General features: G+C 68.9%; 414 protein-coding genes, 6 tRNA genes, 2 pseudogenes and 3 riboswitches (1 of these 425 cut by a window edge). Of the genes and pseudogenes, 139 read left to right on the forward strand and 283 right to left on the reverse strand.

Annotated elements, in window-relative coordinates:
- Nucleotides 1-2,187, reverse strand: partial view of a S8 family peptidase gene (locus BM393_RS15020; protein WP_091727702.1) — the 5' portion only. The gene continues 429 nt to the left of window position 1, outside the view; only the first 2,187 of its 2,616 coding nucleotides appear in the window; the start codon lies at nt 2,185-2,187; its stop codon lies beyond the left edge, outside the window.
- Between the two features lie 56 nt (nt 2,188-2,243).
- On the reverse strand, nt 2,244-3,257 hold the full coding sequence (locus BM393_RS15025) for an AAA family ATPase (protein ID WP_091727705.1): 1,014 nt from the start codon (nt 3,255-3,257) through the stop codon (nt 2,244-2,246).
- Nucleotides 3,258-4,011: 754 nt separating this feature from the next.
- Between BM393_RS15025 and BM393_RS15035 the strand changes: the two genes are divergently transcribed.
- Nucleotides 4,012-4,959 (forward strand): hypothetical protein, encoded by a 948-nt coding sequence (locus BM393_RS15035; RefSeq protein WP_091727711.1) that lies wholly within the window; start codon nt 4,012-4,014, stop codon nt 4,957-4,959.
- Nucleotides 4,960-5,789: 830 nt separating this feature from the next.
- On the opposite strand, the gene glmS is transcribed toward BM393_RS15035, so the two are convergent.
- Nucleotides 5,790-7,664, reverse strand: a complete 1,875-nt coding sequence (glmS, locus tag BM393_RS15040) for a glutamine--fructose-6-phosphate transaminase (isomerizing) (RefSeq protein ID WP_091727715.1) — start codon at nt 7,662-7,664, stop codon at nt 5,790-5,792.
- A gap of 150 nt (nt 7,665-7,814) precedes the next feature.
- Here glmS and BM393_RS15045 point away from each other — a divergent pair, with 150 nt between their 5' ends.
- The gene (locus tag BM393_RS15045) at nt 7,815-8,300 is read left to right on the forward strand and encodes an Lrp/AsnC family transcriptional regulator (RefSeq protein ID WP_091727718.1); all 486 of its coding nucleotides are present in this window, start codon (nt 7,815-7,817) and stop codon (nt 8,298-8,300) included.
- Between the two features lie 59 nt (nt 8,301-8,359).
- Here the strand turns inward: BM393_RS15045 and BM393_RS15050 are convergent, their stop codons facing one another.
- The 7 genes from BM393_RS15050 to BM393_RS15080 form a co-directional block, all read right to left on the reverse strand.
- Nucleotides 8,360-9,541 (reverse strand): class I SAM-dependent rRNA methyltransferase, encoded by a 1,182-nt coding sequence (locus BM393_RS15050; protein ID WP_091727722.1) that lies wholly within the window; start codon nt 9,539-9,541, stop codon nt 8,360-8,362.
- Between the two features lie 27 nt (nt 9,542-9,568).
- A complete protein-coding gene (locus BM393_RS15055; RefSeq protein WP_091727725.1) occupies nt 9,569-10,753 on the reverse strand; it encodes an AAA family ATPase in 1,185 nt (394 codons plus the stop codon).
- A gap of 129 nt (nt 10,754-10,882) precedes the next feature.
- Nucleotides 10,883-12,529, reverse strand: coding sequence for a hypothetical protein (locus tag BM393_RS15060; RefSeq protein WP_141225349.1), 1,647 nt, complete (start codon nt 12,527-12,529; stop codon nt 10,883-10,885).
- Nucleotides 12,530-12,542: 13 nt separating this feature from the next.
- A complete protein-coding gene (locus BM393_RS15065; protein WP_254783465.1) occupies nt 12,543-13,472 on the reverse strand; it encodes a tyrosine recombinase XerC in 930 nt (309 codons plus the stop codon).
- Nucleotides 13,450-14,160 carry a DUF484 family protein gene (locus BM393_RS15070; RefSeq protein ID WP_091727734.1) on the reverse strand — a complete coding sequence of 237 codons (711 nt, stop codon included), beginning with the start codon at nt 14,158-14,160 and terminating at the stop codon, nt 13,450-13,452. The genes BM393_RS15065 and BM393_RS15070 overlap by 23 nt, the downstream gene beginning before the upstream one ends.
- The gene (gene dapF, locus BM393_RS15075) at nt 14,157-15,044 is read right to left on the reverse strand and encodes a diaminopimelate epimerase (RefSeq protein ID WP_091727739.1); all 888 of its coding nucleotides are present in this window, start codon (nt 15,042-15,044) and stop codon (nt 14,157-14,159) included. The genes BM393_RS15070 and dapF overlap by 4 nt, the downstream gene beginning before the upstream one ends.
- Nucleotides 15,045-15,053: 9 nt before the next feature.
- A complete protein-coding gene (locus BM393_RS15080; protein ID WP_091727744.1) occupies nt 15,054-15,944 on the reverse strand; it encodes a lipid A biosynthesis acyltransferase in 891 nt (296 codons plus the stop codon).
- Nucleotides 15,945-16,106: 162 nt separating this feature from the next.
- Here BM393_RS15080 and metK point away from each other — a divergent pair, with 162 nt between their 5' ends.
- From metK to BM393_RS15100, 4 genes are all read left to right on the forward strand, one after another.
- Complete coding sequence (gene metK, locus BM393_RS15085; protein WP_091727749.1) at nt 16,107-17,285, forward strand: methionine adenosyltransferase; 1,179 nt, start codon at nt 16,107-16,109, stop codon at nt 17,283-17,285.
- A 127-nt stretch (nt 17,286-17,412) separates the two neighbouring features.
- Nucleotides 17,413-18,459: a diguanylate cyclase domain-containing protein gene (locus tag BM393_RS15090; RefSeq protein ID WP_091727752.1), complete on the forward strand. Its 1,047-nt coding sequence runs from the start codon at nt 17,413-17,415 to the stop codon at nt 18,457-18,459.
- 86 nt (nt 18,460-18,545) lie between these two features.
- The gene (locus tag BM393_RS15095; protein ID WP_091727757.1) at nt 18,546-19,556 is read left to right on the forward strand and encodes a diguanylate cyclase; all 1,011 of its coding nucleotides are present in this window, start codon (nt 18,546-18,548) and stop codon (nt 19,554-19,556) included.
- Nucleotides 19,557-19,613: 57 nt separating this feature from the next.
- Complete coding sequence (locus tag BM393_RS15100) at nt 19,614-20,711, forward strand: DNA glycosylase AlkZ-like family protein (RefSeq protein ID WP_091727761.1); 1,098 nt, start codon at nt 19,614-19,616, stop codon at nt 20,709-20,711.
- Nucleotides 20,712-20,750: 39 nt separating this feature from the next.
- Here BM393_RS15100 and BM393_RS15105 read toward each other — a convergent pair whose 3' ends face one another.
- Nucleotides 20,751-21,779: an aldo/keto reductase gene (locus tag BM393_RS15105; RefSeq protein WP_254783466.1), complete on the reverse strand. Its 1,029-nt coding sequence runs from the start codon at nt 21,777-21,779 to the stop codon at nt 20,751-20,753.
- Between the two features lie 190 nt (nt 21,780-21,969).
- Here BM393_RS15105 and BM393_RS26195 point away from each other — a divergent pair, with 190 nt between their 5' ends.
- Together BM393_RS26195 and BM393_RS15115 are read left to right on the forward strand one after the other, a co-directional pair.
- The gene (locus BM393_RS26195) at nt 21,970-22,911 is read left to right on the forward strand and encodes an AraC family transcriptional regulator (RefSeq protein ID WP_186830293.1); all 942 of its coding nucleotides are present in this window, start codon (nt 21,970-21,972) and stop codon (nt 22,909-22,911) included.
- 8 nt (nt 22,912-22,919) lie between these two features.
- On the forward strand, nt 22,920-23,933 hold the full coding sequence (locus BM393_RS15115) for an AraC family transcriptional regulator (RefSeq protein WP_091731598.1): 1,014 nt from the start codon (nt 22,920-22,922) through the stop codon (nt 23,931-23,933).
- A gap of 41 nt (nt 23,934-23,974) precedes the next feature.
- On the opposite strand, the gene BM393_RS15120 is transcribed toward BM393_RS15115, so the two are convergent.
- The gene (locus BM393_RS15120) at nt 23,975-24,814 is read right to left on the reverse strand and encodes an SDR family NAD(P)-dependent oxidoreductase (protein ID WP_091727772.1); all 840 of its coding nucleotides are present in this window, start codon (nt 24,812-24,814) and stop codon (nt 23,975-23,977) included.
- 616 nt (nt 24,815-25,430) lie between these two features.
- On the opposite strand from BM393_RS15120, the gene BM393_RS25760 reads away from it, so the two are divergent.
- From BM393_RS25760 to BM393_RS15135, 4 genes are all read left to right on the forward strand, one after another.
- On the forward strand, nt 25,431-25,601 hold the full coding sequence (locus tag BM393_RS25760; RefSeq protein WP_175538353.1) for a hypothetical protein: 171 nt from the start codon (nt 25,431-25,433) through the stop codon (nt 25,599-25,601).
- An 84-nt stretch (nt 25,602-25,685) separates the two neighbouring features.
- The gene (gene infA / locus BM393_RS15125) at nt 25,686-25,943 is read left to right on the forward strand and encodes a translation initiation factor IF-1 (RefSeq protein WP_091727775.1); all 258 of its coding nucleotides are present in this window, start codon (nt 25,686-25,688) and stop codon (nt 25,941-25,943) included.
- Between the two features lie 43 nt (nt 25,944-25,986).
- Nucleotides 25,987-26,193, forward strand: coding sequence for an oxidoreductase-like domain-containing protein (locus tag BM393_RS15130; RefSeq protein WP_091727779.1), 207 nt, complete (start codon nt 25,987-25,989; stop codon nt 26,191-26,193).
- A gap of 242 nt (nt 26,194-26,435) precedes the next feature.
- A complete protein-coding gene (locus BM393_RS15135; RefSeq protein ID WP_091727782.1) occupies nt 26,436-26,927 on the forward strand; it encodes a hypothetical protein in 492 nt (163 codons plus the stop codon).
- Here the strand turns inward: BM393_RS15135 and BM393_RS15140 are convergent.
- On the reverse strand, nt 26,855-27,646 hold the full coding sequence (locus BM393_RS15140; RefSeq protein ID WP_091727787.1) for an HAD family hydrolase: 792 nt from the start codon (nt 27,644-27,646) through the stop codon (nt 26,855-26,857). The two genes, BM393_RS15135 and BM393_RS15140, sit on opposite strands and share 73 nt — an antisense overlap.
- A gap of 72 nt (nt 27,647-27,718) precedes the next feature.
- Nucleotides 27,719-27,817: riboswitch (S-adenosyl-L-homocysteine riboswitch) on the forward strand.
- Between the two features lie 102 nt (nt 27,818-27,919).
- Here BM393_RS15140 and ahcY point away from each other — a divergent pair.
- The 5 genes from ahcY to BM393_RS15165 all read left to right on the forward strand — a co-directional run bounded on the left by ahcY (nt 27,920) and on the right by BM393_RS15165 (nt 32,528).
- On the forward strand, nt 27,920-29,353 hold the full coding sequence (ahcY, locus tag BM393_RS15145) for an adenosylhomocysteinase (protein WP_091727792.1): 1,434 nt from the start codon (nt 27,920-27,922) through the stop codon (nt 29,351-29,353).
- A 33-nt stretch (nt 29,354-29,386) separates the two neighbouring features.
- Nucleotides 29,387-30,118, forward strand: a complete 732-nt coding sequence (locus BM393_RS15150; RefSeq protein ID WP_091727797.1) for a TlyA family RNA methyltransferase — start codon at nt 29,387-29,389, stop codon at nt 30,116-30,118.
- Complete coding sequence (gene metF / locus BM393_RS15155) at nt 30,115-30,954, forward strand: methylenetetrahydrofolate reductase [NAD(P)H] (RefSeq protein ID WP_091727800.1); 840 nt, start codon at nt 30,115-30,117, stop codon at nt 30,952-30,954. Before BM393_RS15150 ends, metF begins: the two co-directional genes overlap by 4 nt.
- Nucleotides 30,955-31,082: 128 nt before the next feature.
- The gene (locus tag BM393_RS15160; protein ID WP_404932649.1) at nt 31,083-31,724 is read left to right on the forward strand and encodes an OmpW family protein; all 642 of its coding nucleotides are present in this window, start codon (nt 31,083-31,085) and stop codon (nt 31,722-31,724) included.
- Nucleotides 31,725-31,961: 237 nt separating this feature from the next.
- Nucleotides 31,962-32,528: a proprotein convertase P-domain-containing protein gene (locus BM393_RS15165; RefSeq protein ID WP_091727803.1), complete on the forward strand. Its 567-nt coding sequence runs from the start codon at nt 31,962-31,964 to the stop codon at nt 32,526-32,528.
- Nucleotides 32,529-32,653: 125 nt separating this feature from the next.
- On the opposite strand, the gene pepQ is transcribed toward BM393_RS15165, so the two are convergent.
- Both pepQ and BM393_RS15175 read right to left on the reverse strand, forming a co-directional pair.
- On the reverse strand, nt 32,654-34,006 hold the full coding sequence (pepQ, locus tag BM393_RS15170) for a Xaa-Pro dipeptidase (RefSeq protein ID WP_091727806.1): 1,353 nt from the start codon (nt 34,004-34,006) through the stop codon (nt 32,654-32,656).
- Nucleotides 34,003-34,596: a 5-formyltetrahydrofolate cyclo-ligase gene (locus BM393_RS15175; RefSeq protein ID WP_091727809.1), complete on the reverse strand. Its 594-nt coding sequence runs from the start codon at nt 34,594-34,596 to the stop codon at nt 34,003-34,005. The genes pepQ and BM393_RS15175 overlap by 4 nt, the downstream gene beginning before the upstream one ends.
- An 89-nt stretch (nt 34,597-34,685) precedes the next feature.
- On the opposite strand from BM393_RS15175, the gene BM393_RS15180 reads away from it, so the two are divergent.
- Nucleotides 34,686-35,228 (forward strand): TfoX/Sxy family protein, encoded by a 543-nt coding sequence (locus BM393_RS15180; RefSeq protein ID WP_254783467.1) that lies wholly within the window; start codon nt 34,686-34,688, stop codon nt 35,226-35,228.
- Here BM393_RS15180 and BM393_RS15185 read toward each other — a convergent pair.
- On the reverse strand, nt 35,173-35,532 hold the full coding sequence (locus BM393_RS15185; protein WP_175538354.1) for a DUF2917 domain-containing protein: 360 nt from the start codon (nt 35,530-35,532) through the stop codon (nt 35,173-35,175). The genes BM393_RS15180 and BM393_RS15185 overlap by 56 nt on opposite strands.
- A gap of 127 nt (nt 35,533-35,659) precedes the next feature.
- Between BM393_RS15185 and BM393_RS15190 the strand changes: the two genes are divergently transcribed.
- Nucleotides 35,660-36,643, forward strand: a complete 984-nt coding sequence (locus BM393_RS15190; protein ID WP_091727818.1) for a LysR family transcriptional regulator — start codon at nt 35,660-35,662, stop codon at nt 36,641-36,643.
- A gap of 13 nt (nt 36,644-36,656) precedes the next feature.
- Here the strand turns inward: BM393_RS15190 and BM393_RS15195 are convergent, their stop codons facing one another.
- Nucleotides 36,657-37,274: a 5-formyltetrahydrofolate cyclo-ligase gene (locus BM393_RS15195; protein WP_091727821.1), complete on the reverse strand. Its 618-nt coding sequence runs from the start codon at nt 37,272-37,274 to the stop codon at nt 36,657-36,659.
- Nucleotides 37,275-37,285: 11 nt separating this feature from the next.
- Here BM393_RS15195 and BM393_RS15200 point away from each other — a divergent pair, with 11 nt between their 5' ends.
- Both BM393_RS15200 and BM393_RS15205 read left to right on the forward strand, forming a co-directional pair.
- Nucleotides 37,286-39,367 (forward strand): lytic transglycosylase domain-containing protein, encoded by a 2,082-nt coding sequence (locus BM393_RS15200; RefSeq protein WP_091727824.1) that lies wholly within the window; start codon nt 37,286-37,288, stop codon nt 39,365-39,367.
- A gap of 57 nt (nt 39,368-39,424) precedes the next feature.
- Nucleotides 39,425-40,126 (forward strand): glutathione S-transferase family protein, encoded by a 702-nt coding sequence (locus tag BM393_RS15205; protein WP_091727827.1) that lies wholly within the window; start codon nt 39,425-39,427, stop codon nt 40,124-40,126.
- Between the two features lie 90 nt (nt 40,127-40,216).
- Here BM393_RS15205 and BM393_RS15210 read toward each other — a convergent pair whose 3' ends face one another.
- Nucleotides 40,217-40,492 (reverse strand): hypothetical protein, encoded by a 276-nt coding sequence (locus tag BM393_RS15210; RefSeq protein ID WP_141225350.1) that lies wholly within the window; start codon nt 40,490-40,492, stop codon nt 40,217-40,219.
- 159 nt (nt 40,493-40,651) lie between these two features.
- Here BM393_RS15210 and BM393_RS15215 point away from each other — a divergent pair, with 159 nt between their 5' ends.
- Nucleotides 40,652-41,893: a multifunctional CCA addition/repair protein gene (locus BM393_RS15215; RefSeq protein ID WP_091731609.1), complete on the forward strand. Its 1,242-nt coding sequence runs from the start codon at nt 40,652-40,654 to the stop codon at nt 41,891-41,893.
- On the opposite strand, the gene BM393_RS15220 is transcribed toward BM393_RS15215, so the two are convergent.
- The 11 genes from BM393_RS15220 to purE all read right to left on the reverse strand — a co-directional run bounded on the left by BM393_RS15220 (nt 41,862) and on the right by purE (nt 53,681).
- Entirely contained in the window at nt 41,862-42,947 is a 1,086-nt protein-coding gene (locus BM393_RS15220) for a class I SAM-dependent methyltransferase (protein WP_091731612.1), read from the reverse strand. The two genes, BM393_RS15215 and BM393_RS15220, sit on opposite strands and share 32 nt — an antisense overlap.
- 95 nt (nt 42,948-43,042) lie before the next feature.
- Nucleotides 43,043-45,148: a bifunctional diguanylate cyclase/phosphodiesterase gene (locus BM393_RS15225; protein ID WP_091727836.1), complete on the reverse strand. Its 2,106-nt coding sequence runs from the start codon at nt 45,146-45,148 to the stop codon at nt 43,043-43,045.
- Nucleotides 45,149-46,105 carry a uracil-DNA glycosylase family protein gene (locus tag BM393_RS15230; protein WP_091727839.1) on the reverse strand — a complete coding sequence of 319 codons (957 nt, stop codon included), beginning with the start codon at nt 46,103-46,105 and terminating at the stop codon, nt 45,149-45,151.
- The gene (rimI, locus tag BM393_RS15235; RefSeq protein WP_091727842.1) at nt 46,102-46,599 is read right to left on the reverse strand and encodes a ribosomal protein S18-alanine N-acetyltransferase; all 498 of its coding nucleotides are present in this window, start codon (nt 46,597-46,599) and stop codon (nt 46,102-46,104) included. The genes BM393_RS15230 and rimI overlap by 4 nt, the downstream gene beginning before the upstream one ends.
- Nucleotides 46,596-47,336, reverse strand: a complete 741-nt coding sequence (gene tsaB, locus BM393_RS15240) for a tRNA (adenosine(37)-N6)-threonylcarbamoyltransferase complex dimerization subunit type 1 TsaB (protein ID WP_091727846.1) — start codon at nt 47,334-47,336, stop codon at nt 46,596-46,598. Before tsaB ends, rimI begins: the two co-directional genes overlap by 4 nt.
- An 82-nt stretch (nt 47,337-47,418) precedes the next feature.
- Nucleotides 47,419-48,114 (reverse strand): OmpW family protein, encoded by a 696-nt coding sequence (locus tag BM393_RS15245; protein WP_091727849.1) that lies wholly within the window; start codon nt 48,112-48,114, stop codon nt 47,419-47,421.
- Between the two features lie 30 nt (nt 48,115-48,144).
- Nucleotides 48,145-49,548, reverse strand: a complete 1,404-nt coding sequence (locus BM393_RS15250) for a lipase family protein (protein ID WP_091727852.1) — start codon at nt 49,546-49,548, stop codon at nt 48,145-48,147.
- Nucleotides 49,549-50,067: 519 nt separating this feature from the next.
- Nucleotides 50,068-51,006 carry an SGNH/GDSL hydrolase family protein gene (locus BM393_RS15255; RefSeq protein WP_091727856.1) on the reverse strand — a complete coding sequence of 313 codons (939 nt, stop codon included), beginning with the start codon at nt 51,004-51,006 and terminating at the stop codon, nt 50,068-50,070.
- A 22-nt stretch (nt 51,007-51,028) separates the two neighbouring features.
- The gene (locus BM393_RS15260; RefSeq protein ID WP_091731615.1) at nt 51,029-52,021 is read right to left on the reverse strand and encodes an L-threonylcarbamoyladenylate synthase; all 993 of its coding nucleotides are present in this window, start codon (nt 52,019-52,021) and stop codon (nt 51,029-51,031) included.
- Nucleotides 52,022-52,032: 11 nt separating this feature from the next.
- Nucleotides 52,033-53,193 (reverse strand): 5-(carboxyamino)imidazole ribonucleotide synthase, encoded by a 1,161-nt coding sequence (locus tag BM393_RS15265; protein ID WP_091727861.1) that lies wholly within the window; start codon nt 53,191-53,193, stop codon nt 52,033-52,035.
- Complete coding sequence (gene purE, locus BM393_RS15270) at nt 53,193-53,681, reverse strand: 5-(carboxyamino)imidazole ribonucleotide mutase (protein ID WP_091731619.1); 489 nt, start codon at nt 53,679-53,681, stop codon at nt 53,193-53,195. Before purE ends, BM393_RS15265 begins: the two co-directional genes overlap by 1 nt.
- A gap of 136 nt (nt 53,682-53,817) precedes the next feature.
- On the opposite strand from purE, the gene BM393_RS15275 reads away from it, so the two are divergent.
- On the forward strand, nt 53,818-54,783 hold the full coding sequence (locus tag BM393_RS15275; RefSeq protein WP_091727864.1) for a tetratricopeptide repeat protein: 966 nt from the start codon (nt 53,818-53,820) through the stop codon (nt 54,781-54,783).
- 7 nt (nt 54,784-54,790) lie between these two features.
- Here the strand turns inward: BM393_RS15275 and BM393_RS15280 are convergent, their stop codons facing one another.
- A complete protein-coding gene (locus BM393_RS15280) occupies nt 54,791-55,549 on the reverse strand; it encodes a DeoR/GlpR family DNA-binding transcription regulator (RefSeq protein WP_091727869.1) in 759 nt (252 codons plus the stop codon).
- A 249-nt stretch (nt 55,550-55,798) separates the two neighbouring features.
- On the opposite strand from BM393_RS15280, the gene BM393_RS15285 reads away from it, so the two are divergent.
- From BM393_RS15285 to BM393_RS15315, 7 genes are read left to right on the forward strand one after another with little or no spacing between them, the layout of a single operon-like run.
- Nucleotides 55,799-58,075, forward strand: a complete 2,277-nt coding sequence (locus tag BM393_RS15285) for a TonB-dependent receptor (RefSeq protein WP_091727873.1) — start codon at nt 55,799-55,801, stop codon at nt 58,073-58,075.
- A 4-nt stretch (nt 58,076-58,079) separates the two neighbouring features.
- Nucleotides 58,080-59,282: an alkaline phosphatase D family protein gene (locus BM393_RS15290; RefSeq protein ID WP_091727876.1), complete on the forward strand. Its 1,203-nt coding sequence runs from the start codon at nt 58,080-58,082 to the stop codon at nt 59,280-59,282.
- Nucleotides 59,279-60,361 carry an ABC transporter substrate-binding protein gene (locus tag BM393_RS15295; protein WP_254783468.1) on the forward strand — a complete coding sequence of 361 codons (1,083 nt, stop codon included), beginning with the start codon at nt 59,279-59,281 and terminating at the stop codon, nt 60,359-60,361. Before BM393_RS15290 ends, BM393_RS15295 begins: the two co-directional genes overlap by 4 nt.
- Nucleotides 60,358-61,218 (forward strand): alkaline phosphatase family protein, encoded by an 861-nt coding sequence (locus BM393_RS15300; protein ID WP_091727880.1) that lies wholly within the window; start codon nt 60,358-60,360, stop codon nt 61,216-61,218. The genes BM393_RS15295 and BM393_RS15300 overlap by 4 nt, the downstream gene beginning before the upstream one ends.
- Complete coding sequence (locus tag BM393_RS25765; protein ID WP_091727884.1) at nt 61,215-62,084, forward strand: hypothetical protein; 870 nt, start codon at nt 61,215-61,217, stop codon at nt 62,082-62,084. Before BM393_RS15300 ends, BM393_RS25765 begins: the two co-directional genes overlap by 4 nt.
- On the forward strand, nt 62,081-62,953 hold the full coding sequence (locus BM393_RS25770) for an ABC transporter permease subunit (protein ID WP_091727887.1): 873 nt from the start codon (nt 62,081-62,083) through the stop codon (nt 62,951-62,953). Before BM393_RS25765 ends, BM393_RS25770 begins: the two co-directional genes overlap by 4 nt.
- Nucleotides 62,953-63,975 (forward strand): ABC transporter ATP-binding protein, encoded by a 1,023-nt coding sequence (locus BM393_RS15315; RefSeq protein ID WP_175538356.1) that lies wholly within the window; start codon nt 62,953-62,955, stop codon nt 63,973-63,975. The genes BM393_RS25770 and BM393_RS15315 overlap by 1 nt, the downstream gene beginning before the upstream one ends.
- 94 nt (nt 63,976-64,069) lie before the next feature.
- On the opposite strand, the gene BM393_RS15320 is transcribed toward BM393_RS15315, so the two are convergent.
- Nucleotides 64,070-64,684, reverse strand: coding sequence for an NUDIX hydrolase (locus tag BM393_RS15320; protein ID WP_091727895.1), 615 nt, complete (start codon nt 64,682-64,684; stop codon nt 64,070-64,072).
- Between the two features lie 141 nt (nt 64,685-64,825).
- Here BM393_RS15320 and BM393_RS15325 point away from each other — a divergent pair, with 141 nt between their 5' ends.
- Nucleotides 64,826-66,619 carry a glycoside hydrolase family 15 protein gene (locus BM393_RS15325; protein WP_091727899.1) on the forward strand — a complete coding sequence of 598 codons (1,794 nt, stop codon included), beginning with the start codon at nt 64,826-64,828 and terminating at the stop codon, nt 66,617-66,619.
- A gap of 21 nt (nt 66,620-66,640) precedes the next feature.
- Here the strand turns inward: BM393_RS15325 and BM393_RS15330 are convergent, their stop codons facing one another.
- The gene (locus tag BM393_RS15330) at nt 66,641-67,468 is read right to left on the reverse strand and encodes a ferritin-like domain-containing protein (RefSeq protein WP_091731628.1); all 828 of its coding nucleotides are present in this window, start codon (nt 67,466-67,468) and stop codon (nt 66,641-66,643) included.
- 278 nt (nt 67,469-67,746) lie between these two features.
- Here BM393_RS15330 and BM393_RS15335 point away from each other — a divergent pair, with 278 nt between their 5' ends.
- Nucleotides 67,747-68,694, forward strand: a complete 948-nt coding sequence (locus BM393_RS15335; protein ID WP_254783469.1) for a PHB depolymerase family esterase — start codon at nt 67,747-67,749, stop codon at nt 68,692-68,694.
- Here BM393_RS15335 and BM393_RS15340 read toward each other — a convergent pair.
- The 4 genes from BM393_RS15340 to fba form a co-directional block, all read right to left on the reverse strand.
- The gene (locus BM393_RS15340) at nt 68,684-69,820 is read right to left on the reverse strand and encodes a hypothetical protein (RefSeq protein WP_091727907.1); all 1,137 of its coding nucleotides are present in this window, start codon (nt 69,818-69,820) and stop codon (nt 68,684-68,686) included. The two genes, BM393_RS15335 and BM393_RS15340, sit on opposite strands and share 11 nt — an antisense overlap.
- A gap of 7 nt (nt 69,821-69,827) precedes the next feature.
- Nucleotides 69,828-70,724 carry a phosphoribosylaminoimidazolesuccinocarboxamide synthase gene (locus BM393_RS15345; protein WP_091727911.1) on the reverse strand — a complete coding sequence of 299 codons (897 nt, stop codon included), beginning with the start codon at nt 70,722-70,724 and terminating at the stop codon, nt 69,828-69,830.
- Nucleotides 70,725-70,841: 117 nt separating this feature from the next.
- A complete protein-coding gene (locus BM393_RS15350) occupies nt 70,842-71,267 on the reverse strand; it encodes a gamma-glutamylcyclotransferase family protein (RefSeq protein ID WP_091727916.1) in 426 nt (141 codons plus the stop codon).
- A gap of 57 nt (nt 71,268-71,324) precedes the next feature.
- Complete coding sequence (gene fba, locus BM393_RS15355) at nt 71,325-72,389, reverse strand: class II fructose-bisphosphate aldolase (protein WP_091727920.1); 1,065 nt, start codon at nt 72,387-72,389, stop codon at nt 71,325-71,327.
- Nucleotides 72,390-72,759: 370 nt separating this feature from the next.
- Here fba and BM393_RS15360 point away from each other — a divergent pair, with 370 nt between their 5' ends.
- Nucleotides 72,760-73,779, forward strand: coding sequence for an STAS-like domain-containing protein (locus BM393_RS15360; protein WP_091727924.1), 1,020 nt, complete (start codon nt 72,760-72,762; stop codon nt 73,777-73,779).
- 23 nt (nt 73,780-73,802) lie between these two features.
- Here the strand turns inward: BM393_RS15360 and BM393_RS15365 are convergent, their stop codons facing one another.
- From BM393_RS15365 to def, 12 genes are all read right to left on the reverse strand, one after another.
- Nucleotides 73,803-74,564, reverse strand: a complete 762-nt coding sequence (locus tag BM393_RS15365; RefSeq protein WP_091727927.1) for an ABC transporter substrate-binding protein — start codon at nt 74,562-74,564, stop codon at nt 73,803-73,805.
- 16 nt (nt 74,565-74,580) lie between these two features.
- Nucleotides 74,581-76,011, reverse strand: coding sequence for a pyruvate kinase (gene pyk / locus BM393_RS15370; protein WP_091727933.1), 1,431 nt, complete (start codon nt 76,009-76,011; stop codon nt 74,581-74,583).
- Between the two features lie 119 nt (nt 76,012-76,130).
- The gene (locus BM393_RS15375) at nt 76,131-78,449 is read right to left on the reverse strand and encodes an NADP-dependent malic enzyme (protein WP_091727937.1); all 2,319 of its coding nucleotides are present in this window, start codon (nt 78,447-78,449) and stop codon (nt 76,131-76,133) included.
- Between the two features lie 535 nt (nt 78,450-78,984).
- The gene (locus BM393_RS15380) at nt 78,985-80,583 is read right to left on the reverse strand and encodes a M48 family metallopeptidase (RefSeq protein WP_175538357.1); all 1,599 of its coding nucleotides are present in this window, start codon (nt 80,581-80,583) and stop codon (nt 78,985-78,987) included.
- A gap of 238 nt (nt 80,584-80,821) precedes the next feature.
- Nucleotides 80,822-82,015 (reverse strand): phosphoglycerate kinase, encoded by a 1,194-nt coding sequence (locus BM393_RS15385; RefSeq protein WP_091727944.1) that lies wholly within the window; start codon nt 82,013-82,015, stop codon nt 80,822-80,824.
- Between the two features lie 154 nt (nt 82,016-82,169).
- Nucleotides 82,170-82,499 carry an AzlD domain-containing protein gene (locus tag BM393_RS15390; protein ID WP_091731631.1) on the reverse strand — a complete coding sequence of 110 codons (330 nt, stop codon included), beginning with the start codon at nt 82,497-82,499 and terminating at the stop codon, nt 82,170-82,172.
- Entirely contained in the window at nt 82,496-83,236 is a 741-nt protein-coding gene (locus tag BM393_RS15395; RefSeq protein ID WP_091727947.1) for an AzlC family ABC transporter permease, read from the reverse strand. Before BM393_RS15395 ends, BM393_RS15390 begins: the two co-directional genes overlap by 4 nt.
- A 104-nt stretch (nt 83,237-83,340) precedes the next feature.
- Nucleotides 83,341-84,120: a head GIN domain-containing protein gene (locus BM393_RS15400; RefSeq protein WP_091727952.1), complete on the reverse strand. Its 780-nt coding sequence runs from the start codon at nt 84,118-84,120 to the stop codon at nt 83,341-83,343.
- A gap of 135 nt (nt 84,121-84,255) precedes the next feature.
- Nucleotides 84,256-84,708, reverse strand: coding sequence for a hypothetical protein (locus BM393_RS25775; protein ID WP_175538358.1), 453 nt, complete (start codon nt 84,706-84,708; stop codon nt 84,256-84,258).
- Between the two features lie 169 nt (nt 84,709-84,877).
- A complete protein-coding gene (gene htpX, locus BM393_RS15410; protein ID WP_091727956.1) occupies nt 84,878-85,723 on the reverse strand; it encodes a zinc metalloprotease HtpX in 846 nt (281 codons plus the stop codon).
- Nucleotides 85,724-86,015: 292 nt separating this feature from the next.
- A complete protein-coding gene (fmt, locus tag BM393_RS15415) occupies nt 86,016-86,972 on the reverse strand; it encodes a methionyl-tRNA formyltransferase (RefSeq protein WP_091731634.1) in 957 nt (318 codons plus the stop codon).
- Between the two features lie 26 nt (nt 86,973-86,998).
- Nucleotides 86,999-87,511 carry a peptide deformylase gene (gene def / locus BM393_RS15420; RefSeq protein ID WP_091727960.1) on the reverse strand — a complete coding sequence of 171 codons (513 nt, stop codon included), beginning with the start codon at nt 87,509-87,511 and terminating at the stop codon, nt 86,999-87,001.
- 226 nt (nt 87,512-87,737) lie between these two features.
- Here def and BM393_RS15425 point away from each other — a divergent pair, with 226 nt between their 5' ends.
- The 3 genes from BM393_RS15425 (at nt 87,738) to BM393_RS15435 (ending at nt 90,590) form a co-directional block, all read left to right on the forward strand.
- Nucleotides 87,738-88,895, forward strand: coding sequence for a LysM peptidoglycan-binding domain-containing protein (locus tag BM393_RS15425; RefSeq protein WP_091727963.1), 1,158 nt, complete (start codon nt 87,738-87,740; stop codon nt 88,893-88,895).
- Nucleotides 88,896-88,937: 42 nt separating this feature from the next.
- Entirely contained in the window at nt 88,938-90,059 is a 1,122-nt protein-coding gene (gene dprA, locus BM393_RS15430) for a DNA-processing protein DprA (protein WP_091727966.1), read from the forward strand.
- Nucleotides 90,060-90,137: 78 nt separating this feature from the next.
- Nucleotides 90,138-90,590 carry a DUF494 family protein gene (locus BM393_RS15435; RefSeq protein WP_091727970.1) on the forward strand — a complete coding sequence of 151 codons (453 nt, stop codon included), beginning with the start codon at nt 90,138-90,140 and terminating at the stop codon, nt 90,588-90,590.
- Nucleotides 90,591-90,698: 108 nt separating this feature from the next.
- Here BM393_RS15435 and BM393_RS15440 read toward each other — a convergent pair whose 3' ends face one another.
- From BM393_RS15440 to yajC, 4 genes are all read right to left on the reverse strand, one after another.
- A complete protein-coding gene (locus tag BM393_RS15440) occupies nt 90,699-93,071 on the reverse strand; it encodes a DUF1631 family protein (protein ID WP_091727973.1) in 2,373 nt (790 codons plus the stop codon).
- 33 nt (nt 93,072-93,104) lie between these two features.
- The gene (gene secF, locus BM393_RS15445) at nt 93,105-94,139 is read right to left on the reverse strand and encodes a protein translocase subunit SecF (RefSeq protein ID WP_091727976.1); all 1,035 of its coding nucleotides are present in this window, start codon (nt 94,137-94,139) and stop codon (nt 93,105-93,107) included.
- 37 nt (nt 94,140-94,176) lie between these two features.
- Nucleotides 94,177-96,081: a protein translocase subunit SecD gene (gene secD / locus BM393_RS15450; protein WP_091727979.1), complete on the reverse strand. Its 1,905-nt coding sequence runs from the start codon at nt 96,079-96,081 to the stop codon at nt 94,177-94,179.
- A gap of 167 nt (nt 96,082-96,248) precedes the next feature.
- Nucleotides 96,249-96,578: a preprotein translocase subunit YajC gene (yajC, locus tag BM393_RS15455; protein WP_091727982.1), complete on the reverse strand. Its 330-nt coding sequence runs from the start codon at nt 96,576-96,578 to the stop codon at nt 96,249-96,251.
- 216 nt (nt 96,579-96,794) lie between these two features.
- On the opposite strand from yajC, the gene BM393_RS15460 reads away from it, so the two are divergent.
- A complete protein-coding gene (locus BM393_RS15460) occupies nt 96,795-97,460 on the forward strand; it encodes a GntR family transcriptional regulator (RefSeq protein WP_091727985.1) in 666 nt (221 codons plus the stop codon).
- Nucleotides 97,457-98,002 (forward strand): proline racemase family protein, encoded by a 546-nt coding sequence (locus BM393_RS15465; protein WP_091727988.1) that lies wholly within the window; start codon nt 97,457-97,459, stop codon nt 98,000-98,002. The genes BM393_RS15460 and BM393_RS15465 overlap by 4 nt, the downstream gene beginning before the upstream one ends.
- A gap of 70 nt (nt 98,003-98,072) precedes the next feature.
- Here BM393_RS15465 and BM393_RS15470 read toward each other — a convergent pair whose 3' ends face one another.
- Both BM393_RS15470 and BM393_RS15475 read right to left on the reverse strand, forming a co-directional pair.
- Complete coding sequence (locus BM393_RS15470; protein WP_091727991.1) at nt 98,073-98,642, reverse strand: hypothetical protein; 570 nt, start codon at nt 98,640-98,642, stop codon at nt 98,073-98,075.
- Between the two features lie 180 nt (nt 98,643-98,822).
- Entirely contained in the window at nt 98,823-99,767 is a 945-nt protein-coding gene (locus BM393_RS15475) for a DMT family transporter (RefSeq protein ID WP_404932650.1), read from the reverse strand.
- A 301-nt stretch (nt 99,768-100,068) separates the two neighbouring features.
- Here BM393_RS15475 and BM393_RS15480 point away from each other — a divergent pair, with 301 nt between their 5' ends.
- Nucleotides 100,069-100,965 carry a LysR family transcriptional regulator gene (locus tag BM393_RS15480; RefSeq protein ID WP_091727999.1) on the forward strand — a complete coding sequence of 299 codons (897 nt, stop codon included), beginning with the start codon at nt 100,069-100,071 and terminating at the stop codon, nt 100,963-100,965.
- Nucleotides 100,962-102,563, forward strand: a complete 1,602-nt coding sequence (locus BM393_RS15485; protein ID WP_254783471.1) for a glycine betaine ABC transporter substrate-binding protein — start codon at nt 100,962-100,964, stop codon at nt 102,561-102,563. Before BM393_RS15480 ends, BM393_RS15485 begins: the two co-directional genes overlap by 4 nt.
- 33 nt (nt 102,564-102,596) lie before the next feature.
- On the opposite strand, the gene BM393_RS25305 is transcribed toward BM393_RS15485, so the two are convergent.
- A complete protein-coding gene (locus BM393_RS25305; RefSeq protein ID WP_217648451.1) occupies nt 102,597-103,721 on the reverse strand; it encodes an HDOD domain-containing protein in 1,125 nt (374 codons plus the stop codon).
- 168 nt (nt 103,722-103,889) lie between these two features.
- On the opposite strand from BM393_RS25305, the gene BM393_RS15495 reads away from it, so the two are divergent.
- A complete protein-coding gene (locus BM393_RS15495) occupies nt 103,890-104,363 on the forward strand; it encodes a VOC family protein (RefSeq protein WP_091728008.1) in 474 nt (157 codons plus the stop codon).
- A 100-nt stretch (nt 104,364-104,463) separates the two neighbouring features.
- Here BM393_RS15495 and BM393_RS15500 read toward each other — a convergent pair whose 3' ends face one another.
- From BM393_RS15500 to BM393_RS15510, 3 genes are read right to left on the reverse strand one after another with little or no spacing between them, the layout of a single operon-like run.
- On the reverse strand, nt 104,464-105,195 hold the full coding sequence (locus tag BM393_RS15500) for an ABC transporter ATP-binding protein (RefSeq protein ID WP_091728011.1): 732 nt from the start codon (nt 105,193-105,195) through the stop codon (nt 104,464-104,466).
- A 1-nt stretch (nt 105,196) separates the two neighbouring features.
- Nucleotides 105,197-107,020 carry an ABC transporter permease subunit gene (locus BM393_RS15505; protein WP_091728014.1) on the reverse strand — a complete coding sequence of 608 codons (1,824 nt, stop codon included), beginning with the start codon at nt 107,018-107,020 and terminating at the stop codon, nt 105,197-105,199.
- Between the two features lie 22 nt (nt 107,021-107,042).
- Nucleotides 107,043-108,077 (reverse strand): branched-chain amino acid ABC transporter permease, encoded by a 1,035-nt coding sequence (locus BM393_RS15510; RefSeq protein ID WP_091728017.1) that lies wholly within the window; start codon nt 108,075-108,077, stop codon nt 107,043-107,045.
- Nucleotides 108,078-108,341: 264 nt separating this feature from the next.
- On the opposite strand from BM393_RS15510, the gene BM393_RS15515 reads away from it, so the two are divergent.
- On the forward strand, nt 108,342-109,100 hold the full coding sequence (locus BM393_RS15515; RefSeq protein WP_091728021.1) for an enoyl-CoA hydratase/isomerase family protein: 759 nt from the start codon (nt 108,342-108,344) through the stop codon (nt 109,098-109,100).
- Nucleotides 109,101-109,178: 78 nt separating this feature from the next.
- Here the strand turns inward: BM393_RS15515 and BM393_RS15520 are convergent, their stop codons facing one another.
- Nucleotides 109,179-109,736, reverse strand: coding sequence for a hypothetical protein (locus BM393_RS15520; protein ID WP_091728026.1), 558 nt, complete (start codon nt 109,734-109,736; stop codon nt 109,179-109,181).
- Between the two features lie 298 nt (nt 109,737-110,034).
- On the opposite strand from BM393_RS15520, the gene BM393_RS15525 reads away from it, so the two are divergent.
- Nucleotides 110,035-110,274: a hypothetical protein gene (locus BM393_RS15525; RefSeq protein ID WP_091728029.1), complete on the forward strand. Its 240-nt coding sequence runs from the start codon at nt 110,035-110,037 to the stop codon at nt 110,272-110,274.
- Between the two features lie 21 nt (nt 110,275-110,295).
- Here the strand turns inward: BM393_RS15525 and BM393_RS15530 are convergent, their stop codons facing one another.
- Nucleotides 110,296-110,856: a thymidine kinase gene (locus BM393_RS15530; RefSeq protein ID WP_091728031.1), complete on the reverse strand. Its 561-nt coding sequence runs from the start codon at nt 110,854-110,856 to the stop codon at nt 110,296-110,298.
- 201 nt (nt 110,857-111,057) lie between these two features.
- On the opposite strand from BM393_RS15530, the gene BM393_RS15535 reads away from it, so the two are divergent.
- The 4 genes from BM393_RS15535 to selD all read left to right on the forward strand — a co-directional run bounded on the left by BM393_RS15535 (nt 111,058) and on the right by selD (nt 114,022).
- Nucleotides 111,058-111,261 carry a hypothetical protein gene (locus BM393_RS15535; RefSeq protein WP_091728034.1) on the forward strand — a complete coding sequence of 68 codons (204 nt, stop codon included), beginning with the start codon at nt 111,058-111,060 and terminating at the stop codon, nt 111,259-111,261.
- 129 nt (nt 111,262-111,390) lie between these two features.
- On the forward strand, nt 111,391-112,236 hold the full coding sequence (locus tag BM393_RS15540) for a ProQ/FINO family protein (RefSeq protein ID WP_091728037.1): 846 nt from the start codon (nt 111,391-111,393) through the stop codon (nt 112,234-112,236).
- A 32-nt stretch (nt 112,237-112,268) separates the two neighbouring features.
- Nucleotides 112,269-112,937, forward strand: coding sequence for a tRNA-uridine aminocarboxypropyltransferase (locus tag BM393_RS15545; protein ID WP_091728039.1), 669 nt, complete (start codon nt 112,269-112,271; stop codon nt 112,935-112,937).
- Nucleotides 112,938-112,948: 11 nt separating this feature from the next.
- Entirely contained in the window at nt 112,949-114,022 is a 1,074-nt protein-coding gene (selD, locus tag BM393_RS15550) for a selenide, water dikinase SelD (RefSeq protein ID WP_091728042.1), read from the forward strand.
- Nucleotides 114,023-114,071: 49 nt separating this feature from the next.
- On the opposite strand, the gene BM393_RS15555 is transcribed toward selD, so the two are convergent.
- The 37 genes from BM393_RS15555 to rpsL form a co-directional block, all read right to left on the reverse strand.
- A tRNA-Met gene (locus tag BM393_RS15555) sits at nt 114,072-114,148 on the reverse strand.
- Between the two features lie 122 nt (nt 114,149-114,270).
- Nucleotides 114,271-114,347, reverse strand: a tRNA-Met gene (locus tag BM393_RS15560).
- Nucleotides 114,348-114,415: 68 nt separating this feature from the next.
- Nucleotides 114,416-116,314: a protein-disulfide reductase DsbD gene (gene dsbD, locus BM393_RS15565; protein ID WP_091728045.1), complete on the reverse strand. Its 1,899-nt coding sequence runs from the start codon at nt 116,312-116,314 to the stop codon at nt 114,416-114,418.
- Between the two features lie 189 nt (nt 116,315-116,503).
- Complete coding sequence (gene rplQ, locus BM393_RS15570; protein ID WP_091728047.1) at nt 116,504-116,890, reverse strand: 50S ribosomal protein L17; 387 nt, start codon at nt 116,888-116,890, stop codon at nt 116,504-116,506.
- Nucleotides 116,891-116,983: 93 nt separating this feature from the next.
- The gene (locus BM393_RS15575; protein ID WP_067065206.1) at nt 116,984-117,976 is read right to left on the reverse strand and encodes a DNA-directed RNA polymerase subunit alpha; all 993 of its coding nucleotides are present in this window, start codon (nt 117,974-117,976) and stop codon (nt 116,984-116,986) included.
- 141 nt (nt 117,977-118,117) lie between these two features.
- The gene (gene rpsD, locus BM393_RS15580; protein WP_091728049.1) at nt 118,118-118,741 is read right to left on the reverse strand and encodes a 30S ribosomal protein S4; all 624 of its coding nucleotides are present in this window, start codon (nt 118,739-118,741) and stop codon (nt 118,118-118,120) included.
- A 232-nt stretch (nt 118,742-118,973) separates the two neighbouring features.
- Nucleotides 118,974-119,378 carry a 30S ribosomal protein S11 gene (gene rpsK / locus BM393_RS15585; protein WP_056194196.1) on the reverse strand — a complete coding sequence of 135 codons (405 nt, stop codon included), beginning with the start codon at nt 119,376-119,378 and terminating at the stop codon, nt 118,974-118,976.
- A 26-nt stretch (nt 119,379-119,404) separates the two neighbouring features.
- A complete protein-coding gene (rpsM, locus tag BM393_RS15590; protein WP_091728051.1) occupies nt 119,405-119,770 on the reverse strand; it encodes a 30S ribosomal protein S13 in 366 nt (121 codons plus the stop codon).
- Nucleotides 119,771-119,806: 36 nt separating this feature from the next.
- Nucleotides 119,807-119,920, reverse strand: a complete 114-nt coding sequence (rpmJ, locus tag BM393_RS15595; RefSeq protein WP_058933616.1) for a 50S ribosomal protein L36 — start codon at nt 119,918-119,920, stop codon at nt 119,807-119,809.
- 63 nt (nt 119,921-119,983) lie between these two features.
- Nucleotides 119,984-120,202, reverse strand: a complete 219-nt coding sequence (infA, locus tag BM393_RS15600) for a translation initiation factor IF-1 (RefSeq protein ID WP_009855680.1) — start codon at nt 120,200-120,202, stop codon at nt 119,984-119,986.
- Between the two features lie 50 nt (nt 120,203-120,252).
- Nucleotides 120,253-121,563: a preprotein translocase subunit SecY gene (gene secY, locus BM393_RS15605; RefSeq protein ID WP_091728053.1), complete on the reverse strand. Its 1,311-nt coding sequence runs from the start codon at nt 121,561-121,563 to the stop codon at nt 120,253-120,255.
- 26 nt (nt 121,564-121,589) lie between these two features.
- The gene (gene rplO / locus BM393_RS15610) at nt 121,590-122,021 is read right to left on the reverse strand and encodes a 50S ribosomal protein L15 (RefSeq protein ID WP_091728055.1); all 432 of its coding nucleotides are present in this window, start codon (nt 122,019-122,021) and stop codon (nt 121,590-121,592) included.
- Between the two features lie 25 nt (nt 122,022-122,046).
- Nucleotides 122,047-122,229, reverse strand: coding sequence for a 50S ribosomal protein L30 (gene rpmD / locus BM393_RS15615; protein ID WP_067065198.1), 183 nt, complete (start codon nt 122,227-122,229; stop codon nt 122,047-122,049).
- Between the two features lie 16 nt (nt 122,230-122,245).
- Nucleotides 122,246-122,764 (reverse strand): 30S ribosomal protein S5, encoded by a 519-nt coding sequence (gene rpsE / locus BM393_RS15620; RefSeq protein WP_091728057.1) that lies wholly within the window; start codon nt 122,762-122,764, stop codon nt 122,246-122,248.
- Between the two features lie 18 nt (nt 122,765-122,782).
- On the reverse strand, nt 122,783-123,142 hold the full coding sequence (gene rplR, locus BM393_RS15625; RefSeq protein ID WP_067278827.1) for a 50S ribosomal protein L18: 360 nt from the start codon (nt 123,140-123,142) through the stop codon (nt 122,783-122,785).
- Between the two features lie 11 nt (nt 123,143-123,153).
- A complete protein-coding gene (rplF, locus tag BM393_RS15630) occupies nt 123,154-123,687 on the reverse strand; it encodes a 50S ribosomal protein L6 (protein WP_091728059.1) in 534 nt (177 codons plus the stop codon).
- An 18-nt stretch (nt 123,688-123,705) separates the two neighbouring features.
- Entirely contained in the window at nt 123,706-124,101 is a 396-nt protein-coding gene (gene rpsH, locus BM393_RS15635; protein ID WP_058933609.1) for a 30S ribosomal protein S8, read from the reverse strand.
- 23 nt (nt 124,102-124,124) lie between these two features.
- Nucleotides 124,125-124,430, reverse strand: coding sequence for a 30S ribosomal protein S14 (rpsN, locus tag BM393_RS15640; protein ID WP_067065192.1), 306 nt, complete (start codon nt 124,428-124,430; stop codon nt 124,125-124,127).
- Between the two features lie 8 nt (nt 124,431-124,438).
- On the reverse strand, nt 124,439-124,978 hold the full coding sequence (gene rplE / locus BM393_RS15645; protein ID WP_067278833.1) for a 50S ribosomal protein L5: 540 nt from the start codon (nt 124,976-124,978) through the stop codon (nt 124,439-124,441).
- A gap of 10 nt (nt 124,979-124,988) precedes the next feature.
- On the reverse strand, nt 124,989-125,306 hold the full coding sequence (rplX, locus tag BM393_RS15650; RefSeq protein ID WP_091728061.1) for a 50S ribosomal protein L24: 318 nt from the start codon (nt 125,304-125,306) through the stop codon (nt 124,989-124,991).
- Nucleotides 125,307-125,331: 25 nt separating this feature from the next.
- The gene (gene rplN, locus BM393_RS15655; RefSeq protein ID WP_058933605.1) at nt 125,332-125,700 is read right to left on the reverse strand and encodes a 50S ribosomal protein L14; all 369 of its coding nucleotides are present in this window, start codon (nt 125,698-125,700) and stop codon (nt 125,332-125,334) included.
- A 260-nt stretch (nt 125,701-125,960) separates the two neighbouring features.
- Complete coding sequence (locus tag BM393_RS15660; protein ID WP_091728063.1) at nt 125,961-126,470, reverse strand: peroxiredoxin; 510 nt, start codon at nt 126,468-126,470, stop codon at nt 125,961-125,963.
- A gap of 159 nt (nt 126,471-126,629) precedes the next feature.
- Nucleotides 126,630-126,899: a 30S ribosomal protein S17 gene (gene rpsQ / locus BM393_RS15665; protein ID WP_091728066.1), complete on the reverse strand. Its 270-nt coding sequence runs from the start codon at nt 126,897-126,899 to the stop codon at nt 126,630-126,632.
- Nucleotides 126,896-127,093: a 50S ribosomal protein L29 gene (gene rpmC / locus BM393_RS15670; protein WP_091728069.1), complete on the reverse strand. Its 198-nt coding sequence runs from the start codon at nt 127,091-127,093 to the stop codon at nt 126,896-126,898. Before rpmC ends, rpsQ begins: the two co-directional genes overlap by 4 nt.
- Before the next feature lie 14 nt (nt 127,094-127,107).
- On the reverse strand, nt 127,108-127,524 hold the full coding sequence (gene rplP, locus BM393_RS15675; protein WP_067065182.1) for a 50S ribosomal protein L16: 417 nt from the start codon (nt 127,522-127,524) through the stop codon (nt 127,108-127,110).
- A 12-nt stretch (nt 127,525-127,536) separates the two neighbouring features.
- Entirely contained in the window at nt 127,537-128,346 is an 810-nt protein-coding gene (gene rpsC / locus BM393_RS15680) for a 30S ribosomal protein S3 (RefSeq protein ID WP_067065181.1), read from the reverse strand.
- Between the two features lie 15 nt (nt 128,347-128,361).
- A complete protein-coding gene (gene rplV / locus BM393_RS15685) occupies nt 128,362-128,691 on the reverse strand; it encodes a 50S ribosomal protein L22 (RefSeq protein WP_058937144.1) in 330 nt (109 codons plus the stop codon).
- Nucleotides 128,692-128,702: 11 nt separating this feature from the next.
- Complete coding sequence (gene rpsS / locus BM393_RS15690; protein WP_056194250.1) at nt 128,703-128,981, reverse strand: 30S ribosomal protein S19; 279 nt, start codon at nt 128,979-128,981, stop codon at nt 128,703-128,705.
- A gap of 12 nt (nt 128,982-128,993) precedes the next feature.
- Nucleotides 128,994-129,818, reverse strand: coding sequence for a 50S ribosomal protein L2 (gene rplB, locus BM393_RS15695; protein WP_091728072.1), 825 nt, complete (start codon nt 129,816-129,818; stop codon nt 128,994-128,996).
- Entirely contained in the window at nt 129,818-130,132 is a 315-nt protein-coding gene (gene rplW, locus BM393_RS15700) for a 50S ribosomal protein L23 (RefSeq protein ID WP_091728076.1), read from the reverse strand. The genes rplB and rplW overlap by 1 nt, the downstream gene beginning before the upstream one ends.
- Entirely contained in the window at nt 130,129-130,749 is a 621-nt protein-coding gene (gene rplD / locus BM393_RS15705; RefSeq protein ID WP_091728080.1) for a 50S ribosomal protein L4, read from the reverse strand. Before rplD ends, rplW begins: the two co-directional genes overlap by 4 nt.
- Nucleotides 130,749-131,420: a 50S ribosomal protein L3 gene (rplC, locus tag BM393_RS15710; RefSeq protein ID WP_091728085.1), complete on the reverse strand. Its 672-nt coding sequence runs from the start codon at nt 131,418-131,420 to the stop codon at nt 130,749-130,751. The genes rplD and rplC overlap by 1 nt, the downstream gene beginning before the upstream one ends.
- A 308-nt stretch (nt 131,421-131,728) precedes the next feature.
- Nucleotides 131,729-132,043, reverse strand: coding sequence for a 30S ribosomal protein S10 (gene rpsJ / locus BM393_RS15715; RefSeq protein WP_067065169.1), 315 nt, complete (start codon nt 132,041-132,043; stop codon nt 131,729-131,731).
- A gap of 134 nt (nt 132,044-132,177) precedes the next feature.
- A complete protein-coding gene (gene tuf / locus BM393_RS15720) occupies nt 132,178-133,368 on the reverse strand; it encodes an elongation factor Tu (protein ID WP_091728089.1) in 1,191 nt (396 codons plus the stop codon).
- Between the two features lie 158 nt (nt 133,369-133,526).
- Entirely contained in the window at nt 133,527-135,629 is a 2,103-nt protein-coding gene (gene fusA / locus BM393_RS15725) for an elongation factor G (RefSeq protein ID WP_091728094.1), read from the reverse strand.
- A gap of 69 nt (nt 135,630-135,698) precedes the next feature.
- Nucleotides 135,699-136,169, reverse strand: a complete 471-nt coding sequence (rpsG, locus tag BM393_RS15730) for a 30S ribosomal protein S7 (protein WP_091728098.1) — start codon at nt 136,167-136,169, stop codon at nt 135,699-135,701.
- Nucleotides 136,170-136,323: 154 nt separating this feature from the next.
- Nucleotides 136,324-136,701 (reverse strand): 30S ribosomal protein S12, encoded by a 378-nt coding sequence (gene rpsL / locus BM393_RS15735; protein WP_091728101.1) that lies wholly within the window; start codon nt 136,699-136,701, stop codon nt 136,324-136,326.
- A 234-nt stretch (nt 136,702-136,935) separates the two neighbouring features.
- Between rpsL and BM393_RS15740 the strand changes: the two genes are divergently transcribed.
- On the forward strand, nt 136,936-137,427 hold the full coding sequence (locus BM393_RS15740) for a putative toxin-antitoxin system toxin component, PIN family (protein ID WP_175538359.1): 492 nt from the start codon (nt 136,936-136,938) through the stop codon (nt 137,425-137,427).
- Between the two features lie 123 nt (nt 137,428-137,550).
- Here the strand turns inward: BM393_RS15740 and rpoC are convergent, their stop codons facing one another.
- The 13 genes from rpoC to BM393_RS15805 form a co-directional block, all read right to left on the reverse strand.
- The gene (gene rpoC / locus BM393_RS15745) at nt 137,551-141,774 is read right to left on the reverse strand and encodes a DNA-directed RNA polymerase subunit beta' (protein ID WP_091728111.1); all 4,224 of its coding nucleotides are present in this window, start codon (nt 141,772-141,774) and stop codon (nt 137,551-137,553) included.
- 18 nt (nt 141,775-141,792) lie between these two features.
- Complete coding sequence (gene rpoB / locus BM393_RS15750; RefSeq protein ID WP_091728114.1) at nt 141,793-145,914, reverse strand: DNA-directed RNA polymerase subunit beta; 4,122 nt, start codon at nt 145,912-145,914, stop codon at nt 141,793-141,795.
- Nucleotides 145,915-146,293: 379 nt separating this feature from the next.
- Nucleotides 146,294-146,674 carry a 50S ribosomal protein L7/L12 gene (gene rplL / locus BM393_RS15755; protein WP_091728117.1) on the reverse strand — a complete coding sequence of 127 codons (381 nt, stop codon included), beginning with the start codon at nt 146,672-146,674 and terminating at the stop codon, nt 146,294-146,296.
- A gap of 49 nt (nt 146,675-146,723) precedes the next feature.
- On the reverse strand, nt 146,724-147,251 hold the full coding sequence (gene rplJ / locus BM393_RS15760; protein ID WP_091728120.1) for a 50S ribosomal protein L10: 528 nt from the start codon (nt 147,249-147,251) through the stop codon (nt 146,724-146,726).
- Between the two features lie 287 nt (nt 147,252-147,538).
- Entirely contained in the window at nt 147,539-148,246 is a 708-nt protein-coding gene (gene rplA / locus BM393_RS15765; RefSeq protein ID WP_091728122.1) for a 50S ribosomal protein L1, read from the reverse strand.
- A 1-nt stretch (nt 148,247) separates the two neighbouring features.
- The gene (gene rplK, locus BM393_RS15770; protein WP_091728125.1) at nt 148,248-148,679 is read right to left on the reverse strand and encodes a 50S ribosomal protein L11; all 432 of its coding nucleotides are present in this window, start codon (nt 148,677-148,679) and stop codon (nt 148,248-148,250) included.
- 218 nt (nt 148,680-148,897) lie between these two features.
- A complete protein-coding gene (nusG, locus tag BM393_RS15775) occupies nt 148,898-149,482 on the reverse strand; it encodes a transcription termination/antitermination protein NusG (protein ID WP_091731642.1) in 585 nt (194 codons plus the stop codon).
- A gap of 22 nt (nt 149,483-149,504) precedes the next feature.
- A complete protein-coding gene (gene secE, locus BM393_RS15780) occupies nt 149,505-149,888 on the reverse strand; it encodes a preprotein translocase subunit SecE (protein WP_091728126.1) in 384 nt (127 codons plus the stop codon).
- 146 nt (nt 149,889-150,034) lie between these two features.
- Nucleotides 150,035-150,110: transfer RNA gene (locus BM393_RS15785), tRNA-Trp, on the reverse strand.
- A 17-nt stretch (nt 150,111-150,127) separates the two neighbouring features.
- Complete coding sequence (tuf, locus tag BM393_RS15790; RefSeq protein WP_091728089.1) at nt 150,128-151,318, reverse strand: elongation factor Tu; 1,191 nt, start codon at nt 151,316-151,318, stop codon at nt 150,128-150,130.
- A gap of 43 nt (nt 151,319-151,361) precedes the next feature.
- Nucleotides 151,362-151,436 (reverse strand) — tRNA-Thr (locus tag BM393_RS15795).
- 71 nt (nt 151,437-151,507) lie between these two features.
- A tRNA-Gly gene (locus BM393_RS15800) sits at nt 151,508-151,581 on the reverse strand.
- 82 nt (nt 151,582-151,663) lie between these two features.
- Nucleotides 151,664-151,749, reverse strand: a tRNA-Tyr gene (locus BM393_RS15805).
- 468 nt (nt 151,750-152,217) lie between these two features.
- On the opposite strand from BM393_RS15805, the gene BM393_RS15810 reads away from it, so the two are divergent.
- Nucleotides 152,218-154,857 (forward strand): TonB-dependent receptor, encoded by a 2,640-nt coding sequence (locus tag BM393_RS15810; RefSeq protein ID WP_091728129.1) that lies wholly within the window; start codon nt 152,218-152,220, stop codon nt 154,855-154,857.
- A 136-nt stretch (nt 154,858-154,993) separates the two neighbouring features.
- Here BM393_RS15810 and BM393_RS15815 read toward each other — a convergent pair whose 3' ends face one another.
- The 15 genes from BM393_RS15815 to trpE all read right to left on the reverse strand — a co-directional run bounded on the left by BM393_RS15815 (nt 154,994) and on the right by trpE (nt 170,422).
- A complete protein-coding gene (locus tag BM393_RS15815) occupies nt 154,994-155,704 on the reverse strand; it encodes a DUF6445 family protein (protein ID WP_217648452.1) in 711 nt (236 codons plus the stop codon).
- Between the two features lie 28 nt (nt 155,705-155,732).
- The gene (locus BM393_RS15820; protein WP_091728131.1) at nt 155,733-156,806 is read right to left on the reverse strand and encodes an acyltransferase family protein; all 1,074 of its coding nucleotides are present in this window, start codon (nt 156,804-156,806) and stop codon (nt 155,733-155,735) included.
- A gap of 28 nt (nt 156,807-156,834) precedes the next feature.
- The gene (locus BM393_RS15825; protein WP_091728134.1) at nt 156,835-157,737 is read right to left on the reverse strand and encodes a glycoside hydrolase family 16 protein; all 903 of its coding nucleotides are present in this window, start codon (nt 157,735-157,737) and stop codon (nt 156,835-156,837) included.
- Entirely contained in the window at nt 157,734-159,053 is a 1,320-nt protein-coding gene (locus tag BM393_RS15830; protein ID WP_091728137.1) for an MFS transporter, read from the reverse strand. The genes BM393_RS15825 and BM393_RS15830 overlap by 4 nt, the downstream gene beginning before the upstream one ends.
- A 22-nt stretch (nt 159,054-159,075) precedes the next feature.
- Nucleotides 159,076-160,557, reverse strand: coding sequence for a beta-N-acetylhexosaminidase (gene nagZ / locus BM393_RS15835; protein WP_091728140.1), 1,482 nt, complete (start codon nt 160,555-160,557; stop codon nt 159,076-159,078).
- Nucleotides 160,558-160,603: 46 nt separating this feature from the next.
- A complete protein-coding gene (locus BM393_RS15840) occupies nt 160,604-161,614 on the reverse strand; it encodes an SIS domain-containing protein (protein WP_091731651.1) in 1,011 nt (336 codons plus the stop codon).
- Nucleotides 161,604-162,743 (reverse strand): N-acetylglucosamine-6-phosphate deacetylase, encoded by a 1,140-nt coding sequence (gene nagA / locus BM393_RS15845; protein ID WP_091728143.1) that lies wholly within the window; start codon nt 162,741-162,743, stop codon nt 161,604-161,606. Before nagA ends, BM393_RS15840 begins: the two co-directional genes overlap by 11 nt.
- On the reverse strand, nt 162,740-163,483 hold the full coding sequence (locus BM393_RS15850; RefSeq protein ID WP_091728146.1) for a GntR family transcriptional regulator: 744 nt from the start codon (nt 163,481-163,483) through the stop codon (nt 162,740-162,742). The genes nagA and BM393_RS15850 overlap by 4 nt, the downstream gene beginning before the upstream one ends.
- Before the next feature lie 16 nt (nt 163,484-163,499).
- Complete coding sequence (locus tag BM393_RS15855) at nt 163,500-164,444, reverse strand: BadF/BadG/BcrA/BcrD ATPase family protein (protein WP_091728148.1); 945 nt, start codon at nt 164,442-164,444, stop codon at nt 163,500-163,502.
- A 187-nt stretch (nt 164,445-164,631) separates the two neighbouring features.
- Nucleotides 164,632-165,333, reverse strand: coding sequence for a uracil-DNA glycosylase (locus BM393_RS15860; protein WP_091728151.1), 702 nt, complete (start codon nt 165,331-165,333; stop codon nt 164,632-164,634).
- 8 nt (nt 165,334-165,341) lie between these two features.
- Nucleotides 165,342-166,133 (reverse strand): indole-3-glycerol phosphate synthase TrpC, encoded by a 792-nt coding sequence (gene trpC / locus BM393_RS15865; RefSeq protein WP_091728154.1) that lies wholly within the window; start codon nt 166,131-166,133, stop codon nt 165,342-165,344.
- A 78-nt stretch (nt 166,134-166,211) separates the two neighbouring features.
- Nucleotides 166,212-167,252: an anthranilate phosphoribosyltransferase gene (trpD, locus tag BM393_RS15870; RefSeq protein WP_091728158.1), complete on the reverse strand. Its 1,041-nt coding sequence runs from the start codon at nt 167,250-167,252 to the stop codon at nt 166,212-166,214.
- Nucleotides 167,253-167,265: 13 nt separating this feature from the next.
- Nucleotides 167,266-168,336, reverse strand: coding sequence for a low-specificity L-threonine aldolase (ltaE, locus tag BM393_RS15875; protein ID WP_091728162.1), 1,071 nt, complete (start codon nt 168,334-168,336; stop codon nt 167,266-167,268).
- Nucleotides 168,333-168,917, reverse strand: a complete 585-nt coding sequence (locus BM393_RS15880; RefSeq protein ID WP_091728166.1) for an aminodeoxychorismate/anthranilate synthase component II — start codon at nt 168,915-168,917, stop codon at nt 168,333-168,335. Before BM393_RS15880 ends, ltaE begins: the two co-directional genes overlap by 4 nt.
- 20 nt (nt 168,918-168,937) lie before the next feature.
- Nucleotides 168,938-170,422, reverse strand: coding sequence for an anthranilate synthase component I (gene trpE / locus BM393_RS15885; protein ID WP_091731655.1), 1,485 nt, complete (start codon nt 170,420-170,422; stop codon nt 168,938-168,940).
- 378 nt (nt 170,423-170,800) lie between these two features.
- Between trpE and BM393_RS15890 the strand changes: the two genes are divergently transcribed.
- A complete protein-coding gene (locus tag BM393_RS15890; protein ID WP_091728171.1) occupies nt 170,801-171,496 on the forward strand; it encodes a chalcone isomerase family protein in 696 nt (231 codons plus the stop codon).
- Between the two features lie 22 nt (nt 171,497-171,518).
- Here the strand turns inward: BM393_RS15890 and gph are convergent, their stop codons facing one another.
- Nucleotides 171,519-172,178 (reverse strand): phosphoglycolate phosphatase, encoded by a 660-nt coding sequence (gph, locus tag BM393_RS15895; protein WP_091728176.1) that lies wholly within the window; start codon nt 172,176-172,178, stop codon nt 171,519-171,521.
- An 82-nt stretch (nt 172,179-172,260) separates the two neighbouring features.
- Nucleotides 172,261-173,778, reverse strand: coding sequence for a methyl-accepting chemotaxis protein (locus BM393_RS15900; RefSeq protein WP_091728179.1), 1,518 nt, complete (start codon nt 173,776-173,778; stop codon nt 172,261-172,263).
- Between the two features lie 257 nt (nt 173,779-174,035).
- Here BM393_RS15900 and BM393_RS15905 point away from each other — a divergent pair, with 257 nt between their 5' ends.
- Both BM393_RS15905 and BM393_RS15910 read left to right on the forward strand, forming a co-directional pair.
- Nucleotides 174,036-175,163 carry a patatin-like phospholipase family protein gene (locus tag BM393_RS15905; RefSeq protein ID WP_091728181.1) on the forward strand — a complete coding sequence of 376 codons (1,128 nt, stop codon included), beginning with the start codon at nt 174,036-174,038 and terminating at the stop codon, nt 175,161-175,163.
- A gap of 19 nt (nt 175,164-175,182) precedes the next feature.
- The gene (locus tag BM393_RS15910) at nt 175,183-176,343 is read left to right on the forward strand and encodes a hypothetical protein (RefSeq protein ID WP_091728183.1); all 1,161 of its coding nucleotides are present in this window, start codon (nt 175,183-175,185) and stop codon (nt 176,341-176,343) included.
- A 33-nt stretch (nt 176,344-176,376) separates the two neighbouring features.
- On the opposite strand, the gene BM393_RS15915 is transcribed toward BM393_RS15910, so the two are convergent.
- The 3 genes from BM393_RS15915 to BM393_RS15925 form a co-directional block, all read right to left on the reverse strand.
- Nucleotides 176,377-177,900 (reverse strand): CHAT domain-containing protein, encoded by a 1,524-nt coding sequence (locus tag BM393_RS15915; protein ID WP_091728186.1) that lies wholly within the window; start codon nt 177,898-177,900, stop codon nt 176,377-176,379.
- Complete coding sequence (locus tag BM393_RS15920; protein WP_175538360.1) at nt 177,893-180,379, reverse strand: PAS domain-containing protein; 2,487 nt, start codon at nt 180,377-180,379, stop codon at nt 177,893-177,895. Before BM393_RS15920 ends, BM393_RS15915 begins: the two co-directional genes overlap by 8 nt.
- A 461-nt stretch (nt 180,380-180,840) precedes the next feature.
- Nucleotides 180,841-182,952, reverse strand: a complete 2,112-nt coding sequence (locus BM393_RS15925) for a sigma-54-dependent Fis family transcriptional regulator (protein ID WP_091728190.1) — start codon at nt 182,950-182,952, stop codon at nt 180,841-180,843.
- Between the two features lie 292 nt (nt 182,953-183,244).
- Between BM393_RS15925 and BM393_RS15930 the strand changes: the two genes are divergently transcribed.
- The 5 genes from BM393_RS15930 (at nt 183,245) to BM393_RS15950 (ending at nt 191,699) form a co-directional block, all read left to right on the forward strand.
- The gene (locus BM393_RS15930) at nt 183,245-184,765 is read left to right on the forward strand and encodes an aldehyde dehydrogenase family protein (RefSeq protein ID WP_091728193.1); all 1,521 of its coding nucleotides are present in this window, start codon (nt 183,245-183,247) and stop codon (nt 184,763-184,765) included.
- A 211-nt stretch (nt 184,766-184,976) separates the two neighbouring features.
- Nucleotides 184,977-186,062 (forward strand): carbohydrate kinase, encoded by a 1,086-nt coding sequence (locus BM393_RS15935; protein WP_091728196.1) that lies wholly within the window; start codon nt 184,977-184,979, stop codon nt 186,060-186,062.
- A 30-nt stretch (nt 186,063-186,092) separates the two neighbouring features.
- Nucleotides 186,093-187,025 carry a pseudouridine-5'-phosphate glycosidase gene (locus BM393_RS15940; RefSeq protein WP_091728199.1) on the forward strand — a complete coding sequence of 311 codons (933 nt, stop codon included), beginning with the start codon at nt 186,093-186,095 and terminating at the stop codon, nt 187,023-187,025.
- A gap of 157 nt (nt 187,026-187,182) precedes the next feature.
- On the forward strand, nt 187,183-188,490 hold the full coding sequence (locus tag BM393_RS15945) for an efflux RND transporter periplasmic adaptor subunit (RefSeq protein ID WP_141225353.1): 1,308 nt from the start codon (nt 187,183-187,185) through the stop codon (nt 188,488-188,490).
- Between the two features lie 47 nt (nt 188,491-188,537).
- On the forward strand, nt 188,538-191,699 hold the full coding sequence (locus BM393_RS15950) for an efflux RND transporter permease subunit (RefSeq protein ID WP_091728206.1): 3,162 nt from the start codon (nt 188,538-188,540) through the stop codon (nt 191,697-191,699).
- Between the two features lie 90 nt (nt 191,700-191,789).
- On the opposite strand, the gene BM393_RS15955 is transcribed toward BM393_RS15950, so the two are convergent.
- From BM393_RS15955 to BM393_RS15970, 4 genes are all read right to left on the reverse strand, one after another.
- Complete coding sequence (locus BM393_RS15955; RefSeq protein ID WP_091728209.1) at nt 191,790-192,398, reverse strand: DNA-3-methyladenine glycosylase I; 609 nt, start codon at nt 192,396-192,398, stop codon at nt 191,790-191,792.
- Nucleotides 192,399-192,496: 98 nt separating this feature from the next.
- Complete coding sequence (locus BM393_RS15960; protein ID WP_217648453.1) at nt 192,497-192,976, reverse strand: low molecular weight protein-tyrosine-phosphatase; 480 nt, start codon at nt 192,974-192,976, stop codon at nt 192,497-192,499.
- Between the two features lie 22 nt (nt 192,977-192,998).
- On the reverse strand, nt 192,999-193,685 hold the full coding sequence (rpe, locus tag BM393_RS15965) for a ribulose-phosphate 3-epimerase (protein ID WP_091728212.1): 687 nt from the start codon (nt 193,683-193,685) through the stop codon (nt 192,999-193,001).
- A gap of 76 nt (nt 193,686-193,761) precedes the next feature.
- Nucleotides 193,762-194,484, reverse strand: coding sequence for an ABC transporter substrate-binding protein (locus BM393_RS15970; protein WP_175538361.1), 723 nt, complete (start codon nt 194,482-194,484; stop codon nt 193,762-193,764).
- A 296-nt stretch (nt 194,485-194,780) separates the two neighbouring features.
- Here BM393_RS15970 and apaG point away from each other — a divergent pair, with 296 nt between their 5' ends.
- The 3 genes from apaG (at nt 194,781) to BM393_RS15985 (ending at nt 198,596) form a co-directional block, all read left to right on the forward strand.
- Nucleotides 194,781-195,155 (forward strand): Co2+/Mg2+ efflux protein ApaG, encoded by a 375-nt coding sequence (gene apaG, locus BM393_RS15975; RefSeq protein ID WP_091728220.1) that lies wholly within the window; start codon nt 194,781-194,783, stop codon nt 195,153-195,155.
- The gene (locus BM393_RS15980) at nt 195,155-197,179 is read left to right on the forward strand and encodes a site-specific recombinase (protein WP_091728225.1); all 2,025 of its coding nucleotides are present in this window, start codon (nt 195,155-195,157) and stop codon (nt 197,177-197,179) included. Before apaG ends, BM393_RS15980 begins: the two co-directional genes overlap by 1 nt.
- Nucleotides 197,180-197,306: 127 nt before the next feature.
- The gene (locus BM393_RS15985; RefSeq protein ID WP_254783473.1) at nt 197,307-198,596 is read left to right on the forward strand and encodes a murein transglycosylase A; all 1,290 of its coding nucleotides are present in this window, start codon (nt 197,307-197,309) and stop codon (nt 198,594-198,596) included.
- Between the two features lie 57 nt (nt 198,597-198,653).
- Here the strand turns inward: BM393_RS15985 and BM393_RS15990 are convergent, their stop codons facing one another.
- Nucleotides 198,654-198,935 carry a DUF427 domain-containing protein gene (locus BM393_RS15990; protein WP_091728236.1) on the reverse strand — a complete coding sequence of 94 codons (282 nt, stop codon included), beginning with the start codon at nt 198,933-198,935 and terminating at the stop codon, nt 198,654-198,656.
- An 11-nt stretch (nt 198,936-198,946) separates the two neighbouring features.
- Here BM393_RS15990 and BM393_RS15995 point away from each other — a divergent pair, with 11 nt between their 5' ends.
- A complete protein-coding gene (locus BM393_RS15995) occupies nt 198,947-199,216 on the forward strand; it encodes a hypothetical protein (RefSeq protein WP_091728239.1) in 270 nt (89 codons plus the stop codon).
- 92 nt (nt 199,217-199,308) lie between these two features.
- Here the strand turns inward: BM393_RS15995 and BM393_RS16000 are convergent, their stop codons facing one another.
- Nucleotides 199,309-200,958, reverse strand: a complete 1,650-nt coding sequence (locus BM393_RS16000; protein WP_091728242.1) for a GDYXXLXY domain-containing protein — start codon at nt 200,956-200,958, stop codon at nt 199,309-199,311.
- On the reverse strand, nt 200,955-201,905 hold the full coding sequence (locus BM393_RS16005) for a DUF2157 domain-containing protein (protein WP_175538363.1): 951 nt from the start codon (nt 201,903-201,905) through the stop codon (nt 200,955-200,957). Before BM393_RS16005 ends, BM393_RS16000 begins: the two co-directional genes overlap by 4 nt.
- Nucleotides 201,906-202,009: 104 nt before the next feature.
- On the opposite strand from BM393_RS16005, the gene BM393_RS16010 reads away from it, so the two are divergent.
- Nucleotides 202,010-202,681, forward strand: coding sequence for a dienelactone hydrolase family protein (locus BM393_RS16010; protein ID WP_091731663.1), 672 nt, complete (start codon nt 202,010-202,012; stop codon nt 202,679-202,681).
- A gap of 65 nt (nt 202,682-202,746) precedes the next feature.
- Nucleotides 202,747-204,252: a M28 family peptidase gene (locus BM393_RS16015; protein WP_091728248.1), complete on the forward strand. Its 1,506-nt coding sequence runs from the start codon at nt 202,747-202,749 to the stop codon at nt 204,250-204,252.
- A gap of 14 nt (nt 204,253-204,266) precedes the next feature.
- Here BM393_RS16015 and BM393_RS16020 read toward each other — a convergent pair whose 3' ends face one another.
- The 8 genes from BM393_RS16020 to BM393_RS16055 form a co-directional block, all read right to left on the reverse strand.
- Entirely contained in the window at nt 204,267-204,827 is a 561-nt protein-coding gene (locus BM393_RS16020; RefSeq protein WP_091728250.1) for a DUF6036 family nucleotidyltransferase, read from the reverse strand.
- On the reverse strand, nt 204,824-205,519 hold the full coding sequence (locus BM393_RS16025; protein ID WP_091728253.1) for a helix-turn-helix transcriptional regulator: 696 nt from the start codon (nt 205,517-205,519) through the stop codon (nt 204,824-204,826). Before BM393_RS16025 ends, BM393_RS16020 begins: the two co-directional genes overlap by 4 nt.
- Nucleotides 205,520-205,620: 101 nt before the next feature.
- Nucleotides 205,621-206,301 (reverse strand): YciI family protein, encoded by a 681-nt coding sequence (locus tag BM393_RS16030; protein ID WP_091728256.1) that lies wholly within the window; start codon nt 206,299-206,301, stop codon nt 205,621-205,623.
- Between the two features lie 57 nt (nt 206,302-206,358).
- Complete coding sequence (locus tag BM393_RS16035; RefSeq protein ID WP_147242320.1) at nt 206,359-206,805, reverse strand: methylglyoxal synthase; 447 nt, start codon at nt 206,803-206,805, stop codon at nt 206,359-206,361.
- 34 nt (nt 206,806-206,839) lie between these two features.
- Complete coding sequence (locus BM393_RS16040) at nt 206,840-208,228, reverse strand: glycoside hydrolase family 18 protein (RefSeq protein WP_091728262.1); 1,389 nt, start codon at nt 208,226-208,228, stop codon at nt 206,840-206,842.
- 114 nt (nt 208,229-208,342) lie between these two features.
- Nucleotides 208,343-209,071, reverse strand: coding sequence for a hypothetical protein (locus tag BM393_RS16045; protein WP_091728265.1), 729 nt, complete (start codon nt 209,069-209,071; stop codon nt 208,343-208,345).
- Between the two features lie 70 nt (nt 209,072-209,141).
- Nucleotides 209,142-209,849, reverse strand: coding sequence for a hypothetical protein (locus BM393_RS16050; protein ID WP_141225355.1), 708 nt, complete (start codon nt 209,847-209,849; stop codon nt 209,142-209,144).
- A complete protein-coding gene (locus BM393_RS16055) occupies nt 209,846-210,730 on the reverse strand; it encodes an EamA family transporter (RefSeq protein ID WP_091728273.1) in 885 nt (294 codons plus the stop codon). Before BM393_RS16055 ends, BM393_RS16050 begins: the two co-directional genes overlap by 4 nt.
- A gap of 367 nt (nt 210,731-211,097) precedes the next feature.
- Here BM393_RS16055 and BM393_RS16060 point away from each other — a divergent pair, with 367 nt between their 5' ends.
- Nucleotides 211,098-211,382, forward strand: a complete 285-nt coding sequence (locus BM393_RS16060) for a hypothetical protein (protein WP_091728276.1) — start codon at nt 211,098-211,100, stop codon at nt 211,380-211,382.
- Entirely contained in the window at nt 211,379-211,600 is a 222-nt protein-coding gene (locus tag BM393_RS16065; RefSeq protein WP_091728280.1) for a hypothetical protein, read from the forward strand. The genes BM393_RS16060 and BM393_RS16065 overlap by 4 nt, the downstream gene beginning before the upstream one ends.
- A 93-nt stretch (nt 211,601-211,693) precedes the next feature.
- Here BM393_RS16065 and BM393_RS16070 read toward each other — a convergent pair whose 3' ends face one another.
- Nucleotides 211,694-212,224 carry an Lrp/AsnC family transcriptional regulator gene (locus BM393_RS16070; RefSeq protein WP_254783520.1) on the reverse strand — a complete coding sequence of 177 codons (531 nt, stop codon included), beginning with the start codon at nt 212,222-212,224 and terminating at the stop codon, nt 211,694-211,696.
- A 307-nt stretch (nt 212,225-212,531) separates the two neighbouring features.
- On the opposite strand from BM393_RS16070, the gene BM393_RS16075 reads away from it, so the two are divergent.
- The 3 genes from BM393_RS16075 (at nt 212,532) to BM393_RS16085 (ending at nt 217,965) form a co-directional block, all read left to right on the forward strand.
- Nucleotides 212,532-216,092: an indolepyruvate ferredoxin oxidoreductase family protein gene (locus tag BM393_RS16075; protein WP_091728288.1), complete on the forward strand. Its 3,561-nt coding sequence runs from the start codon at nt 212,532-212,534 to the stop codon at nt 216,090-216,092.
- A 216-nt stretch (nt 216,093-216,308) separates the two neighbouring features.
- Complete coding sequence (locus BM393_RS16080; RefSeq protein WP_091728291.1) at nt 216,309-217,226, forward strand: DUF2167 domain-containing protein; 918 nt, start codon at nt 216,309-216,311, stop codon at nt 217,224-217,226.
- 4 nt (nt 217,227-217,230) lie between these two features.
- A complete protein-coding gene (locus tag BM393_RS16085) occupies nt 217,231-217,965 on the forward strand; it encodes a site-2 protease family protein (RefSeq protein ID WP_091728295.1) in 735 nt (244 codons plus the stop codon).
- A 69-nt stretch (nt 217,966-218,034) separates the two neighbouring features.
- Here the strand turns inward: BM393_RS16085 and BM393_RS16090 are convergent, their stop codons facing one another.
- The 5 genes from BM393_RS16090 to BM393_RS16110 all read right to left on the reverse strand — a co-directional run bounded on the left by BM393_RS16090 (nt 218,035) and on the right by BM393_RS16110 (nt 228,287).
- The gene (locus tag BM393_RS16090) at nt 218,035-219,609 is read right to left on the reverse strand and encodes an inorganic triphosphatase (RefSeq protein WP_175538364.1); all 1,575 of its coding nucleotides are present in this window, start codon (nt 219,607-219,609) and stop codon (nt 218,035-218,037) included.
- The gene (locus BM393_RS16095) at nt 219,606-221,366 is read right to left on the reverse strand and encodes an alkaline phosphatase D family protein (protein WP_091728301.1); all 1,761 of its coding nucleotides are present in this window, start codon (nt 221,364-221,366) and stop codon (nt 219,606-219,608) included. Before BM393_RS16095 ends, BM393_RS16090 begins: the two co-directional genes overlap by 4 nt.
- Nucleotides 221,363-225,550: an alpha/beta fold hydrolase gene (locus tag BM393_RS16100; protein WP_091728304.1), complete on the reverse strand. Its 4,188-nt coding sequence runs from the start codon at nt 225,548-225,550 to the stop codon at nt 221,363-221,365. The genes BM393_RS16095 and BM393_RS16100 overlap by 4 nt, the downstream gene beginning before the upstream one ends.
- The gene (locus BM393_RS16105) at nt 225,510-227,312 is read right to left on the reverse strand and encodes a hybrid sensor histidine kinase/response regulator (protein ID WP_175538365.1); all 1,803 of its coding nucleotides are present in this window, start codon (nt 227,310-227,312) and stop codon (nt 225,510-225,512) included. Before BM393_RS16105 ends, BM393_RS16100 begins: the two co-directional genes overlap by 41 nt.
- Nucleotides 227,313-227,708: 396 nt before the next feature.
- On the reverse strand, nt 227,709-228,287 hold the full coding sequence (locus tag BM393_RS16110) for an HD domain-containing protein (protein WP_091728313.1): 579 nt from the start codon (nt 228,285-228,287) through the stop codon (nt 227,709-227,711).
- A gap of 333 nt (nt 228,288-228,620) precedes the next feature.
- Between BM393_RS16110 and BM393_RS16115 the strand changes: the two genes are divergently transcribed.
- The 6 genes from BM393_RS16115 (at nt 228,621) to BM393_RS16140 (ending at nt 233,641) form a co-directional block, all read left to right on the forward strand.
- Nucleotides 228,621-229,160: a cytochrome b gene (locus BM393_RS16115; protein ID WP_091731667.1), complete on the forward strand. Its 540-nt coding sequence runs from the start codon at nt 228,621-228,623 to the stop codon at nt 229,158-229,160.
- Between the two features lie 150 nt (nt 229,161-229,310).
- Complete coding sequence (locus tag BM393_RS16120; RefSeq protein ID WP_091731671.1) at nt 229,311-229,862, forward strand: YceI family protein; 552 nt, start codon at nt 229,311-229,313, stop codon at nt 229,860-229,862.
- Between the two features lie 103 nt (nt 229,863-229,965).
- Complete coding sequence (locus BM393_RS16125; RefSeq protein WP_091731674.1) at nt 229,966-230,535, forward strand: YceI family protein; 570 nt, start codon at nt 229,966-229,968, stop codon at nt 230,533-230,535.
- 217 nt (nt 230,536-230,752) lie between these two features.
- Nucleotides 230,753-232,288, forward strand: coding sequence for a sensor histidine kinase (locus BM393_RS16130; protein WP_175538366.1), 1,536 nt, complete (start codon nt 230,753-230,755; stop codon nt 232,286-232,288).
- A complete protein-coding gene (locus tag BM393_RS16135; RefSeq protein WP_091728316.1) occupies nt 232,285-232,761 on the forward strand; it encodes a hypothetical protein in 477 nt (158 codons plus the stop codon). Before BM393_RS16130 ends, BM393_RS16135 begins: the two co-directional genes overlap by 4 nt.
- 52 nt (nt 232,762-232,813) lie before the next feature.
- A complete protein-coding gene (locus BM393_RS16140) occupies nt 232,814-233,641 on the forward strand; it encodes a LytTR family DNA-binding domain-containing protein (RefSeq protein ID WP_091728318.1) in 828 nt (275 codons plus the stop codon).
- Nucleotides 233,642-233,768: 127 nt separating this feature from the next.
- Here the strand turns inward: BM393_RS16140 and BM393_RS16145 are convergent, their stop codons facing one another.
- The 4 genes from BM393_RS16145 to BM393_RS16160 form a co-directional block, all read right to left on the reverse strand.
- Entirely contained in the window at nt 233,769-236,429 is a 2,661-nt protein-coding gene (locus BM393_RS16145; protein ID WP_141225356.1) for an O-antigen ligase, read from the reverse strand.
- Complete coding sequence (locus BM393_RS16150; RefSeq protein WP_091728324.1) at nt 236,426-237,124, reverse strand: lysoplasmalogenase; 699 nt, start codon at nt 237,122-237,124, stop codon at nt 236,426-236,428. The genes BM393_RS16145 and BM393_RS16150 overlap by 4 nt, the downstream gene beginning before the upstream one ends.
- Before the next feature lie 151 nt (nt 237,125-237,275).
- A complete protein-coding gene (locus BM393_RS16155) occupies nt 237,276-237,839 on the reverse strand; it encodes an ImmA/IrrE family metallo-endopeptidase (protein ID WP_091728326.1) in 564 nt (187 codons plus the stop codon).
- A gap of 126 nt (nt 237,840-237,965) precedes the next feature.
- On the reverse strand, nt 237,966-240,032 hold the full coding sequence (locus BM393_RS16160; RefSeq protein WP_091728328.1) for an ATP-dependent helicase: 2,067 nt from the start codon (nt 240,030-240,032) through the stop codon (nt 237,966-237,968).
- 64 nt (nt 240,033-240,096) lie between these two features.
- On the opposite strand from BM393_RS16160, the gene BM393_RS16165 reads away from it, so the two are divergent.
- Nucleotides 240,097-240,453, forward strand: coding sequence for a DUF1304 domain-containing protein (locus BM393_RS16165; protein WP_091728331.1), 357 nt, complete (start codon nt 240,097-240,099; stop codon nt 240,451-240,453).
- Nucleotides 240,454-240,469: 16 nt separating this feature from the next.
- On the opposite strand, the gene BM393_RS25780 is transcribed toward BM393_RS16165, so the two are convergent.
- The 3 genes from BM393_RS25780 to BM393_RS16175 all read right to left on the reverse strand — a co-directional run bounded on the left by BM393_RS25780 (nt 240,470) and on the right by BM393_RS16175 (nt 243,238).
- Entirely contained in the window at nt 240,470-241,300 is an 831-nt protein-coding gene (locus tag BM393_RS25780) for an ABC transporter substrate-binding protein (protein ID WP_175538367.1), read from the reverse strand.
- 62 nt (nt 241,301-241,362) lie between these two features.
- A complete protein-coding gene (locus BM393_RS25785) occupies nt 241,363-241,842 on the reverse strand; it encodes a hypothetical protein (protein WP_175538368.1) in 480 nt (159 codons plus the stop codon).
- A gap of 289 nt (nt 241,843-242,131) precedes the next feature.
- Nucleotides 242,132-243,238, reverse strand: coding sequence for a hypothetical protein (locus tag BM393_RS16175; protein WP_091728337.1), 1,107 nt, complete (start codon nt 243,236-243,238; stop codon nt 242,132-242,134).
- 35 nt (nt 243,239-243,273) lie between these two features.
- On the opposite strand from BM393_RS16175, the gene BM393_RS16180 reads away from it, so the two are divergent.
- Entirely contained in the window at nt 243,274-245,766 is a 2,493-nt protein-coding gene (locus BM393_RS16180; RefSeq protein WP_091728341.1) for a S9 family peptidase, read from the forward strand.
- Between the two features lie 186 nt (nt 245,767-245,952).
- Here BM393_RS16180 and BM393_RS16185 read toward each other — a convergent pair whose 3' ends face one another.
- From BM393_RS16185 to BM393_RS16195, 3 genes are all read right to left on the reverse strand, one after another.
- Nucleotides 245,953-246,837, reverse strand: coding sequence for a neutral zinc metallopeptidase (locus BM393_RS16185; RefSeq protein ID WP_091728346.1), 885 nt, complete (start codon nt 246,835-246,837; stop codon nt 245,953-245,955).
- A gap of 148 nt (nt 246,838-246,985) precedes the next feature.
- Complete coding sequence (locus tag BM393_RS16190) at nt 246,986-249,166, reverse strand: ATP-binding protein (protein ID WP_091728349.1); 2,181 nt, start codon at nt 249,164-249,166, stop codon at nt 246,986-246,988.
- Nucleotides 249,167-249,181: 15 nt separating this feature from the next.
- The gene (locus BM393_RS16195; protein WP_091731682.1) at nt 249,182-250,033 is read right to left on the reverse strand and encodes an ABC transporter substrate-binding protein; all 852 of its coding nucleotides are present in this window, start codon (nt 250,031-250,033) and stop codon (nt 249,182-249,184) included.
- Nucleotides 250,034-250,196: 163 nt separating this feature from the next.
- Here BM393_RS16195 and BM393_RS16200 point away from each other — a divergent pair, with 163 nt between their 5' ends.
- Together BM393_RS16200 and BM393_RS16205 are read left to right on the forward strand one after the other, a co-directional pair.
- Nucleotides 250,197-250,844, forward strand: a complete 648-nt coding sequence (locus BM393_RS16200) for a helix-turn-helix domain-containing protein (protein WP_091728352.1) — start codon at nt 250,197-250,199, stop codon at nt 250,842-250,844.
- Between the two features lie 2 nt (nt 250,845-250,846).
- Entirely contained in the window at nt 250,847-251,569 is a 723-nt protein-coding gene (locus tag BM393_RS16205) for a response regulator (protein ID WP_091728357.1), read from the forward strand.
- 19 nt (nt 251,570-251,588) lie between these two features.
- On the opposite strand, the gene BM393_RS16210 is transcribed toward BM393_RS16205, so the two are convergent.
- Nucleotides 251,589-253,703, reverse strand: a complete 2,115-nt coding sequence (locus tag BM393_RS16210) for a primosomal protein N' (RefSeq protein WP_091728361.1) — start codon at nt 253,701-253,703, stop codon at nt 251,589-251,591.
- A gap of 318 nt (nt 253,704-254,021) precedes the next feature.
- Complete coding sequence (gene hemE / locus BM393_RS16215; RefSeq protein WP_091728364.1) at nt 254,022-255,116, reverse strand: uroporphyrinogen decarboxylase; 1,095 nt, start codon at nt 255,114-255,116, stop codon at nt 254,022-254,024.
- A gap of 87 nt (nt 255,117-255,203) precedes the next feature.
- On the opposite strand from hemE, the gene BM393_RS16220 reads away from it, so the two are divergent.
- From BM393_RS16220 to BM393_RS16230, 3 genes are read left to right on the forward strand one after another with little or no spacing between them, the layout of a single operon-like run.
- Nucleotides 255,204-255,887 carry a LemA family protein gene (locus tag BM393_RS16220; RefSeq protein WP_091728367.1) on the forward strand — a complete coding sequence of 228 codons (684 nt, stop codon included), beginning with the start codon at nt 255,204-255,206 and terminating at the stop codon, nt 255,885-255,887.
- A 10-nt stretch (nt 255,888-255,897) separates the two neighbouring features.
- Nucleotides 255,898-256,920: a YgcG family protein gene (locus tag BM393_RS16225; RefSeq protein WP_404932652.1), complete on the forward strand. Its 1,023-nt coding sequence runs from the start codon at nt 255,898-255,900 to the stop codon at nt 256,918-256,920.
- Entirely contained in the window at nt 256,920-257,468 is a 549-nt protein-coding gene (locus tag BM393_RS16230; protein ID WP_091728370.1) for a TPM domain-containing protein, read from the forward strand. The genes BM393_RS16225 and BM393_RS16230 overlap by 1 nt, the downstream gene beginning before the upstream one ends.
- Before the next feature lie 29 nt (nt 257,469-257,497).
- Here the strand turns inward: BM393_RS16230 and ppk2 are convergent, their stop codons facing one another.
- From ppk2 to BM393_RS16340, 22 genes are all read right to left on the reverse strand, one after another.
- Nucleotides 257,498-258,328, reverse strand: a complete 831-nt coding sequence (ppk2, locus tag BM393_RS16235; protein ID WP_091728373.1) for a polyphosphate kinase 2 — start codon at nt 258,326-258,328, stop codon at nt 257,498-257,500.
- A gap of 68 nt (nt 258,329-258,396) precedes the next feature.
- Entirely contained in the window at nt 258,397-259,242 is an 846-nt protein-coding gene (locus BM393_RS16240) for a D-hexose-6-phosphate mutarotase (RefSeq protein WP_091728376.1), read from the reverse strand.
- A 94-nt stretch (nt 259,243-259,336) separates the two neighbouring features.
- Complete coding sequence (locus BM393_RS16245) at nt 259,337-259,996, reverse strand: DUF799 domain-containing protein (protein WP_217648454.1); 660 nt, start codon at nt 259,994-259,996, stop codon at nt 259,337-259,339.
- Between the two features lie 20 nt (nt 259,997-260,016).
- Entirely contained in the window at nt 260,017-260,430 is a 414-nt protein-coding gene (locus BM393_RS16250) for a DUF4810 domain-containing protein (RefSeq protein WP_091728381.1), read from the reverse strand.
- A 14-nt stretch (nt 260,431-260,444) separates the two neighbouring features.
- The gene (locus tag BM393_RS16255) at nt 260,445-261,128 is read right to left on the reverse strand and encodes a CsgG/HfaB family protein (RefSeq protein WP_091728385.1); all 684 of its coding nucleotides are present in this window, start codon (nt 261,126-261,128) and stop codon (nt 260,445-260,447) included.
- A gap of 204 nt (nt 261,129-261,332) precedes the next feature.
- Nucleotides 261,333-261,749, reverse strand: coding sequence for a F0F1 ATP synthase subunit epsilon (locus BM393_RS16260; protein ID WP_091728389.1), 417 nt, complete (start codon nt 261,747-261,749; stop codon nt 261,333-261,335).
- 81 nt (nt 261,750-261,830) lie between these two features.
- Entirely contained in the window at nt 261,831-263,243 is a 1,413-nt protein-coding gene (gene atpD / locus BM393_RS16265; protein ID WP_091728394.1) for a F0F1 ATP synthase subunit beta, read from the reverse strand.
- 50 nt (nt 263,244-263,293) lie between these two features.
- Nucleotides 263,294-264,169 (reverse strand): F0F1 ATP synthase subunit gamma, encoded by an 876-nt coding sequence (gene atpG, locus BM393_RS16270; RefSeq protein WP_091728397.1) that lies wholly within the window; start codon nt 264,167-264,169, stop codon nt 263,294-263,296.
- A 59-nt stretch (nt 264,170-264,228) separates the two neighbouring features.
- Complete coding sequence (gene atpA / locus BM393_RS16275; RefSeq protein WP_091728401.1) at nt 264,229-265,782, reverse strand: F0F1 ATP synthase subunit alpha; 1,554 nt, start codon at nt 265,780-265,782, stop codon at nt 264,229-264,231.
- 91 nt (nt 265,783-265,873) lie between these two features.
- Nucleotides 265,874-266,407 carry a F0F1 ATP synthase subunit delta gene (locus BM393_RS16280; RefSeq protein WP_091728405.1) on the reverse strand — a complete coding sequence of 178 codons (534 nt, stop codon included), beginning with the start codon at nt 266,405-266,407 and terminating at the stop codon, nt 265,874-265,876.
- 2 nt (nt 266,408-266,409) lie between these two features.
- The gene (locus BM393_RS16285) at nt 266,410-266,880 is read right to left on the reverse strand and encodes a F0F1 ATP synthase subunit B (protein ID WP_091728408.1); all 471 of its coding nucleotides are present in this window, start codon (nt 266,878-266,880) and stop codon (nt 266,410-266,412) included.
- 36 nt (nt 266,881-266,916) lie between these two features.
- Nucleotides 266,917-267,186 carry a F0F1 ATP synthase subunit C gene (atpE, locus tag BM393_RS16290; RefSeq protein WP_091728411.1) on the reverse strand — a complete coding sequence of 90 codons (270 nt, stop codon included), beginning with the start codon at nt 267,184-267,186 and terminating at the stop codon, nt 266,917-266,919.
- Nucleotides 267,187-267,263: 77 nt separating this feature from the next.
- Nucleotides 267,264-268,133, reverse strand: a complete 870-nt coding sequence (gene atpB, locus BM393_RS16295) for a F0F1 ATP synthase subunit A (protein ID WP_091728416.1) — start codon at nt 268,131-268,133, stop codon at nt 267,264-267,266.
- A gap of 15 nt (nt 268,134-268,148) precedes the next feature.
- On the reverse strand, nt 268,149-268,712 hold the full coding sequence (locus BM393_RS26200; RefSeq protein ID WP_254783475.1) for an ATP synthase subunit I: 564 nt from the start codon (nt 268,710-268,712) through the stop codon (nt 268,149-268,151).
- 288 nt (nt 268,713-269,000) lie between these two features.
- On the reverse strand, nt 269,001-269,945 hold the full coding sequence (locus tag BM393_RS16305) for an SMP-30/gluconolactonase/LRE family protein (protein ID WP_091728423.1): 945 nt from the start codon (nt 269,943-269,945) through the stop codon (nt 269,001-269,003).
- A 67-nt stretch (nt 269,946-270,012) separates the two neighbouring features.
- On the reverse strand, nt 270,013-270,504 hold the full coding sequence (locus BM393_RS16310; RefSeq protein ID WP_091728426.1) for a GNAT family N-acetyltransferase: 492 nt from the start codon (nt 270,502-270,504) through the stop codon (nt 270,013-270,015).
- A gap of 74 nt (nt 270,505-270,578) precedes the next feature.
- Nucleotides 270,579-271,226 carry a glutathione S-transferase C-terminal domain-containing protein gene (locus BM393_RS16315; RefSeq protein ID WP_091728431.1) on the reverse strand — a complete coding sequence of 216 codons (648 nt, stop codon included), beginning with the start codon at nt 271,224-271,226 and terminating at the stop codon, nt 270,579-270,581.
- Complete coding sequence (locus tag BM393_RS16320; RefSeq protein WP_091728434.1) at nt 271,223-271,960, reverse strand: alanyl-tRNA editing protein; 738 nt, start codon at nt 271,958-271,960, stop codon at nt 271,223-271,225. The genes BM393_RS16315 and BM393_RS16320 overlap by 4 nt, the downstream gene beginning before the upstream one ends.
- Nucleotides 271,960-272,601 (reverse strand): VOC family protein, encoded by a 642-nt coding sequence (locus tag BM393_RS16325; RefSeq protein ID WP_254783476.1) that lies wholly within the window; start codon nt 272,599-272,601, stop codon nt 271,960-271,962. The genes BM393_RS16320 and BM393_RS16325 overlap by 1 nt, the downstream gene beginning before the upstream one ends.
- Before the next feature lie 10 nt (nt 272,602-272,611).
- Entirely contained in the window at nt 272,612-273,451 is an 840-nt protein-coding gene (locus BM393_RS16330) for a PhzF family phenazine biosynthesis protein (protein WP_091728443.1), read from the reverse strand.
- A gap of 105 nt (nt 273,452-273,556) precedes the next feature.
- Nucleotides 273,557-274,012, reverse strand: a complete 456-nt coding sequence (locus BM393_RS16335; protein ID WP_091728449.1) for a GNAT family N-acetyltransferase — start codon at nt 274,010-274,012, stop codon at nt 273,557-273,559.
- A complete protein-coding gene (locus tag BM393_RS16340; RefSeq protein WP_091728453.1) occupies nt 274,009-275,223 on the reverse strand; it encodes a PLP-dependent aminotransferase family protein in 1,215 nt (404 codons plus the stop codon). The genes BM393_RS16335 and BM393_RS16340 overlap by 4 nt, the downstream gene beginning before the upstream one ends.
- Before the next feature lie 119 nt (nt 275,224-275,342).
- Here BM393_RS16340 and BM393_RS16345 point away from each other — a divergent pair, with 119 nt between their 5' ends.
- Complete coding sequence (locus BM393_RS16345) at nt 275,343-276,782, forward strand: PLP-dependent aminotransferase family protein (RefSeq protein WP_091731695.1); 1,440 nt, start codon at nt 275,343-275,345, stop codon at nt 276,780-276,782.
- 75 nt (nt 276,783-276,857) lie between these two features.
- Here BM393_RS16345 and BM393_RS16350 read toward each other — a convergent pair whose 3' ends face one another.
- Nucleotides 276,858-277,334, reverse strand: a complete 477-nt coding sequence (locus BM393_RS16350; protein ID WP_091728458.1) for an energy transducer TonB — start codon at nt 277,332-277,334, stop codon at nt 276,858-276,860.
- A 101-nt stretch (nt 277,335-277,435) separates the two neighbouring features.
- Between BM393_RS16350 and BM393_RS16355 the strand changes: the two genes are divergently transcribed.
- Nucleotides 277,436-278,221, forward strand: a complete 786-nt coding sequence (locus BM393_RS16355) for a fumarylacetoacetate hydrolase family protein (protein ID WP_091728462.1) — start codon at nt 277,436-277,438, stop codon at nt 278,219-278,221.
- Between the two features lie 237 nt (nt 278,222-278,458).
- Here the strand turns inward: BM393_RS16355 and BM393_RS16360 are convergent, their stop codons facing one another.
- Both BM393_RS16360 and BM393_RS16365 read right to left on the reverse strand, forming a co-directional pair.
- On the reverse strand, nt 278,459-280,342 hold the full coding sequence (locus BM393_RS16360) for an ATP-binding cassette domain-containing protein (RefSeq protein ID WP_091728466.1): 1,884 nt from the start codon (nt 280,340-280,342) through the stop codon (nt 278,459-278,461).
- 93 nt (nt 280,343-280,435) lie between these two features.
- Nucleotides 280,436-281,326: an AraC family transcriptional regulator gene (locus BM393_RS16365; RefSeq protein ID WP_091728470.1), complete on the reverse strand. Its 891-nt coding sequence runs from the start codon at nt 281,324-281,326 to the stop codon at nt 280,436-280,438.
- A 111-nt stretch (nt 281,327-281,437) separates the two neighbouring features.
- On the opposite strand from BM393_RS16365, the gene BM393_RS16370 reads away from it, so the two are divergent.
- Nucleotides 281,438-282,859 carry a cytochrome P450 gene (locus BM393_RS16370; RefSeq protein WP_254783477.1) on the forward strand — a complete coding sequence of 474 codons (1,422 nt, stop codon included), beginning with the start codon at nt 281,438-281,440 and terminating at the stop codon, nt 282,857-282,859.
- Between the two features lie 135 nt (nt 282,860-282,994).
- On the opposite strand, the gene BM393_RS16375 is transcribed toward BM393_RS16370, so the two are convergent.
- Nucleotides 282,995-283,636 (reverse strand): helix-turn-helix transcriptional regulator, encoded by a 642-nt coding sequence (locus tag BM393_RS16375; protein ID WP_091728474.1) that lies wholly within the window; start codon nt 283,634-283,636, stop codon nt 282,995-282,997.
- Nucleotides 283,637-283,764: 128 nt separating this feature from the next.
- Here BM393_RS16375 and BM393_RS16380 point away from each other — a divergent pair, with 128 nt between their 5' ends.
- The gene (locus BM393_RS16380; RefSeq protein ID WP_175538369.1) at nt 283,765-285,033 is read left to right on the forward strand and encodes an MFS transporter; all 1,269 of its coding nucleotides are present in this window, start codon (nt 283,765-283,767) and stop codon (nt 285,031-285,033) included.
- Here BM393_RS16380 and BM393_RS16385 read toward each other — a convergent pair.
- Nucleotides 284,955-285,950, reverse strand: a complete 996-nt coding sequence (locus BM393_RS16385) for a Bug family tripartite tricarboxylate transporter substrate binding protein (RefSeq protein ID WP_091728480.1) — start codon at nt 285,948-285,950, stop codon at nt 284,955-284,957. The genes BM393_RS16380 and BM393_RS16385 overlap by 79 nt on opposite strands.
- Nucleotides 285,950-286,471 (reverse strand): MarR family winged helix-turn-helix transcriptional regulator, encoded by a 522-nt coding sequence (locus BM393_RS16390; protein ID WP_091728483.1) that lies wholly within the window; start codon nt 286,469-286,471, stop codon nt 285,950-285,952. Before BM393_RS16390 ends, BM393_RS16385 begins: the two co-directional genes overlap by 1 nt.
- 84 nt (nt 286,472-286,555) lie before the next feature.
- On the opposite strand from BM393_RS16390, the gene BM393_RS16395 reads away from it, so the two are divergent.
- Together BM393_RS16395 and BM393_RS16400 are read left to right on the forward strand one after the other, a co-directional pair.
- The gene (locus tag BM393_RS16395; RefSeq protein WP_091728486.1) at nt 286,556-287,830 is read left to right on the forward strand and encodes a flavin-dependent oxidoreductase; all 1,275 of its coding nucleotides are present in this window, start codon (nt 286,556-286,558) and stop codon (nt 287,828-287,830) included.
- 147 nt (nt 287,831-287,977) lie between these two features.
- Nucleotides 287,978-289,075, forward strand: a complete 1,098-nt coding sequence (locus tag BM393_RS16400) for a Uma2 family endonuclease (protein ID WP_141225357.1) — start codon at nt 287,978-287,980, stop codon at nt 289,073-289,075.
- On the opposite strand, the gene BM393_RS16405 is transcribed toward BM393_RS16400, so the two are convergent.
- Complete coding sequence (locus tag BM393_RS16405; RefSeq protein WP_175538370.1) at nt 289,060-289,482, reverse strand: metallophosphoesterase; 423 nt, start codon at nt 289,480-289,482, stop codon at nt 289,060-289,062. The two genes, BM393_RS16400 and BM393_RS16405, sit on opposite strands and share 16 nt — an antisense overlap.
- On the opposite strand from BM393_RS16405, the gene BM393_RS25790 reads away from it, so the two are divergent.
- The 3 genes from BM393_RS25790 to BM393_RS16415 all read left to right on the forward strand — a co-directional run bounded on the left by BM393_RS25790 (nt 289,463) and on the right by BM393_RS16415 (nt 290,620).
- On the forward strand, nt 289,463-289,642 hold the full coding sequence (locus BM393_RS25790) for a hypothetical protein (RefSeq protein WP_175538371.1): 180 nt from the start codon (nt 289,463-289,465) through the stop codon (nt 289,640-289,642). The genes BM393_RS16405 and BM393_RS25790 overlap by 20 nt on opposite strands.
- 124 nt (nt 289,643-289,766) lie before the next feature.
- Nucleotides 289,767-290,225 carry a hypothetical protein gene (locus tag BM393_RS16410; RefSeq protein ID WP_091728496.1) on the forward strand — a complete coding sequence of 153 codons (459 nt, stop codon included), beginning with the start codon at nt 289,767-289,769 and terminating at the stop codon, nt 290,223-290,225.
- Nucleotides 290,216-290,620 (forward strand): hypothetical protein, encoded by a 405-nt coding sequence (locus BM393_RS16415; RefSeq protein WP_091728499.1) that lies wholly within the window; start codon nt 290,216-290,218, stop codon nt 290,618-290,620. Before BM393_RS16410 ends, BM393_RS16415 begins: the two co-directional genes overlap by 10 nt.
- A 112-nt stretch (nt 290,621-290,732) precedes the next feature.
- Here the strand turns inward: BM393_RS16415 and BM393_RS16420 are convergent, their stop codons facing one another.
- The 6 genes from BM393_RS16420 to BM393_RS16445 all read right to left on the reverse strand — a co-directional run bounded on the left by BM393_RS16420 (nt 290,733) and on the right by BM393_RS16445 (nt 300,085).
- Entirely contained in the window at nt 290,733-291,473 is a 741-nt protein-coding gene (locus tag BM393_RS16420) for a metallophosphoesterase (RefSeq protein ID WP_091728502.1), read from the reverse strand.
- A gap of 176 nt (nt 291,474-291,649) precedes the next feature.
- Nucleotides 291,650-292,510: an S-formylglutathione hydrolase gene (fghA, locus tag BM393_RS16425; protein WP_091728504.1), complete on the reverse strand. Its 861-nt coding sequence runs from the start codon at nt 292,508-292,510 to the stop codon at nt 291,650-291,652.
- Between the two features lie 101 nt (nt 292,511-292,611).
- Nucleotides 292,612-293,595, reverse strand: a complete 984-nt coding sequence (gshB, locus tag BM393_RS16430; protein ID WP_091728507.1) for a glutathione synthase — start codon at nt 293,593-293,595, stop codon at nt 292,612-292,614.
- A gap of 187 nt (nt 293,596-293,782) precedes the next feature.
- Nucleotides 293,783-294,958, reverse strand: a complete 1,176-nt coding sequence (locus BM393_RS16435; protein WP_091728511.1) for a benzoate/H(+) symporter BenE family transporter — start codon at nt 294,956-294,958, stop codon at nt 293,783-293,785.
- 41 nt (nt 294,959-294,999) lie between these two features.
- On the reverse strand, nt 295,000-296,883 hold the full coding sequence (locus BM393_RS16440; protein ID WP_091728516.1) for a potassium transporter Kup: 1,884 nt from the start codon (nt 296,881-296,883) through the stop codon (nt 295,000-295,002).
- 202 nt (nt 296,884-297,085) lie between these two features.
- Nucleotides 297,086-300,085, reverse strand: coding sequence for a TonB-dependent siderophore receptor (locus BM393_RS16445; protein ID WP_141225358.1), 3,000 nt, complete (start codon nt 300,083-300,085; stop codon nt 297,086-297,088).
- Between the two features lie 105 nt (nt 300,086-300,190).
- On the opposite strand from BM393_RS16445, the gene BM393_RS16450 reads away from it, so the two are divergent.
- Nucleotides 300,191-301,165 (forward strand): LysR substrate-binding domain-containing protein, encoded by a 975-nt coding sequence (locus tag BM393_RS16450; protein ID WP_091728524.1) that lies wholly within the window; start codon nt 300,191-300,193, stop codon nt 301,163-301,165.
- Here the strand turns inward: BM393_RS16450 and gshA are convergent.
- The 8 genes from gshA to BM393_RS16490 all read right to left on the reverse strand — a co-directional run bounded on the left by gshA (nt 301,156) and on the right by BM393_RS16490 (nt 312,406).
- Nucleotides 301,156-302,451 (reverse strand): glutamate--cysteine ligase, encoded by a 1,296-nt coding sequence (gene gshA / locus BM393_RS16455; protein ID WP_091728528.1) that lies wholly within the window; start codon nt 302,449-302,451, stop codon nt 301,156-301,158. The genes BM393_RS16450 and gshA overlap by 10 nt on opposite strands.
- A 91-nt stretch (nt 302,452-302,542) precedes the next feature.
- Nucleotides 302,543-306,190 carry a hydantoinase B/oxoprolinase family protein gene (locus BM393_RS16460; protein ID WP_091728533.1) on the reverse strand — a complete coding sequence of 1,216 codons (3,648 nt, stop codon included), beginning with the start codon at nt 306,188-306,190 and terminating at the stop codon, nt 302,543-302,545.
- 75 nt (nt 306,191-306,265) lie between these two features.
- Complete coding sequence (locus BM393_RS16465) at nt 306,266-307,504, reverse strand: MFS transporter (protein ID WP_091728538.1); 1,239 nt, start codon at nt 307,502-307,504, stop codon at nt 306,266-306,268.
- A 124-nt stretch (nt 307,505-307,628) separates the two neighbouring features.
- Entirely contained in the window at nt 307,629-308,462 is an 834-nt protein-coding gene (locus BM393_RS16470) for a putative hydro-lyase (protein WP_091728542.1), read from the reverse strand.
- Nucleotides 308,463-308,585: 123 nt separating this feature from the next.
- Nucleotides 308,586-309,521, reverse strand: coding sequence for a LysR family transcriptional regulator (locus BM393_RS16475; RefSeq protein WP_091728546.1), 936 nt, complete (start codon nt 309,519-309,521; stop codon nt 308,586-308,588).
- Between the two features lie 83 nt (nt 309,522-309,604).
- On the reverse strand, nt 309,605-311,134 hold the full coding sequence (locus BM393_RS16480) for an ammonium transporter (RefSeq protein WP_091728551.1): 1,530 nt from the start codon (nt 311,132-311,134) through the stop codon (nt 309,605-309,607).
- A 135-nt stretch (nt 311,135-311,269) separates the two neighbouring features.
- Nucleotides 311,270-311,608, reverse strand: a complete 339-nt coding sequence (gene glnK, locus BM393_RS16485; protein WP_067066343.1) for a P-II family nitrogen regulator — start codon at nt 311,606-311,608, stop codon at nt 311,270-311,272.
- Nucleotides 311,609-311,677: 69 nt separating this feature from the next.
- A complete protein-coding gene (locus BM393_RS16490) occupies nt 311,678-312,406 on the reverse strand; it encodes a TorF family putative porin (protein ID WP_091728554.1) in 729 nt (242 codons plus the stop codon).
- Between the two features lie 438 nt (nt 312,407-312,844).
- Between BM393_RS16490 and BM393_RS16495 the strand changes: the two are divergent.
- Nucleotides 312,845-313,708, forward strand: a pseudogene (locus BM393_RS16495) (YifB family Mg chelatase-like AAA ATPase); the annotation flags it as partial.
- Between the two features lie 476 nt (nt 313,709-314,184).
- Nucleotides 314,185-314,667 (forward strand): DUF294 nucleotidyltransferase-like domain-containing protein, encoded by a 483-nt coding sequence (locus tag BM393_RS16500; RefSeq protein WP_175538372.1) that lies wholly within the window; start codon nt 314,185-314,187, stop codon nt 314,665-314,667.
- A 208-nt stretch (nt 314,668-314,875) separates the two neighbouring features.
- On the opposite strand, the gene BM393_RS16505 is transcribed toward BM393_RS16500, so the two are convergent.
- On the reverse strand, nt 314,876-315,256 hold the full coding sequence (locus BM393_RS16505) for a hypothetical protein (RefSeq protein ID WP_091728563.1): 381 nt from the start codon (nt 315,254-315,256) through the stop codon (nt 314,876-314,878).
- 212 nt (nt 315,257-315,468) lie between these two features.
- Nucleotides 315,469-315,717: a hypothetical protein gene (locus BM393_RS16510; RefSeq protein WP_091728567.1), complete on the reverse strand. Its 249-nt coding sequence runs from the start codon at nt 315,715-315,717 to the stop codon at nt 315,469-315,471.
- A gap of 312 nt (nt 315,718-316,029) precedes the next feature.
- On the opposite strand from BM393_RS16510, the gene BM393_RS16515 reads away from it, so the two are divergent.
- Nucleotides 316,030-316,965: a YozE family protein gene (locus tag BM393_RS16515; RefSeq protein ID WP_091728571.1), complete on the forward strand. Its 936-nt coding sequence runs from the start codon at nt 316,030-316,032 to the stop codon at nt 316,963-316,965.
- Between the two features lie 480 nt (nt 316,966-317,445).
- Here BM393_RS16515 and BM393_RS16520 read toward each other — a convergent pair whose 3' ends face one another.
- Nucleotides 317,446-317,709: a helix-turn-helix transcriptional regulator gene (locus tag BM393_RS16520; protein WP_091728574.1), complete on the reverse strand. Its 264-nt coding sequence runs from the start codon at nt 317,707-317,709 to the stop codon at nt 317,446-317,448.
- Nucleotides 317,710-317,787: 78 nt separating this feature from the next.
- On the opposite strand from BM393_RS16520, the gene BM393_RS16525 reads away from it, so the two are divergent.
- A complete protein-coding gene (locus tag BM393_RS16525; RefSeq protein WP_091728578.1) occupies nt 317,788-318,372 on the forward strand; it encodes a hypothetical protein in 585 nt (194 codons plus the stop codon).
- A gap of 221 nt (nt 318,373-318,593) precedes the next feature.
- Here the strand turns inward: BM393_RS16525 and BM393_RS25310 are convergent, their stop codons facing one another.
- From BM393_RS25310 to BM393_RS16545, 5 genes are read right to left on the reverse strand one after another with little or no spacing between them, the layout of a single operon-like run.
- A complete protein-coding gene (locus BM393_RS25310) occupies nt 318,594-318,899 on the reverse strand; it encodes a hypothetical protein (protein ID WP_217648455.1) in 306 nt (101 codons plus the stop codon).
- A gap of 58 nt (nt 318,900-318,957) precedes the next feature.
- Complete coding sequence (locus BM393_RS16530; RefSeq protein WP_091728581.1) at nt 318,958-319,494, reverse strand: hypothetical protein; 537 nt, start codon at nt 319,492-319,494, stop codon at nt 318,958-318,960.
- A gap of 2 nt (nt 319,495-319,496) precedes the next feature.
- Nucleotides 319,497-319,820, reverse strand: coding sequence for a DUF3223 domain-containing protein (locus BM393_RS16535; RefSeq protein WP_091728586.1), 324 nt, complete (start codon nt 319,818-319,820; stop codon nt 319,497-319,499).
- Nucleotides 319,813-322,035: a S8 family peptidase gene (locus BM393_RS16540; protein WP_091728590.1), complete on the reverse strand. Its 2,223-nt coding sequence runs from the start codon at nt 322,033-322,035 to the stop codon at nt 319,813-319,815. The genes BM393_RS16535 and BM393_RS16540 overlap by 8 nt, the downstream gene beginning before the upstream one ends.
- A 29-nt stretch (nt 322,036-322,064) precedes the next feature.
- Nucleotides 322,065-323,201 carry an AAA family ATPase gene (locus BM393_RS16545; RefSeq protein ID WP_091728593.1) on the reverse strand — a complete coding sequence of 379 codons (1,137 nt, stop codon included), beginning with the start codon at nt 323,199-323,201 and terminating at the stop codon, nt 322,065-322,067.
- A gap of 571 nt (nt 323,202-323,772) precedes the next feature.
- On the opposite strand from BM393_RS16545, the gene BM393_RS16550 reads away from it, so the two are divergent.
- On the forward strand, nt 323,773-326,865 hold the full coding sequence (locus BM393_RS16550; protein ID WP_091728596.1) for a metallophosphoesterase: 3,093 nt from the start codon (nt 323,773-323,775) through the stop codon (nt 326,863-326,865).
- Nucleotides 326,866-327,022: 157 nt separating this feature from the next.
- Here the strand turns inward: BM393_RS16550 and BM393_RS16555 are convergent, their stop codons facing one another.
- The 6 genes from BM393_RS16555 to BM393_RS16580 all read right to left on the reverse strand — a co-directional run bounded on the left by BM393_RS16555 (nt 327,023) and on the right by BM393_RS16580 (nt 332,958).
- Nucleotides 327,023-327,472: a hypothetical protein gene (locus BM393_RS16555; protein WP_217648456.1), complete on the reverse strand. Its 450-nt coding sequence runs from the start codon at nt 327,470-327,472 to the stop codon at nt 327,023-327,025.
- A 67-nt stretch (nt 327,473-327,539) separates the two neighbouring features.
- Nucleotides 327,540-327,914 (reverse strand): diacylglycerol kinase, encoded by a 375-nt coding sequence (locus BM393_RS16560; RefSeq protein WP_091728602.1) that lies wholly within the window; start codon nt 327,912-327,914, stop codon nt 327,540-327,542.
- Nucleotides 327,911-328,771, reverse strand: a complete 861-nt coding sequence (motA, locus tag BM393_RS16565; protein WP_091728605.1) for a flagellar motor stator protein MotA — start codon at nt 328,769-328,771, stop codon at nt 327,911-327,913. The genes BM393_RS16560 and motA overlap by 4 nt, the downstream gene beginning before the upstream one ends.
- A gap of 149 nt (nt 328,772-328,920) precedes the next feature.
- Nucleotides 328,921-330,444: a glycosyltransferase family 39 protein gene (locus BM393_RS16570; protein WP_175538373.1), complete on the reverse strand. Its 1,524-nt coding sequence runs from the start codon at nt 330,442-330,444 to the stop codon at nt 328,921-328,923.
- Nucleotides 330,438-331,472, reverse strand: a complete 1,035-nt coding sequence (locus tag BM393_RS16575) for a glycosyltransferase family 2 protein (protein ID WP_238139449.1) — start codon at nt 331,470-331,472, stop codon at nt 330,438-330,440. Before BM393_RS16575 ends, BM393_RS16570 begins: the two co-directional genes overlap by 7 nt.
- A 1-nt stretch (nt 331,473) precedes the next feature.
- The gene (locus BM393_RS16580) at nt 331,474-332,958 is read right to left on the reverse strand and encodes a tetratricopeptide repeat protein (RefSeq protein ID WP_217648457.1); all 1,485 of its coding nucleotides are present in this window, start codon (nt 332,956-332,958) and stop codon (nt 331,474-331,476) included.
- Nucleotides 332,959-333,426: 468 nt separating this feature from the next.
- Between BM393_RS16580 and BM393_RS16585 the strand changes: the two genes are divergently transcribed.
- Nucleotides 333,427-334,470 (forward strand): porin, encoded by a 1,044-nt coding sequence (locus BM393_RS16585; RefSeq protein ID WP_088384647.1) that lies wholly within the window; start codon nt 333,427-333,429, stop codon nt 334,468-334,470.
- Nucleotides 334,471-334,576: 106 nt separating this feature from the next.
- A complete protein-coding gene (locus BM393_RS16590) occupies nt 334,577-334,771 on the forward strand; it encodes a hypothetical protein (protein WP_091728615.1) in 195 nt (64 codons plus the stop codon).
- A gap of 45 nt (nt 334,772-334,816) precedes the next feature.
- On the opposite strand, the gene flgB is transcribed toward BM393_RS16590, so the two are convergent.
- On the reverse strand, nt 334,817-335,287 hold the full coding sequence (gene flgB / locus BM393_RS16595; protein WP_141225362.1) for a flagellar basal body rod protein FlgB: 471 nt from the start codon (nt 335,285-335,287) through the stop codon (nt 334,817-334,819).
- A gap of 46 nt (nt 335,288-335,333) precedes the next feature.
- Nucleotides 335,334-335,678, reverse strand: coding sequence for a CzcE family metal-binding protein (locus tag BM393_RS16600; RefSeq protein WP_141225363.1), 345 nt, complete (start codon nt 335,676-335,678; stop codon nt 335,334-335,336).
- 224 nt (nt 335,679-335,902) lie between these two features.
- Between BM393_RS16600 and BM393_RS16605 the strand changes: the two genes are divergently transcribed.
- A complete protein-coding gene (locus BM393_RS16605; RefSeq protein WP_091728625.1) occupies nt 335,903-336,469 on the forward strand; it encodes a hypothetical protein in 567 nt (188 codons plus the stop codon).
- On the opposite strand, the gene BM393_RS16610 is transcribed toward BM393_RS16605, so the two are convergent.
- The 11 genes from BM393_RS16610 to BM393_RS16660 form a co-directional block, all read right to left on the reverse strand.
- Entirely contained in the window at nt 336,466-336,885 is a 420-nt protein-coding gene (locus BM393_RS16610) for a hypothetical protein (protein ID WP_091728629.1), read from the reverse strand. The two genes, BM393_RS16605 and BM393_RS16610, sit on opposite strands and share 4 nt — an antisense overlap.
- Nucleotides 336,886-337,006: 121 nt before the next feature.
- Nucleotides 337,007-338,344, reverse strand: coding sequence for a heavy metal sensor histidine kinase (locus tag BM393_RS16615; RefSeq protein WP_254783478.1), 1,338 nt, complete (start codon nt 338,342-338,344; stop codon nt 337,007-337,009).
- A complete protein-coding gene (locus BM393_RS16620; protein ID WP_091728632.1) occupies nt 338,341-339,027 on the reverse strand; it encodes a heavy metal response regulator transcription factor in 687 nt (228 codons plus the stop codon). The genes BM393_RS16615 and BM393_RS16620 overlap by 4 nt, the downstream gene beginning before the upstream one ends.
- Nucleotides 339,028-339,055: 28 nt before the next feature.
- Nucleotides 339,056-341,176, reverse strand: coding sequence for a heavy metal translocating P-type ATPase (locus tag BM393_RS16625; protein ID WP_254783479.1), 2,121 nt, complete (start codon nt 341,174-341,176; stop codon nt 339,056-339,058).
- A gap of 298 nt (nt 341,177-341,474) precedes the next feature.
- Nucleotides 341,475-342,422 (reverse strand): cation diffusion facilitator family transporter, encoded by a 948-nt coding sequence (locus tag BM393_RS16635; protein WP_091728640.1) that lies wholly within the window; start codon nt 342,420-342,422, stop codon nt 341,475-341,477.
- Nucleotides 342,423-342,531: 109 nt separating this feature from the next.
- Entirely contained in the window at nt 342,532-345,711 is a 3,180-nt protein-coding gene (locus BM393_RS16640; RefSeq protein WP_091728645.1) for a CusA/CzcA family heavy metal efflux RND transporter, read from the reverse strand.
- Between the two features lie 14 nt (nt 345,712-345,725).
- Nucleotides 345,726-347,333 (reverse strand): efflux RND transporter periplasmic adaptor subunit, encoded by a 1,608-nt coding sequence (locus tag BM393_RS16645; protein ID WP_091728648.1) that lies wholly within the window; start codon nt 347,331-347,333, stop codon nt 345,726-345,728.
- Between the two features lie 26 nt (nt 347,334-347,359).
- Nucleotides 347,360-348,655 carry a TolC family protein gene (locus BM393_RS16650; RefSeq protein ID WP_091728651.1) on the reverse strand — a complete coding sequence of 432 codons (1,296 nt, stop codon included), beginning with the start codon at nt 348,653-348,655 and terminating at the stop codon, nt 347,360-347,362.
- 103 nt (nt 348,656-348,758) lie between these two features.
- Nucleotides 348,759-349,130: a cation efflux protein, CzcI family gene (gene czcI / locus BM393_RS25315; protein ID WP_088384625.1), complete on the reverse strand. Its 372-nt coding sequence runs from the start codon at nt 349,128-349,130 to the stop codon at nt 348,759-348,761.
- Nucleotides 349,131-349,224: 94 nt separating this feature from the next.
- The gene (locus BM393_RS16655; RefSeq protein WP_141225364.1) at nt 349,225-349,554 is read right to left on the reverse strand and encodes a CzcE family metal-binding protein; all 330 of its coding nucleotides are present in this window, start codon (nt 349,552-349,554) and stop codon (nt 349,225-349,227) included.
- A 130-nt stretch (nt 349,555-349,684) separates the two neighbouring features.
- On the reverse strand, nt 349,685-350,185 hold the full coding sequence (locus BM393_RS16660) for an MgtC/SapB family protein (RefSeq protein WP_091728654.1): 501 nt from the start codon (nt 350,183-350,185) through the stop codon (nt 349,685-349,687).
- 360 nt (nt 350,186-350,545) lie between these two features.
- Between BM393_RS16660 and BM393_RS26430 the strand changes: the two genes are divergently transcribed.
- The 3 genes from BM393_RS26430 (at nt 350,546) to BM393_RS26435 (ending at nt 353,416) form a co-directional block, all read left to right on the forward strand.
- Nucleotides 350,546-350,728, forward strand: a complete 183-nt coding sequence (locus BM393_RS26430; protein ID WP_404932666.1) for a double zinc ribbon domain-containing protein — start codon at nt 350,546-350,548, stop codon at nt 350,726-350,728.
- Between the two features lie 554 nt (nt 350,729-351,282).
- Entirely contained in the window at nt 351,283-352,944 is a 1,662-nt protein-coding gene (locus BM393_RS16670; protein ID WP_091728664.1) for an alpha-D-glucose phosphate-specific phosphoglucomutase, read from the forward strand.
- Complete coding sequence (locus BM393_RS26435; protein WP_091728668.1) at nt 352,931-353,416, forward strand: GtrA family protein; 486 nt, start codon at nt 352,931-352,933, stop codon at nt 353,414-353,416. The genes BM393_RS16670 and BM393_RS26435 overlap by 14 nt, the downstream gene beginning before the upstream one ends.
- An 85-nt stretch (nt 353,417-353,501) precedes the next feature.
- Here BM393_RS26435 and BM393_RS25320 read toward each other — a convergent pair whose 3' ends face one another.
- The 13 genes from BM393_RS25320 to BM393_RS16735 all read right to left on the reverse strand — a co-directional run bounded on the left by BM393_RS25320 (nt 353,502) and on the right by BM393_RS16735 (nt 366,895).
- A complete protein-coding gene (locus BM393_RS25320; protein ID WP_217648458.1) occupies nt 353,502-355,139 on the reverse strand; it encodes a transposase in 1,638 nt (545 codons plus the stop codon).
- Nucleotides 355,140-355,532: 393 nt separating this feature from the next.
- The gene (locus tag BM393_RS16685) at nt 355,533-355,952 is read right to left on the reverse strand and encodes a hypothetical protein (protein ID WP_091728677.1); all 420 of its coding nucleotides are present in this window, start codon (nt 355,950-355,952) and stop codon (nt 355,533-355,535) included.
- Between the two features lie 8 nt (nt 355,953-355,960).
- Nucleotides 355,961-356,248, reverse strand: coding sequence for a hypothetical protein (locus tag BM393_RS16690; protein ID WP_091728680.1), 288 nt, complete (start codon nt 356,246-356,248; stop codon nt 355,961-355,963).
- Between the two features lie 585 nt (nt 356,249-356,833).
- Nucleotides 356,834-357,163, reverse strand: a complete 330-nt coding sequence (locus BM393_RS16695; RefSeq protein WP_091728684.1) for a hypothetical protein — start codon at nt 357,161-357,163, stop codon at nt 356,834-356,836.
- 51 nt (nt 357,164-357,214) lie between these two features.
- Nucleotides 357,215-357,385 carry a hypothetical protein gene (locus tag BM393_RS25795; RefSeq protein ID WP_175538376.1) on the reverse strand — a complete coding sequence of 57 codons (171 nt, stop codon included), beginning with the start codon at nt 357,383-357,385 and terminating at the stop codon, nt 357,215-357,217.
- Nucleotides 357,386-357,439: 54 nt separating this feature from the next.
- Nucleotides 357,440-357,781: a hypothetical protein gene (locus tag BM393_RS16700; protein ID WP_091728688.1), complete on the reverse strand. Its 342-nt coding sequence runs from the start codon at nt 357,779-357,781 to the stop codon at nt 357,440-357,442.
- A complete protein-coding gene (locus tag BM393_RS16705) occupies nt 357,778-358,584 on the reverse strand; it encodes a metallophosphoesterase (RefSeq protein ID WP_091728693.1) in 807 nt (268 codons plus the stop codon). The genes BM393_RS16700 and BM393_RS16705 overlap by 4 nt, the downstream gene beginning before the upstream one ends.
- A gap of 178 nt (nt 358,585-358,762) precedes the next feature.
- The gene (locus BM393_RS16710; protein ID WP_141225366.1) at nt 358,763-360,724 is read right to left on the reverse strand and encodes a hypothetical protein; all 1,962 of its coding nucleotides are present in this window, start codon (nt 360,722-360,724) and stop codon (nt 358,763-358,765) included.
- Between the two features lie 156 nt (nt 360,725-360,880).
- Nucleotides 360,881-361,729, reverse strand: coding sequence for a hypothetical protein (locus BM393_RS16715; RefSeq protein WP_141225367.1), 849 nt, complete (start codon nt 361,727-361,729; stop codon nt 360,881-360,883).
- Between the two features lie 587 nt (nt 361,730-362,316).
- Nucleotides 362,317-363,396: a TniQ family protein gene (locus BM393_RS26440; RefSeq protein WP_091728704.1), complete on the reverse strand. Its 1,080-nt coding sequence runs from the start codon at nt 363,394-363,396 to the stop codon at nt 362,317-362,319.
- Nucleotides 363,302-364,207: a TniB family NTP-binding protein gene (locus BM393_RS16725; RefSeq protein WP_091728707.1), complete on the reverse strand. Its 906-nt coding sequence runs from the start codon at nt 364,205-364,207 to the stop codon at nt 363,302-363,304. The genes BM393_RS26440 and BM393_RS16725 overlap by 95 nt, the downstream gene beginning before the upstream one ends.
- 2 nt (nt 364,208-364,209) lie before the next feature.
- Nucleotides 364,210-366,171 carry a Mu transposase C-terminal domain-containing protein gene (locus BM393_RS16730; protein WP_091728710.1) on the reverse strand — a complete coding sequence of 654 codons (1,962 nt, stop codon included), beginning with the start codon at nt 366,169-366,171 and terminating at the stop codon, nt 364,210-364,212.
- On the reverse strand, nt 366,164-366,895 hold the full coding sequence (locus BM393_RS16735; RefSeq protein WP_091728713.1) for a TnsA endonuclease N-terminal domain-containing protein: 732 nt from the start codon (nt 366,893-366,895) through the stop codon (nt 366,164-366,166). Before BM393_RS16735 ends, BM393_RS16730 begins: the two co-directional genes overlap by 8 nt.
- A 77-nt stretch (nt 366,896-366,972) precedes the next feature.
- Between BM393_RS16735 and BM393_RS16740 the strand changes: the two are divergent.
- Nucleotides 366,973-367,644: pseudogene (locus tag BM393_RS16740) on the forward strand (ATP-binding protein); the annotation flags it as partial.
- A gap of 118 nt (nt 367,645-367,762) precedes the next feature.
- On the opposite strand, the gene BM393_RS16745 reads toward BM393_RS16740, so the two are convergent.
- Together BM393_RS16745 and metH are read right to left on the reverse strand one after the other, a co-directional pair.
- Nucleotides 367,763-368,413: a glycine zipper 2TM domain-containing protein gene (locus tag BM393_RS16745; RefSeq protein WP_175538378.1), complete on the reverse strand. Its 651-nt coding sequence runs from the start codon at nt 368,411-368,413 to the stop codon at nt 367,763-367,765.
- A gap of 162 nt (nt 368,414-368,575) precedes the next feature.
- Nucleotides 368,576-371,278 carry a methionine synthase gene (metH, locus tag BM393_RS16750; protein WP_091728719.1) on the reverse strand — a complete coding sequence of 901 codons (2,703 nt, stop codon included), beginning with the start codon at nt 371,276-371,278 and terminating at the stop codon, nt 368,576-368,578.
- A gap of 150 nt (nt 371,279-371,428) precedes the next feature.
- A riboswitch (S-adenosyl-L-homocysteine riboswitch) is annotated at nt 371,429-371,533 on the reverse strand.
- 221 nt (nt 371,534-371,754) lie between these two features.
- On the opposite strand from metH, the gene BM393_RS16755 reads away from it, so the two are divergent.
- On the forward strand, nt 371,755-372,960 hold the full coding sequence (locus BM393_RS16755; protein ID WP_141225369.1) for an HD-GYP domain-containing protein: 1,206 nt from the start codon (nt 371,755-371,757) through the stop codon (nt 372,958-372,960).
- Nucleotides 372,961-373,032: 72 nt separating this feature from the next.
- Here the strand turns inward: BM393_RS16755 and BM393_RS16760 are convergent, their stop codons facing one another.
- From BM393_RS16760 to BM393_RS16770, 3 genes are read right to left on the reverse strand one after another with little or no spacing between them, the layout of a single operon-like run.
- Nucleotides 373,033-374,109: a homocysteine S-methyltransferase family protein gene (locus BM393_RS16760; RefSeq protein WP_091728726.1), complete on the reverse strand. Its 1,077-nt coding sequence runs from the start codon at nt 374,107-374,109 to the stop codon at nt 373,033-373,035.
- 40 nt (nt 374,110-374,149) lie between these two features.
- Nucleotides 374,150-374,827: a DUF4197 domain-containing protein gene (locus BM393_RS16765; RefSeq protein ID WP_091728729.1), complete on the reverse strand. Its 678-nt coding sequence runs from the start codon at nt 374,825-374,827 to the stop codon at nt 374,150-374,152.
- Complete coding sequence (locus tag BM393_RS16770) at nt 374,808-375,866, reverse strand: fumarylacetoacetate hydrolase family protein (protein WP_091728732.1); 1,059 nt, start codon at nt 375,864-375,866, stop codon at nt 374,808-374,810. Before BM393_RS16770 ends, BM393_RS16765 begins: the two co-directional genes overlap by 20 nt.
- Before the next feature lie 289 nt (nt 375,867-376,155).
- On the opposite strand from BM393_RS16770, the gene BM393_RS16780 reads away from it, so the two are divergent.
- From BM393_RS16780 to BM393_RS16865, 18 genes are all read left to right on the forward strand, one after another.
- Nucleotides 376,156-376,854: a hypothetical protein gene (locus BM393_RS16780; RefSeq protein WP_091728738.1), complete on the forward strand. Its 699-nt coding sequence runs from the start codon at nt 376,156-376,158 to the stop codon at nt 376,852-376,854.
- Nucleotides 376,855-377,073: 219 nt separating this feature from the next.
- Nucleotides 377,074-377,379, forward strand: a complete 306-nt coding sequence (locus BM393_RS16785; RefSeq protein WP_091728741.1) for a DUF3567 domain-containing protein — start codon at nt 377,074-377,076, stop codon at nt 377,377-377,379.
- Between the two features lie 127 nt (nt 377,380-377,506).
- A complete protein-coding gene (locus tag BM393_RS16790; RefSeq protein ID WP_091728744.1) occupies nt 377,507-379,813 on the forward strand; it encodes an ATP-binding protein in 2,307 nt (768 codons plus the stop codon).
- A gap of 10 nt (nt 379,814-379,823) precedes the next feature.
- Nucleotides 379,824-380,879, forward strand: coding sequence for a TraB/GumN family protein (locus BM393_RS16795; RefSeq protein ID WP_091728748.1), 1,056 nt, complete (start codon nt 379,824-379,826; stop codon nt 380,877-380,879).
- 91 nt (nt 380,880-380,970) lie between these two features.
- Entirely contained in the window at nt 380,971-381,642 is a 672-nt protein-coding gene (locus BM393_RS16800; protein ID WP_254783480.1) for a MarC family protein, read from the forward strand.
- Between the two features lie 106 nt (nt 381,643-381,748).
- Entirely contained in the window at nt 381,749-382,540 is a 792-nt protein-coding gene (locus BM393_RS16805) for a PhaM family polyhydroxyalkanoate granule multifunctional regulatory protein (RefSeq protein ID WP_091728752.1), read from the forward strand.
- Between the two features lie 29 nt (nt 382,541-382,569).
- Nucleotides 382,570-383,709, forward strand: a complete 1,140-nt coding sequence (locus tag BM393_RS16810) for an FIST N-terminal domain-containing protein (RefSeq protein WP_091728755.1) — start codon at nt 382,570-382,572, stop codon at nt 383,707-383,709.
- A complete protein-coding gene (locus BM393_RS16815) occupies nt 383,709-384,653 on the forward strand; it encodes a transporter substrate-binding domain-containing protein (protein WP_091728759.1) in 945 nt (314 codons plus the stop codon). The genes BM393_RS16810 and BM393_RS16815 overlap by 1 nt, the downstream gene beginning before the upstream one ends.
- Before the next feature lie 88 nt (nt 384,654-384,741).
- A complete protein-coding gene (locus tag BM393_RS16820) occupies nt 384,742-386,268 on the forward strand; it encodes an FAD-linked oxidase C-terminal domain-containing protein (RefSeq protein WP_091728762.1) in 1,527 nt (508 codons plus the stop codon).
- Nucleotides 386,268-387,446 carry a glycolate oxidase subunit GlcE gene (glcE, locus tag BM393_RS16825; RefSeq protein WP_091728766.1) on the forward strand — a complete coding sequence of 393 codons (1,179 nt, stop codon included), beginning with the start codon at nt 386,268-386,270 and terminating at the stop codon, nt 387,444-387,446. Before BM393_RS16820 ends, glcE begins: the two co-directional genes overlap by 1 nt.
- A 58-nt stretch (nt 387,447-387,504) precedes the next feature.
- On the forward strand, nt 387,505-388,755 hold the full coding sequence (glcF, locus tag BM393_RS16830) for a glycolate oxidase subunit GlcF (protein WP_091728769.1): 1,251 nt from the start codon (nt 387,505-387,507) through the stop codon (nt 388,753-388,755).
- A 422-nt stretch (nt 388,756-389,177) separates the two neighbouring features.
- Nucleotides 389,178-390,878 (forward strand): alkaline phosphatase family protein, encoded by a 1,701-nt coding sequence (locus BM393_RS16835; protein ID WP_175538379.1) that lies wholly within the window; start codon nt 389,178-389,180, stop codon nt 390,876-390,878.
- A 127-nt stretch (nt 390,879-391,005) separates the two neighbouring features.
- Complete coding sequence (locus tag BM393_RS16840; protein WP_091728776.1) at nt 391,006-392,934, forward strand: ABC transporter ATP-binding protein; 1,929 nt, start codon at nt 391,006-391,008, stop codon at nt 392,932-392,934.
- Nucleotides 392,935-393,240: 306 nt separating this feature from the next.
- Entirely contained in the window at nt 393,241-393,915 is a 675-nt protein-coding gene (locus tag BM393_RS16845; protein WP_091728781.1) for a hypothetical protein, read from the forward strand.
- Nucleotides 393,915-394,232, forward strand: a complete 318-nt coding sequence (locus tag BM393_RS16850) for an HPr-rel-A system PqqD family peptide chaperone (protein WP_091728785.1) — start codon at nt 393,915-393,917, stop codon at nt 394,230-394,232. Before BM393_RS16845 ends, BM393_RS16850 begins: the two co-directional genes overlap by 1 nt.
- Entirely contained in the window at nt 394,229-395,143 is a 915-nt protein-coding gene (locus BM393_RS16855) for an HprK-related kinase A (RefSeq protein ID WP_091728789.1), read from the forward strand. The genes BM393_RS16850 and BM393_RS16855 overlap by 4 nt, the downstream gene beginning before the upstream one ends.
- Nucleotides 395,140-396,261 carry a nucleotidyltransferase family protein gene (locus BM393_RS16860; protein ID WP_091728792.1) on the forward strand — a complete coding sequence of 374 codons (1,122 nt, stop codon included), beginning with the start codon at nt 395,140-395,142 and terminating at the stop codon, nt 396,259-396,261. The genes BM393_RS16855 and BM393_RS16860 overlap by 4 nt, the downstream gene beginning before the upstream one ends.
- A 122-nt stretch (nt 396,262-396,383) precedes the next feature.
- Nucleotides 396,384-397,001, forward strand: coding sequence for a phosphatidylcholine/phosphatidylserine synthase (locus BM393_RS16865; RefSeq protein ID WP_091728796.1), 618 nt, complete (start codon nt 396,384-396,386; stop codon nt 396,999-397,001).
- Between the two features lie 196 nt (nt 397,002-397,197).
- On the opposite strand, the gene BM393_RS16870 is transcribed toward BM393_RS16865, so the two are convergent.
- Complete coding sequence (locus tag BM393_RS16870; protein ID WP_254783481.1) at nt 397,198-398,844, reverse strand: S41 family peptidase; 1,647 nt, start codon at nt 398,842-398,844, stop codon at nt 397,198-397,200.
- A gap of 119 nt (nt 398,845-398,963) precedes the next feature.
- Complete coding sequence (locus tag BM393_RS16875; RefSeq protein ID WP_175538380.1) at nt 398,964-399,287, reverse strand: DUF2917 domain-containing protein; 324 nt, start codon at nt 399,285-399,287, stop codon at nt 398,964-398,966.
- 152 nt (nt 399,288-399,439) lie between these two features.
- On the opposite strand from BM393_RS16875, the gene BM393_RS16880 reads away from it, so the two are divergent.
- The gene (locus BM393_RS16880; RefSeq protein WP_091728803.1) at nt 399,440-400,891 is read left to right on the forward strand and encodes a PLP-dependent aminotransferase family protein; all 1,452 of its coding nucleotides are present in this window, start codon (nt 399,440-399,442) and stop codon (nt 400,889-400,891) included.
- Nucleotides 400,892-400,918: 27 nt separating this feature from the next.
- Here the strand turns inward: BM393_RS16880 and BM393_RS16885 are convergent, their stop codons facing one another.
- The 5 genes from BM393_RS16885 to BM393_RS16905 form a co-directional block, all read right to left on the reverse strand.
- Nucleotides 400,919-402,136 carry a hypothetical protein gene (locus BM393_RS16885; protein WP_091728806.1) on the reverse strand — a complete coding sequence of 406 codons (1,218 nt, stop codon included), beginning with the start codon at nt 402,134-402,136 and terminating at the stop codon, nt 400,919-400,921.
- A 76-nt stretch (nt 402,137-402,212) separates the two neighbouring features.
- Nucleotides 402,213-403,196, reverse strand: coding sequence for a DMT family transporter (locus tag BM393_RS16890; RefSeq protein WP_091728810.1), 984 nt, complete (start codon nt 403,194-403,196; stop codon nt 402,213-402,215).
- A gap of 21 nt (nt 403,197-403,217) precedes the next feature.
- Complete coding sequence (locus BM393_RS16895; RefSeq protein WP_091728814.1) at nt 403,218-404,045, reverse strand: AraC family ligand binding domain-containing protein; 828 nt, start codon at nt 404,043-404,045, stop codon at nt 403,218-403,220.
- 29 nt (nt 404,046-404,074) lie between these two features.
- Nucleotides 404,075-405,139, reverse strand: coding sequence for an AraC family transcriptional regulator (locus tag BM393_RS16900; protein ID WP_254783482.1), 1,065 nt, complete (start codon nt 405,137-405,139; stop codon nt 404,075-404,077).
- Nucleotides 405,136-406,032 carry a diguanylate cyclase domain-containing protein gene (locus BM393_RS16905; RefSeq protein ID WP_091728818.1) on the reverse strand — a complete coding sequence of 299 codons (897 nt, stop codon included), beginning with the start codon at nt 406,030-406,032 and terminating at the stop codon, nt 405,136-405,138. Before BM393_RS16905 ends, BM393_RS16900 begins: the two co-directional genes overlap by 4 nt.
- A gap of 188 nt (nt 406,033-406,220) precedes the next feature.
- On the opposite strand from BM393_RS16905, the gene BM393_RS16910 reads away from it, so the two are divergent.
- The 3 genes from BM393_RS16910 to BM393_RS16920 are packed head-to-tail and all read left to right on the forward strand — an operon-like array spanning nt 406,221 to nt 411,161.
- Complete coding sequence (locus BM393_RS16910) at nt 406,221-408,815, forward strand: TonB-dependent receptor (protein ID WP_091728822.1); 2,595 nt, start codon at nt 406,221-406,223, stop codon at nt 408,813-408,815.
- A 14-nt stretch (nt 408,816-408,829) separates the two neighbouring features.
- Nucleotides 408,830-410,653, forward strand: coding sequence for a phytase (locus BM393_RS16915; protein WP_091728827.1), 1,824 nt, complete (start codon nt 408,830-408,832; stop codon nt 410,651-410,653).
- Nucleotides 410,654-410,699: 46 nt separating this feature from the next.
- Nucleotides 410,700-411,161, forward strand: coding sequence for a GNAT family N-acetyltransferase (locus tag BM393_RS16920; RefSeq protein WP_091728831.1), 462 nt, complete (start codon nt 410,700-410,702; stop codon nt 411,159-411,161).
- Between the two features lie 80 nt (nt 411,162-411,241).
- Here BM393_RS16920 and BM393_RS16925 read toward each other — a convergent pair whose 3' ends face one another.
- A complete protein-coding gene (locus tag BM393_RS16925; protein WP_175538381.1) occupies nt 411,242-411,859 on the reverse strand; it encodes a diguanylate cyclase domain-containing protein in 618 nt (205 codons plus the stop codon).
- A gap of 309 nt (nt 411,860-412,168) precedes the next feature.
- Between BM393_RS16925 and BM393_RS16930 the strand changes: the two genes are divergently transcribed.
- The 3 genes from BM393_RS16930 to BM393_RS16940 all read left to right on the forward strand — a co-directional run bounded on the left by BM393_RS16930 (nt 412,169) and on the right by BM393_RS16940 (nt 415,958).
- Entirely contained in the window at nt 412,169-412,723 is a 555-nt protein-coding gene (locus BM393_RS16930; RefSeq protein ID WP_091728837.1) for an ECF-type sigma factor, read from the forward strand.
- Nucleotides 412,724-412,810: 87 nt separating this feature from the next.
- On the forward strand, nt 412,811-415,534 hold the full coding sequence (locus tag BM393_RS16935; RefSeq protein ID WP_091728841.1) for a serine/threonine-protein kinase: 2,724 nt from the start codon (nt 412,811-412,813) through the stop codon (nt 415,532-415,534).
- A 31-nt stretch (nt 415,535-415,565) separates the two neighbouring features.
- A complete protein-coding gene (locus tag BM393_RS16940) occupies nt 415,566-415,958 on the forward strand; it encodes a hypothetical protein (protein WP_091728846.1) in 393 nt (130 codons plus the stop codon).
- Nucleotides 415,959-416,006: 48 nt separating this feature from the next.
- Here the strand turns inward: BM393_RS16940 and BM393_RS16945 are convergent, their stop codons facing one another.
- Nucleotides 416,007-416,615, reverse strand: coding sequence for a hypothetical protein (locus tag BM393_RS16945; RefSeq protein ID WP_091728851.1), 609 nt, complete (start codon nt 416,613-416,615; stop codon nt 416,007-416,009).
- Nucleotides 416,616-416,678: 63 nt separating this feature from the next.
- On the opposite strand from BM393_RS16945, the gene BM393_RS16950 reads away from it, so the two are divergent.
- Complete coding sequence (locus BM393_RS16950; protein WP_091728855.1) at nt 416,679-417,209, forward strand: hypothetical protein; 531 nt, start codon at nt 416,679-416,681, stop codon at nt 417,207-417,209.
- A 146-nt stretch (nt 417,210-417,355) separates the two neighbouring features.
- A complete protein-coding gene (locus BM393_RS16955; protein ID WP_091728859.1) occupies nt 417,356-419,332 on the forward strand; it encodes an RDD family protein in 1,977 nt (658 codons plus the stop codon).
- A gap of 127 nt (nt 419,333-419,459) precedes the next feature.
- Here the strand turns inward: BM393_RS16955 and BM393_RS16960 are convergent, their stop codons facing one another.
- From BM393_RS16960 to glpD, 8 genes are all read right to left on the reverse strand, one after another.
- Nucleotides 419,460-419,936 (reverse strand): TerB family tellurite resistance protein, encoded by a 477-nt coding sequence (locus BM393_RS16960; RefSeq protein ID WP_091728862.1) that lies wholly within the window; start codon nt 419,934-419,936, stop codon nt 419,460-419,462.
- Nucleotides 419,937-420,185: 249 nt separating this feature from the next.
- On the reverse strand, nt 420,186-421,922 hold the full coding sequence (locus BM393_RS16965) for an ABC transporter substrate-binding protein (protein WP_091728865.1): 1,737 nt from the start codon (nt 421,920-421,922) through the stop codon (nt 420,186-420,188).
- Between the two features lie 96 nt (nt 421,923-422,018).
- A complete protein-coding gene (locus BM393_RS16970; protein WP_091728868.1) occupies nt 422,019-422,327 on the reverse strand; it encodes a DUF2160 domain-containing protein in 309 nt (102 codons plus the stop codon).
- Between the two features lie 12 nt (nt 422,328-422,339).
- Nucleotides 422,340-423,152 (reverse strand): carbohydrate ABC transporter permease, encoded by an 813-nt coding sequence (locus BM393_RS16975; protein WP_091728872.1) that lies wholly within the window; start codon nt 423,150-423,152, stop codon nt 422,340-422,342.
- Complete coding sequence (locus BM393_RS16980; RefSeq protein ID WP_091728875.1) at nt 423,145-424,029, reverse strand: carbohydrate ABC transporter permease; 885 nt, start codon at nt 424,027-424,029, stop codon at nt 423,145-423,147. The genes BM393_RS16975 and BM393_RS16980 overlap by 8 nt, the downstream gene beginning before the upstream one ends.
- A complete protein-coding gene (locus BM393_RS16985; RefSeq protein ID WP_091728879.1) occupies nt 424,026-425,177 on the reverse strand; it encodes an ABC transporter ATP-binding protein in 1,152 nt (383 codons plus the stop codon). The genes BM393_RS16980 and BM393_RS16985 overlap by 4 nt, the downstream gene beginning before the upstream one ends.
- A complete protein-coding gene (locus tag BM393_RS16990) occupies nt 425,177-426,256 on the reverse strand; it encodes an ABC transporter ATP-binding protein (protein WP_091728883.1) in 1,080 nt (359 codons plus the stop codon). The genes BM393_RS16985 and BM393_RS16990 overlap by 1 nt, the downstream gene beginning before the upstream one ends.
- A 179-nt stretch (nt 426,257-426,435) precedes the next feature.
- Nucleotides 426,436-428,070, reverse strand: coding sequence for a glycerol-3-phosphate dehydrogenase (glpD, locus tag BM393_RS16995; RefSeq protein WP_091728887.1), 1,635 nt, complete (start codon nt 428,068-428,070; stop codon nt 426,436-426,438).
- A gap of 174 nt (nt 428,071-428,244) precedes the next feature.
- Between glpD and BM393_RS17000 the strand changes: the two genes are divergently transcribed.
- The 4 genes from BM393_RS17000 to BM393_RS17015 all read left to right on the forward strand — a co-directional run bounded on the left by BM393_RS17000 (nt 428,245) and on the right by BM393_RS17015 (nt 431,495).
- Entirely contained in the window at nt 428,245-429,009 is a 765-nt protein-coding gene (locus tag BM393_RS17000) for a DeoR/GlpR family DNA-binding transcription regulator (protein ID WP_091728890.1), read from the forward strand.
- Between the two features lie 68 nt (nt 429,010-429,077).
- Nucleotides 429,078-430,571 carry a glycerol kinase GlpK gene (glpK, locus tag BM393_RS17005; protein WP_091728893.1) on the forward strand — a complete coding sequence of 498 codons (1,494 nt, stop codon included), beginning with the start codon at nt 429,078-429,080 and terminating at the stop codon, nt 430,569-430,571.
- Between the two features lie 142 nt (nt 430,572-430,713).
- Nucleotides 430,714-431,013 carry an AbrB/MazE/SpoVT family DNA-binding domain-containing protein gene (locus BM393_RS17010; RefSeq protein WP_091728898.1) on the forward strand — a complete coding sequence of 100 codons (300 nt, stop codon included), beginning with the start codon at nt 430,714-430,716 and terminating at the stop codon, nt 431,011-431,013.
- On the forward strand, nt 431,013-431,495 hold the full coding sequence (locus tag BM393_RS17015) for a PIN domain-containing protein (RefSeq protein ID WP_091728902.1): 483 nt from the start codon (nt 431,013-431,015) through the stop codon (nt 431,493-431,495). Before BM393_RS17010 ends, BM393_RS17015 begins: the two co-directional genes overlap by 1 nt.
- On the opposite strand, the gene BM393_RS17020 is transcribed toward BM393_RS17015, so the two are convergent.
- From BM393_RS17020 to BM393_RS17030, 3 genes are all read right to left on the reverse strand, one after another.
- Entirely contained in the window at nt 431,417-431,995 is a 579-nt protein-coding gene (locus BM393_RS17020; RefSeq protein WP_091728906.1) for a TMEM165/GDT1 family protein, read from the reverse strand. The genes BM393_RS17015 and BM393_RS17020 overlap by 79 nt on opposite strands.
- 77 nt (nt 431,996-432,072) lie before the next feature.
- Nucleotides 432,073-432,206: riboswitch (yybP-ykoY riboswitch) on the reverse strand.
- Nucleotides 432,186-433,595 (reverse strand): pitrilysin family protein, encoded by a 1,410-nt coding sequence (locus BM393_RS17025; protein ID WP_091728909.1) that lies wholly within the window; start codon nt 433,593-433,595, stop codon nt 432,186-432,188. Its footprint overlaps the riboswitch before it by 21 nt.
- Complete coding sequence (locus tag BM393_RS17030; protein WP_175538382.1) at nt 433,592-435,016, reverse strand: pitrilysin family protein; 1,425 nt, start codon at nt 435,014-435,016, stop codon at nt 433,592-433,594. The genes BM393_RS17025 and BM393_RS17030 overlap by 4 nt, the downstream gene beginning before the upstream one ends.
- Nucleotides 435,017-435,212: 196 nt before the next feature.
- On the opposite strand from BM393_RS17030, the gene BM393_RS17035 reads away from it, so the two are divergent.
- Nucleotides 435,213-435,596, forward strand: coding sequence for a VOC family protein (locus BM393_RS17035; protein WP_091731721.1), 384 nt, complete (start codon nt 435,213-435,215; stop codon nt 435,594-435,596).
- A gap of 7 nt (nt 435,597-435,603) precedes the next feature.
- On the opposite strand, the gene BM393_RS17040 is transcribed toward BM393_RS17035, so the two are convergent.
- The gene (locus BM393_RS17040) at nt 435,604-436,911 is read right to left on the reverse strand and encodes an NAD(P)/FAD-dependent oxidoreductase (protein ID WP_091728922.1); all 1,308 of its coding nucleotides are present in this window, start codon (nt 436,909-436,911) and stop codon (nt 435,604-435,606) included.
- A gap of 62 nt (nt 436,912-436,973) precedes the next feature.
- Here BM393_RS17040 and BM393_RS17045 point away from each other — a divergent pair, with 62 nt between their 5' ends.
- A complete protein-coding gene (locus tag BM393_RS17045) occupies nt 436,974-437,666 on the forward strand; it encodes a YafY family protein (RefSeq protein ID WP_091728927.1) in 693 nt (230 codons plus the stop codon).
- A gap of 39 nt (nt 437,667-437,705) precedes the next feature.
- Here the strand turns inward: BM393_RS17045 and BM393_RS17050 are convergent, their stop codons facing one another.
- On the reverse strand, nt 437,706-438,800 hold the full coding sequence (locus BM393_RS17050; protein WP_091728930.1) for an acyltransferase: 1,095 nt from the start codon (nt 438,798-438,800) through the stop codon (nt 437,706-437,708).
- 256 nt (nt 438,801-439,056) lie between these two features.
- Entirely contained in the window at nt 439,057-439,626 is a 570-nt protein-coding gene (locus tag BM393_RS17055) for a CoxG family protein (protein ID WP_091728935.1), read from the reverse strand.
- Nucleotides 439,627-439,692: 66 nt separating this feature from the next.
- Here BM393_RS17055 and BM393_RS17060 point away from each other — a divergent pair, with 66 nt between their 5' ends.
- On the forward strand, nt 439,693-440,700 hold the full coding sequence (locus tag BM393_RS17060) for an XdhC family protein (RefSeq protein WP_091728939.1): 1,008 nt from the start codon (nt 439,693-439,695) through the stop codon (nt 440,698-440,700).
- A gap of 24 nt (nt 440,701-440,724) precedes the next feature.
- Here the strand turns inward: BM393_RS17060 and BM393_RS17065 are convergent, their stop codons facing one another.
- Nucleotides 440,725-441,339, reverse strand: coding sequence for a DUF6515 family protein (locus tag BM393_RS17065; RefSeq protein ID WP_141225370.1), 615 nt, complete (start codon nt 441,337-441,339; stop codon nt 440,725-440,727).
- A gap of 330 nt (nt 441,340-441,669) precedes the next feature.
- Between BM393_RS17065 and BM393_RS17070 the strand changes: the two genes are divergently transcribed.
- Entirely contained in the window at nt 441,670-442,326 is a 657-nt protein-coding gene (locus BM393_RS17070) for a glutathione S-transferase family protein (protein WP_091728947.1), read from the forward strand.
- A gap of 8 nt (nt 442,327-442,334) precedes the next feature.
- Here BM393_RS17070 and BM393_RS17075 read toward each other — a convergent pair whose 3' ends face one another.
- The 8 genes from BM393_RS17075 to BM393_RS17110 all read right to left on the reverse strand — a co-directional run bounded on the left by BM393_RS17075 (nt 442,335) and on the right by BM393_RS17110 (nt 451,559).
- Entirely contained in the window at nt 442,335-443,231 is an 897-nt protein-coding gene (locus BM393_RS17075; protein WP_217648459.1) for a cytochrome c, read from the reverse strand.
- Complete coding sequence (locus tag BM393_RS17080) at nt 443,228-445,639, reverse strand: penicillin acylase family protein (protein WP_091728955.1); 2,412 nt, start codon at nt 445,637-445,639, stop codon at nt 443,228-443,230. The genes BM393_RS17075 and BM393_RS17080 overlap by 4 nt, the downstream gene beginning before the upstream one ends.
- The gene (locus BM393_RS17085) at nt 445,636-446,247 is read right to left on the reverse strand and encodes a response regulator (protein ID WP_091728958.1); all 612 of its coding nucleotides are present in this window, start codon (nt 446,245-446,247) and stop codon (nt 445,636-445,638) included. Before BM393_RS17085 ends, BM393_RS17080 begins: the two co-directional genes overlap by 4 nt.
- Before the next feature lie 188 nt (nt 446,248-446,435).
- Nucleotides 446,436-447,947 carry an ABC transporter substrate-binding protein gene (locus BM393_RS17090; RefSeq protein WP_091728963.1) on the reverse strand — a complete coding sequence of 504 codons (1,512 nt, stop codon included), beginning with the start codon at nt 447,945-447,947 and terminating at the stop codon, nt 446,436-446,438.
- A 9-nt stretch (nt 447,948-447,956) separates the two neighbouring features.
- The gene (locus BM393_RS17095) at nt 447,957-448,745 is read right to left on the reverse strand and encodes an ABC transporter ATP-binding protein (protein WP_091728967.1); all 789 of its coding nucleotides are present in this window, start codon (nt 448,743-448,745) and stop codon (nt 447,957-447,959) included.
- Entirely contained in the window at nt 448,742-449,695 is a 954-nt protein-coding gene (locus tag BM393_RS17100) for an ABC transporter ATP-binding protein (protein ID WP_091728970.1), read from the reverse strand. Before BM393_RS17100 ends, BM393_RS17095 begins: the two co-directional genes overlap by 4 nt.
- Complete coding sequence (locus BM393_RS17105) at nt 449,692-450,561, reverse strand: ABC transporter permease (protein WP_091728973.1); 870 nt, start codon at nt 450,559-450,561, stop codon at nt 449,692-449,694. The genes BM393_RS17100 and BM393_RS17105 overlap by 4 nt, the downstream gene beginning before the upstream one ends.
- Complete coding sequence (locus BM393_RS17110; RefSeq protein WP_175538383.1) at nt 450,558-451,559, reverse strand: ABC transporter permease; 1,002 nt, start codon at nt 451,557-451,559, stop codon at nt 450,558-450,560. Before BM393_RS17110 ends, BM393_RS17105 begins: the two co-directional genes overlap by 4 nt.
- Nucleotides 451,560-451,677 lie beyond the last annotated feature (118 nt).

A 451,677-nucleotide genomic window follows, 5' to 3' on the forward strand; every position in this document is an offset into this window, starting at 1 on the left:
GTGAACCTCGTTCTCACGAATCTCGCCGCATCCCAGTACCGTAGCCCGGCGCTCGGTGCAGGTCAGCACGCGCTCTATGTCAACCGCTCCATAGCCCAGAAACCGTGCGACCACCTGCTTGAACTGCCTTGAATTGCTGACGCTCTTCAGTGCTTGTTCCAAGTGCTTCTTTCCCGCGTCGTCCTGCTTGGCTCCGTGGACAAGCAATGCCTTCATCAGCACCGACATCAACGACTCGGGGATGGCCTCCCCCTCCTCAACACGAAGCCTGTCAAGCATGTCGTAGAGGCGTACAGCGCCGCGGGTCGCCAAAGCGGTTGCATTGCTTGTGCCTCGCGAAAACGCCTCATTCGTCAGCGCTCCCGGCTGCTTGCTGTCGAATGCAACCTTTTGCCCCGGAGCAAGTTGAGACTTATCGACGCGATAGCTGTTAGAGCCGGCTTGCACTGGCGCCATGTAGAGCTGCCGTCCACCAGGCATCAGAATGTCCGGCTTGATCGAACGCCGAAAGCCAAACCCCAGCCGACTAGCCGGGCTAAAGAGCGCTTGCGACGGCAGGATGTCCACTCGCTGACCGATCTGGGGATAGTGGTCGCCTGAGTCGTCGGCATGCGCCGCGCCCACGGTAACGGCGTTCATTGACTCGGCAGGCGACAGTAGGCGTCTGGAAGAGAGGCCATTCGAGATTGCCGTCAGCGTAGCCTTGATCTTTTCCTGTTCGGAAAGAACTGCCCATTGCTGCTGGTTGAATCCAAGATCAATTTGATCGGCGTAGTTACCTGCGCTGACGCAGAATAGAACCCGATAACGATAGGAAAGCCAATCGAGCAATCTAGCCCATGGGCTCGGCGTATGAATGAATTCCCGCGCCGCATCTCCAATTGAGAGATTTACCACCTTCACAAACGGAGCCTGTGCGGGAAGGTCTCCACTGCCCTCAAACATGCGCCGCACAGCCACATGAATGCGATCCTCGAAGAACACACTGTCGGGCATGTGTTCGTCGTGATTGAGCGTCTGATGGTCAGGTTGCATTACAGGAATGCAATACAGCTGCCGCCCCAGTGGCTCCGATTCTGGGTTGCTGCGATCACCATGCAAGATCAATGACGCCATCGCGGTGCCGTGCTTGCGTTCGCCAAGCTGATAGTTCGCCTCAAGACCGAAGGCATCATCAACAATCACCCGGTCCTTCAAGGCCTCATGCAACTGCAGTGGCACGCCGTCGAGGAGCGCAGCTACCGCCTGCAGTTCACTGGCCCCCTCAGGGAACACACCGACTTCTCCCTCCCCCTCTCCGGAAGTGGCCAAGCTCTGCCCCGTAGGTCGGAAATACATGATGCTCGGAAACTTGAAGAGCTCAATGTCAACTTCCGAATCCGATGCTTCCACTTCGTCTAGCAGCCTTTTGATAGCGCCGGCCGGCAGCTCACCCTTCACTGCATGGAAAGCAATTTCAGGCATGTCGAGAAAAGCCCCCAGCGGCCGACCGCCTAGCCCCTCGAACAACGCTGTCAGCACAGTCTCGTTGCGTCTCCGCTTTGCCGCATCTCTCCTGTAGAAGAGCTCGACTTGGAATGTGATCAGCTGATTGGGCTGCAAAGGATCGACGAGATCGCGCCAGCGATCGATCATTCCTGTCTCAAATAGCGTCTCTTCGATTCCCCATCGGCGCAGCACGCTCAACTGCTCGAACACTGCCTTCCATTTTGTCTTTCCATAGGGCAGCCCACGGCCTACCCTCCATTGCCGCCATAAAGACAACAGTTCCTGCAAGCCAGCCATGTTGCTCATTGCAAGGAACATGCGCCCACTTAGCGGCTTGCCGGTCCGATTCCCCGTTTCGTCAAGTTCGTAGAACCCATCATCTGCAGCCTCGAATTCATCTAGCTCTGTCTCGCCCAGCCACTCAAGCCCAGCGGCTTCGATGGCCTGCTTGAAGTCCTCGACGCGCCCGACGACCTCGATGACCAAGACCATTTCAGGCTCTAGGCCAGCCAAGGCGCCGGTTAACGTTGCCTGATAGCGGGCGAAGTCCGCTTCAATGCTTTGAATCTGCCGCTCGACGCGAACCACCTGCGCGCCATGGCCCGGAACTCTTGGCGATTGAACCGGAAAACCCTGACCCGGGTCGGGTTGAAGCACCCGTTTATCCGGAAAAACTAGTAGTGGCAAATAGTCTGGCATCTTCCTCCCCTTTTGCTTGTAGTTGTCTAGCTATTCGTTATTTATTTCAGCTAGTCTCATTCATCCGATGCAACTTCCCCTTTCGGCATCAAACGCTTTTTCCATTGCGCTAGTCTTGACATGGTGATCGCCTTGGCGTCGTTGATCTGCGTACTCAAGACGGCGCGCCGCACCACGCCCATGCAAAACTCTTCCACTTCCGCAAAACTCAGACCTAGCAGACGTTTTGCGATCGTCTCAGCGGCCACGCCAAAATTAACGTCGCATTTTTTGGCAATGGAGGCCACAAAGATAGTGAGCTGAGCACGCGTTGGCTTCGGCAGCTCCAGGCGAACTTGAAACCGGCGCCATACAGCGCGGTCCAACAACTCAGGGTGATTACTGGCTGCCACTACTACTACGTAGTCGGGCAAAGCATCCAGTTGAAGCAATAGGGAGCTAACGACTCGCTTTATTTCTCCCGTTTCGTGGGTGTCACCCCGTTCTTTTCCTAGTGTTTCGAACTCGTCAAAAAAGAGGACACAGCGCTGCGTCCTGACGTAGTCGAGAAGCGCCTTAAGCCGAGCAGATGTCTCGCCCAGGTAGCTGCCGATGAGCGATTCGTACCGGACAACAATCAGCGGCGCCATTAGCTCAAAGGCTAAAGCCTCCGCCACAGTCGTTTTGCCATTCCCGGGCGGCCCTGCGAGCAGAACGCGATGCATCGGACTTAGAGCATGTGCATGTAGAAGTTCCGCACGGTGCTGCTCTTCAACTAGCTCCCGCAATTGTGATCGAATGCCTTCCGGCAGCACCAAGCTATCTAATGAGCGCTCAGGAACAACCTCCGCCACCAAATCCTTTGGCGCTGCTCCGTAGGCCTGGGACTGCTTGGTCCTCTGCGCGTTTGATTGAAAGAGAGAAGTCTGCGCAGAGGCAGTTAGCAAAGCCTTCTCGAGACGTTCGGCCAAGACGCGATGCCCCTTGCTTTTCTCCTCCTGAATCAACGCCTCCGCTGATTTTCGGAACATCTGGTGGTCGCCGCCGCTGACTGCTCTCACCAAGGCAACCAGGGTATCCGCTTGAGCCATTTCGTTTACCGTATTTGATGTCTAGGGCGGGCACATCCCAATGCACCCTGGGAGACTCTTCCCGCAAAGCGCGGGGCTGGCACTAAGGCCCGGGAATCTCCCAACTGAGACATATTATTCGCCATCTCTCGGCTGCCCTAGTGGGGATTTGCTCTTGGGGTGCGCGACCTACTGGCAGAGAACGGCGGCCAGCAGCAGGGCGCGACGCTGCGCATTGGTGCGAAGGTTCATGTCGGCGCGGAGCCCGGAAGGCAAGCTCGGGGGTTGCTGAGCGCATGGTCCGCCGCATGCTCGAGCTACGTCTCGGCGACGCCGACGGCGCTGTTGAGGCGTTTCTGGCCGCAGGTGGACAGGACTACGGCGTCATAGCACCCACCTGCACCGCAAACGATCGATGGTGCGATGCCGAGCTCGCCGCATTGGAGGCGGGCCACCTCGAGTTCCCCCGCTCTCGTGCTGCGACTGGCATGCGAGGACCTCGACGAGGCGCTGGCCGAAGAACTCGCGACGATCGAGCTCGCTGACCGTGTCATCGCCGCTGGTGCAGAGACCGAAAGGTCTACCGCTTTACGCTGGAAGCAGTCCTTGGGCTTCTAGGACGTGAAGCTAGCTGAACGGACAAGCATCTGGTGCGTGCTCGCTCACTCCGCAAGAGATTCAGAGTACGCTCATCAGCTAGGCTCGCATTGCGAAACCAGTAGAAAAGCAGACCGACGGAGGGCTCTAGCCCGCGCTCGGACAAGGAGGGAGACTCGTGCTCAAGAACAAGACGACTCTGGTGCTTGGCGCCGGCGCAAGCCGGGCCATGGGCTTTCCAACAGGCGCGGGGCTGCTCGCAGCCATCCACAATCTGGTCACCGTGGATCGACAGCCGTTCGCAATTCAAGCCGGCCTATTCAATCCAGACGGAGCAGCCCTCTACGAGTTCATCGACGCGTTCCGCGGCTCGCAGATGTACTCCATCGACTCTTTCCTCGCACGACGGCCACAGTTCTCGGACATCGGAAAACGTGCCATCGCCGCGGTGCTACTCGAATGCGAGAAGGCATCCTCGCTCGACCGATGCACACACGCAGATGGTTGGATGCAGTATTTATGGAACAAGTTCGGCGCTGCGTCTTGGGATGAACTGGACTTCAGTTGCCTGCGCGTCGTCTCGTTCAACTACGACCGGTCGCTCGAGCACTATCTGCTCCAGGCCATCATCCACTCACATGGAGTCACGCAGAAGCAGGCACTCTGGAAACTGCAGGGCCTCAAAGTCGTCCACGTGTATGGCTCTCTGAGCGCCCCACTCCCAGAGGGAGACGGCTATCTCGCCTATGGATATGGAACCGAGAACAACGCCGCAGCCATAGTTGCGAAGCACCTTCAGGTCATCCCCGAGGGACGCAACGACAGCGCGGTCCTAACCCTGGCTCATGAACATCTCCTGTGGGCCGACAAGATTGCGTTCATGGGCTTTGGCTTTGACCCCGTCAATATGGGCCGGCTCGATTCCCAGCGCACTTGTGTGCGGCAGGTTGATAGATCTGGCGGTCCAGCATTCCGCGAAATCATTGCCACCGGTTTCGGTCTTACGGACGTCGAGATTGACGCTGCTGGGCTTCTCATCGGAAATGGGAATGCCTCCCACGGTCGGCCTCGGTTCTACAAGACCGACTGCCTCACGATGCTCCGGGAATCAGGAATACTTCAGTGAGGATTGAAGCTTGAGGCTTGGCGTTGGCCGGTGGCCTTGCCATCCCGCTGCGCACGCTCGTGGGCGCCCCATGCGGACTTCGCAGGGGGCAGCTTCGCAGCGGAAGCCAAATTCGTAAGGCGGTGCACGAACCCTCCGTGAAGCGCCGATCGAGACAGAGAATGCGAGCAGCAGCATTCGCGGTTCCGCAGACCTTAGCGCCCGCGAGTTGCGGTTGCTAGGGGCAACGACGACGGCCGATAAGGCGGATGACCGTCCCGGAAATGAGCGCACATGTTCAGTTGCTGGTGCGTGGTCGGAGACTTCAGACGGAAGGCGATCCCCGTCCCACCGGTTAGCGAGCAAGCGCGCATCATTGCCCGCGTCACCGAACTCCGTCGTCTCTGCGCTGACCTGCGCCCGCGCTTGGATCACACTCGAACCACGCAGACATCGCTCGCTGACGCCTTGGTCGACCAAGCGCTGGCTGCCTAGCCGTCTCGCAAGATGAATCGAACGTTCAAGGATCTGAGAGGCCCATCCAGCGGGGACGACGCGTTTGAGTTCTCCTAGGGCGACCGCTTCGATGATTCCGGCATCAATTGAAACGAACTTCTCCGGTCGCAGCGCAGTTGAGCGCCATGTCTGGTGCTGTTGCCCCACCACATTGCGCGCCTTCCAATTGATCTACTGTCATTCAATTTGACTGGAGCTCTTCTCTGATCCGGGACTCGGGCACCGCAGCACCGCTATCGATCACAGCACATCGAAGAAATGGGGCGCATGAAGCGCCCCTTCGTTTGCCATGTCTCAGACTTTAATGGCACGGAACTCCAACGTGCAGCCGCCCCTCACTCCACCGTCACACTCTTCGCCAGATTCCTCGGCTTATCCACGTCCGTGCCGCGCGCGCACGCCGTGTGATACGCCAGCAGCTGCAGCGGCACCGTATGCAGGATCGGGCTCAGCGCGCCGTAATGCTCCGGCAGGCGGATCACATGCAGCCCGGGCTCGCTCTCGATGCGCGTGTCGCCGTCCGCGAAGACGAACAGCTCCCCACCGCGCGCCCGCACTTCCTGCATGTTGCTCTTGAGCTTCTCCAGCAGCGTGTCGTTCGGCGCCACCGTCACCACCGGCATCTGCGCCGTCACCAGCGCCAGCGGGCCGTGCTTCAGCTCACCCGCCGGGTAGGCCTCGGCGTGGATGTAGCTGATCTCCTTGAGCTTCAGCGCGCCTTCCAGCGCGATCGGGTAATGCAGCCCGCGGCCCAGGAACAGCGCGTTCTCCTTGCGCGCGAATTCCTCGCTCCACGCGATCACCTGCGGCTCCAGCGCCAGCACCGCCTGCACCGCCACCGGCAGGTGGCGCAGCGCCTTCAGGTGCTCCGCCTCCTGCTCGTCCGTCAGGTGGCCCCGCGTCTGCGCCAGCGCCAGCGTCAGCAGGAACAGGCCCACCAGCTGTGTCGTGAAGGCCTTCGTCGACGCCACGCCAATCTCGGCGCCGGCGCGCGTGATGTAGGCCAGCGCGCATTCGCGCACCATCGCGCTCGTCGACACGTTGCACACCGTCAGCGTGTGCAGCATCCCCAGCGAGCGCGCATGCTTGAGCGCCGCCAGCGTGTCCGCCGTCTCGCCGCTCTGGCTGATCGTCACCACCAGCGTGCGCGGATTCGGCACGCTCTCGCGGTAGCGGTACTCGCTGGCGATCTCCACGCTGGTCGGGATCTTCGCGATGCTCTCCAGCCAGTACTTGGCCGTCGAACCCGCGTAATAGCTGGTCCCGCACGCCAGGATCAGCACCGAGTCGACCTCCTTGAACACCCGGTACGCGCCGTCGCCGAAGAGCTCCGGGCTGATGCCCGTCACCGCGTCCAGCGTGTTGGCGATCGCCACCGGCTGCTCGAAGATCTCCTTCTGCATGTAGTGCCGGTACGGCCCGAGCTCCGCGGCGCCGCTGTGCGCATGCACCGTCTTCACCTCGCGCTCGACATTGACGAAACGCCCCGTCGCCGCATCCTTGCGGCTGATCCAGTAACGGCCCAACTGCAGGTCGACGACGTCACCCTCTTCCAGGTAGACGATCTGGTCGGTCACGCCGGCCAGCGCCATCGCGTCGGAAGCGACGAAATTGGCGCCCGCGTATTCGTCCCTGCCCACGCCCAGCACCATCGGCGAGCCCTCGCGCGCGCCGATCACCCGATGCGGCTCGTCCTTGTGGAACACCGCGATCGCATACGCGCCGCGCAGTTGCCCCACCGCGGTCTGCACCGCCTCCAGCAGGTCGCCGTGGTAATGGAAGTCCACCAAATGGGCGATGACCTCGGTGTCGGTCTGGCTGTGGAAGACATAACCGCGGCCCTTCAGCTCGGCGCGCAGTTCGTCGTGGTTCTCGATGATCCCGTTGTGGACCAGCGCCACGCGGCCAGGCTGGCGATGCGCCTCGGCGCCCGGGCCGTGCGAAAAGTGCGGATGCGCGTTGTGGACCGCCGGCGCGCCATGCGTCGCCCAGCGCGTGTGCGCGATGCCAGTGCCTGCCGCCACGCCGTCCTGCGCGGCCAGCGCCTGCAGCTCCGCCACCCGCGAGGTGCTGCGCGCCCGGCGCAGCATGCCGTCCTGGTGCACCGCCACGCCGCAGGAGTCATAGCCGCGGTACTCGAGCCGCTTCAGGCCCTCGATCAGGATGGGAACGATGTCTTTCTGGCTGACCGCGCCGACGATGCCGCACATGGTGTGTCTCCCCGGGTGTCCCGGATGAATTGCGAATGGGCGCCATCCTAGGTACGCCGATCAGGTGGATGCTTTCAAATTTATGCCACCAATGAAAGAATCGCTCACTCTCGACGCACTGCGCCATATTCTTTCATCGGCAAATAAAACATGAAATGTTCCATCGAGCTGGACACCATCGATCTGAGGGTGTTGGACCTCCTCCAGCAGGATGCGTCGCTTTCCAACCAAGCCTTGGCGGAACGCGCGCATGTCTCGCCCGCCACCTGCCTGCGCCGCGTGCGACGGCTGGTGGAGACCGGCGTGATCGAGAAACAGGTGGCCATCCTCTCGCCGGACAAGCTGGGCGCGGGCCTGTCGGCACTGGTCGAGATCACGCTCGACCGCCAGGGCGCCGAGCACCTGGACGCCTTCGAGGCCATCGCCGTCGCGGCGCCCGAGGTCCAGCAGTGCTGGCGCGTCGCGCCGGGGCCGGACTTCGTGCTGGTGCTGCAGGTGCCGGACATGCCGGCCTATCACGCGCTGGTGCAGCGGCTCTTCACCCAGCAGGCCAACGTCCGCAACGTGAAGGCCTTCTTCAGCGTCAAGCGCGCGAAGTTCGAGCCGCGCCTGGCCCTCCCGGCGGCGCGCCCCTGAAGCCCCCCCGCTCTCCCGCTTGCGGGTGAGGCCTGGGGGGAAGTCCGGTGCTTGCGCCGTCAGCGCTTGAGGATGAGCAACCCCTTGAGGTACTCGCCCTCCGGGAAGTAGATGGTCTGCGGGTGATCCGGCGTCGCGCCGACGCGGTCCAGGATGAGCCCGTCCGCGCCCGCGTCGATGCCGGCGCCGGCCACGATCTTGTGGAACAGCTCCGGCCCCACGCCGCCCGAGCACGAGAAGGTGAAGAGCAGTCCGCCCGGATTCAGCAGCATCAGCCCGAGCCGGTTGATGTCCTTGTAGGCGCGCGCAGCGCGCTCCGCATGGGCCGCCGTCGGCGCGAACTTGGGCGGGTCCAGCACGATCGCGTCGAAGCGCCGCCCCTGACGGAGCAGGTCGCGCAGCGTGTGGTTCACGTCGGCATCCAGCGCCGTGTGCCGCGCCGGATCGAAGCCGTTGAGCGCGACGTGCGCGATGGCGCGCTCGAGCGCGGGCCCGGACGAGTCCACGCTGATGACCTCGCTCGCGCCACCGGCGAGCGCCGCGACGGAGAAGCCGCCGGTGTAGCTGAAGCAGTTCAGCACCGACTGGCACCCGTACTGCCGCACCGCCTCGGCGAACTTGCGGCGGTTGTCGCGTTGGTCGAGGTAGTAGCCGGTCTTGTGGCCCTCGGCCACGTCCAGGCTGAGCTTCCAGGTGTTCTCCGAGATGACGATCTCGGTCGGGCCCTCGCCGCGCAGCCAGCCGGTGACCGGCGCCAGGCCCTCGAGCGTGCGCACGTTGGCGTCGGAGCGCTCGTACAGCCGCGTCAGTCCGGTCTGCGCGAGCAGCTGGTCGGCGATGGTCTGCTTCCAGCGCTCGGTGCCGGCGGACAGGAACTGCGCGCTGAGCGTGTCGCCGTAGCGGTCGACGATCAGCCCGGGCAGGCCGTCGGCCTCGCCATGGATCAGGCGCACGGCGTCGGAATCGATCGGCATGCGCGCCCGCAGCGCGATCGCGGCGGCGATGCGGCGCTCGAAAAAGGCGGCGTCGATGCGCTCCTGCTCATCGAAGCTCCAGGCGCGCACGCGGATCAGCGATTCCGGGCTGAACGACGCCCAGCACAGGAAGCGGCCATCGGCGGCCTCGACCCGCACGGTCTCGCCGGCGTCGGCCTTGCCCTTGGCGATGGAGCCCTCGAACACCCACGGGTGGCGGCGCAGCAGCGAGCGGTCCTTGCCCTCGCGCAGACGAATTGCTTTCATGGGGGCGGATTGTCCTTGACGACGGCGCTAGTCGTCTCCCAGCCCCTGCACCTGCCGCGGCACCGGCGGCCAGGTGCCGTTCCTGCGGCGCTCATCGAACCAGCGATGCATCGCGGCGTCCTGCACCGCGTACTCGCCGCGCGCGGACTTCCAGACCAGCACCGGCGAGCGCTCGCGCAGCGACTCCAGCGCCCGCTGCGCCATCCCCACGCTGACCGGCTGGGCCAGCAGTTCGCCATAAAAGCGCAGCGCCTCGGCATCGAAGGCGCGGAAGCGCCCGCCCATCTCCAGCATCCGCCACAGCACCACCTGCTCGATGGGCTTGAGGCCCAGGAAGGTGGATTCCATCTCCTCCTCGTCCCGGCGCGAATGCTCCGAGGAGGCCTCCAGCAGGGCCTTCTCGAAGCGCCCGCGGATGCCGGAGAAGGGGCTCAGCACGCCGTCCAGCGTCGACATGAACAGCTGCGGCCGATGGCCGATGGCCTCGAAGGCCTGCTGGAGCGCCGCTTGGTCCACCGGCGCCAGCGAGGGACGTTGCGCTTCGATCAGGCCGGCCACATGCGCGATGAAATCGGCCCCCAGCGGCGGCATGCGTTGCACCTGCGATCCGAAGAACGGCGCCGCGTTCGAATTGACCAGCCGCATGAGCTTGTCGCGATCGGAGCCGGACATCACCAGCATCAAGTTGACCTCGTCGCGCCGGTTCAGCTGATCGCGCGCCGACTTCAGCGAGGTCATCGCCACCTCGCCGCGCTCGCTGGTCAGCGCCTGCTGCGCCTCGTCGATGATCAGCGCCACCGGTTTGCCGGCAGTCTCATGGAGCGCCCGCAGCGCGTCGACGAGGGTGAGTCCGTCCACCCGGCCGATACGGCTCGTGTCCACCTGCAGCCAGCCCGCCAGGCTGAGCTTGTCCAGGCCTGCCTTCTTCGCGGCTCGCGCGACCAGCCCGAGTTGAGGCTCCAGCGCCTTGCCGATGGCGTCCGCGATGACGGTGGCCGGATCGCGGCCGGTGTCCTCCCACAGGTCCGTGTAGACGACCACCACGCCTTCGGCCTCCAGGGCCGGCTTGAGGTCGGCCTGCAGGAAGGTGGATTTGCCGGTCCGCCGGGGCCCGGACAGGAACAGGCCGTTGTGGGCGTCGCCGAAGAGCGTCCGGCCCATCAGCGCCGGCACCATCTGCCGAGCCAGGTCGGTCCGGGGGAAGGAGATCATCGTTTTATCGGCGAATTATCGGGAAGGCGATAATTTATCGGTCCGCCCGATAAAACTCAATAATCGGCGCCGCGGCCCGCTGGCGGACCGCGTGGCGCAGCGGCCGGAATCCGCAGCGCCCGGCCTCGATCAGCGCTTCGCCGCCGGCCCCAAGGTCCCGAAGGCCCAGCCGATGTTCAGGCTGACCATGGGCGTGCTTTGCTTCTCGCCGCCCAGCGCCTTCCACTGGCCGACGCCGACCTTCACCCGCAGGTGGTCGCGGCCGGTGCCTTCCCACTGCGTCCAGACCTCGCCCTGCGTGACCGCGCCACCGCCGACCGACACGCCGCCGCCGCCCGCCGCGCCGACCAGCGCTTCCGCGCCGACACGCATGCCGTTCCACTTGGGCGATTGCGCGCCCAGCCCGAACATGCCGTAGGAGAACGCGCCCGCCTTGCCCAGCGCCGCGCTGCCCGCATGCGCCACGCCGTACCACGGGCCGCCGAAGTCGCGCGTCATGCCGATGCCCAGGCCGGTCACGTTGTCGCGGGAGCCGTCCTTGAACTTGAAGTCCTTGAAGTAGGGCGTGCTCAGGTACAGCGTCTGCGCGCGCACCGTGCCCGACTCCAGCGGCGGCGTGTTCAGGATGCGCGAGACCTTCTCCAGCGGCAGCGCCAGCGACCCGCGCACCTGGAAGGAGTCGTAATGGCCCCACGGCGCCTTCATGTAGCCCGCATCCAGCCGCAGCGTCGGCCCCCAGGGCGTGATCCAGCGCAGCGTCGGCCCGACCCGCACCAGCCAGCCGTTGCCGGTGTCCATGTCGCCGCCGCCGCCCAGGCCGAAGGACAGCTGCCCGCCCACCCGCAGGCGCTGGCTGCCGATGCCCCAGTCCTGGCCCGCGTTGGCGAGGATCTCCATGTAGCCGTCGTGACCGCCGGACGCGGCGCCCGAAGCCTCCAGGCCCCACCACGAGGAACCGTCGCCGAAGTACTGACGCAGGTCGCCGCCGGCCTTGCCCTTGCGGCCGGTGAGCGGCACGCCGCCGCGCGTGCGGCTGCCGCTGCGCGGTTTCTCGACGCCGGCGCTCAGCGCGATCTCGTCGAAGCCCATGCCGGTGCGGTCGCCCGCGCGGCCCGGCGAGCCCGAGTCGCTCGGGCTGAAGCTCAGGAAGCGGTCCATCCGGCCGATGGTGAACGCGACGCCGGTGTCCTTGATGTTGCCGTTGCCGTTCGGGAAGGTGACGTGCGACACGCCCACGCCGGCGTACCAGTTGCCGAACTCGCCGCGCAGCGAGAGCTCAGGCCGCAGCATCAGGCCGCCGCCCGGACGCACCTTGTCGGAGCTCACGCCGCCGCCCGCGCCGGCATAGACGCTGGCCGCCAGGTGCAGGTTGGGGCCGACGCGAAAGCGCCGCTGCAGGTTGAAGCCGACGGTGAACAGCCCGCCGAACTCGCCCTTCGCCGCGCCGTAGGCCGCCGGGCCGATGCCCCAATCCTCGTTGATGGCGACCATGTAGTTCGCCCCGAGCAGCGCGGTCTTCTGCCCGGTGGGCATCTTGATCGGCGACCAGTTCAGCTCGAACGCGGCGGGCCGGCTGTCGGTCGCGGTCACGACTCGCGGCGGCTCCTTCAGCTCCGGCGTCACGGACGGCGCCGAGACCACCGGCGGCTCGGCCCCGGGCGCTTGCGTCTGCGCCTGGGCCTGGGCCTGCGCTTGGGCCGCGAGCAGCGCCGAGCACAGCAGCAGCGGACGGGACGGGAACGGGGCCTTCGAGGCGATCAGGGCGGTGCGGGGCATCGGGATCAATCGGTTATTTCTTGCGGGCGCGCGGGTGCGCCGCGTCGTAGATCTTGGCCAGGTGCTGGAAGTCCAGCCGGGTGTAGACCTGCGTGGTGCTGATGTTGGCGTGGCCCAGCAGTTCCTGGACCGCGCGCAGGTCGCCGCTGCTCTGCAGCAGGTGCGACGCGAACGAGTGGCGCAGCATGTGCGGATGGACATGCGTCGGCATGCCCGCGGCCAGCGCCCGCTGCTTCAGGCGCTTGCGGACCTGGTCGGCGCTCAGCCGCCGGCCGCGCGGGCCGACCAGCAGCGCCGGCTCGTCGGCCGCGGCCCATTGGCCGCGCACCGCCAGCCATTGCTGCAGGGCCGCCAGCGACGGCCCGCCCAGCGGCACCGCGCGGCGCTTGGCGCCCTTGCCCAGCACCTGCGCCTCGGCGGCGTCGGGCACGATCCAGCCGGCGGAGCCCGCGTGATGCCGCAGGTCCAGGCCCACCAGCTCCGACACCCGCAGGCCGCTGCCGTAGAGCAGCTCGACGAGGCAGCGCTCGAGCGCTTCGATGACGGGATCGGCGACGTCCTGATGGTGCTCGGCCAGCCGCACCGCGTCGTCCACGCCCAGCGCCTTGGGCAGGGGCCGGCCCTGCTTGGGCGCGTGCAGGTCGGCGATCGGGTTGGCATCGACCAGCCCCTGCTGCCCCAGCCAGCGGTACCAGCCGCGCCAGGCGGACAGGATCAGCGCCAGCGTGCGCGGCTTGAGCTTCTCGGCATGCAGCTGGGCCAGGCCGCGCCGCGCCTGGTGCGCGCTCAGGCGCAGCAGGTCCAGCCCCTGCGCCGAGGCGAAGCCAGTCAACCGCTGCAGCGCTTCCGTGTACAGCGTCAGCGTGCGCTCCGCCAGGCGGCGCTGCACGCGCAGATGGTCCAGGTAGCGGCGCTGCTCGTCAGTCAGGCTGACGGTCGACATGGCCGGCGGCATGGGGGTCGGCGTGCAGCAGGCGCGACAGCGCGGCGCTCGCGATCTCGCCGACGCGGGACAGGAACTCGGTGCCCATCTCGGCCGTGTAGCGCGTCGGATCCGGCGAGCCCAGCACCAGCAGGCCGAAGGGCTGCGCGGGCGTGCCCGCCGTCAGCGGCACCAGCGCCAGCGACGCGACGTCGTCCTCGAGCCAGCGCGCCGCCTCGAAGCCCGAATTGATGCCGCAGTAGGGCTGGTTCAGGCTGCCGACGAAGGTCTTCACGTCCGGGTTGACCTCGGCCGCGAAGGGCGCGAGCGCATGACCGGCGCCGACGTTCCACAGCCGCAGCCCGGCCTGCGGGATCAGGAACTGGTGGCGCAGCTCGCGCAGCAGCACCTCGGGCAGTTGGCTGTCGTCGCGGGTGAGCATCAGCGCCAGCGTCCAGCGGTGCAGCCGGTCGGCGATCGCGACGTTCTCCTGCCCGTTGCGGATCATCTCGATGATCTTGTGCTCCAGGCCGCGGATCTTGTCGCGCAGCAGCTCCGCCTGGCGCTCCTGCAGCGAGACCGCGCGCTGCCCGTGCGGATGCGAGATCCGGACGTTGGCCAGCAGCTCGGCGTGACGTTCGAAGAACGCCGGGTCATTCGCCAGGTAGTCGGCGATGTCTTGTTCGGTGATGCCTTCGATGCCGCTCACAGTTCGATTTCTCCTTCAAAGACCGTCTGCGCGGGACCGGTCATGTACACCGGGGCCGACAGCCCCGGGCCGCCCGGCGTCATGCCGGCCCATTCGATGCGCAGGTCGCCGCCGCGCGTGTGCACTTCCACCGCCTCGTCCAGCCAGCCGAGCCGGATGCCGGCGACCACCGCCGCGCACGCGCCGGTGCCGCAGGCCAGCGTCTCGCCGGCACCGCGCTCGTACACGCGCAGCTTCACCTCGCCCCGGCTGATCACCTGCAGGAAGCCGGCATTCACCCGGCGCGGGAACGCCTCATGGTTCTCGACCAGCGGGCCCACGATGGCCACCGGCGCATGGTCGACGTCCTCGACCCGCTGCACCGCGTGCGGATTGCCCATCGACAGCACCGCGACCTCGGCCGTCATGCCGTCGCCCAGGTCCAGCGGCCAGCGCGCGTAGCCGCCATCCACGCCCTCCGCCGGCCGGGCCGTCGCGCGCGCCGGATCGAACGGGATCGCAGGCAGGTCGAAGACCGGCGCGCCCATGTCCACCGTGACGCGGCCATCGTCGCGCAGGCGCAGCTCGAGCAGCGCGTTGATCGTCTGGACGCGGATGGTGCGCTTGTCGGTCAGCCCCTTGTCGACGACGAAGCGCACGAAGCAGCGCGCGCCGTTGCCGCACTGCTCCACCTCGGAACCGTCCGAGTTGAAGATGCGGTAGCCGAAGTCCACGTCCGGCGTCTTCGGCGCCTCGATCACCAGCACCTGGTCGCAGCCCACGCCGAAGCGGCGATCGGCGACGCGCCGCAGCTGATCGGCGCTCAGCGGCATCGGGTGGCGCGTGGCGTCCAGCACGACGAAGTCGTTGCCGGCGCCCTGCATCTTGGTGAAGCGCAGTTTCATGGGGGCGGATTATCGGGAATACAGCGACGGCTCGCCGGGCGGCCGCGTCTTGAATCGCTTGTGGACCCAGAAATACTGGGCCGGGTGTTCGCGGATGCGGTCCTCGAGCCAGCGGTGGAAGCGCAGCGCGTCGGCCTCGACATCGCCGCTGGGGTAGCCGGTCAGCGGTTCATGGGCGTGGATCACGATGCCCTCCCCCTTGGGCAGCATCGTGACGATGACCGGCTGCACCACCATCTTCATGGTCTCGGCGATCTTGGCCGGCGCCAGCAGCGTGTTGGCCGGCACGCCGAAGAAGGGCACGAAGGCCGAATCCTTCGGACCGAAGTCCATGTCCGGCAGGTTCAGGAAGGAGTAGCCGTCGCGGATCGCCCGCAGGATGCTGCGCACGCCCTCCTGCCGATCGACCAGCTTGGTCGTCCCGAAGCGCGAGCGCGCCTTGCGCAGCGCCTCGTCGAACAGCGCGTTGCTCTGGCGCTGGTAGATGCTGGCGCCCGGGCGCGACTGGTTCAGCATCAGCGCCGGGCCGATCCAGTCCAGGCCCACGAAATGCGGCATCAGCCACATCACCGGCCGGTCGACCTGCTCGGAGAGCTTGATGTTGCCCTCGATGCGCATCAGGCGCAGCAGGCGCCGGTCGGACGCGTACCAGAGCAGGCCGCGCTCCAGCAGGCTGCGGCCCAGCCAGCCGAAGTGCTCGCGCACCAGGGCCTGGCGCTCGGCGAGGGATTTCTCGGGGAAGCAGAGTTCCACGTTGCGCAGCGCGACGCGCCGGCGCGATCCCGCGACCCGGTGCAGCAGCGCGCCCAGTCCCCACCCGAGCGCGGCCAGCCAGCGCAGCGGCAGCCAGTGCAGCAGCCAAAGCAGCGCGATCAGCGCATATGTACCCAGTTTTCCCATCCACCCATCCGTGGGCCCTTTCGGGCCTTTCCTATAATGCGCGCCCATGTCGCCGAGTTAATCTGGACAACTTGCGGGGCGACTCATAAATCCCGCTAAAGCGTTCGCCGCCTGACTCCCAGGTCTCGGCAACGCCCGAAGACTGAATCACAGGAGTTTAAATTGGCGAGCGATTTCCTCTTCACCTCGGAATCCGTATCTGAAGGCCACCCGGACAAGGTGGCGGACCAGATCTCCGATGCCATCCTCGACGCGATCCTCGCCCAGGACCCGCGCTCGCGCGTCGCCGCCGAGACGCTGTGCAACACCGGCCTGGTGGTGCTGGCCGGCGAGATCACGACCAACGCCCACGTCGACTACATCCAGGTCGCCCGCGACACGATCAAGCGCATCGGCTACGACAACACCGAATACGGCATCGACTACAAGGGCTGCGCCGTGCTCGTGGCCTACGACAAGCAGAGCAACGACATCGCCCAGGGCGTCGACCAGGCGTCCGACGACCACCTGAACACCGGCGCCGGCGACCAGGGCCTGATGTTCGGCTATGCCTGCGACGAGACGCCCGAGCTGATGCCCGCGCCGATCTACTACGCGCACCGCCTGGTCGAGCGCCAGGCCCAGCTGCGCAAGGATGGCCGCCTGCCCTTCCTGCGCCCGGACGCCAAGAGCCAGGTCACGATGCGCTACGTCGACGGCAAGCCGCACAGCATCGACACCGTGGTGCTGTCCACGCAGCACGCGCCCGAGATGTCGCTGGGCGACAAGATGAAGCCCGAGTTCTACGAGGCGGTCATCGAGGAAATCATCAAGCCGGTGCTGCCCAAGGAGTGGCTGCAGGACACGAAGTACCTGGTCAACCCGACCGGCCGCTTCGTCATCGGCGGTCCGCAGGGCGACTGCGGCCTGACGGGCCGCAAGATCATCGTCGACACCTACGGCGGTGCCTGCCCGCACGGCGGCGGCGCGTTCTCGGGCAAGGACCCGACGAAGGTGGACCGCTCGGCCGCCTACGCGGCCCGTTACGTGGCCAAGAACATCGTGGCCGCGGGCCTGGCCAAGCAGTGCCAGATCCAGGTCGCGTATGCGATCGGCGTGGCCCGGCCGATGAACGTCACCGTCTACACCGAAGGCACCGGCGTGATCTCCGACGAGAAGATCGCGGCGCTGGTCAACGAGCATTTCGACCTGCGTCCCAAGGGCATCATCCAGATGCTGGACCTGCTGCGTCCGATCTATGGCAAGACGGCGGCCTACGGCCACTTCGGCCGCGAGGAGCCGGAGTTCAGCTGGGAGCGGACCGACAAGGCCAAGGCGCTGCGCGCCGCGGCGGGGCTGTAAGCCCTCTCCGCTCCCCGGTCATTTGCCGCGCATTCATCGATTGATGCGCGCTTGACCCCCGAAGTCAGGGCCGCCTCGCGCGGCCCTGAGCGTTTCCGGCAGCCGCTTCGCGCGGCAGAATCGCCGGATGCATCCCCTGCCCGCCGCGCCGACCCCGCTGACCATCCTGATCGTCGACGACCAGAGCGCGACGCGCGTCGCGCTGACCGCCGAGCTCGACCGCGCCGGCCACCGCGTGCTGGAGGCCGACAGCGCCGCCTGGGCGCTGGAGCTGTTCCGTCGCTACCGGCCCGATCTGGTGCTGATGGACGTCGAGATGCCGGGCCACGACGGCTACTGGACCTGCCGCGAGATGCGCGCCGCCGAACCCGGCGGCTGGACGCCGATCATCTTCCTGAGCCAGTTCAAGCAGGACGAGGACGTGTGGAAGGGCATCGAGGCCGGCGGCGACGACTACCTGGTCAAGCCGGTGTCCGCGATGATCCTGCACGCCAAGCTGCGCGCGATGCAGCGCCTGGCCCAGATGCGGGCCCGGCTGGTGCAGATGTCCGAGGACCTGCGCGCCGCCAATGCGCAGCTCGAGGAGCTCTCCAGCGTCGACGCGCTGACCGGGCTGATGAACCGCCGCGCCCTGGATGCCCGCCTGCAGCAGGAGCTGGACCTGGCCCGGCGCGAAGGCAAGCCGCTGACGTTGATGCTGTGCGACGTCGACCACTTCAAGCGCTACAACGACGCGGCCGGCCACGTCGCCGGCGATGCCTGCCTGCGCCGCATCGGCCAGTTGCTCAAGGAAACCTGCCGCCGCCCGAGCGACTGCGCCGGGCGCTACGGCGGGGAGGAATTCGCGCTGGTCCTGCCCAACACGCCGCGCTCGGGGGCGATGACCTATGCCCGGGCGCTGATGCGCACGGTGGAGCTGGCGGCCATCCCCCATCCGGATTCCCCCACCGGCGGCACCATCACCCTCTCGGGCGGCATCACCACCTGCCTGCCGGACGAGAGCACCAGCGCCGAGGGGCTGATCATCCGCGCCGACGACGCGCTCTACAACGCCAAGTCCACCGGTCGGAACCGCTTCTTCAGCTACGAGATGCAGATGGACACGGCCGAGCAGCGGCGCGCGGTCGTCCCGTCGACGGGGCCCGCCTCGCCGCCCCCCGCCACCCCCACTTGAGGCATGTCCGGACCGCCTCGCGGCGGAGCGGCCCCGCATAATCGGCCTCGGCACGTTTCGCTGCCGCCTGTCGACGACGCCCGGCCATGGACGCTTCCGCCTCGCTGCCGCCTCTTCGCATCCTGGTCGTGGACGACCAGGCCAGCACGCGCGGCTTCCTGTGCCGCCAGCTCCAGGCCATCGGTCATCACACCCTGGAGGCGGACGGCGGCGACAGCGCGCTGGCCCGCTTCGACGGCGAGCGCCCAGACCTGGTGCTGCTGGACGTCGAGATGCCCGGTCACGACGGCTACTGGGTCGCCAGCCAGATGCGGGCGCACGAGCGCGGCGGCTGGACGCCGATCATCTTCCTGTCCAGCCGCGACCGCGACCAGGATCTCTGGCAGGGCATCGAATCGGGCGGGGACGACTACCTCGTCAAGCCGGTGTCCAACACCGTGCTGCAGGCCAAGCTGCGCGCGATGCAGCGGCTGCGGCGGATGCAGGCACGGCTGCAGGAGGTGTCCGATGAACTGCGCAACAGCAACGAGCGGCTGGAGAAGCTCTCCGGCGAGGATGCGCTGACGCGCCTGATGAACCGGCGCGCCTTCGATGCCCGGCTCGCGCAGGAGATCGCCTGCGCCCGGCGCGACCAGCAACCGCTGACGCTGGTGCTGTGCGACATCGACCACTTCAAGCGTTACAACGACAGCTACGGCCACCTCGAGGGCGACGCCTGCCTGCGGCGGGTCGCGCAGTTGCTGCAGCAGACCTGCCGGCGCCCGCGCGACTGCGCCGCGCGCTACGGCGGCGAGGAGTTCGCCCTCATCCTGCCCGGCACGCCGCGCTCCGGCGCGATGACCTTCGCGCGGGCGGTGATGCGCACGCTGCGCAACTGCGACATGCGCCACCCCGATTCGGTCGAGTCCTACGTCACCCTCTCCGGCGGCATCACCACCTGCGTGCCCGATGCCGACACCAGCGTCGAAGGCCTGCTTCGCCGCTCCGACGATGCGCTCTACACGGCCAAGTCGCGAGGCCGCAACCGCTTCTTCAGCTTCGAGATGCAGATGGACACCGTCGAGCAGGCGCCCAGCGGCTTCGCGCCGCTCTCCTGACAGAACCCATGCCCCGTCGCGGTTACCGTCACGCCTTTCGATGACCGCTGCTTCCGAATGCCTGTGATCGACCACGACGCGCTGCGGCGTCATGCCATCGCCCGCACCTTTTTCAAGCCGACCACGCTGCTGCGCGCGATCCAGCGCCTGGGCTTCGTGCAGGCCGACCCGATCCGCGCGCCGGCGCGCGCGCAGGACCTGATCCTGATGCACCGGGTGAAGGACTACCGCGCCGGCCAGCTCGAGGCGCGTTACGCGCGTCTCGCCGTCGAGGAGGACTGCCTCGTCAACTACGGCTTCCTGGCCCGCGAGACGCTGGCGCTGCTGCATCCACGGGTGGCCCGGCGCGCCTGGGACGAAGCCATGAACGCGCGCGCGGCGGAGGTGCTCGAGTTCATCCGTGCGCGCGGCCGCACGCATCCGCAGCAGGTGCAACAGGCTTTCAGCCACGGCCGCGTCGCGGGTTACTGGGGCGGCGAGCTCAACGCCAGCACGCATCTCCTGGACGGCATGCATTACCGCGGCCTGTTGCGCGTGGCGCGGCGCGACTCCGGCACGCGCGTCTACGAGGCGATCGAGCACGCGACGCAGGACGACAGCCCGCAAGCCCGCCGCGAGCGCGCCGGCGCGCTGCTCGACATGATCGTGTCGCTCTACGCGCCGCTGCCCTCGCCGAGCCTGGGCTACCTGACGACGCTGCTGGGCTACGGCGCGCCGCACCTCAAGACCGAGGCCCGCGAGGTGCTCAAGCACGCGAAGTCGCGCTGGGCCCATGCGAAGGTGGACGGCGAGGTCTGGTACTGGCCCTCGGACGAGAACCCTGCCTCGCGCGCCCACCGGGTCGAGCCGGAGCGCCTGCGCTTCCTCGCGCCCTTCGATCCGCTGGTCTGGGACCGCCGCCGCTTCGAGCGGCTGTGGGGCTGGGCCTACCGCTTCGAGGCCTACACCCCAGCCGCGAAACGGACCATGGGCCATTACGCGCTGCCGATGCTGTTGGGCGACCAGGTGATCGGCTGGGCCAACCTGAAGGTCGAGGGCGGGACGCTGGTCCCGGACCTCGGCTTCATCGGCAAGCGTCCGCGCGACGCGGCCTTCCGCGCCGCGCTGGACGAGGCCTATCAGGAGATGTCGGTCTTCCTCGGTCTGGCGGAGTGAAGGACGGGCCGGCGGCGGGCGCCTGCGCTCAGGCGTCGCTCAGGCATTGACCAGCGCCATCGACACCTCCGGATAACGCGCGCCGGCAACCGGATGCGCGTCGATCAGGTCGCGCAGCTCCTCGCGCAGCACGTCGTTGAGGCGGATGCGCGCGGCCATCGCGTTCTCCTCCAGCCGCACGATCGAGCGCGTGCCCGGGATCGGCATGATGTCCGGACCGCGGTCCAGCAGCCAGGCCAGCGCCAGCTGCGCCGGCGTCAGGCCGTGGTCGCGGGCCAGCGCGACGATCGCATCGGCCAGCGCCAGGTTCTGCGCCATCGAGTCGCCCTGGAAACGCGGATTGACGCGGCGCCAGTCATTCGCGGCCAGTTGATCGGCGCTGCGGATCGCACCGGTCAGGAAGCCGCGCCCCAGCGGGCTGTACGGCACCAGCGCGATGCCGAGCTCGCGGCAGGTGGGCAGCACCTCGGCCTCGACGTCGCGCGTCCACAGCGAGTACTCCGACTGCACCGCCGCGATCGGATGCACGCGATGGGCGCGGCGGATGGTCTCGGCCGAGGCCTCCGACAGCCCGAGATGGCGCACCTTGCCGGCGCGCACCAGCTCGGCCATCGCGCCGACGGTCTCCTCGATCGGCACCGACCGGTCGACGCGGTGCAGGTAGTACAGGTCGATGTGGTTGACGCCCAGTCGGCGCAGGCTGGCGTCGCAGGACGCGTGGACATGCGAGGGCTTGCCGTTGACGCCGGCCGACAGCCCGTCGGCATTGCGGACGATGCCGAACTTGGTCGCCAGCACGACCTCGCGCCGGCGGTTGGCCAGCAGGCCCGACAGCAGGCGCTCGTTGGCGCCGTTGCCGTAGATGTCGGAGGTGTCGAGGAAATTCATCCCGAGGTCCAGCGCCCGGTGCAGGACGGCCATCGAGGTGGCCTCGTCGGTGGGGCCGTAGAAATCGGACATCCCCATGCAGCCGAGTCCGAGCGCGGAGACCTCCGGCCCGTGGGCGCCGAGCCGGCGGCGCGGCAACTGCGGCAGGTTGTTGATCGGTTCCCTGGACATGATGGTCATGGTGCGGCTCCTTCGAAGACAAGGTCTGCGCGGCGGCCGGCATGACCGCCGCGATGCCTGTCAGCTTAGGAATCCGCCCCCACCCGGGACCAGCGCAAAGCTCGCCCGTCCTTGCCCAATCCTCCGGAACCCGCTTCCCCACGCGCGCGGGCGCTGGCGGCGCGCGCGACGGCCTTGCACAATCCGCCGCATGGTCGCACCCACTCCGATTCCTCTCGCCGACGGCTTCCCCGACGCGCTGCAGGCACTGCGCGCGCAGATGGTGGATCTGACGCTCCGGCATGTCGATGGCGACGGCACGTCCGCCACGGCGATCCCCTGCCTGCAACTGATCAAGGCCAGCTGCAGCACCCCCAAGACCGCGCCGGCGCTCTACGAGCCGGGCCTGGCGATCGTGCTGCAGGGCCGCAAGAAGGTGGAGCTCGGCACCGAGACGCTGTATTACGACCCGCTGCATTTCCTGCTGGTCTCGATGCCGATGCTGCCCAAGGGCGGCGTGATCGAGGCGACGCCGGACAAGCCCTACCTGTGCGTGCGCATCGGCTGCGACACCGCGACGCTGGCGGAGCTGATGCTGGAGGTCGGCCCGGCCGGCACCGATGCGCCGCCGGGGGCGCAGTCGGGACTGAACGTCGCGCCGGTGTCCGAGTCGCTGCTGGGCGCCGCGCTGCGGCTGATGCAGCTGCTGGACTCGCCACAGGACCAGCGCGTGCTGGGACCGCTGTTGCAGCGGGAGATCTTCTACCGGGTGCTGACCGGCCCGCTCGGACCGCGCCTGCGCGCGCTGGCGCAGCAGGACAGCGCCACGCGCCGCCTGTCCCGTGCGCTCGACGAGCTGAACCGCCGCTTCAGCGAGGCGATCAGCATCGACGAGCTGGCCGCCGTGGCGCACATGAGCGCCTCGACGCTGCACCAGCGCTTCAAGCAGCTGACCAGCATGTCGCCGATGCAGTACCAGAAGCAGCTGCGGCTGCAGCATGCGCGGCGGCTGATGCTGGGCAGCGGGCTGGATGCGGCGGCCGCGGCGCACCAGGTCGGCTACGAGAGCGCCTCGCAGTTCAGCCGCGAATACCGGCGCCTCTTCGGCACGCCGCCGCGGACCGACATCGAGCAACTGCTGCGCGCGGGATGAGCGGCGCCATGGACACGACATCGACCCACACCGACGCGGCGATGGCCGCGACCGATGCGATCGCCAAGCTCGGCGCGATGCTGCGCCGCCATGCGCCGCGCGAGGGCCTGTGGCCGACGGCGCTGCCACGGGTCTGGGCGATCCGGCTGGACGCGCCGGGCGGCGAAATGGCGCATGCGGTGCAGCCGGCCTCGCTGTGCGTGATCGCACAGGGCGCCAAGGAAGTCCACCTGGGCGACGAGCGCTACGTCTACGACGCGGCGCGCTTCATGGTCTTCACCACCGACCTGCCGGTCAGCGGCCGCGTCATCGACGCCACGCCGGAGCGGCCCTACCTCTGCCTGCGCCTGGACTTCGATCCGGAAGAGGTCGCCGAGCTGGTCGCGCGCAGCGGCCCGCCGCGTGGCCCGGCGTCGCCACCGCCAGGGGCGCTCTCCCGTCCGTCCGCGGCGCCGGCAGCGGCGACCGCCCGCGGCGCCGAGGACACGGGCCGCGGCCTCTTCGTCAGCGCGGTGACCCCCGACATGCTCGACGCGGCCGGGCGGCTGGTGCGGCTGCTGGACCATCCCGAGGACCATGCCGCGCTGGCGCCGATGGCGATGCGCGAGCTCGTCTACCGCGTGCTGCGCAGCGAGCAGGGCGAGCGGCTGGCGCAGGTCGCGCGCGCCGACAGCCAGACGCAGCGCGTGCACCGCGCCATCCGCTGGCTGAAGGCGAATTACGCCCAGCCGCTGCGCATCGAGGCGCTGGCCCGGGAGGCGCACATGAGCGCGTCCTCGCTGCACCACCATTTCCGCGCGCTGACCTCGATGAGCCCGCTGCAATACCAGAAGCAGCTGCGGCTGCAGGAAGCGCGCCGGCTGCTGATCGCGGAGGGACTGGAGGTCGCGCGCGCCGGCCACGCGGTCGGCTACGAGAGCCCGTCCCAGTTCAGCCGCGAGTACAGCCGGCTCTACGGCAGCCCGCCCTCGCGCGACGCCGCCAGGCGCCGGGACACGCCGCCCGCGCGAGCGCTGGCCTGAGCGCCCGGCGGCGGCCGTCGGCGGCCGTCGGCGGTCGTCGGTCAAGCGTCGTCGCGGTCCAGCGAGGCCGACAGCGCGGCATGCGCCTCGACCTCGGCGAGACGCTGGCCGAAGGTCTCGCGCGCCATGCCCAGCGCATCGGAGCCCGCCACGAAATGCAGCGGCGGCGTCGGCATCGCGGCCAGCTCGACGAAGGCCCGGCCCAGCTTGGCCGGATCCCCCGGCTGCCGATGGTTGTAGGCCTCGTAGGTGGACAGCGGCGGCCGCGGCAGCGCGGCGTAGTCCGCGATCGTCCGGGTGCCGTAGCGCACCGAGCTGGCGTCCAGGAAGTCGGTCCGGAAGAAGCCGGGCTCGACCACCGTCACCCGGATGTTGAAGCCGGCCAGCTCCGGCGCCAGCGAGGCGCTGAAGCCATCGACGGCGAACTTCGTCGCGCAGTAGACCGCCGCGCCATCGAAGCCGCGGAAACCGCCGACCGAGGCGATGTTGATCACGTGACCGTCGCGCTGCCGGCGCATGACCGGCAGCACCGCCCGGGTGACGTGCATCAGGCCGAAGACGTTGGTGGCGAACTGGCGCTCGATGTCGTCGGCGCCGATGGCCTCGAACAGGCCCAGCTGGCCATACCCCGCGTTGTTGACCAGCACGTCGATGCGACCGAAGCGCGCGACGGCCTGCTCGACCGCGTGGACCGCGTCGGCCTCGCGGCTGACGTCCAGCGGCAGGCACAGCACGGCGTCGGCGTACGCCGCATAGGCGTCCTGGAGCGCCGCGACATCGCGGCCGGTGGCGACGACGCGATCGCCGGCGACCAGCGCCGCCTTGGCGATCTCCAGCCCGAAGCCGCGGTTGGCGCCGGTGATGAACCAGATCTTGCTCATGGGATTCAGTCCTTGGAGGGATGACAGGGTGGAGGGATTTCCCCTCGACGGGGGCGCTTGCCGGCGGACCTCGCGAGGGATGGATTCATCGTAGGCAGCAGCCCCCGGGGCCGCATGCCCGTTCCGGCGGACCGCTTGCACGATCCGCCGCGACCGGCAGGCGGTGCTCGTCGTGCTCGTCGGGCTTGCGCCGCCCGCCAACCGCCGGCCCTTCCGCACGATCCCCGCGTCCTGACTGCAAGCGACGCTGCGCAATTCGCGCGCTTGCGCTACAATCCGCAGCTTGATTCGCACAAGACCACCCTCTTCAGGTCTTCTTCTGCAGCCCCTCCGGTCCCTCTCACGGACCTTTCTGCGAGCGGCTCGCACCAGCATCAACCCCCGGTTCGTGCGCTTGCGCGTTTCTGGCTTCGGCCGGTTCGATCGTCCTTGGGCGAACGGCTGCTGGAGCACCTCTTCGTGTCCCGCCCCGGCTTCGCGCCATCGAAACAGGGAAAGGGCACATTCCCAAACCGCGCCAAGACGGTTGCTTATTGCGATTGCCTGTCAAGGCGCACACCTCATGAAAACTATGCGAACCAAAAGCATTGAGGTGGGGCGATTCCTTGTCTCACCGATGACCAAACCCCATGCCGACGGCGGATTCGCCGCGGCCGTCTCGATCCGATCGGGACGCGGCATGGCCAGCATCGATCGCGTCATGCGATTCGTGCCGACCTTCGAGACCCGCCGCGCCGCGTTGCGCTACGCGGAGACCGAAGGCACGGCCTGGGCACGCTGCCATTGACGGCGCGCCCGTGATTCCCGAGGCGAAGGCCCGCGGCAGACCGCGGCCGGCGCCCTTATCGATTTCAAGAAAGGAGCCTCCCGTATGGCCAAGGAAGAACTGATTGAAATGCAGGGTGTCGTCAACGAAATCCTGCCGGACTCGCGCTTTCGCGTGACGCTGGAGAACGGCCACCAGGTCATCGCCTACACGGGCGGCAAGATGCGCAAGCATCACATCCGCATCCTGGCTGGCGACGCCGTCTCCTTGGAGATGTCGCCCTACGACCTGACCAAGGGCCGGATCACCTTCCGTCACCTGCAGCGCTCGGCCCACTCGGGACCGCCGCCGGTCCGTCGCTGAGCGTGCGCCGCGAGGGCCGAAACCCTCGCGGAGCCTCCCGGTCATGACCACCGCCCTGCCCGACCCCGCCGCGGCGCCGGCCTCGCTCGAGGCCGACGACCCGATGCCCCAGCCGCCCGTGCAGCCGGACATCGACGCCTGCTGCGGCAACGGCTGCGACCCGTGCATCTTCGACCTGCACGACCTGGCGATGGACCGCTACCGGCAAGCGATGCGCGCCTGGAAGGCCCGCCACCCCGAGGCCGGCTAACGCCTCACCCCCACCCGGAAGGGCCGCCTCGCGCGGCCCTTCGCTTTTTCCGGCGGCCCCGTCCACGTTCGGGGGTCTCGCCTCCCTCCGACGAGGCCCCCCTCAGGTCGAGGGGCGTTTGCGTTTCGTGACGTTTTTGGGGACATCCTCGGGCTTCAGAACCCCCGCGCGCCCGCCGACATCCAGGACAGGCGCCGCGCTTGCCGCGCGGGCGCATCGATCTCCCCCGATCGGAGGCCCCGATGTTCATGACCGGCCAGAACCGTTTCCATGTCGCGCGTTCCGACGCCCAGGCCAACCTGCGCTTCGCGCTGGCGCGGCTGAGCACCGACTGGCGCCACCTCGACCCGTTCGGACTGGAGGTGCTGCTGCGCCACCTGCTGATGGCGGAGCACCGCTGCATGCCGCATCCCAGCGTGCTGCGCGAGCGCCCGACGAACCGCTGGCTGCTGCCGCGACTGCGTCGCCGGCGCATCGAGGTGGCGGAGCGGCTGGTGGCCGTCGGCGGACGCGTCAGCCATGCGAGCCTGGCGCGGGTGCTGCCGCGCGGGCATGACTGGCCGGGGGTGTCGGCGCTGGTCGGGCGGCATGCCTGGGATCCGGTCGAAGGGCGCCAGCCCCGGCCGCGCGTCCCGGCCGTCGAGGACGCGCCGACCCGCCCTCAGCCGGCCGCGGCCAGCAAGGCGCGGGCCACTTCCGCGAAACCGTCGCCGCGCTCGCTGGCGGTGACGTAGGCCGGCGGGTGATCCAGCATGGGCAGGAAACGCGCGATGTTGGCCACCCCCACCGACAGGGGCACCCGCTCGAACATCAGCTGGTCATTCGTCGAGTCGCCGACATAGACCCACTCCCGCGGATCGAACGCTCGCCCGGTCAGCCGCTTCACCGCCCACTGGGCGGCGGTCCACTTGCTGTGTTCCCCGATCCAGCCGTTGACGTGGATCGAGCTCACCGTCGCCACCAGCCCATGGGCGCGCATCAGGTCGCAGACGGCGGCGATCGCGTCGTCGTCCAGCCGCGTGAATTCGCTGTGGTCGACCGCGATGTCGGTCAGCCGCCCCGCGCTGTCGCGCGCCAGCTGGGCGCCCGGCACCGTCGCCACGATCGCCCCCGCGCAGGCCTGCAGACGCGCGAAGTTCTCCCGTCGCGTCGCGTCGTCCTGGGCGAACTCGGTGACCAGCGCGTCGTTCTCCCGGTGCAGCAGCACCCCGCCGTTCTCCGCCACGATCCCCCGCAAGGGCCAGTCCAACGCGAAGGGCGCGCTCCAGCCCGCGGGCCGGCCGGTGATCGCGATGACCGGGACGCCGGCGCCCTGCAGCCGATGCAGGGCCGCCAGCGCGGCGGGGGCGATGTCGCCCTCGGCCGTCAGGGTGTCGTCGATGTCGGTCAGCACCCCGCGCAGGGGGAGCCAGGCCGCGCGGGGACAGTCGCTGAGCGGGGGGATCGTTCGCATGGGGGGCGATTGTGGCCCCGACCGTGACGCTGTCATCGAGCCGTCGAACGGAACATGTCTACAATCGCGCCCTGTTCCGAGGAGCGTTGCGACCTCCCATCCCATCGAGGCCAGGCTCGGAACCGCCGCGCGGCGACGTGCCCGCGGCCATGGCAACCGCGCTCACCCGTCGACCCTTCGCAGGCCGGGTGAGGACCGAGCGGCAAGTGCCCTCCCCACTTCTCCCCATGTCCTGATCGCTGGCGTCGACGGCCCTTCCTCGCAGGAGTCCGCATGAACGCCCAACTGAAGCCGCTGGCCCAAGACCAGTACCTGATCAAAGACCTGTCGCTGGCCGACTGGGGCCGCAAGGAGATCAAGATCGCCGAGAGCGAGATGCCCGCGCTGATGGCGATCCGTGAGGAATACGCCGCGGCCCAGCCGCTCAAGGGCGCGCGCATCACCGGCTCGCTGCACATGACGATCCAGACCGCCGTGCTGGTCGAGACGCTGCAGGCGCTGGGCGCCGAAGTCCGCTGGGCCTCGTGCAACATCTTCTCGACGCAGGACCACGCCGCCGCCGCGCTGGTCGCCGTCGGCACCCCCGTCTTCGCCTACAAGGGCGAGACGCTGGAAGACTACTGGGACTACACCCACCGCATCTTCGAGTTCGGCGCCAAGGGCGAAGCGGGCGAAGGCCCCAACATGATCCTGGACGACGGCGGCGACGCGACGCTGCTGATGCACCTGGGCCAGAAGGCCGAGAAGGACCTGTCGGTCCTGGCCCATCCGGGTAGCGAGGAAGAGCGCATCCTGTTCGCCGCGATCAAGAAGAAGATCGCCGAAGACGCGACCTGGTACACCCGCAAGAGCGCCGAGATCATCGGCGTGACCGAGGAAACGACCACCGGCGTGCATCGCCTGAAGGAGATGTCGGCCAAGGGCACGCTGCTGTTCCGCGCGATCAACGTCAACGACTCGGTCACCAAGAGCAAGTTCGACAACCTCTACGGCTGCCGCGAGTCGCTGGTGGACGGCATCAAGCGCGCCACCGACGTCATGGTCGCCGGCAAGATCGCCGTGATCGCCGGCTACGGCGACGTGGGCAAGGGCTCGGCGCAGGCGATGCGCGCGCTGTCGGCCCAGGTCTGGGTCACCGAGATCGATCCGATCTGCGCGCTGCAGGCCGCGATGGAGGGCTTCCGCGTCGTGACGATGGAATACGCCGCCGACAAGGCCGACATCTTCGTGACCACGACCGGCAACAAGAACGTGATCCGCCACGAGCACATGGCTGCGATGAAGCACAACGCGATCGTCTGCAACATCGGTCACTTCGACAACGAGATCGACGTCGCCTCGCTCGAGCAGTACGAGTGGGAAGAGATCAAGCCGCAGGTGGACCACGTGATCTTCCCGGACGGCAAGCGCATCATCCTGCTGGCCAAGGGCCGCCTCGTGAACCTGGGCTGCGGCACCGGCCACCCGAGCTACGTGATGTCGTCGAGCTTCGCCAACCAGACGATCGCGCAGATCGAGCTGTTCGCGCACAAGGACGCCTATGCCGTGGGCCAGGTCTACGTGCTGCCCAAGCACCTGGACGAGCACGTCGCGCGCCTGCAGCTCAAGACGCTGAACGCGCAGCTGAGCGAGCTGACCGACGAGCAGGCCGCCTACATCGGCGTCAGCAAGGCCGGTCCCTACAAGCCCGACACCTACCGCTATTGATCGACTGACCGTCGACTGAACCGAGACCCGACCATGCGTGCTGATCAGCGGCTTCTTTCCCTTGGCCTGGCGCCCACGCGCTCGGCTGCCCAGCGGCTGATCGACGCACGCGCGGTCGAGTGGGAAGGCCCCAAGGGCTGGACCGTCGTGCGCAAGTGCGGCGAGGACCTGCCCGAGACCACCCCCATGCGCGTGACGAACGACGCCGAACTGCGTTACGTCTCGCGCGGCGGGCTCAAGCTCGAGGGTGCGCTGGCCAAGGTCGGCGTGTCGGTGGCCGGCTTCTCGGCCCTGGACATGGGCCAGAGCGCGGGCGGCTTCACCGACGTGCTGCTCAAGGCCGGCGCGGCGCACGTGACCGGCATCGACGTCGGCCACGGCCAGCTGCACGAGACCTTGAAGGCCGACCCGCGCGTGACGGCCCTCGAAGGCATGCACGTGAAGGACTATGTGCCCGCCGAGCCTTTCGACCTCGTCGTGGGCGACCTGAGCTTCATCTCGATGATCGGCACGATCAAGCACGTGGCCGGCTGGCTCAAGCCGCAAGGCCAGGCGCTGCTGCTGATCAAGCCGCAGTTCGAGCTCGGTCCCAAGGCCTTGAACAAGAACGGCATCGTCAAGGACAAGTCGCAGTACGCCGTGGTCAAGGAACAGGCCGTGGCCGCCGCCGAGAAGCGCGACCTCGTCGTCAAGGGCTGGTTCGAAAGCCCCGTTACCGGTGGCGACGGCAACACCGAATTCTTCATCTGGATCCAACAACCATGACGACGCCGGTCAGCATCGAATTCTTCCCGCCCAACACGCCCGTCGGCACCGAGAAGCTCAAGACCGTCGTGCAGGAGCTGCGCGCGGTGAATCCGCAGTACTTCAGCGTCACCTACGGCGCCGGCGGCTCGACGCGCGAGAAGACGCTGTCGACCGTCGCCGACATCGCGTCGCAAGGCTTCGATGCCGCGCCGCACCTGTCCTGCGTCGGCTCCACGCGCGAGAACATCGCCGAGATCCTGGCGACCTACCGCGCGCAGGACATCCGCCGCGTCGTCGCGCTGCGTGGCGACCTGCCCAGCGGCACGGCCACCGCGGGCGAGTTCCGCTACGCCGCCGAGCTGGTGCGCTTCATCCGCGAGACGCAGGGCGAGGACTGGGACATCGAGGTCGCGGCCTATCCCGAGTACCACCCGCAGCAGCGCTACGCGGCGCGCGACCTGCAGTTCTTCGCCGACAAGGTGCGCGCCGGCGCCAGCGGCGCGATCACGCAGTTCTTCTACAACCCCGATGCCTATTTCCACTTCGTCGAGGCCTCCCGGGCCCTGGGCGTGGAGGTGCCGATCGTGCCGGGCGTCATGCCGATCAACAACTACGCGCGCATCGCGCAGTTCGCGCAGCGCGACGGCATCGAGATCCCGCGCTGGGTCGCGCTGAAGATGGAGGGCTACATGGATGACGCCGCCTCCGTGCGCGCCTTCGGCCTGGACGTCGTCACGCGACTGTGCGAGCGCCTGATCGCCGGCGGCGTGCCGGGGCTGCACTTCTACACGCTCAACCAGAGCGCGCTGACGCTGGAGTTGTGCAAACGCCTCGGTCTCGCCGCCCAAGCTTGACACCGCGCAAGCGGTCCGCGCCGCCGCGGGCGGTCTTCATGCCGCGCCGCCGTTCCTTGTGAACGGTCAAGGCCAGCGGCCCGAGGCCCACGTTCAATGCCGGTCACCCATTGACCAGGAGTGAACGCATGTCCCGCATCCCCACCCGATCCCGCTTGTCCCTCGGCGCCGCGGCGCTCATGGCGCTCACGGCGCTGATGACGACCACCGCGCTGCCCGCGCATGCGCAGGGCAGCCCCTGGGTGATCCGCGCCCGCGCGGTGAACATCGACCCGGCGGACAAGGACCGGACCGGGCTCGGCCTGTCGCTGAGCCGCAAGACGATTCCCGAAGTCGACATCAGCTACTTCATCACGCCGAACCTGGCGACCGAGCTGATCCTGACCGTGCCGCAACGGCACACGCTGCGCAGCAACGGCGTGCGCATCGGAACCGTGAAGCACCTGCCGCCGACGCTGACGCTGCAGTACCACTTCAACCCGGACGGGCAGTTCCGCCCCTACCTTGGCGCCGGCCTCAACTACACGCGCTTCTCCAGCGCCCGCTTCGAGCCGGCCGTGCAGGCGGCGCTGGCGCCCAGCATCGAGAAGCAGAGCGTCGGCCTGGCCCTGCAGGCCGGTTTCGACGTGATGCTGGATCCGAGGTGGTCGATCAACCTCGACATCAAGAAGCTCAAGATGGACACCGAGGTGCGCTCCAAGGGCGCGTCGGTCGGCAAGTTCAAGATCGATCCGCTGCTGATCGGCGTCGGCGCCAGCTATCGGTTCTGAGTCCCAGAAATCCGTTTCATCCCCTCGGCCCTCGCATCGGCTGAGGGGACGGCGCAAGCAGCCAAACGTCGGGATTCTTGACAGTTCGTTAAAACCGCACGCGCGGAGCGCCGGGAATTGTTCACGCAAAAAGCGCCAAGTACCTATGCCAGAAGGGATTCGAACGCCATCCCTAATTCATTGGCATGAACACTGCTTACATGGAGTCACAAGCCACCTTTTTGTGACCCTGACTCCATGACCTTCAAGCGTCTGCTGGCCGTCTGCGCCGCCTCCCTGACCACCGCCTTCACCGCCCAAGCCGCGGTCGTGACCGCCTCCAGCACCACGCCGACCGCCATCTGCGACCGCTGCGTCGTGACCTCCACGCTGAACGTGGACACCCGCGGCACGCTGAGCGACGTCAACGTCTCGATCGTCGACCTGCGCCACACCTATGACGCCGACCTGGCGATCTGGCTGATCGCGCCCACCGGCACCACCGTCCAGCTGTTCAACCGCCGCGGCGGATCGGCCGACAACTTCTTCAACACCGTCTTCGACGATGCGGCGACCACCGCCGTCGCCAATGGCGCCGCGCCGTTCACCGGCAGCTTCCGCGCGGAAGAACTGCTGTCGGCCTTCAACGGCCAGGACGCCTTCGGCACCTGGACGCTGCGCGTGGCCGACCTGGCCGGCGCCGACGTCGGCGTGATCAACAACTGGAACGTGCAGCTGACGACCGTGCCGGAGCCGGGTTCGCTGGCACTGGCCGGGCTGGCGCTGGTCGGCCTGGGCATGGCGCGCCGCCGCAAGGCAGCCTGAGGCCGGCGAGCGAGCGCCCGCCAGCGACCGTCATCGGGCGCCGCTCGACGACCGGAACGATGAACGAAAGGGCCCGCGGGCCCTTTTTTCATGCGTAACGGGGTGGGCGCCGAGGGCGCCAGCGCTCAGCCCAGCGCCGCGAACGCGTCCCGCGTCAGGTTCTCGGGCGCGCCGCTGTCGCGGCAGGCGACATCGTCTTCGATGCGCACGCCGCCGAAGGCGCTGAGGTGCTTGACCAGCGCCCAGTCCACCTGCGCCGCCGCGGGCGTCGCGCGCAGCTTGTCCAGCAGCATCGGGATGAAGTACAGCCCCGGCTCGATCGTCACCACCATGCCGGGCTGCAGCATGCGCGTCAGCCGCAAGTAGGGGTGACCGTCGGGCTTGGGGATCGTGCCGCCGTCCTCGCCGGCCATGAAGCCGCCGATGTCGTGCACCTGCAGGCCGAGCAGGTGGCCGATGCCATGCGGCAGGAAGGTCGAGGTCACGCCCTGCGCGAGCATCGCGTCCTCGTCCATCCGCACGATGCCCAGCTGCCGCAGCACGCCGGCGATCTCGCGGTGCGAGGCCAGGTGGATGTCGCGGTAGTCGACGCCCGCGCGCACGCGATCGACCAGGCGCAGCTGCGCGGCCTCCATCGCGTCGACCAGCGCCTGGAAGACGGCGTCGCCGTTGCCGGTGGTGCGGGTGATGTCCGAGGCGTACCCGCAGCTGTGCGCGCCCGCGTCGATCAGCAGCGACAGCGACTGCGCCGGCGCTTGCTGGTCCTGGTACTGGTAATGCAGCACCGCGGCGTGCTCGTTCAGGGCGACGATGTTGCCGTAGGGCAGGTCGCGCTCGGCCAGGCCGCAGGCCTGGAGGTAGGCGGCATGGATCGCCGCCTCCGACCGGCCGTCGCGGAAGGCGCGCTGCGCGGCCAGGTGCGCCGTCGCGCCCAGTGTCGATGCCTCGCGCAGGCGCAGCAGCTCGTAGCCGGTCTTCACCGCGCGCGCGTGATGCAGGGGGTTCAGCACCTCGGGCGGGTTGTTCGGGACGATGTCGCCCAAGGCCGCGTCGGCCTCGCCGACGATCGCCAGCTCGCCCGGCAGCTGCAGGTAGGGCAGCGCTTCGCCCGGGGTGCGCACCACGATCAGTTCGAAGTGCTCCACCCAGAAGCCGCTCGGCGCCTCGGGCGGCACATGCCAGTAGTCCTCGGGCTGGACGTAGACCAGCCGGGGCCGGTGGCCGGGACGGATCACCAGCCAGCTGTCCGGATGGCGGATCAGCGGCACCCACAGTTTGAAGTGGGGGTTGGGCTGGAAGACGTAGGGCCGGTCGTCGAGGAAGGCGAACTTCTCGACACCGGACGCGATCAGCAGCGCGTCGTAGCCACCGCGATGGAGCGCGTGTTCGGTGCGACGCTGCTGCTCGGCGAGGTGGGCCACATACAGCGCCTCCAGCGTGTCGGCGGTCGGGCGGACGGGGGAATCGACGGCGTTCATGCGCGCGGATTCTCCCAGACCACTCCCATCTCGGTCAGCATCGCGTCCAGCCGCACGTCGTTCGGCTGGGCGGTCAGCGTCGGCTGGAAGCCGTGGCTGAAACCGACGCCCACGGCCTGCGGCCGAGGCTGTATCTGCGCGATGGTGCGCAGCATGAAGCCGCCGCCGTAGCCCATGCGGATGCCGCCCGGGCCGTAGCCCAGGCAGGGCAGCAGCAGGAGTTCGGGTTCGAAGGCCTCGGTGTCCTTGGGCTTGGTGATGCCGGTCGCGTCCTCTTCCATCGGGCAGCCGGGATACCAGACGTGGAAGCGCAGGCGACCCTGCTCGCGATCGACGACGGGCAGGCCGATGCGGCGTTCCGGATCGACCTCGCTCCAGCGGTACAGCGCCGGCAGCGGATCGAATTCGCCCTTGATCGGCCAGTACGCCGCGATGCGCTTTTCCTTGCGTCCCACCAGCCACACGCGCAGCACGCCCTGCACCAGGTCCGCGAGTTCCAGGCGGCCCGGCAGGTCCAGGCGCTCGCGGATCAGGCGCTCGCGCAGCGCCTGGCGGTCTTCGGAAATCGGCAGCTTGTCGTTCGGATCCATCCGGCCCCTTCGCGTTGCCCAGCGGGACCGACGGGCCCCGGAGCCGGCCATTGTGGCCGCGCCGGACGCGGGTTGCTAGAGTCGCCGCCATGGCACGAGGCACCACCACCACGGGAACCGTCCGGCGCGTCGCCGGCGCGGGCAGCGATTTCGCCAACCACTGCATGGAGCTGCTGGCGCCGCTCGGGCCGGTGCTGGCGCGGCGGATGTTCGGGGGCTTCGGGCTGTATGTCGACGACCTGTTCCTGGCCATCATCAGCCGCGACGAGCTCTACCTGAAGGCGGACGCCGTCAGCCAGCCGCGCTACCTCGAGGCCGGCTGCGAGCCCTTCCGGTACGCGAAGACCGGCAAGGACGGGCGACAGGAGGTCGCCAGCCTGAATTACTTCCGGCCGCCGGAGGAGACGCTGGAGTCGACTGCGCTGATGCTGCCCTGGGGGCGGCTGGCGATGGAGTCGGCCTTGCGCTCGGCCAATGCGAAGCCGAAGGCCAGCACGCCGAAGAAGAGCGCCGGCACCACCGCCGAGCCCAGCACCGACAGGAAGCTGAAACCGGTCAAGGCCACGGCTCCGGCGCTCAAGCGTTCGCCAGGCGCTGGCCGAACAGCTGCCCGAAAGAAGGCAGCCGGCTGACGCGCCGCGCGCGCTGGGCGGCGCAGGCCTGCGGCGGCACCATCAGCTGGAAGCGGGCGGTCGGCCAGGCTTCCACGACCAGTTCGGTGCCGCTGGCCACTTCCAGGGTCTCCCCGGCCGACAGCCAGAAGTCCTGAGCCGGCAGGTTCAGGTCGCCGCGCTGCGTCACCCAGACGCGCCCGTCGAGCACATGCAGCTCGCGGCGGCCCGGGCCGATCGGCAGGCTCATCGCCTCGCCCGCGGACAAGGCCCACGCGGCATCGTCGCGGCTGACCTGGATTGATGACTTTTGCATGACGTTCATGATCGGCTCCCCGTCCAGCGGGCGGCCCGCGCACTTGGCGGCGTTCCTCGTGGACATGGAGGGATATTAGGGTTGCCCCGCATGCCGGTCCAATGAGTCTTCGCGCGTCGATTGATACCATCCGCGCATGAATCCGCCTCGCCATCGCCCGCTCGCCGTCGGTCCGCTGCGCGCCTTCGAGGCGGTGGCCCGGCGGCTGAGCTTCAGCGCCGCCGCCGACGAGCTCTACCTGACCCAGTCCGCCATCAGCCGCCAGATCCGCTCGCTGGAGGAGGAACTCGGCGCGACGCTCTTCCTGCGCGGCACCCGCCATGTCGAGCTGGCGCCGGACGGCAAGCTGCTGCTGGCGGCGGTCGAGCCGATGCTGGAACGGCTGGACAGCACCGTGCGCCAGATCCGCTCGACGCGCGGCCGACGCGTGGTCAACGTCACCACTTTCGCCTCGTTCGCGTCGCTGTGGCTGATCCCGCGCCTGGAGGCCTTCCAGCGCGAGCATCCGGACATGGACATCCGCGTGTCCGCGCTCGACCAGCTGGTCGAGATCGACGACAGCGAGTTCGACGTCGCGCTGCGTTATGCCGCGCCCAACCGGGTGGTGCCGTCGGCGCAGCGGATGTTCGGCGAGATGCTCACGCCGGTGGTCAACCCCTGGGTCGCGAAGCAGGCGCAGGAGGGCCAGGGCCCGCCGCTGGGCCAGGCGGCCGACCTGCGCCAGTACACGCTGGCCGAGGAGGACGACCAGCGCCCCAGCGGCCTGTTCCTGAGCTGGCGGCGCTGGCTGGCGCTGCACGGCGCGCCCGACCTGCAGCCGCGGCGCTGGATGTACCTGAACTTCACCTACCAGCAGATCCAGGCCGCGGTCTCGGGCCAGGCGGTCGCGCTGGCGCGGCTGCCGCTGATCTACGAGGCGCTGGAGCGCGGCGAGCTGGTCGAGCCCTTCGGCGCGGCCGGCCGCACCGACTGCCCGACGGTCTACTGGCTCATGATGTCGGCGCACGGGCGGCAGCGGCCCGAGGTCGTCGAGTTCGCGCGTTGGATCGGCGAGCAGTCGGCGCTCACCCGGCGCGCGATCGGCGAGCCCGATCCGCCCGTGGACGAGCACTCGGGCTGAGCGCCTCGCCGCCTCAGGGCGCGAGCACCTCGCGCTCGGTCACGACGACGGTCATCGCCTGGTCGTGCGGCTGCACCTCGAAGCTGGCTTCGCAGCAACTCCAGGCCAGGCCGATCGTTGTGACGCCGGGATGCGCTTCCAGCCAGCGGTCGAAATAACCGCCGCCGTAGCCGAGCCGGAACCCCTCGCGCGTGTAGCCCAGGCAGGGCACCAGCAGCACCTCGGGCACGAGCACCGGGCCGGTGGCGCAGGGGATGCCGCACTCGTCCTTGAGCGTGGGCGGGGTGCCGTCCCAGCGCCGGAACTCCATCGCCGCCGGCCCGCGGTCGCCGGCCTTGCGGGCGAACGGCAACGCCAGTTGCATCGCCCCGCCGAGCTTGTGCGTCGCGGCCCAGGCCGCTGCGTTAAATTCACCCTCCAGCGGCCAGTACAGGCCGAGGCTCAGCGGCTCGAGCTGGCGCAGCAGCGGAAGCAACTGCTCGCCCAGCTTGTCGGCGGCGAGACGGGCCTCGGCGCCGGCCGACCATTCGCGGCGGCGCGCCAGCAAGGCGCGGCGCAATTCGCTTCGCTCATGGGGCCAGGTCTTGCCGGCGATGCCGGCGGCGTCGGGGGCCGTGGGGGAATCATTCATCGCAGTCGGTCATGAAGTTCGCTCGAATCACTGTAACCGCCCTCGCCTGCGCCACCCTGGGCGCGCTCTGCGCCTGGACGGCCCTCCCCGCCGTCGCGCAGTCGACGATGCCCTTCGCCGTCGTGCCCAATCCGCCACCGCCGCTGCCGGACCTGGTGACCGACGCCCGCGAGGCCTGGCGCACCCGCGACCGCTCGCGGCTGGCCGCGATGCGGCAGGTCGCCTTCGACCAGCAGCACCCGCTCGCGCCCTGGTTCGACTACTGGGAGCTGAACGCCCGGCTGGCCGACGCGCAGCAGCCCGAGATCACCGCCTTCTACGCCCGCTGGCCCGGCAGCTACGTCGAGGACCGCCTGCGCAACGACTGGCTGCTCGAACTGGGCCACCGGCGCGACTGGGCCAACTTCCGTCGCGACCTGGCCGGCTACAAGATGCAGGACGACCGCGAGGTCGTCTGCTACACGCTGCTGGCCGACCCGCCGGCGCGCGAGCTCCGCGAGGCGGCGCGCACCGCCTGGCTGGCGCAGCGCGACGCCGACGAGGGCTGCAACATGCTGGCCGCGACGCTGCACGAGAACGGCCAGTTCAAGGACTCGGATGTCTGGCGCAAGCTGCGGCTGGTCGTCGAGACCAACAAGCCGCGCGCCGTGAAGCAGGCCGCGGCGCTGCTGTCCAAGGCCGACCAGGACGCGATCGCCGAGTTGATGGACAAGCCCGACCGCTACCTCCAGCGCAAGGCCGCCGCGTCCCCGCGCGCCAAAGCGGAGCTGACGCTGCTGGCGCTGATGCGGCTGCTCGCCACCGACTACGACAAGGCCGAAGACGACGTTCGCCGCTGGGCGCCGAAGCTGCCCAATGACCTGTCCGCCTGGCTGTGGGCCCAGTACGGCCGGCAGGCCGCGCTGCGGCTGAAGGACGAGGCCAACGACCACTTCGAACGCGCGCTGAAGCTGCAGGCGCGGCTGGGCGGGCCGCTCGAATGGAGCGACGACACGGTGAGCTGGATCGCCCGCGCCGCGCTGCGCGGCGATGCCGGCGCCAGCCGGCCGGAGCAGTTGGTGTCGGCGATCGCGCTGATGAAGCCGTCGGACCAGAAGGACATCACCTGGCAGTACTGGCGCGCCAAGGCCCAGCAGCAGCTCGCGGCGAACGGCCCTGCCGGCGACGCCCAGCGTCGCGAGGCCCTGGAGTCACTGCGCGCGATCGCGTCGCCGCTGAGTTTCTACGGCAAGCTCGCCGCGGACGAACTCAAGCTGCGCCTGCCGCTGCCGCCCTCGCCGGCCGAGCTGAGCGCGCAGGAACGGGCGCAGGCGCTGGCCAATCCCGGCATCCAGCGCGCGCTGCAGCTGCTGGCGGTGGGCCTGCGCAGCGAGGGCCAGCGGGAGTGGAACTTCAGCCTGCGCGGCCTGTCCGACCGCGAACTGCTCGCCGTCGCGCAGACCGCCTGCGAGCGCGAGCTCTGGGAGCGCTGCATCCAGACCAGCGAACGCACGCGCACCGAGATCGACCTGGCCCAGCGCTTCCCGATGCCCTATCGCGCCGACGTGCTCCGGCAGTCCACCGCGGTGGGCCTGGACCCGGCCTATGTCTACGGGTTGATCCGCCAGGAGTCGCGCTTCATGATGGACGCGCGCTCGCATGTCGGCGCCGGCGGCCTGATGCAGGTGATGCCGGCGACCGCCAAGTGGACGGCCAGGAAACTGGGCGTCGAATTCCGGCCCGACATGCTGCACGACCGCGACACCAACCTGCGCCTGGGCACCGGCTACCTCAAGCTGGTGATGGACAGCTTCGACGGTTCGCAGGCGATGGCCGCGGCGGCCTACAACGCCGGACCGAACCGTCCGCGACGCTGGCGCGAGGGGCCGCAGCTCGACGCCGCCATCTGGACCGAGAACATCCCGATCTGGGAGACCCGTGACTATGTGCGCAAGGTGCTGTCCAACGCGACGATCTATGCCCAGCTGATGGGCCGCGAGGGCGGCACGCAGCTGCGCGACCGGCTCGGGCGCGTCATCGGCCCGGCCGCGGCGTCGGCGCCGGACATCCCGGCCAACGGCACCACGGCGGGCGCGCCCGCCGGCACCAACTGACCCCGCGGCGCCGGCTCCCCGCCGGCGCCGTCCTCCTCCACGCGAAGGGACTCCCGCATGCAACTGATCGTCGGCAACAAGAACTACTCGTCCTGGTCGATGCGCCCCTGGGTGCTGATGAAGGGCCTGGGCATCGATTTCCAGGAGCGCGTGCTGCGCTTCGACTTCACGCCGGACTCGGCCTTCTACCGCGAGGTCGGCGCGGCGACGCCGACCGGCAAGGTGCCGGTGCTGGTCGACGAGGGCCTGGCGGTGTGGGATTCGCTGGCCATCGTCGAGTACCTGGCCGAGCGCTTCCCCGACAAGGGCATCTGGCCGAGCGATCCGCGCCAGCGCGCCCGCGCGCGCAGCCTGTGCGCCGAGATGCACAGCGGCTTCGGCCAGCTGCGCGGCCTGTGCGTGATGAACATCGACGCCGACCTGAGCTCGGTGGGACCGCGGCTGCTGGCCTCCGAGCCCGGCCTGCGCAAGGACCTGGCGCGCATCGTCGAGCTGTGGACGGACGCGCTCGCCCAAAGCGGCGGCCCCTTCCTGTTCGGCGCGTTCGGCGCGGCGGATGCGTTCTTCGCGCCGGTCGTGATGCGGGTGACGCGCTACGCCTTGCCGGTGCCGGAGGCGCTCAAGGGCTACCTGGCGCGCGTGGAGGCGGCCCCCGGCGTGCGCGAGTGGATCGCCGACGCGATCGCGGAGAAGGATTTCCTGGACTTCGAGGAGCCCTATCGCGACGTCAGCGGGCCGGTGCCGGTGCTCAAGGCCTGAGACGCCCGCCGACCCGTTCTCCCCATGAAAAACCGCTTCCGGTCACCTGTGCGGGCAGGCGGCGGGAAGCGGCGAGGTGGACCGTCGGGATCAGTGATCGCGGCGGCGGCGGACCAGGAAGCCGGCGGCCAGCAAGCCGCCGAGCATCATGGCCTGGTTCTGGGACTCGGACACGAACGAGGGCAGCACCTGATCCGCGCCGTCCTGTTCATTGACATCCGGCAGCTGGGCCGGTGCCGACTGGCTTTGCGAGACGAAACTCGTGTCGGCGGCCACATGGACGGCCTTCGCGTCCGTGACCGGGGATTCCTGCGCTTGAGCGGCCAGACCAATTCCGCCCAGCAAGAGGAGGAGAACAGACTTCATTCATAAACTCCCTACTGCTTGCCCGACCTGCCTGGCTACAACTGTCTCTCTCGGTAGCTGGTCTGTTTGAACAGACACTGGTGTGCAGGTGGCATTGGTGAATATACGGAGACACAGCCTAAATGAGCACCCCACACCTTGGGGATGCTGCGCCGCAACATGAGTGATCAGATGTATCTCGTCGGGGGTGCCGTCCGGGACGCCCTGCTGGGCCTGCCGGTTCAGGACCGTGATTGGGTGGTGGTCGGAGCCACACCCAAGTCCTTGATCGACAAGGGATTTCAGCCCGTCGGCAAGGATTTCCCGGTGTTCCTGCACCCCGTGACCCATGAAGAGGTGGCACTGGCCCGGACCGAGCGCAAGACCGGATCCGGATACCACGGTTTCCAGTTCCACACCGACCCCGACGTCACCCTCGAACAGGACTTGGCCCGACGCGACCTGACGATCAACGCGATGGCCCGGGCCGAGGACGGTTCGCTGATCGACCCCTATGGCGGCCAGCGGGATCTCGCGGCGCGGATCCTGCGCCACGTGTCGCCGGCCTTCGCCGAGGATCCGGTGCGGATCCTGCGCCTGGCCCGCTTCGCGGCGCGCTTCGGAGACTTCTCGGTCGCGCCTGAAACCATGGCGCTGATGCGCCGCATGGTGGACGCCGGCGAGGCCGACGCGCTGGTCGCCGAACGCGTCTGGCAGGAGCTCTCCCGGGGGCTGATGGAGCGGCATCCGGCGCGGATGATCGAGATCCTGCGCGATTGCGGCGCGCTGGCGCGCATCGCGCCGGAGCTGGCGCGGCTGTTCGGGGTCCCGCAGCCCGAGGCGCATCACCCGGAGATCGACACCGGCGCTCACTTGCTGCTGGTGCTGGCCGAATGCGCGCGCATCGACGCGCCGCTGCCGGTGCGTTACGCCTCGCTGTGCCACGACCTGGGCAAGGGCACGACGCCCGAGGCCGAATGGCCCCGCCACTTGAAGCACGAGGCCCGAGGCGTGGCCCTGGCGGCCGCGCTCTCGCAGCGCTGGCGCGTGCCGTCGGACTGCAAGGAACTGGCCGAGCTGGTGGCGCGCGAGCACACGCATGTCCACCAGAGCCTGGACTTCAGCGCCGAGGCGCGCCTGCGCCTGATCGAGCGTTGCGATGCGCTGCGCCGGCCGGAGCGCTTCGCGCAGCTGCTGCTGGCCTGCGAGTGCGACGCGCGCGGCCGTGCCGGCCTGCAGGACCGCGCCTACCCGCAGCGGACCGCGCTGCTGCACGACCTGAAGGCGGTGCAGTCGGTCGACCAGTCGGCGATTTCAGCAGCGGCGCTGGCGGCCGGCAAGCAAGGGCCGGCGATCGGGCAGGCGATCCACGCCGCGCGACTGGCCGCGCTCAGAGCGCGTGAGACCGATCGCCCGCGCTGAACCCGAGCGCGTCGAAGCCGTCGCCCGGCGCGAAGCCGATCACCTTGAACAGCTCGCCCATCTCGTGCTCGGCGATCAGCCGGTGGGCCATGCCGCGCTGCGCCAGCGTGGCCTGGCCCATCAGGTCGACCAGGCCGCAGTTGATCAGGAAGTTGGCCTGGCTCGTGTAGCCCAGCACCGTCAGCCCCGCGTCCTGGCCCGCCAGCGCGATGCCGGTGAAGTTCACATGCGCGGTGATGTCCTTCTGCCCCGGCAGCGCCAGCGGATCGGGATCGGCCCGGTGCAGGTGGTGGCACATCAGCGTGCCGCCGGTGCGCTGCGGGTGGTAGTACTCCGACTCCGGGAAACCGTAGTCGATGAAGAACGCCGCGCCGCGCTTGAGGCGCTCCGCCAGCGTGCGCACGAAGGCCTCGGCCTGCGGGTGGATCTCGGTCACCGTGTCCGGCAGGAAGCCGGCATCCTCCTCGGGCGGGAGCGGCGGGCGCGCGTCGCCGGCGCGGTCGACGAACACCAGCCCGCCCTGCCCGTCCAGGCCCACGCCGCGCCGCAGCCACTGCCGGCCGTCCCAGCGCACCAGGTCGACCGGGATCGCGTCCAGCAGCTCGTTGGCCACCATCACGCCGTGGATTTCCTCGGGCCAGCGGTCCAGCCACTCGACCCGCGGCGCGAAGCGCGCCAGCCGCTCGGCCTGGCGTTCGCGCAGACTGCCGGACAGGTCGACGATGAAGTACTTCGTCAGCGGCTGGCCCAGGGCGTCCAGCGCCTCCAGCAGCTGCTCGGCCAGCGCGCCGCTGCCGGCGCCGAACTCGATCACCGTGTTGGTGCCGCTGACCGCCAGCGCCTGCGCGACCTGCCGCGCCAGCGCGCGGCCGAACAGCGGCGACAGCTCCGGCGCCGTCACGAAGTCCGAGCCCTGCTGCGGCATCGTGCCGAACTTGCGGCGCGCGTTGGCGTAGTAGCCCAGCCCCGGCGCATACAGCGCCAGGCTCATGTAGCGGTCGAAGGGCAGCCAGCCGCCGGCGGCGGCGATCTCGTCGCGCAGCAAGGCGGTCATGGCCGGATCGGTGGCGTGGGATGCCGGGGAAGCCGGCGCGCCATGCGCCGCGGACGCCGCGCCATTCAGGCCGGCGGAGTCGGGAGTCTTGGAAGTCATGTGTCGATCCTGGGAAGCCGGGGCTCGCCGCGCTGGGCCAGCCATGCTTCGAATTCGTCGGCCGGCATCGCGGTGGCGATGACCTCGCCCTGCAGCTCGTCGCAGCCCCATTCGGCCAGCAGATGCCATTGCCGCGCGTTGCGCACGCCCTCGGCGCCGATGCGCAGGCCCAGGCCCTTGGCCATCTGCACCACCGCGCGGGTGATCGCCGCGGCGCCGGCGTCGTCCGGCAGCACGGCGACGAAGCTCTGGTCGATCTTCAGCTTGTCCAGCGGCAGCCGCGTCAGCTGGTTGAGCGCGGTGTAGCCGGTGCCGAAGTCGTCGATCGAGATCGCCAGCCCCTGCGAGCGCAGCGTCTGCAGCAGCTCGGGCAGGCGGTCGATCTCGTCGGTCAGCATGCGCTCGGTCAGCTCCAGCTCCAGCCACTCGCCGGGCACGCCCGCCGTCTTCAGCACATGGGCGACCGACTTGGAGAAGCTGGCCAGCCGGAACTGCATGCTGGACAGATTGACGGCGATGGGCACCGGCGCGACGCCGCGCTCGTGCCAGGCGCGCGCCTGCCGGGCGGCCTCGTACATCACCCACTCGCCCAGCGGCAGCATCAGCCGATGCCGCTCGGCCACGACGATGAAGGCGTCCGGCGCCAGCAGCCCGCGCTGCGGATGCCGCCAGCGCAGCAGCGCCTCGGCGCCCACCAGTTCTCCGCTGCGCGCGTCGACCTGCGGTTGGTAGAAGAGCACAAACTCGTCGGCCGTCAGCGCCTGGGCGAGCTCGCTCTCCAGCACCAGGTCGGCATAGGCGTTCTCGGCCATCGCCGGCTCGAAGAAGCGGTAGGTCGCGCGGCCGGCGGTCTTGGCCAGGTACATCGCGGTGTCGGCATGCTGCAGCAGGTCCTCGGGCGACTCGCCGTGCTCCGGGTACATCGCCACGCCGATCGACGGCGTCACCGACAGGTCGCGGCCGTCCGCCTGCACCGGCACCTCGACGACGCTCAGCAAGGCGTTCAGCACGGTCTGCACGTCCTTACGCTGGTGCACGTCCTCCAGCAGCACGACGAACTCGTCGCCGCCGAAGCGCGCCACCAGGTCGCTGCCGCGCAGCCCGCCGCGCAGGCGCTCGGACACGGTGCGCAGCACGCGGTCGCCCTCCAGGTGGCCGAGCGAGTCGTTGACCCGCTTGAAGTTGTCCAGGTCGATGAACAGCAGCGCCGCCCGCCGCGCCGAGCCCTGCGACAGGCGCTCGCGCAGCCGCTCCATGAAGGTCGAGCGGTTCAGCAGGCCGGTCAGCGGGTCGTGCTGCGCCAGGTGCTGGATGCGCGCCAGCGCCTCGAGGTGGGGACGCAGGTCGCGCACGATCGTCATGCGCAGCCGCTCGCCGTTGCGCCACAGGGTGCGGACGATGAATTCGACGTCGATGCGCGCGCCGCTGCGATGCAGGATCGCGGTCGGGTAGCGGGTCTCCTGGCCGGCCTCCATGACCGCGCGCACCGTGTCGATCTGGTCCCCGGCGATCATCGACAGCGCCGGCCGCCCGATCAGTTCGTCGAGCGAGTAACCCACCAGCTCGCACAGCGGCGGATTCACGTCGGTCATGATGCCGTCGCGGTGGAAGACGATGCCCTCCATCGACGCTTCCATGAACTTGGCCAGCCGGTCCTCGGATTCGCGCACCGCCAGTTCGGCCTCGCGGAAGCGGGTGATGTCGGAGATCAGCACGAAGGTCGACTGCACCGCTTCCGCGCCGGGCGGCAGGTAGGGGATCAGATTGACCTCGATCCAGTGCGGCCGGCCGTCGCGACGCTCCAGGCGCCGTTCGTAGCTGACGCTGACGCGCTCGTCGAGCACCCGGCGCACATGGGGCTCGATCTCCTGCGCCGCGTCCTCGCCGATGATCTGCGCGAAGGTGCGGCCCAGCACGCTGCCCTCGTCCAGCCCGAAGCTGCGCGCGTACTGGCGGTTGGCGAAACGGCAGGTGCGCGTGGCGGCGTCGAAGACCGCGATCAGCACCGGCACGTTGTCGGCGAGCAGCCGGAACTGCGCCGCCTGGTCCTCGGCGGAGGAAGCCGGGCCTGCCGGCGGCACGGGCGGCACCGGCGCGACCATTCAGGCGCTCCCGCCGCCGGCCTCCGGACGAGCCGGGGATTCGTCCAGCGTCTTCAGCGCCAGGCAGAGGTCTTCCCAGGCGCGCGCCTTGTCGGGCAGGTTGCGCAGCAGGTAGGCCGGGTGGTAGGTGACGATCAGCGGCACGCCCTGGTAGCGATGGACGCGGCCGCGCAGGCGGCCGATCGGCTCCTGGCTGCGCAGCAGCTGCTGCACCGCGAAGCGCCCCATCGCCAGGATGATGCGCGGCTGGATCAGCTCGATCTGCCGCTGCAGGAAGGGCTCGCATTGCGCCAGCTCCGCGGGATCCGGATTGCGGTTGCGCGGCGGGCGGCACTTCAGCGTGTTGGCGATGTAGACCTGCCGCTGCGGCGGGCCCTCGCCGCGCCCCAGGCCGATCGCGCGCAGCATGCTGTCCAGCAGCTGGCCGGCCGCGCCGACGAAGGGCTCGCCTTGCAGGTCCTCCTTCTCGCCGGGCGCCTCGCCGACCACCATCCAGTGCGCGCGCTCGTTGCCGACGCCGAAGACGGTGTGCTTGCGGGACTCGCACAGCGCGCAGGCGCGGCATTGCGCGACCTCGTCGCGCAGGCCGGGCCAGTCAAGCCGGGCGATCGTCTCGCGCGCCAGGCCGCGGGCCTGCGCCAGCGCCGCGTCGGCGGCGGCCGCGGCCAGCACGGGGGCGGCCACCGGCGCGGTGCGAGGCGACGGCTCGGGCGCACGGCGCGGCGGCGGTTCCGCGACCGCGACCGCGACCTCGGCGTCCATCGGCGGCACGCGCGTCGCCGGACCGGCGACCGGTGCGCTGACCGGCACGGCGCGCGGCGGCGCGGTGGCAGCAGGAGCGGCTGTCGCATCAGCCGCCACCTTGGCCGGCGAGCCTGCCTCGGCCGCCGCTGGCGGCGTCCACAGCTTGAGGCCCATCGCCTCCAGCATCGCGCGTTGACGATCGGTCCAGCTCATGCGGGGTGCTCCGTCAGGCGCAGCGTCATCAGCAGCGCGTCCTCGCGGCCGTCGGCGCTCGGGTAATAGCCTCGGCGCAGGCCGCTCTGCACGAAGCCGTAGCGTTCGTACAGCCGGCGCGCGCGGACATTGCTCTCGCGCACTTCCAGCCAGACCTGGTGGCAGCCGCGCGCCCGCGCCAGCAGCCCCAGCGCGTCGAGCATGCGGCGCGCCAGGCCCTGGCCCTGGCGTTCCGGCGGCACGGTGATGTTGAGCAGGTGCATCTCGTCGATCACCTGCATCGCGAGGAAATAACCGCACAGCCGCGCCTGCTCGTCGCGCATGACGAAGCCGGCATAGCCCGCGGCCATCGAATCGATGAAGTTGCCCCGCGTCCACGGGTGGCTGTAGGCGACGGCCTCGATGGCCATCACCTCGTCCAGGTCGACCGCGCGCAGCGGCTGCAGCGATTGCAGCGACGGCGGCCAGGCCAGGTCCTTGGGCTGGGCGCTCATCGCGGCACCAGTCCCTGCGCCTCGGCCTTGGCGGCCTCGCGCTCGGCGGTCGTCAGCGCGACCTTGTCGCGCACGTAGAGCGGCAGCGCGTGGTCGGCGTCCTCGGCCAACCCGGCCTCGAAGGCCTGTTGCGCCAGCGCGCCCAGCGCGCGAGCCCGCGAGACGGTCCCCGGCACGCGCAGCGCCGCGCCGGTGTCGAGTTCGAAGGCTTCCAGTGCGGTGCCGGCGACGATCGCCGGCGGCGTCTCGCGCCAGAGCGCGCGCAGCGGTTCGAGGTCGACCAACGCCGGCTCGAGCTGCACCGACCAGCGCGCGCCCTCCCAGCGATAACGTCCGAGGTAGATCTGGTTCATGCGGGCATCCATCGCGACCCACATCTCGAGCGCGGCCGCGTCGCCGACCTGCGGGCGGGCGGCGAGCTGCTGGCGCGCGTCCTCGGCCACCAGCATCAGGCTGTCCAGGGCCAGCACCGGCTTGCCGGCGCCGAAGGCCAGGCCCTGTGCCACCGAGCACGCGGTGCGCAGCCCGGTGAAGGCGCCGGGGCCGCGCCCGAAGCCGATCGCGTCGACCTGGGCCAGCGCGACGCCGGCCTGCTTCAGCAGCGCCATCGCCTCGGGGACCATCCGCTGGGAGGCCAGCGCCCCGCCATCGGCGTCCACAAAAGCAGCATGGCCCTGGCCCACGAGGGCCAGAGCCATGTGTTCGGTCGAGCTATCCAGGGCCAGCAACACGCTCATGCGGCAAGTGTATCGGCCCCGGACCGCCCGGGGCGGGGCAAGCCCCCGACCGCGTGGGTGCACGCGGTCGAGCGGCCGGCCGTCAGAACGAGTAGCCCAGCGACATCGTGTAGACCATCGGGCGGAAGTTGATCTTCGTGTGAAGCTCTTCCGTGCCGTTGTTCGTCGTCGTGTACGAGCGCATCTGGCTGCGCACGTCCGCGTAAGCCGCGGTCGCGGTCAGCGACCACTGCTTGGTGTAGTGCACGGTGAAACCCACGTGCGCCGCGGCGCCCCAGGAGTTCTCCAGCGTGATCCGGGTCGGGCCGCCGCTGATCGCGTCGCCGGTCGGGGTGCTGCGCTTCTTCTCGAAGTAGGTGTAGTTCACGCCCACGCCGACGAAGGGCTCCACCTTGGTGAAGTACTCGCCCAGGTGGTAGTTGATGAACACCGTCGGCGGCATCTGGCGCACGACCGCGATCTGGCCGGCGTTCTTGATGACGCCGTTGCCGTAGATCTTGTGCGAGGGCGGGATGCCCAGCGCGATCTCGCCGCTCCAGCGCGGCGCGAAGCGGTAGGTGTAGCCGAAGCCGGTGGTGGTCGCGTCACCGACACGGATCTGCGCGCCCGGAGCGGGGAACTGCTTGGTGCCGCCTTCCAGCGGGGCGGCCTTGCTGTTCACGTCGATGTGGGCCAGGCCCAGGTAGACCGTGTGGGTGCCCACGGCCGTCTCGGCGCTCGCGGCGCCCGCCAGCGCCATCAGCGAGGCGGCCAGGATCAGGGTGATTTTCTTGTTCATGGATGGTGTCTCCGTTCTGGTCGCCGGGGATTACGGCTGGGCAGCCAGGACCGATTGGAAGAAGCCGCGTGCCAGCGCATTGCAGAACGGCGGGACCAGCGTGCCGTGGTAGGCGCCCTGGACCGCGGCCGCGCCGGCCGTGCCGCCGCCGGCAGCGGCGGACGTCGCCGCCTTGGCCTGCGCGAAGCCGCCGGCGATCGTGGCCGCCGTCGTGGCGCCGGCCCACTGCATCGAGGCCGCGCTCTCCAGGTTGGAGGCCGGGACAGCCTTGCCGCGCGAGGCGAAGTCGGCCTGCGCGTCGGTGGTGTTGAAGAAGAACACCGTCGGGTCGTTGGCGCCACCGCACAGCGCCACCGGCGCCTTCGGCGTCCAGCCCAGCAGCGTGTTGGTCTGCAGCGCCTTGCGGTAGTTGGAGGTCGCGTAGCCGGCGCGGAACGAATCCGTCAGCAGGCCGCCGGTGCCGAACAGCTTGGTGAAGGTCGGGTCGTTCGGCAGTTTGCCGTCCTGGATCAGCTGCGTGAGGGTCGACTTCGTCGGGAACAGCGTCTCCGCGGTCTTGTCATACGGCGACTGGTACACGTCGGACGGCGACGCGTAGATGTTGCCGTAGGCCTTCTGGTAGCTGGTCAGCATCAGCGGCAGGAACAGCGTCGCGCCGGCGTTGATCGGGCCGGTGGTGGTGATCACGTCGCCGAACTTCACCAGGTTGTACGGGCCGGACATCGGCGCCGCGGCGGTGACGGTGAACTCGGACGCGTAGTCGCGCTCGATCGCCTTCTGCGTGGCCATCGCCACGTGGCCGCCCTGCGAGTAGCCCGCGATCAGCAGCTTGGCCGACGGCTTCACCGCGCTGTCGGCGTTCAGGTAGGTCTTGGCGGCGCGCAGGCCGTCGACCATCTCGATCGCCGACTGCTCGGCGTTCAGGTAGGTCGTGTACTGCAGGCCGGAGCGGTCGTAGCCGAGGTAGTTCGGCGCCACGACGATGAAGCCCTGGGCGGCGTAGAAGGCCATCACCAGCGAGCCCTCGGCGTTCTTGTCGACCTGGGCCATGTTGAAGGTCTGGTCGGTGGTCGTGCCGTGGGCATACAGCACCACCGGGCGGTTGCCCGAGCAGGCGGCGCCGCTGCCGGTCGGCACGAACACGGCGGTCGAAGCCATCGCGATCACGCCCTGCGGATCACGCGTCGAGTAGTAGACGTAGCGGATCTCGACGTCGCACTGCGCCGCGCCGGCCAGTGCGCCGATGCCCTTGGCCGCGGTGCCCGCGTCGATCTGCGCCTTGGTCACCGGGGTCGTCGAGGCAACGACGCCCAGTTGCACCGCGCCGCGCGCGGGCGGGGGATCGTCGCTCGCAGCGGAGCTGCCGCCACCGCAGGCGCTCAGCATGGCCGCGGCGGCCAGGGTCAGGCTGGCCAGTTTGAATTGGCTGTTCATTCGGACTTCTCCAGGGGTTGTCTCCGTCGTTCACACCGTCCCGGCAATCGCGGTCGGCATTAAATCGAACGGTCGTTCGTTTTTCTCAGGGATCACTGTAAGCGCTCGATACGAGGCGAACGCAAAAGGAAAACCCTGACAGGTGCCAGCATGCCAGCGTCACGGCGCTGCGGGACGCACAACCTGCCCCTGGGCGCGGCGCGGCCGCAACACTTGTGTCATGGCTGTGCGAAAGCGTGGCCGCCTGTTCACGCAGGGCAACAGGCATCGGAATTGCCAAGGTCGACGCGATGCGAACCGTGCGCGGCGCTGGCGTGGGGCCAGGTCTTGAGGCAGCTGCCGAAGGGTGCGTGCGCGGCGCGGTACGACGCGTCGGGGCGGATGGCCGGCGTCGGAGCCGGTCGCCGTCGGCGCCCTGGCCGAGGGTCACCCGGCACCGCGCGCGAATTGCGCATCAGGGCCGGGTGAACGCGGCGTGAAGCATGGAAGGCGCCGGCATCCCGCCGGCGCGGCACGGCGTCAGAACGGGTTGTTCGACGCGCGCGTGGCGGCCTGCGAGCCCATCTGCGAATGCATCAGCGGCCCGATCAGCCGGTCGCTCGCCCACATGTGGGACGTGGCCGTGGCGTTGGCGACCAGCGTCTTGTCGGTGCACACCGGCGGCAGCGAGGTCGCCAGGCAGGCGGCGTCGGTCGAGTTGGACGCGCCGTAGATCGACGGGAACCGGCTCATCGTGCCCATCAGCTCGTCGGTGAGGATGAGGCCGATGTAGTGCCCGTCGTTGCGGATCTTCAGGCGCAGGCCGGCGTTGAAGCGGCGCGAGAGCTCGGTCAGCAGCGCGGCGCGGTCGGTGTCGGCGTTGGCGGCCTTCTCCTTGAGCGCGAACGGCGACAGGCCCATGTCCTGCGTGGTCGACAGGATGATGCGGCCGTTGGCGTCGACGATGCGGTTGACCTGCGCGGCCAGTTGCTCGCCACGGGCCTGCGCCGCGTTGCCCAGCGTGCCGGCGTCCTGCGCCGGGTACTGCGCGTAGAGCTCCAGCACGTCGTTGGCGCCGGCCAGCACGGTCACCAGGTCCTTGCTGTTGAAGCCGTCGAGCGCGAACTGGCGATCGATCTGCGCGGCGACGTCGGCGACCTTGGCGCCGGCCGCGGCATACATGCGGCCGGTCGGCGTGGCGAGCTTGTCGGCGTTGCACTCGCCGAACACCAGGCCGAAGAAGGTGGCCAGCGACTGGGTCCAGACCGGATTCAGGCCGCAGGTGACTGCGCCGGTGGTCGTGTCGGTGCCGTTGATGGAGTACTTGCTGCCATCGCTGCGCAGCGCGCTGGCCTCGTCACCGAAGGCAATGATCCGCGTCGGACGGAAGGGGTCGATCTGCTGGCCGCCGCCGCCGCAGGCCGCCAGCATCGCGGTCGCACCCAGCAGCACGGCCAGGTGGCGCTTCAGACTCTTCATGAACTCTCCAAATCTCGAAAACTCAGCGGGGCGAAAAAGCCGCCGCCGCGCGGGACAAGCGGTCCCGCACCCCATCCCAGGCAGCCTCCTGCGGAGGCGCCTCGATCCAGATCTCGGTCGCGCCGGCCGCGTCCAGCTCGCGCAGGACGGCGAACAGCTGCCGCGCCGCGGCCCGCGCCTGCGCGGGCATCGCCCGCTGCAGCGCCGGCGCCACGTCCGTCCCTGCGAAGGACGTGCGGGAATATACCGCCAGCCCTGCCGGACACCCGCCCGCCAGCGCGTCGCGCAGCGCGTCGGTCGACATCAGCCGCACCGTCGCGCGCGGCGCATAGTGCGCCGCGAGTGTGCCCGAGGCCCGCGGCGCCTGGGCGTCGGGGGCGTGTAAAGCCATGCCGGCCGCGGCCTCCAGCTGCGCCGGCGTCAGCACGCCGGGCCGCAGCAGCACCAGGCCGCCGCGGCTGACGTCGACGATGGTCGATTCGATGCCGACCTCGCAGGGCCCGCCGTCGAGCACGGTCAGGCCCGGCTCGAATTCACCGGCGACATGCGCGGCGGTGGTGGGGCTGACGCGGCCGAAGCGGTTGGCGCTGGGCGCGGCCAGGCCTTCGACGCCCAGGGCGCGGCACTGCGCCATCAGCGCGCGGAAGACCGGATGCGACGGGCAGCGCAGCCCGACCGACTCCTGCCCGCCGGCCGCCGCCGCGGCGATGCCGGGCACACGCCGCACGATCAGCGTCAGCGGACCGGGCCAGAAGGCCTCGATCAGCCGGTGGGCGACCGGGGGCAGGTCCTGCGCGAACACGCGGGCGCCCTGCTCGTCGAGCACATGGACGATCAGCGGATGGTCGCTGGGACGGCCCTTGGCCGCGAAGATCTTCGCCACCGCCTCGTCGCGGTCAGCGCGCGCGGCCAGGCCGTAGACGGTCTCGGTCGGCACGCCGGCCAGCTCGCCGGCAGCGAGCACCCGCGCCGTCTCGCGCACCGCCTCGGGCGACTGGCCGTCGAGCACCGTCACGCCCGCCTCCGTCACCACGTGTCCGGCAGGCCGAGGAGCGCGCAGGCGCGGCGCGCGTGCTCGCGCGCTTCCTCGGCGGTGGCGCCGATCACGTTCAGGTGGCCCATCTTGCGGCCCGGGCGCGCCTGCGCCTTGCCGTACAGGTGCAGCTCGGCGCCGGGCAGCGCCAGCACGCCGGCCCAGTCGGGCGCGCGTTCGCGGCCGGTGGCGTCGAACCACAGGTCGCCCAGCAGGTTCAGCATGACCACCGGCGAATGCAGGCGCGGCTCGCGCAGCGGCAGCCCGGCCATCGCGCGGACCTGCATCTCGAACTGCGACAGGTCGCAGGCGTTCATCGTGTAATGGCCGGAGTTGTGCGGCCGCGGCGCCATCTCGTTGACCACCAGGCGACCGTCCTTCAAGACGAAGAACTCGACGCACAGCACGCCGACGTAGCCCATGCCGGTCGCGATCGCGGCGGCGGAACGGCGCGCCTGCGCCTGCAGCGCGGCATCGACGTCCGGCGCCGGCACCTCGGTCACCGCCAGGATGCCGTCGCGGTGCAAGTTCTGCTGGACCGGATAGGTGACGACCTCGCCGCCCGCGCCGCGCACGACCAGCACGCTCAGCTCCAGCGCCAGCGGCAGCATCTGCTCCAGCACGCAGTCGACGCGGCCCAGCTCGTCGAAGGCGGCGGCCAGTTGCGCGCGGTCGGCCACGCGGCGCTGGCCCTTGCCGTCGTAGCCTAGGCGGGCGGTCTTCAGGATGCCCGGCAGCAGCGCGTCCGGCACGGCGGCCAGGTCGGCCGGCGCGCGCAGCACCGCATAGGGCGCGCAGGCGACGCCGCTGGCGTCGAAGTGGGCCTTCTCGCGCGCCCGGTCCTGGCAGATCGCCACCGCCGAAGCGCCCGGCGCGACCACGCGGGTGCGCGCCAGCTGTTCCAGCGCGCGGGCCGGGACGTTCTCGAATTCCGTGGTGATCGCGTCGCAGCGGCGGGCCAGTTCCTCGAGCGCTGCGGCATCGAGGTAGTCCGCCTTCAGATGGTCCTGCGCGACCGCGCCGGCGGGGCTGGCCGCGTCCGGGTCCAGCACGACGCAGCGGTAGCCCAGCGCCTGCGCGGCATGGACGAACATGCGGCCCAGCTGGCCGCCTCCCAGCACGCCCAGCGTGGCGGCGCCCGGCAGCAACGGCATCAGCGCAGCTCCTCGGTCATCGCGGTCGCGGCGGCGGTCTGCCGCTGGCGGAACGCGTCGAGCCGGTCGCGCAGCGCGGGATTGTCCCGGGCCAGCACGGCCACGGCGAACAGGGCCGCGTTGCCCGCGCCCGCGGTGCCGATCGCGAAGGTCGCCACCGGGATGCCCTTGGGCATCTGCACGATCGAGTGCAGCGAGTCCACGCCCTGCAGGTGGCGGCTCGCCACCGGCACGCCCAGCACCGGCACCAGCGTCTTGGCCGCGAGCATGCCCGGCAGGTGGGCGGCGCCGCCGGCGCCCGCGATGATGGCCTTCAGGCCGCGGGCCTCGGCCTGCTCGGCATAGCGGAACATCTCGTCGGGCATGCGATGGGCCGAAACCACCCTCGCCTCGAACGGCACGCCGAACTCGGTGAGAATGTCGGCGGCGTGTTTCATGGTCTCCCAGTCACTGCTGGAGCCCATGACCACGCCGATGACGGGGGCGATGTCGGGAGTGGTGGCGCTGCTCACGGGTCGGTCCTCGATCTGTCAAATCGTGAAACCTTGAATTGTAGGCGGGCAGCCTCAGGTGCCGTTCTTGCCGCCTGGCGAGCGTCGCCGGCCTGTCCCGTCCTCCCCCACCATGACCGACATCACCCTCCAGAACTTCGAAGCCGACCTCTTGCAGGCCTCCATGCAGCAGCCGGTGCTGCTGGACATCTGGGCGCCGTGGTGCGGTCCGTGCCGCACGCTGGGTCCGATGCTGGAGAAACTGGAGGTCGCCTACGCCGGCCGCTGGAAGCTGGCCAAGCTCAACAGCGACGACCAGCCCGAGATCGCGACGCAGCTGAGCCAGGCCTTCGGCGTGCGCTCGATCCCGTTCTGCGTGATGTTCGTCGGCGGCCAGCCGGTGGACGGTTTCGTCGGCGCGATCCCCGAGGCGCAGATCCGCGAGTTCCTGGACCGCCACGTCCCCACCGGCGAGGCGCTCGAGGCCGAGGAGGACCTGGCCGAGGCGCAGGCGCTGCTCGAGGAAGGCGATGCCGACGGCGCGCTGCAGAAGCTGCAGGCGGCGGTGCAGGCCGATCCCTCGAACGAAGTGGCGCGTTTCGACCTGATCCGCGCGCTGCTCGAGGACGACCAGCTGGAACACGCCAAGGCCGCCTTCGCACCGGTGGCGCACCTGGCCGCGGACACAATCACGCCGCATGCGCGCTTCCAGGCGCTGGCCGCCTGGATCGCGGCAGCGGAACGCGCCGAACAGGGCCTGGACCCGGCGGCGCTGCAGTCGGCCATCGCCGCCAACAAGCGCGATTTCGAGGCGCGCTTCGCGCTGGCCCAGGGGCTCTTCGCCGGCCGCGACTTCACCGGCGCGATGGACGAGCTGCTGGAAATCATCATGCGCGACAAGACCTGGAACGAGCAGCTCGCGCGCAAGACCTATGTCGCGATCCTCGAGATCATGACCAAGCCCGCCCAGCCGGCGCATGGCGCCGCGGCCCCGCAGGCCGGTGCGGGCGGCCTGCAGCTGTCCGGCCCGAGCGTCGTGGCGCCGGCCGATCCGCTGGTGGACCAGTACCGCCGCAAGCTGAGCATGGCGCTGTTCTGATCACTGATCAGAACAGGACCCGCCCCACGCCCGCGCGGACCAGCCGGTCCAGCTCCTGTGGATCGGCCTCGTTGTCGGTGACCAGCACGTCGATGTCGGCGCAGTCGCAGACCTGCATGCGACTGCCCTGGCCGAGCTTGCTGGCATCGGCCAGCAGCACCCGCTGGCGCGCGCGCGCCAGCATCGCCTGCGCCACCGCGACCTCGGCCCACAAGTAACTCATCGCGCCCTGGCGCGCGTCGAGCGCGGTCGGCGACACCAGCGCGATGTCCACGCGATGCCGCGCGATCTCGGCCACGGTGAACCCGCCGAAGGTCGCCGAGATCTCCGGCACGAATTCGCCGCCCAGCATCAGCACCTCGTGCCCCTGCCGGCCCGCCATCGCGTCGCACACCGCGACGGAATTCGTGATCACCCGCAGCCCCTGCGCCTGGGCCAGCGCCTGCGCCAGCGCATGGGTCGTCGAGCCCGCGTCGATGAACAGGCTCATGCCCGGCTTCACCAGCGTCACCGCCTGGCGCGCGATCGCCTGCTTCTGCCGGCGGCGCGACTGCGCGCGCTCCGCGTAGCTGGCCTCGGCCGGCACCTCGGACTGCACCGCGCCGCCGTGCACCCGCGCGAGCTTGCCGCCCTGCTCCAGCTCGATCAGGTCGCGACGCACGGTCTCGCGCGACACGCCCAGTTCGCGCGCCGCCTCATCCGTCGTCAGCCGATGCCGCTCGCGCAGCAGCAAGAGGATCTTGTCGTGTCGTTCCTGAGACCACATGGCTCGGTTGTTCTCCCTGATGACTGCCGCCGGCGACACCTGCCTCGCCTGCTGGCTCCCGCATTCATCCAGACTCGAGCCTCAATGTCGTGACAATTTGAGGATTGATTTGTGATGTTGTGGATTCCCAGCAGCGGAAGCGGCAGACGCTGTGGTTTCTCGTGTTTGTCGTTGTGTTGTCGTGGACGGTTGTGACAGTGCGGGGCGTTCGATCCTCAAACCGACCCCTTCACCGCACCGAGTCCACCCATGAAGCACCCGATGCCCTGCGCCCTGGCCCTCGCGCTGAGCCTGGCCTACGCCCTTCCCGTCTCCGCCCAATCGACCGCCCCGTCCTCCGATACCGCCGACCGCGCCGAACTGGAGCGCGTCACGGTCTCCGTCGGCCGCGGCCAGCTGCGCTCGGTGCAGAGCCTGACCCAGGCGGAGTTCGACAACGCCCCGGCCGGCAGCAGCCCGCTGGCGACGGTCGCGCGCCTGCCGGGCGTGAACTTCCAGTCCGCCGACGGCCTGGGCAACTACGAGTGGTCGACGCGCTTCACCGTGCGCGGCTTCTCGCAGAACCAGCTCGGCTTCACGCTCGACGACGTGCCGCTGGGCGACATGTCCTACGGCAACTTCAACGGCCTGCACATCAGCCGCGCGATCTCGAGCGAGAACGTCGGCCGCGCCTCGCTGTCGCAGGGCGCGGGCGCGCTGGAGGCGGCGTCCTCGAGCAACCTGGGCGGCACGCTGCAGTTCTATTCGAACGACCCGACCGGCCAGTTCGGCTTCCGAGCCTCGCAGACGCTGGGCAGCGACTCGGCCACCCGCACCTTCCTGCGCGTGGACAGCGGCGCGTCCTCGCTGGGCCAGGTCTACCTGAGCTACACGAACCAGGACGCCGACAAGTGGAAGGGCTCCGGCCAGCAGAAGCTGGAGCAGTGGAACTTCAAGTGGGTCAAGACCGTGGGCGACAGCCGCCTGTCGGCCTTCGCCAACACCTCGCGCCGCCGCGAGGTCGACTATCAAGACCTGTCGCTGGACCTGATCAAGCGCCGCGGCGACACGCTGGACAACTTCTATCCGGACTTCGCGGCCGCGGTGAACGCCGCCAACACGCTGTGCCAGCCGAGCAACTACGTCGCCGCCTGCGACGACCAGTACTACGCCGGCGCGGGCCTGCGCAACGACGAGCTGGCCGGCGCCACCGCTGACCTGCGCCTCGCCTCGAACGCGACCTGGAAGACCACCGCGTACTACCACCACAACAAGGGCATGGGCCTGTGGTTCACGCCGTACACCGCGACGCCGGCGCTGAAGGACGCGCAGGGCAACGACATCCCGGGCACCGGCTCGCCGATCGCCGAGCGCACCACCGAGTACGGCATCCACCGCTGGGGCGTGGTCTCCAACGCCGAGATGGACCTGGGCGAGCACCTGCTCAAGGCCGGCGTCTGGTTCGAGGACAACGACTTCGATCAGGCGCGCCGCTTCTACGCGGTGCGCCCGAATGCGCTGCCCAGCGTCTACCAGTTCCCGAGCAACCCGATGTCCACGCAGTGGCAGTACGGGTTCAACACCAAGACCACGCAGTTCTCGCTGTCCGACACCTGGTCGGTGACCAAGGAACTGACCGTGGGCGCGGGCTTCAAATCGCTGAAGGTCAAGATCGACGGCCAGCTCGAGGCCGGCACCGGCCCGTCGGGCTCGATCACCGCGCAGAAGAACTTCCTGCCGCAGCTGGGCATCAACTACCGCCTGTCGGCGAGCAATGAGCTCTACGGCACCATCGCCCGCAACATGCGCGCCTATCAGGGCGCGGCGACCGGCACCTCGCCGTTCGCGACCACGGCGGCGGGCTTCGACGCGATCAAGGGCAATCTCAAGCCGGAGACCTCCGACACCATCGAAGCCGGCTGGCGCACCAGCGGCCGCGGCTACGAGGGCTCGGTCAGCGCCTATCTCGTGAACTTCAAGGACCGCCTGCTGAGCATCCAGCAAGGTAGCGGCATCCAGGGCAATCCGGTGGTGCTGTCCAACGTCGGCGACGTGCGCGCCACCGGGGTGGAAGGCGCGCTGTCCTTCCGCCTGGCGCCGACGCTCACCTGGTACAACAGCGTGAGCCTGTCCAAGTCGACCTACCGCGACGACGTCGTCAGCGGCGGCACGCCGGTGGCGATCCGCGGCAAGCGCGTGGCCGACGCGCCCGACACCATGGTCAAGTCGCAGCTCGGCTACGACGACGGCGCGCTGTTCGGCTCGATCGGCGTCGACTACATGTCCAAGCGCTACTACACGTACACCAACGACGCCTCGGTGCCGGACCGCACGCTGGTCAACGTCAGTGCCGGCTACAAGATGAAGAACGTGTCGATGCTGCGCGAGCTGAGCCTGCAGGCCAGCGTGAGCAACCTGTTCGACAAGCACTACATCTCGACGATCGGCTCCAACGGCTTCACCAACAGCGATCCGACCGGCACCTACGCCACGCTGCTGCCGGGCGCGCCGCGGCAGTTCTACGTGACGCTGACCGGCAAGTTCTGACGCCATGGCCGGCCGCGAGAACGACCGAGAGAGGCGCGAACCCGCGCTGACGCGCCGCCAGCTGCTCCTGGCGGGATCGCTGGCCACGCCGCTGGCGGTCCCGCTCGCGGGTTGCGCGGCGCCGGCCGCGGAGGCTCCGCCCTCCGTGGACCCGTCGCCCGACGCGCCCGCGGCGCGGCGCTTCCGCGTCGCCTTCGGCTCCTGCGCGAAGCAGTCCAAGCCGCAGCCGATCTGGCGCGCCATCGGCGCCGCGAAGCCGGATCTGTTCCTGTTCCTGGGCGACAACCTGTACGCCGATGCGCGCGACGAGGCCACGCTGCGCCAGCGCTATGCCGAGTTCATGGCGGTCGAGCCGCTGCAGGCCTTCCGGCGCGCAACGCCGCACCTGGCGATCTGGGACGACCACGACTTCGGCGACGACGACGAAGGCGCGGACTACCCGCTCAAGCAGCTGTCGCAGCAGCTGTTCTGCGATGCCTGGGGCGAGCCGGCGGACTCGCCGCGCCGGCGCGCCGACGGCATCTACACGAGCCAGGTCTTCGAGGCCTTCGGCCGGCGCATCCAGGTGATCCTGCCGGACCTGCGCTTCAACCGCACGATGCTGACGGCGGATCCCTCGCTGAAGTCGAGCTACGCCGCGATGGTGCTGCGGGCCAAGCTCAGCGGCCAGCCGATGACCGGCTGGTATGTGCCCGACCCGCGGCCGGAGGCGACGATCCTCGGCGAGGCGCAATGGCAATGGCTGGAAGCGCAGCTGCGCGTGCCGGCGGACGTGCGGCTGATCGGCTCCAGCGTGCAGTTCGCGGCCGACGGCAGCGGCTGGGAATGCTGGGCCAACTTCCCGCGCGAGCGGGCCCGGCTGATCGAGCTGATCCGCGCCACCGGCGCCGAGGGTGTGGTGTTCCTCAGCGGCGACATGCACTACGCGGAGCTCTCCAGCGTCGAGGTCGATGGCGGCTACCCGCTGTGGGACGCGACCTCGAGCGGCCTGACCGAGGTCTGGGACATTCCCACGCCCAACCGCAACCGGCGCTCGGCGGTGATGGCGGAAGTGAACTTCGGCGTGGTGGACATCGAGCCTGTCACCGAAGGAGAGGATGATCTGCGACTTCGCCTCGCGCTGTGCGACGTGAATGGAAAGGCCAAGGTGACGAAGAACCTGCTGCTGTCGGACCTGCGTCGCCCGGCCAAGGAGAAGACCGCATGACCCTGTCCCGACGCGCCATGCTCCGGACCCTGCCCGCCCTGTGCGGGCCTTTTGCCCTGGACGCCCTGGCCCAGGGCGGCATGCCGGCGACGCCGGCGCTCGACGCGCTGATGACCGCGGCGCGCAAGGAGGGCCGCGTTCACAGCCTGGGCATGCCCGACGACTGGGCCAACTGGCGCGCCACCTGGGCCGACCTGCAGCGGCTCTACGCGCTGGCCCATGTCGACACCGACATGAGCAGCGCCGAGGAGATCGCCAAGATCGAGGCCGAGAAAGGCAACGCGAGCGCCGACATCGGCGACGTGGGCTTCGAGTTCGGCGCGATCGCGAAGGCGCGCGGCATCACGCAGGCCTACCAGCCGACGACCTGGGCGCAGGTGCCGGACTGGGCCAAGGATCCCGAAGGCCACTGGGCGCTGGCCTACACCGGCACGATCGCGTTCGCGGTGAACCGCCAGCGGCTCAAGGACGTGCCGCGCAGCTGGCAGGCGCTGTTCGCGTCGAAGGCGCGCGTGATGATCGGCGAGGTCGGCCGCGCGGCGCAGTCCAACGCGGCGGTGCTGGCGGCGGCGGTGGCGCTGGGCGGGGACGAGACACGCCTGCAGCCGGCGCTGGCCGCCTTCGCGCGGCTGGCCAAGGATCGGCGCCTGATCGGCACCAACGCCACGCCGGCGCTGATGGAGCGCGCCGAGGCCGACGTCTTCCTGCTCTGGGATTTCAACGCGCTGTCCTACCGCGCCAAGCTGCCCAACGCGGCGGACTACGAGGTGCTGATCCCCTCGGACGGCTCGGTGACCAGCGGCTACACGACGATCATCAACCGCTGGGCGCCGCATCCGAACGCCGCGATGCTGGCGCGCGAGTACATCTTCAGCGACGCCGGGCAGATGAACCTGGCGCGCGGCCATGCGCGGCCGATCCGCGTCGCGCATCTGAAGCTGCCGCCGGACCTCAAGGCGCTGCTGGTGCCGGAGAACCAGTACGCGAAGGCGCGCGCGCTCAAGCCGGCCGTGTGGACCGAGGAAGTGAAGAAGCTGCCGCGCGCGTGGCAGCGCGAGGTGCTGGGAGCGGCGCGATGAGCGAGCCGGTCGGGGCCCGCGTGCCCACTGCCGCTTCACGGCGGCTGGTCGTGCTGCTGGCCGACGGCCTGCGCGCCGACACGGCGCGCGACTACATGGGTTATCTGCAGGCGCTGAACGAAGCGGGCCGCGCGCAATGGCGCTCGCTGCGCAGTGAGTTGCCCAGCCTCTCGCGCCCGCTCTACGCGACGGTGATCAACGGCGAGACGCCGCTGACGCACGGCATCCTGGGCAATGGTCAAGCGGGTCAGCGGCTGGCGCGCCACCTGTTCCATTCGCTGGACGCGCATGAGGTGCCGGCGGCCGTGGCCGCCTACCACTGGTTCTACGAGCTGCTGGCCGGCGAGGTCTTCGACCCGCTGCGCCATCGCGACGCGGTGCCCCCGGGCTGCGGCATCGCTGCCGCGCGCTGGTACTGGGAGGACGATTACCCCGACAGCCACCTGCTGGCCGACGCCGAGGCGCTGCGCCGCGCGCATCTGCCGCTGGAGGGGCCGTCCCTGCTGTTCATCCATCCGATGGGCCCGGACCTCGCGGGCCATCTGCATGGCGGCGAATCCACGCAGTATTCGATGAGCGCGCGCAAGCTCGACATGCTGCTGGCACAGTTGCTGCCGCGCTGGCACGCGGCGGGTTTCGATCTGCTGCTGACCAGCGACCACGGCATGCACGCGGACCGCATGCATGGCGGCCCGCTGCCCGTCGAGCGCGAGGTGCCGCTGGTCTGGGCGCCGCATGACGGCGCGGCCGACCTCCCGCTGCCCGAGCGGCAGACCGAGGTCGCCGGCTGGATCCTCGAGCGGCTCGGCCTGGGCGGACGCGACGGCCGCGCGCATCGCGAGGACCCCGCCGCATGACGCTGAACGCGGGCAGCGCCTGGCGTTGCGCCTGGCCCTTGCTGCTGCTCACCGGCCTGGCGCTGGTGCTGCCCTTCGGCTGGCGCGCGGTGTCGGTGCTCGGCGCCTGCCTGGGCCGCGGCGACGGCTGCGCCCTCGGCGAGCTGACCGCCGACAGCTATTACCTCGATGCCGCCTGGAACACCTGGTGGCTGAGCAGCGCGTCGGCGTTGATCGGGCTGGTCATCGGCACGGGCGCGGCGATCGCGCTGCTGCGCCTGCCGCGGCTGGAACGCCCCGTGACGCTGCTGGCCAGCCTGGGCTCCAACTTCTCCGGCGTGCCGCTGTCGGTGGCCTTGCTGCTGCTCTTCGGCGCGCAGGGCGTGGTGACCGGCTCGCTGCAGGCGCTGGGGCTGTCGCCCAGGATCGACCTGCAGGGACTGGGCGGGCTGCTGCTCGCCTACGTCTGCTTCCAGGCCCCGCTGGCGGCCCTGCTGCTCGTCGCGCCGGTGCGGATGCTCGATGCGACATTGGCCGACGCAGCCGCCACCTTGGGCGCCAGCCCGGCGATGTACTGGCGGCGGGTCGGCCTGCCTCTGCTGCTGCCCAGCCTGGTCGAGGTCTTCGGGCTGCTCTTCGCCAACGCGGCCGCGGCCTTCGCCACGCCCTTCGCGCTCAGCGGCACGGCGGCGCATGTGCTGGCGGTGCGCATCGCCGCGCTGGTCAGCGGCGACATCTTCGCGCAGCCGGAGTTGTCCGCGCTGCTCGCGCTGCTGCTCTTCGCGATGCTGGCCGTCGTGATCGGGCTCACGCGCGGCATCGCCGCCCACCTGCGCCGCGCGCCCGGCGATCCCTCACGCCCAGCCGTGCCCGGAGGATCGGCATGAGCGCCGCGGCACCCGGGCACTCGCCGGACCGCGCGCCCTCGCGCCCACGGCTGCGATCGCTTCGCCCGACCTTCCCGGGTCTCGCGCTCGCGGCGCTGCTCATCGTGGTGCTGGTGCCGATGCTCGCGCTGCTGCTCTACGGCGCGAGCACGCGCTGGGATCGTCACTGGTGGCCGGAGGAGCCCACGCTGCGCTGGATGGCCGAGGCGGCCCTCGACCCGCGCGTGCAGGGCGCGGTGCTGCGGACCGCGGTGCTCGCGCTGGCCAGCGCGGCGCTCGCGCTGGTCTGCGGCGCGATGGCGACGATCCCGGCGGCCATCGCCGCGCAGCTCGATGCTGTCGACGGCACCGCGCGCACGGCCCGGCTCACACAGCTGCTGGACCTGCTCGCGCTGCTGCCCTTCGCGATCGCGCCGGTGGTGATCGCGATCAGCGCGCTGGAACTGTTCGTCGGTCAATGGGGCGGCTGGCTGCCGCTGCCGCTCGTGTACGTCGCGGTCGTGGCGCCGACGCTGTTTCCGCTGGTGCACAAGACCTTGCAATCGGCGCTCGCGCAGCTCCAGGCCGCGGCGCTGATCGAGGCCGGCCGCACGCTCGGCGCCAGCGACGGCCACACGCTGCGCCGCGTGCTGCTGCCGATGCTGGCGCCCGCGCTGCTGGCCGCCTTCCTGCTGGCCTGGGTGACGGCCGCGATGGAATTCGCGATCGCCAATCTGCTGCTGGGCGGTCAGCTGGAACTGCTGCAGCCCCTGATGAACAGCCTGCGCAATGCCGACGGTCATCAGGCCGCGGCGCTGATGGTGATGACCTTCGCCGGCGTTGGCGCGGTCGTGGTGGCCATTTCAAGACTCTCTCGCCGATGGACCTGATGCCCCAACTTTCCATTCGTGATGCGCGCCTGGCCCTGGGCGGCCGGCCGGTGCTGCGCGGCATCGACCTGTCGCTGGCGCGCGGCGAGGTGGTCGCGCTGCTGGGCGCTTCGGGCTGCGGCAAGACAACGCTGCTGCGCGCGATCGCCGGGCTGCAGCGACTCGACGCCGGCACGCTCACGATGAGCGGTCAGCAGGTGCAGTCGCTGCCGCCGCAGCAACGCGACATCGGCATGGTTTTCCAGCATTACGCGCTGTTCCCCAACCTGACGGTGCGCGAGAACATCCGCTTCGGTCCGCTCGCCCGGGGCGAGGAGCCCGCGGTGGCCGATGCCCGCGCCGAGGAACTGCTGGCGCTGGTCGAGCTGCAGGCGCTCGCCGACCGGCTGCCGCCGGCCCTCTCGGGCGGCCAGCGGCAACGCGTGGCCCTGGCGCGGGCGCTGGCGACGCAGCCCATGCTGCTGCTGATGGACGAGCCCTTCTCCGCGCTCGACGAGCATTTCCGCCTGCCGCTGCGGCGGCAGTTCCGGCAGCTGCAGCGGGCGCTCGGCCAGAGCTGCGTGATCGTGACCCACGACCGCGAGGAAGCCTTCGAGATCGCCGACCGCGTCGCGGTCATGGTCGACGGCGTCATCGCGCAATGCGCATCGCCGCGCGAGCTGCGCCGCGCGCCGGCCAACCGGCGCGTCGCCGACTTCCTCGGCATGTTCAACCGCCTGGACGCGCGGGCGCTCGATGGCGCCTGGCGGCGCGACAGCGGCCACTGGATCGCGCCGGTGGACGCGCTCACGCTGTCGGAAGCGACCGATGCCCATCCCGTGGATCCGCACGGCGATGGGCTGCACTTGCGCGCGTCGGTGCGCGCCAGTTACCCCGGGCAGCAGCGCGTCACCTGCGAGCTCGAAGGCCCGGGCGGCCAGGGGCTGACGCTGTGGCGCCGGCATGAGGACCCCGACCTCGCGCCCGGCAGCGAAGTGCCGCTCACGATCGCCGAAGCGGCGCTGCGCTGGATCGACGACTAGTCGGCGGGCATTCGCCTCTCCTCGCAAGCGCATGGACAGGCGGCTGCCCGTTGCGATTCGCTACCGCCGTCGGCCACGGGCGGATGCCTGTAGTTCAGCTTGACGGCGCCAGGTCCGCCGGGGCCCGGACCGGCGTCAAAGCCAGCAGCTTCTCGCTCATGCGCGCAAAGCGCGCGCTCGGCAGCGCGGCGAAATCCGCCCGCGGCATCCAGCGCACGCCCTTCACTTCCTCCCATTGCGGCGCCAGGGCCTGCGTCAAATCGGCGCGGAAGAGGTAGATGAAGTCGTGGTGCCAGTGGTCGCCCTCGCCCTTGGCGGGATTGGCGCGGATGGCATGCGTCTCGATGTCGAAGGGGCGGCTGCGTCCGCTCGGATCCGGCCAGGGCTCGACGCAGTCGACGCCGGTCTCCTCGCGGATCTCGCGCGCGGCGGAGACCTCCAGCCGGTCCTGGCCCTCGTGATGCCCGCCGGGCTGCAGCCAGCGGTCCAGCACCTTGTGATGGATCATCAGCACGCGATCGGCCGCGGCGTCGTAGACGATGCCGCTGGTGGTGACATGGCCGCGCATGTTGGCGCGAGCGAAGACATCGGCCGGATCGTCCGCCAGCTGCGCCGCGAGCGCCTCCAGCGCGTCGCGCTCTTCAGGGAAGGCCGCCAGGTACTGGGCGAGGTGATCGAGCGCATGGGCGCGGAGGTCGGCGGGCGTCACGATGGCGCGAGCGGGAAGGCAACGAGAGGGCCGACATCGTAACGGACCGTCTTTTTCCACCCCACGGCAGGAACGGACTTTGCCTTGAGCCCGGGGCCCATCCTGAGCAACATCGCCAGAACGACGAAGAAGGAGGACTCGATGGACGCCGCCTCGCTCAAACTCGGTCTCGTCGGCAATTGCGCCGTCAGCGCGCTGATCGACGACCGCGCCCGCGTCGTGTGGTGCTGCGCGCCACGCTTCGACGGCGATCCGGTGTTCCATGCACTGATCGACTCGCCCGACGGCATCGGCCTGGACGGCACCTTCCAGGTCGTGCTCGAGGACTTCGCCCGCAGCGAGCAGGCCTACGACCATGGCACCGCGGTCCTGCGCACCCGGCTGTACGACACCCACGGCAATGCGATCGAGATCACCGATTTCATGCCGCGCTTCTTCCTCAACGACCGACCCTACCGGCCGATGATGCTGGTGCGCCGGATGCGGCCGCTGCAGGGCCATCCGCGCATCCGCGTCGTCCTGCGGCCGGTCATCCAGTGGGGCTCGGCGCATCCGGCGCGCACGCGCGGCAGCAACCACCTGCGCTTCGTCGGCCCGGAAGGCACCATCCGCCTGACCACCAACGCGCCGCTCACCTACGTCCAGGAAGAGACCGCCTTCGCGCTGGACATGCCGATGAGCTTCATCTTCGGCCCCGACGAGACGCTGGACCGCGCCGTCGAGGACACCGCGCGGCTGCTCGAGGAAAAGACCATCAGCTACTGGCGCGACTGGACGCGCCGCCTGGCCATCCCGCTCGAGTGGCAGGAAGCGGTGATCCGCGCGGCGATCACGCTCAAGATGTGCCTCTACGAGGAGACCGGCGCCATCGTCGCCGCGATGACGACCAGCGTGCCCGAGGCGCCCCACACGCAGCGCAACTGGGACTACCGCTACTGCTGGCTGCGCGATGCCTTCTTCGTCGTGCGCGCGCTCAACAGCCTGTCCGAGACCGGCACGATGGAGGACTACCTGCGCTGGATGCGCAACATCATCGGCCAGTCCCAGGACGGCCACGTGCAGCCGCTCTACGGCATCGGGCTGGAGGCCAAGCTCACCGAGTACCTGGTGCCGCACCTGCGCGGCTACCGCGGCATGGGCCCGGTGCGCGCGGGCAACCAGGCCTTCGAGCACTTCCAGCACGACGTCTACGGCAACATCGTGCTGGGCTCGGCGCAGGCCTTCTTCGATCACCGCCTGCACCAGCGCGCCGGCATCGACGAGTTCGCGCTGCTGGAGCGCGCCGGCGAGCAGGCCTTCGCGATCCACGACAAGCCCGACGCCAGCATGTGGGAGCTGCGCACGCGCGCCCGGGTCCACACCTCGTCGGTGCTGATGAACTGGGCCGCCTGCGACCGCCTGGCCAAGATCGCGCGCGTGCTCGGCCTGCCGCAGCGCGTGGCGCTCTGGCAGGAGCGGGCCGACCTGATCAAGCGCAAGATCCTGGACCACGCCTGGAGCGAGCATCGCCAGGCTTTCGTCGAAAGCTTCGGCGGCAAGGACCTGGACGCCAGCGTGCTGCTGATGACGGAGGTGGGCTTCATCGACCCACGCGACCCGCGCTTCGTGAAGACCGTCGATGCGCTCGAGGCCACGCTGTGCGACGGCCCCTACATGCGCCGCTACGAGGCGCCCGACGATTTCGGCAAGCCCGAGACCTCGTTCAACATCTGCGCGTTCTGGCGCATCGACGCCCTCGCCCGCATCGGCCGCTACGGCCAGGCGCGCGAGCTCTTCGAAGCGCTGCTCGCCTCGCGCAACCACCTGGGCCTGCTGTCCGAGGACACCCATCCGGTCACCGGCGAGCTGTGGGGCAACTTCCCGCAGACCTACTCGATGGTGGGGATCATCAATGGCGCGATGCGGCTCTCGCGGCCGTGGGATTCGGAGATCTGAATCGCGCGACGCGACGCCGCCTCAGGTCAGCAGCACGCGCCGCCCGAGCGCGGCGAGCGGCCGCTCCACCGCGCGCTGCAGCGCCGGTCCCAGCATCAGCGGCTTGAGCGTCATGCGCACCGCGAGGTCCATCGGCAGGTGCGCGCCGACCAGTGCGATCGCTTCGCGCGCGAGCGCATCGGCCTGCGCGATCGGTGCCGGGCCGCCATCCGGCGCGCCGCTGCGCAGGCGTCCGTTCACCGCGTGCCGCAGCGCGATCGACGCGTCCTCCTTGCGCAGCTCGAGCGCGCGCCGCACCAGCGCGGTGAGCACGCGGCCGCGATGCAGGCCCTCGATCCCGCGGTACTTCATGAAGTAGGACAGGAAGTGCTTGTAATGCCGCACCTCGTCGCAGCGGATGCGCCAGAACAGGTCGCGCAGCACCGGCTCGTCGCAGGCCTCGTGCAGCGCCTGGTAATACGTCGTCGTCCCCATCTCGACGATGCAGCGCGCCACCATCTCCTGGCCACGTGTCGGCTCCAGCTGGTCCATCGTGCACAGCCGCGAATACTCCTCGAAGAAGCCGGCGTAGGCGCTCGCCCAGTCGAAGCCCGGCCACACCTCCTCCACGTAGGCCCGCAGCGCGGCGCCATGCTGCAGTTCCTCCGGCTCCCAGTGATCGCGCAGCCAGACGGCGACCTCGGGGTCATCGTCGAAACGCTCGATCAGGTTGCGGGTGTAGGTGTCGCTGCCGCTCTCGATGAAGGAGGCGCTGCACACGAGCAGGAACAGCGCGTCGTGCTCGCGCACGAGCTTGGTGTCGATGCGGGACAGCTGGAGGTCGGAGAGCGACCAGGGCGTCGGGGACATGGTGGCGATCATGCCGCGAGTCGCGGCAATCGGTGTGCGGAGGGAGGTTCGTCGTCTGCCCCCTCGTCGGTGTCCTTCACGCGTCAAATACACGATGGACACGCGGTCGTACGCCTGCCATCAAAAGCCGTTAGGCTGGCGTGATGCCGAAACGTCCGTCCGCTGCCGCCTCCTTGCGCCGGGCCTGGCGCAAGGGCCTGAGCGCCGTCACGGGCCAGGTCTTGCGCAGCGCCCGCGACGCGGCGCACCAAGCCAGGCGCACCGGTTCCTCCGATCTGATGCCCGACTTGGTGCACGGGATGCGCAAGACGCCGGCGCATCCCTCGCCCGGACTCGGCGACTGGGTTGCCGGGATCGCCTCGGGCCGCGCGGGCATGCGTCGATTCCGGCTCTTCCGTCCGTCGGGGGTTGCGGTGGGCGAGCGCCTGCCGCTGGTGGTGATGCTGCACGGCTGCGGGCAGGATCCCGCCGGCTTCGCGCGCAGCACGCGGATGAACCGGCTCGCCGCGCGCGAGGGCTTCCTGGTGCTTTATCCGGAACAGAGCCGCCTGGCCAACCCGCAGCGCTGCTGGAACTGGTTCGACACCGAGTCCGGTCGCGCGCAGGCCGAGGCCGCGCTGATCCTCGCCGCCATCGATCAGGTCTGCCTGCTCCACGGCGCCGACCGCGAACGCGTCGCCCTGGTCGGACTCTCCGCGGGCGCGGGCATGGCGGCGCTGCTCGCGACGATGCACCCCTCGCGCTTCAAAGCCGTCGCGATGCATTCCGGCGTCCCGCCGGGCATGGCCACCTCGGCGACGAATGCCCTGCGCGCGATGCGCGGCTCGGCGCTGCCCTCGGCATCGGCATCGGCATCGGCATCGGCATCGGCATCGACGTCCACGTCGAATGCGACCGGCGCCTGGCCACCGCTGCTGGTGATCCACGGCACGCGGGATCGCGTGGTCGGTGCGTCGAATGCCTACGAGGCGGCGCGGCAATGGGCCGAGGCGGCAGGCGCCAAGGCGGCGCCCGCGCGCGTCGTGCAACGCGGCCGTCGCTGGCCGATGACGATCGTCGACTTCAAGCGCGGCCGCGCGGTCGCGGCCACGCTCGTCGAGATCGACGGCCTGGCGCATGCCTGGAGCGGCGGTGCCGCGAAGGAGCCCTTCAGCGACCCGGCCGGGCCGGACGCGACGGCGATGATCTGGCGCTTCGTCGCGAAGCGCCTGGCCCTCAAGGCGTGAGCCCGCTGGCCCCCAGCAGATCGCGCCACTGGCGCTGCTGGTCGGCGAACTGTTGCCAGGCCTCGTCGGCCAGCGCCTGGTGGCGGTCGGCGTCGGCGATCTCGCCCAGCAGGCGGAAGGTCTGCGCCAGCCGGCTGTGGGTGATCGCCCGGTCGTCGAGCTCGCAATCGGGATCGAGCTCGATCTCGGCCTCGCGCGCCTGATGCAGCGCATGCTCGTGCTGGCCGAGGTTGGCCCGGCACCAGGCCAGGTCCGACAGCAGGCTGCTGCCCAGCCGCTCCAGCCCGAGCGACATCGCCTGCGGCAGGTGCTCCTCGTAGAGCTGGCGCGCCTCGTCGAAGCCGCCCTGCATCGTCAGCACCTGCGCGCGCAGCACCGGCCTGAGCTCGCCCATCATCTGCGCGCCGACGGCCTCGTCGAAGTGATGCATCGAGTCGACGGTCAACAGCAGCTCGGGCCCGCGGGCCGCATGGGCCCACAGGCTCTCGCGCCGCAGCTGCGACGCGCGCATCCCCGCCATGTTGAACATCAGCGCCGACAGCGACGCATCGTCGCCCTCCACCGCGGCATGGTGCCGCGCGCGGATGTACCAGCGCTGCGCGGACTCGACATCGCCGGCGTAGTGCCAGCCCACGCCCATCGCCATCGCCACGCGCGCCAGCGCGACGTGGTGGTCGGGTCGCGCTTCGTCGAGGCAGCGCCGCGCGTGCTCGACCAGAGCGGCCGGGTCGTGCCGGATGAAGGCCAGTTGCGCCAGCCAGGCCGCGGCCAGCACGCGCACCTCGACCAGCGCGGGCGCGCTGCCGGCGATCGCCTGCGCGCGCTGGATGCGGTCCCAGGCCTGCTGCGCGACGAAGCCGTTGTAGTAGCTCATCAGGCCTTCGGCCATGTGCAGCCAGGCACCGATCTCCGGATGCGGATGCTGGAAGGAGAGCTGGTGCAGCGCGGTCAGCGCCTCGCGGGCCTCGCCCACCGCGCCGTGCCGCGCCAGCAGCATCGCGCGCTTGGCCCGCGCGCCGGCGGAGGCCATCGGCGACGCCGCGGCGGCGATCTCCTTCTCGAGCTGCTTGAGCAGACGCGACTTGATCGCCGGGGAAGGCGTCGCGTCGGGCGAGGCGTCTTGCATGCCGGCCTCAGCGCGTCAGGCGGTCCAGCGCTTCCTGGTACTTCGCCGCCGTGTTGGCGATCACGTCCGCAGGCAGCGTCGGCGCCGGCGCGACCTTGCCCCAGGGCTGGCCGTCGACCGTGGCCTGCTCCAGCCAGTCACGCAGGAACTGCTTGTCATAGCTCGGCGGATTGCTGCCGACCGCGTAGCTCTCGGCTGGCCAGTAGCGCGAGGAATCGGGCGTCAGCACCTCGTCCATCAGCGTCAGCGTGCCGTCGGCATCGAGGCCGAACTCGAACTTGGTGTCCGCGATGATGATGCCCTTGGTCAGCGCATAGTCCGCAGCGCGCTGATAGAGGCGGATGGCGATGTCGCGGACCTGTTCGGCCAGCTCGCGGCCAATGATCTGCGCGCAGCGCTCGAAGTCGATGTTCTCGTCGTGGTCGCCCATCTCGGCCTTGGTGGCGGGCGTGAAGATCGGCTGCGGCAGCTTGCTGGCGTTCTGCAGGCCCGCCGGCAGTTCCACGCCGCAGACCTTGCCGCCGGCCTTGTACTCGGACCAGCCACTGCCGGCCAGGTAACCGCGCACCACCGCCTCGATCGGCAGCGGCTTCAGGCGCTTGACCAGCATCGCGCGGTCGCGCACCTGGTCCTTCTCCGCATCGCTCACCACGGACAACGGATCGTCGCCGGTCAGGTGGTTGGGGACGATGCCGTCGAGCTTGTCGAACCAGAACAGCGCCATCTTCGTCAGCAGCGCGCCCTTGCCCGGAATCGGCTCGCTCATGATGACGTCGAAGGCCGAGATGCGGTCCGAGGCGATCATCAGGATGCGATCCTCGCCGACCGCGTAGTTCTCGCGCACCTTGCCGCGCGCGATGAGGGGAAGGGAGGTGATCGACGAGGTGTGCAGGGCGGCGGTCATGGGCGTGCGGTCGGACGGAACGGCAAAGCGGGGATTCTAGAGGCGGCAGGGGAAATCACCCCCCCAGGAGCGCCCCCGCGATCCGCTTCACGCCGCGCCAGCGCGGCGCCGGTCGCTTCAGATCGCGTCGAACCCGACGTAGCGCGCCACGAAACGCGCCTTGCCTTCGCGCTCGAAGGCGGCCTCGTCCCAGTCACCGGCGTCGAGACGCCCCGCCAGGCCCGGCTTGAGCAGGTAGGTCCAGGCCCGCTCCCAGCGGCCGTCGGCCAGGGTGACCAGCACCTCGTGGCGCTCGTACTCGTCGCCCTCGAACAGGTCGAGCCGCGCCCAGGCAGCCTCGGGCAGGTCGAGGTAGAGGCGGCCGACGACCTGATGGCCGTCCGCCGGCACCATCGCCGGGTAGTCCTGCCCGCGCACCGGACGGCGCGCATGGCCGGCCAGCGTCGCAGCCTGCGGCGTCGCCAGCGGCGCGCAGGCCGGCCCGCAGACGCGGACCATGATGTCGGGCCACATCAGCGTGCCGTAGGTGAAGAGATGGGCCATGGCATCCGGATGGGCAAGCGGACGGAAAAGGACCGGCGCGAGGCCGGTCCGGATCGATCACTGGACGACTTGCGCCAGCTCGCCGCGCGCGTAGGCGGCAGCCACCTCGGTCAGCGGACGCGGCTTGATCTTTGAGGCCTGGCCTTCGCAGCCGAATTCCAGGTAACGCGCCTTGCAGACCAGCTTGGCCGCTTCACGCGCCGGCTTGAGCCATTCGCGGGCATCGAACTTGTCGGGGTTCTCGGCCAGGAACTTGCGCACCGCGCCGGTCATCGCCAGGCGGATGTCGGTGTCGATGTTGATCTTGCGCACGCCGTGCTTGATAGCTTCCTGGATCTCCTCGACCGGCACGCCGAAGGTCTCCTTCATCTTGCCGCCGTACTGGTTGATGATCGCCAGCAGCTCCTGCGGCACGCTCGACGAGCCGTGCATCACCAGGTGGGTGTTGGGGATGCGCTTGTGGATCTCCTTGACGCGGGAGATCGCCAGGATGTCGCCGGTGGGCTTGCGCGAGAACTTGTAGGCGCCGTGGCTGGTGCCGATGGCGATGGCCAGCGCGTCCAGCTGCGTGGCCTTCACGAAGACCGCGGCTTCCTCGGGGTCGGTCAGCATCTGGCTGTGGTCCAGCTTGCCGGCGGCGCCGATGCCGTCCTCCTCGCCCGCGTCACCGGTTTCCAGATTGCCCAGGCAGCCCAGTTCGCCCTCGACGGTGACGCCGACCTTGTGCGCCATCTCGACGACGCGGCGGGTCACGTCCACGTTGTAGTCGAAGCTGGCGGGCGTCTTGCCGTCGTCCATCAGCGAGCCGTCCATCATCACCGAGCCGAAGCCCAGGTTGATCGCGCCCTCGCAGACCTTGGGGCTGGTGCCGTGGTCCTGGTGCATCACCAGCGGGATGTGCGGGTAGGCCTCGACCGCGGCCTGGATCAGGTGCTTGATGAAGGGTTCGCCGGCGTACTTCCGGGCGCCGGCGCTGGCCTGCAGGATGACCGGGGCGCCGACCTCGTCGGCCGCGGCCATCACGGCCTGCACCTGCTCCAGGTTGTTGACGTTGAACGCTGGAATGCCGTAGCCCTGTTCGGCCGCGTGGTCCAGCAGCTGGCGCATCGAGACGAGTGCCATGAGAGTTCTCCGAGGAAGTGAAAAATCCTTGGGCCGCGGACCGGCGCCAACACCATGCCGTAACCGCGCCGTAACTGGGCGGGATTCTAGCCAGCCCCCATGACCGGCTCTGTAACCAACCTGGGGCTCCCCCCGAACTGGTGCCATACCAGCGCCCGTCGGAGGGACGGCCCCGCCGGAACCCGGGCAGGCCGCCTCGCCCCCTCGGACAGGGGTGAATGCGCTTGCGCGGCGGCGGAAGCGGCCGGTAGGCTCTTGCCCGGGCGGCCCGGCTCCGGTGGGAGCAAGCCTCGTGCCTTGTCCGGTCGCCACCGGCGCGGATCGCCCGCGACTTCCCTTCGCGCGACGCGTCGCGCCCGCCAGGACCTTCATGACCCGTCTCGCGATCGACCAGCTGACGCTGTGGATCACCGCCGCCGCCAACGAGCATTCGCTGGACCTGCCCGCCTACGTCGAGGAACGCACCGGCGCCAGCCATCGCGCGACGCTGGCGGCCCTGCGCCGGCTGGTCGACGCTCAGTGGCTGACCCGGTCGGGCACCACGCGCCGGCCGGTCTTCGGGCCGGGCGCGCTGCGGCAGGTGGCGCGCAGCTACACGCTGCACGGGCTGATGGAGGACGTGGTCTGGCAACGCGACTTCGCGCCCCACTTCCAGCTGCCGCGGCATGTCGCGCGCATGGTCCAGCACGGCTTCACCGAGCTGGTGAACAACGCCATCGACCACAGCGGCGGCACCAGCGTCACCGTGTCGCTGCGCCAGACGCCGACCCACGCGCAGCTGCTGGTCTCCGACGACGGCTGCGGCGTCTTCGACAAGATCTGCGACACCTACGAACTGACCGACGCCCGCCACGCGATGCTGGAGCTGAGCAAGGGCCGGCTGACGACGCAGCCGCAGGCGCACACCGGTCGCGGGCTGTTCTTCAGTTCGCAGCTAGCGGATGTCTTCGACATCCACGCCAACGGCAAGGCCTTCCAGCGCCGGGCCTGGGAAGGCAATGCGTGGAAGGACGGCAAGGGCCTGCCACGCCAGGGCAGCTCGATCTACATGGCCATGGCGCTGGAAAGCACCCGCACGCTGGAGCAGGTGCTGGAACAGTGGAGCGTGGACGGCAGCGGCATCGCCTTTGACCAGACGCGGGTGATGCTGAACCTGGTCGTCGGCGCGGGGCAGATGCTGGACTCGCGGGCGCAGGCGCGTCGGGTGGCGGCGCGCCTGCCGCAGTTCAAGCGGGCGGAAGTCGATTTCGCCGGCGTCACCGATGTCGGCCACGCCTTTGCCGACGAGCTGTTCCGGGTCTTCGCGCGCGCGCACCAGGACGTGGAACTCGTGCCCCTGAACATGACGCCGCGCATCGCCGCGCTGGTGCAGGCCGCGCGCAACGCCTGAGGCCCGGCCCGTCGCCGGCCCCGTCAGAGATCGCTGTCGACCAGCGCCTGGATCGCGGCGCGGCTGCGCTGGATGGCCTCGTCCAGCCGCGGCAGCAGCAAGGCGGGCTCGCTGCCCTTGGCCGCGGCGAACAGGATGCCCTCCTCCACCAGCGGCCGGGGCAGCACCTGCAGCTGGGCGCCATCGCGCAGCGGGCGCAGGCGCCGCTCCAACGCGGCCGCGCTGCCGCGGTGGGTGGCGAGCATCGCGTCGCAGCGTCCCGCCACCAGCATGCGCGCGCGGCCCTCGAGGTCATTGCCGCCGTGCTCGACGCGGAACAGCCGCCGGCGGGCGTCCTCGAAGGCAGCGCCATAGGTCGCACCGCGCGACACGCACAGCGTCAGGCCACGCAGGTCCTCGAGCCGCTCGAAGACGATGGGCCGCGCCTTGGGCACGACCAGCCAGCCGCGGCTGACGAAGGCCGGCTGGCTGTAGGCGAAGACCTTGTCCCGCGCCGGGTTGCGCGACAGTCCGAAGGTCAGGTGCTGGCCGAGTTCCGCGCCCAGCAGCGCGCGCGGCCAGGGCAGCAGCTGCAGTTGCCACTGCAGGCCGGCCGCTTCGGCGATCAGCCGCAGCAGCGGCAGGATGAAGGGCTTGTGCGTCTGTTCGCTGATGGCCAGCCGGATCGGCCCCGGCGCGCCGACCGCGGCAGCGTCGGGCTTGGCCAGCGCGCCGCCGGCGACCGTCGCCAGGCCCACGCCGCCCGTCACGCCCATCAGCAACTCACGGCGGCGCAGCGGCTTCATGCGAACGGACCGGCGTTCAGGCCACCCGGCAGACCTTCAGCATGTTGGTGCCGCCCGGGTAGCCCATCGGCTCGCCGCAGGTGATCGCGTAGGTGTCGCCCGGCATCAGCACACCGCGCTCGATCAGCAGGTCCTCGGCGGCCTGCAGCGCCTGGTCGCGATCGCTGAAGTTGGGCATCAGCAGCGGCGTCACGTTGCGGTACAGCGCCATCTTGCGGTGCGTCAGCGTCTGCGAGGTCAGCGCGAAGATCGGCACATGGATGCGGTGGCGGCTCATCCACAGCGCGGTGGAGCCCGATTCCGTCAGCGCCACGATCGCCTTGCAGCCCAGGTGGTGCGCGGTGAACAGCGCGCCCATCGCGATCGACTGGTCGATGCGGCCGAACTGGCGGTTGGCGAAGTCGGTGTCCAGCGTCACGAACTCGGCGTTCTCGGCCTCCCGCGCGATCGCGGCCATCTGCTGGATGGTCTCGACCGGGAAGCGGCCCGCGGCGGTCTCGGCGCTCAGCATCACCGCGTCGGTGCCGTCGAGCACCGCGTTGGCGACGTCGGAGACCTCGGCGCGGGTCGGCACCGGGTTCACGATCATCGACTCCATCATCTGCGTCGCGGTGATGCAGACCTTGTCGAGCTCCAGCGCCATCTTGATCATGCGCTTCTGCAGCGCGGGCACCGCCGCGTTGCCGACTTCGACCGCCAGGTCACCGCGGGCGACCATGATGCCGTCGGAGGCCTTGAGGATCGCCTCCAGGTGGGGGATGGCCTCGTAGCGCTCGATCTTGGCGATCATCCCCGGCTTGTGACGGTAGGGCTCGCCGGCGACGTTGGCCAGCTGGCGGGCCATCTCCATGTCGGTGGCGTTCTTGGGGAAGCTCACCGCCAGGTATTCGCACTGGAAGGACATCGCGGTCTTGATGTCCTCCATGTCCTTGCCGGTCAGCGCGGGGGCGGTCAGGCCGCCGCCCTGCTTGTTGATGCCCTTGTTGTTGGACAGCTCGCCGCCCTGCTTCACGATCGTGTGGACCTGCGAGCCGCGCACCGCCTCGACCGTCAGCACCAGCAGGCCGTCGTTGAGCAGCAGCGTGTCGCCGGGCTTCACGTCACGGGGCAGTTCCTTGTAGTCCAGGCCCACGACCATCTCGTTGCCGGGCTCGGTGCGGTCGGCGTCCAGCACGAAGGGCGTGCCGTTGACCAGTTCGATCTTGCCGTTCTCGAACTTGCCGACGCGGATCTTGGGGCCCTGCAGGTCGGCCATGATGGCCACCTGCTTGCCGGCGCGGGCCGCGGCCTCGCGGACCATGCGGGCCCGGTCGATGTGATCCTGCGCCTTGCCGTGCGAGAAGTTCAACCGCACCACGTCGACGCCGGCCTGGATCATCTGCTCCAGCACCTCCGGCGACGAAGAAGCGGGACCGAGGGTGGCGACGATCTTGGTGGCACGGGACATGACTTGTCTCTGTCTGAAATTTAGTTACAGCCGCCGATTATGAGGGGCTCTCGGGGCCTCGGCACAGTTTCCGGGAGTTACGGCGAAGTTTCCAACGCCGCGACTCCCGGAGCGTCCGATCAGCCTTGCGAGGCCTTCACGTCCGCGCTGGCGAGCGCGGTCATGTTGACGATGCGGCGCACGGTCGCCGACGGCGTGAGGATGTGCACCGGCCGCTGGGCGCCCAGCAGGATCGGCCCCACGGTGACGCCCTGCCCGCCCACGACCTTCAGCACGTTGAACAGGATGTTGGCGGCATCCAGCGTCGGCAGCACCAGCAGGTTGGCGGAGCCGGACAGCGTCGAGTCGGGCAGGAAGTTGTTGCGCACGTCTTCCGACAACGCCGCGTCGCCATGCATCTCGCCGTCGCATTCGACCTCGGGATGGGCGGCCGCGAAGAGGTCGCGCGCCTTGCGCATCTTGACCGCCGAGGCCCGCTTGCTGCTGCCGAACATCGAGTGCGACAGGAAGGCGACCTTCGGCGGCAGGCCGAAGCGCTGCAGCTCCTCGGCGGCCTGCCAGGCGATGTCGGCGAGCTGTTCGGCGCTGGGGTCCTCGTTGACGAAGGTGTCGGCGATGAACAGCGTGCGCTGCTCCAGCATCAGCGCGTTCATCGTCGCGAAGTTGGAGACGTTCGCCTTCAGGCCGATGAGGTTCTGGATGTGCTCCAGGTGGGAGTCGAAGCGGCCGACCATGCCGCAGATCATCGCGTCGGCGTCGCCGAGCTGGATCGCGAGTGCGCCGATCGTCGTGTTGGAGCGGCGCACCGCCGACTTGGCCATCTCCGGCGTGAAACCGTTGCGGCCCATCGCCTGGTGGTAGGCCTCCCAGTACTGGCGGAAGCGGTGGTCGTTCTCGGGGTCGATGACGGCCACGTCCTCGCCCAGCTTCAGGCGCAGGCCGGCGCGCTTCAGGCGCATCGCGATGACCTCGGGGCGGCCGATCAGCGTGGGCTTGGCCAGGCCTTCATCGAGCGCCACCTGCACTGCGCGCAGCACGCGCTCGTCCTCGCCCTCGGCGTAGATCACGCGGGCCGGATGGGCCTTGGCCTCGGCGAAGACCGGGCGCATGAACATGCCGGTCTGGTAGACGAAGCGCGAGAGCTGCTCGCGGTACGCGGCCATGTCGGTGATCGGACGCGTCGCGACGCCGGAGTCCTCCGCCGCCTTTGCGACCGCGGGCGCGATGCGCAGGATCAGCCGGTTGTCGAAGGGCTTGGGGATCAGGTAGTCCGGGCCGAAGGCCAGGTCCTGGCCCGGATAGGCCGCGGCGACTTCCGGCGGCGTCTCGGCCTTGGCCAGCGCGGCGATCTCGCGCACGCAGGCCAGCTTCATCGCCTCGGTGATCTTGGTCGCGCCGCAGTCCAGCGCGCCGCGGAAGATGTAGGGGAAGCACAGGACGTTGTTGACCTGGTTCGGATAGTCCGAGCGGCCGGTGGCGACGATGCAGTCCGGGCGCGCTTCCTTTGCGAGCTCGGGACGGATCTCCGGCTCGGGGTTGGCCAGCGCCAGGATGATGGGCTGGCGCGCCATGGTCTTGACCATCTCACCGGTCAGCACGCCGGCGGCGGAGCAACCCAGGAACACGTCCGCGTCCTTGACCACGTCGGCCAGCGTGCGAGCCGGAGTGATCTGGCAATAGCGGCGCTTGGACTCGTCGAGCTTGGCGGCATCGGCGCGCTCGCTCTGGACCACGCCCTTGGAGTCGACGACGAAGACGTTCTCGCGCTTCACGCCCAGGCCGACCATCACGTCCAGGCAGGCGATGGCGGCGGCGCCGGCGCCCGACACGGCGACCTTCACCGCGCCGATGTCCTTGCCGACCAGTTCCAGCCCGTTCAGCAGCGCGGCGCTGGAGATGATCGCGGTGCCGTGCTGGTCGTCGTGGAAGACGGGGATGTTCATCCGCGCGCTGAGCTGCTTCTCGATGTAGAAGCACTCGGGCGCCTTGATGTCCTCGAGGTTCACGCCGCCCAGCGTGGGCTCCATCGCCGCGATGATCTCGACCAGCTTGTCGGGGTCGCGCTCGGCCAGCTCGATGTCGAAGACGTCGATGCCGGCGAACTTCTTGAACAGGCAGCCCTTGCCTTCCATCACCGGCTTGGCGGCCAGCGGGCCGATGTCGCCCAGGCCCAGCACCGCGGTGCCGTTGGTGACCACGCCGACCAGGTTGCCGCGCGAGGTGTACTCGGCGGCCAGCGTCGGGTCCTTCTCGATGTCGAGGCAGGGATAGGCGACGCCCGGGGAGTAGGCCAGCGACAGGTCGCGCTGGTTGGCCAGCGGCTTGGTCGGGGTGACGGCGATCTTGCCGCGCGTCGGGGTGCGGTGATAGTCCAGCGCCGCCTCGCGCAGGGCGGCTTCGGCGGGGCTCAGGCCGAGGCCGTCGTTCTTGTCGGTCATGCAAATCTCCGTCGCGATGAAGGGGGCCCGGCGCCATTTCCGGCATGCGATCGCGGCGACGAACCGGTGCCGTAATCGCCCGGTAACAGGGGCCCGGGGGGCGCAAAGCTTAATCCTCCGGCTCGCGCGGCGCGATGAATTCAGCTTTAACTGCCATGCAAAGATGGCAATCGCTCATGCGCGCCATGAAGGTCCGCATCGGGATTTGCCCGCAAGTTAGAGCCTTCACCCGAGAACCGTGCCCAATTGCACTTCAGGTTGCCGCGCTCACGGCGTGCGAGGAACGCGCTCACTAGAAAGAGGTCGGCGCCAGCTCGCAGCCGAAGTGGCCCGGCGACATCGAGGCCGCCGAAGGCAACGACGTCCTGACCCGCGGCATCGGCTTCGCGCCGCTGCCGGTGACGCTGCAGTCCAAGCTGGCCGCGCTTCGCGGCGGTCAAGCCGGCGGACGGGAAGCTGCCGGCTTATCTGGGCGTCTGAGCTGGACCGGTGAGCGAGCCGTCTGCGCTGGGCGTCGGACCGGGCGTCCGAGCGCTCAGCCCTTCAGGCGCGGCGTCGCGTCGACGCGCGCCTGCAACTCCGGCGGCAGCCCCTCGGTCAGGTAGCTGAGGCGCGCGCCCCACTCCATGCCCGCGGGCCACAGCAGGTCCGCCGTCGACTGGACCTGATCCAGCACGTCGTCCTCGGTCAGATGACGCTCGCGCAGGCCTACCGGGTCGATACGCATCACCAGGCACAGCATCGCGCCACCGCCGTCCGACTCGGGCAGCGTCGCGTCGAAGGCCCAGGCCTGGCCGATCAGCGGATTCGCCGTCAGCGCCTGCACCAGCGCGTCCCGTTGCCAGGACGTCAGCGTGTGTGGACGCACCCGCCCGTGCTCCAGGGCCTCGCCCGCGGCCCACAGCCGCCGCTGGCGACGCCGCCGCGAGGCCTCGTCGCGCCGCGGCGGCGCCATCGCGGCCACCGGCCATTGCGCCGGATCCGTGCCGGCCAGCGCCGCATGCCCCATCGCCCAGCGCAGCCCTTGCGATGCCCCGGCCCACGGCGAATGCTCGCGGCACAGCGCCTGCCATTGCGCCGGGCTCAACCAGCGCGCCGCGGCGCTGTCTTCAAAGGCCGCGGGCGTCAGCGCCAGGCGCGATGCATCGCACCCCAGCGCCTCGAGCCGCGCCGCGTGGGGCGGATGGCTGCCGCGCGGCTGGCGGTGGCGCAGCAGCGCCTCGCGCTCGGCCTCGGTCACCGGCGACTGCACCAGCAGGCGCGGTGTCCATTCGACCCAGTCGGACGGCGGCTCGGCGTCCAGCGCCAAGCGCTCGCGCACCATCGCCGCCAGCGATTCCTCCTGGCGTTGCGACGCCCGCTCGATCAGCAGCAGCGCGCGGCCCAGCGCCGCCGGCGAGGCGTGCCGGGCGGCCTGCGCGTCGGCCTCGAATTCGCAGCGGCGCGAATGGGCCTCGCTGGCGCGCCGGAACCACGGCAGGAACATCGCCGCGAAGTTGCGACCCGCACGTTCCCACGGCGAGGTGCTCTCGACGTCGTCATGCCCGCCCAGGCCCTCGGCGCTCGCCCAGCTCATCCAGGCGGCGCGCGTTCGATAGATCCAGTGACCGAGCCGGCCGTGACGCCGCGAGAAGTGGCCCAGCTCATGCGCGATGACGGCCTCGGCCGCGGTGGTGTCCAGCAGGCGCAGCAAGGGCAGGCCCAGCACCAGCACGCGCCGCGTCGGTCGCAGCGACAGGCCCCGATGGCGCTCGAACGCACCGGCGTTGATCGAGTCGTCCAGCGCGATCTCGTGGACACGCGGCGCCTGCAGGGCATCGGTCAGCGCGTCCACCTTCGCGTAGAGCGCACTCGCCTGGTCGCGGGGGAGCGTCTTCAGCGCACTCCGCCAGTCCGGCTGGACCAGCCAGGCCAGGATCAGGAAGCCCAGGCCGCCCCAGACCAGCACCGTCGTGTTGGCGCCATAGAAGAAGATCGGGATGGCCATCACCACCGCGCAGGGCAGCAGCAGCATCAGCTGGAATAAGGCGGCAGCGGCCACCGCAGCCGTCGCCAGCAACCAGCGCGGTGGCGCGGGATCGTCGAGCGTCCGTTGGTCCTCTCTCGTCGCGAACGACGGCCGGTCCAGCGCCACGGCTGCCGCTCCCTCCGCGTGTACCGTCCCCTGCCGGTCCGATTGCCGGTCCGACTGCGCTTGAGCCTGGGTGTCCATCCATCCCCCTGTGTCGCCGCGGCGGTCTGCGCGCCGTCGGCCGGTCCTCACCGTGCGACCGCTGCGTGGCGGTCGCTGTCATCAGCATGAAAAAGGGCGCCGAGGCGCCCCTTGCGTCACGCGGCGGCTTTCGTCGCCACCGCTCCTCGCCTTGCCGCGCTCAGCCCTGTGCGCGCTTGGACAGGATCTCGAAGGCCGGCAGGGTCTTGCCTTCCAACACTTCCAGGAAGGCGCCGCCGCCGGTGGAGATGTAGCCCACGTCCTGCTCGATGCCGTACTTGGCGATCGCGGCCAGCGTGTCGCCGCCGCCGGCGATCGAGAACGCGTCCGACGCCGCGATCGCGCGGGCGATGGTCTCGGTGCCGTGCGCGAAGGCGTCGAACTCGAACACGCCCACCGGGCCGTTCCAGACGATGGTGCCGGCCGCCTTCAGCTGCTCGGCCAGCAGCGCCGCGGTCTTCGGGCCGATGTCCAGGATCAGATCGTCATCGGCCACCTCGGTGGCGGCCTTCACCGTCGCCGGCGCGTCGGCCGCGAAGGCCTTGGCCGTCACCACGTCCACCGGGATCGGCACCGCGGCGCCGCGCGCCTTCATCGACTCGATCACCGCCTTGGCTTCGCCGAGCAGGTCCGGCTCCGCCAGCGACTTGCCGATCTTCAGGCCGGCCGCCAGCATGAAGGTGTTGGCGATGCCGCCGCCGACGATCAGCCCGTCGACGTTCCTGGACAGCGACTGCAGGATGGTCAGCTTGGTCGACACCTTCGAGCCCGCCACGATCGCCACCAGCGGGCGCTTCGGGTTGGCCAGCGCCTTGCTGATGGCATCGATCTCGGCCGCCAGCAGCGGGCCGGCGCAGGCGACCTTGGCGAACTGCGCGATGCCGTAGGTCGAGGCCTCGGCCCGGTGCGCGGTGCCGAAGGCGTCGTGCACGAAGATGTCGCACAGCGCGGCCATCTTCTTCGCCAGCTCCTCGCTGTTCTTCTTCTCGCCCTTGTTGACGCGGCAGTTCTCGAGCAGCACCACCTGGCCCGGCTTCACGTCGACGCCATCGACCCAGTTCGCCACCAGCGGCACTTCGCGGCCCAGCAGCTCGCCCATGCGCTTGGCGACCGGCGCGAGCGAATCCTCGGGCTTGAACTCGCCCTCGGTCGGGCGGCCCAGGTGCGAGGTCACCATCACCGCGGCACCGGCCTTCAGCGCCATCTCGATCGCGGGGATGGAGGCGCGCACGCGCGTGTCCTCGGTGATCTGGCCGGCGTCGTTGAGCGGCACGTTCAGGTCGGCGCGGATGAACACGCGCTGGTCGGCCACCTTGCCGGCGGCGATCAGATCGGCGAATCGCAGGACGTTCATGGGATGAGCTTCGAGTAGTTGGAAAGCGGGTGTCCGGGCACTGCGGGCGGGCCCGGCGAATCGGGGCGCAGCTTACCAGCCGGCCGGGCGCGGCCCTGTCCGGGACGGTTACGAAACGCCGCTGGAACCGGCGTCAGGACGGGCCCGGCCGGGCCTACCAGCCCAGGCCGACCCGCAGCGCCAGCATCACCGCCGTGCCGCTGACGATGGTGCCCAGGATGCCGCGCCGCCAGAAGAAATAGGCGGTGCCGACGGCCGTCGCATACAGCCGGGCGTCCTTCCAGGTGTGGATCAGCTCGCCCTGCGTCATGACGATCTCCGGCACGATCACCGCCGCGAGCGCGGCCAGCGGCGCGTAGCGCAGGCCGTCGCGCACCCACTGGGGCAGCGGGATCTCGCGGTCCGGGATCATGAAGAAGCTGCGCGTGATCACCGTGATCGCGCCCATGCCAAGGATGCCCAGCACCGCTTCCCAGAGGCTCATGCCGACCTCCCGCCGGCGGCCGGGGTCGGAGGCGGCAGCCATTTCTCCATCAGCAGGCCCACGGCCACCGCGGCGGCGATCGCCACCAGGATGTTGAGCCGCAGCGGCAGCGCATACGCGGCCACGGCCGCGCAGCCGGCCACCGCGCCCGAGACCCAGGTGTTGCGGTCCTTCAGCAGCGAGTAGCTCAGCCCCAGCAGCGCCAGCACGCCGGCGAAACCCAGGCCCCAGGTGGTGGGAATGGTGTCGGCCAGCAGGATGCCGGCGATGGCCGGCGCCTGCCAGGCGACCCAGTTGGTCGCGACGCCGCCCCAGAAGTACGGCAGCTGGTTCGCGGGATCGGGTTTCAGGTCCGGGAAGCGCTTGAGGAAGGCGACGTAGTTCAGGTCGGCGGCGAAGTAGCCGATGAACAGCCGCTGCGCGCGCGGCAGCGGCTCGAAGTACAGGCGCCACTGGGCGCTGAAGATGACGAAGCGCAGGTTCACGCAGAAGGCGGTGGCCCACAGCACCCACAGCGGCGCGCCGCTGGCCAGCAGCGGCAGCGACGCCAGCTGCGAGCTGCCGGCGAAGACCACCAGGCTCATCAGCAGCGACAGCCCCACGCCCAAGCCGCTCTTGACCATGGCCACGCCGGTCACCAGCCCCCAGGCCGAGATGCCCAGCGTGATGCCGAGCATGTCGCGCGAGCCGCGTTTGAATTCCGGATGGCGCACCAGCGCCGCGAGTCCTTCCACCATGGCCGCAATTGTCGTCGGCGTGGTCCGGAAACGAAGCGCCCCTCGGCCGCTGTCGCGGCGAGGGGCGTCCACAGAGCGCCCGGCGCAGCCGGCGCCCGGGGGGCTTACTTCAGCTTGCGGACCGAGCCCGATCCGGCGTTGGACAGGCTGATCTCGGGGCTGCCGACGTAGCCGACGTCGCCGGAGCCGGCGATCCGCACGTCCAGCTTGCGGGTCGGCGCCACGGTGACGTCGCCGCTGCCGGAGATGCTGACCTTGGCCTCGTCGACGACCAGCTCACGGGTCTTGACGTCGCCGCTGCCGGCCACCGACACGGACAGCGCATTGGCCTTGCCTTGCACCTGCATGTCGCCGCTGCCGGCCACGCGCAGCGTCACATGGTCGGCCTCCAGTCCCTGCATGCGCAGGTCACCGCTGCCGGCGATGCTGGCCTCCAGGTTGCTCGTCTTCATCGGCTCGACGCGGATGTCGCCGGAGCCGGCGATCGACAGGCCGCGCAGCTGGCGCATGTCCAGCGTGATCACCGGCGAGCCCTTGGCGTTCAGGCTGTAGCCGCGCTTGGGCGAGATCTCCAGCGTGCGGCCCTTGCTGCCGTCGACGACCTTGGTCTCGATGTAGGCGAGCAGGTTGCGGTCGGTCTTCACCTCGACCTTGTCGGACGCGCCCGACCGCACGAAGACCTTGAAATCGCCCGACAGCGCCACCGCGTCGAAGGCGCCGACGTCGCGCGCCTCGGCGGCGACCTCGCCGTTGCCCTCGATGCGCTGCGAGCTGCCGAAGCTCAGCGACCAGGCGTGGGCGGTGCCGACCGTCGCGGCGGCGGCCAGGCCCAGCGCGGCGACGGCAAACAGACGACGGGAAGCACGGAAGGACGAAGTGGTCATGGACGATCTCCTGATCTTTCGGATGATCGCATCTTCGTCGCGACGACCCGCGCCGGCGACCGGCGCAAGACGAACTGCACCCCCCGGGGGATCAACTGCGCGGCGGTCCGATGGCCCGACCGAACCGAGCCGGGCTCAGTGGCCACCCTTCTCGCCGGCCTTGTCCTTGTCCGAGCCCTTCTCGGCGCCCTTCTCCGAGCTCTTCTCCGCCGCCTTGTCCGACGAGCCCACCTGCCCCTTGGCGGAGCGCGGCGACGGTTCCTCCTCCTCGGCGGCGGCCGGCCGGCTGGCCTGCGGATTCGCCACCAGCGGGCGGGTGCCCTCGAGCTTGTTCTCGCGCATGTACTCGTCCATCTCGCGCCAGCCGTCGTACACCGCGGCCTTCTGGGCCTTGGGGTTCAGGGCGTAGCAGTCCTCGATGGCGCGCAGCGCGTTGCGGCAGGCGCCGCCGATGGCCTTGCCCTCGGCCTGCTTGGCCGCCGCCACCTTGGCGGGGTCCTCGATGCCGAGCTGGTCGCAGCCGGCCAGCAGCGCGACGGCGCCGAGCAGCGCCGCCGAGGCGGTCAGGGAGCGGAGGGAAGCCTTCATGCTGTCCTTTATCGGCCGCCGGGGCGAACGCTTGAATCAGGCAGGCCGGCGGAACGGGCCATTGTGCCGTCGCCTCCGCCCGCCCCGGTCGAATGAAAAACACCGCCCGGAGGCGGTGTTTCGTCTGGCCGGCGCGCCGGATCGCCCGGCCGGGCCGCGGGTCCCGCGTTCAGCGGCGGGACATCGCCATCAGGCGCTCGATGCGTTCCTCGGTCGACGGATGGGTGCTGAACAGGCCGCGCAGGCCGCCGCCGGACAGCGGATTCATGATCATCATCTGGGCCGTCTCGGGATGGCGCTCCGCCGTCTCCAGCGGGATGCCCTGGGCGTAGCGGTGGATCTTGTCCAGCGCCGAGGCCAGCGCCTGCGGGTCGCCGGAGATCTCCGCGCCGCCGCGGTCCGCCTCGAACTCGCGGGCGCGGCTGATCGCCATCTGGATCAGCGAGGCCGCGATCGGCGCCAGGATCGCCACCAGCAGTCCGACGATCGGGTTGGCCGGCCGGCCTTCGCTGTCGCGCGGGCTGAAGAACATCGCGAAGTTGGCCAGCATGGAGATCGCGCCGGCCATCGTCGCGCTGACCGTGGAGATCAGGATGTCGCGGTGCTTCACGTGGGCCAGCTCGTGGGCCATCACGCCGCGCAGCTCGCGTTCCGACAGCACGCGCAGGATGCCGGTCGTCGCGGCGACCGCGGCGTGGTCCGGGTTGCGGCCGGTGGCGAAGGCGTTGGGGGCGTCTTCCTGGATCAGGTAGACCTTGGGCATGGGCAGCTGGGCGCGCTGGGCCAGCTCCTTGACCATGTTGTAGAACTGCGGCGCGCTGCGCTCGTCGACTTCCTGGGCGTTGTACATCTTCAGCACCAGCTTGTCGGAGAACCAGTAGCTGAAGAAGTTCATGCCCACCGCGATCACCAGCGCGATCAGCATGCCCGTCTGGCCGCCCAGCACGGAGCCGATCGCCATGAACAGCGCGGTGATGGCGGCCATCAGGATGGCGGTCTTCATCAGGTTGAACATGCAATCACTCCTCGGAGAACTGCGGCCGGAGCCGCGATCGGAAATCAGTCTGAACGGTACACCGTCCAGGTCGTCCCACCTGACGGCGGGGTCGGCGCATTCAAGCCGGTTTCCCCACGCCTTCAGCCAGAAATAAGCGAACCGCCCCGCCCCACCGCCAGCCCCGGCTCGGTGTCTCGCTCGCGGGCGATGCCCATGCCCCTTGAAGCGAATGCCGAGCGTGCGGAGGCGATTGAGCGGAAAGGGGCATGGGCATTGCCCGCGAGTTGCTCGGTCGCCGCAGGGGCGAAGCTCACCCGAGCGATTCACCCACCTGGAGCGGTCGCGCCTGGAGGAAGGCTGCCGCGGGCAGCCGCTTGCCGCCGGCGCGCTGGAGTTCGGTCAAGCGAACGCTGCCGCTCCCACAGGCCACGACCGGTCCATCGGCCGACACCGCCACCACCCGCCCCGGTTCGCCGCGCACGCCGTCGGTGTCGACGACTTCGGCGCGCCAGACCTTGAGCGGCTCACCGTCCAACTGGGCGACGCCGCCGGGGAATGGATCGAAGGCGCGCAACCGCCGGGCGATCTGCGCGGCGTCGTCGGACCAGCGGATCTGGCTCTCGGCCTTCTCGATCTTGTGGGCGTAGGTGACGCCGGCCTCGGGCTGCTTCACCGGGTGGAAACCGCCGCAGGCGGCGAGTTCCAGCGCCTCGACGATCATGCGGCCGCCGAGCGTCGCCAGCTTGTCGTGCAGCGTGGCGGTCGTGTCCGCCGCGGCGATCGGCAGCCGCTCGATCAGCAGCATGTCGCCGGTGTCCAGGCCCTCGTCCATCTGCATGATGGTGATGCCGGTCTCGGTGTCGCCGGCCTCGATCGCGCGGTGGATGGGCGCCGCGCCGCGCCAGCGCGGCAGGATCGAGCCGTGGATGTTCAGGCAGCCCAGGCGCGGCAGGTCCAGCACCCACCGCGGCAGGATGAGCCCGTAGGCGGCCACCACCAGCACGTCGGGCCGGGCCGCCAGCAAGGCCTCGCGGCCGGCCTGGGCTTCGCCCGGGAACTTGCCGTCCAGCCGCAGGCTGCGCGGCTGCGCGACCGCCAGGCCGTGCGCCACCGCAAGCTGCTTCACCGGCGAGGCCTGCAGCTTCATGCCGCGACCGGCGGGGCGGTCGGGCTGGCTCAGCACCAGCGGCACCTCGAAGCGGGCGTCGAGCAGCGCCTGCAGCGCGACGGCCGCGAACTCGGGCGTGCCGGCGAAGGCGACGCGCAGGCCGCCGGGGGTCGGGGCGTCGGCCATCAGCGCTTGGCGTCCTCGCGGGCCTTCTTCACCAGCTTGGTCTTGATGCGCTCGCGCTTGAGCGGGCTCAGGTATTCGACGAACACCTTGCCGGCCAGGTGGTCCATCTCGTGCTGCACGCAGACGGCCAGCAGGCCCTCGGCGTCGAACTGGAAGGTGTGGCCGTCGCGGTCCAGCGCCTGCACGGTGACCTTCTTGTGACGCATGACCTTGTCGTAGATGGTCGGCACCGAGAGGCAGCCCTCCTCGCCTTCCATCATTTCCTCGCTGCGCGCGACCAGTTCCGGGTTGATCAGCACCAGCGGCTGGTTGCGTTCCTCGGAGACGTCCATCACCAGCAGGCGCTCGTGCACGTCCACCTGCGTGGCGGCGAGGCCGACGCCGTCAGCGTCGTACATCGTCTCCAGCATGTCGTCGGCCAGCGCGCGGATGCGGTCGTCGACGGCGGTGATCGGCTTGGCGACGGTGTGCAGGCGCGGATCGGGGTATCGAAGAATGGAAAGTTTCGCCATGGTGGGGACGCGGAGGGTGGTGGACCGCTGTGGACGGCGCACAACGCCTGTTTGTAAGGGCTTGCAAGGGACGGCGGGCACCTTCATTGCGGGTGCCCCTGAACCGGGGCAGAATCGCCGCCAGCGAGAAGGTCGATTTTCGCCGATTTGGCGGACTGCACGGCCCTCGTCACAAAAGCGCCATTGGCCACGAGGGGCCTTCGATCTCGGCGCGGGAGAACAAGTAATGACGCAAAGGCGGCCGCTGGGCTTGACGACGATTTTTGCAGCCCTGCTGGCGGCCTCTGCCGCCACGACGTCCTTCGCGGCAGGCAACTACCCCATCACGCCCGACCAGCGCCAGACCGCCCAGCAGGTCGCGCAGGCCGGTGTGCCGTTGTCGGAACTGGCGCCCAACGCGCCCGACACCTACACCGTCAAGTCGGGCGACACGCTCTGGGCCATCTCCGGCCTGTTCCTGAAGAGCCCGTGGCGCTGGCCTGAGCTCTGGGGCATGAACACCGACCAGATCCGCAACCCCCACCTGATCTACCCGGGCCAGGTGCTGATGCTGATCAAGTCCGACGGCCGCGCGCGGCTGCAGGTGGGTCGCGATGTCGGCGGCGCGGCCGGCGGCACGGTCAAGCTCTCGCCGCGCGTGCGCGCCGAGTCGCTGTACGACGGCTCCATCGCCGCGATCCCGCAGCACCTGATCGAGCCCTTCCTCAACGAGGCGGTCGTCCTGAACGGCAACGAACTGGCGACGGCCCCCCGCATCGTCTCGGCGCAGGAAAACCGCGTCTGGATGACCAAGGGCGACCGGGCCTATGTGCGCGGCAACCTGACGCCCGACATCGATGCCTACCGCGTGTTCCGCGAGCCGCGCCCGCTGCGCGACCCGGTGTCCAAGGAAGTGCTGGGCTACGAGGCCGTCTATGTCGGCACCGCGGACCTGACCCGCGCCGGCACGCCCGCGACGGCCAGCACCAAGGAAGTCCCCGCGACGCTCACGCTGACGCTGAACCGCCTGGAAGCGCAGCCCGGCGACCGGATCGCGCCGATTCCGCCGCGCTCCTACACGAGCTATGTGCCGCACGCGCCGGCTGGCGCGATCGATGGCTACATCGTTTCCATCTACGGCGACGCGATCACCGCCGGCCAGAACCAGATCGTCGCGCTCAACAAGGGCAGCCGCGATGGCCTGGAGCGCGGCCATGTGCTGGCGCTCTGGCACAGCGGCCGTGTCGTGCGCGACCCGACGACGCCCCGCCGCGAGGAAGTGAAGCTCCCCGATGAGCGTCACGGCCAGTTGTTCGTCTTCCAGGTCTTCGACCGGGTGTCGTACGCGCTGATCCTGTCGGTCCAGGAACCGGTCGTCCCGGGCGACCGCTTCACCCAGCCGTGATCGAGCGGCTCTCCGGACCAGGTCGCAGTCAGGACCGAACGGATGAGCCCAGACGATCTGCGCGACTGGCTCCGGCTGCTGTCCTGCGTCTCACGCGGCGCCGCGCGCCGGCTGCTGGCGCGCCACGGCGGTCCCGGCGCCGCCCTGGCGGCCGGTCAGGCCGGCTGGGGGCAGGCACTCTCGGCCGAGGAAGCTGAGCGGCTGCGCAGCGCGCCCACCGAGCTGGACCGCCTGGTGCGCCGGACGCAGGCGTGGCTGGCCGGCGGCGAGCGACGCTCGATCCTGCTGCTCAGCGACACCGATTACCCCTTCGCGCTGCTCAACACGGCGGACCCGCCGCTGATGCTGTACCTCGACGGCCGACGCGAGCTGCTGGGTCAGCGCTGCGTCGCCGTGGTCGGCAGTCGCCGGCCCAGCCCCCAGGGCGACGAGAACGCGCGCCACTTCGCCGCGGGCCTGGGCGAAGCCGGGTTCTGCGTCGTGTCCGGCCTCGCGCAGGGCATCGATGGCGCGGCCCATGAGGCGGCACTGCACACGCCCGGCGGCACGATCGCCGTGCTCGGCACCGGGCCGGACCAGGTCTACCCCCTCGGTCACGCCGAACTTTCCCGCCACATTGCCCGCCGCGGACTGCTGGTCAGCGAGTATTTCGTCGGCACGCCGCCAATGGCGCCGAATTTCCCGCAACGCAATCGCATCATCGCGGGCCTGTCTGAGGGCTGCCTGGTCGTGGAGGCGGCGCTGAAGTCCGGCTCGCTGATCACCGCGCGGCAGGCCTCGGAAGCGGGCCGCGAGGTGTTCGCGATCCCCGGACCGATCCATGCTCCCCAGTCCAAGGGCTGCCACCACCTGCTGAAGCAGGGGGCCTGCCTGGTCCAGGAGCTGGACGACCTGCTCGCCGAGCTGCCGGCGCGGGGTTCGCCACGCGAGGCAGCGATTGATCCCGAGCCGGAAGCGGGCGCCGAGGCAACGCCAGAACCCGCACCCCAGGACGACCACCCGCTGCTCCGGGCCATCGGCCGGGACACCGTCTCGCTCGAGCAGCTGTCGCAGCGCAGCGGCTGGCCGCAGGACGAGCTGAACGCCACCCTGCTGGACCTGGAGCTCGAGGGCCTCATCGCCCGCCTCCCCGGCGCGCTGTTCCAGCGCCGTCGCCGGGCCTGAACCATCCGTGGATGTCGACCTCCGCCGGGGCTCATTTCGGCCGGAAGGGCTTTCGGGCGGTCGGTTATAGTGCCCGCCATGTTCGACGTGCTCGTCTATCTGTACGAAACCTACTGGCGGCCCGACGCCTGCCCGGATCACGCCCAGCTGACCCGGAAATTGTCGGCAGTCGGCTTCGAGGATGACGAAATCCGCGACGCGCTGTCCTGGCTGGACGGCCTGGCCGCCTCGGCCCAGTCGCACCACGGCGAACCCGGCGAGCGCAGCCTGCGCATCTACACCCGCGAGGAGCAGGAGCACCTGGGCGAAAGCTCGGTCGGCTTCATCAGCTTCCTGGCCTCGGCCGGCGTGCTGCCGACCGCGATGCGGGAAATGGTGATCGACCGCGCGATGGCGATCCCCGGCGGCCCGCTGGACCTCGAGGACCTGAAGATCATCGTGCTGATGGTGTTCTGGAGCCTGGGCGAGGAGCCCGACGCGCTGATCCTCGACGAACTGTTCGTCGCGCCCGAAGAGCGCCTGATCCACTGAACCGGGCGCCAGCGCTCAAAAAGAAACCGGCCCCGCATCGCGCGGCGCCGGTTTTTTCATTGGGGCGCCAGCAACAGCGCCCCGCCCTCACCCTGCCCTCACCCGCCCTCAGGCGAGCAGCCGGCTCGGATCGACCTCGAGCTTGGCCAGCGCGTTGCGCGTCGCCTTGACGGTCAGCGATTCATCCTGGGCGGGCAGCATCAGCCCGGCCTGCAGGAAAGCCGCCAGGCGGCTCAGTTGGAACAGCACGCCCCGCCCCTGCGGCGAGACGAACAGGATCAGGTGGTGCCGCAGCCCGCGCCAGACCAACTGGACCGGTTCCACCCGGCCCCGGTAGTCCAGCATGTACCAGCTGCCCACCTGCAGCTCGCGCGCCCAGGCCACCATCGCCGGCGTCGGCGCGGCGCCGCCTTCGGCCACCACTTCCAGTCCGTCGCACTCGTGGCTGGACAGGTCGCGCACCAGCGTCTCGTTGATCTCGCCCGCCTCGGGCGACGGCAGCATCGCCTCCAGCGTCTCGAGCTGGCTCATCAGGTCGTCCAGGCGCTCGCGCGGGATCGCGGCGGTCTTGGCGGTGAAGGCCGCTGCCAGCGCATTGTTCAGCGATCGGATGTGCTCATCCTGGCGCTCATGGCCCATGCCCGCGTGGCCCATGCCGTCGCGCAGCGTCTTGAGCAGCGGCGGCAGGCGCCGGATCACCTCGGCCCGGTCCTCGCGCGACACCTTCGCGCTGGCCGACCAGATCAGGTCGGCCGCGGCGCGCTTCATCGCCTTGGTCTGTTCGGCCTGCGGCCCGTAGCGCACGCCGGTCACCGCCAGCACGTCGGCCCAGACCTGGAACAGGAAGTCGCGCACGCCGTCCTGCACCGGCACCTCGGACAGCATCTTGCGCAGCTCGATCGTGTACTGGATCGCCAGCGTCTCGCGCTGCTCGACCTGCTGCGCCAGCGACACGCCCTTCTTCGAGACCTCGTTCTCCTGCTCGAAGTAGTGGTCGAGGAATTTCTCGAACTCGGTCAGCACCGTCTGGAACACGCGCCGGCCGGTGTCGGGATAGGCCTCGACGACCTGCACGACGCGCTTGATCTCGCGCTCCAGCGCGTCGCCGATCTCGGCGGTGGACGTGCTGAAGCCCATGACGCAGGAGCCCATCCGGTCGATCAGGCGCCGCGCGGGATGGTCGTCGGTGGCGAAGAAGTCCGGCTCGCCCACGGCCACGCGCAGCACCGGCATCTGCAGCCGCGCGAACCAGACCCGGATCGCCGGCGGGATGCGCTCTTCCTGCAGGATGGCCTGGAAGAGCAAGGCGACCAGCTCGATGGTCGCGCGCTCGGCCGGCGTGTCGGCGGCGCTCTTGAGGACCTGCTTCAGCGCCTGGTTGCGATGGCGGATCTCGTCGAGCGCCTGCGGCGCCGTCAGTTGCTGGTCCACCGTGGCGACCTGGTCGGCGCGGCGCTGCACCGCTTCCTGGGCATGATTGATTGCGGCGCTCAGGCGCGGTGAACCGCCCCGGGTGACCGGGCCGGCGCCCGACATGCCCGACGCACCGATCGGCGCCGCCGGCAGGCCGCTGCGGGTCGCCGGTCCGGGCATGGGCATGCCGGACCGCGCCGGCGCCTGCGCGAGCTCCGGCACGTGGCGCGCGAGCACCCGCTGCAGCTGCGCCATCACCTGCTGGGCCGACTGGCTGGCCGGGGTGCCGGCGGGCACCGCCGGGCCGCCGACCTGCGCGCCCAGCGGGGCGCCATGGGCCGTGGCCTGCGGCGCGATGCCGCCATGCGCGGTGGCCGGCCCCAGCGGCGCGGCCTGCGTCATGCCGCCGGCCGGCGCGTTGCGCCGGATGAAGGGGCGCAGGTCCACCTCGGGCATCACGCCCTGCTGGATCAGCCAGTGGTTGGCTTCGTGATAGGCCTCGTTCAACAGCTGGGAGAACTCGTGGTGCAGCCAGCGCTGCAGCATCTGCCAGACGGAACTGCTCAGCCCCGCCTCGAACCAGGCATCGAGCACCAGCCGCGACAGCACCTGCGCGCGCAGCAGGTCCTGCTGGGCCAGGTCCTCGACGCGCTCCAGCGACTGCATGCGGTTGCGCAGGTCGCTGAATTCCCAGCTGGCCTTGTCCATCATGGCCAGCGCGAGTCGCGAGGCGATGATCTCGCGCTCGATCGTGTCGTCGCTGACCAGGGACAGGTTCTGCGGACGGGAGGAGAGCGACGCCGAACGCGAATCGCCGGCACCGTGGTGGTAGGCATGCCGCAGCGACTTGCCCAGCCGCGCATGCCAGGGCGTCGAGGCGCGCTGCCAGGCGTCGTAGGCATCGCGGCGGGCCATCTGCAGCGAGTGCTCGGCCGGCTGCGAGAGCAGGTCCTGCACCGCCGTGGTCAGGACCGCCATCATGGCGGGCAGCCCTCGCAGCAGCACCTCCGTGTGGACGCGCCGCGCTTGCGAAGCCAGGGCCTGGGATCTTGCGTCGGCGGCGGTCATCGAGCGTGAGGTTGAGGAGTGCGGACGACTCTACTACACGACCGCGCCGGCGTTGGGGTCGTCCGGATCGCCCTGCTTGGCGGGGCCGGCCTTGACCAGGTCCTCACGCTTGACGCCCAGCCACATCGCGATCGCCGCCGCGACGAAGACCGACGAGTAGATGCCGAACAGGATGCCGATGGTCAGCGCGACGGCGAAGTAGTGCAGCGTCGGGCCGCCGAACAGCAGCATCGACAGCACCATCATCTGCGTCGAGCCGTGCGTGATGATCGTGCGGCTGATCGTGGACGTGATCGCGTGGTCGATGACCTCGTGCGTGTTGAGCTTGCGGTACTTGCGGAAGGCCTCGCGGATCCGGTCGAAGATGACCACCGACTCGTTCACCGAGTAACCCAGCACCGCCAGGATCGCCGCCAGCACCGCCAGCGAGAACTCCCACTGGAAGTAGGCGAAGAAGCCCAGGATGATCACCACGTCGTGCAGGTTGGCGATGATGCCGGCCACGGCGAACTTCCACTCGAAGCGGAAGGCCAGGTACAGCATGATGCCGATCACGGTGAAGCCCAGCGCCATCGCGGCGTCGTGGGCCAGCTCCGCGCCGACGGACGGGCCGACGACCTCGCTGCTGGTCAGCTTCAGCGGCTCGGCGCCGTTGACCGCGCAGGCCTGCTTGCTCACCGACTCCCCTTGCGGGGTGACTTCCTGGTGGGCCACGACCTTGCCCTGCTCCGCCTTGCACAGCTCGCCGAAGACGCGGTCGACCAGCTCGGTCTGCTTGACGTCGGGCTTCACCGGCAGGCGGATCAGCACGTCGCGCGAGGTGCCGAAGTTGGTCACCTGGATCTCGCCGAAGCCCATCTGCTCGACGATGTGACGGGTCCGGTTGACGTCCGCTGCCTGCGCGTACTGGACCTGGATCACCGTGCCGCCGGTGAACTCGATCGAGAAGTGCAGGCCCTTGGTGACCAGGAAGAACACCGCGGCGACGAAGGTGAGGAAGGACACGGCGTTGAGGATCAACGCGTGCTTCATGAACGGGATGTCCCGTTTGATTCGGAAGAATTCCATGGCGTTGTGCGCTCTCTTCTCTGCGGGGGGCCGGCGCTCAGCGCGCCTCGGCGGCCGGGGCGTCGCCGTCCGGCGTGCCGGGGGTGGCGTCCGGCTTCCAGACGGTGCCGATGGACACGGACTTCAGGCGCTTGCGGCGGCCGTACCAGAGGTTGACCAGCGCGCGCGAGAACATCACCGACGAGATCATCGAGGTGATGATGCCCAGGCAGTGCACGACCGCGAAGCCCTTGATCGGGCCGGAGCCGAAGGCCAGCAGCGCCAGGCCCGCGATCAGCGTCGTGACGTTGGAGTCCAGGATGGTGGCCCAGGCGCGCTCGTAGCCGGCGTGGATCGCCTGCTGCGGCGCCATGCCGGCGCGCAGTTCCTCGCGCACCCGCTCGTTGATCAGCACGTTGGCGTCGATGGCCATGCCCAGCACCAGCGCGATGGCGGCGATGCCGGGCAGGCTCAGCGTGGCCTGCAGCATCGACAGCACCGCCAGCAGCAGCAGCAGGTTGAAGCCCAGCGCCACCGCGGAGAACACGCCGAACATCATGTAGTACAGGCACATGAAGATCGCCACGGCGACGAAGCCCCAGGTGACCGACGCGATGCCCTTGTCGATGTTGTCCTTGCCCAGCGACGGGCCGATGGTGCGTTCCTCGATGATCTCCATCGGCGCGGCCAGCGAGCCGGCGCGCAGGAGCAGCGCGCTGTCGCTGGCTTCCTGCGCGGACATGTTGCCGCCGGTGATCGAGAAGCTGTTGCCCAGCTCGCCGCGGATGACCGGCGCGGTCACGACCTGGCCCTTGCCCTTCTCGAACAGGATGATGGCCATGCGTTTGCCGATGCTCTCGCGCGACACGTCCTTCATGATGCGGGCGCCCTTGGCGTCGACCTTCAGGTTGACGGAGGGCTGGTGGTTCTCGTCGAAGCCGGGCTGGGCGTCGTTGAGGTTGTCACCGGTCAGCACCACCTGGCGCTTGACGATGATCGGGGCGCCATCTCTTTCGGTGAAGCGCTCGGTGCCGAAGGGCACCGGGCCGGTGCCCGCCAGCGCGGCCTGCGCCTCGGCACTGTCGTCGACCATGCGCAGCTCCAGCGTCGCGGTGCGGCCGATGATGTCCTTGGCCTTGGCCGTGTCCTGCACGCCCGGCAGCTGCACGACGACGCGGTCGCGGCCCTGCTGCAGGATCACCGGCTCGGCCACGCCCAGTTCGTTGACCCGGTTGTGCAGCGTGGTGATGTTCTGCTTGATCGCGGCGTCCTGGACGGCGATCTCGGCCTTGGGCGTGAGCGAGCCGCTCAGGCGCAGCTCGGTGCCGGCGCCGGTGGCGGTCCAGGCGAAGTCGGGCACCTGCTCGCGCAGCAGGTTCAGCGCCTGCGTGCGGGTGGCCTCGTCGCGGAAGTTGATGGCGACGTCGTTGCCTTCGCGGGTGATGCCGGCGTGGCGGATGTTCTTGTCGCGCAGCATGGTGCGGACGTCGGAGGCCATCGACTCGGCCTTCTTCGTCAGCGCGGCCTTCATGTCGACCTGCATCAGGAAGTGGACGCCGCCGCGCAGGTCCAGGCCCAGGTACATCGGGAATGCATGCAGCGCGGTCAGCCAGTCGGGGCTGCGCGAGACCAGGTTGAGCGCGACGATGAAGGTCGGGTCGGAGGTCTCGTTGCCGTTGAGGGCCTTGGCGATCGCGTCCTTGGCCTTGATCTGGGCGTCGGTGTCATGGAAGCGGGCGCGCACGGAGCCGGCTTCCAGGTGCACGAAGTCGGGCGTGACGCCGACCTGCTGGATCGCCTGCTCGACGCGCTGCCGGATGGCGTCGTCGACCTTGACGGTGACCTTGGCGCTGGACACCTGCACCGCCGGCGCTTCGCCGAACAGGTTGGGCAGCGTGTAGATCAGGCCCACGAGCAGCGCCACGACGAGCAGCGCGTACTTCCACAGCGGATAACGGTTCATGAGGAGATCCTCTGAAAACCAGGCGCCTCGCCCTTCCGCGCTCGGCGTCGGGCCGGCGGGCGCCACTGAAAGCGGACCCGGCCGGTGCGGGGCACGGGCCGGGTCGTCAGGGAGCGGTCACGCGGATCGAGCGGATCGCGCGGGCCGCCCCGGGTCGGGTTGTCGGATTACTTCGAGACGGTGCCCTTGGGCAGGACCTGCACGACCGAGGTGCGCTGGACCTGGATTTCGACGCCGGAGGCGATCTCGACGCTCAGGTACTGCTCGCCGATCTTGCTGACCTTGCCGAGCATGCCGCCGGCGGTGATGACCTCGTCGCCCTTGGACAGGGCCTCGACCATCGCCTTGTGCTCCTTCTGGCGCTTCATCTGGGGACGGATCATCACGAAGTACATGACGACGAACACGGCCACCAGGGGCAGCATCTGCAGGAAGCCGCTGGTCGGGTCGGCCGAGGCGGCGCCCGCGGTCTGGGCAAAAGCGTTGGAAATAAACACGTCGATATCCCTCAGGAAAGGCGTTGGCGCGAGCCCGGAAGCCGGAGCGCCGCCGGGCGCGAGGCCCGGACGTACGGAAGAACCGGTGATTGTATGCGGCCCGTCCGGCCGGTCCGGCGCCCGCCGGACGCGGATTTAACTGGGGTTGACCTGCGCAAAGTCAATCCAATACCGTCCGGGGAAGCCCGCCGAGTGGACCTGCGATGATCCGCACCCATGACTTCGGACACCCTCGAACTGCAGGACGTCGAGAAACGCCGCCAGGCGGACCAGGCCTATGACGCGATCGAGACCCTGATCGCGACGCTGCAGTTGCGCCCGGGGGCGCCGGTGGTGGAGTCGGAGCTGATCGCCCGCATCGGCCTGGGGCGCACGCCCACGCGCGAGGCGCTGATGCGGCTGGTCGCCAGCGGCCTGATCGCGCAGCAGCCGCGCCGCGGCCTGCTGGTGAGCGACATCCCGCTGGCCGAGCACCTGGACCTGCTGGAGGCACGCCGGCCGCTGGAGCGGCTGATCGCGTGCTGTTCGGCGCGACGGGCCTCGCCGGCACAGCGCTCGGCGCTGCTGGCCTGCGCCGGGCGCATGGCCGAGGCGGCCGAGCGCCAGGACCTGGAGGCCTACATGCGGGTCGACCAGCAGCTCGACCGCGTCAACCATGCGGCCTGCCGCAACCGCTACGCGGTGGCGGCGGTGCTGCCCATGATCATCCAGTGCCGGCGCTTCTGGTACGCGTACCGGCACCTGGGTGACGTCGCCAGCGGCGCCCGGGCCCACCAGCGCCTGGCCGAGACCATCGCCAGTGGGGACGGCGAGGCCGCCGCCGAGGCCTCCGACGCCCTGATGGCGCACTTGCGCAACTTCACGCAACAGGTGATCGCATGAATGTCCTGCCCACCCCGGCCCGGCTCGTCGACGCGCATGTCGGCGGCGTGCTGACCCGCATCGTCGTCAGCGGCGGTCCCGCGCTGGCCGGCACGTCGATGACCGAGCGGCTGGCGACCTTCAACGCCGGCCACGATGCCTGGCGGCGCGCGCTGACCGGTGCGCCGCGCAGCGCGCCCGGCACGCAGGCCGCGCTGCTGACCGAGCCCGAGCGGCCCGGCAGCCTGGTGGGCGTGCTGTTCCTGGCGGCCACCGGCCCGGTGGCGCCGACGCCCGACGGCCTGGTCGCGGTGCTCGCCGCGCTGGCGCACGTGGGACGCCTGCGGCCGGGCCCGGTACGGCTGGACACGCCCGAGGGCACGATCGCCGCGAGCTTCGCGCTGGACGGCAGCGTGCGCTTCGACGATCCGGCGCTCCAGGCGCCCGAGGGCCGCGGTCACATCCTCTTCGACGGCACCCTGGTCGCCGAGCCGGACGACCCGCTGGCCTGGGGCGCGCCGGCGGCGGCATCGCCGGGCGCGGCCGCGGTCGGCGGCGATTGAACCGGCCGCGGGCGGATCCGGCGGGACAGCTGGCCCGGGCCGCGACGGATGGCGGTCTTGCCGGGGCGGCTCATCGCAGGCTCACCCGGGCGACGCTGATCTGCGTCGTGCCATCGGGCAGCGGCTTCACGGCCACGACGCGGAAGTCCTTCGGCAGGCCGACCTTGTAGAGCCGGCCGCCGGCGTCGGGCTTGTCGTCGTCGCAGGTGAGCGGGCCGCCGTCCCTGGGCTTGCCGCGCGGCGCATCGGCCGCGCCGCAGTCGAGTGGCGTGCCGTAGCGCGCGAGCGCGCGGCGGTAGAAGCGGCCGACGCGGTCGACGTCGTCCTGGCTCTGGAACTTGCCCGCTGCCAGGCGCATGCCGAAGAGGCCGCCCCACAGGCTCATCCGCACGCCGGACTTGTCCTCGTCGCGATCCTTGTAGGGCACGGCGCCCGGATACAGCGGCGTCTCGAGGTCGACGCCATCGGCCTTCGCGTCGAAGGCGATGCCGGCGCTGAAGCCCTCCGAGGGCGGCGGCGGTGGCGGCGCTGGTTGGGCGCAGGCGCCGAGCGCCAGCGTGATCGCCGACAGCAGCAGCGCGCTGCGACGATGCCGGCCGGCGGGGCCGGGCGCGGCGTGGCGGTCGGAAGAGGTGGACATCGGGCGCTCCGTGGTTCGCTGAATGCGGCGCACTCTACGAACCGACGCGACGCGCGGCGTCCCCGCAGCGACGGACTGCATGACCGGCGGGACGAAGCGCAGCCTTGAAGGAAAGCCCGCACGAAGTCCACATGAGGGCCATGGGAGGCCCACGCGAGGCCCGCGTCACGCCGCCGGGGCTCAGCCGCGCCGGCGCAGCGTCCACAGCGCCGCGGCGATGAGTCCGACGCCCGCCAGCTGCGCCGGCCCCAGCGCGCGGCCGTAGACGAGCCAGTCGACCAGCACCGCCGTGCCGGGATAGACGAACTGCAGCACCGCGATGCGGCCGGTGCCCAGGCGCGCCATGCCGGCGTAGAGCACGACGTAGGCCAGCCCGGTGTGCAGCACGCCCAGCCCCGCCAGCCACCCCCAGGCGGCGCCCCAGGCCGGCCAGCCGTGCATCAGCGGCCACGGCAACAGCACCAGTGCGCCGACGACGCACTGCCCCGCCGACAAGGCGAAGGAGCCGGCGCGATCGGCCTCGACCTTGGCGATGAAGCTGGCGGCCGCATAGCTGATCGATCCGACCAGGCACATCAGCACGCCGGCGACGTAGCCGGGCAGCTCGCTCGCGCGACCGCCGGCGGTGGCGCCGAAGGCGTCGTCCGCGATGCCGGTGGCCAACGCCAGCCCGCACAGCGCCACCGCCGCGGCGAGCCACTGGGCGCGGTCCACGCGCTCGCGCAGCCAGAACGCGCCCATCGCCATCAACCAGAAGGGCTGCACGTGGAAGACCACGGTGGACACGGCGATCGAGCAGCGCGGGATGGCCGCGAAGAACAAGCCCCAGTTCAGCACCGTCAGCGCGCCGACGGCGATCACCGCGACCAGCGGCCGGCCCCGCAGCCGGAAGAGTTCCCCGAGCCGGCCGCGCGCGGCGCCCCAGAGCAGCAACGCGGCCAGCCCGAACACGCAGCGGAACCACACGGTCGTGGCCGGGTCCTGCGCCGCCTCTTCGACGAAGACCCCAATGGTGCCGAGCAGCAGGCCGCCGCAGATCATCAGCAGTTGGCCTTCGCACAACCGCCTGACGGGCGTGTTCGGTCCCGGACTCGCGGCAGCTCCGGGCGCGATCGCGGGTGTCATTGCGGGTGTCATTGCGGGTGTCATTGCGGGTGTCATCGCGGGCGTGATCACAGATGTCATTGCGGACGTCATTGCGGACGTCATTGCGGGCGCCACGGAGAGCGTCACGCCGGCGGCGGCATCGGGCTCGGACCCGGCGGCGGCGGCGGCGGCGGCGCCGCCGGCCGGTGTGACGGCGGCGCGCGATGGAGCGAATGAAGTCATGCGGCGAGTCTGCGGCTCGACAGACTGGCAGCAAAGCGAATCCTTTTCACGCTTAGCATCACGGATTCGAATGCTCGCCCGGGCGGCGGAGGATGGGATGTCGTCGACCGACCTTCAACTGGACTGGCTGCGCGCCTTCGTCGCGGCGGTGGATGCGGGCTCGCTGACGGCGGCCGGGCAGTGGGTGCATCGCTCGCAGTCGGCGCTCAGCATGCAGATCGCGAAGCTGGAGCGCGCGGTCGGACAGCCCGTGCTGGTGCGCACGCCGCGCCGGCTCGACCTCACGCCCGCCGGCCGCGAGCTGCTCGGCCATGCGCGGCGCCTGATCGCGCAGCACGACGAGGCGGTGCAGGCGCTGCGGCGCGAGACGTTGCACGGACGGCTCACCATCGGCGTGCCGGAGGACTATGCGGTGCCCTACCTCACCCCGGTGCTGCGCGACTTCGCCGGCCGCCACACTGCGGTGGAACTGACGCTGGTCTGCCAGCAGTCGACGGTGCTGATCCCGCGGCTCACGCGCGGCGAAGTCGATGTCGCCGTGGTCACGCGCGATCGCGCCGGACGCGGGCAGCCGCTGTTCGAGGAGCCGCTCGCGTGGTTCGGCGCTCCGCGTTTCGAGGCCTGGCGCCAGACGCCGCTGCCGGTGGCCGTCTACGAATCGGGCAGCCTCGCGCGCAAGGCGGCCTTGGCGGCGCTGGCCGCCTTGAAGCGGCCCTACCGCATCGTCTGCGACAGCGCGAGCCCCGCCGGCATGCTGGCGGCGGTCGAAAGCGGCCTGGCGATCGCGCTGTTCACGCGCTGCAGCGTGCCGGACGGCATGGAGCTGCTGGACGAGCGCCATGGCATGCCGCCGGCCACCTCGCTGCCGGCGATGTCGGTGGTGCTGATGCGGAGCAAGGCCTCGGCCGGGTCGGCGGCGGCGGACGCCTTCGCGGGCCAGGTCTTGCGCACGCTGGCGCGCAGCCGCAGCGGCTCGACTATGCTGCGCCGATGATGCTGCTCCGCGGGCTGCGGCCGCTCCTCTTCCTGCTGCTGGCCGGCGTCGCGCTGGCGACCGGGACTCAGGCCTGGGCCGCCGAGCCGCTGAGGATCGGCTCGAAGCGCTTCACCGAAAGCTACATCCTGGCCGAGATCCTCGCGCAGACGGCGCGGGCCGGCGACCCGGCCGCCGCGGTCGAGCTGAAGCAGGGGCTGGGCAACACGGCCATCGTCCATGCGGCGCTGAAGGCCGGCAGCATCGATGTCTACGCCGAATACCTCGGCACGATCGAGCGCGAGATCCTCGGTCATGCGACGACCGGCGCGCCGCTGGCGCAGCTGCAGGCCGAGCTGCGGCCGCTGGGGTTGGCGATCGACGTGCCGCTGGGCTTCAACAACGGCTACGCGCTGGCGATGCGGTCGGCGCGGGCGCGTGCGCTCGGGCTCACGGCGGTGTCGCAGCTGAAGGGACAGCCGGCGCTGCGGCTGGGCCTCAGCAACGAGTTCCTGGGACGTGCCGACGGCTGGCCGGGGCTGTCGCGGCGCTACGCGTTGCCGCAGACGCCGACCGGACTCGATCACGGGCTGGCGTACCGCGCGCTCGCCGACGACCAGATCGATGTCACCGACGTCTACACGACCGATGCGCAGATCGCGGCGCTCGACCTGACGGTGCTCGCCGACGATGCCGGTTTCTTCCCTCGCTACGACGCCGTGCTGCTGTATCGCGTCGACCTGCCGCGCCGGCATCCGCGCGCCTGGGCAGCGCTGCAGACGCTGCGCGGGCGCATCGACGAGGCCGCGATGATCGCGATGAACGCGCAAGCGGAAATCCAGCGGCAGCCGTTCGACGCGATCGCGCGAGCTTTCCTCGCCAAGCCGCGCAGTCAGGCGGGCGGCGCGCTTGCCGCTGCGTCGGCATCGGCATCAACGCCCGCATCGGCGTCCTCGCCCAGGCTCGAGCCGGGCGTCGGGCGCTCGACGTCCGGCCTGTGGGCTCGCATCGCGGGACCCGACCTCGGCCGGCTCACCGCGCAGCATCTGACGCTGGTGCTGGGCGCCGTCGGGCTGGCCGCGCTGGTCGGCGTGCCGCTCGCCGTCGCGCTGCATCCATGGCCGCGCTGGCGCGAGGCGCTGCTGGCCGCCTGCGCGCTGCTGCAGACGGTGCCGTCGCTGGCGATGCTCGCGCTGCTGATCTGGGCGATGGACCGGATCGGGCCGGTGCCGGCGCTGGTCGCGCTGACGCTCTACGCGCTGCTGCCGGTGCTGCGCAATTGCACCGTCGGGCTCAGCGAGGTGCCGCAGGGGCTCACCACCGCGGGGCGAGCGCTCGGCCTCACTCGCGGCCAGGTGCTGCGCTCGATCCAGCTGCCGCTCGCGCTGCCCGTCATGCTGGCGGGCCTGCGCACGGCCACCAGCCTCTCCGTCGGTACCGCGACGATGGCCGCCTTCATCGGTGCTGGCGGCTACGGCGAGCGCATCGTCACCGGCCTGGCGCTGAACGACCAGGCGCTGCTGCTCGCCGGCGCGCTGCCCGCGGCGGCGCTGGCGCTGGTGCTCGAGGCCGCGTTCGGCGTGATGGGCTGGTGGCTGGCGAGACGCCGGCGCGGCTGACGCCGTCGGCGGCATGGCCTGGAGGCCGAGCGCTCAGGTGGGTGTGCCGGCGCCGAACTCGCTGTCCATGGCCGCATAACAGCGCTGCTGCGCGGCGGACCAGTCGCCCAGCTGCGCGGGCTGCAGTCCCGGCTGCATCAACTGGCGCAGCGCGACGGACTGGGCTTGCCGCACCAGCACCGCCAGGACCGCCGACGCCGCGCCGCGCCCGGGACGAGGCGCGAGCGCCTCGGCGACCTGCGGCGGGAAGCCCCAGTGCTCGACGATCTGCGCCGACCAGGTGGCCGTCAGCGGCAGCAGCTGGCGATGCAGGCCCTCCCGATCCAGCGGCGGCACCGAGGGCGCCGACATCGCATCCAGCACGCGCAGCAAGGCCATCAGGCCGAGCTGCGAGCTGAGGCCGGCCAGGTAGGCGGCGAACTCGTCGTCCCCGGCGTTGGCCAGCCGCCGCGTGGCGAAGGCGGTGCGTTCGCTCAGGTCCCAGAGCAGCGTGCCCGCCCGGCTGCCGTAGCGGCCCTTGCCCTGATGGAAGATCGGCCGCATCGCGGCGCCCATCACCAGTTGATCCAGCCCCTGCTGACCCAGCACCGTCACCGCGCCCGACAGGTCAGTGATCTCGCGCTCGGGCCGGTAGCGCGGCGAATTGGCCAGCCGCATCAGCTCGCCGACCAGGCTGGGATCTCGCGACAGCAGCTGCACCAGCTCCGCCCGCGCGACATCCGGTCGGCGCGCCAGCCGCATCAGCTGCGGCAGGACCGCCGGCAGGCGCGGCAGCTGGTCGGCCCACTGGGAGCCGCGCTGCCCCTGCAGGCGCTGCATCAGCCCCTGCTCGCCGGCGGACGGCGGCACGTCCTTGAGCCGCGACAGGCCCAGCAGCCGCGCGCTGAACTGCAACCACTCCGGCGAGGCCTCGAGCGCGGGGAAGACGATCTCGCCGCCGGTGTAGACCGCCGTCTGGGTCGACACTTGGCTGGGCCCGTGCGAGTGCGCCGACGCGAACGGCTGCGACGGCGGTGAGGCGGCCGCGCCCGGCCCCGCCGGTGCGGCGGACGGGGCCGCCGGCCGCGCGGTCGGGTCGGCGGAGGAAGCAGGCCGACCGGCCGACGTGACATCGCCGGAGCCGGACAGCAGTTTGCGGAGGGAGGACAGCAGCGCCATGGTGGGAAGTCGGCGGATTATGGTGGGCACCGCCCGCGCGCGTTCCGGCCAGCTCGCGTCACTCCCCCGATTCGGGGTGGGCGCGGCCCGGCTGTCGACGCCGTGTCGATTCCGGCTGGCGCCGTTCGTCGTCTGCAGGTGACCCACCCTTGACCGAAGGAGATTGCGATGACTGCTTCCGTACCCGCCGTCCCCCCCGCGACCGGCGCGACGCCCTACCTCACCATCCGCGGCGCCGCCGCCGCGATCGATTTCTACCAGCGCGCCTTCGGCGCCAAGCTCGAGTTGCGGCTCGACGCGCCGGACGGCGTGATGCATGCCGAACTGAGCGTGGGCGGCGCGAAGTTCATGTTGACCGAGGAGCGCTCGCACTGCGGCGCGCTCAGCCCCTTGAGCCTGAACGGCAGCGCCACGACGGTGGTGATCTACGTGCCCGACGTCGACGCGACGGTGAAGACCGCCGAGGGCGCTGGCGCCAAGGTGGAGATGCCGGTGGCCGACCAGTTCTGGGGCGACCGCATGGGCGTGATCGCGGATCCGTTCGGCCACAAGTGGATGCTGGCCACCCACAAGGAGGATGTCTCCGAGGCCGAGCTCAAGGCGCGCATGGCCCGGATGTTCGCCGAGGGCCAGCCGGGCTGACGCCCCGTCGGCGTGCGCCGCGACCGGCCTCGCGCGGTGCCGGCCCAGTGCGGCTGGCTCAGTGCGGCTGGCTCAGTGCGGCTGGCTCGGTGCAGCTGGCTCAGTGCGCCTGGCGACTCGCGCCCAGGTAGGTCTCGATGACCCGCGGATCCTTGGCCAGGTCCGCGGCCTTGCCTTCGAGCGCGATCTCGCCGGTCTCCAGCACGTACCCGTAGTCGGCGACCTCGAGCGCCGCGCGGGCGTTCTGCTCGATGAGGAGGATGGACACGCCGGCCTCGCGCAGCTGCGCGACGATGCGGAACACCTCCTTGACGATCAGCGGCGCCAGGCCGAGGCTGGGCTCGTCGAGCATCAGCAGCTTGGGCCGCGCCATCAGCGCGCGCCCGACGGCCAGCATCTGCCGCTCGCCGCCGGACAGCGTGCCCGCCAGCTGCGCGCGGCGTTCCTTCAGGCGCGGGAACAGCGCGTAGACGCGCTCCAGTTCATCGCGCCAGTCCTTCAGGCCCAGGCGCATCGGCCGGAAGCCACCGAGCACCAGGTTGTCCTCGACCGACATCGTCGTGAACAGCTCGCGCTTCTCCGGCACCAGCGCGAGGCCCTTCATCACGCGCTCCTCCAGGCCCAGGGCGTTGACGTCCTCGCCGTCGAACAGCACCTGGCCGCGCGCGGGCAGCACGCCCATCAGCGCATTGAGCGTGGTGCTCTTGCCGGCGCCGTTGGGGCCGATCACCGTGACCACCTCGCCCTGGCGCAGCCGCAGGTCCAGCCCGGTGAGCACCTCCGCGCGCCCGTAGCCGGCGTGCAGGCCGCTGACCTTCAACAACTCGCTCATGTCAGTGTTCCGTTCCCAGGTAGGCCGCGCGCACCTCGGGGCTGGCCTGCACCTCGGCGGGCGTGCCCTCGATCAGCTTGGTGCCGAACTCCATCACGACGATGCGGTCGGTCAGGCCCATGACGAAGTCCATGTCGTGCTCGACCAGCAGGATGCTCATGCCCTCGGCGCGCAGCTGCCGCAGCACCGCGGCCAGCGCCTGCTTCTCCTTGTGGCGCAGCCCGGCGGCCGGCTCGTCGAGCAGCAGCAGCGACGGGTCGGCGCACAGCGCCCGGGCGATCTCCATCAGCCGCTGCGGCCCCAGCGCCAGGTTGCCGGCCAGCTCGTGCAGGTGGTCCTGCATGCCGATGCGGCGCAGCTGCGATTCGGCCTCGGCGAACAGGCGCCGCTCCTCGGCGCGGTCCAGCCGCAGCATCGCCTTCGCCGTGCCGCTGTGCGAGCGCAGGTAGCCGCCCAGCGCGACGTTCTCCAGCACCGTCATGTCCGCGATCATCTTCACGTGCTGGAAGGTGCGCGAGAGGCCGCGACGCGCGATCTGGCGCGCAGGCAGCCCGGTGATGGATTCGCCGGCGAAGCGCAGCTCGCCACTGGTCGCCGGCAGCACGCCGGAGACCAGGTTGAAGGTCGTGGACTTGCCGGCGCCGTTGGGGCCGATCAAGCCCATGATCTCGCCCGCGCGCAGCTCGAAGCTGACGTCGTTCACCGCCACCAGGCCGCCAAACTGCTTGCGCAGCCTGTCGACCCGCAGCAGCACCGAGCCGGCGGGCGGCTTGGGACGCGACGCGAGCGCGGCCGCGCCCTCCCAGTCCCGTTCCCGAGGGGCCGCCGGCCACCAGCGCGACAGCAGCCCCTGCAGCGACGGCCACAGCCCCTTGGGCGCGTACTTCAGCATGAGCACCAGCACGATGCCGAGCACGATGATCTCGAAGTTGCCGTTGCTGCCCAGCAGCGCGGGCAGCAGCTCCTTGAGCTGGTCCTCGATGATCTTGAACACCCCGGCGCCCACGAAGGCGCCCCAGACGCTGGACACGCCGCCGACGACGGCCATGAACAGGTATTCGATGCCCATCTTCAGGCCGAAGGGGCTGGGGTTCACCGTGCGCTGGACATGCGCGAACAGCCAGCCCGACACCGAGGCCAGCAGCGCCGCGATCAGGAAGATCACGACCTTGTAGCGGAAGGTGGAGACGCCCATGGCCTCGGCCATCACCGTCGCGCCGCCGAGCGCCCGGATCGCCCGCCCGGGCCTCGAGTCCAGCAGGTTGCGCACGGCGATCGCGCCGACGATCGCGAACAGCCAGATCAGGTAGTAGATGGCGCGGCCGTCGGCCAGGCTGATGCCGAAGAGCTCGATGGCCGGCACGCCGAGCAGGCCGTCGTACTTGCCCAGCGACTCCATGTTGGCGATCGAGAAATTCAGGCTCAGCGCCCAGGCGATGGTGGCCAGCGGCAGGTAATGGCCGGACATGCGCAGCGTGATCAGCGCCAGCACCAGCGCGATCGCCAGCGTGATCGCCAGGCCCGCGGCCAGGCCCAGCCACGGCGACAGGCCGTAGCGCGCGCTGAGCAGCGCCGTCGTGTACGCCCCCACCCCGACGAAGGCGGCCTGGCCGAAGGACGTCAGGCCACCGACGCCGGTCAGCAGCACCAGGCCGAGCGCGACCAGCGCGAACATGCCGATGTAGTTCAGCTGCGTGATCCAGAACTCGGGCACCGGCAGCAGCGGCAGTACCGCAAGCACGGCCAGCAGCAGCGCCGGCGCGAGGCGGCGCGACCACGGACGCGCCGCGGCGGGCACGGGGGGCACGGGCGGCGAGGCCTTCATGGCAGCTCGATCGGAGCTCACGTCAATGCTCTTCATGGTGCGGGTCGCGCCAGCTGCGCCACAGCAGCACCGGCAGGATGGTGGTGAAGACGATGACCTCCTTGAAGGCGCTGGCCCAGAAGGAGCTGAAGGACTCGATCAGGCCGACGAGCAGCGCGCCCAGCGCCGCGCCGGGGTAGCTGGAGAGCCCGGCGAAGACCGCGGCCACGAAGCCCTTCAGGCCGATGAGGAAGCCGCTGTCGTAGAAGATCGTCGTGGTCGGGCTGATCAGGATGCCGGACAGCGCGCCGATGAAGGCGGCCAGCGTGAACGAGAGCCGCCCGGCCGAGGTGCTGGAGATGCCCATCAGCCGCGCGCCGAGCCGGTTCACCGCGGTCGCGCGCAGCGCCTTGCCGTAGAGGCTTTTCTCGAAGAACAGCCACAGCGCCACGATCAGCGCGGCCGAGGCCATCACGATGATCAGCGTCTGGCCCGAGAACATCAGCGGCCCGGCCGTGTAGCTCGCGTCCCAGAAGCTCGGATTGCGCGAGCCCTCCGCGCCGAAGAACACCAGGCCCAGCCCGGTCAGCGCGAAGTGCACGCCGACCGAGACGATCAGCAGCACCAGCACCGAGGCGTCGGCCAGTGACTGGTAGGCCAGGCGGTACAGCAGCCCGCCCATCGGCGTGACCACCGCCAGCGTCAGCAGCGCCTGCGCCACCAGCGGCAGCTTCATCGGCGCGAGCCAGAGCGCGCACAGCCCGATCGCGACGCCGGGCAAGGCGCGCAGCGCGATCGGCGCCAGTTCCGCCGCGAGGCGTCCGGCGCGCGCGGCGGCGATCAGGTCCAGCACCGCGGCCAGCAACGCCATCGCGATCAGGAAGTGGATCGTCAGCGGCGTGTGGCCGAGCTGCAGTCCCGCCAGCGTCAGCGCGCCGAAAGCGACGAACTCCCCCTGAGGAATGAAGATCACCCGCGTGACCGCGAACACGAGGACCAGGGCCAGTGCCAGCAGCGCGTAGATCGCGCCGTTGGTCACCCCGTCCAGCACCAGGATGCTTGCAATCGCCCCGTCCACCTTGTCTCCTGTCGTGGTGCCGGGCGGGGCCGTTGATCGCGCGCCGCCGAGGCGTGCCGGCGGCGTCGCGAACGCTCCGAAGGCCATCGCCCGGGGTTGGTCGTTCATGCGACGTGTGGCGACCGACTCTAGCGGGAAGCCCACGGCGCTCCGTCAGTGGATGCCGCATTGACATTTCGCAATTGATTAATCCGACCGGTCGGTCGAAGTTGAGGCTCGGTGGGACGGTTTGTGCTACGCGCCGCTTCGCTAGACTGCGCCGCCATGCCTCAACACATCCCCGCGCTGGAGATCGACGGACCGCTCGCCCGCGTGACGCTGCGGCGGCCGCATGTCGCCAACCGCCTCGAGCTGATCGACCTGCAGACGCTGCAGGCCCACCTGCGCGAGGTCGAGGCCACGCCCTCGGTCCGCGTGCTGTTGCTCCGCGCCGAGGGCCGGCATTTCTGCAGCGGCTTCAACATCGACGCGGTGCCCGGCGTGGACGCGGGCGCCTTGTTCGAGTCGCTCACCGACGCCTGGGAACAGGCCCGGCCGGTGACGGTCGCGGCCCTTCAGGGCGGCGTCTACGGCGGCGCCACCGACCTCGCGCTGGCCTGCGATTTCCGGCTCGGCGTTCGGCAGTGCGAGATGTTCGTGCCCGCCGCGCGATTGGGGCTGCACTTCTATCGCGGCGGCATGGAGCGGTACGTGAACCGGCTGGGGCTGTCGATGGCCAAGCGGGTGCTGCTGGCCGGCGAGACCCTGGACGCCGACGCGATGCACGCCAGCGGCTTCCTGGATCACCTGCTCGACGACGGGGAGGCGCTCCAAGCGGCGGCGCAGGCCCTGTGCGAGCGGCTCTGCGGCTTCGCGCCGCTGGCGCTCGCCGGCATGAAGCGCCATCTGAACGCGATCGCCAACGGCCGGCTCGACATCGAGGCGCTGCGCGCGGACATCGCGGTGTCGAACGCGTCGGAGGATCTGGCGGAGGGCGTTCGCGCCTGGCAGGAGAAACGCGCGCCCAGGTTCAACGGCCGCTGATCCGCACCCTGAAGGGGGATGACGGGGGAACGAGAGGGAATGAGGGGGACGGCCGCCGCCAGCGTGGTCAGGCGGTAGTCAGACGGTTTCCAGCTCGTGACGCCAGGCATGCAGGTGCAGGCAAGCCTTCGCGGTGGCGCGGCGCAGGTCGAGTTCCTCGCGTTTGGTCCACACGCGGGCCTGGTCGCGCTCTCCCAGCGCGATCACGCCAAAGGTCCTACCGTTGATCTGGCCGCTGACGTCCAGCATCGCGCGCCAGGTGGGCGGCGGCTGCAGGGTGCTCAGACGGGGATCGGTGCGCGCATCGGCGCAGTTGAAGACGCCTTCGGCCAGCAAGGTGTCGAAATAACCGGGATAGGCGCGCTGCTCGCAAACCGGCGGTTGGCGGCTCGGTCCGTCGATCGCATGGGCGCCGAGGCAGCGCAGGCGGTAGGCGCCCGGTTCCCCGTCCAGCAGCCAGAGGCTGGCGTGCGAACTGCGGAAGTGGCCGCACAAGGCCTCGCTGATGGCCTGCGCGTAGCGCTCGGCCAGTTCGCCGGCGGTGTCCAGGCCGCTGTCGCGGGCCTCGGTCGCCGGCCATTCCAGTTCCTGACTGGCCGCCCGCATGGCGGCGAACAGCCCCTCGATCCTTTCCATCGTTGCGCTCGCTCCCTCATGTGTCCTTGTCATTGACGCCACGGTGAACGGCGCGGGCGGCATTCTAGGTGTTTTCCCTAAACGCTGCCAAGCCGCCGGGAGGCTGTGTTACCGGCCCATCCGTGCGACGAATGTCTCTTGCAACCGATTCGGGCGACCTTCGCGCGAGGTCATTAGCGATGCCCCGGTACGGGGAGGGTCCGGCTTATAGGAAAATACGGGTTTCGCCGTCCGCCCCTGGGGGGAACTTGGGACGCTCGGCGCGGCATTTCAAACTCTTATCAGGATCAGGATCAGCGTGGCCAAGGATACGACCAAGACGACCATCGAAGCCGATGGTCTGCGCTATCGCTCTAAAGCTCCCGGCTCGCCCTTCGCGGCGACCTCTTCGTTTGGCGCGGCAACCATGTCGTGCTTCCTTTGCGGCAAGCATCGCCCCCGCGCGCTGCTGAAGTCCCGCAAGCTGCTGGGCAAGTCCCAACCCGTCTGCGCTCCGTCCTGCAAGGAACTGGAAGAGCAGCTGGCAACCAAGAAGTAAGCCCAGGCTTACCGGGCGTCCTCACGACGCCCTGAAGCAGCGTCCACAGACCGCGCGGTAACGGGAGTTGCCGCCGATCTCGACCTGCGCGCCTTCGGTCAGCTTCCGGCCGGCGGTGTCGACGCGCATGTTCATCGTCGCCTTGCGGCCGCAGTCGCAGATGGTCTTCATCTCGTCCATCTCGTCGGCCAGCGCCAGCAGCGCCGCCGAACCGGTGAACAAGGCGCCGCGGAAGTCGGTCCGCAGCCCGTAGCAGATCACGGGCACATGGCGCATGTGCGCAATCTCGTGGAGCGACCAGACCTGGTCCTGCGTGAGGAACTGCGCCTCGTCCAGCAGGATGCAGGCGATGCCCGGCGACTGCGTGATCAGCGCGCGGAAGTCCGTCTCGGCGGTGAACACCTCCGCCACGCGCTGCGGCCCCAGCCGCGAGGTGATGAATCCCTTGCCATAGCGGTCGTCGACCCCGGCGGTGAACAGGCGCACCGCATGGCCGCGCTCCTCGTAGTTGTGCGCCACCTGCAGCAATGCGGTGGACTTGCCGGCATTCATCGCGGCGTAGCGAAAAAACAGTTTGGCCATGGTCCTTGCACGCCCGGTCCCGCCGGGCAGCGGGCGATTGTCGGCGCAATTGCGACCGTTCGTCGGGCGGTGCTTTCACCCCCGGGCAAGCGATGTAGCGGGGCGTCATACGCCCCACCTAATATGGATTGCGAGGGAATCGATGCACCGCCGGGACACGACCCCGCCGGTGCGAACAAGAGCGCCAAGCGAAGCGAGACCATGAGCAAAGACACCAGCACCGCCGTTCGGGAAGACGGCCTGCGCTACGCCTCCAAGCTGGGAGGGTCGCCGTTCCAGGGCAGCGGCCAGACCCGTTCCTGCTTCAAGTGCGGTCGGCACCGTCCTCCGAGCAGCCTGCAGTCCAAGCGCATCCTGGGCCGGACCGAACTGGTCTGCAAGCCCGCCTGCGAACCCAAGACCTGATTCCCCTTCCCGGCGGCCGTCGTCAGGCAGGACGGACGGTCGCCGTCGATCGGCGCGAATTGCCACGCCCGCGCGGCTATGGGCACAATCCTCCTTTTTCCCGAAGGCCGGCCCCGCGCCGCTTGATGCATGTCCTCCAGCACCCCGCCGCAAGGCGAAGTGACCTCCCCCGAAGTCCCGGACCCGAAGGCCCCCGTCGCCGAGACCACTGACGCCGCGCTGACGGCGCCGCAAGCCGACGCCGCGCCCGCCCCGGAAGCGGGAGATGCCGCCGGCGAGGCCAGCCCGCCCGACGCGAGCACCGCGCCGAATCCGGCCAAGCCGGCCGAGGGCGGACGCGTCGACGTCCAGGCGGTCGCCGCCAAGCTGAAGGAGCTCTTCCCGGCCCTGTTCGGCGGCGGTGCGAAGCCGCTGAAGCTGCGGGTCCAGTCCGACATCCAGCAGCGCGCCCCGGGCCAGTTCACGAAGGCCCAGCTGTCGGCCTTCCTGCGCCGCTATACCGGCGGCACCGGCTATCTGATCGCGCTGACGCGGGCCAAGACCCGCTTCGACCTGGACGGCCAGCCCGCCGGCGAGTTGAGCGATGAGCACCGCAACGCCGCCCAGGAAGAGCTGACTCGCCGACGTGGCATCACCGAGGCGCGTCGCGCCGAGGAAGACCGCGGACGCCAGGAACGCGCGCAATTGCTGCGCGACTTCTCGCGCACCACGCTGACGCCGGCCAACTTCTGCGCGCTCAAGGGCCTGACGCAGGAACAGCTCGATGCCCAGCTGAAGCTGGCGCGCGAGGAGGAGGCGCAACAGCCGCCGCGTCAGGAGCGCCATGACCGGCCGCCCAGAGGCCAGGAGCATCGTCGTGGTGGCCCTCGTGGCGAAGGACGACCTGGCGGTCCCGGCCAGGCACCGCGCGGCGATGGACCCCGCCGTGATGGCCGTCCGAACGAAGGCCGCAAGCCACCGCGCCAACCGCGCTGATCGGCTGACCGCGCGCCGACGCGCTCCCCACCATGGTTGTCGACGAGCGCCCGCCGCGCAGTGAACGCGCCGGGCGCCGCGCGCATTGCGATGGCTGCGGCCGACCGTCGGTCGGCTGCTGGTGCGCCTGCGTGCGGCCGGTCGACAACCTCACCCCGCTGCTGATCCTTCAGGACCGCGACGAAGCCGGGCAGGCCAAGGGCACGGCCGGCCTGCTGGCGCGCTGCCTGTCTCGCGTCGAACTGCGTATCGGCGAACGATTCGATCCGCCGACCTCGACCGCCGGGCTCGTGTTGCTTTATCCGGCGGCGCCCGGCAACGCCGCGACCGTGGAACCAGCGCCTGCGCGCCACGGTGAGGCGCGCCATGGACATCCGCTCGCTGGTACGCCGCCGCTCACCACCCTGGTTGTCCTGGACGGGACCTGGCGCCGCAGTCGACGGCTGCTTCATGAGAACCCCTGGCTGCAGGCGCTCCCGCGGATGGCGCTCGATGCGCCGCCGCCTTCGCGCTATGCCATCCGGCGCGCGCACGCGGCGTCGCAACGCAGCACGCTCGAGGCCAGCGCCCTCGCGTTGGCACAGCTCGACGGCGACGAGTCGCGCTACGCACCCCTCTGGGCCGCCATGGACGCGTTCATCGCCCTTCAGCAAGGGCTGGCTGAGCGCACTCCCCCGGTCGGCGGAGCCGGCGCGCGGTAAGCTGCCCGGCCATGAATCCTTCCTCCCCCGCCAATCCCCCTTCCGAGCCCCGACTCACCTCGCTGTCGCACGGCGGCGGCTGCGGTTGCAAGATCGCGCCGGGCGTGCTCTCGGAGATCCTTCAGGGGACGAGTGCCCTGCCGGTACCTCGCGAACTGCTCGTCGGGATAGAAACGGCGGACGACGCCGCGGTCTATCGGCTCAACGACGAACAGGCGCTGATCGCCACCACCGACTTCTTCATGCCGATCGTCGACGACCCGCATGACTTCGGCCGCATCGCCGCGACCAACGCGATCAGCGACGTCTATGCCATGGGCGGCAAGCCCATCATGGCGCTGGCCCTGGTCGGCATGCCGGTCGCGGTCCTGAGCACGGCGACCATCGGCAGGATCCTCGAAGGCGGTGCGTCGGTCTGTCGCGAGGCGGGCATCCCGATCGCGGGCGGACACACGATCGATTCGGTCGAACCGATCTATGGCCTCGTGGCTTTGGGACTGGTGCATCCCTCCCGGGTGAAGCGCAACGCGGATGCCCGCGCCGGCGATGTGCTGGTGCTGGGCAAGGCGCTGGGCGTCGGCGTGATGTCGGCAGCGCTCAAAAAGGGGAAGCTCGATAGCGCGGCCTATCAGCGGATGCTTGCGACCACGACCAAGCTGAACACGCCCGGGCCGGAATTGGCCGCGCTGGAGGACGTCCATGCGCTCACCGACGTCACCGGCTTTGGTCTGGCAGGGCACGCCTTGGAGATCGCGCGCGGATCGGGCTGCGCGGTGGAGATCGATTGGCATTCGGTACCGCTGCTCGAAGGCGTGCCATCGCTGGCGGGCGATGGCTTCGTGACCGGCGCATCGGGCCGCAACTGGGCCGCCTACGGCGCGGAGGTGGCCTTGGCCGGCTCGCTGCCCTCGCAGGCGCAAGCGCTCCTGAGCGATCCGCAGACCAGCGGTGGCCTGCTCGTGTCATGCGCGCCGGCTGCGGTGGACGCGGTACTCGCCGTCTTCGCGCGCCACGGGTTCGACGCGGCGGCAGTCATCGGCCGCGTCACGGCGTCGGGAGAAGGTCCGAAGCTGCGCGTGGCCTGAGCGGCGCCGAAAAAAACAAAGGGCCCTCGCATGAGGGCCCTTGTTCGATTGGTTGCGGGGGCAGGATTTGAACCTACGACCTTTGGGTTATGAGCCCAACGAGCTACCAGACTGCTCCACCCCGCGGCTGTGATGTGCGGTGATCGGCGAGCGCCGAATCACCGTTTGGTTGATCGCATCGCACGCGACCTCTTGGTCTTCGTGTCGATCCGCTCAACAACACTGTCCAAGGACAGCATTCGATGTTCTGGTTGCGGGGGCAGGATTTGAACCTACGACCTTTGGGTTATGAGCCCAACGAGCTACCAGACTGCTCCACCCCGCGATCGAAGAAAGAGAGTGTAGCACGGAACCGACCGTCGTCTCAACTTCTGACGACAGTCTTCGCAAGATTCAAAGGCCGGCCGCCTGCAACGACTGGAGAAAGCGATCAGCGTCCTGGAAGCCGATGACTCGCGCGCCAGCCAGTTCCTCCCCCTTGGGGTCGAAAAAGATCGTGCCGGGGGGGCCGAACAGCTTGAAGCGCTTGAGCAGTTCGCGGTCCTCGGCGTTGTTCGCCGTGACATCGGCCTTCAGCAACAGCGCGCCGGCGAGCTTCGCCTGCACGCGCGCATCGGTGAAGGTGAAGCGCTCCATCTCCTTGCAGGACACACACCAGTCGGCGTAGAAGTCCAGCATCACCGGCTTGCCGGCGGTGCGCAGCGCCTCGTCGAGCTCGGCGACGCTCTTGACCTTGTGGAAGTTCACCCCGACCGGCTCGCCAGCGGATACCGCCGCGGCTGCGCCCTTGCCCGCGCCAAGGACACCCGCCAAGGGCTTCAGCGTGTCGGTGCCTCCAGCGGCGACGCCAATGAACTGCGACACGCCGAACACCATCGCCGCGACGGCGGCGCTCTTGCGCAGCCACACGCGAGGCGTGTTGGCCTCGACGCGCTGGAAAAGCCCCAGCAGCGCGGCCAGCGCGATCAACAGCGCCCCCCAGAGCAGCTGCGCGACGACCGCCGGCAGCACCGGCTGCACGATCCACAGCGCGACCGACAGCAGCAGCAGCCCGAAGAAATACTTGACCGTTTCCATCCAGGGTCCGGCGCGCGGCAGGAGCGTGCCCGCCGACAGGCCGAGCAGCAGCAGCGGGACGCTCATGCCCCAGGCCAGCGCGAACAGCGCCAGGCCGCCGACCGCCACATTGCCGGTCTGGCTGATGTAGAGCAGCGCGCCGGCCAGCGGCGCCGCGACGCAGGGGCTCACGATCAGCGCGGAGAGTGCGCCCATCACGAAGACGCTGAAGAACTTGCCGGCGGGCAAGCGCTGGGTTGCATCGGACACGCCGCCGGTGAAGCGGCTGGGCAACTGGATCTCGTAGACGCCGAACATTGACAGCGAGAAGCCGATCAGGAGCAGCGCGAACAGCGTCAGCACCCAGGGCTTCTGGAGGTAGGCCGCCAGGCCGCCGCCTGCGAGGCCCGCCGCGACGCCCAGCGCCGTGTACAGCAGCGCCATGCCCAGCGAGTAGCTGAAGGCCAGGAAGAAGCCGCGCGCCCGCGACGGCGTGCCGCCCTGGCCGACGATGATCGACGACAGAATGGGGAGCATCGGCAGCACGCACGGCGTCAGCGACAACAGCACGCCGGCCGCGAAGAACGCGCCGATGACCAGCCACAGGCGGCCGGAAGCCAGCACCTCGTCCAGCGGGGAACTTGAACGAGACGCCGCGGCGCCTGCGACCGCGCCTTCGGCGTTGCCGGTCGCCGCGGCTGCCGGCGTCGACGCCACCGCGTTCGATACGCCGAAACCGCTCAGCGCGTCCGGCGCCGCACCGATCTTCACGCCGCCATCGCCGCCGAAGCCCTTCAGGCCCAGCGTCAGCTCGCTCTTCATCGGCGGATAGCACAAGCCCTTGTCCGCGCAGCCTTGGCCGGTCAGCACCAGCTTCAGCGGCGCCGCCTGCAGCGCCGTCACCGGCACCTTGATGCTCAGCCGGTCGCGGTAGGTTTCGACTTCCTTCTGGAAGGTCTCATCGAACTTGCGCTTGGGCGTCGGCCAGGCGATGTCGCCCAGCGTCGCGCCCGCCGGCTCCAGCTTGAACTGGTCGCGATACATGTAATAGCCGGGCGCGATCGTGAAGTTCAGCTGGAACTCGCGATCGCCGGTCAACTGCACGTCGACCTTGAAGGCCTGGTCCGGGTCGAGGAAATCGTCGGCGCGGGCCGGGATGGCCAGCAGCGCCGAGGCCAGGGTCAGCAACAGGACCAGCGCCGGCATCAGGCGTCGCATCAAGGCAAGAGGGGTCATGAACGCGGGACGCGTGCGGCTTCGTGGACCGCGTCGTCGAGAGATCGGAAAGGCGCGAAGCTTAGCGCCAAGCGGCACGGCCTGTCGTTGGACAGGCGCCATGCCCGGTCTGCGCTGCGCGTATCGCGGATACACAAGAAAAAAGGCCAGCATTGCTGCTGGCCTTCATGCGCTTGGGCAAGTCGCTGATTATTCAGCGGCGTCGCCTTCAGCCGCTTCCGGACGATCAACCAGTTCGACGTACGCCATCGGGGCGTTGTCGCCGACACGGAAGCCCATCTTCAGGATGCGGGTGTAGCCGCCCGGACGGGTGGCGAAACGGGGGCCCAGCTCGTTGAACAGCTTGACGACGATGTCGCGGTCACGCAGGCGGTTGAACGCCAGGCGACGGTTGGCGACGGTCGGTTCCTTGGCCAGGGTGATCAGCGGCTCGACGATGCGACGCAGTTCCTTGGCCTTGGGCAGCGTGGTCTTGATCGCCTCGTGTTGCAGCAGCGAGACCGCCATGTTGCGGAACATCGCGGCGCGGTGTTCGCTGGTGCGGTTCAGTTTGCGGAGGCCGTTACGGTGGCGCATGGTGCTTTCCTTTCCTTCAGTTATTGCCGGCAGCCGGATCAGGTACTGCCGGGGGCACCGGACGGGTCCTCAGACCCGCCCTCTTTCAAAAAATCAACGCTTGTCGAGACCCTGGGGCGGCCAGTTCTCGAGACGCGAGCCCAGGGTCAGGCCGCGCGAGGCGAGCACTTCCTTGATCTCGTTGAGCGACTTGCGACCCAGGTTCGGGGTCTTCAGCAGCTCGGTCTCGGTGCGCTGGATCAGGTCACCGATGTAATAGATGTTCTCGGCCTTCAGGCAGTTGGCCGAGCGCACGGTCAGCTCGAGCTCGTCGACCGGACGCAGCAGGATCGGATCGAAGCTGCTGGAACGGGCGGCCGGCGCCTGGTCGAAGACGTCGACCAGATCGGTGCCTTGCAGCTGGGCGAAGACGGCCATCTGCTCGACCAGGATCTTGGCCGAGGCGCGGATCGCTTCTTCCGGGCTGATCGCGCCGTTGGTCTCGATCTCCATGACCAGCTTGTCCAGGTCGGTACGCTGCTCGACGCGGGCGTTCTCGACGGCATAGCTGACGCGCTTGACCGGGCTGAACGAGGCGTCCAGCACGATGCGACCGATGGCCTTGGTCGGCTCGTCGCCATAGCGGCGCATGTTGCCAGGCACGTAGCCGCGGCCCTTCTCGACCTTGATCTGCATGTCCAGCTTGCCGCCTTGCGACAGGTGGGCGATGACGTGCTCAGGGTTGATGATCTCGACGTCGTGCGGGGTCTGGATGTCAGCGGCGGTGACGGGGCCTTCGCCTTCCTTGCGCAGGACCAGCGTCACTTCCTCACGGTTGTGCAGGCGGAACACCACGCCCTTCAGGTTCAGCATGATGTGGACCACATCTTCCTGAACGCCGTCGATGGCGGAGTACTCGTGCAGCACGCCCGCGATCGTCACTTCCGTCGGCGCATAACCCACCATCGAGGACAGCAGCACACGGCGCAGGGCGTTGCCCAGGGTGTGGCCATAGCCGCGTTCGAACGGCTCCAGGATCACCTTGGCGCGATGACCGCCCAGGGGCTCCACAGTGATGGATTTGGGTTTGAGCAGATTCGTTTGCATGAGGTCTTTCTTTCAATACCCTCGGTTCGTTACACCGATAAGGCTGAGGGACCAACCAGGCGCGCCCAATACAGCTGACGACGCCCGGACGAGGAAAAGCCGAGCAGGCCCCTGCGGGGCCGCTCGGCAGGCACGAAAGAATTAACGCGAGTACAACTCAACGATCAGCGATTCGTTGATCTCGGCGCCGAACTCGTCGCGATCCGGCGTCTTCTTGAAGACGCCTTCCATCTTGGTGGCGTCGACGGCCACCCAGGCCGGCAGGCCGATCGACTCGGCCAGCTTCAGGCTGTCGACGATGCGCAGCTGCTTCTTGGCCTTCTCGCGCACGGCGACGACGTCACCGGCCTTCACCAGGTAGGAAGCGATGTTCACGACCTCGCCGTTCACCGTGATGCTCTTGTGCGAGACCAGCTGGCGGGCTTCCGCGCGCGTCGAGCCGAAGCCCATGCGATAGACGACGTTGTCTAGGCGCGATTCCAGCAGGACCAGCAGGTTCACACCGGTCGAGCCCTTGCGGCGCTCGGCTTCGGCGAAGTAGCGGCGGAACTGGCGCTCCAGCACGCCGTACATGCGCTTGACCTTCTGCTTCTCGCGCAGCTGCAGACCGAAGTCGGAGGTACGCTGGCCCGAAGTACGGCCGTGCTGGCCGGGCTTGGTGTCGAACTTGGCCTTGTCGCTGATGGCGCGGCGGGCGCTCTTCAGGAACAGGTCGGTGCCTTCACGGCGGGAAAGTTTGGCCTTCGGGCCGAGGTAACGTGCCACTTTGCGTGTCCTTCATCAATCTGACGCGCGCCCGGAGACATTCCAGGTTGCGCGCGAGTCCGGCCAGTGTTTTTGTAGGCTCGGACGGTGGGCTTCAAGAAGTCGAAGACTTCGGCTGAGGGGCGTTTCCACCATCCTCAGCAAAACGGCCGGCTGGCACTGACGCGCCAGCCGGCTGGATCTGATCGAATCAGCGATTATCGCACTGATTGCGATCGCTCTGCGCAAGCGCTTAGATGCGGCGACGCTTCTGCGGACGGCAGCCGTTGTGCGGCACCGGCGTCACGTCGGAGATCGAGTTGATGCGGATGCCCAGCGCGGCCAGGGCACGCACCGAGGATTCGCGACCCGGGCCGGGGCCCTTGATCTTGACGTCCAGGTTCTTGATGCCCTGCTCCTGAGCGGCACGGCCGGCCACTTCGGCAGCCACCTGGGCCGCGAAGGGAGTCGACTTGCGCGAGCCCTTGAAGCCCTGGCCGCCCGAGGAGGCCCAGGACAGCGCACCACCTTGACGATCGGTGATCGTGATGATGGTGTTGTTGAACGACGCGTGCACGTGGGCGATGCCGTCGGCAACGTTCTTCCGAACCTTCTTGCGAACGCGCTGGGCAGCCGAGTTATTGGGTGCTTTTGCCATGGTTTGCTTTCTTCAGATGCCGCCGATTACTTCTTGCCGGTCGCCGCCGACTTGCGCGGACCCTTGCGGGTACGGGCATTCGTGCGGGTACGCTGGCCGCGCACCGGCAGGCCACGGCGATGGCGGAAGCCACGATAGCAACCCAGGTCCATCAGGCGCTTGATGTTGATGGACATCTCGCGACGCAGGTCGCCTTCGATGGTCAGGCGGCCCACTTCCTCACGGATCTTTTCCAGATCGGAGTCGGTCAGGTCCTTGACCTTCTTGTCCAGCGGAATGCCGCAGCTGTTGCAGATCTTCTGCGCGGTCGTACGGCCAATGCCGTAGATCGAGGTCAGACCGATCTCGGTGTGCTTGTGCGGCGGAATGTTGATACCAGCAATACGTGCCATGTGCGTCCTCTAATTCGCTTGCAGTCGTGAGGCCAATCAGCCTTGGCGCTGCTTGTGGCGGGGATCGGTACAGATCACACGCACCACGCCATTACGACGGATGATCTTGCAATTGCGGCACATCTTCTTGACGGATGCCGAAACTTTCATGGTCTGCTCCTTGACCTACTCTGTTCGCTCAATCAGCGTTAATCCGGGGGGTTGCTAAAAAGCTCACTTCGCCCGGAACACGATGCGAGCACGACTCAAATCGTACGGTGTCAATTCCACAGTCACCTTGTCGCCTGGGAGGATTCGGATGTAGTGCATCCGCATCTTCCCGGAAATGTGACCGAGAACGACGTGACCGTTCTCCAGCTTGACTCGGAAGGTTGCATTCGGGAGGTTCTCGAGAATCTCGCCTTGCATCTGAATGACGTCGTCTTTCGCCATACCTTCGATACTTGCCGAATTGGGTCTGAATGTTTACCTAGCCTGGTGCATCAGTTGGCCTTGAAGCTGGCCTTCTTCAGCAGGGACTCATACTGCTGGCTCATCACGTAGGACTGGACCTGCGCCCAGAAGTCCATCGTGACGACCACGATGATCAACAGCGACGTGCCACCGAAATAGAACGGGACGTTGTACTTCAGCGTCAGGAACTCAGGCAGCAGGCACACGCCGGTGATGTACACCGCCCCGGCCAGCGTCAGCCGGGACAGGATCTTGTCGATGTGCCGAGCCGTCTGGTCACCGGGACGGATCCCGGGGATGAACGCACCGCTCTTCTTCAGGTTGTCTGCGGTCTCACGGCTGTTGAACACCAGCGCCGTGTAGAAGAAGCAGAAGAACACGATCGCAGCCGAATACAGCAGCACATAGATCGGTTGTCCCGGACGCAGCGCATCCGCGATGTCCTTCAGCCAGCGCATGCTGTCGCCAGTCGCGAACCAGCTCACCAGCGTGGTGGGCAGCAAGATGATCGACGACGCGAAGATCGGCGGAATCACACCCGACATGTTCAGCTTTAGCGGCAGATGCGAACTCTGGCCACCGTAGACCTTGTTCCCGACCTGACGCTTCGCGTAGTTCACCAGGATCTTGCGCTGGCCACGTTCGACGAACACGACCAGGTAAGTCACCGCGGCCACGATCACGATCACGATCAGGCACGAGAACACGCTCATCGCACCGGTACGAACCAGCTCGAGCAGGCCGCCGATGGCGCCTGGCAGACCAGCGGCGATGCCGCCGAAGATCAGGATCGAGATGCCGTTGCCCAGACCGCGCTCGGTGATCTGCTCACCCAGCCACATCAGGAACATCGTGCCGGCCACCAGACTGGTCACCGCGGTGATGCGGAAACCGAAGCCCGGGCTCAACACCAGCCCCGGAGAGCTCTCCAGAGCGAACGCGATGCTCAGACTCTGGAAGATCGCCAGGCCCAGCGTGCCGTAGCGCGTGTACTGCGTGATCTTGCGACGCCCCGCCTCGCCTTCCTTCTTCAGCGCTTCCAGGCTCGGCACCACGTAGGTCATGAGCTGCATGACGATCGAGGCCGAGATGTAGGGCATGATGCCCAGCGCGAAGACGGTGAAGCGCGACAGCGCACCGCCCGAGAACATGTTGAACAGGCTCAGGATCCCGCCCTGCTGGCCCTTGAACAGCTGCTGAAGCTGCGCCGGATCGATACCGGGCACGGGGATGTGCGCCCCGATGCGGTAAACCACCAGCGCGAGGACCAGGAACACCAGCCGGCGACGCAGGTCGCCGAACTTGCCGCTCTTGGCCAACTGGGATGCGTTGCTTGCCACTGCCGCCTAGTCCTGTGCTTGGCTGATTAAGCGACGGAGCCGCCGGCGGCTTCGATTGCCGCCTTCGCGCCGGCCGTCACGCCCAGACCCTTGATCGACACCTTGCGGGTGATCTCGCCGGACTTGATGACCTTCACCGACTTCGCCAGCTCCGACACCAGGCCGACAGCCTTCAGCGTCAGCAGGTCGATTTCATCGCCGGTCAGCTGGTTCAGTTCCGACAGCGTCACTTCCGCGTTGAACGGACGAGCCAGGGACTTGAAACCACGCTTGGGCAGGCGACGCTGCAGCGGCATCTGGCCGCCTTCGAAGCCGACCTTGTGGAAGCCACCGGCGCGCGACTTCTGACCCTTGTGACCACGGCCGGCGGTCTTACCCAGACCCGAGCCGATGCCACGGCCCACGCGACGCTTGGCGTGCTTGGCACCAGCGGCGGGCTTGATGGTATTGAGTTGCATCTTCTATTCCTCGTCGATGCTGTGCTTACAGCACCTGCACCAGGTAGGCGATCTTGTTGATCATGCCGCGCACCGCGGGCGTGTCTTCCAGCGTCTTCGTGCTGTTCAGCTTGCGAAGACCCAGGCCGACGACCGTCGCGCGATGGTCGGCGCGGCAGCCGATCGGGCTGCGGACCAGCTTGACCGTGAGCGTTTTCTTGTCAGACATCTCGATCTCCTGGCGCTCAGTTGAAGATTTCTTCAACCGTCTTGCCGCGCTTGGCCGCCACTTGGGCGGGCGTGGAGCAGCGCTTGAGCGCGTCCAGCGTGGCACGAACCATGTTGTAGGGGTTGGTCGAACCGTGGCTCTTGGTCACGATGTCGGTCACGCCCATCACTTCGAAGACAGCGCGCATCGGGCCGCCAGCGATCACGCCGGTACCGGCGGGAGCCGGAGCCATGATCACGTGCGCCGCGCCGTGCTCACCCACCACGTTGTGCTGGATGGTGCCGTTCTTCAGGGCGACCTTGATCATGTTGCGGCGGGCCGATTCCATCGCCTTCTGCACGGCGACGGGCACTTCCTTGGCCTTGCCCTTGCCCATGCCGATGCGGCCATCGCCATCACCGACCACGGTCAGCGCAGCGAAGGACAGCGTGCGGCCGCCCTTCACAACCTTCGTGACGCGGTTGACCGCGATCATCTTTTCCTTCAGGCCGTCGTCGTTGCCTTCGGTCTGAGCGCGGGGTTGAAACTTTGCCATTTCCTAATCCTTTGAGCGTCAGAACTGCAGGCCGGCTTCGCGAGCGGCTTCAGCCAGGGCCTTGACACGGCCGTGGTAGGCGAAGCCCGAACGGTCGAAAGCCACCTTCTCGACGCCAGCGGCCTTCGCCTTCTCGGCGATGCGCTTGCCGATCAGGCTCGCGGCGGCCACGTTGCCACCCTTGCCGGACAGCTGCGTGCGCACTTCCTTCTCGGCGGTCGAAGCGGAAGCCAGCACGCGCTGACCGTCTTCGGAGATGACCGAGGCGTAGATGTGCAGGTTCGAGCGGAAGACCGTCAGACGGGCCACGCGCTGCAGGGCGATGCGGGCACGCGTTTGACGCGAACGACGCAGGCGTTGTTCCTTCTTGTTCAGCATGGCGCGGCTCCTTACTTCTTCTTGGTCTCTTTGAGGGAGACCTTCTCGTCGGCGTAACGGATGCCCTTGCCCTTGTAGGGCTCCGGCGGACGGATCGCGCGCACTTCGGCAGCGATCTGGCCGACGACCTGGCGATCCGCACCCTTGATCAGGATTTCCGTCTGGGTCGGGCACTCGACCTTGATACCAGCCGGCATGTCCTTGACCACCGGATGCGAGAAACCGATCTGCAGGTTCAGCTTCTGGCCTTGGGCCTGGGCACGGAAGCCCACGCCAACCAGGTTCAGCTTCTTCTCGAAGCCCTTGCTGACGCCGTTGACCATGTTGTTCAGCAGCGCGCGCATCGTGCCGCTCATCGCATCGGCTTCAGCCGATTCGTTGACCGGGACGAAAGTCAGCTTGCCGCCTTCCAGCTTGACCGTGACCAGCGGATTCGCGGCCACGAACAGGGTGCCCTGGGCACCCTTGACGCTGATCTTCTCAGCGGCGATCGTCGCTTCCACGCCTTGCGGGAGGACGACCGGCATTTTTCCAACGCGGGACATTGTCTGTCTCTCCTTGGCTTAGGCGACGTAGCAAAGCACTTCGCCGCCGACACCGGCTTGACGTGCCTTGCGGTCGGTCATCACACCCTTCGGGGTCGTGACGATCGCCACGCCCAGGCCATTCATGACCTGGGGAATGTCGTGGCGGCCCTTGTAGATGCGCAGGCCGGGACGGCTCACGCGCTCGATGCGCTCGATCACCGGACGACCGGCGTAATACTTCAGCGCGATCTCGAGCTCGGGGCGGGCAGCATCGCCACGCACCGCGAAATCGTCGATATAGCCTTCATCCTTCAGGACCTTGGCGATCGCGACCTTCAGCTTCGACGAAGGCATCACGACGCTGGCCTTCTCAACGCTCTGGGCGTTGCGAATGCGGGTCAGCATATCGGCGATAGGATCACTCATGCTCATACGAAATCTCCTAAACCTGCCGATTACCAGCTGGCCTTGACGACACCGGGGATGTCGCCCTTGAAGGCCAGCTCACGAATCTTGTTACGAGCCAGGCCGAACTTGCGGAACGTGCCACGGGGGCGGCCGGTCAGTTCGCAGCGGTTGCGCTGGCGGGTCGGGTTGGCGTTCCGGGGCAGCTTCTGCAGCTCCAGGCGGGCCAGATAGCGCTCTTCGTCCGACTTCTTGCTGTCGTCGATGATGGCCTTCAGTTCCGCGTACTTCTTGGCGTACTTGGCGACCAGTTGGGCGCGCTTCAGCTCACGTTGCTTGATCGAGAGTTTTGCCACGGGTCACCTCAGTTCTTGAACGGGAACTTGAACGCAGCCAGCAGAGCCTTGGCTTCGTCGTCCGTCTTGGCCGTCGTCGTGATGCTGATGTTCAGACCACGCAGAGCATCCACCTTGTCGTATTCGATTTCGGGGAAGATGATCTGTTCCTTGACGCCGATGTTGTAGTTGCCGCGACCGTCGAACGAACGACCGGAGATACCGCGGAAGTCACGCACGCGCGGCAGGGCCACGGTGACGAAACGGTCCAGGAATTCGTACATCGTGGCGCCACGCAGGGTCACCATGCAGCCGATGGGCACGCCGTCACGGATCTTGAAGCCGGCGATCGCCTTCTTCGACTTGGTGACGACAGGCTTCTGGCCGGCGATCTTGGTCAGGTCGCCCACGGCGTGGTCCATGACCTTCTTGTCGGCGACCGCCTCGCTCACGCCCATGTTCAGCGTGATTTTGGTGATGCGCGGCACTTCCATCACGGACTTGTAGCCGAACTTCTCGGTCAGACCCGGGACGACCTTCTCGCGATAGAACTCTTGCAAACGAGCCATGTCTTACCCCTTAGGCCTTGATCTCTTCGCCGGTCGACTTGAACACGCGCACCCGCTTGCCATCCGCGCCGAGCTTGATGCCCACGCGATCGGCCTTGCCGGCAGCGGCGTTGAAGATCGCCACGTTGGATTGATGGATGGGCATGGACTTGTCGACGATGCCGCCAGTCGTGCCCTTCAGCGGGTTCGGCTTGACGTGCTTTTTGACGACGTTGATGCCTTCGACCACGACATGGTCGGCATCGACGCGCAGCGTCACGGTGCCGCGCTTACCCTTGTCGCGGCCGGTCAGGACGATGACCTCGTCGCCTGTGCGAATCTTGTTCATGGCAATACCTTTGTCTGAGCGGGGCTTAGAGCACCTCAGGCGCCAGCGACACGATCTTCATGAAGCGCTCGGTACGCAGTTCACGCGTGACCGGGCCGAAGATGCGGGTGCCGATGGGCTCCAGCTTGGCGTTCAGCAGCACGGCGGCATTGCCGTCGAACTTGACCAGGGAGCCGTCCTGGCGGCGCACACCCTTGGCAGTGCGCACGACCACCGCGTTGTAGACCTCGCCCTTCTTGACGCGGCCGCGCGGAGCAGCTTCCTTGATGCTGACCTTGATGATGTCGCCAATATGCGCATAGCGACGCTTGGAACCACCAAGCACCTTGATGCACATGACGGACTTGGCGCCAGTGTTGTCCGCGACGTCGAGTCGCGATTGCATTTGGATCATGTCTGTCCCCAACTTTTCCCGCTCAGGCAACTGCGACCATCGCAGCCATCCAGAGAGCGGTCAGTCTTGGGCCCGTAAGCCAATCACCTGTCACCTTGCGGCGACCCGCGTCTGGCCTAAATGGGCAAGAAACCTAGAACCGAAGGCGGCGCGTTTCAGGAGCGGGCCCCGAAACCCCGTTGAGCAACGGAGCCACCATTCGGCGAAGCTGCGGATTATGCGCGAAGCACAATCTGCCTGTCAACTGGCGGATTTAGCTGTCAGAGCGCCTGCGCCTGCTTGAGCAGCGTGCCGGCGTCACTGACCTCGAACTTGCCGGGCGCCTCGATGTTCAGCGTCTTGACGACACCGTCCTTGACCAGCATCGAGTAGCGCTGCGAGCGCAGACCCATGCCGCGGGCGACCAGGTCCAGCGTCAGACCCGTGGCCTGCGTGAAAGCCGCGCTGCCGTCAGCCATCATGCGAACCTTGCCCGCTGTCTTCTGTTCGCGCCCCCAAGCGCCCATCACGAATGCGTCGTTCACCGAGATGCACCAGATCTCGTCGACGCCCGCGGCCTTGAATGCGTCGGCCTGGGCCACGTAGCCCGGAACATGCTGCGCGGAGCACGTCGGCGTGAAAGCGCCCGGCAGCGCGAAGATCGCCACGGTCTTGCCTGCGGTCAGCTTCTCGATGTCAAAGCTGTTCGGACCGAGCGAGCAACCCTCGCCCTCGACTTCGATGAATTCCTGCAGATTGCCGGCCGGCAGTCGATCGCCCACTTTCAGCATGACGCACTCCTGATAGATGTTGTGAAGAAAAGGAAAGCGGCAGAGTGTGCCGCGAAAAATGAAAAATGGCTGCACACCGGGATTACCGGCGTACAGCCATTCATGTGCCGGAGAACGGAGCGCTCCCGGCTGGCGCCGCCACGAGGGCGGCGCAGGCGATCAGACCAGCTGAGCCTTCTCGACCAGGCGGGTCACCACCCAGCTCTTGGTCTTGGACAGCGGACGACCTTCAGCGATCTCGACCACGTCACCCATCTTGTACTCGCCCTTTTCGTCATGGGCGTGGTACTTGCGGGAACGAGCCACGATCTTGCCGTAGAGCTCGTGCTTGGCACGGCGCTCGACCAGCACGGTGACGGTCTTGGCGCGCTTGTCGCTGACGACGCGACCGATCAGGGTGCGGGTGTTCTTCTCTTGAGCTTGCGTCATTTCGCGGCTCCCTTCTTCTCGGCCAGGATGGTCTTGGCGCGGGCGATGTCACGACGCGTCTTGCCCAGCACCGAGGTGTTGGTCAGTTGTTGCGTCGCCTTTTGCATGCGCAGACCAAAGTGGGCCTTCAGCAGATCGGTGACTTCCTTCTTCAGGGCAGCCACGTCCTTCGCGCGCAGTTCAGATGCTTTCATGGGGTGTTCTCCAATCAGGCGCCGAGCTGGCGGGTCACGAAGGTGCAGCGCAGGGGCAGCTTGGCAGCGGCCAGCGTGAACGCTTCGCGCGCCAGAGCCTCAGGCACGCCATTGACCTCGTAGAGCACCTTGCCGGGCTGGATCTCAGCCACGTAGTACTCCGGGTTGCCCTTGCCGTTACCCATACGGACTTCGGCAGGCTTTTGCGAGATCGGCTTGTCCGGGAAGATGCGGATGAAGATCCGGCCACCGCGCTTGATGTGACGCGAGATGGCACGGCGAGCCGCTTCGATCTGGCGGGCCGTGATGCGGCCGCGCTCGGTGGCCTTCAGGCCGAAGTCACCGAAAGCGACGGTCGCGCCGCGGGTCGCAACACCAGTGTTGCGGCCCTTTTGCTCCTTGCGATATTTGCGACGAGCGGGTTGCAGCATGTTGAGTTCTCCTTACGCCTGGCCGCCGTCAGCGGCGGGCTTGCGCACCACACGCTTCGCAGCAGGCTTGTCGCCGCCTTCGGCAGGCTTGTCGCCACGACCACGGCCACCCGGCGCGCCCGGACGGGCATTGCGACGGGGACGACGATCATCTTCGGCACCCGGGGGGGTGTTGATCACGGGGGCCTCGCCATTGGCCAGGCGGTCGCCGCGGTACACCCACACCTTGACGCCGATCACGCCGTAGGTGGTCTTGGCTTCGGAGAAGCCGTAATCAATGTCGGCCTTCAGGGTGTGCAGCGGCACACGACCTTCGCGATACCACTCGGTACGAGCGATTTCGATGCCGTTCAGACGGCCGGCGGACATGATCTTGATGCCCTGCGCGCCCAGGCGCATCGCGTTCTGCATCGCGCGCTTCATCGCGCGGCGGAACATGATGCGCTTCTCGAGCTGCTGGGTGATCGAGTCGGCGATCAGCTGGGCATCGATCTCGGGCTTGCGCACTTCTTCGATGTTGACCGCGACGGGCACGCCCAGACGCTTGGCCAGCTCGGCCTTCAGGTTCTCGATGTCCTCGCCCTTCTTGCCGATCACCACGCCCGGACGGGCCGAGAAGATCGTGATGCGGGCGTTCTTCGCAGGACGCTCGATCAGGATGCGCGAAACGGCGGCGTTCTTCAGCTTGGCCTTCAGGAAGTCGCGCACTTGCAGATCTTCGGCCAGCATGCTGGCGAAGTTCTGGTTGTTCGCGTACCAGCGCGACGCCCAGTTACGGGTGACGGGCAGGCGGAAGCCAGTCGGATGAATTTTCTGTCCCATAGTCTTCCTTCAGGCTCAGTTGCCGACGGTCACGTAGATATGGCAGGTCGGCTTGCTGATGCGATTGCCGCGGCCCTTGGCGCGCGCGGAGAACCGCTTCAGCGTGGTGCCCTGCTCCACGTAGATCGAAGTGACCTTCAGCTCGTCAATGTCGGCACCGTCGTTGTGCTCGGCATTGGCGATGGCCGATTCCAGCGCCTTCTTGATGATCAGCGCGGCCTTCTTCTGGGTGAACTCCAGGATGTTCAGCGCTTGATCCACCTTCTTGCCGCGGATCAGGTCCGCCACTAGGCGACCCTTATCGAACGACAGGCGGACGCCACGAACGATTGCTTTGGTTTCCATCGTCGTCATCCTTACTTCTTACCGGCCTTCTTGTCGGCCGGGTGGCCCTTGAAGGTGCGGGTCAGAGCGAATTCACCCAGCTTGTGGCCGACCATCTGGTCAGACACATAGACCGGCACGTGCTGCTTGCCGTTGTGCACAGCGATCGTCAGACCGATGAACTCGGGCAGGATCGTCGAGCGACGCGACCAGGTCTTGATGGGCTTCTTGTCCTTGATGGCAACGGCCTTGTCGACCTTGGCCATCAGGTGGTGATCCACGAAGGGACCCTTCTTGAGGGAACGAGTCATGTGGTCAACCCCTTACTTCTTGCGACGCGAGACGATGAAGGTCTGCGTGCGCTTGTTGTTGCGAGTGCGGTAGCCCTTCGTCAGGGTGTTCCACGGCGACACAGGGGCCTGACCTTCACCCGTACGACCCTCACCACCACCGTGCGGGTGGTCGACCGGGTTCATGGCGGTACCACGCACGGTCGGGCGGATGCCCTTCCAGCGGATGGCGCCGGCCTTGCCGTACTGGCGCAGGCTGTGCTCTTCGTTGCTCACTTCACCGATGGTGGCGCGGCAGTCGATGTGCACGCGGCGGACTTCGCCGGAGCGCAGACGGATCTGGGCGTACATGCCGTCACGGGCCATCAGCACGACCGACGTACCGGCGGAACGAGCGATCTGGGCACCCTTGCTCGGCAGCAGTTCCACGCAGTGGATCGTCGAACCCACCGGAATGTTGCGGATGGGCAGCGTGTTGCCGACCTTGATCGGGGCTTCCGCGCCGCTCAGGATCGAGGAACCGACTTCCAGGTTGCGCGGGGCGATGATGTAGCGACGCTCGCCGTCGGCATAGCACACCAGGGCGATGTGAGCCGTGCGGTTCGGGTCGTACTCGATGCGCTCGACCTTCGCCGGGATGCCGTCCTTGTTGCGACGGAAGTCCACCACGCGGTAGTGGTGCTTGTGACCACCGCCCTTGTGGCGCATCGTGATGTGACCGTTGTTGTTACGGCCAGACTTTTGCTTCTGGGGCTCGAGCAGCGAAGCCTCGGGAGCGCCCTTGTGCAGGTGCTTGTGCACCACCTTCACCACGCCACGACGGCCTGGCGAAGTCGGCTTGACTTTAACGACGGCCATTACGCAGCCTCCCCGGAGAAGTTGAGCTCCTGGCCAGCCTTCAGCGACACATACGCCTTCTTGACGTGGTCGCGACGGCCCAGACGGCCACCGAAGCGCTTGGTCTTGCCCTTGACGTTGACGATGTTCACCGCCTCGACTTCAACCTTGAACATCAGTTCAACGGCGGCCTTGACTTCAGGCTTCGTCGCGTCGCGCAGGACCTTGAACAGGACTTGGTTGTGCTTTTCGCCAGCCATCGTGGCCTTCTCGGACACGATCGGAGCGAGCAGCACCTTGGCCAGACGGCCGTCAGCAAACTTGGGCGCGCTCATGCCAGCATCTCCTTCAGTTGCTCGATCGCGGCCTTCGTCACCAGGACCTTCTTGTAGAAGACCAGCGACAGCGGATCGACGTAGCGCGGCTCGACGACCAGCACGTTGGCCAGGTTGCGCGAAGCCAGCAGCAGGTTGTCATCGACCTGGTCGGAGATGACCATGACGTGGTCCAGACCCATGCCCTTGAGCTTGGCGGCCAGGAGCTTGGTCTTCGGGGCTTCGATCGAGATCGAATCCACCACAGCCAGGCGGCCTTCGCGGGCCAGCTGCGACAGGATCGCGGCCATGCCGGCGCGGTACATCTTCTTGTTCAGCTTGTGCGAGAAGTTCTCGTCCGGCTTGTTCGGGAAGATGCGACCACCCCCACGCCACAGCGGCGAGGAAGTCATACCAGCACGCGCGTTGCCAGTGCCCTTCTGACGGAACGGCTTCTTCGTCGAGTGACGGACTTCAGCGCGGGTCAGCTGAGCGCGGGTGCCTTGACGGGCATTGGCCTGATAAGCCACGACCACCTGGTGCACCAGGGCTTCGTTGTAATCACGAGCGAAAAGGGTGTCGGGAGCGTCGACCTTCGACGTCGCCTGACCCTGCTCATTCAGGAGCTCGAGTTGCATCAGTTGGCTCCCTTCTTGACCTTGACCTTGACGGCCGGACGGATCACGACGAACCCTTCCTTCGCGCCAGGAACGGCACCACGGACCAGCACCAGCTGGCGGGCTTCGTCGATGCGGACCACGTCCAGGTTCTGGACGGTCACGGTGACGTCGCCGAGGTGGCCGGACATCTTCTTGCCCGGGAACACGCGGCCCGGATCCTGCGCCATCGAGATGGAGCCAGGAACGTTGTGCGAGCGGCTGTTACCGTGCGAAGCGCGCTGCGAACCGAAGTTGTGGCGCTTGATGGTGCCTGCGAAGCCCTTGCCGATCGAGGTGCCCTGCACGTCGACCAGTTGGCCGGCGGCGAACAGCGTCACGGGGACTTGAGCGCCGGCCTTGTATTCGGCGGCGACCGCGGCATCCACGCGGAATTCCTTGATGATTTCACCGGCTTCGACGCCAGCCTTGGCGAGGTGACCCGCTTCCGGCTTCGTGACACGGGACGCCTTGCGCGCGCCGTAGGTCACTTGAATGGCGCTGTAGCCGTCGGACTCTTCGGTCTTGATCTGGGTCACGCGGTTGTTGGACACGTCCAGCACGGTCACGGGGACGGTATCGCCGTCGACCGTGAACACACGCATCATGCCCACCTTGCGGCCCAGCAATCCGAGACGATTGCTAAGACTCATGGTTTTCTCCTGACCCCGAACGCGCCGACGGAGACACCGCCCCGCGCCTGAAGTCATTTCACACACCCGACATCGATTGGCCGGGCCGACAAGCACCGCTCCTTCGTTGAGGACAGGGGTAAAGGCCCCGACACCCCTCCGACGGCGATGCGACGAAGCCGCACCAGGAAACCCCGGCGCGGAAAAGCTGCGGAGTATAGCGTCAACCCTGATCGCACCGCAAGCGAGCCGCTCGCGCTCCAAAGAAAAAGGCGACCCGAAGGTCGCCTTCCTGATGGCTGCCGGATCGCTCCGGCGGCCTGGCCGCATTACTGCAGCTTGATCTCGACGTCCACGCCAGCCGGCAGGTCCAGCTTCATCAGCGCGTCGACCGTCTTGTCGGTCGGATCGACGATGTCCATCAGACGCTGGTGGGTGCGGATTTCAAACTGGTCGCGCGAGGTCTTGTTGACGTGCGGCGAACGCAGGATGTCGAAACGCTCCTTGCGGGTCGGCAGGGGCACGGGGCCCTTGACGATCGCGCCGGTGCGCTTGGCGGTGTCCACGATTTCCAGCGCCGATTGGTCGATCAGCTTGTAATCGAAGGCCTTCAGCCGGATGCGGATCTTTTGCTTGGTAGACATGACTTTTCCTTCAAAGAGCGACGCAATGCCACAGGCATCGCGGAGGCAGCATTGGCGCCGCCGAGTACCGAGCGCGCCGCCCACCGAAGCTGGCGGCGCCCTTCACCGGCACCCAGCGGGTACCAGCAAAAGATTTACTCGATGATGGTGGCCACGACGCCCGAGCCGACGGTACGACCGCCTTCACGGATGGCGAAGCGCAGACCTTCTTCCATGGCGATCGGAGCGATCAGCTTCACGGTGATGCTGACGTTGTCGCCCGGCATGACCATTTCCTTGTCCTTCGGCAGCTCCACGGCACCAGTCACGTCCGTCGTGCGGAAGTAGAACTGGGGACGGTAGTTGTTGAAGAACGGGGTGTGACGGCCGCCTTCTTCCTTGCTCAGCACGTAGATCTCAGCAGTGAAGTGCGTGTGCGGCTTGATCGTGCCCGGCTTGGCCAGCACTTGGCCGCGCTCGACGTCCTCGCGCTTGGTGCCGCGCAGCAGGATGCCCACGTTGTCGCCCGCCTGACCCTGGTCCAGCAGCTTGCGGAACATTTCCACGCCGGTGACGGTGGTCTTCTGCAGATCGCGGATGCCCACGATCTCGATTTCCTCGCCGACCTTGATGATGCCGCGCTCGACGCGACCAGTCACCACCGTGCCACGGCCCGAGATCGAGAACACGTCTTCCACCGGCAGCAGGAACGCACCGTCCACCGCGCGCTCAGGCGTGGGGATGTAGCTGTCCAGCGCGTCGGCCAGGCGCATGATCGCCTGCTCGCCCAGGTCGCCCTTGTCACCTTCCAGCGCCAGCTTGGCCGAACCCTTGATGATCGGGGTGTCGTCGCCCGGGAAGTCGTACTTGCTCAGCAGCTCGCGGACTTCCATTTCCACCAGCTCCAGCAGCTCGGCGTCGTCCACCATGTCGCACTTGTTCAGGAAGACGATGATGTACTTCACACCGACCTGACGCGCCAGCAGGATGTGCTCGCGAGTCTGGGGCATCGGGCCGTCAGCGGCCGAGCACACCAGGATCGCGCCGTCCATCTGCGCCGCGCCCGTGATCATGTTCTTCACATAGTCAGCGTGGCCCGGGCAGTCAACGTGCGCGTAGTGGCGGTTGGCCGTCTCGTACTCGACGTGCGCGGTGTTGATCGTGATGCCACGGGCCTTTTCTTCCGGCGCCGCGTCGATCTGGTCGTAGGCCTTGGCTTCGCCGCCGAACTTGGCCGCCAGCACGGTCGCGATCGCGGCCGTCAGCGTCGTCTTGCCGTGGTCAACGTGACCAATCGTGCCCACGTTCACGTGCGGCTTGGTACGTTCAAACTTACCCTTTGCCATTTCAATTCTCCAAAAAGAGCATTCGCCCGGTCTGTTGGTTTAGCGTTTCCGCAGCATCCTGATTCCCCGGCGACCGGCAACCGAGGGGACTTGCTGCGAAGACGAATCGATGATCGAGAAACAGATGAGCCGGCGCTCGAGAGCACCGGCTCAGTTCATCACTTCGCGCGAGCGGTGATGATCGCGTCGGCGACGTTCTTCGGAGCTTCGCTGTAGTGCTTGAACTCCATCGTGTACGTCGCGCGGCCTTGCGTGGCCGAACGCAGCGAGGTCGAGTAGCCGAACATCTCGGACAGCGGCACTTCCGCCTTGATGATCTTGCCACCGCCGACCATGTCGTCCATGCCCTGCACCATGCCGCGACGGCTGGACAGGTCGCCCATCACCGTACCAGCATAGTCTTCCGGCGTTTCGACTTCCACGGCCATCATCGGCTCGAGGATGACCGGGCTGGCGCGACGGCAGGCTTCCTTGAAGCCCATCGAGGCGGCCATCTTGAACGCGTTTTCGTTCGAGTCCACGTCATGGTACGAACCGAAGGTCAGCGTGACCTTCACGTCCACGACCGGGTAGCCCGCCAGCACGCCGTTCGGCAGGCTGTCGATGACGCCTTTTTCCACCGCGGGGATGAACTCGCGAGGAACCACGCCGCCCTTGATGGCGTCGACGAATTCGAAGCCCTTGCCGGCTTCCTGCGGCTCGACCGAGAACACGACGTGACCGTACTGGCCCTTGCCGCCCGACTGACGCACGAACTTGCCTTCGACGTCGGTGACCGACTTGCGGATCGTTTCGCGGTAGGCCACCTGCGGCTTGCCGACGTTCGCTTCCACGCCGAATTCACGCTTCATGCGGTCGACGATGATTTCCAGGTGCAGCTCGCCCATGCCGGAAATGATGGTCTGGCCGGACTCTTCGTCGGTGCGCAGGCGGAAGGACGGGTCTTCGGCAGCCAGACGGCCCAGCGCGATACCCATCTTTTCCTGGTCGGCCTTGGTTTTGGGCTCGACGGCCTGCGAGATCACCGGCTCCGGGAACACCATGCGCTCGAGCGTGATGATGCTGTCCGGATCGCACAGGGTTTCGCCCGTGGTGACGTCCTTCAGGCCCACGCAGGCCGCGATGTCGCCCGCCAGAATTTCCTTGATTTCCTCACGCTGGTTGGCGTGCATCTGCAGGATCCGGCCGATGCGCTCCTTCTTGCCGCGCACCGGGTTGTAGACGGTCGCGCCCGACTGCAGCACGCCCGAATACACCCGCACGAAGGTCAGCTGACCCACATACGGGTCGGTCATCAGCTTGAAGGCCAGCGCCGAGAACTTCTCTTCGTCGGTACGCTGACGCGTGACCGGCTGGTCGTCTTCATCGGTGCCGGCAACCGGCGGGATGTCCAGCGGCGAGGGCAGGAAGTCGATGACGGCGTCCAGCATGCGCTGCACGCCCTTGTTCTTGAAGGCGGTGCCGCACAGCATCGGCTGGATCTCGGTCGCGATCGTGCGCTTGCGGATCGCCACCTTGATCTCTTCCTCGGTCAGGTCGCCCGTCTCGAGGTACTTGTTCATCAGCTCTTCGGTGGCTTCGGCTGCGGCCTCAACCATCTTCTCGCGCCATTCCTGAGCGACCTCGACCAGGTCGGCCGGGATGTCTTCGAAGGTGAACTTCATGCCCTGGGAAGCCTCGTCCCAGATGATGGCCTTCATCTTGAAGAGGTCCACCACGCCCTTGAAGTTCTCTTCCGCGCCGATGGGGATCACCACGGGCACCGGGTTGGCCTTCAGGCGGGTCTTCATCTGGTCGACGACCTTGAAGAAGTTCGCGCCGGTGCGGTCCATCTTGTTGACGAACGCGAGGCGGGGCACCTTGTACTTGTTGGCCTGGCGCCAGACGGTTTCCGACTGGGGCTGCACGCCACCGACGGCGCAATAGACCATGCATGCGCCGTCCAGGACACGCATCGAGCGCTCGACTTCAATGGTGAAGTCCACGTGCCCGGGGGTGTCGATGATGTTGAAGCGGTGCTCGGGGTAGGACATGTCCATGCCCTTCCAGAAGCAGGTCGTCGCGGCCGACGTGATCGTGATGCCGCGCTCTTGCTCCTGCTCCATCCAGTCCATCGTGGCGGCGCCGTCGTGCACTTCACCGATCTTGTGGTTCACACCGGTGTAGTACAGGATGCGTTCGGTCGTCGTGGTCTTACCGGCATCGATGTGCGCCGAGATACCGATATTGCGGTAGCGCTCGATGGGGGTCTTGCGGGACATGGTGTCACTCCAAATGCATGGAGCCGCCATCGGGTCAGTAGTAACCCGAGGCGGCCAGAGAGGTCTTGATTAGAAGCGGAAGTGCGAGAACGCCTTGTTGGCGTCTGCCATGCGGTGGACTTCGTCGCGCTTCTTCATCGCGCCACCACGGCCTTCGGAGGCCTCCAGCAGTTCGTTGGCCAGACGTTGGGCCATCGACTTCTCACCACGCTTGCGCGCGGATTCCTTCAGCCAGCGCATGGCGAGGGCCAGACGGCGGACGGGGCGAACTTCCACGGGAACTTGGTAGTTCGCACCGCCAACGCGACGGGACTTCACTTCGACCATGGGCTTCACGTTGTTGATCGCGATCATGAAGACCTCGAGCGGATCCTTGCCGGACTTCTGCTCGACTTGCTCCAGGGCGCCGTAAATGATGCGCTCTGCGACGGCCTTCTTGCCCGATTCCATGATGACGTTCATGAACTTGGACAGATCAACGCTACCGAACTTCGGGTCCGGCAGGATCTCGCGCTTGGGTACTTCGCGACGACGTGGCATGGGATTCTTCCTTCAATGCTTCAGTTGGTCAGGGCTCTCGCCCCGCCGCGGATCTCCACCGACATCTGGGGGGATCCACTTACTCGGCTGCCGGTGCACCTGCACTCGGGCCGCAAAAATTCGATGACCTCTCGGCCACCAAGACCTGGGCTGATTAAGCCTTCTTCGGACGCTTGGCGCCGTACTTCGAACGCGCTTGCTTGCGGTCCTTCACGCCCTGCAGGTCCAGCGAACCGCGGACGATGTGGTAACGCACGCCCGGCAAGTCCTTGACACGACCGCCGCGCACGAGCACGACGCTGTGTTCCTGCAGGTTGTGACCTTCACCGCCGATGTACGAGATGACCTCGAAACCGTTGGTCAGGCGCACCTTGGCGACCTTACGAAGCGCCGAGTTCGGCTTCTTCGGGGTGGTGGTGTACACGCGGGTGCAGACGCCACGACGTTGCGGGCACGACTGCATGGCCGGCGACTTGGATTTCGTCACCTCGGTCTCACGACCGTGGCGAACGAGCTGATTGATGGTTGGCATAAGTAACTTGTTCCCGTTTGAAGTCACAACCCCAGCGCATCCTGGCCTTCTGGCACCGCATCAGATCGAGGCGTTCCACAAGCGACAAAAGCGCAGCACCTTGCGGCACCACGCTCGGATCAACCCCGGATCCGGTTCGAAACCTGGACCCCGGACGCATCAAGACATGCTGGAGAGCCGGCGATTGTAGGCGAGTTCAGCGAAATCGCACAAGGCGCTATGCTGCCGGACCCTATGACCGACGCTGTCTCCATCGCTCTTCCGCCGCTTCCGGCCAACACGGTCGCCCCCGGCCCACTGGTCATCCTGGACACGCAGATCGTCATGGACTGGCTGGTGTTCGATGAGCCCACCCTGTTGCCGCTCATCGCTGCAGTGGAGAGCCGGCACTTACATTGGGTCGCCACGGCGGCGATGAAGGCGGAGCTGCTGCACGTGATCGGGCGGGGCGTCGCGGCCCGCTATTCACCGGACCTCCAGCGCGTGGAGACGGCTTTCACGCAACATTGCCGATTCGTCGAGGAACCCTCCTTGAGCATCGCGCGCCCCCGATGCAGCGACACCGACGACCAGAAATTCATTGATCTTGGCCTGGCACTCGCCGCGACGGCACCGACCTGGCTGATCTCGCGTGATCGCGCCGTGTTGAAGGTGGCCAAGCGAGCCGCCCGGCTTGGACTGCCCATCCTCTCGCCAGCCGCCTGGCTGAAGCTGAACGCTGGATGAGCCGCGCGGCGTGGACGCTGGGCGCCCGCGCCGCGATGCGGGCAATGAAAAAGGCTGCCGCCCTTGCGGGACGGCAGCCTTCGGATGGTCGAGCCGCGGACGGCTCGACCCGGGTCGCTTCGATTACTCGCCAGTGCCGGCGTCGCTGGCCGCGTCGAGCGCGGACAGTTGCACCGCCGCCATTTCCTCGGCTTCCTGCATGGCGATGGAGCGGCGCTCGGCGTCGTCCATCTCTTCCTTGGCGCGGCGCGCCTGGTGGAAGGCCATGCCGGTACCGGCCGGGATCAGACGACCGACGATCACGTTCTCCTTCAGGCCACGCAGTTCGTCGCGCTTGCCCATGATCGCGGCTTCGGTCAGCACGCGGGTCGTTTCCTGGAACGACGCCGCGGAGATGAACGAGTCCGTCGACAGCGAGGCCTTCGTGATGCCCAGCAGCACATCAGCGTGCGTGGCGATCATCTTGCCCTCGCCGCGCAGGCGGTCGTTGGTGTCCAGCAGCTCCGAACGCTCGACCTGTTCGCCGGCGATGTAGGACGAGTCGCCCGGGTTGACGATCTGCACGCGGCGCAGCATCTGGCGAACGATCACCTCGATGTGCTTGTCGTTGATCTTCACGCCCTGCAGACGGTAGACGTCCTGCACTTCATCGACGATGTAGCGCGCCAGTTCCTCGATGCCCAGCAGGCGCAGGATGTCCTGCGGATCGGCCGGGCCGTCGACCACGAGTTCGCCGCGGTTCACCACCTGGCCTTCGTGCACCAGGATGTTCTTTTCCTTGGGCACCAGCAGCTCGTGCTTGCGGCCTTCCGGATCGGTGATCTCCAGGCGGACCTTGCCCTTGGTCTCCTTGCCGAACGAGACCGTGCCGGTCTGCTCCGCCAGGAAGCCGGCGTCCTTCGGCGAACGGGCTTCGAAGAGTTCCGCCACCCGCGGCAGACCGCCGGTGATGTCGCGGGTCTTCTGGCCTTCCACCGGGATACGCGCCAGCACTTCGCCCGGAGCGAGCTCCTGACCATCGCGCACCTGGATCAGCGCGCCGACCTGGAAGCCGATCGTCACCGAGTGATCGGTGCCGGGGATCTTCACTTCCTGGCCGTTGGCGTCCAGCAGCTTGACCTGCGGACGGACCACCTTGGCGGCACCGCGACGCTTCGGGTCGATCACGACCAGCGTGGACAGGCCCGTCACCTCGTCGACCTGCTTGGCCACGGTGACACCTTCCTCGACGTTCTCGAACTTCGCCTGGCCGGCGAATTCCGTGATGATCGGGCGGGTCAGCGGGTCCCAGGTCGCCAGGATCGTGCCGGCCTTGATGGTCTGGTCGACCTTGATGTTCAGCAGGGCGCCGTACGGCACCTTGTGACGCTCGCGCTCGCGGCCATGCGGGTCGGTGATGATGATTTCGCCGGAACGCGAGATCACCACCAGTTCGCCCTTGCCGTTCGTGACGTAGCGCATCGTGGCATTGAAGCCGATGATGCCGTCCGACTTGGCTTCGACGCTGGAGGCCACCGCCGCGCGCGACGCCGCGCCACCGATGTGGAAGGTCCGCATCGTCAGCTGCGTACCGGGCTCACCGATCGACTGGGCGGCGATGACGCCGACCGCTTCGCCGGTGTTGACCATGCCGCCGCGACCCAGGTCACGGCCGTAGCACTTGGCGCACAGGCCGAAACGCGTGCCGCAGGTCAGCGGCGTGCGAACCTTGACCTCGTCGACGCCGGCCGCTTCCAGCACATCCAGCGTGTCCTCGTCCAGCATGTTGCCGGCGACCAGCAGGGTGGCTTGCGTTTCGGGGTGCACGACATCAATGGCTGCCACGCGGCCCAGGATGCGGTCGCGCAGCGATTCGATCACCTCGCCGCCTTCGACCAGCGCGCGCATGTGGATGCCGTTGTCGGTGCCGCAATCGGACTCGGTCACGACCAGATCCTGCGTCACGTCGACCAGACGACGCGTCAGGTAGCCGGAGTTCGCGGTCTTCAGCGCCGTGTCCGCCAGGCCCTTACGAGCACCGTGGGTGGAGATGAAGTACTGCAGAACGTTCAGGCCTTCGCGGAAGTTCGCCGTGATCGGCGTCTCGATGATGGAGCCGTCCGGCTTCGCCATCAGGCCCCGCATGCCGGCCAGCTGACGGATCTGCGCCGCGGAACCCCGCGCGCCCGAGTCGGCCATCATGTAGATCGAGTTGAACGACTCCTGCTCGACTTCCTTGCCGTTGCGGTCGAGGATCTTCTCCTTCGACAGCTGCGACATCATCACCTTGCCGACTTCGTCACCGGTCTTGCCCCAGATGTCGACGACCTTGTTGTAGCGCTCGCCGGCGGTCACGAGACCCGAGACGTACTGCTGCTCGATCTCCTTGACTTCCTTCTCGGCGCGGTCGATCAGCTCGGCCTTCTGCTTGGGCACCAGCATGTCGTCGATCGCGATCGAGATGCCGGCGCGCGTGGCCAGCTTGAAACCGGACTGCAGCAGCTTGTCTGCCAGCACCACGGTTTCCTTCAGGCCGCACTTGCGGAAGGACGTATTGATCAGGCGCGAGATTTCCTTCTTCTTCAGCGCCTTGTTGATGTTGCTGAACGGCAGGCCCTTCGGAAGGATCTCCGACAGCAGCGCGCGACCGACGGTCGTGTCCACCAGCTTGGTCTCGGGGATCCACTCGCCCGTGTCCTTGTTCTTGGTGTACTCGGTCAGGCGGACGCTGATCTTGGCGGTGATCTCCACCGCGCCGTTCTCCAGCGCGCGGATCATCTCGGGGATGTCCGAGAAGACCATGCCCTCGCCCTTGCCGTTGGTGCGCTCGCGGGTCGCGTAGTACAGACCCAGCACCACGTCCTGCGACGGCACGATCGACGGCTCGCCCGAGGCCGGGAACAGCACGTTGTTCGAGGCCAGCATCAGCACGCGGGCTTCCATCTGCGCTTCGATCGACAGCGGCACGTGGACGGCCATCTGGTCACCGTCGAAGTCGGCGTTGAACGCCGCGCAGACCAGCGGGTGCAGCTGGATCGCCTTGCCTTCGATCAGCACCGGCTCGAACGCCTGGATGCCCAGGCGGTGCAGCGTCGGCGCGCGGTTCAGCAGGACCGGGTGCTCCTTGATGACCTCTTCCAGGATGTCCCAGACGACCGGGGTGCCGCTCTCGACTTCCTTCTTCGCCGCCTTGATCGTGGTGGCGATGCCCATCGCCTCCAGGCGCGAGAAGATGAAGGGCTTGAACAGCTCCAGCGCCATCAGCTTGGGCAGGCCGCACTGGTGCAGCTTGAGCGTCGGGCCCACGGTGATGACCGAACGGCCGGAGTAGTCGACGCGCTTGCCCAGCAGGTTTTGCCGGAAGCGACCGCTCTTGCCCTTGATCATGTCGGCCAGCGACTTCAGCGCGCGCTTGTTCGCGCCGGTCATGGCCTTGCCGCGGCGGCCGTTGTCCAGCAGCGAGTCGACGGCTTCCTGCAGCATGCGCTTTTCGTTGCGCACGATGATCTCAGGGGCCTTCAGCTCGAGCAGGCGGGCCAGGCGGTTGTTGCGGTTGATGACGCGGCGGTACAGGTCGTTCAGGTCCGACGTCGCGAAGCGGCCGCCGTCCAGCGGCACCAGCGGACGCAGGTCCGGCGGCAGCACCGGCAGCACTTCCAGCACCATCCAGTTCGGCTTGATGCCCGAGCGCTTGAAGGCCTCCATCACCTTCAGGCGCTTGGAGTTCTTCTTGATCTTCAGCTCGGAGCCGGTCATGTCGTTGCGCAGGCGGTCGATCTCGACGTCGAGATCCATTTCCGCCAGCAGCTTCTGGATGCCTTCGGCGCCCATCAGCGCGATGAACTCGTCACCGTACTCGACGCGCTTCGCGTCGTAGTCGTCCTCGGACATGATGCTGAACTTCTTCAGCGGGGTCATGCCCGGATCGACGACGACGTACGCCTCGAAGTACAGCACGCGCTCGATGTCGCGCAGCGTCATGTCGAGCACCAGGCCCAGACGCGACGGCAGCGACTTCAAGAACCAGATGTGCGCGCAAGGCGCGGCCAGCTCGATGTGGCCCATGCGCTCACGGCGCACCTTGGTCTGGGTGACTTCGACGCCGCACTTCTCGCAGATCACGCCGCGGTGCTTCAGGCGCTTGTACTTGCCGCACAGGCACTCGTAGTCCTTGATCGGGCCGAAGATCTTGGCGCAGAACAGGCCATCACGCTCCGGCTTGAAGGTCCGGTAGTTGATGGTCTCGGGCTTCTTCACCTCGCCGAACGACCACGAGCGGATCTTCTCGGGCGAGGCCAGCCCGATCTTGATCGCGTCGAAATGTTCGTCCGGGGTGAATTGCTTGAACAGGTCCAACAAACCCTTCATACGTTTCTCCTGTTCTCTTTAGTTGCGCTCGAGCTCGATGTCGATGCCCAGCGAACGGATTTCCTTCACCAGCACATTGAACGACTCGGGCATGCCGGCTTCGATCGAGTGCTCGCCCTTGACGATGGACTCGTACACCTTGGTCCGGCCATTCACGTCGTCGGACTTCACCGTCAGCATTTCCTGCAGGATGTACGAAGCGCCGTAGGCTTCCAGCGCCCACACTTCCATCTCGCCGAAACGCTGGCCGCCGAACTGCGCCTTGCCGCCCAGCGGCTGCTGGGTGACGAGCGAGTACGGGCCGGTCGAACGGGCGTGCATCTTGTCGTCCACCAGGTGGTGCAGCTTCAGCACGTGCATGTAGCCGATCGTGGTCGGACGCTCGAACTGCTCGCCGGTGCGGCCGTCATACAGGAAGGCCTGCGTGCGGCTGGGCGTGAGGCCCTTCTTCGCGGCGATGTCGTCCGGATAGGCCAGCTTCAGCATCGCGCGGATTTCCTGTTCCTTCGCGCCGTCGAAGACGGGGGTCGCGAAGGTGGCGCCGTGCTGCAGGTTGCGGGCCATGCCCAGCACTTCCTCATCGCTCAGCTGCGACAGGTCCTCGGACTTGCCGCCGTTCTGGTTGAACAGCTGGTCCATGAACTCACGCAGTTCGGCCACGCGGGCCTCGCGCTGGAGCATGTCGCCGATGCGTTGGCCAATGCCCTTGCCGGCCCAGCCCAGGTGGACTTCCAGCACCTGACCCACGTTCATCCGCGACGGGACGCCCAGCGGGTTCAGCACGATGTCGGCAGGCGTGCCGTCGGCCATGTAGGGCATGTCCTCGATCGGGGTGATCTTGGACACGACACCCTTGTTGCCGTGACGGCCGGCCATCTTGTCGCCAGGCTGCAGGCGGCGCTTGACGGCCAGGTACACCTTGACCATCTTCAGCACGCCGGCGGGCAGCTCGTCGCCCTGCGTCAGCTTCTTGCGCTTCTCGTCGTAGGCGAGGTCGAAGCTGTGACGGGTCTGCTCCAGCGAGTTCTTGATCGATTCCAGCTGGTTGGCGATGTCGTCCTCGGCGGGACGAATGTCGAACCAGTGGAACTTCTCGACCTCGGCCAGGTAGTCCTTGGCGATGACGGTGCCCTTGGCGATCTTCTTCGGACCGCCGTTGGCGACCTTGCCCACCAGCAGCTTCTCGACGCGGTCGAACGCGTCGGCTTCCACGATGCGCAGTTGGTCGTTCAGGTCCAGGCGGAAACGCTTCAGCTCGTCGTCGATGATCTGCTGGGCGCGCTTGTCGCGCTGGATGCCTTCACGGGTGAACACCTGCACGTCGATGACGGTGCCGTTGGTGCCCTGGTCCACGCGCAGCGACGTGTCCTTCACGTCCGAAGCCTTCTCGCCGAAGATCGCGCGCAGCAGCTTCTCTTCCGGCGTCAGCGTGGTCTCGCCCTTGGGCGTGACCTTGCCGACCAGCACGTCGCCCGGGTTCACCTCGGCACCGATGTACACGATGCCGGATTCGTCCAGACGAGCCAGCTGCTGTTCGCTCAGGTTCGGGATGTCGCGGGTGATTTCCTCGGAGCCCAGCTTCGTGTCACGGGCCATGACCACCAACTCCTCGATGTGGATCGAGGTGTAGCGGTCTTCGGCCACCACGCGTTCGGAGATCAGAATCGAGTCTTCGAAGTTGTAGCCGTTCCACGGCATGAACGCGACCAGCATGTTCTGGCCCAGAGCCAGTTCACCCAGGTCGGTCGAGGCGCCGTCGGCAATGATGTCTTCCGCGGCGACGCGGTCGCCACGCTTGACGATGGGGCGCTGATGGATGTTGGTGTTCTGGTTGCTACGCTGATACTTGATCAGGTTGTAGATGTCGACACCGACTTCACCGGCCACGGTCTCGTCGTCGTTCACGCGGATCACGATGCGGTTCGTGTCGACGTAATCGACCACGCCGCCGCGGCGCGCGGCCACCACCGTGCCCGAGTCCTTCGCGGCCACGCGCTCGACGCCCGTGCCCACGAAAGCCTTTTCCGGACGCAGGGTCGGAACGGCCTGACGCTGCATGTTGGCGCCCATCAGCGCGCGGTTCGCGTCGTCGTGCTCCAGGAACGGCACCAGCGACGCCGCCACCGACACGATCTGCGTCGGCGCCACGTCCATGTACTGGATGCGTTCGGGCGAAGTCAGCACCGATTCGCCGTTCTCACGCGCGGAAACCAGCTCGTCGACCAGTTGACCGGCATCGTTCAGCGACGCGTTCGCCTGGGCGATGACGTACTTGCCTTCCTCGATGGCCGACAGGTAGTCGATCTGGTCGGTGACCTTCGAATCGACCACGCGGCGATACGGCGTCTCCAGGAAGCCGTACTCGTTCAGGCGCGCATACAGCGCCAGCGAGTTGATCAGACCGATGTTCGGGCCTTCCGGCGTTTCGATCGGGCAGACGCGGCCGTAGTGGGTCGGGTGCACGTCGCGGACTTCGAAGCCGGCGCGCTCGCGGGTCAGACCGCCCGGGCCCAGGGCCGAGACACGACGCTTGTGCGTGATCTCGGACAGCGGGTTGGTCTGGTCCATGAACTGCGACAGCTGCGACGCACCGAAGAACTCCTTCAGCGCCGCGGAGATCGGCTTGGAGTTGATCAGGTCGTGCGGCATCAGGGCTTCGGTCTCGGCCTGGCCCAGACGCTCCTTGACGGCCTTCTCGATACGGGCCAGACCCGAGCGGTACTGGTTCTCGGCCAGCTCGCCGACGCAGCGCACGCGGCGGTTGCCCAGGTGGTCGATGTCATCGACCTCGCCGCGGCCATTGCGCAGCTCGACCAGGATCTTGACGACGTCCAGGATGTCCTCGTTCGACAGCGTCATCGCACCGGTCGGGATGTCGCGGCCCACGCGGGCGTTGAACTTCATCCGGCCGACGCGCGACAGGTCGTACGTGTCGTCGCTGTAGAACAGGCGGTTGAACAGGGCCTCGACGGCGTCTTCCGTCGGCGGCTCGCCGGGGCGCATCATGCGATAGATCGCCACGCGCGCGGCCAGCTGGTCGGCGGTCTCGTCCGACGCCAGCGTCTGGCTGATGTACGCGCCTTCATCCAGCTCGTTCGTGAACAGGCACTGGATGTCCTTGATGCCGGCGCCGCGCAGCTTCTTCAGCAGCGAGTCGGTCAGCTCGTCATTGGCCTTGGCGATGATCTCGCCGGTGTCCGGGTCGACCATGTTCTTCGCCAGGACGCGGCCCAGCAGGAAGTCTTCCGGCACGGTCACGTGCTGCGTGCCGGACTGCTCCAGCTGGCGCACGTGGCGGGCGGTGATGCGCTTGTCCTTCTCGACCAGCACGTTGCCGCTCTTGTCGGTGATGTCGAAGCGCGCGACTTCCCCCTTCAGGCGTTCGGCCACGAACTCCATCTGGGCGCCCGAGTCCATCAGGCGGAAATTGTCGAAGACGAAGAAGTGCGCCAGGATCTGCTCGGGATTCAGGCCGATGGCCTTGAGCAGGATCGTGACCGGCATCTTGCGGCGGCGGTCGACGCGGAAGTACAGGATGTCCTTCGGGTCGAACTCGAAGTCCAGCCACGAACCGCGATACGGAATGATGCGGGCCGAGAACAGCAGCTTGCCGGACGAGTGGGTCTTGCCCTTGTCGTGCTCGAAGAACACGCCGGGCGAGCGGTGCAGCTGCGAGACGATGACGCGCTCGGTGCCGTTGATGATGAACGAGCCGTAATCGGTCATGAGCGGCACTTCGCCCATGTAGACCTCTTGCTCCTTGATCTCCTTGACCGTCTTGGGCTGGGGGCTTTCCCGGTCGTAGATGATCATCTGCAGCTTCGCGCGCACGGCGGCGGCGAAGGTCAGGCCGCGCTGCTGGCATTCGCGAACGTCGAACGGCGGCTTGGCGATGTTGAATTCGAGGAACTTCATTTCCACGAACCCGTTGTGCGACACGATCGGGAACGTGGACAGGAATGCCGCTTGCAGGCCTTCCGGTTTGCGCTTCAGGGGAGCGACATCCTTCTGCAGGAAGTCGACATACGACTCCTTCTGCATCGTCAGCAGGTACGGAACGTTGAGCACGCTCACGCGCTTGCCGAAGCTCTTGCGGATGCGCTTGCGCTCGGTGTAGCTGTAGGGGGTTGCTTGCGCCATAAAGACTCCGTGTCGAGCGCGCCCCTGGCCTGGAGGCGCGCTGCGTCGGCGACTGGCTGTTCGGGCGTTGCACCCGAAGCTTGGTGGTTGGCCACTACCAACCGCTGGCGGACAACCCCGGCCACCGGACGGCACGGAGGGCGTTGCACCCCACGCGTGACGCACGGCCAAACCGCGGCCCGACCAAACCGTTCTCTGCAGTCGGATCAGAGAACACTCGAAAGAACCGTGCATGATACCGCACGATGCTTTCGGTTGCTCTTTGTCAACCGGAACCGCACAGGGACAAACCCTGAAACGAGGAAAGGGGAGGTCCCATGGGACCACCCCTCTCGCGGATTGGAATCCGGTGAACGAGTCACCGGATCCCCACAAGGTCTTACTTGAGTTCGACCTTGGCGCCGGCTTCTTCCAGCTTCTTCTTGGCAGCTTCGGCGTCGGCCTTGGCAATGCCTTCCTTGACGGGCTTCGGAGCGCCGTCGACCAGGTCCTTGGCTTCCTTCAGGCCCAGGCCGGTGATTTCGCGAACGGCCTTGATGACCGAGACCTTGTTGGCGCCGGCGTCCGTCAGGACGACGTTGAACTCGGTCTTTTCTTCGGCGGCGGCAGCGCCACCAGCGGCAGCGCCGCCAGCAGCCGGAGCGGCCATCGAAGCGGCGGACACGCCGAACTTCTCTTCAATCGCCTTGACCAGGTCGTTCAGTTCCAGAACGGTCATGCTGTCCAGGGCAGCCAGGAAAGCGTCTTTGTCGAATGCCATGATAGGTTCCTAAATACAGAGTGTTTTGATTGCGCGAATGCAGCGTCGATCAGGCTGCGGCAGGAGCTTCTTCGGTAGCGGCTTCGGCGCCGCCACCCTTCTGCTGAGCCAGGGCAGCCAGCACGGCCGCGGTGCGTTGCACCGGCGACTTGAGCAGGCCGGCGATCTGCGACAGCAGGACTTCCTTGGTCGGGACAGCCGCCAGCGCCTTCACGCCGTTGACGTCCAGAGCCTTGCCGCCGTAGGCACCACCCTTGATGACGAGCTTGTCGTTGGTCTTGGCAAAGTCAGCGATGACTTTGGCAGCCGCGACAGCGTCTTCCGAAAAGCCGTAGATCAGCGGGCCGACCATGGCGTCCGTTGCAGCCTCGAACGAGGTGCCGGCGACAGCACGGCGAGCCAGGGTGTTCTTCAGGACATGAAGGTACACGCCTTGGGCACGCGCGGTGACGCGCAGCTTGTTCAGGGCTTCAACGGTGAGGCCACGGTACTCGGCCAGCGCCAGCGTCTGGGACTTGGCGGCTTGCGCTGCCACGTCGGACACGACGGCTGCTTTCTCGTTGCGATTGAGACTCAAGGTCTACTCCTCACATTACGCCCTCGATGCGACGGAGGTCCATCGCGTCTCGGGCACCGGAATCAGCGACCTTCTGTCAGGAACCCATCGCGACGAACGCGATTCGAATCCTTTCAGCGGGACCGCCATCTGCGCTGGCTGGAGGCCGGAGCCTCCGATTAAGCGAGCTCCCCGAACTGCGGAAACTCTCGCCAGCGGTCTTGGATGACCTGGCCGGGTTTCCCCGGCCAGCCCACCAATTCATCGGCGCACGCCAGACTCGCGTGACGCCTCAACTGAATAAAGCCTCAGGCGGCCGCTGCGGCGTTGATCGTGCCGACGTCCACGCGGGCGCCAACGCCCATCGTCGACGAGACAGCGATCTTGCGCAGGTAGATGCCCTTGCTCGAGGCCGGCTTGGCCTTGTTCAGGGCTTCGACCAGCGCGCGCAGGTTGCCTTCCAGCTTGTCGGTGTCGAACGAGCGACGGCCGATCGTGCCGTGGATGATGCCGGCCTTGTCGACGCGGAACTGGACCTGGCCAGCCTTGGCGTTCTTGACGGCGGTGGCGACGTCCGGGGTCACGGTGCCGACCTTCGGGTTCGGCATCAGGCCGCGCGGGCCCAGGATCTGACCCAGGGTACCGACGATGCGCATCGTGTCCGGCGAGGCGATCACGACGTCGAAGGGCATGTCGCCCGCCTTGACGCGCTCAGCCAGGTCTTCCATGCCGACGACGTCGGCGCCGGCGGCCTTGGCTTCTTCAGCCTTGGCGCCTTGGGCGAACACGGCGACGCGCTTGGTCTTGCCGATGCCGTTGGGCATCACGACGGCGCCACGGACCACCTGGTCCGACTTCTTCGCGTCGACGCCGAGTTGGATCGACACATCGATGGCTTCATCGAACTTGGCGGTGGCGCATTCCTTGACGAGGTTGATCGCCTCGGTCAGCGCGTACAGCTTGGTCGATTCGACCTTGCCCTGCAGGGCTTGTTGACGCTTGGTCAGCTTGGCCATGTCAGACACCCTCCACGATGATGCCCATCGAACGGGCGGAGCCGGCGATGGTACGGACAGCGGCATCCATGTCGGCGGCCGTCAGGTCCTTCTGCTTGGTCTTGGCGATCTCTTCCAGCTGGGCGCGGGTCAGCTTGCCGACCTTGTCCAGATGGGGGCGCTGCGAGCCCTTGTCGATCTTGGCAGCCTTCTTCAGCAGCACGGTCGCCGGGGGCGACTTGATGATGAAGGTGAAGCTCTTGTCCGCGAAGGCGGTGATCACGACGGGCAGCTTGAGGCCCGGCTCATAGCTCTGCGTCTGGGCGTTGAACGCCTTGCAGAATTCCATGATGTTCAGACCACGCTGACCCAGCGCGGGACCGACCGGAGGCGACGGATTCGCCTTGCCAGCCGGGATTTGCAGCTTGATGTAGCCGACAATCTTCTTGGCCATGTTTTCTCCTGATGGCGACACGACGGCCACGCCGTTTCGCCTGAGTGCTAGCGCGAGGGGCTGGTCCGGAAGACGTACCCTCGCTCCTCTTGTCCGCTTCTCGTTGCGGACTGGTCACGGAAGGTTGCGCCGGCTTTCGCCGTCGAGCACCTTCGGGCTCTTGTTCATTGGGCGGAATGACGAATGGCGGCCCGAGCCGCCATGCCATTCACCGCCGATCAGACCTTCTCGACCTGGGCGAAGTCCAGCTCGACGGGGGTCGCACGACCGAAGATCGTGACCGAGACGCGCAGCTTCGACTTGTCGTAGTTGACTTCCTCGATGCTGCCGTTGAAGTCGGTGAACGGACCTTCCTTGACGCGGACGATCTCGCCGACGATCCATTCCACCTTCGGCTTGGGCTTGTCGACGCCCTCTTGCATCTGGTTGACGATCTTCATGACCTCGGCTTCCGAGATCGGCGCCGGGCGGTTCTTCGCACCACCGACAAAGCCGGTGACCTTGGACGTGTGCTTGACCAGATGCCAGCTGTCGTCGTCCATCACCATCTCGACCAGCACGTACCCGGGGAAGAAGCGACGCTCGGTCACGGCCTTCTTGCCGTTCTTCAGCTCGACGACTTCCTCGGTCGGCACCAGGATGCGACCGAACTTGTCCTGCATGCCGGCGCGGTCGATGCGCTCACGCAGGTTGCGCTCCACCGCCTTTTCCATGCCGGAATAGGCGTGCACGACATACCAGCGCTTGGCCGGGCCAGCGGGCGCGGTCGACTCGGTCGCAACGACGTTTTGATCTTCGCTCATCTTGGTCCCCATCCGTTCCCGCTCAGCGCTTCCAACCCAGGATCAGGTCGTACAGCACCCACTCCAGCGTCTTGTCGGTGAACCACAGGAAGAGCGCCATCACCACGACGAAGGCGAACACATACAACGTCATCTGGCCAGCTTCCTTGCGGGTCGGCCAGACCACCTTGCCCACTTCCTTGATCGAGTCCTGGCCATAGGCAATCAGCGACTTGCCGGACTCCGACGTGAAGAACGCCCCCACGGCCGCAGCCAGCAACGCGAGCAGGGCACCCCACTGCACCCACGGACCTTGCTTGCTCAGCGCGTAGAAGGCGACGATCGCGGCCACCAGCAGCAGCACGGCGCCAGCCAGCTTGACCTTGTCGGCGCCCGTCGTGACGGTTTCGACTTGAGGATTGGACATTGAACTCACTTCCGTCGCGGCTCAGCGCCGCGACATTTGTTCGCCTGGAACATTCCAGCCGAACCCACCAGCAGCAAAGCCCGCCGAGATGACTCCCGCGGGCTTGGCGCGACCACTAGGACCAACGTTCGCTTATCGCTGATCGTTGGCAGGGGCAGAGGGTCTCGAACCCCCAACCTTCGGTTTTGGAGACCGACGCTCTGCCAATTGAGCTATGCCCCTGTGGCCTTTGACTTGAATTACTCGATGATCGTCGCGACGACGCCCGAGCCGACGGTACGACCGCCTTCACGGATGGCGAAGCGCAGACCTTCTTCCATGGCGATCGGAGCGATCAGCTTCACGGTGATGCTGACGTTGTCGCCCGGCATGACCATTTCCTTGTCCTTCGGCAGCTCCACGGCACCAGTCACGTCCGTCGTGCGGAAGTAGAACTGGGGACGGTAGTTGTTGAAGAACGGGGTGTGACGGCCGCCTTCTTCCTTGCTCAGCACGTAGATCTCAGCAGTGAAGTGCGTGTGCGGCTTGATCGTGCCCGGCTTGGCCAGCACTTGGCCGCGCTCGACGTCCTCGCGCTTGGTGCCGCGCAGCAGGATGCCCACGTTGTCGCCCGCCTGACCCTGGTCCAGCAGCTTGCGGAACATTTCCACGCCGGTGACGGTGGTCTTCTGCAGATCGCGGATGCCCACGATCTCGATTTCCTCGCCGACCTTGATGATGCCGCGCTCGACGCGACCAGTCACCACCGTGCCACGGCCCGAGATCGAGAACACGTCTTCCACCGGCAGCAGGAACGCACCGTCCACCGCGCGCTCAGGCGTGGGGATGTAGCTGTCCAGCGCGTCGGCCAGGCGCATGATCGCCTGCTCGCCCAGGTCGCCCTTGTCACCTTCCAGCGCCAGCTTGGCCGAACCCTTGATGATCGGGGTGTCGTCGCCCGGGAAGTCGTACTTGCTCAGCAGCTCGCGGACTTCCATTTCCACCAGCTCCAGCAGCTCGGCGTCGTCCACCATGTCGCACTTGTTCAGGAAGACGATGATGTACTTCACACCGACCTGACGCGCCAGCAGGATGTGCTCGCGAGTCTGGGGCATCGGGCCGTCAGCGGCCGAGCACACCAGGATCGCGCCGTCCATCTGCGCCGCGCCCGTGATCATGTTCTTCACATAGTCAGCGTGGCCCGGGCAGTCAACGTGCGCGTAGTGGCGGTTGGCCGTCTCGTACTCGACGTGCGCGGTGTTGATCGTGATGCCACGGGCCTTTTCTTCCGGCGCCGCGTCGATCTGGTCGTAGGCCTTGGCTTCGCCGCCGAACTTGGCCGCCAGCACGGTCGCGATCGCGGCCGTCAGCGTCGTCTTGCCGTGGTCAACGTGACCAATCGTGCCCACGTTCACGTGCGGCTTGGTACGTTCAAACTTGCCTTTTGCCATCTTGCGCTCCTGGCGATCAGATCAAGAAACGAGAGAAGAGGGTTGGTGCCCATGACGCGGATCGAACGCGTGACCTCTCCCTTACCAAGGGAGTGCTCTACCACTGAGCCACATGGGCATCGACACAGGATTGATGACCTTATCAGCAAACCTGTGCCGATATCTCGACACGACACCTTCAACTTCCGATGGAGCGGGAAACGGGAATCGAACCCGTGTCATTAGCTTGGAAGGCTAAGGTTCTACCATTGAACTACTCCCGCCCGGGAGTTTTCCAATTCCAGCTGCTTGAACCGCGAAGCGGGTGACGATCACCCGATTCGTTGCTCTTGCATCCGTTCGCCTTGGTGGAGGAGGCTGGATTCGAACCAGCGTACGCGTTAGCGGGCAGATTTACAGTCTGCTGCCTTTAACCACTCGGCCACCCCTCCGAGGCGAGCCCACGACTATAGCACCGTTCTTTTTTGGCGCAAATACTTTTTGGCTCGCGCACCTCTGGCGTGCGATTGGCGCTCTCCACGCGGAGTGTGATCGGGGGGCACCACCAAAGCGCGGGAGCGCACAGTGCAACGCCTGCCGGGGCGGACCACAAGTAATACCAATTCAACGCCAACTGGTCTCATCCCCGAGGCCCCACCCTCCCCGCAGACCTTCTTGAGCGCCACACCCTCGACACCGCTGTCCATGCGGGTCGCGGCGATGCCACAGCAGGGAAAACACCGGCGTCAAACTGGTAGCAAAGTGGCGTTACCGCTCGTTATAGTGGCATGGCATTGGTTGCATTGAGGTGTATTCGGGGGCGCCAGCTGCATGCCACTCCGCCGATGGGTGTCGTGATTTCAGGTGCCGAGTCTTCATCAAAGGCCAACAACTCCAGGCCATTCGAGGAGCAGTTCATCATGAAGGTCAACAAGACCCCTATCGCAGCGGCGGTGACGCTGACGTTGCTGAGCGCGGCCTTCGCCGTGCAGGCGCAGGAACAGAAAAAGGACGACGGCACCCAGCTGGAACAGGTCGTGGTGACCGGCATCCGCGCGTCGCTGCAGTCGGCCGCCAACATCAAGAAGAACGCCAGCGCCGTTGTCGATGCCGTGAGCGCCGAGGACGTGGGCAAGCTCCCCGACTCGGACGTCGGCCAGGCCCTGGGCCGCATCCCCGGCATCTCGGTCGGCCGGGCGTTCGGCCAGGGCGCCTCGGTGTCGATCCGCGGCACCGACCCGCAGATGACGTACACCACGCTGAACGGCCAGACCGTCGCGTCCACCGGCTGGTATGACCAGATGGACATCGACCGCTCGTTCAACTATTCGCTGCTCCCCGCCGAAATGATCGGCGGCATGGAGGTCTACAAGTCCTCGCAGGCCAACCTGACCGAAGGCGGCATCGGCGGCACGGTGATCGTCAAGACCCGCAAGCCGCTGGACCTGAAGGCCAACACGGTCTTCGGCAGCGTGCGCTACGGCGACGGCACCATCAGCGACTCGGAGAAGGAAGCTTCCGGGCTGTACAGCTGGCGCAACGCAAGCCGCACCTTTGGCGCGCTGATCGCCGCCGGCCTGTCCAAGGGCGACTACATCCGCCGCGGCGTCGAAGCCGACAGCCGCTGGAACAGCGACGTGGCCCCGACCGCCTTCGTGCAGGAGCGCAAGCGCACCTCGCTCAACGTCGCCCTGCAGGCGCGCCCGGTCGAGGGCTTCGAAGTCGGCCTGAACCTGCTGAAGCTGAAGCTGGATGCCGACAGCTCCAACTCCAGCGACTACCTGATGCATGACCAGAATTGCGACCAGCGCAATACCGCGGTCAAGTCGGACTTCAACCCGAACGGCATGTGCCTGCACAGCACGACCACGGCCGCCAACCCGCTGCCGCACAAGTTCTTCCAGGTCTGGGCGCGCGGCGCCAGCATGGATTCGGAAAGCGCCGTGGCCGACGCCCACTACACCCTGGGCAGCGCCAAGTTCGACCTCGTCGTCGGCACGACCAAGGCGGACGGCGGCACCTCGGCCACCACCAACTACCAGACCGCCGCCTTCGACGGCGCCGCCGGCCCGTTCACGCGCCCGAACTGGCAGGGCACGATCGACGCCACCGGCAAGCAGATCAAGGTCAACCCGAGCAACGACCAGTCCTGGGGCGTCGGCTCCCTGCCGGCGCAGATGTCGCCGGAAACCTGGGCCACCTCCGCCGGTCCCAACAAGGACAAGGAAAAGTTCGGCCAGCTCGACGCCACCTTCGACCTGGACTGGGGCGTGATCAACGCCTTCAAGACCGGCGTGCGTTTTGCCGACCACACCTTCGAGAAGCGCAGCTACCGCCCGATCTGGAACACGACGATCACGCCGGTGGCCACCTCCGGCCTGTTCGACGGCTCGGTGAACGTCGGCGGATGGACGGTGCCGCGCGCCAACATCGGCGCGATGCTGGACAACACCAACCGGAACATCTCCGGCTGGGTCGAGGACCGCTCCGGTTATGGCGAGCTGAACGAGAAGAACCGCTCGGTCTACGGCATGTTCGAGTTCGAGACCAAGGGCATGCGCGGCAACTTCGGCGTGCGCTACGTCTCCACCAAGGCCACCAGCACCGGTTACCTGTTCGACGGCGTGACGCCGGCCGACCAGTACGCCGGCAACCAGAACTGGGCCAAGACCACCACGTCCACCAAGTCGACCTACAACGACGTGCTGCCCAGCATCAACCTGGCCTTCGACCTGAGAAGCGACCTGGTGCTGCGGGCGACCGCCTCGCAGGCCATCACGCGCCCGAACTTCGCCAACATGTTCGGCGTGACGGTGTCCGGCTACAACGACGACCGCAACGGCAACGAGACCTGGACCATCGGCAACATCGGCCTCAAGCCGATGAAGTCGAGCCAGGCTGACCTCGGCCTGGAGTACTACTACGGCCGCGGCAACATGATGTCGGCGACCTACTTCATCAAGGACATCTCCAACTTCGTCGTCGCCATCGCCACGCCGAACCAGAAGGTCGGCCTGGTCGATCCCAAGACCGGCGTCGACAACTGGACGGTGCAGAGCTTCCAGAACGCCGGCGGCGGCAAGATCCGCGGTATCGAACTGCAGGCCAACCACGCCTTCGGCAACGGCTTCGGCGCGCAGGGCAACTACACCTTCACCGAAGGCACGGCGCCGGCCAGCAGCTACCTGGATGGGCTGAGCCTGTTCACGCAGTCGTCCAAGCACAACGTGAACCTGGTCGGCTACTACGAGAACGAGCAGTACTTTGCTCGCCTGGCCTACAACTGGCGCTCGAAGTACATGATCCGCGAAGGCGCGTTCTGGTATGGCAACCGCATGCACGATGCCTACGGCACGCTGGACGCCAGCGTGGGCTGGAACATCACGAAGAACCTGCGGCTGTCGTTCGAGGCGATCAACCTGACCAAGGAAGACGACGTCCAGTACGGCGCCGCGGCGGCCTCCAACACCGCCATCAAGGATCCGCTGCGCGCCGGCTTCCCGGCCTGGAGCTTCAAGGGCGAGACCACCTACAAGCTGGGCCTGAGCGCCAAGTTCTGACCGGCACCGCTGCGTCACTTCGAAAGCCCGGCAGCCGCCGGGCTTTTTTCGTTGCGCTGCGCGGCCGGGCAAGCAAGCAAGCAAGCAAGCAAGCAAGCAAGCGACTCTCCGCCTGCGGGCGGGCGGCGCTCGCGCGCTAGAAGTCGTAGAAGGTGGTGATGGTCAGCCGGCCCTGGCGCGGATCGCTGCTGAGGCCCAGCGCGGGATTGACGATGGCCGAGTGCAACAGGCTGCCCCGGTAGGCCACCAGGCGGTTGAATCGCGCCGGCAGCATGCCCAGCAGCTCGAAGCAATCGTCCGAGTCGCTGAAATACCGCGGCGGCGCCGGGGAGCGCTCCATCTCCGCATAGATCAAGTCGCCGTAGCGTTCGCGCTGATCGGCGGTGATCTGCTGCAGGCCGCTGGCCTTGTGGCGGTAGAAGGCGGTACCGCCATGGCGCTCGTCGCAGAGGTAGAGCATCACGGCCATGAAGTGCGGCGTGCTGGCATCGAAATGCGGCACCCGCTGCAGGGGCCCCAGATCCTCGGGTGCGACCGTCGTCAGCGAGAACGCGCACGGCGACTTGCGCAGCGGCAGTTCCTCGGGGACGCCGAAGTTCAGCCGGATCAACGGGTCCAGCAGCTCCGTCAGGCTTTCGCTATAGGCCGCCGGCACCGGCGCTCGCAGCCCGGGATAGCCCTTGCGCTCGTCAGCGCCCGGGCAGCGGTCGAAGCGGGCCTGGCAGGCTGCCTCGACCAGCGCCTGCGGATGCGCGAGGAAATCGTCGATGACGACGACCGGATGCTCGCCGACCCGCACCGATCGGATGTCGGGCGGCATGCGGATGGCGAAGGTCTCCGGGCTCATGGAACGGTATTGTGCGGGCGCGGTCCGCTCAGATCTTCCAGTACCAGCGGCGCCTGTCGAGCTCACGCACGATGAGCCACCACACGCCCACGAAGGCCAGCGCGAAGCCCAGCGACTGCGCATGCGGCCCGAGCCAGGCGCCCAGCCAGCCGAAGCCGTGCGCGTAGAGCGGGCTCATCCAGCCGAAGCCTTCGAGGAACACGGTGCAGATCCAGGCCCCTGCGTAGGCCGCGATCGCGTTGACGCCGAAGCTGCGGAACAGCGCGGGCGCGCCCAGCCGGTCGATCAGCACATGCGCCGCGAGCAGCACCAGCGCGGCCAGCCCCCCGGTCCACAACACGAAGGACGGCGTCCAGAGATTCTTGTTGATCGGCATCAGCCCGATGGCGTCGAGCGCGAAGCCCGTGGCCGCCGCGATGAGGCCGACGGCCGCGAGCTGCCTGAGGGCGCCGGCGCGCAGCGCCTCGCCGCAGCGCCAGCCCAGCAACGTCGTCGCCAGGGCGCCGAGCGTCGCGACGAGGCCTTCCGGGTCATGGCCGAGGCCGGTCACTGGGTCCCACTCGTAGCCATGCGGACCGAGCAGCCACGCATCGACACGGCTGGCGATGTTGCCGGCCTTGTCGAGGGGACCGCCCCACAGCAGCAAGGCGCCATAGCCGGCCAGCAAGGCGGCGAGCCAGACGCGTTGACCGGCGGCGCGCCACTGGATCGCGATCAGGCCGGCGAGCGCGAAGCACAGGCCGATGCGCTGCAGCACGCCGGGAATGCGCAGCGCCGGCTTGTCCATCAGCCACCACGCCAGCGCGTGCAGCACCAGTCCCAGCGCCACGATGCGCAAGCCGCGCTGGACCACGGTGGCGCGCAAGGACGCACCGTCGCCGGCCTCGATGCGCGCGCCCATGGCCAGCGACAAGGAGACGCCCACGATGAACAGGAAGAACGGGAACACCAGGTCGGTCGGCGTCCAGCCGTTCCACGCCGCGTGCTCCAGCGGCGCGTAGACGTGGCCCCAGTCGCCGGGGTTGTTGACCAGCAGCATCGCGGCGACGGCCAGGCCGCGCATCGCGTCGACGGACGCAATGCGTTTCGAGGAAGCGTTCATGGGACGAGGATCGGAAGGAAACAGACGCTCAGAAGTCGCAGCGACTCTCGAGCGCGGGCGTGGCCGGCGGGACCTGGTCGAGCCGCGCGACGCCGCCGGCGCGCCAGCGCTTCACCTGCGCCTCCACCTGGGCCGGGCTCAGGACGGTGTCCTTCGCGTGGAAGACCCAGTCGACGTCCTGCTCGTACACCCGCGGCGGGCCGCCGGCGACGCCCGCGGGCAGCGGGCCGCCCGGCGAGAACCACAGGTTGAAGTTGATCGACATCGGCACCACCGGATAGTTGCGGCCGCCGTGTTCGTCGATCTTGCGGCCGTCGATGAACCAATGGGTGCGGCCCTCCGCGACCTGCATCACCAGCGTGTGCCAGTCGCGGCCGCGCTCGCCCAGCGGGCCGAACTCCTCGTGCTGCTGGTTGAAGGCCAGCCATGGATCGAGGCGCACCGTCTGCCAGGTGATGCCGTAGATGCGGGTCTTGTCGCTGCCCCAGCCGCCATTGGGCAGGTACTCCCAGTCCAGTTCGCTGAACTCGGGATCGAAGTCGTGCTTGAGCGGGCTGACCGCGTAGAAGGTCTGGATCACCGGGTCGCCATCGGCACCGCTGACCGGCAGGTCGCTGAAGCGGATCCGCGCGGCATAAGTGCCCGCGAGGTATTTGCGTTGGTGACACACCTGCACCTGCGCGGTGCCCGGCCCGGTGCCGTCGGTCACGCCATGCAGGCGCAGCTTGCCGTCGACGACGCTCAAGCCCTCGGGCGCCCAACGAGCGCCGGGAATGCCCGGGTGGCCCGGCGCACTGCGGACCGTCCAGCCCTGCTTGAACAGCGCGGCGGTGTCGGCGTAGCTGAAGTCGTCGAAGAAGAATTGCGGCTCGGCGGCGTGCGCGCCACCGGCCATCGACATCGCCACGAGGCCCGCGGCGATCGCCTTCATGTCGCGTTCTCCACCGGCGCCGTCGCCACCGCCGGCTCCTGCGGTGCCCGCCCGGGCATGCGCACGAACAGCAGCAGGATCAGCGCCGGCGCGCCGCAGGCGATGGTCCACAGGAAGAAATGCTCGTAGCCCATCGCGAGCTGGATGTCGCCGCTGATGGTCTTGGAGAAGATGAAGCCCAGCTGCATCACGCCCGAGCCCAGCGCGTAATGCGCCGTCTGGTACTTGCCCGGCGCGACGGCCTGCATGATGAACAGGATCATCCCGACGAAGCCGAAGCCGTAGCCCAGCATCTCCACCGCGACGGCGAAGCCGACGTGCCAAAGATCCGCCGGCATCGTGACGGCCAGGTAGTAGAAGGTCGCGTTGGGCACCGCCATCGCCACGATCAGGAAGGGCATCGCGCGGCGCAGGCTCATCCAGCTGGTGAAGTAACCCCCGGCGATGCTGCCCAGCAGGAAGGCCGCCGTGCCCACCGTGCCGTAGATCCCGCCCACCTGCTCGGTGCTCAGGCCCAGGCCGCCCTTGTCGCGCGCCTCGATCAGGAACAGCGGGCCGATGGTCTGCACCTGCCCTTCGGCGAAGCGGAACATCACGATGAACAGGATCATCAGCCAGATGCCTGGCTTGCTGAGGAAGTCCGCGATGACCTCGCGCAGCGTGCGCCAGACGCCGGCCGCCGTGAGGTCGCCGTGCTCGGTGTTGAGCGCACCGGGCAGCGCGTACGCGTTGTAGCTGGCCAGCACGAAGAGCAGCACCGACAGCAGCGCGAAGATCACCGACCACGCGTTCATGACGCCGATGCCGCGCTCCAGATGTCCCGCCAGCACCAGCAGGCCGCCCAGCGTCAGGAACTTCGACGCGTTGAAGAACGCGCCCTGCCACCCGGCATAGGCCGCCTGCTGCTTGTCGTCGAGCGCGGCCATGTACAGGCCGTCGCAGGCGATGTCGTGCGTGGCCGACGCATACGCGAGCAGGAACAGCACCGCGATGCTGGCCGCGAACCACATCGGCAGCTGCAGCGCCACCGCCATCAGCGCCAGGCCCGCAGCGCCGGTGAACTGCCCGGCGACGACGATCAGCTTCTTGCTGCGCGCCAGTTCCAGGAACGGGCTCCACAGCGGCTTGAACGCCCAGGCCAGGCCCAGCAGGCCGGTCCAGCGCGCGATCTGGTCGTTGGCCACGCCCATGTTCTTGAACATCAGGCCAGCGATCAGCATGACGACGAAGAACTGCATGCCCTGCACGAAGTACAGGCTGGAGACCCAGCGGATCGGCGATCGCGCGGGCGCGGAGGAAGTCTGCGGCTGGCTCATGTCGAGGCCCTCGGATCGATGCTCAGTTCAGCGTCACCGGCGACTGGCCGCCGGCCTCGCCGCGGCCTTGCAGCCAGTCGCCCAGGGCCGCCAGCGCGCCGTCGGCGTAGCCCCAGCTGATCACCGTGGGCGCGGCCACGTCCAGCGCCTGGAACGGATTCCAGAGCACCAGGTGCAGGTCGGGCCGCCAGTTGCCGGCCTGCGCGCCGTAGCGCGCCCGGTGCGTCGAGGCGACGATGGTGAAGCGGCCATCCGCCGGGACCGTCGCCCAGTCCAGGGCGGCGATGTCGGCGAGCGAGACGAACTCGACGTCGCGGTAGCCCTCGAACAGCGCGCGCACCTGCGCGCCGGTCGGTCCGGCCTCGGAGACGCCGTCGGTCGGCACTTCGTCCTGCACCAGCACGCGGGTCGGGCGATCGGTCGCCGGCGGCATCGCGCCACGCAGCGCGCTCAGGCCCGCGGCCCAGGCTCGACGCATCAGCCGGTCGTCGGCCTCGCGCGGCGCGCCTTGGTAGTCGTCGAAGCGGACCGGGAAATCGTGCGCCAGCTTGTCCAGCCGCGCCTGCGCCTGCCGGCCGCGCTCGACGCTCAGGTCGCCGCGCGTGAGCGCGTCCTGCAGCGCGTGGATGGCCTGTGCCTGCTCGTCCAGCGAGCCCTGCGCCAGGATCATGTCGGCGCCGGCGTTGATCGCCAGCACCGCCGCCTTCGCGTAGCCGTAGCGCTCGGCGATGGCCTTCATCATCAGCGCGTCGGTGATGACGACGCCGTCGTAGCCGTACTCGTCGCGCAGGATGCCGCCCAGCAGCGTCCTGGAAAGCGTCGCCGGGTACAGCGGATCGATCTTCGGATAGACGATGTGCGCCGTCATGATCGACGGCGCCAGGTCGCGCAGCGCCTGGAAGGGCTTGAGCTCGAGCGCGTCGAGCTCGGCGCGCGACTTGTCCACCGTCGGCAGGTCCAGGTGGGAATCGACATGCGTGTCGCCATGGCCCGGGAAGTGCTTGATGCAGCAGGCCACGCCCGCAGCCATCGAACCCTTCATCCAGGCGCCGGCCAGGCGGGTGACGGTGTCCGCGGTCTCGCCGAAGCTGCGCTCGGCGATCACCGGATTGGCCGGGTTGTTGTTGATGTCGGTGACCGGCGCGAAGTTCCAGTTGATGCCGATGCCGCGCAGCCCGCGCGCGACCGCGGCGCCAACCTGCTCGGCCAGCCCCTCGTCGCCCGCCGCGCCCAGCGCCATCGCCGACGGCGGCTGCGGCAGGAAGGTGGCGCGCACCACGGACCCGCCCTCCTGGTCCAGGCCGATCAGCGCGTCCGGGCCCATGGCCTCGCGCAGGTCCCGGGTCAGCTGCCGGACCTCGGCCTCGGTGCCCAGGTTCTTGCGGAACAGGCAGACCGCGCGGATCCGGTTGTCGCGCAGGAAGGCGGCGGTGGCCGCATCCAGGCGCTTGCCCTGGATGTCCACCATCACCAGCCGGCCCGGATGGAATGCTGTCTCGCTCATGTCGTTCTCTTCTGCCTGGGCCGCGGGTCGACGGCGGGGTGGGACATCAATGGGTCTTGGTGACCTTGGCCAGATGGCGCGGCTGGTCGGGGTTCAGTCCCCGGGCCTGGGCCAGCGCCTCGACCATCGGATAGAAGCTCTGCACCGCGGCGATCGGATCGAGGTCCTCGTTGCCGGTGCAGGTCAGCGGCAGCTCGGCGCCCGGCGTGCCTTCCGGCGCCGCCAGCAGCACGCGCGCGCCACGGCCGCGCATTTCCTCGGCCAGCGCGAGCAGGCCGGCCTGCGCCGGGCCGCGCGGCGCGAACACCAGCAGCGGGTAGCCCTCGTCCACCAGCGCCATCGGGCCGTGCTTGACCTCGGCGCCGGAGAAGGCCTCGGCCTGGATGCCGCAGGTCTCCTTGAACTTCAGCGCCGCCTCCAGCGCGATCGGCAGCGAGGTGCCGCGGCCGATGACGAAGAGCTTGTCCGCGCCCTTGAGCGCGTCCACCGCCACGTCCCAGCGCTGCCGGGCGGCCTGCTCCATCGCCTGCGGCAGCGCCTGCAGCGCGGCGGCGAGGTCCTCGTCGCCCTGCCACGCGGCGACGACGCGCGCCCCGGCCACCAGCTGCGCGATGTAGCTCTTGGTCGCGGCCACGCTCTGCTCGACGCCCGCGTGCAGGCGGAACACGTGCTCGGCGGCGGCTTCCAGCGGCGAGCCGTCGGCATTGACGAAGGCCACCGTGCGCGCCCCATTGGCGCGGAAGTACTGCGTCGGCGACACCAGGTCGGGGCTCTGGCCCGATTGCGAGAACGCCAGCGAGACCAGGCCCTTGCTCTCGATCTTGCTCTGGTAGAGCGTGATCAGCGACATCGGCAGCGAGGTCACCAGCCGGCCCAGCCGCGCCATGACCAGATAGGCCAGGTAATGCGACGCGTGGTCCGAGCTGCCGCGCGCGATCGTCAGCAGCGCGCTGGGCGGCTGCTCCCGTAGCGCGTCGCCCAGGGCCGCGTAGGCGTTCTGATCGGCGGCCAGTTGACGGGCCACCACCTGCGGCGCGCTCAGCGCCTCATCCAGCATGCGCGAGGTCAATCGCTTCTCCTTCGACGACCACGCTGTGCAACTGCAAGCCACGGTCCATCACGACAAAGTCCGCCCAGGCGCCCGGGGCCAGGCGGCCCCGATCGTCCAGACCCAGGTAATCGGCCGCGTTCGTCGAGACGCGCCGCGACGCGTCCTCGATCGACAGGCCGAGCTTCAACACCAGATTGCGTAGCGCCTGGTCCATCGTCAGCGTCGAGCCGGCCAGCGTGCCGTCGGGCAGACGCACGCCGCCCAGGCACTTGGTGACGCGATGGCGGCCGAGCCGGTACTCGCCATCGGGCATGCCGGCCGCCGCCGTCGAATCGGTGACGCAGAACAGGTGCGGGATGCTGCGCAGCGCGACGCGGATCGCGCCCGGATGCACATGCAGCAGGTCGGGAATGATCTCGGCGTAGCGCGCGTGGGCCAGCGCCGCGCCGACCATGCCGGGCTCGCGGTGATGCAGGCCGGTCATCGCGTTGAACAGGTGGGTGAAGCCGCCGGCGCCACGAGCCAGCGCGGCCACGCCGTCCTCGTAGGTGCCCAGCGTGTGGCCGATCTGGATGCGGAAGCCCGCTTCGCTCAGTCGCTCCACCAGCTCGAGGTTGCCGGGCAGCTCCGGGGCCAGCGTGATCAGGCGGATCGGCGCCAGCGCATGCAGGGCGCGGATCTCGTCGATCGACGCGGCCTTGGCGAAGTCCGGCTGCGCGCCGAGCTTGCCGGGGTTGATGTAGGGCCCTTCGAGGTGCACGCCCAGCACGCGCGCGCCGCCGGCGGGCCGCTCGACGCAGGTGGGCGCGAGCGCGCGCATCGCCTGGCGGATCTCGTCCAGCGGCGCGGTCATCGTCGTCGCCAGCAGCGAGGTCGTGCCGTGCCGCGCATGCAGCTGCGCGAGCCGCGCGGCCGCGTCGCCGCCTTCCATCGTGTCGCGGCCGGCGCCGCCGTGGACGTGGGTGTCGATGAAGCCCGGCAGGATCAGCGGCAGGTCCTGCGCGCCGTGGCGGGCCTCGTGCTCGGGGACGGCGCTGCCGTCGATGCCGACCACGCGTCCCTTGTCATGTTCCAGCACACCGCGGATGAAGCCGCCAGGTGTCAGTACGAATCCGTCGATGTGCTGGGTCGTCATCCGTCTCGCCTCATCTCCGCGACGAAGTCGTAGTAGTCGCTGCGGCAGTAGGAATGGGTGAGCTCGACGGCCTGTCCCTGGTCGAGGTAGCCCACGCGGGTGATGAACAGCACGGCCTGGCCGACCGGCACTTCCAGCAGACCCGCCAGGCGCGAGTCCGCGTTGATCGCGCGGATGTGCTGCAGCGCGCGCACCGGCGCGCCGCCATGCCGGGCGAGGTGCTCGTACAGCGAGGACTCGACCTTCTGCGGCTCGGGCAGCACCGCCTCGGGCAGCACCGACAGCTCATAGGCCATGACGACGGCATCGGCCAGGCGCAGGCGCTCCAGGCGCGCGACGCGCTGGCCGGTGGTCAGGCCCAGCGACAGCTGCTCGTCCGGCGCCGCCATGGCGAAGCCGCGGGTCAGCCAGCGGCTGCTGGGCTTGAAGCCGCGCTGGTGGAGCTCCTCGGAGAAGCTGGTCAGGCGCGACAGCGGCTGCTCGAGCTTGGGCGCGATGTAGTTGCCGGAGCCGCGCTTGCGCACGATCAGGCCCTGCTCGACCAGGCGGTCGATGGCCTTGCGCGCCGTGACGCGCGACAGGTCCAGGGATTCGGAGAGCACGCGCTCGGACGGCAGCGCCTCGTCGGCCTGGTACTGCCCTTCGCGGATCGCCTGGGCCAGCTTGTGGGCCAGCTGCATGTACAGCGGCGAGGCGGCGGCGGGATCGGGCTTGAACTGGAAGGGCAGCTTGGTGCTCATCGGGCTTCTCTGCTTCTCAACGGGGGTCGGAGAGAGCGCCGCGGACCAGCCGCAGCGCACCGTCGGCCGAGTCGCCCTGGGGCGACACGCAACGGGCCCGAATGTTGCCTGAGAAAAGCGCGGCAAGCCGCTGCGCCACGCTGCCCGCGAGCGACAGCGGCAGCTGCTGCGTGGGGTCCAGCGCGAGCGCGAGCTGCTCGAGTTCCGCCACCGCCTGCGCGACCAGCGCGGCCGCGGCCGGGTCGGCGCCCGCATGCTCGAAGACCAGCGGCGCCAGCTGCGCGTAGGCATGCTGGCCGGCCTGGGCGACCCAGGCGTTGATCGCGTCGCGATCCTGCTCGTGCTGGCAGCCGGCGGCGCCCCACACCGCCTGGGCGAGCGGGCCGGGCTCGGCGCGGCCGTCCATGGCCTTCTGCGCCTGACGCATGGCCTGGATGCCGAGCCAGGCGCCGCTGCCTTCGTCCCCGCCGATCCAGCCCCAGCCGCTGACGCAGACCAGCGAGCCGTCGGCGCGCAGCGCCTCGCCCACCGTGCCGGTGCCGGCGGCGATGACGCCACCGGGCCGGCCGGCATGGGCGCCGATGACGGAGGTGGTGCCGTCATTCGCGAGCTCGATGTGGGCGTAGCCGGGCTGCTGCGCGATGAAGGCCTGCGCCTGCGCGGTGACGCCGGCGCCGGACAGGCCGAGTCCGATGGCGGCCTCGGCCAGCGGCAGGCGCTCGATGCCGGCCTTGGCCGCGGCCTCCTGGACCGCCGTCTGGATATGACGCCAGGCCTGGGCGATGCCCTGCCCCAGCGCGGACGGCCCCGCCCATCCCTGGCCGAGCAGTTGTCCGTGGACATCGCTCAGCCGGACCCGAGTGCCGGTGCCGCCGCCATCCACCCCCACGAGGTAGCGGACGGCGGTGAAGCGCGGCTGCAAGGGCGCGGACCAGGCGTCCGCCAAGGGGTGGCTGTTCATGATTAATACCAGTTTAGTACCAAAAAACGCGAAGCGTCAATTGGTAGCGCACTGGACTTAACCTTGATGCACAAATCGCTCCGCTAGGGGCTCGCGGATGATAACCACCAACGTACCAGTGATGGCCGATTGAAATGAGGAAGCGCGCAGAGGTGGCCTGCGGAGGGCCAGCGCCCTTTGCAGTCCTTCAGTCCAGCGACCACTCCAGGTCGACGCCCTTGCCCTTGAGCCAGTCCCGCGCCGCGGAGAAGTGGCCGCAGCCGATGAACGGCACCGGCCCGCGCGTGGCCGAGAGCGGCGACGGGTGATTGGCCTGCAGCACAAGGTGACCGTTACCGGCGGCCTCGATCAACGGCGCCTTGGCCTGCGCATGCGCGCCCCACAGCAGGTAGACCTTCGGCGCCGCATCCCGCGCCGTCGCGGCGATGAGCGCATCGGTGAGCGATTCCCAGCCCTTCTTCGCATGCGAGGCGGCGGCGCCGTCCTCAACCGTCAGGCTGGTGTTGAGCAGCAGCACGCCGCACCGGGCCCATTCGCCCAGGTGACCACACATCGCCGGCTGCTGGCCCAGGTCGCGCTGCAGCTCCTTGAAGATGTTGCGCAGCGACGGTGGCAGCTTCTGCCCCGCCGGCACCGAGAACGCCAGCCCTTCCGCCTGCCCCGGCCCGTGATACGGATCCTGGCCGACGATCACCACCGTCGCCCGCGTCAGCGGCGTGAGCCGCAGCGCGCGCAGCGGGTCCGGCGGATAGATGGCGGCGCCCGCGGCCAGGCGCGCCTTCAGCAGCGCTTCGATGCGCTGGCCGTCGGCGCTCGCGCGCCAGGCGTCGATCAGCGGCTGCCAGCCGTCGCCGACTTGCCAGTCGATGGCCTGCAGCGTCGCGGGCATCGCCGGCCTCAACCGAACAGCGCCGACAGCGCCGCGCCCGGGTCGGGCGCGCGCATGAAGGCCTCGCCGACCAGGAAGGCATGCACCTGCGCGTCGCGCATGCGCTGCACGTCGTCGGGACCCAGGATCCCGGACTCGGTCACCAGCAGGCGATCGGCCGGCACCTGCGCCAGCAGTCCCAGCGTCGTGTCCAGCGTCACCTCGAAGGTCTTCAGGTTGCGGTTGTTGATGCCCACCAGCGGCGTCTTCAGGCGCAGCGCGCGCTCGAGTTCGGCGCCATCGTGAACCTCCACCAGCACGTCCAGGCCCAGGCCCAGCGCGCAGTCCTCCAGCTCCGCCATCTGGCCGTCCGCGAGGCTGGCGACGATCAGCAGGATGCAGTCCGCGCCCATCGCGCGCGCCTCGTAGACCTGGTACGGATCAACCATGAAGTCCTTGCGCAGCACCGGCAGCGCGCAGGCGGCGCGCGCCTGCTGCAGGTACTCGACCGAGCCCTGGAAGTGCGGCGCGTCGGTGAGCACGCTCAGGCAGGCCGCGCCGTGCCGCTCGTAGCTGCGGGCGATGTCGGCGGGACGGAAGTCGGCGCGCAGCACGCCCTTGCTGGGGCTGGCCTTCTTCACTTCGGCGATCACACCGCTGCGGCCGGCGGCGATCTTGTCGCGCAGCGCCTGCGCGAAGCCGCGCGTGGGCTCCGCGCGCGATTCCGCCTCGGCACGCAGGGCGGCCAGCGGCACGCGGGCCTGCGCGGCGGCGACCTCGTCGCGCTTGACGGCATTGATGCGATCCAGGATGTCGGACATGGCTTTCTCACTTCAGGTCCGGCGCCAGGGCCGGAGGCGGTCGACGCCCAGGCCCGCACGGGCCCGGCCTCGCCACGATCAGGACTGCGCCGCGGCTTGCCGCTGCGTCTCGGCGACGAATTCGTCGAGCTTGGCGCGCGCCGCGCCGGACTCGATCGCCGCGCGCGCCTTCACGATGCCGTCGGCGATGGACTCGACGACATTGGCCGCATACAGCGTCGCGCCGGCATTGAGCAGCACGATGTCGCGCGCCGCGCCGGGCTCGTTGCCGAGCACGCCCAGCAGGATGCGGCGGCTCTCCTCGGGGCCGCTCACCCGCAGGTTGCGGCTGGCGACCATGGGCATGCCGAAGTCCTCGGGATGGATCTCGTACTCGCGGATCTCGCCGTTGCGGAGCTCGCCGACCAGCGTCGCCGCGCCCAGCGAGATCTCGTCCATGTTGTCCTTGCCGTAGACCACGACCGCGTGCTGCGCGCCCAGGCGCTGCATCACGCGGACCTGGATGCCGACCAGGTCCGGATGGAACACGCCCATCAGGATGTTGGGCGCGTCCGCCGGATTGGTCAGCGGACCCAGGATGTTGAAGATGGTGCGCACGCCCAGTTCCTTGCGGACAGGCGCAATGTTCTTCATCGCCGGGTGATGGTTGGGCGCGAACATGAAGCCGATGCCGGTGTTGCGCACGCAATCGGCGACCGCCTGCGGCGGCAGCGACAGCGTCACGCCGAGCGCCTCCAGCACATCCGCGCTGCCGGTCTTGGACGAGACGCTGCGGTTGCCGTGCTTGGCCACCTGCGCGCCCGCCGCGGCCGCCACGAACATCGAGCAGGTCGAGATGTTGAAGGTATGCGCGCCGTCGCCGCCGGTGCCGACGACGTCCACCAGGTGCGGCCCCGGCGTGATCGGCACCTTGACGGAGAACTCGCGCATCACCTGCGCTGCGGCGGTGATCTCGCCGATGGTCTCCTTCTTCACGCGCAGGCCGATCAGGATGGCCGCGGCGGTCACCGGCGAGATCTCGCCGCTCATGATGCGGCGCATCAGCGCCAGCATCTCGTCGTGGAAGATCTCGCGGTGCTCGATGACCCGCGTCAGCGCTTCGTTGTCGGTGATGGGCATGGTGGCCTCCCGCTCAGGCGTTGAAGAAGCGGCGCACCGCCGCGATCGCGCGGTCGACGCCCACGGCGTCGACATCCAGGTGGGTGACGAAGCGCAGCTTGTACAGGCCCGTCGCCAGCACGCCCTGCGCCTTCAGATGCGCGACCAGCGCCGCGGCGATGTCCTTGTCGACATCGCAGAACACGATGTTGGTCTGCGGCGCCTCGACCGTCAGGCCGGGCAGTCCGCGCAGGCCCTCGGCCAGGCGACTGGCGAGCGCATGGTCCTCGGCCAGGCGCGTGACCTGGTGGTCGAGCGCGTGATGCGCCGCCGCCGCGAGCACGCCGGCCTGGCGCATGCCGCCGCCGAGCATCTTGCGCGAGCGGTGCGCGCGCTGGATCAACTCGCGCGAGCCGCACAGCACCGAGCCCACCGGCGCGCCCAGGCCCTTGGAGAAGCAGACCGAGACGCTGTCGAAATGCGCGCAGATGCGCCGCGCCGCGGCATACGGATCGCCGCCCTCGGCGGCGGCCACGGCGACGGCCGCGTTGAACAGGCGCGCGCCGTCCAGGTGACGGGCCAGGCCGTGACGCCGCGCCAGCTCGGACGCGGCGGCCAGGTAGTCCATCGGCAGCACCTTGCCGCCGATCGTGTTCTCCAGCGCCAGCAGCCGGGTGCGCGCGAAGTGCGCGTCGTCGGGCTTGATGTTGGCCTCGATGTCGGCCAGCGGCAGCGAGCCGTCGGGCGCGTGGTTCAGCGGCTGCGGCTGGATCGAGCCCAGCACCGCGGCGCCACCGCCCTCCCAGCGGTAGGTGTGGGCGAACTGGCCGACGATGTACTCGTCGCCGCGCTGGCAATGCGCCATCAGCGCGCACAGATTGCTCTGCGTGCCGGTGGGCATGAAGAGCGCCGCCTCGAAGCCCAGGCGCTCCGCCAGCGCCGACTGCAGCGCGTTGACGCTGGGGTCGTCGCCGAAGACGTCATCGCCCAGCGGCGCCGCCGCCATGGCGGCACGCATGCCGGCGGTGGGCTGGGTGACGGTGTCGCTGCGCAGGTCGACGACCGCCGCGTCCACATTCCTGCCCGCATTCGTGCTCGCATTCATCGCGCCAACTCCAGGAAGTTCTTGAGCATCGCGTGGCCGTGCTCGGACAGGATGGATTCGGGATGGAACTGCACGCCCTCCAGCGGCGTGGCGGTGCCGGCGAGCGCGCGGTGACGCACGCCCATGATCTCGCCGTCCTCGCTGCGCGCGCTGATCTCCAGCTCGGCCGGAATCGTCGCTTCCTCGATCGCCAGCGAGTGGTAGCGGATCACGTCGAAGCGCTCGGGCAGGCCGCTGAAGACGCCCTGCGTGTCGGTGGTGATGGTCGAGGACTTGCCATGCATCTGCACCTTGGCGCGGATGATGTTCCCACCAAGCGCGGCACCGATGCTCTGGTGGCCCAGGCACACGCCCAGGATGGGCAGCTGGCCGATGAAGCGCTGGATCGCCGGCACGCAGATGCCGGCTTCCTTGGGCGTGCAGGGGCCGGGCGAGAGCACGAGGTGGGTGGGCTTGAGCGCCGCGATCTCGTCGAGGCTGATCTGGTCGTTGCGGACCGTCTTCACGTCGGCGCCGAGCTCGGCGAAGTACTGCACCAGGTTGAAGGTGAAGCTGTCGTAGTTGTCGATCATCAGCAGCATGTCGTTCTCCTTCGTCCGGGTCAGAAACCTTCCTCGACCAGCTCCGCCGCGCGCAGTAGCGCGCGGGCCTTGGCCTCGGTCTCCTTCCATTCGAGCTCGGGCACCGAATCGGCCACGATGCCCGCCGCCGCCTGCACGTAGAGCACCTGGTCCATGACCACGCCGGTGCGGATCGCGATGGCCAGGTCCATGTCGCCGCCGAAGCTCAGGTAGCCGCAGGCGCCGCCATAGATGCCGCGCTTGACGGGCTCGAGCGTGTCGATGATCTCCATCGCGCGGATCTTGGGCGCGCCCGACAGCGTGCCGGCCGGGAAGCTGGCGCGGAACACGTCCATGTTGCCGATGCCGTCCTTCAGCAGGCCCTCGACATTGCTGACGATGTGCATCACATGCGAATAGCGCTCGACCGCGAACGCGTCGGTGACCTTGACGCTGCCGGTCCGCGCGATGCGACCGATGTCGTTGCGGGCCAGGTCGATCAGCATCAGGTGCTCGGCGCGCTCCTTGGGATCGGCCTTGAGCTCCACTTCGAGCGCCTGATCCTGCTCCGGCGTGCCGCCGCGCGGACGCGTGCCGGCCAGCGGGCGGATCGTGACCTTGCGGCCTTCCGGCGTCGATTCCTGGCGCACCAGGATCTCGGGCGAAGCGCCGACGATCTGGAAGTCCCCCATGTCGTAGAAGTACATGTAGGGGCTGGGATTGAGCGAACGCAGCGCGCGGTAGAGGCTCAGCGGCGATTCGGTGTAGCGCTTCTTGAGCCGCTGGCCGAAGACGATCTGCATGCAGTCGCCGGCCGCGATGAAGGCCTTGGCCTTGTCGACCGAGGCGAGGAAGTCGGCCTTGTTGAACTCGCGCTCGACCGGATGGGCTTGCCCGCGCACCACGCGCGGCGCGGCCACCGAGTAGCCCAGCTTGTCCTTGAGCTCGGTCAGCCGCTTCTTGGCCTTGAAGTAGGCCTCGGGCTGCGACGGGTCGGCGTAGACGATCAGGTAGAGCTTGCCCGAGAGGTTGTCGATGACGGCGAGCTCCTCGCACTGCAGCAGCATCACGTCGGGGGTGGGCAGGCCGCCCTCGGGCGTGGAGTCCGCCAGGCGCGGCTCGATGTAGCGCACCGCGTCGTAGCCGAAGTAGCCGGCCAGGCCGCCGCAGAAGCGCGGCATGCCGGGCCGCAGCGCGACCTTGAAGCGCTGCTGGTAGGCCTCGATGAAGGCGAGCGGGTCTCCCTCGTGGGTCTCGAGCACCGCGCCGTCACGGATCACGCGGGTGACCGTGCCTTCGCTCTTGAGCACGGTGCGGGCCGGCAGCCCGATGAAGGAGTAGCGCCCGAAGCGCTCGCCGCCGACCACGGATTCCAGCAGGAAGCTGTGCCGGCCCGGCCCGTTGCCGGCGCAGAGCTTGAGGTAGAGCGAGAGCGGGGTCTCAAGGTCCGCGAAGGCCTCGCTGATCAGCGGGATGCGGTTGTAGCCGTCAGCGGCCAGGCTTTGGAATTCCAGTTCGGTGATCACGTCGTCAAACCTCTTGTCGGCTGCGGCGAGGCCGGCGATGCAGGGCATCACGGCGCGCGCGCAAGCGGAAACTCAGGTCGCCTGTTGGACCTGCCCCGTCGGGTAGGGTGCAGCAAGAGTGTGACGGTGACCCGCGTCCGAGGGATAGAGGGGACGGCGGGTGGCAAGCAGCAGGCGGCTTCAGGTGAAGTCGTGCCAGGATCGCCAGGGCCAGGCTCCCCGGTCGTTCGACCCCTTGATGTGCTTGCGCGTGATAAACATGGTGCGGCGCAGTGTAGCAGGCGGATTCCCGGGGTCCGGCCGCGGGGCGGTTCGCGCATACTCCCCGTCCAGAGCCGGCCGCGGAGCCGGCCGATCCTCCGGAGGGAAGGAGACACCATGTCCAAGCGCAATGTCCTGATGGCCGCGCTCGCGGCCGCGATGCTGGCGCCCGTCGGGGCGTCCGCCCAGTCGACGCCACCGGGCGCGTCATCGGCCGCGCCGGCCGCCCCGCCCGCGGCGGCCCCGGCGCCGGTCGAGCTCGCCGGCGTCAAGTACGACGGCACCGCCGAGGTCGCCGGCCAGAAGCTGCAGCTCAACGGCGCGGGGATCCGCTACAAGGCGATCTTCAAGGTCTACACCGCCGGCCTGTACCTGAACGCGAAGGCCACCACGCCGGAGGCCGTGCTGGCCAACAACGGTCCCAAGCGCATCCACATCCAGATGCTGCGCGACATCGATGGCGAGGAGCTGGGCAAGCTCTTCACCAAGGGCATGGAGCAGAACGCCACGCGCGAGGAATTCGGCCGCTCCATCAGCGGCGTGCTGCGCATGTCGGAGATCTTCGTGCAGAAGAAGAAGCTCAAGACCGGAGAGAGCTTCGGTGTGGACTACATCCCCGGCACCGGCACCGTGGTCTTCGTCAACGGCCAGCTGATTCCCGGCGAGCCGATCAAGGGCGAGGACTTCTTCCACATGCTGCTGAAGATCTGGCTGGGCAAGTCGCCGGCCGATTCCGACCTGAAGGTGGCGCTGCTGGGCGGCGCCAAGCCTGCCGCGACGAGCAGCCGCAACGCCGCGGGCAGCAACCGCTGAGCTCGCGGCGCTCCGCGAGCGCTCAGCCGAGCAGCTCGTCCAGCCGGTCCAGGTAGCGATCCGCGGGCACGCCGCGGATCGGCTCGCCGTGGTTGTAGCCGTAGCTGACCAGCGCGATCGGGCAGCCGGCCGCGTGGGCGGCGCGGGCGTCGTTGCTGGAGTCGCCGATCATCCAGGTCGTGGCCGGCGCGCTGCCCAGCGCCTCGCAGGTCTTGAGCAGCGGCAGCGGATCGGGCTTCTTGCGCTCGAAGTCGTCGCCGCCGAAGACGCGGTCGAAGTAGTGGGCCAGGCCCTTGCGCCGGAGCAGCTCGCGGGCGAAGGCGGCCGGCTTGTTGGTCAGGCAGGCCATCGGCAGGCCGAGCGCCTTGAGCGCGTCCAGTCCCTCGACGACGCCGGGAAACACATCGGCGTGCTCGCCGTTGAGCACCTCGTAATGGCGCTGGTACAGCGTCCAGGCCTCCTCGTAGCGCTGCGGCGGCGCGCCCGCCTCGGCGAGCACGCTGCGGATCAGGTGCTCGCTGCCCTGCCCGATGGTGTGCTCGACGAAAGCGCGCGAGACCTCGGGCAGCGCCATGTCGGCCATCACGCGGTTGAGCACGGCGACGAAGTCGCCCAGCGTGTCGACGAGCGTGCCGTCGAGGTCGAGCATGAAGGCGGTGGGAGTGGGAACGAGCGCGGGCATCGGTGCGGCAACGAGGACATCGGGGCCCGCATCGTAGCGGTGCCCCGCCGACCGCCTCGCTCGCCCGGGCGCGTTCAGGCGTTCAGGAGAACGCGCCCACCGCCGTCACCAGCGCCTGCGACTGCTGCTCGAGCGACTCGGCCGCGGCCGAGGCCTGCTCGACCAGCGCCGCGTTCTGCTGCGTCGCCTGGTCCATCTGCGCGATGGCCTGATTGATCTGCTCGATGCCGGCGGTCTGCTCCTGGCTGGCGCTGGAGATCTCGCCGACGATGTCGGTGACCCGCTTCACGCTGCCCACGATCTGCGACATGGTCGCGCCGGCCTGGCTCACCAGCGCGCTGCCTGCCTCGACCTTCTGCACCGAGTCGCCGATCAGCGACTTGATCTCCTTGGCCGCCGTCGCGCTGCGCTGCGCCAGCGTGCGCACCTCCGAGGCCACCACCGCGAAGCCACGTCCCTGCTCCCCGGCGCGGGCCGCCTCCACCGCCGCGTTCAGCGCCAGGATGTTGGTCTGGAAGGCGATGCCGTCGATGACGCCGATGATGTCGACGATCTTGTTGGACGAGCCGCTGATGGACGCCATCGTGGCCACCACCTCGTCGACCACCTGGCCGCCCTGCACCGCGAAATCGGACGCCGACATCGCCAGTTGGTTGGCCTGCCGGGCGTTGTCGGCGCTCTGCTTGACGGTGGCGGTCAGTTCCTCCATCGACGCCGCCGTCTCTTCCAGCGCGCTGGCCTGCGCCTCGGTGCGCGAGGACAGGTCGCGGTTGCCCGAGGCGATCTCCCCCGCGGCACTGGCGATGGTGTCGGTCGCGCCGCGGATCTGGCCGACGGTGGTCGACAGGCTGCGCTGCATGCGGTCCATCGCCACCAGCAGGCTGTCGGCATGCGCGCCGCGCAGGTCCACCGCCACGTTCAGGTCGCCGGCACCGATGCGGTGGACGATCTCCGAGGCATAGGCCGGCTCGCCGCCCAGCTGGCGGTAGATGCTGGTCGCCAGGCGCCAGCCCAGCAGGCCGACCACCGCCATCAGCGCCAGGCCGATCGACAGCAGCACCGTGGCGCTGCGCCAGAAGGCCTTGTCGATGTCGTCGATGTAGTCGCCGAAGCCGACGATCCAGTCCCAGGGCTCGAAGCGGGTCACCGCGTAGAGCTTCTCGACCTCGTCCTTGGTGTTGGGCCGCGTCCCCGGTGCGATCACGGTGCCAACCTTGCGGCCTTCCAGCGCGGCGCGATAGCGCACGCCGGCCTCCTTGCCGCCCTTGGCGTCGACGATGCCGACGCGCTTCGGATTGGGATGCACCAGGTTGACGTCATCGCTGTAGCCGCGGACGAAGAAGTAGAGCTCGTCCTTGCGGAAGCTGCCGATGATCAGCTTGCCCTGACGCTGTGCCTCCTCGCGGGTCAGCTTGCCGGCGAGCTCCTGCTCGTGCAGCTTCTCGAGCGCGGCCTGGGCCAGCACCACCAACGTGGACAGCTGCGCGGTGCGCTCCTTCATCATCGTCTGGCGCAGCGTCGTCAAGGACACCGTTGCCAGGACCACCATGCCGATCAACGCGGCCAGACACAGGAAAAGAATGCGGGTGCGGAGTTTCATGAGTGGGAAGAGAACGGCGCCGCCACGCCCGATGCACGGGGCGGCGCGAATGGACCAGACAGCACTATCGGCTCGTTCCGTTCGATGCTGAATCCCCATCGCCGCTAACGCACGGCGTTATGCGTCACTACCTCACGGCCGCGCCCCCACGGTCGGCCTGCCGTGCGCCGTCACGCCGGCCCGTATCCCCAACTTGACCGCTTGCGACGCCAGCGCCCGGCGCCTAGGCTGGTCCATTGCCACTGCGGGAGACGGCCATGCCCCTCGACCCTGACGCGCGTGCCGACGGCATCGCGCTCGCGCTGTCCGGCGGCGGCTTCCGAGCCGTGCTGTTCCATGTCGGCGTGCTGTGGCGGCTCAACGAGCTGGGCGTGCTGGGCCGGCTGGCGCGCCTGTCCAGCGTGTCCGGCGGCTCGATCGCCTCGGGGCTGCTGGCCGTGCGCTGGCCGCGGCTGGCCTTCGATGGCGACGGGCACTCCCCGCGTTTCGAGGCCGAAGTCGTGACACCGCTGCGCGAGTTCTGCGCCCGCAACATCGACGTGGCCTCGGTGCTGTCGGGCGCCTTCAATCCCTTCCGGTCGGCCGGCGAGGCCGTCGCCGAGGAATATCGCCAGCGTCTGGGCCTGGACGCCTCGCTGCAGTCGCTGCCCGATACGCCGCGCTTCGTGTTCAACGCGACCAACTACGCCACCGGCGTCAGCTTCCGCTTCTCCAAGCCCTACGCCGGCGACTACCGCATCGGCCTCATCCCGAAACCGCGCTTCGACGTGGCCACAGCGGTCGCCTGCTCGAGCGCCTTCCCGCCGGTCCTGGCGCCGATCGCGCTGGACGTGCGGCCGGAGGACTTCACCCGCGTCGATGGCGCCGACCTCTACGACCAGGTCGACTACCGCCGCCGCCTGATGCTGGCCGACGGCGGCGTCTACGACAACCTCGGGCTGGAGACCGTCTGGGGCCGCCATGCGACGGTGCTGGTCAGCGACGCCGGCAAGCCCTTCGACATCGACGCCGGCATCGGCACGATGGCCCCGCGGCAGGTGCTGCGGGCGATGGACATCGGGCTGAACCAGGCGCTGGCCCTGCGCAAGCGCATGCTGATCGCGGCCTACGCGCGCGGCGAGGCCCAGGGCGCGTTCTGGGCCATCGACACCGACATCGCCGACTACCCCGCGACCGAGGTGCCGGCGCTGTCCGTCGATCCGGCGCGGATCGCCGACCTCGCGGCGATCCGCACGCGCCTGGACCGCTTCAAGGAACAGGAGCAGTGCGAGCTGATCAACTGGGGTTACGCGGTCAGCGACGCCGCGCTGCGTTCCCGCGCGCCGGCGGTGGTCTTCCGCTCCCAGGCACCCGCCTGGCCCTATCCGCGGCACGCGTTGTCCTGAGCGCGTCGCCACGACCGCCATGGCCGAGGTCTTCCGCATCGAGCTGCTGCCGGCGCGGCACGGCGACTGCCTGCTGCTGAGCTATGGCGACGCGGCGCGGCCCCATCGCGTGCTGATCGACGGCGGACCGATCGGCGCCTATGGCGCGCTGTCGGCCCGCCTGGCGGCGCTGCCCGAGGATCAGCGCGAGCTGGAACTGCTGGTCATCACGCATGTCGACGGCGATCACATCGAGGGCTGTCTCAAGCTGCTGAATCATCCGGAGCTGGCCACCTTCCGGGACATCTGGTTCAACGGCTGGCCGCACATCGCGCAGGAACTGAAGGAGCCGCCGCCCGCCCCCCGCCAAGCGCCATCCGACGAGGCCGGCATCCACCAGCGCAGCGCGATGCAGGGCACCGAGATCAGCGTGCGCATCGATGGGCGCCAATGGAACGCGGCCTTCGAAGGCGCGCCGGTGTTCGTGCCCGCGACCGGCCCGCTGCCGGTGCGCGAGCTGCCCGGCGGCCTGCGGCTCACCTTGCTGTCGCCGACGCTGGACAAACTCGTCAAGCTGCGCACCGCCTGGAGCCGCGCGCTGGAGCGCGCCGAGGTCGACCCGGCGAACGAGGCGGCGCTGCGCGCGCGGCTCGATGGTCGCGCGGCCTATCGCGCCTCGGGCGCGCGGCTGCGGCCGACGCCGGACCAGATGATGTCGTCGGCGGCGCTGGCGCTCGGGCCGATGGATGACGCGGTGGCCAACGGCTCGAGCATCGCCGTCATCGCCGAATACGCCGGTCGACGCCTCGCACTGCTCGGCGACGCGCATGCGCCGACGCTCGCGGCGACGCTGGGCCGGTTGGCGGCCGCAACGGGCGCCGCGACGCTGCGGCTCGACGCGGTCAAGCTGGCCCACCACGGCTCGGCCGCCAACCTCAGCCCGGAGTTGCTCGGCCGGATCGAGTGCGGCACCTGGCTGGTCTCCACCGACGGCAGCCTCTTCCAGCATCCGGACGACGAAGCGATCCACGCGGTCGTGCGGCAGGTGCCCGGCGCGCGCCTGTTCTTCAACTATCGGTCCGACCGCACCGCGCCGTGGGGCGAGCCGGCAATGCGCGCCGCGCACGGCCATCAAGCTTTCTACCCGCGCGATCCCGCCGCCGGCATTGCGCTGGACCTGATGACCGGCGAGCCGAGTTGAGCGAGAACGCGTCGACGAGACCGCCTTCCCCGATCACGACCGGAATTCCGGCGTGACCAGCATCGCGGAGGCCCAGGCGTTGTCCCGGTCGCGGTAGCGCTTGTAGATGCGGCGCCGCGCCAGGCCGAAGGCCGCGTTCAGCGAGTGGCTGTGCAGCAGCATCCGGTAGAAGAGCCTCGCCTGCAGCGCCGCCGTGCGGTCGTTGACGCGGCAGCGATAACCCAGCACCGCATGGATGCCGGCGGCCGCGGCCAGCGCCGCGAAGCCCGAGTTGCCGCTCTCGCAGCTGCTCAGGTAGACGAAGCGCGCCTCGCGCATGTAGCTGACGATGTCGCCGAAGTCGATGCCCTCCGGCTCCTCCGCCGGCCCGATGAACAGGAAGCCGGTGCCGCCGCGCTGCTGCGCGCCATGGCGCTGGAAGCAGGTGTGGCCGGCGAAATGGATCAGGTCCCAGCTGCCCTCGCGCAGCGCCGCGTCGAGCGCCGCGCGCGTCACCGGCCCGTCCATGCCGAGCACGCGGATGTTGTCCTCGTAGAACAGCGGCTGGCCCGTGCGCGTATCGCGGGTCGTCAGCAGCTTGCGCACCCGCGCGCATTCGAGCCGCACCGAGGTCAGAGGATCGAGCCGCACTTGCCCGCCCAGCAGCTTCGCGCTGAACACGCTGCCATGCGTGTCGGCGCAGATCAGCAGCGCGCGCCGCGCCGCGGGCGGTCCGGAGAACAGGTCCTGGCTCGCGTCGCCATCGCTTTCCAGCAGGCGCCGCGCCACCGAGGCGGCCTGCGCCAGCCAGGGCTCCGGCCGCAGCGACGGATCGAAGACCGCCTCCAGCATCAGCGGATAACAGGCCTCCGACACCGCGAAGGTGAGCCGGTCCGGCAGCTCGCGCCCGGCATCGCCCAGCTGCATCGCCGCGGCGGCGCGGCCCAGTTCGCGCTGGACCTTGAAATGCGGGTTCTCGTCGCACAGCGCGATGCGGATGCTTTCGCCGATGTCGGAGAACTCGTCGTACCAGTCGGGCTGGAACATGTGCTGCGCTTCCCAGCGCATCCAGGCCGAGCGGGGCACGGTCAGCATGCCGTCGCCATGGAACTTGAAGCCGATGCCGTCGATGTCGAAGCTCCAGCCGGTCTCGCTGGCCTTGACGCGGATCGCCAGGCAGGGATCGACGCGCTGGCCGGGCTGCAGCAGCTCGAGCGCGAAGCCGCCGGCGGTGCCCGGATCGGCATAGGCGGTCAGGCCCGGCACGCGCGCGCTCTCGCGCTGCAGCTCCGAGGTCAGCGCCGGCGCCAGCAGCATCATCGGCGTCTGCGTCAGCAGCCGGGCCTTGCGGCAGAAGTCGAGACCGCCGCCGTCCTCCACCACCGCGCCGGCATCGGCCGCGAGGCGGCTGCCGACGATGACGAAGTCGAAGCGCTGCTGCTGCAGCTGCTCCAGGGCGGTCTCGCAGGTGGTCTCCTGCTGCACCGCGTGCGCGCCGAAGCGCCGCAGCTGCTTCTTGATCTGCTCGACCTCGATGCCTTGCTGCTGCGGACAGAACACCAGGAGGAAGTCAGCCATGAGCGATCCCCCTTGGGAAACCGAGCACGAATTCGGTCTCGCCATCGGCCAGCGCGTGGATGCGCAGGCTGCCGCCCTGGTTGCGCATCAGCTTGTCGAGCAGCGGATGAGCCAGCCGCAGATCCGCCTGCGCCGCCTCGGGCGCCGCGAAACGCGTGCCGTGCCGACGGGCCGGTGGCAGCTTGCCGCGCAGGCGCAGGAAGACTTCCCGGTCGTCCGGCACCAGCGTGAGCTGCACCGTCGCCGTCTCCGGCGCCGCGCGCAGCAGCACCGACAGCAGGCTCTCCACGACGATGTGCATCTGCGTGTGGTCGGCCTCGACCTCGACCCGCCGCGCCGCCGAGACCAGCCGCACCTTCTCCCGCTCCGACGCGGCCAGGCTGGCGAGCAGCGCCTCCAGCTCGCTGTCGAGCTGGACCGTGCTGACCGCGCGCGCGGCGACGCGGGCCTCGCGGTTGTACATGGCCAGGCGCGTGAAGGCATGCTTCACCCGGCCCAGTTGCCGCAGGACCGTCTGCAGGTCGCGGGCCCGGTCCGGGTCGCGCGCGGCGCCAGGACGATGCGCCGACTCGAGCTCGCTTTCCAGCCAGGACATCGCCATGCCCAGCGGCGCCTGCGTCTCGACGGCCAGCTCGTAGGCGGTCTCCTCCAGGAACTCGAGCTGCACCGACCGGCGGATCGGCCGCAGGTCGCGCGCGATGAACACATGGCCGCCGAGCTTGCCGGGAAAGTCGCGCCGGGTGACGAAGACCGAGCTGGGCGCCTCCCCCATCCCGCCCGACGCCTCGGAGCCCTGGGCGGCCTCCGCCGCCGCGTCCTCGCAGGCCGGGCGGCGCACGTGCAACTCCCCGAGCCGATCACCGGCCTCGGTGCCCTGCAGTAGCGCCACCAGCGGCTGCGGATCCTGGAACAGGTCGATCAGGCTGCGCCCCTCGAGCGCCTTGCGACGCGCGCCGAACAGCGCTTCCGCGGCCGGATTGACGCGGCGGATCCGCAGTTTCGCGTCGGTGGCGATGACCGGATCGGCGACGTTGTTCACGCACTCGGTCATCAAGGTCAGGTCGCTGATGCGCTCCATCGCGCCGGCGATCTCGTGGGCGATGTCGGTCAGCTGCCGGACATGCTCGCGCGAGAACGCGTTGACCCGGGGATCGTCGACGTTGACGATGAAGCGCACCCGCTCGCCCTCGGAGAACAGGATGGGCACCGCCAGTTCGGAGCGGATCGGCTCGCCATCGGGCGTGCGCAGGTAGTCGGGGTCCTGCGAGACATCCGCGATCTTCTGCGCCGTCATCGTCCGCGCCACGCGGCCGAGGATGCCCACGCCCAGGTGCTGCGCGTAGTCGCCCCAGACGGTGCCGGTATCGACCGCGCACCCGTCCTCGCCGCGGCGCGCCGAGGCCACGCGCACGATGGACTCGCGCGCGCTGTCGATGCGGAACAGCGCGACATGCTGCCAGTCGAAGATCTCGATCAGCGCGTCGGCCAGGCAGCGGCAGGCGCCCTGGATGTCGACGCAGCGGTTGAGCGCGCGGAACATCCGCAGCTGGCGCCGGTCGCGCTCCTGGGCCGCGTGGTCCAGCGCGCAGAGCACCGTCTCGACCAGGGGCAGCTGGTTGAACAGCGTCTGATGGGACTCGCCGTAGGCATCGCGCTCGCGGCTGAGCAGGGTCAGGATGGCGACGGTGCGCTCGTCGCTGCCCTGCCCGCGGGTGATGCGTCGCCACATGCTGGACTTCAGCTCCATCGCGCGCATCTGGCGGCAGATCGGCTCGTCGGCCATGTCGGACCAGGGCGGCGCGCTCATCACCGCGTCGAAGTCGTGGATGCCGCCGTCGTTCGCTTCCATGAAGGCGCGCTGCGCGTCGTTGAGCTCGTACCAGGCGGTCGGCACGTCCTGGCGGAAGGGCGGGTGGTTGAAGACGATCTCCGATTCCCAATGCTCGCCGTCCGCGACGACGCGGGACACCAGCATCAGGTCGTAGGGCAGCTCGCTGCGCAGGGCTTCGGCCATCCGCGGCAGCAGGTCCGGGCGTCCGGCGTGGCTCAGCGTCAATTCGCGCAGCCGGTCGGTCAGCACCTGGTGCTGCAGGCTGCGGAAGAAACCCAGCGAGCCCACCACCGCGCCCCGCGCGTCCATCAGCGGCAGGCCGGTGACCTCGACGGCGACCTGGCGGCCAGGGTCGTCCAGGCGCGTCAGCGTGACGCGATAGGCGCCGAGCTCGCCGTTGCGTCGACCGCGTGTCTCTTCGTCGAGGATGCGGCCGGCCTCGCCGGCGAAGAGCTGGTCCAGGCGCAGCTCGTCGACATGGGCGGCGCCGCTCATGTCCAAGGCGGCGGCATTGGCGTAGAGCACGCGGTTCGCGAGGTCGCGCTGGATCACGGCGATGCGTGAGCCGTCGAAGACCGCCCGCTTCATCTGCCCCAGCAGCGCGGCCGCCGCGGCGGACGTGGGCCGCTCGTGCGCGGAGTCGTCCATGAGGGCCTCCCTGGCCATCGCTGGCCGCCAGTCCCGTCTGTCAACGGCCCGAAGGCTACGCCGATTGCGCGCGCGGCGCGCCTGACAACATAGGGATCCGACGCCCTCCGAGGCCGATTTCATCGGCCTTCGCGGCGATTCCGTGGCGGAGATGCCACGTCGCGCGGCCTCATGCCCGGCAGGACCGGCGAGAGGTCCACTCATTCGAATGCGTCGCAGGCGTGGCGCGCAGCGCCCCAAAAGACGAAGGCGGACATCCTTTCGGATGCCCGCCTTACCCATTGACGTCCGGCTTGCGCCTCTGCAATCCACCACCAGAAACCTGGACCGCATGACCGAAAGAATAGGGGCGCCGGCTGGCCCTCGGAAGCCGGGTTCGGCGCAAGGCGGCGGCAGCGATCCGCTGATCAGCCTGTCAGGCGTCGCCCTACAGACCCGGCGGCCCGCCGACTGCCCGCGGCCTACTCGCCCGACGCGGACGTCGGCCCCTTGAGCAGCCGGTACAGCGTGTTGCGCCCGATGCCCAGCCGCCGCGCGGCCTCCGAATGGTTGCCGCCGCAGTCCGCCAGCACGCGGCGGGCGTGGGCCCGCGATTGCTCGCGCAACATCGCCGCGGGCGCCGGGCGACCTTCTTCCGCCCAAGCGGGCTTGGGACTCACCTCGGCCTCGGCGGCCAACGATCGCTCCGGCCGCAGCACCGGAATCGGCAGCGGTGCGCCCTGGTCCAGCTCCTCGACGAGGTCATCCGGCAGGTGCCCGCGTCGGATGACCGACTCGCCGGGCTCCATCAGCGCGCAGGCGATGCGCAGGGCCTGCTCCAGCTGCCGGACGTTGCCCGGCCAGCGATAGGCCATCAGCTCGCGCGCCAGCGGCGGGTCCAGTTCCACCCGCCGCGCCGGCTCGATCGCCGCCAGCAATCGCGCCACCAGCATCGGCAGGTCCTGGCGCTCTCGCACCGGCGGCAGGCAGAGCGTCAGCCCGTTGAGCCGGTAGTACAGGTCCTCGCGGAACAGGCTCTGCGCGACCAGCTGCCGCAGCGGCCGGTGGCTCGCGCCGATCAGCTGGAAGTCCACCGCCACCGCCGGCCCGCCGCCCAGCGGCTGCACCTGCCGGTCCTGCAGCACGCGCAGCAGCCGCGCCTGCAGGGGCAGCGGCATGTCGCCGATCTCGTCGAGGAACAAGGTGCCGCCATGCGCTTCCCTCAGCCGCCCCTGCGCGCCGTCGCGCGAGGCCCCGGTGAAGGCGCCGGGCCGGTAGCCGAAGAGCTCCGCCTCGATCAGCGACTCCGGCAGGGCCGCGCAGTTCACCGCGACATAGGCGCGGCCACGTCGCGGGCCGCTGTCATGGACGGCGCGCGCGAACAGGTCCTTGCCCACGCCGGACTCGCCCTGCAGCAGCAGCGGGATCGGCTTGTCCAGCACCCGCCGCGCCCGCATCACCGCCTGGTGCATCGCCGCGTCGCCAAGGTCCAGCAGATGCAGCGCATCGGGCGTCGTCGACGCGGGCATCGCCGTGCGCGACGCCTGCTCCGCAGGTGCGAGATCGGGCGCCACCGGGCGCGTCATCGCCACCTCGGCCTGGGCCTCCACATCGACCACCGTCGCCCCATGCCCTCGCGGCGCCGGCGCCGGTCGCCGCCATCCACGCGGCGCGTCCAGCCGCAACCACAGCGGCGGCGCGTCCTCGCGGCGCAGCAGCCGTGCGCCCTCGCCACCTTCCCGGGCCCAGTCCATCAGCTCGGCCCACCGCAGCGGTAGCAGCGCCTCCAGCGGACTCGGCCGCGCCGCCTCGGCGCCCAGCCATGCCTGCGCCGCCGCGTTGCAGCCCAGGATCCAGCCGTCGTCGCTGAGCGCCAGCAGCCCTTCGGTCGGCGTGCCCAGACCCTCCGGCTGCAGATGGAGCTGCAGGCGCAGCCCATCGGCATGCCGCGTCTGGAACAGCCGGTGTTCCACCATCCGCGCCGCCGAGCGCACCAGCGCCAGCGTGTGCCGCTGGAAGCCGCGCTGCTCGCCGGAGATGTCCAGCACGCCCAGCACGCGCCCCTGCGGATCGCGGATCGGCGCCGCGGTGCAGCTGAGGAAGGCATTGCGCTCAAGGAAGTGCTCGCCGCCGAGCACCGCCACCGGCCGCTGCTCCGCCAGCGCCGTGCCGATCGCGTTCGTGCCGCGCCAGCGCTCGTCCCAGATCGCGCCGGGCCGCAGCGCCACCCGCTGCGCCCGGTCGACGAAGCGGCCATCCCCCAGCGCGCCCAGCAGCAGGCCTTGCGCGTCGGCCAGGATGACCAGGCCGTCGCTGTCGCGTGTCTGCTCGAAGAGGTCTTCCATCACCGGCCGCGCATGGGCCACCAGCTCGTGCTGCCGCTCCAGCGCGCGCCTGAGCTGGGCGCCCGACGCATGCGGCGCGCCCGGCGGACGGCCGACCGGGTCCAGGCCGAAATCACGGCTGCGCAGCCAGCTGCGGCTCAGGCCCTCGTCCAGCGCCTCGACGCTGAGCCGACCGGTGTCCAGCAGCTCGCGCCGCGCGGCGCGCAGCAGCCTCGGCGCCAGCGCGGCGCCGCTCGGGGTTTTCACCATCCTGTCGTCTCCTTGCGTCGGCGCCCTCGGCCTCGACGGTCCGCCCGGTCCTCGCCATCGACGCGATCGCGGGTTTGAGCCGGAATCCGCACCCGGGTTGCGCCATTCCGGAACACCTGCGCCATCGCGGCGATGCCGGGACCAGTCTGTGGACCGATCCTGACCAAAGCCTGTCGAAAAGAGAAGCGGCTTTCCGCCGCCGAGCAGGGTCTTCGGCGCGAAGCGGGCGCTGGCACGGCCCATGCAAAGCGGGGGCGGGCGTTCGACGCCTCATCAACCACGGAGACAAGCCATGATCTACGCCAAGCCCAACGCCGCCGGCGCCCCGCTGCAGTTCAAGCCCCGCTACGACAACTTCATCGGTGGCCAATGGACCGCGCCGCGGGACGGCCAGTACTTCGACGTCATCACGCCCATCACCGGGCAGGTCTACACGCAGGCGGCGCGCTCGAATGCCGCGGACATCGAACTGGCGCTGGACGCGGCGCATGCCGCCGCCGAGCGCTGGGGCGCGACCCCGGCGGCCGAGCGCGCCAACGTGCTGCTGCGCATCGCCGACCGCATCGAGCAGAACCTGGAGCGGCTGGCCTACGCCGAGACCATCGACAACGGCAAGCCGATGCGGGAGACGCTCAATGCCGACCTGCCGCTGGCGGTCGACCACTTCCGCTACTTCGCCGGTTGCCTGCGGGCGCAGGAGGGCGCGCTCAGCGAGATCGATGCGAACACCGTCGCGTACCACTTCCACGAGCCGCTGGGCGTCGTGGGCCAGATCATTCCGTGGAACTTCCCGATCCTGATGGCCGCGTGGAAGCTGGCCCCGGCGCTGGGCGCGGGCAATGCCGTGGTGCTCAAGCCGGCGGAGTCGACGCCGGTGAGCATCCTGGTGCTGACCGAGCTGATCGCCGACCTGCTGCCGCCGGGCGTGCTCAACATCGTCAACGGCTACGGCAAGGAAGCCGGCATGCCGCTGGCGCAGAGCAAGCGCATCGCCAAGGTGGCGTTCACCGGCTCGACGGCGACCGGCCGCGTCATCGCGCAGGCCGCCGCGACCAACCTGATCCCCGCGACGCTCGAGCTCGGCGGCAAGAGCCCCAACGTCTTCTTCCCCGACATCGCGGCCCAGGACGACGACCTCTTCGACAAGGCGATCGAAGGCCTGGTGCTGTTCGCGTTCAACCAGGGCGAGGTCTGCACCTGCCCGTCGCGCGCGCTGATCCATGAATCGATCTACGACCGCTTCATCGCCCGCGCGATCGACCGCGTCAAGGCGATCAAGCAGGGCAATCCGCTCGACACCGACACGATGATGGGCGCGCAGGCCTCGTCGATGCAGCTCGACAAGATCCTGTCCTACCTGGAGATCGGCAAGCAGGAAGGCGCGCAGTGCCTCATTGGTGGCGGACGCGCGCAGCTCGGCGGGGACCTGGCGGGCGGGTATTACATCCAGCCGACGCTGTTCAAGGGCACCAACGACATGCGGATCTTCCGCGAGGAGATCTTCGGCCCGGTGCTGGCCGTCACCACCTTCAAGACCGAGGAGGAGGCGCTGCGCATCGCCAACGACACGCCGTACGGGCTGGGTGCGGGGGTGTGGTCGCGCGACATCAATACCGCCTTCCGGATGGGCAAGGGCATCAAGGCCGGGCGCGTGTGGACCAACTGCTATCACGCGTATCCGGCGCATGCGACCTTCGGCGGCTACAAGGAATCGGGCATCGGCCGCGAAACCCACAAGATGATGCTGGACCATTACCAGCAGACCAAGAACCTGCTGGTCAGCTACTCGCAGCAGAAGCTCGGGTTCTTCTGAGGCCGCTGGCCCTCACCCCTCCCTCTCCCGCAAGCGGGAGAGGGCCTATTACTTACTCCCTCGCCCCCGCAGGGGGAGAGGGCGGGGTTGAGGGGGCGGCTCGATGGGCAGCAGCGCTGAGCATGGAAGGTCAGGACGAGTGGAAGCGCCTTGACCGCACGATCGGATTGGACATTTGTCTCTTACAAAGACATTTGTCTAGAATGCGCCGATGTCTTCATCCAAAGACCAGTTGCTCGCCCTGGTCGAATCCAACCCCTTCATCAGCCAGCAGGAACTGGCCGACCAGCTCGGCCTGTCGCGCTCGGCCGTGGCCGGCCATCTGGCGCAGCTGACGAAGGAGGGCCGCATCCTCGGTCGCGCCTATGTGCTGCCGCAGCGCCAGCCCATCGTCTGCATAGGCGGCACCAACCTCGACCGCAAGCTGCGTGGCCTCGGGCCGCTGCGGATGGGCAGCTCCAATCCCGCGACCCAGCATGAAACCGCCGGCGGCGTCGCCCGCAACATCGCCGAGAACCTCGCGCGCCTGGGCCTGCCGGTGCATCTGCTGACCGCCGTCGGCCGCGATGCCGCGGGGCAGTCCTTGCTGGCGCAGCTGCAGGCGCTCGGCGTCGATTGCGCCGGCTCGCTGCAGGCCGTGGACGCCGCCACGGGCAGCTACACCGCCGTGCTCGATCCGCAAGGCGAGCTGGTGCTGGCGCTCGCGCACATGGAACTCACCGACCGGCTCGACCCCGCCTTCCTGCGCCAGACCGCGCCGCAGCGGGCGCCGGCGCGCTGGCTCGTCGCCGATCTGAACCTGCCGCGCGAGACGCTCGACGGGCTGCGCGCCGAGGCCCGCCTGCGCGAGCAGCGATTGCTGCTCGTCGCCGTGTCGGAGCCGAAGATGGCGCGCCTGGGCCCCGACCTGCGCGGTGTGGAGCTGCTGGTGCTGAATCGCGGCGAACTGCAGGCGCTGGTCGGCCGCGCGCTGCCCGACGACGGCGCGCTCCGCGGCGCCTGGCATGCGCTGCGCGAGGCCGGCCTGCAGCGGCTGGTGATCAGCGATGGCGCGCGGGGCGTGCGCCATTCCGATGGGGATGAGCTCGCCCTGCTCGCCCCGCCACCGCTGGATCCCGCGGCCATCCGCGAAGTCACCGGCGCCGGCGACGCGATGACCGCCGGCATCGCCGCGGCGCTGCACCGCGATCCCGACGACCTGCGCGGCGCGTGCGCGCTGGGCCTGCGACTGGCCGCGCTGACGCTGCAGAGCGACGCGACGGTCAGCGAGGCGCTGAGCCCGGCGCTGCTTGTCTGACCCCGACCCCATGAATTCGAGAGAGACCGCATGAACACGCAAGACCGCTTCGACGCCACCCTGATCGATTTCTCCCCCGAGGTGGCCGCCGCGCGCGCCGAGGGCCGCCCGCTGGTGGCGCTGGAGTCCACCATCATTTCCCACGGCATGCCGTATCCGCAGAACGTGCAGACGGCCCGCGAGGTCGAGGCCATCGTCCGGGCGCACGGCGCCGTGCCGGCGACGATCGCGGTGCTGGACGGCAAGATCCGCGTCGGCCTGAACGATGCGCAGCTCGAGCTGCTGGGCCAGTCGCCCGACGCGATGAAGCTCAGCCGCCGCGACCTGCCCTACGCGCTGGCCACCGGCCGCATCGGCGCGACGACGGTCGCCGCGACGATGATCTGCGCCCGGCTGGCCGGCATCGAGGTCTTCGTCACCGGCGGCATCGGCGGCGTGCATCGTGGCGCGGAGACCAGCTTCGACATCTCGGCCGACCTGCAGGAACTGGCGCGCACGCCGGTGGCCGTGGTGTGCGCCGGCGCCAAGAGCATCCTGGACCTGGCGCTGACGCTGGAATACCTGGAGACGCACGGCGTGCCGGTGCTGTCGGTGGGTCAGGAGAACTTCGCCGCGTTCTACACGCGCGACAGCGGACTGAAGGCGGACTTCCGCATCGACGCGCCGGCGGAGCAGGCGAAGTTCCTGCGCGCGAAATGGGCGCTGGGCCTGGGCGGCGGCGCGGTCATCAGCAACCCGGTGCCGGAAGCGCACGCGATGCCCAAGGCGCTGATCGACGGCTTCATCGCGCAGGCGCTGGCCGAGGCCGGCGCCCAGGGCATCAGCGGCAAGGCGGTCACGCCCTACCTGCTCGCCCGCATCAAGGACCTCAGCGGCGGCGCGAGCCTGGTGACCAACATCGCGCTGGTCAAACACAACGCCCAGGTGGGCGCCGCCTTGGCGAAGGCGCTCAAGGGCCTCTGACGCCCGCGGGCGCCGGCCCCCGCCCCGCCCGAACACGCTCCAATCGCACGGTTTTCCTCCGTCCTACGCAGGATTAACCTGAACGAAACATTCATCGCAGGACCGCGGCCTAAGCTTCCGCGCCCCTCGAAGAAGACCGTCGTTGGAGAACGTGTTCATGCGCCGCCAGTCCCTCGCCCTGTCCCTGATCGTCCTGTTGCTGGTCGCCGGCGGCGGCTGGTGGTGGAAGGCCCGATCGGCCGACGGCCGGTCCGGGGCCGTCACCGCCGACGGCGCCCCCGCGCCGGCGCGCGGGGCCTCGGGCGCGGGCGGCACGCAGCTGGTCGGTGTCGTCACGGCGCAGCGCCGCGACGTGCCGGTCACCGTCGAGGCCAGCGGCACCGTCACGCCGATCAACCAGGTCGACATCCGCGCCCAGACCACCTCCACCGTCCGCGACGTCCTGGTGCGCGACGGGCAGACCGTCGCCAAGGGCCAGCCGCTGTTCCGCTTCGATGAGCGCGCGGACCGGGCCAACCTCGACAAGGCCCGCGCCCAGCTCGCCCGCGACAAGGCCAGCCTCGCCGACCTGCAGCGCCAGTACGAACGCGCCAAGGACCTGCTCGCCCAGAAGTTCGTCGCGCAAAGCGCGGTCGACACGGCGCTGGCCAACCTCGAGGCCGGCCGCAGCCTGGTCGATGGCGACGCGGCCGCCGTCCAGTCCGCCACCGTGGCGCTCAGCTACAACGAGATCCGCGCGCCCTTCGGCGGCCGCGCCGGCGCCGTCAACGCCTGGCCCGGCAGCCTGGTGCAGGCCAGCGCGACCGGCTCGCCGCTGGTCAACATCGTGCAGATCGACCCGATCGCCATCAGCTTCAACCTGCCCGAGACCGAACTCGCGCCGGTGCTCGACGCGATGCGCCCGGCCGAGGGCGCCAAGGCCGCCGCGCTGGAGGTGCAGGCCATGCTGCCGACCATCGAGGGCGGCCCCGCCCGCAAGGACAGCCGGGGCGGCAAGCCGGTGGACGCGGTCGCGCGCGGCCGGCTCAGCTTCGTCGACAACCTGGTCGACGCCACCACCGGCACCATCAAGCTCAAGGCCGAGTTCGAGAACGGCGCACAGAAGCTCTGGCCGGGCCAGTACCTGCGGGTGCGCATGACGCTGCGCAGCCTGCCCGGCGTCGTGGTGATCCCGCAGGCCGCGATCATCCTGCGCGGCAGCGACCGCCAGGTCTACGTCGTCGGCCCGGACAAGACCGCCCAGCTCAAGCCCGTCAAGCTGCGCTACACCTTCGGCGAGATGGCGGTGGTGGACGGCGTGGACGCCGGCGCGATGGTCGTGCTCGACGGCAAGCAGAACCTGCGCCCCGGCACGCCGCTGCGCACCCAGCCCGCCGCGGTCGATCCGGCCGCGGCCGTGCGCCTGGCCGCGGCCTCCGCCGCCGCGGGCGGTGGCGCGTCCGCCACCGACGTCGCCGCGCCCTGAGCCCCCGGCTCCGATTCGACGCCCCCGCCCCCGCCGCGAACGACGCCATGAATCTCACCGAACTCTTCATCCGGCGGCCGGTCATGACCGTGCTGCTGAACATCGCGCTGGTCGTCGCCGGCATCGCCGCCTGGAGCCGCATCCCGGTCGCCGCGCTGCCCAGCTTCAACACGCCGGTGATCAACGTCCAGGCGGTGCTACCCGGCGCCAGCCCCGAGACCATGGCCTCCTCGGTCGCGCTGCCGCTGGAGAAGCAGTTCTCGACGATCGCCGGCATCACGACGATCTCCTCCACCAACACGCTGGGCAACAGCTCGCTGACGCTGGAGTTCGACCCCTCGCGCGACATCGACGCCGCCGCCGTCGACGTGCAGGCGGCGCTGTTCCGCTCGCTGCGCGCGCTGCCCACCGAGATGACGACGCCGCCGTCGTACCGCAAGGTCAACCCGGCCGACGCGCCGGTGCTGCTGGTGGCGCTGACCTCGCCGTCGATCAACCTGTCGGAGCTCAACGACTACGCCGAGAACCTGATCACCCCCAGCCTGTCCACCATCGACGGCGTGGCGCAGGTCTCGATCTACGGCCAGAAGCGCTTCGCGGTGCGCATCAAGGCGCGCAACGAGCTGCTGCAGCAGCGCAACATCACGCTGGACGAGCTGCAGGCCGCGGTCAAGGGCGCCAACGCCAACACGCCGGTCGGCACGCTGGACGGCACGCGCCAGACGCTGACCATCCAGGCCAACAAGCAGCTGCGCGACGCCGCGGCCTTCGGCAGCATCGTCGTGGCCACGCGCAACGGCGCGCCGGTGTTCCTGCGCGAGGTGGCCGACGTCCAGGACAGCTACGAGACCGTCAAGTCCTTCTCCAACTTCAATGGCGAGCGCTCCATCGTGCTGGCCGTGCAGCGCCAGCCCGACGCCAACACGGTGAAGGTCGTGGACGCGGTCAAGGCGATGCTGCCGCGCTTCGCCGCGCAGCTGCCGGCCTCGGTGCAGATGAGCACGCTCAACGACCGCTCGGTCTCGATCCGCGAGTCGCTGCACGACGTCTACTTCACGCTCGCGCTCACCGTGGCGCTGGTCGTGATGGTGATCTTCCTGTTCCTGCGCCGCATGGTCGCGACGCTGATCCCGACGCTGTCGCTGCCGATCTCGCTGATCGGCGCGGTGACGCTGCTGTTCGCGCTGGGCTACAGCCTGGACAACATCTCGCTGCTGGGCATCACGCTGGCCGTGGGCCTGGTGGTCGACGACGCGATCGTGATGCTCGAGAACATCGTGCGCCACGTCGAGGACGGCATGGCCCCGTTCGACGCCGCCATCCGCGGCGCGCGCGAGATGGCGTTCACCATCCTGTCGATCTCGATCTCGCTGGTGGCGGTGCTGATCCCGATCTTCTTCATGCCGGGCGTGATCGGGCTGCTGTTCCACGAGTTCGCGGTGGTGGTGTCGCTGGCCATCATGGTCTCGGCCGGCGTATCGCTGACGCTGGCGCCGATGCTGTGCAGCCGCTTCCTGAGCAGCCACCACGAGGTCCGTGAGAACGCGCTGGGCCGTACGTTCGAAGCCGGCTTCACCTGGGTGCTGGACCGCTACACGGCCTCGCTGGACTGGGCACTGCGGCATCGCTGGGTGATCGGCGCGGTGGCGATCGCGAGCTTCGTGGCCAGCGCCTGGCTGTGGATCGCGATCCCCAAGGGCTTCTTCCCGGAAGAGGACATCGGCCAGATCCAGGCCAGCACCGAGGCGTCGGAAGACATCTCCTTCGCCGCGATGACGGTGCTGCAGGAGCGCGTCGCCACCGTCGTCCAGGAGGATCCGTCGGTGTCGTCGGTATCCGCCGCGGTGGGCGGCGGCGGGGGCGGCGGCAACGTCAACACCGGCCGGCTCTTCATCAACCTGAAGCCGCGCTCGGAGCGCCCCGCGATGCCGCAGGTGCTGGAGCAGCTGCGCAAGAAGCTGCGCGCCGTGCCTGGCATCGCCGTGTACCTGCGGCCGGTGCAGAACCTGCAGCTCGGCGGCCGGCAATCCAAGAGCCGTTACCAGTACACGCTGCAGTCGGTCAGCACCGGCGAGCTCAACAGCTGGGCGGTGAAGCTGCAGGACAAGCTGCGCAACGACCCGGTGTTCCGCGACGTCACCAGCGACTCGCAGCTGCGCGGCCTGCAGGCCAACCTGGTGATCGACCGCGAGCGCGCCACACTGCTGGGCGTGCAGATGCAGGACCTGCGCAATGCGCTGTACTCGGCCTTCGGCGAGCGCCAGGTCTCGAGCATCTACGCGGAGAGCAACACCTACCAGGTGATCATGGAGGCGACCGACAGCGACCGGCTGAGCGAGGACGCCTTCGACAAGATCTACCTGCGCGGCAGGAACAGCACGATGGTGCCGCTGACCGCCTTCGCCAGCGTCAAGCGCGAGCTCGGCCCCACCGCGGTCAACCACCAGGGCCAGCTGCAGGCGATCACGCTGAGCTTCAACCTCGCGCCGGACGTGCCGCTGGGCAACGCGACCGCCAAAATCGACCAGTTCACGCGGGAGATCGGCCTGCCGCCATCCATCATCACCAGCTACGGCGGCGACGCGGCGGTGTTCAAGGACTCGCAGGGCGGCCAGGTGCTGCTGATCGTGCTGGCGGTGGCGGTGATCTACGTGCTGCTGGGCGTGCTTTACGAGAGCTATATCCATCCGCTGACCATCCTGGCGGGGCTGCCGTCGGCGGCGGTGGGCGCGCTGCTGACGCTGCAGCTGGCAGGCATGGAGCTGACCATCATCGCGACCATCGGCATCCTGATGCTGGTGGGCATCGTGAAGAAGAACGCGATCATGATGATCGACTTCGCGCTGGACGCGCAGCGCAATGGCGGCATGACGCCGGCCGAGGCGATCCGCGAGGCCTGCATCCTGCGCTTCCGTCCGATCATGATGACGACGATGGCGGCGCTGATGGGCGCGCTGCCGATCGCGCTGGGGCTGGGCGCCGGCGCGGAGCTGCGCCAGCCGCTGGGGCTGGCGGTGGTCGGCGGGCTGATCCTGTCGCAGGCGGTGACGCTCTACATCACGCCGGTGATCTATCTGGCGCTCGATCGCTTCAGTGGGAAGGGGCCGGATACGCGGGAGGTGGCCCACACGCGGCTGACTGAACACCCTGGCCATGCTGACCATCCCGCGCATCCGGCGCAGCAGCCGGCGACAGGGGAGGCGGACTGACGAAGGCCGCCCAACTGCCATCGCCAAGCGCGGCCTCCACGGGGCATGGGGGCTCCCTCCTGGACCCCCAAGCCCCATGCCGGCCCAGAGTCACCGGGGCGGTCGGAATTCGTGGCGGGCAGCGGTGGCGGCGCTCCTTCCGATGCAGCCCGGCGCGTGGTCGTTGATCAGGCCCATCGCCTGCATGAATGCGTAGACCGTCGTGGGGCCCACGAATTTCCAGCCGCGCTTCTTCAGTTCCTTGGAGAGCTTGATCGAGGTGTCCGAGGTCGGCCGCACGTCGCCGCCCTCCTCCGGGTCCTCGAAGCGCCAGAAAAACGCAGCCAGCGAGCCGGCTTCCTTCTGCAACTCCAGCGCCCGCGAGGCGTTGTGGATCACCGCCTCGATCTTGCCGCGATGGCGCACGATGCCCTCATCCGCCAGCAGGCGCTCGACATCGGCTTCCTTGAACTTCGCGACCTTGGCGATCTCGAACTGCTTGAAAGCCTTGCGGAAGTTCTCGCGCTTGGCCAGGATCGTTCGCCATGACAGGCCCGACTGGAAGCCCTCCAGGCAGAGCTTCTCGAAGAGCCGGCGGTCCTCGTGGACCGGGTAGCCCCACTCGGTGTCGTGATAGTCGCGGTAGGCGTCGAAGCCCGGCGCCTCGCACCACTTGCAGCGCCACTGGCCATCCGGCCCCTGCGCCAATCGCTCGCTCATCGTCGCCACTCCCGGCAGTTCATGGACGCGCGATTCTGGCGCGACGAGCGTCGGCGCGTGACAGGAGGACAGGGGCGACGACGATCAGGCGGCGGCGATCAGGCGGTGACGGACTTGTGGAAGACCGCCGCGTCGCGTGGCCAGGTGTGGACGCGGGCCTCGATCAGGTCGAGCACATGCACGAAGCCGCTGCCCGCGCCGTAGTAGGGGTCGGGCACCTCGTCCAGGCCCAACCCGGTCATGCCGGCCAGGAACAGCCCCAGCCGCGCCGGCGACACCGCCGGCTTCATCGCCCGCAGGCCGCGCAGCACCTGGCGGTCCATGGCGAGGATGAGGTCGTGCGTGTCGAAGTCCTCGGGCCTGACCTTGCGCGAGCGCCAGCGCCGGTCCATGCCGTAGCCGCGCTGCTCCAGCACCGCCAGCGCGCGCTTGTCCACGGGATGCGCCTTCGAGGAGGCGAACACGCCGGCCGAGCGCACCTCGGTCAGCCCCAGTTCGCCGGCGCGCAGGCGCAGCACGGCCTCGGCCATCGGCGAGCGGCACAGGTTGGCCGCGCAGACAAGCAGCAGTCGGGTCACCGGATCCGCGCTTCCTGGCCGATCAGCGCGCCAGCTCGGCGCGCATCGCGTCGATGACGCTCTTGTAGTCCGGCTTGCCGAAGATGGCCGAGCCGGCGACGAAGGTGTCCGCGCCCGAATCGGCGATCTCGCGGATGTTGTCGACCTTCACGCCGCCGTCGATCTCCAGGCGGATGTCGCGGCCGCTGGCCAGGATCATCGCCTTGGCCTGCTGCAGCTTCTTGAGCGCGCCCGGGATGAAGCTCTGGCCGCCGAAGCCGGGGTTGACGCTCATGATCAGGACCAGGTCGACCTTGTCGATGACCCACTCCAGCACGTCCAGCGGCGTGGCCGGATTGAACACGAGGCCGGCCTGCGCGCCCTCGGCCTTGATCAGCTGCAGGGTGCGGTCGACGTGCTGGCTGGCCTCGGGATGGAAGCTCACCAGGTTGGCGCCGGCGCGGCAGAAGGCCTGCGCCAGCGCATCCACCGGCTGCACCATCAAGTGGACGTCGATGGGCGCCGGCGTGCCGTCGGGCTTGACCGCGTGTTTCTTCAGCGCCTCGCAGACCATCGGGCCGAAGGTCAGGTTGGGCACGTAATGGTTGTCCATCACGTCGAAGTGGATCCAGTCCGCGCCGGCGGCCAGCACGTTGCGGACCTCCTCGCCCAGGTTGGCGAAGTCGGCGGACAGGATGCTGGGGGCGATGCGATAGGTGGGCGGGTTCATGGCGGGGCGGGCGCGGAGCCGCGGACGGGGAAAGTCGACGATTGTAGGAAGGCGGCCGCCGCCACGACGCCCGGGCTCAGCGGTAGCGTTCCGCCAGGCGTGCGATCTCGCCGGAAGCGCTGAGCTGGCGCAGCCGCTCGGTCAGGCGCTCGACGACCGGCTCCGGCAGCCGCCGCGAGACGACGGCGTACTGGGTCTCCTCCTCGAAGACCTGCGGGCCGATGCGGACCTGGCCCTCCAGTCCCGCGCCACGCGCGGCCTCGCGCAGGTTGACGTCCTGGCCGTAGACTGCGGCGGTCCGGCCCTTGACCAGCATCTGCAGCGCCTCGCGGTCGCTGCGCGCGGTGTCCTGGAAGGCGACGTCGGCCACCTGCAGCGTCGATGCCAGCTTGGTGCCCTGCGCCAGCAGCAGCGGATGGCGGCGGGCGAAGGCGCGCAGCTCGTCCCAGCTGCGCGGCACGCGCTCGTCGTCGGAGCGCATCGCCAGCACATGGGCGATCCGATACAGCGGCACCGGCAGGTAGCGCATCAGCGGATGGCGGTGCTCGGACTTGAGCAGGCAGAAGAACACGTCGAGCTCGCCGGCGCTGAGCATCAGCTCGAGCCGGCGCAGCGGGACGGCCTGGTCCAGGCCCTCGATGCGCAGGCCGGGATCGATGCGCATCACGGCGGCGACGATCTCGCCGCACAGCCCCGGGCGGCGCGGATCGCCGGAGCCGTACTTGGCCGGCGCGCCCGCCTGCGCCGCGCTGCGCAAGCGCAGCGGCCCGGAGGCGCTGGCGGCGGTCGGGAGGGACACCTCACCAGTGGGGGTGTCGCGGGCGGCATCACGGGCGGAATCACGCGCGGCATCACGCGCGGCGCTGGCGGGCGAGCCTCCCAGGCCGAGCCCGGCGGCCGCACCGGCGAGGGCACAGCCGCGCGCCAGCGCATGGCGCCGGTCGGGGCGGGAAGGGGCCGAGGGAGGTCCTGCTCTGGTTGCCATGACGGAGATGGCCGGGTCGCGCCGGTCGCGTGGGGGGAGCCGTTCGAGCGGGTACTGCCACTGCTGTGTGCGGTAGCCAGCAAAGCGGAGGCGGCCTCTAGAATCCGCCGATGGCACATCCGCATTTCCACTGCAGCGTGGCCGTCGAGCCGCTCGCCGACCAGACCTTCCCCGAGCGCAACGAGTTCGCGTTCAGCTACACGATCACCATCGAGAACCGCGGCGACGTCACCGCGCAGCTGATCGGCCGCCACTGGACCATCGTCGACGCCAACGGCAAGGTGCAGGAAGTCCACGGGCTGGCGGTCGTGGGCCATCAGCCGCTGCTGCAACCGGGCGAGCGCTTCCAGTACAGCTCCTGGGCCCAGATCGGGACCCGCCATGGCACGATGGGCGGCCGCTTCCTGTGCGTCACCGAGCATGCCGAGGTCTTCCACGCGGAGGTGCCCGAGTTCCTGCTGGCCGACTCCGGATCGCTGCATTGATGCTGCGTCGTCAGGGCTGGGACCTCACCGCGCTGCTCAACGCGGCGCATCCGCAGGCACCGCTGGCCGAGCGCAACCTCTGGCTGGTGCGGTTGATCGAATGGCTGCGCCATGCGCCGTTGAAGGACGACCGGGCGACCACCGCGTCCGCCGAGGGCTCCGCCCCGGCCGCGCCGGCGGCGCCGTCCGCGCCGCTGCCGGTGCGTCGCCTGCGCTATTTGCTCCGCATGCTGGAGCGCCATCCCGACCATGCCAAAGCCTTCGCCGAGGTGATCGCCAGCGTCTGGGCCGACGTGGACGCGATCGGCCTGTTCGCCGAGGTCGGCTTCGCGCCGCGCATGGCGCTGTGGAATGAATTCCTCGGTCGCCTGCGCCGCCGGCTGCTGCCGCTGAGCGCCGACACGCGCGAACTGGCCGAGCTGTTCGAGCTGCTCTTCCCGCATGAGCAGGACGAGCAGTGGATCAACGCCGTCGACGACGAGCTGCTGGAGCGCCTGGGCCTGCTCTTCGCCGGCGCGCCCGAGGGCGACTGGCGCGAGGAGATGCGCGCCGCCATCACGGTGCTGGTGAGCGCGGTGCGCTCGGCCGGCCTGTCCGGCGCGCTGCGCGTGCGCATGGACCCGCAGCGGCTGGCCAGCCGGCCGTTCCGCAACCTGGCCACCGCCTGGGAGCAGGTCGAGCAGGCGCTGGTCGATCCGGGGCACGCCGGGCTGCCGGCCCGGCTGCAGTACCTGCGCGGGCTGCTGGACGAATGCCGGGCCGCGGTGCGCTCGGTGCCGGACCACCTGGAAGAGCACGGCGTGTCGGTGGACCTGATGTTCGGCGTCGAGCAGATGCAGGCGCGGCTGCGCCGCGTCGAGGAACTGCTCGCGGTGCTGCTGGCCGAGCATCCGCAGCGCGAGCTGCTGCGGCTGGTGGCCGACCTGGTGGCGGTCGTGCATGAGCGCCGCAGCATCCGCACCCTGTTCGCGCGGCATTACTCGCTGCTGGCGCGCAAGGTCGCGGAGCGCAGCGCGGAGACCGGCGAGCACTACATCACCCGCAACCGCGAGGAGTACGGCGACATGCTGCGCCGCGCCGGCGGCGGCGGGCTGGTGATCGCGGGCACGACCTTCATGAAGTTCGCGATCGCCGCGATCGGGCTGTCGGCCTTCTGGGGCGGCTTCTGGGCGGGGGTGAACTACGCGGTGAGCTTCGTGCTCATCCTGCTGCTGCACTGGACGGTCGCGACCAAGCAGCCCGCGATGACGGCGCCGGCCCTGGCCGACAAGCTGCGCCACATCGACAGCGACGCCGGCCTGTCGGCCTTCGTGGACGAGGTCGCGCATCTCTTCCGCTCCCAGACCGCCGGCATCATCGGCAACCTGGCGCTCGCGGCGCCGATGGTGCTGGTGGTGCAGCTGGCGGCGTGGCTGAGCCTGGGCAAGCCGCTGGTCGGCGCGCACGAGGCGGAGCACGTGCTGCATTCGCTCACCGTGCTGGGGCCGTCGCTGTTCTTCGCGGCCTTCACCGGGGTGCTGCTGTTCGCGTCCAGCCTGATCGCGGGCTGGGTCGAGAACTGGTTCGTCTTCCATCGCCTGGACAGCGCGATCGCCTGGAACCCGCGCATCGTCGCGACGCTGGGCGCGACCCGCGCCAAGCGCTGGTCGGGCTGGTGGCGCGAGAACATCTCGGGCCTGACCGCCAACATCAGCCTGGGCCTGATGCTGGGACTGGTGCCGGCGCTGCTGGGTTTCTTCGGCCTGCCGATCGAGGTCAGGCACGTGACGCTGTCAACCGGCCAGCTGGCCGCGGCGGCCGGGGCGCTCGGGTGGGAGGTGCTGCGGCACTGGCCGTTCTGGCTCTGCGTGATCAGCATCCTGGGCACCGGCGTGCTGAACGTGGGCGTCAGCTTCTTCCTGGCGTTCAAGGTGGCGCTGCGCTCACGCGGGATCCGGCTGGCCGACCAGAAGCGGGTGCGCGCGGCGATCTGGGCGCGCATGCGCCGTCAGCCGCTGAGCTTCCTGGTGCCGCCCAAAGGCTGAGCGCGGCGCTCAGGCGGCGTCGCGGTCGTCGGGCCGCTCGCCGCCCTTGCGTCCGGAGAACATCGTCCACCAGACGATGAAGACGAGCAGCGCGAGCGCGCCGAGCGCCTCCAGCAAAATCACGCCCATGATTCGTGGTCCGATCCGTTGCAGAACTCGCCGCTGGAGCGCGGCGCTGGCGATTCTAGGCGTGCTCTCCGGCTGCGCCGGCCCGCAGCACGCGGTGCGCGAGCCGGGGGCTTCCCCGAAGGCGACGACCGTCGCCCCCGCCCCCACCGCCGCCACCCGGCCCGCACCGGCGCCGGTGGCGCGCGCGCCCGTCGACCCCGAGAAGCTGCTCAACGGCGAGGACGACAGCACCGGGCGCCGCGTCCTGCAGCGCGAGCGCGCCCGCTGGGTGGCGGCCGAATGGCATGAACTGCCCGGCTGGGGCCAGGACCGCGCGCTGGAATGGTGGCCGGCCTTGCTGCGCGGCTGCGAGAAGCCGATGCCGGGCTGGACCGGGGTCTGCGCGCAGGCACGCGCCTTCCGCCCGGGCGCTGACCGCGAGGCGACGGCGTGGCTGATGCGGATGCTGCAGCCTTACCGCGTCGAGTCGCCCGACGGCCAGCGCGAGGGCCTGGTGACCGGCTACTACGAGCCCGAACTGGGCGCGCGCCGCCAGGCGCAGGGCGAGTTCCGCGTGCCGCTGCTGGCGCCGCCGCAGGACCTGGCGCAGCGCAAGCCTTACGACACGCGCCAGCAGATCGAGAACAACCCGGCGCTGGCGCGCTTGAGCCTGGCCTGGGTGCAAGACCCGCTGGACGCGCTGGTGATGCAGATCCAGGGCAGCGGACGGCTGCGGGTGACCGAGCGCGACGGCAGCAGCCGCTGGGTGCGCCTGTCCTTCGCCGGGCACAACGAGCAGCCCTACCGCTCGATGGGCCAGTGGCTGATCGCGCAAGGCGAGCTGCGGCCCACCGAGGCCTCGTGGCCGGGCATCAAGGACTGGGGTCGGCGCAATCCGCAGCGGCTCAAGGAAGCGATGTGGGCGAATCCGCGCTACGTCTTCTTCCGCGAGGAGCCCCTGCCGGACCTGGCCGTGGGCCCGCGCGGCGGCCAGGGCGTGCCGCTGACGCCGGGGCGCTCGATCGCGGTGGACAAGGCCAGCATCCCGTACGGGACGCCGGTGTGGCTGGACACGACCGAGCCGCTGTCGACCACGCCGCTGCGACGGCTGGTGATGGCGCAGGACACCGGCGCCGCCATCGTCGGCGCCGTGCGGGCCGACTACTTCTGGGGCTGGGGCGAGCTGGCCGAAGCCCAGGCGGGCCGGATGAAGCAGCCGCTGCGGCTGTGGGTGCTGTGGCCCCGCGAGGCCGGCGCGATGGCCGGCGCCGGGGCGGCCGGGACTGCGGGCACCGTGATCGACCGCTGAGCCGCGCGGCTCGTCGGCGGTGCGGGGCGCTCGGTCAGCCGGGCGCCGCGGGCGGGATCACTCGGTGACCTGGACGCCCTTCCAGAACGCGACGCGGTCCTTGATCTCGGCCGCCGCCTCGGACGGTTCCGGGTAATACCAAACGGCATCGGGGTTCATGTCGCCGTGAACCAGCAGGCTAAAGTAGTGCGCCTGCCCTTTCCAGGGACAGGTCGTGCGGTGGTTGCTGAAGGTGGTGAACTCGCGCTTCAGCGCGGACGCGGGGAAGTAATGGTTCCCCTCGACCACCACGGTGTCGTCGCTCTCGGCGATGACTTCGCCGTTCCAGATTGCCTTCATTCCAACTCCTCGTGTTCAAACGCTATTTCGCCCATCGGGGCAAGGACATCTTCGTGACCGCCGGCTCCGTGCGCGACCTCGCGCCGGGCAGCTTCGGGATCTGCGCGATCGGCGGCGGCGCGGAGGGATGGTCCGTCGTCCACGTCGGCCCCGACGGCGACGCCGCCGACCTGGGCGGCGAGTACTACTTTGCCACCGCCGAGGAGGCCCTCGCTTTCCTGCGCGAACTCATCGACCTGATGATCGATGGCGGCGAGCCGGAAGGCCTGCGAGGGGAGTGAGCGGCGGGCGGTGAGGCGATTCTTCGGGTTAATCGCCTCAAAAATGAGGCGATTAGCGCGACTCGAGTCGATGCAGCACCGATCGGCGGGCGTCACAACGGCTTCAAGTCCTCGCCGACCACCCCCACCAGCAAGCCCTTGCCTTCGGGCGTCACGCGGAACTCGCCATACCGGGCGGGCTCCCAGCGCCGGGCCTCGCCCTCGCGGAAGAACCAGGCGTCGGACACGAAGGTCCAGCCGCCGCCCTTGGGCGTCAGCTCGAGCAACTGACTGCCGGCGGGTGGCGCCTCGCCCGGCGCGAGCAGGCGCGGCGAGTGCGCGATCCCGCGCGCATCGAGCATCACCGCGATCCGCGGCCGCTCGCCCCAGAGCAGCGGCACCTCGCGGTCGAGGCGGCTGCGCCAGTCGACACCCGGCAGCTCGTAGCTGAGCCGCATGAAATCGCCCTGCATCAGCGAACGCGGATCCACCGGCGCCAGCTTCACGAACACCGGCCGGCCCTCGGTGATCAGCCGCTCGCGACTCGCGATCGAGAGATTCACCACCACGAGCACCAGCACGCCCGCACCGACCAGGACCGCCGGCGCGCCGCGCATCGCCAGCACGGCGCGCGACGCCCCGGTCGTCGAACCTCCCGCGGTCGGATGCCAGGCCAGCCAGCGCGCCCAGGCGGCCAGCGCCACGCCGGCCACCACCAGCGCCAGCGCCTTGTGCGCCAACGGCAGGCGCCATTCGTAATACAGCGCGCCCAGCGCCCACACCGCCGCCACGCCAGCGAGCATGGCCAGGCGCCAGCGACGGGTCGAGACCATCAGCGCCAGCAGCAGCAGGATGCCGCCCAGCGCCGGCATCAGCGCGGCCAGCGCCGCCAGCACGACCAGCGGCGGCAGCAGGCGGATCGCGCCGGCCGGACGCCAGCGGCGCAGCAGCCAGAACGCGCCCGCGAGCGTCAGCAGCACCGCCAGCGCCCGGCTCGCTCCGATCAGCACCCGGTGCGACGGCGTCAGCACCTCCGCCATCCCCTGCATGAGCACGCCGCCCCCCATCGGCCCGGCCGCGACGAAGGACCAGCCGGCCGCGACCGCATGGATCGCCAGCACGCTGACCCACCAGCCGCCCAGCGCCGGCTCGAGCGCCGCCGCCGCGCCCGCCGTGCGCGCCTCCCGGCCCAAACGCCGCTGCAGCAGCATCAGCAGCAGCCCCTCGGCCAGCAGCAGCGCGGCCGCGGCGAGCGACAGCCCGCCCCCGCGCTCATACCAGTCACGCGGCGCGACGCCCTCCAGCGCCAGATGCCCCAGGAAGCCCGCCAGCATCGCCATGCCGATGCCCAGCAGCGACCGCAGCCATCCCTGCTTCAGCAGCGCGATCAGCCCGGCGCCGATGAGCAGCCCGACCCAGGCGGCATCGGCCCGGGACAGGTCGCGCACGAGCCCGTAGCCCAGGCAGGCCAGGCCGGTGGGCAGGAGTGGCACCGCGGCCTGCTCCAGGAACAGCGGCGTCGAGGGCTTGCGCAGCAGCACCACCGCCAGCGCGACCAGCGCGATGCCCTCGACATACGGCATCGGCCCCTGGTCCCAGTCGCCGCCGAACAGCGTCGCGAACAGCAGCAGGAACGGCGGCACCGCCAGCCAGGCGCCCAGCGCGGTCAGCAGCACGACCGGCCAGGGCCGCGGCGTCTGCGCCTCGGCGGCGGGCGCCAGGCCTTCGGCCCGTGCGCGTTCGATCCAGTCCTGGTCGCTCATGCCCGGACCTCCACGGCGCGCACGCGCCGCATGATCAGGCTCACGCTGACCGCCAGCAGGCCGCAGGCGACCAGGCCGATCAGGAACAGGCCGCCCAGGTCGCCCTTGGCGTCGTAGACCAAGCGGGTCAGCCCTGCCACCAGCAGCGTGTCCACCGCGAGCGCCAGCGCGCTGAGCGCATAGACCTCGGCGCGGCGCCAGGCCAGCACCAGCCCGATGCCCATCACACCCAGGCCGAGGAAATACTGCGGCGCGACATGCCGCGCGAAGAGCCCGCCCAGCGCGGTCGCCGAGACCGCGATCACCGAGGCCAGCACCGCCAGCCGCCAGGCCCAGGGCTGGGACGCCGCCGACGGCCGCAGCGCCAGCCCCGCGCACAGCGCGCCGTAGGCGACGAAGCCCAGCGCATGCACCGGCACCGTCGAGCCGTCGAAACGCCAGCCGTGCCCGCCGAAGGTTTCCATCCAGAGCCCGATCCCCGTGGCGACGACCAGCGCCCAGGGCGTCCACACCAGGTCCGAGCGCGCCGCCCACGCGATCGGCAGTCCGAACGCGGCCCACAGCGCGAACAGCTGGTAGGTGTCCGCGCCGGTCTGGTAGGTCTGGCCGAAGTAGGCCAGCAGGCCGCCCAGCGTCAGGAAGGCCACCAGCGCCAGCGGCGCCCGCCAGGCCGCCAGCAGCGCCGCCGCGACCAGGCTGACCGCCGTCACCGCCTCGAGCAGCCCGAAACGCATCGCGCGGCCGAAGTCGTCCCAGTTCGCCGCCACCCACAGGATCAGCCCGAAGCCGATCAACCCCGCCGCCAGCGCGCCCGCGCCCAGGCGCAGCGGCGTCCACAGGTCGCGTGGCGGATCATCGAGGCCGCTGAGCGCCCGCAAGCGGCGTGCGCTGCTCGCATCCAGGCCCTGGCGGGCCGTCCATTGGTACAACTGCTCGTGCAGACTCACAGGGTCCTCCCTCAGGATGCGACCGCCCGCAGGGATCGCTCGTGGTGTTCTTCGAGGGAGTCGATTCTTCCTTCCATCCTCCGTTCTTGCACTGGGAGTTCCACATGGGACAGATGATCGAATTCGACCGCCCCGACGGCGGACGCACCGCCGGCTACCTGGCCAGCGCCGGCGACGGCGCGCCGGGCATGATCCTCATCCAGGAGTGGTGGGGGCTCAAGCCCCACATCAAGGACATCGCCGAGCGCCTGGCCTCCGCCGGCATCACGACGCTCGCGCCCGACCTCTACCGCGGCCGCCTGGCCGCGGATGCCGACGAGGCCAGCCACATGATGAACGGCCTGGACTTCGCCGACGCCACGACGCAGGACCTGCAGGGCGCGCTGGACCACCTGCGCGAACACCTGGGCTGCGGCGAGGTCGGCGTGATGGGCTTCTGCATGGGCGGCGCGCTGACGATCGCGGCCGGCGTGCACGTCAAGGACCTGCAGGCGGCGGTCTGCTTCTACGGCATCCCGCCCACCGAGTTCGCCGATCCGGCGCAGATCGAGGCACCCTTCCTCGGCCACTTCGCGACGCGCGACGACTGGTGCACGCCGGAGAAGGTCGATGCGCTCGAGGCGCGCATGCAGGCCGCCGGCCGGCAGCCTGTCATCCACCGCTACGTCGCCGACCACGCGTTCTTCAACAAGACGCGCCCCGAGGTCTACGACGAGGCGGCGGCCGAACTGGCCTGGTCGCGCACGCTGGACTTCCTGAAGCGACACCTCGCCTGACCCGACGCCGTCCGCCGGGCCTCCGCCCTGGCGCCCGCCGGTCCCCTCACCTCACGCCATCGCCCATGCGCCGTCCTCTTCTTCTGGTTCGTCTGGTTCGCCCGGTCTCCCTCGCCGCCGCCGGTGCCCTGATCGCCGCGTCCGCCGCCGCGCAGACCACGCCGGCGTCCGGACCGGCGACGGCCACGGCGCGCGCCGTCTCGGAGACCGCCCCGCCGCCGCCCGATCCGCGCGTGGCGCCGATGCTCGCGGACATCTCCGCCGAGCGCATCGAGCAGACGATCCGCAAGCTCGCCGCCTTCGGCACGCGCCACACGGCGTCGGACACGACCAGCGACACGCGCGGCATCGGCGCCGCGCGACGCTGGATTGAGCGCCAGCTCAAGGACTGCGGCGAGAAGACCGGCGGGCGGCTGCAAGTCACGATGGACGCCTTCATCGAGCCGGCCGGCAATCGGCTGTCGGCGCCCACCGAGCTGGTGAACGTCGTGGCCACGCTGCCCGGCGCGTCGGCCGGCACGCCGCGCGAGCGGGTGCTGGTCGTCAGCGGCCATTACGACTCGCGCAACAGCGACGTCATGGATGCGCAGGGCGAGGCGCCGGGCGCCAACGACGACGCCTCCGGCACCGCGGCCGTCATGGAGATGGCCTGCGCCGCGGCGAAGCAGCGTTTCGACGCGACGCTCGTGTTCATGGCGGTGCCCGGCGAGGAGCAGGGCCTGCTCGGCGCGCGGCATTGGGCGCGGCGGGCCCGGGCGCAGGGCCTGAACGTCGAGGGCATGATCACCAACGACATCATCGGCAGCTCCCGCGGCGACAAGGGCGAGCACGATCCCAAGCGGCTGCGCCTGTTCGCGGATGGTTTCGATCCCTTGCTGCGCCTGCTGGTGAACGCGAACGCCAACAGCCCCGCCAACGAGGACGAGGTCAAGACCAACGCGGCGATTCGCGAGCAGCTGCAGCCGCTGGCGATGGCCGGCGGCGGCGAGGACCTGCCGACGCAGCAGTTCGGCCGCCACCTCAAGGCCGAGGGCGAGCGCTACCTGCCCGGCTTCCGCATCGACCTGATCCAGCGCCGGGACCGCTACCTGCGCGGCGGCGACCACCTGCCCTTCCTGGAGCGCGGCTACGCGGCGGTGCGTTTCTCCGAGCCCTTCGAGGATTTCCGCCACCAGCACCAGAACCTGCGTACCGAGCAGGGGGTGGTCTACGGCGACCTGCCGGAATTCGTCGACTTCGCCTACGTGGCCGATGTGGCGCGGATCAACCTCGCCGGCCTGGCGACCCTGGCCTGGGCGCCCGCGCCGGTCAAGAGCGCGCGCATCGACGCGCGCGAGCTGACCAACGACACGACGCTGCTGTGGACCGCCAGCACCGATCCGGAGCTGGCGGGTTACCGCGTCGTCTGGCGCCGCAGCGAGTCGCAGGCCTGGGAGGGCGCCAAGGACGTCGGCAAGGTCACGACGGTCACGCTGCCGCTGTCCAAGGACAACCTGATCTTCGGCGTGCAGGCGGTATCCCGATCCGGCCACGCGAGCCTGGCGAGTTATCCGCTGCCGCTGGCGCGCTGAGGCGTCGTTTCACGTCAGCCCTCCGGTCCGGCGGGCCGGGTGGGACAAGCCGCCTCCGCCCATCGACGGATCGTGGCGCGGAGCCGTCGTTCTGCCTGGGCATCCAGGTCCATGCGCTCCGTCAATCGCAACGCGTCTTCCGGCAGGACGTAACCCTGTGCCAGCAGCGCCATGCAGAACTCCCGGTCCTTGTCGCGCCCCGCGACCGCCTTGGCAAGGAACAGGTCCACGACACCCAGACAGTAGCCGACCCGATCGTTGGTATTGCCGTTCTGCACGCGGCGCACACGCGTCATCCAATCATCAGGAAGCACTGCCGTTTCCGGCCCGACGCCCTGGGCGTAGTAGCCGTAGGTATCGTGGAAGCGGGAGCCTTCACCGATCGCGCCATCGATCCGATCAGCCAATTGCGGCGCGCGCAATGGATAGATGTCCGCCTCCATGGAGACGGTGAAGACGGCATCGGGGTGGGCCTCGGTGCCGAGGATGGCCTGACTGCCCAGGATCACGAATTCGTATTGGTCCGTGATGTCGCCGCTGGCGCGGATGATGTGCTCGAGTTCCTGACGCTTCAAGATGTCTGTCCTGGCCCGTCCGGCGGAGTGCCGGAATCCGGGCCAAGCATGACGCCTGTCTTCAGTTGATTCACCTGCCTCAAGATGTGTTGTCGCACCTCATCCGGGAGGACCGTGACCAGCGGCGATGCCTGCCGCAACTGCTGCGCCCGGCGCGACACGCCAAGCACTTTGCGCCAGCTCCCGGCGCGCAGGATGTCCTGCCATTCCCGCCACAGCGGCGCCGATCTGGCATCCCCCGCCGCCAGCCAGCGCTCGACGGTGGCCTCGGCGCGATGCACGAGCGACGGATCGGCCTTGACTCGCCGCACCGCCTCTTCATGCAAGGCGAGGCTCTGCAGATCCTGAAGTCGATGTTGCGTCTCCCGGGCCGATACCAGCACGCGCACCACCGGCGCGTCGCGCCGCGATCTCGCAGCAGCCGAATCCGCCGGCGGCGGCTGCAACGAGTCGCCAGCCAGCAAGGCAAGTTCAGCGCTCACGCCCAAGACGGACATCACGCGCAGGTAGCTCCCGATGGAAGGCGCAGGATCGCCCGACTCCACCGCCCTCAGCGTGTTTCGAGTGATGCCGACTTTCGCAGCCATGTCCACTGTGCCCAGTCCCTGCGACTTGCGCAGACGGCGCAGTCGCTCACCAAGCTGCAACAGCAGCTGGCGATCCAGCACGGAAATGACGGAGGCGCTGCTCATGTGGTCAGCATATTAATCAAAAAGCTTCGTTTTGGTCATTTTGTTGACCAACGGCGCCTTTTCGGTTTTTGACTACCGGGCCCCGTGCCCGCCTCCGGCGACTACTTCAGCACGCCCTTCCCCAGCCACTGCGCCCAGATCTTCATCGTGACGCGCTGGTCGGAGAGCCCCGGATACTCGGCCATGGTCTTGCGCAGCGCCGTCTCGTCGGTGCCGCGCATGAAGACGACCTCGCCGACCGGGCCGTCCTCCAGCGAGTACCAGGCGCCGATGACGCCCTCGTCCAGTGCGCGCTGGAGGAACACCGGCACCGCGTCCCGGTCCTTCTCCTCCGCGCGGCTGAACAGCACGATGCGGTTCTCCTCGATGCCATTGGGATCGATGCCGGTGTGGTTCAGCGCCTGGTGGACCTTCGCCGGCTGCGCGTTGACCGTCATGTAGCCCTCGCGGACGTACTCGTCGGGCTGGAAGTAGCTCATCAGCACCTGGCGGTTGGGCGCCTGCACCACGACGATGCCGCGCTTGACCCGCGCCGGGTCGCGCATCGGGCCGGCCGCGAACAGCTTGCCGTCGGCGAAGAGCCGCTTGAAGTTCTCGAGGTGCCCGGCCTGCATCGCCGCGACCGCGGCCTTGTCCTCCGGCACCGGCCGGCCGGTCTCCAGGAAGATGAACCACTGCTGCTCGGCCGCCAGCGTCTGCGCGCGGCCGCGCGACGGCAGCGCCATCAGCGGCAACAGCGCCGGCATCGCGGTCGCCGCGGCGACCAGGGAACGTCGTTGCATCGGAGTCTCCTTGTCGTCGGCCGGCGAGCGACGGGTCGCCGGCTTCGGCGGACGACTCTACTCCCGCCCGCCGCCCGCGGCGCCCAGCACCTGCAACGACCGCAGCATCAGCCGGCCGCTGGCCACGTTGGTGGCGCAGGCAACGTCGTGCACGTCGCAGGCCCGGACCAGCGCGTTGATGTCGGGTTCATGCGGCTGCGGCGTCATCGGATCGCGCAGGAACACCACCGCGTCGATCTGCCCCACCGCCAGCCGCGCGCCGATCTGCAGGTCGCCGCCATGCGGACCGGACAGCATGCGCTCGACCACCAGGCCCACCTCGGCCGTCAGGCGCGCACCGGTCGTGCCGGTCGCGACCAGCTCGCAGCCGCCGAGGAAGTCGGCGAACTCGGTGGCGAGCATCACCATCTCGTCCTTCTTGCCGTCGTGGGCGATCAGGGCGATGCGCAGGCGCGCGGGAGCGGCGCTCGCCGCCGGCAGGTCGAGGGAGGTCGGTGCGGTCATGGCGCGATCGTAGGCCCGGCGCATGGGCCGCGAGTTACCGACGCGGTTCTTTCTGCGCCGCCGTCGCGGCCCGGGCCGCCGGCTCCTGCGCCGCGACGCCGGTCAGCGGCAGATTGCCGACCCCGCGGTTCATCGCATTGAGCAGGTCGCCGTTGTCCTGGCTCAGCTCCCAGGCGAAGACGCCCGCCAGGCCGAGCTCCCGCGCGAAGCGGCCCTTGGCCAGCACCGCCCGCGGATCGTCGTAGCCCATCCAGAGCTTCAGCTTCGGGTGGTACAGCGACCACGACTGCGTCACCGGGTCCCAGGCGGACTGGTAGCCCGCGCGGCCCTGGCCCTTCGCGTCGAGGATGCGCCCGGCGATCTCGCGATAGCCCTGCGCGCCTTCGGCGCCCGGATAGGCGCCGGTCTTGGCCGCGCCGGCCCGGGTCTGGCCGACACCGGTGAAGCCGCGGCCGTACATCGCCACGCCGGCCACCAGCTTGGAGCGCGGCACGCCCGCGGTCTCCAGGTTGCGCACCGCGCGCTCCAGGCTGTCGTCCGCCTGCGCCGACGAGGACCGCAGCGCGGTGTGATGGCCGGCCACCGGCGACCACATGCCGTAGAAGTCGTAGCTCATCATGAAGACGAGGTCGAGCGGCTTGGCGGCGTCCTTGAAATTGATCTTGCCGACGATCGAGTCCATCGGATTGACCGCCGTGGTCAACAGGTAGGGACGGCCGGTCTCGGCGGTCAGCACGTCCAGCGCCCGGCGCAGGTCGGCCATCAGCTCGGCGTAGGACTGGCCGTCGCGCGGGCTGCCGAGCTGCACGCCGTTGGCCGCGCCGTTGTTGCCGGGATGCTCCCAGTCGATGTCGATGCCGTCGAAGGACGGATGCTCGCGCAGGAAGCGCTGCGCCGAGGCCGCGAAGACGGCGCGCCGGGCAGGATCGCCCGCGAGATGGAAGATCGGATCCGAGCCGCCCCAGCCGCCGATCGAGGCGACGATCTTCAGGTGCGGCGCCCGCTGCTTGTAGCGCTGGAAGGCGGCATCGAAGCGCGCGTCGACCGGTCCGGTGCCGATCTCGAAGTCCTGCCTGCCCACGCACTTGGCGGCGTCCTTCTCCAACTGGCCGGGGCCGCACAGGCGCAGGAAGGCGTAGAGCACATGGGTCAGGTTCTGCGGCGGCACGCGCTCGATCAGCTCGACCGGCTCCCAGTTCGGGACATAGATTCCGACCACCTTGTTGCCGGTGCGCTCGAACGCCACCGGCTTGCCGCCGAAGAGCGGGTAGCCCGCGGCCTCGGCTGCGGCCTCGGGCGCGGTGCCGGCCGCCGCGCCGGGCGCGGGCGTGGCGGCGATGGCGGCCGAAGCGGCGATGGCGCCGAGCGAAGCAATCGCCGCGGTCAATGGGGTGGGCAGGTGGGACAGGACTCGAGCGGGCATGCGGGTCTCCAGTGGACGCCGGAGCTTAGCCGATCACCGCGAAAATCAACACCAGTCGAATACCAATTTCGCCAAAAAGCGCGGCTTGAAAAGACCGTTATGGAGCCACTTTCGTTACGGCGCGACATCCACCCGCAATTGCAGTTCCCGCAGCTTCTGGACCTCGGCGTCGCGCGTGCTGTAGACGTTGCGACTGGCGCTCGCCGTCACGCTGCCGGTGCGGGCGATGGTGACCCAGATCCCCAACGGCGCCTGGACGGTGCTGAGCACGTCGGTGCTGGGCCGCTGCTGGGCGTCGGGCAGCGAGGTCCCGTAGGCACCGCCGGATGGCATCTGCGCCTGGTCCGACGCCCGGACTTCGACGTTCACCGGATTGCGGCCGCCCGGCCAGCTGGGCCGCACGACGATGCCGCGCACCCGCTCGGCCAGCCCCTGGCGCGGCACGACCACCACGCGATCGCGCTCGCCCTGCTGGCGGTCCAGCGCGACGTCGACCCACTGGATCGGCGTCGACTCGGTCATCGTGAACGAGGCCTGCGCGCCGTTGAGCACCAGCAGGCGCGGGAAGAGCTGCTGGCGCTGCTCGCGGTTCTCGGTGGAGAGCGTCACGCCGCCGCGCGCCGAGACGCTGCCGCCGGTGCTCACGACGGTGCTGCCGTCGCGCACGCCGGCGACGGTGGCGCCGCTGAGCTCCGATTCGACCCAGCGCAGCTCGACCTGCAGGTTCTGCTTCGGGCCCTGCGCGCGGGCGGGCGCCATCAAGGCGGCGCTGGCGCCGAGCAGCGCGGCGGGGAGCGCGACGCGAGACGCGGCGGAAAGGACGAAGCGGCGTGTCGGGTTCATCGCGGCAGCATACGCCGTCGGCCGTCGCGGCCGGGGCCCCCCTGCGGCGCGGCCCGGTCTCCGCGAGGGCTCAGCGGTTGAGCGCGCGGCAGCGCTCGATGTCGCAGGCGGTGGGCAGCGCCGAGCGGTACTCGACGACGCTGCCCCAGGCCTTCGGGTCGCGCAGCGCGCAGCGTTCGCCCTTGCCGTTGTCGTAGTAGGACATCGTGTCGACGCAGCGTTTCGAATGCGCCATCAGGCCGAGGAAGTGCCCCATCTCGTGCGACAGCACCATCTGCAGCGTCTGCGCCGCCGGGTGTCTGGGGTTGCGCTCGCGCAGCAGCGCGAACAGCGCCGGCCCGATCGACAGGCTGCGCGCGCCCACGTTGGCCAACGCGAACTGGCCGCGGCTGCCGACGTCGCTCCACAGGATCTGGATGGCGTCCTCGGGCGGCGCCTGGCCGCGCGGCACCGCGATGACGGCGAGCTTGAGCCCGCAAGCGGACCAGGCCTGGGCCGAGCGCGTCACGAGCGCCATCACCTGCGCCTCGCTGAACCATGGCGGCGCGTTGTCGTGCCGATAGGCGAAGCGCAGCGCGCGCGAGGCGATCGGGTGATCGCGCCCATCGCCCCAGGTCTGAAGCTCGCCGGGGCGGCATTCCGCGATTTCCTGGTCGCGCACCGAGGGTGCGGCCGGCGTCTTGCCGGTGTCCGGCGGCACGAACTGGGCGAGCGCCGTGGACGAGGCCAGCACGAGCGCGGCGGCGACACGCGCAGCCGCCGCGGCCGCGGCAGTCATGCGGCGCGCAGCGCGCCGCGCATCCGCGGCCACAGCAGGTTCACCGCCAGGCCGCTCATCACCAGCGCCGCGGCCATCAACTTCCAGGGCGGCAGGCCTTCGCCCAGCAGCAGCGCGGAGCAGCTCATGCCGAAGACCGGGACCAGCAGCGCCATCGGGACGATGGTCGCGGCGGGATGGCGCGAAAGCAGCCAGCTCCAGGCGCCGTAGCCGAACAGCGTGTTCCCGACCGCCTGCCAGAGCACGGCGGCCCAGGCGCCGAGGCCGGCGTGCTGGAGCGCCTCGCCCATGCGGGCCGGGCCTTCGACGACGAAGGAGAGCGCGAACAGCGGCGGCGCGGCGAAGGCGCTGCTCCAGACCACGTAGGCGAGCATGTTCACGGAGCCGGCGCGCTTGCCGACGATGTTGCCGCTGGACCAGCTGAAGGCCGCCAGCAGCACCATCGCCAGGCCGAGCACGGTGGTGGTGCCGTCGGTGTGCGACGCGATGACGCCGATGCCGGCCGCGGCCATGGCCAGCGCGAGCCACTGGAAGCCCTGGACGCGTTCGCCGCTCAGGCGCATGGCCAGCAGCAGGGTGAAGAAGACCTGGGTCTGGATGACCAGCGAGGCGAGCCCGGGCGAGATCTGCGAGCGCATCGCCAGGTAGAGCAGGCCGAACTGCCCGACGCCGACCAAGGCGCCATACGCGGCGAGGTTGCGCCAGCCCACCTTGGGCCGCGGCAGGAAAAGGATGGCCGGCAAGGTTGCCAGCGTGAATCGCAGCGCCGCGAACAGCAGCGGCGGGAACGCGTTCAGGCCCCAGCGGATCACGACGAAGTTGCTTCCCCAGATGGCGACCACGGTCAGCGCGAGCAGGAAATGGCGGAGCGGGAGCGTCATGGCGGCCAGGGCGAGCGGGGGGACCGCCGACTATGCCAGCGGGCCCCCGCGGCGGCCCGGTACAGGGACTTGCGATGCCGACCGGTACAGCGGACGTTGCCGGCGCCTGACGAGTTTCAGCCACTTAATATTGACCAGCGCCGGGCTCGAATGCCCGACCGACTTGTTTTCACCGGGCCGCAGCGAGCATGCGGAGGAATTCCCACTGATTTCAGTTAACAGATATCCATGATGGAATTTCCCCTAGTTCCAGCGATATCCATCGGCATTTAGCGTTGCTCCGCGACTCGAGAAATACGAAGGGGTCGCTCCTGGCGCCGCCATCCCGGCGGCCTTCAATATCGACAGGATTCATAGGAGAACGCATATGTTGACGATGGAACTCTCCCAAGCCGGATTCCGCGAACTGTCTGCGGAGGAAATCGACAGCGTGGCCGGCGGCTGGGACACGCAAGCCGCCGTCCAAGGGGCCTGGGCCGGTGCGGTCGGGACCGGCATCGCCGGGGGAATCACCGGCGCGGTGCTGGGCCCCGGCGCGGCATTTGGTTTCGGCGTCGGGTTCATCGCGGGCGGCATCGGCGGCTTCATCGGCGGCGGGCTGTTCAGCGGCGGCCTCAGCTCCGAGCGCCAAATCTCCCACGCGCAGCAGTGAAGCGCTTCCTGGCCGACAAGCCAGTTTCCGCGACGACGCTGTCGCCGCGTTGGCTGGTCAGGTCGGTGAGCCTGATCGCCATCCTCCAACCGGTCGTCCAACGCGGTTTGTTCGGAGATTGGCCCACGCTGCCTTCCTGGGCGCTGACGGTTTTCTGCACGGCCCTCTTGCTCAGCCTGATCGCCTGGACGGCAGGCGGGTTTGAGAAACGTGGCTAGAAACTAACCGGCGGTCGTCGAGTATTCGACGACCGCATTCCCATTCACCGAAAGTAAAGTGGATAGATATGCCGGAAGTTTCTCCGCCGTCGCTCATCCCTTCGGTTTCAAATGCCCGAGCGGTAATGCGCCGCCGGCCTTTACTTCACCGAGCGAGAAACTCGTGTGGATATCTTTCACGTTCGGCAGGTTCAGCAGCGTGTCGATCGAGAACCGGCTGAACGCATCCAGGTCGGTCGCCATGACCTCGAGCTCGAAGGTGCCCGCGCCGCTGATGTAGTGGCAGGCGATCACCTCCGGCAGCTGCCGGATCGCCTCCTCCAGCTCCTTCGTCGCGGCGCCGTTGTTGCGGTCCGCGTCCACCCGCACGAACGCGAGCACGCCCAGGCCCAGCCGGCGGCGGTCGATCTCCGCGCGGTAGCCGGTGATGAAGCCCTGCTCCTCCAGCCACCGCACCCGCCGCCACGTCGGCGCCGGCGACAACCCGATGCGCGCCGCCAATTCGGCGTTGGACAACCGCGCCTCGCGCTGCAGTTCGGCCAAGATCGCCACGTGATACCGGTCGAGTTCCCCGTTCGGCGCCCCGCCATTCAATCCATTCGACCCACCGATCGACCCACCGATCGACCCGCCCGGCCCCACCCCGTCCGCGGCGTCGTCGCCGCCCGGCGACCCTGCCGGCACCCTCATGGTTTTCCCTGATGCGCCATTTTTCGATGCCATACGAACTCCTTGAACCGGTTCGGGAAAGATTCTTGCTCAAACAGCCCGCGACGGCGGAGAACTAGCAAACACTCGCCGGGCATTGTTTTCTACACTGTTCGCTGCGTTTTCCGCGCGCGCCCATACTGGCGACGCGTCGGCAGCCACGGCACACGGCCCCGCCACAAGCGGGGACCGGAGGTCAGCCACCCATCAGGAGACTCCCCGCATGAACGCCCCCTTGCCCGAACACATCCTGCGCGCCCTGGAGAAGGTCACGCTGGATGACAAATACGCACTCGACGAGGGCCGCGCCTTCATGAGCGGCGTCCAGGCGCTGGTCCGCCTGCCGATGCTGCAACGCACCCGCGACGCCATCGCCGGCCTGAACACCGCCGGCTTCATCTCCGGCTACCGCGGCTCCCCGCTGGGCGGCTACGACCAGGCCCTGATGGCCGCCAAGAAGCACCTGGCCAAGCAGAACATCGTCTTCCAGCCCGGCGTCAACGAGGAACTCGGCGCCACCGCCGTCTGGGGCACCCAGCAGATGGCGCTGTTCCCCGAGAAGGCCAAATTCGATGGCGTCTTCGGCATGTGGTACGGCAAGGGCCCCGGCGTCGACCGCTGCATCGACGTCTTCAAGCACGCCAACATGGCCGGCACCAGCAAGCATGGCGGCGTGATCGCGATCGCCGGCGACGACCACATCGCCAAGAGCTCCACCGCCGCCCACCAGAGCGACCACGTCTTCAAGGCGGTCGGCTTCCCGGTCTTCTTCCCGTCGAGCGTCCAGGACATCCTCGACATGGGCCTGCACGCCTTCGCGATGAGCCGCTTCTCGGGCCTGTGGTCCGGGCTCAAGACGATCCAGGAGATCGTCGAGTCCTCCAGCAGCGTCTCCATCGATCCCGACCGCGTCGACATCGTGCTGCCCACCGACTTCCAGATGCCCCCGGGCGGCCTGCACATCCGCTGGCCCGATCCGCCGCTGGACCAGGAAGCCCGGATGATGGACTTCAAGTGGTACGCCGCCCTCGCCTACGTCCGCGCGAACAAGCTCAACCACAACGTCATCAGCACGCCCAACGACCGCATCGGCCTGATCGCCTCCGGCAAGGCCTGGAACGACACCCGCCAGGCGCTGCACGACCTGGGCCTGGACGACGACAGCTGCCGCCGCCTTGGCATCCGGCTGCACAAGGTCAACGTCGTGTGGCCGCTGGAAGCCACCATCACCCGCGACTTCGCCACCGGGCTGCAGGAAATCCTCGTCATCGAGGAGAAGCGCCAGATGATCGAGTACCAGCTCAAGGAAGAGCTGTACAACTGGCGCCCCGACGTCCGCCCGAACGTGCTGGGCAAGTTCGACGAGTCCGACGGCGACCGCAGCGGCGGCGAATGGAGCCAGCCCAACCCCAGCAGCAACTGGCTGCTGCGCCCGCAGGCGGACCTGACGCCGGCCATCATCGCCCGCGCCATCGCCAAGCGCCTGAAGAAGCTGGGCGTGGACGCCGACACGGCCGCGCGCCTGGACTCGCGCGTCGCGCTGATCGACGCCAAGGAGCAGTCGCTCAAGAGCGAGGAGAAGACCGCCGGCGGCGCCGACCGCACGCCCTGGTTCTGCTCCGGCTGCCCGCACAACACCAGCACTCGCGTGCCGGACGGCTCGCGCGCCGTCGGCGGCATCGGCTGCCACTACATGGTCACCTGGATGCCGGGCCGCAACACCGCGACCTTCACCCAGATGGGCGGCGAAGGCGTGCCCTGGGTGGGCCAGGCGCCGTTCACCGACGAGAAGCACATCTTCAGCAACCTCGGCGACGGGACCTACTTCCACAGCGGCATCCTGGCGATCCGCCAGTCCATCGCCGCCGGCGTGAACATCACCTACAAGGTGCTCTACAACGACGCCGTCGCGATGACCGGCGGCCAGCAGGTCGGCGAGCGCCCCGAGGGCCACAGCGTCACGCAGATCATGAACAGCCTGATCAGCGAAGGCGTCGCCAAGCTGGTCATCGTCACCGACGAGCCGGAGAAGTACGACGGCAAGCCGCTCGCGGCCGGCGTGACCGTGCATCACCGCGACGAGCTCGACGCCATCCAGCGCCAGTTCCGCGAGATCCCCGGCACCACGGTCATCATCTACGACCAGACCTGCGCCACCGAGAAGCGCCGCCGCCGCAAGCGCGGCAAGCTGGTCGACCCGGCCAAGCGCACCGTCATCAACGAGTTGGTCTGCGAGGGCTGCGGCGACTGCTCGGTGCAGTCGAACTGCCTGTCGGTCGAGCCGCTCGAGACCGAGTTCGGCCGCAAGCGCCAGATCAACCAGAACACCTGCAACAAGGACTTCAGCTGCGTGAAGGGCTTCTGCCCGAGCTTCGTCACCATCGAGGGCGGCGAGCTCAAGAAGCCGAAGAAGGACAAGCGCGTCAGCCCCTTCGACGCCTCGCTGCCGACGATCCCGCAGCCGCTGGTGCCCAACCCGGTCGAGGCCTGGGGCATCGTCGTGGCCGGCGTCGGCGGCACGGGCGTGATCACGATCGGCCAGCTGCTGGGCATGGCCGCCCACCTGGAGGGCAAGGGCGTCGTCACGCAGGACGCCGCCGGCCTGGCGCAGAAGGGCGGCGCGACCTGGAGCCACATCCAGATCGCCAACTCGCCGGACGCGATCTACTGCACCAAGGTCGGCACCGCCGAGGCGGACCTGGTCATCGCCTGCGATTCCATCGTCGCCGCCAACAAGACGACGCTGGCCGTGATGCGCGAGGGCCGCAGCTTCGTCGCGCTGAACACCCACGGCTCGCCCACCGCCACGCTGGTCAACAACGCGGACTGGTCCTTCCCCGGCGCGGCCTGCGAGGCCGCGGTGCAGAAGGCCGTCGGCGCGTCGCATCTGGGCATGTTCGACGCGGAAGAGGTCGCGGTGAAACTGCTGGGCGACTCGCTCTACACCAACCCGCTGATGCTGGGCTATGCGTGGCAGAAGGGCCGCGTGCCGCTGAGCCACGCCGCGCTGATGCGCGCCATCGAGCTCAACGGCGTGCAGGTCGACAACAACAAGGCCGCCTTCGAATGGGGCCGCCGCTGCGCCCATGACCTGGCCGCGGTGCAGTCGCTGTTCGCGGCGCAGCAGGTGATCAACTTCGTCAAGCGCCAGGGCGTCGACGAGTTGATCGCCAAGCGCGTCGAGTTCCTGACCGACTACCAGAACGCCGCCTACGCCGAGCAGTACCGCGCCTTCGTCGAGAAGGTCCGCCAGGCGGAGCAGCCGGTGGGCGGCACGCGGTTGACCGAGGCCGTCGCGCGCTATCTCTTCAAGCTGATGGCCTACAAGGACGAGTACGAGGTCGCCCGCCTGCACACGGACACCAAGTTCCTGGACAAGATCCAGGCCCAGTTCGAGGGCGACTTCAAGGTCGTGCACCACCTCGCGCCGCCGATGCTCGCCAAGAAGAACGAGAAGGGCGAGCTGCAGAAGCGCGCCTTCGGCGGCTGGGTGCGTCCGGCGATGGGCGTGCTGGCGAAGATGAAGGGCCTGCGCGGCACCGCCTTCGATCCGTTCGGTCACACCGAGGAACGCAAGATGGAGCGCCAGCTGATCGCCGACTACCGCGCCACGATCGAGGCCATCCTGGCCAAGGGCCTGACCGCCGAGCGCCTGCCGGTGGCCGTCGACCTGGCCCGTATCCCGGAGGACATCCGCGGCTACGGCCACGTCAAGGAACGCCACGTCAAGGCCGCGCGCCTGAAGTGGGAGCAGCTGAAGCAGCAGTGGCAGAACGCGGCGTGATCCGCCGAGCCTGAGCGGCGGACCACCCGGTCCGCCCGACCACCGACACGGCCCGCCCGGGGGAGACCCCGGCGGGCCGTGTGTCTTTTGTCACCCTGGGCGCAAGGCGACGCCCCCGGAAGGGGGAGGTGCGTCTTTTTCGATGGCCCGCATCGATAGACTCGCACCCCTCGGCCCGCCAGAGGCCGTGCATCCGTCCGTTTCGAGGGAGTCCCCATGCTTGCCACCACCCCCGCCCGCGCCTTGCGGGCCTTCGCCGCCGCCCTGCTGGGCGCGCTGTCCCTGGTCACCGCGCCGGTCTGGGCGCAGGCCGGCGAGAACGAATTCGCCAAGGTCATCGCCGCCGCGCAGAACGACATCGTCAAGGGCCCGCAGGACATCAAGCTGTCCACCCAGGCCGTGCTGCACCTGCCCGAGGGCAAGGTCTACGTGCCGCAACCGCATGCGGCCAAGCTGATGCACGCGATGGGCAACCCGGGCGATTACAGCGACCTGGAGGGCGTGGTGTTCCCGCGCGGCGACGGCGAGTGGTTCGCGACGCTGCGCTTCGAGAAGTCGGGCTACATCAAGGACGACGACGCCAAGCACTGGGACGCCGCCGACATGCTCAAGAGCTTCAAGGAAGGCACCGAGGCCAGCAACGGCGAGCGCAAGAAGATGGGCGGCCGCGCGCTGGAGATCACCGGCTGGGCGCAGGAGCCGACCTACGCGGCCGACACCCACCGGCTGGTGTGGGCGATGAAGTCGCGCGAGGTGGGCGCGCCGGCCGACGAGCCGCTGGGCGTCAACTACAACACCTACGCGCTGGGCCGCGAGGGCTACATGTCGCTCAACCTGGTCACCGGCCTGAACGACCTGCCCAAGTACCAGGGCGATGCGCAGCAGCTGCTGGGCGCGCTGGAGTTCAACGACGGCAAGCGCTACGCCGATTTCAACGCCAGCACCGACCACGTGGCCGAGTACGGCCTGGCCGCGCTGGTGCTGGGTGTCGGTGCGAAGAAGCTGGGCCTGCTGGCGGTGATCGGCGCGTTCTTCCTGAAGTTCGCCAAGGTCATCCTGCTGGCGGGCGTGGCCTTCGGCGGCGCGATCCTGAAGCTGTTCGGCCGCAAGAAGTCCGAAACCGCGGAGTCCTGAGGCGATGACCAAGCTGCTGTTGCTGCTGCTGTCGGGCGCCAAGCTGAGCAAGCTGCTGCTCAGCGGCGGCACGATGCTGCTGTCGGTGCTGCTCTACGCCTGGGTCTACGGCTGGCGCTACGCGGTGGGTTTCGTCGCGCTGATGTTCGTGCACGAGATGGGCCACTTCATCGCCGCGCGCCAGAAGGGCCTGGACGTCGGGCTGCCGACCTTCATTCCCTTTGTCGGCGCCTGGGTCGAGCTCAAGCACATGCCCCACGACGCGCAGACCGAGGCCTACATCGGCCTGGGCGGGCCGCTGCTGGGCACTGTCGGCGCCACCGTCTGCTACCTGCTGGCGCGGAGCTGGAACCTGGACTGGCTGCTGGCGGTCTCGTATGCCGGCTTCTTCCTGAACCTGTTCAACCTGATCCCGCTGTCGCCCTTCGACGGCGGCCGGATCACCGCGGTGCTGTCGCCGCGGATCTGGTTCGCCGGCGTGCCGGTGCTGGTCGGGCTGTTCCTGTACCGGCCCAGCCCGATGCTGCTGCTGATCGCGCTGATGGCGGGCCCGCAGCTGGTCAAGGCCTGGAAGTACCGCAGCGACAGCGACGAGGCGCTCACCTACTACGCGGTCCCGTCGCGCGTGAAGTGGGAGTACGCCGCCTACTACATCGGCCTGGCGGCCTTCCTCGCGGTGATGACGCACGACGTCCACGAGATGCTGGGCGCCGCGCGGCACCTGGGTGGAAGCGCCTGACGACGCGTCCGCTCGGACGGCTCGGTCCGGCGCGCTGGGTCCGCCCGGTGCGCCCGGGAGCCTCTCCCTCTAGTTCTTCCCCTTGGAGGGCTTGGCCGGCGTCGCGGGCTTGACGGCCCGCACCGCCTTGCGCGCCTTCTCCAGCGCATGCCGCTGGCGGGGCCGCAGCCAGCCCAGCGAGAACCCCGCTTGCGCCGCGGCGGGCACGTCGCCGCTGGCCATCGCCATCGCCAGCTGCTCGCGGGCCTGCGCGAGGCCGACCTCGAGGTCGTTCAGCGCGCCCAGCCGCTGAGCGGCCTCATGGACGCGCGCGAGCAGCTTGCCGCGCGCCTCGAATTCCTTCTTCGACAGCCGCCGCCCCGCCGCGCCACCGGGCACGGCGGCGCTCAGTTCCAGCGCCAGCCGCAGGCGACGCAAGCGGCGACGCAGGTGATGCCGGCCCTCGGCATCGAGGCGGTCGAAGCGCCGGATCTGCTTGTCCACGGCCGCGCGCCATTGGGCGATGCGCTCGTGGACGCCGTCCAGGCCCGGCGCCTCGCCGCTCGCCGGATCCAGAACCGGTCGCGCCAGCCAGCCGATGACCGCGAGCATCCAGCCCTGGACCTCGCGCGTCAGCAGCAGGCCGGCCACGTCGGCCGGTGGCGCCTCGGGCGTCGTCGTCGCCGCGGACGGGCGCTCGGCGCGCCAGGCGGCCAGCAGTTCCTGGCGCCATGGCGCCTCGGCCTGCGCGTCGGCGTCGCGCGCCGCGGTGAGCCGGCGCGACAGCTGCCCGGCGCCTTCGGCGAGCGCCAGCATCGCCGGCTCGTCCTCGCGGGCGAGCAGCCGCAGGCCGACCCGTAGCCGGCGCAGGCCGACGCGCATTTGATGCAGGTGTTCCGGCAGATGGCGACCGCTCGCGATCTGCGAGGCATTGCCGACCACCGGCTCGAGGCAGGTGCGCAGCAAGGTGCCCAACGCCGCCTCGCGGGACTGGCCCTCGGTCCAGCGCAGGGGCCTGGACGCGGCCACCGGCGCGACCTCGGCCTGGCGCGCGAGCAGGTCGCCGCGCAGCGCCTTGGTGCGCAGTTCCAGCGACAGCCCGAAGCGCTCGATCGCCCACACCCGCGCGACCTCCAGCACCGCGCGCGGCTGGCCGCTCTTGAGCTCGATTTCCAGCTCGGCCACCGGCGTGCGCCGGAGCGTGTCGCCCTCGCCGGCGAGCAGCGCGCCCTGGTCGAGCGCGAGTTCGACCACGCCATGCCGCGTGGGCAGCGTCCGGCTGAGGCGGGTGATGTCGGTGCGGAACAGCGCCTGTAGCGCGTCGGCTGGCAGCGTGTCGACCAGCGCCTGCAGCGCCTGTCCGGCGGGATGGTCGGCGTGTCGCGCGACATCGAGCGTTGGCGTCGCGTTGCCGAGCGCGACGTTGTGTTCGAGGCGGGTCATGCCGTCCGGCGCGGCGCCCTTGAGCGTCTGCACCCAGGCCTCGCCTTCGCGTCGCAGGCGCAAGGCGAAGCCGGCCCGTGCGAGGTCGCGGGCCGGCGTGTCGAAGTAGATGGCCTGCAGCCGTTCTTCCGTGGCCGGCGACTGGGCGCTGCCCGCGACCCAGCGGCGGACCGCGGCCGATTGCGATGCGGGGATCTGGAAGCGCAGCTCGATTTCGGTCATCCGGCAGTGTCGCACGCAGGCCATGACAGCCGCCCGTCGGGCGCCGCCCGCGCGGGTCCGGCCCGATCGAACCAGAGATCGACACCGCCCTGGCTCACGCGCAGCACCGCGAAGCCGTCGCCGGGATGGTCGTGCCAGGCGCCGACCACGCAGCGCAGGCGCCGCCCGCCGGGCTCGACGAACTCGAACGCGTCCGGCGCGGCCAGCTCCTCCGCCGCAGTGACCGCGAACGGCCAGGGCGCGTAGAGCGCGGAGCTGTGGACCGAATGGAGCTGCACCGGCGCGCGGTCCTCGCCGTCCACCGCCTCGATCCGCGCGCTCAGCCAGCCGGAGCGGTGCTCGTCGCCGGAGAGGAACACCAGGCCGGTCGCGCGCTGCCGCCAGATCGCGCCGAGCAATTCATGCAGGCTGTGCGGATAACCGTCCCAGGCGTCGGAGCGCAGGCAGCTCGCCGAATGCTCGGCCGTCGCGCGGCGACGCGGCAGCGGCAGCGAGCCCGACAGCAGGAAGCGCGGCCGCCCCCGCGTGCGGCCGAGCCAGTCCTCGAAGGCATCGCGCTGCGCGATCGACCACAGGCGCGCGGTCGACCAGTTGGCGACCCGACGCGCCTCGCGTTCGCCACGCGCGTCGGCGATGAAGAAGGCGGCGCCACGCCAGTCGAATTCGTGCCACATCAGGCCCGGTCCACCGACGCGGGCGCCGGCTTCCCAGCGGTGATCCCAGGCCGCCTGCCGCGCGACATCGAACCACGGCCCCTTGCCCCCATGGCTCGCGCCCGGCGTCGGCTCCCAGTTGTCGACGATCTCGTGATCGTCGGGCGCGTGCACCAGGCGCTCGACGGTGGGCGGAAGCAACCGTATCGGCCCCGCCTTGAACTCCCCATAAGCGCGCCCGTAACGCTCGACGCCGCTGCGCGAGTCCGCCAGCCCGCCGCTCGCATCCGCGTAAATCTGGTCGCCGGCGAACAGCACCAGCGAGCAGGCCTGCCCCCGCGCCGTCGACCGCGTGAAGCGATGCAGCCGCGCCAGCGACGCGAGCGCCGGCCCCGCCTCGTCGGCGTCGAGCTCCCAGCCCGGGCTCACGTCGAGCAGCCCCGGCGGGTACTGGCAGGCCGCGAGCACGAAGCAGAGGTCAACGTCGCCGGAGACGCTCGCGTCCGGGGCATCCGGCGCGTCCGGCGACGGCACGAAGCCATGGGCCCAGCAATGCGGCGGCAGGACCAGGAGCTGTTCCAGCGCGCCCTCGACCTGCGCCTGCAGCTCGTCCTTGCCCAGTTCGTGCATGACGCCGCGATGCGCGCCCTCCATCGCCAGTGCGCGCGGCTCCAGGTACAGCGCCAGGAAGAGCAGGCCGCTCAGATCGACGTTGTTGTCGTTGTCGTTGTCGACGTCGTTGTCGATGTCGGAATCAAGGTCGAGCACCGGCGCACCGCCGGTCGGGCCTTGGCTTGGCGAGGCCGGAAAGTGCTCGACATCGACCGCACCGCGCCACGGCTCGCCGGGCCGCCCGATGCCCGGCGGCACGAAGGCCTCCAGCCGCCAGGGCAGCGGCAGGCGCTCATAGTCCCAGCCGCCGCGCCAGCGCATCGGCACCCAGAGCAGCCAGTGCGGCCAGCCGCGCTCCGGCCGCAACGCGGTCAGCAGGGGCACCCGGCCGTTCACCGGCGCCGCGCGCTCGACGCGATGGCCGGGTGCCTCGGCGCCGATCAGCAGGCCGCTGATGGCGGTCCGGGCGGTGCGGTGTCTCGCGCCGCTCATGGCGGGGACTCCTCGGCGAGGAAGGCCAGCACATGCGGGAACACCAGCGTCGCCACATGGCGCCCGATCAGGCAGTCCTGATGGCCATGGCCGGCGATCACGCGATAGCGGTAGCGGCCCGGCGCGGCCTGGTCGTAATGGTCCTTGAGCAGCTCGGCGCTGTCGGCGCTGCACAGCCCGTTGTCCTCGCCATGCAGCGACAGCACCGGGAAGGCCTGCAGCAGCGCCAGGCTCTTGGCCAGGCTGTCGAGGTAGAGGCTCGCGCCCTGCCAGTCGGTGATCTCGTGGCAGCGCGCGAAGTGGATCGCCTGCGCGACGGTGTCCATGTTCAGCGGTCCGAAGTGGTCGTCGATGAAGTCCAGCACCGGCTGGTCGACATTGGCGACCGCGAAGTCCCGCCCGTAGAGCAGGTCCATGCGGTGCCGCGTCGCCGTCCACGGCGTGCGGCGCATGCGCCAGGGCGGCCACGGCGGCGGGTTCTCGAGGTCGAACTCCCGATCCGGATACGGCAGGCTGGCCAGCAGGCGGTCGAGCAGCTGGTCGACCAGCGTCGGCGGGCCCTCGGGCCGGAAGGTGTAGCCGCCCATCGGCAGGTAGGGCCGCAGGTACTGCATCAGCACGCCGCGCAGGCTGTTGGTCGGCGACATCACCATCAGCGGCGTCACCTGCGAGATCACCAGCTTCGCGATCCGGTCCTTCAGCAGCGCGCGCAGCGGATGGTGGCGCTCCCAGGGCTGCTCGCGCGGCTCCAGCAGCGCCATGTGCAGCATCACCGAGCCCATGCAGTGCGCGAAGACGTTCAGGCGCCGATGCCCGGTCTCGCGCAGCACGCGGTCCACGGCCAGCGGGATGTCGTTGAACGCGGACTCCTCGAAGGTCCAGGGCAGCGTCGCCGTGGGCAGGCCGGCGCTGGTGCGCATGTCCAGCACCCACACGTCGTGCCCCGCGTCCCACAGCAGCTTGGCCGGCCCGGGCCTCACCGAGTGGTGGGCGAAGGTCGTGCCGCTGGCGCTGTAGCCATGGATCATCAGCATCGGCACGCCACCCGGGCGCGCGTAACGCGTCAGGCGGATGAGCACCGGGCGGTCGTCGTCGGCGCGCGGCGGGCGGTCCAGGTCCTGGCGCTGCGTGCCCGCGTCGCCCCAGCGGCCCGCGGCCATCTCGATCACCACCGGCTCCGGCAGCCCCGGCACCGCGCCGGGCAGGCGCGAGACGCGCCGCGGCGGCGCTTCGTCGGGTTTGCGGAAGGTCCAGGCATGCAGCCCGATCGTCATCCGCGCGATGTAGGCCATCAGCGCGCCGACATCGCGCACCGCCGACGGGACGTCCCGAGCCTGACGCACGCGCAGCAGCGGCAGGCGCTCGCGGGCGAGGTGATGCAGGTCGACCGTCAGCGTGATCGCGCGCGCGCCCGGCGGCGGCGCCAGGCCCGCAACCGGCGTCAGGACCATGCGGCTCAGCTGCGTCCACGGATTGCCGCGCCGGGTGTAGCTGATGCGCTTGCAGCCGTGCAGGTCCTGGCCGCGCAGCGCGGCCGCCCAGGCCGGCAGCTCGGCCGCGGGGTCGACGCGCACCCGATAGCGCATCAGGCGCGCCTCGCCCGCGTGGCCGGCGAGATGCCAGGCGTTGACCGCCCGCGCACGCAGCCCGGCGCGGGCCGCGCCCGGGGCCTTCGGCGCGGCGCGTCGTCCGGCCCAGTCGACCAGGCCCTGCCAGCTGTCCCGGATGCCGCGGTTGATCGCCCAGGCCCAGAGCCCGCGTGCATGTCGGCGCAGCGGGCCCGAGGCCTCGCGCTGGAACAGCGTCAACTCGCCGTCGGCCAGCGGCACGCTGAACAGCGCGTGATCGTCGCCGTGCTCCTCGTGCGGCCAGAGCCGGCCGTCACCGGCCTTCGGGCCGACGATCTCGAAGCCGCCCGAGCGCTTCTCGCTCGCCTCGAAGACGCGCAGCCGGCTGCCCGGCGCGACCACCAGCCGGCGCTCCGGCCCCGGCCGCAGCAGCGCGGCCAGCACGGCCGGCCGATAAACGACGCACAGCTCCAGGTACTTCACCGGCGAGCCGGGCGCGCCGGGCCAGCGGACGAAACCGCCGAGGCGCTCGCGCACCTCGATGACGGTGTCGCGCGGCGCGGCGCCATCGGCGGCGACGCGGTCGGCGGTGCGATCGGACGCGCGATCGGCAGTGGCTCGCTCGCCGGCGAGTCGGTCGGTGGTGGCGGGACCGCGAGCGGCTCGATCGTGGGCGGTTCCATCAGGCGCGGAGGGCGTCGCGGGGGCGCGCTCATGGGACAGGTCCCGGAACATCGGCCGCTCGCGCTCGCGCCGCTGGGCGACCGGCGACGGCCCGCCCAGCCCCCAGGCCGCCACCAGGTGGTCGAGCGCGCGCTGCGCGAGCGCGCTGATCGTCAGCGCCGGATTGATCGCCAGCGAGCCCGGCACGATCGCGCCGTCGAGCACGACGAGCCCGTCATGCACCGCCTCGCCATCGCCGGCGAAGACCTGGCCGATCGCGTTGACGACGCCATCGGTGCCGCGGTCGCCCATCGCGCAGCCGCCCAGCGGATGGACGCTGACCATGGGGCCTCGCGCATCGTTCGCGAGGAAGGCCATCTCCGGCGGCAGCAGCTGCCACAGCGGATTGCGCAGCAGGCGCGCGCCCTGCGCGGCGAGGCGGCGCTGCAGGGCCTCGTGGCGGCGGACGACCGCGGGTTCGTCGCGCAGGCTCGGCCAGTCGACCTGCAGCCCGCCCGGTTCCGCGAAGCCCTCGGGCCGCACCAGCCGCCCGGTGCCGCTGTCGCGGCCGACGATCGCGAGCGGCAGCTGCCGCGCCGTCGTGGACGGCCGCACGGCGAAGGGGTCGTCGAAATCGGCGCGTTCCTCATGCGGGCCGGCGTTCGGCCGCGCCAGCGCATCCAGCGTCGCGGCCAGCGCGAAACCTTCCTCGAAGATCGGCCGGAGCGCGCCCGGGATCGCGAGGTCCTCGACGACATGGTCCGGCCCCGCGTCCAGCACGCCGGTGATGGTCGGGCCCACCTGCCGCGACGCGGGCGGCTGGTCCTCGTCGGCGACGGCGTGGACCGCGCGCGGCCAGTCGTGGCCGACCGCGATCGCGTCGCCGTTGGCGGAAAACGCCTGGCCCAGCATCCGCGACAGCGGCAGGCCGCGGTCGCGCGCGCTCATCAGGATCTCGGTCGAGCCCAGCGATCCGGCCGCCAGCACGACCCGGCGCGCGATCACCTCGAACGGCGCGCCCTGCCGGTCGCGCAGCAGTTCGTCGGTGTGCTGCACGGCCACGCGCCAGCCGGCGCCGGGCACCGCCTCGAGCCCTTCGACGCTGGCGCCGCAGACCAGCTCCGCGCCCTGCCGCCAGGCCTGCAGCAGCAGCCCGGTGTCCAGCGACAGCTTGGCCTCGTGGTTGCAGCCGGTCGCGCAATCGCCGCAGGCGAGGCAGGGCCGGTGCGCCCAGTCCGCCGCGCCGCGCGGCGCCGCGTCCATGGCCACCTGCAAGCGCGCCGCCCGGGTGCGCGCCGGATCCAGCGCCCGCAGCGCGTCCAGCCGGCGGCGCGCGGCCTCGGGCCGCTGGACGCGCAGCCGCTCGATCGTGTTGTCTCCCTGGGCGTCGCGCACGCCCAGCAGCCGCTCGGCGCGCTCGAACCACGGCGTCATGTCCTCGTCGAGGAAGGCCTGCGGCCAGCCGGGCTCGCGGAACACCGCCGGATCGGGCCGCTCCATCACGCCCGCGTTGATCAGCGAGCCGCCGCCCAGGCCATTGGCCAGCGCGACGCAGACATCCGGTCCCAGCCGCACATCGAAGAGCCCCTCGCGACGGCCCATCGGCGCGGAGGCGCCGGCCCGCGCGAGCCGCACATGCCCGGGCAGGTCGGCGAAGCGGCTGGGGAAGGCGCCGGGCAGGTACTCCCGGCCGCGCTCCAGCACCACGACCTCGAGACGCCGGCCGTCCGCGTCGCGGCGACCCGCGAGCGCCTGCGCGGCGGCCGCGCCCCCATAGCCGCTGCCGACGATGAGCACGTCCACGGCGGCCGGGCCGGGCGCGGGCGCGCCCAGCCGCTCGACCATCCAGTCCTCCAGCGGGCGCGACAGCCAGCGCGTGCCCAGCGGCCGTTCCCGGCCGGCGGCGGCACCGTCAGACGGGGCTGGCGGCGCCTCCTCGAACGGACGAGACATCGACACCCTCCCTGCGGTACTCGGCCAGCGCGGCCTGCATCGCGTTGATCAGCAGCTCTTCGGTGACCGGCTTGTGCAGCAGCGTCAAGCCGGCCTCGTGGGCCTCGCGCAGCCGCTCCGGCGCGGTGTCGCCGCTGACGATCAGCGCCGGCAGGCCGGGGAAGGCGCTGCGCAGCGAACGCACGGCGCTGATGCCGTCCTCGCCGCCGCGCAGCCGGAAGTCGGTCAGCAGCAGGTCGGGCTGCTGGCCCATGCTCTTGAGCAGGCCTTCCCGCGTGCTGCCCGCCAGCAGCACCTGGCAGCCGTGCGCGCTCAGCAGCGCATGCATGGCCACGCGCACCGGCTCCTCGTCGTCGATCACCAGCACCCGCATCGGCGGCAGCGCCGGGCCCTGTCTGGGCGCCGCACCGGGCCGCACCAGCGCGATGTCGGCGGCCGTCACGTTCAGCATGAAGCTGGAGCCATGCCCCGGCGCCGATCGCAGCCCCAGGTGCAGGTCCAGCAGGTCGACCAGGCGGGTGACGATGGACAGCCCCAGGCCCAGGCCCTTGGCGCGGTCGCGCTCCGGATTCCCGACCTGGTAGAACTCCTCGAAGATGCGCTGCTGCTCGTGCTCGGGGATGCCCATGCCGGTGTCGCGCACCGACAGGCGCCAGACTTCCTCGTCCTGGCCGCGGTTGACCTCGATGGCCACCTCGCCGCGCATCGTGTACTTGATGGCGTTGTCGATCAGGTTGCGCACCACGCGCTCGAGCAGCACCGGGTCGCTCTCGACGCAGGCCTCGGGCGGGCAGTCCAGGCGCAGCAGCAGCTGCTTGCGCAGCGCCGCGGGCTGGAACTCCCGCTGCAGCCGGCCCAGCCAGGGCTGCAAGGCGAAGACCTGGTTGTTCACCGGCACGACGTTGGCGTCCAGCTTGGAGATGTCCAGCAGCGCGTCCATCTGCGAGGAGAGCGACTGCAGCGCCAGGTTCATCTGCGTCACGATGACGCGGCCTTCGTCGTCCATCGGCCGCTTGTCCAGCGCCGCGCCGAACAGCGACAGCGTGTGCATCGGCTGGCGCAGGTCGTGGCTGGCCGAGGCGAGGAAACGCGTCTTGGCCGCCATCGCGGACTCCGCCTGCGACAGCGCCTGGCGCAATTGCTGGTTGCTCTTGTTCTGCTGCAGCCGGATCAGCACCGACTCGGCGAACACGCGGTAGGTGTCGCGCGCCAGGCCGGTCAGGATGACGCCGAAGAAGACGATCAGCGCCGACAGCACCCAGTCGAGCCAGCGGTGCTGCTCGCCGGGCTGGTGGAAGAGGCCCCACGCGAGCGCATTGGCCAGCGTCACCGGCCACAGGAAGACCTGGAACACGACGCGATGGCCGGCGGTCGTCGCGACCGCGCCGGCGCACAGGCCCAGCAGCACGATGGTCTGCACCATCCGTTGGAAATCGCTCAGGTGCGGCGCGGCGACCAGCGACACGCTGAAGACCAGGCCGTTGGCCAGGCTCAGCCAGATCGCCCAGTCCAGGCGCTGCTCGAGGGGGCGCTCATGCATCTCGGGCAGCCGGCCCAGCACGACCCAGCGCGCCGCCAGCACCACGAAGACCACGCCCAGCCAACCGTAGGCCAGCCACGGCGACATCACCTGCGCCGCCATCATCGCCATCATCAGCGCGGCGATGCTCACCGGATACGGGACGCGGCGGCCCTGCTTGCCGATCAGGCGCAGCAGTTCGAGCTCGACGCTCGCCTGCTCGGCGCTGCGCTCACCCGCCATGACCGGAGGGGGCAGCGCCTGGCCGCTGCCGCGAGTGGAGATGCATGGGTTGTGTAAGGCTTGTACTGGGCCGGCAATATATCTTGCCGAACCCTCACACCCAAGTGCCATGCCTGGGGGCGGCACCGCATCGCGGCCGGGTCGCCGCGCAAATCGCGAGAAAGGCTAAAAAGCGCAGCGCGGATAAAACTATGCCGACCACCGCCGCCCCATCGGGCTTTGGTAGGTCGGCATAGCACTCCTCCCCTTGATCACAACGCTGAGGTCCAGGCAGCGCGCGATCGGTGCCCAGTATGCGAAGGGAGGCCACCGCCCGGTATCCCCCTCAAGAGGGAGAGCGCCGAGGGCCTCGGCCTCCCGCAGGTCCGCGGCGTTCGGGCAAGGCGCTCATGCCGCTCAGGCGATCCGCAGTCGCTCCGGCGCATGGCTGTCGCGCAGCAGTTCCTCCAGCAGCGCGAGGTAGTAGCCCAGCGGCGGCGTCCGCATGCCCGGCCGCTTGGCCAGGTCGTCCCAGCGGCGCAGCTGCAGCGCGGCGCTCGCATGCCGCTGGGTCATGAAGCGCAGGCGCTCCTCCGCGTTCATCGGACCGCCCTGCAGCGCCAGGCTGTGGCGCGAGGCCTCGGACAGGCCGGGCCCGTAGGCCGGATCGGTGCTCACCAGGTAGCGCTTGGCGTCGACATGCAGCCGGATCGGCTCCAGCACGTCGGGTCCCAGACCGCCCGCGCGCAGCAGCGGCAGCGCGGTCAATTCGTGCTGGTCATCCCGCAGAGGGGCGGTTGAACCACCGTCCATCAGTTGGCCGACGTCATGCAGCAGCGCCGCGGCTACAAGGCTATGCTCCGCGTGCGCCCATTCGGCCAGTTGCGCGCATTGGAGCGCGTGCTCCAGCGCGGTGACCGGCTCGCGGCGCTCGTCGCCGTACTGCAGGTGGCCGCGACGGTGAAACACGGCCTCGACCTTCGCGATCAGGTCCATGACGAATCCTCGACGTCACTCCAAGGGCGGAGCGGCGCCAGTCTCGACCCCGCCGATGACGGGTCTGTGAAGCGACGATGGGGTTCTCATTCAAATCGACTGAACAGTGGCCTCAGTTCCGGTGAACCGACGACGTACGGCGCACGCAGACACTTCGTTCCATTCCGGACGCTCCGGCCCTCGACGGCCCGGGGATCTGCCCCAGGAACTTTCCCAGGACGCGAGCTTTCCATGACCACGATCGACGACCAGCCCCAGGACCCCGACAACGCCCCGACGCAGCCGGCCGAGGCGGCCGCCCTGCCCGTGGCGCCGGTCGCCGCGCCGGCGCCGATGCCTGCGGTCAAGACCCGCTACGACGGCGTGGCGATGCTGTTCCACTGGGTGCTGGCGATCGCGATCATCGGGACCTTCTCGGTGGGTTGGTACATGGCCGACCTGCCGTTCTCGCTGACCCGGCTCAAGCTCTTCAACTGGCACAAGTGGGCCGGCGTGACCATCCTGGCGCTGTCGGCGCTGCGGCTGCTGTGGCGCCTGGGGCACCGCCCGCCGGCGGACCTGCCGATGCCGGCGTGGCAGAAGCTGGGCGCACACGCGGTGCACTGGCTGCTGTACGCGGCCTTCTTCGCGGTGCCGCTGAGCGGCTGGGCCTACAGCTCGGCGGCCGGCTTCCCGATCGTGTGGTTCGGCGTGCTGCCGCTGCCCGACTTCGTGCCCAAGGACAAGGCGCTGGCGGAATCGCTCAAGCAGCTCCACCAGTTTTTTGCCTACGGCCTTGGCCTGCTCGTCCTTGCCCACCTTGGCGCCGTGGTCAAGCACGTCGTGCTCGACAAGGACGGCCTGCTGCGGCGCATGCTCCCGGGCCGCGCCTGAGCGGCATCGGCGCGGCAATCGCCCTGGACAACACCTGACCCCAAGACTTCCGACCCCGCAGAGGATTCCATGACCGCACGTATGGCCACCCATCTCTCGATCACCGCGCTGTCGGTGCTGAGCACCGCCTTCATCCTGGCCGCGCCGGCGATGGCGCAGACCAAGCCGGCCACGCCCGCCGCCGCCGCGGCCGCCCCCGCCACCGCCAAGCTGGTGCCGGCGCAGAGCGACATCGCCTTCACCTTCCGCCAGATGGGCGTGCCGGTGGACGGCCACTTCAAGAAATTCGACGCGCAGGTGGCCTTCGATCCGAAGAACCCAGCCGCCGGCAAGGTGTCGCTGTCGATCGAGCTGGGCAGCGCCACGCTGGGCGACGCCGCCACCGACGCCGAGCTGGTCAAGCCCGAGTGGTTCAACGTCAAGAAGATCCCGACCGCCACCTTCCAGAGCACCGCCATCAAGGCGCTGGGCGGCGGCAAGTTCGAGGCCACCGGCAAGCTCACGATCAAGGGCCAGGTGAAGGACGTGGTCGTGCCGGTGGCGCTGGCCCAGGCCGGCGGCACCACGACCGCCACCGGCGCGTTCGCGATCAAGCGGCTGGACTTCAACATCGGCGAGGGCGAGTGGAAGGACACCTCCATGGTCGCCAACGACGTCCAGGTGAAGTTCAAGCTGGCCCTCACCGGCATGGCGCCGCTGTAAGCGGCCCGCCGCCATTCCTTCGAGTTCCTCCGAGTTCCTCCAACCGGTCCGGGTCCTCGCCCGGTTCCTTTCCATCCCAACTGTTCGACAGGACCCCACGATGATGAAGAAAGCCCTGCTGCTCGCCTCCCTGATCGCCGCCGCCGGCCTGGCGCAAGCCCAGAGCGCGACCTACGCGATCGACCCGACGCACACCTACGCCACCTTCGAGATCAAGCACTTCGGCACCTCGACCAACCGCGGCCGCTTCGACAAGAAGGAAGGCACCGTGCAGTTCGACAAGGCCGGCAAGTCGGGCAAGGTCGAGATCACCTTCGACATGAACGGCATCAGCACCGGCTCGACGCAGTTCGACAACCACCTGAAGAGCAAGGACTTCTTCGACGTGGCCAACAACCCGACGGCCAAGTTCGTCGGCGACAAGTTCACCTTCTCGGGCGACAAGGTGGCCTCGGTGTCCGGCCAGCTGACGCTCAAGGGCAAGACCGCCCCGGTGACGCTGACCGCGACCAACTTCAACTGCTACGACAACCCGATGCTCAAGCGCGAGGTCTGCGGCGGTGACTTCGAGACCACCTTCGACCGCACGGCCTTCGGTGTCGACTACGGCATCCAGTACGGCTTCTCGAAGGACATCAAGGTCATCGTCCAGGTCGAGGCGGTGAAGCAGTAAGTCCCCGGGAATCCTTCACACCCGATGCCGAAAGGCCCGCGAAAGCGGGCCTTTCGCGTTTGCGGGCGGTCGCCTGGAGCGGGCCGGACCGCCGCGCCGACGCCCCGGCCTGTCGCGGATCGGCGCAGTCCATCCCGGCCTCCGCACGGCGCGTCGCCCGCCGCCTCGGGCGCCCAGGGGACTTGCGTACAGTGCGCCCCATACGACAGGTCCCCCCATGAACGCGCCGACTCCCGCCTCCCCCACCCCGCGCCAACGCTGGCAGCGCTTCATGAAAGCCGCCGAGCAGGGTTTCCACAGCTACGGCAGCTGGCTGGTCTCCATCACCTGGAAGCGCTTCGCGCTGCTGTCGGTGATGCTGATCATCGGCGCCAACATCCTCCAGACCCTGCCGCCCTTCTCCTTCAGCTGGCAGTTGCCGGTCGAGACCACCGAGACCATCCACCCGCCCAAGGACCTGCGCCGGGATCGCGACCGCGAGAAGGCAGCGGAGAAGGCCGCGGAGAAAGCCGCCGCCAAGGCCGAGAAGCAGGCGGCGGAGGCCGAACGGGCCGCCCGCTCGCAGCGCTCCGGCGACGAGGCCGAGCCCGAGCATGCCGCCTCCGCCGCCAGCGGCATCCAGGCCGAGGACCTCGAGGGCCTGCGCTACGAAGTCCAGATCGACAAGCGCGGCGTGCGCATCGTGCCGCGCAAGCCGCTCAGCGCCGCCAGCGCGGCGGCCAGCGGCGGGGCGTCCGAGGCCGAGTTCACCGATCCCAACCTGCCCGCCATCGACATCCGCATCCCCAACGAGAAGCAGCGCGACGCGGTGCGTGAAGCGGTCCGCACCGCCGTCAACGACGCCAAGCGCGTGCTGGAAGAGGCCGCCGAGGAGGCGCGCCAGGCCAAGGCCGAAGCCGAGGAAGCCAAGGACGAACTCGAGCAGGCCCAGCGCGAGACCTCGCGCAAGACCCGCTACCGCACCGTCCACCTGGGCGACTTCCTCGACAAGCTCGCCATCCTGGTGGTGCTGGCCTCGGCGCTGCTGAAGGCCACCTACAAGGGCCGGCTGCAGGCCGAGGTCAAGGCCGCCAAGGCCACCGAGACCGCCGAGGCCGAATCGCTGCGCCGCCAGGTCGTCGAGGCCCGCATGGCCGCGATGCAGGCCCAGGTCGAGCCGCACTTCCTGTTCAACACCCTGGCCTCCATCGATCACCTGATCGAGACCGACCCGCCGCGCGCCTCGCAGATGCAGAAGAACCTGATCGCGCTGCTGCGGGCCTCGATGCCGACGATGCGCGAGGCCAATGCCAACGGCGGCGTGCGCGACCTGGGCCGCGAGATGGCCGTGATCCGGCCCTACCTCGAGATCCTGCAGGTCCGCATGGAAGAGCGGCTCCAGACCCGCATCGACGTGCCCGAGGGTCTGCTCTCGGCCGAGTTCCCGCCGATGATGATTCAGAGCCTGGTCGAGAACGCCATCAAGCACGGCCTGGAGCCCAAGGCCGAAGGCGGCAGCCTGACCCTCAAGGCCGAGATCGTCCACGGCAAGCTGCAGGTCACCGTCGCCGACACCGGCCTGGGCTTCGGCCGGGCCGCGACCTCCGGCACCGGCGTCGGCCTGGCCAACATCCGCGAGCGCCTGTCGCTGCTCTACGGCAAGGCGGCCAGCCTGACCGTCGCGGAGAACCAGCCCTCCGGCACCGTCGTCACCATCACCGTCCCGTACCGGACCTCCGCCCACCACGCGCAGGAACAAGGAGCACACGCATGAAGACGCTGTTCAAGGCCCTGTTGATCTTCGGTTTCGTCCTGGTCGGCGTGGCGACGCTGCTCGGCTGGGGCGCGGTCCACCTGCTGGGCGACGTGCCCGGCGTACACCTCACCATCGACGGCGACGACGTCATCTGGACCAGCCTGGACCTGGCCGATGCCTTCGGCGCCGGGCTGGGACTGATCATCGCCATCGGCGTGATGTGCCTGATCGTGCCGCTGCTGCTCCTGCTGGGCCTGGGCCTGCCGCTGCTGATCATCGGAGCGCTGGTGCTGGCCGGGCTGGCGGCGCTGGTGGGGGTGGGCGCGATCGTCGGCTCGCCGCTGATCCTGATCGGCCTGGTCGTCTGGCTGCTGGTGCGCGACAAGCCGCGCAAGGCGCCGATGGCGCCGCCCGCCGCGCCGGTCGGCCCGGCCGCGCCCCACGTGTCCAACGGCCCCCATGCGCCCACCGAGCCGACCCTGCACGCCTGAGCCTTCCTTCCCGCCGGTCCGCGGACCGGCGCCTGCCCTAACATCGCCCCTCATGAGCGACACCACCTCCGCCCCCCGCGCCGTCCTCGCCGACGATGAACGACTGATGCGCGAGCAGCTGCGCAGCCGCATCGCCGAGGTCTGGCCCGAGCTCCAGATCGTCGCCGAGGCCAAGAACGGCCTGGAGGCCGTCGAGCTGGTCAAGGAACACAAACCCGACCTGGTCTTCCTCGACATCCGCATGCCGGGGCTGACCGGCGTGGAAGCGGCCAAGCAGATCGCGCAGCTGCCCGACGACGACGAGTGGGCGCTGCCCGAGATCGTCTTCATCACCGCCTACGACCAGTACGCGGTCGAGGCCTTCGAGCAGGGCGTCTGCGACTACGTGCTCAAGCCCGCGGAACGCGACCGGCTGCAGGTCACCGTCGGACGCATCAAGAAGCGCCTGGCCCAGCGCAGCGGCGAGGCCGAACCCGAAGGCCCGGCCACCGGCACGCTGCAGCAGCTGCTGCACTCGCTGTCGGCGCGGGTGAACAACGCGGGAGGGGCGCCGAAGTATCTGCAGTGGATTCAGGCGTCGGTCGGCCAGACCATTCAGATGATCCCGGTGGAGGACGTGCTGTTCTTCATCAGCGACGAGAAATACACCCGCGTCCAGACGCCCACCGTCGAGGCGCTGATCCGCAAGCCGATCAAGGAACTGGTCGAGGAACTCGACCCGCAACTGTTCTGGCAGATCCATCGCTCGACGCTGGTCAACGTGAAAGCCATCAACGGCATCAGCCGCGACTTCCGCGGCCGCCAGCTCGTGGGGGTTCGAGGCCTCGACGAAAAACTCGAGGTGAGCCGCTCCTACACCCACCTCTTCAAAGGCATGTGACGCGGCTGCGAGTCGGGTGCCGGGCGGTGTTGCAAATCCTCGCCATAGCGCTGCTATGGCTGCGGTTTGCGCCTAGCCCGGCGCCCGACTCGCAACCGCGTCACTCGTGGCAGGCATCCCTGGGGAATTAGCGAGGGGGAGCTTTGAGCTTGACGCCAGCAGCCTTCATCGCACGGCGAACCTCGGGGGCACCCTCGAAGTCGGAATCCATGTCGGGCTGCACCGTCTCGAGGCCGTGGCTGGAGTCAAGGTCGCCAGGGCCGCCGGGGCGACGCGAAGGCGTGCGAAGGCCAAGGCCCAGCGCCATCAGCGCGTAGAAGAGGAACGCAATCCGCGGGGCATCGATCAGGCTGTCGAAGAGACCGACGATCACGAAGGCCGAGAGGCCGCCCACGACGGCGGGTGACAGCGGATGGCGGCGACCCGCACCGAAGGTGCAGCGCCACAGCACCGTCACCAGCAGGCTGCTCCACAGCGCCAGGCCGAACAGGCCCTGCTCGAACAGCACATGCAAGGGCAGGCTCTTCATGTGGAACGGCATGTGGTTGCGGTCGCTGGTGAAGTACCAGCGCGCCAGGCCCTCGCTGAAGTCGCCGTTGCGCAGCAGCGGTCCGTGCACGCTGTCCGCGATCGACACCGACGCAATCTCGAGCACGCCACCCCGCCAGTTCTGCGTGACCGAGGCCACCAGCCGTCGCGGCGCCCAGAGCGAACCGCCGAAGTCCGGCGGCACATGACCCAGCTTCAGCTGCACCGGCTGCCAGGCGCCGCCCAGCGGCTCGACATCCGCCTCGCGGTCCACGCAGCGCAGCGGATAGAGCAGGAACTTCTCGCAGACCTCGACCCGCAGCCGGGTCTTGAACTGGGTTCGCAGGGTCACCGTCGCGGCCACCTCGCCCGCCACCGACGGCACGCGCTGGCTGAGACGGAACATCTCACCGTTGCCCATCATGTGCAGGCCGCTGGTCAGCGTGACGGTCGGTCGCGGTGACGGCTCCGCACCCGGCAACCCCACGGCCAACCCGTCCTCGCGCGCCGGGTTCCACCGGTAGTCGCCGACACGCTCGTCGAAGGGGCCGCCATTGGCGAAGCTCGCCGGGAAACGGCCGCTGCCCTTGCCGAGCAGCCATTCGTCCATGGTCTTGAGCAGGTCCAGGCCGATGCGCCAGTGCTCGAGGCGACCCTCGAAGTCCTGCTGCCCCGTCGACATCCGCTGGCCGATGTACGCGCCCCCGCCCAGCGCCGCGACCACCGCGCAGGCCAGCAGGCAGCCGGTCCACACCAGCCCCCGGATGCGCCAGCCGACGCTGCGCAGGTCGGCGCCGACACGCGGCGACCATTGCGTCGAGATCCATGCGATCGCCAGCACGGCCAGCACCGCCGCGACCGGCCCCAGTCCGCGACCGCCGCCCCAGTGCGCCGCGACCAGGCCGGCGCCCGCCAGCGTGGCCATCCACACCACCGCGAACGCGAAGGCCTGCGCAGGCTGCGTCAGCCCGCCGCGCCACAGCCAGCCCAATCCCAGGCCCAGTAGCACCACGGCGCCGTCGATGAGGTAGGCGCCCTTGGGCACGAGGTCGATCAGCAGCCCGCCGCCAAGCGCCAGCAGCAGCGCCGGCAGTGGCGACAGCATCAGCAGCGCCCGCTGCTGTCCGCGCGGCCAGGAGGCGCGCGAGGCCGGCATCGCCAGCAGCACCGCGACGCTGCCCGCGAGCGCGAGCAGGGCCCGATACCCGCCAGCGCCGAACAGCACCCAGGCCGCCAGCGCGGTGCCCCCGATCACGCCGGCGGACCAGCCCAGCGGCACGGGGCCACCGGTCGCCGCCAGGCTGCCGGGCAACGATCCTTCCTGCCGCGCCGCCGCCAGGGTCTCGCGGCGCTGCACCGCCCACAGCAGCGCGCACAGCGCCATGCCCAGCGGCACCGCCAGGTAGACGCCGCGCGAGAAGGTCGTCAGCGAGGCGTAGAAGGCCAGCAGCAGCACCGCCAGCGCGCCGAGGAAGCGCAGCGGGCGGCGCTCCCGCATCGCCCACAGCAGCGCGAACGGCAGGCTCAGCGCGAGCGCGCCGTCCAGCGACGCGCCGCCGACATTCATCTCCCAGAATAGCGAGGTGGTCCGGTAGTCGGTCGAGAAGTCCAGCAGCCCGGTGTAGACCCAGCGCTCCCACAGCGCGCCCAGCGAGGTGCTCAGCAGCACCAGCACCCAGGCCGCGCGGGACAGGCGCTGCACCGACGAGGGCCGCAGGTCGGACGCCTTCTGCCACAGCGGCAGCAACAGCAGCACCAGGAAGAAGCTCTTGCCCGCGCGCAGGCTGTTCATCGGCTCCTGGAAGCCCTGCCAGAAGCCGGACTGCACGCCGCCGGCATGCACGAAGCCGCGCCACACCGCGATGAATGCCGACAGCGCGAAGACCGCCATCAGCACCCGCACCGCGGCGCGCCAGCGCAGCGTGCGGTAGCGCCACGGCACCGGCTGGTGCGCGGGCGCCGTCAGCGCGAGCGCCGCGTAACCGCCCGCCGCCACGGCAAGCACGACCAGGTCCAGCTCCTCGAAGGTGATCCAGCCGGTCCAGGGCGCGAAGCCGATCGCCGGCATCAGCGCCGGCACGAGGAAGGGCAGCGCGCGCCAGCCAAAGAAGCTGGCGACGGCCAGAGCCGTCCACAGGGCGACGGCCGCAGCCGGTTCGATGGGGTAATGACGCGCGAGCCACAGCCCGGCGACGGCGCAGGCGGCGCCCGCCGCCAGCGTGGCCAGGGCCGGCAGGCGCCGGGGTAGGACGAAGTTCATGCGCGCGCCCGTCCCAGGCTGCTGGCGATGCACCACTGCGCCGGCCAGTAGCTGGCGAGCACCCAGAAGCTGGCCATGTCCAGCGGGCCGGCGAACTTGTTGATCGCCAGCATCGCGTCGGACAGCACGAACAGCGTGCCGCCCCAGGCGGCCCAGCGGGCCAGCGGCTCGTCGGACTGCCCGACGCTGCCGCGCCACCAGGCCCAGGCCTGCGCCGCCATGGTCGCCAGGCAGACCACGTAGACCACCACCGGCACCTGCAGCGCGGCCGGGATGCTGGACCAGAGCCGCCCCAGCACCATCGCCGCGATGAGGCCGAACATCAGGAAGGGCCAGCGCACCGCGCCCAGCCGCTTGCGGGTGCAGAAGCCGACGACGTAGCAGACGTGCGCCGCGAGGAAGCTCACCAGCCCGGGCAGGAAACCCTGCTCCGGCCAGAGCAAGGCGACGTCACCCGCCAGCGAGCACAGCAGGCCGGCCCGCAGCCACCGCGCCAGGCGCGGCTGCTGCGCGCCCCGCCCCCAGGCGTACAGCAGGATGAGGACGGTCGTCAGCGGCTTGAAGACGAAGGCCAGCGCCGGCGGCAGCTCGGGCGGCTGGGACAGCGCAAGGATGGCGACGGCCGCGCTGAGCAAGGTCAGCAACGGCAGTGCGACACCCATCCGGGAGGCGGGCTTGGCGGCGGAGGCGGTCATGCGGCCGCATTCTGCCGTTTGCCGATGGCGTCCATCCCCCTGGACCCGGTGACATGGCAGACCTTACAGGTCGGTCGCCGGCAGGGGCGACAGCAAGGACGATGACGACGGCGAGGGCGGGAGAGAGGACGGCATGGACGCGCACCGCCGGTCAGAGGTAGCCGCTCCGGCGGTCGAGCGCCTGCATGCGTTCATGCAGCGAGGCCTCGGGGACCTGGAACTTGTTGGCCAGCTTGCGGGCGCTGAGCATGCCGTGATCCATCAACCGGTAGATCGCGACCTCCGGCATCAGCAGGTCCAGCGCGAAGTGGTGGGCCTCCTGCTCGATGCGTCGCGGGCAGCAGGTGGACAGCGTGACCAGCGTCTCCGGCGGCACCGGTCCGTGTCCCAGCAGGTGGTGGCCCAGCGCGTGCGCCAGCACGATGCGCCGCCGCGCCGCGTCCTCGCCCAGGTTGACCTCGATCACCGGCCGTTCGTCGAGGTAGAGCAGGCGGCCGCGATACGGGTACAGCGGTTCCTGCGCGCCGCCGCGGGCGCGCACCTCCACGCCGGCGCCCTCGGCCAGGTCCTGCGCGCTCACCGGCAGCGTGGCGGGATGCCAATGGGCCTGGCGCAGTTCATCGGCAATCGTGCCGATGAGGCGGTGGCGGGCGGCGGCCTCCTCGGGCGGCAGCGCGTCGCTGAAGCGCGACTTGGGGAAGGGGGCGGCGGACATCGGGTCTCCTCGGCGGGCGCAGAGGGACCGGATGCTAGGAAGGCGGACAGGGCCTCGTAATGACCCGAACCAGTAAGAATCCTGCGCTTGCGCCCCCGCACCCGTGGGTCGGGTGACCGGGGTTGCTCAGCGCTCGTCCTTGGCCGCCTGCGCCTGCCGGGCCGCGGTCTCGGCGGCCTTGGCGGCCAGCTGCTCGCGCATGCGCTTGAGCTTCTCCCGCGGGTCTTCCTTGATGCCGCTCTCGTTGAGCTTCATCTCCGCGATGAAGCGCGAGGGCACGCCCACCACCGTCTCGCGGTTCTTCTTGCGCCGCCGCAGCGTGGACACCGCCAGCGTGCGCCGCGCCCGCGTGATGCCGACGTACATCAGCCGGCGCTCCTCCTCGACGCGCTGCGGCGTGAGGTCCTCGTTCTCGGCCTTGAAGGGCAGCAGACCCTCGTTGACGCCGGCCAGCAGCACGTGCGGCCATTCCAGACCCTTGGAGGCATGCAGCGTCGTCAGCACGACCTGGTCCTGCTCCTCCTGGCGCTCGGCCAGCGACAGGATGACGCTGATCGTCTGCGCCACCTCGAGCAGCGACTGGCGCGGGCTCTCCGTGGTGATGCCGCCGTCGGTGGTGATCTCGCCGCCACAGCGCTTGGCGACCCAGTCGACGAAGTCCAGCACGTTGCCCCAGCGGGCCTGCGCCACCTTCTCGTTGTCCTCCTGGTCGACCAGGTACTGCTCGTAGCCGATGTCCTTGAGCCACTCCATCATCAGCGCCTTGCCCTCCTCGCCGCCGACGGCGTGACGGGCGCGGTACTCCAGGTCGACGACATAGCGGCCGAATTCATGCAGCCCGTGCAGCGCCTTGCTCGACAGCGTCGCCTTGAGCGACTCGGCGAACAGCGACTCGAACATCGACAGCTTCCACTTCGCCGAGAAGTCGCTCAGGTGACCCAGCGTCTGGTGGCCGATGCCGCGCTTGGGCGTGGTCACCGCGCGCAGGAACGCGGGGTCGTCGTCCTGGTTGACGAGCAGCCGCAGCCACGCGCACAGGTCCTTGATCTCGGTGCGGTCGAAGAAGCTCTGGCCGCCGGAGACCTTGTAGGGGATCTCGGCGCGGCGCAGCGCCTGCTCGAAGATGCGCGCCTGGTGGTTGGCGCGGTACAGGATCGCGAAGTCGGAGAACTTCGTCGTCGGATGGTTGGCGCGGATCGACTGGATGCGCGCGACGGCGCGCTCGGCCTCGTGTTCCTCGCCATCGGCCTCGATCAGCGTGATGGGGTCGCCCTCGCCGAACTCGCTCCACAGCGTCTTGGGGAACAGCTTCGGATTGCCGCCGATCACGTTGTTGGCCGCGCGCAGGATCGCGCTGGTGGAGCGGTAGTTCTGCTCCAGCGGGATCACCTTGAGCTGCGGGAAATCGACCGGCAGCTTCTTGAGGTTCTCGATGGTGGCGCCGCGCCAGCCGTAGATGGACTGGTCGTCGTCGCCCACGGCGGTGAACATCGCGCGCTCGCCCACCAGGCACTTCAGCAGCTCGTACTGGACCGCGTTGGTGTCCTGGTATTCATCGACCAGCACATAGCGCAGCGTCTCCTGCCACTTGCCGCGCGCTTCCTCGTTGGTCTGCAGCAGCTTGAGGGGCATGCCGATCAGGTCATCGAAGTCCACCGCCTGGTAGGCGGTCAGCCGTTCCTGGTAGCGCTGCATGACGACGGCGGCGGCGCGCTCCATATCGTCCTTGGCGTAGGCCAGCGCCTGCTGCGGGCTGAGGTTCTGGTTCTTCCACAGCGAGATCGTCCACTGCCAGGACTTGGCCGTCGCCGCGTCGGTGGTGCCGCCCGCGTCGCGGAGCACGGACAGCACGTCGTCCGAGTCCAGGATCGAGAACTGCTCCTTGAGCCCGAGGTGCCGCCCGTCCTCGCGCAGGATGCGCACGCCCAGCGAGTGGAAGGTCGAGATCACCAGCTCCGAACCCGCCTTGTTGCCCACCAGGTGCCGGGCGCGCTCGCGCATCTCCTGCGACGCCTTGTTGGTGAAGGTGATCGCGGCGATGTTCTTCGGCCGGTAGCCCTCGGACATCAGCTTGGCGATCTTCTGCGTGATCACGCTGGTCTTGCCCGACCCCGCGCCCGCGATCACCAGGCAGGGCCCCGCCAGGTGATGCACGGCCGCGAGCTGGGCCGGATTGAGCGTGGTCTTGGACATGGAACGTGCGGGACAGGGAACTGCGGGCGGGCCAGGGATGATAGCGGGACGTAAAGTGCGAACCATGAACACAGCCGCCAACATCGTCGTCGCGCTCGTCGCGCTCATCCACGTCTACATCCTCGTGCTGGAGATGTTTCTCTGGACCACGCCCACCGGCCGCAAGGCTTTCGGGCTGACGCCCGAATTCGCCCAGGCCAGCAAGGTGCTGGCCGCCAACCAGGGCCTCTACAACGGCTTCCTGGCCGCGGGCCTGATCTGGGGGCTGGTGCTGGGCGCCGCGGGCGGTCCGGTGAAGGTCTTCTTCCTGGCCTGCGTGCTGGTGGCCGGGCTCTACGGCGCCGCGACGGCCAGCCGCAAGATCCTCTTCATCCAGGCGCTGCCGGCCGCCATCGGCCTGGCCCTGCTGCTCCTGGGCTGAACGGGCGGCGCGCCGCTCACTCGGGCAGCGCGACGCCGCGTCGCGCGGCCATCTGCTGCAGCTCGCCGCTGGCGCGCAGGCGCTGCATGCCGGCGTCGACCAGCGCGAGCCAGGACTCGCCCGCCGGCTCGCGGCTGAACGCGAAGTGCCCCTTGAGCTGCGCGAACGGCGGGGCGCAGAGAGCGACCTGCTCGCCCAGGCCCAGTTCCTGGATCACCGGCTCCGAATTGCGCTGATTGGCGGCGATCAGGTCCAGGCGGCCCACTTGCAGCATGCGCAGCGCGGTGGCCAGGTCGCGCACGACGGTGACGCTGAGCGCGGCGCGCGACTGCTCGAAGCGCTCGCCGTAGACCCAGCCCTGCACCGCGCCGATGCTCAGGCGCTGCAGCGCCTGGAAGTCGCCCCACCACAGGCCCTCCTCGCGCCGGCGCGCGTAGAAGACCAGCGCGTCCTCGTAGAAGGCCTGGCGCGAGAAACGCATCAGCCGCTCGCGCTCCGGGGTCCGGTAGGGACCGACCAGGACCTGCGCCGGGCCGTGCTCGATCATCGACTGCGCCCGCAGCCAGGGATAGAACTCGTAGCGCGGCGTGTGGCCGGCGGGAATCAGAATCGCGTCGAGCAGGTCCACCGCCAGGCCGAACGGCTTGGCGCCGTCCGCGCCGGGCTCGAAGAGCCGGGCGAAGGTGGTGCCCACGATCCGCACCAGGCCCGATCGCGGCCGGGCTGGCACGGCGTTGAAGGCCGGGCTGCCGCTCGTCAGGGGCTCGGCCCGGACGGCCCCGCACCCGGCCAGGGTCGCGGCGCCGAGCGCGGCATGGCGGAGCAGTTGGCGGCGGAGGGCGTCCATGTGAGCGCCGATGATAGGCGCCCGGTCCGCGCGGGACAGCCCCGCGACACGGGGTTGCGGCCTCAGGAACCGCGGGTCTCGGCGGCGAGGTTCTCGGGCATCAGCGCGCCGGGAATGAACACCGGCTCGCGGATCGGATCGCGCCCGATGTCCTCCGCATACGAGCCGTGCACCGCGAAGGCCGCGGACAGCACCGCGTGGACCTGCGCCATGGCCTCGTAGGACGGCGAGGAGCCGCCCGCGAAGAACACCTTCGACTCGCCCACCCCCAGGCCGCAGAGTCCGTAGAGCCGCTCGCCGACGCGGGCGCAGAACTGGTCCGAGATCTGCCGCCCGATCAGCGAGGGCAGCCGGACCAGGTAGTCGCCGGTGGCGCCGTCCACGGCCCAGCGCTCGGACAGCCGGATCCAGTGCGCGTTCTTCCCGTCGATGCAGCTCTCCAGCACACCGCGCAGCCAGGGGGAGCATTCGGGGTCGGTCACCGCGTCCCGCCAGCAGGTCCGCCAGTCGGCGACCGACATCGACCGGATTTCGAAACTCACGCGCATCTCCTCGCGTCACCATCCATGGCGACAGGAGATGGATCGTAGGAAGACGCCCGCGCCCAAACAATTCGCCTGAACTCGGGCGCTTGTGACTCATCGATGGCGACTGGCCTCGCGAAGTAGTCGATTCGCCAGGGTGTTCCGATACCCCAGACAGCGGGATGCGTGAGATGACTAGCTCATCGAGGTCGTCAATCCGTCATCCAGCTGGGCTGCTCCGGGCGCCGGCGTCCCAACCGCGCCTCTCCAGCCCTCACCCCGGGCGCCCCCGGGACTCAACTCGCCCTCAACCCGCGCGCAGCAGCAGCCAGGCGACGACCGCGGCCAGCGCCAGCACCAGCGCGATGCCGACCAGCCGTTCCGCGAGCGACGCGGCGGGCGCCCGGGGGCGCTCGTCGGCCTCGTGGTCCAGCGGCGGTGGCGACGGCAGCAGCGGCATCGGCGCGGACGCCGGCGCGCCGGTGGGGGCGGATCGCGTCGCCGGCACCGGCTCGGCCTCGATCCAGTCGCGGACGGCCTGCGCCAGCAGCTGGCGGTCGGTGAAGGAGCGGCCGTCCATCATGGCGCGGTCCAGCAACTGGTCCAGGCTCTCGCGCTGCGCGGCGGTCAGCGACAGCCAGGACTGCAGCGAGGCGACCGGCGTCGCGCCCGGTTCGGGCTCCTCCTCGAATCCCTCCTCGGTTGCGTCGCGACGCGGCAGCCGGCCATTGACCAGCAGCCCCAGCAGGCGGCCCAGCGTGTGGGCCTCGCTGTTCGCGTCCGGGCGCCCGCCCGCGCGCTGGCGCGCGTTCGCGAGCGGCTCGGCGGCGCGCACCAGCGCGGCGGGGGCCTGGCTGTCGCGCGGGGCCAGGCCCTGGCCCAGCCAGTGCAGTTGCTGGGCCGGGCTCAGCCACAAGGTGCCCGGGTCGAGCTCTTGCAGCACCAGCCCCTGCGCATGGGCGGCTTCGAGCAGGTCGACGAGGTCCAGCAGCAGCTGCATCCGGCGCTTGAGCGGCAGCGCCATCGCCACGCGCATCAGCGGCGCGCCCTCCATCGCCGGCACGACGAGGTAGGGCAGCCCGGTGGGGCTCAGCCCGCTGTCCAGCGGCGCGCCGTAGGCGGGATGCTGGAAGCGCGACAGCGACTCGGAGTCCTCGGCGAAGCGCATCAGCACGGCCTGCGCATCGACCTCATGGCGATAGACCAGCGCCAGGCCGGTCTGGGCCGCGGCCTTGCCGTGCTCGACGCGGAACCAGAAGCCGGAGGCGCATTCGAACAGCTCGGCGGCGACGCGCCAGACGCCCAGGCGCTCGCCGACCGCCGGCAGCGCCGCGACCGCCCGGCCGCCCCTGGCGGCGGACGGATCGTGCGGGGCGCGGGATTCCGGCGCGTGCGGGCTGGGCGGCTCGATCATGGGCGCGAATCCTAGCGCAGCGATACTTCGGCCCCATGCCCTCCCGCGTCCCCTCTGTCGGCCTGATCCGCCCGCCCGTCGGCGCCCTCGCGGCCCTCCTCGCCACCTCGCTGCTGGCGACCCTCCTGCCCGGCCGGGCCGGCGCGGCGCCCTCCCCGTACAAGCAGCCGTCGCCGGCGATCCGCGAGCTGCTGGACGCGCCGGCCCTGCCGCGGCTGCTGCCCTCGCCGGACCGGCAATCGCTGGCGCTGGTCGAGCAACGCCGCTACACGCCGCTGGAAGAGCTGGCCCGCCCCGGGCTGCGGCTGGCCGGCGCCCGCTTCGATCCCCGCAACGCGAGCCAGCAGAACCTGGTCGCGGTGCAGCGCGTGCGGCTGCGCTCGCTGCTCGATCCCGAGGCGGCCGAGCGCGAGGTCGAGCTGCCCGCCGGCGGCACCTGGCACAACTTCGTCTGGGCGCCGGACGGGCAGCGCTTCCTGCTGTCCCGGCGCACGGACACCGGCGAAGAGCTCTGGGCCGGGGCGACGTCCAACGGCCAACTCTGGCGCATCTACAACGTGCGGCTCAACAACGCCATCGATGCGGATGACATCGCCTGGCTGAATCCGCGCGAGGCGGTGGTGCTCACCATTCCCGACGATCGCGGCCCCGTGCCCAACCGGCCGCAGACCGGCCCGGCGATCCAGGAAACGCATGGCAAGGCGTCGCCCGAGCGCACCTATCCGGACCTGCTGCGCAACCCGCGCGACGAGGACCTGTTCGAGTACTTCGCGCGCGCGCAGCTCACGCTGATCGACATCGCCAGCGGCCAGAGCCGCGACATCGGCACGCCGGGCCTGTTCACCAGCGTGTCCAGCGTCGGCAACGGCCAGGCGCTGCTGACCGAGCGGCTGGTGCGCCCGTTCAGCTACGCGCTCACCTTCGACGACTTCCCCACCGTCGTGGAGGTGCGCCAGCGCGACGGCAAGGTCATCCGCGAGCTGGCCAAGATGCCGCTCAAGCAGGGCGTGGCCATCGACGGCGCGTTGCCCGGCCCGCGGGTCTTCTATCCGTCGCCGAGCAAGGACGCGGCGATCTACTGGGTGGAGGCGCTCGACGGCGGGAACCCCGCCAACCGCGCCGCCTTCCGCGACCGCGTCATGCGGCTGGACCCGCCCTACACCGGCGAGCCCTTCGAGGTGCAACGCATGCCTTACCGCTTCACGCGGCTGCGTTTCCTGGACGACGGCGTGCATGGCCTGCTGACAGAGGAGGACCGCAGCCGCGGCTGGTCACGGACCTACCTGCTGCCGCTCAACGGCAAGCAGAGCCGGCCCTTGTTCGAGCACTCGGTGCGCGAGCGCTACCGGCACCCGGGCTTCCCCTTCATGCGAACGCTGGCCAATGGTCACCAGGTCGCGCAGACGCTCAACGGCGACCTGCTGCTGTCGGGCCAGGGCGCGAGTCCCAAGGGCGACCGGCCTTTCCTCGACAAGCTGTCGCTGCGCGACCTGAGCGTGCAGCGGCTGTTCCAGTCGGCCGAGGGCGTGTACGAGCAGCCGGTGGCGCTGCTGGAGGACCGGCGGCTGGTGACGCAGCGCGAGACCGAGCATGAGCCGCCCAACCTGAGCCTGCGGGAGAACGGCAAGGTCACGCCGCTGACGCGGATCAAGGATCCGGCGCCGCAGCTCAAGGCGGTGCGGCGCGAGCTGGTGAGTTTCAAGCGCAACGATGGCGTCGAGCTGTCGTTCTGGATGTATTTGCCGCCGGATCTCAAGGAGGGTGAGAAGCGGCCGGCGCTGGTGTGGGCGTATCCGCTGGAGTTCAACGATGCGGCGATCGCCGGTCAGTTGAGCGGATCGCCGGGCCGGTACATGAGTTTCTCGGGCATCAGTCCGTTGAACCTGCTGATGGATGGGTATGTGGTGCTGATGGACGCGACGATGCCGGTGGTCGGTGACTCGCGCAACATGAACGACAGCTTCATCGAGCAGGTCACTGCGAATGCGCGGGCGATCGTGGACAAGGCGGAGGATCTGGGCGTGGTGGATCCGAGGCGTGTGGCGATCGGGGGTCACAGCTACGGCGCCTTCATGGCGGTGAACCTGTTGGCGCACACGAAGCTGTTCCGTTGTGGCATTGCGCGAAGTGGGGCCTACAACCGCACGCTGACGCCGTTTGGATTCCAGAGCGAGCGCCGATCGTTGTGGGATGCGAAGGATGTCTACCTGAAGCTGTCGCCCTTCCTTTTCGCGAACCAGATCAAGGATCCGCTGTTGCTGATTCATGGTGAGGCGGACAACAACTCGGGCACGTTCCCGATGCAGAGCGAGCGTCTGTACCAGGCCTTGGCGGGCCTGGGCGGCACGGCCCGCTATGTCTTGCTGCCTTTCGAGGCGCACGGCTACAGCTCGCGCGAGTCTGCTGGCCAGGTGCAATGGGAGATGAGTCAATGGTTGAGGGGTTGCGTCGGCGATCCTCGAGCCGAGGCGCGTCCGCGCCCTGCCCCGGGCTCCGCCCCCGCCACTCCCCCACAGTCGTCGCAATGAGCGACTCGATTGACGTGCTTGGCCGAGGCCGCCGGCGAAGCCGAAGCTTCGTCAACTGACTGGGGCGCCGTCTGTTTGAGCGGAGCGAGCCGCAGGTGAGCGGAGCGAGTTGGCGCCCTGAGCTTCGGCTTCGCCGGCGGCCTCGGCCAAGCGCGTGCGCTCGACCTCCCACCGCAACCCGCGATTTCAGATCTGCCGCGCCGAGAAGGTATCGCAGTCTCTGAGGTCCCCCTGTGCCATGCCTCGCTTGAACCACCGCTGGCGTTGTTCGCTGGTGCCGTGGGTGAAGCTTTCTGGCACGACGGCGCGCCCCGCGTTGCGTTGAAGCGTGTCGTCGCCGATCTTGGCGGCTGCATTGAGCGCTTCGTCGATATCACCGGCCTCCAGCCAGCCTTTGCTTTGTTGGGAGTGATGGGCCCAGACCCCGGCGAAGCAGTCGGCCTGTAGCTCGACGCGAACGCTGGTGGCGTTGGCGGCCTGTTCGGACTGACGGCGGCGGGCGGCTTCGACTTTCTGGGTGATGCCGAGTTGATGTTGGACGTGATGGCCGACCTCGTGGGCGATCACGTAGGCCTGGGCGAAGTCGCCGGGCGCGCCGAGGCGCTCGCGCAGGGTTTGGTAGAAGCTGAGGTCGATGTAGACCTTGCTGTCGCCGGGGCAGTAGAACGGGCCCATGGCGGCCTGGCCCATGCCGCAGGCGGTGGGCTGGGTGCCTTCGAAGAGGCGGAGCTTGGGGGCTTCGTAGGTCTTGCCGCCGGCCTGGAAGAGTTTGTTCCAGACGTCTTCGGTGTCGGCCAGCACGACGCTGACGAATTTGGCGGGCGTGTCCTGGGGATGACTGGGTGCGACGGGCCGCTGCTCGCCGCCGGTCTGGACGGTGCTGCCGTCGAGCGCGCTGAGCACGGTCAGCGGGTTGATGCCGAAGGCCCAGGAGGCGAGCAGGGCGATGACGATGCCGCCGATGCCGATGCCGCGTCCGCCGAGCATCGGGAAGCCGCCTCCGCCACCGCCGCCGCCGCCGCCTCGTGCGTCCTCGACGTTGTCGCTCTCGCGTTGTCCTTCCCACTTCATGGTGCGCTCCTGCCGCCGGCGTGCCGGCTCCAACGATGCGCAAGGATGGCACAGCGCGCCGGACGGCGCTGTCGGACGGCGCCGCGCCGCGCGCGGGCGGCCTCGATCAGGGGACAGCGGCGGCCCGGTTGGCGGCCCGGTTGGCGGCTCAGTCGGCGGCCAGTGCGCCGTCCCCGGGCGTCGCCGAATCCGTGGCGGGCAGGATCAGGTGGAATTCGGCCCCGCCGCCTTCGCGGTTGGCCGCGTACAGCTGGCCGCCATGCATCTCGACGATGCGCCGGCTGATCGGCAGGCCCAGGCCGGTGCCGCCGGAGCCGTCCTTGGTCGTGCTCGACTGGACGAAGGGATCGAAGATGCGCTCCAGCTCATCGACCGGGATGCCCGGCCCGCGGTCGGCGACGCACAGGTGCAACGCGCCGTCGGACCGCCGTTGCCCGCGCAGCTCGATGGTGCCGCCCTGCGGCGCGAACTTGATCGCGTTGGCCAGCACGTTGCGCACCGCCTGCTGGAAGCGCAGTGGATCGACGCTCGCGGGCATCGGCTCGGGTAATTCGGCGGCCAGCGTGAGCTGGCGCTTGGCGGTCAAGGGCGCGAGCTCCCGCATCACCGCGCCCACCGGCTCGCGCAGGTCCTGCGCGCGGAGTTCCAGCGCGCCAACGGCGTCGAGCTTGGACGCGTCCAGCAGGTCGTTGACCAAGGCCAGCATGCGCTGGCCGGAGCCGTGGATGTCCGAGAACATCGCATGCAACCGCTCCTGGCCGCCGCTGCGCGCCATGCCGAGTTCGGAGAAGCCGAGGATGGATTGCAAGGGCGTGCGCAGCTCGTGGCTGATGTTGGCGAGGAACTCGGTCTTGGTGCGCGAGGCCTCCTCCGCCGCGTCGCGCGCCTGGCGGGTGAGCCGCTCGGCGGCCGCGCGTTCGGTGATGTCGACGGCGCTGCCGGCGTAGCCGAGCAGCTCTCCGTCGCGGCGCAGCGGCACCGTCGCGATCTGGTAGCGACGCGGCGCGCCCTCGCCGTTGCGGATCGTGGCCTCGACGCTGCGCACGCCCTCGTCGCCGCCGAAGAGCCCGGCCACCGCCTCCCGGTCGGCCGGCTCGGCGAGGTCGGCCAGCCGGCGGCCGACGGCCTCGTCCGGACGCCCGCGATGCAGCGTCGTCCAGCGCGCGTTCACGAAGGTCAGCGTGCCCGACGGATTGGTCCGGAAGATCACCTCCTGCACGCTCTTGAGCAGCACGCGCATGTCGCGCTCGCGGTCGGCGAGCTGCACGTGCGCGCCCTCCAGCGCTTCCATCGCCTCGGCCCGCGCCTGCAGGCTGCGCCGCACGGTGACCGTCGCCAGCGTGATCAGGGCCAGCGCCAGGGCGCCGATCAGCATCAGCCAGCGCAGGCCGGCGTGCCAGCGCGCGAGCACCTCCTCGACCGACTGCTCCACGCCCACCATCAGCGAGCGCCGCGGCGCCGCGCGGTAGGCCACGACGACCTCGCCCGGCAAGGCGCCGGCACCGATGTAGGTGCCGTGCTCGCGCCCGCGACGCAGGGCGTCGAACGCCGGGTGGCCGTCCAGCCGCTGGCCGGGCAGTTGGTGCAGCGTCTCCATCGCGGCAAGCAGCTGGCCGTCCGTCGACGCGAGCCAGGCGGCGCTGCGCCCGGTGGGCAGCGCGCGCTGCTGGACTTGCGTCAGCGCATCCGGATTGATCAGCGCCAGCAGCCAGCGCGGCTCGCGCTCGCGCGCACCGGGCGCGACGCCGGCCGCCGTGGACGCGCCGCTCGCGGGCGTGTCCGGCGACGCCGGCAGTTGCAACAGCAGCGGCAGCATCCCCACCGGCGAACTGCGCGGCGGTCGTCCCCGCGCCAGGTCCGCGAGGCCGCGCCCCGGTCGCAGCGGCATCAGCATGTCGCGGTCCGGACCGGGCAGCCGGCCGAAGTCGTCCAGCGGCACTTCCAGGCCGATTTCATCGGCATTCGTGCTGATCAGCACCTTCCCGCGGGTGTCCAGCAGCGACACGCTGCGGATGAACGGCAAGCCCACCAGCACATGGCTGAAATGCGCCTCCAGGTGCTCGGCCTCGTGCGGATCGGCGATCGATCGCGTCAGCCCATCCCCGATCGCATGCAGGGACAGCGACGCGGTCTCGATGGTGCGGCTCGCGTCGCTCTCCAGCACCTGCGCCAGCAGCGCGCCGCGGGCGCGGGCCTCGTCGATCGCCTCCTGGCGACCGACCCAGGCCGGGCCGATCAGACCGGCCAGCGTGCCCGCCGCCACGACGACGCCGGCCCACAGCGCCGCGCGGCGCAGGCGCTGGAGGGATCGGACGGCCGGACCAAGCATCGTCGCGACTCCGCCTCAGGGGACCACGATCGCGCCCAGCCCGTGGCGCTCGGCCGCGGCGCGCAGCCGGCCGTCGCGCTTGATGCGCGCGACGAACTCGTCCAGGCGCGCCAGCCAGGCCGCGTCGCCGCGCCGGATGGCGTAGGCATACGGCAGGACGTGGAAGGGCTTGGGCGGCGCGATCAGCTGCGCCCAGTCGGCGTTGTCGAGCAGCCGCCGGCTGTAGGGGTAGTCGGTCATGAAGACATCGGCGCGGCCGGACTCCAGTTCGCGCTCGCGCGTCGCCGGCGGCTGCACGACCAGCAGCCGCGCGCGCTTGAGCGCCTCGCGCATCACAGGCTCCATCGAGGTGCCCGCCTGCACGGCGACCACCACCCCGCTCTGGTCGATGTCCTCCCAGCGCTTGACGACGCGGCTCGCGCGGCTCGCGATCGCGTAGATGTCGCTCTGCAGGTAGGGCTGGGTGAAGGCGAGCGCCGCCTTGCGCTGCTGCACCACGGCTACCGCGAACATCGCCACGTCGCAGCGGTCGCCTTCGAGATCGGGGATCAGGCGCTGGAAGGAGGATTCGACATAGCGCAGGCGCACGCCCAGGTCCTTGGCGAGCTCGTTGGAGAGGTCGATGTCCAGGCCGCTGAGCGTCTCGTCGCGAGGATGGCGGTAGGTGATGCCGTAGTAGTCGGGCCAGATGCAGACCCGCAGCACGCCGCTGGCCTGGATGCGCTGCAGCGTGCTGCCCGCCGCCGGCAGAGCGGTCGGCGCGGCGTCCTTCGGAGCGCTGCTCGCGGCCGGCGCGAACGCAAGCAGCCACAAGGCTGCCGTCATCGCGGCCAGCCGGCCCGCCATGGCCTGTCCGGTCCTTCGCATCGTCATCGCATCTCCTCGGACCCGGATTGCACCAGAGTTCGCCCCACCGGACCGCAAGGGAAGCCCCGATCTCCCACGGATGTCACATCGACTATCAGTTTTATCGCTTATAAATGGGGATATTGCCCACCTAAAACTTTAGGAAATTCGGCAAAATCGACTCATGACTGCCATTGCCCGGACCCCCGACGACATGCAAGAGGACTTCAGCACGCGCGAAGTCGCGCAGCGCCTCGGCATGGCGGTCCGGTCGGTGCAGCTGATGGTCGATCGCGGGGAGCTGCAGGCCTGGCGCACGCCGGGCGGCCACCGACGCATCCTGCGGGCCTCGCTCGACGCCTGGCTCACCGGCCGGGGCCTCGCGCCGACCAAACCCGCCGAGCTGGCGCCCGCCGACGGCGCGCCGCAGCGGCTGAAGGCGCTGCTGATCGAAGACTCGGTCCATTACCAGAACCTGGTGATGCTGCTGGCGCAGCAGGAGTTCCCCGACCTGGACCTGCATACCGCCAACGACGGCATCGGCGGCCTGGTGATGTACGGGCAGCTGCAGCCGGAAATCCTGCTGGTCGACATCCTGCTGCCCGGCATCGACGGCGCGGCGCTGGTGACCAGCCTGCGCTCGCAGCCGCAATTCGCCAGCAGCGAACTGATCTTCGTCACCGCGCTGGACGAACAGCAGCGCTCGCCCTACGCATTCGCCCTCGCCGGTCTGCCGCTGGTGCACAAGCCGCGGCTCGTCACCGACCTGCCGCCGCTGCTCGCCGCGGCGGTCCAGCGCATCCGGGCCCGTCAGCCGCAGTTCGCCGGCTGAGCATGGCGTCCCGCATCCGGGTCCTCCTCGTGGAGGACGACACCACGCTGCAGCGCTTCGTCGCGATGGCGCTGGAGGACGACGAGGTGCGCCTGCAGGCCTGCATCTCGGTCGACGAGGCGCTGCTGGCGCTCGCGACGCAGAGTTTCGACCTCGTCATCAGCGACCTGATGCTGCCCGGCCGTCACGGGCTGGACCTGCTGCAGACGCTCAAGCAGCGGCCCGAACTGCGCGGCAAGGCGCGGCTGGCCGTGTTCAGCGCCGGCCTGAATCCGGCGGTGCGCGAGCAGCTCGAGGCGCTGGGCGTGACGCGTTTCCTGTCCAAGCCCTGCTCGCTGGCGGACCTGCAATCGTGCCTGGACGGCCTGCGCGACGCCGCGTCGCCGCCGGCGGCGATGCCGTCGATCCACCAGGCCGCCATCGAGCAGTACTTCGGCGGCAACGCCGCGCTGTACCAGGCTTTCCTGGCGCGCTGCCGGATGCAGTTCCCGATCGACATCGCCAGCGGTCGCAGCGCCTGCGAGCGGGGCGAGCACGTGAAGCTGCGCCATCTCGCGCACAGCCTCAAGAGCGTGCTGCTGACGCTCGGCCATGCCGATGCTGCCGAAGTGGCGCGCCAGCTCGAGCAGGACGCGCAGGACGCCGCCACCGGCTCGGAGGACGCGCTGGCCGCGGTGCGCGCCGCGTGGCCGGTGCTCGAGGAGGCGCTCGCGCGCCTGCTGTGAGGCGGCGCTGACGGGCGCCTCAGATCGCCAGCGGATCGACGTCCACCGCCCAGCGCGTCAGCCCCTTCTGACGGCGCTTGAGCGCGTGCAGCTCCGGCAGCCAGGCGCGCAGGAAGCGCTGCAGCTGCGCGCGGCTGCCGGCCTCGATCAGCATCTGGAAGCGCTCGCTGTCCGCGACCCGCGCCACCGCCATCGGCACCGGCGGATACAGCAGCAGGCCGAGCGACAAGGGCAGCGCCTGCGCCGCCTCCTGCGCCGCGGTCAGGAAGTCGCGCGCGGCCTCGACGCTGCGCCCTTCCGCGCGCACCAGCGCCAGATGCGCGAATGGCGGCAGATTGGCCGACATGCGCTCGTGCAGCTGACTGGACGCGAAGGCCTCGTAGTCGTGCTTCTGCAGCGACTGGTAGAGCGCGTGCTCGGGATACCAGGTCTGCACCCACATCTCGCTGGCGGCGGCCTGCGCCGCGTCGCGGCCCGCGCGTCCGCCCGCCTGCATCAGCAGCGAGAACAGCCGCTCCGGCGCGCGGAAGTCGCTGCTGAACAGCGCGCCGTCCGGATTCACCGCCGCGACCAGCGTGATGCGGCGGAAGTCGTGGCCCTTGGCGACCATCTGCGTGCCCACCAGGATGTCGACATCGCCCTCATGCACCGCCGCGAGCTGCGATTCGAGGCTGCCCTTGAGCTTGGTGGTGTCGGCATCGATGCGCGCCACGCGCGCGCCGGGCAGCGCCTGCGCGAGTTGCTCCTCCAGGCGCTCGGTCCCGCGGCCCAGTGGCGCGATGTCCGGATTGCCGCAGGACGGACAGGCCCGCGGCACGCGCGCCGACACGCCGCAATGGTGGCAGCGCAGCGTGCGGTCCTCCTTGTGGAAGACCTGGTGCGCGCTGCAATGCGGGCAGTCGCTCTTCCAGTTGCACTGGTCGCAATGCAATACCGGCGCGTAACCGCGGCGGTTCAGGAACACCAGGCTCTGCTCGCCGCGGTCGAGCCGCTTGCGCAGCGCGTCCAGCAGCGGCACCGACAGCGTCGTGGTGACGCCCTTCTTGCGCTCGAGCCGGTTCATGTCGAACAGCCGCACCCGCGGCAGCGCGCCGCCGCCGATGCGCTCGGTCAGGTCGATGCGCCGATAACGACCGCCCAGCGCGTGCTGCCAGCTCTCCAGCGAGGGCGTCGCCGAGCCCAGCAGCACCGGGACCTTCTCCAGGTGGCCGCGATAGACCGCCAGGTCCCGCGCCGAGTAGCGCGCGCCGTCCTGCTGCTTGTAGGACGGGTCGTGTTCCTCGTCGACCACGATCAAACCGAGCCGCGGCATCGACGCGAAGACCGCCAGCCGGGTGCCCAGCACCAGCTGCGCGCGACCCAGGTGCGCCGCGAGCCAGTGACGCAGGCGCTGCGCCGGCGTGAGCCCGCTGTGCAGCGACACGATCGCGTGGCCGGCGAAGCGCTCGGCGAAACGCGCCTCGAGTTGCGGCGTCAGGTTGATCTCCGGCACCAGCACCAGCACCTGCTGGCCGCGCTCCAGGGCGGCCTCGGCGGCGCGCAGGTAGATCTCGGTCTTGCCGCTGCCGGTCAGACCCCAGAGCAGCGCGGGCGGTGGCGCCTCGCGAGCGGCCAGCTCCAGGACGGCGTCGAGCGCCACCTGCTGCTGCGCGGTCAGCGCGGGCCGGTCAGCGGGCGTGGCCGGCGTATCCGGCGTGTCGGCCGCCTGCGCCGCGGCCGCCGCGTCGGCCTTGTCCAGCTTCTTCAGCCGCGCCTGCAGCTGCTTGGCGTCCAGGTCCCGCAGCTGGGGCGGCAGCACCGCCAGCGCCAGTTCGCCGACGCTGCGCTGGTAGTAGCTCGCGGCGAACTCCACCAGCCGCCGCCAGCGGTCGGACAGCGGCGGCAGCGCATCGAGCGCCTCGCCCACCGGTCGCAGCTCGGATTCGGGCAGGCGCTCGTCCTCGGGCAGGTCCACGCCGTCCGGCAGGTCGTCCCACACCAGCCCCATCACGTCCCGGCGGCCCAGCGTCACATGCACCAGGGTGCCCGGGGTCAAGTCTTGCGGGCCGAGGTAGTCCAGCGGTCCGGTCAGCCCGCTGTGCTGGGGCGCCTCCACGGCGACCCGCACGCGGCGTGGGGCCGGCGCCTCGCTCATTGGGCTCGCCCTCTGGGGCGTTCGCCCAGCGCCACCGCGTCCCGGACGGCCTCCATCGGCCATGAGGAAAACGCGCCAAGTGCCTGATTTCCAACGGTGTTCACAACGGGGTCGAGAGCCTGTGGATAACTTTGTGGGAAACGCCCCGGGATTTTCGAGGTCGATGCGATTGCCGCCGCGAGCGCCTGTCGGCGTCAAATTCCGGGGAAACACTCCCTCCCCTTTGGAATCAACGACTTACACGCCCATCGGGGAAAGCCCTAGCTGCAAGCCAACGCATGTGCTGCGTTTGGGTGACATGCACGGATTTGGGGATAACTAGGCCGTGTCACCCCGCAGCCGGCGCGAGTGCCGATGCACTTCGTCGACCAGTTCGGCCACGCTTTGCGGCGGCGTGAACTGGCTGATGCCATGGCCGAGGTTGAACACATGGCCGCCCCAGGCGCCATCCGCGCGGCGCGGCGCGCCGAAGCTGTCGAGCACCGCGCGCGCCTGCTCGCGCACCGCGGCCGGCGGCGCGAACAGCACGTTCGGATCGAGGTTGCCCTGCAGCGCGACGCGGTCCTGAACCTGCGCGCGGGCGCGGCCCAGGTTCACCGTCCAGTCCAGGCCGACGACGTCGGCGCCCGAGGCCGCGATCTCGTCCAGCCACAGGCCGCCACCCTTGGTGAACAGCAGCTTGGGGATGCGGCGGCCGTCGTGCTCGCCCTTGAGCTGCGCCAGCACGCGGCGCGAGTACGCCAGGCTGAACTGCTGGAACTGGCCGTCGGCCAGCACGCCGCCCCAGGAGTCGAAGACCATCACCGCCTGCGCGCCGGCCTCGATCTGCGCGTTCAGGTAGGCGGCGACCGCGTCGGCGTTGATGGACAGGATGCGGTGCATCAGGTCCGGGCGCGCGTACATCAGGCTCTTGACGTGGCGATAGTCGTCGGAGCCGCCGCCCTCCACCATGTAGCAGGCCAGCGTCCACGGGCTGCCGGAGAAGCCGATCAGCGGCACGCGGCCGTTCAGCGCGCGGCGGATCGAGCTCACCGCGTCGAAGACGTAGCGCAGCTTGTCCATGTCGGGCACGGCCAGCGTGTTCACCGCCGCCTCGTCGCGCACGACCTTCTCGAACTTGGGGCCCTCGCCCTGCGCGAACGACAGGCCCAGGCCCATCGCGTCCGGCACGGTCAGGATGTCGCTGAAGAGGATGGCCGCGTCGAGCGGGTAACGCTCCAGCGGCTGCAGCGTGACCTCGGTCGCGTAGTCCGTGTTGGTGGCCAGGCCCATGAAGCTGCCGGCCTTGGCGCGGGTGTCGCGATATTCAGGCAGGTAGCGGCCGGCCTGGCGCATCAGCCAGACGGGGGTGTATTCGGTGGGCTGGCGCAGGCAGGCGCGCAGGAAGACGTCGTTCTGAAGGGGGGCGCTCATGGGAGGGCGATTATCCTCGGGGCTCCCTGCTCTTGAATTCCCGCGGCTGGCACACGATATGCCGGTGCGCACAAGGAGGTTACGCGAATGACATCGACCCCGTCCCGTTTGCTTGCCGCCGCGCGCGCCGCGGCCGCCGCCACGCTGATCGTCGGGGCGCCCCTGGCGCTGACCGGCTGCGGCTACAACGAGTTCCAGAGCCTGGACGAGCAGGTCAACGCCAGTTGGTCCGAGGTGCTGAGCCAGTACCAGCGCCGCAGCGACCTCATCCCCAACATCGTCAACACGGTCAAGGGCGAGGCCAATTTCGAGCAGGAGACGCTGACCAAGGTCGTCGAGGCCCGCGCCAAGGCCACCAGCATCCAGGTCACGCCCGAGCTGGCGCGCGACCCGGCCGCGCTGCAGAAGTTCCAGGCCGCTCAGGGCGAGCTCTCCGGCGCGCTGAGCCGGCTGATGGTGGTCAGCGAGCGGTATCCGCAGCTGCAGGCCAACCAGGGCTTCCGCGACCTGCGCGTGCAGCTCGAGGGCACCGAGAACCGCATCACCGTCGCCCGCAACCGCTACATCAAGTCGGTGCAGGAGTACAACGTGCTGACGCGCCGCTTCCCGACCAACCTGACGGCCAAGGTCTTCGGCTACGAGGTCAAGCCCAACTTCACGGTGCAGAACGAGGCCGCGATCTCCGCGCCGCCGTCGGTGAGCTTCGACAAGCCCACCCCGGCCACGGCGCCCGCGACGCCGGCGCCGGCCGCCTCTCCGGCGTCGAACTGAGGACCCGCGCATGCGGGCGGCCTCGGTGGCGGCGCGACTCCCGGTGATGAACAACGCCGGCGCCAGTCCCGCGCGCTGGTCCGCGCTGCTGCGCGTGTTCGCGCTCGCCTGCCTCGGCCTGCTGATGAGCGTCGGACTGCTGCCGCGCGCACGGGCGCAGGACGTGCAGGCGGTCCCCGCGCTCAGCGGTCGTGTCATCGACCAGACCGGCACCCTGACCGCCGCGCAGCAGCAGGCGATCGATGCCAAGCTCGCCGCCTTCGAGCGCGAGGCCGGGCCGCAGATCGTCGTGCTGATGGTGGCGACGACCGCGCCCGAGGACATCGCCGCCTACGCGCAGCGGGTCGGCGACCAATGGAAGATCGGCCGGCGGGACGTCGGCGACGGGCTGTTGATCGTCGTGGCCAAGAACGACCGGCGCATCAACATCCAGACCGCCAAGGCGCTGGAAGGCGCGGTGCCCGACCTGGCCGCGCGCCAGATCATCGAGCGCGACATCACGCCCGCCTTCAAGGCCGGCGACTACGCTGGCGGATTGAACCGGGCGATCGACTCGCTGCAGGCGCGCATCCGAGGCGAGCACCTGCCCGCACCGACGCAGCGACCGGCGCCATCGACGGGCGGTCACGGCATCGACCTCGGCGAGATCGCGATGATCGCCTTCCTCGGCGTGCCGCTGGCCGGCGCGCTGCTCACCGCGATCTTCGGCCGCAAGCTCGGCAGCCTGTTCACCGGCGCCGGCGCTGGCGCGGTCGGCTGGGGGCTGAGCGGCAGCCTGCTGCTGGGCGCTGGCGCGGCGATCGCCTCGCTGATCCTGGTGGGCGTGCTCGGCATCGGCGCGGCCCGACGCGGCTCGGGATCCTCCGGCGCCTACCGGCGCAGCGCCCATGGATCGGGCGGCATCGCGCCACCGATCATCTGGGGCGGTGGCGGTGGTGATGGCGGCGGCAGTTGGGGCGGCGGCGACGGCGGCGGCTTCTCGTCCGGCGGCGGTGGCGACTTCGGCGGCGGTGGCGCCTCGGGAGACTGGTGATGAACCGACGGACCGATCACGAGGCGCGCCACGCCGGCGACGCCAGCCGGCTGGGGCGGTTCTTCCGCCATCGCTTCTGGGACGAGGCCGACGTGCGTCGCGTGCTGCCCGCGGCGGCGCTGGCGCGGCTGTCCGCGCGGGTGACCGAGAGCGAGTTGCGCCATGCTGGCGAGATCCGGGTGTGCGTCGAGGCCAGCCTGCCGGTCAGCTACCTGTGGCGTGGCCTGTCCGCGCGGCAGCGGGCGCTGGCGCTGTTCGGCAAGCTGCGCGTGTGGGACACCGAGCACAACAACGGCGTGCTGGTCTACCTGCTGCTGGCGGAGCACGCGATCGAGATCGTCGCGGACCGCGGGCTGAACCGGCGCGTCAGCGCGGCGCAGTGGCAGGCCATCGTCGACGGGCTGCGGCAGTCGCTGCGCGATGGCCGCTTCGAGGAAGGTCTGGTGGAGGCGATCCGCGCGGTGGAGGCCCTGCTCGCCGAGCACTTCCCGCCCGAAGCGGGCTCGGTGCCGCGCAATGAGCTGCCGGACGCGGTCGTCGTGCTGTAGGGCCAGCGGCGGTCGCAGTCCGCAAGCGCTCAAAGGCTCTTGATCGGCTTGAGCTTCCAGCCGAAGCGCTCGGCTTTCGGCCCGCCCTTGAGCTTGGGGAACACCAGTTCCTTCGCGGGCACGGTCACGTCCGGCAGGTGGTCGAGCAGGTGGCGGATCAGCGTGAGCCGGCCGCGGCGCTGGTCATTGAAGTCGACCAGCGTCCAGGGCGCGTGCTTGGTGTGCGTGTGCTCGAGCATGCGGTCGCGCGCACGGCCGTAGTCCTGGTAATGCTTGCGGGCCTCGAGGTCGATCGGCGAGAGCTTCCACTGCTTGAGCGGATCCTCGGCGCGTTCGGCGAAGCGCTCTTCCTGCTGCTGCTGGTCGACGGTGAGCCAGTATTTGAAGAGCAGCAGGCCGTCGTCGACCAGCAGCCGCTCCAGTCGCGGCGCCTGCTCGAGGAAGTCCTCGGTCTGCCGCGGCGTGCAGAAGCCCATCACCGCCTCGACGCCGGCGCGGTTGTACCAGCTGCGGTCGAAGAGCACGATCTCGCCGGCGGACGGCAGGTGGGTGAGGTAGCGCTGGAAGTACCACTCGCCCTGCTCCCGCTCGCTGGGCTTGCCCAGTGCGACGGTGCGGCACTGGCGGGGATTGAGCGTCTCGGAGATCGCGTTGATGACGCCGCCCTTCCCGGCGGTGTCGCGGCCTTCGATGATCACCAGCAGCCGCTTGCGCGTGTGCTGCAGCCATCGGGCCAGGTTGTTCAGCTCGACCTGCATCGGCTGCAGGCGGTCCAGGTAGTCGGACTTGGAGAGCTTGCCGCCGTTCTGGCCGGGCCGGTCACTTTGCTTCGCGTCGTTCTTGGACTTCTTGTCGCCCATGCTCGCTCCGTGCAGTGAAGGACGGGCCAGCTTAACTCGTCGCCGGCACCGGCCACGACGCGAGCGGATCAGAGCAGCTCGAGCGTCTGCATGCCGGCCCAGCTCTCGCCGGGCGCGAGTTCGACCGGCTTGAGCACCTGCGCCGCTTCGACGCAGAGCATCTGCTTCCAGCCGCCTTCGGGCATGTCGGGAAGCGCGTCGCCCTTGGCTTGGCCGGGGTTCCAGACCACGGCGTCGGCGAATCCCTGCTGGCGGATCGCCAGGCGACGGTCGCCGTCGCGCAGGGTCAGGCCGTGCTTCACGTCCTGGTAGATGCGGTCGGTCTCGCCGTCCAGGCGCAGCAGGTCCTCGTGCTGGGTGGCGGCGCGTTCGATCGTCGAGTCCCAATACGCCAGGCCGGACAGTCCCTGGACCGACGCCGACATGATCTGCGTCAGCCGCAGGTAGGTGTGCAGCGCGGCGCTGAAGGACAGCGGCGCGTCGCCCTGGTTCTCGCAGGCGAGTTCGATCTCCAGCGCGCGGCCGGCGATCCGGATGCTGATCTCGGCCTCGAAGGCGTGCGGCCAGACCATGCGGGTGGCGCCGTCGTCGTTCAGGCGCAGCACGGCCAATGCGTCGTCCTTGCCGGACTCGGCGCTGACCAGCTGCCACGGCTTCCCACGCGCGAAGCCATGGCGCTGCAGCGGGCCGCGCGTGGCGAACTGCGGAAAGATCACCGGTACGCCGCCGCGGATCGCCTGGCCGGTGGCGAAGGCGCTCTTGGGGGAGAGGTAGAGCTGCTCGTCGGCGCCCGCGGGCACCCAGGACACCAGGTGCGCGCCATGCAGCAGCAGCGTCGCGCGGGCGCCATCGGGCGCACGGAGTTCGATGGCCTCGAGGCCCTGGTGGCGGGTGATGGAGATCGGAGTGGTCATGCTGAAAAAAGAAAACCCACCGGCGCGAACCGGTGGGTGGGGATCGGCTGGCGCGTCGCGGCGCCCGCCGTTTCCGGGTTCGTGGTCGAGACCCTTAGTTTTTCACAGGCTGACGCGCCCGGGGACCCGGCAGCAGGCCATTAGGGGCGTAGACCAGACGGTTGCTGGTCATGCCCGCGATCTGGTAGCTGCGGTCGGTAAGGTTCGCAGCGATTTGATCCACCACAGCCTGTACCAGCATCGCGATTGGATTGCTTTGGGTGCTGCTCTGTTCAGCGCTGGATGCCGTCGCCTTGCCGTCCCACAGCAGCGCGCCGGTGCGCAGGTCCACCAGCTTGGCATGCATCTCGACGATGGTCTCGCTCGACAGCACCTTGTAGACCGAGCCGTACTGCTTCACGTCGACATACAACGCCGCATCGGCGCCAAAGATCTGGCGCAGCTTGGCGGCGTCGATCTGGTGTGCGTCCGCCGGCGTGGTGATGCCGTTGGTGCGCAGCGTCTCATCGACCAGCGACACCGGCAGCACGTAGTAGCCGGCTTCGCCCAGCGGCATCGACAGGTTGGAGAGCACGCCATAGGTGGCATTCACGTCCGGCGTGTCGTTGACCGGCGGCAGCACCAGCAGCGAGGCCGGCTTGGCTTCCTTGAACGCGGTGTAGTCGTAGGGCTTGGACGGCGAGGCGCAGGCGGTCAGCGCGGCCAGCACGGCCACGGCGCCGAGGCGGCGGATCAGGGACATCAGGTTCGTCATGGTGTCGTTCTCCTCGGCGCTCAGACGCCGCTGGCCGCCTTGGCGGGCACGGCGGCAGCGGCCGCGGTCTTCTCGGACGGCTTCTTCAGCAGGAAGTCCACGTAGGCGGCGGATTCCGGGAACAGCGCGCGCTCGGCTTCCAGGTGGGCTCGCGCGGCGTCGTCGTTGCCGACCTTCGCGTAGAGCAGCGCCAGGTGGCCGTGCAGGCCGGGCGGCGTCGCTTCGTTGGCCGCCTTGTTCTTGATCAGCTGCGCTTCGAGCTGCGTGATCTGGTCGCCAGGCGCGGTGCCGTTGGTCTTGAAGTACTGGTAGACGCTGTTCTGGTAACCGGCCCATTGATAGAGCGGCTTCTGCGGCGTGCCGCAGGCGGTCAGCAGCGCGGCGACGGCCACGGCTGCGCTCACGCGCAGCGCGTGCTTGATACGGAGGGTCATGATCGGGCTCCTGGTCAGCGGGCGGCTTGCGGCTTCCAGGCGCCGCTGTCGATGCCGGCGACCATCGTGTTGACGGCCTCCTTGATGGCCAGGTCCAGGACCTTGCCGTTCAGCGTCGCGTCGTAGCTGGCGGTGCCGCCGAAGCCGACGACCTCGCGCGTCGAGAGCTCGTATTCGCCAGCGCCCTGCGCCGAGTACACGACTTCCGAGGTCTGGCTGTTCACCACGTTCAGCGTGACCTTGGCGTAGGCGATCTGCTTCTTGCCGCGGCCCAGCACGCCGAACAGCTGCTGGTCGCCGACTTCCTTGCGGCCGAATTCGGTGACCGAGCCCGTCACCAGGTAGTCCGCGCCCTTGATCGTCAGCGCGCTGTTCTTGAACTTGGCTTCCTGCTGCGCCTCTTCGAGGTTGTCGCGGTCCAGCACGCTGAAGCGGTTGGTCTGCTGCAGGTGGGCGATCAGGATCGACTTGGACTGGTTGCCCAGGCGGTCGATGGCGTCGGCGAACATGCCGCGCATGAAGCTCGAGCGGTTCTCGAACTTGCCCACCGCGATCGGGGCACGCTGACCCTGGTACTGGACCGGGGCGGGCGCCGCGCGCGGGACTTCAATGGTGCGGGATTGCTCGGTCGCGCAGCCGAACAGGGCCGTCAGGGCGAGCGCCAGGGTGGCGCGGCGCGCCAGGACGTTGAATGACATGGGAACTCCCTCAAAAACGACACCGGCGGGACGCCGGTGCTTGCTCCGGTCGAAGCCGGATGTTCGAAGTGTGCGATACCGAACCGAGTGGTTGGGGGAACGCCGAAAAGAACATCGGCAGGAGTGCGAGTTTTTCGCAGTCCTGCCGATGCAGTGTGGTGTCCTCGCCGCACCGGCGTCCCGGCGCGCGAGGAGATGGGGGGCTCAGCGCTTGGCGCGGAACTTGCGCAGCGCGGCGATCTGCGCGGCCATGGCCGCGAATTCGCTTTGCGCCTTGGCGAAGTCGATGTCGCTCTTGGCGTTCTTCATCGCTTCCTCTGCGGCCTTCTTCGCGGCCTCGGCGCGGGCCTCGTCGAGGTCCTTGCCGCGGATCGCGGTGTCGGCCAGCACGGTCACGACGTCCGGCTGCACTTCCAGCAGGCCGCCGGCAACGAAGACGAACTCTTCATCGCCATTGGGACGCTGGATACGCACCGCGCCCGGCTTGATGCGGGTGATCAGCGGGGTGTGCTTGGGCAGGATGCCCAGCTCGCCGCCTTCGCCCGGCAGCGCCACGAATTTCGCCTCGCCCGAGAAGATCTGCTCTTCCGCCGAGACCACGTTCACGTGGAGGGTTGCCATTGCGTTTCCTTGATCGAGAAGTGAGAAGTCCGTTCGGAGTTCAATGGCGCGCCGCTCGCACGGCACGCCATCGAAGGCTCTTTACTGGATCTTCTTCGCTTTCTCGAAAGCTTCGTCGATGGTGCCGACCATGTAGAACGCTTGTTCCGGCAGGTGGTCGCACTCGCCGTTGACGATCATCTTGAAGCCGCGGATGGTTTCCTTCAGCGGGACGTACTTGCCGGGCGAGCCGGTGAACACTTCCGCGACGTGGAACGGCTGCGACAGGAAACGCTGGATCTTGCGGGCACGGGCCACGGCCAGCTTGTCTTCCGGCGACAGCTCGTCCATGCCCAGGATCGCGATGATGTCGCGCAGTTCCTTGTAGCGCTGCAGCACCGACTGCACCGAGCGCGTCGTGTTGTAGTGCTCTTCGCCGATGACGTTCGGGTCGATCTGACGCGAGGTCGAGTCCAGCGGGTCCACGGCCGGGTAGATGCCCAGCGAGGCGATGTCACGCGACAGCACCACGGTGGCGTCCAAGTGGGCGAAGGTCGTCGCCGGCGACGGGTCGGTCAGGTCGTCCGCGGGGACGTACACGGCCTGGATCGAGGTGATCGAGCCGACCTTGGTCGACGTGATCCGCTCCTGCAGGCGGCCCATTTCCTCGGCCAGCGTCGGCTGGTAGCCCACCGCGGACGGCATGCGGCCCAGCAGCGCGGACACTTCGGTACCGGCCAGCGTGTAGCGGTAGATGTTGTCCACGAAGAACAGCACGTCACGGCCTTCGTCGCGGAAGGACTCGGCCATCGTCAGGCCGGTCAGCGCCACGCGCAGACGGTTGCCCGGGGGCTCGTTCATCTGGCCGTAGACCATCGCGACCTTGGACGCGCTCAGGTCGTCCTGGTTCACGACGCCCGCGTCGGACATCTCGTGATAGAAGTCGTTGCCCTCACGGGTACGCTCGCCGACACCCGCGAACACCGACAGACCCGAGTGAGCCTTGGCGATGTTGTTGATCAGCTCCATCATGTTCACGGTCTTGCCGACGCCGGCGCCACCGAACAGACCCACCTTGCCGCCCTTGGCGAACGGGCAGATCAGGTCAATCACCTTGATGCCGGTTTCCAGCAGTTCCTGCGACGGGCTCAGCTCGTCATAGGCCGGGGCCTTGCGGTGGATCGAGGCGACCTGGTCGCGGGCCACGTCGCCGCGCTCGTCGATCGGGTTGCCCAGCACGTCCATGATGCGACCCAGGGTCGCCTGGCCCACCGGCACCTGGATGGTGTCGCCGGTGTTGTAGACCTCGGTGCCGCGGCGCAGGCCGTCGGACGAACCCAGCGCGATGGTGCGGACCACGCCGTCGCCCAACTGCTGCTGCACTTCCAGCGTCAGGGCCGAGCCTTCCATCTTCAGGGCGTCGAACACCTTCGGCATCTGGTCGCGCGGGAATTCCACGTCGACCACGGCGCCGATGCACTGAACGATCTTGCCCACCGATTGAGTGTTAGCCATTTTTTCGTTCCTTCAATTCCAAATCTGTTGCCTGCGATCGATCGCCGGGATCAACCGCTGATGGCGGCCGCGCCGCTGACGATTTCCGACAGTTCCTTGGTGATCGCGGCCTGGCGGGTCTTGTTGTAGACCAGCTTCAGCTCACCGATCAGCGTGCCGGCGTTGTCGGTCGCGGCCTTCATGGCCACCATGCGCGCCGATTGCTCGGACGCCATGTTCTCCGCCACGGCCTGATAGACCAGGGCTTCGGTGTAGCGCACCAGCAGTTCGTTGATCACCGTCGGGGCATCGGGCTCGTACAGGTAGTCCCATGCGTGACCCGCGGCATCCGTCTCCAGCGACTCGGCCGTCAGCGGCAGCAGTTGCTGCACCACCGGCTCCTGCTTCATCGTGTTGACGAAGCGCGTGTAGCAGAGATAGACCGCCGACAGCCTGCCTTCCGCGTAAGCGTCCAGCAGCGTCTTGACCGGGCCGACCAGCTTCTCGAGCTGGGGGCTGTCGCCGAGTTGCGTCGCATGCGCGACGACCTTGGCGCCGATCCGGTTCATGAAACCCAGACCCTTGTTGCCGATCGCGACCACTTCCGCCTTCTGACCCGCCTGCTCGATTTCCTTGAGCTTGCTGGTCGTCGCGCGAAGCAGGTTAGTGTTCAGACCACCGCACAGGCCCTTGTCGGTCGTGACCACCACGAAACCGGCCGTCTTGGCGTCGGCATGCGACACCATGAACGGATGGCGGTACTCGGGGTTGGCCTTGGACAGGTTGGCGGCGATGTTGCCGACCTTCTCCGCGTACGGACGGGCCGCGCGCATCCGATCCTGCGCCTTGCGCATCTTCGAAGCGGCGACCATCTCCATGGCCTTGGTGATCTTCTTGGTGTTCTCGACCGACTTGATCTTGCCGCGAATTTCCTTGCCTGCTGCCATGATTTCTCCTGTGAGGGCCGGGTCTTGCCTGACTTCAGCGAGACCCGGTCATGGTTGCTTTAGGCGAAGGACTTCTTGAACGACGTGATCGCGGCGTTCAGTTCGGCTTCGGCGTCCTTGTCCATGGCCTTGTCGCTTTCCAGCTTGGTCAGCAGGGCGGCGTGCGAGGTCTTCAGGAACTGGTGCAGGCCGTGCTCGAAGGCCAGGACCTTCTTGACCTCGATGTCGTCCATGAAGCCCTTGTTGGCCGCGTACAGCGACGCGCCCATCAGGCTGATCGACAGCGGGCTGTACTGCGCCTGCTTCAGCAGTTCCGTCACGCGGGCACCGCGGTCCAGCTGCTTGCGGGTCGCGGCGTCCAGGTCCGAAGCGAACTGCGCGAACGCGGCCAGCTCACGGTACTGGGCCAAGTCGGTACGGATACCGCCGGACAGCGACTTGATCAGCTTGGTCTGGGCAGCGCCACCGACGCGCGACACCGAGATACCGGCGTTGATCGCGGGACGGATGCCGGCGTTGAACAGGTTGGTTTCCAGGAAGATCTGGCCGTCGGTGATCGAGATCACGTTCGTCGGAACGAAGGCGGACACGTCGCCGGCTTGCGTCTCGATGATCGGCAGCGCGGTCAGCGAGCCGGTCTTGCCCTTGACTTCACCCTTGGTGAAGGCTTCGACGTACTCGGCGTTGACGCGGGCGGCGCGCTCCAGCAGGCGGCTGTGGAGATAGAACACGTCGCCGGGGAAGGCTTCGCGGCCCGGCGGGCGGCGCAGCAGCAGCGAGACCTGGCGGTAGGCGACGGCCTGCTTGGACAGGTCGTCGTACACGATCAGCGCGTCCTGGCCGCGGTCGCGGAAGTACTCGCCCATCGTGCAGCCGGAGTAGGCCGACACGTACTGCATCGCGGCGGATTCAGAGGCGGAGGCGGCGACGACGATGGTGTATTCCATCGCGCCGGCGGCTTCCAGCGCGCGCACGACGTTCTTGATCGACGAAGCCTTCTGGCCGATCGCGACGTACACGCAGGTCATGTTCTGACCCTTCTGGTTGATGATCGCGTCGATCGCCACGGCGGTCTTGCCGGTCTGGCGGTCGCCGATGATCAGCTCGCGCTGGCCACGGCCGACGGGCACCATCGAGTCGATCGACTTCAGGCCGGTCTGCACCGGCTGGTCGACGGACTTGCGGGCGATCACGCCCGGGGCGACCTTCTCGATGACGTCGGTCATCTTGGCGTTGATCGGGCCCTTGCCGTCGATCGGCTGACCCAGCGCGTTCACGACGCGGCCGATCAGCTCGGGGCCGACCGGCACTTCCAGGATGCGGCCGGTGCACTTGACGGTGTCGCCTTCGACGATGTGCTCGTAGGCGCCCAGGATCACGGCGCCGACGGAGTCGCGCTCCAGGTTCAGCGCCAGACCGAAGGTCTGCGAGCCATCGGCGGCGGCCGGGAATTCCAGCATTTCGCCTTGCATCACGTCGGACAGGCCGTGCACGCGCACGATGCCGTCGGACACGGACACCACGGTGCCCTGGTTGCGCACGTCGGTGGACGCGCCAAGGCCTTCGATGCGGCTCTTGATCAGTTCGGAAATTTCAGCGGGATTCAGTTGCATTGCTTGCTCCCAACGGCATCCCGCCGAAGCGGGACACCAGGGTGAATCGGGGGGATCTTTGGCAGTCGGGCTGGGACCGGAGGCTTGCGCCTCAGGCCGTCAGCGCCACTTTCATGCGTTCCAGGCGGGCCTTGACCGAGGTGTCCAGCACCTCGTCGCCGACCACCACACGGATACCGCCGATCAGGCCAGGCTCCAGCTCGACGCGGGCTTGCAGCTTGCGACCGAAGCGCTTCTCCAGCGACGCGACCACGTCGGCCAGTTGGGCCGGCTCGATCGGGTAGGCGCTGAAGATCTGCGCATCGGACACGCCGGAAGCGGCGTTGGCCAGTTCGTGGAACTGCTGGACCATCGCCGGCAGCGCCGACAGGCGGCCGTTGGCGATCACCTCGCGCAGGAAGTTCTGCACGCCGGGCAGCAGCGTCTGCTTGCTGGCCGCCGACATGACCTGGAACACCTGGTCGGTGCCCACCTTCGGGTCTTCGGCGAACTGGCGCAGCTGGCTGTCGCCGGCGACGAGCGCCAGCGCGGCCAACTGCTCGTTCCAGGCCTTCAGGTCCTGCGAGGACGCGACCTGGAACAGCGCTTCGGCGTAGGGACGGGCAATGGTTGCGAGTTCAGCCATGATTACAGCTCCGTCTTGAGACGGTTCAGCAATTCGGCGTGCACGCTGGCATTGACCTCGCGCTGCAGGATCTGCTCGGCGCCCTTGACGGCCAGCGCGGCGACCTGCTCGCGCAGGGCCTCACGGACACGCACCGACTGCTGCTCGGCCTCGGCCTTCGCAGCGGCGATGATCTTGGCGCCTTCGTCCTCCGCGCGCTTCTTCGCTTCGTCCACGATGGCGGCGCCGCGCTTCTCGGCGTCGGACAGCAGCTTCGTGGTTTCGTTGCGGGTCTGCGCCAGTTGCTCGTCGACCTTCTTGTTGGCGTTGGCCAGCTCGGCCTTCGCCTGGTCAGCAGCCGCCAGGCCAGTGCGGATTCGCTCCGCGCGCTCGTCCAGCGCCTTCACGATCGGCGGCCAGATGAACCGCATCGTGACGAACACCAGGATGGCGAACGGAATCCACTGAATGAAAAGGCTAGCGTTGATATTCACGGCACGATCCTTTCAGTCGTGAAAGGGACGGGCCTATCAGCGAGCGATGGTGGACAGGAAGGTGGCGGCGAACGGGTTGGCGAACGCGAACAGCAGCGCGATGGCGACACCGATCAGGAAGGCCGCGTCGATCAGGCCGGCCAGAATGAACATCTTGGTTTGCAGTTCGTTCATCAGCTCGGGTTGACGAGCCGAGGACTCCAGGAACTTGCCGCCCATCAGCGCGATGCCGATGGAAGCGCCGATCGCGCCCAGACCAACGATGATGCCGCAAGCCAGAGCGACCAGACCGAGGATGTTTTCCATGTTTTGCTCCTGAGAGAGTTAGATAAAAAGGAAAGGGAAAGGGAATCGGGAAATCGAAGTAGCCGTGTCCAGCCGGATCAGTGCGCGTCGTGCGCCTGGCCCAGGTAGATCAGCGTCAGCATCATGAAGATGAAGGCCTGCAGCGTGATCACAAGGATGTGGAACAGCGTCCAGACCGTGCCGGCGAGCACATGGCCGATGGCCAGGCCGATGCCGGTGCCGGTCAGGGCCCAGCCGCCGCCCATCAGGGCGATCAGCATGAACACGAGCTCGCCGGCGAACATGTTGCCGAACAGCCGCATGCCATGAGACACCGTCTTGGCGATGAACTCGATGACCTGCATGGCGAAGTTGAAGGGCCACAGCACCGGGTGCGCGCCGAAGGGCGCGGAGATCAGTTCATGGCCCCAGCCGCCCACGCCCTTGATCTTCAAGCTGTAGAAGAACACCAGCAGCAGCACGAACGTGGACATGCTCAGCGTGGTCGACAGGTCGGCGGTCGGCACGACGCGCTGATAGGCGTGGTGCGCGTCGTGGGCGACGTAGTTGGTGAACAGCGTGGGCAGCCAGTCCACCGGCAGCATGTCCATGAAGTTCATGAAGAAGATCCACACGAACACGGTCAAGGCGACCGGGCCGATGACCTTGCGGCTCTTCTCGTTGTGGATGACGGCCTTGGCCTGGTTGTCCACCATTTCGACCAGGATCTCGACGGCGGCCTGGAAGCGACCCGGCACGCCGGCATGCGCCTTGCGTGCGGCGCGCCACAGCAGGAACACGGCGAGCAGGCCCAGCACGGTCGAATAAATGAGCGAATCGAAGTTGAAGACGCTGAAGTCGACGATGTCGACCTGCTTGACGTCCTCGAACTGGAAGTTCTTCTGCCAATGCTGCAAATGGTGGGTGATGTATTCACCCGAGGTCGGCGCGTGCCCTTCTGCTGCCATGGTTGCTTTCCGTCTCTATTTTCTGATTCGACCCCGCCGAAGCAGGGCCAGCCAATTTGCCTTCAGGGTCACGACGAGGGTCGAGAGCAACGCTGCCCAACTCAACGACGGGAAACCCGCGGCGACCGCCACCAGGATGGCGACCGCCAGAATGATCTTCACCAGCTCCCAGACCGCGAACGTGAGCATCGGAGTGCCCGCGTCCCTCGCCGATCGCCGCGTCATGCCCCACGCCATCAGGGCGTTCGGCAGGACGACCGAGGCGGCACCGAACAGCGCCGACCAGGTTTTGTCGGCTTGCAGGGACAGCAGACCCCACAGCGCGACCATGACCGCTCCCGCCGCCGCCTGCCAGATCAACAAGGACCAGACCGACATTGCCGGAAGCCGGGCCCGCAAGTCCTGCGCTTGTTCTCGCGTCAGGGGCTTGAAAGCCGGTTCGCCGTCCGCATCTCCTTCGATTCCATCGTCCCAGGGATCCTGGCTGGCGGCGCCTCGGTCCTTCGCCTGATGGGGCGGAGTGGTCCGGAGCGGCTCGGCGGGCGGCGCAGTGGATGCGCGCGCTGGATCGGGATTCACGGCTTCAAGGGGCGAGCGGCAAAACCACGGGATTATAGGGGGTCTGACCTTACAGACCCTTAACAGGCTGCGGCGGCGGCCCATCGGCGCCGACTTGACAGGCCGTGCGAAGCCCGCATAGCCGGGCGCGCGCCGTGTTCATCGAGGCTGGCGGGGTGTCCGCCACGACGGGGCGCGAGGTGCGCACGCAACACCTGCCCCTTTGCCGCCACTCGGGATTGCCCTCGACCCGATCGGCGCAGGCCGCGCCGTCATGGCGCCACGGCGCCACCGCACCCTCGGTCGACCTCAGCCCGGCCAGCGCGCGAATTGCACCGGCAAGCCCGCCACCGGCACCCGCATCTTGAGCACGCACCCTGCCCAGGGCTGGGCGGCGAGTTCCGCCTCGCTGCGCTTTTCCCGTGCAGTGGTGACGAAGATGGTGCGCAGGTCCGCACCACCGAAGGTCGGCATCGTGGCGCAGCGCACCGGCAACTCGACCCGCGTCAGCAGCTCGCCCGACGGCGACAGGCGCAGCAGCTGCTGACCTTCCATCATCGCGACCCAATAACCGCCCTCGACGTCGACCGCCGCGCCATCGGGCCGGCCGCCATAGGTCTCGAGCGGCTGGTCGGCGCCGCGCGGCGCGAATCGCGCGAACACCTCGCGCTCGCCAGGCGTGCCGCTGGCGGCGTCGAAGGCCATGCGGTAGATCTCGTGCGCCTTGGTGTCGGCCCAGTACATCGAGCGGCCGTCCGGGCTCCAGCCCAGGCCGTTGGAGGTGGTGATGCCGTCCTTCATCGGGACGAAGACGCCCTCGCGCAGGCAATAGAGCGCCGACTCGGGTTGGCGCGCGTCATCGATCGTGCCGACCCACAGGCGCCCTTGCGCATCGGCCTTGCCGTCGTTGAAGCGCCGCTTCGAGGCGTCGTACGGCGGGTCGAGCAGCTTCAGGTACTCGCCGGTGGCGGGATCGAAGCGCCACAGCCCGTTGCGCTGCGGGATCAGCAGGCCGCCGCCCACCAGCGGCACCACACAGCCCGGCTCGTCGTTGAGCGCCCAGCGGGTCGGCGTCGCCGCGCCGCTGTCGAGCCGGAACAACGCCTTGCCCGGGATGTCGACGTAATAGAGACATTGCTCTAGCGGATGCCAGAACGGCGATTCGCCGAGCAGCGCCGGCGTCAGCGACGCAGGCTCGAGGCGGAAGAACTCGTCCGTGGACGTCGTGGGGTCGGCATGAGGCTGCGAGGTCATGGCGCGATGCTATGCCGGTAACCCGGCGAAACCGGAAACCGCGCGGCCGACGGGGTGGGCGCCTCGATCAGGCCAGGTCGACCTTCAGGTAGTGCGCGCCGGCGATCGGATTGAAGTAGTACGGCGGAATCTCTTCGAAGCCGAGGCTCTCGTACAGGTCGCGCGCGGCCTCCATGTCGTCGAGCGTGTCCAGCAGCATGTTGGAGTAGCCGGCGCTCGTGGCGCGATCGATCAGCGCCTGCGCCATCGTGCGGCCCAGGCCGAAACGACGGAACGCGGGGCGGATGAAGAGCCGCTTCATCTCGCAGGCGTTGGCGTAGTCCGAGTCCATGAGCGGCCGGAAACCGCCACAGCCGGCGACCTGTCCGTCCACCAGCGCGAGCAGCAGCGTGCCTTGGGGCGCGTCGTATTCCCCGGGGAGCGAGGCCAGTTCTTCCTCGAAGCCCTGGAAGCAGAGGTCCACGTCCAGGCTCTGCGCGTATTCGCGCAGGATCGCGCGCGCTTCTTCCCACAACGCAGGCGAATCGGGGCAGATCAGTCGTATGTCAGGGGTATCCACAGCGGGCGAGTGTAGCGAGGCCGCTCCCGCGTTCAAGCGCTCGGATTGGAGAGCGACGTCGAGGACGACGGCGCTCAGGGGCCCGCGGCCGGGCCGTGCAAGGCGAATCCCGGGCGCGCCAGCAGGTGCTCGTACCAGGCGTTGACCGCCGGCAGGCTCGCATGCGCGATGGGCGCGGCGCGCCAGCGGTGCGCGGACAAGCCGAGCACCACGTCCGCCAGGGTGAAGGTCGCCCCCAGCACGTAGGGCCCGCCCGAGCGATCGAGCTGCCCGTCGAGCATCGTCATGTGCCGGTTCCAATGGGCGATGCCGGCTTCGATCTGCGCCGGGTCCTGATGCAGCGGGCTCTTGCGCACCAGGGCCATGAAGGCGAAACGCCAGCTGTTGTTCAGCTCGCCGCCCTGCCAGTCCATCCACATCTCGACCAGCGCGCGACGCCGCGGCTCGTCGGGCAGCAGGTCCTCGCGGCCCTCGCGACGGGCGAGGTAGCGGCAGATGCTGTTGCTTTCCCACATCGAGAACGGCGTGCCGGCGTCAGCGCCCGGACCCGCCTGCGCATCGATGAGCACCGGCATCATCGCGTTGGGATTGAGCACGCGGAAAGCATCGGCCTTGACGTCGACGTCCTCGCGCACCAGGTCCAGGCCGAGTTCGACGCCGGTCCACAGCACCTTGCGCACGTTGATGGACGCCGCGCGTCCGAGCACGCGCAGCGCGCTCATGCCGAAGGCGCCGCGGCGGCGTCAGTGGCGAAGCCGAGCACCACGCGACGGGTCTTCGCCGACTTCTTCTCGATCTTGGTGACGACGACCGCGCCGATCTCGGCCGTGTTGGCCACGTGCGTGCCGCCGCAGGGCTGCAGGTCGACGCCGTCGATCTTGAGCACGCGCACCCGGCCCGAGCCGCGCGGCGGCTGGACGCTCATGCTGCGGACCAGTCCGGGATTCGCGTCGAGTTCCTCATCGCTGATCCAGCTGTGGCTGACCGGGCGCGCCTCGGCCACCAGCCGGGCGATGCCGGCCGTCAGCGCGTCCTTGTCGAGCGCGTCGGTCATGTGGAAGTCCAAGCGCGCATAGCCCGCCGTGATCGAGCAGCCATCGACCGGATGCGGCACCAGCGCGCACAGCAAGTGGGTCGCGGTGTGGAAGCGCATGTGGGCGTGGCGGCGCTGCCAGTCGATGCGGGCCGTCACCGGCGTGCCGACCGCCAGGCCGGCGAGGTCCTGATCCGGCGCGGGCAGGTGCAGGATCTCGCCGTCCTCGCCCTTGCGGGTGTCGGCGATCACCAGCTCGCGTCCGCCGGGCAGCGTCAGCGTGCCGGCGTCGCCGGCCTGGCCGCCACCCTGCGGATAGAACACCGTGCGGTCGAGCAGCAGGCCGCGCTCGTCGGCGCGCAGCAGCGTCGCCTCGCACTCGCGCAACTGCGCGTCCTCACGGAACAGGTCCTGGGTGCCCATCAGGCCGGCACGTCGTCGAGATCACCCGACTGCGTCGGCGCGACGGACAAGGTGCCTTCGATCGCCTCCAGCTCGACCGTGCCCTTGGGCGTCGAGAGCTCGGCCCGCAGGCCGTCGCGGGCTTCGAAGCTCAGCAACTGGACGCCGCTTTCGGGCAGCTTGTCGGTGGGATGGGCGTCGCCCTGCCACTCGATCGGCACCGGCAGGCCTTCCTTGCGCAGCCGGCGGCCGTCCTCGCGCAGCGCGATGCGCCAGCGCAGGTCGCCGCGTCCGGCCTCGACGGCCTCGCCCGCATCGATGCCCTCGCCGGACCAGGTCGCCAGCGTCGCATCCAGGCTGGACACGCGCGCCACCCAGTGCAGCAGCGCCGGGCCCTCCTGCGCCAGGCGCTCGCGCACGGCGGGCTGGTCCAGGTCGAACCAGCGGGGCCGGCCGGGATCCGGCGCCTCGGGATCGATGGCGATGATTTCCAGATAGCAGCGGGGATACGCTGGCGGCGCGCTGATGTTGAGCAGCAGGTTGTGCGTGCCCATCAGCGCATGGCGCCCGCCGGGTTGCGGCGTGACCCCGAGGACACGTTCACACCAGGCGCGCCCCTCCTCCAGGGTGTTCGCGGCGACAACGAGATGATCGACTTCCATGCTCATGGCTTCACAACCTCACCTGACCGTGGATCAACGGCGTGACATCGCCGCCAATCCAGCAATGCGCGCCTTCGCGTGCCACATGGATCCGGCCGGCGCGCCCGAGGGCGGCGCCCTGGGCGGCCACATAGCGATCGGGCGCCAGACCGGCGCCCTGCAGCCATAGTGCCAGACCCGCGTTCAGGCTGCCCGTGACCGGGTCTTCCGGAACGCCGAGCCCGGGCACGAAGGCCCGGACCTCGAATTGCTGTGGCGAACCCGCAGGATAAGCGCCCACGACGCCCAGCTTCAGGCCGTCCATCGCGACGAAGTCCGGCTGCAGCGCGAGCACCGCCTCGGCCGAGCGCAGCCGCGCCGCCATCCACTGCGGGCCGTTGTCGACCCACACCAGGTCCAGCAGCTCGGCGGCCTCCAGGCGCAGCGCGCGCAGCGCCTGCTCGCGCAGGGCCGGCTCGACCGGCCCCTCGCGCTTGAGCGGCGGCGCCGCGAAGGCGAGCCGGCCGCCGTCGCGCCGGATGCGCACCAGCCCGATCTCGCACTGCTGGACGACCTCGCCGGGCTGCTTCGGATCACCGCCGCTGGCCAGCCAGGCGTGGGCCGAGCCCAGCGTCGGATGGCCGGCGAACGGCAGCTCGCCGCCCGGCGTGAAGATGCGGACGCGATAGTCTGCGCCCGGATCCGTCGGCGGCAGCAGGAAGGTGGTCTCGGACAGGTTGGTCCAGCGGGCGAAGGCGGCCATGGTGGCCTCGTCCAGGCCCGCGCCGTCGACGACGACGGCCAGCGGGTTGCCCTTCAGCGCCTCGGCGGTGAAGACGTCGACCTGGACAAAACGGCGGAGTTCGGACATGAAGACCCTCGATCGAGAACGGTGAAGTCGGCCCGCCCCGCCTGACGTGCGAGTGACAGGCGGCATCGGGTGCCAGAAACAGGGGACATCGCCCCCGCGCCGGCCTCAGGGGGCGGCGCGGTAGACGTCGGGACGGAGCCGCTCCATGCCGCGGTCCGGCGCCGCCAGCGGCTGGAATCCGTGGCGCGCATACAGCGCGTGCGCGTCCTTGGTGAACAGCGAGAAGCGTCGCAGCCCCTGCAGCGCCGGGTGCGCGACGACCCGCGCGATCAGCCAGTCCCCCAGCCCCCGCCCCTGCCAGTCCTCGAGCACGAAGACGTCGCAGAGGTAGGCGAAGGTGGCGCGGTCGGTGACCACGCGGGCGTAACCCACCACCGCGCCGGACGGCCCGCGCAGCAGCAGGTTCAGCGAGCCCGCCATCGCTCGGCGCATCGTGTCGCGCGGGATGCCGGCCGCCCAGTAGGTGCGGCCGATGAAGCCGTGGATCACGTCCAGGTCGGCCTCGGTCCAGTGCTCGTCGAGCACCGGCTCGAAGGGCAGCGGCGGGCGCGCGTCGCTCATGGCGTGGTTTCGGCGGTCGTCAGCGCGAGCGCCTCGTGCAGCATGCGGCCGAGCTTGTCGACGCCTTCGGCGATCAGGTCCGGCGTCAGCGTCACGAAGGACAGGCGCAGCGTGCGCGGATCGGGCTGGTGCGCGTAGAACGCGGCACCCGGCACGTAGGCGATGCCGGCATCGACGGCGCGCGGCAGCAGCGTCATCGCGTCCAGGCCCTCGGGCAGGCGGATCCAGAAGAACATGCCGCCCTCGGGCACCTGCCACTCGCAGCCCGGGGGCAGGCACTCGGCCAGCGCCTTGGCCATCGCGTCGCGATTGGCCTTGTAGCGGGCGCGGATCTTGGGCACGTGCTCGTCCAGGAAGCCGCCCTTGATCACCTCGTGCACCACGCGCTGGTTGAAGCCCGGCGTGTGCAGGTCGGCGGCCTGCTTGGCCTGCAGCAGCTTGGGATAGATCTCGCTGGGCGCGACGATGTAGCCCAGGCGGAAACCCGGCGTCAGCACCTTGGAGAACGAGCCCAGGTAGATGCTGCCCTCGGGCCACAGCGAGCTCAGCGAGGCCGGCGGCGGCTGGTCGAACCAGAGGTCGCCGTAGGGGTTGTCCTCGACGATGGGCACGCCGGCCTTGCGCGCGGCCGCGACGACGGCCTCGCGGCGCTGGGCGCTCATCACGCGGCCGGTCGGGTTCTGGTAGTTCGGCAGCAGGTAGGCGAAGCGCGTGCCCGGCGCGTCGTGCGGCAGCGCCTCGATGGCCGAAGGCAGCGGGCCTTCATCGTCGCTGGCCAGGCTGGCGAAGATCGGCTCGTAGGGCGTGAAGGCCTGCAGCGCGCCGAGGTAGGTCGGGGTCTCGACGGCCACCGGCGCGCCGGCGTCGCACAGCAGCTTGCCCACCAGATCCAGTCCCTGCTGCGAGCCGCTGGTGATCAGCACCTGGTCCGGCGAGGCCTGAATGCCCAGCGTCGCGACCTTGGCCGCGACCCACTCGCGCAGCGGCGCGAAGCCCTCGCTGGCGGCGTACTGCAGCGCCTCCTTGGCGTTGTGGGTCAGCACCCGGTCGCAGGCGGTCTTGATGGCCTCGACCGGGAAGGTGTCCGCGCTGGGCAGGCCGCCCGCCATCGACAGCACGCCAGGCTTCTCGGTGACCTTCAGGATCTCTCGGATGATGGACGGGTTCATGCGCGCGGCGCGGCGGGCTTGCGTCCAGGGACTGCGGTTCATGGGGGTTGTCTCCGGTTGAGCGGGCCAGTCTAAGGGGTCGACCAGCACAGAACCAATACACTGAGCCATACCACCGCATCATCTGTATTGGCATGGACACCAGCACAGCCAACGCCGGCATGAGCGCCAGCTCCAGCGTGAATGTCGCGCCGGTCACCCTCTCCCGCAACGCCAGCCAGCCGCTCGCGCAGCAGCTGGCGCAGCGCTTCGCGGCGCGCATCCAGCAGCGGCTGCTGCTGCCGGGCGCGCGGCTGCCGTCGGTGCGGGACTGCGCGCGGCACCACGGCGTCAGCCCGTACACCGTGGTCGCGGCCTACGACCAGCTGCTGGCCCAGGGCCTGCTCGAGGCGCGCAAGAAGCGAGGGTTTTTCGTTCGCGAAACCCGCACGCCGCCGCGCGCGCCGCTGGCGATCGAGCCCGCGCCGGCGCCGCTGCCGCCGCCGGTCGACGCCAGCGCGCTGATCCGCGGCATGTTCCAGGCCGATGCGCGGCGCTCGCCGGGCCTGGGCACCCTGCCGGCGGAGTGGCTGGACCTGGGCCTGCTGCAGTCGACGCTGCGCCGGCTCGCGGCCAATGCGGACGACGCGCTGCTGTCGGGCTACGGCGAGCCGCTCGGCGACGAGCGCCTGCGCCGCGCGCTGTCGCGGCGGCTGCTGGACATCGCGATCCAGGCGGCGCCGGACCAGATCATGAGCACCGTCGGCGCGACCCACGGGCTGGACCTGATCACCCGCGCCTTCCTCGAGCCCGGCGACGCGGTGCTGGTCGACGACCCGGGCTGGGCGATCGAATACGCGCGGCTGTCGCAGGCCGGCATGCGGCTGCTGCCGGTGCCGCGCGGCGCGCAGGGGCCCGACATCGGCGTGATGCGCCGGCTGATCGAGGAACACCGGCCGCGGATGTACGTCACGGTGTCGGTGCTGCACAACCCGACCGGCGCGACGCTGGACCTCGCGCACGCGCACCAGGTGCTGCAGCTGGCGCACGAGCATGACCTGCTGATCGTCGAGGACGACACCTACGCGCTGTTCGCGCCCAACCACGCGCCGCGCCTGGCGGCGCTGGACCAACTGCGCCGCACGATCTACGTCTCGGGTTTCTCGAAGATGCTGTCGCCGGCGTGGCGGGTCGGCTTCGTCGCGGCCAGCGCGGACCGCATGGCGCGGCTCACCGAGCTCAAGCTGCTGGCCTCGCTCACCACCAGCCCGCTGATGGACCGCGCGGTGGCGCTGTGCCTGGAGCAGGGCCTGCTGCGCAAGCATGCGGAACGGATCGCCTCGCGCCTGGCCACGGCCCGCCAGCGCTGCGTGCGGCTGGCCGAGGACGCGGGCTGCCGCTTCGCCGCGACGCCGGCCGGCCTGTTCGGCTGGGTCGACGTGGGCGTGGACACCGAGCGGCTCGCGCCCGCGATGATGGACCAGGGCTGGCTGATCGCGCCCGGCATCCTCTTCAGCCCGACCCGTACGCCGGGCACGCTGATGCGCATCAACTTCGCGACCTCGCAGGACCCGAAGTTCTGGCACGCCTTGGAGCGCGCCCGCGAGGCGCTCCGGCGCTGAGCCGCGATCGGCCGCCGATGACGCCACGACGGATGGCCCGCGATGACGCGCCCCGAGGCGACGCGACGCGCGCCGTCAGCGGCGCTCGGGCGGCGGCACGTTGTCCTCGCGGACCGGCGCGTACGGGCCGATGATCCGGTAGCTCTGCTGCAGGCGGCAGACCACCTCGACCGGCGTGCTCCACCAGGTGGCCGGCCGCACGCGCCAGTCCTTCATCGCCAGGTTGTTGTGGTTGATGAACGCGCGGGCCGGGCCCTCGGCGGCGGTCAGCGGCGTGACCCGTCCCTGCGCGTCGACGCGGAACTCGACGACCACGTCGCCGCTGTACGCGTTCATGTGCTGCGTGGCCGGATACATGGTCTTGCTGCCGAACTCGAGGTAGGGCGGGACGTCGTAGTTGCCCTTGCAGCCGGCGAGCGGGCCGGGCTGCAGCACGTTCTCCTCGTCGTAGGCGCGGCCGAACGGATTGAGCGGCTGCGAGGCGCAGGCCGCGAGCAGCGCGGACAGGAGCAACGCGGCGGCGCGCGCCGCTGATCCGGAGCGATCGATCATCTGGGGCCTCCCTGGCCGTGTTCCCTGTCGCGCGAGGCTCGCCCGACGCGGTGTGTCCTTGTCGGGCCGGATGCTAGCGGCGGCGCCTAAGATCCGCGCTCATGACCATCCCTAGCCCCTCCTCCCCCACCGACCTGGGCGCCGCGCTCGCCCAGGCCTGGTCCGACGACACGCTGCTGGACGACACCGCCTGGTCGCTCCCCGACGAGGCCGCCGCCTACGCGGCGCAGGCCGAGCTCGCGCAGCGGCTCGACTGGCTGGCGCCGGGACGCGTTCAGTTCTGGAAGTGTGGCGGCTCGTCGCGCGATGGCGCGCTGGGCAGGTCGCCGCTGCCGCCCCTGCGCGCCCGCGAGGTGCGCGGCCTGCGCAACGGCGGCGACTTCGGTGACCTGTCCCTGATCGGCGCGGAGGCCGAGATCGCATTGCGCCTCGGGCGCGACGTCACGCCCGAGATGGCCGCTGCGCTGGTGCCCGGCCAGGCCGAGCACCTGATCGATGCGATGTGCGTCGCCGTCGAATGGCTGGGTTCGCGCTGGCAGCGCGGCCTGGGCGCCGACAACCTGCTGCGCCTGGCCGATGCGCAGACGCATGGCGCGCTGGCGCTGGGCCCGTGGCAGGCGTGGAAGCCGGGTCACGACTGGGCGAACCAGTCTTGCGAGCTGATCGTCGGCGACCAGGCGCCGATGGCGGGTACCGGCGGCCATGGCCTGAACGATCCCGCCTGGGTCGTGGCCGGATGGCTTCAAGCGGCGACGCGCACTGGCCTGACCGTGCCGGCGGGCAGTGTCGTCACGACGGGCTCCTGGCGCGTTGCCACGAAGCTGTCGAAGGGGGTGACGGTGACGGCGCGCTACGCCGGTCTCGGCGACCTCACGGTCAAGTCCTGACGCACCCCTCGGTCGCAAATCCGCCGCACGCGGTGATGTCTCGGGGCGCGGACAGGGCTTGGGGGTCCAGGAGGGAGCCCCCATGCCCTGGCAGTGCCGAGCTCGGTGCTGGCGGTCCGGGCACCTTGCTCCGTACCAGCACTCCGGGCGCCACGCTCGGTGCTGACAGTCCGGGCGCCGAGTTCGTTGCCACCAGTCAGGGCGCCACGCCCGGTGCTGGCAGTCCGGCCGCCTCCCTCACTTCGCCTCGAGCGCCTCCCACCGCTCCATCAGCGCCAGCAGCTCATCGTCGATCTCCGCCGCCCGGTTGGTGACTTCGGTGATCTTGGCGGCCCCTTGCTGGTAGAGCTCGGTGCTGTTGAGCAGCGCCTGCAGGTGCTTCTGCTCGGTTTCCAGCGCGCCGATCCGGGCGGGGATTTCGTCGAGCTCGCGCTGCTCCTTGTAGCTGAGCTTGCGCTTGGTCGCGACGACGGGCGCCGGTGCGGGCGCGGGCGCGGGCGCGGGCGCCGGAGCCGGCGCCGCGGCCGGCGCCTGGCGCGCCTTGATCTCCGCCGCGCGCTGCGACTGCTGCAGCCAGTCCTCGACGTCGCCTTCGTACTCGCGCCACTTGCCGGCGCCTTCGCTGACGATGGTCGAGGTCACGACGTTGTCCAGGAAGCGCCGGTCGTGGCTGACCAGGAATACGGTGCCGTCGTACTCGGCGAGCAGTTCCTCGAGCAGTTCCAGGGTCTCGATGTCCAGGTCGTTGGTCGGCTCGTCCAGCACCAGCACGTTGGCCGGCCGCGCGAACAGCCGCGCCAGCAGCAGCCGGTTGCGCTCCCCGCCGGACAGGCTGGAGACCGGCGAGTCCGCGCGCGCCGGCGAGAACAGGAAGTCGCCCAGGTAGCTCTTGACGTGCTTGCGCTGGTTGCCGATCTCGATCCACTCGCTGCCCGGGCTGATGGTGTCGGCCAGCGTGGCGTTGAGGTTGAGCGCGTCGCGCATCTGGTCGAAGTAGGCGACCGTCATCTTCGTGCCCAGGCGCACGGTGCCGCTGTCGGGCGGCAGCTCGCCCAGGATCATCTTCAGCAGCGTGGTCTTGCCCGCGCCGTTGGGACCGATCAGGCCGACCTTGTCGCCGCGCAGGATCGTGCCGGTGAAGCCGTCGACGATCAGGCGGTCGCCGAAGCGCTTGGAGACGTTTTCCAGCTCCGCGACGATCTTGCCGCTGGACTCGCCGGTGGCCACGTCCAGCCGCACCTTGCCCTGCACGTCGCGACGGGCGTGGCGCTCGGCGCGCATCTCATGCAGGCGCTGCACGCGCGCGACGCTGCGGGTGCGGCGGGCCTCGACGCCCTTGCGGATCCAGACCTCCTCCTGCGCCAGCAGCTTGTCGAAGCGCGCGTTGGCCAGCGCCTCGTTCTCCAGCTCATAGGCCTTGGCGGCCTGGAAGGCGGCGAAGTTGCCGGGGTAGCCGCGCAGCTGACCGCGGTCGAGCTCGACGATGCGGTTGGCGACATTGTCCAGGAAGGCGCGATCGTGGGTGATCAGCAGCAGCGAGCCCTTGAAGCCATTGAGCAGCTCCTCCAGCCAGCGGATCGCGTCCAGGTCCAGGTGGTTGGTGGGCTCGTCCAGCAGCAGCACGTCGGGCTGCGCCACCAGCGCGCGGGCCAGCGCGACCCGCTTCTTCAGACCGCCCGACAGCTCGCCGACCCGGCGTTCGCCGTCCAGGCCCAGGCGGTGCAGCGTCTCGTCGACGCGCTGTTCCCAGTTCCAGGCGCCGATCTGCTCGATGCGCTCCTGGACCCAGCCGAGGTCGTCGTTCTCGTCATGCGCCTCGTAGCGGGCGCGCAGCGCCTTGGCCTCGGCCACGCCTTCGCTGACGACGTCGAAGATGGTGGCTTCGGGGCGCAGTTCGGGTTCCTGCGGCACGTAGACGCTGGTCAGGCCCTTCTCGAGCTGCAGCAGACCGTCGTCGAGCTTCTCGAGGCCGGCGAGGACCTTCAGCATCGAGGACTTGCCGGTGCCGTTGCGGCCGATCAGGCCGACGCGGTCGCCGGTTTCGAGGGAGAAATTCGCGCCGTCGAGCAGCGGCACATGGCCGAAGGCGAGGTGGGCGTTGGAGAGGGAAAGGACAGCCATCGGGGGATTGTCCTCGATGGGCGGGGACGCCCCCTCACCCCGGCCCTCTCCCCCTCCCGGGGGCGAGGGAGTCCCGCCCGGGCGCTGCGGCGGTCAGACCCAGACGCGGTAGGCCCAGAAGGCTTCCTCCTCGGCGACGCGGCGGCGCAGTTCCTCGGGGCTGAAACCGCTCAGGCGCCGGGTCTCGCGGCACAGGTGCGCCTGGTCGGCGTAGCCGTGGTCCTGGGCCAGGGCGCTCCAGATCACGGCGTCGTCGTCCTCGTCGCGCCGGCGCACCTCGTGGAAGGCGGCCTCGGCGCGGCTGACCAGCCGCAGCGCGCGCAGGCTCTGGCCGCTCCACTGCTTGATGCGACGCTCGGCCTGGCGGACGCTGCGCCCGTGCCCCGCCGCGATCGCGCGCAGGGCCAGGCGCTGCATCCAGCCGGCGTAACCGCGCGGCGGCGGGTCGTCGGCAAGCACCGCCGCGCGCACCGTCCGCCAGCGCGGCAGCAGGAAGGCCTCGAGCGTGCGACGCGCCGTCGCTTCGTCGCCGGCCTCGCGCATCGCCGCGTCGAGCGCACGCCAGGCCGGATCGTCGATGACCGACAGCGGCACCATGCGGTCCTTCAGCGCGCCGATGTCCAGGCCGGTCATCGCCTGCAGCGCCTCCGGCCGGATCGCGACCATGAAGGCCCGGCCGTCCGGCGTCGACTGGAAACGACGGGGCCCGCTGCGCGGTCCGCCGAGCACGCCGGCCGGCAGCCAGTCGCCAGGCTCGCCGCCGAGGCCCAGCTCACGCACGCGGCCGCTGAGCGTCCAGCTCAGGCCGCACAACGGCGTGGCGGGGAACCAGCTCTGGCACTGCGCCTCGGTGAGCGCGGGCGCCGATGGGCCAGCCACCTCTCCGGCGAGGTCGCGCCAGAGGTAGGCGTACACGCAGCCTTCCAGGGCGCGCGAAGGGATGCGCAGGCGGGCGATGGTGCCGGGGTGGAGGGAAGCGTCCATGGCGCCGCAGTCTAGAGGCGTCGCGCCCGCGGCGACGAGGCTCACTCGAAGCCCCTGTCATGTCGCTTCGATTCAAGACGCGGCGCCGGGTCGCCGCCACGATGCCCTCCCATGAGCCATGTCCTGCCGATCCCCGCTCCCATTCCTGGTCCTTCCACCCGCTGGGGCGGGTTGCCCGAGGTCCTCGCGCTGCGCCGTGACTACCTGGGCCATCTCCGCCACTTGCAGCGGCGTTATGGTGACGTGGTCCACCAGCGGCTGCTCGGCCTGGACGACTTCTGCTTCTTCCATCCCGACCATGTGCGCGAGCTGCTGATCGCCGGCCACGAGGGGCTGATCCGCTGGGAGCGAGCGACCGCGGTGTTCGCGGATGCGCACGGCCACAGCGTGCTGGTGGCCGAGGGGCCCGCGTGGCAGCGCCAGCGCAAGCTGCTGCAGCCGGGCTTCTCGCCGCAGCGGGTGACCGGCTTCGTGCCGCTGATGGTCGAGGCCGCACGGCGCGCGCTGGAACGCCTGCCCGACGCGGCCATCGGCTCGAACGGCGGCTCGAACGGCAGCTCGGGCGAGGCCCGGGCCGTGACGCTCGACTTCGAGTCGCTCATGACGCTGCTCACGATGGACGTGATCCTGCGGACGCTGTTCTCCGCCGGCGAGGGCGATGCGGCGGTGGCCGAGGCGGCCTGGGCCGTGCACGAGCTCGGCAAGGTCGCGATGGGCGAGATGTACGTGCCGGTCAGCGCGCCGCTGTGGGCGCCCTGGAAGCGGGGCAAGCGCCGCGCGCTGCGATCGCTGGACGGGCTGATCCGCGGTCACCTCGCGATACGGCGCGAGCACGCCCGCCAGGGCGGTCCGGCGCCGGACGACCTGCTGGCGATGCTGATGGCGCTGCGCGACGAGCACGGCGCGCCACTCGACGACACCGCCCTGCGCGACGAATGCATGACGACCTTCCTGGCCGGCCATGAGACCAGCGCCGCCGCGCTGACCTGGTGGGGCTGGTGCATGGCCGCCCACCCCGACGCCCAGCGGCGCGCGGCCGACGAGGTGGACGCGGTGCTCGGCGGTCGTGAGCCTGGGGCGGCGGACCTGACGCGGCTGCCCTGGCTGAGCCTGTGCATCAAGGAGACGCTGCGGCTGTTCCCGCCGGCGCCGGCGCTGTTCTCGCGCCGGACCACGCAGCCGCTGGACATCGCCGGCCTGCGGCTGCCGCGCGGGGCGATGCTGCGCCTGACACCCGGCCTGATCCAGCGCGACCCGCGCTGGTTCGACGAGCCGGAATCCTTCCGCCCGGAGCGCTTCGATCCGGCGGCCGGCCATCGCGAGATCCCGCGCGGCGCCTGGATGCCCTTCGGCGCCGGGCCCCGGGTGTGCCTGGGCAGCCACTTCGCGCTGATGGAGATCACGCTGATCGCCGCGATGGTGCTGCAGCGGTATCGCCTCGCGTCCGTGCCCGGGGCGCCCGCGCCCGAGCCGGTGCTCAACATCACGCTGCGCCCGGCCACGCCCCTTCGCCTGCGGTTGCTGCCGCGCTGAATCTTTTATTCGTGGACGCCCGCCGGCCGGGGCCGTAGCGTGGCGGCCATGCCCTCGTCACGCCGCCCTGCCCGACCGCTCACCCGACCGCTCACCCAGCCGCACGCACGACCGCAGGCTCAACCGTTCCCCCAGTCACCCGCGCGGCGCCTCGCTCCGCACGCCGGGCGCCGCCGCCCCCGCGCGCCCCGCATCGATGGCGGCATCGTCCTCGGCGACCGTCTCGGCCAACCGCACGAAGCTGCCGTCGGACAACTGGAAGCGCACCCATCGCATCCGGCTCCGGAGGATGGGCATGTCCTGCTCGGTGGCCGCGCCGGTCTCGAACTCCACCGCGCCGGGCGCCGGCTCGTACCAGCCCAGCGCGTCCAGCCGGGCTTCCTGCGCCACGATCTCGGGCGTGGCGTAGCACCACAACGCGCGGCCGATCAGTTCGGCGCGCGGCAGTCGGCAGTGCCGCTCCCGCGCGCGGGACATCGCCAGCAGCCGGTGGCTCAGGTCGCAGATCAGGTGCACCGGCACCGGCGCGCGTTCGACGAGCCGGCCGAGTTCGAAGTCGGCCGCGCTGTCCAGCCGCGCGGCCATCAACCGGCGCAGCGCCTGCTGCTCCTCCAGCGACGGCGCCGCCAGTCCCGATTCCCAGCGCGACACGGTCGTCTGCGAGACGCGCATCTCGGCCGCGACCGCGCCTTGCTTCAGGCGGCGCAGCGTTCGCCACAGCCGCAGGCTGCGGCCGAGCTGACGAGCATCGCAGGACAACAGCGGCGATTCATTCATGGCACAGGCACCGGGAAGTCATTGAGCAGTGGCGAGGCGGTCACGTCCAGCGCGCGCACCCCGTCGCCATCGAGGGAAACGGAGGTCGACACGCCTCGCGTCGACCGGATCGGCACGGGAGGGCCGAAGTGAGGATTCTGCTGTACTACCTCTGCGGCGTGTTCGCCGCGGCCCAACTGGGCAAGCTGGCGGCGCTGTCGCCGCCGATCGCGCGCGAGCTCCAGCTCGGGCTGGCGGCCATGGCCGCGCTGACCTCGCTGCTGGAGGTCTGCGGCGCGACGCTGGGCGGCGTCGCCGGACGCTGGCTGCCGCGTGTCGGGCTCCGATCCAGCCTGTCCGTGGCGGTGCTCGCGCTCGCCATCGGCGCGGCGGCCAGCGCCTTCGCGCAGGACCTCGTGACGCTGGCGCTGGCGAGGCTGGTCGAGAGCCTGGGTTATCTCGCGATCGTCGTCGCAGCGCCCGTGCTGATCGCCCGCGCGGCCGAGGGCCGACGGCAGGCGGCCGCGATGGCGCTGTGGAGCACCTTCGTGCCGGTGGGCATGGCCGTGGGCGCCTGGGCCTACGCATGGACGGCGGGCGCGGTCGGCTGGCGCCTCGCGCAGGCGTTGAGCGTGGCGGGCGGCTTGCTGCTGTGGGTGAGCCTGCGCGCGATGGCAGCGGGCGATGCCGCAACAAGGAGAGCCGCATCGGCGACATCGGCGACCGCGCCGGTAGCGCCTGCGGCACCAGCGCCGCCGCCATCGCCTGGCGCGACCGGCGCTTTGCTATGGGCCCTGGTGGCGGCCTTCGGCGCCTACGCGGTGGCCGAGGTCGGCCTGCTCGCGCTGCTGCCCAGCCTGCTCACCCAGGGCGGCATGCCGCTGGCCACGGCCGGCGGCTGGACCGCCGCCGCCGCGCTCGCCAACGTGCCGGCCAGCGCGATCGGCGCGTGGCTGCTGAAGCGCCGCGGCGCGCTGTCGCCGGCCATCGCGGTGGCCATGGCGGTCTCGCTGGGACTGTCGGGCCTGCTGTTCCTGGCCGCCCTGCGCGACGGCGGCCAGGCGTCCACCCAGGCGCTGCTCGCGATCGCCGTCAACGCGGCCTCGGGCGTGTTCCCGAGCCTGGTCTTCGCGCTGCTGCCGCTGGCCGCGCGCGCGCCGGAGCGCCTCGCGCTGGCCAGCGGACGGCTGACGCAGTTCGGCGCCTCGGGCGCGCTGCTGGGTCCGCCGCTGATGGGCGCGGTGGTCGAGCGCTGGGGCTGGAGCGCCGCCGGCGGGCTCGCGCTGGCGCTGTCGGCGCTGGCGATCCCGCTGGCGCTCTTCGCCTGGCGGCGGCTCGCTCAGTCGTCCGAGGAGAAGCCGGACGCCTGCACGATCGGCCCCCACTGCCCGCGCTCGGCCGCCAGCCGCCGCGCGTAGTCCGCCGGCGCCATCGCCAGCGGCTCAAACCCCAGCTTGGCCAGGCCGTCCACGACCTGCTTCTCGCGCAGCGCGACCCGGATCAGGTCGAAGACCTTGTCGACGACGGCGGCCGGCGTCTTCGACGGCAGGAAGATCCCGTAGCTTTCCAAGCCGACGATAGCCTTGAAGCCCTGTTCGGCGAAGGTCGGCACCTCGGGAGTGAAGCGCGAGCGCTCATGGTCGGTCACGCCCAGGATGCGCAGCCGGCCGCTGGCCAGGTGGGGCAGGAAGTCGCCGAGGATGAAGCAGCCCGAGGCGATCTGGCCGCCCATCAGGTCCTGCAGCCCGGGCGCCGCGCCCCGGTACGGCACGTGGGCCAGCGTGATGCCGGCGGCGCGCTTGAACTGGTCGCCGAGGAAGTGCGGCATCGCGCCCGCGGCGGGCGAGGCGTAGGACGACTGCTCCGGATGCGCCTTGGCCCAGGCGACGAAGTCGCCGAGCGTCTTCACCGAGGCGGGGACCATCGGCCCGACGCCGAAGCCGCAGGTCGCGTTGCAGATCGGCGAGACCGCGATCGCGTCGCTCTCCGCCTTGTAGGCCAGCTTGCGATAGACATGCGGATAGATGGTGAACATCGAGGACGGGCTCAGCAGCATCGTGCCGCCGTCCGCCGGCGCGTCCTTGAGCGCAGCCACCGCCAGGCGTCCGCCCGCGCCGACGCGCTGTTCGACCAGCACCGCCTCGGCCAGCCGGCCGCGCCAGGCCTCGGAGAGCCGGCGCGCGATCACGTCGGTGGAGCCGCCGGCGGGGAAGCCGACCAGGATGCGCGGCATCGCCGCGGTCTGCGCGCGCAGCGGTCCGGCCAGCCCGGCCAACGCGGCGCCGAGCAGCAGGCCGGCATCGCGGCGGGTGAGCAGTCGTTCCGGGTCGTTCATCACTTGTCTCCGTCGTCGTTGTTGTTGGCCGCCGCCATCGCGGCCAGCCGCTCGAGGTCCAGCTTCAACAGCGCGGCGCGATCGCCCAGGCCGCGCATCAGGCGCTCGTCGTGCGCACGCACGCGGCGCTCGAGCTCCGCCAGCTTGCGCTTGCCGGCCGCCGTCAGGAACAGCCCCCAGCTGCGGGCGTCCTCGGCATCGTCCTGGCGCTCCACCCAGCCGCGGGCGGTCAGCCAGTCGGTCAGGCGCAGCGCGCCGCTGCGGTGCAGGCCCATCGCCTGTGCCAGCAGTCCCTGCCGCATGCCCGGGTTCCGGCCCACGAGCACCAGCGCCGCGAAGCGCGGCGGACTCACGTCCAGGCCGGCGGTGGCGCGATAGAAGTCCACGTACAACGCGATCTGCGCCCGGCGCAGCGCGTAGCCGAGCAGCTCGTCGAGCACCCCGTAGTCCAGCCCGGGAACGGGCAGCAGCGGGCCGCCAGGCGGCTCGGCGACGGTCTTGGGCGAGCGGGTACGACTCATGGCAATGAGCTTAGATACTGTTGCATAGCGCAACTATCTCGCTTACCCTGACCCGATCGATTCCCCTGGAGCCCGGAGACGCCCATGGCCCTCGACATCCTGATCGCTGGCGGCGGCATCGGCGGACTGGCCGCCGCGCTGGCGCTGCAACGCGACGGCCACCGCGTGACGGTCTGCGAAGCCGCTGCCGAACTCAAGCCGCTGGGCGTCGGCATCAACCTGCTGCCCCATGCGGTGGCGGTGCTGGACGAGCTGGAGCTGATGCCGGCGCTGGCGTCGATGGCGGTGCCGACCTCGGCGCTGGTCTTCGCCAACCGTCACGGGCAGACGATCTACGAGGATGTGCGCGGCCTGGCCGGCGGCTACAGCCATCCGCAGTTCAGCGTGCACCGCGGCGAGTTGCAGCAGCTGTTGTGGCGCGAAGCGGCGACGCGGCTCGGCGCGGAACGGCTGGTGAGCGGCTGGCGCATCACCGGCGCGCAACTCGATGGCGACGAGGTCATCGCCCATGGGGTGGACGCCACGGGCGCCCGGGTGGCGCGACGCGCGAGCGTGCTGATCGCGGCGGACGGCATCCACTCGGCGATCCGGCGGCAGTTCCATCCCGATGAAGGACCACCGCGCTGGAACGGGATGATGATGTGGCGCGGCACCTCGCTGGCACGACCGTTCCTGGACGGCCGGACGATGGTGCAGGCGGGGCATCGGCGCGCGAAGTTCGTCGTTTATCCGATCGCACCACCGCGGTCGGACGGGCTGCAGTTGATCAACTGGATCTGCGACCGCCGGCTGCGCGAGGACGGCCTGGGTGGCGGACTGACGGCGCCGGGGCGCGAGGACTGGAACAAGCCGGGCTCGATCGATGACCTGATGCCGACCTTCGGCGGCTGGCGCTTCCCCTGGCTGGACGTGCCCGGCGTGATCCGGGGCGCGACGCAGCTGCTGGAGTGGCCGATGGTCGACCGCGATCCGCTGCCGCGCTGGCGGCATGGGCGCATCACGCTGCTGGGCGACGCGGCGCACCCGATGTACCCGATCGGCTCGAACGGCGCGACGCAGGCGATCCTCGATGCCGCCGCGATCGCCAGGGCGCTGCGCGAGGAGCGACGCGTGGAGACGGCGCTCGCCAACTACGAGGCCGAGCGCCGGCCGATGTGCGCGCGCATCGTCGAGCTCAATCGGCAGGAGGGGCTGGACTACATCCTCGACATGGTCGAGGAACGCGCGCCGGACGGCTTCGCGCGACTCGAGGACGTGATCGATCCCGCGGAAGTCGATGCCTTCGTCAAGCGCTACAAGGCGGTGGCGGGGCATCGGCAGGCGGCGACGGGGGAGGCCGCGCCGCCTTCGCCCCGCTAGCGCGCGGAACCGGCCCCTTCGTTCCAGTCACCCAAGCGCCCTCCATCGGGGACGAGGGCCGGATTTCATGCTGATCGAGGTGGCAGACGCCGAACAGCGGCTTCCGAAGAATCGCCAGCTTTCCTCACGCAGTTGCAGGAGTGGCGCATGTCCTACCTCCATGTCGAGCAGCCGATGACCTCGGACGAATTCCTTCAATGGCAAGCGCTACAGGAAGAGGCCCATGAACTCATCGATGGTCACCCTCGTCCGCTGCCGCCGCGCGATTCCGCCTTCTTCCGCCTGCTGGTCAATCTGACTTCGGTGATCCAGGCGGCGTCGGGCGAGGAGTCCCCCTGGGCCGCCTGCCTGGGCGCTGAACCCGTGATCGCCACCCGTCTCGATGTGGTCCAGCCGGACGTGTTCTTCGCTCGATCCGACGAATGTCTCTCTCCGGCGTTCGCCTGTACCTTTCCCTCCGCGACGCCCGGCATCGCCGACGCCATGCGTCTGGGCGCCTTACGGCGCATCAACACCATGCAGGAGCTGTTGATCGTCGACCGTGGCACCCGAAGGGTCAGTGTGGAGCGGCGAAACGCGTCCGGCGGATGGACCGCGACCCACCACGAGGCGGGCGGCGAGGTGCGCCTCGATTTCCAAGGGATCGCCTTTCCCGTGGCCGCCGTGTTCGCCGGCCTTGACCAGCCAGATGTCAGGCTCACCCTCGAGGAGTTCTGCGCATGGGAAGACCTTCAGCGACGCAGGCACGAGTTCTTCCACGGCCAGATCCTGGCGATGACCGGCGCTCGCCTCGACCACGGCACGGCGTGCATGAATCTCGCCGCGAGCCTGCATCAGCATCTGCGAGGCAGCCCTTGCCGCGTCTTCTCAGAAAACGCGGCGGTGCTGAATCCCATCGGCACCTACTTCTATCCTGACGTCGTCGTCACCTGCGAGCGGATCAGCGGGCATCAGCGGTGGATGCTGGCGCCCATCCTTGTCATCGAGGTGCTGTCGGTCTCGACGCAACGCTTCGATCGGACCGAGAAGGCGCAGGCCTACTTCCGGATTCCTTCCCTGCGGGAGTACGTGCTGGTCGACCATGTCCGCCGCCGCATCGATCTTCACCGCCGGGAATCCGATGGCCGGTGGTCGCGCCACCCGTCCATCGGCGATGCGCCGCTTCACTTGGAATCCCTGGACCTCACCATTCCCGCCGAGGTCATCTACGAACGTATCGCGGCGAGCAATCAAGCCGCCGCGTAGCCCGTCCTCAACCACCTCGCCCAATCTTCACGCCCGTTGCGGGCCGCGATCCGCGCAGCGTCCTCGTGGTCATACGGCACGCTGATCGACGTCACCCGCCACCCCTGCGCCGTCTTCTCCGCGATGGCATAGCGCGCATCCGGCGAGCCCATCTCCGCGACGTGCGGCTCGGGGTGATCGTCATCCCAGGCCTGCAAGCCCACGCTGCCCGGATTCACCAGCCATTGCCCGCGTGCACTGCGCAGCACCCGAGGAATGTGCGTATGACCGCAACAGACCAGCTCGGATCGCTCCTCGCCGAGGCGTTCGGCGACCTCTTCCGCCGACGCGAGCACCAGGCGTTCGCCGACCTGCGAGTCGAGGAAATACTCGATGTCCCGGCGCGGCGTGCCGTGGCACAGGAACACCTCGCCGGACGGCTTCGCGCGACTCGAGGACGTGATCGATCCCGCGGAAGTCGACGCCTTCGTCAAGCGCTACAAGGCGGTGGCGGGGCATCGGCAGGCGACGATGGGGGAGGCCGCGCCGCCGACACAGGCGCCGACCAACCCCGGATCGTTTTCCTGATCGCAGTCACTCCGACGCCTTCGATCTGGCACCAGCCCTCGATTTACCGCCGATTGATGCGAGAGACAGCAGGCACCAGGATTCGAAGAATCATTGCTCCTCAACAACCCTGTAGGAGCGGTGAATGGCCTACGCACTTCCCGACCGCCTGATGCCGTCCAAGCCGATCCCTCCCTGCGTGCCGCCGGCTCATCCCGGCGAAGCCCAGGAGACTCCCTCCCTTCCATCATGGGCCGCTGTCGAAGACCGCCTGGCCGAACTGGCGGCGATGCCCGCTGATTGGAACGACGACGGCGCGCCGCCGATCTCGGCGATCGCCCTGCAGGTCACCCGGCAGCTCCTGCTCGCGCGGCCAATGCTCATCGGGCTCGGCGACCTGTTCCCGTCGCCCGACGGCGGCGTGCTGATGGAATACATCCGGGGCACCTGGGACCTCACCGTGGAAGTCGGCGTCGACGGAACACTGGAGATCTTCGGCTTCGAGATCGGCGGCACCGGCAAGCTGTATCCCAAGCCCTACCCGGTCATGGACGCCGACTTCCTTCGCGCACTCGACGCCGCAGGAGGCCCCGCATGGCGATGAGCTTGAGCAACGCGGAGGAGCTGCTGTTCCGCCAGGTCCACCCCAGCGGGCTGAACGCTGGATGCCCCTGCAGTTCGTGCTTCATGCCCTCGAAGTCGGACAACGGGCAGTTGTCGGTCGACCGGTCGTCCATCACGACCGCCGAAGGCGCGCATGAGCGCTACACACGTGCTGGCCGGCGGTCGGCTGCGGTTTTCGGCCTGAGCGTCGCCGAATTCCTCGCCTGCGGCATACCGTGCTTCGAGGACCCGACACACGACCATCCGACCTTGCCGGACAACCCGGCTCATGCGCTCGCGGACTTCTCCGCGCACGGTCTCTCGAGCAGGAGGATGGTGGCAAAGGAATTGAAGCGTCTGGCCATCACGCGTGGGCGCTTGTTCGGCGTCTCATGAGCAAAGAAGCCTCTACGGTTCCCCCTCCAGTCGGGGAACGGCAACGGCGTCATCGTCGGTGGCCAAGACCTTCACGCCCCTATCGCGGCGTGGGGCGTGGGCATCGCCGCGATCAAGCCGCGTAGCCCGTCCTCAACCACCTCGCCCAATCCTCACGCCCATTGCGGGCCGCGATCCGCGCAGCGGCTTCGTGGTCATACGGCAGGCTGATCGACGTCACCCGCCATCCCTGCGTCGTCTTCTCCGCGATGGCATAGCGCGCGTCCGGCGAGCCCATCTCCGCGACGTGCGGCTCGGGGTGATCGTCATCCCAGGCCTGCAAGCCCACACTGCCCGGATTCACCAGCCATTGCCCGCGCGCACTGCGCAGCACCCGGGGAATGTGCGTGTGGCCGCAACAGACCAGCTCGGATCGCTCCTCGCCGAGGCGCTCGGCGACATCTTTCGCCGACGCCAGCACCAGGCGTTCGCCGACCTGTGAGTCGAGGAAATACTCGATGTCCCGGCGCGGCGTGCCGTGGCACAGGAACACCTCGTCGTTGAGCCGCAGCGTCGCCGGCAGCGCGCGCAGCCAGTCGAGTTCCGCCTCGCCCAGGCATTCCCGAGCGAAACGGTCCGAGGCACCACCCGGCTTCGCCGCCGTGATCGCCAGCAGCTGCCGCTCATGGTTGCCGGCAATCGTTGGCCAGTCCTGGGACATCAGGTAGCGCCCCGTCTCCAGCGGCAGCAGCGGACCGGACAGGATGTCCCCGAGATTGACGATCGTGTCCACGCCGCGCGCGCGCAGGTCGGCCACGACGGCCTCCAGTGCCGGCAGGTTGCCGTGGATGTCGGACAGCAGGGCGATGCGCATTGGACTCTCCGGTGCTCTCGTTCATCCGCCAGCGACCGGCGAGCGACCGGGCGCCGGGCGCCGCACGCGGCGGCCAACGCAAACGCGAGCTGCAGACAGCGAGCGCCCCGAGCATCCGAGCGCCCCAGCACCCGATCGGCGCCGGGCCCGCAGGGACGCGTCATCTGTGACGGCGATCAGCCTCTGAACTGCCGGGCGTGATGCGCCAGATGATCGTCGATCACCGACGCGATGAAGTAGTACCCGTGGTCATACCCGTCGTGCCGGCGCAGCGTCAGCGGCTGCCCGATCGCCGCACACGCGGATTCGAGCGCCTCCGGGAACAACTGCTCGACCAGGAACCGGTCCGCCAGCCCCTGGTCGACCAGCAGGCCGCCCGGGTACGGCACGCGCGCCTGCGCCTGCATCAGCGCGCTCGCATCGTGCGCGGGCCACGCGTCGCGGTCGTCGCCGAGGTAGCCGGTGAAGGCCTTCACGCCCCACGGGCAACGGCTCGGCGCCGCGATCGGCGCGATGGCCGACACCGACGCGAAGGCGCCCGGATGCCGCAGCGCCAGCGTCAACGCCCCATGCCCGCCCATCGAATGGCCGGCGATCCCGGTCCGCGCCGCGTCCAAGCCCAACTCGGCCTGCACCTGCGGGATGAGCTCCTTCATCAGGTAGCTCTCCATGCGCCAGTGCGTCGCCCAGGGCGCCTGCGTCGCATCGAGGTAAAAGCCCGCGGCGATGCCGAAATCCCAGGACGCGGTCGCCCCCGGCAGCGCGCTGACGGCCTCGCCGCGCGGGCTGGTGTCCGGCATCAGCAGCGCCAGGCCCAGTGCAGCGGCCTGGCGCTGGGCGCCGGCCTTCATGGTGAAGGTCTCCTCGGTGCAGGTCAGCCCCGCGAGGAACACCAGCAGGCCCTTCGCCGCGCGCGCCCCGCCTGGCGGCAGGTACAGCGCGAAGCGCATCGGCAGGCCGATCTCGACCGAGTCGTGGCGGTGGAAACGCTGCACGCCGCCGAAGCTGGCGTGCTCGCTGAGCAATTCAAAAGTCATGGCTGAATCCTGGTCCGTTTCGGCGATCAAGGTGCGATCAGAGCGCAAGCGAGGCGCGACCCGAGCCCCATCGAGCGCGTTCGAGCGCGGTCGTCACACGCTCAGCGCGCCGCCCTCACCGCCGCTTCCAGCGCGTCGATGAACACCGCGCCGACGTCGAAACCGGTCTGTTCCATGATTTCCTGGAAGCAGGTCGGGCTGGTCACGTTGAGCTCGGTCATCTTGTCGCCGATCACGTCCAGCCCCACCAGCAGCAGCCCGCGCGCGGCGAGCACCGGCGCCAGCGCCTCGGCGATGCGGCGGTCGTCGTCGGTCAGCGGCTGGGCCACGCCCTTGCCGCCGGCGGCCAGGTTGCCGCGCACCTCGGTGCCCTGCGGGATGCGCGCCAGCGAGTACGGCACCGGCTTACCGCCAATCAGCAGGATGCGCTTGTCGCCCTGGACGATCTCCGGCACGAAGCGCTGCACCATCACCGACTGCGCGCCGTTCTTGTTCAGCGTCTCGATGATGCTGCCCAGGTTCAGCGCGTCGGCCTTGACGCGGAAGATGCCCATGCCGCCCATGCCGTCCAGCGGCTTGAGGATGATGTCCTGATGCTCCGCATGGAAGGCCCGGATCGCGGCGGCGGAGCGCGTCACCAGCGTCGGCGCGATGAACTGCGGGAACTCCAGGATCGCCAGCTTCTCCGGATGGTCGCGCAGCGACGCGGCCTTGTTGAACACGCGCGCGCCTTCGCGCTCGGCCTGCTCCAGCAGGTGGGTCGCGTAGAAGAACTCCGAATCGAAGGGCGGGTCCTTGCGCATCAGCACCGCGTCGACATCGGCCAGCGCCAGGTCCCGCGTCGCGGTGACCTCGTGCCACACGGCGAGCTTCGTGCCGGCCTGGCTGGCGGCGGCTTCCGGCGTCAGCGTCAGCTGCCGGGCCGCATGCGCCGTCACCCGGCCGCCGCTGACCCACAGCAGGTCGGGCACCTCGCACACCCACAGCTCGTGTCCGCGCCGGGCGGCCTCCCGCATCATCGCGAAGGTGGAGTCCTTGTAGGTGTTGAACGTGGACAGCGGGTCGGCGACGAACAGCAGTTTCATGGACAGGGCTTTCGACAAGGGATTCGGCAAACGCCGGCAATTCGGCGGCAGTTCGGGCAATTCGGGCAATTCGGGCAATTCGGCGGCGAGGCCGGGGATTTCGGCAGGGCCCTTCGGACCTCGGGCATGAACTCCCTCTCCCGCTTGCGGGAGAGCGCAGGGGTGAGGGCCAGCCCCCTAGGCAGGATCACTGCCTGGGAGCGGCCCGGAAGTGTTGCACCAAAAGAGAAACCGCACCGGCGACCACGCCCCAGAACGCCGAGCCGATGCCCAGCAGGCTCAGCCCCGACAGCGTGACCAGGAAGGTCAGGATCGCGGCGTCGCGATGACGCTCATCCTTCAGCGCGGCCGACAGCCCTCCGGCGATCGTGCCCAGCAGCGCCAGTCCCGCCACCGCCGCGATCAGCTCGCGGGGGAAGGCGGTCAGCAGGCCCACCACCGCGCCGCCGGCCAGGCCGATGGCGATGTAGAACAGGCCCGCCATCGCCGACGCCGTGTAGCGCCGGGCCGGATCCTCGTGCGCCTCGCGGCCCATGCAAATGGCCGCGGTGATCGCCGCCAGGTTGAACGCATAGCCGCCGAACGGCGCGAAGACCACCGAGGCCAGGCCGGTGGCGGCGATGCTCGCCGACACCGGCGTCTGATACCCCGACGCCCGCTGCGCCGCGACGCCGGGCAGGTTCTGCGAAGCCATCGTGACGAGGAACAGCGGCAGCGCCACGCCGACCAGCGCGGGCAGCGAGAACGCCGGCGTGACCCAGACCGGCATCGCCCAGCCCCACTCGACGGCCTCGAGATGCAGCCGGCCCTGCGAGGCCGCGACGGCGACGCCGGCGAGCAGCACCAGCGGCGTCGCGTAGCGCGGCAGGAAGCGGCGGGCCGCGACGTAGACGAGCGCCATCGTGAGGACCATCGCGGGCGCGGTCTTCGTGGCGAGCACGGCGTCGAGCCCGAATCGCGCCAGCACGCCGGCCAGCAGCGCGGAGGCGATGGCGATGGGGATGCGGTCCATGATCCGTTCGAACCAGCGGGTCGCACCGGCGATGAGGATCAGCGTGCCGCAGACGATGAACGCGCCGACGGCCTCGGGCATGGAGATGCCGGACACGCCGGCCAGCAGCGCCGCGCCGGGCGTCGACCAGGCGGTGAGGACGGGCTGGCGCGTCCACAGCGACAAGCCCAGGCTGGTCAGTCCCATGCCCAGCCCGAGCGCCCAGATCCAGGAGCTGGTCTGGGCCGGCGTCGCGCCGAGCGCCTGCGCGGCCTGGAACACGATGGCCACCGAGCTGGTGAAGCCCACGAGCACGGCCACGAAGCCCGCGACCGCGGCGGAGAGGGACAGGTCTTGCAGCCAGCGTTTCATGACGCGAAGCATAACGACCGCGCCCCGCGTCCCTGCGACCGTCAGATCTCGACCTTCGACCCCAGTTCCACGATCCGGTTGGTCGGCAGGTGCAGGAAGTCGGCCGCCGCGGCCGCGTTGCGGTGCATGCTCGCGAAGAGCTTCTCCCGCCACAGCGCCATGCCTGAGCCGATGGTCGGGATGACGATGTCGCGCGACAGGAAGTAGCTGGTCTCCATCTCGTCCAGGTGGACGCCGCGCTGCTCCAGCAGCTTGAGCGCGTCCGGCACGTCCGGTTCGTTCTTGAATCCGAAGTGCAGCGTCACCTGCCAGCAGTCGTTGTCCAGGCTCTCGACCTCGACACGTCTCTCGAAGCCGATCCACGGCACCTCGTGATGCTTGACGCTGACGAACAGGTTCTGCTCGTGCAGCACCTTGTTGTGCTTGAGGTTGTGCAGCAGCGCATTGGGCGTGACGCCCTGCTCCGCCGACAGGAACACCGCGCTGCCCTGCACCCGCGTCGGCGGGTTGATGAACACCGCCTCGAGGAAGCTCTTCAGGTCGATCGCGTCCTCGCGCAGCTTGTCCGACAGCAGCCGGCGGCCCTGCTTCCAGGTCAGCATCAGCGTGAACATGCCGAAGCCGATCAGCAGCGGGAACCAGCCGCCGTGGGCGATCTTCAGCAGGTTGGAGGCCAGGAAGGTCGCGTCGATGACGAAGAACGCGCCGGTCGCGAGCACGCACAGCCACAGCGGATAACGCCAGCCGAAGCGGATCACGAAGAAGGTCATGACCGTGGTGATGGTCATGTCGATGGTCACCGCCACGCCGTAGGCGCCGGCCAGCTTGCTGGACGAGCCGAAGAAGGCCACGGCCACGACGACGAAGGCGAACAGGCCCCAGTTGACGAAGGGCACGTAGATCTGGCCGATGTCCCGCACCGAGGTGTGCACGATGCGCATGCGCGGCAGCAGCCCGAGCTGCACCGCCTGCTTGGTCACCGAGAAGGCCGCCGTGATCAGCGCCTGCGAGGCCACGATCGCCGCCAGCGTCGCCAGCACGAACAGCGGGATCTCCGCCCAGCCCGGCGCCAGCAGGAAGAAGGGGTTCTTGATCGCTTCCGGCCGGTCCAGCAGCAGCGCACCCTGGCCGAAATAGTTCAGCGTCAGCGCCGGCATCACGAAGCTGTACCAGGCGATGCGGATCGGCTGCTTGCCGAAGTGGCCCAGGTCCGCGTACAGCGCCTCGCCGCCGGTCACCACCAGCACCACCGCTCCCAGCGCGACGAAGGCGATCCAGCCGTAGTGCGCGCAGAACTCGATCGCCCACATCGGGTTGATGGCCTGCAGCACATGCGGATTGCCGACGATCTTGGGGATGCCCAGCAGCGCCAGCGAGGTGAACCACACCAGCATCACCGGCCCGAAGGCCTTGCCCACGCCGCCGGTGCCGAAGCGCTGGACCGCGAACAGCCCCGCCAGCACCACCAGGGAGATCGGCACCACCGCGTCGTGGTACTGCGGCGCGTAGACCTCGATGCCCTCGACCGCCGAGAGCACCGTCATCGCTGGCGTGATGACCGCGTCGCCGAAGAAGATCGCCGTGCCGAAGAGCCCCACCAGCATCAGCCCGCGCCGCAGCGTGGGTTTCTCGCGCACGGCGGTGGTGGCCAGCGCCAGCATCGCGATCAGGCCGCCTTCGCCGTTGTTGTCCGCGCGCAGGATCAGCAGCACGTACTTGAAGGAGACCACGATGGTCATGGTCCAGAACAGCAGCGACAGCACCCCGAGGATGTTGTCGTGCGTCATGGGGACGTGCGCGCCGTGGAAGACTTCCTTGAGCGCGTACAGGGGGCTGGTGCCGATGTCGCCGTAGACAACACCGAGGGCGCCGATGGTCAGCCCGGCCAGGACGGCCGGCGAGCGGGGCGCATTGTGTGAACTCACGAAAGGCGCGGCGGCCGCCCGGGCCGCCGGAAGTCGAAAGCGCGTATTGTCTGCCTTCCGTTGTGCAGTGCGTCAATCGCCACTCCCGCCGTTGCGGGGGCGGGCTTGACGGACGGCGGCGGTTGCGCTTGGACCGGGAAATCCGGCCCCGGCGCGACCGCCCGCCAGCCACCGTCTCCCGACGGCGCCGGCGGCACGCCGTTCACTGGAACACGTAGCTGGCGCCGACGGTGAAGCGGCGGCCCAGCAGGTTGGTCGCGCCGGTGTCGTAGTAGCTCAGCACCGTCGGGATGCCGTTGGCGCGGTCGTAGTCGTTGGTGAGGTTCACCACGCTGGCCGACAGCGTCAGGCCCTTGATGCCGCGGTAGGAGCCGCCCAGGTCGATGGTGCGGTCCCGGCCGACCCGGCAGCGGTTCAGGTTGCTCAGGAAGGCCCGCTGCGCCGCGGTCAGCGACGAGCAGACGGTGCTCGACAGCGGATCCGCGTGGTTGAAGCGCAGCCAGGCCCCCGCCTGATCGGTGTCCCACTTGAAGGTGGCGCTGGCCCGGGTCTTGGAGATGTCCGACACCGTCGTGCCCACCTGGTGCTGCACCGCCTGGCCTTTCACCACCACCTGGTCGTAGCGCGCCGTGTAGGTGCCGTTGACGTTCAGGCTGAACTTGCCCCAGGCCGTCGGCGGCAGCCGCAGGTTCAGGTCGTAGTCGATGCCCGAGGTCTTGGTCCACTCGTTGTTGCCGTACTGGCGCACCAGCATGATGATCGGCCCGCTGTTGTCCACGCCCGGCAGCCAGGTCTGCGGATTGGGATCTCGCACGACCTGCGTGTTGCCCGCCGGGTTGGCGTTGTAGTCGTCCATGATGTCCACGCCGCGCTGCGAGCGGATCTCGTTCTTGCGGTGGAAGTACCAGCCGTCGATCGCCAGGTCCGCGTACTGGCTCGGCGTGAAGATCATCCCGAAGGTGAAGGAATTGGACTTCTCCGGCTGCAGGTCCGGATTGGCGCTGATCACCGTCGGCAGGCTGCCCGGGCTGGTGGTGCCCGACGGCACCGCGGTGAAGCCCAGCACGTTGCAGTCGCGGTTGTTGGACACCGGCGCCTTGCTCACCGGCGCGTTCGGGTTGCTGGTGTCGCAGCGCAGGCTGTCGAAGACGCGGCGCTCCTGGAAGCTGTGGAAGGACAGCGCGAAGGAGTTGCCGATCTGCGAGATCGCCGGCGCGCGGAAACCGGTGGCCGCCGTGCCGCGGAAGACCATCAGCGAGGGCAGCGCCGTCCACTTGAAGCCGGCCTTGCCGGTGGTGCTGTTGCCGAAGTCGTCGTAGTGCTCGTAGCGCGCCGCGGCCTGCAGCTCCAGCTGCTTGACCACCGGCAGGCTCAGCTCGGTGAACGCGGCGTAGGACTTGCGGCTGCCCGAGGCGCCATTGGCCACCAGGCCGATGTAGTCACCGGTCGCGTAGACGTCATCGGGAATCGCCTCCAGCTTTTCCTTGCGCAGCTCGGTGCCGATGGCGATGGCCGCCCGGCCGCCGGGCAGGTCGAACAGCTCGCGGCTGCCGCGCACGTCCCAGGAGACCAGGCGCGACTTGCCCTCGTTGTAGGCCGTCGACGACACGCTGTTGATCGCCTCGCGCGAGTTGGGCTTGCCGAAGCGGTAGCTGCCGTTGGCGATCGCGGCGTTGAGCAGCGAGCTGCGCACCCGGCCTTCCTGGAAGCGCTCGTTGTCGTTCTGGCTGAACAGGATCGCGGTGTCGAAGTCCCAGCCGAAGGCGGTGCCCTCCAGGCCCGCGGTCAGGCGCGTGGAGCGCAGCACGTTGATGTCGCCGGTGGGCAGGTCCTCGAAGCGGTAGATCAGCTGCACCTGCTGCGGGTTGGCGGTACCGTTGGTCGGGTTGTCCGGGTGGCCGACGGGCAGGATGATCGCGTTCTGGCGCAGGAAGCTGCCGTCGAGCTTGGGCCAGGTCGTCGCGACCGGGTTGCCCGAGGTGACCAGCGAGGTGGTCATCGCATAGGGCGCGCGCTGCTCCACCGTCTTGGTCTTGGACACCATCAGGTCCGCATAGGCGGTCAGCGCGTCGTTGATCGCGAAGGTGCCGCGCACCATGCCGCTGGTGCGGTCCTGTTTGGCGACGACCTCGTCCGCATCGTCCAGGCTGAAGCGGCACATGCCGGTGGGCAGCGAGGCCGTGGTGGGCAGGAAACCCGCCGGCCGGTTCGGCACGCCCTGGCCGACGGTGCGCTCGGGCGGGCAGCCCGACAGCGTGCCCAGGTAATTCACCCCCGACAGGTTGCTGTTGGCGACGTTGATGCCATTGATCGAGGTGGTGCCGGTGAGGCTGGTCGGCACACGGTAGTAGTTGCCGTAGAACGAGGCCGAGGAGTCCGGCGTGAAGCGCGCCAGCGAGCCGTTGCTGGTCAGGTACTGGTTCTGCAGCGCCAGGTTGCCGCGGTCCTTGAGCTCGTTGGCCATCACGCTGTCGCGCTTGGAGACTTCCAGGCCGCCGAAGACGTTGAAGCGCTGCGTGTCCAGGTTGCCGAAGCCGAAGGTCAGGGACCCGTTCTTCGTCGCGCCGACGCCGCGGTCGTTGGCGCCGTAGGAGGCGCTGCCCTCGATGCCCTGGTAGTCCTTGCGCAGGATGTAGTTGACGACGCCGGCCATCGCGTCCGAGCCGTACATCGCCGAGGCGCCGTCCTTCAGGATGTCGATGCGCTCGATCGCCTCCTTGGGGATGGTGTTGACGTTGATCATCGAGCCGCGGCCGAAGTTCACGTCCACCGCCGCCACCGGCGCGGTGCGGCGGCCGTTGATCAGGATCAGCGTGCCCTGGGAGCCGAAGCCGCGCAGCGAGATCGTCGACACGCCGCCGACGAAGCCCGAGGCCGCGCCGTCGCCGATCGAGCCGATGTCCACCGCGGAATTCGCACGCAGCAGCTCTTCGACGTTGGCATAGCCGGAGTTGCGGATCTGCTCGCGGGTGATACTTTGGACCACCGACGGCGTCTCCTTGTCGGTGCGCTTGATCAGCGTGCCGGTGATTTCCACCCGCTCCAGCTTCTTCGCATCGTCCGAGGGTGCGGACGGGGTGGGGGTCGCGGCCTGCGGGGCCGGGGACTGGGCCTGGGACGGGCTGGCCAACGCCAGGGCCGCTGCGGCGGCGGCCCACTGCAGGACGTGCAGGCGTTGCGGACGGGAAAAACGACGGACCATGTGGCAATCACTCCTGTGACAAGACTCGGGGGAGGCGTGCGTCACGGTAAGGAGCGGTTCCCGATGGCCCATGAAGCTTTGTGATGGACTTGTGAACCTCAGGTTATGAATGCGTCATCGACCTCCCCCGAAGCCGCTGAACACTTCGTGATGCGGCGCATGTCGCTGCGGCATGCGCGGGTGCTGCTGGCGCTGCGCGACACCGGCAACATCAGCGCCGCCGCCGATCTGCTGCATGTCACCCAGCCCGCGGTGAGCAAGACGCTGGCGGAGCTGGAGCAGGGGCTGGGACAAACCCTGTTCGTGCGGCGCGGACGCAACATGCAGCCGACGCCGCTGGGCCGGCGGCTGCTGGTGCTGGCCGTCAAGCTCGACGCCGATCTGCAGCGGGCCGCCGGCGATGTCGCCACGATGGTGCGCGGCGCGTCCGGCGAGGTGCGCATCGGTGCGACCAACGCAGCGCTCGCACGCTTGTTGCCCATCGCGATCACCGCGATGAAGGGCGAGAACCCCGGCGTCACGGTGAGCGTGCGCACCCACGCGCTGCGCTCGCTCTTCACCGACCTGCTGGCGGGCACGCTGGACCTGGTCGTCGCCCGGGCGATGCCGCAGGACGAGCCGCTGGGCCTGGCGCGGGTGGCCCTGACGCCGCAGCCGGAGGTGCTGACGATGAGCGCGCAGCATCCGCTGGCGCGCACGCCCCGGCTGAGCTGGGAGGTGCTGAGCCGTCAGCGCTGGATCTGGCAGCTGCCGGGCACGCGCACCCGTCTGCTGATGGACCGGCTCTGGCAGGAGATGGGCCTGGCGCCGCCGACCGACCTGATCGAGAGCGGCGACGCGATGCTGGCGCTGAGCCTGATGCGCGAGATGCCGCTGGTCGCGGTGATGACCCAGGACATGGCGGTGGCGGCGGCCAAGCGCGGCGTGGTGGTCCTGCTGCCGCACACGGTGGACCTGGGACTCGGGCCGATGAGCGTCTGGCATCTGCCGGACACGCAGGGCGAGGCGGTCGACCGCTTCAAGCAGCTGCTGGTGGAGGCCGCGCGCCCGGAGGGCGGCGCGGCCGGCGCTCAGGCGTAGTCCTCGGCGTCCGGATCGGTGGTCTCGAGCTCGTAGCTCGCCGCCAGCATCGCCAGGCGGCCGATCACGCCATACATGTAGAAGCGGTTGGGCGCGCTGGCGCCGGGCTTCTCGCCCGGCGCGGGCAGGTGCGACGAATGCGCGAAGGCCAGCGGCACGAAGCTCGAGCCCGGCGCGTTCAGGTTCTCGTCCTCGGCCCGGTCCGCATGCACGCGGTAGAAGCCGCCGACGACGTAGCGGTCCATCATGTAGACCACCGGCTCGGCCACCGCCTCGTGGATGCGCTCGTGCGTGGCCACGCCTTCCTGCACCAGCACCTGGGACAGCGCCGGCACGCCCTGCAGCTTCGCCAGCTTCTCGCGCGCCTTGATCGCCAGCGCCTCGAGGTCCTTGGCGTCGCGGATGGTCATCACGCCCAGGCCATGGGTGCCGGCATCGGGCTTGACCACGACGAAGGGCTTCTCGTTGATGCCGTATTCCTTGTACTTGCGGCGGGTGCGGGTGAGCGTCGCGTCCACCTGCGCCTGCAGCGCGTCCAGCCCGGCGCCGGTGTTGAAGTCCAGGCCGTCGACCGCGACCGAATGCGGATAGATCAGCCACGGGTCCATGCCCAGCAGCTTGGCGAACTTCTTGGACACCTCCTCGTAGGCGCGGAAGTGCTGGCTCTTGCGGCGCTGCGCCCAGCCGGCGTGCAGCGGCGGCAGCAGGTACTGCTCGTGCAGGTGGGTGAGCGGGTCGGGGATGCCGGCCGACAGGTCGTCGTTCAGCAGGATGGTGCAGGGATCGAAGTCCTTGAGCATCAGCCGCGAGCGCTGGCGCACCAGCGGCTCCAGCGTCAGCGCGCTGCCGTCGGGCAGCGCGACGGTGGTCGGCTCCTTGATCGACTCGTCCAGCGAGCCCAGCCGCACGTTCAGGCCGGCCATCGAGAAGATGCGCACCAGCGTCGCCAGGTTGGACAGGTAGAAGCTGCCGCGGTTCTTCGCCTCGGGCACCAGCAGCAGGTTCTTGGCCTCGGGGCAGATCTTCTCGATCGCCGCCATCGCCGCCTGGACCGCCAACGGCAGCATTTCGGGCGTCAGGTTGTTGAAGCCGCCCGGGAACAGGTTGGTGTCCACCGGCGCCAGCTTGAAGCCGGCATTGCGCAGGTCCACCGAGCTGTAGAAGGGCGGCGTGTGCTCCATCCACTCGAGCCGGAACCAGCGTTCGATCGCCGGCATCGACTCGAGCACGCGCTGCTCCAGTTCATTGATGGGCCCGGTCAGGGCGGTGATGAGGTGAGGGACCATGATGGGCGGCGCCTGGACAGCCTGTGGGGCGGGTCTTCGGATTCTAGGCACGCCCACATGGGGGCTGTCCGCCCCATCTCAAGGGGAGGCCTCAGGGGGTGCCGTACCCGCCACCGCCCGGGGTGCGGATGACGAAGACATCCCCCGGCGCCATCTCCACCTGGCCGATGTGGCCGAGCGCCTCGACCCGCCCGTCGGCGCGTTCGACCCGGTTCTCCCCCACAGCGCCCGGCGACCCGCCCGCCATGCCGAAGGCGCCGGCGCCGCGGCCGTTGCTCAGGATCGAGGCCGTCATCGGCGTCAGGAAGCGGATGCGGCGCTCGCCCCCCTGCCCGCCCTGCCAGCGGCCGGCGCCCGCCGAATCCTGGCGGATCGCGTAGCTGTCCAGCCGCACCGGGAAGCGGAACTCCAGCACCTCGGGATCGGTCAGCCGGGAGTTGGTCATGTGCGTCTGCACGACGGAGGTGCCATCGAAGCCGGGCCCGGCGCCAGAGCCGCCGGAGATGGTCTCGTAGTACTGGTGGGTCGCGTCGCCGAAGGTGAAGTTGTTCATCGTGCACTGGCCGGCGGCCATCACGCCCAGCGCGCCATACAGCGCGTTGGTCACGCACTGGGAGGTCTCCACGTTGCCCGCCACCACCGCCGCCGGATGACGCGGGTTGAGCATGCAGCCCTCGGGCACGATCACGTCGATCGGCTTGAGGCAGCCGGCGTTGAGCGGGATCGCGTCGTCCACCAGCGTGCGGAACACATAGAGCACCGCCGCCATCGTGATCGACTTGGGCGCATTGAAGTTGTTGGGCTGCTGGGCGCTGGTGCCGGTGAAGTCCACCGTCGCGCGTCGCGCCGCCGCGTCCACCGTCACCTTCACCTGGATGCGGGCGCCGTTGTCCAGCGGCAGCGTGAATGCGCCGTCCTTCAGCACCGAGATGACGCGCCGCACCGACGCCTCGGCGTTGTCCTGCACGTGCTGCATGTAGGCCTCGACGGTGGCGCGGCCGAACTGCGTGACCATCGCCTGCAGTTCCTGCACGCCCTTCTCGTTCGCTGCCACCTGTGCGCGCAGGTCGGCCAGGTTCTGCGCCGGATTGCGGCTCGGATGCGGCCCGGAGCGCAGCAGCGCCTGCAGTTCGGCCTCACGCAAGCGGCCCTGCGCGACCAGCTGGAAGTTGTCGATCAGCACGCCCTCCTCGGTGATGTCCCGGGAGAACGGCGGCATCGAACCCGGCGTGATGCCGCCGATGTCGGCATGGTGACCGCGGCTGGCGACGAAGAAGCCGGGGCGGACATCGTCCTCGTCCAGGAAGACCGGCGTGACGACGGTGATGTCGGGCAGGTGCGTGCCGCCGTGGTACGGGTCGTTGAGCACGTAGACGTCGCCTCGCGCCATGTCCGGGTTGCGCTCGATCACCGAGCGGATGGACTCGCTCATCGAGCCCAGGTGCACCGGCATGTGCGGCGCGTTGGCGATCAGCTGGCCCCGGCCGTCGAAGAGCGCGCAGCTGAAGTCCAGTCGCTCCTTGATGTTGACCGAGTGCGCCGTGTTCTGGAGCCGCAGCCCCATCTGCTCGGCGATGTTCATGAAGAGGTTGTTGAAGACCTCCAGCACGACCGGGTCGGCCTCGGTGCCGAGCGCGCGGGTGCGGGCGCGCTCGCGGACGCGCGTCAGCAGCAGGTCGCCCGAGGGCTGCAGCTCGGCGCGCCAGCCCGCGTCCACGACGGTCGTCGCATTGCGCTCGGCGACGATCGCCGGGCCATCGATGCGGGCGCCCGGTCTCAGCGCATCGCGATGATGCAGCTCGGCGTCGCGCCAGCCGGCCGGCTGGTCGTCGGCCAGGCAGTACATGCGCACGCGCTCCAGCGGTCTTGGATGATGGGTGCTGGCGATGCCGGCCTCGGCCGGCGTCTCCAGCGTCGCACCGGCGGCGAGCGCCTCCACCGACACCGCCTCGATCACCAGCGTGCGGTCCGGCATCAGGAAGGCGAAGCGCCGGCGATACGCCTGCTCGAAGGCCTCGCGGATCGCGCCGATCGCAGCGGGGGCCGGGCCGTCCAGCGGCAGCGGGCAGCTCAGCGCGGTGTCGGTGCCTTGGTAGCGGACCTGCGCCCGTGCGATCGTGCGCAGCGCGCCGTCGGGCACGCCCTGCGACGCCAGCTCGCCGCCCGCCTGCGTCGCCAGCGACCGTGCGGTCTCGCGCGCCGCGGCCAGGCCATCCTCGTCCAGCGGGCGCTCGATCGAGGCCTCGCGCATCGCGGTCTGGTCGGCCAGCCCCATGCCGTAGGCGCTGAGCACGCCCGCAAACGGATGGGCCAGGATGCGCGTCATGCCGAGCGCGTCGGCAACCAGGCAGGCCGCCTGGCCGCCGGCGCCGCCGAAGCACTGCAGCGTGTAGCCGGTGACGTCGTAGCCGCGCGCCACCGAGATCCGCTTGATCGCGTTGGCCATCGCGCCGACGGCGATCTGCAGCGCGCCAGCGGCCGCGTCCTCGGCCGTCATCGGCTTGCCGGCCGCAGACATCTGCCCGGCCAGGTCGGCGAAGCGGGCGCGGACAACCTCGCCGTCGAGCGCCTGGTCCGCGGCCGGGCCGAAGACCTTGGGGAAATGCGCCGGCTGGATGCGGCCCAGCATCACGTTCGCATCGGTGGTGGCCAGCGGACCGCCGCGCCGGTAGCTGGCCGGACCGGGATTGGCGCCGGCCGACGCCGGCCCCACCCGCAGCCGCGCGCCGTCGAAGGCGATCACCGAGCCGCCGCCCGCCGCCACCGTGTGGATGCTCATCATCGGCGCGCGCATGCGCACGCCGGCGACCTCCGTATCGAAGGCGCGTTCGAATTCGCCGGCGAAGTGGCTGACGTCGGTCGAGGTGCCGCCCATGTCGAAACCGATGACCTTGTCATGGCCGGCCGCCTGCGCGGTGCGCACCATGCCGACGATGCCGCCGGCCGGGCCGCTCAGAATCGCATCCTTGCCCTGGAAGCGGCGCGCCTCGGTCAGGCCACCGGAGCTCTGCATGAAGAACAGCCGCACGCCCGGCATCTCGGCCGCGACCTGGTCGACGTAGCGGCGCAGGATCGGGCTCAGGTAGGCGTCGACCACGGTGGTGTCGCCGCGCGGGATCAGCTTCATCAGCGGGCTGACCTCGTGCGAGACCGAGATCTGCGTGAACCCGACCGCCTGCGCCAGGCGCTTGGCGGCCAGCTCATGCTCGGGGGCGCGCCAGCCGTGCAGGAACACGATGGCGCAGGCGCGCAGGCCGGCGTCGAAGGCCGATTGCAGGTCGACGCGCAGCGCGGCCTCGTCCAGCGGTCTGATCTCCACGCCCTGGGCGTCGACGCGCTCATCGGCCTCGATCACTCGCTCGTAGAGCAGCTCAGGCAGCTGGATGTGGCGCTCGAAGAGCTTGGGCCGCGCCTGCGTCGCGATGCGCAGCGCGTCGCGGAAGCCACGCGTCGTCACCAGCAGCGTGCGGTCGCCGCGGCGCTCGAGCAGCGCGTTGGTCGCGACCGTCGTGCCCATCTTCACGCAGTCGACGAGCGCGGCGGTGATCGCTTCGCCCGGCTTCAGGCCGAGCAGGCGACGGATGCCTTCGACCGCGGCATCGCGGTAGTGCTCGGGGTTCTCGGACAGCAGCTTGAGCGTGTGCAGCGTGCCATCGGGCGCGCGGCCGACCAGGTCGGTGAAGGTGCCGCCGCGGTCGATCCAGAACTGCCAGCGATCGGGGGTGGGAGTGGCTTGCATCGTGAGGTCCAGGAGGTCCGTTCCAGCATCCGGCATCCAGCGCCGGGCGCCCGTGATTTGAGGGGTTCGGGCCGCTCAGGCGGCGGCCGGCGCCAGCTCGCGGCCGCGGGTTTCCGGCAGCACCAGCGCCGCCAGGATCACCAGCCCGTAGCACAGCGCCGCCATCCAGCCCAGCGTCTGCCCCAGCGGGTACTGGGTGCTGAAGTGGCCAATCAGCGCCGGGCACGCGGCGCCGAGCGCCCGCCCGATGTTGTAGCAAAAGCCCTGGCCGGAGCCGCGCACGTCGCTGGGGAAGAGCTCGGCCAGGAAGGCGCCCATGCCGGAGAAGATCCCGGACAGGAAGAAACCCAGCGGGAAACCAAGCACCAGCATCGCCGCGTCGGTGATCGGCATCTGGGTGTAGGCCAGTACCAGCACGCCGCCCATCAGCGCGAACAGCATGAAGCAGCGGCGTCTTCCAATGGCATCGCAGAGCCAGGCGCTGGTCAGGTAACCGGCGAAGGAGCCGGCGATCAGCACCAGCAGGTAGCCGCTGGTGCCCAGCACCGAGAGCTGCCGCTCGGTCTTCAGGAAGGTCGGCAGCCAGGTGGTCACCGAGTAGTAGGCGCCCTGCATGCCGGTGGCCAGCAGGCTCGCCAGCACCGTGTTGCGCAGCAGCTCGGGCGAGAAGATGCGCAGGAAGTTGGCGCGCTGCCCGCGCGCCTTGGCACGCGCCTGCTCGGCCAGGTAGACCGGCGGTTCGTCGAGGTTGCGGCGGATATAGAGGATCAGCAGCGCCGGCAGGATGCCGATCCAGAACAGCACCTTCCAGGCGGTCTCCGGCGGCAGCACCGAGTACAGCCCCCAGAACGCCAGCGCCGAGGCCGCCCAGCCGATCGCCCAGCTGCTCTGCACCAGGCCGGCGGCCTTGCCGCGGTGCCTGGCGTTGATCGTCTCGGCGATCAGCACCGAGCCCACCGCCCACTCGCCGCCCATGCCGAAGCCCTGCATCGCGCGGGTGAAGAAGAGCTGCTCGAAGGAGGTGGTGAAGCCGCTGAGGAAGGTGAACAGCGCGAACCACAGCACCGTCCACTGCAGCACGCGCACCCGGCCGAAGCGGTCGGCCAGGACGCCCGCCGCCCAGCCGCCGACGGCCGAGGTCAGCAGCGCCCCGGTGGCGATCGCGCCGGCCTGGCCCTTGCTCATGCCCCAGGCCGCGATCAGCGTCGGGATGAGGAAGGTGTAGATCATGTAGTCGAAGCCGTCGACGGCATAGCCGGCGAAGGTCGCGGTCAGCGTGCGCCGCTCGGGGGGCGTGGTGTCTCGGAGCCACATGGTGTCGTCTTTCTTCGATGCCGGCGACGCGCGCCGGCGGGGGACGGAGACGGTCGTCGCCTCGCGTGCGGGGCGGGCGGCGGCCGGGACGGTACTGCGGAGACAGGCGGATCGCGGCGGGAACTCAGGCCGCGAGCAACGCGCGATTCAGGAGATCGGTGACCAGCATGTGCCCCGGCGCATGGGTGATGCAGAACGGCGGACGCGCCGTGGCGATCGCCGACTGCGGCGTGACGCCGCAGGCCCAGAACACCGGCAGCTCGCCGTCGCGCACGTCGACGGCGTCGCCGTAGTCCGGCGTCGCGAGGTCGCGGATGCCGATGCGCGCGGGATCGCCCAGGTGCAGCGGCGCGCCGTGCACCTGCGGCAGGCGCGAGGTGATCTGCACCGCGCGGATCGCGTCGGCGGCCGTCAGCGGCCGCATCGAGACCACCGTCGGCCCGCGGAAGACGCCGGCGGGCGTCGTCTCGATGCTGGTGCGGTACATCGCGACATTGCGGCCCTGCTCGACGTGCCGCAGCGGGATGCCCTCGGCCAGCAGCGCATGCTCGAAGGAGAACGAGCAGCCGATGGCGAAGGCGACCAGGTCCTCGCGCCACCAGCGCGTGACATCGACCGGTTCATCGATCAGCTCGCCGTCCCGCCAGACGCGGTAGCGCGGCAGGTCGGTGCGCAGGTCGAGGTCGGCGCCCAGCGCCGCCAGGAACGGACTTCCGGGCTCGCTCACGCCGAGCAGCGGGCAGGCTTTCGGGTTCAGCGCGCAATAGCGGCGGAAGTCCTCGGCCAGGTCCGCCGGCAGGATCGCCAGGTTGGCCTGCACGTGGTCGCTGGCCAGGCCGCTGGTGTGGCCGCTGAAGCCGCCATGGCGCGCGGCGAGGCGCACCTCGAGCGCGCTGGACGCGGCGTCCAGGACGGGAAGATCGGCGGCGGGATCGAGGCGGGCGGTCGGCTGGTTCATGGCGGGATCGCGAAGGCTGTCGGGCGATGCGACGCATTGTGGGAGTCGCCCACCCGCTCGATCCAATGGAAATTTTGCGCGTCGCTTCATCGATTTTTTCGATGACGCAAGTAGCGATTCCGCTTAGCGCCGCGCGGGGGGCGATGTCATGCGGGGTTTCCCGGACGGACGCTGGCGCGCGACGTAGTCGAGCGCGGAGTCGAGCACCGACTCGGTGAGCTGCGAGCTGGGATCCTCGCGGTAGCTCGCGTGCAGGGGCAGCGGCACCAGCTCGGCATCGCTGCGCAGCACGCGCAGCGAGAGCCGCTTCGCCAGCTGCTCCGCCACCGCCACCGGCAGCGTCGCGATGCCGAAGCCGCCCTCCACCAGCTGGACCATCGCCGAGATCGACGAGATCGCATGCACGCGGCGCAGCGGCAGGCCCGACTCCTGGAACATCTGCAGCAGCGCCTGGTGCGGCTGGGAACCGCGCTGGAAGGTCAGCAGGTCGTGGCCGGCGAGGTCGGACAGCCCATAACGCCGCTTCGTGTGCAGGTCGGCACGGCCGACGAAGCCCATCGGCATCGGCGCCATCGCCCGCGTGCGCACCCCGCCGGCATCGGCGGCCGGGATCGCCGCGAACACCAGGTCCTGCGCCCCGCGCCGCACCTGGTCCACCAGCACCGGCGAGGTCTCCACCGTCAGCTCCAGCTCGAAGTCCGGATTCGCTGCCCGCATCTCCTGCAGCCAGCCGGTCAGCCAGCTGTGCACCACCGATTCGATCGCGCCGATGCGCAGCACCACCGGCCGGCCGGCGCCACCACCGGTGCCGCCCATCTCCTCCTTCACCTGGCGCTGCACCTCCAGCAGACGCTGCGCCAGCGTCTGGAAGCGCTGGCCCGCGACGGTGAGCCGGAACTGCTTGTCGCGGCGGTCCAGCAGCACGACGCCGAGTTCCTCTTCCAGCGAGGCGATGCGGCTGGACAGCGCGGACTGCGTGATGTGCAGCTTCTCCGCCGCGCGGGTGACGCTGCGCAGCGAGGCGGCCCAGTGGAAGGCTTCGACAAAGCGGAGGTTCATGGCCGCGGATTATGGGCAGCCGCAATGAAGAAGGCCGCCCCGAAGGGCGGCCTCAGCCATTGCAGGATCAGCGGATCAGGAGATCACTTGTGGTACGCGGTCTCGCCGTGGGAGCTGATGTCCAGGCCCTCGCGCTCTTCCTCTTCGGAGACACGCAGGCCGATCACCAGGTCGACGATCTTGAACGCGATCACCGACACCACGCCCGACCACACGATGGTCAGCACGACCGCCTTGAGCTGCGTCAGCACCTGCGAGCCGATCGAGTAGGCGTCCGCGGTCACCATGCTCGCGGTCACCCAGTCGCCGACCAGCGACGGGCCGCCCAGGCTGGGCGAGTTGAAGACGCCGGTCAACAGCGCGCCGACGATGCCGCCCACGCCGTGCACGCCGAACACGTCCAGCGAGTCGTCCGCGCCGAGCAGCTTCTTCAGGCCGGACACGCCCCACAGGCAGGCGAAGCCGGCGATCAGGCCGATGACCAGCGCGCCGCCGATGCCGACGTTGCCGGCGGCCGGGGTGATCGCGACCAGGCCGGCCACGGCGCCCGAGGCGGCACCCAGCATCGAGGCCTTGCCCTTGAGCAGCGCTTCACCGACGCACCAGGCCAGCACCGCGGCGGCGGTGGCGAACAGGGTGTTGATGAAGGCCAGCGCGGCGAAGCCGTTGGCTTCCAGGGCGGAGCCGGCGTTGAAGCCGAACCAGCCCACCCACAGCAGCGAGGCACCGACCATCGTCAGCGTCAGGCTGTGCGGCGTGAAGGCTTCCTTGCCGTAGCCGATGCGCTTGCCGACCATGAAGGCGCCGACGATGCCGGCCACGGCGGCGTTGATGTGCACCACGGTGCCGCCGGCGAAGTCCAGCGCGCCCCACTGCCAGATCAGGCCGGCCTTGCCATTCATCTCATCGACGACGCCGGCGGCGGTGTAGGCGTCCGGGCCCATCCAGAACCAGACCATGTGCGCGATCGGCGCATAGCTGAAGGTGAACCACAGGACCATGAACAGCAGCACGGCGCTGAACTTGATGCGCTCGGCGAAGGCGCCGACGATCAGGCAGCAGGTGATGCCGGCGAAGGTGGCCTGGAAGGCGGCGAAGACGATCTCGGGGATCACCACGCCCTTGCTGAAGGTCGCGGCATTGGCGAAGGTGCCTGCAGCGTTGTCCCAGATGCCCTTCATGAAGAGCCGGTCGAAGCCGCCGACGAACTTGTTGCCCTCGGTGAACGCCAGGCTGTAGCCGTACAGGGCCCACAGCACCAGGATCAGCGAGAAGGTCACCATCACCTGCATCAGCACCGACAGCATGTTCTTGCTGCGGACCAGGCCGCCGTAGAACAGGGCCAGGCCGGGGACGGTCATCAGGATCACCAGCAGGGTGGAGACCATCATCCAGGTGGTGTCGCCCTTGTTGGGGACCGGCGCCGGAGCGGCGGCGGCCGAGGCGGCTTCCGCGGGGGCGGAGGCGGCGGGCGCCGCCGCGGGGGCGACCGGCGCCGCCGTGTCGCTGGCGGTGACGGCGGGCGCGGAGGCCGCGTCCTGCGCCATGGCCGCGGGGGCCAGGCCGGTGAAGGCTGCCGCGGCCAGGGCCAGGCAGGCGAGTAGTTTCTTCATGATCGGGACTCTCTTCGTTGGATCTTGGGGATCGGCGGACGCGACGGGCCGGGCGGCGCGCGGCGCGGGACTGCAACGGACTGCGGAGCGGCCACCCGGGGGCGGCCGCGACGTTTCAGCGCTCGGCCGGCGCGCTTACAGCGCGTCCTGGCCGGTCTCGCCCGTGCGGATGCGGATCACCTGATCCAGCGGGGAGACGAAGATCTTGCCGTCACCGATCTTGCCGGTGCGGGCGGCGTTCTCGATGGCCTCGATGACCTGCTCGACGACGCCGTCGGCGACGGCCGCCTCGATCTTGACCTTGGGCAGGAAGTCGACGACGTATTCGGCGCCGCGATACAGCTCGGTGTGGCCCTTCTGGCGGCCGAAGCCCTTGACTTCGGTGACGGTCAGCCCCTGCACGCCGATGGCGCTCAGGGCTTCGCGCACTTCATCCAGCTTGAAGGGCTTGATGACGGCGGTGATCAGTTTCATGACGTTTTCTCCTCGATGCGCGGCGCGGAGGGCGGCGCGGCCATCCGCCCGCGCCCTCCTGGTTCAGATTCAGAAGACCTTCTTGACGGACACGACCACACCGTTCTTGCCCAGGTCCTTGCCCTTGCCACCGATGTAGTTGTCGGTGTTGGTGGCGACGAAGCCGGCGCCGAAGGTGAAACCGGACCAGTCCTTGTTCACGGTGAGCGAGTAGTCGGTGTAGCTGAAGTCGCTGTTGTTCTTGACCTTCTGGTGGCCGATGTGCGGCGTCAGCGAGAAGCCGCCGCCGATGTCGAAGGTGGCGCTGAGGTCGAGGTAGCTGCTGTTCTTGGAGTCCGCGAAGCCGAACAGGTTGCTGATCGAGTGCGAGTACTTCAGGGTGGCGGGTCCGAAGGAGACGGCGCCGTACAGCTCATTCGTGTTGGCGCTGACCGGCAGGTCGTTGCCCGGGTAGTTGTAGCGCAGGAAACCCACGTCGACGGTGACGCCGCCGCCGACTTCGGTCTTGTAGCCGGCGTAGGTGTCGATCTCGACATCGGCATCGCCGCCGCCGTCCGAGATCCACTTGATCGTCGAGGCCCAGGCGCCGACGTAGAAGCCGCTCGAATGCGCGTAGTCGACGCCGCCTTGCAGCGCGGGCTTCAGGCGGGTCTGCGAGATGCCGCGATAGCGGTAGTCGGAGGTGACGCTGACGTTGAAGGACAGCGGGTTGGCCTCTTGCGCCAGCGCCGGGAGGGCGGTGGCGACGACGGTGACCGCAAGGGCGGCGGCGCGGGCGGCGGCGGCGAAGGGCTTCATGCGCGGGGGCTCCTGATTGTTGGGCGACTCGGGGCGACTGCTTCCGGACGAGGCTTTGCAGCTTTTGTGCCAAGCGGCGGTCCTCCCCCGAAAGAGCCCCAATCCGGCTCATGCCGCGACGAACGGTTGCCGATACCGCCCCGTCAAGCGTCAATGCGCACCAAAAACAGGCGCGACAGGGGGAGTGGTTAACCCTCGAAACGCCCCAACAGGGTGCTAGGCGTGAAATCCATCGGTGAGGACACTGCCGGCTTCATGACCCGAGTGGGTGCGGAGGGGATGCAGATGCTGGAAGCGCAGCCGGCTTGGCCGATGGAGCGGTCGCGTGCGCGGCCGGGAGGCGCGGCGGCAAGGCCAGGCGCCTGGGCGAAGGATCCGCGCAGCAGGGTCCGGTGTCGTCGGCGCGAATGCTGATGGGGAGCGCCCGCAGCCATGGCGATGTCCCTCGCGATCATCCACAGCCGCGCGCTGGACGGTCTGTCGGCCGCGGCGGTCGAGGTGGAAGTCCATCTGGCCAATGGGTTGCCGAGCTTCACGCTGGTCGGCCTCGCGGACCTGGAGGTCAAGGAGTCCCGCGAGCGCGTGCGCGCCGCGCTGCAGAGCAGCGGGCTCGAGTTCCCAGCGAACAAGCGCATCACCGTGAACCTGTCGCCGGCCGATCTGCCCAAGGAAGGCGCGCGCTTCGACCTGCCGATCGCGCTGGGGTTGCTCGCTGCCAGCGGCCAGATCGACGCCGAGCTGCTGTCCCACCTCGAATGCGCCGGCGAGCTCGGTCTGTCCGGTGAGCTGCGGCCGGTGAAGGGCGCGCTGGCGATGGCGCTCGCGCTGCGCGCCGCCAAGCTCGATCGCGAATTGATCCTGCCGCGGGGCTGCGCCGACGAGGCGGCATTGGTACAGGGCCTGGTGGTGCGCGAGGCCGCCCATCTGCTGGACCTCGTCAACGCGCTGCAGCCGCGCAGCGATGCGCCCTTGCCGCGCGTGCAGCGCGATCCGCCGCCGGTGGTCGACACGCCGCTCGACCTGCGTGACATCAAGGGACAGGCGGGGCCGAAACGCGCCCTCGAGATCGCCGCGGCGGGCGGACTGAGCGTGTTGCTGGTCGGGCCGCCGGGCACCGGCAAGTCGATGCTGGCCCAGCGCCTGCCGACGCTGCTGCCGCCCTTGTCGGAATCCGAGGCCCTGGAGTCCGCCGCGCTGCTGAGCGCCAACGGCCAGTTCCGGCCATCGCTGTGGGCGCAGCGCGCTTTCAGGTCGCCGCATCACAGCGCCTCCGCCGCGGCGTTGATCGGCGGTGGTGTCCCGCATTCGAATAAGTGCGACTCGGTCGAAATAGGTGCGACTGAGATTCGGCCTTTGGAGATGTCGCATCCTCTCTGAGAGTCGCCGAACTTCTACCGCTTCATGCAGCCGCCGGATGAGCACGCGCCCAGTCACTTCCTGTGACGCTGGCGCCGAGAGGTCTCGCGCGAGACGCGCGGCGTTTTGGCTGAATTCTTGCGATCGCGTCGACCACAAACTTGAGCGACAAGGGCAACACACCCTCATCTAGAGAAACTTGATTAGCGTTATGGAAAGTTGAGTTTCCCAGCGCATAGTTCTATCGTTCTCGTATGCCCGCTCCATCGAAAGCACAGAGCCACATCCGTTTCCCGCTGACCAGTGTCTTGGGAGCCGCTGGGAACGTGCGCGTGCTCCGGGTCTTGGCCACGGATCCAGCAGGACATTCAGCGCCGCATCTAGCTCGCACCGCGGGCTTGTCTCCGCAAGGAACACGGTTGGTGTTGAAGACGCTTTCTCAGCAGCAACTGGTGACGGTGCGCGGGAGCGGTCGAAGCCAGCTGTACTTTTTGAATGAAGCCAGCCCCTTGGCCCAAGCCGTCAGCGGGCTATTTCAGTCGGAGCAGCAGCGCTGGGACACGCTACTCGCCAGGATTCGAGCCATGTTGGCCAAACACGGACCGCATCTGATGGCCGCGTGGGTCTATGGCAGCGTTGCCCGCGGCGAAGACACGGCACAAAGCGATGTGGATGTCGCGCTGCTGGTTTCCGACCAGGCTGCTGCAGAAAGGGTTCGTGACGATCTTGCTGACCTTGGCGCAGCGCAGCAGTTGGAGATTTCGGTGGTCGCCCTTACGCCCAGCGAGCTCGCCGCGTTACCTCCAGATGACCAATGGTGGACAGGAGTGATTGAGGACGGGAAGGTGCTCAAGGGCGTAGCCCCTCAAGTAGCCAAACGCCATGCCGACAAGACGCCTGCATGACCAACCAGTGCCTTCGGCGCGATGTCTACTGCGGTTGAAGGGCGTGCGTGCTGTTCCCCTCGGCCCGCGGCGGATTTAACCCGGCGTGGACGTCAGGCTGGACCAGGGATTCGCGCGCTTGCCGAGGCTTGGTTTGAAAGAAGAATCAGCGACCTCTTACCCGTGTGGAGCACTGCGCGGCGTCCCTCGAGAACGCGACCCCTGCGCCTTATTCCCAATCCGACAGATCATCGTCGATGGGCAAAGGATGACCGTCAGGCCAGCCCGTCAGATTTGCCCGCAGGAACATCGGCAGCGGTGCCTCGAGGAATGGCACCGACACAGGGCCGCGCTCAATCCACTGCATGATGTCGGCGATGAACGTGCCCCGGTAGTGCAGCCGCATTCTGAAGAACGACGACGCATCGATTTCTATTCTTGGACCGAATTGCACGGTCACCGGCCGACGCGCTCCCCCCTCAAGAATCTCAACAACGTCCGCGGTGTAGCCCACAGCGTCGGAATGAAGGCTGATCTCGAACGTCCTGCCCAAGGTGGAGTTGGACGCCGGCGGCTTCGGTTGGAACCAGATCAGCTTCTTTCCTGGCATTTGTGATCCTTGATTGAACGCCCTTGCGCTCGCCCTGCTGGCGGATCGTTACCCATAGTGCCGCTGGCCTGGCCTTTAGGCCAGCGTGGGCGAGTGTCCCCAAATGTCTGGCTGCACAAGCTACAGCTTCAGTCGAGAAACTCAAGTTTCCATTTGGAAAGTTGATTTCTCAGTGGCCGAACCTCGTTTTCGGTCGCTAAGGACGCACGCGATCAGCGCTTGCGGTTCGACTGCGCCACGACGGTGGCAGCGAGCGTCTTTGTCGTAGTGGATGACCGCGCATTGTCGAGCGCACCGCCAGCTTTCGCTTCCGTTTTTGCTCCGGTCTGCGCCGCTGAGCCGGCTTGGCGCAGTGCGGAACCCGCCAGTGAACGCTGCAGCGCACTGGCGGAATCGCTCTGCAGTGTCTTGCCAGCGAGAGAGGCCACCCGAGGGGAGGTCTGCTTGGTGTTCTTGCTCATGAAGGCTCCTAACGAAACGGGCTGAAGGCTGGGATTAAATCCAGTTCAACCACTATAGGTAGTGGAGAATTTGAGTTCAAGACCCTACATCTAGTGTTTTTACTGACCCACGCGGCCGGGCAGCCAAGCAGGGTGGCAGGCAAAGTCTGATATCCTCAGTCCATGGCCCGCACGCCGGCCAGCCCGCCCACGAGGCGAAGTCGTATCGACAGCGTGATCTTCAAGATGACGAGACAGGCTTTGACCATCCACTGGTCGCCGCCGGCTCGGTGTGTGGGCGCATCTGAGCTGCCGCGACCGCGGAGTCAAGCCATGACTATGTCCTTCCCTCCCGCCCAACTCGTGCGCTTCCGCCAGGAAGCCAAGAAGCTCGGCCGCGAGGCCTCCATCCCCCACAGCGAAGCGCTGGATCGCGTCGCGGTCAAAAACGGCTTTGCTAACTGGTCATTACTGGCCAAGCACAGCAACAGCGCGGAGGTACTTGCCTCTCGCGCTCGAACTCCACAGCCTGAGTCACCTCGCAGCATCCGGTACTACCTGCACGGGGACATTCGTGAAACCGATCCATCGCAGTGCTACTGCGCGCGCTGCGACGTCTTCTGGCCGCACGATCACCTGCTACCCGTCAGCCACCACGCTGATGGGAAGGACGGGGAGCGGTTCCTTCGAGACTTGGCAAGCTGGAACGCGCTGACCAGGGACGAGCGCGGGCTCAACTTTCGGCCTCAAGCGGCTCCCAATATCCTGTCCGCCCTGGCGACGGCCGCGCGCGACGCGCGGGAGGCTGCGAGGTCGCCGTTCCATCGTTGGCTGGACCATCAGCGCCGTCGCAACGATCCGGTCGGTGACTTAGCCAGCGACATCCTTCGCGACGCTGCCTTCCCCATCGGCTTGGCGACCCGTCGCGAGCTCGAAGAACACCTCGACATCTACGGCTCGCATGTGAAGAAGGCACTGCGACAAGCCTGGCGCGAGTTCAAGGGTGGGGATCGCCTGGCGTGGACACGCGCGGATGCACTGGCCGCCGAGCTCAAGATTTCCCGTGAAGAGGCGCAGGAACTGGTCGACGTCGAACCGATTGAACTGACCGGCCACAGCGGTGACGGGGCTTACGGGTACGAGTTCGACTTCTCCCGTCACGCCTCGCCGAAGCTGGCCGCAACGCTGATGCGCAAGCATCGGTCTTTGACCCTCAGGGTGGGCCCCTGGTTCTACGACGGCATCGAGGGCAGCGAGTTCTCGCGCTGACCTTCCAGACCCAAGGCTGGCGGCATGCCGCCGCCAGCTCGAACTTCAATCAAGGGACGGGACCCACATGACGGGGGACTCGTGCCAAGGATGGCAGATTCGTCTCCGTAGCATTTCTGAGTGGCAGCCCTCGAGCGAGGGAGGTACGTCTTACGTATCGCAAACGCCGAGAAGCACGGAGTCATATGAAAACGCAAGCCAGCGGGGACACGTCCCGCCCCTCCCGTTCAAATGTCGCTGAGCGAGAGTCGCTTGTCGTGGCGGTGCTCAAGCTTCTGTCGCCTCGCGTACGCGAGCGCTTCTGTTATGTAGCCCTGGCCGTGGGTTTTGCCGTGTTCGCTCTGGGACTCTGCTTTGCGCCTGGGCCCACGATCACCTGCGTCGGTGCGGCCGTGGCAGGCAGGCTCAGCAGGTGGATCGGGCGTTGAACTAGGCCACTCACCCGTGTCGCCGCGTTGAGCGCGCGATCACGCGATTACGTCATTGCCGCTGCTCGTGGAACACCGGCGCAAAGAGGTCGCGTATCGGTACCCCAAGGGCCTGCGCCATGCGCTCAATGTTGTCCAGCGACGCATTCCTGCGCAGTCGCTCCACATGAGCGACGAAGGTGCGATGAAGCCCACATTCCAGTGCGAGCGCTTCTTGTGACCACCCCTTTTGTGCTCGCAACCGGATGAGGTTGAGCGCCAGCTGCTCACGCGCGCTGACGGCAATCTCCTTGGGCTGGTGACGAGGTGTGGACACGTGTGGAAGTCTTCACACCCATCGCCTATACGTCACCCGCTTTTAAGTCACAATCGCCACGCATTCAGTCAAGCGATCATGAACTTCAAAGAAGCTGCGCTCGCCAATGGCCAGAGCATCCGCATTGCCACCATGTCGGGCACCGTGCTCGACCCCTCCGGCTCTACCGGCGCGCCACGCAAAAAGGGCGGATTCTGGTTGCTCGATAGCGAGGGCAAAGAGAGCTTCATGCGCTCCGCCGGCCTTGGCATCGCCGTTCGACCCGGCCACCGCGTCTCTCTCGTGTACGGCGCTCCGTCCGCGCAGGTTGATGGCGTGATGTTTGGCGCGATGAATCACACGACCGGTGAGGTGGCCTGCGACATCATGGTGCTGGGGCAGTCACTTCGCAGTTGGCGACTGGATGTGGCCGAGGGGAAGAGTTTCTTGATCTGGGCATTCGCTCCTTGCCTCGTCCTGGCCCTGCTTGCTTTCGCCTCTCCCGCCACGCGGCTGGACAACAGGATCTTCGCCGCCTTCTGGAGCGCCATCGGTGGGTTCATCCTCGGTAGCGTGGCCTGGTACTTTGTTGGCTTCCGAATTGGCCCACAGGCGCGCCTCGGCGAGTTGGCAGCACAGATCAACGCGCTCGGGGTGGCGGCCCTCCAGCAGGCTGGCGATTGAACCTTTCGTGTGCTGCCGCGGCACGCGCCGTTGAGTCAGCGCGGCTCTCGAGCTTCCGCAGTGGTGATTGCGTGATCGACCAGCCAGCCTGGGAAGGCGACTCGATGATCAGCTGTCTCGGGCCACGTTGCCTGAGTTCAGCGGCACGGAGCGATCATGTCCGGTGAAACGCCGGCCAACCTCCAGACTGCCTGGACACTGAAAAGTTGCGTGTCGCGCCTTCAACCTTTGCTGCGATCCTTCGTCGGCGAGCGCGTCGGTTTCGCCGAACTGTGAGCTTCTCCCTTGCCGGAGATCCGCTTGGCAGCAACGCTCTCGACCTTGATCGACGTCGCCTTACCCAGCAGCGTGGGGTTTTCGGTTGGCCGCCGGAACGCCGGCCTGCGGGCGCCAGCTCCCGAGGAGGTACCGCCCTTCTCGGCGCCTTCTTGAATCCGTCCACCCGCGGCTGAGCGCGCGGTATCGACCCCTGGCCGTGGCGCGCCTTTGAGCTTCAGGTGGAGCTCGCAGTAGTTGGCACCGTCCATGGCGTCCAGCGCGCAGGTTTTGTTTGAGCAGCGCATCTTGTCCTCCCCGAAATTCTCTTCAGTTGCCGGTTCGGCCGTAGATCATCAGAAGCACCAGCGGCACGCAAAAGCCCGCTGCGCTGCACAGCGTCAGCAGGCAGTGGTTGAGCAGCTGGCGCTTGTTGACGAGAGTCGACCTTGTCTCGTTGCACGCACCCGTCCAGCGCTTGATCGCGGCTTGGATCATCCGCTCCCGCCGCAGCTGGAGCTCGGCCGAGTCCGCACTCGCACCCAGCAGGTCATCGATCTCGTCGATGCCTTCTGAACTCAGATACGGGGACGAAACATCGGTGATCCAGATGGCGCTCAAGGCGAAGACGATGCCGGCGATCAGGAGCGCCACGATCGTGAGCAAGATCACATGCTCCGCCGTGCTCGCTCCTTTGAGCTGCCCCACATACGCGAACGCACCGGCAAGAAAGACCCCAGCCAGGGCGGCGATCGGCTGGGCCTTGGATTCAACGACCTTCCAAGAGTCCCACAGTTCGGCGTACTCTGCCTTGAGCTCGGCCAATGACTCCCGCCTCAAATCGATGCGAGTCTGGACGTCGATCATGATCAGGACCTGACGGCTTTGATGAAGCTGAAGTCGTCAGAACTCCCATCGGCACGGTGCACGAAGAAGCATGGCCGCGTGAATCCCTCGCCGCGGCATTGCCCCTTGGCAAAGCGCTCCACGCCGATGCCGATCTTCGTCTCCTGACCTTGCGGCACATCCCGGTCGTAGTGCTGGAGCAAGGCCAACAGGTCGTCGTGGTCGGTGCCTTGTGGGACCGTCTCGTCTACCTTGTAGCGTCCCAGCATCTCCGTGAAGTGCGCGATGGCCTCCTGGCGCGTCGACCAACTTCTTCCGTTGGCCAGGCTGAAGGGTTTCTTAGCCATTGCGCGTCCTCACCGGCACCACGAGCTTCGGTCGGATGGGCACGAGATGGCTGGCATACGAGCGAAGGATGTCGTTGTAGAGATCCGGATGTTTCGGCGCCTTGACCGTCAGCACGAGGGCGTAGGGAATCTTCGGCGGCTGCTTTGCGGTGCCGCCCGCCGTCCGCGCGTTGTAATGGATGTCGAACACCGGCTGGTCGAGGCTGCTGCCCAACTTGCCGACCTTGTTGTGCATCACGGTTTCCCACTTGCCTTGGTCGGCGCGCAGTTCATGCTCGGTCGCGTATTTCGCGCGGGCGAAGAACGAGTGGGTTTCCGCCGTCTGCTTGCCTTCCTTGACGTTCGTCAGATTCGGCCGGAAAACGACCTCCAGACCGGCACGCGTGTACGAGGCCGAGTCCTGGGGATCCGTCGGGGATGCGTAGCAGAAGGTCGCCGACAGCTCGATGCGCCCCTTCAGACCACCCGCCGGGATCGGCAGCGCGGCGCGCAGGTATTTGCCCGGCTTGAGCTCACCTTGATAGACGACGCGTGCAACCCCATCCGGGCAGGAAATGATGTCCATGAGGTCTTCAGGAATTTTGCCCCAGCCGACCTCGCCCACGTCGTGCTCGCTCGGATCGGCGGCGTGAACCAGCAGCGCCTTGATAGCGAGCGTCGACAGCGCGTTGCCCAGCACGGCGCGCACTCCGACGGCGTTGCGCAGCAGGTAGGGCGCCGCGAAGCTGGTGCCGAACTCAGGCACCAAGGTTGGCCGCGATCCGCGCGTGAGGACGTGGAAATATCGCTCCGCGCCGCCGCCGAAGGCGAGCAGATCCGGCTTGATCACGCCGGGGCTGCGACCCGGCCCGATTGCACTGTAAGGAGCGCGAGCCCAGCCTGCGGAAGGACTATCCGCCGCACCGACAGCAACAGCGTTGACGCAGTCCGACGGAACCTGGATCCGTGCCTCAGCCGCGTCCTCGTCTTCACCGGTGTTGCCCACCGCAACGGTCATGAAGGTCTTCCCGTCGCTCAGAAGGTCGTCGATCACGGACGTCCAAGCGTGCACCTCGTCATCCTCGACGGGCAACGCCGGTCCCAAGCTCAGGTTGATGAATTCATAGGCGCCGGAGAGCAGGACTTCTTCCACGAACTTCAGCGAGCGATACAGCTCCAGCGGATCCTGTTTCACATCGTCGACGACCCGCAGGTGATCGATGTACGAGTACGGTGCGGGTCCGATCCCGGAAGGCTGCAGTGGGCCAAACAGGAACGACGAGCTGACGTTGAGCCCATGCTCCATGCCATCGGAGGTGCTCTTGGCCTTTTCATCCATCAGGCGGTAGTTGCGAACCCATCGACCGATGGGGTGGGAGTCCGGCAGCCCACCGTCGAGGATGGCGACACGGGGCTCGGCGGACAGCGGCTCGTCGTTGGGAAGCTCGCAGTGCAGACGAGCGGATCCCGCCCGAGCCTCTCGCCGGATGCTGCGCAACACGGGCATCGGACGGATCACACGGACGAAAGAGAACTCTGCGAGCTGCTGAATCTGGGCCTGCGTGCCGCGCACGGGCACGAACCAGAGGTTGCTCGCGTTGAAGGTCAGGTCATCCTCGATCTCGACACCGAGCTCAGAGGCGAAGGCCTCGAAGCATCGTTCGATGAGCTGGGTGGAGTCGTTCGGGATCAGGTGCAGACCTACCTCGTAGGTCCTCACCTTGTCCGATCGTGCATTCCCCATCACCCCCCGCAACCGCTCGGCCGATCGGAATGGCGCGACGGTTTCCAGGTGCGCAAAGTCCAACGCCTCTTCCGTTCCAGCCTGCAGCGTCTGCGCCCACTGGTTCAATTGGGTGAGCGTGTTGCGCTTGGCAGCGACGAAGATCTCCGTGGTCGAGGTTTCGTGAGGCTCCACCTTGCGCTTCCAGGCCTCGGGCACCAGGCGGACGGCACGGCTCCCCACCGACACCATGCCCAGCACGCTGAACATGTGCTTGGGGAAGTAGGAACGCGCGATGTAGGAAGGGTTGAGCGTGAACCTGGCGACCGTGATGTCTTCGGGGCAGGCCTGCGCAGGAAGCGCCGCCACCGACTCGGCCAGGGCGCCGAGCTTCTCGCTCAACCGCTCGCGCGCCCGGTCGAGCGAATACACCTCAGCCTTGTCGATGTTGCGCGATGGACCCGTGATGGTCTGAGTCAGCGCTTCTCCGTGTCCGATCAGAAAATTCGGCATCTACTCACCCTCCCTGGTGTTACCCGTCTTTAAGGATTTGCGGTCCTACTCCGTATCGTGTCGCGGCTCACACCGGTCAGGTCTGAGGCAGCATGCTGCGAGAACTTGCCGACCTTGACCAAGTCGACAGCCAACAGAATTCGATCGGCGTGCTCCATCGTGCCGGCCTTGCTGGCAACGAGGTGGCGCACGACGTCCTCAACTTTCCCTGTCCCCAGAGCCAAAGCGCGGCGAAGACGATTCAAGTCGCGCTCGATGTCGCTGTATGAATCGCCGCGGTACATCAGGGCCAGGGTGGTCACCCACTTCTTAAGGTAAGTCGCGTCAGCGCCAAGGAAGCGTTGAACCGCTTGCTCCACATCCTTGGGTGACGGGGCAGGAAACTCCACGACCAACTCAAACCGACGCCACATGGCCGGGTCGATCAGTTCTGGATGGTTTGTCGCAGCCAACAGCAGCCCGGTGCTTGGCCACTCGTCAATCTCCTGCAAGATGACGGTCACCAACCGTTTGAGTTCTCCCACATCGGCGTCGTCGCTTCGGCGCTTGGCGATCGCATCGATCTCATCCAGCAGCAAGACGCAAGGGATGCGCTTGGCGTAGTCGAGCGCAGATCGCAGATTCGTCCCGCTACGGCCAAGCAAGCTGCTCATCACCGCAGTGAGATCCAGGATCAACAGAGGCACGTTGAGTTGCTGAGCTAGCCATCTCGCAGTAATCGTCTTGCCCACGCCGGGCGGGCCGACAAAGACCGCGGAACGGGTAGGTTGCAGCCCCTTCTGCGCCAGTTGCGCGCTCAGTCGTCGCTCATTGACAAGCTGCTCCAGACTGGAGCGAATCTCTTCACCGTGGATGGGTGCGATGTCGGTCTGTTCAGGCGCGAACACCTTGAACAGTGAGAGCCGCGACTCCTCGTCCACCGGCACGCCTGTCGATGCGTCTGGCGCAGCCGCGGAGCCACGTCGAAAAGGTGTCGCCGCTGGCGCAGCAGGTCTAGTCTTGAGAACAGTTTCGAGCTGGCTGGCGGCGTCTGGATGCGAGGAACGCAGCTTTCTGATCATGCGTGCGACGTACAGACGCAGATCGTCCTCACGCTCGGTGAGCGCAAGTTTCGTGACGTGGACTAGCTGGTCTAGCATCGCACCGATTTCGTCCACTGATTTCATAACTTGTTGATTCACAGTGGTTTTTCTACTTAGATTAATGGACTACTGGTTATTCTCTCAGGGTTTGATGGTTCTGTCACCTGCCGTGATGTCACGTGAGCGCATGACGTGTCCGGCGAGGCGTTGCTGACCGCGCGCTGCCTGCTCACGACGAGCTCAGCCAACAGCGCTCTGTGCTTGCCTCGCAAGCGAAGAGCTAGCGGCACCCCACGCGCGGCCCTACGACTTGATATGAGATGAACGTTGAGAGACTGCCGATGCGTCCGCTGGCTGCCTCACGAGTTCCGTGCGGAAGACCAACCCAGCGGGTGTTGCCCAGCCTGCCTCCGCACCCTCCCCCCCTCATGTAGGTGCCGCGGCCAAACAGATGTCGGGATTGGCCGACCGAATACGTTTCTCCTTAGGGGAGAACGTTTGAGGCCGCGCCCGTGGTCGTTGCGCAGCGTCAGGCAGCCACATCGACTTGCGAGTTTCATGGTCTCAGCGTATCTGCGCTGTGGTCGACCAGAAGACGGGCAAGGCTCGCTCGTCGGGTCGGCAACTATGAAGAAAACAAGTCTGGAGGAGACCTATGTCTGGCGATTCCGCCCCCGGCACGGCGGCCCGTGTGCTTTTGATTCAGATCTCGGACATCCACTTCTTTGAGCCTACCGATGCGGTGCTCAAGCGCACTGCCGAGATAGCGGCTGCGGTGCAACCTCTGTTGCCGCTGGCCACGCGCGTGGTACTGATCGTGACGGGCGATATCGCCCAGTCTGGAAAGTCGACTGAGTACGACCTGGCGACGAGTTTCATCCACAGCATCGCCGCCGACATCGAAAGTCGCCATGGTCGGCCGCCAGAAGTCATCACCGTACCTGGCAACCATGACGCGGATTTCGAATCACCACGAGCGCGGATTCGCACGCACGTTCTGAACACGCTCAAGTCCGGGCATGCATCGAATATCGAGCTGACAGACGTCGAAGAATGTGTGAGTGTGTTCGACGCTTACGAAGACTTCGCCAAGAAGGTCGAGACTGGGAGCGCGATCAAGCACTCCCCGATCTGGCGAACCTTCGAGATCGACGTCGGCGGGAAGTCGCTCCATGTGCATTGTGTCAACAATGCCTGGAGCTGCGAGCTTCGCACCGCACCCGGGAGCCTGGGGTTCCCGACCAAGCTTCATCAGCAGTGTGCGGATCCCACCGGAGCACTTCGGATCCTGCTGATGCACCATCCAGCACACTGGATCTCCTCGCATCAGTATCGCGAGTTCCGTCGCTTCACTCGAGAGTGTGCAGAGATCTGCTTTACAGGGCACGAGCACGAGAGCAACGCAGGTGCCAATCGGGACAGCGAAACGGGCCTGACGGCATATGTGGAGGGCGCCGTCCTTCAGGATCGGCACAACTCGAACGTGTCTGGCTTCAACGCTTCGCTGATCGACTTCGAGGCGAACAACATTGAGACCACCGAATTCGCGTGGAACGGCACAGCGTATCTCGCTACGCGCCAACCGTTGACCTTGTCACTGCCGAACAAGGCCAACGTGGTGAACCTGAACCCCGAGTGGCAGGGCTTCATCAGTGACCTAGGGTCCAACGTCTCCCATCAAGGGCGCGAGCACGTCGACCTGGCTGACCTGTACGTGTACCCCGAGCTGGAGCAGCAAGACGACAGCGAAGAGAACCCGCTTATCGTTTCGAGCAAGGAACTCTCCAAGGAGCTTGCATCACCCACGGCGTCGACGCTCGTCAAGGGCGAACAAAGCAGCGGCAAAACCGCGCTGCTGAAACGCCTGTACGCCGATGCGTTGGAGCGCGAGCTCTACCCGGTCTATATCAACGGCCGGTCGATGAAGAGCTCATCCGACCGAGATCTCAAACGCCTGCTCGAACGCTCCATCAACGATCAATACGCTCCCGACTCTGCGAGCAAAGTGCTTCAAGCCAAGCCCGAGCAGCGCATCCTCTTGCTCGACAACTTGGATCGTTGCGAGTTCCCGGACCGCTATATGTCCGACGTGCTCAAATTCTTCGACAGGCAGTTCCTGAAGACCATCGCGACGGTCGACCCCGCCTTCGACCTGAAGGAAGCGTTGTTAACCGCGGACTTCAGCTCGCTGCGTAGCTTTGTGCAGATGCATCTGCTCGAGTTCGGGTTCAAGCTGCGCTTCCAGTTGGTGTCCAAGTGGTTCGGTCTGGACGATCGGGCGAAGCGATCAGAACAAGAGGCCCAACACGCGGACAAGATCATCTCCAGGGTGGTAGGGCGTGGCCTGGTCCCTTCGTTCCCGATCTACGTCCTGATACTGCTGCAGAGCATCGAAGTCGGGCGAGCTGGCGAACTCGAGAACAGTGCGCTGGGTCACTACTACGAGTACATGATCCTGCAGGCGCTGGAGTCGCGCGTTCGACAGGAGCGTGTGCACGAGATCTTGAACTACTGCTCGCAGTTCGCGTGGTTCCTTCACTCCGTCAAGAAAGAGAAGGTGTCCGACAAGGAGCTTCGCAGTTTCCATGCCGCCTTTGAGACCAAGTTCGATCTGGAGCTCAAGTTTGAAGATCGCAAGCGCATGTTGCTCGACGCCGATCTATTCATTGAGCTGGGTGACGAGGTCGGGTTCCGCTACCCATACAGCTACTTCTTCTTCCTTGGCCGCTACCTCGCCAAGAATTTGCAGAATGAAGAGACGCTGGGCTTCATCAAGCGCTGCTGCCAGAACCTGCATGTGCGCGAGAACGGCAACGCCATGCTGTTCCTGGCCCACCACAGCAACGATCAGTTCGTTTTCGATGCGCTGCGGGAGGCGGTTGACTCTCGGTTCGCAGAAACGGCCCCGCTTCAGTTCCAGCAGGACACTGAGGCACTGGACAAGATGGTCGACAAGGCGCCAGTACTTGTCTTCAACGAAGCGCACACCCAGGTTGGACGGGAGAAGGCGCAGGTTGAGGACCACGATATCGAGCAGACCTTTGATGACGCCGCCAACGGCGGACTCGAGTCGGGGATCGCATCCGATGAGCAACGCCAGGCGCTACAGCTCCTGGCCGAAGTCAACGGCTTGATCAAGGGCATCGAGCTGTTGGGCATGGCAATGAAGGCCAACTTCGGGACGATCGACACGGACGCGAAGCAAAAGCTCATCGACTCACTCTTCAAGGGAGGCCTGCGTGGACTGCGCGTGTTCGTGGAGGCCTTCTCCGAGGTGCCCGACCACATCATTGCGGAACTCGGCGCGGCGATTCAAGAACTCAGCTCGACAAACACGATCGACCGGGAACGCGCCGTCAAGGTCCGGATCTTTCAGGTGATCGGACGCTTCTCGTTCTGGTTCATTCGCCGCATTGGTTCGGCCGTGGGTTCCAAGAGCATGGCGCCAGCTATCAAGCGGTATGTCGACATCAACGACACCATCGCCAACCAGTTGGTAGCTATGAGCAGTTCCTTGGAGACGCCGGGCCGCATTCCCTTCGACGAGCTGCAGGCCCTCAACAGCCGCGTATCTAAGCAGGCGTTTGCACAAAGCGTCCTGCGCTACATCGTGTTCACTCGGATTCACATGTACAAGACCTCCGAGGCGGAGAAGCAACAGGTCTTCCAAGAGTTGGAGATCCAGATCTCTACCCAACACGTCATTGACTACAAGACGCGCAAAGCCAAGAGACTGACCAAGACCTAGATTGGCTGGCTCAAGATCGAGGACGAAGTCGCGGGCGGCTTCGCTCCTCGAGGGTTGGGCGGGCTCCAGAACGCCACCGCTGGCGACGTGGGAGGTCCAACCGGCTCTCCGTGGTCAAGCCGCGCTTTCATATCCCAGGCCGCGCGGGATCCACACCTCAATGCACGACCGGCCCCATTGCCGCGGCAACGCGCCACGCAGACGATCGACGCAGGGCTTCCTTGACAACATCGGGATCCGGCTCGAGGTCCTCGCTCAGGTCCACGCTGAACAGGCGACAGTGCAGGGCCTGAGCGCAAATACAGAGGTCGCGCACGAAGCGATCTGAATCCTTGACTCTTGCGTCAAGTCTGGCGATCACCTCCAGCTCGCCATTGCCCCAGAGTCGAACCTCGACACGGTGACCCAGATCGGTCCCATAGATGCGCCAGCCGGCGAAGGACATGTTGCTGCCCAGTCCTTCGACGAGCATCTCCAACACGTCGGCCTGCTCGGTGAGGGCTACCTTTGCGACGCCCGGCTCCGGGGTGAAGCAGAGATCGAAATGCCAACGCGACATCAGAACCCTCCGGAGTTTGGCGAGGCGCTCGGATGCGGCGACCAGCACTTCGTCAAGTGCACCTGGACTTGCAGGACAGCCCATGGCTGGGGAATCGCATCACGAAGGTCCCTGTTCATAGCCAGCGGCTCCCAAGCACCGCGGCCCAGACCGAGGCGGCCAGCACCAGGGAGAGCAAGACTGCGGCGCTGCCGAAGTCCTTGGCCCGCTTGGAGAGCTCATGGAGGTCGAAGGAGATCCGGTCGATCGCGGCTTCAAGCGCCGAGTTCAGCAGCTCCACGATGAGCACCAACCAGATCGACGACATCAGCAGCGCCCGCTCAACGCCGTTGCCCCCCAGCCAGATCGCAAGTGGCATCAGCACGATCGCGGCCGCCACCTCCTGTCTGAAGGCGGACTCGCCAGCAAACGCAGCTCGAAGGCCCTGCAGCGAGTACCCAAACGCATGTACGAGCCGATCGAGGCCCGTCCGATCCTTGTGGGGATTCACCGCTTGCCCTTCACGTGACCTTCGAGTTCCGCGAACGACGGACGCTCGGTCGAATAGAGCACCTTGCGCCCGAACTCGATGGCCACTTGCGGCGCGTAACCCTGCATGGAAGCCAGGAGCGTGGTCTTGATGCACTGAAGTTCCTTGCCGGCCTCGTCCACCTTGGATTCGAGCGCGCCGGCCAGCGGCTCAGCGAAAGCGTAGGCCAGCAAGATCCCGAGGAAAGTACCGACCAGCGCCGAGCCGATCATCCCGCCCAGCACCGCCGGCGGCTGACCGACCGAGCCCATGGTGTTCACCACGCCCAGCACAGCGGCGACGATGCCGAAGGCCGGCAGCCCGCCCGCCAGGCGCTGCACCGCGATCACGGCGAGAAAGGCCTCGTGATGATGCGTGTCGATCTCAGCGTCCATCAGGGACTCGATCTCGTGCGCGTTCAGGTTGCCCGAGACCATCATCCGCAGGTAGTCGGTGATGAACTCGGTGACGTGGTGATCGTTGCCCACCGCCGGATATTTCTGGAACAGCGGCGAGCTGTGCGGATCCTCGACGTCCTTCTCAATGGACATCAGGCCTTCCTTGCGGGCCTTCTGCAGGATGTCGTACATGAGCGCCAGCAGCTCCATGTAGCGCGCCTTGGTGTACTTGCTTCCCTTGAAGCAGGCCGCGAGACCCTTCACCGTCGCCTTCATGACCTTGGGAGGATTGGTCGCCAACATGGCGCCGATCGCCGCACCGAAGATGGTGGTCATCTCGAAAGGCAAGGCTTTGAGCACGACACCGATATTGCCCCCGTGCGCGATGAACACGCCGAAGATGCAAGCCAAGGCGAGCGCCCACCCGATGGCTATGAACATTGATCAATCTCCAAAAATTGTTGTGCCGCGCGTCGACGTTTTCGCCTTGACGGCCGCGGCGCAGAGGCCGCGACCAAAAGGCGCGGCGAGTCGATGAGGTGTCACGCCGGCTTCGCGTGCGCGCGCCGCGTTGAGCAGCGTCCCGCGATTCATCCGGCCGGCCCTGCGCGGACCAGCAGGACATAGCCATCGGCATCGAAGAGCACATGCAGCTGCGAGCGGCGGCCCTCGGACAGGGAGCGCCAGGACTTCCCGGTGGTCACCAGGAACTCGTGCTCGTGAAGCGGACCGAGCTTCGGATCCCGGCGAAGCCAAAGGTCAAGCTCTTCGTCCTTGACCACGTCGTGCGCCTTGCCGCCCGTGTAGAAACTGGCGGAGTACGGAAGTGCATTGAGGAACGTCACTTCCGAAGCTTTGTGGCCGCCAGACAGCAGCGGAAGCAGCACGCCGGATGCCGATCGGATGGCGCCCATCGACCCTTGGCTTGAGAGTAGCGCGGCGGCCGCGCCGGTCAGGATGACGAGTCCGGTCGCGACAAGCCCGTGAACGACGCGCTGCCTCGGATCTCGCGCAAGCCAGCGGCCGGCAAGGATCGCCAACGCAGGCGCGGCCGGAAGCACGTACGTCCAGAGGATGTTCCTCGAGGCCGAGAACAGCAGCGCTGGGGTCAGCGCCCATGCGAGGAGTAGCGCCGTGTCCGGGGATCTCTCCGATCGCGTGTCGGCGGCGACCCGCCTCGCGGCCCGGCGCCTGCCGATCAGCAGCCAGGGAAGGAGCAGGCTCCACGGCAAGAATCCCACCGCCAGGTATGCCCAGACGATTCCCCTGGCCTGCTCGTGAGCGGTGCCATAGAGGTCGCCGGTCCATCCCGGCTGCGTGAACCGGCTCCAGTGCTCACCGACGAGGAAGTATTCCAGGAATCCGGGACTGCGAAGCTCCGCCAGCGCGTACCAAGGTCCCGCAATGCCCAAGACCAGGAGCCCACCCTTCATCCAGGGCAGCGACCTCACGTCTCTGAAGGCGCCGCGACAACTCAGGGCATGCACCCCAACTGGGAACAAGGACAAAACAAGCGCCACCGGACCCTTCGCCAGCAGCCCCAAGGCAAGCCCAACAAAGAAACCCAAGGCGCCGAGACGCACCCTGGTCAAGGTGGTCCCGGAAATGGCCCACCAGAAGCCGCCGATGCTGAGCGTTACAGCGACCGTCAGAGCCATGTCGGTCATCACCGCGCCGGCACTGACAAAGAACACCGCGCTTCCCCACAACACGGCGACGCCAAGAATGGCCTCGCGGGAACTGGAGTCGCGCAACCATCTCCAGACGATCAGCGTGACCATCATGGCGAGCACCAGCATGGGCAGGCGAGCACCCCACTCGTTGGCACCGAGCGCCAGTTGACCGAGTGCGGAGAACCAGGTCGACAACGGCGGCTTGCCCCAGAAGACGACATCCCCTGGCAGATGAAGATTGATCCAGTCGCCGCCCGACATCATGATTCGCGCTATCTCCGCGTACCGGGCCTCGGTGTTGTCCGAGAGCGGGTAGCTTCCCAGCGTCAGCAGGCGAAGGCCGATGCAGAGCACCAACAAGACGACCACCCAGAACGTGGTCGATATCGCTCTGGGAGGGGTGTGGGCAGCTTCGAGTACATCCAAGGCGGGGCTCACCACGGCCTGGCTCCTGCGACCCACAGGGGTGGGGATGAGACCGCAGGACGGAACTCCTCGATCAGGTACAGCGGCCTGGCTTTGGACTCGATGAAAAGGCGGCTCACGTATTCACCGAGGATTCCGATGGCCATCAGCTGAAGGCCGCCGAGGATCAGGATGCTGATGATCAGAGTCGGAAACCCATGTATCGGCTCGCCGAACAGCGCCGTCTTCGCAAGGAAGTACACCGCGTAGACGAAGGACGCTACCGCGCAGGTCAGGCCCACGTAGGTGGCCATCTTCAACGGTACCGTCGAGAATCCGACGATCCCCTCCACCGCGAAGCGCCAGAGCTTTCGAAACCCCCATTTGGTGTGGCCTTGGTTTCGCGCGTCCCGGTCATAGTCGATCGTGACGACCTTGAATCCGACCCATGCGAACAAGCCCTTCATGAAGCGGTTTCGCTCCGGGAGCCGATTGATGGCGTCCACGACGCGTCGGCTGAGCAGACGAAAGTCCCCCACGTCGGGCGGCATGGCGGTGTCCGACAGCATGTTGAAGACGCGGTAGAAGGCGTACGCCGAAAACGTCTTGAGCCAGCTTTCTCCTGCGCGCGATCTCCGTCTCATGGTGACGACGTCGGCGCCTTCCTCCCAAGTGCGAATCATCTCGGGGATCAACGCAGGCGGATCTTGGAGGTCGGCATCGATCAGGATCACCGCTTCGCCGCGGGCCAGGTGAAGCCCGGCGGTCATCGCCGCCTCCTTGCCGAAATTTCGGCTGAAGGAGGCGACACCCACGCGGGGGTCTAGCGCACGAAGCGCATTCAATGCGTCACGCGTCCCGTCGGTACTGCCGTCGTCGATGTACAAGATCTCCACGCGGCGATCCAGAGACAGCAGCGCGGAGCTCAGTCGCTCGTGGAACGTCCTCAGGCTGGCCGCTTCATTGAAGACAGGCACAACCACAGAAATTGCACCAGCCATCTGACGCATCGGCGCAGCAGGAACAAGTTGGAGGGGCGCCGGCGACCAGGCAGCGTTGAACATCTCAGCCAAGCTCCTCTTCCTCGTGTCCCATGGCAGCATCCAGCTGCAACTTCACTTGGCGCGCCCATCGAGGTCCACCGCGCATGGCATCCAGCGCGTCAGAGCTCGCCTTCGCGAAGTAGAGAGACTCGGACAGCCCGTGGTTGTCCAACGCTTGCTTCAACCGGGCCGCGCGATGCCGTAGCTCCACATCACGGGGTCCTGAGCCCTGAACTCCGCCATCAGCCAGGTAGCCGGCGCTGCGCTTCAGGGTCTGCAGGGTCGATGAGGAGAGCGCAGGGATAGCCCGCGGCGAAGACAGTCGTGCATGCTGGATAAACGGGTTCTTCCCCACCACCAAGCCCCAAGGCCGAAGTCCTTCGACGATGTCCACCGTCATGGCCTCCAGCTTGGTCAGCCCAAAGTCCCTTGCCACCCTCAACCGCGCGGCCAAGGCGCCGTTGGTCTTGGCCACTTCGAAGATGCCGCGCGCCGCGTCCGCCTCGCACCCTTGAACAGGGAGGATGAAAGTGCGGATCAGCGCCTGGGCTTGGAAGTCTTGAGACTGCGAGGCCAGGTACAACCAGTGCATCCCCTGTTCCGCATCGCGTAGCGATGCTGCGGCGCGCAGGATGGTCGCGCCCAGCCGGCGCTGCGCGGAAACGTCCCCGCTCGCAGCAGCCTTCTCCAAGAAGAATCGCGCCATCGGAGGATTTGCCACGGAGCTATGGTTGTTGGCATGCAGCTCATAGAGGCGGGTCCACGCTTCGCCGTAACCTGCATCGGCTGCCCGCATGAGCAGTGCAGAAGCCTTGCGTCTGTTCGGCGCCTGCACCAGCATGTCCCAGCCAATCGATCCGACGTTGTTGCCGCTCAGCGCCTGGCCCAGCAGCAACGCCGCAGCGCAGTTCCCTCGATCCACGCAGTCATCCAGCAATACCTCAATGGCCTTGGTATCGACCGTGATTCGCACATCGGGGATCGACTTGGCGAAGCTGATCGCGGCGTACACCTGATCGGCAAGGGTGGAGTTGGACAACTGCCCGAGGACCAGGCTCACTGCGAGGGCTCGCAGCAGAAGGCGCGGCTCTTTCCTCATGAGGGCCCGCTCCATCACCAGCGCGATCAGTTCCGGCCACCCAATCTTTGGCACGCCCAGCAGGGCCTTCACGCGCAGCACCGCGGCGTCGTCTGAGTCAACCGCGGAGGCGGGTAGCGTCAGCGCCTCCTTTGCGCCGTCTTGACCAGACCTCTCGGCAAGCCGAAGCCAGCCTACCGCCTCGCTTTGATCCACCTGCGTGAGCAGATTCCAGATCGCGACCCGGAGCTGCGCTTCTCCGCTGCCAAAGCGAGCAGCCCGCTCAAGCGTGGAGACACGTCCGTGTACGGCGATCTCATGCAGGTCGAGCGCCTCAACGATCAGCCGCTGAGCTTCGTCCTCCCTGAGGGTCTCGACCTGACTCAAGTACTCGAGTCCGAGCGGCACGTGCCGCGGGAATCCCTTCATCCCTTCGAGGTACAAGCGCCCGGCCTCGAAGCAGGCCGCAGCGTCTCCTCGCCTTGCCCTGGAAATCAGTTGAATGTCTTGTCTTCTCATCGAGCGCCTTTCTTCGTACTGGCGCCTTTGCTGAGCATCTTCGGGACACTCGCGTCGCCGGTACATCGCGAGCAGACGAGAGACTAGAGACCAGGCATTGACCAACAACTGACGGCCTGATTACCGGTTCGTCAGCTTCAACGTCGATGGCGTTGGTCAGTCTGGGACGTGTCGAACATGTGACCTCGCATCAGAAATTTCCTGCTGCTTCGGCTGTGTCCTGAGCGACACGTCTCACGACCGTTTGGACCACCGTGCGCGAGTACGCCCCCGCTCAATCGGTAGAACTCGTGGATTTCCCTTGCTCTTCTCCCTAGCCTGCGTCGTGCTTGAGGCGAATCGCGTCTCTATGCATCGACCATCGAATAGGAGAAGTTCATGAATAAGCCAGTCCTCTTGGCATTGGCATGCAGCGCGCTTGCCGGCTCGGCCTTCGCGCAAACCTCGTCCGTCACGCTGTTCGGCGTCGCTGACGTTGCCGTGCGCCAGGTGAAGAACGGCAACGCGGGTACGGTCAAGGGCGTGACGTCCGGTGGGAACACAACCAGCCGGCTGGGCGTTCGTGGCGTTGAAGAACTGGGCGGCGGACTGTCGGCTGGCTTCCACCTGGAGTCGGGCATCGATCTGGACACCGGCACCTCCAACGCCAGCAAGTACTGGAACCGCCGCTCGACGATCAGCCTGATGGGTGATTTCGGTGAGGTTCGCCTAGGCCGGGACACCACCCCGACCTACAACAACACGCTCAACGATGAATTTGGCATCGTGGGTGTTGGATCTCGCGGCATCTTTGTTTATGGCAGCGGCGCGAACCTGGGCAGTGGTGCAACCACGATCCAGCGTACGGACAACGGCGTGAGCTACTTCCTGCCGAAGAACTTGGGTGGCGTCTACGGTCAGTTCCATGTCGCCGCAGGCGAAGGCACCGTGGGCAACAAGTACTACGGCGGCCGGATCGGCTACGAAGACAAGAGCTTCCTGGTCGGCGGTGCCTACGGCACGACGGATGTCGGCGCCAACCTGTCCAAGTTCAAGAACTACAACCTGCTGTTCAACTACAAGTCGCCGTGGGGCGTGTTGCACACCCTGGTTGACGTGAAGAAGTGGGGCGAACGCAAGTCGACCGAAATCTCGGTGGGCGCGACCATCCCCGTGACCGTCGGTCAGATCCGCGTGGGCTACACCAACGCCAACCGCTCCGGCGGCGCGGTTGGTTCCGGCTTCGCCGATGGCGACGACAGCACCCGCCTGGCGCTGGGCTACGTCTACGACTTCTCGAAGCGCACGGCGCTCTACGGCACCGTGGCTCGCGTGACCAACAAGGGCGCCGCTCGCAGCTCCGTGCTGTACACGACGCCGGCGGGCATGCTGGGCGGCCAGAACTCCTCCGGCGCGGAAGTGGGGGTGCGCCACAGCTTCTAAGGCTAGGCTTTCTGCAAGGTAAAGGCGAAGGGGATGCGCATCGCGCATCCCCTTTTCTTTGGGCCTACCATTTGACTTTCGGAAGCAAACACCGAGCGGAGGGCTGATGGACGAGGGCTGGGTTTCGAACCTCGAGGTCGACTGCAACGAGTCCGGGCGTTTCGTGGCCGTGCTGGTGCTCACCCCGCCGCCCGAACTAGGGCCGCCTATTCGCGTGCCGATCGAGGGGGAATACGACCGCCCGGAGCTTGCCGAAGATGCGGCGCTCGACGCCCTCGCCGCGATGACTCGAGGCGATTGAACCGGCCGCGACGAACCTACAGGGCTGTCGCGAACTGATCAGTGATCAGCCACGCCTCGTGGGCGACGCAGCATTTGGCAGCGCAGCTGCCTGTTTGAACTCCGTGGCCTCATCATCCAGCGATGCCATCGCCAGGGTGTACAGAATCGTGTTGCGAGCGAACTCAGCCTGCTCGCGCTCGACCTCGACGGTGTTGCCATCGATGCTGTCTTGCAACGGCTGTCTGTAGCCTGCGAACGCCAGCGTGCTCGAGGGTATGAGCGGCACTTCCCGAGCCACGCCCATGTCCTTGCCATCCTGGTCGGTCAGTTCCTCGGCCTGGCTTGAGGCCTTCAGGACGTCTGCAAACGAGATGTCGCGCGCCTTGTAGTTGGGCGTGTCAGCGTTGGCGATATTGCTCGCCAGCATGGCTTGGCGCTTACCGCGAAATACCAGCGCCTGCGCCCGCCACTCATCTGAATCCTGCGCCAGCTTCGCCGTGGCGGCGCCGAACCTCGTGTCTTTGATCCCATCCATGGCATCCCCCAAAAAAGGCGAAGCCGCTGGTGCGGCTTCGTGGGTTTCAGGCTCGTTCGCCTTCGTTCTTGTCGACGTAGACCTTGAACGGCTTGCTCGAGAATCCCGCCGGAGCGATCTTGGACAGGTCTACCGCGCGGTGCCCGACGACGTCGAACTTCCAGGCGAAGGTCTTTCCGCCTTGGCGGAACTGCACGGTCTGGCCGCATTCGATGTTGATGGCCTTGCGCGAATCGAGGTCGACGACGAAATCGGTCTTCTGACCTGCGAACGGCACGCCGTAGATGGAATTTCCGTTCATCAGACGCTCGGTCGTCTGTGCTGCGACCGGCGCGTTCAGGCCGGCGAACAGGCTGGCAGCGACAGCGATCATGGCAACGGTTCGGTTCATACAGATCTCCTTGTTCCGGTGGAGCCGTGCTCAACAAGAGCACCTACCGCATCCACCATGAACAGCACTTTAGAAATCTGTCGCTTTCAACGGACCTGTCGTAGTGATGACAAGTTTGTTAGCTCGCGCCCGCGGTGCGCCGCCGTTCTCCGTCCTTGGGACCAGACGCTGCGAGATGAGCAAGGCGGACATCCAGCGGAGAATGGAGCGACGGAGGTGCCAAGGTGAGCAGCAACATTGCATCGGGATACACGCCCGAACAGGACGACGTGCTGAAGACGCTGGGTTTGGCGGTGGTGGCGGGACAGGGCGTGGAACGCCTGATGAGCACCTGCCTGACGTTCGTTCTCCGGGACGAGCCGCTCGTGTCGCCAGAGCAGCTTGATGGAATTCTGCGACGCCACAGCAAGGCGACCCTCGGCCAGCTACTGCGGATCTTGCGAGAGCGGGTGGACCTGCACCCGACGTTCGACGAGCGCTTCGAGCGCTTTCTGGAGAGTCGCAACATCATTGCGCACCGCTTGTTCGACGTGCCGGGCGGCCTGGACCTTCATACGGACGCAGGCAGGCAGAACCTCAAGATGTTCCTGCTGCGCTTCATGGATGATGGCCAAACCCTCTCGATGATCTTCCTTGGCTTGATCCGAATCTGGTCTCAACAGGTCGGCATCGATCTGCCAAGCGTAGATGACCATGCTACGCAGGCCATGCTGGATCACGTCGATGAGAACGTGATCCCCAACCTGAGCATCCTCTTGAAGGAGAAGATGCCTTCGGCAGGCAACGACTAGACTGGGTCTCGCATGAGCTTGGCGCCGTCGCTGCATAGCGCCGTGGCTATGTCTGCGCGCAGCTGATTGCCGAGATCCGAGAGCAGCCTCGTGGCGAGCTGAGCGCTCAACGACAAGCGCGATTTGGAGGCGAGCTGGACAAAGGGGCGAACAGACCTGGCCAGTTCGTCGGACGCATCAAGCACCTCTGAAAATGGGCGATCCAGAAGAATCGTCAGCATCAGCACTGAGCTCAACCTCTTCATCGCCTCCGCTTGCCGCTTCAACGTGGCGACTTTGCTGTGCACCAACATCGAAGGAAGCGTGAGGATCAGCTTGTCCAGGTCCCGCAGCTCCCTGGTGACTCGAATGGCCGCCTGCTCAGACATGCGCAGTCCCGTGTCGATCGAACTCCTCTCGTCTTCAGTCTTCAGCATCGCGCGGTCTCCCGCGCACGCACCTTCGGCAGGCATGACAGGGGCACGCGAACCAGTAGGCCAGCGCTCTGGCCTCGCCGTGGGAGGCTGACCTCATCAAGGACGAGAGTATTTCGTTGAATCAAGTGGGTACCGCGCTAGAGGAGATCGTGAAGCCAATGCGTGTCTCGCCGCGCTCGGACGTTGCAATCGCCTTGCCTCCATGCATGCGCGCAATTGCCGCGACGATGGAGAGGCCAAGGCCATGGTTCTTGCTGGCGCCGGTGCGGGAAGGGTCGACGCGGTAGAAACGGTCGAAGAGCCTTGGCAGGTGTTCCGCGGGGATCTCCGGACCCTCGTTGATCACGCCGATATAAATCTCTTTGCCGCGTGGCTCGATCTCGACCACCACCTCCGTCCCGCGGGTCGCATAGCGGCGAGCGTTACCCACCAGATTGGCGATCGCGCGCTGCAACAAGCCAGTGTCCACGCTGGCTCGGGCACGCCCGCGCACGACGCCGCGAACGCCCGCTTCCTGCAGTGATCCCTCGTGATAGTCCAGCACCTCGGCGCAGAGTTCCGCCAACTCCGTGACCTCGTCGCGGCTGGCCTGAGCGCCCCGCTGGGCATTCGCAAGAAAGAGCATGTCCGCCACGATCCTGGCGATGCGACGAAGCTCCTCGAGGTTTGACTGAAGCGTCTCCTTGAGCTCGTCGGGCGAGCGGGGACGCCGGAGCGCGAAGTCGCAGCTGTTGATGAGGATCGAGAGCGGATTGTTCAGCTCGTGTGCGACATCAGCGTTGAACGACTCCATCTGCCTGTAGGCGATGGCGAGGCGATCGAGCAGGTCGTTCGTTTGAGCGATGAGCGGCTGCAACTCTTCCACCTGGTCACGGCCGTCGAGTCGCAGCTCCAGACGGTCGGCGCGGACAGCTGCGGTCTGCCTGACAAGCGCACGAAGGGGCGCGAGCTCTCGCCTGACCCCAAATGCCGCAGCTGCAGACAGCACCAAGGAGCCCCCAACGGCCGCAAAACCGAGCGTCCACGCGAGCCGCAGGAGCAGCTCCTTGTCCTTACTCTGGTCGAAGGCAAGCGAGGCGGTCCCCGCCCCGCCGAGATCGGGAGGCAGCGGCACTGGAAATCGCTCGACCTTGACGTCGGCGCTAGCAGCGCGCTGCGGCGGCAAAAAGATGTGGCCCGAGTTGTCCGCCACGCTGAGCGTGAGCTCGTCGTGCCCAGCGAGAAAGTCGTTCAGCAGATGCCGGACGCTGTCCAGATCGTGCGCGCCGCGCCCTTCCTTGAGCAGATGTTCAACGGCCTCGCGCTTCATGCTCAAGGTCTGGTTCTGACGTTGATCGAGCGTCAGGAAGATCACCACGTACACCGCCACGCACACGACGCCGAGCCCCGCCATGGACTGCAGAGCGAGTCGACGAAGGAGACGGGCCCGAAGGCTTCCCGTATGCATGGCGACGCTCATGCGGGTCGGTCTTCGATGACGTATCCCATCCCGCGCACGGTATGGATCAGGGCCCGATCAAACGGCTGATCAATCTTCACGCGCAGACGGCGTATGGCCACCTCCACCACGTTGGTGTCACTGTCGAAATTCATGTCCCAGACCTGTTCAGCGATCTCTGTCCTGGAGAGCACCTCGCCTTTGCGTCGCATCAGCAGCGCGAGGAGACCGAACTCCTTGGTGGTGAGATCAATCCGCTGACCAGCGCGGCTGACCTTGCGACGGATGGGATCCACCTCCAGATCAGCTACGCGGTACACGGACTCCTCGGTCACCTGTCGACCTCCCGTGCGCCGGCGCAGGAGAACCTGAACCCGGGCCACGAGTTCGGAGAATGCGTAGGGCTTGGTGAGGTAGTCGTCAGCGCCGCTTTGCAGGCCCTTGACGCGATCTTCGACGCGCGAGCGGGCCGTGACCATCAGGATGGGCACATCGCTGCTCTGACGGATCGCGCTCAGCATGGCGAGCCCATCGATGCCCGGCAACTGCCCGTCAAGGATGAGCAAGTCGTAGCTGTTGACCGAGGCCATGTGCAGCCCGTCAACGCCGTTGTGGGCGACCTCCACGGAATAGCCTTCCTCGGTGAGCCCCTTGCGGAGGTACTCAGCGGCCTTTTCCTCGTCCTCGACGATCAGTAGTTTCATGAGCGGATCTCGTTGTTGTTCGTCGATCTCATGCGGCCGACGCCTTCTGGTCGCCGTAGGCGAGCAAGCGAAGCGCGTTGATGACCACGATGAGGGTAGACCCCTCGTGGAACAGGACCGCGGTGCCAATATTCAAGCCGAAGAGCGTGGCCGGAATCAAGACCGCCACAACGCCCAGGGATACCCACAGGTTTTGCCGGATGACGCCGCTCGCCCTGCGCGACAGGCCGACCACGAACGGCAGCTTGGAGAGATCGTCCGCCATCAACGCCACGTCAGCAGTCTCCAGCGCCACGTCCGACCCGGCCGCGCCCATGGCAATCCCGACGGTCGCACTGGCCATGGCCGGAGCATCGTTGACGCCATCGCCCACCATCGCCACCTTGCCCTCGTTGGCGCTGAGCTGCTTGATGAAGCCGACCTTGTCATCTGGCATCAGCTCGCCTTTGGCCTCGCTCAGGCCAACGGACTTCGCCACCGCGTCGGCCACCCGCTGGTTGTCTCCCGAGATCATGATCAGGTCCTTGACGCCAAGCTTCTGAAGCTTGCTCATGACGTCCGCGGCGGCCGGGCGAGGCGTGTCCATGACGCCAATGACGCCCAGGAAGCGCTGGCCTCGCTTGACGATCATGGTCGTGCGGCCCTTCTCGATCAGCTGCTGATCGATGCTGGAGACCTCCGGCGGAAGACCACCCACATCTTCCACAAAGAGCTTGGCCTTGCCGATCCACACGTCGTCGGCGCCAATGCGTCCCGTGACGCCCTTGCCGGTGACGCTGTGAACATCTTCGGCACTCAGGGCCTGAGCAGTTCCCTGCATCCGTTGCTTCGCGCCAGACACGATGGCGGCTGCCAGCGGGTGATCGCTGTGGCTCTCGATGGCCAGTGCCACGGCCAGCAGTTCATCCTGCTCCACGCCAGGCGCAGCCTGAACATCCACAAGCTTGGGTTTGCCTTCCGTGAGCGTGCCTGTCTTGTCGAACGCGATCGCGGTCAAGACCCCCAAGTTTTCCAGCGGCGCGCCGCCCTTGATGAGAACCCCGCCACGCGCCGCCCGAGCAACGCCGCTCAGGACGGCGCTCGGGACCGAGATGGCAAGCGCGCATGGGCTAGCAGCCACCAACACTGCCATGGCACGGTAGAACGTCGCACTGAAGGGCTCGTCGATGATGAAGCCTGCGAACAAGAGCGCGCCGACGAAGCCCAGCACGGTCGGCACGAAGATGCGTTCGAACTTCGCCGTGAAAGACTGGGTGGGGGACTGCTGCTGCTGCGCCTCGGTCACCATCTTCACGACGCGTGCCATGGTGGACTCGGTGGATCGCTTGGCGACCATCACCTCCAGTGATCCGGAGCCGTTGATCGTGCCCGCAAACACGCGACTCGTTGCCGCGACGCGGTCGAAAGCGGCAAGCGCCTGCTGCGCGTCCTCCACGGGCTGCTTGTCCACGGGAATACTCTCCCCGGTGACAGGCGCCTGGTTCACGCTGGACTTGCCCGTGATCACAAAGCCGTCGGCCGGCATGCGCTCGTTGGGCTTGATCACCACGATGTCACCGGGCTCCAGTTCAGCGATTGGCACCTCTTGCGTGGTGCCGTCACGCTTGCGAAGCGCGGTTTCTGGCGCCAGCTTGGACAACGCCTCGATCGCACGTCGTGCGCGGCCCATCGCGTAATGCTCGAGCGAATGCCCCAGACTGAAGAGGAACAACAGCAAGGCGCCTTCAGCCCACTCGCCGAGCGCGGCCGCGCCGGCTGCGGCAACGAGCATCAGCGTGTCGATCTCGAAGCGCCGCTTACGAATATTCTCCACCGCCTCGCGCAGCGTGAAGAAGCCGCCGAAGACGTAGGCCGCCACGTACAGGCTCGTCTCCAGCGTGGACGAGAGCACTTGATATTTGCCGAGCAGCCACCCCGCCAACAACAGCGCACCGCACAGCAGCGAGAAGATCAGCTCCGTGTTGCTGCCGAAGATGCCGCCCTCATGGCCATGATCGTGATCGCCATGGTCTTCGGCGGCCTCGCTTCCGTGGTCATGCTTCTCGCCCTTCACATGCCTGTGATCCGGCGACGGAGGAGTCGACGCGCTAGGCGAGTTGGCCTCCAGCGACTGGGACTTGGCCTGTTCAGAATCTTTTCGTTCAGCCATCTGGTTCTCCGGCTTTGAGTGCATGAGGGGCGTCAGCGAACTACCGTCGCTTCTTCCTGGACCGCTTCGCAAGCCGCTCGGCCCTTCTCGCAGCACGACGATCCTTCAGCGACATGTAGTCCCGGATCGAGGTGTAGGTCAGGTACACGAGCGCGATTCCCCAGCCAACGATGGCCAGGTACTTGAACATCACATGAAGGGTTTCGTGAGAGCCCGTGCTCATCTGAGACTTTCGCTCGCGAACGCTGACGCTCGGGTTCATACCGATGACCCAAGCGAAGCATCCGCATTCCTTGAATTACTTGGAGGCTTTCAGAGCCTTCTCCGCAAGCCCGGTGCGCGGCTCGACCCAATGGCTCTGATCGAGCGCGTCGCTGCAGGCCTCGGTCTCCATCTGCAAGGTGACGTGAGCAATCTCGTACTGCTCCTTGAGCATCTGGCGGAGTTGGGTCAGCAGGGGACCCACGGAGACCGAGCCGTCGTGCACGACGTGCGCGCTCAGACTCGTCTTGCCGCTGGACAGCGCCCAGATGTGCAGGTCATGGATCCCCGTGACGCCGGACGTTGCGGTCATCGCCGACTCGATCGCCGTCACGTCTACCCCCTCGGGCACACCCTCAAGGAGGATGTTCAGGCTCTCGCGCAGGAGCACCCACGTCCGAGGCAGAACCCAAAGACCGATGCCCACGGCGACCAGACTGTCGACCCACGCCCAGCCGGTGAAACGAATGACGATGGCCGCGACGATGACGCCGACCGATCCCAGCAGGTCGCTCCAGACCTCCAGATAGGCGCCCTTGACGTTGAGACTCGCATCCTTGCCGCCCATGAGCATGCGCATGCTCACGAGGTTGACGATCAAACCGAGCGAGGCGATCACCAGCATGCCGACCGACTGAACCTCGGCCGGCGAATTGAGCCGCTGCCAGGCCTCATAGAGGATGTAGATCGCCACTCCAAAGAGCAGTAGGGCGTTGAACGCCGCAGCCAGGATCTCGAAGCGGTGATAGCCGAAGCTGCGCTTCTTGTCTGCCGGCCGTCTGGCGATGCGTATGGCTGCCAGCGCGATCGCAAGGGCAGCCGCATCAGTGAACATGTGGGCAGCGTCCGAGATGAGCGCCAGGCTCTTCGTCGCGATACCGCCGATGACCTCGGCGATCAGAAAGCCGAAGGTCAACGTGAAGGCAATCCAGAGCGAGCGCTCATTGCCTCCTGCCGCGGCAGAGTGGTCGTGGTCCTTGGACATGGGTCATCTCCTTGTTCGTTTGATTCCCATCCTCGGCAACAGCGATACCCAGCGGCCCCGCGCCGCGGCATTTCAGCCTCGCGCGGGACCGCTGGCGCTCAGAGGGCGCTCAATGGGCGCTTCCGTGCTCGGCGGCCGGGGATTGGCTCTCCAGTTGCTCCTCTTCCTCATCGCGCCGGTGTGCCAGGCGGTAGAGGATGGGGAGAACCAGCAGCGTCAATGCCGTCGAAGACAAGATGCCGCCGATCACCACGGTGGCGAGCGGACGTTGGACCTCGGCGCCGGTGCCGGTGGCAAGCGCCATCGGAACGAAGCCAAGCGAGGCCACGAGCGCTGTCATCAGCACCGGACGCAGACGTGTCAGCGCGCCTTCGTGGATCGCCTCGTCCAGTCCCTTGCCTGACTCGCGCAGGTTGCGGATGAACGAGATCATCACGAGCCCGTTGAGCACCGCCACCCCAGAAAGCGCGATGAATCCGACTGCTGCCGAGATCGAGAGCGGGATGTCTCGCAACCACAAGGCCACGATGCCGCCAGTCAAGGCGAACGGGATCCCGGTGAAGACGATGAAGCCATCCTTCATGTTCCCGAACATGGCAAACAGCAGCACGAACACCAGCAGCAATGAGACCGGAACCACGATCTGAAGACGCTGGGTCGCCGACTGCAGGTTCTCGAACTGGCCGCCCCAGACCATCCAGTAGCCGGTCGGGACCTGAACCTGTGCGCCAATCAACTGCTGGGCCTCAGCAACGAAGCTGCCCAGGTCGCGACCACGCACGTTCGAGCTCACCACGATCCGACGCTTTCCGTTCTCGCGGCTGACCTGGTTCGGACCAGGTGCCGTCGTGAAGTCAGCGACCTCACTGAGCGGGATGAAGCGGCGTGCGCCGTCAGCACCAACTGGCATCGGGATAGGCAGCCGCTTGATGGCCTCCACGTCGGCGCGAAGCACTTCGGGCAGTCGCACCAGGATGCCGAAGCGGCGGTCGCCTTCGAACATGATCCCCGCGTCGCGTCCGCCGACAGCGGTCGCGAGCGTGTCTTGCACATCCTGGACGTTGAGTCCGTAGCGCGCCGTGCGTTCCCGGTCGACGGTCACGCTCAGCATCGGAAGCCCAGTGGTCTGCTCCACATTCACTTCCGAGGACCCCTGGATGCCTTGCAACAGCCCCTGGATCTTCTGAGCGGTCGCGTTCAGGACCTCCATGTCGTCGCCGAAGATCTTCACCGCGACGTCGGAGCGCACGCCCGAGATCAGTTCGTTGAAGCGCAGCTGGATCGGTTGCGAGAACTCATAGTTCTGTCCCGGCAGCTTGGCCGCCTCGGCCTGCACGGCCGCCAACAGGTCGTCACGCGTGCGCTTGGGGTCAGGCCACTCGTCCTGCGGCTTGAGCATCACGTAGCCGTCCGAAATGTTCGGCGGCATCGGGTCCGACGCGATTTCCGCAGTACCGGTTCGAGCGAAGACGCGGTCGATCTCAGGGAACTTCGCCTTCAGCGTCGACTCCAGCTGCTGCTGCATCGTCAACGACTGCGTGAGGCTCGTGCCCGGAATACGCAGCGCCTGGATCGCGAAGTCGCCCTCGTTCAAGCTGGGGATGAACTCGCTGCCCATCCGCGCGGCGATCAAGCCCGTCAGCACGATCATCACTGCGGCGAAGGTCAACACGACTGCCTTGGCACCCATCACGTACTTGAGCAGCGGCTCATACACGCGACGCGCCCAGCTCATCAGCCAGTTTTCTTTCTCAGCAACCTTCTTGCCGATGAACAGCGCGACAGCTGCGGGAACGAACGTGATCGACAGGATCATGGCGCCGACCAGGGCGATCACGACCGTGAAGGCCATCGGGTGGAACATCTTCCCTTCGACACCGGCCAGAGCAAAGATCGGCAGGTAGACGATCATGATGATCAGTTGTCCGAACAGCAGCGGACGACGAGCTTCCTGGGACGCGAGGAACACCTCGTGGAATCGCTCCGAGCGCGTCAGCAGTCGTCCCTTGTGCTCCTGCGCATGTGCCAGGCGTCGCACGCAGTTCTCGACGATCACCACCGCGCCGTCGATGATGATGCCGAAGTCCAGGGCCCCCAAACTCATCAGGTTGGCGCTGACCTTCTGATTCACCATGCCGGTGAAGGTGAACAGCATCGACAGCGGAATCACCATGGCCGTCAGGATGGCCGCACGGATGTTGCCCAGGAACAAGAACAGGATGGCGATGACGAGCACAGCGCCTTCGATCAAGTTCTTCTTGACGGTGGCGATAGCCTTGTCGACCAGCTTGGTTCGGTCGTAGACCGTGACCGCGTGGACACCCTTGGGCATGTTCGCGTTGATCTCGGCCATCTTCTTGGCAACCGCTTGCGAGACCGTCCGGCTGTTCTCACCGATCAGCATGAAGACGGTACCGAGCACGACCTCGCGGCCGTTGTCGGTCGCGGCGCCGGTGCGCAGCTCGCGGCCGATTTCGACCGTGGCGACATCACGCACGCGCACCGGCACGCCGCCGGCGTTGAGCAGGACGATGTTGCCGATGTCGGTAATCGAGCGCACTTGGCCGGGGGCTCGGATCAGGTACTGTTCACCGCGGCGCTCGATGTAGCCCGCGCCGACGTTCGCGTTGTTGCGATCGAGCGCAGTCACCACGTCGCTGAGCGTCAGGCCGTACGAGGACAGCTTGGACGGATCGGGGGCGACGTGGTACTCCTTGGCGAACCCGCCGATGGAGTTGATCTCAGTCACGCCCGTCACGTTCTTCAGCTGCGGCTTGATGACCCAGTCCTGAATCTCGCGCAGGTCTGCCGGCGTATACAGCTCACCGTTGGGCTTCTTTGCGCCCGGCTCGCTTTCGACAGTCCAAAGGAAAATCTCACCCAACCCAGTCGAGATCGGCCCGATGTTGGGCGTCACGCCCTCGGGCAGCTGAGACCGCGCGGATTGGATGCGTTCATTGACGAGCTGGCGGGCGAAGTAGATGTCAGTGCCGTCGTTGAAGATGACCGTCACTTGGGACAGACCGTATCGCGACAGCGAGCGGGTCTGCTGCAGGCCAGGCAGGCCGGCCATCACGGTCTCGATCGGATAGGTGACGCGCTGCTCGGTCTCCAGCGGCGAGTAGCCGGGTGCACCGGTGTTGATTTGCACCTGCACGTTGGTGATGTCCGGCACGGCGTCGATGGGCAGCTTCTGATAGCTGAACACCCCGAGTGCGGCCATACCGAAGACGGCAAGCATGACAAGCCATCGATGCTCGATGGCGAAGCGGATGATGCGTTCAAACATGTTGCGTCATCTCTTTAGTGGGCGTGGGAAGCCGTGGACTTGCCGGCTTCGGCCTTGGCAACGAAGCTGCCGACGGCGATGTAGGGCACACCGGCCTTCAGGCCCTCGACGATCTCGACCCGCTTGCCGTCCGTGCGGCCCACCTTGACGGGCTGGGCGACAAAGCCCGAACCAGTCTTCACAAACACGACGGGCTTCTCTTCCATCGTCTGAACGGCTTCGGAGGTCACGGTCACCGGCGCGTCGAAGGTTTCGCTCTTCATCTCGACGTTGACGAACAGGCCCGGCCGCCATGCGGTCTTGGGGTTCTCCAGCGTCACGCGGGCTTGGGCCGTGCGGGTGGACTCGCCGATGAGCGAGCCGACGTAGGCGACCTTGCCGACCGCGGACTGCTCGAACGCCGCCGCGCGCACGACCACGTTGTCGCCTACGCGCACCAGCGGCAGGTCCTTGGCGGGCACGTTGATCTGGGCCCACACAGTGCGCAGATCGGCGACCGTGAAGACATTGGCGTCCTCGCGCAACTGCTCGCCCAGCGCGATGTGCTTCTCGACGATCGTGCCGTCGAAGGGAGCACGCAGTTCATAGCGGTTGAGGGCACCGCTATCCAGCGTGGCGCCGACGGCCTGGAGCTTCTGCCGGGCGTTCGACACCGCGATCTCCGCCTCGCGCATGGCTTGCTCGGCAATCTGCACATCCTGCTGAGGCGAGATCTTCGCTTCGTACAGGCTCTTCTCGCGTTCGTACGTGATCTTGGCCAGTTGCAGGCGCTTCTGTGCACCTTGCAAGTCGGCGCGTTGGTCAGATATCGACGTGCTGTTCACAATGGCCAGAACCTGACCCTTGCGAACCGTCTGTCCCAGCGCCACCGGCACAGATTCGACAACGCCGGCCACGCGTGGGACCACGTGCGCGGTGGTGTCCTCGTTGAACTTGACCTCGCCCGGCAGCTGGTAGCTGGCCGCCAGCGAAGCGGCCTTGGTGGCTTCGACCACGATGCCCGAAGACTTCTGCTGCTCGGCGGACAACGCGATCACCCCTTCGCTGGGGGAGAACGAGAACGACTGGGTCTGGCCGCCGACCACAACTTGGATGACGCCGTCGAAGACATGCGGCTCTTCAACAGGTTGGGCGCTGACAAGCGCGTCCTTCTGAGCCGCGAACGTCAGCTTCTGCTCCTCGCCGCCAGGGCGCTTGATCTGTGCGGTCACCTGCAGCTGAGCTGGCGCGACATCCTTGCCTGCCTGTGACACCCAGATCTTCAAGCGCGGCGTGCCTTGATCCTCGGACAGCAGCGCCTCGACGGTCACGTTGCCCTTGGAGATGAGCTCTCCACCGCGGCTGCCCTTCTTGGCTTCTTCGTGGTGTTCGCCGTCCCCATGCCCCTTGGCGTCGTCGTGGCCCTTTTCGCCACCGGCCTTGGCTTCCCCGTGATGTTCGCCGTCGCCATGGCCCTTGGCCTCTTCGTGTGCGTGCGACTCTTCGCCGCCGGACTTCCCGCCGGTGGTCATCAGCCCGACGGCGGCCGCGGCACCAAGCGCCAGCACCACGGCTATGGCGATCGCCTGCTTCTTGCCGGCGCCGCTGCGCAGGCGTTCCTTGAGTTCGTTCTTGGAGGTCATTTGGAAACTCGTTGATGGATCGTTGTTCAGGGACGAGCGTCGGCGCTACCGAGCCGGCGATCGATCTCCGCGGAGAGGCGGTGGGCTTGAGAGAGCGCGGTGAAGTACTGCCCGCGCGCCTGCAAGAAGGTGCGCTGCGCATCCAGCACATCCAGGAAGCCGAACTTGCCCAGCTCGAAGCCGCGGCGCGCAGCCTCGTAGGCGGTCTGGGCACCGGGGAGCACATCGCGACGCAATGCCTCGATCTCGTCGGTGCGCGCGTCGAGCTGGTCAACGGCCTGCAGCACCTCGGAGCGCAGACGCTGCTCTTCCGCTTGGGCCATCGCCTGCGCCGCGTCGCGCTTGCGCAGCGCCTGGAACTGAGCGCCCTGGTTGCGGTCGAACAGCGGAATGGGAATCGAGACGCTGATCAGCGGCTGGGTGCGGCCGATGTCGGGAGCGCGTTGCGCGCCGAGCCCCACCGTCACGTCGGGGACGCCGCGAGCTCGTTCCAGATTGAAGGCGGCTTCCGCGCGCTGAACCTCCATCTGGGCCCGACGCAGGATCGGGGAGCTCTGGATGCGGTCACCAAGGGTTTCAGCACCAGGCAGAACCGGTAGCGCGTCAGGGCTGCCGTCAACCAAGGAGATCGATCCCTGAGGTACCCCCATCACCGCGCTCAGCGCCTTCAGCGCTGCGGTGAGGTCCGCCTGAGCCAGGCGTTGCTCGATCCGAGCGGTGGATTGCGCGACACGGGCACGCGTCTCCTCGGTAGGCGACACCTTGCCCGCAGTCACGCGACGACCCACGGCGTCCGCGCCGTTGGTAGCGATGCGCAGAGACTCCTCAGCGACTTTCACGCGTTCCTGCGCGATCAACACGTCGAAGAAGGCCTGGATGGCGCCGGCGCGCGTTTCAGCACGCTGCGTCTCCAATTCCAGCGCTGCAACATCGCGGGTGCGTTGAGCCAGTTCGACGCGAGCGGATCGCTTGCCTCCCAGCTCGATGGTCTGGCTGAGCGTCACCTGCGTCGTACGCGTGGCCTTGCGGGTGTCCTCGGTGCTCAGGCCGAGCGTGGGATTCGGGATCAGGCCAGCCTGACGAATCGCGCCGTCGTTGGACTCGAGCTCGTACCCGAACGAGCGCAAGAGCGGGTTCTGACGCAACGCCGTTTGCACGGCCGCATCGAGCGTCAGTCCGGATTGAGGGTAGACCGTACCGGCCGCCGAAGCGGCGGCAGAGGCCGCGGCCTCAGGGGTTGCGGGACGGGACTCGCCAGCTTGGGCGAAGGCTTGAACTTGGAATAGTGCCGCACAAGCAAGCGGCACAAGCAATCTGCGCATCGAAAACTCCAGGGTTGTGGAAACAACTCGAAGGATTCGACGAAGGCAGCGCGGCTCAAGCCGCTAAAGGAGGAACAGGAAGGAACCCGCTGCGATCGCCGAATCAGGCGATGCGCCAATTGGGGCGTTCCGGATGATCTGGAGCGCGGGTCGAAAAGACTTGCTCGCTCAGTCCGCGCATGACCTGCGCGCTGAGATCTGCGAGCGCCATGCTGCTGCCTGAGACCGGCTTGGCAGCACTGAGATGGCACGTTCCGCAGTCGTTGTCCAAGCCGACCTTTCCGGGCTTGGTCTTGTCGCCAGGCAGAGGCTTCTTGCCCTGGGCCAGTTGACCGGCGTCAGCGTGCGAATGCACGTGATGACCGAAGTGGCTGGCTTCACTTGAACTCTCGTGCTCGCAATAGGCCGCCGCTGCACCCCAGGTGAACTGGAAGGGCATCAGCACCAGCAAGAAGATGGAGAGCCAGCGACGCATGGGTGGCAGTCTAGTAGAGGCCGACGGTTCGGTGGAACCGTCGGTCTAGCCTTTAGGGGACACGAGTGGGCATTCGGGCACAGCCCGATGGAACTCAGCTGCCTTCGGACTCGTTGCGGCTGACGTAGACCGTGAAGTTCGCGTTAGCGAAGCCTTCCGGTGCGATGACGGGCAGGTTCACGGCGCGATGTTGCGCGGAGTCGAACTTCCACGTGAACGTCTTGGCGCCGTCGCGAAACTCGACGATCTGGCCGCAGTCAACGTTGACGAAGCCGCCTTGCTTGACGTCGACCACCTTGTCGGCCTTCACGGCGGCGACAGGCAGGCCGTGGGGCGAGCGGCCGTTCATCAGGAGCTCCGGCTGGGTTGCAGCTTGGGCGCCAGCGGTCAGCATCACGGCGGCAACGGCGGAGAGGATCGACATGGAAACCTTCACTTTATGTACTCCTTGTTCGTGAACGTGACCCCCGACGGAGGCGACACAACGTTCATCGCGGAGTGAACTTTAGAAGTCGGCACCTTCCAGCAAACCGTGCGTGTTGATTACAAAACTGTCAGCTTCGGAGAGTGGCACGGTCGGCCGCAGACGCAGGTTGAGCACCTGCGGACACCCCTTCATCGTCGGTGCGCGCGACCTCTTTCAGCGGCGCCATCCAGCGAAGCGTGGCGTAGGTCACCAGGCTGAGGATCACCGCGATGTCATACAGGCCGTAGCCCACCGCACCGCCGACCGCGCCGGTCGCCCAAAGACTTGCCGCAGTGGCTGTTCCCGAAGCGCCGGCAGAGTGCTTCAGGATCGCCCCACCTCCGATGAAGCCGACGCCGGTGATGAGACCTTCCAGGATGCGGGCCTGACCGATCGAGTCGATGCCCAGTACCCGGATGGCGACCAGCACGAAGCCACAACTGGCGATGGCCACGAGAGGGAAGGTGCGTATGCCAGCGCTGCGCTCCTTGCGCTCCCGGTCCCAGCCGATGGGCAACGCAAGCACGTACGCGATCGCCAAGTCCATCACGTGGGAGGCGATCTCGACCCAATTCACTTGACCTGTCATATGTGGCTCCTAGCCGTTTGATAGTGAGAACGATCGGCAACGCGGCAAGCGTTAGGCATTCCTGACAACACCGTAATCGCGCCGTCAGCGGCTTGCCCGCAGCGGCAACTCATCATGGCGACGCACTGGGCAGCCACCCGGCCACCAGCCCGCCAACCACGATGTATCGGAGCGACCATGTCCATTCTTCGCCGCCTGTTCAGCGGCCACCACAGCGGTGGTCACGGACGAAGTGATCACCACGGCGGGCATCGCCGTCTCGGCGACCCGAGGTACGACTCGCATGGCAGTCGGAATTCGGGATGGTCGGAACCGTCGCCGCCGCCAGTGGCGCGCTCCAACGAACGGCATGTCGCCTGCATGCGCTGCGGCGCGAGCAACAACGCTGCAGGTCGCTTCTGCACCCAGTGCGGCTTCGCGCTGCGCCCCACGGCTTGCGGGAAGTGCGCCGAACCGCTCGGCACGGAAGGCAAGTTCTGCCCAAATTGCGGCACACCCATTCCCGCCGCGTCTCCAGCTTCGTCTCCCGCTTCATCTGGTTGAACCTCGCTCGTCTGGACGTTCGACCTGCAATGGCGGTGCTTCGCCGTCAGCGAGCTGTTCGATTGGTGCTTCGCAGGAGCCTGGCTTGACGAGGACAAAGCGCGAGTCTGATGTCGGACGGGTCGTTCCCGCCGGCAGCAGAAGGATCCAGCCTCGATGGTTGCTGCGGTAGCTGGTCAGGGCGAAGGGAGCTGTCGTGTCTTCCGGTCGGCGGCAATCCAGAGTCGCAGCTGGCACCTTGAACTCTGCCGCGGGGCGAACCGCCCACAGCGTCGCAAGACGCCAACCCTGGTTTTCGAGATGGGTCGGCACCCCTGGGGTCGTGCAGCCCCACAGGAAGAGCGCCAGCGTCACCAGGACGATGCCCCAGTGCGGCCTGTGCCGATCGATCTGCTTGGCTCGCCCCATTTCCACCCCCGTGTGCTCGTCGATTGCCGAGAAGGGTCGAACTGTGGGACTGACAGCCCCGCCAAACACTGACCGCGGGATTACAAGACTGACAACTTCGGATCGTTCAAGGCTTCAGCGCCTCACGACCGGACCAAGGAACTCTGATGACGACACGCATTTCCCCTCGGGCCGGCCAACCGGCGCGCGAGGAGGACCTCATCGATGTGAGCGCCCTGCGGGGAGCCTATTTTTCGCTGATTCCCAACTCCGAGGACCCTCAGCAGCGCGTGCGCTTCGGCACATCAGGGCACCGCGGCTCGTCCTTGGATGGATCCTTCAATGAGCGGCACATCTGGGCGATCACGCAGGCCATCTGTGACTATCGAAAGAGCGCAGGCACGACGGGACCGCTTTTCCTTGGCATCGATACCCATGCGTTGTCCCTGCCCGCGTGCACGAGTGCCCTGGAGGTTCTCGCGGCCAATGGCGTTGATGTCCGTGTGGCACCGTCGGGCCAGTTCACGCCAACGCCTGCTGTTTCCCTTGCGATCCTCGACTTCAACCGGATGCACGCGCCTGGTCCCCTGGCCGACGGCATCATCGTGACCCCCTCCCACAACCCACCGAGGGACGGCGGGTTCAAGTACAACCTTCCGCATGGCGGGCCGGCCGACAGCCACGCCGCGTCGGTGATCGAGGAGCTGGCCAACCAGCATCTCGCGGAGCACTGCAAGCGCGTGAGACGCGTTGAAGTTGCCAGGCCATTGGCCTCCGGTGCCGCGCGCCCTTACGACTTTCTGCAGCGCTACGTGGTGGCGCTGAGCCACGTCATCGACCTTCAAGCGATTCGAGAGTCGGGCATCCGCATCGGCGTCGACCCGATGGGCGGCGCCGGCCTCATGTACTGGGAAGCCATTGCCGACAGGTATGGTCTCCCGCTGACCGTCGTCAACGCCAACATCGACCCCACGTTTTCGTTCATGCCGCTGGACTGGGACGGCCAGATCCGCATGGACCCGTCTTCCGCGTTTGCCATGCAGGCTCTCACGCGTCAGTGTTCCTTGTTCGACGTCGCGTTTGCTTGCGACACGGATCATGACCGGCACGGCGTCGTATGTCCGAGCAGCGGCTTGCTGCCACCCAACCACTTCCTCAGCGTCGCAACGGACTATCTGCTGATGCACAGACCTCAGTGGCCCATGACGACCGCAGTGGGGAAGACCGTGGTGACCACGTCCATGATCGACCGGATCGCACAGGCCATGGATCGCCGCGTCCTGGAGACTCCGGTGGGCTTCAAATGGTTCGCCCAGGGGCTCCATGATTGCGAGCTGGCAGTGGCATGTGAAGAAAGCGCTGGGGCCTCGTTCTTGCGGCGTGACGGGTCGGTGTGGACCACTGAGAAGGATGGGATCGTGGCGGGGCTGCTCGCCGCGGAGATCACCGCCCGTGCCGGGGCGGATCCCGGGCTGTACTACCGCACGTTGAGCGCAACTCTCGGTTCGACCTGGTCAGATCGCATCGATGCGCCGGCTACACGGGGTCAGCGAACTCGGTTGGCCAACGCGAAAGCCGAAGACTTTCAGCAGCGCGTGCTCGCCGGCGATGAGATCACGCAGGTGCAAACGAGAGCGCCAGGCAATGATCAACCGATCGGCGGCATCAAGCTGACGTCGCGACGCGGCTGGGTCGCGATGCGTCCCTCAGGTACCGAGGACGTATACAAGGTCTACGCGGAGAGCTTCGAAAGCGAGGAGCATCTTCAGATGCTGCTTTGCGATGCACTGTCGCTTGCCGACGGTGTGATGGCAGATGCGGAGGCCTGACGCAGGGTCGCCGCGCGCGGAACCTGCGCAAGATCCTGGTGGGTCAACCGATCTCGCCATTGATCACGCGCCCGCAGCTGCAGCCAGCGTTCGCCCGCTACGCTTCTTTCTGGTTGGCGTCGCTGCCACCATCGTTCACTGGGTTGTCGTCGCCGCCACCGTCTCGACTTTCGGTTGGGAGCCTTTGAGGGCAAATCTGGTGGCGTGGCCGACGGCCGTGGGCGTGTCGTTCATCGGCCACCAACGTTGGACGTTTGGTTCAAGGCGAGCTGCCACGAGAAGCGCGGCCCCAAGGTTTCTGGTGGTGTCACTCGCCGGCTTCGTCCTCAACCAGGTCATGTTCGCATTGCTGCTGCGATGGACCGAACTTCGGTACGGCGCTGCACTCGCGGTGGTGCTGCTGCTTACGGCAAGCGTGACCTACCTCGCCAGCAACCTGTGGGCCTTCTCTGCTCCATTGGATCGACCATAGCTGCTGCCGAAGTGCGGACCACCGCCGGTCTTGGCGAATTCCGCATCGCGACTGGACGTAGTTGCCACCGCTAGGCTTCTTGAACTCAGAAGCTCTCGCGAAGCGGGATGCCCGCCAACCGGAGTGCTTGACGCTTCAAGGCATCCTTGCGTGACCACTCCGGCGTATTGTGGTGATCACCGCGCTGCACCTCCTCCACATAGGTCACGTAGCCGGCTTCGTTGCATACGACTATGTCAAGTTCACAGTTCTGTAAGTACATCCAATCCTCAGCGCTGAAGTGCGGCTTGAGCGCTCGCACGTCGACCAGACTGCGCATCGGATAGTTGGGAACCACAATGGAGCTTGGCAACTCGGCGCGAATCCGATGGAAGGCGTTGCACTCGGTGTTTGACCTGAACAATCGCGTCGACGTTGCCTCCGGTGGGAGGGAGGATTCGCCTTGCAGAAAGTAAGGATTGAGCACGAGCCGCCCGCGAGTGCTGCGGTGAAGCGCCTCACACATCCATCCCGAGCCTTCGGCATAAAGCTGCACGCTGGCGCCGTCTACGACGAGCGTGATGGCCTGCTCGGAGACTTCTAGGTGGCGAACGCCAGGAGTATCTAGCGCTGCGCTGGACAGCCAAACTGCCGCTTTATCCAAGGCCTCCGTCGCTTGCTCGTCGTGCAACCAGCGCTGGGTCTCGGAGCTCCAGATGGGCCACGACGCCGCTGTCATCAGCTGTTGGAAGGAGTGGCACTCGGGCAGCCACTCTTCAGTTACCCGATAGATCAGCCTGTAGCGCTCGGCCAAACCGAGGATTTCGTTTTTCTTCCCATTGTGCTTGCTCAGGTACATGTTCAAGCAGTTGAGAAAATCGTCCCCGTCTTTCGGTTTGAGCTCGATCAAGGCTCGTAGGGCCTTGTTGGGGTCGTTCTTGTGGAGCACCCAGTCCCGGCGCATACGGTCCTGGTCCGGTGTCGGCTCTTGGTGCATCTTCAGGCGCTCCAACTCCCTCTCGTAGGTTGACATAGCTCTGGGTGATTCGTCAGCGACAAGCTGGCGCAGGTCGGAGGCGAGGCGATTGTTCAAAGCAGCGCAGAAACGACAGTCGCACGACTTCGACGAGACTCTCGCGTCCGTTGTGTCCAAGCTGTGTCGGCAACGTTGGCAACTGAACATGCCGCGGAATAGCAAGGCTGGGTTGGCGACGTCTAGCGTCTTGAGGCGATAGCTTCCGTCCTCGCCGCAAGCAGGACAACGAACCTTGGCTTCAAGTCCAATGTCCAAGGACGCGAGATTCGCGAAGCTGATGCTCTTCGCGTTCTTCCACGGGGACGCGTTGCCGGTTTCGAGCAACATCCGAAGCGCTTCGAGGGCCGCCAATTTTGCGAAGACTTGGCGAAGCGTTCGAGCCTGTGGCTCCAGTGGACCGTTGGCGCCATTTCCGAAGACGGGCGGCCGTACAACGGACTTGGCCGCCGTGGCCGTTCGTTGGTCCAATATCTCCGAGAGGTAAGTGAGGACAGCGTCGCTTTGCTCCGGTGTGCATGCGGCAACCAACTCAGCGACGGCGGCGTGAATGACAGGCTGCAACATGCTAGCCAACGCAGCCTGAATCTGCTCTCGATCGAGCGACACTTCTGCCCGGTGCCGATGGTGAAGGCGAGCAAGCCTCTCCCTTCCGGCATCAGAAATCAGTGGGATCTCGTGCGCGCTGGAACGCCACCTCATGAGCCGCATGGTCACCTCTATCTGCGAAACCGTAGATCGCAGTTATCTCATAGACCTCTTCGTCCCCGACGAGGCTGCGGGCCCCAGGCACGAGCCTCCGTCATCGAGAGAGTGCACACGCGGAGCTGCCCGGACCTTTGCGCAGATGTCTGGACGCTTCATGCTGACGCGGCTTGGACTTTTTGCACCGAGGCCAGTGAGGGGGGGGCCGACGCTTTAGGTCTGGAGAGACATCGGCACCTTGTCGCGAAGCAGCTATGACCGGTCCGACCAACGAATCGCCAGCGCCGGTCTGGACGTGTCGGCGAGATGGAGACGGAGTGGGAGAGAGGGGAATTTACTTCCTGGTCGCAAAGAAAAAGGCCCGCAGATGCGGGCCTTGGGGCGCGAGCGGAAGACGTCTTACGCTGCGAGACGTGCGTTGCTCTCTTCGTGCTGCAAAGCAGCAGCTTCCGCCTGCTCTACGGCAGCGGCGGCCTCTTCAGCTTCGCGCTCAAGCGCGCGATCACGCTCCAACTCCTGCTGACGTCGCAAGGCTTGGTCACGAACGATCGCTCGCTTCTCAGCATCCACAAATCTCTTGCAGATTTCGCGGATCAACGGCTGATAGCCCATCCCATTCAGTTGGGCGATCGCCTTCAAGTCTCGAACCATCTCTTTGGTGAAGCGGATCGAAATCGGGTGAAGGCCGAGCGCTTCGTCGACGTTCTTTGACTCGTCGGCCTTTTTTGCGTGGGTCGGGTCGTTGCCGAGGTGTCCGGTGGGCCCCCAGTCATCCGCAGTCGCTTCCACGCGATCGAGCAGATCTTGGTTGATGGGCATGTGCGCTCCTAGTTTCCGTGAAGGTCAAAAATGTCTTGTATCGTCTTCGTGGCTGGGTACGCAGTCTTCAGATAGATGTTCTCTTCGTCTTCGACATACACGATCTTCAGCAGCCTTCCCACGTGGGTCTCCGCCACGAACCAAACCGTGGCCGGATCGGTCCGATGCTCTTCCCGGTCGTCGCAGACGACTCGCCCGCATCGATTGAGAAAGCACTCTCGCACTTCCCGGTCCGTGACCGAGCCGTGAGAGGGGTCCCCGATCTTCTGTCGGATCTTCTCAGAAATGACGAGCATGGCAAGATTGTATATACGCCACGATGCCCCTGCAATTTTGATGCTCTCCTCGTAGGGATGAGCGGAAGGCATCACTCGCGGAGAGCACGTATATACGTCCAGGTTCCTCCCAACACAAGCCCCGACAGACGGCCGGTGTAGCTTTGATGGGCAAACGCGCGTCCCGCGTCTTCGTTGGTGTTCGTAGATCGGAGTTACTCCGACCCAGCGTCCCATCTTTGGCTGTCTGTCACCGCGGGAAGCTGTGAGACGCCGCAATCTCCTGTGACGTCGAACCAACGCGGGATCGCACCACTCGCGGTTGGAAGCCAGCAAACTAGAGGATAACCCATTGATTTATATGGACAATTAGACGAGGCAGTCTTGCGAACAGGCTGTCAGTGAACGCCCACGTCAAAGTGGTGTCAAAAGTTCTCACAGCAGACACTCCAAAATCAAGGACTTGCCGCCGGCGGAGAAAGACCAGGGATGCAGCGCTGGTGGTCCTGTTGCTAGGGTTGGAGGCGCAAAGCTCCGGACGCCCATCAGCCGCGCCAGATCATCTAGGGCTGACAAACCGAAGGGCTGATAGCCTTTCGCATCTCTTCATCGTGCGCTCAGCTTCCTTGCCAGCTCCATCGCGCGTGCGCGAGAGGCCTCTCGCTCCTCCGGACTTGACCTCTCGGGCGACGGCACGTCTTCCAGGATCGCTTCGGCGCGGATCTGGTCAAGGTCGCCCGGATCCGAAGCAACCCAAATGGGCTTGAACCATGCTTCGAACTCGTCGGCAAGGACGCGCGGCGACGTACCTTCGGTGGACCACCGGACGTCGCCCGGGTATTCGGCAAGAATTCTCTCCAGGAACGACCGCGATAGACCCAATCGCTTGGCGACCTCGGTAGTTGTGATCCAACGGGCGTCGTCTGTCGGCTTCATGTTGACCTCGCCACGGTTGCCGGGCCACTGCTTCTATCGCTCACGATCTGACTAGCGCTTACGAGCGCCTTTGGGGCCAAGCAGCACACGGACGTTTCTTGGCTCCAGCTCGATGCCGGCGTCAAATTCTGCTTTCGTGGGCATCCGTATGCGAGCCGCCTTTTCGACCAGTTCCGAGCGGACCACGACGAATTTTCCCGGTGCTACCTTCACGCGCTTCATGACGCACCTCTTTCGCATCGAACCTACTTGCACCGCCGCGTTGGCGGCCAAGCGCTACCGTTGACCCAAGCGATCCGTCAGGCGAGCCAAGATCCACGAGCGGTAGCTCTCGGGCATTTCGAAATCGTTGGCCAAGTTGACCCTGAATTTTTCCAGCATCTGCTCCGTCGTCAGAGCTGCGTACTTAGGCTTGAGCGCCTTCTCTCGAAGGAAACCCACGGCCCAGTCCACCACTTCGCAACAGCGCAGGAAGTCCTCAGCCCGCTCCTCCGGCAGGGAGCCAGGCTCGTGAAATCGGCCATCGGGTCCTCGCGTGAGGCTGAACTTGAGTTGCATGCCGGACAGCGATCCGCCGAAGGGAGGGTGAGGGAAGTCGTCTGGAACGGCAAGGGTCATGGCTTCGCTCCTTCAACAAACTGTGCGGCCGCGGGTGCCCGACTCATGCGAGCTGCGCTTGGCCCGTCGAGCTCGCCAGGCACCACCACCTCCAGCTCGCCGTCCCCGTTGATGGCCGTGATGCCACGCAACCCTACCCCTACGGACTTGAAGCCCTGAGATCGCCACGCCTGCGATTGATCCTCAAACCGCCAACGCGCATCGTGAAGGTGTCCGTGCGCAAGCAGACTCACCCCTAGGGCGCGCGCCAGGTCGTCCAGGACGGGGAACCCGTACGGGTGATATCCGCTCGCCTCATGGGTCACGAGAATGTCTGCCCGCTGCCGCTTGAGCCGCTCGAAGTCTTCGGGGTAGATGGTGCCCCAATGCTTGAAGTGAGGCCCCTCACCGTAGCGATCCTGACGAGGCGTTGAACGCGCATGTTGGCGCATGCTGCTGAAGCTTGGCGGTGCGCCAGCGGAACCGCCGGCCCCCTTGGGCATCCAAACACTGCCGCGGAATACGTGCCCGAGGCCGGCGATCCTTCGCCCATCCTCGAGCTTCACAACCCGGCCATGCAGGTTCCTATCCGCCAGCCCGCTCTGCCAAGTGCGCTCGATGTCGACGATCCGATCCGAGTCATGGTTCCCCGGGATCCACCATACGCGGTCGGCCACCGGAGCCAAGACCGTCTCCAGGGGAGCGTCAGGCTCCATGTCGCCGAGAAGGATGACCGCAGCGGGATCGATCTTCGTCGTCGCCTCAAGGATGTGGGTGAACTGCCCGTGAGGATCGCCGCAAAGCAGGATGGGTCGAAGGTTCATGAGTCAGGAGCCGCGCTTCGCCTCCGACGCGGCAGGTCGGAATTCAGGCTGGCAAGGGCATTCCTAAACCGTCCGCAGGCCAGGGATCCAGTCCGTCAGAGTTGAGGGACGGCCTTGGCGTTCTAACAGCTAATCCGGCTCTGGGCAACGTAACACTGTTGAAGGCGTGCTCCTCGCATCAACCCGTGCCATGGCGCCGAGGACCAGATATTGGCCCCTTCGTGTCCCGCTTCAACTGCAGCTTGCCCAGTTCAAGGCCGGCCTTTCTCAGGGCGTTGAGCGCCGCTGCATGACCGGACACCCTTTCGCCCTGCGCCTTGCTATGACGGAAGTCGACCTTCGGGTCCCCGGGGCAATAGGGGAGCACTCGCTCCATTACGCCCCGGTGTTCCCGGATGGCCTCAAGGAGACGGGGGAGCCAAGCATCAATGTCGTTGGGGCGCTTCAGGGCTATCGCCAACCCGCTGTACTTGTCGTTCTCCAACTCTTCCAACCCACCCTCCGGAGTTGCCTTGCTCCGTCGTTCGACATCAAGGATGAAGATGGTCCGGTCGGGAGTTTGCACACGCGCGATCAGAACACCCCGCGGAGTCCGGCCATCAACATCGACGTAACCCCAGCTATCGCCCCCCGGCAAGGCCTCATGGTCGCTCAAGCCAGGTATGCGAAGAGGCTGAAGTCGCGGAGGCCTGCTGTCCCAACGTGGATTCACATCCACGAAGTCGTCCTCGCGCGTGAACCAACTCAAGGTCATCACCTGCTGCGGATGTTCCGTGGCCAAGAACCTCAGCCCCTCCCAGAGGTCGCGCAGCGTCCCGTACGACTTCAGCTCAATGGCCGAGTGGTGCGACGCATAGCTCACACCGCCAGCTTGAGATCCCCCGCGTTCTGCGGCTGACGCTTGATCTGCAGGTTCCTCTTGGGGGATGAGCGTCCCGCGGGGCTTGCGCTCGCCCCCCTCCTGACTTCGGCTCACAATTTCGCGAGCCACGCCCAGGATCTGCATCTTTGGGTCCCGCATCAGCACTGAGCTGGAAGAGGTTGTGGGTGCTTCCAGATCGACAAGGGACGCCTCCGCCTTGTCGTCGGCGTCAAATTGGCGTCGGTAGTAGCCGCCGGGCCCGATCTCTCCGTTCTCGCGGCGTTCGTCGACACCGTCGTCTTCCTCGGTCAATGCTTGGTCGCGAACGACCTCGATCGGCGGGCCCGACGGCTGCGACATCCCGGTGATTCGAAGGCCAAGGAACGTCTGTTCATCGACCTGCAATCCCTCGACCTCGAGTTGTGCCGTCCCGTGCCACCAGGGATGAATCTTCGGGAATGCAACTTCACGGAACCAGTCTTCGCTCTCATGTTCGGACCACCGCCCGTCCGCGCTACCTGTTGTCGCAGTGGCAGGCTTTCGTGGTCGGACCACGGCTTGAAGCTGCTGAAAAAGTTCGTTGACCCGCTCGCGCGTCTGCTCTTCGAAGAGCAGATGCCCCAGGAGCAGGGCATCGTCCTGATACATGCCCGGATGGAGCCGCAGTTGCCATCTCGAAGACGACGACCCAAGGATCGTCGAGCACATCATGGGAAGACAGTTTTTGAGTGAATGTTGGGTCAACAGCCTCGTGAGTCGACCCGATCTGCCGTAGCAGCGAGCGAGGAAAACAGCAGCGGGAATCAGGAGCGTTAGCCCTTTCGCCGTCGTGAGCCGGACCATCTCGCTGCGGTCTCTGCCGTGCTTTCGGAGAAGGTATTTCTCGGGCGGGAAAGGGAGATTTCCACCCGAGCCGGCCATGGAAACAAAGTCGTACTTCCCGTCCGAGAAGTCCACCGTGAACAACCTGCGCTGGTAACGGATTTGACTCGTCGAACGCTTGTTGGACCAGATCGAGCCGATCGACAGCAGGGGCAGCGACGTGATCGCCATGGTCCTGGAGAAGAACTCGCCGAACGTGTTGTCCGGTCTGAGGTCGCGAAAGAGCACCTCGATATGCGGCAGCGCCACGTCCTTCCGGGGGTTCTGCATGATGCCCAGGGGCCACCAAACGACGCAGGCTTCGTCTTCCTCGTTCCCCTCGCTCCGCTTGCGGCGCCCCAGGGCCGCCAATTCGGGACTGCGTATTACTTCTTCTCGGTCGATGAGATCAGGCACGGTTGCGGGTTTTGAGAAAGCTCTGGGGCAAAGTATTGCCTCACCGTCGCCTCGTCCAAGAGCAGTGCAGCGTGCCCCTCACCCAAACGCCAAGTTCGTCACGAGCGCGCACGGTAGGTGCGGCCTGGCCACTCGAGCGTGCGCCTCAGTTGATGGTCACCTTGAACCGCGATACATAGGAGACGGATCAGGGATCCAGTACCGTTCCGCGCCATGCTCAAGCTCCACGCCACCGTATGCGGTGGAAAGCTTTCCCTCCGCCAGCAGGCGCTGAGCTTGCTTAAGAGAAATCCAATGGAAGTACATGAGCGCCACCGGCCGCCAGCGCTGATCAAAATCGGTAGAGCGGTCCTCTTCGAACAGCATCTGCCGGATCTGCACCTCAAGTTGTCGACGGCGCCTGTGGAAGATCGTGCGAGCGCTGGATTTCGGCACCGCAAGGTTGACGCCGAGCGTCTCACGAAGGAATGTCGCGAAGGCGAAGAGCGCGGCGCGTTGACCAGGCGCCTTCATGAGGTAGTGTGTGACGTCATCCTGCGCCGGGAGCTGGTCCCCTGCCAAAGATGCCAGATCGAGGGCGGGTCTAAACGACAGCCGCGCGGTCCGCACCGAGATATCTCCCTGTGCAACTCGCTTGCTCAAGAACTGATGAAATGCCATCAACGCTTGGCGAGGCAACGGCTGCTCTGGTAGCTCAGAGAGTTGCTCTTCGAAGCGCCTGGCTTCGGACGCTTGTATCTTCTTCTTGGCACCGATCTCGACTCCGAGCACTTCCGACAACCACCTGGCCGCTAGCAGGTGCGTGCGCAAACCTTGCGTTCCAAAATGGCCCAGCAGATCATCGGAGCGCCAGCCACCATCGTTGCGCTCCGGGAGAGCAGCTAGCTTGACGAAGAAGGCTACATGGCGCGGCAGTGACAGCGCCGTGCGTTTGGGGTCCGTTGTTGTGGCCGCCCAAGCCGCAAATTCCTTGAAGCGCTTTTGGATGCTGGCACGCGGGACCATATGCGAAAGCTGGTCCGCGTCGATCGAGCATTTCTGCGTCCAGTAGCAGCACTCACACCGGCCATTCGCCCCTGCAGCGACCGCGCTCCCGCAGGCTCCGCAAGGTGCCGAGGGGTTCTCCGCGCACTTCTTGCAGATCCATCTTCCGTCCGCGGTGGCAGTGCATGACCGCGATCGCCGGCAGCTGCTGCAGGTGTGGTGGTCGCTGTTGCATCCCGGACAAAGTCGCGGAGCTTCAGGATTGCCGTGGCGGCGAGACAACCGCGCTGATGGACGGTTGCAGCGTTCACACGGCTCCTCGTCAACGAAATAGGTCCGACAACTCGAGCACGCAGGGCCGTTCGCCGTGAGCTTTCCTAGCGGCTGCCCGAAACGACGGCACCGCACACACGGCTGCTTCTTGATGCACGCCGTGCACACAGCGTCGGGTTCGCGCACAAAGAGCCGACTGAACATGCCGCAGCCACCGCACAACCGTCGCTTGAACAGCCGCGAGTAGCAGGTGTTGCAGTATGGAATCTCACGGTAGACCTTGTGGGCGCGATCAATCGCGTGATCGCAGCCTCCGCAGATGATGCTCTTTTCGGTCATAGGTATGCTCGATGCATGCGGCGCAGAAGGCGCGCCCATTCCTGGCGGACCAACCCCGCCGGCCGCGCACCCGAGTTCGGTCTGAACGTCGGGCTCCTACGTTTCTCACCTGATCGAGGATGCTGGGGGCCTGCCAGTAAGCAGGACACATCTTGCGACGTCATCTGCGCCAGCTGACTTGCCACCCGGCCAAGACGCAGATGGCGCTCACGCACGGATAGCAGTTCGAAGCGAAGTCCCGGCCCAATCGGTACCGGAGGGTTGCCGTTCACCATCAGTTCCTTAGGCTGCTTGAGCCGAACGCAGTGCTGCAGAACCCCGAACCATGCAGGCGTCGCGACTTCGAGCGATCCGAGGGCACCTGTGCCGCACTTCAGCACGGTGTCCGCCCGTGCCTGCATCTCAGCGGCCCACGGGTCCAAGCGACTCGCGATGGCACTGCGGTGATCGAACTGACAGTTCCAGCAGCTCGTGAGGCTCACGGGACGAGGAGTGTCGCGAAATGGTTGATGCACGGCCAGGCACTTGCAGCAGTGCTCAAGGAGTTCGCAACCGTGGTTCAAACAGCCCACATTCCATGCCGCACGCCATGCTCTACGGAGATAGGGTCGGACATCCGACGCGAGGCATTCGGGGCAAAACGGCTGGCCGCCCGCGTTCCTACGATTGCGCATTCCCCTTGCTGCCAGCCAAGGCCATACTGGCTCCGCGTGGCTAAGCGAAGCACCCAAGGGCCGAAGCAAATCGCGCATCTCGCAGGCGCGAATTCGCTCCGCGTCTACACCGCAGGCTCGATGCAACGCATCTAAGCGGGCATCACTGAGCCCGCGATCCAGATCCACTGTCCATGCCCGCCAGCCTGGCCAGATCACGCCGGTCAAGGTGAGCGGTTCGCAGCGCGCTGCGACTGCGGAGCGCAGAAGCCAACTTGAAAGCGTCTCGTCTACCTGGATTGGAGCAAGGCGGATCACGCAATCGCCTTCAGGCAGCCTTGCCTCGCAGCTTCGCGGTGCGGTACATGCCTCTGGCGCGGATGGCATCCTCAGTGATCTGCTCGATGCCTGTCTTGATCGCATTCTTGGCGAGCTCCTGAAGAAGGAACTGCAGATCGCCAAGAACTCCGCCAGAGTTCGTGTGGAGGAGGCTTGCCAGCCTGACCGTCGACAGGTGCGACGCCTTGCGCAGCGGCAACACGCTTTCGAACCCAGCGAGCAGCGTCTGGAACTTCTCGTCGGCGTCCCAAAGCGGCAGCGGCAAGACCTCAAATCGGCTGGTGTGCTGCGGGTCCGTGTACAGGACTTGGACCGCATTCGCAGTTCCGATCCCGATGATGGGGACCCCACAGACGTTGCTCAGGTACTTGATCGCGTTCATCACTTCACCCTGCTTCTTCCTCGTCCCGCCTAGCAAGCTGTGGAACTCGTCGATGAAGATCATCCTGACCTTGCAGTCGCGCAACTGCTGGACCACCTGATTGCGCAGAGTGATCGCTGGAGACGTGGCTCGATATGCCGTCCAGAATTGGTCAAGGATGGTTGCGTACAGGCCCTTCTCATCTGGAGTGGGAGGCGCCTGCGCGATGATTACCGGCTTGACCGCCTCCCGCTCCTCATCAATGAACGGCTCTCCGCATTGCTGGGCGAAGCGATACATCAGCGTGGTCTTCCCGTTGTTGGGCTCGCCAATGAGCAGATAGTTTTTTGGCCGTATGCGCGACGGTGCATTGAGAACACCCGTGAAGACGTCCAACACCTCCTTCGCTCGTCCGTAGCCTACCCAGCGGTCCTCTTCGATGAATGCGAGACGTTGGGCATCCGTCAGCTGCATCACATGGCGAAACTTCTCGTTGACGTGGTCGTAGGGTCCGGAAGAAGTTGGACTACTCATGGTCAACCGATGTCCAGGGTTGGAGCGATAGGCGCGTCAGTCATCCCGGAAAAGCCCACTTCGCCGCTCTGCCGAGCGGTCGGTGGTGACGAAGACACGAAGCCTTTCCCGGCCGGGGGCGAGGCGGACGGTGCGGGTGACCCTGCCGACTTTGCAACCTTGCGGTGCTCCGAGTTGCGTTGCTGTTCTCGACGTGCCCGCTTGGTCTTTGCTGCCGATTCAGCGATGTCTTCCCGTCGAGACTTGATGGACTCAAAGACCGCATCGACGTCACCCGGATCGAACCCCTGGTCCTTCAGCTCTTTCTGAGCCCGCCGGTGTTCCCAGATGCTGATGCTGTCTTCTGTATAGACCCAGGGGACGCGGAAGTACTGCTTGACGTCCGGGTCGAAGAACCAGAGCGCCGAAAGGTCCCGCGGGTCTCGGCGGAACCGCAGCTTCGGGCTCGCCTTGGTTTCCGTATCCTCCTGACCAATCCAGGGTCGAAGGCAATGATCAAAGTAGCGGAGGTTATCAAGCGTCACACCATCCTTTTGAATGGTGCGCTCAAACGACGGCATGAAGTGCAGCATCAACGCGTGCTTGTCCTGGGTCCTGCTCGGCAGACCTGTCCCACGCGCGGTGGGTCCGCCAAGCAGACCTTGCTCCCACTTGCGCAGGGGAGTCATGCCGATCGCGGAATGAGGACGACGGTGGTACTCGTTGCAGATCACCTTCACCAACTGCCGCTCGAACTCGGACAAGTTCATGATCGCCCGACCTTCTGAGTCGTACTCGCCGCGCTGTTCAACGTTGGAGAACGTGGTACCCGGTATGTCGTGAATCTCTCGCATCAGCGTCCCTTGGAGCCTCTCGATGCGGCCGCCGAATCTCGGCGTGCAAGCGGGCCGCCAATGCAGATCAATTCCCAGCTCCGTGCAGGCCCGGATGAAGTCACTCGATCGGAACTCTGGGCCGTTGTCCGAGACAATCAGCTTAGGGCGCCCCCAGGCCGGCCAAACAGCATCGATGCCGAGCTTCAGCAGCCCTTCCTCCTTCGGCAGGATTGCATGCGCCATGCACATGGCGCTCGACGTCCTGGAGGGAGCGTCGAAGGAGAGATAAAAGCCCAGCACCATCCGGCTGAACCCGTCCATGGCCAAGGTGATCCAAGGCCGGCCGATGGGCTTGCGGTACACGTCATCCACCAAGATGACGTCCACACGCGTATGGTCGATCTCAACGCGCGAAAGCGGGAAGTCCACGTCGGGTGCGGTGCCAGGAGTTGCCTGAAAGCGCTGCTTCGCAGCCTCCTTCTTCCCGCGCTTCTTCATCCGCTCTTCAAGAGGGATGGCGTCGATGCGCGCTTTCAGCGCGGTTGGGCTCGGTGCCTCAACTTTGTACTCACGACATTTGATTGCAAGTAGGCGGTGCGTCTTCGTGAGGGATGGTGCCTCCGCGGTCATGTAGTACTCATCGATCACAGCTCGCAGAGCCCGCTCGGCGTGCGCATCCAGGCGCCAGTTCCCTTTCTTCCAACCTCGTTTTCCCTCGAGCAGCGAGGAGACAGCATCGAAGTTTCGGTACTTGCTCAACCAGCGATACAACGTCGACGTGTCCTTGCCGACGCGGGCGGCGTGCTCGGACACCACGCTGCGGGTGAGATGACCCGCCTCAATGAGCGGGCGGATGATTTCAAATCGGGCGCGGGCCACCTGCCAGTCCTCATCGTTCACCGCCGCAATGTCTTCCATCGACATGGGAGGGATCTCATTGCCCAGAGGTTCGAGCTCGAAGAGGCGCAGAACGTCAGGGCGCCCGGTGTCGACGTTGCGCGCAAACACTGACTCAAGCCCCAGAACCTCGACGACACGGAAGATCCCGCTCGCGTGCTTGACCAAGGCTCCCGGACCGGTGGAAAACGTTGCCAGATTCTTCGTCACGGCGCTGGTCGAGCCCGCTTCGCTCTCGATGGCTTCACTCATTGGTCGGGATCCACAGTTCGGTGTTGAGGTTCAACGGCCAGCAGACATCGCATTCGATCCTTCGGTTCGCGACCAGACTCCAAAGTTGCGCGACACCTTCTGCACGATGGGCCGGGGTGAAGTACTTGTTGAGCAGGTACTCGAACTCGATGAGGCCGAGTTCCTCAAGGTCTTCGAGGATGCAGAGGTTGAGCGCCTCTTCGAACTCCAGGTCTTCGTAGCGACGCAGAAACTTGATGTTGTCGAGTGCTAGGGTGCGGATGCGTCGGTCATCCATGATCGTGAAGCGCCAGCCCATCTCGATCGCGTAGCGTCGAGCAGCCTTCCACTTCGCACTCCACTCTCGCCAGTTCGCCTTCCAGTCCGCCGTGGGCTTCACTTCGACCAGCAGGGGCTTCCGCTGCTGCTTCAAGCTGCCTGGCGTGTGCCGGTACGTCACCAGGAAGTCCGGCGTGTAGGTGTACTTACGCCCGCTTGGCCCAACAAACGCTACCGCGCACGGCTGTGAAACCACGTGCGCTACGGCGAGGCTGAAGCGCTGCAAAAGAAGGTAATCCTTCTCCAGCGGCGACTCAAAAGGGACGCCTGGCTCCCCGTCGCGGAAGAAAACATGGCCCGTGACGTTGCGGTATGACCGCGGAATCTTGCGAACCGACCGGGGCAGGTCGGTGGAGTCGCACTTATTTGAAGAAGTCTTCTGGGCAGTCGCAGCTAATTTGCTCATTTGCGTCGCAGCAATTTCGAGGAGAACCGCGCTAAGTGATTGTCAGGCGTGTAACTCAGTCGCAGCAATGGAAATTTGTCACAGGTGGCTCGCCGCCGCGCCCCGGCGAGATCACGCTGGCCCAGCATGGCGTGCTGTTTCTGGATGAACTGCCGGAGTTCCAGCGGCTGTCGCTCGAAGCGCTGCGCGAGCCGCTCGAGACCGGACGCGTCCATATCTCCCGCTCCGCGCATCAGGCGGATTTCCCGGCGCGCTTCCAGCTCATCGCCGCGATGAACCCCTGCCCGTGCGGCCATCTCGGCAATCCGACCAAGGCCTGCCGCTGCTCACCGGACCAGGTCACGCGTTATCAGAACCGGCTCTCCGGGCCACTGCTCGACCGCATCGACCTGACGGTGGAGGTGCCGGTGCTGCCGGCCGCGGTGCTCTCGGCCGCACCGGACGGCGAGCCCAGCGCCACCGTCGCCGCGCGCGTCGCAGCGGCCCGCCGGCGCGCCGAAGCCAGGCAGGGTTGCGTGAACGGCCGGCTGGCCGCGGGTCAACTGGACGAGCACCTGCGGATGGCGCCCGACGCCGAGGCGATGCTGCATCGCGCGTCGGCGCGGCTGGCGTGGTCGGGACGCAGCTTCCATCGCGTGCTGCGGATCGCGCGCACCATCGCCGATCTGGCGGCCGAGGACATCGTTGCGCCGGCGCACGTCGCGGAAGCGATCCAGTGGCGACGCGCGCTGCCGGGCCGTGAGGAATGAGGCCCGGTGCGGTCGGACGGGGACCTCGCGCCGCGCCGGAAAGCAGAAGCGCCGGACGATGCCGGCGCTTCGGGGGTTCTCGGCCGCGCGGGGCGGCCCTCGCGATCAGGGATCCGGCTTACTGGCGGATCAGCTGGCCGTCGCTGACGCGCACGACGTCGCCGCTCTGCACGCCCGGGTCATGGCTGAAGGTCATCGTGCGGTTGCTCTGGTCGGCGTTGCGCATCTTCACCACCCAGACGGTGGTGCTGCGCTGGCGCTTCTCGATCTCGTTGCCGGCGTAGCCGCCCGCCACCGCGCCACCCACCGTGGCGATCTTCTTGCCGGTGCCGCCGCCGACCGCGCTGCCCAGCAGGCCGCCGACCACCGCGCCGCCCACCATGCCGATGCCGGTGCCCTGGCCTTCACGGGCCTCGGTGCGCACCGACAGGACCGTCGCGCAGGACGCGCACAGGCGGGATTCGGCCTGGCCGGCGCTGCCGTTGTTGTCCGCGTAGCCGGTCGAGCCGCCATCGCGCGACTGCGAGCCGCGGCGGGGTTCATTGGACGCGTGCTGCTGCACTGCCTGGTCGCCCGAGCGGCGCGCGGCGCGCGCCTCGTCGGCGGAATTGGCGCCGTTGCGATCGACGATGTTGCCTTGCTGCTCGGCCGCCGCGACCGGCGTGTCCGGCATCGACGGCGCCGACTGGTGCCGCCCCGCAAAGAACGCTGCCACGACCAGCACGGTGGCCCCAACTGCACCCGCCGCGATCTTTTGATTGGTATTCAACGCCATGATTCACCTCTTATGGTTTTCCCCTACCTCGGGGGACGAGCGAAGAATGCCACGCTGTTACAAGTCGCGGGGCCCGGTTCTTGTTCCGTTTGTAAATGGGTGAAACGCGGCCTGTAGGACAAGGCCGCGTCCTGCGGTTTTCGTTGCTCCGGCGCGTCAGCCCAGCAGCGGCGCGAGCGCCCGCTGCGCGTCCTGCGGATCCAGCGCCATGCGGGCCGCCCAGTCCGCCACCTGGTCGTCGCCGATGCGGCCCACATTGAAGTAGGTCGCCTCCGGATGCGCGAGGTAGAAACCGCTGACGCTGGCCGCCGGCGTCATCGCCATGCCTTCGGTCAGCGCCATGCCGATGTCCTCGGCCTGCAGCACGCGGAACATGTCCCGCTTGACCAGGTGGTCCGGGCAGGCCGGATAGCCCGGCGCGGGACGGATGCCCCGGTAGGCCTCGGCGATCAGTTGCTCGTTGCTGAGCGCCTCGTCGGCCGCGTAGCCCCAGAAGTCCATCCGCACGCGCTGGTGCAGCCGCTCGGCGAAGGCCTCGGCCAGCCGGTCGGCCAGCGCCTTGAGCATGATCGCGGAGTAGTCGTCCAGGTCGTCGATGAACTGCTGCTCCTTCTTGTCCACGCCCAGGCCGGCGGTGACCGCGAACAGCCCGATGTAGTCCGGCACCGTGCCCTTGGCCGCGATGAAGTCCGCCAGCGCCCGGTTGGGCCGGCGCACGCCGTCCACCACCGGCCGCTCGGACTGCATGCGCAGCCCGCGCCAGGTCATCAGCACCTCCGAGCGCGACTCGTCGCTGTAGATCTCGATGTCGTCGTCGTTGACCTGCGCGGCCGGGTACAGGCCCACCACGCCATTGGCGGTCAGCCAGCGGCCTTCGATCAGCCGCTGCAGCATGCGCTTGCCGTCGCTGAAGACGCGCTGGGCCTCGGTGCCGACGACCTCGTCCTTGAGGATGGCCGGGAACGGCCCGGCCAGGTCCCAGGTCTGGAAGAACGGGCCCCAGTCGATGCACTGCGCCAGTTCGGCCAGGTCGTAGTTGCGGAACTGGCGCCGGCCGATGAAGCGCGGCGCCGGCGGGGTGTAGGTCGTGAAGTCGGCGCGCTGCTTGTTCGCACGCGCCTGCGCCAGCGTCACCAGCGGCGTCTGCTTCTTGTTGGCGTGCAGCTCGCGGACCTTCTCGTAATCGGACTTCAGCTCGTCGATGAAGCGCGTGGCGCGTTCATCGGACAGCAGGTCCGAGCACACGCCCACCGAGCGCGACGCGTCGGGCACGTAGACCACCGGCCCTTCGTAATGCGGCGAGATCTTGACCGCCGTGTGCACGCGGCTGGTCGTGGCGCCGCCAATCAGCAGCGGGATCTTCTTCACGCGGAAGTAGTCGTCGCGCTGCATTTCCGCGGCGACGTGCTGCATCTCCTCCAGGCTGGGCGTGATCAGGCCCGAGAGCCCGATGATGTCGGCGCCTTCGACCTTGGCCTTGGCGAGGATGTCCTGGCACGGGACCATCACGCCCATGTTCACGACCTCGAAGTTGTTGCACTGCAGGACCACCGTGACGATGTTCTTGCCGATGTCGTGCACGTCGCCTTTCACCGTCGCGATGACGATCTTGCCTTTGGAGCGGACGTCGGCGCCGGCGGCGGCGAGCTGACGCTTCTCCTCCTCGATGTAGGGCACCAGGTGGGCCACCGCAGACTTCATCACCCGCGCGCTCTTGACCACCTGCGGCAGGAACATCTTGCCCGCGCCGAACAGGTCGCCGACCACGTTCATGCCGGCCATCAGCGGGCCCTCGATCACGTGCAGCGGCCGGCCGCCCTTGGCACGGATGCCCTGCCAGGCCTCCTCGGTGTCCTCGACGATGAAATCGGTGATGCCGTGGATCAGCGCATGCGACAGCCGCGCGTCGACGTCGCCGGCGCGCCAGGCCAGCTTGGCGCTGTCGTCCTTGGCCGCGCCCTTGACCGACTCGGCCACCTCGAGCAGCCGCTCGGTCGCGTCCTCGCGGCGGTTCAGCACCACGTCCTCGACGCGCTCGCGCAGGTCGGCGGGGATCTCGTCGTAGACGCCGACCATGCCGGCGTTGACGATGCCCATGTCCATCCCCGCCTGGATCGCGTGGTACAGGAAGACCGTGTGGATGGCCTCGCGCACCGGCTCGTTGCCGCGGAAGCTGAAGGACACGTTGGACACGCCGCCGCTGACCTTCGCTCCGGGCAGGTTCGCCTTGATCCAGCGCGTGGCCTCGATGAAGTCGACCGCGTAGTTGTTGTGCTCCTCGATGCCGGTGGCGATCGCGAAGATGTTGGGGTCGAAGATGATGTCCTCGGGCGGGAAGCCGATCTCGTCGACCAGCAGCCGGTAGGCGCGCTCGCAGATCTGGATCTTGCGTTCGTAGGTATCGGCCTGGCCGGTCTCGTCGAAGGCCATCACCACGGTGGCCGCGCCATAGCGGCGGATCAGCTTGGCCTGGCGGCGGAACTCGGTCTCGCCCTCCTTCAGCGAGATCGAGTTGACGATGCCCTTGCCCTGGATGCACTTGAGCCCGGCCTCGATCACCTCCCACTTGGACGAGTCGATCATGATCGGCACGCGCGCGATCTCGGGCTCGGAGGCGATCAGGTTGAGGAAGCGCACCATCGCGGCCTTGCTGTCGAGCATGGCCTCGTCCATGTTGATGTCGATGACCTGGGCGCCGTTCTCGACCTGCTGGCGGGCGACGCTCAGCGCCTGCTCGAAATCGCCATTCAGGATCATCCGCGCGAAGGCCTTGGAGCCGGTGACGTTGGTGCGTTCGCCGACGTTGACGAACAGCGTGCCGGCGCCGATGGCCACCGGCTCCAGGCCGGAGAGCTTCATCGGGGGGACGGCGGCGCGGCCCGGAGCGGTGCTGGCGTCGGAAGCGTCGGAAGCGGGAGGGAGGGCGGACATGGCGGCGGCGCTCTTCGAGGCTGGAGGAAGCTGGATCGAGACGGGGCCGCGCAACTCACCGCAACCCCGCGCGGGGCGGGACGGTGAGCGTCGTTGTTCAGCGGGGTCCCGGGGTCCGACCGCGCCGTTCCGAGCCTGGCGGGCGCCCGGATGACGGGACCTGTCGCAACGCTCCTCGGAAACCACCGCCGCCCCGATGCCGCGAATGCGGCATTGCTGGCAGCGGAAACGGCGTGCATTCTACCGGTCCGGCCCTGCTTTGTTCGTGCCGGAATGCCTGCCGAAGCCTCGCGCGGACCTATGCTCGCCCGCAGCGTGCCGCGGTGGGGGGAACCGGCGCAGGCACGGCGACATCCGACAACGACAACAACGAGGAGGCGACGTCCGGTCGCCGGGAAGGCCACGTGGATCTGGTCCAACTTCCTTCAAACAGCCTGCGCGTGGGACAGGTGCTGACCTTCTCGCTGCGCGACGCGGCGGGGCACCTGCTGTTCGCCGCCGGGCATCCGCTGCCCGACACGCCGCAGGTGCGCGAGCTGCTGGCGCGCGGGCCCTGGGTCCAGGCGCACGAGACGCGGGAGTACCAGCGCGCCCTCGCCCACAAGCTCGACACGATGATGCTGCAGGGGGCCTCGCTGTCCGCGCTGGCCAATGCCAAGGCCGAGTACAAGCCCACGCGCCCCATGCCACTGCCGGCGGCGACGGGGCCGGCGCACACCGCCATCTGGGCCGACCTGCAATGGCATGCGCAGCAGGTGCTGCGCGATCCGCATCGGCCGGACTTCCTCCTGCGCCTGGCGCAGCTGCTGGACACGGTGCTGTCGCGTCTGACGCAGCAGCCCGATGCCTCGCTGGCGATGCTGGTGCACGACGCGGGCCAGGAGCCGCTGCAGTACAGCGCGCGGCATGCGCTGCTGTCGCTGGTGCTGGCGGAGATGACGACCCGCCAGCTCGGCTGGAGCGAGGGCCGCCGGCGCACGCTGGGCCTGGCGGCGCTGACGATGAACCTGGACAGCGCCGCCCAGCAGGACCAGCATGCGCTGCGGCCCGAGGCGCTGGCCCAGGCGCAGCGCGAGCAGCTGGCCGGCCATGGCGACCGCGCGGCGGCCACGCTGCAAGGGATCGGGGTCGACGACGAGGCCTGGCTGGTCGCGGTCCGCCTGCATCACGACGCCGGGCCGGGCCCGCTGGCCGGCCGCGCGGACGGGGAGCTGATGGCGCGCCTGCTGCGCCGCATCGACGTCTATGGCGCGCGATTGAGCCCGCGACGCAACCGCCGGGCGCTGTCGGCGGCGCAGGCCGCGCGGGCGGTCTACCTGGACGAGCTGCAGCAGCCCGACGAGGCGGGCGCCGCGCTGATCAAGGCGATCGGCCTCTATCCGCCGGGATCGCTGGTTCGGCTGGCCAACGGCGAGGAGGGCATGGTGCTCAAGCGCGGGCACAGCGCGAGCGAACCGCAGGTGGCGGCGCTGATCGGCCGCAGCGGCTCGCCGCTGACCGTGCCGGTGCTGCGCGACACGCGCCTGCCGGCGCAGGCGATCTCGGCCAGCCTGGCGCCGCATGAAGTCCGGTTGCGCGTCCACATGGACGCGATGCTCAAGCTCTATTGAGCTGGACTGCCCTGGCCGCTGCCCCTCCGGCCCTCACCCGCGCCCTCTCCCGCGAAGTGGGAGAGGGAGGGATCAGACGCCTTCAGTGATCAGGCCGCTGAACAGCTTGCTGCCCCACGGGCGCGGCCGGTAGGCGGCGACCTTCTGCGCGATCGCGCGGATGTGGTCGGGCGTCGTGCCGCAGCAGCCGCCGGCGATGTTCAGGAAGCCGGCTGCGGCGAACTCGCCCACCAGCCGGCCGGTGACGTCCGGCGTCTCGTCGAAGCCGGTGTCGCTCATCGGGTTGGGCAGGCCGGCATTCGGGTAGCAGGAGATCGGCGTGTCGCCGGCCGCCTTGGACAGCTCCTCGATGTAGGGCCGCATCAGCGCCGCGCCGAGCGCGCAGTTCAGGCCGATCGCCAGCGGCCGCGCGTGGCGCACCGAGTGCCAGAACGCCGTCACCGTCTGCCCCGACAGGATGCGGCCCGACGCGTCGGTCACCGTGCCGGAGATGATCACCGGCAGGCGCTCGCCGGTGTCCTCCATCAGCTCGTCCACCGCGAAGATCGCGGCCTTGGCGTTGAGCGTGTCGAAGATGGTCTCGATCAGGAACAGGTCGACGCCGCCCTCGAGCAAGCCCTTGGCCTGCTCGTAATAGGCGGCGCGCAGCGTGTCGAAGTCGACGTTGCGCGCGCCCGGGTCGTTCACGTCGGGACTGATGGACGCCGTGCGCGGCGTCGGGCCGAGCGCGCCCGCCGCGAAGCGCGGCTTGTCCGGCGTGCTGAACGCGTCGCAGGCCTCGCGCGCCAGGCGCGCCGCGGCGACGTTCATCTCGTAGGCGAAGGCCTCCAGCCCGTAGTCCTCCTGCGCGACGGTGGTCGTGCCGAAGGTGTTGGTCTCGATGATGTCGGCGCCGGCGTCCAGGTACTGGCGGTGGATCTCGCTGATGACCTCGGGCTTGGTCAGCACCAGCAGGTCGTTGTTGCCCTTGAGGTCCTTGGGATGGTCCGCGAAGCGCGCGCCGCGGAAGTCCGCCTCGGTCAGCTTGTAGCGCTGGATCATCGTCCCCATCGCACCATCCAGGACGGCGATGCGTTGCGCCAGGAGGGCGGGCAAGGCGGCGCCGCGGGTGTAGGCGGCGGCGGGACGGGCGGCGGTCAGGGCGTTCATGGGGCGCGATTGTAAAAAACCGCGCCCGGCCCCAGCCTTCTCATCCGCCAAAGACCTTCTTCAGGATGGCGCTGCCGGTGCCCACCGGGTCCTGGCGGATCTTCTTCTCCTCCTGGCCGATCATGAAATACAGCCCGTCCAGCGCCTTGTCGGTGACGTAGGACTGCAGGTTGGCGTCCTCCTTGCGGATCAGGCCGAAGCCCAGGGCCTTCCCGGCGACGGCGTTGTACTTCTCGCTCAGCGACTGGCGCTCGGTCGCCTTCGTCACGATCGGCAGGAAGCGGTCGGTCAGCGGCGAGCGCGTCTTGTCCTCGAAGAAGCGCGTCACCGCGCTGTCGCCGCCGCGCACGATCCGCACCGCGTCCTCGACGCTGATATTGCGCACGGTGCTGACCAGCAGCTGGCGCGCCTCGGGCATCGCCTGCTCGGCGGCGCGGTTCATCGAGGTCACCAGCTCGTCGATGCGCCGCCCCTGGCCGGTGGTGCGCAGCAGCCGGGCCGCGTCCTTGAGCGCGCCCGGCAGCTCGATGCGCACCTGCGGATTGCCCAGGAAGCCGTCGGTGCGGCCCAGGTTCGCGAGCGCCGCCTGCGCGCCGCGCTCCAGGGCCGCGCGCACGCCGGAGGCGGCGTCGCCCTCGCTCAGGTTCAAGGCCATCGCCCAGGGCGAGGCGCAGCCCGCGCCCAGCAGCGCGATCAGGTCACGGCGAAGCAGGTTCATCGAGGTCTCCTTCGGGGGTATCGGCCGCCGCAGTGGCGGCGGGCTCGGCGGGCTCGACCGGCGGCGTCGCGTCGGCATCGGCATCGGCATCGGCATCCGCGGCATCGGCATCGACATCGGCCGCGAGCGACGAAGCCTGCTCCGATTCCGCGAGGTCCATGTCGATGGCGCCGAACGGGCCGGGGCCGTCACCGAGCTTGAACTCGATGCGCAGGCTGTCGCCGGCCTCGAGCACGACCGGCTTGCCCAGCACCGGCATGCCGGCGCCGACCAGCGTGCCGGCGCGCAGCGGCCGGTTGCGGGTGGCCTCGGCGAGCAGGTCGCCGAAGGACCACTGCATGCCGGCCTTCGCATCGACGACGGCCTGCTTGCGCCCGTTGCGCATGATCTGCAGCTGCAGCGCCGCGCGACCGAGGTACCAGGCGCCGGGCAGTTCATCGGGCGTGAGGGCGACCGGCGCGAACTGCAGCGCCGGGCGGCTGTGCAGCGCCGGCCAGCCATTGGCCAGCTCCTCCTGCTGCGCCGGCCGCAGCACCCAGTCGCTGACCAGCATCAGCAGCCGGACCGATTCCAGCGCCTGCGACGGCACCGCGCCCTGCGCCAGATCGCCGGTGAGGACCGCGAGTTGCGCCTCGGGCTCCAGGCCCGGCGCGCGCAGGTCCAGCGGATCGGCCGGCCCGAGCAGCGCCTCGGCGCCGCCGGCGCGCAGCAGCGGCGCACTCAGGCGCTCCGGCCAGGCCAGGCCGCGCTCGCGCAGTGCCTGGCCCTGTCCGGGATAGGCCTCGCCGGCGATCCAGCCGGCCAGGCGCGGCAGCGGCGCCATGCACTGCCGGGGATCGAAGGCGAACGCATGCCGCGCGCGGCCCTGGTTCAGCGACAGCGACAGCGTCTCCAGCTGCGGCGCCATGAAGTTCCAGTCGTCGAGCACCTGCTGCAGGCGCGTGGCGATGCCGTTGGCATAGCATGCCTGGCTCAGGTCGCGCGACACGACCACCAGTTGGCCGTCGCGCGATCCATCGCGGTAAGTTGCGAGTTTCATTGTTGTGGTCGGACAGTCATTCGTCGGGCGAGCGTTGGCGGCATTTTCACCTCAGGATCGGAAGGCGCTCGGCGTCGCGCTCGCGGCCGCGCTGCTGCTGCATGCGGCCGTGATGAATGCGCTGTCGCGACGGCCCGCGCCCCGCGCGGTCGACGCGAGCGCGATGGCGACCCGCCTCATCGACGCGCCCCGGCGGCCCGAGTCCTTGGCGGCGCCCATCGCGCCGTCCATCACGCCACCGGTTGCATCGCCTGTTACGCCACCTGTTGAGCCACTCGTTGCGCCGCCCGTGACGACGCCGGAACGCGCGCCCGGCGCGGTGCCCGCCATCGCGACCACAGCCCCGCCGCTCGCCGACGCCCGCCCCGTCCCCGCGCTGCTCGCCTTGCCGCTGCGCGGTGAAGGATCGCTCGCCTATGCCTTCGTCATCGACGGCCAGCCCGGTGAGGCTTCGCTGAATTTCCGGATCGAGGACGGACGCTACGACATGACCCTGGAGCGCCGCGCCGGCGACCGTGAATTGCCGCTCTGGCGCAGCGAAGGTCGCGTCGGTCCGCAAGGTTTGCAGCCGGAACGTCATCGCGTGCGCCGTCAAGGCCGCGAGCGCGAGCTGCTTGTCTTCGACCAGGATGCCGTCCCGCCGCGTCTGCTTGTCGGCGCACGCGCCTACACGCTGTCGGCGGGCACGCAGGACCGCCTGTCGTGGTGGCTGCAGCTGGCGGCGCTGATGGCGGCCGAGCCCGCGCCGCATGTCGGCCTGCGGCTGCGCATGCCGGTGGCCGGCGCGACCGGCGTGCACGACTGGGACTTCGAGGTGGTCGCGCGCGACGGCGACCGCTGGTTGCTGCAGCGCGCGCTGCGACGCGGCCCCGGCCGGCCCGCGCTGCAATGGTCGGCCTGGCTGGACGGACAGCGCGGTTTCCTGCCGGTGGACCTGCGTTTCAGCCTCGACGACGACGAGCAGTGGGCGCTCCGATTGCTGGATTGACCCTGCCGGTGTCGCGCGTGCCGGCACGACGGCCATGGCACGCGAACACGTTACGTTCCGTGAATCCGTGAAACCCTGTGCGGTTGGCACCACAAATGCTTGGGACCGGACGAATCCGTGCCGGCAAGTTCTGCCACCATGGGGTCATGGCCTGGTTGGGAGCGATGGGGCTTGAATCCATCGCGTCAGGCCATAACTCCTGTCACAAAGGAGTCCTTCATGCACATGCTCTACGACTCGCCGAGCTACATCGTCGTGCAGTTCGATGTTCCGGTCGACCCGTCCCCCGGTGACGCGGCGCATGCCGCGCAGGCGGACCACACCCACCTGCCCTCGCTGCAGCGCGATGGTTTCGAGATCGTCGACAAGTTCACCCGCAAGGAAATCTTCATCGAGGGCGCCCTGGCCCAGACCTTCCAGGAAGGCGTGGAGGCGCTGATCGAGCAAGGCCCGGACGTCGACGACCTCGACGCCTTCATCGCCACCTACGCCAACCTGGGCCAGCAGCCCGTCGTCATGCATTGACCCCCCGACCGGCCCCGGCGCCCTCCACCTGCGGGGGACCGGGGCTTGTCGCGCGGCACCCGCTGCGCCAAGATCGTGCGGCCATGCACCGCCCCAGGCGGTGAGGCCCTCCCCCTCCGCACGAATCATGGGCAAGCGCGCGCAGCCTCCGCTGGTGTCCCCGGGCCTGTCCGAGAGCCCGGTCCTGGATCGCATGTGCTCGCACTTCGTGCTGACGCTCACAGTCCGCCACGCCAACCGCTTCAACCCTCGCCGCGACCTCAGCGGCCTGCTCGCGCTGACCGCGCGGCACCTGGTCTGGCCCTCGCCGGTGCTGGCCCGCGTGCGGGGCTACCTCGCGCGCCGCTGCCAGGGGCATTCGCTCTGGGCCGGCCATGAGCGGCTGGGCGACGCCGCCTTCCTCGCGCGCCACGGCGTCTGGCGCGGCCCGTTCGCCGAGGCGACGCTGTTCTTCTACCTCGACGAATACATCAAGGACGCGCCCAAGGACCTGCTCGCGCTGCTGTCCTGCACCTGCGACGCGCTCGACGCGCAGCTGCGCAGCCAGTCCACGCTGGTGGAGCAGAACATCGACGTGCTGGGCCGCCTGCTGCAGCTCAACGCGGCCGAGCGCGCCCTGCTGCTCTACGGCACCCTCGCCCGCTACCAGCGCGAGCTGCGCGGCGCGCTGGTCGAGTTCAAGGTCAACACCGCGCAGGAGGCCTTCGCGGCGATCGCGGAGGTGGCGGGCGTCGATCCGCACGAGGTCGCGGAGGCCTTGCGCGCCGGCTCGCGGCTGGAGCGGGTCGGCATGATCGAGAACCTGATCGCCGAGCACAACATCACCGACCTCTCCGACCTGATGAAGGTCAGCGAGCAACTGCCGCCGGTGCTGATGCGCGCCTACGACGGCCCGCAGGACCTGATGGCGGTGTTCACGCGCCCGGTCGCGCCCAGTCCGCTGCAGCGCGCCGACTTCGACTTCATCGCCGAGGACGTGGGCATCCTCGCCACCCTGCTGCGCCATGCGGTGACGCAGGGCCAGCCCGGCGTGAACGTGCTGATCTACGGCCCGCCGGGCACCGGCAAGACGGAGCTGGCCAAGGTCGCCGCGCGCGAGGCCGGGCTGACGCTCTACGAGGTCGAGTACGCCGACCGCGACGGCAATGCGCTGACCGGGCGCGACCGCTACCGCTCGCTGCAGATCAGCCAGGTCTTCCTGAAGGCCAGCCGCGAGGTGGCCCTGCTGTTCGACGAGGTCGAGGACGTGTTCCCGCACCTGAGCGGCGACGCGGCCCACCTGATGGCGCGGCTGGACGCGGCGCTGGAGGTGCCGGCGCCGATGGCCGTCAACGGCAAGGCCTGGGTCAACCAGATCCTGGAGAGCAACCCGGTCCCGGTGCTCTGGATCACCAATCGCATCGAGCACATCGACCCCGCCTTCCGGCGCCGCTTCCAGTACCACCTGGAGCTGACCTCGCCGCCGCCGGGCGCGCGGCTGGGCCTGGTGCGCAAGGCGCTGGAGGAACTGCCGGTGCCCGACGGTTTCGCCGAGCGCCTGGCCGAGCGCCGCGGGCTGACGCCGGCGCAGGTGCGCACCGCGGTGCGCTTCGCCCGCCTGGCCGGCGGCGAGGCGGCCGCGGACGCCGTCGCCAACGAGCGGCTGGTCAGCCGGCAGCTGCTGCATGCCGACAAGGCGCTCGGCCTGGTCGACGTCTCGCCGCAGGCGCGTCCGGCGGCGACGCGTTATTCGCTCGACCTGATCCACTGCGAATGCCGCTTCGCGCTGCCGCGTCTGATCGAGGCGCTGCGCCGTCGCGGTCTGGGCACGCTGTGCTTCCACGGACCGCCGGGCAGCGGCAAGACCGCGCTGGCCGAGCACATCGCCGCGGAACTGCAGCGGCCGCTGATGGTGCGGCTGGCCAGCGACCTGATGTCCAAGTACGTCGGCGAGACCGAGCAGAACATGGCCCGCATGTTCGAGGCCGCCGCCGCCGAGGGCGCGGTGCTGCTGCTGGACGAGGCCGACAGCTTCCTGCGCAGCCGCCGCATGGCCGAGCGGCATTACGAGGTCAGCGAGGTCAACGAGATGCTGGCGGGCATGGAGCGCCATGCCGGCCTGTTCATCTGCACGACCAATGCCTTCGACGACCTCGACGAGGCGGCGCTGCGCCGCTTCAGCTTCAAGATCCGCTTCAAGCCGCTGCGGCCGGACCAGCGGCTGACGATGTTCGAGCGCGAACTGGGCCTGCCGCCCGATGAGCCGCAGGCCGACCGGTTGCGCGCGCTGGACGCGCTGACGCTGGGCGACTTCGCCGCAGTGCGGCAGCAGGCCGAGATCCTGGGCGAGGCGCTGTCGCCGGATGAATTCCTGACGCTGCTCGAGGCCGAGCACCGCGTGAAGCCGGACGTCCGCCAGCGCCGCCCGATGGGTTTCCGCCGGGGCGAGGCCTGACCCCCACGCCATGTTCTATGGCATCGTGCCGGGCATGCTGCTCTCGTTCCTCTTCCGCTGCCTCGCGCGACTGGTGTTCCGCTGCCTCGCGCGACTGAGCCAGGTAGCGCGCCGAGCGGTGCTCCTGCCGCTGACGCTCGCTTTGCTGCTCGGCACCGCCGCGCAAGCCGCTCCTGCCGCGGCCGCGCCGCCGCCCAAGGCCAGTTGCCCCGCCGAGCCCGCGCCGCTGCCCGCCGCGCGTCTGGCCGCGCTCGCCAAGGATCGCGGCGTGATGTGGACGCTGAGCCGCGACGGCCGCACCTCCTACCTCTATGCCAGCCTGCATGTCGGCCGTCCCGCCTGGGCCGCGCCCGGACCGCGCCTGCTCGCCGCTCTGGCGCAGGTCGACGCGGTGGCGCTCGAACTCGATCCGCTGGACCGCGATGCCTGGCAGATGCCGCCGATGCCCGAGCTGCCGCTGGACGCCTCGCTGCGCCGCCGCCTGGACGCCCAGGCCGCCGCGGTCTGCCTGCCGCCGGGCGCGCTCGCGACGATGCATCCGCTGCTGCAGACCAGCACCTACATGCTGCTGCGCGCCCGCGCGCTGGGGCTGGACGTGCGGTACGGCCAGGAGATGCTGCTGAGCCAGTGGGCCCGCGAGCGCGGCCTGCCGGTGCTGGCGCTGGAGACGCTGCAGGGCCAGCTCGAGGCGCTGCTGCCCGCCGATGTCGACGCCGCCCGCCACGAGCTGCGGGCCAACCTGCGCCAGCTGGAGCGCCCCGCCACGCTGCTGCGCACGCTGGACACGATGGTCGCCGTCTACGACCGCGGCGACCTGGCGCGGCTGAACCGCTACGCCGAGTGGTGCGATTGCGTCACCGACGCCGCGGACCGCACGGCGCTGAGACGCATCAACGACGGTCGCAACCCGGCGCTCGCCGAGCGGATCGCCGAGCTGCACCAGCGCGGCCAGTCGCTGCTGGTGGCCGTCGGCGCGATGCACATGACCGGCCCGCGGGCGCTGCCCGCGCTGCTGCGGGAGCACGGCTTCGAGGTAACCCTGATGCCGCCCTCCGGATCGCGGTGACCGAGTTGCGGCACACTGGGCCGCCTTCGCGCCCGGCCCCGCCGCGGCGCCTTCCGTCAGACCCTTCCTTTTCCCTTCGGAGTCCCGCATCTTGGACCCCCTGCCGTCCTTCCTCCAATCGCTGTTCCTGGTGCCGCTGACGCTGCTGCCCATCATCAATCCGGTGGGCGTGGCCCCGATCGTCATCGGCGCGGCCGGCGGCGACGACAAGGTCCTCAAGCGGCTGTCGCGCCAGGTCGCGATCAACGGCTGGGTGGTGATCATGGTGTCGCTGCTGGTGGGCACCTACGTGCTGGACCTGTTCGGCATCTCGCTGCCGGTGGTGCGCGTGGGCGGCGGCCTGCTGGTGGCCTACAGCGCCTGGGTGATGCTGACCCGCAACGAGACCGACGACGTCCAGACCGCCGTGGTGCATTCGTCGCCCGGCGACATCAGCGAGGCCGAGATCGTGCGGCGCAGCTTCTTCCCCATCACCTTCCCGCTGACCACCGGCCCGGGCAGCATCGCCGCGGCGATCGCGCTGGGCGCGCAGATCCCGCGCTCGCCCATCCCCTACGTGATGCAGGCCGGCATCGCCGCGATCGGCGCGGCCATCACGGCGGCCGTCGTCTACCTGGTCTACCGCAACGGCGGCCGGCTGCTGATGCGCATGGGCGAGGTCGGCACCCTGGTCATGATGCGGCTGATGGCCTTCGTGCTGCTGTGCATCGGCATCCAGATCCTCTGGTCCGGCTGGGCCGACCTGAACCACATCCCGACCTGAGGCGACCCTCGCCCCGTCCTGCGCGGAGGCCTCCCGCCGCGGCGTAGGATCGACGCTCACGGCCGCGCCCAGGCAGGCGTCGCCGCAAGCCCACCGAGGAGACAGCATGGCGGACACCGACTTCAGCAAATTCGTTCCTGGCTTCGACTTCCTGCAGGGGCTGATGAAGAACGCCGGCGCCGCGATCCCCGGCTTCAACCAGTGGGTGGCCCCCACGCTGGATCCGCAGGAGCTGGACAAGCGCATCGACGAGCTGCGCACCGTGCAGTTCTGGCTCGAGAACAACGCCCGCATGCTGACCGCGACCATCCAGGCGCTCGAGGTGCAGCGCATGACGCTGTCCACGCTGCACGCGATGAACGTGCCGATGGCCGACCTCAAGGATGCGCTGAAGACCCCCGTGCCGCCGCCCTTCCCGGGGGCGTCGTCCCCTTCGTCGCCGTCGCCGTCGCCGTCGTCCGCGCCGGCCCCGGCACCGAAGGCCACAACGGCCGCGCCGTCCTCATCGCCTGCCGCCGAGCCCGCATCGAAGGCCGCGCCGGCCGAGGACGCCGCCGAGCCGGCCAAGGCGCCCGGCGCCAAGCCCGCCGGCGCCGACCCGATGCAGTGGTGGAACGCCCTCACCCAGCAATTCACGCAGGTCGCGGCCAACGCGATGAAGAGCGCGCAGACCGCGGCGTCGGTCGCCACGGCGGCGTCCACGGCCGCCGCCTCGCCGGCCGCGCCGTCGGGTCGGCCCGCGGCGACGCGCCCCTCCGCCGCGAAGGGCACGGCCAAGGCATCGACGGATCGCGCGCCCAGAGCGGCGGCCAAGTCGGCGGCCAAGTCGGCGGCCAAGCCGGCCGCCAAGGCCGCGCCGGCCCGCAAGACGACCGCTTCCAAACGCAAGACTCCCTGAGCCTCCCGCAGTTCCCCCGAGGGCCGTCCATGCCTCGTTTCCTCCAGGCTCACGCCACCCATCCCGACCCCCACATGGCGCTGGCCCTGGCCGGCGCGCAGCTGGAGGGCCAGCGCGCCGGCATGACGCCGACGCTGGGCTTCCTCTACCTGACCCACCCCTACGTGCCGCAGGCGCAGGCGCTGCTGGACGAGGTCCGCCAGCGCTGGCCCGGCTGCGGCTGGGTCGGCGCGTCGGCGCTGGCGGTGAGCGCCAGCGGCGTCGAGTATTTCGACGAGCCGGCGCTGGTCGTCATGCTCTGCGACCTGCCGCCGGACCAGTGGCGCGTCTTTTCCGGCCGCCAGCCGCTGCCGCCCGAGGGCGAGGCGCGCAGCCTGCTGTTGCACGCCGACGGCGGCACGCCCGATCTGCAGGAGCTGATCGGCGAGCTGGCCCAGCGCTGCAGCAGCGGCTACCTGTTCGGCGGCCTGGTGAGCGGCGGTGACGACGCGGTGCAGATCGCCGACGGCGTCTTCGCCGGCGGCCTGTCGGGCCTGGCGCTCGGACCGGAGGTGCGCTGGATCTTGCGCGTCAGCCAGGGCTGCCAGCCGCTGGGTCGCGAGCGCCGCGTCACCGCCTGCGACGGCCCGCTGGTCACGGAACTCGACGGCCTGCCCGCGCTCGACGCCCTGCTCGAGGACCTGAAGCTGCCCGCGTACACCGGCGAGTCCGGCTCGCTGCGCCAGGCGATGCCGCTGTTCCGGCGCACGCTGGTGGGATTGAACGACGAGCCCGGCGCCCGCCGCGAATACGGCCCCGAGGTCCGCGTCCGCCACCTGGTCGGCCTGGATCCGGGCCGCCGCGGCATCGCCGTCGCCGAGCAGCTGCGGACCGGCGAGCTGCTGAGCTTCTGCGAACGCCATCCCGACGCCGCGCGCCGCGACCTGGTGCGCATCTGCACCGAGATCCGCGCCGAGGCCGAGGAGCGCGGCGCCCACATGGCCGGCGCCCTCTACGTCAGCTGCACCGGTCGCGGCGGACCGCACTTCGGCGCGCCCTCGGCCGAACTGCAGTGGGTGCAGCACGCGCTCGGCGAGGTGCCACTGGCCGGCTTCTTCGCCAACGGCGAGATCGCCCACGCGCGGCTGCATGGCTACACCGGCGTGCTGACCGTCTTCCTGGATCGCTGATGCCGGCGCGTCGCCACCTGCTCCAGGTCGCCGCGGCCTCGGCGCTGGGCACCGCGCTGCCGCTGCGGGCCGCCCGCGACGTCGCCGCCCGCCCCGGCGCGACACCGCCCGACCCGCAGGCGTCGGGCGCCCCGGCGGCCGAGCCCGCCACCGTCGTCTATCCGCGCCACCTGCCCCAGCAGGACCGGCAGGTCGATTACTTCATCAGCCTGCTGCATGCCGCGCTGCAGCGCAGCGGCGCGCGCTACACGCTGATCCCGACGCAGTCGGAGATGGTCCAGAGCCGCGCGCTGCTGGAGATGGCCAGCGACGATCCCGGCATCGACGTCTTCTGGACCATGACCGACCCGCAGCGCGAGCAGACGCTGCTGCCCGTGCGCATCCCGCTGGACCGCGGCCTGATCGGCTGGCGCCTGTGCCTGACCCGCGACGACGACCGCGACCGTCTGCGCCAGGTCCGGGACCTTCGCGACCTGGCGCGCCTGACCGCCGGACAGATGCACGACTGGCCCGACACCGCCGTGCTGCGCGCCAACGGCCTGCCGGTGCAGGTGAGCACGCATTACCAGGGGCTGTTCCAGATGCTGTCGCAGGGGCGCTTCGACTACTTCCCGCGCTCGATCTTCGAGATCGACGCGGAGCTGGCCAGCTTCCCCGAGCAGCGCCTGGCCATCGACAGCGCGCTGCTGCTGCACTACCCGGCGGCGCTCTACATGTTCGTGCGGCCGGGCCGGCCACGGCTGGCGGCGAACCTCACGCGCGGCATGGAGGCGCTGGTCGCCGACGGCAGCTTCGAGCGGCTGTCGCGACAGCTGTTCGGAGAGCTCGTGCGGCGCCACCGCATCGACCAGCGCCGCGTGCTGCGCCTGCGCAATCCGCTGCTGCCGCCGCGCACGCCGCTGGACCGCCGGGCGCTGTGGTGGCCGCTGCCCGGCGGGCGCTGAATCTCCCCCCGATGAGCGGTCGCGCTCCCCCCATCGCCGGCGCGCCGGTTCAGGCCCGGGTCAGCGCGCGCGGCTACAGTTCGACGCCATGACCGCCGTCCTCCCCTCGACCCACGAGCCGCCTGGCCAGCAGGCCGCGGCGCTGGCCGCGTTCCGCGCCGGGCGACGCGCGGCGCTGGTCCAGGCCCTGGGCACGGTGGTGCCGCCGCACGCGCTGCTGTGGCAGGACGAGCAGACCCGCCCCTATGAATGCGACGGCCTGACCGCCTACCGGGAGCGCCCGCTGGCGGTCGCGCTGCCGGAGACCGAAGCGCAGGTCGCCGGCGTGCTCAAGGCCTGCCACGCGCTGGGCGTGCCGGTGGTCGCGCGCGGCGCCGGCACCGGGCTGTCCGGCGGCGCGATGCCGCACGCCGAGGGCCTGACATTGGCGCTGGCCAAGTTCAACCGCATCCTCGGCATCGACCCGCTGGCGCGGACCGCGCGCGTGCAATGCGGCGTGCGCAACCTGGCGATCTCCGAGGCCGCGGCGGCGCACGGCCTCTACTACGCGCCGGACCCGAGCAGCCAGATCGCCTGCACCATCGGCGGCAACGTCGCGGAGAACTCCGGCGGCGTGCATTGCCTCAAGTACGGCCTGACGCTGCACAACGTGCTGAAGGTGCGCGGCTTCACCGTCGAGGGCGAGCCGGTCGAGTTCGGCTCCGAGGCGCTGGACGCCGCCGGGCTGGACCTGCTCAGCGTGGTCGTCGGCAGCGAAGGCATGCTGGCGGTGGTGACCGAGGTCGTCGTCAAGCTGACGCCCAAGCCGCAGCGCGCGCGCTGCATCATGGCCAGCTTCGGCGACCTGCGCCGGGCCGGCGACGCGGTGGCTGCGATCATCGCGGCCGGCATCATCCCGGCCGGCCTGGAGATGATGGACAAGCCGATGACCGCCGCGGTGGAGGACTTCGTCCACGCCGGCTACGACCTCGACGCCGAGGCCATCCTGCTGTGCGAGAGCGACGGCACGCCGGAGGAGGTCGAGGAGGAGATCGGCCGCATGAGCGAGGTGCTGCGCGCCAGTGGCGCGACGCGGCTGGAGGTCAGCGCGGACGAGGCGCAGCGGCTGCGCTTCTGGAGCGGCCGCAAGAACGCGTTCCCGGCCTCGGGGCGGATCAGCCCGGACTACATGTGCATGGACTCGACCATCCCGCGCAAGCGCCTGGCCGACATCCTGCTGGCGATCCAGGAGATGGAGCGCAAGTACGGGCTGCGCTGCGCCAACGTCTTCCACGCCGGCGACGGCAACCTGCATCCGCTGATCCTGTTCGACGCCAACGATGCCGACCAGCTGCACCGCTGCGAGCGCTTCGGCGCCGAGATCCTGGAGACCAGCGTCGCGATGGGCGGCACGGTGACCGGCGAGCATGGCGTCGGCGTGGAGAAGCTCAACAGCATGTGCGTCCAGTTCTCGCCGCAGGAGCGCGAACGGATGCTGGCCCTGAAGCGGGCCTTCGACCCGCAAGGGCTGCTCAACCCCGGCAAGGTGATCCCGACGCTGCAGCGCTGCGCCGAGTACGGCCGCATGCACGTCAAGCGCGGCGCGCTCGCCTTCCCCGACCTGGAGCGATTCTGATGACGGTGCAAGCAGAGGATTTCGAGCGCGGGCCGGCGCCCGTCGCGACGCCGCCCGAGCCGGCGGAGTTCGTCCGCGCGACGCAGCTGATCGACGCGCTGGAGGCGATGGCCGAGCGTTTCCGCGAGGGTTGCCCGGTGCGCTTCACCGGCCACGGCAGCAAGGATTTCTACGGCGGCCCGCTCGGCGACGCGACGCCGCTGTCGACGCAGGCGCTCAACGGCGTGATGGCCTATGAGCCGAGCGAGCTCTACGTGACCGCCGCCGCCGGCACGCCGGTGGCCGAGATCGAGGCGCTGCTGGCGCGCCACGGCCAGCACCTGGCCTTCGAGCCGCCGCGCTTCGTCGGTGCGGCCTCGGGCGGCACCGGCACCGTCGGCGGCATGGTCGCGACCGGCCTGTCGGGCCCCGCGCGCGCCAGCGCCGGCGCGGTGCGCGATCACGTGCTCGGGCTGACGCTGCTCGATGCCAAGGGCGAGCTGCTGCACTTCGGCGGCACGGTGATGAAGAACGTCGCCGGTTATGACGTGTCGCGCCTGATGGCCGGCTCGATGGGCGTGCTGGGGCTGATCGCGCAGGTCACGCTGAAGGTGCTGCCGATGCCGGTGGCCACGGTGACGCTGCGCTTCGAGTTCGGCCAGGAGGAGGCGCTGCTGCAGATGAACCGCTGGGGTGGGCAGCCGCTGCCGCTGTCGGCCACGGCCTGGTGGGATGGCGCGCTGGTGGCGCGGCTGTCCGGCGCCGAGGCCGCCGTCGCCGCGGCGGTGCGCAAGCTGGGCGGCGACGTCATCCCGGAGGCGATGGCCGCGCCGTTCTGGCAGGGCCTGCGCGACCAGAGCGACGAGTTCTTCCTCGGCGCGCGCCGGGCCGTCCAGGGCGGCGCGACGCTGTGGCGGATCGCGGTGCCGTCGACGACGCTGGCGATGCCGCTGCACGGCGAGCAGCTGATCGAATGGGGCGGCGCGCAGCGCTGGGTGGTCACGCCGATGGCGCCGGCGCAGCTGCGCGAGCTGGTCGCCGCGGCCGGCGGCCACGCGACGATGTTCTATGCGAACGACAAGACGGCCGGCACCTTCTCGCCACTCGGGCCGCAGCTGACGCGCATCCACAAGGAGCTGAAGCGGCAGTTCGATCCGGCGGGGATCTTCAATCCCGGCCGGCTCTATCCGGACCTCTGACCGCCGTTCGCCACGCCCCCAGCCCGCCGCAGCAAGCCCGCCGACCGCAAGCCCACCGATGCAGACCCACCTGGCCCCCGAGTTCCAAGGCACCCCGGAAGGCAGCGCGGCCGAGGCCATCCTGCGCCGCTGCGTGCATTGCGGTTTCTGCACGGCGACCTGCCCGACCTACCAGCTGCTCGGCGACGAGCTCGACGGACCGCGCGGCCGCATCTACCTGATCAAGCAGGTGCTGGAGGGCGAGACGCCGACGGCCGCCACGCAGCAGCACCTGGACCGCTGCCTGACCTGCCGCAACTGCGAGAGCACCTGCCCGTCGGGCGTCCAGTACGGCCAGCTCGTGGAGATCGGCCGGCAGGTCGTCGAGGCCAAGGTCGAGCGCCCGCGCGAGGAGCGCGTCAAGCGCTGGCTGCTCAAGGAAGGACTGACCTCGCCGCTGTTCAAGCCGGCACTGCGGCTCGGCCAGGCGCTGCGGCCGCTGGTGCCGGGCGCGCTGAAGGACAAGGTGCCGCCGGCGGCCGGCCCGCGCGCGCACCAGTGGCCGCGGCGCGCGCATCCCCGCAAGGTGCTGATGCTGATGGGCTGCGTGCAGCCGGCCATGATGCCCAACATCAACGCGGCGACGGCCCGCGTGCTGGACACCGCCGGCGTGCAGACCCTGGTGGCCGACGAAGCCGGCTGCTGCGGGGCGATCCGGACCCATCTGAACGACCACCCTGGCGGCCTGGACGACGCGCGCCGCAACATCGACGCCTGGTGGCCGATGGTCGACGGCCACGGCGGCGAGGTCGAGGCGATCGTCATGAACGCTTCCGGCTGCGGCGTCCAGGTCAAGGACTACGGCCGCCTGCTGGCGCATGACCCGCACTACGCCGGGAAGGCCGCGCGCGTGTCGGCGCTGACGCGCGACCTCAGCGAGTACCTGCCCGCGCTGGTCCCGGCCCTGCGCTTGCGGCTGGGGCAGGACCGGCCGGGCGCCCGTCCACGCCTGGCCTACCACCCGCCCTGCACGCTGCAGCACGGCCAGCAGCTGCGCGGCGGTGTCGAGGGCCTGATGCGGGAACTCGGCTTCGAGATCGCGACCGCGCCCTCGGAGAGCCATCTGTGCTGCGGTTCGGCCGGCACGTATTCCGTGCTGCAACCGGTGCTGTCCAAGCAGCTGCGCGAGCGCAAGCTCGCCGCGCTGGCGCCGCTGGCCGCCGAGGCGATCGTCTCCGCCAACATCGGCTGCATCCAGCACCTGCAGTCGGGCACCGGCACGCCGGTGCGCCACTGGATCGAAGTCCTGGACGACGCGCTGACCGCCTGAGCCGGGCCCTCTCGTCACCGTCTTGTCACCGCGATCGTGCGTCGCGCTGCGGATGGACCTGCGGAACGTCGCATCGACGCATCACTCGCCGCACAAACCCCGCCCACTTGAGGAGGAGTTCTCACATCTGAGGCCCGGCCCCGGGCAAACCCGGGCATGCGCATTGCCTGCGGCCCGCAGAATCGCCTCCCATAACAGGAGGGGAGCGCGTCAAGCGATCCAACCAGAAAGTGAAGAAGGCCGGTCACCATGTGGGGACCGGCCTTTTTTCCGTCCAGGGTCCGGCGTGAGCGCCCAGGTTCAGGGTTTTCCCGTTGCGCAGGATGAGCACGGAAGCTGTCAGACGCCCGCCATGTGGCGGCCGGACGCGGATACTCCGCAGTCCTCCCTGCTTCAGCGGCTCCGCGGAGCCCCGACCCGCCATGACCCTGACCCGTCGCACCTGGCTGCTGGTGCCCGTCCTGGCCGCGCTGACCGCCTGCGCCAACGCGCCTGCTCCCTCCGCCACCGGACCGGTCGCGGCAAGCCCTGACCCCACCGCCTCCCCCTTCACGGCGAAGAAACCGCCCCGACTGGTGGTCTTCATGGTGATTGACGGCCTGCCCATCCGGCAGGTGCTGGGCTACCGCGACCAATTGCAGCCCGACGGTTTCAAACGCTTCCTGGACCGCGGCGCCTGGTTCGCCAACGCGTATTACGGCCATGGCTACACGGTCACCGCAGCCGGTCACTCGATCATGCTCAGCGGCGCCTATCCGCAGCGCAGCGGCATCATCGGCAACGAGTGGCGCGATCCGATGACCGGCACGCCGCAGTACAACACCGCCGACCCGCGCTACCAGTACATCGGCAACAACACCGAGCCACTGGCCGGCACCAGCCCGGAGAACTACAAGGTCGAGACCGTCGGCGACGTGCTGCGCACGCTGCAGCCCGCCGCCAAGGTGATCGGCATCTCCGGCAAGGACCGCGGCGCCATCCTGCCCGCCGGCCACAAGGGCACGGCCTACATGTACATGGGCGGCACTGGCCAATTCGCGTCCTCCACCTATTACATGGACCGGCATCCGGCCTGGGTCGACGCCTTCAACGCCGCCAAGCCGGCCGACCAGTTCTTCGGCAAGACCTGGGCCCCGATGCTGCCGGAGGCCGCCTACGCGCGCAGCGTGCCGGACGGCCAGCCCTGGCAGGCCAACAGCGGCAACGGCAACCGGCTGCCGGCCGTCCTGGGCGCCGGCATGGATGGCCCCGGTCCGCGCTTCTACGGCAACATCCTGCCCTCGCCGTTCGGCGACGAACTGACGCTGGCCTTCGCCCGCGCCGCCGTCGAGGGCGAGCGGCTCGGCGCCGACGACCAGACCGACCTCCTGTCGGTGAGCCTGTCCAGCCACGACTACATCAACCACGCCTTCGGCCCCGAGTCGCGGCTGTCGCACGACCACTTCCTCCATCTGGATGCCCACCTGCAGTCGTGGTTCCAATACCTGGACGCGAAGGTCGGCCGCGACAACTACGTCGCCGTGCTGACCGCTGACCACGGCTTCACCGACACACCCGAATGGGCGAAGTCGCAAGGTCGCGACGCCGGCCGGATCAATCCGGCACAGGCCGTGGGCTTCGTCAACGCGGGGCTGGCGAAACAGTTCGGCGAAGGCCGCTGGGTGGTCGGCCTGTCCGGCACTGGCCTGATCTTCGACGAGGCCGCCATCCAGGCGAAGGGCCTGAAGCAGGACGAGGTCTATGCGGCGGCGCAGGCGCTGGTGCAGCAGGTCGAGGGCGTGCAGGTCGCGTTCACGCGGGCGCAGCTCGCCGGCACCGACACCGCGACGCCCTACCTCGAGCAGATGCGCAGGTCCTGGTATCCGGGCATCGCGGCGCCGCTGCAGGTGGTGCCCAAGCCAGGCTGGATCTTCGGTTCGCGCCTGATGGGCACGACCCACGGCAGCCCCTACGAGGACGACACCCATGTGCCGCTGCTGACCTGGGGCCCGGCCTGGGTCGGGCAGGGCCGCATCGAGCAGCGCGTGGAGATCGTCGACCTCGCACCGACGCTGTCGGCCCTGCTCCACATTCCCGCGCCGCGGCAGGCGCAGGGCCGCTTGCTGCCCCTGCCGGCGCGCTGATCGCCCCGCCGGGCCGGCGAATCCCCCCATTCACCGCACCCACCCGCCACCGAAGCGGGGTTGGGATGCGTCCGCCACACGGCTCCTGTAGGCTGCTCGGTCTCGCAGAAGTGACAGGGAGACCGCCGTGTTTGGCTGGTTCGAAAAACTCGTCGATCCGTTTCCGCAGACCCCGGCGCCGCAACCGCCCAAGGGGTTCTTCGCCTTCGTCTGGGCGGGCTCGCACGGGATGCGCCAGCTGATCCTGGTGCTGACCGTCCTGACCGCCGCCATCGGCGCCTTCGAGGCGCTGCTGTTCTCGATGCTGGGCTCGGTCGTCGACTGGCTCAGCGAGGTCCCGCCCGCGCAGTGGTGGTCGACCCAGCAGGACAAGCTGCTGCTGCTGGGCGGCATCCTGCTGGCCAGCCCGCTGCTGATCGCGCTGCAGGCGCTGAGCAAGTACCAGGGGCTGTCCAGCAACTTCCCGATGCGGCTGCGCTGGAACTTCCACCGCCACCTGCTCGCCCAGAGCATGAGCTTCTACCAGGACGAGTTCGCCGGACGCGTCTCGGCCAAGCTGATGCAGACGGCGCTGGCGGTGCGCGAGTGCTGGCTGATCGTCACCGACATCCTGGTCTTCATCACGATCTACTTCGTGACGATGCTGGGCGTGGTGGGCAGCTTCGACGCCACGCTGCTGCTGCCCTTCCTGGGCTGGCTGGCCTGCTACATCGTGGCGCTGACCTACTTCGTGCCCCGGCTGGGCAAGGCCGCCTCCGCGCAGGCAGACGCGCGCAGTCTGATGACCGGCCGCATCACCGACGCCTACACCAACATCAGCACCGTCAAGCTGTTCTCCCACTCCAACCGCGAGGCCGGCTTCGCCCGCGGCGCGATGCAGGACTTCCTGGGCACCGCCTACCGGCAGATGCGGCTGATCAGCGGCTTCGAGATCGTCAACCATGCGCTGTCGATGGGCCTGATCGCCTCCACCGCCGGCATGACGGTCTGGCTGTGGACGCAGGGCCAGGTGGGCATCGGCGCGGTCGCGGCGGCAACGGCGATGGCGCTGCGGCTGAACGGCATCTCGCACTGGATCATGTGGGAGATGGCCAGCCTGTTCGAGCACATCGGCACCGTGCAGGACGGCATCACCACGCTGTCGCGCCCGGTCGCGATCCAGGACGCCGCCGGCGCGACCACGCTCTCGGTGACCCGGGGCGAGGTCCGCTTCGACCACGTTGACTTCAGCTACGGCGGCCGCAAGACCGTGCTGCACGACCTGACGCTGACGATCCGCCCGGGCGAGAAGATCGGCGTGGTCGGCCGCTCGGGCGCCGGCAAGTCGACCCTGGTCAACCTGCTGCTGCGCTTCTACGACGTGGACAAGGGCCGGGTGCTGATCGACGGCCAGGACATCGCCGCAGTCACGCAGGACAGCCTCAGACGCCAGGTCGGCATGGTGACCCAGGACACCAGCCTGCTGCACCGCTCGGTGCGCGACAACCTGATGTACGGCCGGCCCGACGCGACCGAGGACGAGATGCGCGCCGCCGCCGAACGCGCCGAGGCGGTGGACTTCATCGACGGACTGACCGACCCCAAGGGTCGCCAGGGCTACGACGCGCATGTCGGCGAACGCGGCGTGAAGCTGTCCGGCGGCCAGCGCCAGCGGATCGCGATCGCGCGGGTGATGCTGAAGGACGCGCCGATCCTGCTGCTCGACGAGGCGACCAGCGCGCTGGACTCGGAGGTCGAATCGGCGATCCAGCGCAGCCTGTACCGGCTGATGGAAGGCAAGACGGTGGTGGCGATCGCGCACCGGCTGTCGACCATCGCGGCCATGGACCGGCTGATCGTGATGGACCAGGGCCGCATCGTCGAGCAGGGCGACCATGCGTCGCTGCTGGCGCAGGGCGGCCTGTACGCCAAGCTGTGGGCGCATCAGAGCGGCGGCTTCCTGGTCGAGGACGGCCTGGACGAGGACGGCCAGGGCGATGCGAAGCGCCGGCCCGCTGGCGGCCAGGCGCGCGAGGACGCCGACGACCGCGACGTCGTGCATGACGAGGCGGAATGACGACGGATGCCGGCAGCGGGCGCTGTCGCTCGAACAGGGCGGGCGGCATGGCGCGTTCGGCTCAAGGCGCGGAGGCGCTTGCGCACCACGCCGGCGATGATTCGTTTGGCCTCAATGGATTCACCGAAAGCCCGCGCTAACTTATCCATCGTCGGAGGGACGCCGCACGCCACCCGTTCAAGGGGTTGGTCGGGGTTTCCGGTCGGTGCCTTGTATGAAACACTGCGGTCGCAGGTCGGACGGGAGCGCCGATCCGCTTGAGCGTCCGCCCCTTCCTGGGGCCCGTGCACCACGAAAGCTGAGCTTATGGACAACAGCAGCGACACCCACCAGCAGCCCTCGGCCACCCCGGCAACCGCCGCGGGCACCGTCGTCTCGCAGCGCCGCCGTCGTTTCATCCAGGCGGGCGTGGTGCCAGTGGGCCTGACGCTGGCCAGCCGGCCGGCGATGGCCTGGCACTGCAACACCACCTCGGCCTGGGGCTCGGCGATCCTGCGCAACGGCGGCGCCAGCGTGCAGGCCCGCGCCGATGCCGCGGTGATCAACAACACCGAGTGCTGGTACATCGCCAACTGGAAGGACAACACCGGCCGGTCCCTGGTGCGCGGCGGCAACGCCCCCTGGAACTACGTGATCGCCCAGTGGTATTCCGGCAAGTCGCTCACCTACGCGCGCAACAACCTGACCGTGGCCAAGCTGTTCCCGGCCGGGTTGAAGAACGTCAGCGGCACCGCCAATGTCTACAACCTGCTGAAGAACGACTCGGCGGGCTACGGCACGATGATGATCGTCGCGCGTCTGAACACCCTGTTCGCCGGCAACAAGGTCAACCAGTGCGTGCTCTCGGCCACCGGCCAGGACATGCTGCTGCAGATGGCCTCGCAGGGCCCCGGCATCTTCAAGCCGGCCAACTCCACCGGCGCGGCCTGGACGCAGGCCGACTTCAAGAACTACCTGTACAGCAACTGGCTCGTGGCCTGATGGCCGGAGCCGCCTGGCACTGCAGGCCCTCGCTCAACGACGTGCTGCTCGCCTGGGAGGGCGAACAGCACGCGGTCTATTTCGACCCTGACACCGGGGACACCCACCTGATCGCCGCGCTCGGCGCGCAGCTGGCCGAATGGCTGGCCGCCGGGCCGCTGGACCGCGACCAGCTGCTGCAACGCCTGGCCCGCGACATCGACTGGGACGAGCCGCCCACGCCCGAGGCGTTGGCCGAGCTGCTGGACCTGCACCTGCGCCGGCTGGCCGAGATCCACCTGCTGGCCGAAGGCCCGGTGGAGGAGCCGGCCGCTTGAGACTGCAGGACGTCGGCACCGCCGGGCTGCGGGCCCGGATGCGCGACGGCGGCGTGACGCTGCGGCTGTCGCCGTTCACCGTGCGCGTGCGCTCCGACATCCCACACCTGGCCGCCGACGTGGCGACCATGTACCGCGACTTCGAAGTCGCCGGCGATGACGAATTCGTCGACTTCCACGTCGCCGTGCTGCGCAGTCCCCACTGGCTGAGCCGGCTGCAGGGCCGGGCCGAATTCTGGTTCGACGGCCAGCGCTCCTTCACGCCGCTGCCCGCCGCGCAGGCGCTGGCGATGCTGGAGTGGGGCATCAACTGGTGCATCGCCGCCCATGCCCACCAGTACCTGCTGATCCATGCGGCGGTGCTGGAGCGCGGCGGCCGCGCGCTGCTGATGCCGGCGCCGCCGGGTTCCGGCAAGAGCACCCTGTGCGCGGCGCTGGCGCATCGCGGCTGGCGGCTGCTGTCGGACGAACTGGGGCTGCTGGACATGAGCACCGGCCTGGTCCACGGCATGGCGCGGCCGATCAACCTGAAGAACGCCTCGATCCCGTTGATCCGCGCCTTCGCGCCGGAGGCGGTGTTCAGCGCCTCCATGCCCAACACCGCCAAGGGCACGGTCGCGCTGGTGCGGGCGCCGCAGGACGCGATCGACGCACGGCTCGCGCCGGCCCGCCCGGCCTGGGTCGTGCTGCCCGCGTGGCGCGCCGACGCGGCCGCGCAGCTCGTCCCGGTGGAGCGCGCCCGCGCCTTCATGGACCTGGCGGAGCAGTCCTTCAACTACGACGTCCACGGCCTGGCCGGCTTCCAGGCACTGGGGAGACTGGCCGACAGCTGCGGCTGCCATCGCTTCGAGTACAGCCGGCTCGACGAGGCCCTGGCCTGCTTCGACGCGCTCGAGGAGTCCGCGCCATGAGCGCCCGGCGCGACGATCGCCGCCGCCCGCTGCTCATCCGCGTGCTGCTGCAGCCCGCGGTCGCGGCCGGCTTGAGCCTGACCGAGTGGGACCTGCTGCTGCGACAGGCGCGGCGCTCCAACCTGGCCGGCCGGCTGGCCGAGCAGATGGAAACCGGCGGCTGGCTGGACACGCTGCCGCTGCCCGTGCAGCCCCACCTGCGCTCGGCGCTGCTGCTGTCGCGGCGGCAGGTGCAGATGCTGCGGCGCGAGGTCGAACTGCTGCGGCAGACGCTGGCCGAGCTGCCTGGCCCGCTGATCCTGCTCAAGGGCGCCGCCTATGCGCTGGGCGGGCATGCGCCCGCACCGGGCCGGCTGTTCAGCGACATCGACCTGCTGATCCCGCCCGAGCAGCTGCCGCGCTGCGAGACGACGCTGCTGGTGCACGGCTGGGATTTCGACGACGGCCTGGACGCCTACGACCAGCGCTACTACCGCGAGTGGATGCACGAGCTGCCGCCGCTGCACCACAAGCGCCGCGGCACCTCGCTGGACGTGCACCACACGCTGCTGCCGCCGACGGCGCGAACGCCGCTGGACAGCCGCGCGCTGTTCGACGCGCCGCGCCCGCTGCCCGGGCTCGCTGGCGTCTTCGTGCTGCCGCCGGAAGACATGCTGCTGCACAGCGCCGCGCACCTGTTCCACGAGGGCGAACTGCCCAACGGGCTGCGCGACCTGTTCGATCTCGATGCGCTGCTGCGCGAGTTCGGCGCGATCGAGGGCTTCTGGCCGCGGCTGGCGGCACGCGCGCGGCGCATCGGCCTGACGCGGCCGCTGTGGCTGGCGCTGCGCTACACGCGGCAGCTGCTGGACACGCCTTACCCGGACACGCTGCTGGATGAACTGGAGCCGCCGCCGGGACCGCTGGCGCTGCGGTTGCTGGATGCCTGTTACCGGCGCCTGCTGCGGCCGGGCCATGACAGCTGCCGCCTGCCGGGCCATGCGATGGCGGAGGTCGCGTTGTATGTGCGCTCGCACTGGCTGCGCATGCCGGCCGGGCTGTTGGCGCGGCATCTGGCGCGCAAGGCATGGTCGCGGATGACAACTGCCCCCGAAGTGCCCAAGGTCGAGACGCCTTAGGCCTTCGAAGACCCCCCTCACCCCTCCCTCTCCCCCTGAAGGGGGCGAGGGGGAACATGCCGCCCGGGGGCGGGCGCGGCCTTTGCCGCGAGGCCAAGGGCCTTCGCTTATGCTCGCTCCCCATGAACCGACCCAAGCCTTTCTCCATGATCCGCGAGTTCCATCTGGCGGACTGGTTCACCCTGGGCAACGCCTTCTGCGGCGTGGGCGCCCTGTTCTCGGTGATGACCTTCCTGCAGACCGGGCTGACGCAGCACCTGTACTACGCCTGCGCGCTGATCCCGGCCGCGCTGGTCTTCGACGTGCTGGACGGCCGCATCGCGCGCTGGCGCCAGAAGAGCTCCGCGATGGGGCGTGAACTGGACTCGCTGGCCGACGTGATCTCCTTCGGCGTCGCCCCGGCCGTGATCGCCTATGGCTGTGGCATGCAGGGCCTGTGGGACCGCATCGTGCTGGGCTTCTTCGTGGCCAGCGGCGTGTCGCGCCTGGCGCGCTACAACATCACCGCCGAAAGCCTGTCCGCGGGCAGCGACAAGGTTGCCTACTTCGAGGGCACGCCCATCCCCACGTCGTTGCTGCTGGTGATCGTGCTGTGGATTGCCGCCTGGCAGGGCGCGATCGGCGACGCGTTGTGGTTCGGCGCCATCAAGCTGGGCGGCTTCACCCTGCATCCGCTGGTGCTGCTGTTCGCGGTCTCCGGCTCGCTGATGATCAGCCGCATCCGCATCCCGAAGCTGTGAGCTGGCGCTGAGCGCCGACGCGCTTGGACGTGCGTCCAGCGCTGGGCCCGATGACGACAAAGGCCGCCCGAGGGCGGCCTTTTGTCATGGCGCTCGCGCGTGGGACATCGACGGCGAATCAGGACGGGCCCGGCGGGAGGCCGAATCGGAATGGGCGCCCCTGTGCTGCGCCCCAACGCGCCGCCTCAGGGCCGCCTCAGGGCCGCCCGCCCAGGATGCGGTTGCTGCGCGCGGCCAGCTTCTTGAACTGCAGCGCCACGGCATCCTCGCCGCCGGCGCGCGTCGCCGTCGCGCGTGCCAGGCCCGTGCCGGAGGCGCTCGCCGCCGGGCAGCTGCCGTTGGCGCGGTATTGCAGCGCCGCGGCCAGCATCGCCTCGTTGGCGTCACCCAGCGCGTGCTCGAAGTCGTCCGCCACCGCGCAGCCCTTCACGCCGGTGGCGCCGCTGCCCGCGGGCACGAAGCCGTCCGCGTAGTCGCCGAAGCCCTTGTTGTTGACGCCAACGAATTCGATCGGGAAGTAGCTGTAGCCGCAGTTGTCCTTGGCCGTGAAGCCATAGGGCTTGCCGCAGGTGGTGCCGCCCACCAGCACGACCTCCACGTCCACGCCGCGCAGGCTGTTGATCAGCGCCTCGCTGGCCGAGCAGGTGCCCGACTGCGCCAGCACGAACACGCGCCGCAGGTTCAGCGCCGGCAGCGGCTGCCGCGAGCTGCAACGGCCGTCCGCCGTCATCAGGCAGGACTGGTCGTAGAACGGCGTCTTCGAACCCTCGCTGTTGGTCTCCGCGCTGCGGCGGCTGTTGTAGCGCAGGTGCTCGAAGGTCTTGCCGGAAGTCGCCGCGCTGCCCGCGATCATGTAGGCCAGCTCGCTGGCGATGAACAGGTAGCCGCCGCCGTTGTAGCGGAGGTCGACGATCAGGTCGGACACCCCCTGGCCGCGGAAGTCCTGCATCGCGGCGATCAGCTGCGCTTCCGCCGGAAGGATGTGGTCGTTGAAAACCAGGTAACCGACCTTGCCGCCATCGGCCGCGGTCAGCACCTGCCGGGTCGGCACCGGCGTCTTGGTGACGTTGGCGGCGACCAGCGTGAGGTCGCGGCTCACGCCGGAATTGGCGGTCAGCACGAAGCGGTGGCTCGCGCCGGCGGTGTCGGGGAACAACGCGCCGTTGAGGGTCTTGACGCCCGCCGCGTCGTTGACATCGGCCGCCGCGCCGTCGGCGCTCACCAGCGTGTCGCCGCGGCGCACGCCGGCGCGATCGGCGGCGCTGCCCGGTTCGACGAACGCGACGCGCAGGCCGCGCGGCGGCGTCGCCGACTTCATCCGCCATTCGATCCCGTAGCCGAGCTCGACGCCGCCCTGCGACAGCGCGTTCCACTCGCGGGTGCTCATCATGAAGCTGAACTGGTCCTTGCGTTTGCCGCTGGCGGTGGTCGCCGGCGAGCGCAGGTCGTCGAAGTAGTTGTCCAGCGCGGTCTCGACATCGCTGCCGCTGTAGCGCGGGGCCGAGGCATCGATCGACGGCACGTCCTCGCGCCACAGGTAGGCCTCGTCGAAGTAGGCGCGGATCCAGTTCTTCTCGGTCGCCAGCGAGCCGCTGCGCTGACTGGCCTCCGGGTTGCCCGGCGCGCATTGCTGGGCGTAGGCGGCGCTGGGCTGGAGCACCGCGCCGGTGTTGCCGCCGTTGCCCGTGCCACCGCCACCGACGGTGCCGCCACCGGTCTCGCCGCTGCCCACCACCGGCGTGCCGCTGCTTCCCCCACCGCCGCCGCATGCGCTCAGCAGCATCGCCCCGACGGCGCCAGCCACGGCCAGGCGCGTCACCCGCCACATCGCGGATCGATTCATGTCAACTCCCTCGCGGGACGGTGTCCCGTTGTTGTCGGTATCGCGGGCGCCCCCTTTTGGAAGGCGTCCGCCAGCGTCGAGGGCGGAGTTATAGCGGGAAACCGGCGGCGTACAGCCGCTCAAATGGGCGGTTCTGCTCTCAAAGTGACCAAAGACGCCCCCTCGCCACTGGCGAAGATCCGCCACCCGAACCAAGTCGGCGGCGCGGGCAGCTCGAAGACCTGGCCGGGCTCGAGCCAATGGTCGTCGGCGCAGCCGGCGCGGGTGATCCAGGCGCGGCCGCCGAAGACCCGCAGGCGCACCGGCCGGCGCAGGCGCAGCGTGACGGGCCGGCCGTCGGTCGGCAGCACGATCGCGTCCAGGCCGGGCGCGGGTGGGACAAAGGCCGGCGCGGGCGAGAGCCGGGGCCGGAACAGCGGAGGGAGGAGGCGCAGCGGTTGCATGGCCCAACGATAGGAAGCGGCTGTGCGGCGCTCCATCCACAGCGGCCGACCGATGCGGCGCATACAGCGCGCGCACGACCGTGACCTGTGCTGGCCGGCTTGCCGCTGATCTGTATTGGTCATTGCCAACCCGGAACACACAGAATCGACGCATGGACGCGCCGCTGCTACCGCTGTATATGCAACTCGCCGACCGCATGGCCCGGTCGATCCGGGCGGGCACGCTGAAACGCGGCGAGCGGCTGCCCTCGGTGCGGGAGCTGGCCGGCCAGCACGGCGTGTCGCTGTCGACGGCGGTGCAGGCCTACCGCTGGCTGGAGGATGCCCGGCTGATCGAGGCCCGGCCGCGCTCCGGCTACTTCGTCGCCGCGCGGCCGCCGCGCCTGCCGGAGCCGCGGGTCTCCCGGCCCGACACCGCCTCGCGCATGGTGCAGCTGGACCAGCTCGGCGTGCAGGTGATGGCGCTGTCGCAGGATCCCGGCTTCATCTCCTTCGGCGCCGCCTGCCCGGGTCCGGAACTCTTCGACCAGGACCGCGTGCGGCGCGCGATGGCCCGCGCCGTGATGCGCCATCGCGAGCTGCTGTGCACCTACCCGATCGGCCCCGGCATGGAGGAGGCCCGACGCGCGGTGGCCCGCCATGCGCTCGGGCTGGGCTGCGTGCTGGACCCGGACGAGGTGGTCATCACCAACAGCTGCATCGAGGCGATCAGCCTGTGCCTGCGCGCCGTCTGCAAGCCCGGCGACGTGGTGGCGCTGGAATCGCCGACCTATTACGGCTTCCTGGAGATCCTGCAGAGCCTGCACCTGCGCGCGCTGGAGATCCCGACGCATCCGCGTCACGGCATGTCGCTGGACGCGCTGCAGCTGGCCTTCGAGACGCAGCAGGTCAAGGCCGTGCTGACGGTGCCGACGCTGTCCAACCCGCTGGGCGCCTGCCTGCCGGTGCCCGAGCGGCGGCGCCTGGCCGCGATGCTGGCGCGGCACGACGTCGCGCTGATCGAGGACGTGCTCTACAACGACCTGTCCGAGCAGGAGGACAAGCGCCGCGCGGTGAAGTCCTTCGACACGACCGGGCACGTGATGATCTGCGGCTCCTTCTCGAAGACGATCGCGCCGGGGCTGCGGCTGGGCTGGGTCGAGGCGGGCCGCTGGGGCCGGGTGTTGCGGCAGACCAAGGCGGTGCAGTCGGGCGCGCAGACCAGCGTGCTGGAGCTGGCGCTGGCCGACCTGCTGACGCAGGCCGGCAGCGGCGCGGCGCTGCGGCATCTGCGCGCGACCATCGCCGCCCGCGTCGACGAGGCGCGCCAGCTGATCGCCGAGAGCTTCCCCAAGGGCACGCGGGTGTCGGACCCCGCGGGCGGCTTCATCCTGTGGGTGGAACTGCCGGAGGCGCTCGACTCGGCGCAGCTCTATGAAGCGTGCCTGGCCGAGCACATCGTCATCGCGCCGGGGATGATGTTCTCGGCGAGCCCGCGCTTCCGGAACTGCGTGCGGCTGGGCGTCGGCGGCAAGTGGGGCCCCGAGCATCCGCGCGCGCTGCGCCGCATCGGCGCGCTGGCCAAGCAGCTGCTGATGAGCCCGCCGGACGAGCTGGCCGCGTAGGCCGCGCGCCGGCGGCGCTCCGCGCGCTCAGCCCTGCAGCCACTCGTCGTCCGCGTCCAGGCCCTTGGGCGCCTTGAGCCGCGTCATCGCGGCCTCGTCGTCGAGCAGGCGCCAGCGCCACCAGTCGGTGCTGATCGACTTGATCAGCGCCGCGTGATGCGCGGCCAGCCGCTCCGGCGCGCGTTCACGCGGACGCCCGAGCAGCCGCTGTCCGAAGCCGGCGCCGCGCTCGCCAGCGCCGCCCAGGCTCATGTGATCGGCGCCCTCCAGCCACAGCTGGGCCTTGGCGCCGGCCGGCAGCGCGTCGTAGACGGCGCGGCGGTAGCGACCGTCGCGCTCCGGGCCGAGCGGATTGCCGTCGAGGCTGCCGGTCAGGCACAGCATCGGGCGGGTGATGCCCTTGATGCCGCCGGCGCCATGCCCCACCGAGGGGCTGAACGCCGCGAAGGCCTTGAAGTGCGATTCCGACAGGTCCGGCGCGCCGCGCACCTGGTAGTCGCGGCCGGCGACCGCCAGCGTGGTCTGCGCGCCGAAGGAATGCCCGGCCATGCCCAGCGCCTCCGGTCGCACCCGCGACCAGGGGCCGTTGCGGTCCTGCCGCAGCTTGAGCAGCTGCTCGACGGCGAACTGCACGTCATGGGCGCGCTCGACCAGTTGCTCGGCGGTGGCGGCGGCCTTGACCGCGGGCAACCCGCCGCGCCAGATCGCGCGGTCGCTGCCGGCATGCTGCAGATGCAGCGTCGCGACGCCGGCCTCGGCCCAGGCCTGCGCCCACTCGGTGCCGCCGTCGAGGCTGCCGCCCAGTCCGTGCGAGAACACCACCAGCGCGACCGCACCGTCGCCCTCGGGCAGGCGCAGGCGCCAGGGAATGTCGCGCAGGCGGGACCGGTCGTGCCAGCGGCCTTCGGTCACGCCGGCCTCGGCCTGGGCTTCCGCCTTCGCCTCGCCCTCAGGTGCGGCCCGGGCCGGCCAGGCGCCGAGCGCCGCGGAGGTCGCACCCAGGGTCAGCGCCGAAGCGCGCCGCAGCAGCGCGCGCCGGGTCGGGTCAGCATCACGGCGGAACTGGGGGGACGGCCAGGTCAGCGACCGCGCCAGCGGTTGGGTGAACGTCTCGTCGAGCGGCTGGGTGAACGTCTCGTCGAGCGGCTGGGTGAGCGTGTCGTCGAGCGGCTGGATGTGCAGTTCGTTGAGCGGCTCGTTGAGCGATTGGACCTGACAGCGGGCGTGAGGTGGGGCGATGGGCATCCGTCGATTCTGCAGAGGCCGGCGCCGATGGCACCGACTTTTACCGGCCTCGGGGACGACGGCACGGGGGCCGCCGTCATGCCGACGAGGCGGGCAGATGCCGTTCCCGGGCCGGTGGCACCGGCTTGAGGCGCAGCGCCCAGCAGACGCCGCCGACCAGCAGCACCACGCCGGCGACGCCCATCAGCGGCGGCCACGCGCCGCGGTGCACCTGGGCGTAGACCAGCGCGGCCAGCGTCTCGAAGACGATGAGCTGGCCCACCAGCGTCGTGGGCAGGCGCTGGCTGGCCTCGTTCCAGCACAGCGTGCCGAGCCAGGACGCGAACAGCCCGACCGCCATCATCAGTCCGACATAGGGCCACAGGCGCGGCCCGGTGGGGAAGTCGAAGCCGGCGGGCAGCAGCGGCAGGCCGGCGCCGTCGGCGACCGCGAGCACCAGGAAGGCCAGCGCCGCCATCGGCAGCGTCACCAGCCCCTGGGCGGTGGCCCAGGCGCGGGGGCTGCGGTCGGCATGGGCGCGCAGCCAGTCGGCATTGCGGATCGGGTACCAGGTCCAGCAGGCCAGCGCGATCAGCGCCAGGCCGGCGCCCTGCAGGTAGCGGCCCAGCGCCTGCGGGGCCAGCGCCGCCTGCTCGACCTGGTTGACGCAGCCGATGCCCAGCGCGATCAGCAGCAGCGCCGGCGCCAGGTCGCGCCAGCGGTAGTGGCCGTCGCGCGCCGCGTTGCGGTGGTTGGAGCAGACCGCGATCACCACCGGCAGCGTGCCGATGATCATCGTGGGCAGCGGCCCGCCGGCGCGCTGGATCGCGGCGGCCAGCGTCAGGTAGTAGAGGAAGTTGCCGATCGCGCTGAGCTTGACCGCGTCCGTCCAGTCGGCCCGCGTCAGGCGCCGCAGCTCGCGCCAGTCGATCAAGGCCAGCGGCAGCGCCAGCAGCCCGAAAGCCAGGTAGCGGCCGGCCATCAGCATGGCGGCGGGGTAGTCGGGCAGCAGCAGCGGCGTGACGAAGACCAGGCCCCACATGAGGCCGGCGGCGAGCGCGAACAGGAATCCGGACAGCATGCGGCGCAGTGTCGCGCCGCGTCAGGCCCGGCGTCTTGTACCGAGTTGCTGTTGGTAGCGCGCCGGGGTGAGGCCGTAGCGGCGCGCGAAGCTGCGCGTCAGGTGCGCCTGGTCGGTCAGCCCGACGGCGGCCGCGATCTGCGCCGGCGCATGGCCGGCGGCGAGCTGGCGTTTGGCCTCGTTGAGCCGCAGCGCCATCAGCGCCTGCTGCGGCGTCGCATGGTGCTGCGCCTTGAAGCTGCGCAGGAAATGGAAGGGGCTGAGCCCGGCGACGGCGGCCAGCCGGGCGGTGTCCAGCGACTCGTCCAGGTGGGCCCGCATGTGCTCGATCACCGGCGCGAAACGCGGCGCCGCGCCCTCGGGCCGCACCGGCGCGCGATGGGCGTGGCGGCTCAGTCCCTGGACCAGCTCGAGCAGCGCGCTGTCGAAGGCCAGCGGCTCGCGGGCGCGCCACAGCGCGGCGATCAGCGCCGCGGCCTGCGTCGCGGCCGCCGCGTCGTGCGCCACCGCGGCGTCGAAGCGCCAGGCGGGACCGCCGTACAGCTCGGAGAGCAGCTGCTCGTCGAGGTAGACCATGCGGTAGCCCCAGGCATCGGCGGTGGCGGCCTCGCCGGTGTGGATGTCCTCGGGATTCATCAGCATCAGCGTGGCGCGCGGCGCGAGGTGCTCGCCGCCGCGCCAGCGGAAGCGGCCCACGCCGTCCGTGATCGCGCCCAGGCCGTAGGCCTCGTGCGTGTGCGGCTCGAAGCTGTGCCGCAGGATGTGGGCGTGGTAGAGCTCCACGCCCGCGCGGTGCGCGGGGCGACGGTACTGGGCCCGATCCTCGGGATGCTCGAACGCCGTGGGCATGGGCGGGAGTCTATGCCCGGCCCGCCGGTTCAGAGCAGCCCGGGCGTCATCCCGGTCCAGCGCTTGAACGAGCGCCGGAAGTTGCTCTTGTCGTGGAAGCCCAGCGTGCGCGCCACCGCCTCGCCGCGCTGGCCGCGCAGCAGCATCAGGTAGAGCGCCGCGTGCGCGCGGACCTGGTCGAGCTGCGCCTGGTGATGGGTGCCGAGCTGGGCCAGCTGCCGCTTCAGCGTGGCGGGGCTGACGCCGAAGCGCTGCGCGCTGCGCTCCAGCGACGGATCGCCGCCGACCTCGCCCAGCAGGTGGTCGTAGAGCACGGCGAGCTGCCCGCGCCAGGCGGCCTGCGGATCGGCGCCCTGCCCCAGCGCGCCGAGCGCCATCGCCGCGCGGCCGGCCGCCGCCGCCGGCCAGGGATCGACGGCCGCCGACAGCGGCAGCCGCATCGCGTCGACCTGGCAGCCGAAGTGCAGCGCCGGGCCGAGGTAGGCCGCGTGCCGCGACAGCTCACGCGGCCGCGTGCGGTTGAAGCTGAAGCGCCAGGGCAGCGACCGGCCGCCGCCCAGCCACTGCGCCATCGCGACGACCGCGCTCATCTGCATGTCCACCAGCAGCGGCTGCAGGCTGGGCGGCGCGCCGCAGGCCTCGGTCCAGACCAGCAGCAACTCGTCGGCGCTTTCCACCAGCCGCGGCGTCAGCAGCGGCGACAGCCGCGCGGGCCAGTCGCACAGCACGCGCAGCGCCTGGCGCAGGTCGCCAGCCTGCTGCAGCGCCTGGCTGGCCAGGCCGTAATGGCCCGGGAGGCTCAACTGGCCGACGACGAAACCCACGTCGCCCGCCAGCGGCTGCAAGGCAGCCAACATGGACAGCAGTTGGCGCGCGGACAGCGCCTGGCCCGGCACCACGCCGCAGCGGCCCAGCCACTCGGCCGGATCGATGCCGCGGCTGCGGGCGAACTCGGCCAGCAGCGCGCCCTGGTAGGCCCAGGGGATGAAGGCGTGGTCGGCGCCATAGGCGGTCGCGGCGCGCGCCGGCAGCGCCTGGCGCAGCGCGGAAAGCGCGTCGTCGGGCTCGGGCGCCGCGCGGGTGGGCGCGCTCACCGCAGCCGCTCCAGCAGGCGCAGCAGTTGCGCCTCGCCGTCTTCGTCGGGATCCAGCGTCGCGCTGGCCATGCGGGCGCCGAGCCGCGCCCGGGTGCGCCCGTCCGCGCAGGGATGCACATGCGCGGACAGCGCCGCCAGCAGGTCGCCCGGCAGCGCCGAGTCCGCATTCGGCAGCAGCGCGACGAAACGGTCCGCCGCGTAGCGGCACAGCAGGTCGCCCTCGCGCAGCTGCAGCAGCAGCAAGGGCCCGGTGGCCTGCAGCAGCCGTTCCGACTCCGCCAGCCCATGCTGGCGCGCCAGCGCGGGCAGGTCCTGCCAGCCCAGCATCACCAGCGTCGTGGGCACGGCGGGCGCGCGCCGCAGGCGCTCGATCTGCGCGAGCAGGTAGGCGCCGTCGCCCAGCTGCGTCAGCCCGTCGATCTGCGCGTGTTCCCGGTAGCCGCGCTCACGGCCGGCGCGCAGCGCGTTCAGCGCCAGCTGTTCCTGCCGCCACAGGTGCAATCCGAAGGTCAGCCCGGTCATGCCGACGACGTGGCAGGTGGATTCCATCCCCATCAGCAGCGTGAACGCGCGCGGGAACTTCCAGAACTCGTCCATCAGGTCCGCCCAGCCGCCCAGCAGCATCCCCGCCAGCCCCAGGCACAGCCAGGTGGTGACGCGGCCGGCGGGCCGGCTCGCGCGCAGCTGCACCAGCCACAGCGCCAGCATCGCCACGATCAGCGATTCGCTGAGGATGTCGACCCAGCGCCACTGCGCCAGCGGCTTGGCGACGGCCCAGTAGCCGAAGGACCAGGTGACGGCCGCCATCGCCAGCAGCAGCCCATGGCCGAAATGGCGCGAGCCCGCGACCGGCGCGAGCACCAGCGGCGGACGCGGCAGCACGACTTTCATGGCGCGCGATGCTAGGCAGCGTTTGTGACAGTCGCCGTCACACGCGGCGCCGGGGGTCGGATCGGCTCACGCGCCGGGCCTGGCGGAGCCGTCCGGGCCGCGGCGCGTCGAGAATCCCACGCTGTCACGGACCCGCCATCCCGGCTTCCTAACGTGCGCCGCCATCCGTGACTCACCGACCTCCTCCCATGCGCACGCCGCCCCGCCCGACGCTCCTCGCCCTGTGCCTGTCCAGCCTCTTCGCCGCCGCGCCCGGCTGGGCGCAGCAGGCCGCCGACACCCGTCCCGACACGCGCCCTGAGGCCGCCGCCGACCTCCGCAAGGACGCCCGCGCGGACGCGCCCGCCACCAAGGACGCGAAGGCCGACGCCCGCAAGCTCGACACCGTCGTGACGGTGGGCCAGGCGGCGGCGCTGCGCTCCGCGCTGGACAAGCAGTCCGCGGCGCCCGGCATCGTCAACATCGTGCACGCCGACGGCATCGGCCAGCTGCCCGACAACAACGCCGCCGAGGCGCTGGCCCGCATGCCGGGCGTGTCGGTGGAGCGCGACCAGGGCGAAGGCCGCTTCATCCGGGTCCGCGGCCTGGGCCCGGACTACAACGCGGTCAACATCAACGGCGCGCTCACACCCGCTTCCGAGTCCGACCGCCGCGCCCCCGGCCTGGACCTGGTGCCGGCCGGCCTGATCCGCTCGCTGGAGGTGCAGAAGACGCTGACGCCGGACCAGGACGCCAACTCGCTGGGCGGCACGGTGACGGTGCGCACGCTCAGCGCCTTCGACCAGCCCGGCCGGCTGTTCACGATGGAACTGGGCGCCAACCACGACGCCAACGCCGGCAGGACCCGGCCGCGCGGCTCGGTCGCCTTCGCCGACCGTTTCGCCGGCGGCACGCTGGGCGTGGCGCTGGCGCTGTCGGCCGACCAGCGCCGCTTCGCCAGCGACAACGTCGAGACCGGCGGCGACTGGGACGGCGACAAGCTGGCCAGCTTCGAGCTGCGCCGCTACACCATCACCCGCGAGCGCGTCGGCGCGGCGCTGAACCTGGACTTCAAGCCGGACGAGGCCTCGCTGGTCTACCTGCGCAGCTTCAGCAGCCGCTTCACCGACCAGGAGCAGCGCCAGTCGATCGCGATCGAGTTCGACGAGCCGCTGGCGCCCGGCGAGACCGGCGACGGCACCGTCAGCCGCGGCCTGAAGGCGCGGCGCGAGATCAACAAGTCCAGCGCCGTGGTGCTGGGCAGCGAGCTCAGCCGCGGCGACTGGAAGTTCCGGGCCGAGGCCGGTGCCGGCCGCGCCAGCGAGGACAAGCCCGACACGCTGGCCTCGTCCTCCTTCACCGCGGACTTCTCCGGCCTGGGCTACACCGACACCGTCCGGCCGATGCCCACGGCGGTGGCCGGGCTGGGCGACGCCTCGCGATACGCCTTCAACAAGGCCAAGGTGGAGCAGAGCAGCGCCACCGACCGGGTGCGCCACCTGAAGGCCGACGTGCAGCGCGAGTTCGACCTGGGCGGCTGGGACCTCGACCTCAAGACCGGCCTGAAGGCGATGCGCCGCGACAAGGACAACGCGCAGGAGACCTATGCGCCCAGCGCCAAGGTGCTGAAGAAGGCGCCGTACAACGTCCCCTCGGCGCAGCTGGGGCTGGGCCAGTTCGTCGGCGGCGGCGAGGTCGACTACCCGTGGACCGCCTTCGGACCCGGCATCGATGCCGGCAAGCTGCGCGGCCTGTACGGCGCCTATGACCTGAACGCGTTCCGCGACGCGGTCGACTCGTCGGTCAACGACTACACGATGAAGGAGCGCACCGACGCCGGTTACCTGCAGGCGACGCTGGAGCGCGGCGGCACGCAGTGGCTGGTCGGCGTGCGCCACGAGCGCGTGCGCTTCACCGCCGACGGCACCGCCTGGAAGGACGGTGTGCTGAGCGCGATGCACCAGGACACGCGCTCGCGCCACTGGCTGCCGGCGGTGCTGCTGCGCCAGAAGCTCAACGAAGGCCTGGTGCTGCGCGCGGCGCTGACACACGCGGTGGTGCGGCCGGCCTTCGGCCAGCTGAGCCCGGGCGTGACCGTCGACGGCGACGAGGCCACCGTCGGCAACCCGCTGCTCAAGCCGCTGCGCGCGCGCAACCTGGACCTCGGCCTGGAGCAGAGACTGGGGCGCGACGGGGTGCTGTCGGCCGCGCTGTTCCACAAGAAGATCCGCGACTTCGCCTTCCAGACCGACCTGGCCGGCACGCCGGGCTGGGAGGACTTCAGCCATGTCGAGTCCTTCGCCAACGGCGGCGACGCGACGGTGCGCGGGCTGGAGCTCTCCTGGAGCCAGGCGCTGAGCACGCTGCCGGCGCCGTGGAACGGCCTGGTGATCGGGGCCAACGGCAGCTTCGTGAAGTCGCGCGCGACCATCGGCGGTCATGACGAGGGCCGCTTCGTCAGCCGGCGCATCGCGCTGCCGAGCCAGTCCGACCGCAGCATCAACCTCAGCCTGGGCTGGGAGTCGCCGGCCTTCGGCGCGCGCATCGCGCTGAACCACAAGTCGCCCTATCTGCTCGAGGTCGGCGACGTGCTGGACGCGGCGCAGGACCGCAAGGTCGACACGCAGAACCAGATCGACGCGTCGATGCGCATCCAGCTGACGAAGCAGCTGCAGCTGCAGTTCGAGGCGCTCAACTTGAGCAACGAACGCTATTACGTCTACCAGGGCAGCAAGGCCTTCAACACCCAGTACGAGCAGTACGGGCGGGCCTACAAGCTCAGCCTGAAGCTGGCGATGTTCTGAAGGAGCGGCAGGTCATGACGATGAAGACGATGAGGACGCCCCGCGCCGCTGGGATGACGATCCGCGCGCTCCTGGCGACGGCTGTTGCGGCTGCGGGCGCGTTCGTCCCGATCGCTCAGGCGGGTTCTGGACCGGGAACGACAACGGGCACGGCGGCAACGTCGACCGCGCCGGTGCTCGAGCTGGGCAAGAACGGCCTGCGGCTGCTCGACGCCGCGGGCCAGCCGGCGGACGAGTTCAGCGTGCGCGCCAAGCGCTGGGATCGACGCCGGCTCGCGGACGGCACGACCGTCGCGCTGCTGCAGGACGCCGACACCGGCGTCCTTCGCCTGATCGAGGTGCGGGACCAGCGCCTGCGCGAGCGCGGCCAGTGGGCGGCGCCGGCCATCGACGTCGAGGCGATCTGCCTCTACCTCGAGCCGCGCCAGCAGACGCTCCAGGCCTTCCTGCTCGGCAGCGATGGTTTATCGGAGCAATGGCTGCTGACGCCGCCGCCCGCCGACCCGGCCAAGCGCCGCGCAAGCAGCGCAAGCAGCACGAGCAGCACGAGCAGCACGAGCAGCACGAGCGGCTTGACCGGCACGAGCGGGCTCCAGGGCGCGCGCTCGCCGATGCCGGCCCAGGTACTGCGCCAGCTGGCGACGATCCCGGACGCCAAGAGCTGCGCGGTGCGCGACGACGAGGCGACGCTGTACATCGCCGAGGCCGACGTAGGCCTGTGGGCCTTCGAGGCCGACGCCGAGCGCTCGGGCCGCGCGCTGGTCGCACCGGGGCTGGCGCCCAAGGACCTGGCGCTCTGGCTCGAGGCCCGCGCGGCGCGTCCCCGCCCGGTGGTCCCGGTCGCGGTCCCCTCGGCGCAGACCGAGCCGGTGCGGGGCGGCGGCGACGCCGCGGACGATCCCGCCATCTGGGTCCATCCGACGCAGCCGACACGCAGCCGCATCCTGGGCACCGACAAGAAGCGCGGCCTGGCGGTCTACGACCTGCAGGGGCGCGAGACGCAGTTCCTGCCGGTCGGCCGCGTCAACAACGTCGACCTGCGGCAGCGCCTGCGCCACGACGGCCGCGACTGGGACCTGGCCGTCGCCACGCAGCGCGACCGTCACAGCGTGTTGCTGTTCGGCATCGACGGCGGCGGCCGCGTGAGCCCCCTGGCCGAGTTGCCGACGGGGCTCGACGAGGTCTACGGCGTCTGCGCCGGACGCAACCCGGCGGGCGGCCTCGACGTGTTCGTCAACGACAAGGACGGGCGCCTGCTGCAGCTGCGGGTGGCGCGCAGCGCCGGCGCCTGGTCGGCCACGACGGTCGCCACGATGCGGCTGGCCTCGCAGCCGGAAGGCTGCGTGGTCGACGAGCCGGGCCGGCAGCTCTTCGTCGGCGAGGAGAAGCGCGGGCTGTGGCGCGTCGCGCTGGAAGCGGATGGCCGGCTGGGCGACGCCGCGCTGATCCTGCCGGTCGGGGAGACGCTGCATGCCGATGTCGAGGGCATGGCGGTGCATCGCAGCGCCCAGGGCGCGTGGCTGGTGGTTTCCTCCCAGGGCGACGACAGCTACGTGCTGCTCGACGCGGACGCGCCCCATGCGGTCCGGGGACGCTTCCGTGTCGGCCTGAACCCGGCCCGCGGCATCGACGCGGCATCGGAGACGGACGGACTGGACGTCAGCGCGGCCGCGCTCGGCGGCGAGTACGGCGAGGGGCTGCTCGTCGTCCAGGACGGCCACAAGCGCTGGCCGATGGGACGGCAGAACTTCAAGCTGGTGCCGTGGCAGGCCGTGATGCGCGCGGTTGAGCCCCCGGCGTCATGTGATGGTTGCCCGGCCTCGCGCGAAGCCCGATGATCGCGGCCCTTTCAACCGGGCCCCGGCCCACGCCTCGACTTCGCGCATGTCCTCTGAAATCGTCGTCCGCCCGATCGCCCCGTCCGACCTCGCCGCCTGGCGTCCGCTCTGGGACGGCTACAACGCCTTCTATGGCCGCGCCGGCGAGACCGCCCTGCCCGAGGCGGTGACGGCCTCGACCTGGGCGCGCTTCTTCGATGAACGCGAGCCGGTCCACGCCTTCGTCGCCGAGCTCGACGGGCGGCTGGTCGGCCTGACGCATTACCTCTTCCACCGCAGCACGACCCGCATCGAGGACACCTGCTACCTGCAGGACCTGTTCACCGCCGAGGATGTCCGCGGCCGTGGCGTCGGCCGCGCGCTGATCGCGGCGGTCACCGCGGCGGTGCAGGCGCGTGGCGGGCATCGCCTCTACTGGCAGACGCACACGACCAACGCGGCCGGGCGCGCGCTGTACGACCGCGTCGCGGAGCACAAGGGCTTCCTGATCTACGGCCAGGATTTCTGAGCGGGGCTTCAGAGCGGGGCTTCTGAACGAGCCCGATGGCGGGCAGCGGCCCGCCGGACGGGTCGAGAGCAGGCGCGCGCTCAGCAGCGGCGCCGGCGCAGGTCCTGGCGGGCGCTCTCGGCCAGGTCGGCGCCGCGCAGGCCGCCCTCCGGGAAGGAGGCCGTGCCCATCTGCAGGCGCACCTGCAGCATCCGCGTGTCCACGCCGTACGGGCTGTTCAGCGCCGGGGCCAGGCGCTGCTGCACCAGGTGGGCCTCGCGCAGGCCGGCGTCCAGCAGCAGCACGGCGAAACTGGTCTCGCCCACCTGCAGGACCATGTCGGTCCCGCGCACCCGGCTGCGCAGGCGGCGACCCACCGCCGTCATCAGCTGCGACCGGGCCTCGAGCGCCGCGCCGCGGTCCGCGGCGCCCTCGCCCTCGACCTCGCTTTCATCGGCGGCTGGCGGCTCGCCGGACGCGGGGGCCGCCAGGGTCGCGTCGTCCCCGGCATCGGCCGGCGCCGCCTCCAGCCAGAGCACCGACAGGTGACCGCCGTAGCGGCGGCACTGCGTCAGCTGGCGCGAGATCATGAGGCCGAACTCGGCCAGCGAATCGACGCGGGGCAGCCACAGCGCCGGCGTCTGGCGCGCCGGCTTGGCAGGCGCCGCCTGACCCTCCTCCATGGCGGCGGACGCGACGATGGCGGTGGACAGGCTCATGCGCGACAGCTCCAGGTCGAGGACGGATCCATGCCCGCGTGCGGCACCGGGCCGACCCGCGGGGAACGAATGAATGGGGTTGAGGACACGACCTGCTGAAGCAGCCCGATCCATGCCGGCCTCCCTTGCCACACTGACCAGCCGTGCCCTCACCTATCTAAAACGGATTCCTCACCGCCCTCCCGACATCCGCTCACAAAAATCTGCTGGGTAGAAACCCTTAAATTGATGTCGAGACCCACCGGTTTGCGTCATCCGTCGCCCAGGCTCCTGTAACAAGGTCATACACCCCCGCTAGAGTTCCGCCTCATGAAGGACATCACCCAACTGCTGCACGAGGCCGGCCAAGGCGACCGGTCCGCCGCCGACCAGGTGGTGGCGCAGCTGTACGGCGACCTTCAGCGGCTGGCGCGGCAGCGCATCCGGCAGGCCGGCGAGATGACGCTGCTGGACACCACCGCGCTGGTGCACGAGGCCTGGCTGCGCCTGGCGGGCGCGCAGGGCCAGACCTTCCCCGACCGGCGCCACTTCCTGGCCTACGCGGCGCGGACCATGCGCCACGTCGTCATCGACCTGGTGCGGGCGCGCCAGGCCGAGCGCCGCGGCGGCGACCAGCCCGACCTGACGCTCAACACCGCGGTGGTCGAGGGCGCGCCGCAGTCCGACGACCACATCCTGCGCGTGCACGAGGCGCTGGAGGAGCTCGCCACCATCGACGCGCGGCTGGCGCAGGTGGTGGAGATGCGGTATTTCGGCGGCTTGCTGGAGCAGGAGATCGCGGAGGCGCTGGGCGTCACCGAGCGGACCATCCAGCGCGACTGGCAGAAGGCGAGAATCCTGCTCTCGATGAGCCTCAAGGACTGACCCCCGGGTCGGCACCGCGCGGTCCGTCGATACGGCGCAAGTCGCCCAAGATGCCCACGACGCCCAAGAATCCCAAGACGCCCGACGATGGACGCACTCGATAAACAGCGCTGGATCGCGCTGAGTCCGCTGCTCGACGAACTGCTCGACCTGGAGGAGCCCGCCCGGGGCCGCCGCCTCGCGGAGATCCGCGCCGGCGACGTCGCGATGGCCGAGCACCTGGAGGCGCTGCTGGCGCGCGATGCCGCGCTCGACGACGACCGCTTCCTCGAGCAGCCGGCGGCCGAGGTGCTGCAGGGGCCGGTGCCGTCGGCGGTGCCGCCGCTGGACTTCCGCGGCGAGACGCTCGGGCCCTATGAGCTCGAGCGCGAGCTCGGCCAGGGCGGCATGGGCGCGGTGTGGCTGGCGAGCCGGGCCGACGGCCGCTTCGAGGGCCAGGTGGCGGTCAAGTTCCTGAAGTCGGGGCTGTTCGGCAAGGGCGACAGCGGCCGCTTCGAGCGCGAGGGGCAGATCCTGGCGCGGCTGTCGCATCCGAACATCGCGCGGCTGCTGGACGCGGGCGTGCATCACGGGCACCAGCCCTACCTGGTGCTGGAGTATGTGGACGGCCTGCCGATCGACCGCCACTGCCAGGTCAACGGGCTGGACGTGGAATCGCGGATCAAGCTGTTCCTGGACGTGCTGGCGGCGGTGGCGCATGCGCACCAGCGGCTGATCCTGCATCGCGACCTCAAGCCCAGCAACATCCTGGTCACGCATGACGGGCAGGTGAAGCTGCTGGACTTCGGCATCGCCAAGCTGCTGGACGACGCGACGCACTCGGGCGTGGCCACCGAGCTGACGCAGCGGGCCGGCAGCGCGTTCACGCCGCAGTACGCGGCGCCGGAGCAGGTGCAGCAGGCCGACGTCACAACGGCCACCGACGTGTACGCGCTGGGCGTGCTGCTGTACCAGATGCTGGGCGGCCGCCATCCGACGGCGGACGACACGCAGACCCACCTGGACCGGCTGCGGGCGGTGGTGGAGCTGGTGCCCAAGCGGCTGTCGGACGTGGCGAGCGACCAGCTCGACCCGGTGATCGCGCGGCAGGCCAAGCTGCTGCGGGGCGACCTGGACACGATCGTCGGCAAGGCGCTGAAGAAGAAGCCGTCGGAGCGGTATGCCAACGCGGAGTCGATGGCGGTGGACCTGCGGCACTGGCTGGCGCACGAGCCGATCACGGCGCGGCCGGACACGCGGCTGTACGTGCTGGGCCGCTTCGTGCGGCGGCACCGCTGGAGCGTCGCGGCGAGCAGCGTGGCGGTGCTGGCGCTGGTGTCGCTGACGGGGCTGAGCGTGCTGCAGGCGCGGCGGGCGGAACGCGCGGAACACCAGGCGCAGGAGCGGCGGCAGCAGGCGGAGGACCTGCTGAGCTACATGCTGGGGGAGTTCGCCGACAAGCTGCGGCCGGTCGGGCGGCTGGAGCTGCTGGACAGCGTGGGGAGCAAGGCGCTGACGTATCTGGCGCAGGATCAGAACGCCACGCCGATGGAGCGGCTGCAACGCGCCAAGGCCTTGACGGTGATCGGTGAGGTCCGTGTCTCCAAGCGGAATCTCAAGGAGGCGCTGGAGCCGTTGCAGGCGGCACGCAAGCTGCTCGAGGGCGCCCCGCCCTCGCCCGACCTGACGGGCGAGTGGCGCAAGGCGCAGGGCGCGGCGGCGTTCTGGGTCGGCCATGTCCATTACTACGCGCGCGAGCTCGACCGGGCGACCGAGGCCTGGCTCGCCTACCGGGACGCGGAACAGGCCTGGCTGGACGCGCAGCCTCGCAACCGCGAGGCGCTGATCGAGCTCTCCTACGCCTACAACAGCCTGGGCACTGCCAAGCTGGAGTTGGCGGACCTGCGCTCGGCGACGGCCTTCTTCCGCAAGTCCATCGAGCTCAAGAAACAGGGGCTGCAAGAACCCGCGGACGCCGGCAATGCCGCTGCGCGGATGGACCTGGCGGACAGCTTGAGCTGGCTCGGGACGACGCTGCTCTGGCAGGGGCTGGACCAGGCCGCCGCCCACACCTTCGCGGAAGGCGCGTCGCTGATCGCCGAAGTCCGACGCGACGCGCCGCAGGACGGGTGGGCTTACCGCGAGGCCATCATGCATCGCTGGAAGGCGGAGGCCCTGGTCAACACCGGTCAGCGCGACGCCGCCATCCGGGATGCCTCCGCCGCCAGGAGCATCCTCGAGACGCTGGCCGCCAAAGATCCGTCCAATGTCCAATGGCAGATCAACCGGATCCGGATGCAGCTGCTGGACACCGAGGTGCAGGGCAGCCTGCTGCCGCCGCAGGAACGCAAGGAACGCCTCCAGACCGTGCGGCGCGCCCTGGACCTGCTCACGAAGGATGCCGAGCGCATCGACGGTCGGGTGCTCGACGCCTGGATGGTCTGGTCCACCCAGCAGGCACGGTCGCTCAGCCAGGACGGCGACATTGCCGCCGCACAAGCGGTGCTCGCGAACGCGGTGCAGCTGGTGCAGCCGACCCTCGACAAGCGGCCCCGCGAGGTGCGGATCCTGAGCGGGCTGCTACTCGTCCGGCAGCTGCAGATCGAATTGCTGAAGGGCCGCACCAGCCCGCAGCAGGCACGCGAGCGACAGGCGGTATGCCAGGATGTTGTTGACAGGATCGAGAAGATGGCCGGCCTGATTCGGGTTCATCAGCAGATCACTCGCGCATGGGTTGATGCCCAATCCTGCTTGGGACAGGGAGGACGCGGAGACGTCAGGCAATCTGCCGAGTGGCTCGCGCGGGATCGATCAGGCATCGCTCCGACCTGACCATTACCAAAACTGCTCAAGGAGTGATTCGATGACCAACACGTTCTATGTCGCTGCCCAGGTCAGCGCCGATGGCAACTTCGCGGACTGCACGTACTACGCCGACCAGGCGGGCACCGAGCCCATCGAAGGTTCCACGCTCCACATTCCCCGCGACGCGGGCTCCTGCAACTTCGCGCAGGCCGACAACACCAGCCTGCTGCTGATCGGCGCCACCTTCAAGACGATCGGCTCCACACCCGGCATGAACGGCAGCAATTTCGCGCCGGCCGATGACGAGAACGTCGTCACCTTCCCGATGCCGACGAACGGCTCGATCATCACCAAGGGCGTCATCCTGCTCTTCTCCACGCCGGGGCAGGTCGAAAACCTCTACCCGAGCAGCGATCCCCAGGTCCTGAACGACGGCCCGCTGACCTGCTGATCCCGTCGTCCGCGTCGATACGCAAAGGGCCGCATCGCGGCCCTTTGCTCATTCACGGGGCCCGACCAGCGCGGCCGCGGCCTCCTCCCCCATCACCCGTCCCAACCGGGACGGGTTCACCCGATCCATCACCCGCGCATCGAGCGTGAATTCCTTCTGCTGCGTATAGGCCACCGCGCCGATCCGCGGCTGGCTGCCGGCCGCCTGCGGACCCAGCAGCCCCAGCACCGGATACACCCGCAGCCGCGCAATCAGCAGCCCCTGCGCGACGTCGGCGAACAGCGCCGTTTCCAGCACCCGCGTGCAGCCGCGCCGCTGCACCTCGGCGAGCAGCCCTTGCAGGTTGCGCGGCAGGTCGGTCGCCGAAACCGGCAGCACCAGGTTGATCACCGGCAGCCCCGCGGCCGCCAGCGGCTCGCGCACGGCAAGGTTGAAGGCGCCGTTGGCCTCGTCCCAGCGACGATTGGCCGCCGGCTGCTCGGGATCGAAGTTGCGCCCCTGTCCGAACAGCAGCACGCACGGCGCGCCCGACGCGGCGCTCGACGCGGATCCCGCGCCGGCCACGGCGGGCGCCTGCGCCATCGCGGGCGCGCCCGTCAGGAGCAGGACGGTCAGGGCGGCGATCTGAAACGCCTGTCGGAAGTGCGGTCTCGGCATGGGGCGGATTGTGCGTCGCCGGGCTCGCCGCACAATGGCCGCTTCGTCTGGCAGGAGAGAACGATGCGCGAGTGGACGAGCCTGGGCCCGCTGGGCACGGCAGCGGTGGCGGTGGCGGTGGTCGCAACGGTGGCGCTGGGCGGCTGCACGACGCTGCTCAAGGACCAGCGCCTGCAGCCCGGCGTCACGACCGGCGCCCAGGTGCAGCAGCTCTACGGCCCGCCGAGCCACGTCTGGCCCGAGGCCGAGGGCGGCCACACGCTGGAGTACGCCACCCAGCCCTTCGGCCGCACCTGCTACATGGTGCGGCTCGATGCGCAGGACCGCTTCGTGAGCGCGGTCGACGGCCTCTCGCCGGCGAGCCGCAACCGCATCGTGCCGGGCATGACGCCCGAGCAGGTGAACCGCATCCTCGGCCGCGAGCGCACCCGCGTGTTCTTCAAGCTCAGCGGCGAGGACGTCTGGGACTGGAACATCGAGCCCGAGATGAACGGCTACCTGCTGCGCTTCAACGTGCACTTCAAGAACGGCGTGGTGTTCCGCACCTCGCAGAGCGTGGTCTATCCGGACCGGCGGTTCTTCTGGGACGACTGAGGCGTCGGCGCTCGCGGTCTCCTCCCAAAGAGGGAACTCCACCCGTCGTCTGTGACGGATTCAATACAGCGCCCACACAGCCACAGGACTGACAAGCGCGGCGGCGCACCCGCTCACTACACTCCCCGCCCTGGAGGGAGAGAAGGATGTCGAACCAATCCGTCGGCTTGGCGCCTCGCGCGCTGGCCATGGTCATCGACGGCGCGCTGATGCTCGCCGCGAGCACGCTGCTGATGTGGGCCGTCTATGGCGACCCGGTGTCCAAGTGGACCGACCTGCGTCCCGGCACGCTCGCCATCAACTGGCTGTTGCCGCTGATCGTCTGCGTGGTGTTCTGGAGCTGGCAGGGCGCCACGCCCGGCAAGCTGGTCGCCGGCATCAAGGTCGTTGACGCCCGCAGCGGCAAGCATCCCTCACCGCAGCAGGCCGCCCTGCGCTGGGCCGGGTACCTCGTATCCGCGATCCCGCTGTTCGCCGGTTTCCTCTGGGCCCGCGTCGACGCCGAGGGCCGCACCTGGCACGACCGCCTCTCCCGCACCGCCGTCGAGCGCAGCCGCGAGGCGCCCGCCGACGGCGAAGGCCTGCTCATCGGCTACATCGCCAGCCACTGGCGCGGCGAGCAGAGCCTGGCCCAGAGCTTCTGGATCAACCACGTCCTGCTGACCTGGCCCGTCGCCGCCGGCGTGCAGGGCCTGGTCGCCTGGCTCGCGACCAAGAGCGAGGGCCTGCAGGGTGTCGCGATCGCGCTGCTGATCGCCTGGCCGCTGCTGATCGTCATCGAGGTCTGGAGCGCCGTCGGCACCTGGCGCTCGGTGCGCGGCTACGTCGACGCGGGCGGCTCCTACCTGATCTCCGGCCTGGCGCGACTGTCGCTGCTGGGCTCGTTCCTGCAGATCGCCTTCTCGCTCGCGCTGGGCGTGTTCTCCGAGTTCCCGGAGCTGTGGAAGCTCGCCCGCGGCATCGATCCGATCGGCAATGTGCGCCTGTCCGTCAGCGCCGACGGCCGCACCATGCAGTTCAATGGTCCGATCGGCGCCGGCGACGCGCATCGCCTGGGCACGCTGCTGGCGGCCTCGCCGGCGGTGCGGCTGCTCGAGGTCGCCTCGCCCGGCGGCCGCGTCACCGAGGCCGAACGCATGGTCGAGCTGATCCGCCAACGCGGCGTCGGCACCCGCGCGATCGGCAACTGCGAAAGCGCCTGCACGCTGGTCTTCCTGGCCGGCAACAAGCGCCAGCTCATGCCCGGCGCGCAGCTGGGCTTCCATCGCGCCAGCAGCGGCACCTTCAATCCGGCCTTCGATGAGATCGCCAATCAGGAACTCGCCCGCACCTACCGCCGCATGGAGCTGCCGGAGGACTTCATCGAGAAGACGCTCAGCACGCCGTCCAGACGCATGTGGTACCCCGCCGCCGAGGACCTGGTGCGCCATTCCCTGATCCTGCCGCCGCCGCGCACGCTGGACGTGGCGCTGCCGGAAGGCGACAAGCCCGGCCAGTACGCGCCGCTGGTCGACTACGTCAACGCGCTGCGGGCGAGCGACGCGTGGTTCCGGCTCGACCAGCGCTTCCCGGGCCTGATCGACGACGCCGCCGGCCGCATGCGCAATGCTCACATGGCGTTGGCGGGATCGGAACACGCCGTCGCCGGCGCGCAGATCGCGGCCCAGGCGGCGCTCGCACCGAACGTGCGGGAGATGCTGCTGAACGGCTCGCGCGACCTGCGCCGGCGTTATCTGCAAGTGCTGCGCGCGCAGCTGACCGCGGCGCAGGCGCTGGGGGCGGACACCTGCCAGTCCTGGCTGTCGGGCTCGCCGGTGCCGCGCCGCCTGCTACCGGAGGAAGCCATGGCCCTTGAGGCGCGTTGGCTGACCGAGTCCGCCGCCGAGACTGCGCCGCTGCGCGCGCGTGCCCCGCAGGCGACGGCGCTGGAACTCGAGGTCGTGGCCCGGACCGTCGGCACCGCTGCCGCGGGCGCCTTCTCCAAGCTGTGGACGGACGGCGATGCCGGGCCCGCGCCCATCAGCTGCGAGCGCGCCAGCCTGGTACTCAACCAGCTGCAGCGCAGCACGGCGGTCGCGCCGCGCGAACTGGCGGAACGCGTGGTCTTCCAGAACGTGCGCTGACCCAACCGGGCGAGGCGGTCGGGGCGAGCCTCGCCATCACCGAGCTCTCACCAACGAGAAGGCCCTCCAGCGGAGGGCCTTTTCATTTCGGGCAGGCGACGCGGCCGGCGCCTCGGGCGATGCGGATTCAGTCCTCGTCGCCGATTCCGGCGGCCGCCTTCGCCCGCATGCGCGCATGGACGTAGGCGCCTTGCGGGATGTGCAGCAGGTCGGCGATGCGCCACATCGTGTGGCGCTCGATGTCGCCGAGTCGGCCGTCGGCATAGGCCACGCCCCACATCAGCTCGAGCAGGCGCAGCTTCTGCGGCATCTCCCAGCGCTCGTCGATCGGCGAGGTGAAGGCGAACAGGTCGGAGGCCGTGCGCGCGGTGCGCTCGGCTTGCGCGGTCAGCGCATCGGCCTCGTCGTCGGAGATGGCGAACAGGGCGGTGAGGGCACGGTGGACCGCGGCGCGCTCGACGCCGGAGAAGTCGGCGTCCGCGCGCATGACTTCGACCAGCAGCACCGCCGCCGCGAGCGGCAGCGACGGCGTGCCGCCCCGCGAGCGGCCGAACGCGTCATCCGGCGCCAGCGTGTCGAAGAGGTCGATCAGCGACTTGAACATGGGCCCATGGTGGCATGGGCGTCGGCGCGGGGCTTACGCCGTGCTTAAGTCGCTGGCCCTCACCCCGGCCCTCTCCCGCAAGCGGGAGAGGGAGTTCATTCGTGCGCCGGCCTGCTTGTCGCGCCCTACCGCTTGCGGGAGAGGGAGTTCATCCGCGCGCCGGCCTGCTTGTCACCCTCTCCCGCTTGCTGCGGGAGAGGGAGGGTGAGGGCCAAGCGGCCGACGCCATGCGCGGTTGCGCGGTTGCGCTCAGCGCACCTTGCCTTCCTTCCAAGCCCCCAGCAGCTTCTCATAGGCGATCGTCTCGCCCTTGGGCTTCTCGTTGGCCAGCTTGGCCCACGGCGCGCCCTTGTCGGAGAGCCACTTCTTCGGGTCTTCCTTCTTGTTGAGCTTGGGCGCGCACTTGGCCATGCCGGCGCGCTCCAGCCGCGCCATCACCGCGTCCATCTCGTCCGCCAGCGTGTCCATCGCGGCCTGCGGCGTCTTCTCGCCGGTCACCGCCTGCGCCACGTTCTTCCACCACAGCTGCGCCAGCTTCGGATAGTCCGGCACGTTCGTGCCCGTCGGCGTCCACGCCACCCGCGCCGGCGAGCGGTAGAACTCGATCAGGCCGCCGTACTTGTTGGCGTTCTTGGTGAAGTAGTCGCTGCGGATGTCGCTGTCGCGAATGAAGGTCAGGCCCTGGATGCTCTTCTTCAGGCTCACCGTCTTGGCCGTCACGAACTGCGCATACAGCCAGGCCGCCGCCGTCCGGTTGGCGTCATGGCCGCTGAAGAAGGTCCAGCTGCCCACGTCCTGGTAACCGTTCTGCATGCCGGCCTTCCAGTACGGACCGTTCGGGCCGGGCGCCATGCGCCACTTCGGCGTGCCGTCGGCATTCACCACCGGCAGGCCCGGCTTGGTCATGTCCGCGGTGAAGGCCGTGTACCAGAAGATCTGCTGCGCGATCTGGCCCTGGGCCGGCACCGGGCCGGCCTCGCCGAAGGTCATGCCCGTCGCCTCCTTGGGCGCGTACTTCTTCATCCAGTCGACGTACTTCGTCAGCGCGTACACCGCCGCCGGCGAGTTGGTCGCGCCGCCGCGCGCCACCGACGCGCCCACCGGCGTGCACTTGTCGTCGGCCACGCGGATGCCCCATTCGTCCACCGGCATGCCGTTGGGAATGCCCTTGTCCGCCGAGCCCGCCATCGACAGCCACGCATCGGTGAAGCGCCAGCCCAGCGACGGGTCCTTCTTGCCGTAGTCCATGTGGCCGTAGATCGGCTTGCCGTCGATGGTCTTCACATCGTTGGTGAAGAACTCGGCGATGTCCTCGTAGGCGCTCCAGTTCAGCGGCACGCCCAGCTCGTAGCCGTACTTGGCCTTGAACTTGTCCTGCAGGTCCTTGCGCGCGAACAGGTCGGCGCGGAACCAGTACAGGTTGGCGAACTGCTGGTCGGGCAGCTGGTACAGCTTGCCGTCCGGTGCGGTCGTGAAGCTGGTGCCGATGAAGTCCTTCAGGTCCAGCCCTGGATTCGTCCACTCCTTGCCCGCACCGCCCATGTAGTCGGTGAGGTTCATGATCTTGCCGTAGCGGAAGTGCGTGCCGATCAGGTCGGAGTCCGAGATCCAGCCGTCATAGATGCTCTTGCCCGACTGCATCGAGGTCTGCAGCTTCTCGACGACGTCGCCTTCCTGGATCAGGTCGTGCTTGACCGTGATGCCGGTGATCTCGCTGAAGGCCTTGGCCAGCACCTTGGACTCGTACTCGTGCGTGGTGATGGTCTCGGACACCACCGAGATCTCCTTCACGCCCTTGGCCTGCAGCTTCTTGGCCGCCTCGATGAACCACTTCATCTCGGCGGTCTGCTTGTCCTTGGACAGCGTCGACGGCTGGAACTCGCTGTCGATCCACTTCTTCGCCTCGGCCTCGCCGGCCCAGGCGGCGTTCGCTCCCAACGCCAGCAATGCGGCCACGGCCAGCGCGGAATACTTGCTCTTGTTCACGCTTGTCTCCTGTGTCTGTCGAATCTCCCCCTCTTGAGGACGAATCGCGGCTCCGGGGGAAGAGGAAGCCGAATTCCTTGAAGCTTCAATGAAGTGTCAGCCCTTGCGCAGGATCAGGCCCAGCACCAGCATCGACAGGACGAAGCTGATCCACACGCTGGGCTCGGCCTCGAGCTTGAACCACTCGGCCATCTTCGCGCCCAGGCCGACGAAGGCCAGGTTGATGTACGCCGCCGTCAGCAGGCCGATGAACAGCCGGTCTCCGCGCGTCGTGCGCATCGGTAGCCAGCCCTTGCGCAGCGTCGTCGGCGACTTGATCTCCCACACCGTCATCCCGATCAGCATCAGCACCACGCAGCTGAAGAAGATCGCGACCGGCGTCGTCCACACCATCCAATCAAACATCGCGGACCTCCCTTACACCCGGCCCATCGCGAAACCCTTCGCGATGTAGTGGCGGACGAACCAGATGACGATGGCGCCCGGCACGATGGTCAGCGTGCCCGCGGCCGCGAGCGTCGACCAGTCCATGCCGGAAGCGCTCACCGTGCGCGTCATCGTCGCGACGATGGGCTTGGCGTCGACGCTGGTCAGCGTGCGCGCCAGCAGCAGTTCCACCCACGAGAACATGAAGCAGAAGAACGCCGCCACGCCCACGCCCGCCTTGATCAGCGGCAGGAACACCGTCAGGAAGAAGCGCGGGAAGCTGTAGCCGTCGATGTAGGCGGTCTCGTCGATCTCGCGCGGGATGCCGCTCATGAAGCCTTCCAGGATCCACACCGCCAGCGGCACGTTGAACAGCAGGTGCGCCAGCGCCACCGCCAGGTGAGTGTCCATCAGGCCCAGCGTCGTGTAGAGCTGGAAGAACGGCAGCAGGAACACCGCCGGCGGCGTCATCCGGTTGGTCAGCAGCCAGAAGAAGACATGCTTGTCGCCGAGGAAGGAGTAGCGGCTGAAGGCGTAGGCCGCCGGCAGCGCCACGCTGATCGAGATCACCGTGTTGATCGCCACGTAGATCAGGCTGTTGATGTAGCCGCTGTACCAGGACGGATCGGTGAAGATCGTCCGGTAGCTGGCCAGCGAGAAGTGCTGCGGCCACAGGCTGAAGCTGGAGAGGATCTCCTCGTTCGTCTTGAAGCTCATGTTGACCATCCAGTAGATGGGCAGCAGCGCGAAGAGCAGGTAGGCGATCAGGAAGATCGTGCGCTTGCGGAATCGGCGTTCATCCATGGGCCACCTCGCTCTTGTCTTGGGTGCCGAGCGCCTGCATCCAGTTGTAGAGGATGAAGCACAGCAGCAGGATGATCAGGAAGTAGATCAGCGAGAACGCCGCCGCCGGGCCGAGGTCGAACTGGCCGACCGCCTTCTGCGTCAGGTACTGGCTGAGGAAGGTCGTGGCGTTGCCGGGACCGCCGCCGGTGAGGACGAAGGGCTCGGTGTAGATCATGAAGCTGTCCATGAAGCGCAGCAGCACCGCGATCATCAGCACGCCCCGCATCTTGGGCAGCTGGATGTAGCGGAACACCGCGAACTTGCTGGCGCCGTCGATGCGCGCGGCCTGGTAGTAGGCGTCGGGGATGGAGCGCAGCCCGGCGAAGCACAGCAGCGCCACCAGCGGCGTCCAGTGCCAGACGTCCATGATCAGCACCGTGACCCAGGCGTCGGTGGCATCGCCGGTGTAGTTGTAGTCGACGCCCAGCGCCTGCAGCGACGCGCCCAGCAGCCCGATGTCGGCGCGGCCGTAGATCTGCCAGATCGTGCCGACGACGTTCCACGGGATCAGCAGCGACAGCGCGACGATCACCAGCACCGCCGAGGCCTTCCAGCCCTGCGCCGGCATCGACAGCGCCAGGCAGATGCCCAGCGGGATCTCGACCAGCAGCACCGCCAGCGAGAAGCCCAGCTGGCGCAGCAGCGCGCCGTGGAGTTCCTCGTCGCGCATGACCGCCGCGAACCACTCGGTGCCGACGAAGACGCGCCGCTCGGGCGAGATGATGTCCTGCACCGAGTAGTTCACCACCGTCATCAAGGGCAGGATGGCCGAGAAGGCCACGCACAGCAGCACGGGCAGGACCAGGAACCAGGCTTTCTGGTTGATGGGTTTCATGCGAGATCCTCCTGGCGCGCGCCGGCCGTCGCCGCGCTGGCGGCGATCAGCCGCTCGTCCGCGCCATAGAAGCAGGTGTGGGGATTGAGCACGCGCAGCGCGACCGTCGCGCCCGCGGGCGGTGGCGAGGCCTGCGCCGGCAGCCGCGCCTTCAGCGCGTGCGCGCCGGTGCGGGCCGTCAGCAGCCAGTAGGTGCCGATGTCCTGCACCTGCGCCACTACGCCGGTGATGCTGCCGGGCAGCGGCGGAACGCCGTCGCCGACCTCGTCGACCGCCACGTATTCCGGCCGGATGCCCAGCGAGAACGGCGTGCCGCGCGGCAACGCCGCGTCCAGCGCGACGCCACCGGTCGCCACCGGCTGGTCGGCGACGCGCAGCGCGCCGTGCTCGTCCAGCATCGCGGGCAGGAAGTTCATGCCCGGCGAGCCGATGAAGTGGCCGACGAAACGGTGGCTCGGCCGCTCGAAGAGCTCGCCCGCCGTGCCGACCTGCACCGCGCGCCCGCGCGTCATGACGACGACGCGATCGGCGAAGGTCAGCGCCTCGACCTGGTCGTGGGTCACGTAGACCAGCGTGAGCTTGAGCTCATGGTGGATCTGCTTGAGCTTGCGGCGCAGCTGCCACTTCAGATGCGGATCGATGACGGTCAGCGGCTCGTCGAAAAGCACCGCCGACACGTCTTCGCGCACCAGCCCGCGGCCCAGCGAGATCTTCTGCTTGGCGTCCGCCGACAGGCCCGACGCGCGCTGGTCCAGCTGGCCGTTGAGCTCCAGCATCTCGGCGATGCGGCCCACGCGCGCCTTGATGCGATCCGCCGGCACGCCGCGGTTGCGCAGCGGGAAGGCCAGGTTCTCGGCCACGGTCATCGTGTCGTAGATGACCGGGAACTGGAACACCTGCGCGATGTTGCGCTGCTGCGGCGTCAGCGTGGTCACGTCGCGGCCGTCGAATTTCACCGTGCCGTGCGAGGGCCGCAGCAGCCCGGAGACGATGTTCAGCATCGTCGTCTTGCCGCAGCCCGACGGGCCCAGCAGCGCATACGCGCCGCCGTCCTCGAAACTCATCTGCAGCGGCAGCAGCGCGTAATCGCTGTCCTCCTTCGGATCGGGCCGATAGGCATGGGCCAGGTCCAGGTCGATGCGGGCCATCAGCGGCCTCCCCGGCGCTCGGGCGCCCGTGTCAGCAGGCCAGCCGCGTCGAAGACGTGGACATGCGCCGCGTTGAGGTACAGCGTCAGCGGTGCGCCGAGCTCGAAGTCGTGCACGCCGGTCAGCTGGGCGACGAGCTCGCCGATCTCGGTGCGCGCATGGACGAAGGTGTCGGAGCCGGAGATCTCGGCGAGCTCGACCTCGCCCTTGATCGCGAGGTCGCCGGGCTGCGCGGTGACGCGCAGCGCATTGGCGCGCACGCCGACGGTGACGCCGCCCTGCCCCGGCAGCGCGAGCTCGACGCCCGGCCGCAGCTGCAGCCGGTCGCCCAGGCCCTGCGCGATCACCAGGTTCATCGGTGGATCGCTGAAGGCGCGCGCGACGCGCAGCGACGCCGGACGGTGGAAGACCTCGGCGGTCGGGCCGTACTGCAGCAGCTCGCCAGCGTCCATCACCGCGGTGTAGCCGCCGAGCTGGAGCGCCTCGGCCGGCTCGGTGGTCGCGTAGACCACGGTCGACTCGCCGGCGGCGAAGAGCTGGCCGAGCTCCTCGCGCAGTTCCTCGCGCAGCTTGTAGTCCAGGTTCACCAGCGGCTCGTCCAGCAGCATCAGCGGCGCCTGCTTGGCCAGCGCCCGTGCCAGCGCGACGCGCTGCTGCTGGCCGCCGGAGAGCTGCGCGGGCAGCTTGTCCAGATGCATCTCGATGTGCAGCTTGGTGGCGAGCTCGTCCACGCGGCGGCGGATCGCGTCGCGATCGAGCTGGCCGCGCGAAGGGCGCAAACGGAGCGGCGAGGCGATGTTGTCCCGCACCGTCATCGACGGGTAGTTGATGAACTGCTGGTAGACCATCGCCACGTCGCGCTTGCGCACCGGCCAGCCGGTGACGTCGGTGCCATCGACCATGACGGTGCCCTCGCTGGGCCGGTCCAGGCCCGCCATCAGCCGCATCAGCGTGGTCTTGCCGGCCTGCGTCGCGCCCAGCAGCACGGTGACCGCGTTCGGCACCAGCCGCAGGTCCATCGGATACAGGTGCTGCTGCGCGCCGACCTTGTGGCTCACGCCCTGCAGGCTCAGCTCCATGAGCTCGGCTCCATCGTTGTCTCTCTGTGCATGTCGTTGTCGTTTCGTCGCGCCTCGCGGCGTTTCCCGGCGCTGGCGGGCGCCGGTCGGCGCGCCGTTGCGCTTTATGGCGCGGGTGGCTCCCGTTGTCGCTCCCCGCGAACCCGCAGTCCCGACGGGCCACGGGGCGCGGGGTCAGGTCATGCGGCGGCGGCCGGCGGCTTGGCCCAGAGGTGCTCGCGCTCGGCGAACCACTGGACCACCGCCATCCGCTGCGCCTCGGTGTAATGCAGTCCCAGCTTGGAGCGCCGCCACAGCACGTCGTCCGCCGCGCGCGCCCATTCCTCGCGGACCAGGTATTCGAGTTCCGCCTGGTGCAGGCCCGGGGCAATCTCCGGGCCGAGGTCCTCCAGTCGCTCCGCGCCGCCGAGCACCCGGCCGACGCGCGCGCCATACGCCCGCGCCAGGCGCCGCGCCAGCGACGGCGGCAGCCACGGGTGGCGCTGGCCGATCGCGGCCAGCAGGCGCTGGAAATCGGTGTCGGGCCGCTGCGGCGCGCCGATCCAGTCGCGCAGGTCGCCGCCGGGCAGGTGCGCATGTTCGGTCCAGGCGCGGCGCCGGTCGCCCAGCAGCGCGCCGATCAGGTCGGCGGCATCCTCGGCCAGCTTGCGGAAGGTGGTGATCTTGCCGCCCCACACGCTCAGCAGCGGCGCGCCGCCGTCGGCGTGGGTCTCCAGCAGGTAGTCGCGCGTGACCGCCGACGGGTCGCCGGAGGCGTCGTCCAGCAGCGGCCGCACGCCGGCGTAGGTCCAGACCACGTCCGCGGCGCTGACCGGCTCGCGGAAGTAGCGGCTGGCCTGCTCGCAGAGGTAGGCGATCTCGCGCTCCTCGATGCGCGCCTTGCCGAAACCCGCCAGCGCATCGGGTGCGAGCTCCACGTCGGTCGTGCCGATCAGGGTGAAGTCGTCCTCGTAGGGGATGGCGAAGATGATGCGCTTGTCGGGGTTCTGGAAGATGTAGGCGTGGTCGTGGGTGAAGCGCTTGCGCACGATGATGTGGCTGCCCTTGACCAGGCGCAGGCTCTTGGTGGCGAGTGCCTCGCCGCGCGCCGGCGTGGCGACCTCGCGCAGGAAGCCCTCCGCCCACGGCCCGGCCGCGTTGACCAGCGCGCGGGCGCGCACGGTGCGTTCGCCGTCGGCGCAGCGCAGGGTCACGATCCAGTGGTCGGCGTGCCGCCGCGCCGCGGTGACCGTCGTGCGGGTATGCAGCACCGCGCCATGCTCGCGCGCGTCCAGCGCGTTCAGCAGCACCAGGCGGGCGTCGTCGACCCAGCCGTCGGAATAGACGAAGCCCTTCGTGTACGTGGCCTTGAGCGGCTCGCCGTAGGGCGAGCGGCGCAGGTCGACGCCGGTGGAACCGGGCAGCACCTCGCGGCGCGCCAGGTGGTCGTACAGGAACAGGCCGATGCGGATCATCCAGGCCGGCCGCATCGCGGCGTCGTGCGGCATCACGAAGCGCAGCGGCCACATGATGTGCGGCGCGCTGCGCAGCAGCACCTCGCGCTCCTGCAGCGCCTTGCGCACCAGCGAGAACTCGTAGTACTCGAGGTAGCGCAGGCCGCCGTGGATCAGCTTGGTCGACGACGAGGAGGTGTGGGCCGCGAAGTCCGAGGCTTCCGCCAGCACCACCTTCCAGCCCCGGCCGGCCAGGTCCCGCGCGATGCCCGCGCCATTGATGCCGCCGCCGACGACGAACACGTCGCAGACGTTCGACGCGCTCGGCGCGCCCGGCGCGGCGGGGGCTCCGGGTTCGGTCGTCGTGGGGCTGGCGGTCATCGGGGCGGGATTCAAGCGGGTCTCCTGGGGAACGAATCGACGCGACGGCGGTTCGAAGGCCCTTGCGAAGTTCGCAATTCTGTTCTTCTTTTTTCTTTTTAGCGCGAATATGCGCGTTTCAGGCAAGGGTTTACCCGATCATTTGTTCGTTTTGGTTCCTTTAGCCTGCGCGCCATGAATCCCAACCCGCGTCAGAACGACCTGCTGCAAGAGGTGCGCGCCAATGGATCGGTGAGCGTCGAGGCGCTGGCCGAGAAATTCGGCGTCACCCTGCAGACCGTGCGCCGCGACGTGCAGCGCCTGGCCGAGGCCGGCCTGGTGCAGCGCTTCCACGGCGGCGTGCGCGTGCCCTCGTCGACCACCGAGAACATCGCCTACCGCCAGCGCCAGGCAATGCAGGCCGATGGCAAGGCCCGCATCGCGCGCGCCATCGCGGCGCGCATCCCGGCCGGCTGTTCGCTGATCCTGAACCTGGGCACGACGACCGAGGCGGTGGCGCATGCGCTGCTGCGCCACAAGGGCCTGCGGGTCATCACGAACAACCTCAACGTGGCGATGATCCTGAGCGACAACCCGGACTGCGAGCTCGTCATGGTGGGCGGCTCGGTGCGTCATCGCGACCGCGGCATCGTCGGCGAGGCGGCGGTCGACTTCATCCGCCAGTTCAAGGTGGACATCGGGCTGATCGGCATCTCGGGCATCGAGTCCGACGGCAGCCTGCGCGACTTCGACTACCGCGAGGTGATGGTGGCGCGGACCATCGTCGAGCATTCGCGCGAGGTGTGGGTGGCGGCCGACGCGACGAAATTCAACCGCCCGGCGATGGCCGAGGTGGCGCGGCTGCCGCAGATCGACGCGCTCTTCACCGACGAGCCACCGCCCGAGCCCTTCCCGGCGCTGATGAGCGACGCCGGCGTGGAACTGGTGGTCGCGCCGTAGCATCGTGGCGGGCGTCCGCCGCTGCGCCATTCAAGCGCCGTTCAAGCACACGACCAGCGAGACAAGTCATGACCTACCTGCTGGCCCTGGACCAGGGCACCTCCAGTTCGCGCGCGATCGTCTTCGATGCGCAAGGGCGCATCGTCGCGATGGCGCAGCGCGAGTTCCGCCAGATCTATCCGCAGCCCGGCTGGGTCGAGCACGACGCCGACGAGATCTGGGACACGCAGCTCGCCGTCGCGCGCGAGGTGCTGTCCAAGGCCTCACTGAAGGCCGCCGACGTGAAGGCGCTGGGCATCACCAACCAGCGCGAGACCACGCTGGTGTGGAACCGCCGCACCGGCCGGCCCATCCACCATGCGATCGTCTGGCAGGACCGGCGCGCCGAGCCGCGCTGCGCCGAACTGCGCGAGCAGGGGCACGGCGCGCGGATCCAGGAGAAAACGGGGCTGGTCGTCGACGCCTACTTCTCCGGCACGAAGCTGCAGTGGATCCTCGACCACGTCAGCGGCGCGCGCGAGCAGGCCGAGCGCGGCGAACTGGCCTTCGGCACGATCGACAGCTGGCTGATCTGGAAGCTGACCAACGGCGAGGTGCATGTCACCGACGTGAGCAATGCCTCGCGCACGATGCTGTTCAACGTGCGCGAGAACCGCTGGGACGAGGAGCTGCTGGCGCTGCTGGGCATCCCCGCGTCCCTGCTGCCCGAGGTGAAGCCGTCGGCGCATGAATTCGGCAAGGCGGCGCCGGAACACCTGGGCGGCGCCCTCACCATCGGCGGCATCGGCGGCGACCAGCAGAGCGCGCTGTTCGGCCAGGCCTGCTTCGAGGCCGGCATGGCCAAGAACACCTACGGCACCGGCTGCTTCATGCTGATGCACACGGGGACGCGCTTCCAGACCAGCGCGAACGGGCTGATCACCACCAGCGCCGCGCAGATCGACGCGACGCCGCGCTACGCGCTGGAGGGCAGCGTCTTCATCGGCGGCGCGGTGGTGCAGTGGCTGCGCGACGGGCTGAACGCGATCAAGGCGAGCGGCGAGGTGCAGGGGCTGGCGGAGAGCGTGCCGGACGCGGGCGGCGTGATGTTCGTGCCGGCCTTCACCGGGCTGGGCGCGCCCTACTGGGACGCGGAGGCGCGCGGCGCGATCGTGGGCCTGACGCGGGGATCGACGGTGGCGCACATCGCGCGCGCGGCGCTGGAGAGCATCGCGTTCCAGAGCGCCGCGCTGCTGCAGGCGATGAGCCGGGACGCGGTCGCGGCGGGCGGCGCGCCGGTGAGTGAGCTGCGGGTGGACGGCGGCGCCTGCGTGAACGACCTGCTGATGCAGTTCCAGGCGGACCTGCTGGGCATCCCGGTCGTGCGGCCCAAGGTGATCGAGACGACGGCGCTGGGCGCGGCCTACCTGGCCGGACTGACGGTCGGCGTCTACCGCAACCTCGACGACATCGGCCGCAACTGGCAGGCCGAGCGCGTGTTCCGCCCGACCCTGTCGCGCGACCGCGCCCAGGCGCTGATGGCGCAGTGGGAGCGCGCGGTGCGGCAGGCGTCGGCGCGATAGACCGTCGCGGGGCGCCCCTTTCGCGGGCCCCCGTCCGAGGGGCCGGCGCTCCCTCCTCAATGACTGATTTGAGGAAGTGCGGCTCGGGATCGGCATGCCTAGAGTGGCGGGCTTCTTTCGTTGAAACGACAAGGAGTCATCCATGGCCTCTCATTGCGTACGGAGCATCGGACCGGTCGCCACGATCGGCGAAGGCCTCCAGATCACCCTTCCGCAAGGCGTGCTGGACGCCCTTCGCATCGGCCCGGGCGACCAGGTGGAGTTCTTCCACGTCGCTCCGGACGAATTCCTTTTCTACGTGGCCACGCGGCCCTTGCCGATCGCAGGAATCGTTCCCACGCGCGTGCGTCGCCCCGTGACGATCGACGAGATGAATCACACCTTCGCCTCCATGGAGCGCCAGCGCCGTAAAAGCGCCAAGCGCAAGGAGAAGCGCAAGTGATGGTCGGCATCGATACCAACATCCTGGTCCGTTTCGTCACACGAGACGAACCCGTGCAGTACCGCGCGGCCAAATCGCTGCTCTCCAGCTTCACGCCGCAGGCGCCCGGCTACATCACCGTCCCGACGCTGGTGGAGCTGGTGTGGGTGCTGAACAAGAGCTGCAAGGTGAAACGCGACGAGGTCGCCCGCGCCTTGATCGAACTGCTGCGGGAGGGCGGACTGGTCTTCGAGCAGGTCGAGGACGTCATCGACGCCGTCGCGCGATTCCATGTGGGTCGAGCGGACTTCGCGGACTACCTGATCGAGCGACTGGGCCGGACTGCCGGCTGCGGATGCACCATGACCTTCGACCGCGATGCCGCCTCATGCGCGGGCATGAAGCTGCTGTCGGAGGACCGGGCTCACAACCCCATCGATGCGCCCGCCCCCAGAAGCGTGAGCACGCCCAGCACCGCGAAGATCGCCGCCGCGATGGCGTGAACCAGCCGCACCGGCAGCTTGTGCGCAAGCTTGCCACCCACCAGCACCGCCGGCACGTTGGCGATCATCATCCCCAGCGTCGTGCCCGCCACCACCATCCACAGGTCATTGAAGCGCGCCGCCAGCGCCACCGTCGCGATCTGCGTCTTGTCCCCCATCTCAGCCAGGAAGAACGCCACGATCGTCGTGCCCAGCACGCCCAGCCGGAACTTGCCGCCGGTTTCCTCCTCCTCGATCTTGTCGGGGATCAGCGTCCACACCGCCATCGCGATGAAGCCCAGGCCCAGCACCCAGCGCAAGGTCTGCGCGGACACCTGCGTCGTGATCCAGCTGCCGACGGCGCCCGCACAGGCGTGATTGACCAGCGTCGCGATCAGGATGCCCAGCACGATCGGGCCCGGCTTGCGAAAACGCGCCGCCAGGATGAAGGCCAGCAGTTGGGTCTTGTCGCCGATCTCGGCGAGGGCCACGAGGCCGGTGGAGATGAGGAAGGCTTCCATGAAGGACTCAGCGGCCGGAACGAACCCATGACCATGCCGCCGCCGGCCGCAGGTCCGGGGGCATGGTCAAAGGTCTCGCCAGGCTGGGAACCCGCGGGTTCCTGGCTACCTCGCGCCATGAGCCGAAGCTCAAGTCTGTTGACGCGGGTCTGCTGAATCGGCCCGTCGGGCGACGGACGGGGTGCAGCGGCTACTCCCCAATGACAGCGCGCATTGTAGTCAGCGCCAGCCCGGGCCAGGCGCGCTGCGCCGGCGCCGGTGGGCCCGCATCGCCCAGAAGCAGTAATTGCGTGCGGTTGTCGCGCCAACTCGCGGCCATCAGCAGCTGCAGCACCGGCGCGCTGATCGCTCTCACCCGCTGTGGCCATTGCAGGACCGCCTCCAGCTCCCCCGCCGCCATCGCCTGCGCCAGCAGCGCATCCGGCGCCTCCGCCAGCTGCGCCTGCCAGTCCCCCAGCGCGAGGGCCTGGGCCAGCGCGAGGTCCTCCGGCGTCACTGGCTCGTCCGCCAGCAGCGGCAGCTGCTCCCGCAAGCGTGCGAGTTGCTCCGGCACCGCCGCCACCGGCAGCGTCACGCCCATCCGCCAGCACAGAGCGCCGCCAAGCGATTCGATCTCGCTGTCCCAGGGCCAGGGGAGACGCGCGGCGATCCGTTGCTGCATCAGCGTGCGCGCGAGTTCGCGCAGGCCCGGCGGCGTGCCGCGCGGCACCGGCGTCTGGACGATCAGCCGGCATCCCTGCCCTTGCGGCAGCTGCAGGAACTGGGCGACGGCGGCGGCGGGCGTCGCGGTCGCCAGCGCCGGTGCCGGCGCCGGTCCGGCCGGCGCCTTGGGCACCCGCCAGTCGCCCATGAAGTCCTCGGCCAGACCGCGCGCGGCCTGCAGGCTCAGGTCGCCGGCGAACAGCAGCACCGCGCGTTCCGGTCGCCAGTACTGGCGATGGAAGCCCAGCACGTCCTCGCGGCGCAGGCGCTTCAGGCTGGCCGTCGTCTGCACCGGCTGCGCGCGGCCCCAGCACTGCCGCCGTGCCGCCCAGGGCGCGAGCAGCAGCGCATCGGCGCGACGCAGCACCAGCGCGTCGAGCGCCCGGCTGCGGATGTGCTCGAGCGCCTCGAAGGCCAGCAAGGGCCGCTGCGTCAGGTCGGCCATCAGGTTGACCGCGTCGTCGCATTGGTCCGGCAGCGCTTCCAGTGCGAGCTCGCAGGTGGACGGCGTCAGCGCCAGCCGCAGCGGCAGGCCGAGCAGGTCGCCGGCGTAGGCGATGTCGGCCGATTCCATCTCCTCGCCATCGCGCTTCGCGCCCTGCGCGAGCATCGACAGCGCCACCTCCGCCAGGCCTTCCTTGCCGACCGGATCGCGCAGCCAGCCGCCCTCGCCGATCAGGCGGATCGCGGTGCGCGGCGCGCCCGGCACCGGCAGCACGATGACGCGCAGCCCGTTCGGCAGCCTGGCCTGCTCGATCGCCAGCGGCGGCAGCGCGGTCAGCGGCGGCGCCTCCGGCGGGCGGTCGAAGCCGTCCTGCGCCAGCGCCGGCCAGGCCGTCGAGCCGGACGCGATCGCGGCGCCCAGCATCAGTCCGCGACGATGCAGGTCGACCGTCATGCCGCGACTCCCGCGGCGGCACCGACATCCGCCAGCAGCGTCAGCACCGGCGCCTGCACGACCTGGCGGCGCCAGAACTGCTGCACGTCGGCACCGCCGAGCTTGATCCACACCGCCATGTCCTTGGCCGCCGCGCCGGCATCGCCGCGCACCGCCCAGGCGGTGCCGAGCGCCCGGGCGAGCCGGTCGGCGGTCCACTCGGCCGACAGCGTTTCGCGCCGCAGCAGGGCCTTGGCCTTGCCGAGTTCCTCGTCGGTGATCGCCTCGTCGGCCAGCCGCAGCACTTCCTGCTGCAGGGCCTGCGCCAGCGGCGCCGCGGTCTGGCCGTGCGCCGCCAGCGCCTGCGCGACCAGCAGCCCCGCGTCGCGGTGCGCATCCAGCCGCAGGCTGAGCTGATGCGCCAGCGCCTTTTCGTCGACCAGCGTGTCGGTGAGGCGGCCCGATCGCCCCAACCCCAGCAGCGCCTGCGCGAGCTGCCAGGTCGGCAGCGACGGATCGTCGGCGCGCGGCACCTGCCACACCAGCGCGGCCGCCGGCAGCGGCGCCTGCGCCAGCGACAGCTTGAGCGTCTGGCTCTGGGGACGACGGGATTCGCGCAGCTCGCGCGGCTCGGCCACCGATGCCACCGACGCCGCAGGCGATACGGCGGCGGGCGGCGTGACCGGCACGGCGGCGGGCCCGGAGGAGGACGAGGCCGGCAGCCCCGACGCCAGCGTTGCCGAGGCGGTCGGCGACACCGCCGGCGCGGCCGTCAAGGCCGTCACCGCGGACGGTGCCATCGGCGGACGGATCGAGCCGAAGTAGTGCATCACCCAGCGCGCGAGCGCGCCCTCGTCGAACGCGCCGGTCACCACCAGCAGCGCGCGGTCGCAGCCGAACCGGGCGGCATGGAAGGCGCGCACGGCATCGATGTCCAGGTCCTTGAGCTGCTCCGGATCGCCGAGCGCGCCGCGCTGGTACGGATGCGTCAGGTAGCCGTGGCGCTGCACCGCGAGGTCCAGCCGCGCATAGGGATTGAGCAGCGGCTCCTGCACCGCCTGGCGCAGCTGCTGCCGCGCGCTGGCCAGCGTATCGGGATCCAGGCGGGGATTGCTCATCAGTTCGGCCTCGGCCCACAGCACGCGCTCGAGCTGCGGCGCGGGCACCACCGTCTGCAGCGCCGCGAAGTCCTCGTCGATCTCGATGCGGGTGCGCCCGCCCGCGCTGGCGATCAGGCGGTGGAACTGGCCCGGCTCCAGGTAGCGGCTGGCGCCGGCGATCAGCCGCAGCACCAGGTGCGACAGCCCGCTGCGGCCGGTGGGGTCGTCGCGGCCGCCACAGCGATAGACGACGCGCACCGCGACCTGCGAGCCCGGGACCGGGCGCGCCAGCCAGAGCAGACCGTTGGGCAGCCGTTGCGGCTCGAGGGGCGGGGCACTCATGGCCGGCATCCTAGCTGCCAATCCGCTGTCAGCAGCCGGTCCGCATCATCGGCGCGACATCGTCCTGACGGGCGGCCCACCCGAATCGGGGGCGCCCGGGCGGCGATCCGGGGCATGGGCCGCGCCGCTGCCCCGCCCAACGGGGACAAGCGCCCCGCTTTCATCGTCACTCCACGGAGGGCTTGCCATGAGCGCCATCAACTTCGCCTACACGATCGTCTACGTCGAGGACGTGGGCGCGTCGCTGGACTTCTTCGAACGGGCATTCGGCCTGACGCGCCGTTTCCTGCACGAGTCCGGCGCCTATGGCGAGCTCGAGACCGGCGCCACCACCCTGTCCTTCGCGCGCCATGACATCGCGCGCGGCAACCTCGGCCAGGACTACCGCAAGGCCGCGGACGGCGCGCCGCTGGGGATGGAGATCGGGCTGTCCACGCCGGACGTGCCCGCCGCCTACGCGCGCGCCCTGGCCGCCGGCGCGCAAGGCCTGACCCCGCCGATGACCAAGCCCTGGGGCCAGGTGGTCGCCTACCTGCGCTGCCCCGACGGCACCCTGGTCGAGATCTGCACGCCGATCTGACCGGCGACTAGGCGTCGTCCCGCGCGCCGGGCCGGGGCTCCACGACGATGCGCGCATGGCGCTGGAAGGTGAAGTACGCCCAGGCCCAGTCCGCGAAGACGCGGACCCGGTTGCGGAAGCCGATCAGGAAATAGACGTGCACGAACAGCCAGAACAGCCACGCGGAGAACCCGCTGAACTGGATCGTCCCCAGGTCGGCGACCGCCGCCTTGCGGCCGATGGTCGCGAGGTTGCCGTAGTCGCGATAGCGGAACGGCGGCTCCGAGCGCCCCTGCAGGCGCGCGAGGATCTGCCGCGCCGCATGCCGGCCGGCCTGCTTCGCGCCGGGGCTGACGCCCGGCACCGGCTTGCGGCTGCCATCCTTCTCCAGGCTGGTCGCGGCGGCCATGTCGCCGACGACGTAGACCTCCGGATGGCCGGGGATGTTCATCTGCTCGTCGACGATCACCCGTCCCGCGCGGTCCAGCGGCACGCCCAGCGTGCGCGCCAGCGGCGAGGCGGCGACGCCGGCGGCCCACACCTTGGTGCGGGAGGCGATCCGTTCGCGGGTGCCGTCGGCGGTCTGGAGGTCCACGCCCTCCTCGTCGATGCCGACGACGCGGCAGCCGGTGCGCACCACCACGCCGATGCGCTCGAGCTGCGCCTGGGCCTGCGCCGACTGCGCCGGCTTGAAGGCGGCCAGCACCCGGTCGGACCCCTCCACCAGCAGCACCTGGGCGCGGCCCGGGTCGATGCGGCGGAACTCGTCGCGCAGCGTGTGGCGGGCGATCTCGGCCAGCGTGCCGGCCATCTCCACGCCAGTGGGCCCGCCGCCGATGACGACGAAGTTGAGCCAGGGCGCGCGGTCGGCGGGATCGGGCAGGGTCTCGGCGCGCTCGAAGGCGCTCAGCAGGCGCGCGCGCAGCTGGAAGGCGTCGGCCAGCGTCTTGAGGCCTGGCGCATGCGCCTGCCACTGGTCGTTGCCGAAGTAGCTGTGCGTCGCGCCGGCGGCGGCGATCAGGTGGTCGTAGCGCAGGCGCTGTCCGTCGCCGAGCACGACCTCGCGGGCCTGGACATCGATGGTGTCGACCTCGGCCATCAGCACCGTGAGGTTGCGCTGGTGGCGTCGCATGTGCCGGATCGGCGACGCGATCGACGGCGCGGTGAGGCCGGCCGTCGCGACCTGGTACAGCAGCGGCTGGAACAGGTGGTGGTTGCTGCGGTCGATCAAGGTGATGCGGACCGGGGCACCGTCGAGGACCTTGGTGGCCTCCAGGCCACCGAACCCGCAACCGATGATCACGACATGGGGAAGCGCAACATGTGGGTCAGCCATGCGGCACATCGTAGCGGGGATGACGACTCGGATAGGTGGGGCCCATCGCTGACAATGGTGGGATGCGCCGCGCCGACCGCCTGTTCCAGATCGTCCAACTCATCCGTGGACGCCGTCTCACGACGGCCGAGTTCCTGTCCCAGCGGCTGGAGGTCTCGATCCGCACCGTCTATCGCGACGTGGCCGCGCTGCAGCAGCAGGGCGTGCCGATCGATGGCGAGGCGGGCGTCGGTTATCGGATGCGGGTCGGCTTCGAGCTGCCGCCGCTGATGTTCAGCGCCGAGGAAGCCCAATCACTGGTCGCCGCGGTGCGGCTGGCCCAGCCGCAGCTCGACGCCGTGCTCGGGCAGCGCGCCGAGGAGGCGCTCGGCAAGATCTTCGCGGTGCTGCCGGGCTCGGCGCGCGCCGCCGCGGAGAGCCTGACCGTCTACGCGCCGCAGCGCGGCCTGGACAACGCCACCCGCGAACGCCTGACGCAGCTGCGCCTGGCCACCGAGTCCCGCACCAAGCTGCGGCTGCACTACCTCGACCTGAGCGAGCAGACCAGCTCCCGCGTCGTGCGGCCGCTGGCCTGCTTCTTCTGGGGACCGGTGTGGACCTTCTCCGCCTGGTGCGAGCTGCGCGAGGACTTCCGCAGCTTCCGCGTCGACCGGGTGCAGCAGCTGGAACTGCTGGAGGAGCGTTTCCGCGACGAACCGGGCAAGACGCTCGCCGACCTGCAACGGCGCGAGAACGCGCGCGAGAACTGGGCCTAGCAGGCGACGGGCCTGCCGGGCCCGGACGCGACGGGCGCCTCAGCGCAGCGCGACGCCCTGCGGCAGCGCCGCGGCGCGCGGCCGCCAGCGCAGCAGCGGCGCCTCGATCCAGCGATGGAAAGGCACCGCCGCCATGTTGCTCAGCAGCCAGGCCGCCAGCAGCGCCAGCGGCGCGAGCGCGTCCAGCATCAGGGCCGGGCTCTCGGCGCGGTGCTCGTAGATCGCGTTCACCAGCAGGCAGACCGGGAAGTGCACCAGGAAGAGCGCGTAGGCATGGCGCGCCAGCGTCTGCACCGGCGCCTGGCCGTGCCGCTGGAACCACGCCGGCAGCGTGCCGCGGTGCCACAGCGCGATGACCGCCGCGGTCAGCGCGGCCACGACCAGGCGCTCGCGGAACTCCAGCGCCAGCGCGACAGCCATCAAGCCGCCCAGCGCCAGCAGCCCGGCGCGGCGCGCCCGCGGCGTCCAGCCCTGGCACCAGCAGAGCAGCACGCCCAGGCCATAGGCGCCGAAGAAGTAGATGGCACAGGCGTCCAGCTCGGCCATCCGGTTGAACTGGAGCAGCGACGCCGCGCACAGGGCGCCGACCAGCGCCAGCGCGAGCTCCTGGCGTCTGGCGCCGGGCAGCGGCAGGCAGCGCAGGCCCCACATCACCAGCAGCAGCAGCGCGAAGAGCTGGAAGTCGATCGCCACGTACCAGGCGCCGACGGTGAGCGCCTCGACCGGCAGCAGGTCCTGCAGCAGCAGCGCATGGGCCAGGATCTGCGCCAGTTCCACCTGTTCCGGCACCAGGTCCGGCAGCAGGGGCGCCACCAGCCAGGAACTCAGCAGCGTCAGCCCGACGGCGGCCATGAACGGCGGCACCAGGCGCCAGTAGCGCTGGGCCAGCAGCGCCGGCGCCGAGCGCCGCAGCTGCGGCTCCTGCGCCGCGAGCGCCCGCGCGCTCAGGTAGCCGCCCAGCACCAGGAAGACCTGCACGGCCATGCGCCCGTAGTCGTAGAGCCAGCCGGTCAGCAGCGGGAACAGCCGGTGCATGGCTTCCGCGATCGGTCCGTAGACCGACAGGTGATGCAACACGATCAGTTGCGCGGCGGTGGCGCGCAGCGCGTCCAGCGGGAACAGGCGAGAGGCCATCGGGAATCGGGAATCGGCGGAAAGCAGTCGCCGACGAGCCTGGGCCACGCTCGGCGCAAAAACGAAGCGGCCACCGCAAGGTGGCCGTTGAGGCGCCAATTCTATAAGGAAATCAACGAGTTACATCGAGTTCGTTTGCATCACGCCCGGCGCACCGCCGCACGACAGCGGACTCACATCAGGCCAACGCCACGCTCACGCCATGCTCACATTCCGCTCACGACGACCGCCACGTCGCCATGAGGAGGCCGGGCGCTCACCGCTTGGCGCGCGGGCCGCGCGCACGGGGCTTGGGCGGCGGGAACAAGGTGCCGTTGAATATCGCGGCGAACCAGCCCAGGTACCAGTCGACGAGGCGCTGCGGCCACGGCTTGGGCGGCGCCTTCACCGGCCGCGGGCGGTCGGACGGATGGCGGCGCTCGACGGCGGCGGCGATGCCGGCGAGCCGCTCGCGCAGCGTCATCAGGCCGGCGACCTTGGTGGGGGTCTCGCGCTCGGCCTGGATCACGAGCGCCACATGCAGCAGCGCGCGGTCCTCGCCCAGCGAGGCCAGCCGCAGCTGCGCCTGGCCTTCGACCTTGCCGGTGCGAGGGCCGCGGCCGTCGATGCGCAGGCGCAGGCGGCTGGGGACCTCGAGGTCGAGGACGGTCACGACGCCCTCGAAGCCGGGCAGCGCCAGCGCGTAGGACCGCGGCGCGTCGCCGGCCGCGAGACGGGCGCCGTCGGGCAGGCTGTCGGCGAGCAGGGCCAGGTCATGCAGCGCGCGCCAGGCCAGGGCCTGGGACACGGGCAGGACCAGATCGTCGTTGAGGGCGAGCGTGGGCATGCGACGGATTGTGGCCCGCTGGCCCCGGCCGAGGCAGGCCGCAACGAATTTCGCTATGGTGCGGGGATGGACAACATGGACCTGCAGGTGCTGCGCCAGGTGCAGCAGTGGCTAGACGCCGATCAGCGCGTCGTGCTGGGCACGATCACCCGGACCTGGGGCTCGGCGCCACGGCCGGTCGGGTCGATCGTCGCGGTGCGCGCGGACGGATTGATCGCCGGCTCGGTCTCGGGCGGCTGCATCGAGGACGACCTGGTCGCGAAGATCCGCGAAGGCGCGCTCAGCCTGCGCACGCCGGAGCTGATCCGCTATGGGGTCGGCGCGGAGGCGGCGCAGCGTTTCGGCCTGCCCTGCGGCGGCACGCTGGAGTTGATGCTGGAGCCGGTGGGATCGCAATCGGCCATCGGCCCGCTGCTGGAGCGGCTCTCGCGCGGCGAGCGGGTGCTGCGCACGCTGGAGCTGGCCACCGGCGCGGTCACGCTGGCGGAGCCGCCGGCGCATTCGCGCGACGGCGCCGACCGGCTGGTGCTGAGCGACACGCGGCTGGTGACCCACCACGGGCCGCAGTGGCGGCTGCTGATCATCGGCGCGGGCCAGATGAGCCAGTACCTGGCGCAGATGGCGCTGGCGCTCGATTACCAGGTGCAGGTCTGCGATCCGCGCGACGACTACCCGTGGACGCTGATCGCGGCGCCCCTGACGCGCGAGATGCCGGATGACGTCGTCCAGCGGCTGCGGCCGGACGGGCACACGGCGGTGGTCGCGCTGACGCACGATCCGAAGCTGGATGACCTGGCGCTGATGGAGGCGCTGCGCAGCCCCGCGTTCTATGTCGGCGCGATCGGCTCGCGGGTGAACCAGGCCAAGCGCCGCGCGCGGCTGAAGGAGCACTTCGACCTGAGCGATGCCCAGCTCGACCGCCTGCACGGCCCGGTGGGCCTGCACATCGGCGCCCGCACGCCGCCCGAGATCGCGCTGGCCATCCTGGCCCACATGACCGCGGAACGCTACGGCGTGCAGGTCGTCAGCAGCGCCTTGCCGGAGGATCGCGGCGAGGCGGGATGCGTGGTCTAGCGGCGCACCCCGCGCTCAGCGCGCTCAGCGCATGCTGTACCCGCGCCCGTCCATGCAGGCCTCCACCGCGCGGTTGAACACGCCGGCGTCGTTCATCGCGGTGGGCTGCGAGGTCGCCCAGCGGTTGCAGTCCTGGCGGTCGGCCTCGGTCTGCGCGGCGGACTGCCCGTGGCGCGGATAGATGATCGGGTCCGGCCGCGGCGGCGCCATCGGGGCCGGCGTCGCGGTGTCGGCGCCGGGCGGCGGCGCGACCACGACGTAGCCCGGCTCGCCGGTGGCCACCGTGTAATACGCGCCGTTGGCGTAGTAGTAGGGCAGCCCGCCGATGCGCAGCGTCACGTAGGCGCTGGGCAGGACCGGCACCACGAAGCCGATCGGCGGGGCGATGACGCGGAAGCTCGGGCCCCAGGGCTGGTACCAGACGCCACCGTGGTACCAGTAGCGGTTGCCGACGAACACCGCGCCGCCCGGCAGGCCGCGGGCCACGTAGCCGGGCGCGGGGTAGTAGTGGTCGTGGTGGTAGCGGCTGTCGAAGCGCAGGCCGATGTCGACCCGCGCGCCGCCGCCGTGGTGCTGCGCCGAGGCGACGCCGGCGCTCAGCGCCAGCGCGACGGGAATCAACCAACGAAGCTTGCTCATGATCTGCTCGCGCCGCCGTGCGGCGCCCAGGAAGTCCGGAGGCTTATTGAACGCCGGGCCCTTCGGCCGCGTCTACGGAAGGGCGTTTCGCAGGGGTAAAGATCCATTGCCCGTGTCGGTCCGTGCACGGTCAGCGCACGAGCCGCGCATGGGACGGAAGCGGGTCGCGCGCGGTGGCGCAACGGTCGCGCGCGACGATCGGCGATGATGCGCGCCGCCGGGCATCCGCGACGTCACGACATGACGACACGGCCCTCACGCCCTTCCCACGCGCCGCCGGGCGCACGCCTTTCCCGCGACCTCAGGTCGCCCCACCTCGACCCCGCCGCCATGATCGAGCTCTACTACTTCCCCAGCAACGCCAGCTTCGCCCCGCACGTGCTCCTACAGGAACTGGGCGTGCCGTTCCAGCTCCGCCTCGTCGACCGCGACCGCGACGAGCACAAGTCCCCCGAGTTCCTGAAGCTCAATCCCAACGGCCTGCTGCCCGCGCTGCGCGACACGCGCCAGGGCGAGCTGGTGCTGTTCGAGACCGCCGCCATCCTGCTGCACCTGGCCGACACCCATCCCGAGGCCGGCCTGATGCCGCCGCCGGGCAGCGCCGAGCGCGCCCATGCCTACAAGTGGCTGATGTGGCTGACCAACACGCTGCAGCCGACCGTCATCACCTACTACTACCCGGACCGCTTCGTCGCCCCGGGCAACGCCGCCGGCAGCGCCGAGGTCAAAGCCCAGGCGCAGGTGCGCGCCGCGGCGCAGCTGGACCTGCTCGCCGCCGAGTTCGAACGCCACGGCGGTCCGTTCCTGCTCGGCGAGCGCTATTCGGTGCTGGACCCCTTCGCCTTCATGCTGTGCCGCTGGACGCGCAACTTCAGCCATCCCGCGCGCAACCGCCCCGCCCTCGCCGCCTTCCTCGAGCGCATGGCGCAGCGCCCGGCGCTGCTGCGCGCGATCGAGACGGAGCAGCTGCCCAAGCCCTGGTTCTGACCGCCCGCTCAGCGAGGCGGCAGCGCGCGCAGGTAGTCGTAGAGCCGCTGCGCGATGGCGGCCCGCTCCTCGGCGGACATGCCCTCGGCGAGCGCCGGCATCGTCGTGCCGGGCCGCACCGCGGCGGGCGCCAGCAGCCAGCGCTGCCAGGCCGCGGCGTCGTAGCCGCGGACGACGACGTCCAGGTCCAGCGGCATCTTGTCGCCGCCGTAGCCGCGGATGCGGTGGCAGCTCAGGCAGTGGGTGCGGGCGAGGTCGGCCGCGTCGGCGTACCGGGTGGCCAGGCCATCCGGCAGCAGCGCGCGCGTCGAGGACGGCCCCACGCTCACCGACGCCACCTGGTAGGGCCAGAGCGCGCCGCCCTCGGCCTGCAGCGCCTTCGAGGCGCGGTTGTCCCACACGAGGTAATACGGCCCGAGCGGCACCTGCCGCTCGCCTTGCAGGTGGTTGTCGACCTGGAAGGGCCGGCCATCGGCGCGCGCGTGCACCAGCCACGCGCGATGCTGCGCGAAGCGCTCCACCGGAATGCGCGAGACGAAACCGTCCAGCGCGCGGAATTCCAGTTCCTGCCCCGGCGCACGCCAACCCGTGCCAAGCACCGCCGTCAACGCCGCGTCGGCGGGCACGCCTAGGTAGCGGACCTCGGGCATGCGTCCGTCACGCATCAGGTGCGGCTCGAGCACGGTGACGGTGACAGCGGCCGTCGCCTTGGCCGTGGCCGCCGCCGTCGCCGGGCCGGACGCGCCGGTTGCCGGCCCGGCGGCCAGTCGCCGCGCGAGCTCCGCCGGTGCCGGCAGGTCCACCGCCAGGGCGGGCATCGCGATGCAGGTCGCGGCGAGCATCGCCAGCGCCAGCACGGCGGCCCGCGCACCGGGTGCGCCACGTGTGCTCGACACGGACCTCATGGCTTGAGCACCAGCAGGCCGTTCGAATGCGCGCGCACATCGGCCTCGTCCAACCACTCGCGGCGATAACGGCCCTGGGCCAGCAGCGCGGCCTGGTCGGCGTAATGCGCGTCCGGCCAGACGCCGCTCTGCCCGACCGGATTGACGCCGAGCGCCTCCTGCGGCCGCGCGAAGTCGATCAACCGGCGCGTCGACGGTCCGTAGACCACCGGCCACGGCCCGCTGCCGTTGCGCTGCGCGAAGTTGTTGGGGACTTCATGCCCGCCGGGCACCGGGAACGGACCGACGTTGAAGATCCGGTCCAGCGGCTTCTGTCGGCCCAGCGGATGCTCGTGCGTCAGCGTGTGCACCGCGTCCCAGCGCCAGGTCCCGCTGTCGGGGCCGAGCGTCGCCTGCAGGTGCGCGACCGTCGCCTTCCAGGCGCGGCGCACGATGTCGGTCTGCGTCTCGCGCTGCGGCGTCGAGCGGTCGTCCCACCAGGGCGAGTCCGCATCCGCCATCAGCCGCGGCAAGGCGTGGTCGAGCGCGCGGGTGCGGCGCAGGTTCTCGAACTGCGCCTCGCCGAGCTCATCCTTGAGCGCCGCCCGCAGCAACTCGGCGGTGAACTGCTGGAACAGCACCGGCGCCACCGCGTCCGCCTTGTAGGCGCCGTTCCAGCGCACCAGCGCCTCGACCAGCGGCTGCTCCTCGACCGAGGCCGATCCGCGCAGCAGCGGGATGATCGGCCGCAGCACGCGCGGGCCGTAGTCGGTCTGCACGTCCAGCTGCAGCGCCTGGCTGTTGTGGATGTCCCAGCGCTTGCCCTGGCTCAGCAGCCCGTCCAGGCGCCGGCCGCGCTCGGCCAGGTTGTAGTAGCCCGGCACCGGCGTGTCCCCGGTCGGCTGGAAATTGGCCGACACGATGTAGCCGCGCGCCGGGTTCTCTTCGTGCGGGTTGGCCGAGAACGGCAGGAAGCCCGGCTTGTCGGCCTCGCCGGTCGCGCCGTCCAGCACGAAGGCCGGATTCACACCCGGCGGCCGCTGCGGCAGCTTCGCGGCCGCCCACCAGGCGATGTCGCCACTGGCGTTGGCCCACACGATGTTCAGCCCCGGCGCATGCACCAGGCTCGCCGCGTCGCGCGCGCGGTCCAGCGTGTCGGCGCGGCCCAGCCGGTAGAAGCCGTCGAGCACCGGGTTCTCGGTCTCCAGGAAGGCCCACCACATGGCGACCGGGCGCTCGCCGCGGTCGCCCGGCAGCGCGTCGTTGACGATGGGCCCGTGCGGCGAGCGGCGCAGCGTCAGCACCTGGTCGGGCTGGCCCTTGACCTTGAGCGTCTCCTGCCGCGCGGTCATCGCGACCCAGCGGCCCTGGTACCAGACCTCGTTGGCGTTGGCCGGGTTGACCTTCTCGGCGATCAGGTCGACGTCGTCGTTCTGGAACATCGTCAGGCTCCAGCCGAAACGCCGGTTGTGTCCCAGCAGCGCCGTCGGGTTGAGCGCGAGGTGATGCCCGTAGAGCTCGAACTGCGGCGTGCGCAGGTGCGCCTCCCACCACACGGCCGGCGCCGAGTACGCGATGTGCGGATCGCCCGCCAGCAGCGGCTTGCCGCTGACGGTGCGGCTGCCCGACACGACCCAGGCGTTGCTGCCCTCGAACTGCGGCAGCCCGGCCAGCGCCGCCGCCTGGTCGCCGACCGCGGCCAGCCGCGCCAGCATCGGCGCCACGTCGGGGAAGCGCCCGCGCGGCGCGTCCAGCGCCTGCGGCTCCAGCACGCCGGAGGGATGCCAGTCCAGGTCGAAGATGCGCAGGTAGTCGGGACCGAGCTGGTCCCGCACCGCGGTCAATGCCGGCTCGGTGCGGAAGGCCGCGGCGAAGCTGTAGGCCAGGTAGCCGGCGATGCTGTAGGTGTCCGCGGCGGTGAACGGGCGCTTGGGGATGCCCAGGACCTCGAACTCCAGCGGCGCGGGCCGCGTCGCCTGGTACTGGTTGACGCCGTCCAGGTAGGCATACAGCGCGCGGGTCGCGCCGGGCTGAGCGGTGATGGCCGCGCTCGCCGCGGCGAGTTCGTCGGCGCGCTGGCGGATGCCGAGCGCGCGGAACAGGCGGTCGGTGTCGACCAGCTTGGGCCCGAGCACCTCCGCCAGCTCGCCGCGCGCCAGCCGGCGCAGCATCTCCATCTGGAACAGCCGGTCCTGCGCGTGCAGGTAGCCGAGCGCGCGGTAGAGGTCGTCCTCGTTGCGCGCGTCGATGTGGGGCACGCCCCACTCGTCGTAGCGGACGGTGACCGGCGCGCTCAGGCCGGACAGCTGCAGCTCGCCGTCGCGCTGCGGCAGCTTCTGGTGGACATGCCAGGCCGCGGCCGCGGCGCCCAGCGCCGCCAGCACGGCGACCGTGAGCGCGCCGCGCTTCAGCCAGCGACCCACGCTCATGAACGGACCGGTTGCCGCAGGTGGGACAGCGCCTCGACGCGCTTGATCAGCTCGCGGTCGTTCCAGGGCTTGTGGAACATGCCGTACAGGCCCTGCACCTGGTGCAGCCGGGCGTGCAGTTCCTCATGGCCGCTGATGGCGATGATGGGCAGGTCCTCGGTCGCCATCGCGCCCTGCACCGCCTTGATCAGCTCGAAGCCGTCCATGTTGGGCATCTCCAGGTCGGTGATCAGCACGCCGAAGCGGGTCTGGCCGAGCAGCTCCATCGCCTCCACGCCGTCGCGCGCGGCGACCACCTCGTGGCCGGCCTCGCTGAACAGCTTCAGCAGCTTGGCGCGCACGACCGCCGAGTCGTCGACCACCAGCAGCGGCAGGCGCTCGGGCGAGGCGGCGGTGGCGGGGGACATCGCGGCGGGCGCCGCGGCGGGGGCCGAGCTGGCGCGGGCGGCCGGGCCGGGCGGCAGGGGACGGGGCGATGGCGGCGGCGCGCCCACGTCGCGATAGTCGCCACGGCGCACCGTGATGATGATGATCACGATGGCCAGCGGGACCACGATCAGCAGCGGCAACAGGAACGGCTGCAGGGTCTCAGGCAATTCAAACGGCATGCGGCTCTCCGACTCCTCCCCAAACCGCGCACGCTACACCGGCCGCAAGACGGCCTGTAGAGGAAAAGCCCTCTCGGTGGACGGCCGGCGCGCGAGCTCCGACGAGCCGCCGCCCCGCCCCGCCGGCTGATGCGGCTGCGCGACACCGCGCCGCCGCAGCGTCCCTGCATCAGGGGGCTTGCACGGCTTCATGCCCAGCTCAGCGCGGACAGGTCGTTGGCGAACAGCGGCGTGCGGCTCCACAGGCCCTTCAGGCCGGCCCGCGCCACCGTGATCCATTGGGGCTGGTAGAGGAAGGCGGCGACCGCGTCCTCGGCGACCTGGCGCTGCGCCTGGCCGAAGAGCCGGGTCCGCTCGGCCGGATCGGCGCTGCCCTGCATGCGCTCGTACAGCGCGTTGAAGGCGGGGCTGCGGTAGCCCCAGTAGTAGTCCGCCCGCGCGAAGTTGCCGAAGTCGTAGGGCTCCACATGCGCGATGACGGTCAGGTCGTAGGCCTTGCTGCCGTAGACGCTGGACAGCCACTGGGCCCATTCGATCTGCTCGATCCGGGCGGTGATGCCGACCGCCGCCAGCTGCGCCGCGATCAGCTCGCCGCCCTGGCGCGCGTACGGCACCGGCGGCAGCTTCAGCGACAGGGACAGCCCGGTCGCCTTGGCCTGGGCCAGCAGCGCCTTCGCGGCGGCCGGGTCGTAGGCGTTGATCGCGGTGCAGTCGACGTAGCCCGGCGCGTCCGGCGTGACGAAGCTGCCGATCGGCACGCCGTAGCCGTCGGCGCTGGCCTGGATGACGGCCTTGCGGTCGATCGCCATGGCGATGGCGCGGCGCACGCGGACGTCGCCCAGCGGCGGCCGCTGGTGGTTGATGGCCAGGATGGTCTTGGCGCGCGACGAGGCGGTGATCACCTGGAAGCGCCGCGGCTGCGCCTTGAACTGGGACAGCGCCCGGGCCGCGGCCACGCGCGGGAAGGCATCCACGTCGCCAGCCAGCAGCGCGGCGACCTGCGCGGCCGGTTCGCCGATGAAGCGGAACTGCACCCGCGGGATCCGGATCGAGGCCGCGTCGCGGAAGCCGGGCCAGGCGGCGACGGTGAGGCTGGCGCCGCGCTGCCACTGGGCGACGCGGTAGGGCCCGGTGCCCACCGGGTTCTGCGCGTTGCCGGCGGCGCTGCCGGGCTCGACGATCACCGCCGTCGCCTGCGCCAGCAGCGCCGGCAGGTCGGGCTCCGGATGCCTGAGCGTCAGCACCGCGGTCAGCGGATCGGGCGTCGCGATCGCGGCGATGTTCTCGAAGACGCGGCGGTCCTTGTTGAGGCTGTTCGGCGCGCCCGCGCGCTCGAAGCTGAACTTCACCGCCGTGGCGTCAAAGGGCGCGCCGTTGTGGAAGCGCACGCCCGGGCGCAGCGTGAAGGTCCAGGTCTTCTGGTCCGCCGAGGCGCTCCAGCGCAGCGCCAGTAGGGGGCGGGCCGAGCCGTCCTCGGCCACCTTGGTCAGCGGCTCCAGCACGTTGTAGAGCACGATCTCGCCGATGGCGGCGGCGGCGCCGGCGGTCGGGTCCAGGCCCGGGGGCTCGAGGGTCATGCCCAGCACCAGCGGCCGCCCGCCGGGCACCTGCGCGAAGGCCGGCAGCGCGGCGCCGAGGCTGGCGCCGACGGCGCCGATCGAGAGCCGGTGGAAACGGCGACGGTCCAGGGAGGTATCCATGGCCGCGGATCATGCCAAAGCGGCCAGCAGGTCCCGGGTGTAGGGATGCCGGGGATCGCCCAGCACGCGCGCGGCCGGGCCCTGCTCGACCGCTTCGCCGCCGCGCAGCACCAGCGCGTGGTCGCACAGCACCTCGACCGCCGCGAGGTCGTGGCTGACGATGACCAGGCTGATGCCGTCGCGCCGCTGCAGCTCGCGCAGCAGCGCCAGGATCTGCGCCTGCACCGAGACGTCCAGCGCGGACAGCGGCTCGTCCGCGACGATCAGCCGGGGGCGCGTCGCCAGCGCCCGCGCGATCGCCAGGCGCTGGCGCTGGCCGCCGGAGAACTGGTGCGGGAAGCGCAGCGCCGCGTCGGGCTCCAGGCCGACCTCGGCGAGCACCTCCAGCAGCCGCGCCTGACGCTCGGCGTCGGTCATCGGCAGCGCGGCGAGCGGCTCCACCACGCTGCGGCCGACGCGCCAGCGCGGATCCAGCGAGCCGTAGGGATCCTGGAACACCATCTGCACGCCCGGCCGCAACGCGCGACGCGCGGCGGTGGGCATCGCGTTCACGTCCTGGCCGGACCAGCGCACCCGGCCGTGGCGCGGTCGCTCCAGCGCCATGAGCAGGCGCGCCAGCGTGCTCTTGCCGGCCCCCGACTCGCCGATGATGCCGAGCGACTCGCCCGCCGGCAGCGTGAACGAGATGTCCTTGAGCACCGTGCGGCCGCCGTAGCGCTGGCCCAGGTCCTCGACCTCGAGCAGCGGAGCCGCTGGCGAGGACGACGGCGCCGGAGTCCGGCCGATGACCCCGCTCATGTCGACACCTCCCAGCAGGCGAGCCGGCCGTCGAAACGAGGCGGCTCCGCGGCGCAGCGGGCGGTCGCCAGCGGGCAGCGCGGCGCGAACGGACAGCCGTCGCCGAGCTGCGCCAGCGCCGGCACGTTGCCCTTGAGCGGATGCAGCGGCTGGTCCCGCCCGGCGCCCAGCCGCGGCCGCGCCGCCCACAGCGCCTGCGTGTAGGGATGGCGCGGGTGTGCCAGCAAGTCCGCCGCGACGCCCTGCTCCATCACTCGCCCGCCGTACAGGATCAGCAGGCGATCGACGCGGCGCGCCGTCAGCGCGAGGTCGTGCGAGATCAGCAGCAGCCCCATGCCGCGCTCGGCGACCAGTTCCCGCAGCAGTTCCAGGACCTGCACGCGCAGCCGCGCATCCAGGGCGGTGGTCGGCTCGTCGGCGATCAGCAGTTCGGGCTCGGCGGCGAGCGCCATCGCGATCAGCGCCCGCTGCCGCTGGCCGCCGGAGAGCTGGTGCGGATAGGCGCAGGCCTGCCGCTCCTCGAGGCCGACGCGCGCCAGCAGCGCCAGCGCGCGCTGGCGGGCGCTCGCGCGGTCCGGCGCGAGGCGGTGCAGGCGGATCGGCTCCATCACCTGCGCCAGCACGCGCTGCAGCGGGTTCAGCGCCGTCAGCGGCTCCTGGAACACCATCGCGACACGGCGGCCGCGCAGGCCGCACCAGTCGTCCTCGTCGAGCGCGAGCAGCTCGCGGCCGTCCAGGGCGATGCGGCCGGTGGCCCGCGCGCCGTCCGGCAGCAGCCCCATCACGGCCAGCGCCGTCAGCGTCTTGCCGCTGCCGGACTCGCCGATCAGCGCCAGGCACTCGCCGCGGTCCAGCCTCAGGTCGATGCCGCGCAGCGCATGCAGCGCCGCGCCACCGCGCCCGGCGAGCCACACCTGCAGGTCGCGGACCTCGAGCAGCGGCGCGCTCATCGCGGCAGCTCCTTGGGATCGAGGCGGTCGCGCAGGCCGTCGCCCAGCAGGTTCAGGCCCAGCACCGCCAGCGTGATCGCCAGGCCCGGCGCGAGCGCCAGCTGCGGCGCCTCGAACATCAGCGTCTGGGCCTCGGCGAGCAGCCGTCCCCAGCTGGCCTGCGGCGGCTGGGCGCCCAGGCCGAGATAGGACAGGCCGGCCTCGGCCAGGATGGCCAGCGCGAAGCTGGTCGTGCCCTGCACGATCAGCAGCGGCAGCAGCTGCGGCAGCACGTGACGCAGCGTGATCGATGCCCGCCCCTGCCCCGCGACGCGGGCGGCCAGCACGAAGTCGCGCGCCCACCAGCTCTTGGCGCTGCCATTGACCAGCCGCGCGAAGGACGGCACCGCATGCAGGCCGATCGCCGCCATCGCCACCGTCATGCCAGGCCCCAGCGCCGCCGCCAGCAGGATCGCCAGCAACAGCGCGGGAAAGGCGTAGCCCAGGTCGGCGCCGCGCAGGATCAGCGCCTCCACCGCGCCTCGCCGCGCGGCCGCGACCAGCCCGAGCGCGGTGCCAGTGAGCAGCCCGATGCCGACCGCCACCAGGCCCACCAGCCAGGCACTGCGCGCCCCGGCCATCAGGCGGCTGAGGACGTCGCGGCCGAGCTGGTCGCAGCCCAGCCAGTGCGCCGGGCTGGGCGCGGCCAGGCGGCGGGCCATGTCGATCTGCTCGGGCGGCCAGGGGGACCAGACCAGCGACAGCAGCGCCGCCAGCAGCAGCGCGGCGGTCAGCACGGCGCCCGCGACGAAGCCGGCGCGCCTCATGCCCGATTTCAGGCCGGACCTCATGCCGGAGCTCATGCTGTCCTTGGCACCGTCCTTCATGCCGCGCCCTCCGCCTCGACGTCGGCCTCGGCCCGCGTGCGCAGCCGGGGATCGATCCAGCCGTGCAGCAGGTCGATCGTGAAATTCAGCAGCAGCACCAGCGCCGCCAGCCCCATGACGCCGTTGCGCACGACGATCAGGTCGCGGTTGGCGATCGCCTGCGCCATCAGGCGGCCCAGGCCGGGCAAGGTGAAGACGTTCTCGATGACGATGGTGCCGGCCAGCAGGTTGGCGAACTGCAGCCCGCCCAGCGTCAGCAGCGGGATCGCGGCGTGGCGCAGGCCGTGCCGCCACAGCGCCGCGCGGCGCGAGAGGCCCTTGGCGCGGGCGCTGCGCATGAAGTCTTCGCGGGCGATGTCCAGCAGCGCGGAGCGCGCGATGCGCGCCAGGATCGCCGCCTGCACCACCGCCAGCGCCGCCGCCGGCAGCAGCAGCGCGCGCAGGCCCGGCCAGAAGCCGCCGCCGAGGGCCTCGGACCAGCCGGGGAAGCCGCCGGCGTCGACCCACTGCAGCTTCACCGCGAACAGCAGCACCAGCAGCATGCCCAACCAGAAGCTCGGCACCGCCAGGCCCAGCTGCGTGAGGCCCATCACCAGGTGGTCGCCCGCGCGCCCGTGCTGGCTGGCGGCCCACCAGCCAGCGCCCAGCGCCAGCACCACCGTCATCGACATCGCCAGCAGCGCCAGCGGCAGGGTCAGGGCCAGGCGCTCGAGGATCAGGTCGGCGACCGGCGCGCCGTAGGCGTAGGACAGGCCGAGGTCGCCGCGCACCAGGCCGGCCAGCCAGGCGAGGTATCGGGACCATGCGGGCTGGTCCAGCCCCAGTTGGCGCGCCAGCGCCGCGACCGCTTCGGGCGGTGCCTCGGGTCCCATGATCAATTGGGCGGCGTTGCCGGGCAGCCATTCCAGCGCGCCGAAGATCAGCGCCGAAGCGGCCAGCAGCGTCAGCAACAGCACCGCCAGGCGCTTGAGCAGGTAATTCATCGCGGGCGGGATCATAGGCGCCGCGTCCGCGACGGCCTTGCCACATACGGGCGGGCGCGACGGCAACTGGCGTGCCCGCCGCGTCGCATTTTTTTACAGTTCCGTGCGCGGATTTATCAGATCAATGGAAATT

It is taken from the genome of Mitsuaria sp. PDC51, from assembly GCF_900113225.1.
In the GTDB taxonomy this organism is placed as follows: Bacteria; Pseudomonadota; Gammaproteobacteria; order Burkholderiales; family Burkholderiaceae_C; genus Roseateles.

Excerpts from the sequence above, each read along its gene's own strand:
- BM393_RS15025 (WP_091727705.1), bottom strand. The coding sequence starts at position 3,257 with ATGGCTCAAGCGGATACCCTGGTTGCCTTGGTGAGAGCAGTCAGCGGC.
- glmS (WP_091727715.1), bottom strand. The coding sequence starts at position 7,664 with ATGTGCGGCATCGTCGGCGCGGTCAGCCAGAAAGACATCGTTCCCATC.
- BM393_RS15045 (WP_091727718.1), top strand. The coding sequence starts at position 7,815 with ATGAAATGTTCCATCGAGCTGGACACCATCGATCTGAGGGTGTTGGAC.
- BM393_RS15050 (WP_091727722.1), bottom strand. The coding sequence starts at position 9,541 with ATGAAAGCAATTCGTCTGCGCGAGGGCAAGGACCGCTCGCTGCTGCGC.
- BM393_RS15055 (WP_091727725.1), bottom strand. The coding sequence starts at position 10,753 with ATGATCTCCTTCCCCCGGACCGACCTGGCTCGGCAGATGGTGCCGGCG.
- BM393_RS15060 (WP_141225349.1), bottom strand. The coding sequence starts at position 12,529 with ATGCCCCGCACCGCCCTGATCGCCTCGAAGGCCCCGTTCCCGTCCCGT.
- BM393_RS15065 (WP_254783465.1), bottom strand. The coding sequence starts at position 13,472 with ATGTCGACCGTCAGCCTGACTGACGAGCAGCGCCGCTACCTGGACCAT.
- dapF (WP_091727739.1), bottom strand. The coding sequence starts at position 15,044 with ATGAAACTGCGCTTCACCAAGATGCAGGGCGCCGGCAACGACTTCGTC.
- BM393_RS15080 (WP_091727744.1), bottom strand. The coding sequence starts at position 15,944 with ATGGGAAAACTGGGTACATATGCGCTGATCGCGCTGCTTTGGCTGCTG.
- BM393_RS15090 (WP_091727752.1), top strand. The coding sequence starts at position 17,413 with ATGCATCCCCTGCCCGCCGCGCCGACCCCGCTGACCATCCTGATCGTC.
- BM393_RS15095 (WP_091727757.1), top strand. The coding sequence starts at position 18,546 with ATGGACGCTTCCGCCTCGCTGCCGCCTCTTCGCATCCTGGTCGTGGAC.
- BM393_RS15100 (WP_091727761.1), top strand. The coding sequence starts at position 19,614 with ATGCCTGTGATCGACCACGACGCGCTGCGGCGTCATGCCATCGCCCGC.
- BM393_RS15105 (WP_254783466.1), bottom strand. The coding sequence starts at position 21,779 with ATGACCATCATGTCCAGGGAACCGATCAACAACCTGCCGCAGTTGCCG.
- BM393_RS26195 (WP_186830293.1), top strand. The coding sequence starts at position 21,970 with ATGGTCGCACCCACTCCGATTCCTCTCGCCGACGGCTTCCCCGACGCG.
- BM393_RS15115 (WP_091731598.1), top strand. The coding sequence starts at position 22,920 with ATGGACACGACATCGACCCACACCGACGCGGCGATGGCCGCGACCGAT.
- BM393_RS15120 (WP_091727772.1), bottom strand. The coding sequence starts at position 24,814 with ATGAGCAAGATCTGGTTCATCACCGGCGCCAACCGCGGCTTCGGGCTG.
- BM393_RS25760 (WP_175538353.1), top strand. The coding sequence starts at position 25,431 with ATGACCAAACCCCATGCCGACGGCGGATTCGCCGCGGCCGTCTCGATC.
- infA (WP_091727775.1), top strand. The coding sequence starts at position 25,686 with ATGGCCAAGGAAGAACTGATTGAAATGCAGGGTGTCGTCAACGAAATC.
- BM393_RS15130 (WP_091727779.1), top strand. The coding sequence starts at position 25,987 with ATGACCACCGCCCTGCCCGACCCCGCCGCGGCGCCGGCCTCGCTCGAG.
- BM393_RS15135 (WP_091727782.1), top strand. The coding sequence starts at position 26,436 with ATGTTCATGACCGGCCAGAACCGTTTCCATGTCGCGCGTTCCGACGCC.
- BM393_RS15140 (WP_091727787.1), bottom strand. The coding sequence starts at position 27,646 with ATGCGAACGATCCCCCCGCTCAGCGACTGTCCCCGCGCGGCCTGGCTC.
- ahcY (WP_091727792.1), top strand. The coding sequence starts at position 27,920 with ATGAACGCCCAACTGAAGCCGCTGGCCCAAGACCAGTACCTGATCAAA.
- BM393_RS15150 (WP_091727797.1), top strand. The coding sequence starts at position 29,387 with ATGCGTGCTGATCAGCGGCTTCTTTCCCTTGGCCTGGCGCCCACGCGC.
- metF (WP_091727800.1), top strand. The coding sequence starts at position 30,115 with ATGACGACGCCGGTCAGCATCGAATTCTTCCCGCCCAACACGCCCGTC.
- BM393_RS15160 (WP_404932649.1), top strand. The coding sequence starts at position 31,083 with ATGTCCCGCATCCCCACCCGATCCCGCTTGTCCCTCGGCGCCGCGGCG.
- BM393_RS15165 (WP_091727803.1), top strand. The coding sequence starts at position 31,962 with ATGACCTTCAAGCGTCTGCTGGCCGTCTGCGCCGCCTCCCTGACCACC.
- pepQ (WP_091727806.1), bottom strand. The coding sequence starts at position 34,006 with ATGAACGCCGTCGATTCCCCCGTCCGCCCGACCGCCGACACGCTGGAG.
- BM393_RS15175 (WP_091727809.1), bottom strand. The coding sequence starts at position 34,596 with ATGGATCCGAACGACAAGCTGCCGATTTCCGAAGACCGCCAGGCGCTG.
- BM393_RS15180 (WP_254783467.1), top strand. The coding sequence starts at position 34,686 with ATGGCACGAGGCACCACCACCACGGGAACCGTCCGGCGCGTCGCCGGC.
- BM393_RS15185 (WP_175538354.1), bottom strand. The coding sequence starts at position 35,532 with ATGAACGTCATGCAAAAGTCATCAATCCAGGTCAGCCGCGACGATGCC.
- BM393_RS15190 (WP_091727818.1), top strand. The coding sequence starts at position 35,660 with ATGAATCCGCCTCGCCATCGCCCGCTCGCCGTCGGTCCGCTGCGCGCC.
- BM393_RS15195 (WP_091727821.1), bottom strand. The coding sequence starts at position 37,274 with ATGAATGATTCCCCCACGGCCCCCGACGCCGCCGGCATCGCCGGCAAG.
- BM393_RS15200 (WP_091727824.1), top strand. The coding sequence starts at position 37,286 with ATGAAGTTCGCTCGAATCACTGTAACCGCCCTCGCCTGCGCCACCCTG.
- BM393_RS15205 (WP_091727827.1), top strand. The coding sequence starts at position 39,425 with ATGCAACTGATCGTCGGCAACAAGAACTACTCGTCCTGGTCGATGCGC.
- BM393_RS15210 (WP_141225350.1), bottom strand. The coding sequence starts at position 40,492 with ATGAAGTCTGTTCTCCTCCTCTTGCTGGGCGGAATTGGTCTGGCCGCT.
- BM393_RS15215 (WP_091731609.1), top strand. The coding sequence starts at position 40,652 with ATGAGTGATCAGATGTATCTCGTCGGGGGTGCCGTCCGGGACGCCCTG.
- BM393_RS15220 (WP_091731612.1), bottom strand. The coding sequence starts at position 42,947 with ATGACCGCCTTGCTGCGCGACGAGATCGCCGCCGCCGGCGGCTGGCTG.
- BM393_RS15225 (WP_091727836.1), bottom strand. The coding sequence starts at position 45,148 with ATGGTCGCGCCGGTGCCGCCCGTGCCGCCGGCAGGCCCGGCTTCCTCC.
- BM393_RS15230 (WP_091727839.1), bottom strand. The coding sequence starts at position 46,105 with ATGAGCTGGACCGATCGTCAACGCGCGATGCTGGAGGCGATGGGCCTC.
- rimI (WP_091727842.1), bottom strand. The coding sequence starts at position 46,599 with ATGAGCGCCCAGCCCAAGGACCTGGCCTGGCCGCCGTCGCTGCAATCG.
- tsaB (WP_091727846.1), bottom strand. The coding sequence starts at position 47,336 with ATGAGCGTGTTGCTGGCCCTGGATAGCTCGACCGAACACATGGCTCTG.
- BM393_RS15245 (WP_091727849.1), bottom strand. The coding sequence starts at position 48,114 with ATGAACAAGAAAATCACCCTGATCCTGGCCGCCTCGCTGATGGCGCTG.
- BM393_RS15250 (WP_091727852.1), bottom strand. The coding sequence starts at position 49,548 with ATGAACAGCCAATTCAAACTGGCCAGCCTGACCCTGGCCGCCGCGGCC.
- BM393_RS15255 (WP_091727856.1), bottom strand. The coding sequence starts at position 51,006 with ATGAAGAGTCTGAAGCGCCACCTGGCCGTGCTGCTGGGTGCGACCGCG.
- BM393_RS15265 (WP_091727861.1), bottom strand. The coding sequence starts at position 53,193 with ATGCCGTTGCTGCCGGGCGCCGCCACGCTGGGCGTGCTGGGAGGCGGC.
- BM393_RS15275 (WP_091727864.1), top strand. The coding sequence starts at position 53,818 with ATGACCGACATCACCCTCCAGAACTTCGAAGCCGACCTCTTGCAGGCC.
- BM393_RS15280 (WP_091727869.1), bottom strand. The coding sequence starts at position 55,549 with ATGTGGTCTCAGGAACGACACGACAAGATCCTCTTGCTGCTGCGCGAG.
- BM393_RS15285 (WP_091727873.1), top strand. The coding sequence starts at position 55,799 with ATGAAGCACCCGATGCCCTGCGCCCTGGCCCTCGCGCTGAGCCTGGCC.
- BM393_RS15290 (WP_091727876.1), top strand. The coding sequence starts at position 58,080 with ATGGCCGGCCGCGAGAACGACCGAGAGAGGCGCGAACCCGCGCTGACG.
- BM393_RS15295 (WP_254783468.1), top strand. The coding sequence starts at position 59,279 with ATGACCCTGTCCCGACGCGCCATGCTCCGGACCCTGCCCGCCCTGTGC.
- BM393_RS15300 (WP_091727880.1), top strand. The coding sequence starts at position 60,358 with ATGAGCGAGCCGGTCGGGGCCCGCGTGCCCACTGCCGCTTCACGGCGG.
- BM393_RS25765 (WP_091727884.1), top strand. The coding sequence starts at position 61,215 with ATGACGCTGAACGCGGGCAGCGCCTGGCGTTGCGCCTGGCCCTTGCTG.
- BM393_RS25770 (WP_091727887.1), top strand. The coding sequence starts at position 62,081 with ATGAGCGCCGCGGCACCCGGGCACTCGCCGGACCGCGCGCCCTCGCGC.
- BM393_RS15315 (WP_175538356.1), top strand. The coding sequence starts at position 62,953 with ATGCCCCAACTTTCCATTCGTGATGCGCGCCTGGCCCTGGGCGGCCGG.
- BM393_RS15325 (WP_091727899.1), top strand. The coding sequence starts at position 64,826 with ATGGACGCCGCCTCGCTCAAACTCGGTCTCGTCGGCAATTGCGCCGTC.
- BM393_RS15330 (WP_091731628.1), bottom strand. The coding sequence starts at position 67,468 with ATGTCCCCGACGCCCTGGTCGCTCTCCGACCTCCAGCTGTCCCGCATC.
- BM393_RS15335 (WP_254783469.1), top strand. The coding sequence starts at position 67,747 with ATGCCCGACTTGGTGCACGGGATGCGCAAGACGCCGGCGCATCCCTCG.
- BM393_RS15340 (WP_091727907.1), bottom strand. The coding sequence starts at position 69,820 with ATGCAAGACGCCTCGCCCGACGCGACGCCTTCCCCGGCGATCAAGTCG.
- BM393_RS15345 (WP_091727911.1), bottom strand. The coding sequence starts at position 70,724 with ATGACCGCCGCCCTGCACACCTCGTCGATCACCTCCCTTCCCCTCATC.
- BM393_RS15350 (WP_091727916.1), bottom strand. The coding sequence starts at position 71,267 with ATGGCCCATCTCTTCACCTACGGCACGCTGATGTGGCCCGACATCATG.
- fba (WP_091727920.1), bottom strand. The coding sequence starts at position 72,389 with ATGGCACTCGTCTCGATGCGCCAGCTGCTGGACCACGCGGCCGAACAG.
- BM393_RS15360 (WP_091727924.1), top strand. The coding sequence starts at position 72,760 with ATGACCCGTCTCGCGATCGACCAGCTGACGCTGTGGATCACCGCCGCC.
- BM393_RS15365 (WP_091727927.1), bottom strand. The coding sequence starts at position 74,564 with ATGAAGCCGCTGCGCCGCCGTGAGTTGCTGATGGGCGTGACGGGCGGC.
- pyk (WP_091727933.1), bottom strand. The coding sequence starts at position 76,011 with ATGTCCCGTGCCACCAAGATCGTCGCCACCCTCGGTCCCGCTTCTTCG.
- BM393_RS15375 (WP_091727937.1), bottom strand. The coding sequence starts at position 78,449 with ATGACCGACAAGAACGACGGCCTCGGCCTGAGCCCCGCCGAAGCCGCC.
- BM393_RS15385 (WP_091727944.1), bottom strand. The coding sequence starts at position 82,015 with ATGAACGTCCTGCGATTCGCCGATCTGATCGCCGCCGGCAAGGTGGCC.
- BM393_RS15390 (WP_091731631.1), bottom strand. The coding sequence starts at position 82,499 with ATGAGCCTCTGGGAAGCGGTGCTGGGCATCCTTGGCATGGGCGCGATC.
- BM393_RS15395 (WP_091727947.1), bottom strand. The coding sequence starts at position 83,236 with ATGGTGGAAGGACTCGCGGCGCTGGTGCGCCATCCGGAATTCAAACGC.
- BM393_RS15400 (WP_091727952.1), bottom strand. The coding sequence starts at position 84,120 with ATGACCACTTCGTCCTTCCGTGCTTCCCGTCGTCTGTTTGCCGTCGCC.
- BM393_RS25775 (WP_175538358.1), bottom strand. The coding sequence starts at position 84,708 with ATGAAGGCTTCCCTCCGCTCCCTGACCGCCTCGGCGGCGCTGCTCGGC.
- htpX (WP_091727956.1), bottom strand. The coding sequence starts at position 85,723 with ATGTTCAACCTGATGAAGACCGCCATCCTGATGGCCGCCATCACCGCG.
- def (WP_091727960.1), bottom strand. The coding sequence starts at position 87,511 with ATGGCGAAACTTTCCATTCTTCGATACCCCGATCCGCGCCTGCACACC.
- BM393_RS15425 (WP_091727963.1), top strand. The coding sequence starts at position 87,738 with ATGACGCAAAGGCGGCCGCTGGGCTTGACGACGATTTTTGCAGCCCTG.
- dprA (WP_091727966.1), top strand. The coding sequence starts at position 88,938 with ATGAGCCCAGACGATCTGCGCGACTGGCTCCGGCTGCTGTCCTGCGTC.
- BM393_RS15435 (WP_091727970.1), top strand. The coding sequence starts at position 90,138 with ATGTTCGACGTGCTCGTCTATCTGTACGAAACCTACTGGCGGCCCGAC.
- BM393_RS15440 (WP_091727973.1), bottom strand. The coding sequence starts at position 93,071 with ATGACCGCCGCCGACGCAAGATCCCAGGCCCTGGCTTCGCAAGCGCGG.
- secF (WP_091727976.1), bottom strand. The coding sequence starts at position 94,139 with ATGGAATTCTTCCGAATCAAACGGGACATCCCGTTCATGAAGCACGCG.
- secD (WP_091727979.1), bottom strand. The coding sequence starts at position 96,081 with ATGAACCGTTATCCGCTGTGGAAGTACGCGCTGCTCGTCGTGGCGCTG.
- BM393_RS15460 (WP_091727985.1), top strand. The coding sequence starts at position 96,795 with ATGACTTCGGACACCCTCGAACTGCAGGACGTCGAGAAACGCCGCCAG.
- BM393_RS15465 (WP_091727988.1), top strand. The coding sequence starts at position 97,457 with ATGAATGTCCTGCCCACCCCGGCCCGGCTCGTCGACGCGCATGTCGGC.
- BM393_RS15470 (WP_091727991.1), bottom strand. The coding sequence starts at position 98,642 with ATGTCCACCTCTTCCGACCGCCACGCCGCGCCCGGCCCCGCCGGCCGG.
- BM393_RS15475 (WP_404932650.1), bottom strand. The coding sequence starts at position 99,767 with ATGACACCCGCGATCGCGCCCGGAGCTGCCGCGAGTCCGGGACCGAAC.
- BM393_RS15480 (WP_091727999.1), top strand. The coding sequence starts at position 100,069 with ATGTCGTCGACCGACCTTCAACTGGACTGGCTGCGCGCCTTCGTCGCG.
- BM393_RS15485 (WP_254783471.1), top strand. The coding sequence starts at position 100,962 with ATGATGCTGCTCCGCGGGCTGCGGCCGCTCCTCTTCCTGCTGCTGGCC.
- BM393_RS25305 (WP_217648451.1), bottom strand. The coding sequence starts at position 103,721 with ATGGCGCTGCTGTCCTCCCTCCGCAAACTGCTGTCCGGCTCCGGCGAT.
- BM393_RS15495 (WP_091728008.1), top strand. The coding sequence starts at position 103,890 with ATGACTGCTTCCGTACCCGCCGTCCCCCCCGCGACCGGCGCGACGCCC.
- BM393_RS15500 (WP_091728011.1), bottom strand. The coding sequence starts at position 105,195 with ATGAGCGAGTTGTTGAAGGTCAGCGGCCTGCACGCCGGCTACGGGCGC.
- BM393_RS15505 (WP_091728014.1), bottom strand. The coding sequence starts at position 107,020 with ATGAAGGCCTCGCCGCCCGTGCCCCCCGTGCCCGCCGCGGCGCGTCCG.
- BM393_RS15515 (WP_091728021.1), top strand. The coding sequence starts at position 108,342 with ATGCCTCAACACATCCCCGCGCTGGAGATCGACGGACCGCTCGCCCGC.
- BM393_RS15520 (WP_091728026.1), bottom strand. The coding sequence starts at position 109,736 with ATGGAAAGGATCGAGGGGCTGTTCGCCGCCATGCGGGCGGCCAGTCAG.
- BM393_RS15530 (WP_091728031.1), bottom strand. The coding sequence starts at position 110,856 with ATGGCCAAACTGTTTTTTCGCTACGCCGCGATGAATGCCGGCAAGTCC.
- BM393_RS15535 (WP_091728034.1), top strand. The coding sequence starts at position 111,058 with ATGAGCAAAGACACCAGCACCGCCGTTCGGGAAGACGGCCTGCGCTAC.
- BM393_RS15540 (WP_091728037.1), top strand. The coding sequence starts at position 111,391 with ATGTCCTCCAGCACCCCGCCGCAAGGCGAAGTGACCTCCCCCGAAGTC.
- BM393_RS15545 (WP_091728039.1), top strand. The coding sequence starts at position 112,269 with ATGGTTGTCGACGAGCGCCCGCCGCGCAGTGAACGCGCCGGGCGCCGC.
- selD (WP_091728042.1), top strand. The coding sequence starts at position 112,949 with ATGAATCCTTCCTCCCCCGCCAATCCCCCTTCCGAGCCCCGACTCACC.
- dsbD (WP_091728045.1), bottom strand. The coding sequence starts at position 116,314 with ATGACCCCTCTTGCCTTGATGCGACGCCTGATGCCGGCGCTGGTCCTG.
- rplQ (WP_091728047.1), bottom strand. The coding sequence starts at position 116,890 with ATGCGCCACCGTAACGGCCTCCGCAAACTGAACCGCACCAGCGAACAC.
- BM393_RS15575 (WP_067065206.1), bottom strand. The coding sequence starts at position 117,976 with ATGCAAACGAATCTGCTCAAACCCAAATCCATCACTGTGGAGCCCCTG.
- rpsK (WP_056194196.1), bottom strand. The coding sequence starts at position 119,378 with ATGGCAAAAGCACCCAATAACTCGGCTGCCCAGCGCGTTCGCAAGAAG.
- rpsM (WP_091728051.1), bottom strand. The coding sequence starts at position 119,770 with ATGGCACGTATTGCTGGTATCAACATTCCGCCGCACAAGCACACCGAG.
- rpmJ (WP_058933616.1), bottom strand. The coding sequence starts at position 119,920 with ATGAAAGTTTCGGCATCCGTCAAGAAGATGTGCCGCAATTGCAAGATC.
- infA (WP_009855680.1), bottom strand. The coding sequence starts at position 120,202 with ATGGCGAAAGACGACGTCATTCAGATGCAAGGCGAGATTCTCGAGAAC.
- rplO (WP_091728055.1), bottom strand. The coding sequence starts at position 122,021 with ATGCAACTCAATACCATCAAGCCCGCCGCTGGTGCCAAGCACGCCAAG.
- rpmD (WP_067065198.1), bottom strand. The coding sequence starts at position 122,229 with ATGTCTGACAAGAAAACGCTCACGGTCAAGCTGGTCCGCAGCCCGATC.
- rpsE (WP_091728057.1), bottom strand. The coding sequence starts at position 122,764 with ATGGCAAAGTTTCAACCCCGCGCTCAGACCGAAGGCAACGACGACGGC.
- rplR (WP_067278827.1), bottom strand. The coding sequence starts at position 123,142 with ATGCTGAACAAGAAGGAACAACGCCTGCGTCGTTCGCGTCAAACGCGT.
- rplF (WP_091728059.1), bottom strand. The coding sequence starts at position 123,687 with ATGTCCCGCGTTGGAAAAATGCCGGTCGTCCTCCCGCAAGGCGTGGAA.
- rpsH (WP_058933609.1), bottom strand. The coding sequence starts at position 124,101 with ATGAGCATGAGTGATCCTATCGCCGATATGCTGACCCGCATTCGCAAC.
- rplE (WP_067278833.1), bottom strand. The coding sequence starts at position 124,978 with ATGGCTCGTTTGCAAGAGTTCTATCGCGAGAAGGTCGTCCCGGGTCTG.
- rplX (WP_091728061.1), bottom strand. The coding sequence starts at position 125,306 with ATGAACAAGATTCGCACAGGCGACGAGGTCATCGTCCTGACCGGCCGC.
- rplN (WP_058933605.1), bottom strand. The coding sequence starts at position 125,700 with ATGATCCAAATGCAATCGCGACTCGACGTCGCGGACAACACTGGCGCC.
- BM393_RS15660 (WP_091728063.1), bottom strand. The coding sequence starts at position 126,470 with ATGCTGAAAGTGGGCGATCGACTGCCGGCCGGCAATCTGCAGGAATTC.
- rpsQ (WP_091728066.1), bottom strand. The coding sequence starts at position 126,899 with ATGACGCAAGCTCAAGAGAAGAACACCCGCACCCTGATCGGTCGCGTC.
- rpmC (WP_091728069.1), bottom strand. The coding sequence starts at position 127,093 with ATGAAAGCATCTGAACTGCGCGCGAAGGACGTGGCTGCCCTGAAGAAG.
- rplP (WP_067065182.1), bottom strand. The coding sequence starts at position 127,524 with ATGCTGCAACCCGCTCGTCGCAAATATCGCAAGGAGCAAAAGGGCCGC.
- rpsC (WP_067065181.1), bottom strand. The coding sequence starts at position 128,346 with ATGGGACAGAAAATTCATCCGACTGGCTTCCGCCTGCCCGTCACCCGT.
- rplV (WP_058937144.1), bottom strand. The coding sequence starts at position 128,691 with ATGGAAACCAAAGCAATCGTTCGTGGCGTCCGCCTGTCGTTCGATAAG.
- rpsS (WP_056194250.1), bottom strand. The coding sequence starts at position 128,981 with ATGACTCGTTCCCTCAAGAAGGGTCCCTTCGTGGATCACCACCTGATG.
- rplB (WP_091728072.1), bottom strand. The coding sequence starts at position 129,818 with ATGGCCGTCGTTAAAGTCAAGCCGACTTCGCCAGGCCGTCGTGGCGTG.
- rplW (WP_091728076.1), bottom strand. The coding sequence starts at position 130,132 with ATGAGCGCGCCCAAGTTTGCTGACGGCCGTCTGGCCAAGGTGCTGCTC.
- rplD (WP_091728080.1), bottom strand. The coding sequence starts at position 130,749 with ATGCAACTCGAGCTCCTGAATGAGCAGGGTCAGGCGACGTCGAAGGTC.
- rplC (WP_091728085.1), bottom strand. The coding sequence starts at position 131,420 with ATGAGTCTTAGCAATCGTCTCGGATTGCTGGGCCGCAAGGTGGGCATG.
- rpsJ (WP_067065169.1), bottom strand. The coding sequence starts at position 132,043 with ATGTCTACCAAGCAAAAGATCCGCATCCGGCTGAAGGCCTTCGATTAC.
- tuf (WP_091728089.1), bottom strand. The coding sequence starts at position 133,368 with ATGGCAAAGGGTAAGTTTGAACGTACCAAGCCGCACGTGAACGTGGGC.
- fusA (WP_091728094.1), bottom strand. The coding sequence starts at position 135,629 with ATGTCCCGCAAGACCCCCATCGAGCGCTACCGCAATATCGGTATCTCG.
- rpsG (WP_091728098.1), bottom strand. The coding sequence starts at position 136,169 with ATGCCACGTCGTCGCGAAGTACCCAAGCGCGAGATCCTGCCGGACCCG.
- rpsL (WP_091728101.1), bottom strand. The coding sequence starts at position 136,701 with ATGCCAACCATCAATCAGCTCGTTCGCCACGGTCGTGAGACCGAGGTG.
- BM393_RS15740 (WP_175538359.1), top strand. The coding sequence starts at position 136,936 with ATGACCGACGCTGTCTCCATCGCTCTTCCGCCGCTTCCGGCCAACACG.
- rpoC (WP_091728111.1), bottom strand. The coding sequence starts at position 141,774 with ATGAAGGGTTTGTTGGACCTGTTCAAGCAATTCACCCCGGACGAACAT.
- rpoB (WP_091728114.1), bottom strand. The coding sequence starts at position 145,914 with ATGGCGCAAGCAACCCCCTACAGCTACACCGAGCGCAAGCGCATCCGC.
- rplL (WP_091728117.1), bottom strand. The coding sequence starts at position 146,674 with ATGGCATTCGACAAAGACGCTTTCCTGGCTGCCCTGGACAGCATGACC.
- rplA (WP_091728122.1), bottom strand. The coding sequence starts at position 148,246 with ATGGCCAAGCTGACCAAGCGTCAACAAGCCCTGCAGGGCAAGGTCGAA.
- rplK (WP_091728125.1), bottom strand. The coding sequence starts at position 148,679 with ATGGCCAAGAAGATTGTCGGCTACATCAAGCTGCAAATCCCGGCTGGC.
- nusG (WP_091731642.1), bottom strand. The coding sequence starts at position 149,482 with ATGAGCGAAGATCAAAACGTCGTTGCGACCGAGTCGACCGCGCCCGCT.
- secE (WP_091728126.1), bottom strand. The coding sequence starts at position 149,888 with ATGTCCAATCCTCAAGTCGAAACCGTCACGACGGGCGCCGACAAGGTC.
- tuf (WP_091728089.1), bottom strand. The coding sequence starts at position 151,318 with ATGGCAAAAGGCAAGTTTGAACGTACCAAGCCGCACGTGAACGTGGGC.
- BM393_RS15810 (WP_091728129.1), top strand. The coding sequence starts at position 152,218 with ATGAAGGTCAACAAGACCCCTATCGCAGCGGCGGTGACGCTGACGTTG.
- BM393_RS15815 (WP_217648452.1), bottom strand. The coding sequence starts at position 155,704 with ATGAGCCCGGAGACCTTCGCCATCCGCATGCCGCCCGACATCCGATCG.
- BM393_RS15820 (WP_091728131.1), bottom strand. The coding sequence starts at position 156,806 with ATGAACGCTTCCTCGAAACGCATTGCGTCCGTCGACGCGATGCGCGGC.
- BM393_RS15825 (WP_091728134.1), bottom strand. The coding sequence starts at position 157,737 with ATGAAGGCGATCGCCGCGGGCCTCGTGGCGATGTCGATGGCCGGTGGC.
- BM393_RS15830 (WP_091728137.1), bottom strand. The coding sequence starts at position 159,053 with ATGAGCCAGCCGCAGACTTCCTCCGCGCCCGCGCGATCGCCGATCCGC.
- nagZ (WP_091728140.1), bottom strand. The coding sequence starts at position 160,557 with ATGAGCGAGACAGCATTCCATCCGGGCCGGCTGGTGATGGTGGACATC.
- BM393_RS15840 (WP_091731651.1), bottom strand. The coding sequence starts at position 161,614 with ATGCTGGATGAGGCGCTGAGCGCGCCGCAGGTGGTGGCCCGTCAACTG.
- nagA (WP_091728143.1), bottom strand. The coding sequence starts at position 162,743 with ATGACGACCCAGCACATCGACGGATTCGTACTGACACCTGGCGGCTTC.
- BM393_RS15850 (WP_091728146.1), bottom strand. The coding sequence starts at position 163,483 with ATGAGCACCAAGCTGCCCTTCCAGTTCAAGCCCGATCCCGCCGCCGCC.
- BM393_RS15855 (WP_091728148.1), bottom strand. The coding sequence starts at position 164,444 with ATGAACAGCCACCCCTTGGCGGACGCCTGGTCCGCGCCCTTGCAGCCG.
- BM393_RS15860 (WP_091728151.1), bottom strand. The coding sequence starts at position 165,333 with ATGCCCGCGACGCTGCAGGCCATCGACTGGCAAGTCGGCGACGGCTGG.
- trpC (WP_091728154.1), bottom strand. The coding sequence starts at position 166,133 with ATGTCCGACATCCTGGATCGCATCAATGCCGTCAAGCGCGACGAGGTC.
- trpD (WP_091728158.1), bottom strand. The coding sequence starts at position 167,252 with ATGCCCATCACCGACAACGAAGCGCTGACGCGGGTCATCGAGCACCGC.
- ltaE (WP_091728162.1), bottom strand. The coding sequence starts at position 168,336 with ATGAATGCGAGCACGAATGCGGGCAGGAATGTGGACGCGGCGGTCGTC.
- BM393_RS15880 (WP_091728166.1), bottom strand. The coding sequence starts at position 168,917 with ATGCTGCTGATGATCGACAACTACGACAGCTTCACCTTCAACCTGGTG.
- BM393_RS15890 (WP_091728171.1), top strand. The coding sequence starts at position 170,801 with ATGTCCAAGCGCAATGTCCTGATGGCCGCGCTCGCGGCCGCGATGCTG.
- gph (WP_091728176.1), bottom strand. The coding sequence starts at position 172,178 with ATGCCCGCGCTCGTTCCCACTCCCACCGCCTTCATGCTCGACCTCGAC.
- BM393_RS15900 (WP_091728179.1), bottom strand. The coding sequence starts at position 173,778 with ATGAAACTCCGCACCCGCATTCTTTTCCTGTGTCTGGCCGCGTTGATC.
- BM393_RS15905 (WP_091728181.1), top strand. The coding sequence starts at position 174,036 with ATGCCCCTCGACCCTGACGCGCGTGCCGACGGCATCGCGCTCGCGCTG.
- BM393_RS15910 (WP_091728183.1), top strand. The coding sequence starts at position 175,183 with ATGGCCGAGGTCTTCCGCATCGAGCTGCTGCCGGCGCGGCACGGCGAC.
- BM393_RS15915 (WP_091728186.1), bottom strand. The coding sequence starts at position 177,900 with ATGGCTGACTTCCTCCTGGTGTTCTGTCCGCAGCAGCAAGGCATCGAG.
- BM393_RS15920 (WP_175538360.1), bottom strand. The coding sequence starts at position 180,379 with ATGGACGACTCCGCGCACGAGCGGCCCACGTCCGCCGCGGCGGCCGCG.
- BM393_RS15925 (WP_091728190.1), bottom strand. The coding sequence starts at position 182,952 with ATGGTGAAAACCCCGAGCGGCGCCGCGCTGGCGCCGAGGCTGCTGCGC.
- BM393_RS15930 (WP_091728193.1), top strand. The coding sequence starts at position 183,245 with ATGATCTACGCCAAGCCCAACGCCGCCGGCGCCCCGCTGCAGTTCAAG.
- BM393_RS15935 (WP_091728196.1), top strand. The coding sequence starts at position 184,977 with ATGTCTTCATCCAAAGACCAGTTGCTCGCCCTGGTCGAATCCAACCCC.
- BM393_RS15940 (WP_091728199.1), top strand. The coding sequence starts at position 186,093 with ATGAACACGCAAGACCGCTTCGACGCCACCCTGATCGATTTCTCCCCC.
- BM393_RS15945 (WP_141225353.1), top strand. The coding sequence starts at position 187,183 with ATGCGCCGCCAGTCCCTCGCCCTGTCCCTGATCGTCCTGTTGCTGGTC.
- BM393_RS15950 (WP_091728206.1), top strand. The coding sequence starts at position 188,538 with ATGAATCTCACCGAACTCTTCATCCGGCGGCCGGTCATGACCGTGCTG.
- BM393_RS15955 (WP_091728209.1), bottom strand. The coding sequence starts at position 192,398 with ATGAGCGAGCGATTGGCGCAGGGGCCGGATGGCCAGTGGCGCTGCAAG.
- rpe (WP_091728212.1), bottom strand. The coding sequence starts at position 193,685 with ATGAACCCGCCCACCTATCGCATCGCCCCCAGCATCCTGTCCGCCGAC.
- apaG (WP_091728220.1), top strand. The coding sequence starts at position 194,781 with ATGGCACATCCGCATTTCCACTGCAGCGTGGCCGTCGAGCCGCTCGCC.
- BM393_RS15980 (WP_091728225.1), top strand. The coding sequence starts at position 195,155 with ATGCTGCGTCGTCAGGGCTGGGACCTCACCGCGCTGCTCAACGCGGCG.
- BM393_RS15985 (WP_254783473.1), top strand. The coding sequence starts at position 197,307 with ATGATTCGTGGTCCGATCCGTTGCAGAACTCGCCGCTGGAGCGCGGCG.
- BM393_RS15990 (WP_091728236.1), bottom strand. The coding sequence starts at position 198,935 with ATGAAGGCAATCTGGAACGGCGAAGTCATCGCCGAGAGCGACGACACC.
- BM393_RS16000 (WP_091728242.1), bottom strand. The coding sequence starts at position 200,958 with ATGAGCGACCAGGACTGGATCGAACGCGCACGGGCCGAAGGCCTGGCG.
- BM393_RS16010 (WP_091731663.1), top strand. The coding sequence starts at position 202,010 with ATGGGACAGATGATCGAATTCGACCGCCCCGACGGCGGACGCACCGCC.
- BM393_RS16015 (WP_091728248.1), top strand. The coding sequence starts at position 202,747 with ATGCGCCGTCCTCTTCTTCTGGTTCGTCTGGTTCGCCCGGTCTCCCTC.
- BM393_RS16025 (WP_091728253.1), bottom strand. The coding sequence starts at position 205,519 with ATGAGCAGCGCCTCCGTCATTTCCGTGCTGGATCGCCAGCTGCTGTTG.
- BM393_RS16030 (WP_091728256.1), bottom strand. The coding sequence starts at position 206,301 with ATGCAACGACGTTCCCTGGTCGCCGCGGCGACCGCGATGCCGGCGCTG.
- BM393_RS16035 (WP_147242320.1), bottom strand. The coding sequence starts at position 206,805 with ATGACCGCACCGACCTCCCTCGACCTGCCGGCGGCGAGCGCCGCTCCC.
- BM393_RS16040 (WP_091728262.1), bottom strand. The coding sequence starts at position 208,228 with ATGCCCGCTCGAGTCCTGTCCCACCTGCCCACCCCATTGACCGCGGCG.
- BM393_RS16045 (WP_091728265.1), bottom strand. The coding sequence starts at position 209,071 with ATGAACCCGACACGCCGCTTCGTCCTTTCCGCCGCGTCTCGCGTCGCG.
- BM393_RS16050 (WP_141225355.1), bottom strand. The coding sequence starts at position 209,849 with ATGACTGCCGCGGCCGCGGCGGCTGCGCGTGTCGCCGCCGCGCTCGTG.
- BM393_RS16055 (WP_091728273.1), bottom strand. The coding sequence starts at position 210,730 with ATGACGCTCCCGCTCCGCCATTTCCTGCTCGCGCTGACCGTGGTCGCC.
- BM393_RS16060 (WP_091728276.1), top strand. The coding sequence starts at position 211,098 with ATGTTGACGATGGAACTCTCCCAAGCCGGATTCCGCGAACTGTCTGCG.
- BM393_RS16075 (WP_091728288.1), top strand. The coding sequence starts at position 212,532 with ATGAACGCCCCCTTGCCCGAACACATCCTGCGCGCCCTGGAGAAGGTC.
- BM393_RS16080 (WP_091728291.1), top strand. The coding sequence starts at position 216,309 with ATGCTTGCCACCACCCCCGCCCGCGCCTTGCGGGCCTTCGCCGCCGCC.
- BM393_RS16085 (WP_091728295.1), top strand. The coding sequence starts at position 217,231 with ATGACCAAGCTGCTGTTGCTGCTGCTGTCGGGCGCCAAGCTGAGCAAG.
- BM393_RS16090 (WP_175538364.1), bottom strand. The coding sequence starts at position 219,609 with ATGACCGAAATCGAGCTGCGCTTCCAGATCCCCGCATCGCAATCGGCC.
- BM393_RS16095 (WP_091728301.1), bottom strand. The coding sequence starts at position 221,366 with ATGAGCGGCGCGAGACACCGCACCGCCCGGACCGCCATCAGCGGCCTG.
- BM393_RS16100 (WP_091728304.1), bottom strand. The coding sequence starts at position 225,550 with ATGTCTCGTCCGTTCGAGGAGGCGCCGCCAGCCCCGTCTGACGGTGCC.
- BM393_RS16105 (WP_175538365.1), bottom strand. The coding sequence starts at position 227,312 with ATGGCGGGTGAGCGCAGCGCCGAGCAGGCGAGCGTCGAGCTCGAACTG.
- BM393_RS16110 (WP_091728313.1), bottom strand. The coding sequence starts at position 228,287 with ATGGACCTGATCGCGAAGGTCGAGGCCGTGTTTCACCGTCGCGGCCAC.
- BM393_RS16115 (WP_091731667.1), top strand. The coding sequence starts at position 228,621 with ATGCCTGCGGTCAAGACCCGCTACGACGGCGTGGCGATGCTGTTCCAC.
- BM393_RS16120 (WP_091731671.1), top strand. The coding sequence starts at position 229,311 with ATGGCGCAGACCAAGCCGGCCACGCCCGCCGCCGCCGCGGCCGCCCCC.
- BM393_RS16125 (WP_091731674.1), top strand. The coding sequence starts at position 229,966 with ATGAAGAAAGCCCTGCTGCTCGCCTCCCTGATCGCCGCCGCCGGCCTG.
- BM393_RS16130 (WP_175538366.1), top strand. The coding sequence starts at position 230,753 with ATGAACGCGCCGACTCCCGCCTCCCCCACCCCGCGCCAACGCTGGCAG.
- BM393_RS16135 (WP_091728316.1), top strand. The coding sequence starts at position 232,285 with ATGAAGACGCTGTTCAAGGCCCTGTTGATCTTCGGTTTCGTCCTGGTC.
- BM393_RS16140 (WP_091728318.1), top strand. The coding sequence starts at position 232,814 with ATGAGCGACACCACCTCCGCCCCCCGCGCCGTCCTCGCCGACGATGAA.
- BM393_RS16145 (WP_141225356.1), bottom strand. The coding sequence starts at position 236,429 with ATGAACTTCGTCCTACCCCGGCGCCTGCCGGCCCTGGCCACGCTGGCG.
- BM393_RS16150 (WP_091728324.1), bottom strand. The coding sequence starts at position 237,124 with ATGACCGCCTCCGCCGCCAAGCCCGCCTCCCGGATGGGTGTCGCACTG.
- BM393_RS16155 (WP_091728326.1), bottom strand. The coding sequence starts at position 237,839 with ATGTCCGCCGCCCCCTTCCCCAAGTCGCGCTTCAGCGACGCGCTGCCG.
- BM393_RS16160 (WP_091728328.1), bottom strand. The coding sequence starts at position 240,032 with ATGTCCAAGACCACGCTCAATCCGGCCCAGCTCGCGGCCGTGCATCAC.
- BM393_RS16165 (WP_091728331.1), top strand. The coding sequence starts at position 240,097 with ATGAACACAGCCGCCAACATCGTCGTCGCGCTCGTCGCGCTCATCCAC.
- BM393_RS25780 (WP_175538367.1), bottom strand. The coding sequence starts at position 241,300 with ATGGACGCCCTCCGCCGCCAACTGCTCCGCCATGCCGCGCTCGGCGCC.
- BM393_RS16175 (WP_091728337.1), bottom strand. The coding sequence starts at position 243,238 with ATGATCGAGCCGCCCAGCCCGCACGCGCCGGAATCCCGCGCCCCGCAC.
- BM393_RS16180 (WP_091728341.1), top strand. The coding sequence starts at position 243,274 with ATGCCCTCCCGCGTCCCCTCTGTCGGCCTGATCCGCCCGCCCGTCGGC.
- BM393_RS16185 (WP_091728346.1), bottom strand. The coding sequence starts at position 246,837 with ATGAAGTGGGAAGGACAACGCGAGAGCGACAACGTCGAGGACGCACGA.
- BM393_RS16190 (WP_091728349.1), bottom strand. The coding sequence starts at position 249,166 with ATGCTTGGTCCGGCCGTCCGATCCCTCCAGCGCCTGCGCCGCGCGGCG.
- BM393_RS16195 (WP_091731682.1), bottom strand. The coding sequence starts at position 250,033 with ATGCGAAGGACCGGACAGGCCATGGCGGGCCGGCTGGCCGCGATGACG.
- BM393_RS16200 (WP_091728352.1), top strand. The coding sequence starts at position 250,197 with ATGACTGCCATTGCCCGGACCCCCGACGACATGCAAGAGGACTTCAGC.
- BM393_RS16205 (WP_091728357.1), top strand. The coding sequence starts at position 250,847 with ATGGCGTCCCGCATCCGGGTCCTCCTCGTGGAGGACGACACCACGCTG.
- BM393_RS16210 (WP_091728361.1), bottom strand. The coding sequence starts at position 253,703 with ATGAGCGAGGCGCCGGCCCCACGCCGCGTGCGGGTCGCCGTGGAGGCG.
- hemE (WP_091728364.1), bottom strand. The coding sequence starts at position 255,116 with ATGAGCGCCCCCCTTCAGAACGACGTCTTCCTGCGCGCCTGCCTGCGC.
- BM393_RS16220 (WP_091728367.1), top strand. The coding sequence starts at position 255,204 with ATGACATCGACCCCGTCCCGTTTGCTTGCCGCCGCGCGCGCCGCGGCC.
- BM393_RS16225 (WP_404932652.1), top strand. The coding sequence starts at position 255,898 with ATGCGGGCGGCCTCGGTGGCGGCGCGACTCCCGGTGATGAACAACGCC.
- BM393_RS16230 (WP_091728370.1), top strand. The coding sequence starts at position 256,920 with ATGAACCGACGGACCGATCACGAGGCGCGCCACGCCGGCGACGCCAGC.
- ppk2 (WP_091728373.1), bottom strand. The coding sequence starts at position 258,328 with ATGGGCGACAAGAAGTCCAAGAACGACGCGAAGCAAAGTGACCGGCCC.
- BM393_RS16240 (WP_091728376.1), bottom strand. The coding sequence starts at position 259,242 with ATGACCACTCCGATCTCCATCACCCGCCACCAGGGCCTCGAGGCCATC.
- BM393_RS16245 (WP_217648454.1), bottom strand. The coding sequence starts at position 259,996 with ATGACGAACCTGATGTCCCTGATCCGCCGCCTCGGCGCCGTGGCCGTG.
- BM393_RS16250 (WP_091728381.1), bottom strand. The coding sequence starts at position 260,430 with ATGACCCTCCGTATCAAGCACGCGCTGCGCGTGAGCGCAGCCGTGGCC.
- BM393_RS16255 (WP_091728385.1), bottom strand. The coding sequence starts at position 261,128 with ATGTCATTCAACGTCCTGGCGCGCCGCGCCACCCTGGCGCTCGCCCTG.
- BM393_RS16260 (WP_091728389.1), bottom strand. The coding sequence starts at position 261,749 with ATGGCAACCCTCCACGTGAACGTGGTCTCGGCGGAAGAGCAGATCTTC.
- atpD (WP_091728394.1), bottom strand. The coding sequence starts at position 263,243 with ATGGCTAACACTCAATCGGTGGGCAAGATCGTTCAGTGCATCGGCGCC.
- atpG (WP_091728397.1), bottom strand. The coding sequence starts at position 264,169 with ATGGCAGCAGGCAAGGAAATTCGCGGCAAGATCAAGTCGGTCGAGAAC.
- atpA (WP_091728401.1), bottom strand. The coding sequence starts at position 265,782 with ATGCAACTGAATCCCGCTGAAATTTCCGAACTGATCAAGAGCCGCATC.
- BM393_RS16280 (WP_091728405.1), bottom strand. The coding sequence starts at position 266,407 with ATGGCTGAACTCGCAACCATTGCCCGTCCCTACGCCGAAGCGCTGTTC.
- atpE (WP_091728411.1), bottom strand. The coding sequence starts at position 267,186 with ATGGAAAACATCCTCGGTCTGGTCGCTCTGGCTTGCGGCATCATCGTT.
- atpB (WP_091728416.1), bottom strand. The coding sequence starts at position 268,133 with ATGGCAGCAGAAGGGCACGCGCCGACCTCGGGTGAATACATCACCCAC.
- BM393_RS16305 (WP_091728423.1), bottom strand. The coding sequence starts at position 269,945 with ATGACCTCGCAGCCTCATGCCGACCCCACGACGTCCACGGACGAGTTC.
- BM393_RS16315 (WP_091728431.1), bottom strand. The coding sequence starts at position 271,226 with ATGAGCGCGCTGCGCGTGCTCGGACGCGCGGCGTCCATCAACGTGCGC.
- BM393_RS16320 (WP_091728434.1), bottom strand. The coding sequence starts at position 271,960 with ATGGGCACCCAGGACCTGTTCCGTGAGGACGCGCAGTTGCGCGAGTGC.
- BM393_RS16325 (WP_254783476.1), bottom strand. The coding sequence starts at position 272,601 with ATGGAAGTCGATCATCTCGTTGTCGCCGCGAACACCCTGGAGGAGGGG.
- BM393_RS16330 (WP_091728443.1), bottom strand. The coding sequence starts at position 273,451 with ATGTCCGAACTCCGCCGTTTTGTCCAGGTCGACGTCTTCACCGCCGAG.
- BM393_RS16335 (WP_091728449.1), bottom strand. The coding sequence starts at position 274,012 with ATGAGCGACGCGCGCCCGCCGCTGCCCTTCGAGCCGGTGCTCGACGAG.
- BM393_RS16340 (WP_091728453.1), bottom strand. The coding sequence starts at position 275,223 with ATGAACCGCAGTCCCTGGACGCAAGCCCGCCGCGCCGCGCGCATGAAC.
- BM393_RS16345 (WP_091731695.1), top strand. The coding sequence starts at position 275,343 with ATGAGCGCCAGCTCCAGCGTGAATGTCGCGCCGGTCACCCTCTCCCGC.
- BM393_RS16350 (WP_091728458.1), bottom strand. The coding sequence starts at position 277,334 with ATGATCGATCGCTCCGGATCAGCGGCGCGCGCCGCCGCGTTGCTCCTG.
- BM393_RS16355 (WP_091728462.1), top strand. The coding sequence starts at position 277,436 with ATGACCATCCCTAGCCCCTCCTCCCCCACCGACCTGGGCGCCGCGCTC.
- BM393_RS16360 (WP_091728466.1), bottom strand. The coding sequence starts at position 280,342 with ATGGCTGTCCTTTCCCTCTCCAACGCCCACCTCGCCTTCGGCCATGTG.
- BM393_RS16365 (WP_091728470.1), bottom strand. The coding sequence starts at position 281,326 with ATGGACGCTTCCCTCCACCCCGGCACCATCGCCCGCCTGCGCATCCCT.
- BM393_RS16370 (WP_254783477.1), top strand. The coding sequence starts at position 281,438 with ATGAGCCATGTCCTGCCGATCCCCGCTCCCATTCCTGGTCCTTCCACC.
- BM393_RS16375 (WP_091728474.1), bottom strand. The coding sequence starts at position 283,636 with ATGAATGAATCGCCGCTGTTGTCCTGCGATGCTCGTCAGCTCGGCCGC.
- BM393_RS16385 (WP_091728480.1), bottom strand. The coding sequence starts at position 285,950 with ATGAACGACCCGGAACGACTGCTCACCCGCCGCGATGCCGGCCTGCTG.
- BM393_RS16390 (WP_091728483.1), bottom strand. The coding sequence starts at position 286,471 with ATGAGTCGTACCCGCTCGCCCAAGACCGTCGCCGAGCCGCCTGGCGGC.
- BM393_RS16395 (WP_091728486.1), top strand. The coding sequence starts at position 286,556 with ATGGCCCTCGACATCCTGATCGCTGGCGGCGGCATCGGCGGACTGGCC.
- BM393_RS16400 (WP_141225357.1), top strand. The coding sequence starts at position 287,978 with ATGTCCTACCTCCATGTCGAGCAGCCGATGACCTCGGACGAATTCCTT.
- BM393_RS16410 (WP_091728496.1), top strand. The coding sequence starts at position 289,767 with ATGGCCTACGCACTTCCCGACCGCCTGATGCCGTCCAAGCCGATCCCT.
- BM393_RS16415 (WP_091728499.1), top strand. The coding sequence starts at position 290,216 with ATGGCGATGAGCTTGAGCAACGCGGAGGAGCTGCTGTTCCGCCAGGTC.
- BM393_RS16420 (WP_091728502.1), bottom strand. The coding sequence starts at position 291,473 with ATGCGCATCGCCCTGCTGTCCGACATCCACGGCAACCTGCCGGCACTG.
- fghA (WP_091728504.1), bottom strand. The coding sequence starts at position 292,510 with ATGACTTTTGAATTGCTCAGCGAGCACGCCAGCTTCGGCGGCGTGCAG.
- gshB (WP_091728507.1), bottom strand. The coding sequence starts at position 293,595 with ATGAAACTGCTGTTCGTCGCCGACCCGCTGTCCACGTTCAACACCTAC.
- BM393_RS16435 (WP_091728511.1), bottom strand. The coding sequence starts at position 294,958 with ATGAAACGCTGGCTGCAAGACCTGTCCCTCTCCGCCGCGGTCGCGGGC.
- BM393_RS16445 (WP_141225358.1), bottom strand. The coding sequence starts at position 300,085 with ATGGTCCGTCGTTTTTCCCGTCCGCAACGCCTGCACGTCCTGCAGTGG.
- BM393_RS16450 (WP_091728524.1), top strand. The coding sequence starts at position 300,191 with ATGAATGCGTCATCGACCTCCCCCGAAGCCGCTGAACACTTCGTGATG.
- gshA (WP_091728528.1), bottom strand. The coding sequence starts at position 302,451 with ATGGTCCCTCACCTCATCACCGCCCTGACCGGGCCCATCAATGAACTG.
- BM393_RS16460 (WP_091728533.1), bottom strand. The coding sequence starts at position 306,190 with ATGCAAGCCACTCCCACCCCCGATCGCTGGCAGTTCTGGATCGACCGC.
- BM393_RS16465 (WP_091728538.1), bottom strand. The coding sequence starts at position 307,504 with ATGTGGCTCCGAGACACCACGCCCCCCGAGCGGCGCACGCTGACCGCG.
- BM393_RS16470 (WP_091728542.1), bottom strand. The coding sequence starts at position 308,462 with ATGAACCAGCCGACCGCCCGCCTCGATCCCGCCGCCGATCTTCCCGTC.
- BM393_RS16475 (WP_091728546.1), bottom strand. The coding sequence starts at position 309,521 with ATGAACCTCCGCTTTGTCGAAGCCTTCCACTGGGCCGCCTCGCTGCGC.
- BM393_RS16480 (WP_091728551.1), bottom strand. The coding sequence starts at position 311,134 with ATGAAGAAACTACTCGCCTGCCTGGCCCTGGCCGCGGCAGCCTTCACC.
- glnK (WP_067066343.1), bottom strand. The coding sequence starts at position 311,608 with ATGAAACTGATCACCGCCGTCATCAAGCCCTTCAAGCTGGATGAAGTG.
- BM393_RS16490 (WP_091728554.1), bottom strand. The coding sequence starts at position 312,406 with ATGAAGCCCTTCGCCGCCGCCGCCCGCGCCGCCGCCCTTGCGGTCACC.
- BM393_RS16505 (WP_091728563.1), bottom strand. The coding sequence starts at position 315,256 with ATGCCAGGAAAGAAGCTGATCTGGTTCCAACCGAAGCCGCCGGCGTCC.
- BM393_RS16510 (WP_091728567.1), bottom strand. The coding sequence starts at position 315,717 with ATGAGCAAGAACACCAAGCAGACCTCCCCTCGGGTGGCCTCTCTCGCT.
- BM393_RS16515 (WP_091728571.1), top strand. The coding sequence starts at position 316,030 with ATGACTATGTCCTTCCCTCCCGCCCAACTCGTGCGCTTCCGCCAGGAA.
- BM393_RS16525 (WP_091728578.1), top strand. The coding sequence starts at position 317,788 with ATGAACTTCAAAGAAGCTGCGCTCGCCAATGGCCAGAGCATCCGCATT.
- BM393_RS25310 (WP_217648455.1), bottom strand. The coding sequence starts at position 318,899 with ATGGACGGTGCCAACTACTGCGAGCTCCACCTGAAGCTCAAAGGCGCG.
- BM393_RS16530 (WP_091728581.1), bottom strand. The coding sequence starts at position 319,494 with ATGATCGACGTCCAGACTCGCATCGATTTGAGGCGGGAGTCATTGGCC.
- BM393_RS16535 (WP_091728586.1), bottom strand. The coding sequence starts at position 319,820 with ATGGCTAAGAAACCCTTCAGCCTGGCCAACGGAAGAAGTTGGTCGACG.
- BM393_RS16540 (WP_091728590.1), bottom strand. The coding sequence starts at position 322,035 with ATGCCGAATTTTCTGATCGGACACGGAGAAGCGCTGACTCAGACCATC.
- BM393_RS16545 (WP_091728593.1), bottom strand. The coding sequence starts at position 323,201 with ATGAAATCAGTGGACGAAATCGGTGCGATGCTAGACCAGCTAGTCCAC.
- BM393_RS16550 (WP_091728596.1), top strand. The coding sequence starts at position 323,773 with ATGTCTGGCGATTCCGCCCCCGGCACGGCGGCCCGTGTGCTTTTGATT.
- motA (WP_091728605.1), bottom strand. The coding sequence starts at position 328,771 with ATGTTCATAGCCATCGGGTGGGCGCTCGCCTTGGCTTGCATCTTCGGC.
- BM393_RS16575 (WP_238139449.1), bottom strand. The coding sequence starts at position 331,472 with ATGTTCAACGCTGCCTGGTCGCCGGCGCCCCTCCAACTTGTTCCTGCT.
- BM393_RS16580 (WP_217648457.1), bottom strand. The coding sequence starts at position 332,958 with ATGAAGGGATTCCCGCGGCACGTGCCGCTCGGACTCGAGTACTTGAGT.
- BM393_RS16585 (WP_088384647.1), top strand. The coding sequence starts at position 333,427 with ATGAATAAGCCAGTCCTCTTGGCATTGGCATGCAGCGCGCTTGCCGGC.
- BM393_RS16590 (WP_091728615.1), top strand. The coding sequence starts at position 334,577 with ATGGACGAGGGCTGGGTTTCGAACCTCGAGGTCGACTGCAACGAGTCC.
- flgB (WP_141225362.1), bottom strand. The coding sequence starts at position 335,287 with ATGGATGGGATCAAAGACACGAGGTTCGGCGCCGCCACGGCGAAGCTG.
- BM393_RS16600 (WP_141225363.1), bottom strand. The coding sequence starts at position 335,678 with ATGAACCGAACCGTTGCCATGATCGCTGTCGCTGCCAGCCTGTTCGCC.
- BM393_RS16610 (WP_091728629.1), bottom strand. The coding sequence starts at position 336,885 with ATGCTGAAGACTGAAGACGAGAGGAGTTCGATCGACACGGGACTGCGC.
- BM393_RS16615 (WP_254783478.1), bottom strand. The coding sequence starts at position 338,344 with ATGAGCGTCGCCATGCATACGGGAAGCCTTCGGGCCCGTCTCCTTCGT.
- BM393_RS16620 (WP_091728632.1), bottom strand. The coding sequence starts at position 339,027 with ATGAAACTACTGATCGTCGAGGACGAGGAAAAGGCCGCTGAGTACCTC.
- BM393_RS16625 (WP_254783479.1), bottom strand. The coding sequence starts at position 341,176 with ATGGCTGAACGAAAAGATTCTGAACAGGCCAAGTCCCAGTCGCTGGAG.
- BM393_RS16635 (WP_091728640.1), bottom strand. The coding sequence starts at position 342,422 with ATGTCCAAGGACCACGACCACTCTGCCGCGGCAGGAGGCAATGAGCGC.
- BM393_RS16640 (WP_091728645.1), bottom strand. The coding sequence starts at position 345,711 with ATGTTTGAACGCATCATCCGCTTCGCCATCGAGCATCGATGGCTTGTC.
- BM393_RS16645 (WP_091728648.1), bottom strand. The coding sequence starts at position 347,333 with ATGACCTCCAAGAACGAACTCAAGGAACGCCTGCGCAGCGGCGCCGGC.
- BM393_RS16650 (WP_091728651.1), bottom strand. The coding sequence starts at position 348,655 with ATGCGCAGATTGCTTGTGCCGCTTGCTTGTGCGGCACTATTCCAAGTT.
- czcI (WP_088384625.1), bottom strand. The coding sequence starts at position 349,130 with ATGCGTCGCTGGCTCTCCATCTTCTTGCTGGTGCTGATGCCCTTCCAG.
- BM393_RS16655 (WP_141225364.1), bottom strand. The coding sequence starts at position 349,554 with ATGTCGATCCTCTCCGCCGTTGCCGCCGTGATGCTGACCGCTGGCGCC.
- BM393_RS16660 (WP_091728654.1), bottom strand. The coding sequence starts at position 350,185 with ATGACAGGTCAAGTGAATTGGGTCGAGATCGCCTCCCACGTGATGGAC.
- BM393_RS26430 (WP_404932666.1), top strand. The coding sequence starts at position 350,546 with ATGCGCTGCGGCGCGAGCAACAACGCTGCAGGTCGCTTCTGCACCCAG.
- BM393_RS16670 (WP_091728664.1), top strand. The coding sequence starts at position 351,283 with ATGACGACACGCATTTCCCCTCGGGCCGGCCAACCGGCGCGCGAGGAG.
- BM393_RS26435 (WP_091728668.1), top strand. The coding sequence starts at position 352,931 with ATGCGGAGGCCTGACGCAGGGTCGCCGCGCGCGGAACCTGCGCAAGAT.
- BM393_RS25320 (WP_217648458.1), bottom strand. The coding sequence starts at position 355,139 with ATGCGGCTCATGAGGTGGCGTTCCAGCGCGCACGAGATCCCACTGATT.
- BM393_RS16685 (WP_091728677.1), bottom strand. The coding sequence starts at position 355,952 with ATGCCCATCAACCAAGATCTGCTCGATCGCGTGGAAGCGACTGCGGAT.
- BM393_RS16690 (WP_091728680.1), bottom strand. The coding sequence starts at position 356,248 with ATGCTCGTCATTTCTGAGAAGATCCGACAGAAGATCGGGGACCCCTCT.
- BM393_RS16695 (WP_091728684.1), bottom strand. The coding sequence starts at position 357,163 with ATGAAGCCGACAGACGACGCCCGTTGGATCACAACTACCGAGGTCGCC.
- BM393_RS25795 (WP_175538376.1), bottom strand. The coding sequence starts at position 357,385 with ATGAAGCGCGTGAAGGTAGCACCGGGAAAATTCGTCGTGGTCCGCTCG.
- BM393_RS16700 (WP_091728688.1), bottom strand. The coding sequence starts at position 357,781 with ATGACCCTTGCCGTTCCAGACGACTTCCCTCACCCTCCCTTCGGCGGA.
- BM393_RS16705 (WP_091728693.1), bottom strand. The coding sequence starts at position 358,584 with ATGAACCTTCGACCCATCCTGCTTTGCGGCGATCCTCACGGGCAGTTC.
- BM393_RS16715 (WP_141225367.1), bottom strand. The coding sequence starts at position 361,729 with ATGGTCCCGCGTGCCAGCATCCAAAAGCGCTTCAAGGAATTTGCGGCT.
- BM393_RS26440 (WP_091728704.1), bottom strand. The coding sequence starts at position 363,396 with ATGCGATCAAGACAGGCATCGAGCAGATCACTGAGGATGCCATCCGCG.
- BM393_RS16725 (WP_091728707.1), bottom strand. The coding sequence starts at position 364,207 with ATGAGTAGTCCAACTTCTTCCGGACCCTACGACCACGTCAACGAGAAG.
- BM393_RS16730 (WP_091728710.1), bottom strand. The coding sequence starts at position 366,171 with ATGAGTGAAGCCATCGAGAGCGAAGCGGGCTCGACCAGCGCCGTGACG.
- BM393_RS16735 (WP_091728713.1), bottom strand. The coding sequence starts at position 366,895 with ATGAGCAAATTAGCTGCGACTGCCCAGAAGACTTCTTCAAATAAGTGC.
- metH (WP_091728719.1), bottom strand. The coding sequence starts at position 371,278 with ATGAAGCTCTCCGGCCTGGAGCCGGTGGCCATCGGCGCCGGCACGCTG.
- BM393_RS16760 (WP_091728726.1), bottom strand. The coding sequence starts at position 374,109 with ATGAACGCCCTGACCGCCGCCCGTCCCGCCGCCGCCTACACCCGCGGC.
- BM393_RS16765 (WP_091728729.1), bottom strand. The coding sequence starts at position 374,827 with ATGAACCTGCTTCGCCGTGACCTGATCGCGCTGCTGGGCGCGGGCTGC.
- BM393_RS16770 (WP_091728732.1), bottom strand. The coding sequence starts at position 375,866 with ATGAAACTCGCAACTTACCGCGATGGATCGCGCGACGGCCAACTGGTG.
- BM393_RS16785 (WP_091728741.1), top strand. The coding sequence starts at position 377,074 with ATGCACATGCTCTACGACTCGCCGAGCTACATCGTCGTGCAGTTCGAT.
- BM393_RS16790 (WP_091728744.1), top strand. The coding sequence starts at position 377,507 with ATGGGCAAGCGCGCGCAGCCTCCGCTGGTGTCCCCGGGCCTGTCCGAG.
- BM393_RS16795 (WP_091728748.1), top strand. The coding sequence starts at position 379,824 with ATGTTCTATGGCATCGTGCCGGGCATGCTGCTCTCGTTCCTCTTCCGC.
- BM393_RS16805 (WP_091728752.1), top strand. The coding sequence starts at position 381,749 with ATGGCGGACACCGACTTCAGCAAATTCGTTCCTGGCTTCGACTTCCTG.
- BM393_RS16810 (WP_091728755.1), top strand. The coding sequence starts at position 382,570 with ATGCCTCGTTTCCTCCAGGCTCACGCCACCCATCCCGACCCCCACATG.
- BM393_RS16815 (WP_091728759.1), top strand. The coding sequence starts at position 383,709 with ATGCCGGCGCGTCGCCACCTGCTCCAGGTCGCCGCGGCCTCGGCGCTG.
- BM393_RS16820 (WP_091728762.1), top strand. The coding sequence starts at position 384,742 with ATGACCGCCGTCCTCCCCTCGACCCACGAGCCGCCTGGCCAGCAGGCC.
- glcE (WP_091728766.1), top strand. The coding sequence starts at position 386,268 with ATGACGGTGCAAGCAGAGGATTTCGAGCGCGGGCCGGCGCCCGTCGCG.
- glcF (WP_091728769.1), top strand. The coding sequence starts at position 387,505 with ATGCAGACCCACCTGGCCCCCGAGTTCCAAGGCACCCCGGAAGGCAGC.
- BM393_RS16835 (WP_175538379.1), top strand. The coding sequence starts at position 389,178 with ATGACCCTGACCCGTCGCACCTGGCTGCTGGTGCCCGTCCTGGCCGCG.
- BM393_RS16845 (WP_091728781.1), top strand. The coding sequence starts at position 393,241 with ATGGACAACAGCAGCGACACCCACCAGCAGCCCTCGGCCACCCCGGCA.
- BM393_RS16850 (WP_091728785.1), top strand. The coding sequence starts at position 393,915 with ATGGCCGGAGCCGCCTGGCACTGCAGGCCCTCGCTCAACGACGTGCTG.
- BM393_RS16860 (WP_091728792.1), top strand. The coding sequence starts at position 395,140 with ATGAGCGCCCGGCGCGACGATCGCCGCCGCCCGCTGCTCATCCGCGTG.
- BM393_RS16865 (WP_091728796.1), top strand. The coding sequence starts at position 396,384 with ATGAACCGACCCAAGCCTTTCTCCATGATCCGCGAGTTCCATCTGGCG.
- BM393_RS16870 (WP_254783481.1), bottom strand. The coding sequence starts at position 398,844 with ATGAATCGATCCGCGATGTGGCGGGTGACGCGCCTGGCCGTGGCTGGC.
- BM393_RS16875 (WP_175538380.1), bottom strand. The coding sequence starts at position 399,287 with ATGCAACCGCTGCGCCTCCTCCCTCCGCTGTTCCGGCCCCGGCTCTCG.
- BM393_RS16880 (WP_091728803.1), top strand. The coding sequence starts at position 399,440 with ATGGACGCGCCGCTGCTACCGCTGTATATGCAACTCGCCGACCGCATG.
- BM393_RS16885 (WP_091728806.1), bottom strand. The coding sequence starts at position 402,136 with ATGCCCATCGCCCCACCTCACGCCCGCTGTCAGGTCCAATCGCTCAAC.
- BM393_RS16890 (WP_091728810.1), bottom strand. The coding sequence starts at position 403,196 with ATGCTGTCCGGATTCCTGTTCGCGCTCGCCGCCGGCCTCATGTGGGGC.
- BM393_RS16895 (WP_091728814.1), bottom strand. The coding sequence starts at position 404,045 with ATGCCCACGGCGTTCGAGCATCCCGAGGATCGGGCCCAGTACCGTCGC.
- BM393_RS16905 (WP_091728818.1), bottom strand. The coding sequence starts at position 406,032 with ATGAAAGTCGTGCTGCCGCGTCCGCCGCTGGTGCTCGCGCCGGTCGCG.
- BM393_RS16910 (WP_091728822.1), top strand. The coding sequence starts at position 406,221 with ATGCGCACGCCGCCCCGCCCGACGCTCCTCGCCCTGTGCCTGTCCAGC.
- BM393_RS16915 (WP_091728827.1), top strand. The coding sequence starts at position 408,830 with ATGACGATGAAGACGATGAGGACGCCCCGCGCCGCTGGGATGACGATC.
- BM393_RS16920 (WP_091728831.1), top strand. The coding sequence starts at position 410,700 with ATGTCCTCTGAAATCGTCGTCCGCCCGATCGCCCCGTCCGACCTCGCC.
- BM393_RS16925 (WP_175538381.1), bottom strand. The coding sequence starts at position 411,859 with ATGAGCCTGTCCACCGCCATCGTCGCGTCCGCCGCCATGGAGGAGGGT.
- BM393_RS16930 (WP_091728837.1), top strand. The coding sequence starts at position 412,169 with ATGAAGGACATCACCCAACTGCTGCACGAGGCCGGCCAAGGCGACCGG.
- BM393_RS16935 (WP_091728841.1), top strand. The coding sequence starts at position 412,811 with ATGGACGCACTCGATAAACAGCGCTGGATCGCGCTGAGTCCGCTGCTC.
- BM393_RS16940 (WP_091728846.1), top strand. The coding sequence starts at position 415,566 with ATGACCAACACGTTCTATGTCGCTGCCCAGGTCAGCGCCGATGGCAAC.
- BM393_RS16945 (WP_091728851.1), bottom strand. The coding sequence starts at position 416,615 with ATGCCGAGACCGCACTTCCGACAGGCGTTTCAGATCGCCGCCCTGACC.
- BM393_RS16950 (WP_091728855.1), top strand. The coding sequence starts at position 416,679 with ATGCGCGAGTGGACGAGCCTGGGCCCGCTGGGCACGGCAGCGGTGGCG.
- BM393_RS16955 (WP_091728859.1), top strand. The coding sequence starts at position 417,356 with ATGTCGAACCAATCCGTCGGCTTGGCGCCTCGCGCGCTGGCCATGGTC.
- BM393_RS16960 (WP_091728862.1), bottom strand. The coding sequence starts at position 419,936 with ATGTTCAAGTCGCTGATCGACCTCTTCGACACGCTGGCGCCGGATGAC.
- BM393_RS16970 (WP_091728868.1), bottom strand. The coding sequence starts at position 422,327 with ATGTTTGATTGGATGGTGTGGACGACGCCGGTCGCGATCTTCTTCAGC.
- BM393_RS16975 (WP_091728872.1), bottom strand. The coding sequence starts at position 423,152 with ATGGATGAACGCCGATTCCGCAAGCGCACGATCTTCCTGATCGCCTAC.
- BM393_RS16980 (WP_091728875.1), bottom strand. The coding sequence starts at position 424,029 with ATGAAACCCATCAACCAGAAAGCCTGGTTCCTGGTCCTGCCCGTGCTG.
- BM393_RS16985 (WP_091728879.1), bottom strand. The coding sequence starts at position 425,177 with ATGGCCCGCATCGACCTGGACCTGGCCCATGCCTATCGGCCCGATCCG.
- BM393_RS16990 (WP_091728883.1), bottom strand. The coding sequence starts at position 426,256 with ATGGAGCTGAGCCTGCAGGGCGTGAGCCACAAGGTCGGCGCGCAGCAG.
- glpD (WP_091728887.1), bottom strand. The coding sequence starts at position 428,070 with ATGACCGCCAGCCCCACGACGACCGAACCCGGAGCCCCCGCCGCGCCG.
- BM393_RS17000 (WP_091728890.1), top strand. The coding sequence starts at position 428,245 with ATGAATCCCAACCCGCGTCAGAACGACCTGCTGCAAGAGGTGCGCGCC.
- glpK (WP_091728893.1), top strand. The coding sequence starts at position 429,078 with ATGACCTACCTGCTGGCCCTGGACCAGGGCACCTCCAGTTCGCGCGCG.
- BM393_RS17010 (WP_091728898.1), top strand. The coding sequence starts at position 430,714 with ATGGCCTCTCATTGCGTACGGAGCATCGGACCGGTCGCCACGATCGGC.
- BM393_RS17015 (WP_091728902.1), top strand. The coding sequence starts at position 431,013 with ATGGTCGGCATCGATACCAACATCCTGGTCCGTTTCGTCACACGAGAC.
- BM393_RS17020 (WP_091728906.1), bottom strand. The coding sequence starts at position 431,995 with ATGGAAGCCTTCCTCATCTCCACCGGCCTCGTGGCCCTCGCCGAGATC.
- BM393_RS17025 (WP_091728909.1), bottom strand. The coding sequence starts at position 433,595 with ATGACGGTCGACCTGCATCGTCGCGGACTGATGCTGGGCGCCGCGATC.
- BM393_RS17030 (WP_175538382.1), bottom strand. The coding sequence starts at position 435,016 with ATGAGTGCCCCGCCCCTCGAGCCGCAACGGCTGCCCAACGGTCTGCTC.
- BM393_RS17040 (WP_091728922.1), bottom strand. The coding sequence starts at position 436,911 with ATGGCTGACCCACATGTTGCGCTTCCCCATGTCGTGATCATCGGTTGC.
- BM393_RS17045 (WP_091728927.1), top strand. The coding sequence starts at position 436,974 with ATGCGCCGCGCCGACCGCCTGTTCCAGATCGTCCAACTCATCCGTGGA.
- BM393_RS17050 (WP_091728930.1), bottom strand. The coding sequence starts at position 438,800 with ATGGCCTCTCGCCTGTTCCCGCTGGACGCGCTGCGCGCCACCGCCGCG.
- BM393_RS17055 (WP_091728935.1), bottom strand. The coding sequence starts at position 439,626 with ATGCCCACGCTCGCCCTCAACGACGATCTGGTCCTGCCCGTGTCCCAG.
- BM393_RS17060 (WP_091728939.1), top strand. The coding sequence starts at position 439,693 with ATGGACAACATGGACCTGCAGGTGCTGCGCCAGGTGCAGCAGTGGCTA.
- BM393_RS17065 (WP_141225370.1), bottom strand. The coding sequence starts at position 441,339 with ATGAGCAAGCTTCGTTGGTTGATTCCCGTCGCGCTGGCGCTGAGCGCC.
- BM393_RS17070 (WP_091728947.1), top strand. The coding sequence starts at position 441,670 with ATGATCGAGCTCTACTACTTCCCCAGCAACGCCAGCTTCGCCCCGCAC.
- BM393_RS17075 (WP_217648459.1), bottom strand. The coding sequence starts at position 443,231 with ATGAGGTCCGTGTCGAGCACACGTGGCGCACCCGGTGCGCGGGCCGCC.
- BM393_RS17080 (WP_091728955.1), bottom strand. The coding sequence starts at position 445,639 with ATGAGCGTGGGTCGCTGGCTGAAGCGCGGCGCGCTCACGGTCGCCGTG.
- BM393_RS17085 (WP_091728958.1), bottom strand. The coding sequence starts at position 446,247 with ATGCCGTTTGAATTGCCTGAGACCCTGCAGCCGTTCCTGTTGCCGCTG.
- BM393_RS17090 (WP_091728963.1), bottom strand. The coding sequence starts at position 447,947 with ATGGATACCTCCCTGGACCGTCGCCGTTTCCACCGGCTCTCGATCGGC.
- BM393_RS17095 (WP_091728967.1), bottom strand. The coding sequence starts at position 448,745 with ATGAGCGGGGTCATCGGCCGGACTCCGGCGCCGTCGTCCTCGCCAGCG.
- BM393_RS17100 (WP_091728970.1), bottom strand. The coding sequence starts at position 449,695 with ATGAGCGCGCCGCTGCTCGAGGTCCGCGACCTGCAGGTGTGGCTCGCC.
- BM393_RS17105 (WP_091728973.1), bottom strand. The coding sequence starts at position 450,561 with ATGAAGGACGGTGCCAAGGACAGCATGAGCTCCGGCATGAGGTCCGGC.
- BM393_RS17110 (WP_175538383.1), bottom strand. The coding sequence starts at position 451,559 with ATGATCCCGCCCGCGATGAATTACCTGCTCAAGCGCCTGGCGGTGCTG.